At 61.3% G+C, this 461373-nt stretch carries 411 protein-coding genes, 7 tRNA genes, 1 pseudogene and 1 riboswitch; of the genes and pseudogenes, 155 read left to right on the forward strand and 264 right to left on the reverse strand.

Translation table 11 applies throughout. From position 1 onward, the window contains the following. Nucleotides 1–25: 25 nt before the first annotated feature. The 3 genes from guaB to G6N78_RS02100 all read right to left on the reverse strand — a co-directional run bounded on the left by guaB (nt 26) and on the right by G6N78_RS02100 (nt 3165). Nucleotides 26–1519 (reverse strand): IMP dehydrogenase, encoded by a 1494-nt coding sequence (gene guaB / locus G6N78_RS02090; protein WP_165215248.1) that lies wholly within the window; start codon nt 1517–1519, stop codon nt 26–28. A 172-nt stretch (nt 1520–1691) separates the two neighbouring features. Then, nucleotides 1692–2189, reverse strand: a complete 498-nt coding sequence (locus G6N78_RS02095; RefSeq protein ID WP_165215250.1) for a ferritin-like domain-containing protein — start codon at nt 2187–2189, stop codon at nt 1692–1694. A gap of 121 nt (nt 2190–2310) precedes the next feature. Continuing rightward, nucleotides 2311–3165, reverse strand: a complete 855-nt coding sequence (locus tag G6N78_RS02100; protein ID WP_165215253.1) for a helix-turn-helix transcriptional regulator — start codon at nt 3163–3165, stop codon at nt 2311–2313. A gap of 98 nt (nt 3166–3263) precedes the next feature. Between G6N78_RS02100 and G6N78_RS02105 the strand changes: the two genes are divergently transcribed. Then, nucleotides 3264–4154 (forward strand): SDR family oxidoreductase, encoded by an 891-nt coding sequence (locus tag G6N78_RS02105; RefSeq protein WP_165215256.1) that lies wholly within the window; start codon nt 3264–3266, stop codon nt 4152–4154. A 64-nt stretch (nt 4155–4218) separates the two neighbouring features. Here the strand turns inward: G6N78_RS02105 and G6N78_RS02110 are convergent, their stop codons facing one another. Continuing rightward, nucleotides 4219–5220: an MBL fold metallo-hydrolase gene (locus tag G6N78_RS02110; protein WP_165215259.1), complete on the reverse strand. Its 1002-nt coding sequence runs from the start codon at nt 5218–5220 to the stop codon at nt 4219–4221. 214 nt (nt 5221–5434) lie between these two features. Between G6N78_RS02110 and G6N78_RS02115 the strand changes: the two genes are divergently transcribed. Next, nucleotides 5435–6841: a DHA2 family efflux MFS transporter permease subunit gene (locus G6N78_RS02115; RefSeq protein ID WP_165215261.1), complete on the forward strand. Its 1407-nt coding sequence runs from the start codon at nt 5435–5437 to the stop codon at nt 6839–6841. A gap of 6 nt (nt 6842–6847) precedes the next feature. On the opposite strand, the gene G6N78_RS02120 is transcribed toward G6N78_RS02115, so the two are convergent. Then, on the reverse strand, nt 6848–7600 hold the full coding sequence (locus tag G6N78_RS02120) for an RlmE family RNA methyltransferase (RefSeq protein ID WP_165215264.1): 753 nt from the start codon (nt 7598–7600) through the stop codon (nt 6848–6850). Next, nucleotides 7597–9306: a Ppx/GppA phosphatase family protein gene (locus tag G6N78_RS02125; RefSeq protein ID WP_234905861.1), complete on the reverse strand. Its 1710-nt coding sequence runs from the start codon at nt 9304–9306 to the stop codon at nt 7597–7599. Before G6N78_RS02125 ends, G6N78_RS02120 begins: the two co-directional genes overlap by 4 nt. Nucleotides 9307–9782: 476 nt before the next feature. On the opposite strand from G6N78_RS02125, the gene G6N78_RS02130 reads away from it, so the two are divergent. Both G6N78_RS02130 and G6N78_RS02135 read left to right on the forward strand, forming a co-directional pair. Beyond that, nucleotides 9783–9856 (forward strand) — tRNA-Gln (locus G6N78_RS02130). Nucleotides 9857–10015: 159 nt separating this feature from the next. Next, nucleotides 10016–12106 (forward strand): site-specific integrase, encoded by a 2091-nt coding sequence (locus G6N78_RS02135; protein WP_165215280.1) that lies wholly within the window; start codon nt 10016–10018, stop codon nt 12104–12106. Between the two features lie 214 nt (nt 12107–12320). Here the strand turns inward: G6N78_RS02135 and G6N78_RS02140 are convergent, their stop codons facing one another. From G6N78_RS02140 to G6N78_RS02160, 5 genes are all read right to left on the reverse strand, one after another. Next, nucleotides 12321–12635, reverse strand: coding sequence for a hypothetical protein (locus G6N78_RS02140; protein ID WP_165215282.1), 315 nt, complete (start codon nt 12633–12635; stop codon nt 12321–12323). 377 nt (nt 12636–13012) lie between these two features. Further along, nucleotides 13013–15730 (reverse strand): AAA family ATPase, encoded by a 2718-nt coding sequence (locus G6N78_RS02145; RefSeq protein WP_165215283.1) that lies wholly within the window; start codon nt 15728–15730, stop codon nt 13013–13015. Then, entirely contained in the window at nt 15723–16229 is a 507-nt protein-coding gene (locus G6N78_RS02150; RefSeq protein WP_165215284.1) for a hypothetical protein, read from the reverse strand. The genes G6N78_RS02145 and G6N78_RS02150 overlap by 8 nt, the downstream gene beginning before the upstream one ends. A 180-nt stretch (nt 16230–16409) precedes the next feature. Continuing rightward, entirely contained in the window at nt 16410–17525 is a 1116-nt protein-coding gene (locus G6N78_RS02155; protein ID WP_165215285.1) for a hypothetical protein, read from the reverse strand. Between the two features lie 348 nt (nt 17526–17873). Next, nucleotides 17874–19073, reverse strand: coding sequence for a PIN domain-containing protein (locus tag G6N78_RS02160; RefSeq protein ID WP_165215286.1), 1200 nt, complete (start codon nt 19071–19073; stop codon nt 17874–17876). Between the two features lie 404 nt (nt 19074–19477). On the opposite strand from G6N78_RS02160, the gene G6N78_RS02165 reads away from it, so the two are divergent. From G6N78_RS02165 to G6N78_RS02180, 4 genes are read left to right on the forward strand one after another with little or no spacing between them, the layout of a single operon-like run. After that, nucleotides 19478–20512, forward strand: a complete 1035-nt coding sequence (locus G6N78_RS02165; protein ID WP_234905927.1) for a restriction endonuclease — start codon at nt 19478–19480, stop codon at nt 20510–20512. Nucleotides 20513–20551: 39 nt separating this feature from the next. Continuing rightward, nucleotides 20552–23230 carry a class I SAM-dependent DNA methyltransferase gene (locus G6N78_RS02170; RefSeq protein ID WP_165215287.1) on the forward strand — a complete coding sequence of 893 codons (2679 nt, stop codon included), beginning with the start codon at nt 20552–20554 and terminating at the stop codon, nt 23228–23230. Further along, the gene (locus G6N78_RS02175) at nt 23231–25357 is read left to right on the forward strand and encodes a DEAD/DEAH box helicase (RefSeq protein WP_165215288.1); all 2127 of its coding nucleotides are present in this window, start codon (nt 23231–23233) and stop codon (nt 25355–25357) included. It begins immediately after the preceding gene. Continuing rightward, on the forward strand, nt 25309–26562 hold the full coding sequence (locus G6N78_RS02180) for a GIY-YIG nuclease family protein (protein ID WP_206531595.1): 1254 nt from the start codon (nt 25309–25311) through the stop codon (nt 26560–26562). The genes G6N78_RS02175 and G6N78_RS02180 overlap by 49 nt, the downstream gene beginning before the upstream one ends. Before the next feature lie 23 nt (nt 26563–26585). Here G6N78_RS02180 and G6N78_RS02185 read toward each other — a convergent pair whose 3' ends face one another. From G6N78_RS02185 to G6N78_RS02230, 11 genes and pseudogenes are all read right to left on the reverse strand, one after another. Further along, entirely contained in the window at nt 26586–29795 is a 3210-nt protein-coding gene (locus tag G6N78_RS02185) for a DEAD/DEAH box helicase (protein ID WP_165215289.1), read from the reverse strand. Next, on the reverse strand, nt 29792–31117 hold the full coding sequence (locus G6N78_RS02190) for an EH signature domain-containing protein (protein WP_165215290.1): 1326 nt from the start codon (nt 31115–31117) through the stop codon (nt 29792–29794). The genes G6N78_RS02185 and G6N78_RS02190 overlap by 4 nt, the downstream gene beginning before the upstream one ends. Next, on the reverse strand, nt 31117–32046 hold the full coding sequence (locus tag G6N78_RS02195) for an OmpA family protein (protein ID WP_165215292.1): 930 nt from the start codon (nt 32044–32046) through the stop codon (nt 31117–31119). The genes G6N78_RS02190 and G6N78_RS02195 overlap by 1 nt, the downstream gene beginning before the upstream one ends. After that, entirely contained in the window at nt 32043–33494 is a 1452-nt protein-coding gene (locus G6N78_RS02200; protein ID WP_165215295.1) for a methyl-accepting chemotaxis protein, read from the reverse strand. Before G6N78_RS02200 ends, G6N78_RS02195 begins: the two co-directional genes overlap by 4 nt. 607 nt (nt 33495–34101) lie before the next feature. Further along, a pseudogene (locus G6N78_RS25760) lies at nt 34102–34239 on the reverse strand (integrase); the annotation flags it as partial. A 104-nt stretch (nt 34240–34343) separates the two neighbouring features. Then, nucleotides 34344–35450, reverse strand: a complete 1107-nt coding sequence (locus G6N78_RS02205; protein WP_165215297.1) for an FAD-dependent oxidoreductase — start codon at nt 35448–35450, stop codon at nt 34344–34346. Continuing rightward, the gene (locus G6N78_RS02210) at nt 35443–36114 is read right to left on the reverse strand and encodes an ATP-binding cassette domain-containing protein (RefSeq protein WP_165221172.1); all 672 of its coding nucleotides are present in this window, start codon (nt 36112–36114) and stop codon (nt 35443–35445) included. The genes G6N78_RS02205 and G6N78_RS02210 overlap by 8 nt, the downstream gene beginning before the upstream one ends. A gap of 2 nt (nt 36115–36116) precedes the next feature. After that, nucleotides 36117–37814, reverse strand: coding sequence for an ABC transporter permease (locus tag G6N78_RS02215; protein ID WP_165221175.1), 1698 nt, complete (start codon nt 37812–37814; stop codon nt 36117–36119). 33 nt (nt 37815–37847) lie between these two features. Continuing rightward, nucleotides 37848–39077 carry an ABC transporter substrate-binding protein gene (locus G6N78_RS02220; RefSeq protein WP_206531596.1) on the reverse strand — a complete coding sequence of 410 codons (1230 nt, stop codon included), beginning with the start codon at nt 39075–39077 and terminating at the stop codon, nt 37848–37850. 87 nt (nt 39078–39164) lie between these two features. Continuing rightward, complete coding sequence (locus tag G6N78_RS02225; RefSeq protein WP_165215300.1) at nt 39165–39410, reverse strand: zf-HC2 domain-containing protein; 246 nt, start codon at nt 39408–39410, stop codon at nt 39165–39167. 35 nt (nt 39411–39445) lie between these two features. Further along, nucleotides 39446–40237 carry a TVP38/TMEM64 family protein gene (locus G6N78_RS02230; protein ID WP_165215302.1) on the reverse strand — a complete coding sequence of 264 codons (792 nt, stop codon included), beginning with the start codon at nt 40235–40237 and terminating at the stop codon, nt 39446–39448. 91 nt (nt 40238–40328) lie between these two features. Between G6N78_RS02230 and G6N78_RS02235 the strand changes: the two genes are divergently transcribed. Beyond that, on the forward strand, nt 40329–41000 hold the full coding sequence (locus G6N78_RS02235) for an RNA polymerase sigma factor (protein ID WP_165215305.1): 672 nt from the start codon (nt 40329–40331) through the stop codon (nt 40998–41000). A 17-nt stretch (nt 41001–41017) separates the two neighbouring features. Here G6N78_RS02235 and G6N78_RS02240 read toward each other — a convergent pair whose 3' ends face one another. The 4 genes from G6N78_RS02240 to G6N78_RS02255 all read right to left on the reverse strand — a co-directional run bounded on the left by G6N78_RS02240 (nt 41018) and on the right by G6N78_RS02255 (nt 45396). Further along, nucleotides 41018–41635 carry a CDP-alcohol phosphatidyltransferase family protein gene (locus G6N78_RS02240; RefSeq protein WP_165215308.1) on the reverse strand — a complete coding sequence of 206 codons (618 nt, stop codon included), beginning with the start codon at nt 41633–41635 and terminating at the stop codon, nt 41018–41020. Then, nucleotides 41632–43143 (reverse strand): dihydrolipoyl dehydrogenase family protein, encoded by a 1512-nt coding sequence (locus G6N78_RS02245; protein WP_165215310.1) that lies wholly within the window; start codon nt 43141–43143, stop codon nt 41632–41634. The genes G6N78_RS02240 and G6N78_RS02245 overlap by 4 nt, the downstream gene beginning before the upstream one ends. 640 nt (nt 43144–43783) lie before the next feature. Then, entirely contained in the window at nt 43784–44224 is a 441-nt protein-coding gene (locus G6N78_RS02250; RefSeq protein ID WP_165215313.1) for a hypothetical protein, read from the reverse strand. A gap of 392 nt (nt 44225–44616) precedes the next feature. Beyond that, a complete protein-coding gene (locus G6N78_RS02255; RefSeq protein ID WP_165215315.1) occupies nt 44617–45396 on the reverse strand; it encodes a hypothetical protein in 780 nt (259 codons plus the stop codon). Between the two features lie 353 nt (nt 45397–45749). Between G6N78_RS02255 and G6N78_RS02260 the strand changes: the two genes are divergently transcribed. After that, the gene (locus tag G6N78_RS02260; RefSeq protein ID WP_165215318.1) at nt 45750–46463 is read left to right on the forward strand and encodes a DUF2971 domain-containing protein; all 714 of its coding nucleotides are present in this window, start codon (nt 45750–45752) and stop codon (nt 46461–46463) included. A 710-nt stretch (nt 46464–47173) separates the two neighbouring features. On the opposite strand, the gene G6N78_RS02265 is transcribed toward G6N78_RS02260, so the two are convergent. The 4 genes from G6N78_RS02265 to G6N78_RS02280 all read right to left on the reverse strand — a co-directional run bounded on the left by G6N78_RS02265 (nt 47174) and on the right by G6N78_RS02280 (nt 49636). Beyond that, a complete protein-coding gene (locus G6N78_RS02265) occupies nt 47174–47350 on the reverse strand; it encodes an SDR family NAD(P)-dependent oxidoreductase (protein WP_165215320.1) in 177 nt (58 codons plus the stop codon). A 72-nt stretch (nt 47351–47422) separates the two neighbouring features. Next, nucleotides 47423–48100, reverse strand: a complete 678-nt coding sequence (locus G6N78_RS02270; RefSeq protein ID WP_165215323.1) for a peroxiredoxin-like family protein — start codon at nt 48098–48100, stop codon at nt 47423–47425. A gap of 92 nt (nt 48101–48192) precedes the next feature. Then, entirely contained in the window at nt 48193–48963 is a 771-nt protein-coding gene (locus G6N78_RS02275; protein ID WP_165215324.1) for an enoyl-CoA hydratase/isomerase family protein, read from the reverse strand. 43 nt (nt 48964–49006) lie between these two features. Continuing rightward, nucleotides 49007–49636, reverse strand: a complete 630-nt coding sequence (locus G6N78_RS02280; protein WP_165215327.1) for a glutathione S-transferase family protein — start codon at nt 49634–49636, stop codon at nt 49007–49009. Between the two features lie 108 nt (nt 49637–49744). On the opposite strand from G6N78_RS02280, the gene G6N78_RS02285 reads away from it, so the two are divergent. Continuing rightward, nucleotides 49745–50620, forward strand: a complete 876-nt coding sequence (locus G6N78_RS02285) for a LysR family transcriptional regulator (RefSeq protein WP_165215329.1) — start codon at nt 49745–49747, stop codon at nt 50618–50620. Between the two features lie 150 nt (nt 50621–50770). Here the strand turns inward: G6N78_RS02285 and G6N78_RS02290 are convergent, their stop codons facing one another. Then, nucleotides 50771–51598: an oxidoreductase gene (locus tag G6N78_RS02290; protein WP_165215332.1), complete on the reverse strand. Its 828-nt coding sequence runs from the start codon at nt 51596–51598 to the stop codon at nt 50771–50773. Nucleotides 51599–51675: 77 nt separating this feature from the next. Here G6N78_RS02290 and G6N78_RS02295 point away from each other — a divergent pair, with 77 nt between their 5' ends. Next, the gene (locus tag G6N78_RS02295; protein ID WP_165215334.1) at nt 51676–52620 is read left to right on the forward strand and encodes an AraC family transcriptional regulator; all 945 of its coding nucleotides are present in this window, start codon (nt 51676–51678) and stop codon (nt 52618–52620) included. A gap of 211 nt (nt 52621–52831) precedes the next feature. On the opposite strand, the gene G6N78_RS02300 is transcribed toward G6N78_RS02295, so the two are convergent. The 10 genes from G6N78_RS02300 to G6N78_RS02345 all read right to left on the reverse strand — a co-directional run bounded on the left by G6N78_RS02300 (nt 52832) and on the right by G6N78_RS02345 (nt 71092). After that, nucleotides 52832–55027, reverse strand: coding sequence for a glycosyltransferase family 2 protein (locus tag G6N78_RS02300; RefSeq protein WP_165215337.1), 2196 nt, complete (start codon nt 55025–55027; stop codon nt 52832–52834). After that, nucleotides 55027–56094, reverse strand: a complete 1068-nt coding sequence (locus G6N78_RS02305) for a glycosyltransferase family protein (protein ID WP_165215339.1) — start codon at nt 56092–56094, stop codon at nt 55027–55029. Before G6N78_RS02305 ends, G6N78_RS02300 begins: the two co-directional genes overlap by 1 nt. 53 nt (nt 56095–56147) lie before the next feature. Next, entirely contained in the window at nt 56148–57422 is a 1275-nt protein-coding gene (locus tag G6N78_RS02310) for a KpsE/RkpR family capsule polysaccharide export protein (protein WP_234905862.1), read from the reverse strand. Between the two features lie 68 nt (nt 57423–57490). Beyond that, nucleotides 57491–58144 (reverse strand): ABC transporter ATP-binding protein, encoded by a 654-nt coding sequence (locus tag G6N78_RS02315; RefSeq protein WP_165215342.1) that lies wholly within the window; start codon nt 58142–58144, stop codon nt 57491–57493. 9 nt (nt 58145–58153) lie between these two features. Further along, nucleotides 58154–59413, reverse strand: a complete 1260-nt coding sequence (locus G6N78_RS02320; RefSeq protein WP_165215344.1) for a KpsE/RkpR family capsule polysaccharide export protein — start codon at nt 59411–59413, stop codon at nt 58154–58156. Between the two features lie 17 nt (nt 59414–59430). After that, a complete protein-coding gene (locus tag G6N78_RS02325) occupies nt 59431–60471 on the reverse strand; it encodes a hypothetical protein (RefSeq protein WP_165215347.1) in 1041 nt (346 codons plus the stop codon). 31 nt (nt 60472–60502) lie between these two features. Continuing rightward, the gene (locus tag G6N78_RS02330) at nt 60503–61105 is read right to left on the reverse strand and encodes a class I SAM-dependent methyltransferase (protein ID WP_234905863.1); all 603 of its coding nucleotides are present in this window, start codon (nt 61103–61105) and stop codon (nt 60503–60505) included. A gap of 369 nt (nt 61106–61474) precedes the next feature. Continuing rightward, nucleotides 61475–62302, reverse strand: a complete 828-nt coding sequence (locus tag G6N78_RS02335; protein ID WP_165215351.1) for an SDR family oxidoreductase — start codon at nt 62300–62302, stop codon at nt 61475–61477. 1 nt (nt 62303) lies between these two features. Next, nucleotides 62304–63662, reverse strand: coding sequence for an aminotransferase class I/II-fold pyridoxal phosphate-dependent enzyme (locus G6N78_RS02340; protein WP_165221183.1), 1359 nt, complete (start codon nt 63660–63662; stop codon nt 62304–62306). 29 nt (nt 63663–63691) lie between these two features. Next, nucleotides 63692–71092 carry a type I polyketide synthase gene (locus G6N78_RS02345; RefSeq protein WP_165215353.1) on the reverse strand — a complete coding sequence of 2467 codons (7401 nt, stop codon included), beginning with the start codon at nt 71090–71092 and terminating at the stop codon, nt 63692–63694. 195 nt (nt 71093–71287) lie between these two features. On the opposite strand from G6N78_RS02345, the gene G6N78_RS02350 reads away from it, so the two are divergent. The 4 genes from G6N78_RS02350 (at nt 71288) to G6N78_RS02365 (ending at nt 76451) form a co-directional block, all read left to right on the forward strand. Beyond that, complete coding sequence (locus G6N78_RS02350) at nt 71288–72466, forward strand: polysaccharide biosynthesis/export family protein (protein WP_165221186.1); 1179 nt, start codon at nt 71288–71290, stop codon at nt 72464–72466. A 117-nt stretch (nt 72467–72583) separates the two neighbouring features. Beyond that, nucleotides 72584–74182 (forward strand): LTA synthase family protein, encoded by a 1599-nt coding sequence (locus G6N78_RS02355; RefSeq protein ID WP_165215356.1) that lies wholly within the window; start codon nt 72584–72586, stop codon nt 74180–74182. A gap of 279 nt (nt 74183–74461) precedes the next feature. Continuing rightward, entirely contained in the window at nt 74462–75457 is a 996-nt protein-coding gene (locus tag G6N78_RS02360) for a capsular biosynthesis protein (RefSeq protein ID WP_165215358.1), read from the forward strand. Between the two features lie 172 nt (nt 75458–75629). Beyond that, nucleotides 75630–76451 (forward strand): bifunctional allantoicase/(S)-ureidoglycine aminohydrolase, encoded by an 822-nt coding sequence (locus tag G6N78_RS02365; RefSeq protein ID WP_165215360.1) that lies wholly within the window; start codon nt 75630–75632, stop codon nt 76449–76451. A gap of 30 nt (nt 76452–76481) precedes the next feature. Here G6N78_RS02365 and G6N78_RS02370 read toward each other — a convergent pair whose 3' ends face one another. The 7 genes from G6N78_RS02370 to G6N78_RS02400 form a co-directional block, all read right to left on the reverse strand. Further along, nucleotides 76482–77414, reverse strand: coding sequence for a DUF429 domain-containing protein (locus tag G6N78_RS02370; protein WP_165215362.1), 933 nt, complete (start codon nt 77412–77414; stop codon nt 76482–76484). Between the two features lie 40 nt (nt 77415–77454). Then, complete coding sequence (locus tag G6N78_RS02375; RefSeq protein WP_206531597.1) at nt 77455–79089, reverse strand: 3'-5' exonuclease; 1635 nt, start codon at nt 79087–79089, stop codon at nt 77455–77457. 55 nt (nt 79090–79144) lie between these two features. After that, on the reverse strand, nt 79145–79675 hold the full coding sequence (locus G6N78_RS02380; protein ID WP_165215366.1) for a hypothetical protein: 531 nt from the start codon (nt 79673–79675) through the stop codon (nt 79145–79147). A gap of 17 nt (nt 79676–79692) precedes the next feature. Further along, nucleotides 79693–81516, reverse strand: a complete 1824-nt coding sequence (locus tag G6N78_RS02385) for a DUF294 nucleotidyltransferase-like domain-containing protein (protein ID WP_165215368.1) — start codon at nt 81514–81516, stop codon at nt 79693–79695. A 93-nt stretch (nt 81517–81609) separates the two neighbouring features. Continuing rightward, complete coding sequence (locus G6N78_RS02390) at nt 81610–83379, reverse strand: sodium:solute symporter family protein (RefSeq protein WP_165215370.1); 1770 nt, start codon at nt 83377–83379, stop codon at nt 81610–81612. 10 nt (nt 83380–83389) lie between these two features. Continuing rightward, nucleotides 83390–83650, reverse strand: coding sequence for a DUF4212 domain-containing protein (locus G6N78_RS02395; protein WP_165215372.1), 261 nt, complete (start codon nt 83648–83650; stop codon nt 83390–83392). Between the two features lie 298 nt (nt 83651–83948). Continuing rightward, a complete protein-coding gene (locus G6N78_RS02400) occupies nt 83949–85382 on the reverse strand; it encodes an aldehyde dehydrogenase family protein (protein WP_165215374.1) in 1434 nt (477 codons plus the stop codon). Between the two features lie 496 nt (nt 85383–85878). Between G6N78_RS02400 and G6N78_RS02405 the strand changes: the two genes are divergently transcribed. The 3 genes from G6N78_RS02405 to rpsU all read left to right on the forward strand — a co-directional run bounded on the left by G6N78_RS02405 (nt 85879) and on the right by rpsU (nt 86784). Then, nucleotides 85879–86088, forward strand: a complete 210-nt coding sequence (locus G6N78_RS02405) for a cold-shock protein (protein WP_165215377.1) — start codon at nt 85879–85881, stop codon at nt 86086–86088. A gap of 116 nt (nt 86089–86204) precedes the next feature. After that, entirely contained in the window at nt 86205–86489 is a 285-nt protein-coding gene (locus G6N78_RS02410; protein ID WP_165215379.1) for a cold-shock protein, read from the forward strand. A gap of 52 nt (nt 86490–86541) precedes the next feature. Next, nucleotides 86542–86784 (forward strand): 30S ribosomal protein S21, encoded by a 243-nt coding sequence (gene rpsU / locus G6N78_RS02415; protein ID WP_165215382.1) that lies wholly within the window; start codon nt 86542–86544, stop codon nt 86782–86784. A gap of 91 nt (nt 86785–86875) precedes the next feature. Here the strand turns inward: rpsU and G6N78_RS02420 are convergent, their stop codons facing one another. From G6N78_RS02420 to G6N78_RS02445, 6 genes are all read right to left on the reverse strand, one after another. Then, on the reverse strand, nt 86876–87232 hold the full coding sequence (locus G6N78_RS02420) for a hypothetical protein (protein WP_234905864.1): 357 nt from the start codon (nt 87230–87232) through the stop codon (nt 86876–86878). 78 nt (nt 87233–87310) lie between these two features. After that, nucleotides 87311–88321 carry a LacI family DNA-binding transcriptional regulator gene (locus tag G6N78_RS02425; protein WP_165215384.1) on the reverse strand — a complete coding sequence of 337 codons (1011 nt, stop codon included), beginning with the start codon at nt 88319–88321 and terminating at the stop codon, nt 87311–87313. A 29-nt stretch (nt 88322–88350) separates the two neighbouring features. Further along, complete coding sequence (locus tag G6N78_RS02430) at nt 88351–89175, reverse strand: ABC transporter permease (RefSeq protein WP_370691501.1); 825 nt, start codon at nt 89173–89175, stop codon at nt 88351–88353. After that, entirely contained in the window at nt 89175–89996 is an 822-nt protein-coding gene (locus G6N78_RS02435; protein WP_165215389.1) for an ABC transporter permease, read from the reverse strand. Before G6N78_RS02435 ends, G6N78_RS02430 begins: the two co-directional genes overlap by 1 nt. Before the next feature lie 173 nt (nt 89997–90169). After that, nucleotides 90170–91303, reverse strand: a complete 1134-nt coding sequence (locus G6N78_RS02440) for an ABC transporter substrate-binding protein (protein ID WP_165215392.1) — start codon at nt 91301–91303, stop codon at nt 90170–90172. 39 nt (nt 91304–91342) lie between these two features. Beyond that, the gene (locus G6N78_RS02445; RefSeq protein ID WP_165215394.1) at nt 91343–92467 is read right to left on the reverse strand and encodes an ABC transporter ATP-binding protein; all 1125 of its coding nucleotides are present in this window, start codon (nt 92465–92467) and stop codon (nt 91343–91345) included. Nucleotides 92468–92716: 249 nt separating this feature from the next. Here G6N78_RS02445 and G6N78_RS02450 point away from each other — a divergent pair, with 249 nt between their 5' ends. Beyond that, nucleotides 92717–93208, forward strand: a complete 492-nt coding sequence (locus tag G6N78_RS02450) for a sigma-70 family RNA polymerase sigma factor (RefSeq protein ID WP_165215397.1) — start codon at nt 92717–92719, stop codon at nt 93206–93208. A gap of 54 nt (nt 93209–93262) precedes the next feature. Here G6N78_RS02450 and G6N78_RS02455 read toward each other — a convergent pair whose 3' ends face one another. From G6N78_RS02455 to glf, 4 genes are all read right to left on the reverse strand, one after another. After that, nucleotides 93263–93628, reverse strand: coding sequence for a hypothetical protein (locus tag G6N78_RS02455; protein WP_165214232.1), 366 nt, complete (start codon nt 93626–93628; stop codon nt 93263–93265). Nucleotides 93629–93730: 102 nt separating this feature from the next. Beyond that, complete coding sequence (locus tag G6N78_RS25925) at nt 93731–93862, reverse strand: hypothetical protein (protein WP_272955623.1); 132 nt, start codon at nt 93860–93862, stop codon at nt 93731–93733. A 67-nt stretch (nt 93863–93929) separates the two neighbouring features. Further along, nucleotides 93930–94757 (reverse strand): manganese catalase family protein, encoded by an 828-nt coding sequence (locus G6N78_RS02460; protein WP_165215399.1) that lies wholly within the window; start codon nt 94755–94757, stop codon nt 93930–93932. Nucleotides 94758–94894: 137 nt separating this feature from the next. Then, nucleotides 94895–96043 (reverse strand): UDP-galactopyranose mutase, encoded by a 1149-nt coding sequence (gene glf / locus G6N78_RS02465; protein ID WP_165215402.1) that lies wholly within the window; start codon nt 96041–96043, stop codon nt 94895–94897. Between the two features lie 184 nt (nt 96044–96227). On the opposite strand from glf, the gene G6N78_RS02470 reads away from it, so the two are divergent. Next, a complete protein-coding gene (locus G6N78_RS02470; RefSeq protein WP_165215404.1) occupies nt 96228–97475 on the forward strand; it encodes an NAD(P)/FAD-dependent oxidoreductase in 1248 nt (415 codons plus the stop codon). Nucleotides 97476–97484: 9 nt separating this feature from the next. Then, entirely contained in the window at nt 97485–98789 is a 1305-nt protein-coding gene (locus G6N78_RS02475) for an NAD(P)/FAD-dependent oxidoreductase (RefSeq protein WP_165215407.1), read from the forward strand. 41 nt (nt 98790–98830) lie between these two features. Here G6N78_RS02475 and G6N78_RS02480 read toward each other — a convergent pair whose 3' ends face one another. From G6N78_RS02480 to rirA, 4 genes are all read right to left on the reverse strand, one after another. Next, on the reverse strand, nt 98831–99907 hold the full coding sequence (locus tag G6N78_RS02480) for an ISAs1 family transposase (RefSeq protein WP_165214274.1): 1077 nt from the start codon (nt 99905–99907) through the stop codon (nt 98831–98833). A gap of 105 nt (nt 99908–100012) precedes the next feature. Then, a complete protein-coding gene (locus tag G6N78_RS02485; RefSeq protein ID WP_165215409.1) occupies nt 100013–100705 on the reverse strand; it encodes a TetR/AcrR family transcriptional regulator in 693 nt (230 codons plus the stop codon). Between the two features lie 496 nt (nt 100706–101201). After that, the gene (locus G6N78_RS02490; protein ID WP_165215411.1) at nt 101202–102230 is read right to left on the reverse strand and encodes an AbrB family transcriptional regulator; all 1029 of its coding nucleotides are present in this window, start codon (nt 102228–102230) and stop codon (nt 101202–101204) included. A gap of 125 nt (nt 102231–102355) precedes the next feature. Beyond that, on the reverse strand, nt 102356–102823 hold the full coding sequence (gene rirA / locus G6N78_RS02495; protein WP_165215413.1) for an iron-responsive transcriptional regulator RirA: 468 nt from the start codon (nt 102821–102823) through the stop codon (nt 102356–102358). A 234-nt stretch (nt 102824–103057) separates the two neighbouring features. On the opposite strand from rirA, the gene G6N78_RS02500 reads away from it, so the two are divergent. After that, on the forward strand, nt 103058–104038 hold the full coding sequence (locus G6N78_RS02500) for a Fe(3+) ABC transporter substrate-binding protein (RefSeq protein ID WP_234905930.1): 981 nt from the start codon (nt 103058–103060) through the stop codon (nt 104036–104038). Between the two features lie 347 nt (nt 104039–104385). On the opposite strand, the gene G6N78_RS02505 is transcribed toward G6N78_RS02500, so the two are convergent. Further along, complete coding sequence (locus tag G6N78_RS02505; RefSeq protein WP_165215417.1) at nt 104386–105882, reverse strand: CoA-acylating methylmalonate-semialdehyde dehydrogenase; 1497 nt, start codon at nt 105880–105882, stop codon at nt 104386–104388. Between the two features lie 229 nt (nt 105883–106111). Here G6N78_RS02505 and G6N78_RS02510 point away from each other — a divergent pair, with 229 nt between their 5' ends. After that, the gene (locus G6N78_RS02510; RefSeq protein ID WP_165215419.1) at nt 106112–106993 is read left to right on the forward strand and encodes a LysR family transcriptional regulator; all 882 of its coding nucleotides are present in this window, start codon (nt 106112–106114) and stop codon (nt 106991–106993) included. Between the two features lie 8 nt (nt 106994–107001). Here the strand turns inward: G6N78_RS02510 and G6N78_RS02515 are convergent, their stop codons facing one another. From G6N78_RS02515 to G6N78_RS02530, 4 genes are all read right to left on the reverse strand, one after another. After that, nucleotides 107002–108528: a bifunctional aminoglycoside phosphotransferase/ATP-binding protein gene (locus tag G6N78_RS02515; RefSeq protein ID WP_165215421.1), complete on the reverse strand. Its 1527-nt coding sequence runs from the start codon at nt 108526–108528 to the stop codon at nt 107002–107004. Nucleotides 108529–108772: 244 nt separating this feature from the next. Further along, complete coding sequence (locus G6N78_RS02520; protein WP_165215423.1) at nt 108773–109531, reverse strand: hypothetical protein; 759 nt, start codon at nt 109529–109531, stop codon at nt 108773–108775. A 306-nt stretch (nt 109532–109837) separates the two neighbouring features. After that, nucleotides 109838–109914 (reverse strand) — tRNA-His (locus G6N78_RS02525). A gap of 143 nt (nt 109915–110057) precedes the next feature. Continuing rightward, a complete protein-coding gene (locus tag G6N78_RS02530) occupies nt 110058–110504 on the reverse strand; it encodes a phasin (protein WP_165215425.1) in 447 nt (148 codons plus the stop codon). Between the two features lie 257 nt (nt 110505–110761). Here G6N78_RS02530 and G6N78_RS02535 point away from each other — a divergent pair, with 257 nt between their 5' ends. The 4 genes from G6N78_RS02535 (at nt 110762) to G6N78_RS02550 (ending at nt 118991) form a co-directional block, all read left to right on the forward strand. Beyond that, on the forward strand, nt 110762–114745 hold the full coding sequence (locus G6N78_RS02535) for a PAS domain-containing sensor histidine kinase (RefSeq protein WP_165215427.1): 3984 nt from the start codon (nt 110762–110764) through the stop codon (nt 114743–114745). Nucleotides 114746–114832: 87 nt separating this feature from the next. Then, the gene (locus G6N78_RS02540; RefSeq protein ID WP_165221191.1) at nt 114833–116449 is read left to right on the forward strand and encodes an ABC transporter permease; all 1617 of its coding nucleotides are present in this window, start codon (nt 114833–114835) and stop codon (nt 116447–116449) included. Nucleotides 116450–116862: 413 nt separating this feature from the next. Further along, the gene (locus G6N78_RS02545; protein WP_165215430.1) at nt 116863–118689 is read left to right on the forward strand and encodes an AsmA family protein; all 1827 of its coding nucleotides are present in this window, start codon (nt 116863–116865) and stop codon (nt 118687–118689) included. Nucleotides 118690–118754: 65 nt separating this feature from the next. Then, nucleotides 118755–118991 (forward strand): DUF378 domain-containing protein, encoded by a 237-nt coding sequence (locus G6N78_RS02550; protein ID WP_165215433.1) that lies wholly within the window; start codon nt 118755–118757, stop codon nt 118989–118991. 78 nt (nt 118992–119069) lie between these two features. Here G6N78_RS02550 and G6N78_RS02555 read toward each other — a convergent pair whose 3' ends face one another. The 5 genes from G6N78_RS02555 to G6N78_RS02575 all read right to left on the reverse strand — a co-directional run bounded on the left by G6N78_RS02555 (nt 119070) and on the right by G6N78_RS02575 (nt 124731). Next, nucleotides 119070–119888 (reverse strand): ABC transporter permease, encoded by an 819-nt coding sequence (locus G6N78_RS02555; protein WP_165215435.1) that lies wholly within the window; start codon nt 119886–119888, stop codon nt 119070–119072. A 5-nt stretch (nt 119889–119893) separates the two neighbouring features. Further along, nucleotides 119894–120802 carry an ABC transporter permease subunit gene (locus tag G6N78_RS02560; RefSeq protein ID WP_165215438.1) on the reverse strand — a complete coding sequence of 303 codons (909 nt, stop codon included), beginning with the start codon at nt 120800–120802 and terminating at the stop codon, nt 119894–119896. A gap of 13 nt (nt 120803–120815) precedes the next feature. Continuing rightward, on the reverse strand, nt 120816–121982 hold the full coding sequence (locus G6N78_RS02565) for an ABC transporter ATP-binding protein (RefSeq protein WP_165215440.1): 1167 nt from the start codon (nt 121980–121982) through the stop codon (nt 120816–120818). Nucleotides 121983–122074: 92 nt separating this feature from the next. Next, a complete protein-coding gene (locus G6N78_RS02570) occupies nt 122075–123169 on the reverse strand; it encodes a polyamine ABC transporter substrate-binding protein (protein ID WP_165215443.1) in 1095 nt (364 codons plus the stop codon). A gap of 143 nt (nt 123170–123312) precedes the next feature. Continuing rightward, nucleotides 123313–124731 (reverse strand): helix-turn-helix domain-containing protein, encoded by a 1419-nt coding sequence (locus G6N78_RS02575; RefSeq protein ID WP_165215446.1) that lies wholly within the window; start codon nt 124729–124731, stop codon nt 123313–123315. A 226-nt stretch (nt 124732–124957) separates the two neighbouring features. On the opposite strand from G6N78_RS02575, the gene aceA reads away from it, so the two are divergent. Both aceA and G6N78_RS02585 read left to right on the forward strand, forming a co-directional pair. Further along, complete coding sequence (aceA, locus tag G6N78_RS02580) at nt 124958–126247, forward strand: isocitrate lyase (RefSeq protein ID WP_165215447.1); 1290 nt, start codon at nt 124958–124960, stop codon at nt 126245–126247. Between the two features lie 176 nt (nt 126248–126423). Further along, a complete protein-coding gene (locus G6N78_RS02585) occupies nt 126424–126660 on the forward strand; it encodes an SMc00767 family acetate metabolism repressor (RefSeq protein ID WP_165215450.1) in 237 nt (78 codons plus the stop codon). 145 nt (nt 126661–126805) lie between these two features. Here G6N78_RS02585 and G6N78_RS25930 read toward each other — a convergent pair whose 3' ends face one another. The 3 genes from G6N78_RS25930 to G6N78_RS02595 form a co-directional block, all read right to left on the reverse strand. Beyond that, nucleotides 126806–126934 carry a hypothetical protein gene (locus G6N78_RS25930; RefSeq protein WP_272955624.1) on the reverse strand — a complete coding sequence of 43 codons (129 nt, stop codon included), beginning with the start codon at nt 126932–126934 and terminating at the stop codon, nt 126806–126808. A 235-nt stretch (nt 126935–127169) separates the two neighbouring features. Beyond that, on the reverse strand, nt 127170–129560 hold the full coding sequence (locus G6N78_RS02590) for a methyl-accepting chemotaxis protein (protein ID WP_234905865.1): 2391 nt from the start codon (nt 129558–129560) through the stop codon (nt 127170–127172). A gap of 348 nt (nt 129561–129908) precedes the next feature. Next, nucleotides 129909–131042, reverse strand: coding sequence for a BaiN/RdsA family NAD(P)/FAD-dependent oxidoreductase (locus G6N78_RS02595; protein ID WP_370691502.1), 1134 nt, complete (start codon nt 131040–131042; stop codon nt 129909–129911). Nucleotides 131043–131217: 175 nt separating this feature from the next. On the opposite strand from G6N78_RS02595, the gene G6N78_RS02600 reads away from it, so the two are divergent. From G6N78_RS02600 to G6N78_RS02625, 6 genes are all read left to right on the forward strand, one after another. After that, nucleotides 131218–132657, forward strand: a complete 1440-nt coding sequence (locus G6N78_RS02600) for a glutamine synthetase family protein (protein ID WP_165215455.1) — start codon at nt 131218–131220, stop codon at nt 132655–132657. Nucleotides 132658–132667: 10 nt separating this feature from the next. Next, nucleotides 132668–133954 carry an NAD(P)/FAD-dependent oxidoreductase gene (locus G6N78_RS02605; RefSeq protein ID WP_165215457.1) on the forward strand — a complete coding sequence of 429 codons (1287 nt, stop codon included), beginning with the start codon at nt 132668–132670 and terminating at the stop codon, nt 133952–133954. Nucleotides 133955–134049: 95 nt separating this feature from the next. Further along, nucleotides 134050–135522, forward strand: coding sequence for a glucose-6-phosphate dehydrogenase (zwf, locus tag G6N78_RS02610; RefSeq protein WP_165215460.1), 1473 nt, complete (start codon nt 134050–134052; stop codon nt 135520–135522). 5 nt (nt 135523–135527) lie between these two features. After that, nucleotides 135528–136226 carry a 6-phosphogluconolactonase gene (gene pgl / locus G6N78_RS02615; RefSeq protein WP_165215462.1) on the forward strand — a complete coding sequence of 233 codons (699 nt, stop codon included), beginning with the start codon at nt 135528–135530 and terminating at the stop codon, nt 136224–136226. A gap of 112 nt (nt 136227–136338) precedes the next feature. Further along, complete coding sequence (gene edd, locus G6N78_RS02620; RefSeq protein ID WP_165215465.1) at nt 136339–138159, forward strand: phosphogluconate dehydratase; 1821 nt, start codon at nt 136339–136341, stop codon at nt 138157–138159. A 119-nt stretch (nt 138160–138278) separates the two neighbouring features. Further along, nucleotides 138279–139634: a metallophosphoesterase gene (locus G6N78_RS02625; RefSeq protein ID WP_165215467.1), complete on the forward strand. Its 1356-nt coding sequence runs from the start codon at nt 138279–138281 to the stop codon at nt 139632–139634. Between the two features lie 180 nt (nt 139635–139814). Here G6N78_RS02625 and G6N78_RS02630 read toward each other — a convergent pair whose 3' ends face one another. The 8 genes from G6N78_RS02630 to G6N78_RS02665 form a co-directional block, all read right to left on the reverse strand. Then, the gene (locus G6N78_RS02630; protein WP_165215470.1) at nt 139815–140444 is read right to left on the reverse strand and encodes a retron system putative HNH endonuclease; all 630 of its coding nucleotides are present in this window, start codon (nt 140442–140444) and stop codon (nt 139815–139817) included. Beyond that, a complete protein-coding gene (locus G6N78_RS02635; RefSeq protein WP_165215472.1) occupies nt 140441–141706 on the reverse strand; it encodes an AAA family ATPase in 1266 nt (421 codons plus the stop codon). The genes G6N78_RS02630 and G6N78_RS02635 overlap by 4 nt, the downstream gene beginning before the upstream one ends. A 165-nt stretch (nt 141707–141871) precedes the next feature. After that, nucleotides 141872–142228, reverse strand: a complete 357-nt coding sequence (locus G6N78_RS02640) for a hypothetical protein (protein ID WP_165221197.1) — start codon at nt 142226–142228, stop codon at nt 141872–141874. Nucleotides 142229–142385: 157 nt separating this feature from the next. Continuing rightward, a complete protein-coding gene (locus G6N78_RS02645; RefSeq protein ID WP_165215475.1) occupies nt 142386–143474 on the reverse strand; it encodes an ABC transporter ATP-binding protein in 1089 nt (362 codons plus the stop codon). A 105-nt stretch (nt 143475–143579) separates the two neighbouring features. Then, on the reverse strand, nt 143580–145235 hold the full coding sequence (bglA, locus tag G6N78_RS02650) for a beta-galactosidase BglA (RefSeq protein WP_165215477.1): 1656 nt from the start codon (nt 145233–145235) through the stop codon (nt 143580–143582). 27 nt (nt 145236–145262) lie between these two features. Further along, nucleotides 145263–146426, reverse strand: a complete 1164-nt coding sequence (locus tag G6N78_RS02655) for a carbohydrate ABC transporter permease (RefSeq protein ID WP_165215480.1) — start codon at nt 146424–146426, stop codon at nt 145263–145265. A gap of 1 nt (nt 146427) precedes the next feature. Further along, nucleotides 146428–147441, reverse strand: a complete 1014-nt coding sequence (locus G6N78_RS02660; protein WP_165215482.1) for a carbohydrate ABC transporter permease — start codon at nt 147439–147441, stop codon at nt 146428–146430. Between the two features lie 117 nt (nt 147442–147558). Continuing rightward, a complete protein-coding gene (locus tag G6N78_RS02665; protein ID WP_165215485.1) occupies nt 147559–148920 on the reverse strand; it encodes an ABC transporter substrate-binding protein in 1362 nt (453 codons plus the stop codon). A gap of 274 nt (nt 148921–149194) precedes the next feature. Between G6N78_RS02665 and G6N78_RS02670 the strand changes: the two genes are divergently transcribed. Beyond that, nucleotides 149195–150220 (forward strand): LacI family DNA-binding transcriptional regulator, encoded by a 1026-nt coding sequence (locus G6N78_RS02670; RefSeq protein ID WP_165215488.1) that lies wholly within the window; start codon nt 149195–149197, stop codon nt 150218–150220. A 6-nt stretch (nt 150221–150226) separates the two neighbouring features. Here the strand turns inward: G6N78_RS02670 and folD are convergent, their stop codons facing one another. The 27 genes from folD to G6N78_RS02805 form a co-directional block, all read right to left on the reverse strand. Beyond that, complete coding sequence (folD, locus tag G6N78_RS02675; protein ID WP_165215490.1) at nt 150227–151126, reverse strand: bifunctional methylenetetrahydrofolate dehydrogenase/methenyltetrahydrofolate cyclohydrolase FolD; 900 nt, start codon at nt 151124–151126, stop codon at nt 150227–150229. A gap of 126 nt (nt 151127–151252) precedes the next feature. After that, nucleotides 151253–153100, reverse strand: a complete 1848-nt coding sequence (locus G6N78_RS02680; protein WP_165215493.1) for a GumC domain-containing protein — start codon at nt 153098–153100, stop codon at nt 151253–151255. A gap of 194 nt (nt 153101–153294) precedes the next feature. Further along, a complete protein-coding gene (locus G6N78_RS02685; RefSeq protein ID WP_165215495.1) occupies nt 153295–153834 on the reverse strand; it encodes a hypothetical protein in 540 nt (179 codons plus the stop codon). Next, on the reverse strand, nt 153834–154199 hold the full coding sequence (locus G6N78_RS02690; protein ID WP_165215498.1) for a hypothetical protein: 366 nt from the start codon (nt 154197–154199) through the stop codon (nt 153834–153836). Before G6N78_RS02690 ends, G6N78_RS02685 begins: the two co-directional genes overlap by 1 nt. A gap of 27 nt (nt 154200–154226) precedes the next feature. Beyond that, nucleotides 154227–154784 carry a rod-binding protein gene (locus G6N78_RS02695; RefSeq protein WP_165215500.1) on the reverse strand — a complete coding sequence of 186 codons (558 nt, stop codon included), beginning with the start codon at nt 154782–154784 and terminating at the stop codon, nt 154227–154229. Between the two features lie 151 nt (nt 154785–154935). After that, nucleotides 154936–155346, reverse strand: coding sequence for a hypothetical protein (locus G6N78_RS02700; RefSeq protein WP_165215503.1), 411 nt, complete (start codon nt 155344–155346; stop codon nt 154936–154938). 8 nt (nt 155347–155354) lie between these two features. Continuing rightward, nucleotides 155355–156107, reverse strand: a complete 753-nt coding sequence (gene fliR / locus G6N78_RS02705) for a flagellar biosynthetic protein FliR (RefSeq protein ID WP_165215505.1) — start codon at nt 156105–156107, stop codon at nt 155355–155357. Then, nucleotides 156104–158191: a flagellar biosynthesis protein FlhA gene (gene flhA, locus G6N78_RS02710; protein ID WP_165215508.1), complete on the reverse strand. Its 2088-nt coding sequence runs from the start codon at nt 158189–158191 to the stop codon at nt 156104–156106. The genes fliR and flhA overlap by 4 nt, the downstream gene beginning before the upstream one ends. 121 nt (nt 158192–158312) lie before the next feature. Then, complete coding sequence (gene fliQ / locus G6N78_RS02715; RefSeq protein ID WP_165215510.1) at nt 158313–158579, reverse strand: flagellar biosynthesis protein FliQ; 267 nt, start codon at nt 158577–158579, stop codon at nt 158313–158315. A 64-nt stretch (nt 158580–158643) separates the two neighbouring features. Continuing rightward, entirely contained in the window at nt 158644–159138 is a 495-nt protein-coding gene (gene flgD, locus G6N78_RS02720; RefSeq protein WP_165215513.1) for a flagellar hook assembly protein FlgD, read from the reverse strand. Then, complete coding sequence (flbT, locus tag G6N78_RS02725; protein WP_165215515.1) at nt 159129–159578, reverse strand: flagellar biosynthesis repressor FlbT; 450 nt, start codon at nt 159576–159578, stop codon at nt 159129–159131. The genes flgD and flbT overlap by 10 nt, the downstream gene beginning before the upstream one ends. After that, nucleotides 159575–159922: a flagellar biosynthesis regulator FlaF gene (gene flaF / locus G6N78_RS02730; RefSeq protein WP_165215518.1), complete on the reverse strand. Its 348-nt coding sequence runs from the start codon at nt 159920–159922 to the stop codon at nt 159575–159577. Before flaF ends, flbT begins: the two co-directional genes overlap by 4 nt. Nucleotides 159923–159959: 37 nt before the next feature. Then, nucleotides 159960–161042 carry a flagellar hook-associated family protein gene (locus tag G6N78_RS02735; protein WP_165215520.1) on the reverse strand — a complete coding sequence of 361 codons (1083 nt, stop codon included), beginning with the start codon at nt 161040–161042 and terminating at the stop codon, nt 159960–159962. A gap of 5 nt (nt 161043–161047) precedes the next feature. Then, nucleotides 161048–162499 carry a flagellar hook-associated protein FlgK gene (flgK, locus tag G6N78_RS02740; RefSeq protein WP_165215522.1) on the reverse strand — a complete coding sequence of 484 codons (1452 nt, stop codon included), beginning with the start codon at nt 162497–162499 and terminating at the stop codon, nt 161048–161050. A 29-nt stretch (nt 162500–162528) separates the two neighbouring features. Further along, on the reverse strand, nt 162529–164100 hold the full coding sequence (locus G6N78_RS02745) for a flagellar hook protein FlgE (RefSeq protein ID WP_165215524.1): 1572 nt from the start codon (nt 164098–164100) through the stop codon (nt 162529–162531). Between the two features lie 208 nt (nt 164101–164308). Further along, nucleotides 164309–164980 carry a response regulator transcription factor gene (locus G6N78_RS02750; RefSeq protein ID WP_165215526.1) on the reverse strand — a complete coding sequence of 224 codons (672 nt, stop codon included), beginning with the start codon at nt 164978–164980 and terminating at the stop codon, nt 164309–164311. Between the two features lie 282 nt (nt 164981–165262). Next, nucleotides 165263–165853 (reverse strand): transglycosylase SLT domain-containing protein, encoded by a 591-nt coding sequence (locus G6N78_RS02755; protein ID WP_370691472.1) that lies wholly within the window; start codon nt 165851–165853, stop codon nt 165263–165265. Next, entirely contained in the window at nt 165768–167369 is a 1602-nt protein-coding gene (gene fliK, locus G6N78_RS02760) for a flagellar hook-length control protein FliK (RefSeq protein WP_165215530.1), read from the reverse strand. Before fliK ends, G6N78_RS02755 begins: the two co-directional genes overlap by 86 nt. Before the next feature lie 23 nt (nt 167370–167392). After that, nucleotides 167393–168670: a chemotaxis protein MotC gene (gene motC, locus G6N78_RS02765; protein WP_165221200.1), complete on the reverse strand. Its 1278-nt coding sequence runs from the start codon at nt 168668–168670 to the stop codon at nt 167393–167395. After that, a complete protein-coding gene (locus G6N78_RS02770) occupies nt 168670–169974 on the reverse strand; it encodes a MotB family protein (RefSeq protein WP_165215532.1) in 1305 nt (434 codons plus the stop codon). Before G6N78_RS02770 ends, motC begins: the two co-directional genes overlap by 1 nt. Then, a complete protein-coding gene (locus G6N78_RS02775) occupies nt 169971–170603 on the reverse strand; it encodes a hypothetical protein (protein ID WP_165215534.1) in 633 nt (210 codons plus the stop codon). The genes G6N78_RS02770 and G6N78_RS02775 overlap by 4 nt, the downstream gene beginning before the upstream one ends. Nucleotides 170604–170879: 276 nt before the next feature. Further along, nucleotides 170880–171854, reverse strand: a complete 975-nt coding sequence (locus G6N78_RS02780; RefSeq protein ID WP_165215536.1) for a flagellin N-terminal helical domain-containing protein — start codon at nt 171852–171854, stop codon at nt 170880–170882. 280 nt (nt 171855–172134) lie between these two features. Beyond that, on the reverse strand, nt 172135–173076 hold the full coding sequence (locus tag G6N78_RS02785; RefSeq protein ID WP_165215538.1) for a flagellin N-terminal helical domain-containing protein: 942 nt from the start codon (nt 173074–173076) through the stop codon (nt 172135–172137). 611 nt (nt 173077–173687) lie between these two features. Further along, on the reverse strand, nt 173688–174899 hold the full coding sequence (locus G6N78_RS02790; protein ID WP_234905866.1) for a DUF6250 domain-containing protein: 1212 nt from the start codon (nt 174897–174899) through the stop codon (nt 173688–173690). Nucleotides 174900–174996: 97 nt separating this feature from the next. Further along, entirely contained in the window at nt 174997–177030 is a 2034-nt protein-coding gene (locus tag G6N78_RS02795; RefSeq protein WP_165215543.1) for an O-linked N-acetylglucosamine transferase, SPINDLY family protein, read from the reverse strand. A gap of 201 nt (nt 177031–177231) precedes the next feature. Further along, complete coding sequence (locus G6N78_RS02800; protein ID WP_165215546.1) at nt 177232–184335, reverse strand: hypothetical protein; 7104 nt, start codon at nt 184333–184335, stop codon at nt 177232–177234. 951 nt (nt 184336–185286) lie between these two features. Continuing rightward, nucleotides 185287–186228 carry a flagellin N-terminal helical domain-containing protein gene (locus G6N78_RS02805; protein ID WP_165215548.1) on the reverse strand — a complete coding sequence of 314 codons (942 nt, stop codon included), beginning with the start codon at nt 186226–186228 and terminating at the stop codon, nt 185287–185289. A gap of 312 nt (nt 186229–186540) precedes the next feature. Here G6N78_RS02805 and G6N78_RS02810 point away from each other — a divergent pair, with 312 nt between their 5' ends. The 7 genes from G6N78_RS02810 to G6N78_RS02840 all read left to right on the forward strand — a co-directional run bounded on the left by G6N78_RS02810 (nt 186541) and on the right by G6N78_RS02840 (nt 194160). Then, on the forward strand, nt 186541–188466 hold the full coding sequence (locus tag G6N78_RS02810) for an O-linked N-acetylglucosamine transferase, SPINDLY family protein (protein ID WP_165215551.1): 1926 nt from the start codon (nt 186541–186543) through the stop codon (nt 188464–188466). Between the two features lie 52 nt (nt 188467–188518). Next, nucleotides 188519–189598 carry a GSCFA domain-containing protein gene (locus G6N78_RS02815; RefSeq protein WP_234905867.1) on the forward strand — a complete coding sequence of 360 codons (1080 nt, stop codon included), beginning with the start codon at nt 188519–188521 and terminating at the stop codon, nt 189596–189598. After that, nucleotides 189591–190319: a hypothetical protein gene (locus tag G6N78_RS02820; RefSeq protein ID WP_165215556.1), complete on the forward strand. Its 729-nt coding sequence runs from the start codon at nt 189591–189593 to the stop codon at nt 190317–190319. Before G6N78_RS02815 ends, G6N78_RS02820 begins: the two co-directional genes overlap by 8 nt. Nucleotides 190320–190482: 163 nt before the next feature. Beyond that, entirely contained in the window at nt 190483–192012 is a 1530-nt protein-coding gene (locus tag G6N78_RS02825; protein ID WP_165215558.1) for a CDP-glycerol glycerophosphotransferase family protein, read from the forward strand. 3 nt (nt 192013–192015) lie between these two features. Then, on the forward strand, nt 192016–192690 hold the full coding sequence (locus G6N78_RS02830) for an HAD-IB family phosphatase (RefSeq protein WP_165215561.1): 675 nt from the start codon (nt 192016–192018) through the stop codon (nt 192688–192690). Then, nucleotides 192666–193331 (forward strand): NTP transferase domain-containing protein, encoded by a 666-nt coding sequence (locus G6N78_RS02835; RefSeq protein WP_165215564.1) that lies wholly within the window; start codon nt 192666–192668, stop codon nt 193329–193331. The genes G6N78_RS02830 and G6N78_RS02835 overlap by 25 nt, the downstream gene beginning before the upstream one ends. A gap of 94 nt (nt 193332–193425) precedes the next feature. Continuing rightward, nucleotides 193426–194160, forward strand: coding sequence for a class I SAM-dependent methyltransferase (locus tag G6N78_RS02840; RefSeq protein WP_165215566.1), 735 nt, complete (start codon nt 193426–193428; stop codon nt 194158–194160). A gap of 78 nt (nt 194161–194238) precedes the next feature. Here G6N78_RS02840 and fliP read toward each other — a convergent pair whose 3' ends face one another. From fliP to flgF, 13 genes are read right to left on the reverse strand one after another with little or no spacing between them, the layout of a single operon-like run. After that, complete coding sequence (fliP, locus tag G6N78_RS02845; RefSeq protein WP_165215569.1) at nt 194239–194976, reverse strand: flagellar type III secretion system pore protein FliP; 738 nt, start codon at nt 194974–194976, stop codon at nt 194239–194241. After that, nucleotides 194973–195482, reverse strand: a complete 510-nt coding sequence (locus G6N78_RS02850; RefSeq protein WP_165215571.1) for a flagellar basal body-associated FliL family protein — start codon at nt 195480–195482, stop codon at nt 194973–194975. The genes fliP and G6N78_RS02850 overlap by 4 nt, the downstream gene beginning before the upstream one ends. A 26-nt stretch (nt 195483–195508) precedes the next feature. Continuing rightward, complete coding sequence (flgH, locus tag G6N78_RS02855; RefSeq protein WP_165215574.1) at nt 195509–196219, reverse strand: flagellar basal body L-ring protein FlgH; 711 nt, start codon at nt 196217–196219, stop codon at nt 195509–195511. Beyond that, nucleotides 196216–196764: a MotE family protein gene (locus tag G6N78_RS02860; RefSeq protein WP_165221203.1), complete on the reverse strand. Its 549-nt coding sequence runs from the start codon at nt 196762–196764 to the stop codon at nt 196216–196218. The genes flgH and G6N78_RS02860 overlap by 4 nt, the downstream gene beginning before the upstream one ends. An 8-nt stretch (nt 196765–196772) precedes the next feature. After that, complete coding sequence (locus tag G6N78_RS02865) at nt 196773–197891, reverse strand: flagellar basal body P-ring protein FlgI (protein WP_370691473.1); 1119 nt, start codon at nt 197889–197891, stop codon at nt 196773–196775. After that, the gene (flgA, locus tag G6N78_RS02870) at nt 197888–198370 is read right to left on the reverse strand and encodes a flagellar basal body P-ring formation chaperone FlgA (protein ID WP_165215576.1); all 483 of its coding nucleotides are present in this window, start codon (nt 198368–198370) and stop codon (nt 197888–197890) included. Before flgA ends, G6N78_RS02865 begins: the two co-directional genes overlap by 4 nt. Before the next feature lie 18 nt (nt 198371–198388). After that, nucleotides 198389–199177 (reverse strand): flagellar basal-body rod protein FlgG, encoded by a 789-nt coding sequence (gene flgG, locus G6N78_RS02875; protein ID WP_165215579.1) that lies wholly within the window; start codon nt 199175–199177, stop codon nt 198389–198391. 17 nt (nt 199178–199194) lie between these two features. Further along, the gene (gene fliE / locus G6N78_RS02880) at nt 199195–199533 is read right to left on the reverse strand and encodes a flagellar hook-basal body complex protein FliE (protein ID WP_165215582.1); all 339 of its coding nucleotides are present in this window, start codon (nt 199531–199533) and stop codon (nt 199195–199197) included. Next, nucleotides 199530–199949, reverse strand: a complete 420-nt coding sequence (flgC, locus tag G6N78_RS02885) for a flagellar basal body rod protein FlgC (protein ID WP_165215584.1) — start codon at nt 199947–199949, stop codon at nt 199530–199532. The genes fliE and flgC overlap by 4 nt, the downstream gene beginning before the upstream one ends. A 3-nt stretch (nt 199950–199952) precedes the next feature. Further along, nucleotides 199953–200345, reverse strand: a complete 393-nt coding sequence (gene flgB, locus G6N78_RS02890) for a flagellar basal body rod protein FlgB (protein ID WP_165215587.1) — start codon at nt 200343–200345, stop codon at nt 199953–199955. A gap of 53 nt (nt 200346–200398) precedes the next feature. Next, on the reverse strand, nt 200399–200974 hold the full coding sequence (locus G6N78_RS02895) for a flagellar protein (protein ID WP_165215589.1): 576 nt from the start codon (nt 200972–200974) through the stop codon (nt 200399–200401). A 4-nt stretch (nt 200975–200978) separates the two neighbouring features. Further along, a complete protein-coding gene (gene fliI, locus G6N78_RS02900) occupies nt 200979–202373 on the reverse strand; it encodes a flagellar protein export ATPase FliI (RefSeq protein ID WP_165215592.1) in 1395 nt (464 codons plus the stop codon). A 15-nt stretch (nt 202374–202388) separates the two neighbouring features. After that, entirely contained in the window at nt 202389–203126 is a 738-nt protein-coding gene (gene flgF, locus G6N78_RS02905; protein WP_165215594.1) for a flagellar basal-body rod protein FlgF, read from the reverse strand. Nucleotides 203127–203352: 226 nt separating this feature from the next. Between flgF and motA the strand changes: the two genes are divergently transcribed. The 6 genes from motA to G6N78_RS02935 all read left to right on the forward strand — a co-directional run bounded on the left by motA (nt 203353) and on the right by G6N78_RS02935 (nt 208502). Beyond that, nucleotides 203353–204228 (forward strand): flagellar motor stator protein MotA, encoded by an 876-nt coding sequence (gene motA, locus G6N78_RS02910; RefSeq protein ID WP_165215596.1) that lies wholly within the window; start codon nt 203353–203355, stop codon nt 204226–204228. Nucleotides 204229–204231: 3 nt separating this feature from the next. After that, nucleotides 204232–205176 (forward strand): FliM/FliN family flagellar motor switch protein, encoded by a 945-nt coding sequence (locus G6N78_RS02915; RefSeq protein ID WP_165215598.1) that lies wholly within the window; start codon nt 204232–204234, stop codon nt 205174–205176. A 66-nt stretch (nt 205177–205242) separates the two neighbouring features. Then, complete coding sequence (fliN, locus tag G6N78_RS02920) at nt 205243–205797, forward strand: flagellar motor switch protein FliN (protein WP_165215600.1); 555 nt, start codon at nt 205243–205245, stop codon at nt 205795–205797. Between the two features lie 27 nt (nt 205798–205824). Beyond that, a complete protein-coding gene (gene fliG, locus G6N78_RS02925) occupies nt 205825–206874 on the forward strand; it encodes a flagellar motor switch protein FliG (protein ID WP_165215602.1) in 1050 nt (349 codons plus the stop codon). Nucleotides 206875–206978: 104 nt separating this feature from the next. Then, entirely contained in the window at nt 206979–208058 is a 1080-nt protein-coding gene (gene flhB / locus G6N78_RS02930; protein ID WP_165215612.1) for a flagellar biosynthesis protein FlhB, read from the forward strand. Nucleotides 208059–208064: 6 nt separating this feature from the next. Beyond that, nucleotides 208065–208502, forward strand: coding sequence for a BspJ family T4SS effector nucleomodulin (locus tag G6N78_RS02935; RefSeq protein WP_165215614.1), 438 nt, complete (start codon nt 208065–208067; stop codon nt 208500–208502). A 46-nt stretch (nt 208503–208548) separates the two neighbouring features. Here G6N78_RS02935 and visR read toward each other — a convergent pair whose 3' ends face one another. The 13 genes from visR to G6N78_RS03000 all read right to left on the reverse strand — a co-directional run bounded on the left by visR (nt 208549) and on the right by G6N78_RS03000 (nt 220649). Next, nucleotides 208549–209298 carry a transcriptional regulator VisR gene (visR, locus tag G6N78_RS02940; protein ID WP_165215616.1) on the reverse strand — a complete coding sequence of 250 codons (750 nt, stop codon included), beginning with the start codon at nt 209296–209298 and terminating at the stop codon, nt 208549–208551. Nucleotides 209299–209306: 8 nt separating this feature from the next. Next, nucleotides 209307–210023 (reverse strand): transcriptional regulator VisN, encoded by a 717-nt coding sequence (gene visN / locus G6N78_RS25765; RefSeq protein WP_234905868.1) that lies wholly within the window; start codon nt 210021–210023, stop codon nt 209307–209309. A 325-nt stretch (nt 210024–210348) separates the two neighbouring features. Then, nucleotides 210349–212046 (reverse strand): flagellar basal-body MS-ring/collar protein FliF, encoded by a 1698-nt coding sequence (fliF, locus tag G6N78_RS02950; RefSeq protein ID WP_165215620.1) that lies wholly within the window; start codon nt 212044–212046, stop codon nt 210349–210351. 125 nt (nt 212047–212171) lie between these two features. Beyond that, entirely contained in the window at nt 212172–212561 is a 390-nt protein-coding gene (gene cheT, locus G6N78_RS02955; protein ID WP_165215622.1) for a chemotaxis protein CheT, read from the reverse strand. 11 nt (nt 212562–212572) lie between these two features. Then, a complete protein-coding gene (gene cheD / locus G6N78_RS02960; protein WP_165215624.1) occupies nt 212573–213127 on the reverse strand; it encodes a chemoreceptor glutamine deamidase CheD in 555 nt (184 codons plus the stop codon). Then, the gene (locus tag G6N78_RS02965; RefSeq protein WP_165215627.1) at nt 213124–213513 is read right to left on the reverse strand and encodes a response regulator; all 390 of its coding nucleotides are present in this window, start codon (nt 213511–213513) and stop codon (nt 213124–213126) included. Before G6N78_RS02965 ends, cheD begins: the two co-directional genes overlap by 4 nt. Further along, nucleotides 213514–214554 (reverse strand): protein-glutamate O-methylesterase CheB, encoded by a 1041-nt coding sequence (gene cheB, locus G6N78_RS02970; RefSeq protein ID WP_165215629.1) that lies wholly within the window; start codon nt 214552–214554, stop codon nt 213514–213516. After that, nucleotides 214551–215459, reverse strand: a complete 909-nt coding sequence (gene cheR, locus G6N78_RS02975; RefSeq protein ID WP_165215632.1) for a protein-glutamate O-methyltransferase CheR — start codon at nt 215457–215459, stop codon at nt 214551–214553. The genes cheB and cheR overlap by 4 nt, the downstream gene beginning before the upstream one ends. Continuing rightward, on the reverse strand, nt 215456–215923 hold the full coding sequence (locus G6N78_RS02980) for a chemotaxis protein CheW (protein ID WP_165215634.1): 468 nt from the start codon (nt 215921–215923) through the stop codon (nt 215456–215458). The genes cheR and G6N78_RS02980 overlap by 4 nt, the downstream gene beginning before the upstream one ends. A 16-nt stretch (nt 215924–215939) precedes the next feature. Then, on the reverse strand, nt 215940–218255 hold the full coding sequence (locus G6N78_RS02985) for a chemotaxis protein CheA (RefSeq protein ID WP_165215637.1): 2316 nt from the start codon (nt 218253–218255) through the stop codon (nt 215940–215942). A gap of 16 nt (nt 218256–218271) precedes the next feature. Continuing rightward, complete coding sequence (locus G6N78_RS02990) at nt 218272–218637, reverse strand: response regulator (RefSeq protein WP_165215639.1); 366 nt, start codon at nt 218635–218637, stop codon at nt 218272–218274. Further along, nucleotides 218634–218933: an STAS domain-containing protein gene (locus G6N78_RS02995; protein ID WP_165215642.1), complete on the reverse strand. Its 300-nt coding sequence runs from the start codon at nt 218931–218933 to the stop codon at nt 218634–218636. Before G6N78_RS02995 ends, G6N78_RS02990 begins: the two co-directional genes overlap by 4 nt. 90 nt (nt 218934–219023) lie before the next feature. Next, entirely contained in the window at nt 219024–220649 is a 1626-nt protein-coding gene (locus G6N78_RS03000) for a globin-coupled sensor protein (protein WP_165215644.1), read from the reverse strand. A 910-nt stretch (nt 220650–221559) separates the two neighbouring features. Here G6N78_RS03000 and mprF point away from each other — a divergent pair. The 4 genes from mprF (at nt 221560) to G6N78_RS03020 (ending at nt 227604) form a co-directional block, all read left to right on the forward strand. Continuing rightward, nucleotides 221560–224160, forward strand: a complete 2601-nt coding sequence (mprF, locus tag G6N78_RS03005; RefSeq protein ID WP_165215647.1) for a bifunctional lysylphosphatidylglycerol flippase/synthetase MprF — start codon at nt 221560–221562, stop codon at nt 224158–224160. Then, nucleotides 224157–225527 carry a virulence factor family protein gene (locus G6N78_RS03010; protein WP_165215649.1) on the forward strand — a complete coding sequence of 457 codons (1371 nt, stop codon included), beginning with the start codon at nt 224157–224159 and terminating at the stop codon, nt 225525–225527. The genes mprF and G6N78_RS03010 overlap by 4 nt, the downstream gene beginning before the upstream one ends. A gap of 138 nt (nt 225528–225665) precedes the next feature. Next, nucleotides 225666–226298 carry a TerC family protein gene (locus tag G6N78_RS03015; RefSeq protein WP_165215652.1) on the forward strand — a complete coding sequence of 211 codons (633 nt, stop codon included), beginning with the start codon at nt 225666–225668 and terminating at the stop codon, nt 226296–226298. A gap of 82 nt (nt 226299–226380) precedes the next feature. Next, nucleotides 226381–227604, forward strand: coding sequence for a TIGR03862 family flavoprotein (locus tag G6N78_RS03020; RefSeq protein ID WP_165215654.1), 1224 nt, complete (start codon nt 226381–226383; stop codon nt 227602–227604). Between the two features lie 4 nt (nt 227605–227608). Here G6N78_RS03020 and G6N78_RS03025 read toward each other — a convergent pair whose 3' ends face one another. From G6N78_RS03025 to G6N78_RS03090, 14 genes are all read right to left on the reverse strand, one after another. Next, the gene (locus tag G6N78_RS03025) at nt 227609–228427 is read right to left on the reverse strand and encodes a class I SAM-dependent methyltransferase (protein ID WP_165215657.1); all 819 of its coding nucleotides are present in this window, start codon (nt 228425–228427) and stop codon (nt 227609–227611) included. Continuing rightward, entirely contained in the window at nt 228424–229332 is a 909-nt protein-coding gene (locus tag G6N78_RS03030; protein WP_165215659.1) for a metal-dependent hydrolase, read from the reverse strand. Before G6N78_RS03030 ends, G6N78_RS03025 begins: the two co-directional genes overlap by 4 nt. 305 nt (nt 229333–229637) lie before the next feature. Continuing rightward, nucleotides 229638–230456 (reverse strand): class I SAM-dependent methyltransferase, encoded by an 819-nt coding sequence (locus tag G6N78_RS03035; protein WP_165215662.1) that lies wholly within the window; start codon nt 230454–230456, stop codon nt 229638–229640. Between the two features lie 13 nt (nt 230457–230469). After that, complete coding sequence (locus G6N78_RS03040; protein WP_165215664.1) at nt 230470–231375, reverse strand: metal-dependent hydrolase; 906 nt, start codon at nt 231373–231375, stop codon at nt 230470–230472. A gap of 105 nt (nt 231376–231480) precedes the next feature. After that, a tRNA-Phe gene (locus G6N78_RS03045) sits at nt 231481–231556 on the reverse strand. Between the two features lie 221 nt (nt 231557–231777). Then, complete coding sequence (yacG, locus tag G6N78_RS03050; RefSeq protein WP_165215667.1) at nt 231778–231987, reverse strand: DNA gyrase inhibitor YacG; 210 nt, start codon at nt 231985–231987, stop codon at nt 231778–231780. Nucleotides 231988–231996: 9 nt separating this feature from the next. After that, the gene (locus G6N78_RS03055) at nt 231997–232617 is read right to left on the reverse strand and encodes a Maf-like protein (protein ID WP_165215669.1); all 621 of its coding nucleotides are present in this window, start codon (nt 232615–232617) and stop codon (nt 231997–231999) included. A gap of 62 nt (nt 232618–232679) precedes the next feature. After that, the gene (gene infA, locus G6N78_RS03060) at nt 232680–232898 is read right to left on the reverse strand and encodes a translation initiation factor IF-1 (RefSeq protein WP_004435948.1); all 219 of its coding nucleotides are present in this window, start codon (nt 232896–232898) and stop codon (nt 232680–232682) included. A 165-nt stretch (nt 232899–233063) separates the two neighbouring features. After that, on the reverse strand, nt 233064–233546 hold the full coding sequence (locus G6N78_RS03065; protein WP_165215672.1) for an arsenate-mycothiol transferase ArsC: 483 nt from the start codon (nt 233544–233546) through the stop codon (nt 233064–233066). A 2-nt stretch (nt 233547–233548) separates the two neighbouring features. Next, nucleotides 233549–234022, reverse strand: coding sequence for a UPF0262 family protein (locus tag G6N78_RS03070; protein ID WP_165215681.1), 474 nt, complete (start codon nt 234020–234022; stop codon nt 233549–233551). 3 nt (nt 234023–234025) lie between these two features. Then, entirely contained in the window at nt 234026–235324 is a 1299-nt protein-coding gene (gene hisD / locus G6N78_RS03075; protein ID WP_165215682.1) for a histidinol dehydrogenase, read from the reverse strand. A gap of 68 nt (nt 235325–235392) precedes the next feature. Then, nucleotides 235393–235821: a DUF2948 family protein gene (locus G6N78_RS03080; RefSeq protein ID WP_165221209.1), complete on the reverse strand. Its 429-nt coding sequence runs from the start codon at nt 235819–235821 to the stop codon at nt 235393–235395. A gap of 101 nt (nt 235822–235922) precedes the next feature. After that, a complete protein-coding gene (gene murA / locus G6N78_RS03085; RefSeq protein WP_165215684.1) occupies nt 235923–237215 on the reverse strand; it encodes a UDP-N-acetylglucosamine 1-carboxyvinyltransferase in 1293 nt (430 codons plus the stop codon). 120 nt (nt 237216–237335) lie between these two features. After that, entirely contained in the window at nt 237336–237542 is a 207-nt protein-coding gene (locus G6N78_RS03090; protein ID WP_165215685.1) for a hypothetical protein, read from the reverse strand. Nucleotides 237543–237693: 151 nt separating this feature from the next. Here G6N78_RS03090 and G6N78_RS03095 point away from each other — a divergent pair. The 4 genes from G6N78_RS03095 (at nt 237694) to G6N78_RS03110 (ending at nt 241376) form a co-directional block, all read left to right on the forward strand. Continuing rightward, nucleotides 237694–237768: transfer RNA gene (locus G6N78_RS03095), tRNA-Thr, on the forward strand. 482 nt (nt 237769–238250) lie between these two features. After that, a complete protein-coding gene (locus G6N78_RS03100; protein WP_165215687.1) occupies nt 238251–238448 on the forward strand; it encodes a hypothetical protein in 198 nt (65 codons plus the stop codon). A gap of 408 nt (nt 238449–238856) precedes the next feature. Continuing rightward, nucleotides 238857–240857 (forward strand): ATP-binding protein, encoded by a 2001-nt coding sequence (locus tag G6N78_RS03105; protein ID WP_165215688.1) that lies wholly within the window; start codon nt 238857–238859, stop codon nt 240855–240857. Between the two features lie 84 nt (nt 240858–240941). After that, nucleotides 240942–241376 carry a hypothetical protein gene (locus G6N78_RS03110; protein ID WP_165215690.1) on the forward strand — a complete coding sequence of 145 codons (435 nt, stop codon included), beginning with the start codon at nt 240942–240944 and terminating at the stop codon, nt 241374–241376. A 36-nt stretch (nt 241377–241412) separates the two neighbouring features. Here the strand turns inward: G6N78_RS03110 and G6N78_RS03115 are convergent, their stop codons facing one another. From G6N78_RS03115 to G6N78_RS03135, 5 genes are all read right to left on the reverse strand, one after another. Next, nucleotides 241413–241637, reverse strand: coding sequence for a hypothetical protein (locus G6N78_RS03115; protein ID WP_165215692.1), 225 nt, complete (start codon nt 241635–241637; stop codon nt 241413–241415). 1556 nt (nt 241638–243193) lie between these two features. Further along, entirely contained in the window at nt 243194–244096 is a 903-nt protein-coding gene (locus tag G6N78_RS03120) for a metallophosphoesterase (protein WP_234905869.1), read from the reverse strand. After that, nucleotides 244075–245979, reverse strand: a complete 1905-nt coding sequence (locus G6N78_RS03125) for an AAA family ATPase (RefSeq protein WP_165215698.1) — start codon at nt 245977–245979, stop codon at nt 244075–244077. The genes G6N78_RS03120 and G6N78_RS03125 overlap by 22 nt, the downstream gene beginning before the upstream one ends. A gap of 60 nt (nt 245980–246039) precedes the next feature. Further along, nucleotides 246040–246636: a hypothetical protein gene (locus G6N78_RS03130; protein WP_234905870.1), complete on the reverse strand. Its 597-nt coding sequence runs from the start codon at nt 246634–246636 to the stop codon at nt 246040–246042. Between the two features lie 175 nt (nt 246637–246811). Then, a complete protein-coding gene (locus tag G6N78_RS03135; protein ID WP_165215700.1) occupies nt 246812–247033 on the reverse strand; it encodes a hypothetical protein in 222 nt (73 codons plus the stop codon). A 317-nt stretch (nt 247034–247350) separates the two neighbouring features. Between G6N78_RS03135 and G6N78_RS03140 the strand changes: the two genes are divergently transcribed. From G6N78_RS03140 to G6N78_RS03150, 3 genes are all read left to right on the forward strand, one after another. After that, nucleotides 247351–247578 (forward strand): hypothetical protein, encoded by a 228-nt coding sequence (locus G6N78_RS03140; protein WP_165215701.1) that lies wholly within the window; start codon nt 247351–247353, stop codon nt 247576–247578. Between the two features lie 10 nt (nt 247579–247588). Next, the gene (locus tag G6N78_RS03145) at nt 247589–248569 is read left to right on the forward strand and encodes an AAA family ATPase (RefSeq protein ID WP_165215703.1); all 981 of its coding nucleotides are present in this window, start codon (nt 247589–247591) and stop codon (nt 248567–248569) included. 66 nt (nt 248570–248635) lie between these two features. After that, the gene (locus G6N78_RS03150; protein ID WP_165215705.1) at nt 248636–251143 is read left to right on the forward strand and encodes a S8 family peptidase; all 2508 of its coding nucleotides are present in this window, start codon (nt 248636–248638) and stop codon (nt 251141–251143) included. Between the two features lie 30 nt (nt 251144–251173). Here the strand turns inward: G6N78_RS03150 and G6N78_RS03155 are convergent, their stop codons facing one another. Next, on the reverse strand, nt 251174–253042 hold the full coding sequence (locus tag G6N78_RS03155; RefSeq protein WP_165215706.1) for a CHAT domain-containing protein: 1869 nt from the start codon (nt 253040–253042) through the stop codon (nt 251174–251176). Then, nucleotides 253039–254433: a lipase/acyltransferase domain-containing protein gene (locus G6N78_RS03160; protein WP_165215708.1), complete on the reverse strand. Its 1395-nt coding sequence runs from the start codon at nt 254431–254433 to the stop codon at nt 253039–253041. Before G6N78_RS03160 ends, G6N78_RS03155 begins: the two co-directional genes overlap by 4 nt. A gap of 431 nt (nt 254434–254864) precedes the next feature. Between G6N78_RS03160 and G6N78_RS03165 the strand changes: the two genes are divergently transcribed. The 6 genes from G6N78_RS03165 to G6N78_RS03190 all read left to right on the forward strand — a co-directional run bounded on the left by G6N78_RS03165 (nt 254865) and on the right by G6N78_RS03190 (nt 261879). Next, on the forward strand, nt 254865–255035 hold the full coding sequence (locus G6N78_RS03165; protein WP_157835782.1) for a hypothetical protein: 171 nt from the start codon (nt 254865–254867) through the stop codon (nt 255033–255035). 95 nt (nt 255036–255130) lie between these two features. Further along, a complete protein-coding gene (locus tag G6N78_RS03170) occupies nt 255131–255715 on the forward strand; it encodes a hypothetical protein (RefSeq protein WP_165215710.1) in 585 nt (194 codons plus the stop codon). A gap of 72 nt (nt 255716–255787) precedes the next feature. Further along, the gene (locus G6N78_RS03175; RefSeq protein WP_165215711.1) at nt 255788–257980 is read left to right on the forward strand and encodes a TnsB C-terminal domain-containing protein; all 2193 of its coding nucleotides are present in this window, start codon (nt 255788–255790) and stop codon (nt 257978–257980) included. After that, nucleotides 257977–258978, forward strand: coding sequence for a TniB family NTP-binding protein (locus G6N78_RS03180; RefSeq protein WP_165215713.1), 1002 nt, complete (start codon nt 257977–257979; stop codon nt 258976–258978). The genes G6N78_RS03175 and G6N78_RS03180 overlap by 4 nt, the downstream gene beginning before the upstream one ends. Further along, a complete protein-coding gene (locus G6N78_RS03185) occupies nt 258978–260795 on the forward strand; it encodes a TniQ family protein (RefSeq protein ID WP_165215715.1) in 1818 nt (605 codons plus the stop codon). The genes G6N78_RS03180 and G6N78_RS03185 overlap by 1 nt, the downstream gene beginning before the upstream one ends. 610 nt (nt 260796–261405) lie before the next feature. Then, entirely contained in the window at nt 261406–261879 is a 474-nt protein-coding gene (locus G6N78_RS03190; protein ID WP_165215716.1) for a chemotaxis protein CheW, read from the forward strand. A 76-nt stretch (nt 261880–261955) separates the two neighbouring features. On the opposite strand, the gene galE is transcribed toward G6N78_RS03190, so the two are convergent. From galE to mscL, 3 genes are all read right to left on the reverse strand, one after another. After that, on the reverse strand, nt 261956–262987 hold the full coding sequence (gene galE / locus G6N78_RS03195; protein ID WP_165215718.1) for a UDP-glucose 4-epimerase GalE: 1032 nt from the start codon (nt 262985–262987) through the stop codon (nt 261956–261958). A gap of 161 nt (nt 262988–263148) precedes the next feature. Beyond that, the gene (locus G6N78_RS03200) at nt 263149–264315 is read right to left on the reverse strand and encodes a pyridoxal phosphate-dependent aminotransferase (protein WP_165215719.1); all 1167 of its coding nucleotides are present in this window, start codon (nt 264313–264315) and stop codon (nt 263149–263151) included. Between the two features lie 103 nt (nt 264316–264418). After that, nucleotides 264419–264841, reverse strand: coding sequence for a large conductance mechanosensitive channel protein MscL (mscL, locus tag G6N78_RS03205; RefSeq protein ID WP_165221218.1), 423 nt, complete (start codon nt 264839–264841; stop codon nt 264419–264421). Between the two features lie 217 nt (nt 264842–265058). Here mscL and G6N78_RS03210 point away from each other — a divergent pair, with 217 nt between their 5' ends. Together G6N78_RS03210 and G6N78_RS03215 are read left to right on the forward strand one after the other, a co-directional pair. Further along, nucleotides 265059–268562: a PAS domain-containing hybrid sensor histidine kinase/response regulator gene (locus G6N78_RS03210; RefSeq protein WP_165215721.1), complete on the forward strand. Its 3504-nt coding sequence runs from the start codon at nt 265059–265061 to the stop codon at nt 268560–268562. 183 nt (nt 268563–268745) lie between these two features. Continuing rightward, nucleotides 268746–269954: an OpgC family protein gene (locus G6N78_RS03215; RefSeq protein ID WP_165215722.1), complete on the forward strand. Its 1209-nt coding sequence runs from the start codon at nt 268746–268748 to the stop codon at nt 269952–269954. Nucleotides 269955–270030: 76 nt separating this feature from the next. Here the strand turns inward: G6N78_RS03215 and G6N78_RS03220 are convergent, their stop codons facing one another. Continuing rightward, nucleotides 270031–271170, reverse strand: coding sequence for a sensor histidine kinase (locus tag G6N78_RS03220; RefSeq protein WP_165215724.1), 1140 nt, complete (start codon nt 271168–271170; stop codon nt 270031–270033). Nucleotides 271171–271440: 270 nt separating this feature from the next. Between G6N78_RS03220 and G6N78_RS03225 the strand changes: the two genes are divergently transcribed. Together G6N78_RS03225 and G6N78_RS03230 are read left to right on the forward strand one after the other, a co-directional pair. Next, nucleotides 271441–271809, forward strand: a complete 369-nt coding sequence (locus tag G6N78_RS03225) for a CidA/LrgA family protein (protein WP_165215726.1) — start codon at nt 271441–271443, stop codon at nt 271807–271809. Continuing rightward, nucleotides 271809–272531, forward strand: a complete 723-nt coding sequence (locus G6N78_RS03230; protein ID WP_206531599.1) for an LrgB family protein — start codon at nt 271809–271811, stop codon at nt 272529–272531. Before G6N78_RS03225 ends, G6N78_RS03230 begins: the two co-directional genes overlap by 1 nt. A gap of 4 nt (nt 272532–272535) precedes the next feature. Here the strand turns inward: G6N78_RS03230 and G6N78_RS03235 are convergent, their stop codons facing one another. Beyond that, nucleotides 272536–272919: a hypothetical protein gene (locus G6N78_RS03235; protein WP_165215729.1), complete on the reverse strand. Its 384-nt coding sequence runs from the start codon at nt 272917–272919 to the stop codon at nt 272536–272538. Nucleotides 272920–273490: 571 nt separating this feature from the next. Here G6N78_RS03235 and G6N78_RS03240 point away from each other — a divergent pair. Further along, a complete protein-coding gene (locus G6N78_RS03240; RefSeq protein ID WP_165215730.1) occupies nt 273491–274402 on the forward strand; it encodes a three-Cys-motif partner protein TcmP in 912 nt (303 codons plus the stop codon). Here the strand turns inward: G6N78_RS03240 and G6N78_RS03245 are convergent. The 7 genes from G6N78_RS03245 to G6N78_RS03275 form a co-directional block, all read right to left on the reverse strand. Beyond that, the gene (locus G6N78_RS03245) at nt 274357–275106 is read right to left on the reverse strand and encodes a DUF5131 family protein (RefSeq protein ID WP_165215732.1); all 750 of its coding nucleotides are present in this window, start codon (nt 275104–275106) and stop codon (nt 274357–274359) included. The genes G6N78_RS03240 and G6N78_RS03245 overlap by 46 nt on opposite strands. A 236-nt stretch (nt 275107–275342) precedes the next feature. After that, nucleotides 275343–275843, reverse strand: a complete 501-nt coding sequence (locus tag G6N78_RS03250) for a histidine kinase (RefSeq protein WP_165215733.1) — start codon at nt 275841–275843, stop codon at nt 275343–275345. A 293-nt stretch (nt 275844–276136) separates the two neighbouring features. Continuing rightward, the gene (locus tag G6N78_RS03255; protein WP_165215735.1) at nt 276137–278353 is read right to left on the reverse strand and encodes a 3-hydroxyacyl-CoA dehydrogenase NAD-binding domain-containing protein; all 2217 of its coding nucleotides are present in this window, start codon (nt 278351–278353) and stop codon (nt 276137–276139) included. A gap of 188 nt (nt 278354–278541) precedes the next feature. Then, nucleotides 278542–279750 (reverse strand): acetyl-CoA C-acetyltransferase, encoded by a 1209-nt coding sequence (locus tag G6N78_RS03260; RefSeq protein ID WP_165215736.1) that lies wholly within the window; start codon nt 279748–279750, stop codon nt 278542–278544. Nucleotides 279751–279796: 46 nt separating this feature from the next. After that, on the reverse strand, nt 279797–280126 hold the full coding sequence (locus tag G6N78_RS03265) for a type II toxin-antitoxin system PemK/MazF family toxin (protein WP_165215738.1): 330 nt from the start codon (nt 280124–280126) through the stop codon (nt 279797–279799). After that, nucleotides 280126–280383: an AbrB/MazE/SpoVT family DNA-binding domain-containing protein gene (locus tag G6N78_RS03270; RefSeq protein WP_165215740.1), complete on the reverse strand. Its 258-nt coding sequence runs from the start codon at nt 280381–280383 to the stop codon at nt 280126–280128. Before G6N78_RS03270 ends, G6N78_RS03265 begins: the two co-directional genes overlap by 1 nt. 55 nt (nt 280384–280438) lie before the next feature. Further along, nucleotides 280439–282232: an acyl-CoA dehydrogenase C-terminal domain-containing protein gene (locus tag G6N78_RS03275; protein WP_165215742.1), complete on the reverse strand. Its 1794-nt coding sequence runs from the start codon at nt 282230–282232 to the stop codon at nt 280439–280441. A 394-nt stretch (nt 282233–282626) separates the two neighbouring features. Here G6N78_RS03275 and G6N78_RS03280 point away from each other — a divergent pair, with 394 nt between their 5' ends. From G6N78_RS03280 to G6N78_RS03290, 3 genes are all read left to right on the forward strand, one after another. Then, nucleotides 282627–286304: a peptidoglycan-binding protein gene (locus G6N78_RS03280; protein WP_165215743.1), complete on the forward strand. Its 3678-nt coding sequence runs from the start codon at nt 282627–282629 to the stop codon at nt 286302–286304. Nucleotides 286305–286507: 203 nt separating this feature from the next. Then, nucleotides 286508–287434, forward strand: coding sequence for a sulfite exporter TauE/SafE family protein (locus tag G6N78_RS03285; RefSeq protein WP_165215745.1), 927 nt, complete (start codon nt 286508–286510; stop codon nt 287432–287434). After that, nucleotides 287434–288240, forward strand: coding sequence for a TIGR02186 family protein (locus G6N78_RS03290; protein WP_370691476.1), 807 nt, complete (start codon nt 287434–287436; stop codon nt 288238–288240). The genes G6N78_RS03285 and G6N78_RS03290 overlap by 1 nt, the downstream gene beginning before the upstream one ends. Nucleotides 288241–288284: 44 nt before the next feature. Here G6N78_RS03290 and G6N78_RS03295 read toward each other — a convergent pair whose 3' ends face one another. Next, on the reverse strand, nt 288285–289073 hold the full coding sequence (locus G6N78_RS03295; RefSeq protein WP_165215746.1) for a DUF4394 domain-containing protein: 789 nt from the start codon (nt 289071–289073) through the stop codon (nt 288285–288287). A 193-nt stretch (nt 289074–289266) separates the two neighbouring features. Here G6N78_RS03295 and G6N78_RS03300 point away from each other — a divergent pair, with 193 nt between their 5' ends. Further along, a complete protein-coding gene (locus tag G6N78_RS03300) occupies nt 289267–289827 on the forward strand; it encodes a sigma-70 family RNA polymerase sigma factor (RefSeq protein ID WP_234905871.1) in 561 nt (186 codons plus the stop codon). Further along, the gene (locus tag G6N78_RS03305) at nt 289824–290522 is read left to right on the forward strand and encodes an anti-sigma factor (RefSeq protein ID WP_165215749.1); all 699 of its coding nucleotides are present in this window, start codon (nt 289824–289826) and stop codon (nt 290520–290522) included. Before G6N78_RS03300 ends, G6N78_RS03305 begins: the two co-directional genes overlap by 4 nt. A 5-nt stretch (nt 290523–290527) precedes the next feature. Here the strand turns inward: G6N78_RS03305 and pdeM are convergent, their stop codons facing one another. From pdeM to G6N78_RS03330, 5 genes are all read right to left on the reverse strand, one after another. Further along, nucleotides 290528–291253 (reverse strand): ligase-associated DNA damage response endonuclease PdeM, encoded by a 726-nt coding sequence (gene pdeM / locus G6N78_RS03310; RefSeq protein WP_165221224.1) that lies wholly within the window; start codon nt 291251–291253, stop codon nt 290528–290530. A gap of 186 nt (nt 291254–291439) precedes the next feature. Beyond that, the gene (locus G6N78_RS03315; protein WP_165221227.1) at nt 291440–293989 is read right to left on the reverse strand and encodes a ligase-associated DNA damage response DEXH box helicase; all 2550 of its coding nucleotides are present in this window, start codon (nt 293987–293989) and stop codon (nt 291440–291442) included. A 39-nt stretch (nt 293990–294028) separates the two neighbouring features. Continuing rightward, nucleotides 294029–294673, reverse strand: coding sequence for a YitT family protein (locus G6N78_RS03320; protein WP_165215751.1), 645 nt, complete (start codon nt 294671–294673; stop codon nt 294029–294031). Continuing rightward, on the reverse strand, nt 294673–295308 hold the full coding sequence (locus G6N78_RS03325; protein WP_165215752.1) for a YitT family protein: 636 nt from the start codon (nt 295306–295308) through the stop codon (nt 294673–294675). Before G6N78_RS03325 ends, G6N78_RS03320 begins: the two co-directional genes overlap by 1 nt. 101 nt (nt 295309–295409) lie before the next feature. Then, on the reverse strand, nt 295410–296345 hold the full coding sequence (locus tag G6N78_RS03330) for a class I SAM-dependent DNA methyltransferase (RefSeq protein WP_165215754.1): 936 nt from the start codon (nt 296343–296345) through the stop codon (nt 295410–295412). Between the two features lie 155 nt (nt 296346–296500). On the opposite strand from G6N78_RS03330, the gene G6N78_RS03335 reads away from it, so the two are divergent. From G6N78_RS03335 to G6N78_RS03345, 3 genes are all read left to right on the forward strand, one after another. Continuing rightward, a complete protein-coding gene (locus tag G6N78_RS03335; RefSeq protein ID WP_165215756.1) occupies nt 296501–296767 on the forward strand; it encodes a DUF6460 domain-containing protein in 267 nt (88 codons plus the stop codon). Between the two features lie 5 nt (nt 296768–296772). After that, the gene (locus G6N78_RS03340) at nt 296773–297261 is read left to right on the forward strand and encodes a CAP domain-containing protein (protein ID WP_370691503.1); all 489 of its coding nucleotides are present in this window, start codon (nt 296773–296775) and stop codon (nt 297259–297261) included. 69 nt (nt 297262–297330) lie between these two features. After that, complete coding sequence (locus G6N78_RS03345) at nt 297331–298674, forward strand: MATE family efflux transporter (RefSeq protein WP_165215759.1); 1344 nt, start codon at nt 297331–297333, stop codon at nt 298672–298674. A gap of 229 nt (nt 298675–298903) precedes the next feature. On the opposite strand, the gene G6N78_RS03350 is transcribed toward G6N78_RS03345, so the two are convergent. Together G6N78_RS03350 and G6N78_RS03355 are read right to left on the reverse strand one after the other, a co-directional pair. Continuing rightward, nucleotides 298904–299986, reverse strand: coding sequence for a quinone-dependent dihydroorotate dehydrogenase (locus G6N78_RS03350; protein ID WP_165215760.1), 1083 nt, complete (start codon nt 299984–299986; stop codon nt 298904–298906). Nucleotides 299987–299988: 2 nt separating this feature from the next. Then, a complete protein-coding gene (locus G6N78_RS03355) occupies nt 299989–300396 on the reverse strand; it encodes a DUF952 domain-containing protein (protein ID WP_165215762.1) in 408 nt (135 codons plus the stop codon). Nucleotides 300397–300461: 65 nt separating this feature from the next. On the opposite strand from G6N78_RS03355, the gene G6N78_RS03360 reads away from it, so the two are divergent. The 3 genes from G6N78_RS03360 (at nt 300462) to G6N78_RS03370 (ending at nt 302541) form a co-directional block, all read left to right on the forward strand. Further along, nucleotides 300462–300887, forward strand: a complete 426-nt coding sequence (locus G6N78_RS03360; RefSeq protein ID WP_165215763.1) for a hypothetical protein — start codon at nt 300462–300464, stop codon at nt 300885–300887. 104 nt (nt 300888–300991) lie between these two features. Continuing rightward, nucleotides 300992–301639, forward strand: a complete 648-nt coding sequence (locus G6N78_RS03365) for a response regulator (RefSeq protein ID WP_165215765.1) — start codon at nt 300992–300994, stop codon at nt 301637–301639. A gap of 236 nt (nt 301640–301875) precedes the next feature. Continuing rightward, nucleotides 301876–302541 (forward strand): S24 family peptidase, encoded by a 666-nt coding sequence (locus tag G6N78_RS03370; protein ID WP_165215766.1) that lies wholly within the window; start codon nt 301876–301878, stop codon nt 302539–302541. A gap of 29 nt (nt 302542–302570) precedes the next feature. Here the strand turns inward: G6N78_RS03370 and G6N78_RS03375 are convergent, their stop codons facing one another. Continuing rightward, complete coding sequence (locus G6N78_RS03375) at nt 302571–303422, reverse strand: transporter substrate-binding domain-containing protein (RefSeq protein WP_165215768.1); 852 nt, start codon at nt 303420–303422, stop codon at nt 302571–302573. A gap of 92 nt (nt 303423–303514) precedes the next feature. Here G6N78_RS03375 and G6N78_RS03380 point away from each other — a divergent pair, with 92 nt between their 5' ends. Continuing rightward, a complete protein-coding gene (locus tag G6N78_RS03380; protein ID WP_165215769.1) occupies nt 303515–305473 on the forward strand; it encodes a glycosyltransferase family 2 protein in 1959 nt (652 codons plus the stop codon). Between the two features lie 29 nt (nt 305474–305502). Here the strand turns inward: G6N78_RS03380 and G6N78_RS03385 are convergent. After that, nucleotides 305503–305576 (reverse strand) — tRNA-Gly (locus tag G6N78_RS03385). A 62-nt stretch (nt 305577–305638) separates the two neighbouring features. Beyond that, nucleotides 305639–306733, reverse strand: a complete 1095-nt coding sequence (locus G6N78_RS03390; RefSeq protein WP_165215771.1) for a 2'-deoxycytidine 5'-triphosphate deaminase — start codon at nt 306731–306733, stop codon at nt 305639–305641. Between the two features lie 73 nt (nt 306734–306806). Next, a riboswitch (SAM riboswitch) is annotated at nt 306807–306885 on the forward strand. Between the two features lie 44 nt (nt 306886–306929). Between G6N78_RS03390 and G6N78_RS03395 the strand changes: the two genes are divergently transcribed. Together G6N78_RS03395 and apaG are read left to right on the forward strand one after the other, a co-directional pair. Beyond that, a complete protein-coding gene (locus G6N78_RS03395; RefSeq protein ID WP_165215772.1) occupies nt 306930–308114 on the forward strand; it encodes an O-succinylhomoserine sulfhydrylase in 1185 nt (394 codons plus the stop codon). Nucleotides 308115–308246: 132 nt separating this feature from the next. Further along, a complete protein-coding gene (gene apaG / locus G6N78_RS03400) occupies nt 308247–308639 on the forward strand; it encodes a Co2+/Mg2+ efflux facilitator ApaG/CorD (protein ID WP_165215774.1) in 393 nt (130 codons plus the stop codon). 42 nt (nt 308640–308681) lie between these two features. Here apaG and G6N78_RS03405 read toward each other — a convergent pair whose 3' ends face one another. The 3 genes from G6N78_RS03405 to G6N78_RS03415 form a co-directional block, all read right to left on the reverse strand. Then, entirely contained in the window at nt 308682–309677 is a 996-nt protein-coding gene (locus tag G6N78_RS03405) for an Hsp33 family molecular chaperone (RefSeq protein ID WP_165215775.1), read from the reverse strand. 199 nt (nt 309678–309876) lie between these two features. Continuing rightward, nucleotides 309877–310794, reverse strand: coding sequence for an ornithine carbamoyltransferase (gene argF, locus G6N78_RS03410; protein WP_165215777.1), 918 nt, complete (start codon nt 310792–310794; stop codon nt 309877–309879). Nucleotides 310795–310847: 53 nt separating this feature from the next. Beyond that, a complete protein-coding gene (locus G6N78_RS03415; protein WP_165215778.1) occupies nt 310848–312044 on the reverse strand; it encodes an aspartate aminotransferase family protein in 1197 nt (398 codons plus the stop codon). 417 nt (nt 312045–312461) lie between these two features. Between G6N78_RS03415 and G6N78_RS03420 the strand changes: the two genes are divergently transcribed. Then, entirely contained in the window at nt 312462–313025 is a 564-nt protein-coding gene (locus tag G6N78_RS03420; RefSeq protein WP_165215780.1) for a GcrA family cell cycle regulator, read from the forward strand. A gap of 125 nt (nt 313026–313150) precedes the next feature. Here G6N78_RS03420 and phoB read toward each other — a convergent pair whose 3' ends face one another. From phoB to phoR, 7 genes are all read right to left on the reverse strand, one after another. After that, nucleotides 313151–313834 (reverse strand): phosphate regulon transcriptional regulator PhoB, encoded by a 684-nt coding sequence (phoB, locus tag G6N78_RS03425; RefSeq protein WP_165215781.1) that lies wholly within the window; start codon nt 313832–313834, stop codon nt 313151–313153. A 38-nt stretch (nt 313835–313872) separates the two neighbouring features. Then, the gene (gene phoU / locus G6N78_RS03430; RefSeq protein ID WP_165215783.1) at nt 313873–314586 is read right to left on the reverse strand and encodes a phosphate signaling complex protein PhoU; all 714 of its coding nucleotides are present in this window, start codon (nt 314584–314586) and stop codon (nt 313873–313875) included. A gap of 53 nt (nt 314587–314639) precedes the next feature. Then, nucleotides 314640–315401, reverse strand: coding sequence for a phosphate ABC transporter ATP-binding protein PstB (gene pstB, locus G6N78_RS03435; RefSeq protein WP_370691504.1), 762 nt, complete (start codon nt 315399–315401; stop codon nt 314640–314642). Between the two features lie 72 nt (nt 315402–315473). Then, nucleotides 315474–316832: a phosphate ABC transporter permease PstA gene (gene pstA / locus G6N78_RS03440; protein WP_165215784.1), complete on the reverse strand. Its 1359-nt coding sequence runs from the start codon at nt 316830–316832 to the stop codon at nt 315474–315476. Next, a complete protein-coding gene (gene pstC, locus G6N78_RS03445) occupies nt 316829–318289 on the reverse strand; it encodes a phosphate ABC transporter permease subunit PstC (protein ID WP_165215786.1) in 1461 nt (486 codons plus the stop codon). Before pstC ends, pstA begins: the two co-directional genes overlap by 4 nt. Nucleotides 318290–318363: 74 nt before the next feature. Continuing rightward, nucleotides 318364–319404, reverse strand: a complete 1041-nt coding sequence (locus G6N78_RS03450) for a substrate-binding domain-containing protein (RefSeq protein WP_165215788.1) — start codon at nt 319402–319404, stop codon at nt 318364–318366. Nucleotides 319405–319594: 190 nt separating this feature from the next. Further along, entirely contained in the window at nt 319595–320851 is a 1257-nt protein-coding gene (gene phoR, locus G6N78_RS03455; RefSeq protein WP_165215789.1) for a phosphate regulon sensor histidine kinase PhoR, read from the reverse strand. A 253-nt stretch (nt 320852–321104) separates the two neighbouring features. Between phoR and ppk2 the strand changes: the two genes are divergently transcribed. Beyond that, nucleotides 321105–321986, forward strand: a complete 882-nt coding sequence (gene ppk2, locus G6N78_RS03460; RefSeq protein ID WP_165221232.1) for a polyphosphate kinase 2 — start codon at nt 321105–321107, stop codon at nt 321984–321986. Between the two features lie 75 nt (nt 321987–322061). Here the strand turns inward: ppk2 and G6N78_RS03465 are convergent, their stop codons facing one another. Continuing rightward, nucleotides 322062–323270, reverse strand: coding sequence for a hypothetical protein (locus tag G6N78_RS03465; protein WP_165215791.1), 1209 nt, complete (start codon nt 323268–323270; stop codon nt 322062–322064). 239 nt (nt 323271–323509) lie between these two features. Between G6N78_RS03465 and G6N78_RS03470 the strand changes: the two genes are divergently transcribed. From G6N78_RS03470 to nadE, 4 genes are all read left to right on the forward strand, one after another. Continuing rightward, nucleotides 323510–323585, forward strand: a tRNA-Thr gene (locus tag G6N78_RS03470). 225 nt (nt 323586–323810) lie between these two features. Further along, entirely contained in the window at nt 323811–324059 is a 249-nt protein-coding gene (locus G6N78_RS03475) for an acyl carrier protein (RefSeq protein WP_165215792.1), read from the forward strand. 23 nt (nt 324060–324082) lie between these two features. After that, the gene (locus G6N78_RS03480) at nt 324083–325636 is read left to right on the forward strand and encodes a class I adenylate-forming enzyme family protein (RefSeq protein ID WP_165215794.1); all 1554 of its coding nucleotides are present in this window, start codon (nt 324083–324085) and stop codon (nt 325634–325636) included. Then, nucleotides 325636–326640, forward strand: coding sequence for an NAD(+) synthase (gene nadE / locus G6N78_RS03485; RefSeq protein WP_165221235.1), 1005 nt, complete (start codon nt 325636–325638; stop codon nt 326638–326640). Before G6N78_RS03480 ends, nadE begins: the two co-directional genes overlap by 1 nt. Here nadE and G6N78_RS03490 read toward each other — a convergent pair whose 3' ends face one another. Together G6N78_RS03490 and G6N78_RS03495 are read right to left on the reverse strand one after the other, a co-directional pair. After that, on the reverse strand, nt 326641–327753 hold the full coding sequence (locus G6N78_RS03490; RefSeq protein WP_165215795.1) for a hypothetical protein: 1113 nt from the start codon (nt 327751–327753) through the stop codon (nt 326641–326643). A gap of 132 nt (nt 327754–327885) precedes the next feature. Continuing rightward, complete coding sequence (locus G6N78_RS03495) at nt 327886–328275, reverse strand: PRC-barrel domain-containing protein (RefSeq protein WP_165215797.1); 390 nt, start codon at nt 328273–328275, stop codon at nt 327886–327888. A 218-nt stretch (nt 328276–328493) separates the two neighbouring features. Here G6N78_RS03495 and G6N78_RS03500 point away from each other — a divergent pair, with 218 nt between their 5' ends. From G6N78_RS03500 to pgi, 3 genes are all read left to right on the forward strand, one after another. Further along, nucleotides 328494–330197 (forward strand): long-chain fatty acid--CoA ligase, encoded by a 1704-nt coding sequence (locus G6N78_RS03500; protein WP_165215798.1) that lies wholly within the window; start codon nt 328494–328496, stop codon nt 330195–330197. Nucleotides 330198–330375: 178 nt separating this feature from the next. Next, nucleotides 330376–331569: an alpha/beta hydrolase gene (locus G6N78_RS03505; RefSeq protein WP_165221238.1), complete on the forward strand. Its 1194-nt coding sequence runs from the start codon at nt 330376–330378 to the stop codon at nt 331567–331569. Between the two features lie 87 nt (nt 331570–331656). After that, the gene (gene pgi / locus G6N78_RS03510) at nt 331657–333273 is read left to right on the forward strand and encodes a glucose-6-phosphate isomerase (protein ID WP_165215800.1); all 1617 of its coding nucleotides are present in this window, start codon (nt 331657–331659) and stop codon (nt 333271–333273) included. A gap of 84 nt (nt 333274–333357) precedes the next feature. On the opposite strand, the gene G6N78_RS03515 is transcribed toward pgi, so the two are convergent. The 5 genes from G6N78_RS03515 to pyrC all read right to left on the reverse strand — a co-directional run bounded on the left by G6N78_RS03515 (nt 333358) and on the right by pyrC (nt 339035). Continuing rightward, complete coding sequence (locus G6N78_RS03515; RefSeq protein ID WP_165215801.1) at nt 333358–334707, reverse strand: dicarboxylate/amino acid:cation symporter; 1350 nt, start codon at nt 334705–334707, stop codon at nt 333358–333360. Nucleotides 334708–334920: 213 nt separating this feature from the next. Continuing rightward, on the reverse strand, nt 334921–335847 hold the full coding sequence (locus G6N78_RS03520; RefSeq protein WP_165221241.1) for a carbohydrate kinase family protein: 927 nt from the start codon (nt 335845–335847) through the stop codon (nt 334921–334923). Between the two features lie 108 nt (nt 335848–335955). Beyond that, a complete protein-coding gene (locus G6N78_RS03525; RefSeq protein ID WP_165215803.1) occupies nt 335956–336654 on the reverse strand; it encodes an orotate phosphoribosyltransferase in 699 nt (232 codons plus the stop codon). 66 nt (nt 336655–336720) lie between these two features. Continuing rightward, nucleotides 336721–337896, reverse strand: coding sequence for a GGDEF domain-containing protein (locus tag G6N78_RS03530; RefSeq protein WP_165221244.1), 1176 nt, complete (start codon nt 337894–337896; stop codon nt 336721–336723). A 101-nt stretch (nt 337897–337997) separates the two neighbouring features. Further along, a complete protein-coding gene (gene pyrC / locus G6N78_RS03535) occupies nt 337998–339035 on the reverse strand; it encodes a dihydroorotase (protein WP_165215804.1) in 1038 nt (345 codons plus the stop codon). A 212-nt stretch (nt 339036–339247) separates the two neighbouring features. Between pyrC and G6N78_RS03540 the strand changes: the two genes are divergently transcribed. Next, nucleotides 339248–340180, forward strand: coding sequence for a tetratricopeptide repeat protein (locus G6N78_RS03540; protein ID WP_165215806.1), 933 nt, complete (start codon nt 339248–339250; stop codon nt 340178–340180). Between the two features lie 5 nt (nt 340181–340185). On the opposite strand, the gene G6N78_RS03545 is transcribed toward G6N78_RS03540, so the two are convergent. Continuing rightward, nucleotides 340186–341226, reverse strand: a complete 1041-nt coding sequence (locus G6N78_RS03545) for a proline racemase family protein (RefSeq protein ID WP_165215807.1) — start codon at nt 341224–341226, stop codon at nt 340186–340188. 156 nt (nt 341227–341382) lie between these two features. Between G6N78_RS03545 and cysQ the strand changes: the two genes are divergently transcribed. After that, complete coding sequence (gene cysQ, locus G6N78_RS03550) at nt 341383–342168, forward strand: 3'(2'),5'-bisphosphate nucleotidase CysQ (protein ID WP_306416206.1); 786 nt, start codon at nt 341383–341385, stop codon at nt 342166–342168. Between the two features lie 9 nt (nt 342169–342177). On the opposite strand, the gene hemN is transcribed toward cysQ, so the two are convergent. After that, a complete protein-coding gene (hemN, locus tag G6N78_RS03555) occupies nt 342178–343527 on the reverse strand; it encodes an oxygen-independent coproporphyrinogen III oxidase (protein WP_165215809.1) in 1350 nt (449 codons plus the stop codon). Between the two features lie 112 nt (nt 343528–343639). Between hemN and G6N78_RS03560 the strand changes: the two genes are divergently transcribed. The 9 genes from G6N78_RS03560 (at nt 343640) to G6N78_RS03600 (ending at nt 350100) form a co-directional block, all read left to right on the forward strand. Next, on the forward strand, nt 343640–344362 hold the full coding sequence (locus G6N78_RS03560; RefSeq protein ID WP_206531600.1) for a Crp/Fnr family transcriptional regulator: 723 nt from the start codon (nt 343640–343642) through the stop codon (nt 344360–344362). Nucleotides 344363–344637: 275 nt separating this feature from the next. After that, nucleotides 344638–345729, forward strand: coding sequence for a pyrimidine utilization protein A (rutA, locus tag G6N78_RS03565; RefSeq protein ID WP_165215810.1), 1092 nt, complete (start codon nt 344638–344640; stop codon nt 345727–345729). After that, nucleotides 345726–346472: a pyrimidine utilization protein B gene (gene rutB, locus G6N78_RS03570; protein ID WP_165215812.1), complete on the forward strand. Its 747-nt coding sequence runs from the start codon at nt 345726–345728 to the stop codon at nt 346470–346472. Before rutA ends, rutB begins: the two co-directional genes overlap by 4 nt. A 30-nt stretch (nt 346473–346502) precedes the next feature. Then, nucleotides 346503–346892, forward strand: a complete 390-nt coding sequence (rutC, locus tag G6N78_RS03575) for a pyrimidine utilization protein C (protein ID WP_165215813.1) — start codon at nt 346503–346505, stop codon at nt 346890–346892. Between the two features lie 206 nt (nt 346893–347098). Continuing rightward, nucleotides 347099–347872, forward strand: a complete 774-nt coding sequence (gene rutD, locus G6N78_RS03580; protein ID WP_165215815.1) for a pyrimidine utilization protein D — start codon at nt 347099–347101, stop codon at nt 347870–347872. 116 nt (nt 347873–347988) lie between these two features. Next, entirely contained in the window at nt 347989–348498 is a 510-nt protein-coding gene (locus G6N78_RS03585; protein WP_165215816.1) for a flavin reductase, read from the forward strand. Between the two features lie 104 nt (nt 348499–348602). Continuing rightward, nucleotides 348603–349040, forward strand: a complete 438-nt coding sequence (locus tag G6N78_RS03590; protein WP_165215818.1) for a curlin — start codon at nt 348603–348605, stop codon at nt 349038–349040. Between the two features lie 59 nt (nt 349041–349099). Continuing rightward, nucleotides 349100–349507, forward strand: coding sequence for a curli-like amyloid fiber formation chaperone CsgH (gene csgH, locus G6N78_RS03595; protein WP_165215820.1), 408 nt, complete (start codon nt 349100–349102; stop codon nt 349505–349507). 182 nt (nt 349508–349689) lie between these two features. Continuing rightward, the gene (locus tag G6N78_RS03600) at nt 349690–350100 is read left to right on the forward strand and encodes a curlin (protein ID WP_165215821.1); all 411 of its coding nucleotides are present in this window, start codon (nt 349690–349692) and stop codon (nt 350098–350100) included. A gap of 34 nt (nt 350101–350134) precedes the next feature. On the opposite strand, the gene G6N78_RS03605 is transcribed toward G6N78_RS03600, so the two are convergent. After that, nucleotides 350135–350211, reverse strand: a tRNA-Arg gene (locus G6N78_RS03605). A gap of 140 nt (nt 350212–350351) precedes the next feature. Continuing rightward, nucleotides 350352–351782, reverse strand: coding sequence for an ATP-binding protein (locus tag G6N78_RS03610; protein WP_234905933.1), 1431 nt, complete (start codon nt 351780–351782; stop codon nt 350352–350354). Between the two features lie 533 nt (nt 351783–352315). On the opposite strand from G6N78_RS03610, the gene rpmH reads away from it, so the two are divergent. The 5 genes from rpmH to yihA are packed head-to-tail and all read left to right on the forward strand — an operon-like array spanning nt 352316 to nt 356375. Then, the gene (gene rpmH, locus G6N78_RS03615; RefSeq protein ID WP_117195397.1) at nt 352316–352450 is read left to right on the forward strand and encodes a 50S ribosomal protein L34; all 135 of its coding nucleotides are present in this window, start codon (nt 352316–352318) and stop codon (nt 352448–352450) included. A gap of 21 nt (nt 352451–352471) precedes the next feature. Further along, nucleotides 352472–352873 (forward strand): ribonuclease P protein component, encoded by a 402-nt coding sequence (gene rnpA / locus G6N78_RS03620; RefSeq protein ID WP_370691505.1) that lies wholly within the window; start codon nt 352472–352474, stop codon nt 352871–352873. Continuing rightward, nucleotides 352873–354684 carry a membrane protein insertase YidC gene (gene yidC / locus G6N78_RS03625; protein ID WP_165215824.1) on the forward strand — a complete coding sequence of 604 codons (1812 nt, stop codon included), beginning with the start codon at nt 352873–352875 and terminating at the stop codon, nt 354682–354684. Before rnpA ends, yidC begins: the two co-directional genes overlap by 1 nt. A 58-nt stretch (nt 354685–354742) precedes the next feature. After that, nucleotides 354743–355666: a DMT family transporter gene (locus G6N78_RS03630; protein WP_165215826.1), complete on the forward strand. Its 924-nt coding sequence runs from the start codon at nt 354743–354745 to the stop codon at nt 355664–355666. Between the two features lie 49 nt (nt 355667–355715). After that, the gene (gene yihA, locus G6N78_RS03635; RefSeq protein ID WP_165215827.1) at nt 355716–356375 is read left to right on the forward strand and encodes a ribosome biogenesis GTP-binding protein YihA/YsxC; all 660 of its coding nucleotides are present in this window, start codon (nt 355716–355718) and stop codon (nt 356373–356375) included. A gap of 43 nt (nt 356376–356418) precedes the next feature. Here the strand turns inward: yihA and G6N78_RS03640 are convergent, their stop codons facing one another. After that, nucleotides 356419–357135: an anti-sigma factor gene (locus G6N78_RS03640; RefSeq protein ID WP_165215829.1), complete on the reverse strand. Its 717-nt coding sequence runs from the start codon at nt 357133–357135 to the stop codon at nt 356419–356421. A gap of 286 nt (nt 357136–357421) precedes the next feature. Here G6N78_RS03640 and argB point away from each other — a divergent pair, with 286 nt between their 5' ends. Beyond that, nucleotides 357422–358309: an acetylglutamate kinase gene (gene argB, locus G6N78_RS03645; protein WP_165215830.1), complete on the forward strand. Its 888-nt coding sequence runs from the start codon at nt 357422–357424 to the stop codon at nt 358307–358309. 18 nt (nt 358310–358327) lie between these two features. On the opposite strand, the gene G6N78_RS03650 is transcribed toward argB, so the two are convergent. Continuing rightward, nucleotides 358328–359140: a sterol desaturase family protein gene (locus G6N78_RS03650; RefSeq protein ID WP_165215832.1), complete on the reverse strand. Its 813-nt coding sequence runs from the start codon at nt 359138–359140 to the stop codon at nt 358328–358330. Nucleotides 359141–359241: 101 nt separating this feature from the next. After that, a complete protein-coding gene (locus G6N78_RS03655) occupies nt 359242–360147 on the reverse strand; it encodes an EamA family transporter (protein ID WP_165215833.1) in 906 nt (301 codons plus the stop codon). 100 nt (nt 360148–360247) lie between these two features. Here G6N78_RS03655 and G6N78_RS03660 point away from each other — a divergent pair, with 100 nt between their 5' ends. Both G6N78_RS03660 and G6N78_RS03665 read left to right on the forward strand, forming a co-directional pair. After that, nucleotides 360248–360958, forward strand: coding sequence for a pyrimidine 5'-nucleotidase (locus tag G6N78_RS03660; RefSeq protein WP_165215835.1), 711 nt, complete (start codon nt 360248–360250; stop codon nt 360956–360958). Between the two features lie 106 nt (nt 360959–361064). Next, nucleotides 361065–361736 carry an EF-hand domain-containing protein gene (locus G6N78_RS03665; RefSeq protein ID WP_165215837.1) on the forward strand — a complete coding sequence of 224 codons (672 nt, stop codon included), beginning with the start codon at nt 361065–361067 and terminating at the stop codon, nt 361734–361736. Nucleotides 361737–361782: 46 nt separating this feature from the next. Here G6N78_RS03665 and G6N78_RS03670 read toward each other — a convergent pair whose 3' ends face one another. Beyond that, entirely contained in the window at nt 361783–362658 is an 876-nt protein-coding gene (locus G6N78_RS03670; RefSeq protein WP_165215838.1) for an LOG family protein, read from the reverse strand. A gap of 146 nt (nt 362659–362804) precedes the next feature. Between G6N78_RS03670 and dapD the strand changes: the two genes are divergently transcribed. From dapD to G6N78_RS03690, 4 genes are read left to right on the forward strand one after another with little or no spacing between them, the layout of a single operon-like run. Next, nucleotides 362805–363674: a 2,3,4,5-tetrahydropyridine-2,6-dicarboxylate N-succinyltransferase gene (dapD, locus tag G6N78_RS03675; RefSeq protein ID WP_165215840.1), complete on the forward strand. Its 870-nt coding sequence runs from the start codon at nt 362805–362807 to the stop codon at nt 363672–363674. Nucleotides 363675–363688: 14 nt separating this feature from the next. Continuing rightward, on the forward strand, nt 363689–364882 hold the full coding sequence (gene dapE, locus G6N78_RS03680) for a succinyl-diaminopimelate desuccinylase (protein ID WP_165215847.1): 1194 nt from the start codon (nt 363689–363691) through the stop codon (nt 364880–364882). Then, entirely contained in the window at nt 364869–365486 is a 618-nt protein-coding gene (locus G6N78_RS03685; RefSeq protein ID WP_165215848.1) for a hypothetical protein, read from the forward strand. Before dapE ends, G6N78_RS03685 begins: the two co-directional genes overlap by 14 nt. 29 nt (nt 365487–365515) lie before the next feature. Further along, on the forward strand, nt 365516–366112 hold the full coding sequence (locus tag G6N78_RS03690; RefSeq protein ID WP_165215850.1) for a hypothetical protein: 597 nt from the start codon (nt 365516–365518) through the stop codon (nt 366110–366112). On the opposite strand, the gene truA is transcribed toward G6N78_RS03690, so the two are convergent. Genes truA through def form a run of 5 tightly spaced genes read right to left on the reverse strand, consistent with a single transcriptional unit; the run spans nt 366059 to nt 369087 of the window. After that, complete coding sequence (truA, locus tag G6N78_RS03695) at nt 366059–366868, reverse strand: tRNA pseudouridine(38-40) synthase TruA (RefSeq protein ID WP_165215851.1); 810 nt, start codon at nt 366866–366868, stop codon at nt 366059–366061. The genes G6N78_RS03690 and truA overlap by 54 nt on opposite strands. Beyond that, complete coding sequence (gene fmt, locus G6N78_RS03700) at nt 366868–367803, reverse strand: methionyl-tRNA formyltransferase (protein ID WP_165215853.1); 936 nt, start codon at nt 367801–367803, stop codon at nt 366868–366870. Before fmt ends, truA begins: the two co-directional genes overlap by 1 nt. A gap of 22 nt (nt 367804–367825) precedes the next feature. Further along, nucleotides 367826–368245 carry a type II toxin-antitoxin system VapC family toxin gene (locus G6N78_RS03705; protein WP_165215854.1) on the reverse strand — a complete coding sequence of 140 codons (420 nt, stop codon included), beginning with the start codon at nt 368243–368245 and terminating at the stop codon, nt 367826–367828. After that, on the reverse strand, nt 368242–368511 hold the full coding sequence (locus G6N78_RS03710) for a FitA-like ribbon-helix-helix domain-containing protein (protein WP_165215855.1): 270 nt from the start codon (nt 368509–368511) through the stop codon (nt 368242–368244). Before G6N78_RS03710 ends, G6N78_RS03705 begins: the two co-directional genes overlap by 4 nt. Before the next feature lie 60 nt (nt 368512–368571). Next, nucleotides 368572–369087 carry a peptide deformylase gene (gene def, locus G6N78_RS03715; protein ID WP_272955627.1) on the reverse strand — a complete coding sequence of 172 codons (516 nt, stop codon included), beginning with the start codon at nt 369085–369087 and terminating at the stop codon, nt 368572–368574. Between the two features lie 123 nt (nt 369088–369210). On the opposite strand from def, the gene G6N78_RS03720 reads away from it, so the two are divergent. From G6N78_RS03720 to G6N78_RS03735, 4 genes are all read left to right on the forward strand, one after another. Next, the gene (locus G6N78_RS03720; RefSeq protein ID WP_165215858.1) at nt 369211–370389 is read left to right on the forward strand and encodes a DNA recombination protein RmuC; all 1179 of its coding nucleotides are present in this window, start codon (nt 369211–369213) and stop codon (nt 370387–370389) included. 52 nt (nt 370390–370441) lie between these two features. Further along, nucleotides 370442–371341, forward strand: a complete 900-nt coding sequence (locus tag G6N78_RS03725) for a ribokinase (protein ID WP_165215859.1) — start codon at nt 370442–370444, stop codon at nt 371339–371341. Nucleotides 371342–371476: 135 nt separating this feature from the next. After that, nucleotides 371477–371905, forward strand: a complete 429-nt coding sequence (locus G6N78_RS03730) for an Hsp20 family protein (RefSeq protein ID WP_165215860.1) — start codon at nt 371477–371479, stop codon at nt 371903–371905. A gap of 43 nt (nt 371906–371948) precedes the next feature. Next, nucleotides 371949–372206, forward strand: a complete 258-nt coding sequence (locus G6N78_RS03735) for a BQ00720 family protein (protein ID WP_165215861.1) — start codon at nt 371949–371951, stop codon at nt 372204–372206. A 21-nt stretch (nt 372207–372227) separates the two neighbouring features. On the opposite strand, the gene trmB is transcribed toward G6N78_RS03735, so the two are convergent. From trmB to G6N78_RS03835, 20 genes are all read right to left on the reverse strand, one after another. After that, on the reverse strand, nt 372228–372941 hold the full coding sequence (gene trmB / locus G6N78_RS03740; RefSeq protein ID WP_165215862.1) for a tRNA (guanosine(46)-N7)-methyltransferase TrmB: 714 nt from the start codon (nt 372939–372941) through the stop codon (nt 372228–372230). 2 nt (nt 372942–372943) lie between these two features. After that, complete coding sequence (gene metK / locus G6N78_RS03745; protein WP_165215863.1) at nt 372944–374185, reverse strand: methionine adenosyltransferase; 1242 nt, start codon at nt 374183–374185, stop codon at nt 372944–372946. Between the two features lie 332 nt (nt 374186–374517). Further along, nucleotides 374518–374937 carry a helix-turn-helix domain-containing protein gene (locus G6N78_RS03750; RefSeq protein ID WP_165215864.1) on the reverse strand — a complete coding sequence of 140 codons (420 nt, stop codon included), beginning with the start codon at nt 374935–374937 and terminating at the stop codon, nt 374518–374520. 148 nt (nt 374938–375085) lie between these two features. After that, nucleotides 375086–376684, reverse strand: a complete 1599-nt coding sequence (lnt, locus tag G6N78_RS03755; RefSeq protein WP_165215865.1) for an apolipoprotein N-acyltransferase — start codon at nt 376682–376684, stop codon at nt 375086–375088. Between the two features lie 212 nt (nt 376685–376896). Further along, on the reverse strand, nt 376897–378063 hold the full coding sequence (locus G6N78_RS03760; protein WP_165215867.1) for a transporter associated domain-containing protein: 1167 nt from the start codon (nt 378061–378063) through the stop codon (nt 376897–376899). 9 nt (nt 378064–378072) lie between these two features. Next, nucleotides 378073–378582 (reverse strand): rRNA maturation RNase YbeY, encoded by a 510-nt coding sequence (gene ybeY / locus G6N78_RS03765; RefSeq protein WP_165215868.1) that lies wholly within the window; start codon nt 378580–378582, stop codon nt 378073–378075. A 12-nt stretch (nt 378583–378594) separates the two neighbouring features. Further along, nucleotides 378595–379653, reverse strand: coding sequence for a PhoH family protein (locus G6N78_RS03770; RefSeq protein WP_165215870.1), 1059 nt, complete (start codon nt 379651–379653; stop codon nt 378595–378597). A gap of 33 nt (nt 379654–379686) precedes the next feature. After that, on the reverse strand, nt 379687–381102 hold the full coding sequence (miaB, locus tag G6N78_RS03775; RefSeq protein WP_165215871.1) for a tRNA (N6-isopentenyl adenosine(37)-C2)-methylthiotransferase MiaB: 1416 nt from the start codon (nt 381100–381102) through the stop codon (nt 379687–379689). A 44-nt stretch (nt 381103–381146) separates the two neighbouring features. Further along, the gene (gene olsA / locus G6N78_RS03780) at nt 381147–381941 is read right to left on the reverse strand and encodes a lyso-ornithine lipid O-acyltransferase (protein WP_165215873.1); all 795 of its coding nucleotides are present in this window, start codon (nt 381939–381941) and stop codon (nt 381147–381149) included. Further along, nucleotides 381938–382366: a Fur family transcriptional regulator gene (locus tag G6N78_RS03785; RefSeq protein WP_165215874.1), complete on the reverse strand. Its 429-nt coding sequence runs from the start codon at nt 382364–382366 to the stop codon at nt 381938–381940. Before G6N78_RS03785 ends, olsA begins: the two co-directional genes overlap by 4 nt. A 40-nt stretch (nt 382367–382406) precedes the next feature. Continuing rightward, on the reverse strand, nt 382407–382901 hold the full coding sequence (locus tag G6N78_RS03790; RefSeq protein WP_165215876.1) for a GNAT family N-acetyltransferase: 495 nt from the start codon (nt 382899–382901) through the stop codon (nt 382407–382409). Nucleotides 382902–382911: 10 nt separating this feature from the next. Then, nucleotides 382912–383571, reverse strand: coding sequence for a tRNA (adenosine(37)-N6)-threonylcarbamoyltransferase complex dimerization subunit type 1 TsaB (tsaB, locus tag G6N78_RS03795; protein ID WP_165215877.1), 660 nt, complete (start codon nt 383569–383571; stop codon nt 382912–382914). Nucleotides 383572–383578: 7 nt separating this feature from the next. Next, nucleotides 383579–384145: a NifU family protein gene (locus G6N78_RS03800; RefSeq protein WP_165215879.1), complete on the reverse strand. Its 567-nt coding sequence runs from the start codon at nt 384143–384145 to the stop codon at nt 383579–383581. Between the two features lie 112 nt (nt 384146–384257). Continuing rightward, a complete protein-coding gene (locus G6N78_RS03805; RefSeq protein ID WP_165215880.1) occupies nt 384258–384749 on the reverse strand; it encodes a universal stress protein in 492 nt (163 codons plus the stop codon). 110 nt (nt 384750–384859) lie between these two features. After that, nucleotides 384860–385924, reverse strand: a complete 1065-nt coding sequence (gene trpS, locus G6N78_RS03810) for a tryptophan--tRNA ligase (protein WP_165215882.1) — start codon at nt 385922–385924, stop codon at nt 384860–384862. Between the two features lie 473 nt (nt 385925–386397). Further along, nucleotides 386398–386799 carry a VOC family protein gene (locus G6N78_RS03815; protein ID WP_165215883.1) on the reverse strand — a complete coding sequence of 134 codons (402 nt, stop codon included), beginning with the start codon at nt 386797–386799 and terminating at the stop codon, nt 386398–386400. A gap of 216 nt (nt 386800–387015) precedes the next feature. Beyond that, on the reverse strand, nt 387016–388623 hold the full coding sequence (locus G6N78_RS03820) for an ABC transporter ATP-binding protein (protein WP_165215885.1): 1608 nt from the start codon (nt 388621–388623) through the stop codon (nt 387016–387018). Between the two features lie 2 nt (nt 388624–388625). Further along, the gene (locus tag G6N78_RS03825) at nt 388626–389747 is read right to left on the reverse strand and encodes an ABC transporter permease (RefSeq protein ID WP_165215886.1); all 1122 of its coding nucleotides are present in this window, start codon (nt 389745–389747) and stop codon (nt 388626–388628) included. Then, on the reverse strand, nt 389740–390663 hold the full coding sequence (gene oppB / locus G6N78_RS03830; RefSeq protein ID WP_165215888.1) for an oligopeptide ABC transporter permease OppB: 924 nt from the start codon (nt 390661–390663) through the stop codon (nt 389740–389742). The genes G6N78_RS03825 and oppB overlap by 8 nt, the downstream gene beginning before the upstream one ends. Nucleotides 390664–390729: 66 nt before the next feature. Then, complete coding sequence (locus tag G6N78_RS03835; RefSeq protein WP_165215889.1) at nt 390730–392328, reverse strand: peptide ABC transporter substrate-binding protein; 1599 nt, start codon at nt 392326–392328, stop codon at nt 390730–390732. A gap of 354 nt (nt 392329–392682) precedes the next feature. Between G6N78_RS03835 and G6N78_RS03840 the strand changes: the two genes are divergently transcribed. After that, on the forward strand, nt 392683–393105 hold the full coding sequence (locus tag G6N78_RS03840) for a YcbK family protein (protein ID WP_165215891.1): 423 nt from the start codon (nt 392683–392685) through the stop codon (nt 393103–393105). A gap of 7 nt (nt 393106–393112) precedes the next feature. Here G6N78_RS03840 and murJ read toward each other — a convergent pair whose 3' ends face one another. From murJ to mutS, 4 genes are all read right to left on the reverse strand, one after another. Continuing rightward, nucleotides 393113–394681 (reverse strand): murein biosynthesis integral membrane protein MurJ, encoded by a 1569-nt coding sequence (gene murJ, locus G6N78_RS03845; protein ID WP_165215892.1) that lies wholly within the window; start codon nt 394679–394681, stop codon nt 393113–393115. Then, the gene (locus G6N78_RS03850) at nt 394678–397518 is read right to left on the reverse strand and encodes a [protein-PII] uridylyltransferase (RefSeq protein WP_165215894.1); all 2841 of its coding nucleotides are present in this window, start codon (nt 397516–397518) and stop codon (nt 394678–394680) included. The genes murJ and G6N78_RS03850 overlap by 4 nt, the downstream gene beginning before the upstream one ends. Nucleotides 397519–397718: 200 nt before the next feature. Beyond that, nucleotides 397719–398714 (reverse strand): helix-turn-helix domain-containing protein, encoded by a 996-nt coding sequence (locus tag G6N78_RS03855; RefSeq protein WP_165215896.1) that lies wholly within the window; start codon nt 398712–398714, stop codon nt 397719–397721. A 351-nt stretch (nt 398715–399065) separates the two neighbouring features. After that, on the reverse strand, nt 399066–401714 hold the full coding sequence (gene mutS, locus G6N78_RS03860) for a DNA mismatch repair protein MutS (protein ID WP_370691506.1): 2649 nt from the start codon (nt 401712–401714) through the stop codon (nt 399066–399068). A gap of 194 nt (nt 401715–401908) precedes the next feature. Here mutS and G6N78_RS03865 point away from each other — a divergent pair, with 194 nt between their 5' ends. The 3 genes from G6N78_RS03865 to G6N78_RS03875 all read left to right on the forward strand — a co-directional run bounded on the left by G6N78_RS03865 (nt 401909) and on the right by G6N78_RS03875 (nt 404900). Continuing rightward, a complete protein-coding gene (locus tag G6N78_RS03865) occupies nt 401909–404203 on the forward strand; it encodes an NADP-dependent malic enzyme (protein ID WP_165215899.1) in 2295 nt (764 codons plus the stop codon). 62 nt (nt 404204–404265) lie between these two features. Then, nucleotides 404266–404517 (forward strand): type II toxin-antitoxin system Phd/YefM family antitoxin, encoded by a 252-nt coding sequence (locus G6N78_RS03870; RefSeq protein WP_165215900.1) that lies wholly within the window; start codon nt 404266–404268, stop codon nt 404515–404517. Next, nucleotides 404514–404900, forward strand: coding sequence for a type II toxin-antitoxin system VapC family toxin (locus tag G6N78_RS03875; RefSeq protein ID WP_165215902.1), 387 nt, complete (start codon nt 404514–404516; stop codon nt 404898–404900). The genes G6N78_RS03870 and G6N78_RS03875 overlap by 4 nt, the downstream gene beginning before the upstream one ends. A 6-nt stretch (nt 404901–404906) precedes the next feature. On the opposite strand, the gene olsB is transcribed toward G6N78_RS03875, so the two are convergent. The 5 genes from olsB to G6N78_RS03900 form a co-directional block, all read right to left on the reverse strand. Next, nucleotides 404907–405782 (reverse strand): l-ornithine N(alpha)-acyltransferase, encoded by an 876-nt coding sequence (olsB, locus tag G6N78_RS03880; RefSeq protein ID WP_165215903.1) that lies wholly within the window; start codon nt 405780–405782, stop codon nt 404907–404909. Nucleotides 405783–405889: 107 nt separating this feature from the next. After that, complete coding sequence (locus tag G6N78_RS03885) at nt 405890–408025, reverse strand: hybrid sensor histidine kinase/response regulator (RefSeq protein WP_165215905.1); 2136 nt, start codon at nt 408023–408025, stop codon at nt 405890–405892. A gap of 106 nt (nt 408026–408131) precedes the next feature. Continuing rightward, a complete protein-coding gene (lspA, locus tag G6N78_RS03890; protein ID WP_165215906.1) occupies nt 408132–408632 on the reverse strand; it encodes a signal peptidase II in 501 nt (166 codons plus the stop codon). Continuing rightward, nucleotides 408629–409486 (reverse strand): TrmH family RNA methyltransferase, encoded by an 858-nt coding sequence (locus tag G6N78_RS03895; RefSeq protein ID WP_165215908.1) that lies wholly within the window; start codon nt 409484–409486, stop codon nt 408629–408631. Before G6N78_RS03895 ends, lspA begins: the two co-directional genes overlap by 4 nt. Next, nucleotides 409483–410631 carry a class I SAM-dependent methyltransferase gene (locus G6N78_RS03900; RefSeq protein WP_370691479.1) on the reverse strand — a complete coding sequence of 383 codons (1149 nt, stop codon included), beginning with the start codon at nt 410629–410631 and terminating at the stop codon, nt 409483–409485. The genes G6N78_RS03895 and G6N78_RS03900 overlap by 4 nt, the downstream gene beginning before the upstream one ends. A gap of 85 nt (nt 410632–410716) precedes the next feature. On the opposite strand from G6N78_RS03900, the gene G6N78_RS03905 reads away from it, so the two are divergent. After that, complete coding sequence (locus G6N78_RS03905; protein WP_165215912.1) at nt 410717–411172, forward strand: SRPBCC family protein; 456 nt, start codon at nt 410717–410719, stop codon at nt 411170–411172. A 6-nt stretch (nt 411173–411178) separates the two neighbouring features. Here the strand turns inward: G6N78_RS03905 and G6N78_RS03910 are convergent, their stop codons facing one another. From G6N78_RS03910 to sppA, 3 genes are all read right to left on the reverse strand, one after another. After that, nucleotides 411179–411532 (reverse strand): DUF1049 domain-containing protein, encoded by a 354-nt coding sequence (locus tag G6N78_RS03910; RefSeq protein WP_206531601.1) that lies wholly within the window; start codon nt 411530–411532, stop codon nt 411179–411181. Nucleotides 411533–411638: 106 nt separating this feature from the next. Beyond that, on the reverse strand, nt 411639–411950 hold the full coding sequence (locus tag G6N78_RS03915; protein WP_165215914.1) for an integration host factor subunit beta: 312 nt from the start codon (nt 411948–411950) through the stop codon (nt 411639–411641). A gap of 27 nt (nt 411951–411977) precedes the next feature. Then, a complete protein-coding gene (sppA, locus tag G6N78_RS03920; protein WP_165215916.1) occupies nt 411978–412934 on the reverse strand; it encodes a signal peptide peptidase SppA in 957 nt (318 codons plus the stop codon). A 183-nt stretch (nt 412935–413117) separates the two neighbouring features. Between sppA and lptC the strand changes: the two genes are divergently transcribed. The 6 genes from lptC (at nt 413118) to ptsN (ending at nt 418235) form a co-directional block, all read left to right on the forward strand. Further along, nucleotides 413118–413801 (forward strand): LPS export ABC transporter periplasmic protein LptC, encoded by a 684-nt coding sequence (gene lptC / locus G6N78_RS03925; RefSeq protein ID WP_165221256.1) that lies wholly within the window; start codon nt 413118–413120, stop codon nt 413799–413801. Then, nucleotides 413798–414370, forward strand: a complete 573-nt coding sequence (locus G6N78_RS03930) for an LptA/OstA family protein (RefSeq protein ID WP_165215917.1) — start codon at nt 413798–413800, stop codon at nt 414368–414370. Before lptC ends, G6N78_RS03930 begins: the two co-directional genes overlap by 4 nt. A 15-nt stretch (nt 414371–414385) precedes the next feature. After that, the gene (gene lptB / locus G6N78_RS03935) at nt 414386–415180 is read left to right on the forward strand and encodes an LPS export ABC transporter ATP-binding protein (RefSeq protein WP_165215918.1); all 795 of its coding nucleotides are present in this window, start codon (nt 414386–414388) and stop codon (nt 415178–415180) included. Between the two features lie 152 nt (nt 415181–415332). Continuing rightward, nucleotides 415333–416871 carry an RNA polymerase factor sigma-54 gene (gene rpoN, locus G6N78_RS03940; protein WP_165215920.1) on the forward strand — a complete coding sequence of 513 codons (1539 nt, stop codon included), beginning with the start codon at nt 415333–415335 and terminating at the stop codon, nt 416869–416871. 263 nt (nt 416872–417134) lie between these two features. Beyond that, nucleotides 417135–417707, forward strand: coding sequence for a ribosome hibernation-promoting factor, HPF/YfiA family (hpf, locus tag G6N78_RS03945; protein ID WP_165215921.1), 573 nt, complete (start codon nt 417135–417137; stop codon nt 417705–417707). 63 nt (nt 417708–417770) lie between these two features. After that, nucleotides 417771–418235: a PTS IIA-like nitrogen regulatory protein PtsN gene (ptsN, locus tag G6N78_RS03950; protein ID WP_165215923.1), complete on the forward strand. Its 465-nt coding sequence runs from the start codon at nt 417771–417773 to the stop codon at nt 418233–418235. A 77-nt stretch (nt 418236–418312) separates the two neighbouring features. On the opposite strand, the gene grpE is transcribed toward ptsN, so the two are convergent. Beyond that, nucleotides 418313–418948, reverse strand: coding sequence for a nucleotide exchange factor GrpE (grpE, locus tag G6N78_RS03955; RefSeq protein ID WP_165215924.1), 636 nt, complete (start codon nt 418946–418948; stop codon nt 418313–418315). A 90-nt stretch (nt 418949–419038) separates the two neighbouring features. Beyond that, nucleotides 419039–420127: a heat-inducible transcriptional repressor HrcA gene (gene hrcA / locus G6N78_RS03960; protein WP_165215926.1), complete on the reverse strand. Its 1089-nt coding sequence runs from the start codon at nt 420125–420127 to the stop codon at nt 419039–419041. Nucleotides 420128–420302: 175 nt separating this feature from the next. On the opposite strand from hrcA, the gene rph reads away from it, so the two are divergent. The 5 genes from rph (at nt 420303) to G6N78_RS03985 (ending at nt 424086) form a co-directional block, all read left to right on the forward strand. Beyond that, nucleotides 420303–421019 carry a ribonuclease PH gene (gene rph / locus G6N78_RS03965; protein ID WP_165215927.1) on the forward strand — a complete coding sequence of 239 codons (717 nt, stop codon included), beginning with the start codon at nt 420303–420305 and terminating at the stop codon, nt 421017–421019. Nucleotides 421020–421030: 11 nt separating this feature from the next. Beyond that, complete coding sequence (locus tag G6N78_RS03970) at nt 421031–421435, forward strand: VOC family protein (RefSeq protein WP_165215929.1); 405 nt, start codon at nt 421031–421033, stop codon at nt 421433–421435. A 13-nt stretch (nt 421436–421448) separates the two neighbouring features. Further along, a complete protein-coding gene (rdgB, locus tag G6N78_RS03975) occupies nt 421449–422093 on the forward strand; it encodes an RdgB/HAM1 family non-canonical purine NTP pyrophosphatase (RefSeq protein ID WP_165215930.1) in 645 nt (214 codons plus the stop codon). 6 nt (nt 422094–422099) lie between these two features. Next, nucleotides 422100–423275: a radical SAM family heme chaperone HemW gene (gene hemW / locus G6N78_RS03980; protein ID WP_165221259.1), complete on the forward strand. Its 1176-nt coding sequence runs from the start codon at nt 422100–422102 to the stop codon at nt 423273–423275. 70 nt (nt 423276–423345) lie between these two features. Beyond that, nucleotides 423346–424086 carry a class I SAM-dependent methyltransferase gene (locus tag G6N78_RS03985; protein WP_165215932.1) on the forward strand — a complete coding sequence of 247 codons (741 nt, stop codon included), beginning with the start codon at nt 423346–423348 and terminating at the stop codon, nt 424084–424086. Between the two features lie 9 nt (nt 424087–424095). Here G6N78_RS03985 and G6N78_RS03990 read toward each other — a convergent pair whose 3' ends face one another. Continuing rightward, nucleotides 424096–425040: a DMT family transporter gene (locus G6N78_RS03990; RefSeq protein WP_165215933.1), complete on the reverse strand. Its 945-nt coding sequence runs from the start codon at nt 425038–425040 to the stop codon at nt 424096–424098. Nucleotides 425041–425137: 97 nt separating this feature from the next. On the opposite strand from G6N78_RS03990, the gene G6N78_RS03995 reads away from it, so the two are divergent. Continuing rightward, nucleotides 425138–425341: a LysR substrate-binding domain-containing protein gene (locus G6N78_RS03995; RefSeq protein WP_165215935.1), complete on the forward strand. Its 204-nt coding sequence runs from the start codon at nt 425138–425140 to the stop codon at nt 425339–425341. Here G6N78_RS03995 and G6N78_RS04000 read toward each other — a convergent pair. The 4 genes from G6N78_RS04000 to mutM form a co-directional block, all read right to left on the reverse strand. Continuing rightward, the gene (locus tag G6N78_RS04000; RefSeq protein ID WP_165215936.1) at nt 425338–425931 is read right to left on the reverse strand and encodes a class I SAM-dependent methyltransferase; all 594 of its coding nucleotides are present in this window, start codon (nt 425929–425931) and stop codon (nt 425338–425340) included. The two genes, G6N78_RS03995 and G6N78_RS04000, sit on opposite strands and share 4 nt — an antisense overlap. A 25-nt stretch (nt 425932–425956) precedes the next feature. Then, the gene (dnaA, locus tag G6N78_RS04005) at nt 425957–427543 is read right to left on the reverse strand and encodes a chromosomal replication initiator protein DnaA (RefSeq protein ID WP_165215938.1); all 1587 of its coding nucleotides are present in this window, start codon (nt 427541–427543) and stop codon (nt 425957–425959) included. Between the two features lie 839 nt (nt 427544–428382). Continuing rightward, on the reverse strand, nt 428383–428649 hold the full coding sequence (gene rpsT / locus G6N78_RS04010) for a 30S ribosomal protein S20 (protein WP_165215939.1): 267 nt from the start codon (nt 428647–428649) through the stop codon (nt 428383–428385). Nucleotides 428650–428856: 207 nt separating this feature from the next. Next, on the reverse strand, nt 428857–429747 hold the full coding sequence (mutM, locus tag G6N78_RS04015) for a bifunctional DNA-formamidopyrimidine glycosylase/DNA-(apurinic or apyrimidinic site) lyase (RefSeq protein WP_165215941.1): 891 nt from the start codon (nt 429745–429747) through the stop codon (nt 428857–428859). Between the two features lie 144 nt (nt 429748–429891). Between mutM and ubiE the strand changes: the two genes are divergently transcribed. The 8 genes from ubiE to coaBC all read left to right on the forward strand — a co-directional run bounded on the left by ubiE (nt 429892) and on the right by coaBC (nt 439075). Beyond that, entirely contained in the window at nt 429892–430668 is a 777-nt protein-coding gene (gene ubiE, locus G6N78_RS04020) for a bifunctional demethylmenaquinone methyltransferase/2-methoxy-6-polyprenyl-1,4-benzoquinol methylase UbiE (RefSeq protein WP_165215942.1), read from the forward strand. Nucleotides 430669–430706: 38 nt separating this feature from the next. After that, nucleotides 430707–432281: a 2-polyprenylphenol 6-hydroxylase gene (gene ubiB / locus G6N78_RS04025; protein WP_165215944.1), complete on the forward strand. Its 1575-nt coding sequence runs from the start codon at nt 430707–430709 to the stop codon at nt 432279–432281. Between the two features lie 187 nt (nt 432282–432468). Next, nucleotides 432469–433806, forward strand: a complete 1338-nt coding sequence (locus G6N78_RS04030; RefSeq protein ID WP_165215945.1) for a hypothetical protein — start codon at nt 432469–432471, stop codon at nt 433804–433806. Beyond that, entirely contained in the window at nt 433803–434609 is an 807-nt protein-coding gene (locus tag G6N78_RS04035) for a COG3904 family protein (protein ID WP_165215947.1), read from the forward strand. The genes G6N78_RS04030 and G6N78_RS04035 overlap by 4 nt, the downstream gene beginning before the upstream one ends. 170 nt (nt 434610–434779) lie before the next feature. Further along, the gene (locus G6N78_RS04040; RefSeq protein ID WP_165215948.1) at nt 434780–435811 is read left to right on the forward strand and encodes a TRAP transporter substrate-binding protein; all 1032 of its coding nucleotides are present in this window, start codon (nt 434780–434782) and stop codon (nt 435809–435811) included. 47 nt (nt 435812–435858) lie between these two features. Beyond that, complete coding sequence (locus tag G6N78_RS04045; protein WP_206531602.1) at nt 435859–436314, forward strand: TRAP transporter small permease; 456 nt, start codon at nt 435859–435861, stop codon at nt 436312–436314. A gap of 15 nt (nt 436315–436329) precedes the next feature. Continuing rightward, nucleotides 436330–437613, forward strand: coding sequence for a TRAP transporter large permease (locus G6N78_RS04050; RefSeq protein ID WP_165215951.1), 1284 nt, complete (start codon nt 436330–436332; stop codon nt 437611–437613). Nucleotides 437614–437860: 247 nt separating this feature from the next. Then, nucleotides 437861–439075 (forward strand): bifunctional phosphopantothenoylcysteine decarboxylase/phosphopantothenate--cysteine ligase CoaBC, encoded by a 1215-nt coding sequence (gene coaBC / locus G6N78_RS04055; RefSeq protein WP_165215957.1) that lies wholly within the window; start codon nt 437861–437863, stop codon nt 439073–439075. A gap of 1 nt (nt 439076) precedes the next feature. On the opposite strand, the gene G6N78_RS04060 is transcribed toward coaBC, so the two are convergent. Further along, a complete protein-coding gene (locus G6N78_RS04060) occupies nt 439077–439604 on the reverse strand; it encodes a chromate transporter (protein WP_165215958.1) in 528 nt (175 codons plus the stop codon). Next, nucleotides 439601–440167 (reverse strand): chromate transporter, encoded by a 567-nt coding sequence (locus G6N78_RS04065; RefSeq protein ID WP_165215960.1) that lies wholly within the window; start codon nt 440165–440167, stop codon nt 439601–439603. The genes G6N78_RS04060 and G6N78_RS04065 overlap by 4 nt, the downstream gene beginning before the upstream one ends. 99 nt (nt 440168–440266) lie before the next feature. On the opposite strand from G6N78_RS04065, the gene G6N78_RS04070 reads away from it, so the two are divergent. Further along, nucleotides 440267–441196, forward strand: coding sequence for a LysR family transcriptional regulator (locus G6N78_RS04070; RefSeq protein WP_165215962.1), 930 nt, complete (start codon nt 440267–440269; stop codon nt 441194–441196). Nucleotides 441197–441202: 6 nt separating this feature from the next. On the opposite strand, the gene G6N78_RS04075 is transcribed toward G6N78_RS04070, so the two are convergent. After that, on the reverse strand, nt 441203–441997 hold the full coding sequence (locus G6N78_RS04075) for a class II glutamine amidotransferase (RefSeq protein ID WP_165215963.1): 795 nt from the start codon (nt 441995–441997) through the stop codon (nt 441203–441205). Between the two features lie 191 nt (nt 441998–442188). Between G6N78_RS04075 and otsB the strand changes: the two genes are divergently transcribed. Next, nucleotides 442189–442995 carry a trehalose-phosphatase gene (otsB, locus tag G6N78_RS04080; protein WP_165215970.1) on the forward strand — a complete coding sequence of 269 codons (807 nt, stop codon included), beginning with the start codon at nt 442189–442191 and terminating at the stop codon, nt 442993–442995. A 23-nt stretch (nt 442996–443018) separates the two neighbouring features. After that, a complete protein-coding gene (otsA, locus tag G6N78_RS04085; RefSeq protein WP_165215971.1) occupies nt 443019–444443 on the forward strand; it encodes an alpha,alpha-trehalose-phosphate synthase (UDP-forming) in 1425 nt (474 codons plus the stop codon). Here the strand turns inward: otsA and G6N78_RS04090 are convergent. Continuing rightward, on the reverse strand, nt 444401–445303 hold the full coding sequence (locus G6N78_RS04090; protein WP_165215973.1) for a choline sulfate utilization transcriptional regulator: 903 nt from the start codon (nt 445301–445303) through the stop codon (nt 444401–444403). The two genes, otsA and G6N78_RS04090, sit on opposite strands and share 43 nt — an antisense overlap. Before the next feature lie 93 nt (nt 445304–445396). Between G6N78_RS04090 and G6N78_RS04095 the strand changes: the two genes are divergently transcribed. Together G6N78_RS04095 and betC are read left to right on the forward strand one after the other, a co-directional pair. After that, nucleotides 445397–446347, forward strand: coding sequence for a choline ABC transporter substrate-binding protein (locus G6N78_RS04095; RefSeq protein WP_165215974.1), 951 nt, complete (start codon nt 445397–445399; stop codon nt 446345–446347). Between the two features lie 7 nt (nt 446348–446354). Next, entirely contained in the window at nt 446355–447869 is a 1515-nt protein-coding gene (gene betC, locus G6N78_RS04100; RefSeq protein ID WP_165215976.1) for a choline-sulfatase, read from the forward strand. Nucleotides 447870–448132: 263 nt separating this feature from the next. Here betC and G6N78_RS04105 read toward each other — a convergent pair whose 3' ends face one another. After that, on the reverse strand, nt 448133–449716 hold the full coding sequence (locus G6N78_RS04105) for a peptide chain release factor 3 (RefSeq protein ID WP_165215977.1): 1584 nt from the start codon (nt 449714–449716) through the stop codon (nt 448133–448135). 87 nt (nt 449717–449803) lie between these two features. Between G6N78_RS04105 and dut the strand changes: the two genes are divergently transcribed. The 3 genes from dut (at nt 449804) to cysK (ending at nt 452091) form a co-directional block, all read left to right on the forward strand. Then, the gene (dut, locus tag G6N78_RS04110; protein WP_165215979.1) at nt 449804–450262 is read left to right on the forward strand and encodes a dUTP diphosphatase; all 459 of its coding nucleotides are present in this window, start codon (nt 449804–449806) and stop codon (nt 450260–450262) included. Nucleotides 450263–450318: 56 nt separating this feature from the next. After that, the gene (locus G6N78_RS04115) at nt 450319–450933 is read left to right on the forward strand and encodes a LysE family translocator (RefSeq protein WP_165215980.1); all 615 of its coding nucleotides are present in this window, start codon (nt 450319–450321) and stop codon (nt 450931–450933) included. A gap of 192 nt (nt 450934–451125) precedes the next feature. Then, nucleotides 451126–452091, forward strand: a complete 966-nt coding sequence (cysK, locus tag G6N78_RS04120; protein ID WP_165215982.1) for a cysteine synthase A — start codon at nt 451126–451128, stop codon at nt 452089–452091. 195 nt (nt 452092–452286) lie between these two features. Here cysK and G6N78_RS04125 read toward each other — a convergent pair whose 3' ends face one another. The 9 genes from G6N78_RS04125 to rsmI form a co-directional block, all read right to left on the reverse strand. Further along, a complete protein-coding gene (locus tag G6N78_RS04125; protein ID WP_165215984.1) occupies nt 452287–453819 on the reverse strand; it encodes a YifB family Mg chelatase-like AAA ATPase in 1533 nt (510 codons plus the stop codon). 218 nt (nt 453820–454037) lie between these two features. Next, on the reverse strand, nt 454038–454985 hold the full coding sequence (gene gshB, locus G6N78_RS04130; RefSeq protein WP_165215985.1) for a glutathione synthase: 948 nt from the start codon (nt 454983–454985) through the stop codon (nt 454038–454040). A 75-nt stretch (nt 454986–455060) separates the two neighbouring features. After that, on the reverse strand, nt 455061–455570 hold the full coding sequence (locus G6N78_RS04135) for a cupin domain-containing protein (RefSeq protein WP_165215987.1): 510 nt from the start codon (nt 455568–455570) through the stop codon (nt 455061–455063). A gap of 105 nt (nt 455571–455675) precedes the next feature. After that, nucleotides 455676–456779, reverse strand: a complete 1104-nt coding sequence (locus G6N78_RS04140; protein WP_165215988.1) for a sn-glycerol-3-phosphate import ATP-binding protein UgpC — start codon at nt 456777–456779, stop codon at nt 455676–455678. Nucleotide 456780: 1 nt separating this feature from the next. After that, on the reverse strand, nt 456781–457629 hold the full coding sequence (ugpE, locus tag G6N78_RS04145) for a sn-glycerol-3-phosphate ABC transporter permease UgpE (RefSeq protein WP_165215990.1): 849 nt from the start codon (nt 457627–457629) through the stop codon (nt 456781–456783). A 9-nt stretch (nt 457630–457638) separates the two neighbouring features. After that, on the reverse strand, nt 457639–458523 hold the full coding sequence (ugpA, locus tag G6N78_RS04150) for a sn-glycerol-3-phosphate ABC transporter permease UgpA (RefSeq protein ID WP_165215992.1): 885 nt from the start codon (nt 458521–458523) through the stop codon (nt 457639–457641). 78 nt (nt 458524–458601) lie between these two features. Next, nucleotides 458602–459921, reverse strand: coding sequence for a sn-glycerol-3-phosphate ABC transporter substrate-binding protein UgpB (gene ugpB, locus G6N78_RS04155; RefSeq protein WP_165215993.1), 1320 nt, complete (start codon nt 459919–459921; stop codon nt 458602–458604). 126 nt (nt 459922–460047) lie between these two features. Next, nucleotides 460048–460416, reverse strand: coding sequence for a YraN family protein (locus G6N78_RS04160; protein WP_165215995.1), 369 nt, complete (start codon nt 460414–460416; stop codon nt 460048–460050). Continuing rightward, nucleotides 460406–461314 (reverse strand): 16S rRNA (cytidine(1402)-2'-O)-methyltransferase, encoded by a 909-nt coding sequence (gene rsmI, locus G6N78_RS04165; RefSeq protein ID WP_234905874.1) that lies wholly within the window; start codon nt 461312–461314, stop codon nt 460406–460408. The genes G6N78_RS04160 and rsmI overlap by 11 nt, the downstream gene beginning before the upstream one ends. Between the last annotated feature and the right edge of the window lie 59 nt (nt 461315–461373).

Here is a 461373-nt window from a genome sequence, read left to right on the forward strand (position 1 = left end):
CCGCCCGTCCGTTTTCGCAATCGGCTTAGCTGCCGGCACCCGGATAGTTCGGGCTTTCGCGGGTGATCGTCACGCCGTGCGGATGGCTTTCACGCAGGCCCGCACCGGAGATGCGCACGAAGGTGGCCTTTTCCTGGAAATCCGGAATATCGCGGCCGCCGACATACCCCATGGCGGCTTTCAGGCCGCCGGCGAGCTGGTGCAGCACCGCCGAGACCGGACCCTTGTAAGGAACCTGGCCTTCGATGCCTTCCGGCACCAGCTTCAGCGTGTCGCGCACTTCCGCCTGGAAATAGCGGTCTGCCGAGCCGCGGGCCATGGCACCGACGGAACCCATGCCGCGATAGGCCTTGAAGGAACGGCCCTGGTAGAGATAGACCTCGCCCGGGCTTTCGTCCGTGCCGGCGAGCAGAGAGCCGACCATGACGGCAGAGGCACCGGCGGCAATGGCTTTTGCCACATCGCCGGAGAACTTGATGCCGCCATCGGCGATCACCGGAATGCCGTGCTTGTTGGCTTCCTCGACGGCGGCCATGACGGCGGCCAACTGGGGTACGCCGACGCCGGCCACGACGCGGGTGGTGCAGATGGAGCCCGGACCGATACCGACCTTGATGCAATCGGCACCGGCATCGATGAGCGCGCGGGTGCCGTCACCGGTTGCGACATTGCCGGCGATGATGCGAACGGAGTTCGTCATCTTCTTCACCTGAGCCACCGCATCCAAGACCTTCTGGGAATGGCCATGCGCGGTGTCGACAACGATCACGTCGATCCCGGCATCGATCAGGCGCTCGGCCCGTTCGCGGCCGTCATCGCCGGTGGAGATGGCGGCGGCGACGCGCAGGCGGCCTTGCGCATCCTTCGAGGCATGCGGGTTCAGCTGCGACTTCTCGATGTCCTTGACGGTGATCAGGCCGATGCAGCGGCCTTCATTGTCGACCACCAGCAGTTTTTCGATGCGATGCGAATGCAGAAGCCGCTTGGCTTCCTGCTGCTCGACGCCGTCCTTCACGGTGACGAGGTTTTCCCGCGTCATCAGTTCATAGATCTTCTGATTGGGATCGGAGGCAAAGCGCACATCGCGATTGGTCAGAATACCGACGAGCCGACCGGGGCGGCTCGCGCCTTCCACCACGGGAATACCGGAAATACCATGCGCGCTCATCAGCGCCTTGGCTTCGGCAAGCGTTGCTTCCGGGCCGATGGTGACCGGGTTGACCACCATGCCGCTTTCGAACTTCTTCACCTGGCGAACCTGCTCCGCCTGTTCAATGGGCGTCAGGTTGCGATGGATGACGCCGATGCCGCCGGACTGCGCCATGGCGATGGCCAGCCGTCCCTCGGTCACCGTGTCCATGGCCGAGGAAATGATGGGCAGGTTCAGCTCGATATCGTGGGCAATACGCGTCGCGATGTTGGTCTGGCCGGGCATGACTTCAGAGTGACCGGGCTGCAGGAGCACGTCGTCGAAGGTCAGCGCCTCTGCGCCGGTTGCGGATTCTACAATGCGAGCCATGCCAATTTCCTTCAGTAAAGGAAGTCCGTCCGGTCGGGAGGTCACCGGATGCGGTCTTCGGGAATGGGAAGTTGGCGAGGGCTGGTAACATGGTTTCCTCCGGATGGAAACTGCCATCGCTTGCAAAATGTGGCACGACGGCAGAATTTCCTCCACCCGTCATGCTGCGGCATCACTTGCGCTGAGCACACCGCTCGAAGGCTGGCCGGTGATTGTTTTCAGACGCGGCCCTCAGCGCCTCGAAGACCCGCAGGATATCCGGGTGCCCTGCTGCGGCCGGCATGAGATCCTTGGCATAGAGATCACGGTTGGCGATTTCCGCCGCAACGCCGATCCGACAGGCCTCGGCCAGCGTGGCCGGCACCTCGGCCCTGACGGCGGCCGACCCGAGACGGGTATTCGCGGGCACTTCGACGCCGTAATGCTGCATGAGGTCGGTCAGCGCCGCGGCATGCTTGCGCTCCGCCTCGATGACGTTGACGAAGGGCCGGACGGCGCCGAACTTTTCCATCACCGCATCATAGAAGGCTTCGGCATTGTATTCATCCTCCAGCGCCCGCAAGAGCGCCTGTTCCGCCTTGATGCTAAGCGGGGCGGCATTGGCAGCGGTCGGGACGACGGGCGCAAGGCTTGCGGCGCACAGGGCCAGGATGGAAAGACTGCGTTTCATGGCTGGATCTCCTCAGCTTGTGACACAAGAAGGCTAACCGCCTTGCCCCTCGTGCCTGCGTGATCCAGATCAATATGAACAAAATCTAATCCAGCATGACCAAACGGTCATGATCGGAGCTTCATGACGCCGCCGCCTGTTCGAGAGCGACCCGCTGCCGTTCCCGGACCAGGGCGCGGATGCGCTCAGCATCCTCGTGCCGCACCGGATTGTAGACGACAAGGCCGAGGTCCGGACGGCCATCCACCGAAAAGCCGGAATATTCCAGTTCGATCGCGCCCAGGACCGCATGGTTCAAGCGCTTGGTGCCCTCGCCATAGAGGCTGACATCATTGTCGTTCCACAGGCGCGCGAAATCCGGGCTTATGGCGCAGAGGTCGCTCACCAGATCGGTGATTTCTACGCTCGCACCGGCGCGTGCGGCATCGGCACGGAAGGCCGCAACCACGAAACGGGCAATGCCATCAAAATCCTGCTGCGCGGCGCGGACCCGGGGATTGCAAAAGACAAGCTTCAGGATGTTGCGTTCGGAGGGCGGCAGGGTCGCATAATCGGTCATGACCACGCAGGCCGCGCAGTTCCAGGCCACCACATCCCAGGTGGCGGTGCGCACGATGGCCGGCGTGGTTTCCATGGCATCCAGAAGCCGCTGCAGGCGGGGCGAGATGCCCTCCACCGGCCGGTATCGCGCCTCCGGCGGATGGCCGAGCCCCAGCATGAACAGATGCTGGCGCTCCGGCTCCGTCAGCATCAGCCCGGTGGCGATGCGATTGAGCACATCCGCCGAGGGCGCCCCGCCTCGGCCCTGTTCCAGCCAGGTGTACCAGGTGGGGCTGATATTGGCGCGCTGCGCCACCTCTTCACGCCGCAAACCCGGCGTTCTGCGGCGGCTTCCGGAGAAACCGAATGCGGCCGGATCAAGCCGAAGGCGGCGATCCCGAAGATAGGAGGCGAGCGTATCGGGCGCTTTGGTCATCGCGAGGCTGTTAGGTCCTATACCATGATAAAGTCACTACTTTAACAGGATGAAGTTTAGGTCCATCAGGATCTCCGAACAAGACAGGAGACTGGACAATGCGTATTTTTCTGACGGGAGCCACAGGGTTCGTCGGGTCCGCGGTGGCAGCCGAACTGCTGCGCGCAGGCCATCAGGTGCTGGGGCTGAGCCGTTCCAAGACAGGCGCGGAGGCGCTCGCCGCACTGGGTGCGGAGGTCTTCCACGGCGACCTCAATGCCCCCGACAGCCTTGCGCAGGGTGCCGACGGCTGCGACGCCATCATCCACACCGCCTTCGATCACGACTTTTCGAATTTTGCAGCCAATTGCGAGAAGGATGCGCGGGTGATTGGCGCGCTTGGCGCCGCACTCGAGGGTTCACAACGGCCCTTCGTGATCACCTCGGTCACGGCCTTTGGCACGGTAGCGCCCGGACAGGCGGCCATCGAGGATCATTTCGACACTCACAGTCGAAATCCACGGATTGTCTCAGAACGGGCCGGCCGGATGCTGCTGGAGCGCGGCCTCAACGTGTCCTTCGTGCGCCTGTCGCAGATCCACGACTCGCGCAGACAGGGCCTGGTGACGGAACTGATCGGCCTTGCGCGGCGCCAGGGCGTCTCTGCCATCCGGGGCGATGGCGCCTGCCGATGGGCCGCAGCCCCTCTGAAGGATACGGCCCTGCTCTACCGGCTGGCGCTCGAAGCGCAGACGCCGGGCGGGTGCTACCATGCGGTTGCCGAGGAAGGGGTTCCGCTTCACGCGATTGCCGCAGCGATCGGCGAACGGTTGAGCCTGCCCGTGGTGTCTCTGGCGCCTGACGAGGCGGTGGTCCATTTCGGCTGGCTGTCGCATTTCATGGAAAGCGACATGTTCGCCTTGAGTGCGGCGACGCAGGAGCGGCTGAACTGGCATCCGGTCGGTCCCGGTCTGCTGGACGACATCCGCAACCTGGGCGAAGCCGCCTGACCTCGTGTCACTTGGCGCTTGATCCTGCGGACAAGACCGCAGGATCAAGCTGCGTGTCAGACCATCAGATCTCGAACTGATAGCTCTTCGGCACGAAGCGGTAGCCCGTCTCCTGCTTTTCGACGTAACCAACGGCGGGGAACGGCATGTGATAGCCGAGGAAGGCGAGCTTGTCGGTCGCAATCATGTCGAAGACCTTCTTGCGGGTTGCCGCCGCCATCTCCTTGTTCATGTCGAAGCGCACTTCCCAATCCGGACGCTGCAGCGACAGAACGAAGTGGTTGGCGGTATCGGCCGTCAGGATCAGGCGGCGGCCACCGGATTCGACGTTGTAGATCATGTGGCCCGGCGAGTGACCGAAGGCCGCCATGCTGGTGATACCGGAGACGACGGAGGCGCCATCGCCGATGAAGGTCATCTTGTCGGCGAGCGGCTTGACATTGGCAAGCACCGCCTTCTGTCCGCCTTCCGCCGGTGTTCCGGCCCGATCCGGGCTGGTCCAGAAATCATATTCCACCTGGCCGGTGACATAGCGGGCATTCGGGAAGGCCGGTGCGCCGTTCTCCATCAGCCCGCCGATATGATCGCCGTGCAGGTGGGTCAGCACGACCACCGTCACATCCTCCGGCTGGTAACCGGCGAGCTTCATGCCATCCACCAGCCGGCCCATGCCATTGGCGCGGCCCCCGGCGCCAAAACCGGTATCGAAGAGCACGACCTCGCTGCCGGCTTTGATCAGCGTCGGGGCGAAGGAATTGACGAAATTGTCGGCGGGCAGGAAATTCTCCTGAAGCAGCGCACCGACCGTCTCGGCGCTCTGGTTCGTGCCAAAGATCTCGTTCGGCTTGCCGGAGGCACGCGCCCCATCCCGCACCACCAGAACCTCGAATTCGCCGACCTTGAAACTGTCCATCGGCGGCGGCATTGTTGCTGTCATCTTTCCATCCGTCGCAGCCGGCTGGCTGCTCTGTGCCCTTGCTTCTCCCGACAGGATTGCCGGTGCGGCCAGAATGCTTACCCCTGCGGATCCCAGAAGGGCCCGCCGTCCCATTGTCACCTGTGCCATCTCAAACCTCCGCTGCGCAGGACCGTTACTGCGCTCTACCCTGTCGGGCGTGGTGTGGATCTTCGGTCGTTGCGAGAAATATGGTGCCAGAGGCCCTGGAGAACCGGTCTCACGTAGACGTGATATTCTGGTCAGGAGCCCGTGATTGTTGTGGCGGGACGATGGAAGCCGGCGTAGGTAGAGATCCGTGATTTCTCGTGATGATCCCCGCCCCATGAACCGCATCGTTCCGCTCATCCTCGCCGTCGCGCTCTTCATGGAGCAGATGGATTCGACCGTCATCTCTACGGCGCTGCCGGCCATCGCGACCGATCTCGGCGTGGGGCCGATCACGCTCAAGCTGGCACTCACCTCCTACATGGTGGCGCTGGCGGTGTTCATCCCCATCAGCGGCTGGATGGCCGACAGGTTCGGTGCAAAAACCATCTTCCGCCTGGCCATCCTGGTGTTCATGGTCGGCTCGATCTTCTGCGCCGTCTCCTCCTCCGTGGTGGAGTTCGTCATGGCGCGCTTCCTGCAGGGCATGGGTGGGGCGATGATGACGCCGGTCGGCCGCCTCGTCCTGTTGCGCACGACGCAGAAAAAGGATCTCGTCTCGGCGATGGCGCTTCTCACCATCCCGGCGCTGGTCGGGCCGCTGACCGGCCCGCCCGTCGGCGGTTTCATCACCACCTATTTCACCTGGCACTGGATCTTTCTCATCAACGTGCCGGTCGGCGTGATCGGCATCTGGCTGGCCACCATCCACCTGCCGGAAATCGAAAAACGCGAGACGCCGCCGCTCGACACGACCGGTTTCCTGCTGATTTCGCTTGCTGCCGCCGGCACGGTCTTCGGGCTTTCGGTGGTGAGCCTGCCGGCCCTGCCGCCGGCTGTCGGCATCGCCACCACCGCCGTCGGCGTGATCTGCGGTGCGCTTTACCTGCGGCACCAGAAGATACATCCGGCCCCGATCCTGGCGCTGTCGCTGTTTCGTAACCAGGCATTCCGGGCAGCGATCACCAGCGGCACGCTGTTTCGCATCGCAACGGGCGCCGTGCCCTTCCTGATGCCGCTAATGCTGCAGCTTGCCTTCGGCATGACGCCGTTCCAGTCCGGCCTCACCACCTTTGCCGGAGCACTCGGGGCTCTGACCGTCAAATTCGTCGCCAAGCGTCTGTTTGCCGCGACGGGTTTCCGCACGACGCTGATCGGGGCGAGCGTGGCGGGTGCGGCAACCACCGCCGTCAACGGCTTCTTCACCGAAGCAACGCCGCAGGTGATGATCATCCTCTTCCTGTTTGCCTCGGGGCTGGCGCGTTCGATGTTCTTCACCGGCACCAATGCGCTCAGCTATTCCGAAATCGAGGACCGCGAGGCGAGCCAGGCGACTTCGATCAGCTCCGTGCTGCAGCAGGTCAGCCTGGCGCTCGGCGTCGCGTTTGCCGCCTTCGTGCTGGAGGCATCGTCCTACCTGTCCGGCTCACACCTGCAGCTTGCCGATTTCCATCTCGCCTTTTACCTGGTGGCCGCCGTCTCGCTCGCCGCACTGCTGCCGCTGCTGTCGCTGCCCGCCAATGCCGGCTCCGGCGTCTCCGGCCACCGCCGTTACCAGCGGACGGTGGAAGCGCCGGGGGAGTGAAAAGGCTTACGCCTCGGCCTCGTCCGCAGAAATTTCGTCCGCGGGCGCACCCTCTTCATCGGCCGCATCCGGACGCGCGGCACGGCGCCCCTTGAACCCTTTGGCGAGCAGGAACATCTCGACCGATTCCGATCGGGACGAGGCCGGCTTGATGTGCAGGACCTGGCGGAAGTTCTGCTTCAGCAGCGTCAGAAGTTCGCGCTCCGTGCCGCCCTGGAAGGTCTTCGCCAGGAAGTGGCCGCCTTCGCCGAGAACCTCGATCGCAAAATGTGCTGCCACTTCACACAGATGCATGGTGCGCAGGTGATCGGTCTTCTGGTGGCCGGTGGTGGGGGCCGCCATATCCGAAATGACCAGGTCCGGCGTGCCGCCGACGGCTTCCAGCAACAGGTCCGGCGCGGAGGGATCGAGAAAGTCGCGCTGCAGGAATTTGACGCCCGGGATCGGTGCCATTTCGAGGAAGTCGATCGCGGCGACGCGGATATCGTCTTCCGTCGAACCGGTGACCTTGGCGGCGATCTGCGACCAGCTGCCGGGTGCGGCCCCGAGATCGATGATGCGCCGCGCGCCCTTCAGAACCTGGTGCTTCTCGTCGATCTCCAAAAGCTTGAAGGCCGCGCGCGCGCGATAGCCTTCGAGCTTCGCCCGCTGCACGTAAGGATCGTTGATGTGGCGTTCGAGCCAGCGGCGCGACGAGGCCTTCAGCTTGCCCTTCTTCACCTTCTGGCCGAGCTTGCGGCCGATTGGCGTCTTTGTCATCGGCTCTTCTCCGGAGCATCCTGTGCGTTCTGTTCGACCTGCCGGCGCCTGAGGCGACGCCAGACACCGTCATCGGCCATCATATCCGTCAACAGCCCTTCCCGCAGGCCGCGATCGGCCACCCGCATGCGCCGGCTTGGCCAACGCCTGCGGATTGCTTCCAGAATGGCGCAACCGGCGAGAACCAGATCGGCACGATCCGGCCCGATGCAGGGGTTGGAGGCGCGGCCCTCGAAATCCCAAGAGAGAAGCTTGGCCTGCATGGCGGAGACTTCCTGATCCGACAGCCAGAGCCCGTCCACCTTGCGCCGGTCATACCGCGGCAGGTCGAGATGCACGCCGGCCAGCGTCGTCACCGTGCCGGAGGTGCCGATCAGGTGAAAGTCCTCGTCACTGCTGCTGAGGCCCGGGGAATGAAAGCCTTCCAGCATGGTCTCCACCTCGGTGACCATGGCGGCAAAGACATCCGGCGTGACATTGCGGCCGCCATGGCGTTCCGACAACGTCACGACACCGACCGGCAGCGAGGTCCAGTGGGTGATGTGGTTGGCGAGCCGGCTGGAGCGGTTGTCGCGGATGCGGATGACGGCAATTTCCGACGACCCGCCGCCGATATCAAAGAGCACGACGGAGCGCGCCTCGCGCCCGACGAGCGAGGAGCAGCCGGAGACGGCCAGCCGCGCTTCGGTTTCGCGGTCGATGATCTCGAGCTTCAGCCCCGTCTCGCGCGTCACGCGTTCGAGAAATTCCTCGCCATTGGCAGCCGCACGGCAGGCTTCGGTGGCGATCAGCCGCATCTTGCGGATCTGCCGGGTGGCCAGCTTGGCGGCGCAGACGCGCAGGGCCTCGACCGCGCGGTCCATGGCTTCGGGCGACAGGCGACCGGTTTTCGCCAGCCCCTCGCCGAGGCGCACGATGCGCGAAAAGGCATCCACGACGCGGAACTGGCCGGGCCGCGTCGGCTGGGCGATCAGCAGGCGGCAATTGTTCGTGCCGAGATCCAGCGCAGCGTAGAGATCCTCCGGGCCGGAGCGGCGACGCAGGGTCTCGATCGCCTCCAGATCCGGCAGCGCCCGGGCGCGGTCACCGCCACGATTGTCCGATCCACGCGCCGAGATGGCGGGGGCTGCGTGATCGGCTCGCTGTGTCGCCGCCTGGCCGTGTTTGCCGGCATGGCCGGAATGCCCGTGTTGTCCCTGGTGGCGGCCATGGCCTCCACCCTTTCCATGCGCGGGTTTGCCATGCGGCACCAGCGGGCGCCCCTGCGGGCCACGCGCTTCGCTTTTCTTCTTGCCCCGGCCACGCCGGCGCCCGGTGCCTGGCTTCTGCGTGCCAGCCTGTGGCTCCGCCGTCGCCCCAGCCTTGCGTTCGACATGCTTGCCGGCATTCGCAGCGGCGCTCGGCATGCCACTGGCGTCCGGCAGCGCCGCGGTGGCTTCTTCGCGACCGTTCTCCCGCCCCTGCTCGCGTCCGCCTTCTGCGGCACGCGCACGGCGGCGCTTTCGCTTGCGCGGCGGTTTGTTTTCCTGGATCTCAGGACGTCTGGCATCGCGGCTGTCGATTACATCGCTGCCACGCACGGGGGATACGGCGGCCGACGGTTTGCCGCCCCGCTTTCCCTTCCGCCGGCGGGCGGACTTGCCACCCGGCCGGGTTGTTGCCGACGCCCCGCCTTCGGGCGGCTTGCCGCCGCTGTCGGGGTTCATCACGGATCTGTCCATCTGGCCGCGCAGAAGCGCCTTAATCAAAGGCCCGCGGCGGCACTCATCTGTTTCGTTGCCCCCAAGATAACAGCGACAGACAATTTCGCCAATGGCTTTGTCGCGCTCCCGACCATGCCCGCCACTAGCGACGACAGGACGGAGGGCCTCACCACCGGCGACCACCGCCCTGATGCCCGCTCCGCAGGCCGACCCTTCCGGCAGCCAAGCCCCCCTAAATGCAAGGCTCACCGCCGCAAAATCCGGTCCGATACCGATGACCCCGCCCCCTTCCCCGGGAATTTCCATCCGGCTCAGCCCTCTCGGACGCGGCGGTGAAAAAGTGTCAAACGCCCCTTGATCCCCCGGCAGAATCTGTTAGAAAGCGCCCACGAAGCGGCTGGGCATCGCCCACACGGACACGATTTGCCTCGCAACCCGGTCCCGCCGCTCCAATCACAAGGCCATGCGTCTTGGGCGATTGGGGAATAGTTCAATGGTAGAACGACGGACTCTGACTCCGTTAATCTTGGTTCGAATCCAGGTTCCCCAGCCAATTCTCCCTAAAATCCCTTAATTCCTTGATTTTCCAGTCGTGCCGGATAGTGTTTTGGCATCATTGGCGACCTGATGCCCAAAACTGATGCCCAAAGGTGATGCCCAAGCCGAAATCGGCAATGGGTGACCTTCGGGCCTGATTCAGGGTATCTTCGTCATGGCGGTCCGCCACGGTGTCGAAAATCTCATCCGCCGGGGAAACATCTTCTACTGGCGGCCGCGCATTCCAGCAGCCTTCATTCACTGCCGTCCTGGAAGCCGGCTTTCACTCAGCCTTCACTGTTCCGACCATAAGAAGGCTCAGATCATCGGCCGGAAGCTCAACACGCGGCTAGCCGAATTGAAGTTGAACTCGAAGGAAACGATGTCCAAGCTACAGCTCCAGAAACTGTTCGAGCATGAGCGCGACAAGGAGCTCGAACGGCTCGACGACATCAACATCATGGCCAGGCGCAATGGGCGTGGCGGCGATGTCGAGGAGATGGAACTCGATCTGGAAGCAGGCTGGGCCTATCAGCTCCTGGCAAAGTTCGGAACGCGCGTGGATCTGTCTCTGGAGAATGACTGCGCGGGGCTGACCTATCTGTTGAACAATGGCGTGCCGGCATTGCATGTCGATGCCATCAGGGCGAACTATCGCGGCGAGCTGACCGTGGCGCGCAGCCCCGGCTTTGAAGACGGCATCCGGCGGCTGATCTACCAATTCGAGATCGACGACACCGCCGCCAATCGCCAGCGCGCCATGTCAAAAATCTTCGAAGGTCGCGCCGCTGCCCTTCTTGATATCGAAGAGCGCCACGAACTGGTGGACAAAAGTCGGAGCGAATTCACGGGCGGCGGAAGAGCCGTGACGCGAAATGCCGAGGTCACGGAAGCCGAACCTCCGCCCCCAGACTCTGATCCTTCACCGCCGTCTTCGATTGTTGAACGACCATCCGCATCAGCTTTGACTGCCGGTCCACGAGATCCGCAAATCGCCCACCTCGACCTGACCCCGCGCTCAGCCGCGGGCAAACAGGCTACGCTGAAAGCTTCGGATGCCGGGCAACGGGTGGTCGCGGTTTCGGACTTCGAACAGGAGTGTGACAAGCTTATCGCCAACATGGGCAAAGAGTGGACAGCGGAGACTGCCCGCGACGCCAAGGCGCTTGTGCGCATGTTCCAGTCCGTGCTTGCTGAACATGGTATCGAGCATTCCGGGCAGATCGAGCAATATCACATCGGCCTGTTGCGCCAGCACTTCAATGATATTCCCACCGACTGGGGCCGCAGCAGCCGGATGCGGGTGATGTCGGCGCCGGAACTGCGCGCCAAGGGCCAGGAGATGCGCCGCGCGGCGGAGGCTTCTGGCACCAAGCCCAAGGTCGGGCTGGCCGCCGCGACGATCCGCAAGCACTTCGGAAACCTCAGCCATTTCCTGAAACATCTAAAAGGCCATGGCTTCGAAATCGAGGAATGGACCTTCGAAGGTCTTCGTCCACGAAAGCCCAAGGCTGGTGATATTCGTCAGCAGCAATACAAGCCCAAACCTCAGGACATCGTTCCGATCTTTTCCAGCCCGGTATATGTGGGCTCGCAGGATCACATGCGGGGACGACGGCGAAAGCCTGGCACTCAAGTCTTCCACGATTCGCTCTATTTTTTGCCGATCCTCCTCACCTATCTTGGTCCCAGGCGTAAAGAGTTTGCCGGGCTTCATGTCGACGACATTGCGAAGGACGAAGATGGCTATGTCATCATTCTCCAAACCAACGACACACGCAGGTTGAAGACGACTCAATCTCGGCGGCTCCTGCCCTTGCCGGATGAACTGGTCCGACTTGGATTCATCGAATATGTCCAAGCGATCAAGAAGCTGGGGTATGTGCAGCTCTTTCCGGATCTCTTTTCGGACAAAACGGACAACGATCCCGGCAATAGGTTCTACGATACCTTCGTCCCTGTGATGCAGGCTGCGCTTGGCAAGAACATGTGGTCGCGTGCCATTCACGCGCTTCGGCATGGCATGGCTGATACGCTGAAGCAGGCGGGCGTCTCGACGGAGGTGATCGATGACATTTCCGGACGGCTAAGCGAGGGTAGCGAAACAAACACGCGCTACACCAATCCGGCAGGCCTTCCGCTGATGCGCGAGGCCTTGAAGCACTATCCTGTCATCACGGCGGGCATTGAGCGAAAACCATTGCAACTCCTCCCTTGGGTCGAAAACAGGCAACCACCGCCGTGGGCACGTGAAGGCAAGAAGTGATGAAACCGGGACGGAAATAATTTCCGCACCTTGCCTCGCTTCATGGCGTAGCAACACGACGGGTGCGTTATCGCGCTCTGGAAAATCGATTCAGAATCAAACGGCGTTTGAAGAAGTAATGGGGGGAGCAGGTATCCAATGAGCAAACGCCGTTTGGCGCGAGACCGTGGGAAGACGACGGCGGAGGACGTCGCATGGCCGATAGAGTGACGCTTCACGTCTCCCGTTGATTTCGGTCCGGAAAGAGCAGATGGAGCTTCCTGCGGAAGGGAAGCCCACCGGAGCGGTATTTGGCGACGAGGTCATCGAAGACGGCATCGCATTCGCGCTCATCGAAGCCCTGCTCGGTCAGCATGGAGACGATCACGCCCTGGAACGTCTCAAGCTCGGCTTCCTGGCCCTTGTCCACGGCGCGGCGGATCAACCAGAACAACGCCACCCTTGCCACGTCGTCCCGGTCAGGACGTCGTGCCTGCCTGTTGGCATCCCGAAGCGCCTTCTGCCGCTGCCTTGCCATCTTCATGCTCATGATCTCCACCCTCCTGCTCCTCGGCCTCCCCTATGGTCGAGGGACCGGCTGACCGGCGCAAGCTCCGTTTGGCGGAATCGGAAATATCGAGACGAGAATCGGCGGCTCAGAGTTTGGAATCAAAAGACCGCAATTTGTCTCAACGTGCGGGCACGTCATGTCGCGTCGACACAGGTTACCCCGAGGCAAACGCCGTTGCTGAATCAGCCTCCTCGACCTTTGAATCAAAAATTCAGACCTTGGAATCAAATGAGCGCAATTTGTCTCAGATTGCGGGCGACCTGAGACAAGTCGTCCGCAATTCGGGCCGACCCGAGGCAAATCAGGTGGCATCATTGCCTTGGCGCCGGGCGCAATTCTGTCCGGATGGCATGCTGTCAGTTTCCAGCCGTCCGATCACCCTGCCTTAGAAGCTGCGTCACGGCACCTCCATCCAAGGCCTGGGCATCGAATAGAGCCTTGATGAGGGCATCGAGCCTGTCCCGGTTCTTGCTCAGAACATCGACTGCCCGCGCGAGCGCCTTTTCCAATCGTGCATGAATGCGGGCCGCGAGATCCGGATTGCTGTCGAGCACCGCGGTTGGGTCACGGTCTTCGCGATAAAGCAGCGGCTGGATGGCGCCGAAGCCGAGGGAGCGCTCCATGGCAAGCGCCAGCGTGGTTGCTCGCGCCAGATCGCTGTCCTCAGTGCCGCCGGAGCCCGAGGAGATAGCACCGGCCACAATCTGTTCGGCGGCACGGCCCGCCATCAACATCGCAAGCATGTCTTCGCGGTAGCCGAGCGTATCGCTGCCGGACGCGGTGAAGCCGAGCTGGCTGTAGCCACCGCCTCCGGATGTATCGATGTTGAGGCCATGGATCGGCCCGAGCCGCAGCGCATGATGGACGACAGCATGTCCGGCTTCGTGGATGGCGAAGCGCCAGCGCAGATCGTAAGGCACCTGGGGCCGGTCCATCCGGATGCCTTCCTCGAGATCTTCATAGCGGATCGACCGCTTTTCTCGCCGTGCCTTCAGCCGTGCCTGGCGAACGATCCGCTCGATGTCGGCGCCAGTCAGGCCCATCGCCCGGGTTGCCAGCCGCTTTAACACCGACACGGCCGCTTCAGGTGTGGCCGGTTCCATATGCTTCGATGTCGTCGTTCCTTCCCGGGTGTCACCTGAACCGTGTGCATCGCTGTCTCTGTCAGCATCATTTTCTGGTGGCGGCGGGCCTTCCACATGCGTTCCCGCGGCGTCCGCCTCCACCTCGTCGTGAGCCTCGCCCTTCGGTTTTCCAGCATCGCCAACCAGCACCGCCAGATCGTCACCGAGATGATGCATGAAGATGGCCGCAAGAGTTGCGATGTCGGGCATCGGGATTTCGATATGCGTCTCCAATCGCCCGGAGCGTTTGATCGCATCATCAATCTGGTCCGGCCGATTGGTGGCCCCGACGATGACAAGCCCTTCACTTTTCACGGCACCATCGAGCAACTCCAGCGCCTTGTTGACCACCGTATTCCAATAGTCGGCATATTCCCGCTCTGCCGGCTGCCGCTTACCGATACCGTCGATCTCGTCGATGAACAGAATGGACGGGGCGATCGCGCGGGCCTCGGCAAACGTCTTGGCCATCTTGGCGATGACATCGTTGAGGTGGCCGCCCTGCAGCCAGGTAGAAACAGATGTCACGACCAGCGGCACCTGCAGACTGTTGCATAGCGCCCGCGCAAACGTCGTCTTGCCGGTTCCAGGCGGACCATGAAGCAGAAGCTTGGTGCTCATATCAGACCAGGCGAGAGCCCCTGCCCTGTGATCGGCGAGATCGGCCTTGAGATCCAGCGCCCAGGTCTTGGCCTTGCCGTATCCGGAGAGCGTCTCGACCATCAGCGACGGGCGATCGTCTTCCCCCGGGCCCCATGGCTCCGGCTGGATGACCTCGGCGCCCGACGGCTTGTCGCGTTTCCATCCGCCGCCACTGTCTTTCCCGGATGAGGATTTCTCCGGCGACGTCGTATCCTGTTTCGACTTCGAGGATTTTGTCGTGGCCTTGGATGATGGCTCGCCGTCGTCATCATCACCATCGCGAGCGGCAACACGATTGCGCTCGGTCAGCGAGGCCAGCACGTCGACCACCTCGGACGCGCCGCGACCCGGCCGGAACGACAGCACGACGTCATCGATCGTCAGGTAATGCGCATCATAAGCGGTCGTCCATCGGGTGAGCGCCGCCAGACCGGTGTCACCATACATGGCTTCAAGCATCATGCTGACAAAGGGATAGTCCAACCAGCCGCCGACCAGAGCGACATCGGCGGCGATGCTGATCTCGGATGGGATGTGCTGCGCCGTCTCCGAGATCGCCACAACCGGATAATCCCGCGTCAGCGCATTGACCAGCCGCCGCTGCAGCGTGGCGCCCGTCAGACGATGGACCGACTCGCCGATGAACTGAATGTACGGACGCCCCGTGCCTTCGGCGACCGCGAAGCTGCCATCGTCATAGACATAGTCACCGTCGATGCCGTTCGGAACAGCCCCGGGAAGAAAGCCTGGCAATTCGATCAACCGCCGCATGGCACGTTCGAAGCCGGGCACGGGTGCGTGCAGGCAGATCACGGGCGCCGCCATGGCAATCGTCTGGACGATCCTGGCAAGCGGCATGCGCGTGTTTTCGATCGCGCGCGCCAGCACCAGAGCCGCCACGACGTTACTGACCAGCGGTGCCCTGCCCGCCCGGCCAACAAGACCGACGGCGTACGCCCGGCGGCTGTGATCGACTGCTGCGGCATGATCCTGGACTGTCGCCTCATCGGGCCGGTAGAGCGACGGCAGCAACGCTGGCGACGCCTTACCCTCAGTCACCACAATGTCGGACTGCTGAGCGGGCGGCAAAAGATAGGCCGCGAAGGTGCGGCGGATCCAGGCGAGGTCCCGATCCCGATCGCCCCCCATTCGCTCGGTATCGAATGCGGGACTGTAGCGACGCAGGAGATGACCATCGACTTCGACGATCTTCGCAGACAGAAGGCCATTGGCATGGGCGTTGCGCTGGGCTTCCCGGCGGGCGACACGGTCGAGACGGCGCAGCAGAAGACGGGCGAGTTTATTCATCGATCCGGCCCTCCGCCATCGCGGCAATAATTGCCGTTTTGGGACCGGATGATCCCGCCCTCGTCGATGTGCGTTTCTTCAAGCTCCCCGGCGCGGCTTGGCGACGCTCCCGGATCCGGCGACGAAGTGGACGGGGCTCGGCTGGACTCCGGTCGCCCGCATCCGACTGAAGCGGAGCCACGAGATCGCGGTTGCGGTGCGCGAGCCAGTCGAGCAGCAAGCGGCAGGCGGGATTGCCACGATCGGCCTGCGCCTGCATTCGGCTGATGACCGTGTCCGGCACGGTGCCGGTCAGACCATCGCCCTGCCTGACATGACCAAGGGTCAGTCCGATCAAGAAGGCCGGATCGTCAGCGAGCGGATCATGACGAGCAGGTCCGGGATAGCGGAGGACGGTGCCATGCGCACGATGGCAGGTAGGGTTCAGTGACGTCGAGGGCGATTTGGTCGCCTCGCAGCGGATGCGCGGCGGCACATCCGGGGTGATGTCGGAAGTCATGGAAACTCCTTCGCCGAACCACGCTCGGGTCCAGCGTCAATAAGAGATGGAATGGGAAAGCCGCGGCCTTGAGGCCTGATGGGCACGCATGGCGGCGACATCAGGCGCCTGACGGCGTCAGGGCGCGGCAGTCAGGCCATCAGGCAGCAGGCATCAACGGCAGTCGGGTGACGTGCTCGATCAGTGCCGAGGGCGCCGGGCAAAGCCAACCCGGACAAACATGGGGACCGGTTCATCATCCTCGGTTTCATCGGCGTCCCTGAAGCCGTCATCAACGAGGTGATCGCGCAGATCGTCATCGTCGCAAGACCGGGCAGCCAGATCCTCTTCGTAACTCCGGCTCGGTCCATTGAGGTTGATCCGCGGATGGAGCACCGCGGTCGCAGCCATGCTCATCACTGCCGGATGCATCACGGGCATCTTGTCTAAACCAAGCGCCTTGCGCGCCTCGGTTTCGAGAAGCTGTTGCACCCGGATGCTGAAGCGCAGACGAAGTTCGGCCATGCAGTCGGCCACACCATCGATCTCCAGCAGGTCGTCGATCTCGGAGAGCGCCCAGATGCCGGTTGCGTGGTCACTCGGTCGGCTGGCGCCATCAACGATTGCCACCTCGACCGCATCGACCATCAGCCGCTTCTGGTTCTTGTAGAGCCAGTCCGGCAGAACCATGGCCGAGGCCATCATCTTCAGCTTCAACTCTTCGAGCCGGCTCGTGTCGCCATAGGACGCCAACGACCGCTTCAAGTCGAGGATGTAGGCCGTATGCCGGGCGCGGTTCACGACGATCAGGTCCGGCGTGTAGCTACCCTTGGCCGGGGCCTCGCAATCGAGCTTCACGCCATCGAGGCTCGACCAGTCGTTTCCGGCCACCGCTTCCATGGCCGCCTTGACCAGCGGCAGCTTCAACGACTGCGTCAGGACGATGATGCTCGGGTTCGCTTTCGCGAGACGCTCGACGGCCTGCTCCAACAGCTTGCCTTCGCGGAACGACACCGCCCGGACAAGCGAAGCGATGTGGACATAATAGCCGAGGATCGCGTCCTCGATCGGTTCGCCGTCGGCAATGGCGGCAATGGCGCGATCGATGAGGATATTGAGATCGGTTTCGACCTCGGCGAAGCGCACCAGATGCGGGTGACGGCGCAGCACCGCCGGTTCGCGAACCGCCGTCGGAACCGCATTGCGGCCAAGGCCGAACGGGCGCGGGCGGGATCCGGAAGCCGCGGCAGCCTCGGCCGCGTTGATCATGGAACGGAGAACTTTCCCATAGGGAACAGAAACGGTATTCGTGCTCATAGCCCGATTCCTTCTTGTACAAGGTTGACGGTCAGGCCCTTGTCGATGTCGCAAGCATCGGCTTGGGCCGCTTGTTCCGGCCATCCGGAACGTCCTCAACCTGGCAGGACCCAAGGCTGGGCTCAAGGTCCCGGACTGCAAAAAGAGAACGAAGCCGGTACAAGGTTAACGCCGGGCTCACGGCGACTTCTAAACCGAGACCCACTGGGCGCCTGCGACAAGTGCAAGGCAACCGCTTCAGCGATCATCATGCCCGACCGAAGCCGCCAATGAGAAAGGGCCGACAAGCGGCCCTCTCGATGTTGATGGAAAGGCCGGACATCCAGCCCTCCAGGTTTCTTTGCCGTTTCACGCCACGGTCGTCGGTGGCGAAGTCGGCTTGATCTTGTCGATGAACGCCGGGCGCTGAAAGCGCTTCTCAGGCTTGGCAAGCGCCTCGGCCACCGAAGGGATGGCGTCATCGTCAGATGCAGGCACCTTGAAGTCACCGGTCATGATGGCGGTAAATCCATCCGTGAGCCTCGCCAGGTTCTCCTCCAACGACGGCCTGCTCGATGCCTTTGCCTTAGGCGAGGCCGAGGTTTTCGCCGGGGCCGAAGTGTCCGCGACAGCGTTGGCAGACGCGACCACGCTTGCTGCAACATCAGCCTTGACCTCCGGCCTGACCGGGTCGCCCTTTTCGGGAACCACCCAGTTCAGAAGCGGCACGACCTCTGTCTCCAGCCAGGTCCGAAGCTCGGCCTTATCGGGCCAAGAAGTCTCGCTGCCCAACTTGTAGAGCAACCGGCTGACCTTTTCCCAACCGGATTTCGCCGGCAGTTCGGTCGGCGACATCGTATGCCTGTCGCTCGGATTTGGCCGGACGAACCTTACCAAGCTTTCCAACTCGCGGTGTGCGAGGCGTGCCGTGAGGTGGATTTTCGCGGCGAGATCCTTCTTGACGATGTTGTTTTTCGGCAAGGCCTCCAGCACATGGTTGCGGATCTCCTCGATATGCCCAACAAAAGATCCCATGCCGTCCCGTACCTTGATGGCGATGATCGCCTTAAGCCCAGCAGGCCCACCAACATCGTACGGATCGAGTTCGGGCTTCTCCTCGATGTCCTCCTTCGACCCGGACATGATCGCCGTGACATCCTGAACCCGCAGCCGATCATGCGTGCTAGCAAAGCCGATGATCTGTTCGACCTGCTCGGGCGTGGCCGCACTCAGCTTTCCGAGGACAGTCGGACCGACAGCGAGTTCGATGAGCACCGCTTTGTAAGGAGCCAAGTTGCGGTGGACCGCACGCTTGGTGCGCACGTGCCGCGCGGTGTAGCCGCAACATTCGACCGCCCATTTCTCCAAGGTCCCTTCGGGCAGAAGCGTGGCGATCCTATCGAAACGCTCCCCCTCTTCGAATGCATCCTCCGTCGATCGGCGCCGCGCGCCGACAAGGTGCTTGGCCTCCTCCTCGAGCACGCTCTTCAGCTCATCGCTGATTTCGTGCTCCTCATAAAAGGGGCGGGCGCGGTGGGCCGATGCGGCCGCTTTGCTGATGATACCCACAGTCTATCTCCTTGTTTTCTTGAGATCGTAAGATTCAACGACCTTACAGAGAATATTATCGCACGCCGATTAAGCAATTCAACCAACCGGGAGTTTTGCAATAATTGCTAACCAAGAGATATGCTTCAAAATATACTATAGATACTTCCGAATCGACCGGTTTGCCTCCTCTGCGCCGGAATCTTGCTTTTCGTTGAGGCAAGTAAAATCCACACTTAATGCGTGTGTCATCCGGGGCGATTTCCGGCCTCTCACGGCCGCACTGGGGACGAGACCTATCCCTCGACGACAACGCCATCCGATCTCGTTGAAGACGCACTCGCGCGGAAATAACTTCCGGATCGACGACGTCACCTCGGCACCCGTGGCGGACTACCCGGATCAATCTTGCAATTTTGCGATGCGTGATGAATGTATCCTGCGACAGGGGGATGCATATGACAAAATCGTGGATGGTTCGCGCCGAACGCAACGGCCGCTTGTTCGACGCGTTCAAGGAAAAGTCGGTCGTTGCAATCGGTTGGCCGGCGCTGGGCGACCTTTCTGACGCCAAGAGCCGCAAAGCCATCGGCGAAGCGCTGGCAAAGGTCTACGCTGGCGCCAAGCCGCAGAGCCAGGCGATGGCAGCCGGGCAGCTCCATCGATTCGTCAATGAAATGACCATCGGCGATATGGTCGTGACCTACGATCCGTCGCGCCGGGTCTATCTGGTGGGGGAGATCGCCAGCGCCTATCGCCACGATGCCTCGATAGACCCGGAAGACACACAGGTCCGTTCCGTGCGATGGGACGGCGAAGTCAGCCGCGACCTGCTCTCTGTCGAAAGCCGCAACAGCCTCGGCTCCATATCAACCCTGTTTCGCCTATCGAATGACGTCGCGGCAGAACTCAAGAAGGCTCTGTCCGGCAACATCACTGCACCCGCAGAACTGTCCGTCCCCGCGGTCGACGCAGCAGAGGAGGATCTGTTCGAATCCATGGCCAGCCGAGCCCATGAGTTCATTAAGGACAAGGTGAATGCCCTGAGCTGGTCGGAAATGCAGGATCTCGTTGCGGGTCTGCTCCGCTCCCTCGGCTACAAGACGCGCGTCTCGGACGCTGGACCCGATCAAGGTAAGGACATCGTCGCCTCACCTGATGGCTTCGGCTTTGAGGCACCCCGCATCGTTGTGGAGGTCAAGCATCGCAAAGGCTCCATGGGCGCGCCGGATCTGCGCAACTTCATTGCCGGGCGTCATGACCTCGACAAAGGCCTTTACGTCAGCACCGGCGGCTTTACCCGTGAGGCTCGCTATGAGGCCGAACGCGCCCGTATCCCGACTGCGCTCATGGATCTCGATGATCTGGTGAAAAGCTTGCTGGAGCAGTACGATAAGCTCGATCTCGAAACCCAGCAGCTCGTTCCTCTGAAGCGCATTTTCATTCCAGCATGGTCCTGACGGCACCGTCTGCAACGATAAGAAGAAGCCTGATTTTTCATGATGAACCCCACCGAAATCGCAGACGCTCTTGATGCCATTGCCAAGGCAAGGTTCGACCCCACCGAGTTCGGCTATGCCTTCGCGCAGGCGACGGATAATGCGCAGGCAACCGTTGCAAAGCTGAGGGCGGGCACCACCAACAAGTCGGATATTGCGGGCGGCGTTCTGCTGAACGGCAAGTTTCATTTTGCCCCGGCCCTTCCCGGTATGGCGGCAGACATGCTGGATGCGCTGCGCGCCTCCAAGCGCAGCGTGAAAGCAAAGCCTGCAATCCTGATCGCCACGGACGGCGAGATGATTGCCGCCGAGCATCCGAAATCCGGGGAAACACTGCACTGCCCGTTTGCCGAGCTTGGCACGCATTTTTCCTTCTTCCTGCCTGCGGCGGGCAAGGAGCGCTATCGGGCGGCAGAGGAAAACCCGGTTGATATAAAGGCCACCGGCAAGCTGGCGAAGCTTTACGATGCGCTTATGAAGGCAAACCCGGATTGGGCTGTGCCGGAGCGCCGCCATGCCATGAACCTGTTCATGACGCGGCTGATCTTCTGCCTGTTTTCCGAGGATGTCGGCGTCTTCAAGGAAGATCAGTTCTCATTTGCCGTCTTCTCCTATGGCGGCAACAAGGGCGAACATGCGCGCGATGTGCTGGTGCAGGCCTTTTCCGCCATGAACCTGCCCAAAGGCCAGCGCGAGGGGCTGCCTGCCTGGACCGAAACATTCGAATACGTCAATGGCGGGCTGTTTGCCGATGCCATCGAAGCCCCGGAATTCGACCCTATCTCTTTCCGCTATCTGCGCGATGCCGCAGAGCTGGACTGGAAGCTGATCAACCCGGATATTTTCGGCTCGATGATCCAGTCGATTGCCGATCCCAGGGCCCGCGCCGAACTGGGCATGCACTACACCTCGGTGCCCAATATCATGAAGGTGCTGGGGCCGCTTTTTCTGGATGATCTGGATGAGGCGCTGGACAAGGCCTGGGACAAGCCTGCTGCGCTCAAGACCCAGCTTCACCGTCTGTCGAAAATCCGGGTGTTCGATCCCGCCTGCGGCTCCGGCAACTTTCTTGTCGTCGCCTACCGGCAGATGCGGGAGCGCGAAATTCGCATTCTGAAGCGGTTGGGAGAGCTGGAGGATAATCCGCAGAACGTCATGTTCTCCTCCGTCAGCCTCAACCAGTTCTACGGCATTGAGTTGACCGACTTTGCGGCAGAAACGGCGAAGCTGGCGCTGTTCATTGCCGAATATCAGGCCAATGCCCGCTTTGCCGATGTGTTCGGGCGCATGCCGCCGCTGCTGCCATTGCGGGATGGTGGACAGATCAGGTGTGCCAATGCTCTGCGGGTAAATTGGGATGAGGTTTGCCCGCCTCCCATTGGGGAGGAAGAGGTTTTCATCGCGGGCAATCCGCCATTTTTGGGAGACAACTCCAGGACAGAAGAGCAGAACGAAGATATGGATTTCGTTCTCTCAGACCATTTGGAAGCACATCGGCGGCTAGATTTCGTAGCCTGCTGGGTGTTCAAGGCCGCTAATTACATTCGTGGACGCACGGCAAAGTCAGCTTTGGTTTCGACGAATTCGATTTGCCAAGGGCAATCGGTGGGCGCGCTTTGGCCCCACGTCTTGACGGGGGGCATTGAGATTGGGTTCGCCCATACGTCTTTTAAATGGCGAAACAACGCTTCCGCAAACGCTGCCGTAATCTGCGTGATTGTCGGTCTATGCAATACAAACAAAGATGGGAAGCGGCTATTCCAGAGCGGAATAGAGGCTAGAGCCACCAATATAAATGCCTATTTGTTGGATGCTCCAATCATCTACGTTCACGCAGAGAGTAGATCACTATTTGCGCTACCGTACATGGAGTACGGCAACAAGCCCACCGACGGTGGACATCTTATTCTAAGCCCGGAAGAGCGAGAGGAGTTGCTCAGTGAGCATCCTGCCGCACATAAATTTGTCAAAAAATTTATGGGTTCGGATGAGGTCTGTAACGGTAGGATACGGTATTGCCTTTGGGTTCCTGATGACTGCGCGGAAGAAGCCGCTCAAATTCCTCCAATCAAAGCTCGCTTTGAACAGGTGGCAGCATTCCGCTCGGCCAGCAAGGCTGCGCAAACCAGGCCAGCAGCGGCATACCCACATCGATTTCGCCAAGCACAAAACTGGGCCAGAGAACACGCCATTCTGATCCCTCGAGTAACATCCGAACGCCGGCCATATCTCCCAGTAGATTTTGTTGGCGCCGACGTGATCTCATCGGATCTAAACAACGTTCTCTACGACGCCCCCGACTGGTGCATCGCGCTCATTGCCTCACGTCTGCATCTCGTCTGGATCGCGACCGTTTGCGGCAAGCTGAAATCCGACTTCCGATATTCCAACACGCTGGGCTGGAACACCTTTCCGGTGCCGAAATTCACCGCCGATCAATTGGATCAGCTTTCGGCCTCTGCACGGCGCATTCTGAAAACACGCTATCAACATTACCCGAAAACCATTGCCGACCTCTACGACCCGGAGAAGATGCCGGAGGATCTGCGCGCCGTACACCGGGACAATGATGAGCTACTGGAGAGCATGTATATTGGCCGCCCCTTCCGCAACGAGACGGAGCGGCTGGAAAAGCTGTTCAAGCTCTATGCGGCGCGGGTGAAGCAGGGGGCGAAGTGAATGGTTGAAATGGTCAATGTGCGCTACAACGGCACCGGGCAATCCAAGGCCACCAATGCGCTTGGTCAGCGGCCCATGCAGGCCCGCGCCTATGCCGCCCGCAGCGCGCAGTTCATTCTGTTGAAAGCCCCGCCTGCGGCGGGCAAGAGCCGGGCGCTGATGTTCGTGGCGCTGGACAAGCTGAACCATCAGGGGCTGGCGAAAACCATTGTCTGTGTGCCGGAAACCTCGATTGGCGGCTCTTTCCGCTCAACGGACCTGAAAAGCTACGGTTTCGATGCCGATTGGCAGGTGGAGGACCGCTGGAACCTCTGCCTGTCCGGCACCGAAGATGGGTCAACGGCGCAGAAGGTGAAGGCGTTTTCCGATTTCATGCAATCCGACGCCCGCGTGCTGGTCTGCACCCACGCCACCTTCCGCTTCGGTTTCGAGGCGGTGGAGCGGGCGCACGGGATCGAGGCCTTCGACAACGTGTTCCTCGCCATCGATGAGTTTCACCATGTCTCGGCAGCCGATAACAACCGTCTCGGAGACATTCTGCGGCAGATTATTGTTCGCGGCCAGTGCCATGTGATGGCCATGACCGGCTCTTACTTTCGCGGCGACGCCGTGCCGGTGCTGCGGCCGGAAGACGAGGCGCGCTTCAAGACAATCACCTATTCCTATTATGAGCAGCTTGAAGGCTATGAGTATCTGAAGGCGCTCGGCGTCAATTACAGCTTCTATCGCGGCCAGTACATCAACGGCCTGCCGGATGTGCTGGACACGACGCTCAAGACGATCATCCACATTCCCCATCGTGGTTCGGCGGAAGCCTTTGGCGACAAGAACGATGAGGTGGGCCGCATTCTCGATCTCATCGGCGAGCACATCGGCGTGGAAGAAGGAACGGGCTTCGATCTGATCCGCACGGCAGACGGCCGCGTGCTGAAAGTGGCTGACCTCGTTCACGATGGCCCGGAGCGCGAGGGGGTGAAGGCGGCGCTTTCCCGCGAGATCAAAGGTGCGAATGGAAAGCGGGACGATGCCGCAGACCGCGCCAAGGTGGACATCATCATCGCGCTGGGCATGGCCAAGGAGGGCTTTGACTGGGTGTGGTGCGAACACGCGCTGACCATCGGCTACCGGGCATCTCTCACCGAAATTGTGCAGATCATTGGCCGGGCCACGCGCGATGCGCCGGGCAAGCCGAAAGCCACCTTCACCAATCTTGTCGCGGAACCGGGCGTGGAAACGGCTGCGGTGAAGGATGCCGTCAACGACATGCTGAAGGCCATTTCCGGCTCGCTGCTGATGGAACAGGTGCTGGCACCCAATTTCAAATTCTATCGCCGGGAAGATGGCGATATTCGCGAACCGATCACCGATGACGGTCAGGGCACGATCACCATCGGCATCAAGGGCCTGATGGAGCCGCCCACCGACCGGGCGCGCGACATTTGCGAAAACGATATGGCGGACCTGATGGCAACTGCCTGTCAGGCTGTCGATGCCCGCATCGTGTCTCCAGACACGGCACCGGAAGTGGCAACGCAGATGCTGCTGACGGATATTATCGAGCATCGCTACGAGAACCTCAACGATGAGGAAACCGAGGCCATTCGCCAGAACCTTGCCGCACGCATGAACCTGCTGACACTCGCACGTCAGGAGGCAGAACGTGGATTTCAGGAAGCGGGCACACCGTTTATCGGTGCCGATCAGGCAGGCGGTGAAGCCCCCAGGACGGGCGGCGACGCCGGGCAGGCGGATGGCAACGACGCAGACGACGATATGCGGGCGGCACCCAATACGCTGCTGGCCATGGTGCGCCGCTTCATCAATGTTCGCGAGCTGGATATTGACCTCATCGACAGCGTCAACGCCTTTCAGGAGTGCTTCGAGGTGGCCTCGCGCAGCTTCGATGCCCCGCTTTTGTCTCAGGTACAATCGGCCATGGTGGCCATGCGTGTGCAGATGACGGAAGAGGAAGCACGGACACTGTGGCCCCGGATCAAGCGTTTCCGGGCGCAGGAGGGGCGCGAGCCGAACGTGCATGCAGAAGATGCGCTCGAAAAGCGCATGGCAGAAGCGCTCGCATGGCTCAAGAACCGCAAAGCGCAGACGATGCGGGAGGCGGCAAGCTGATGCCCCGCCCGACACTGGAAGAGATCTTTGCAGAGCCAGACGAATTCGGCCTGCTTGCTGTGAAGCTGAAACCAAGGGCGTCATCTTCCGGGAACAATGGTGTTGCGATCCTGAATGATGTGACGCGCTTTTTCGAGCAGCACGGACGTTTGCCCGACGCCAACGCTTCCAACCACGAAGAGATGCGGCTTGGCACCATATGGGAAAACCTTGCCAAATCTCCGAGCGAGGAGCTTCGGCAAGCGGACAGGCTTGGACTTCTGGCGCGGAAAGAGGAAGTCGCCGAGGTTTCCTGGCGCGATGAGGTTGAAGACGACGACATTCCGGACTCGCTCGATGACATCTTTGCCGAGGATGGTCTGCATGTTCAGCCGGACCTTGTTCAGCTTAAACACGTGACACCTGCTGCAGAACGTCAGGTGCCAGACCACCGGGCGGATTTTATACCCTGCAAGGATTTCGATCAGTTCGCCGGGCTGTTCGAGACCATGCAACAGGCCCTCGACAGTGGCGCACGGGAGGCCACACTGATCGAGAAATGGGCCGTCATCGAACCTGTTGAAGGCGACTTCTTCATCCGCAACGGCCTTCTGGCCTACATCGCGGAAAAGAGTGAAAGCACGCAGCGCGGTGGGGCGCGCGACCATCGCCTGCGGGTGATTTTTTCGAACGGCACCGAAAGTGACCCGCTGATGTCGTCGTTCCGCAAGTCCCTCAACGACGACAAGACGGCTCGCGTCGTCCAGCGTCTAGGGCTTGGCCCGCTCGATCCAGACTGGGAGACCGACAAAGTTTCGCTGTCCGGCACGATCTACGTGGCCCGCAGCCTTTCCGAAGACCCGGCCATCAAGCCCCAGCGCGACATTCTCTACAAGATCGGTGTTACATCACAGGATGTCCGGCGTCGCGTGGCCGATGCCCGGAACGACCCCACCTTCCTTCTGGCACCAGTCGAGATTGTCGCCACCTACGAACTGCAGAACCTGTCTCGCTCGAAGGTCGAGAACTTGCTCCATCGCTTCTTTGATGCCGCAAGACCGGGTGAGCTTTTCATCATTGACCGCTTTGGCAAGAGAATTCGGCCGCGCGAGTGGTTCTATGTGCTGCCGGAACACGTCGCCCGGGCAGCCCAGCTCATCAGGGACGGGCAGCTTCATCTCTATCGATATGACCGCGAGACGCAGAAGATTGTCAGGAGATCGTAGGCTTGGGCCGCGGAAATTATTTCCTATTCCGGCAAGACGTATTCTGGCCAAAGGGTCGCTGTTTTCAATTTTGACTGCGGCACGATAACGCCAGCCGGAAGTCGTGATTGCTCGCTGAGCGTAATGACGGCCGCGTCTCCATTTTCGCCCGACATCGGCATTGGTACAGCGGCATCTGACGAAACGATGATGGAGGCACCGCCTCTGGTCGGCTTCACACGAATGGAGTTTTTGGCCAGTTTCTCAAAATGGAGATCGCTGCGACCTTCAAGGATTTCTTCAACGTTCATGGACTTTAAATCGGATGTCGTCTCCGCCGCCAAAACTGCGTCGTAGAGCATCTTCGTTTCGCCTTCCGTAACATCTCCCGGCCAGAGAATACGCTCCGCAAGAGAACGCTTTCTTTTCATAAGGCTCTGCAACAGGCAGTCAAACGAACCTCGGCCAAGTCCCGGATGAACGGCAAGCGGGATATGGATCGTGACGGGCTTCGTCTGGCCAATGCGGTGAGTGCGGTCGTTACATTGTTCTTCCACAGCAGGATTCCACCATCTGCTGAGATGGATAACATGGTTTGCGGCCGTCAGCGTCAAGCCTGTTCCCGCGGCGCGCGGACCAAGGATCAGAACGTCGAAGCCGCGATCATCGATAAGGTGCCTCTGAAACCGATCAGTAATGTCTTTGCGAGCATCGATGGTCGTGTCGCCATTGATGATCATGACCCGCTCGAGGCCGAATTCGATCCGCACGACCTCAGCGAACCAGGTCTGAACATCGCGATTTTCGACGAAAACCAGTGCGCGCTCATTCTTCGATTTGATATGTCTTAGGATATCGATGGCGGCACTAACCCTGGCTGACGACAGGTTGAATTCCTCCGTCGTCTCACCTTCAAGCAAACCTGGATGCAACGACACCCGCCGCATGTGCTGCAGCAGCGCCAATATACCGCCTCCCTTAGCGCGCACCTCATCGTAACGAAGCATTTGCGCCCTGGGCATTTCGCGCGGATGCAGGACACGAACTTTTGTCGGGAGATGCGGTGCGGCATCCGTTTTCAGCCGGCGCAACGCCAGCGGGGGGTAGTCGTTCTGGCTTCTGAACAGTGCGGAATGGAGGGCGCCCATGCTCGATTCCGTCGGTTTATCGAAGACCCTACGGAACTGCGCGAGCGCTCCGAGCGCGCCCGGAAAGAGCTGGTCGAGAAGAGCCCAGAGATCCCTCGTGGCATTCTCGATCGGCGTTCCCGTCAATCCGATCCGGAAATCAGCGCGGACCGCCTTTGCAGCCTTGGCTCTCATCGTAACGGGGTTCTTAAGGAATTGTATCTCGTCGAACACGGCAAGAGAGCAATCCAGGTCCATCAGGCTGATCGCATAATTGGCAAGCGTCTGATATGTCGTGATGACGACTGCACATCCCCCTTCGGCATTAGCGATCGCCTGAATATCGAGCCGCGCCTCACCCTCACGTAGGTCCTGCCCGCCGCCCGGCTTTTTGTAGGCGTCGAGATATTCCCCATACAAGCGGACAGGCTTGCCCAAACAGCCCGGTTCGAGATGCCGCTCGATCTCGGCTTCCCAGTTCAGCAGCAAGGATGTCGGGGCCACGATCAGGAAGGGTTTTTTCGGAATGCTGCCGTTAGCCATTTCCTCCCTGAGCCAAGTGATGAAGGAAAGCGTCTGCAGCGTTTTGCCGAGCCCCTGTTCATCGGCATTGAGAATGCCCGGAATACCTGCCTGCCAGGCACGCACCTGCCAATCCAGCGATGCCAACTGGTGGCTTTGCAAGGCGGATCTGACCAATGACGGCGTGTTATTATCGAAGTCGCCCGTTCTGCCCCGGACAGCAGGCTTGAAATCGACCTCCCAGAAATTGTCATGGGTAATCGGCAAATAGGCGTCGAGTGTGGTCCCCGTTTCTTCCGACTGCTGGCGCCTGAGAATATCGGCAAGCCTCCTGCTCAGCGCCTCGATGACTTCGGCTGTCGCAGGAATTTCGCCCCCGTCATGGCCGATCGACGACAGGCCACTCCGAAGAGCGTTCCGCAACCGTTCGATCACATCCTCCAGCTCTTCGTCCGGGATGATAGCCAGTCTTTCACCAAGCTCGGTGTCTATCCCTTCCGGCAGCCACCGGGTGCCCGAACCCTGAATGGTGTCGATTGTGGTGACCTGCCATTTTCCAACGCCGACGACGCGCGAAACCCACTCTTCCGTTTCGATCCAGGCGCGGGCAATCGCTTCCTCGACCCTTTCGGTGCGTGCCTGCGGGCTCATAAGGGCCGTCAGTCGCCCTTCCCGACTGAGAGCCATCTCGATCGCCTCGGCGACAATCCGGCCCGCATCCGCAATGAACGCGCGTCGGGCTTCCTCGTCCTTGCCGGCATATGCTGCAATCGTGTCGATCACCGGCACGGCGGAACGATCGACGATCAGAAATTTTCCGTTCGCCACACGAAAGGCAGGTTGTGCGCCGCGCCGCAAGGCTGCCGTCTTGAATTCATCCAGTTCGCGGCCGTGGAGCAAGGCGGACGTGGTCGCGACCGCTCCATCCGCTGACGGCTGTTGATCGGCAAATGGAAGCGGAAAGAAATTTGTTTCATCCTCCGGGTCGAACCCTATACCGACGGCTCCACAGGTAACCACGGACACATCGCGCAGAAAACCTTCGAGCGCTGCCTTGTCCTCACCGGCATCACCGTCGAAAAGCCGGCGGAACCGGCCAAGCGCCAACCAGTGGTCCGTCAGCGTACCGCTCTTGCCGAGCTCTTCCGCTTCGGCGATCGCCAGATAGATTGGCTCCGGGATCCGCATGACATTTGAAGGCGGCCCCAGAAAGGCGCCCGTCAACGGCAGAACAACGCGCCTTCCCGCGCGCTCCCACCACCATTCGATCCGGAAATCGGGACTGCCCACGGTTCCAATGAGCCGGGCCCGAAAGGTGACATCATGGAGCAGCGGCGGCAGGCCCAAAGTCGCGGCCGCCCGGACGTCAAGCCGCGCGACAAGCGGGTGCCGAATGACGACCATATTGGGCTCGACCGAGTGGAGGGCATTGTTCGGGTCAAGCTGCCTCAGGCGCGACAGTGCTAGCGCCGTCTCCATTTCCTCGCGCGGGAGCTTCGAAAGATCTGGCCTAGCCTGTGTCCTGAACCTAGACAGCCAGTCTTTTTTCTCCGATTGGATACTGAGAAACGCTGCATCCGGATCAAATCGAAAATCAAACTTCATCGAAGAACCCGCTCCTCGACCCAACTTTGCCAAGCGTCGTAGGAATCGTGAATGCGGGTCATTCTGTCGCCTTGAGGCAACATGATATCCTCTGCATCATATTCATCTTGATAAAGAGCAGGAGCGCGCCGATCCCCGCTGAGGAAGAGGTGAACACGATAATCGTGCGAACCTTCGACGACCGTGTAACGCCCCACCTTCATGATCAGCAGGCAGGTTTCCTTCTTGCGGCCCGTCGCGGTTTGCAGTGCCGCAGCCTGCCCCGCTTTTCCGCCATTCTCGCTGAATATGTTGAGAGCAATATCCATTGCAGGCCGGGACAGTGCGACCCAGGCTTCAGTGACCCGTCCTTTATCATACAGGCCCTTCCAGAAATGGTGTCGCGTAGGCCACATGTGGTTCCCGGTGGCCTTCGTGATTATGTCGAGCAAAGCATCTATGCTCTGCCCCGCAAGCCATCTGAGCAGAATTGTGCGGCGATCCACCGCCACAAGAGGCCAGAACGCTTTTGCTTCGGCACTACTTTCGTAACGCGGATCGCCGAAGGCCTCGATAATCCGGTCAGTCAGAAACGTGCGAAATTCGGGAGCGGGCATATCGGAACGCCAGGGCTCCAGAAATTTCTCCACTGCCTTTGCTGCGAGGTCGTCGGACACAGGCTTGTGTCCCCGGGGCCTTATCCAGCCAAAAATCCGTTCGACATGCTGGTTCGTCATGACAGGAGGTAGCAGCTTGAGCCAGGCCAGGCAAGCTTCCGTCGAAAGCTGCCCGGCATGCGGAGAGGCAAGCCCTGCATCGAGCAGCCAGTGGAACGGATTCGCTTGAATGAGCATCTTCTCAGCGAGCCGTATCGGCGCTTCGTCGGTATCCAGCAGTTCCGGAACCGCGACAAACAACCGCTTCCAGCGGAAGGACAGATGGGACCCCCGTGCCTGCAGGATCGACGCCAGCCAGCGGGTCCTCTCACCGTGTCTGGTCCAGCCGGAGAAATACGCTTCGGCAACCGCGTCGAGAAGAATGGAGCTGGTTGTCGCCTCGAGCTCCTTCCTCAGAAAATAGGTGACGGCATCCGGGATCCTGTCCCCATCCAGAAAAGCTCGGGTGGCAAGCGAGATGTTACCGACGGTCACGCCTTCCCAGTCCCAGTTCCGCAGGGCGACATCGAGCCGCAGGATGGCCTCGCCCACGGAGACAGGGGTCGCAGTCACAAGATCCGGAAACGCCCTCTTCACGTTTGTCACGGCCTGCGTCAGTTCTATGGGAGCCGCAAGCTCCTGGCGCCGCACCATACGGGATGCTCGAATTGCTTCGATGAGGGTCATCAGGGCACCTCGGTCAGGGCGTTCTTGATCGCCGAAATATCGGCCTCCTTTGCGGGCACGGCCATGATAAACCGAAGATCGATCCGGCGATTGGCATCCTTGCCGGTATCGGTCGCGTTGGATTGAATGGGGCGCCCCTTGCCAAAGCCTGCCACCGAAAGGACAGGCTGCGCGCTTCTATTGTTGAAGTTGAGGAGATCAGGCCGCTGCGACGTCATAAGTGAATAGACAGACGAGGCGCGGTTTGCGCTCAGCCTCATGTTCAGAATGTCGGTGCCACGGTCGTCGGTATGGCCTTCTACTTGCAGAGAGTCGATCACTGCATATCCCGGATTACAATCCGGGCTGAATCTCTTGCGCAGGCCTAGTGAGAAACATCCAAGATTTCGATCTAATATTTCAGCGATCTTGCTGACGCGCAGCGATCCGGTAGCTGTTGGCACGTCAGCATTCGTTTCGAACAGACCGTCGCCCGAAAATTGCAGCGACTCGAAGTTCGCGCTGATGCTGACATTGACGCCTTTGATCTCGTCGTCGATCTGTTTCTTCAGGCTCGTCAAAAGAGCTCTGCGGGTTTCCGAAACCTTATTGTTGTACACTTCCATCTGGTTCGGAGCACTTGGCATCGCCAACCGCCTCCGCAAATCGTCGATCTCCTCTTTCATTGCCTGCACGTCGTCGGATACCTGAAGGTCGGACGTTCCGATAATCGTCTGTACCTTACGCAGCTCTTTTTCCATCTCGGTTTTTTGTTTGAGGATTTCGTCATACTGCGAACGCGGCACGGTCTCAGGGTCAGTGAACTGAGTCGCAAAAAAAGCAAGTAGGATCATGATGACGAAGAGGAAGCTGATCGTCATATCGGCCATCGAGATGAAGACGGACTCTTCCTCTTCTTCCTGAGGGCGCGTCCCACCCGCGCCCCTCATTCCGCGGGCCTCTCGCTTTCGGGCCTGAAAGCTTTCGCGTTTTCGATAACAGCCTGCAGAGTACCCAGAGCGTCAGCATACTGCTGATGAACCGCATTCGCATGGTTTTCAACTTCCGAAACCGACCTGCCAATTTCAGTTGAAAAGGTCTTGAATGCTTTTTCGAGCTGCCCGTCATACGATGCAGCACGGGCTTCGAAATTCTTGATCTGCTCTCGGATGGATTCCGCGGCGGCGACTACCACACCGCGCTCTGAATCCAGAGCTTTTCGTGCCGATTGAACCATCTCGACGCTCGCATCAGCAATTTGCTTGGTCGTCGTGGCTGTTCCGGTGATAGCTTCGACCATCGGCTCCGTCGCATCAGCGAGGCCGCTTCCGGCGCGAGAAAGATTATCAGTCACGAGTTCCAGCCTGCGTGCGGCGCCGTCAAGCCCGACCGCCGTCCGTTCGGCAGCGACCGTAAACTGCTCCGCGGCTTCGCTGATTTTTGTAGCAAGGCCATTGAGCGTGTCGGATGCGCTTTCCAGCCGATCGCTCGCCTTATCCATCGCCGCCGCGAGCCCCGTGGATAGCGATCGGGAGATGTCGTCGACCATCGTCCCCACATGGGTGTTGCTGGCGGCCAGGGCATTCTCAAGCGGCTTAGAGATCGCAGCGATGAGATCATGGTTAAGTTTCTGCATGTGATCGCGCTGCTCGACGATCGCCTCAAGCTGGCGCTCTGCCAAATCTTCGAGACTGACGAAATTCATGCGGATTTCGATCTCATGCGTGAGCTTTCGCATGGTGCCTTCCAACCGCTGGCCACCCACGCGTAAGAAGGCAGTGAAAACGATCGAGCACAAAAGCCCCGTCAGCGACATGATAAATTTTGCAGATGCAACGGATAGCAACTGCGTAAGTGCTTCGCGAACCTGAGCCTGATCACCGCCCTTGAGACTCTCACCGGTCTGCTGGAGCGCGGCAATCAGACCGAGAAACGTCGCGGCAAGCCCGATCGACACGAGAAAGCCCGGTACAAACCTCCAGCCGGATACGCTGAAGCCCATGTCCTCAAGATTGAAGAAAACCGACGGCCTGATCGAATTCCGCACACCAAGAGCGGTTCCCGATCGCGGCTCAATCGTTGTCTCGCGAAACTCCTTCCAGGTGTCTGCTAGATGACGCGCGGCGCGTCCATTTTGCTTCGCAAGCCGGTTCTGTATATCTTCGAAGCTCTCCTGCAGGCCGGAGGCACCATTCGTCTTTTTGACGAGATCCACGGCCGACCGAAGAACCTTCGTGCGGCTCCGCACAGTCGAGACAAACCCCATAACCAGCAGAAGAAGAAGCAATACAAGTAAAAGGCTGAACAATCCTGGCGCGGGTGGTTCCTTCAGGAGGGATGCCAGCTCAAGGACCAGATCTCGCGTTGCAATACCAGATTGAAGCAACGTCTCGAACATTTGTCCCCCATATTCCCGCCATCCCAGAACGAAACCCTAAGAGCATCATATCGATAACGATTCTATGAATGATTGCAACGTGGCCAAACCGGCAGGAATAGTGAATGTACGTCTATCTGGTATGCCCGCGAACTCCGTAACCGTCACGCTTTTCCCGGCTCGACCGCGTCGCTCGAGACGCCCGGCGTGCTATCGCTGGATCTTCGCACCGATGAGGTGCAAATGCGGAAATTATTTCCGCCACTGTTGTCCTTTTGGCTGATAACCTGCCACTGAAGTCTCACCCGGCTGCGATCAGAGCTTCGGCGGATTTTTGATCAGCCAATGGCGTGGTGGGGCAACCGGCAGAAACACCAAGCTCCTGATCGCGGAGCGTTGGAACCGGTTGCGGCGATGATACCGGCAACGTCCGCAGCAGTCTGGTATGCGAGCGATTGGTGCGACACAAATTGTTGAAGTCGTCGGTCCATTCTGCAATGACGCTGTAAGCGTGATCGAGTTCCTTAGCCTTACCCTAACCAACGACAGTTTTGGGGCCGACAGGAGACTGTCCGCTTCGCACGCTAGAACCGCAGAAGCGGACAACCGGAATCAGTACTAAGATAGCCTAAATCTCGGTACGCTCCGCTAACTCAAGGGCATCTTCAACGTCGACGCCGAGATACCGCACGGTGTTTTCAATCTTGCTATGCCCCAACAGGATCTGGATCGCGCGAAGATTGCCCGTCGCCTTGTAGATCAGAGCAAACCTGATTGCGGAAGCACATCCGGTTCAGAAAAGTACGACACAGGCACGCTCTGAAGACCGGGCGGAAGGCAGGGACGGACCAGAATAGGACGGCCGTCGCTTCACCGTCGATACTTCTGGATGAATCGGCTGTCGATGCGATACTTCCATCGGGCCACCCAAGCGCCAGAGATTGCCAGGCCCCACTTGTCGGCAATCGCCCGCCCATCGGAGAGCGAGATCAGCACCAGCCAGTAGGACTGCGGGCAGTAGGGCTTAAGGCGCTTTTGAGAGAGGCTGCGATGGATGTTTGCAGTCAGGACGGGCCCCTGACGCACAGCGAAGACGCCGGCCTTGGGCCGTGGGTCTGGCAAAGACGCGACATCACCGGCCGCGAAAACATCCCGATGAGAAAGGGATCGCAAGGTATGATCCACGCGTATGAAACCCATGTCGTCGAGGAGGAGCCCGGTTTCGCGCAGGAAGGCAGGCGCGCCGCTTGATGTTGTCCAGACGACCTCATCCACCGCGAGCCGCCGCCCGTCACGCGACACCAGTTCGCCGTCGCGAAAAGCCACAACATCGAAAGCCGGGTGGTGAGCGATGCCTGCTTTGCGCATTTCCCGTTCGAGCAGTCGCCGCGACCAACGGCTACGCTCCGGAACCGGCTCTGCGGTACGCCCGACGAGGGAAACACCGATACCGCGTCCCTCCAACCGGCGCTTCAACGCAAAGGCCACCTCGACACCAGCGACGCCCTGCCCCACCACCGCCAGTGTTGAGAGCCGTCCCTCTCCCGCCAGCGCATCGAGCCGAGCAAGCCGATCGGCAAAACTCGCGATTGGCTTTACGGAGATGCCGGTCGATATGCCCTTGGGCAGTGAGGGCGTTGAGCCGATATCGATCGAGAGCAGGCCGTAGCCGAGGGTTTCGCCGCTCGCGAGCGAGACCACGCGCTGTTCCGGGTCAATGCCGGTCGCAGTAGTTTCGAGGAAGGTGACGCCGGCGCGTGTGCACAAGGCAGCCAGATCAATATGGAAATCGTCGAAACTGTATTCACCGGAGATATGGCCCGGCAACATGCCGGAATACGGTGCATGACGGGAGGGCGAAACCAGCGTGATCTGCGCGCCGAAGCCGAGCTCGCCCAGCCGGCGCACCACCTCGACATGGGCGTGGCCACCGCCGAGCAGAATGACCGGGACGGGCGTTGTGCGTCCCTCAGCCATCCGAGGGCTCCTTCATGCCGATACGATGAACAGGACCGCCCGCAGCCTCGGCATCGGCCTCGTCATGGGTCACGAGAATGACCGGCAGGCCGGCGGTCCTTGCGCGCTCGAACACCAAAGCGCGCATCTGGGCACGCAGCTCCATGTCGAGTTTGGAGAAGGGTTCGTCGAGCAGCAGCAATCTGGGTCGGGAGACCAAAACACGGGCAAGCGCCACCCGCGCCTTCTGCCCGCCCGAAAGCGTGGCCGGGTCGCGGTCGGTAAAACCTGTGAGGTCCATGTCGGCCAGAATGTCTGCCGCGATCTGCCTGCGCTGGCGGCGATCAGCGACATCTGCCGGGATGGCGAAGGCGACATTGGCCCCGACGGACATATGCGGAAAGAGCAGCGGATCCTGAAAGAGGATCCCGGCCCGGCGGGCTTGCGGTTCAAGCGGCAGCAGATCGACACCATCGACTGAGACGGTCCCCTCGGCGCGGAACGCGGGATCGAGGAAACCACCGATGAAGGACAGCAAGGTGGATTTGCCGGATCCCGACGGTCCCATGACGGTGAAGACCGAACCGGAAGGCACGTCTGCGGTCAGCTCGATCAGGCTGACATCTCCGAGGCGGATCAGGATATTCGCGAGGCAGAGGCCGTTGGTGGGCTGTCGCTGGAGCATCATCACACCCTCATGTCCCGGCGATTGCGGTGAAGGGCTGCGGGGATCAGCGCGGCGAGCGCGAAGGCGAGGAAAGGCAGGATGGTCTGCAGCAGGGCATAGACTCCGATGACGCGGCGATTGTTGCCGGAGGCGAGAGCGACGGCCTCCGTGGTGATAGTCGAGAGCCGCCCCTCGCCGATCAGCAATGTCGGCAGATACTGCCCGACCGAGACGGCAAAGCCAACGGCGAGCGCCGTCAGGATCGGGCGGATCAGCATGGGCAGGCGGATCGACAGCAGCACCGAAATCCGCGACCGACCAAGGGCCGTGGCGATGATCTCGTAGCGGCGGTCGAGTGCCCTCCAGTGATCCGCCAGCGAAAGGAAGACATAAGGCAGCACGAAGACGAGGTGAACGAGCACGAGTGCTATGAGCCTGTATTCGCCGCCACCGCTATAAATGAAAAGAAGCTGCAGGCCGAAAACGAAGGTGATCTGCGGCACGATCAGCGGCAGGTAGAGCATCAACAGCGCCTTATCGCCGACGCTGCGTCCCGTCTGAAGCTCGCGTTCGAGGCAGCCGATGGTCAAGAGGATGGCCATGAGCGTCGAGGCAAGGCCCGTCACCAGCGTCGTCACCAGCGGGTCGGCAATGCGCGGCAGGGCACTCATCCAGCTTCTGAACGTAAAATTCTGCGGCAGGAGATCGGGAAACTGCCACAGACCGGCGAGAGACCAGAGGGCCAGAATTGCAAGGCCTGCAAACACCGCGCCGCCGATCAGGCCGACGATAAGGATCGAGGCGCGGCGCAGGAACTGGTCGCGGAGGAACCGCCAGCCTTTTTCTCTTGCCAGGCGAAGCAGGAGAGACGCCAGACGTTCGACGGCAAACCAGGACAGGAGTGCGACCACGGTGACACCCAGTTGCAGGACGGCACCGGCCGAGGCGAGGAAACGCGCCGACAGATCCGGATCATTCATCCACTGGACGAGCCGGGTTCCCAGCGTGCCGGGCAAGTCAGGGCCGAGGATCAGGGCCACGTCTACGACAGACGACGAGTAGGCGATGACGGCGTAGACGGCAAAACGGATCTGCCGGTAGAGCGCCGGCCAGAGCAGGTAGACGAAGCCTGCGATGCGTCCATAGCCGAAGGAGGCTGCAAGCCTTCGGGCCGCCGGGAGTTCGACCTGCAGCAAGGCTGCGAGCGTGACGAGAAAGAGGAAGGGCGTTTCCTTGATCACCAGGCCCGCAATCATCGTCAGCCCCATCGGATCATGGGGAATGAGAATATCCGGCGGCCGATCGATGCCGAGAAGTGGCGCGACAAGGCGGATGAGGAAGCCTGAGGGGGCAATCAGGAAGGCAAAGCCAAAGGCGGCGGCCGCATGCGGAACTGCCAGCAGCGGCGACAGCAGATGCTGCAGGCGCGACAGCGTTGGTGTGCCCGCGTAACTCGCAACGAAGACCAGCGTGATGCCGAGAGAGATGAACGTGGCGGCGAGCCCGGTTGCCACACTCAAGACCGCGGCTGTCGCCACGCCCGGTGTGGCCGCAAGGTCTCGAAAGGGTTGCAGGCTGAGGTCATCTCCGCCGAGCGCGGGCAGGTAGCCGAAGGCCGGCAGCAGCGTGCCAAGGAGCCCGAAGGTGATCGGCAAGACCAGAAGGCCAAGCGTGAGGGCGACCGCACTCCTCGGGAGACGTGCGGTTAATCCTGCCACGAAAGAGCGATCGGTCGCTTTAGCTGTCACGGCTTAGTTGCCGCTGGCATAGCGTCGGCGCCATTCAACCTCGATGCGCTCCATCCAGCTCGCATGCGGCTCGGCAATCACGGGACCGAGCTTGTCCGGAGAAAGGGTGGCTGCTCCGAGGTCAAGCGCTGCGAAGGCGGCACGATCGGCTTCCGAAAGCTTCGGCATGGCAAGAACGGTCGGATCCCCCCAATAGGCCGGGTCCTGCTTACGAAGCTGGGCTTCCGGCGAGATGAGGAAGTTCGCTGTCAGCAGCGCCCCCTCCTTGGCATTGGCATTGTAGGGAATGGCGACGAAATGAGTGTTGCCGAGCGTGCCGCCGGAGAAGGTGAAGGAGCGTACCGTCTCGGGCAGTTCGCCTGCCTTGATGCCGGCAGAGGCTTCGGACGGATTGAAGGCGAAGATGATGTCCAACTCGCCGTCAGCCAGCTTCTGCTTCATATCCGGATAGTTCTGCGGGAAGGTCTTGCCCGAACGCCAGGCGACCGGATGCAACTGATCGAGATAGGCGAACAGCGGCTCCACATCCTGCTCGAAGCTCTCCTCGACCACCGGCTTTGCCAGCTTGGCGGGATCGGCGATCACTTCGCTCAGCACCTGTTTCAGGAATGAGGAGCCAATGAAATCCGGCGGCGCGGGATAGGAGAACCGTCCTGGATTGTTCTTCGCCCAGTCGAGCAGTTGCTTGGCATTGTCCGGCAGACTGGATGCTTCCGTGCGGGCGCTGTCGTAGAAGAAGACCATCTTCGCGCCGCCCCAGGGGCTTTCCAGCCCTTCCGTCGGCTCGGTGAAGTCAGTCAGAATGGTGGGCTGGTTCTCGATATCGACATAGCGCCAGTTGGGTAGCGCCGTTGCCCAGCCGGGGGTGAGGAGCAGATCCTGCTGCTTCATCGAGACGAAGTTCTCGCCATTGATCCAGATGAGATCGACCGACCCGCCCTCGTTCTTGCCGGCGGCTTTCTCGGCGATCACCTTGGCAACGGCGCTTGCGGTATCCTCAAGCTTTACCTGCACGACGGTCACACCGTAGCGCGACTGCATTTCGGCGCCGACCCATTCGAGATAGGCGTTGATGTTTTCAGACCCGCCCCAGGCGTTGAAGTACACCGTCTGGCCGGACGCTGCCTTTTCCAGGGCAGCCCAATCGGCCAGCTCGGGGCCGGCAGCCTTGGCCGGAACGATACTTGTGGCTGCCATCAGTGCGGCGGCGAAAATCCCTGTCATCAATCGCATTGTGTGCCCTACTCCCTCAAAATCGACCGCCGGACGCTGATGCGTTGCGGCTTTTGTTTGAACTACGGTTCAGAGATCCGGCGGATCTCACGTTTTCTTGCCAGACCCCATCTGTCGTCGCGCGAGTGCAGCCTTGATCTCCTCGCTCGGCACCGGATCGTGCATGGCACCTGCCATGGCGGTCAGAGCATGAGTGACGCGCATCTGCTCGACGAAGGCCCTGCATGCCCGGCACATCGCCAGATGAAGCTTGATGTTCAGCCGCGGCCAGAAGCCGAGATCGCCATCGATCAGGAGACTGGCACGCTCGGCGACTTCACTGCATCGAAACATGGTTCAGCCTTCCCCGGACATGGTGAAACGAAGTCTCATGGCGACGTCCTGCGTTTGCGGATCTGGCGCACCAGCGTCGGGATCAGCGCCACCAGCGCCAATGCGAAGAAGGCGAGCGTGATGTCGCGTGTCACGAGATCCGAGATCTGCGCTTCCCGGCCGCTCGCCTGTGCCGCGACCAATACGCTGTCGACACCCTGGCCGAGATAGGCGTAGGCGAAGGTGCCGGGCAGGATGCCGAAGAACGTCGCGGCGATGAACCGGCCGAGGCTGATGTCGAACAGGGCGGCCGCGATGTTGACAACGAAGAAGGGAAAGACCGGCGCGAGACGGATGACGAAGAGGTAGCCGAAGGCATTTTCGCGAAAACCGTCCGCCATCTTCTTGACCACGCCATCGACCCGATGGCGCAGAAAGTCGCCGAAGGCAGAGCGCGTGGCGAGAAACAGGAGCGAAGCACCGATCGTGGCACCAACGGCAACCAGCGCGCCGCCGATCATCCAGCCGAAGAGAAAGCCGCCGAAGATGGTCAGCACGGAGGCCGCCGGAAACGAGAAGGCGACAGCCAGAATGTAGACGGCGAGAAACAGCAGCGCGGACCAGAACACATTGGCATCGACATAGGCCCTCAGAGCCTGGCGTTGTTCGGCGAGAAATCCAAGGCTGAGATAGTCCTGCAGGCCGAAGGCATAACCAAGCGCCAGACCCGCGACGACGAGGACGACAGGCGTATAGCGCCAGAGGCTGCCTCGACCGACAGCCCCCTTTGAGGCGGTGCGTTCGTCCTCCGGTGGGCGGCCTTGCTGCGGGGAACGGCTGTCAATCATCGTGGTTTCCTCGAAACGCCCGCGCGCCCTGTAAGATCACCGGTTCCGGCGCGACTGATCCCCTATGGTCACTATGGCTTGATGGGGTCGAATGCTGCTGGACATGGAAGGCGATTGTTTTGCTAATGGCGCGCGGGCTGAGGCAGGGGGCGGCGTGGCGCAGGATGAAGGTGACGATCTGGCTCTGGCGCGACACCTCGTTGACGGGGATGGTGCAGTCTTCGAGCTGCTCTATCGCCGGCACAATGCCGCGATGATCCGCTTTTGCGCGGGCATCGTCCGGTCGCGCGAGATCGCGGAAGAAGTCGTGCAGGACACCTGGGTGGCTGTGCTCGGCCGCATCGATCTCTTCGAAGGACGCGGGTCGCTCGCGGGTTGGATCTACACGATCCTCCTCAACAGGGCGCGCAGCCGCGCTCGTCGCGAAGGCCGCATCGTGTCCTTCGACGATCTGGGGGATGGCAATGGTCTCGGCGAGGCTTTTGACGGGAGCGGACACTGGCGCACCAGACCCGAGCTCTGGGAAGACCTGACGCCCGAGCGGCACATCGAGGGGCGAAGCGTTCTGCAACACGTCGAGGCGGTCATCGAAACGCTGCCACCCGCGCAAAGGGCGGTGCTGATCCTGCGCGGCCAGCAGGAGCTCGATCCGGCGGAAGTCTGCGCGTTGCTCGACATCTCCGAGGGCAATATGCGCGTGCTTCTGCACCGGGCGCGGCTGACGGTTCGCAATGCGCTCGACCGGCTGAATGCTGGCCTCTGACCGAGATAGGACAAGGCTCATCGGTCACCTCCCGAAAAGGCAAGCCAGCCCTGGCGCCAGCGGATGACTGTCGTCAGCGCGCAAATGGCGGCAAAGCCATAGGCGATAAGCGGAAAATGGTGCGGCAGGAGACACATGGCGACAAAGACCGCGATCGTCTCGAAACCTTCTGCCAAACCACCGGCATAGTAGATCCCCTTGGTGGGGAATTCCGGCGCCTTGCGACCGAGTTTTGCGGCAACTGCCGAGAAAGCGAGGAAGGAAGAGCCCGTGCCGACGAAGGAAACGATCAGGACGGCAGCCGGCAGCGCATTCACGTCGGGCATCGCCACCGCAAAGCCGAGCGGGATCAACGCGTAGAAGACCATATCAAGCGCGATATCGAGATAGGCGCCACGATCCGTCGGCCCCCAAATGCGGGCGACGGCGCCGTCGAGGCCATCCAGCGCGCGGTTCACGAGGACCAGCAGAAGTGCTGCCAGGAAAGAGCCGAAGCAGAGTGCAGCGAAGGCGCCGAGACCTGCGAGGAAACCGATCAGGCTGACCTGATCTGCCTTCACCCCGCGATGCGCCAGGAATTCGGCGACGGGCTGCAGGGCCGCCTTCTGCAGCGGCAGGATCTTGGCGTCGATCATCCACGCCTCCAGGTCTGAAAGCGTTCGAGCAGTGACAGGAGGAAGCCGTTGATGTGATTGCGGCGCCACTGGCCGGCGACCAGCTTGTTGGCCTCGGCGAGCGTCGGATAGATGTGGATCGTGCCGAGGATCTTGCCGAGGCCGTGGCCATGTTTCATGGCAAAGACGAATTCGGCGAGCAGGTCGCCGGCATGTTCACCGACGATGGTGGCGCCCAAGATCTTGTCCTTGCCCGGCACGGTCAGCACCTTGACGAAGCCGCTGGCGGACCCGTCCGCAATCGCGCGATCGAGATCGTCGATGCCGAAGCGGGTCACCTCATGCGGGATCTTCTTCTCCTTCGCCTCGGCCTCGGACAAGCCCACCCGCGCCACTTCCGGATCGGTGAAAGTCGCCCAGGGGATGACGCTATAATCGGCCTTGAAGCGCTTGAGATCCCCGAAGAGCGCGTTGATCGCCGCAAACCAGGCCTGATGCCCGGCGACATGGGTGAACTGGTAGGGCCCTGCGACATCGCCGGCCGCCAGGATGTTCGGATGCAGTGTCTGGAGGTAGTCGTTCGTCTCGACGACCCTATCCACCTTGATGCCGAGGTCTTCGAGCCCGAAGCCCTTCAGCCGTGGCGCCCGTCCGACAGCGACGATGATCTCGTCGAAGCCGATGCGGAACTTGGCCCCGTCCTTCTCGACCTCGATCCACTTCTCGCCGGCACCTGTTCCACAGGCGACCGCCTTGTGGCTGGTCAGGACATTGACGCCGTCAGCCTTCATCGACGCCTCGACGAAGCGGGCTGCATCCTCGTCCTCGCGCATCATCAGGCGCGGTGCCATCTCGATCTGCGTGACCTCGGAGCCAAGCCGGGCAAAACTCTGCGCCAGCTCGCAGCCGATCGGTCCTCCCCCCAGAACGACCAGCCTCTGCGGCACGGCTGGGCAATCGCGAAGGCGCTCCCACATGTTGTCCGAGGTCAGATAACCGATCTCGGCGAGGGCTGGGATCGGGGGCACGAAGGGCTGCGCACCGGTTGCGATGATGATTGCGCGCGTCGTCAGACGCTGCGTGCCGCCATCGTTCAGCGCGATCTCCACCGTCCAGGGATTAATCAACCTTGCATAGCCCTGCAGGACTTCGACGCCGAGGCCGGTGTAGCGCTCCACGCTGTCATGCGGCTCGATCTCGGCGATCACCTTGTGGATACGCTCCATCACGGCGGAGAAAGGCACCTTTGGCTCGACCGGCTCCAGACCATAATGGTCGGCATGGCGCATTTGGTGCGCCACCCTGGCGCTCTTGATCAGCGCCTTCGAGGGCACGCAGCCGAAGTTGAGGCAATCGCCGCCCATCTTGTTCGCCTCGACCAGCGTCACCTTCGCCTTGGCGGCGGCCGCGATATAGGCCGAGACGAGCCCGGCTGAGCCTGCACCTATGACGATCAGGTTGCGATCGAAACGGTTCGGCCGTTTCCAAACGGATGGTGGAAGGCGCTGATCTTGATTTCTAGAATTCATGTTTTGGCCTGGCGCTGTACGTTGCAACAGGAAGACCATCAGAAATCTAAGTTGTTACAAGGCCGCCCAAAGAATTTTTCATGAATGGATTTTCGCTAGCGACGTGCGCTTCGCGTTATGCCCATTTCTGGTTCGCAGAAATCATCTCCGCCGCATATCTATGGCCGCTTTGGGCCACGCACCACGATGGCCTTTACGACCGTAGTGACGGCGCAAAGCTGCCGGTCGCTGTCCTGCTGCCTCACCACAAAATTGAGGTCCGAAAGCGGAAATTATTGCCGCTCGACCGTCCGGTTGACTGATGCCCAAAGTCAGGGCACAAAGTGGCATCCACGGTCGCTCGCGATGGAAAAAAAGAGGGAATTCTGAGGACTTTTCGTTAAGTCTTTGAAATCATGTGAGAATCCAGGTCACCCAGGCAGGTCTGATTTGACCGCTTTTTTGATCCAAATTGGCAACCATCTCCCGCACGGAAAAGCGTTGTCTTTCAATAAGTTGGGCGACCGCGGCCGCAGTTCTCTAAGCTATCCATCATGCTCGAGGACCGTTGGGAATGTTGGCTGGGGACCTTGCTCCGAGCCGCGATGAGTGTGTGCCCCGGGCCTAAAAACCGCGGCCCTGTGGTCTGGTTCGACTAAGGTTAGTCGTCGCCTGTCACTTGAGGCAGATACTTTTTCTGCCAAACCGCTGCGCTTGCTTCATTTGCGAAATGCACAACAACTAGAGCCCGAGCATCCCCGTCATCGCGCTCGATCTTAACCGCAGCGATGTGTGTTCCATTATCATCAGTGTATCGGTTCATGATCGAGGTCACGATGTCATGGAAATCGTTCTCGCTAAAGTCGGTGAAGGAGTATGCAAGCGCCACGTTACCGTTCTTCTTCGCTTCCTTGATAGCATCCTTAAAAGCCGGCATATAGACATTCGGATCATGACGCCCATGCTCTGACAGCGCGCCGTGTTTGACTTTACCAGTATACAGAATGAGGCTGTTCGCTACTACCGCGCCGTCATAGGCCTCGTCATCCATTATCTCAATGTATTGCGCCTCATTAACCGGGCTGGGCAAACGAATTGTCAATTGATCTCCTCTCAGAGTTTTTCAGGTTGATAGCGGATCGGGTAGTCCTGGCAACCAGGCTCAATGGCACATCAATCAAAAACAATGCGATAAGAAATTTGTTGCAATCATAAACGGAAGGTCTCGAATGGAAGCCTTGGCTGCTCGCTGAGACATATCGTGATCTCTGCCAAAGGCGACCTCGTTCGAGTGTCCCAAACAAGCCGTGATTAACGACAGTTTCGTGGCCGTGATACGGCTGGCTGCTTCCCAGTGCGCAAGTTTCTAACCAAACCGTCAGAAGCAATTTGCGAAAGTCCGGAAGATCCGACGGAGCCTGACCAAAGGCGATAATGGACGCTCCGGCTAGCCCGATCGTTCAGCATGATGTCAAACCTACTGAATTGCTAGCCTCAGTTATCGACGTGAACGAACGTCTGCCCTCCTTCAAGTTCCTGCCTAATAATCGTCGCGATATCCCCCCGCCCCTCGCTCTCCAACGTTCCAGCCACCTGTTCGAGCAGATACCCGCCGCCATTAGCGACGGTTGCCTGTACCATCACCCGGATGCCGGCTTCGAGATCGCCGCTCGCCTTAGGAAGCGCTCGCATCCTGCTGACCAGTTCATCATGGTGGGCAATGGCTTTCAGGGCGGGCGGTGATGCAATTTGGGCTAGCTTGGGTCTGTTTTTAGCGCTTGTACGCGCTTCCTTCGCTTGTGGCGGTGCGATCTCGACATCAAGAGTCTCTGTTCCTGTTGCCGTGATCGTTGTTTTCCGGAGACGGATCGTGCTCCCCGTTTTCTCAGAGGCTTTCGCCATAGCGATGATCGACCTGTCGACACTGTCATCAACCGAGCCTGTTTGCGGCAACGCAACGGAAGCCTTTGAAGACTTAAACCCATCGCGGAGCTTTTTGGCGAAGGTGCTAAGATCTTGGGCGGCCTTCGCAACGTCAGCAGCACCCTTTATCCATCCACTAGCGCCCGTAGCAATGTCCACGAGCCAAATCCAGGTCGAGCCGAGCTCGAGACGTGCGACGGCAAGATCGCGTCCGGTCATCTGCTTATAGTCAGCGTCCAGCGCCTTAAATATCGCGGCGAGTTGCGCAGCGGAAATCGGCTCGCCATCGTTAAAGGAAATAACGAGCAGCCGCTCGTCTTCAGATTCTTTGCGAAAGTCGAAATCTGCCATGCATTCCCCCGGCGATGCGACCAAGTTATCTACCCCGCTAGGAAAATCAACGGCTGCCCATTGCTTCTACACCCGTTATCGCCTTGAGAAGTTGTGGCCTCTCTGCTCCAGCGCTCCGCAGGACCGGATCCCGTTCAAGAAACTTGTCGAAGAGCACCCTGCTCAGGTTCCTGTACCGCCCACTAGCCGTCTGCGACTTGCTGAAAATCGATCTCGGAACGTCGTGCAACGACCTCATCGGGTTCGAGATGAGCTTTAAGCTGCCGGAACGCAAACGCTGGTGTCTTTCAGCGTTCGCGACCTCGTAGCGGCCGCGCGGTTCTGATAATCAGCTTTGACCACAGGAGGATCGCATGCCGGGCCGCATAGTCGACTACGTTACCCCAACGCAACTTTTCCGATATAGAAGTTTCCGACGTATCGATGGCGACACTTCAGCAGTGCAGCGGCGCGAACTTGCGGCTATCCAGGAAGGTTACATTTGGGCCGCCGCGTACCACCAAATGAACGATCCGATGGAGGGGACGTTCTATGCACGGCGCCAGGGTCGTGGCGACTCCAACTTCCAGACGATCCTCGAGTCGATCCGCGAGGGCAAGCAGCAAACAGGAATCGCGTGCTTCAGCGAGACACCGACAAATGAGCTGATGTGGGCGCACTACGCCGATGAGTTCCGCGGCATCTGCATCGCGTACGATTTCTCAGACCTCCGCGAGTCCCTCGAAGGGAACGTGGCGTTTTCCAGGCTCTTCTACACCGAGAATCCTCCGAACCTCGATCTTGGGGTAGATAACCTTGAAACCAATGTTCGCAGGGTACTGTCGTCAAAGAGTCATAAGTGGGGCTACGAACGCGAATGGCGCATGTTCGCGCAGCGGCTCGGCAGGATCGGCTATCGAAACCCTGTAGCCGTGCGCACAATCTACTTCGGCCATCGCATCGACGCCGACATCCGTCGCACCATTGAGAGGCTGGCACGAGGTCAAAATATCGAGTGCTCTGAGATGCAGTTGGATGGCTATCGAGTGAGCTTTGACAACACGGAAGCACGTACGCGCCGTCGATAATCTGAAACGAGTTTGGCCATCTGCTAACATTGGATCAGGTTTCGTTCAATCACAGATTTAACGTTTTATTACGCGGCTTCAGACAACGGAAATGGGGGCGCAAAGCTACTGGGCGTTTTAGGGTCGCCCCACCGCAAATTGAGGTCCAAGTGCGGAAATTATTGCCGCTCGACCGTCCAGTTGACTGATGCCCAAAGCCAGGGCACAAAGGTGGCATCCATGGTCGCTCGCGATGGGAAAACAGAGGGAATTTCAGGGCTTTCAATTAAGCCATTGAAATCATGTGAGAATCCAGGTTCCCCAGCCAATTCTCCCTAAAAGCCCTTAATTCCTTGATTTTCCAGTCGTGCCGGATATCGTTTTGGCATCATTGGCGACCTGATGCCCAGAGGTGATGCCCAGGCGCCATATGCGCGGCGCCGGACCGGTGGCAGGCAAGGGCGAAAACCCCATGGCGGTCGCGACGATGCGCCTATCCGCTGTTTGAGATGTTCGGAATCCGTCATCACCTGATGCTGAACGCCGATTGTCCCCGCCTCATCTATCTCCAGAACAAGGTTTGCTCGCCTCCCACATCTTTGCGATCCGCTCGAACTATCTCGAGCTCCTTCATGAAGCGAACTCACGCGGCTTTAACGATGGCATTCGACGACTGATACACCTCTTGAACTCGGTCCAAATGCGCTTAACGAGGAGAAGGCCATGAAGGCCTATTTCAGCGGCCGGGTGGAAGCGCTCTTCGACGTCACCAGATGCAAGCTGCCGGGAACGTCGTCGTCTGCATGGTGGGCAATGCCGATCACCGTGGCGCCGTGAGCTAAAAGCCGGTTCGCGAGTGCCAACCCGATGCCCTTGCTGGCACCCGTCATCAGAAATGTCTTCTTCATCACATATCCTTTCGGCCCCGCTTCGGCGTGAAGCAGGGCCTTATCTCCGTAGGTTTCGATGCGTGGATCGGATCAGGCGGCGGGGCGGGTTGCTGCGGCACGAATCGCGGGCAGCATGTCTTCCGGCTCAGGACGACGGGTATAGTCCGGGTTCACTTCGGCGTAGAGGATGAGACCATCCTGGCCGACGACGTAACGGGCCGGCATCGGCAGGGTCCAGCTCTCATCACCGTTGAAGGCAGACAGGTCGTTCTTCAGCGACTTGTAGAGGTCGACCAGATAATCCTGCATTTCGAAACGCAGGCCGAAGGCGGCTGCGACATCGTTGTGCGTGTCGGACAGGATCGGGAAGGTCAGGTTGTTCTGGCGCACCGATTTGCGGCTGTTGACCGGATTTTGCGGGGAAATAGCAACAAGCTTTGCGCCAAGTGCTTCGAACTGCGGGAGGACCTCCTGCAGGGCCTGGAGCTCCATGTTGCAATAGGGACACCAGACGCCTCGGTAAAAGCTGATCACCAGCGGGCCATGCGCCAGAAGATCCGCCGACGAGACCGGATTGCCGTCCGGATCGGAGAGGGTGAATTCCGGCAACGTGTCGCCGGCCTTCAGTGCCTTCTGGGCAGCGCCCGAAGCGATCAGTTCTGCGGTAGCGCGGTGCATCGTCTCGATCACCGAATAGGGGACGTTATAGGGCGGCTTGCTCGCCTCGAAATCGGCTTTGAAGGCGTCGAGCTTGGATTGAAGTGTCATGGTCATTGCCTTTGATTGGACTGGGATTTGGAGCCTTGGGCGAGCCGGACCTCAGGTGCCGACCCGAAGTCCGGCGTAGGAACAGGACATGATCAGCCGTTCGCAGCCATGGAACGAGCGACGTCCGCGGCACTGATGCCTTCGAGAGCAAGGCCGTAGCCACCGTCCTGATCGATGATCCGGCGCAGCTTTTGGGTGAGCGCGATGCGGGTGTAGCTGGAGGTCAGCGGCGGCAGCGCCGCAATCTCCTCGGCAATCTCATGAGCGCGAGCGAGCAGCCTATCGGCCGGCACGATCTCGTTGACGACCCCCCAGTCCTTGGCGGTCGCCGCATCGAGCACCTGGCGGGTCAGGATGAAGTAGCGGCCGCGGATGCTGCCGATCACCTCCGGCCAGAGAAGGTTGACGCCATCGCCAGGCACGATGCCGAAGTCGAAATGCGGCTTGTCCTGGAAGACCGTTTCCGGCGTCGCAAGAATGATGTCGGTGAGCAGCACATATTCCGAGTGAAGCAGCACCGGGCCGTTCAGCGCGGTGATCATCGGCACCTCGATGTCGAGGATGTTCATCAGGACCTTGCGGCCCTCGCGAAAAATTTTGTCATAGCCGCGCGGCGAGAAGAAATCGAAGCCGTCGGGGCTGATCGCGTCCATGAAGGCGTCACCCGAGCCGGTGAGGATCACGACGCGGTTCTCGCTATCAGAGCCGATGTGATGAAAAAGGTCGACGAACTGTTCGTGCGTATGGCCGTTGAAGACGAGCTTGCCGCCATCGGTGTGGAGCGCGACTTCGAGGACGCCGCTTGGCGAGCGGGTCAGGCGAGCGTTGGCGAAGGAATTTTTGTAGATATCGAACTTGGACATGGTGGTACTCCTTGATGTCCGGATGAAACGGGAAATGGAAAGATCAGGCGGCGGGCTGGGTTTCGATGAGAGCATCGGCGCGAGCGATGGCCTGCCGGACGGCCGGGCGTGCAGTCACGGTGTCGAACCAGCGGGATAGGTGTGGGCGACCGTCGAGGGTCAGGCCTGGGAACTGCAGACGCCACATCCAGCCGAAATGGGCGATGTCGGCGATCGTGAACTCTTCTCCAGCCATGAAGGGCTGCGAGGCCAGCTTCGCATCCAGCAGGCCGAGGAGCCGTTCTGCCTCGGTGGTGAAGCGGGCCTCGGCGATCGGCTGTGGCTCGGGCGATGAGCGCTTGAAGAAGCCCGCATTTCCGAAGGCAGGGCTCAAGCCGGAGGCATGGAAGAAGAGCTGTTCGAAGACCCGGGCGCGGGCGACACCGTCCGGCGGCAGGAGCTTGCCGGTCTTTTCGGCGAGATAGACGAGGATGGCGGCGCTCTCGGTCAGGACGAACCCATCGTCGCTCAGGACTGGCACCTTGCCGTTCGGATTGAGCGCGAGGAAAGCCTCGCTCTTCTGGTCGCCCTTGCGGACGTTAACCGGCTTCAGCGCGTAGGGCAGTTCCAGCTCTTCGAGAGCGATCAGCACCTTGACGCTGTTCGGGGTGGCAAAGGCGTGGACTTCAATCATCGTTCATCTCCTTCGGATTGTGTTCCGTTGAAGACAGTTATGACCATTCCTAAGAACTTGCGGCAGGCAGCCTGAAGCAATAATGCTTATTCCCATGGAGAATAGGCGATGGATAGATTTCAGGCGATGAACGCCTTTGTGCGCGTGGTCGAGACGGGGTCATTCTCACAGGCCGCGCGGCAGATCGGCATTGGGCAGCCAGCGATCTCGAAGACGATTGCGCAAATCGAAGACCGCCTTCAGGTACGTCTGCTGATCCGATCAACGCACGGCCTTTCGCCGACCGATGCGGGGCTTCGTTTCTACGAACGGGCAAAGACCGCGATCCATGAGGCGGACGAGGCCGAGCTGGAGGCGAAGGGTGCCGGTGCCGGCCTGTCTGGCCGCCTCCGAGTCAGTGCAGCAACGACATTCGCGAGGCTGATGGTCGTACCGCGTCTGCCGGAATTCCTGGCCGCCAATCCCGATCTTGAGGTCGATGTCGTTCTCGACGACCGGGTGATTGACCTCGTCTCAGAAGGCATCGACATCGCACTGCGTATGGGCGAACTCTCCGACAGCGCTGCGGTCGCGCGCAAGATCGCGACCGGCCGCCGGTCCGTGGTCGCGACACCTGCCTATCTCGACAGGCATGGCATCCCAAATGTGCCGGTGGACATCGCCGCGCATCAGGCGATCGTCTATACCCAGCTCGGCAATAGCTGGACCTTCCGCAGAGATGGCACAGAGGCCTCGGTCGCCGTGTCGGGACGTGTCCGCTTCACCGCCGCCGAGGGCATCCGCGCCGCCGTCAAGGCCGATATGGGACTGGCAGTAACATCGGACTGGATGTTCTGGCCGGAACTGCAAAATGGTGAAGTGATACGGGTTCTGGAGGACTGGGACCTCCCAGATATCGACCTGTGGGCGGTATTCCCGACAGGACGGCTGGCCAGTGCCAAGGCGCGGGCGTTCGCGGACTTCGTGGAGACAATGGTCGGCTGACGCAATGTCTCCTCTCTGCCCCTTAGCGGTCATCTGACCTGCTTGCGTTCAAAACAAGACCGGCCGGCGGCGGTTACGCGATAGGCAATTCGGCCGCGAACCGCGCTGCACGGATGGTGGCGCGGTCTGCCGTAGTCGTTGCAACTCCTATCAGCCGTCAGTCGAGACCGTGACGGCTTTCCAAACTTCGATCTCCCGCTGCAGACGCTCAATCCTGTCCGTGACGAGGTTAAGCGCGTCGCTCCCAAGCAAGAGCTGCGGCGGCGGAGTGTCGGACGCGATCAGAGCCAGAACTGCCTCTGCAAGTTTCGCCGGATCGCCAAGTTGCTTGCCGCTCTTTGCCTGACGTCCCTCTCGGATCGGATCAAACAATGCGTCGTAATCCGCAATAGATCTTTCCGTGCGGATCATCGAACGTCCGGCCCAATCTGTTCGAAACGAGCCTGGGCAGAGCGTGGTAACGCGCACACCGAAAGGGGCCATTTCGGCGCGCATGACTTCGGAGATACCCTGGAGGGCGAACTTGCTGCCGCAGTAGTAGCCAATGCCGGGCATGGTGATCATTCCGCCCATTGAGGTGACGTTGACGATAAAACCGCGGCGTCTTTCGCGGAAACGCGGCAGGAATGCCTTCGCCACCGCAACAGCGCCAAAAACGTTCACATCGAACTGGCGTCGCATCTCTTCAAGGGGCGACTCTTCGAGGATACCCTCATGTCCGTAGCCGGCATTGTTGATCAGGACATCCACCGGCCCGTAGTCTGCCTCAGCCTGTTCGACGACATCGGGTATCCGGTCGAATTCGGTGACGTCACATAGAACGGAACGGACGGCAGGCAGCCGTTCTGCAAGGCTTGCCCGCGACGCTTCGGAGCGAATGGTACCGACAACCGTGTGGCCTTGTTTGCTGGCTGCCGTAGCGATTGCAAGACCGAAGCCCGAATTGGCACCGGTGATGAAAAAGGTCTTCTTGGACATGCGTGACATCCTCTTCTTGTTTGATCGTTGCCGTTGACTGATAATCTCCCGGCTATGATCTGATGAGAGCAATTTCTATGACTTCATTGCCAAATCCTATGAGTTTCGAAAGCCAGCGGCTTGTGCGTCAGCGGCTGTTGGAGCTGGCAGGACTGCTTGCCCCAAATGAGGGTTACAATCCGACGGGACTTTCAGGACTTCGCATTCTGAGGACCGAAACGGTGCTTCATGACGTCCCGGTGCTCTACAAGCCGGGTGCCGTCTTCGTGTTGCAGGGACGCAAGCAGGGCATTCTGGAAGGCGACGTCTATCTCTACGACGAGGAGCACTATCTCTCGGTCTCCGTGCCCGTTCCGTTCCGTATGGAATCCGTCGCCAGCGTGGATCGGCCGCTGCTGGCGATCTATGTGGAATTCGACATGCCGTTAGCCGCCGAGATCGCCTCCCTCATCGAGAAGCGGTCCTCCGGGACGTCGGCCGCCAAGGCAAGAAGTCTTGTATCCAGCAAGATGGGACCCGATATCCTGGACGTATTGCTGCGACTGTTGAAAGCCCTGACTGATCCTGTGGAGACTGCGGTGCTGGGCAAGGGCATCTTGCGCGAGTTGCACTATCGGGTTCTCGTTGGCCCCCAAGGTGGGGCGATGATCTCGGCGCTGCAGCAGAGAGGTACGCTCGGAAAAATCGTGCAGAGTCTCGCCCGGCTGCGTGAGACGTACCGCTCAGACGTCTCCGTCGCTGCTCTGGCAAGCGACGCCGGCATGAGCATTCCGTCCTATCACGCCCATTTCAAAGCCCTGACCGGCAGTAGCCCGATGCAATACGTCAAGGCCATGCGGCTTCATGAGGCCAGATTGATGATTGCGCGCCAGGACATGGCGATCGCGGAAGTCGCTCTCTCGGTTGGCTATGTCAGCCCCGCTCAGTTTAGCCGCGACTTCAAACGTCACTTCCGCCGCACCGCGTCGGAAGAGGCGAGATGGGTCCGCCAGCATCTCGGCGCGCTGGCGTTTGGAGCATAGAGCGTTGGTCCGTTCTTGGCGCGAAGCGGTTCTGTCGCGGCTCATTGCCAGCGCGGCATCCGCACGCTGCCCCTGCCGCTCGCATGGCCGAAGCCGGCACCTTGGTGCGCCGTTCCAGTTCGACTTGCTGTCGCGCTTCATCGCTATCCGCGACTGTGGCAGACCGGAGGTTGAGCAGCAACGCTTCCTTCTCAGCCCGTGTTTCGCCGCGTCAGGGCCACCAGGTTCGGGGCTTGGCCAACAGGCGCGGGGCCTCCAGGGATGGGGTGGAGTGGCGCTTTTCATAACCGGGATTAAGCGCAGGGTCATCGAATACGGTCGTGGCGTGGATCCGGCGCAGATTATCCTTTTCCCGCTCAAAGCGTCGTTTGCGTTCGCCGATCATGTCGGAGCCGCGCGAGACCGATTCGTGGTGATACAGGCAGGCAAAGGGGGTCCAGACCGAGCGGAACCCGGCCTTGTAGGCTCTCAGGCAATAATCGACATCATTATAGGCGACGGCGAAATTCTCTTCGTCCCAGGGACCGACGGCATTTGCGCAGGCCTTGGAGATCAGCATGGCGGCGCCTGTCACGCAGGTCATCGAGTTTCGCACATGCAGCCGGTTCATCGGACCGCCGAAATCCTTCGGCTTGTTGAGATACCAATGGCCGGCCAGGCCGCCGAAACCGGCAATGACGCCGGCATGCTGGATCTTGTCGTTCGGATACAGCAATTTGGCGCCAACGATGCCGACATCGCCGTAGTGCAGGCAATCGACCATTTCCCGCAACCAGGCGCCATCGATCACTTCGATATCGTTGTTGAGAACCAGGAAATGCTCACCCGTGGCCGCCTGCATGCCGCGATTGATCGAGCGGGCGAAGTTGAATTTCTCCTCCGTGACCAGCGCCTGAAAACCGGGACTGTCTTTCTGATAACGATCGTAGAGGGCGAGCACACGCGGATCGGTCGATCCGTTATCGACAACGATCACCTCAAGGTTCGGATAATCGGTCTTTTCGTAGAGATCCCGGAGCACCCGTTCGATCAGTTCGAAACTGTCCTTGCTCGGAACGATCACCGAAAGCTCTGGTAGACCGACAGTCTCCGGTTGGGTGAACTGAAGCCGGTGCAAGGTTTCCGTCAGGGCAGGTCCGACACTGAGCCCATCCTCAGCAGACGCCGCATACCGATCCCTGAGTGCTCGCCGCGCGGCATCCGTCGCACTGTCGAGGAAACGGCGGGAATAGGTCTGTCCGTTGCGCCGCCACCAGTAGGCCGGATAGGGCAGATGAAAAACCTTGTGGTCCGGCACCCCCTTCAGATAACGCAGCAGCATGTCGTAATCCTGCGAACCGTCGAAGCCTTCCCTCAATGCGCCCACAGCAACAAGACGATCCCGCCGATAGACCGAGAAGTGGTTGATGTAGTTGACGCCGGACAGCAACACGGGATCATAGGCGGGCTTCAGCAGGAGACCCTTCGGATGCAGTTTGTCATCCACGACCAGTTCATCGGTATAGAGGAACATCATGTCGGGATGCTGCTGAAGCGCCTGCGCGATCATCTTCAGGGCGTGCGGCGCAAAGACGTCGTCATGATCGAGAAAGGTCACCCATGTGCCCTTCGCCGTCACAAGGCCGGCATTCGTGGCCATGCCGATACCGCCATTGCGTTCGTTGCGCACCACATGGACATTCTTCGGGCGTTTGGTGCTGGCAAGCCAGTGACGCGTTTCCTCCGAGGGTGATGCATCGTCGCTGAGAATGAGTTCCACCCCTGCCACATGCTGCTGCCGGAAGGAGCGCACGAGGTCGTTGAGGTAGCGCGGCGGTGCATTGTAGACCGGAACGATAATGCTGAGCCATGTCTCGTCCGCGAAGGGGCGCAGCGGAAAGGATTCCCGCCCCGCCAGTTCATAATGCGCATCGGCATATTTCTGGGCGTCGCTCCGGTTGCGCCGAAACGAGAGTTTTGGCACCGGCAGCGCAAATCGAGGCAGTTTTCCGAGATCCTGCCTGGCGGCCCCCACCATATCTGACGCCAGCCTGACCGAAATGGCGGCCTCCGCCGTAGCCCGGTCCGGATGGAACTCAAAGGACAGATGGAACCGACAGGGGAAGCTTGCAGGATCCACCCGCAAATGCCGGAGAAGACCGCTTCGGCCGACATCGGCCAGAAAAACGAAGGACGCTCCGGGCTCGAAGGATACCGCATCCTTTTCCCGGTAGCCCGCACCCCGATCAATGTAGATCTTCGGATCCAGCAGACCCGTCTCGGTTCTCAGGTGGATGACGATGACGGGTTCGCGAAAATTCGTGAAGCGCAAGTCGAAAAAGGGGTCGTCGCCGTTGCTTTGCCACGCGTGTTCGCCACCGGAGGGCACAGCCTGGACATCGGCACTAACCTTAAAACTGAACGCCATCAAACCCTACCAACCCGCTCATCCAAGGCCTGCATACACTGTTCCAGGCCGGGGAGAAATGGAGAAGCGCGCTCCATCATTCGTACGACCGATGCTTGCACAGCCTCTGCCGAAACCTGTCGCTCCGTCTCGTCCTTGAGGAGGCGGACAATCCGTTCCACCCAGCGCTCTGGATCGTCATCCACCAGGATTTCTTCGGGCACCGTGCATCGTTCGTAGGCAAGGCTGCGTGAAAACACCGCTGCCGCGCCCATGCGTGCCACATCGACCCGTTTCGTGTCCGAGCGGACATCGTTGACGCGGCCGGGCAGCAGCGGAACGAGCACCAGATCAGCCCCCTCCTCCGCTGTCCGCCGCAGGTAATCGGGCCACCGGCTTTCCGGGATCAGCTCCACCCGATTGCCCAGGTTATCAAGGTCCTTCCACAGACGAGCGGAATTTCCGGACGCGACGACTTCGAACCGAACATCAGGGCATTGCTCCAGAACGCGCGCCACGATCGGCACAAGAAATTGATGTTCCAGATCATGCGCACCGGTGGCATGGTAGATCATCTTCAATGCCGTGCGCGACGTTTTCGGCGTCGGAACACGCCAGGTTTCTGGCGGCGGCAGCGGAGCGACAACGTCCGGGATGCCGAGGCGATCGGCCAGCATGCCCGTCGCCGGCCAGATATGGGTGAAAAACCGGTTCAGGATGAGCAGGGGCGCGATGGCGATACCGAGCAGATAGAGGCGATAGCCAAACTTGCCCTGTCCTTCGGTGACCGTCGCGGCAATATCGTCATCGATCATCAGAGCGAGGCCCGCCAGTTGCCGGCGATGTTTCAGCAGCCACCAGATCTGCCGCGGCAAGGCATAACGGCAGAGGATGACATAGCTGCCGACCGGATCGAGCGGCGCTGTTGATGCCTGCAGATCGATGATCTCCACGGGGACCGAGATGCGTTTCAGGCGTTCTTCCAGATAATAGGTGAAGGTGGGGTTGGGTCCCTTCCGGAAAGCGACGATGCGGCGGATCCGCGTCGGATCAAAACCTGCCCTTCCACCGGCACGGGGTTTCGGCAAAATTCCGTACAGGTGACGGCGAAAGAATTGACCCACCATCCGGAACCAGGCGCCTAGTGCGCCAGCTTATTGCGGGCAAGCTGCAGACAGGCCAGCGAAATGCCCCATGCAATCAGGCTTCCCACGATCGTCAGGCTGATCCAGAGGCCGCGCCTTGGATATTGGGCCTCATCCGGCACCCGTGGCGCAAGGAAGCTGTCGAGATACAGCAATTGCTGCTTGCTGACGAACTGGACCTGTTCGAGCGTCTTCACACTGGAAGCAAACTGCTGTTCCGCCAGGCTTTGGGCCAGTTCCAACTGGGACAGATCCTGTGACACATCCGCAAGGTTGCGGCTTTCGCTCGCCTTGACCCCCGCCATCTTGGCGTTCAGTTCGGCAATCTGCTGCTCCTTCGCCTCGATTTCGCGCCGCAGCACACGCATCTGGGGCGCGTTCTGAGACACGACGGATTGCTGCGCATTGTAGCGCTGCTGCAGGGTGAGCTTTTCGGCTTCAATGGCGCTGATCAGGTTGGTGATGATCTGTGAACTGCCGCTGACGGACAGGACGCCGCTCTGGTTGCGCGCTCCAGCAAGTGTTTCACGCGCCTTCTGAAGCTGGGTGCGGGCGTTGTCCAGATTGGTCTGTGCCGTCGTGATGACGTCTGCCCAGATGCGATTGTTCACCTGGTTGACAACGACTTCCGAAGCTTGAAGCACGAGCTCAACCAAAGTCTGCGCCTCATGCGGCTCAAAGGCCCGGACCTTGACGGTGACGATGCCGCTCGAAGGGCTGATCGAGGTCGAGACCTGTCCCTCCCAGTATTCCAGCTTTTCCTCGGCTGTTGCGTCGGACGGAAGCCGTGCCCACCAGTCGATACCATCGCGACCGTAGATCTTGGTCAGGTCCACGCTCTTCTGCAGAACCTCCAGCATCTCGTGGCTTTTGATGAAATTTACGACGATCTGGGTATCCTGGGCAATCTTGGCGGCCGGTATGCCCGTCACCTTGCCGATCTGGTCCTTGCCAAGCGCGGGCGTTGCCGAACGAACGGTGAAGCGTGTCTCCGACTCATACTGGTCTGAAGCCAGAAACCCGAAATAGGCGATCGAAAGCGCGATCGGAAAGACGAGATAAAGCAAGGTCTGGAAGATGGTCGCCGCGGTGAAGAGTCTATCGATCAACCGTGGCCTTAGACCCACCGCCTGATAGAGAGCGCTGCGCGACGAGGTGGAAAAGCGCAGCTTGCGGGCTGCAACGGAGAGGCGTGCTGCCACCTCCCGGCTTGTGTCAAGACCGGATGACGGCCTGCCCCCACGATCATGATCTTCGATCTGGCTTGTCACGCGTTACGTCCTCGGTCACTTGCCAGGCACCCGACCGGCATTCTTGCGGTCGTCTGAACTTGTGTCGTCTATCGGTTCAAGCGGTAATACGCTTCGATGGCATGTTCCACATCCTCGTATACCATCATTCGCCCATCGACCAAAAGCACACCTTTATCACAGTACTCTTTAATCGTGTCCATGCCGTGGGAGACCATGATGATGTCGGCACTCTTGCGGCGATTGTCGAAGGCCGTCTTGCAGCGCTGCTGAAAACGCGCATCGCCAACGGCGGTAATCTCATCGACGAGATAACATTCAAACTCGATGGCCATGGACAGGCCGAAGGCGAGACGCGCCATCATGCCGGATGAATAGGTGCGAACGGGCTCGTTGATATAGTCGCCGAGTTCGGCAAATTCCTCGACAAAGCGCGCGACCCGCCGAACGTCTTCGCCATAGGCTCTCGCAACGAAGTTCAGATTTTCCTTGCCCGTCATGTCCGGGTGGAAGCCGGAGGCGAAACCGAGCGGCCAGGACACCCGCACGTCCTTGCTGATGCGACCCGCATTCGGGAGCATGGTTCCTGCGATCATCTTCAAAGTGGTCGATTTTCCGGCCCCGTTGACGCCGAGAATTCCATAGGAGACACCTGACTGGAATTCGAGATTGACCCGGTCCAGAATGATCTTCTTGTGATGCTGGGTCTTGAAATGCTTGGAGACGTTCTTGAACCGGATCACGGTTATCTCCTAGAGCCTGTGATCTTCAACAGACGCCCAGATGAGCGCCAGGGTCGCCCAGGAGATCAGAAGGCCGAGGAAGATGAAGAGAGGGGTTGATATCCGCTTCGGGTAGAGGGCCTCCTCCGGCATGGACGGCTGGACGAAGACGGTCAGATACAGGGCCTTTCGCATGGCCGAGGCAAAGGCGAGATCGTAGTTGCGCCGGGACGCCTCGTAGAGCTTCTCGGCCACCAGACGATCCGTCTCGACCTTGGAATAGTCGGTGATGACATTGGCGAGCGAGGCGTTGCCGCCGCCAGTCAGTTGTGCCCGCATGGTGCTGATCTGCTTGTCCAGACTTTCGCGGGCGAGCAGCAACTGATTGTAGGAGGGAGCGTCTGTTCCATTGGATTGCTGGAGAACGAAGAGGCGGCTTTCCAGCGTCAGCTTCTGGGCCAACAGGCCGGTGAGAAGCTTGCCGGTCTCCTGCGCCTGAAGCTCCGGACTCAACAGTCCAGACTGCTGCTGAAAACTGTTCAAGCGGCCAAGAGCATCCTGGTAAAGCTTGCCGGTGCGATCGACCTCCCGCCTGAAGCTCGCCAGCATGTCCTCCCGGGCGCGCACCGTCATCTCGTTCACGAGCTTTTCGCTCTCGGCCAGGATTGCGGATACGAGTTCGACGGAATCGGCCGGGCGGAACGTGCGGACACTCAGCGTCACGATACCGGACGGGCCATCAATGTAGGACGTGACCTGCTTGTTCCAGTATTTCAGAAATTCTTCATTGGAATCGTCGGCACCGAACCGGCTCCAGTAGTCGGCTTCGGGATTGGTGAAGATGGCGCGATAATCGACTTTTCCATCCAGGCGAGAGAGGATTTCACTCGAGTGAATGAAGCTTGTGACGACATAGGCATCCTGCGGGGCGGCCTGCATCTGCATCAGGTTCATATCACCGCCGTCACCCGATCCGTCGTCAGCCAGTGAACGCACCGCAAAGCGGGCTTCCGCCGTGTACTGATCCGAAGCGAAGAATGCGAAATAGACGCCGCCAATGATCGTTGGAAGGATCACCAGTAGCAGAAACGAAATCAACATCCAGGGCGGTTTTCCGCCTGTTTCGGTTTGGGCTTCGCCGCCAATGGAAGTGGTCAGGTCTTCCGCATCGATCACGGCCGGCGAACCGGAGGGATTCGAACGCCTCAACCAGCCTTTGCGCTCCCGTTCCGGGCGCACATCGACCTTGATCTCCTCAGCGTCCACATCCTGTATCGGAGCGTTCGTCATCCGTCTGCCAACTCGTCTCAACTGATGTAGGGCATGAGGGCATGCCGCACATAATGATCGAAAATAAGATCCTCTTCCAGCATCAATTCCGCCACGGGCAGTTCACTCAACTGCCGTGCCAGTTCCTTGAGGATCGAATGACGCGGCAGAACCGGAATGCTGGGGCCTTCCAGTCCTAAGAGTTCGCCGACGGCATCCTGAAAATGGGTATTTTCGTCGCCATATCCAACCACCGTGAAACGCGAAAGGGCATCGATTGCCGGAGCGACGTCGCGACGGCTCACGCGCTGTTCGGGGTAACTGGTGACAAGCTGACGGGTCACCGGGGAGAGAAGAACCGTGCGCACCTTATCGGGCGCGCGCTTCAGTGCGCGGTTCAAACCCGCCGTGTCGGTCAGATTGACGTCGGCGAAGTGTTCAACGGCAGCAGACAGGATGAGCCTGTCGCGGTCACCGATAAACGTCACGCTTCCTTTCGCCAGCCTTTTCAGAATGAAGAGGCGGCTTGCCATCTCGTAATAGGGATCTGGAATATCGGCGATGACGCGAAACCCCTTGTCGAGAAATTCCTCGTAATTGCGCAGAAGGAGACGACCGCTGATGAAGATCGAGGGGACACCGTTGAGGTGAAAGGCCTGAAGCGTCGTCTCGTGGCCGTACCGCTCCACCGCAGACACGGCATACTGGAAATGGTGCCCGCAATACTGGTCGAACTTGTTCATTGGAAGCAGCGACAGTTCCAGGCGCAACAGCTTCATCTGAACAGGTGAATCAATCAGCGGGCGCCGGTAGATCAACAATCCCGACTTCGCCTCGTGAATGGCGAGATGGTCCTGAAGCACCAGATCGGGCATGGTCTTGCGATCGAGCCGGAAGCCGACCATGCCCGTTGCATGCCGGCCCGACTGGACGACCGCCGGGCGCGGCTGGTCACAGCTGAAGGATACGAGGGTACCGTCATCACGCGCCACGATAATCTTGGGTTCATCAGAGAAGCCATCGGGGATCAGATAGCCTTCGAGGACATCCCCGTGATCATACTCCACGTTAAACAGCACGACTTCTATCCATCAGCATTTCGGCGGAACGTCACGGTGATGAAACCTGTCTTGCGAAAACCGAAAAGCAGGGGCCGCCTCTGTGATGCGGTTCTTCATCGAGCACAGTGATCTCGCTATAGCCCAAGTGCGACAGCAGCGCCAGAATCTCATCTCGCTGCAGCCAGTAGTGTCGGTCCTTCATACCCCCACAGAAGGACGCGTTGGTGTTGGCCAGTTGATAGCCGCGCTCATGATAACGAACGTCCATGCCGGCGATGTTGCGTACCTCGACGTTTCCGCTGAAGGGGCGATAGCGAACATCCGACTTTGGCATTGCCGCCTCGTCAAAGAAGTGGGTCCAGATGAAGACGGATTTCGCGCGCAGGGACAACAGGCGCAGGAACTCGCCGGGATCCGGCATGTGATACAGGACGCCGGAGGCAAGCGCGAAATCGTAACTGGCCTCCTGGTCACTTAGCCAGGCCTGCGCATCGCCCAGATGGAAGGAGGCCCGGTCGAGTTTCAGAATTTCCTTGGTCACCAGGCATCGCAGGAAGCAGAGCTTGTTGGCTTCGATGGCATCGATCGATTGCGCCCCGTGCGCACTCAGCATGTAGGTGTGCATCCCCTCGAGCGGCCCGATTTCCAGCACGCGCTTGCCTTCGATAGATCCATAGGCTTCGAGTGCCGCAATGATCCGACCGTCTGCAAACAGAGGTATATTTCCTGCCGAAACGCCGGCATCCGGCGGAAAGGACGAAGTCCAGCCAGGCAGAGAGTCGATTGCATTTTGGAAGGCGGGATGACGCATTTCGTACTGGCTGAATCCGCCACCATTTTCCGTCTGCAAGGCGCCGATGATGGACGCGTTCAACTGTTCCGCCGCCGCTTTTCCTCTCGACCCGCCTAATCTTGCTCGAACGCCCCGGATGACATCATCAAACATCGAATTCGTTACCTGCTGTCCTGAGACGGTCTATTTGCTTCGTAGCATGTCCAAACCATAATGGGCTTTCCATTACTACGATCCGTCCGTCAAATTTGTGTCGGTGGCCTTTGCCGTGCGCCAAAGGTAGAGCGATTGCAAGAGGGGTTCGAGAGCCGGAGACGTTCGGGCGAGCACATGCAGCAAAAGCCCGAAATTGACTTCATCCCTGCCGGCATCAAAACCGGCCAGAATTCGCTCGGCCACCTTGTCCACGGGCCAGGGTTTGGCTTGCCCCATGAAAAGACGAGCGGCTTGCGGCCGATGCGGCAATTCCGCCTGCAATTGCGGCGTCTCCGTATCCGGCGGGAAACAGATCGAGACCCGCACGCCTGCGGGTTTTGCTTCCAGACGCAGCGACGACGCGAATGCCCGCAGGGCTGCCTTGGACGCGCAATAGGCAGCGTAACCCGGTATGCCGACAAAGGCCGCGCCCGACGAGACCATCATGATCCGGCCATATCCCCGCCGGCGCATGGGGCCATAAACGGCTCGAACGCTGTTTGCCACACCGAGAAGGTTCGTCGTTATCTGCCGGTCAAAATCATCGGCGGGCTGTTGGTCGAAAAACTGCGGGCAGACGATACCGGCCGAGGCAATCAGTGCTGAGGCCACGCCCCCACTCTCCTCGCATTCAGCCACCGCCTCATCCAGCCTGCGCTGATCGATCACATCGGCAGCAACGATCGAGATGGACTGAGGTGTTGCCCCAAGCGCCAGCAAGCCGTCACGAGCCTGTTGCAGCTTCACGAGGTCGCGGGCAATCAGGGAGACCCGCTCTCCACGCCGGATCAACCGCTCCGCCACGGCATAACCGATGCCACTCGATCCGCCGGTGATGATCGTATGCTTGGGAAAAGACACCTCACGCCCCTGCCAGCAGGCGTGCAATTTCCGATCGGTCGAGCGAGGCAATCCCGAAGTTCTCGTCCACAAGCGTCGATAGGCAGGCTGCCGTCTTGGCAATCGCCTCATCGATCTGCGCCGTCGTGTGTTCGCTGGTAATGAAGAAGCGCAGGCGTGCCTGACCTTCCGGCACCGCCGGATGGATGATGGGAAGCGCATTCACGCCAACGGCGAGCAAGTCGTTCGAGAGACGAGCCGCCCGGATGGAATCGCCGATGAGGACCGGCACCACCGAAAATCCCTCGCTGAGGCCCGTGTCCAACCCCGCCTTGCGCGCCTGTTCCAGGAAATAGGCCCCGTTGGACCGGAGACGGCGGACGCGTTCGGGTTCTGTCTCAAGGATGTCCAAGCTGGCGATTGCTGCTGCGGCGAGCGGAGGCGACAGGCCGACACTGTAGACGAAACCGCCGGCGGTCCCCTTCAGCACCGTGATCAGCGCTTCGCTGCCGGCAACATAACCGCCGCAACTGGATGTGGTTTTCGACAGCGTGCCGCACCAGATATCGACCCTGCCAGGATCGATGCCGAAATGGGTGTGGGTGCCGTGGCCGTTTTCACCCAATACGCCGAGCGAATGCGCCTCGTCCACCATCAGCCAGAAACCATAGCGGTCTCTCAGCTCCACGAGCGCCGGAAGATCGGCAACGTCTCCATCCATGGAATAGATACCTTCGACGATGACGAGCATGCGCCGGAAGCGGCCGTCGAAGGTCGATAGCAACTCCTCCAGCTGCGCCATGTCGTTGTGCCGGAAAAATCGTCTTGCGGCCCCGGACAGACGGATCCCGGTGAGGATGCTGTTGTGGATAAGCTCGTCGTGGATGACGATGTCCTCGGGGCCCATCAGCGTGCTGATGGCTGTCACATTGGTCAGATAGCCACTGACGAAAACGATCGCGTCTTCCGCCTGATACAGGGATGCGATCCTGGACTCGAGCTGTCCGTGGACGGGTCTTTCTCCTGCCACCAGACGACTGGCGGAGGCCGAGATCCCGTAGCGCTCGACCGCCTCCTTGACCTTCTCCCCCAGGTAGGGGTGACGATTGGTGCCCAGATAGTCATAGGAGGCAAAATTGATGAGACGCGCCCCCCCGATTTCCGTCGTGGCACCGGCGCCTATATCGTGCGTCCGGTAAAAGGGGTTTGCCACTTTGACAAGGTCACCAGCCAGTTTTTGAATCTGGACCTGCTTGTATTCGGGAAGCTCGTTGAATTGCGGCGGTTGGCGCTTCAACGGCTCCCGCTGCTCCGCCTCGTCGTTCGTCCGGGACAGACCGCGCATCTGTGCCAGAAGTGCGTTTCGCCGTCCCTGCTGCATGCGCGCGGATGATGAAGAGGTTTTTTCCGTCACGCGTCACCCACAGTCTTGCGCGCAGCATCCAGGTGTTGCGAAGCGAGCGCCTCGATCTCCTGATGCGGCAACGCTTCGTCGTCGTTGTCGCTTTGGCGCATGACACGCTCATAGAGCTTTCGCACGACATGATCGACCGTCGTCGTGTCGCCAAGCCCCGTCAGTGGCATATCAACCCCCGTGCGGTCCTTGAAGCTCATGCTGAGTTCCACGGCCATCAAGCTATCAAGGCCGGCGTCCTTCAGAACCTTGTTGCGGGTTATAGCGCCTTCAGAAATGCGCAACACGTTGGCCATCTCGCCTGCCACGAGCTTGAACAGAAGCTCCATCGCCTCCGTTTCGCTCTTGTCTGCGACCAGTTCCGCAAGGTCGATCGTATCGGAACCCGCGACCGCACCCGCCGCCAGTTGGCGTAGCGGCACGTCGAACAACGGCGTGTTGACGAGCCGTAGTGCTTTCGCAGCATGCCAGTCGATCGGCGAACAGATGACGACGCCGCTATCGACGGTACCAGGATCAACGGCCATGTAATATTCAACGAAGGCCAAGGCCGTGCTCGCCTTCATCGCAGAGTTGCCGAGCCTTTTGCTGAGGACCTCGTTCACCGCGGCGTTGTGGGCGAGATAACCGGTATCCGCGATAGCGCCGAAGCCGACCGCGAGGCCGGGAAGTCCCTCCTGCCGCCGCTTGCGCGCCAGCCCTTCCAGATATCCGTTCGCCGCAACGTAATTGGCCTGCCCCGGATTGCCGATGAGGGTCGTTGCCGAAGAGAACATCAGGAAATAATCGAGCTTATCCGCGCGCGTCGCGCGATCGAGGTTGACTGCACCTTCCGCCTTGACCGCAATGACCGCCTCGAAGCGTTCACGGGTGAGGTTATTCACCAGCGCATCGTCCAGCACCATGGCCGCATGCACCACGCCCTTGATCGGCGCCCGCTGGCGCAGCGTCCGCAGAAGGTCTTCGACGGCCGCGGCATTCGTGACATCGCAAGGATGGCAGGATGCCTGTACGCCCTTTTCGTCCCATCTGTGAATGGCTGCCGCAGTCTCATCGTCTGCCACACCGCGCCGCGTCACAAGCGCAATCTGGCGCGCCCCTCGCGCGACGAGCCATTCCGCCGCCGCAAGGCCGAAGCCTCCGATACCGCCAACGACGATGTGGAGACCGACCGGCGGCAGCGGTTGCAGTCCAGCCGGTTTCGATGCGACCGGGTGCTCTCCCGCCGCCGGCGGTTCGATGACGATCTTGCCGACATGGCCGGCATTCTGCATCAGGCGGAAAGCATCGCCGATCTCGTCATGCCGGAAGAGGCGATAGGGAAGCGGTGACAGCTTACCTTCTGCAAAGAGCCGTCCCAGGGTCTCGAAAATGTTCTTCGTCAGCGCTGGGGCCTTCAACGGCAACTGATCAGCGTCAATGCCGAAGTAGCTGACATTCCGGCGGAAGGGCCGCAGGCCGATCTTGCGATCGGCATAGTAGTCTCGCTTGCCCAGTTCCAGGAAGCGCCCAAACGGCTTGACGAGACCGATGCTCTGCTCCATCGCATCGGAGAAAAGCGAATTCAGAACCATGTCGACGCCTTCGCCGCCGGTCACGCGTTTGACGTCTGCCACGAAGGACAGAGAACGCGAGTTGAAGACGTGCTCGATGCCCAGCGTCTTCAGATAAGCCGTCTTCTCGTCGCTTCCGACGGTCGCAATCACTGTGAGGCCCAGGGCGCGCGCGATCTGGATAGCGGCGAGACCAACGCCTCCTGCTGCACCATGAACCAGCAGGGTTTCCCCGGCCCGCGCACGGGCCAGCTCCACGATAGCATACCATGCCGTGAGGAAAGTGACCGGCACGGTGGCGGCAGCTTTGAGATCGATCTCGCTTGGAACCTTGGCCAATCCCGCCCGCGCAATGACCGCGTGAGTGGAGAATGCAGCGGGGCCTATCCCCATGATCGCATCTCCGACCTTCAGGTCGGACACGGACGAGCCGACGGCAACAACGCGGCCGGAGAGTTCCATGCCGATGGTCGCACCGGCAAACCCCTCCTCCAGGGCCTCTTCCGGCAACAGGCCCATGGCCCACATCACATCGCGGAAGTTCAACCCGGCGGCTGCGACGTCCACGACGACCTGATCATCACCCGGCTGCGGCAGATCGCAGGCCTCCCAATAGAGCGCATCAACGCGCGAGGGTATACGCTGACGGATCGTTGCGGCGGAGTAGCGGGTCGTGAGCATGTTGCCACGGGAGAGTGCGGCCTCCACGGCACGAATTTCGCGGACATCGTCGCCCCTGGCGCCGATGATCCATTCCCGGCTCTGATCCAGAGAGGCGAGCATCAGTGCCTTGTCGAGTTCGGCCGGCGCCGCATCGAACAGGAAGATGCCAAGGCTTTCGAGTTCGTTCTGCAGGACACGCGCCAACGACCACAAGCCGACATTGATCGGCGACACCGGAAGGGTTTCCCCTGCAATTGAGAGGCCGACCGGCGCCCCGCCCTGCAGCAGCAGTACCAGATTGACCGGGCACTTGTGGTTCTGCTCTTCGACGACCTGATGCAGCGTCCGGGCAAAATGCGTCAGTCTCCAGCTTTCTTCGGTCAGGGTGAGGCTTGTCCCCTCATCCTCGCCACCGCGGATGTAGACGATGTTGACCGTCCGATCCTTTGTCTTCGACAGCACCGTGACGATGTCCTGGGTCAGGCTGTCGGTGTCGAGATTCAGAGAGAGAGTTGCCGCATCTGAGCCGGCAGGCATTCCACCGGCAAGAAGAACGTATCCGTCGTTGCGGACGGGACTATCCGCCACCACATCGTCCGCCTGCGCATCAATGATATTGGCTGGCCCATACGGTCCATCGACCGTCTGTACCGCCTCCCCGTCGAGGTTGAGCGCCGCAAGATGGCGCTTCCATTCCCGGGCAGTTGGCAGATGGCCGAGATGCAGGTCGGCAAGCACGCCGGGATCGCCCTGTTCCGCGGCAAGACCGTTCATGAAGTCGTTGATCAGTGAGGATGCGCTTTCGGCGATCAGCAGGCGCGCACCTGCGCCAACGAATGACCGGACCGACGACACAGCCGTCTCGTCATTGATGATCAACTGCGCATAACGATCGGATGACGAATAGACGGCGTGGTAGATCCTTGCCGGGTCCAGAGATTGAAGGATCTCGATGCGCGGATTGTCCTGGAACAGGATTTCCAGCGAACGGCGCAATTCATCGTCCGTCTCGAACACGGCCAGGCGTCCTGCAAGAGGCTCCAGCAGGTCCAGAACGCGCTGGACAGCATGCGGCGCCGTGGCGCCGATCTGAAGACATGTCAGGGGACAAGACCCGGTCGCCTTCGAAAGGTCAGAGAGTGCGTTGATGAGGAGCGCATTGCGCCAGTCGGCGGCAGCCGAGCGCTGATGCAGATAATCCGCCGTCGCGGATGTTGGCGCCACCGGAAGGTTCGACGGCACGGCGTTGCCAGGATGAAGCCTCGCCAACATGGTCGCGCGAATGCTTGCAACAGCGACGCCCTCGGCGCCCCGATCCGGGCGATCGGCTTCGAACTCCCGCAGAAGTTCGGCGACCTCCGGCAGATCGATGCCATCTGCCAGATGCCACTGATCATCCACCGGCGCCGCAAGCCCTGCCCCATGCAGGATGGACAGGCACGTGGACAGGAAGACCCTCGCCTCCTGGGGCGCAGACGCGACCGAGATCTTGCCATCCGTCTCTACGGTGGCGGCCATTGCGATATCGAGGCAGCTGCGCAGGACAGCCGCCTGCAGCAGGAGGCTGGAATCGTCTGTCTCCAGTGATTGCGCGAGCGAGATCAGAGGCTGCGCCGTCCTGACCGGATTTGCCGCAACACGTCCGTTCCAAGGAAGGGCCTCGTAATGGAAACCGAGAGAGGGAACGGAACGCTGCTGCCGAAGCGATGTCCTGCGGAAGCGGCAATCGTCTATCACGAGGACGGTTCTGCCCTCCCGATCCTTCAACTGGAAACGGGCCTTGATGGAATGCGCACTGAACCTCTGGATTTCGATCAGGACGGCATGGATATCTGCGCCCGGCGAAACAAGATGTATTACGCCGAAACGGACCGGAATGTAGGGCGAGCCTTGAGCATCGCCCGACAGACGATCGAACAATCCAACCAAACCGTGGAAGGCTGCATCGAGCGACATCGGGCTGACGGCCCATTCGAGAAGCGGATGCGCCGGATTGGCCGCCGGCGCCAGACGCGCGACGATCTTCGAACCTCCATCCGTCACGGCCTCGTCCAGCCGCTGGTAAGAGGGGCCGTAATCGAGACCAAACGCCGCCGCTATGGCGTAGATGCGATCCTTGGCAATCCGGTCGGCGGTCACCTCCTGTGCGTCGAAGATATCGGCAGCCGGACCGTCCACCATCTTCTGGCAGCGCGCAACGGCGTGCAGTGTCCAGTCATCGTCCGACAATCTCTCGCGCGAGCGGATTTCGATCACTCCCGTTTCCGGAGAAACGATGGTCGATAGCTCGAGAAGTTTCTCATCCAGCGGCAGCGGATTGAGCAGTTCGACGTTGGTCAACGTCACACGATCGGTTCGAAGGTGCTGCCGCGCGACCTGAAGCGCGATGTCCACCAGACCGGCACCGGGCATGATCGCCCTGCCCTCGACGACATGTTCCGCGAGGTCCGGAAAGAGTGCGGCATCGATGTGGTTCTTCCAGGCTCCCGCATTGGGATCGACCCGCCATCCGGCCAGCGTGTAGGGGCCGGCATTCCGTCCGAAGAGATCGTAGGTATCGCTTGTGGCGGGGACAGTGAGGGTCTCGGGCTCAAACGGAACGTTCGGCAGATCCACCTGCGCCAGACGGGTCAACGAAATCCCATCGGCGCCAAACGCGAACAGACGCGCGATGATCTGGGCAATCGGATCGGCACTCTCTTCATTGTCCTTGGACAGCGAACTCAGCACATGAGCATTGGCGGAATGCTCTCTGATCGTTTCCTTGATGTAGTTGTTCAGGATAGGACGCGGCGAAATTTCCAGGAACAGATTACAACCGGCGTCGAGCGCCTTTGCCACAGCACTGCGGAAGGCAACCGGTTCGCGCGCATTGCGCCACCAGTAGCTCGCAGACAGCTTTCTGCCCGACAATGCATCTCCGGTGACGGTGGAGAGGAACTGCAACTCGCCCTCGTGAAGTCCGATATCCGGCAGCGTCGCGATGAATTCCTCGCGCACATCATCGATCAGTGGATGGTGGAACGGATATTCGATATCCAGCATCTGGACGGCAATCTTGCGGCGACGCGCAAGAGCCTTCACCTCTTCGATTTTCTGACGCGGACCCGAGAATGTCACCGAATTGCGTGCGTTAACCGCGGCCACCACCACCTCGGTTATGGCGTGCTCCGCTAGAAAGGCCTTGGCGGTCTCTTCGCTGCAGAGCGCAGCTGCCATCGTACCGCGGCCGCGCGTCACATGCTGGCACCGGGAACGGGCTGCAACGACGGCAACGGCATCCACGAGGGACATGGCACCCGCGATGTGGGCTGCGGCCACCTCACCGATCGAGTGGCCGAACACACAGGCCGGGCGGATGCCCGCTGCCGCCAGAGCGTTTGCAATCGCAACCTGAATCGAGAACAGAAGCGGCTGTGCAATCCGGGTGTCCGAGAGCCGCTCATCAAGCGTATCGGAAACGAGCAGTTCAACGAGCTTTTCCCCGAGATGCGTTTCAAAGAGCGCACTTGCGGCATCGAAATGCCGCTTGAAGGCCTTGCTCCTGCGATAGGCACTTACGCCCATTCCAGCCCATTGCGCCCCGTTGCCGGCAAAAGCGAAGGCGATCCTGGACTGCCCTGCAGGCACCTCACCCGTCTCGATCCCGTCGATCGCCTGCGACTGAAGAAAGCCAGCCAGTCTCGTCCTCAGCGTGTCGGGCGTCGTCGGCACGCCAACCAGTCGGTGACGCAACAGGGTCCGACCACCGCCGGAAGCCGCGACGATGCGGTTGATCTGGGCCGGCGCGGCCTTGTCCATGCGGCGCACATAGGCTTCCACCAAAGCCTTGAGGGCACTCTCGGTCTGCGCGCTGGCAACAAAATAGCGTTCGCCATGCGGTTCGAGTGGCTCAGTCTGCGCCACCTTTTCGGGATCGGAAATTACCACATGGGCATTCGTGCCGCCGAAACCGAAGGAGTTCACGCCGGCAAGACGCGGACGTCGAGCCCGCAAAAGTTCGAGCGGCGTGCTGTTCACGCGAACATTCAGATTCTCGAAATCGATCGTCTCGTTCGGTTTATCGAAAAACAGCGAGGCAGGGAGATAGTTCTGCTCCAGCGCCATCACCGCCTTCAGCAGTCCGAACAGACCTGACGCCGGTTCCGTGTGACCGATGTTCGTCTTGATAGACCCGATGGGCAGTGGCGCGCGTCGCCGTTTGCCGATCACCTGACCGATCGCCCACACCTCTGCCGGGTCTCCGACCTTGGTGCCGGTGCCATGGCCTTCGAGGAAGGCAAGATCGTTGGGGTCGATCCGGTTGTCATCATACATCCCCTGCAGAAGCGCGACCTGCGCCTCCGCCGAGGGAAGCGAGATTCCATTGGTGCGTCCGGCGGAATTTACACCCGTGGCGACAATACGCGCCCGGCTACGATCGCCCTCGGTCTTTGCCACGTCCGTCCGACGCAGGATGATCGCGACCGCACCTTCCGAGCGGACATAGCCCGAAGCGTCGGTGTCATAGGCCCGGCAGCGCCCTTCCGGCGACAGCATTCTCGCCTGGGCAAAACCGACAAATGGCAATGGATGGTTCAGAAGGTTCACGCCACCCACGATCGCCGTATCCACCTCGCCTCGCTCCAGCGCGCGGACAGCCTGATCCAGCGCGACCAGAGAAGACGAACAGGCCGTATCGATTGTCAGGCTCGGACCATGCAGGCCGAAAATATGCGACAGGCGATTGGCGACGATCGACAGGGTGTTGCCCGTCATGAAGTAAGGGCCGCCGGATGCGGGATCCTCTGCCGAAAGGTTTGCACTATCGAGGCTCGATGCGCCGACATAAACCCCTACAACTCTATCTTGCAGCGCCGACAGCGGCAAAGCCGCATCTTCCAAAGCCCGCCAGGCGACTGACAGCAACAAACGCTGCTGCGGATCCATGGCCATGGCTTCACGCCGCGAGAGTCCGAAGACTACGGGATCGAAGTCATGAACGTTCTCAACCACCCCTGCGGCGAAGGTGTAGGTTTTGCCGGATACGCCCTGTATCGGATGCCAAAATCGAGCCTTGTCCCACCTTGAAGCCGGGACTTCTGTTACCGAGCAGACTCCGGCGCGAAGCTGCTTGAACAGATCGATCGCCGACGGAGCGCCAGGAGCGATGGCAGCGTATCCGATGATTTCGACTGACATGAGTACCGTAGAGTAAGGGACTTTTAACTGGGAGAACGTCTAAATAAAGAGATAACAGGATATGACATATAAAGGCAACGTTTACGTGCTGAACTCCAGGCGCCAAACATGAGCGGGGATTAGAGTAATTGCCTCTTGTTGTGTCTACGGAAATATGGTTTGTCGGCGCCGCAGTTGCGTGAGGGAGTGGCAGCGGTGAGAAAAATCATTGCGCTGATTGGTTGTAGCGTCATGGCCGGTTGCCAGTACGTGCCAGCCGAAGGCCCTCTGGCGGGCGACATCGTGAAGCAGGCTGGCTTGTCCGCCAGCGAGCAGAGCCGCGTCCGCGCGCAAGTCTTTGAGCTTGTTGATGTGGACAACCGCGTCACACAGGTCGTTGCAAGCCACCAGACCAAGAACTTTCAAAGGCGCTTCAATGTTCGCTCCGGCGTTCGCGAACCCGTGGTCGGCGTAGGGGACCAACTCAAGATTGTGATCTTCGAGGCAAGTCCGGATGGTCTCTTCTCGACTGCCGATTCGAAGCAGACGCCATTCGACGTGGTTGTCCAGACCGATGGCAAAGCCGCGATTCCGTATGTTGGTACGGTAAAGCTCTCCGGCAAGACGATCGAACAGGTTCGACAGACCATCATCGAAGCTCTGAAGAACAAGGCCGTCGAGCCGGATGTATTGGTCAATCTTTCTAACACCGCGTCACGTAATGTGTCGGTAACGGGCGCCGTTGCCCGTTCCGCAGTGATTCCGCTTGGTCTCGTCAACGAGACCCTGATGGACGTTATTGCGAAGGCAGGGGGGGCAACGCACCAGCCCTACGAGACCTATGTCAATCTGACCCGTAACCAAGTGCGTGGTTCGGTCCTGTTGAAGACGATCCTCGAGAACCCCCGCGAGAACATCTATGTACAGCCTGGTGACCAGGTTTATCTGGTGCATAATCCGCGCACCTTCACTGTTCTCGGGTCCGTGCGCGCCACGCGTCGCGTCGATTTTGGCGCCAATGATCTGAATCTGCTTGAAGCGATCGCCCTTGCCGGCGGAGCCGACGACAGCACCGCCGACATCAAAGGCTATTTCATCTTCCGCTACGAGGAGCCTGAGATCCTGACGGATCTCGTTGGTCCCCAACGGGTTGCCGAACTGGTCCGCAAGGGGATGAGCGCCGACAAGGATGGCCGCTATCCGATCGTCTACCGTTTCGGAATGGATAAGGCCGACAGTCTGCTCATCGGCCAGAATTTCCCGATCAAAGATCGTGATGTGATCTATGCATCGCGCCATCCTTCGGTTGATTTCGCAAAGTTCCTCAACATCATTGGACGTCCGATCGGAACGGCAGCAGCCGCCGTCAGCATTGCCAATGTTGTCACGGACTAGCGATGCGCGGCACGTGAGAGGCGTTCGTCCTGCACTCTGCAAAATGATGTTGCCGCCGTCGGCAGCGAATTTGACCGCTGTCCGGACCTGCCTTGCCATCGTCGCGGATCATCCAAAATGACCCTTTTGGCGGCATATGAGCATCCGATCCTTTTTGTACTGGTCAGTTATCTTCTGACCTGCGCGACTGTTCTTGCCACGGATCGGTTTGCTCTGCCGAAGGCAGAATTCGACAAAGCAAAGATCGCCAGAAGCCGCTCGCAAACCCTGTTCGAGAACCTGGCCCGGTTGCCGGTCATCGCCTTGGTCTATGCCGGCTTCTTCGCCATATCCTGGCGGCCGTTCTACGCGTTCCAGGGGACGGCGAGCTTTTTCATCATTTTTACGGCGATATCGCGCGCGAAGCTTGTCTATATTCGCGAACCATTGGTCTTCTCCGACATCGCCTTGGTGATCGATCTCATCAAGCACAAGGAAATCTTCTACGCGACCTTCCTGAACGCCATCTTCTGGGTCGTCGCCCTGGGTTACGTGTTCGGTGCGAGCGCAGCCTATATGGTGATGGAATCTTCTATCGTGCCGCGCGAGGGGACATTCTTCTGGATTGTTGCCGGCCTCGTGATCGGGTTCGGGCCATGGCTACTGCCGCTGTTCCGATTTTCCAATCCGCCACTGGTGCGGTTTAGCGAGGCACTTCTCAAGACACTTGATCCGAAGATCAACACGGTGCGGTTCGGGACCTTCACAACCGTGGTCTACCACACGATCGTCTGGCTTGGTCGAAGGCGGGAAGATGTCGTGGAAGAAATTCGCCAGGGGCTTCATCACATTCTCGCGGAAATCACTGGCGAAGACCATGACACGGAGCCGAGTGGGCCGCCTCTGATCGTGGTCTGGCAGTCGGAATCCTTCATCGATCTGCGCCACTTCGGTGTGACGGACCTCCACCTTCCGCATCTGGATTATCTGCGCGCCCATGCCAGCCAATGGGGCCGCATGACCAGTGTGTTCGAGGGCGGCTATACGCTTCGCACGGAGTTTGCGGTCCTGACCGGGCTTCAGCCGGAAGACGCTTATGTGGACGCCAGTCACCCTTATCTGCGCGCGTCGCATTATGCGGATATCGCCTGGCCGAAGCGCTTCATGGAAGGCGGATGGCTGACCCATTTCCTGCACCCCTATGACCGGACCTTCTTTCTCCGCGACAAGGCCTTACCGCTTCTCGGCTTTCAGGACATGACCATGCTCGACGCATTTGGTCACAACCCGGTGACAGATGGCCCGTATGTCTCGGACCGGAAACTGACCCAGCGCCTGATCGACACCATCCAGTCCAGCGACCCGCAACGACCGGCTTTCTTCTTCGTCGCCTCGATGGCCAATCACGGCCCGTGGGAACCCGGCCGATGCGGCGCACTGACCGATCCCGTTGATATCTACACAGAACTGCTGCGCAAGGCTGACGATGCTCTCGGTCATCTGACGACCTATCTCAACGGCCTGAAGCGGCCGGTCTGGCTTGTTTTCTATGGCGATCACGCCCCGCTTCTGAAAAGTTTCGCCAACCCGTTTCCCGATCCGAGAACGGATTACGTGATCGTGCCTCTCGGCTCGGCCCAGGGTATGTCCAAGTCGCATGCTTCCTCGGAGGAAGCACCCTGGAACCTGATCAAGACGATCGTTCGGCTGGCCGGCGTCAGTCGCAGCAACACGTAAGGGGCTCTGGCGTTGGCGGACGGGTCGAGCGACAAAGATCAATCGGACGAGACCCGACCACTCGCGGGCGAAAGGCGGGTGTTTCTGTTCCTGCAGGGCTCGTCGTCACCGCTCTTTGCGCTGCTTGCGGAGCGTCTTGAGCGACAGGGGCATCAGTGCCTGCGCATCAACTTCAATGTCGGCGACTGGATCTTCTGGCGCCGGAAGAACGGCTTCCATTATAGGGGACGCCTGAGGAACTGGAATTCTTTTTTTTCAGACTTTCTCCACCAGAACCAGGTGACCAACCTCATCCTCCTCGGAGAGGAGCGGCCGTACCACAAGATCGCCGTCGAGGAGGCAAAGTCCCGGAACATTGCGGTTCATGTGGTCGATCTCGGTTATCTGAGACCGGACTGGGTGATCTTCGAACGGGATGGCACTGCCTCCAATTCACGGTTTCCACGCCGCGCCGATGAAGTTCTGGCGCAAGGACGGGATCTGCCGGAACCGGACTGGAGTCGGCGCTACACTCAAGGCTTCTGGGCAGATGCCGGTTACGACATCCTCTATAATGTCTCGACGGTTCTCCTGTGGTGGCTTTACCCCTTCTATGTCAGGCACACGCTCTACCATCCCTTCCTTGAGTACCTGGGCTGGATCGGGCGACTTGCCGGAGAGAAGAGCCGGCAGAGAGAGGCCGCAGAGACGATCCATGCGGTGGTTGGCAGTAGGGCGCCCTTTTTCGTCTATCCTCTGCAGTTGCAAACCGACTATCAGCTACGGGTGCACTCCCCCTTTCGGGGTCAGGAAGAAGCAATCGACCTTGTTCTTACGTCTTTTGCCCGCTTCGCATCCCCCGATGCGAGGCTTGTCGTCAAACTCCATCCGATGGATGCGGGGCTCATCAACTGGACGCATTACATTCGCCAGCAGTGCAATCACACGCAGCTGAGCGAGAGGATCGACATCATCGATGGCGGCAATCTGGAACACCTGTTTGGCAGCTGTGAAGGCGTGGTCACCGTTAATTCGACCGCGGCCTTGCCTGCCATCCGGATGGGCAAACCGGTGAAGGTGCTGGGCAGCGCGGTCTATGACATAGAGGGAATGACGCACCAGGCGTCACTCGACACATTCTGGAGCCACCCTGTGCCGCCGCGGCAGGAGGTTGCCGAGGCGTTTTTCCGCCTGATGGCCCACAGCTATCACGTTCGCGGCAACCTCTACACACGACAGGGTGCCGCTGCCGCGGCGGAAGAGATCGCGGCGAAATTTGCTCCGTCGCCCCTGTGATCGCCGGCGCCAGTATTTCTGCTGACGCCTCCACATTTTTGCGCACCCGCGACGCATACTCTTATCATTGTTTCCCCAACAATTCGTTTTTACTCCCGCACCGCTTGACGATATGAAAGATGCTGACTGGGCCTCGTTGGCCAGGACAAGCGGAATTTGGAGACAGCGTGTGATGAACGACAGACGGTATTATGCGGGCATGGGTGGGCTTCCCGGCCAGACGGAACTTCTTTCCAGCAAGGCGGTGTTCACCACGGCCTATGCCGTCATTCCCCGCACCGTGATGTCCGATATCGTCACCAGCCTGCTGCCGCACTGGTCGAAGACCCGGGCCTGGGTCATTGCACGGCCGATGACCGGCTTTTCCGAGACTTTCGCGCAATACATTATGGAAGTGGCACCCGGCGGTGGCAGCGAGAGGCCGGAACCGGATGCCCGCGTGCAGGGCGCGATCTTCGTGGTCGAAGGGGAAATGACCATCATCCACGAGGGCAAGATGCACCATCTGGAGGCGGGTTCGTTTGCCTATCTGCCGGCCGGGTGCCGCTGGAGCGTCAAGAACAGCGGTTCGGCGCTCGCCAAATTCCACTGGGTGCGCAAGAAGTTCCAGGTGGTCGAAGGGCTGGAGCCGCCGCCGGCGATCTTCACCCACGAGGGCGAACACGCCATCTCGCCGATGCCCGATACCAACGGTGCCTGGGGCACGACACGCTTCATCGATCCGAACGACGTGCGTTACGACATGCACCTCAACATCGTGACGCTTGAGCCGGGCGGCACCATTCCGTTCATGGAAACCCATGTGATGGAGCACGGCCTTTATGTGCTAGAAGGCAAGGCCGTCTACCGGCTGAACACGGACTGGGTCGAGGTAGAGGCCGGCGATTTCATGTGGCTGCGCGCCTTCTGCCCGCAGGCCTGTTATGCGGGCGGCCCCGGTCGCTTCCGTTACCTGCTCTACAAGGACGTCAATCGCCACGTCGATCTCTGGTAAGGGCAGCGACAAAGATGGGGCCGGCGCCCGTCAGAGCGCCGACCTACCGAGGATCCAGCCCTCCCAGGTGGTGACCCTGTCGTTCGGCGGGGCGCCCTCGCCCCGCAGGCCGAGCGCGATGTCGATCATCGCCATCAGCCCGACGGTACAGTCGAACCGGTCCTCCCCCGCGGCATCGGCGCCGAAACCGGCCTCGATGCTCGCAGCCAGCGCGGCGTTTGCCGTCACCCTCTCATGCGCGGCCAGCCACTGCCGCAGGTAGCCCGCAACGGAGAGGCGTCCCCAGTGGCTGCGTTTGCTCCAGACGGGCCGGCGCGCAATGCCGATCTGGCCATAGGCATCCCCCGGATAGGTTTCCGTCACCACCACGGCATGGCGCTGCAGCAGATCGACCAGGCGACCATCGAAAGGCCAGAGGCCGATCCGATACCGATGGGGCAGGATCACCTCCCGCCAGCCGGTGATCGCCGCTTTGCCGACCTGATTGCCGCCGAGTGTCCAGAACAGCATGGCCGGCGTCTGTCGACCGGGCGCCGGCTGTTCGCAGAGCCTGAGCAGATCCGCAGGCGCGAGGGCAAGCGCCTCGAACAGTTGGCTGCGGCGCGTGCCGCCGGGCCTTGCGGGATAAAAGGGCCGTCTCAGCGTAATGTCCTCCGCCGCCGTGGCGACGCAAAACCAGTCTGCCCAGCCATCCGTGCCCACCACGTCGAGAAAACCACGGAAGGAGACAAGTCCCGTCTTCCGGGCATAGGCCTGCGGCAGTCCGATTGGAAAATCGAAGCCGAGCAGCAGCGGCCCGCCTGAGACCGCCCGCGCCTGCAGGCGTTCGATCAGCGTGGACGTGTCGCCGACAGGCTCCGGTGCCGAAAGCTCAAGGCGCCCTGCCCGATGGACCGCAACCGCCATCCACCGCTTGCGGGCGTCGATGCTCCAGTCGCAATGGGCGATCACCGAAGGCAGCATGTCGATCTCTTTCGTTCTCGTCCGAATTACGCGGGCAGCGTCAATTGAGATCCTTCAGCAGGCGGCGGTGTTTGCGGGTTTCCCGCAGCACCTCGCCAAACCGGTGAATGCCCTTTGCCGCCAACATGTCCTTCAGCTTGAGAAAGACCTCCGCCGTCGCCACCGCATCGCCGATCGCAGTGTGCCGGTCGCTGCCGGCAATGGAAAGGCCCAGCCGCTCGGCCAGCGCATCCAGCGTATGCGTTTCGGCCTGGCCGAAGACGCTCGCCGACAGCAGCACCGTATCGAGGATCGGGTTATCAAAGCGTCCGCCCAGTTCCCGCTCGCGCCGTCGCAGGAATTCCATGTCGAAGGGGGCATTGTGAGCCACCAGAACCGCTCCTTGCGCAAAAACCCGGAAACGCTCCAGCACATCGACGACGCTGGGCGCGTTTTCGACCATCTCGTTCGACACCCCATGCACGGCGGTGGATGACGCGGGGATCAAGCGGCCCGGATTGACCAGCGTGTCAAAGACCTCACCCCTCACCCGCTTGCCGTTGACGATGCGCACGGCGGCAATCTGGACGATCTCGTCGCCTTGGTCCGGAAGCAGGCCCGTCGTTTCCGTGTCGAAAACCACATAGGTCAGGTCGTCCAGCCGCGCCTCGCCGATCTTTTCCGCGTAGAGGCGGGAGAGGAGCTCGAAGTCATAGACCACGAACCGGTTGGAGACGGGCTGCATCACCGGAAGCGGTGACCTTTCCCCTTCCCGCATCGCCTCGAAGCGGGCGGACAGGGCACTGAGCCGCTTTTGAACGGCGCTCAGCGCCTGGTCACGGCTTTGCGGATCCGCCGCCTGTGCGGCGAGGTCGTCCAGGACGGGCCGCAGGTCATCGAAGACTTCACTCAACAGCGCGTCGCGGCGGGCATCGGCGGACAGTTCTGCCGTCACATCGCGCAGCGTCATCACATAGGCGGCCGGATCGGCCGTGTCTTCGCCGACAAGACGCATGCGGGCGGCGAGCCGGCGGGTATTGCCATGCGTGGTGCAGACGAGTTCGACGGCGGCCGCTGCCGTTCCAGCTTCCAGCAGCCGCTGGTGGGCATGGCGAACCGGCCCGTCATTCAGGTAATCGAACAGGTTCTTGTCGAGGCACAGCGGCAGAACCGGGTTATCCAGCAATTGATGGGCCGCACCGTTGTAGAACACCAGATGGTGACGGCCGGTACACAAGAGCACGCCCGGCGGCACATCGGACAACAATCGTTCCAGCTGGCTCCGTTCGGCGGAGAGCCGCGCCGTCTCACGTGCCACCGTTTCGGCCATGGCGCTGCGCGTCTGGGTGAGCCGGATGGCGGCTTCGGAGACGGCATCGGTGATGCTGCCGAGGTAGGTGAGCCCCGTCGTGTCGATCTCCTGGGCAACGCCGGCATTGGCGCGGGCGCGGATCGCACCGGCGAGGCGCTCGAGCGCCTTCGCCAGATTGAGATCAAAGAGATAGCCGATGCCGGCGGTGAGCGCGAGGATGAGGAAACCCGCCACCACGGCCACGCGCATCGCGGTGCTGACGGCTTCCGTATCCGCACCACGATGCAGGGCAAACCAAAGCCCTGCGGCCAAAGCTGCGAGCGAGCCCAGACCAAGGGCCAAAAAGAACAGAAACAGGCGAGCCCTGAGGCTCCAGCGTGCCATCATCATCTCCTCCCCGAGACCCGACCGGGCTCGCGGCTCCCTTCCGCAACCGGCCTCAGCCCGCCTTGGCCGCGCAGCCCGTCTGCAGAACAGGATCGTCTGCCGGAAGCGTGATCCAGTCGGCACCGGTAATCTCGCCGTTTTCGGCGATGCTGACGTTGCGCCCGATCAAATCGGCGCGACGATGTCCGGCACAATCGAGCACCACCTTGACCCGCGCCGACTGCTGCCAGCGCGCGGCGAGGATGACATCGACCATCACCTGATCGGGAAAATTGGCATTGCGCTGGGCGGTGCGCAAATCGACGGCGGTGAAGCGGTTGATGACCGGCTGATAGTAGGACCAGGGACGCCAGAAGGCCGCATCCGCATTGTGCCATGCCACCGGGATTTCCGGAGGAAGCGCTGCCGTGACCCGCGAGAACCAGCTGTATTCGCTCCAGATCGTATAAAGGAGCATGCCGAGACCGGCAAAGACAGGGATGATCCATTTGGGCAGGCGCTGCCGCGTGATGAAGCGCAGGGTCATGGCGATACCGGCCAAGGCGACGCCCACGGTCACGACGGCAATGAACTCAAACAGCATGCGGAAAATTCCTCAACTCAACTGGGCGCGCGGCTGTGGCTCAGCGCCGATTGCATGGTGCGCACGACGACAAAAGCGTCGCGCAGATGGGAGCGCTCGAAATCGCCGAATTCATAGGGGCCAAGAAAATTGTCCGGGCGGCGGCCCGCCTTGATCTGCTGGGCCTGGTTGCGCAGGCGCATTTCGGCAATCAGGTCGTATGCCGCCAGAAGATCGCGCGCACCGGCACCGGAGATGATGCCCGCCTCTTCCGCCGCCAGCAGGCGCGCCCGCGTGTTGACCGGCGTCAGCCGACCCTGCAGGGCATAGACCCGGCCGAGATCCACCACCGGCACCACGCCATTGTGCTTCATGTCGATCTGGTTGCGGTGTTCGCCGCTGCGGATCGTGGCAAAGCCGCGCAACAACCCGAGCGGTGGCGCATGTTTCAGCGAATTGGCGATCATATGCGCCACGAAGATCGAGTTGCGGCTTGCCCTTTCCAGGGTTTCGGCCTGCAGATCCTGAAACAGCGAAAACTCGCCGCCGATTGGCCTCAGATCGAACATGACGCTCGCCAGCATCTGCGCCATCGGGTCCGGTCGTTCGATCCAGCTATGGAAGTAGCGCCGCCAGGTGCTGGCCGGCTGGCACCATTGCGGATTGGTGGCCATCATGTCGCCGGGGCAGAAGATGTAGCCGCAATCATTCAGGTGGGTGCTGACGAAGCGGGCAAGCGCGGAGAAATAGGGCATGTCGTCCGGGGTCACCCGATCATCGATGACGATGCAATTGTCCTGATCGGAGACGCCGGTCTGCTCCTGGCGTCCCTGGCTGCCGCAGGCAAGCCAAAGGTAGGGGACCGGCGGCGGGCCGAACCGCTTTTCGGCCAGAACCAGCAGGCGGCGGGTGATCGTATCGGCGATATCGGTGATGAGCCGGGTGACCACCTCATGGGCATTGTTGCCGCCGACCAGTTGCACGAGAAGCTGGGGAATGCGGGCGGTATTCGCCTTCATGTCCTCGACAGTCTCCGCACTCGCCACATCCCGCACCAGAAGCGCGGACGAGACCGCTTGAAACCGCGTGAGGTCCGTCTGGGTGACCATGCCGACGAGACGCGAGCCATCGACGATCGGCAGGTACCCGACCTTCTGTTCCAGCATGACCTGCAGCACATCGGAACCCAGCGCCGTCTGTGGCAGGCCGGTCGGGTCCCTTGTCATCACGGCGGAAACGGGCGTCGTCTTGGGGTCGAGGTTTTCGGCAATCAGCCGGATCGTCAGGTCCCGCACGGTCAAAAGCCCGACCAGACGTTCGCCCTCCACCACGCCGAGGCTGGAGACCAGCCGGTCGCGCATGATCTGCGCGGCCTCGTACACAGTTTCATCCGGACCGCAGGTGACCGGCGGCTTCGACATCAGGTCGCCGACCCGCGACAGCGTCATGTCGGCGCGGCGGGTGTCGCTGATGCGGCCACGGGTGAAGAAGCGGGAAAAGACCGGCTGTTCCTGCATCAGGCGATGGAACTCACCGGCCGGCAGGATCAGCACGACGCCATCCGTGCGGGCGGTTGCGGTGGTGACTGCCCGACCGTCCCGAAGCAGGCCGCGTTCGCCGAGAGAATTGCGTGGGGAAAGCTGCGAGATCAGTTCGCCGGCGCTATCGCGCACATCCACCTGGCCCTCCATGATGAGGAAAAGACCCGGTAGGGGTTCACCCTCGGCATAGAGTGTTTCGCCGCAGGTCAGCCGTCTGAAACCGAAGCGGGATGCGACGGCATCCATTTCCTCGCGCGGCAAGCTGTCATAGGGATGAACCGTCTCGAGAAACCGGGCGATATCGACTGTTGCTAGTCCCATGGTCCACCACCTGGCACCCCACCCGAAACACGATAGTCATGCTTGCGCGGAAAGGGAATGGGCGACAGGTGCCGCCCATTCCGGGTTTGACGATCAATGATGGCCGGTCGCAGCGCCCGCGCCACGCGGGATGCGGATCGATTCGACCAGATCCTGGACCGACTGCGGCGGAGCCGCGGTGGCCATGGAGACGAAGTAGGCGACGGCGAAGTTGAGCACCGCACCGATCGGGCCGAAGGCTGTCGGCGGGATGCCGAACAGGTAGTTCGCCGGGACGTTCTCCAGCATGTTCGTGCCGGCAATGAAGAACCAGCCGAGATAGGTGAAGAGGTACAGGCAGGTTGCGACCAGACCGACGATCATGCCGAGCGTGGCTCCGAGCGAGTTGATGCGCTTGGAGAAGATGCCCATCATGAGTGCCGGGAAGATCGTCGCGGCTGCCAGACCGAAGGCGAGAGCCACCGTCTGGGCCGCAAAGCCCGGCGGGTTGAGGCCGAGAAGTGTTGCCACCAGGATGGCGCCGCCCATCGAGACGCGGGCCGCCATGAGTTCGCCCTTCTCGGAGATATCCGGCTTCAGCCAATCCTTGATGAGATCGTGGCTGATGGCGGACGAGATGGCGAGCAGCAGACCGGCTGCGGTCGAGAGTGCCGCGGCAAGACCGCCGGCGGCGATGAGCGCGATCACCCAGCCGGGAAGCTGTGCGATTTCCGGATTGGCAAGAACGAGGATGTCGTTATTGATGTCCAGTTCGTTGCCGTTCCAGCCGCGCGCCTGTGCTTCGGATGCAAAGCCGGCAGCCTTGTCATTGTAATACTGGATGCGGCCATCGCCGTTCTTATCGGTGAACTTCAGGAGACCGGTGACTTCCCAGTTCTTCATCCAGTTGGGGCGCTCTTCATAGAGAACGGCCTCAGCCTTCGGACCACCGGGGAAGATGGTGTCGATGATGTTCAGGCGTGCCATGGCGCCGACAGCCGGAGCCGTCAGGTAGAGTAGCGCGATGAAGACCAGCGCCCAGCCAGCAGACCAACGGGCATCAGCGACCTTCGGAACGGTGAAGAAGCGGATGATGACGTGCGGAAGGCCGGCGGTACCGATCATCAGGGACAGCGTGAACAGCGTCATGTTCAGCATGGAGCCTTGCGCGGTGTAGGCGTTGAAGCCGAGATCGGTCACCACCTGGTCCAGCTTCTGCAGCAGCGGCTGGCCGGATGCCGAATGTTCGGAGAAGAGGCCGAGGCCGGGGATCGGGTTGCCCGTCAGTTGCAGCGAGATGAAGATTGCCGGAATGGTATAGGCAACAATCAGCACGACATACTGGGCGACCTGCGTGTAGGTGATGCCCTTCATGCCGCCGAGAACGGCGTAAACGAACACGACCGCGGCGGCGATCCAGAGGCCCGTGGACACCGACACTTCCAGGAAGCGCGAGAAGGCAACACCGGCACCGGTCATCTGGCCGATAACGTAGGTGACCGAGATGACGATCAGGCAGACCACGGCCACAAGGCGCGCCGACTGGCTGTAGAAGCGGTCACCGATGAACTGCGGCACGGTGAACTTGCCGAACTTGCGCAGGTAAGGTGCCAAGAGCAGCGCCAGCAGAACGTAACCGCCGGTCCAGCCCATCAGATAGGTGGAGTTGCCGTAGCCGACGGCAGCGATCAGGCCGGCCATGGAGATGAAGGAGGCCGCCGACATCCAGTCCGCGGCGGTTGCCATGCCGTTCATGACCGGATTGACGCCGCGGTTTGCGGCATAAAATTCCGCCGTGGTGCCGGCACGGCTCCAGATGGCAATGCCGACGTAGAGCGCGAAAGACGCGCCCACCACCAGCAGGTTGAGCGTATACTGATCCATGATCTCCCCCTTATTCCTCGTCGACGCCGAATTCGCGGTCGATCTTGTTCATGTAGTTGGCGTAGTAGAAGATCAGGGCGATGAAGATGATGATCGAACCCTGCTGGGCGAACCAGAAGCCGAGATCCGTGCCGCCAACCGGAATGCCGGACAGCATGGGACGCAGGATGATGCCGAAGCCGTAAGACACGACGGCCCAGATCACCAGTGAAATGTAGATGATGCGCTTGTTGGCTGCCCAATACGCATTGGACGATGAATTGTCCGACACGAGTACTCCTCCTCTTTTCCTCGACAGGCCGGCAAAGACACGGCCGCTCACCCAACGCTGGCTGATTTGAAACTCCCCACAGCCGGTTGTGAGAAAAGAGACTAGCTGAAAGACGGAGGCTTGGCACACTGTCCGTTAGTCGTATGCGGGGGCCGGAAAAGAGGGATTTCCACCGAAAATCGCCCCTCAAAAAGAGCGGACGCGACGCAATACATGGTTGTGCGTCGCACAAATCTGCAAAAGCAAAGGCCGGCGAGAAACCCGCCGGCCCGATCATGGTGCAGGTCGTCCGCTCACATCAGGCGAGCGTGTAGGCGGTCTTTACGACGGTGAAGAACTCGGCTGCATACTTGCCCTGTTCGCGGGGGCCGAAGGACGAGGCCTTGCGGCCGCCGAACGGCACGTGGAAATCGACGCCGGCGGTCGGCAGGTTCACCATCACCATGCCGGCTTCCGAATTGCGCTTGAAGTGCGTGGCATGTTTCAGGCTCGTCGTCGCGATGCCGGCGGACAGGCCGAAGGGCGTATCATTGGCAACGGCCAGCGCTTCTTCATAATCCTTGACGCGGATGACGGCGGCGACCGGTCCAAAGATTTCCTCGCGGCTGATGCGCATCTGGTTGGTGGCTTCGGTAAACAGCGTCGGCTGCAGGTAGAAACCGGGGGTCTCGCGCTCGATGCGTTCGCCACCGAAGGCCAGCTTGGCGCCTTCCTTCTTGCCGATTTCGATGTAGTCGCAATCCTGCTGCAACTGCTTTTCATCGACGACCGGGCCGATATGCGTGCCGTCCTTCAGCGCGTGATCGACGTTGAGCTTGCTCAGGCGCTCGGTGAGAGCGGCGACAAACTTGTCGTGAATGCCTTCGGTGACGATGATGCGCGAGGAGGCCGTGCAGCGCTGGCCGGTGGAGAAAAAGCCGGAATTGGCGGCGGCTTCCACGGCGACGGACAGGTCCGCATCATCCAGCACGACCATCGGGTTCTTGCCGCCCATTTCCAGCTGGAACTTGCGGTTATGTTCGATGGAGGCGAGCGCCACGCGCTTGCCGGTGCCGGTGGACCCGGTGAAGGTGATGCCGGCGAGATCCGGGCTGTCGAGCATGGCCTGACCGACGACGGAACCGCGGCCCATCACCAGGTTCAGCACGCCCTTCGGCAGGCCGGAGCGGTGCAGGATATCCACGATTGCCCAGGAGCAGCCGGGCACGAGATCGGCTGGCTTGAAGACAACGGTGTTGCCGTAAGCGAGCGCCGGCGCGATCTTCCAGGCCGGAATGGCGATCGGAAAGTTCCAGGGCGTGATGATGCCGATCGGGCCGAGCGGCTCGCGGGTGATCTCGACACCGATGTTCGGACGGGCCGACGGCAGGACCTCGCCGGCCAGACGGAGGGTTTCACCGGCAAAGAAGTCGAAGATCTGCGCTGCGCGGATCGTCTCGCCAATCCCCTCCGGCAGGGTCTTGCCCTCTTCCTGCGACAGAAGACGGCCGAGTTCTTCCTTGCGGGCGAGGATCTCGTCGGCGGTCTTCTTCAGGATCGCATGGCGCTCCAGGATTCCTGAGCGCGACCAGGCCGGAAACGCTGCCTTCGCCGCTGCGATTGCAGTCTTTGCATCCTCTGCGCTTGCCTGCGCGTAAAGCCCGACGACATCCTTCGTGTCGGACGGATTGATGTTTTCCGATGCCTGCGCACCGATCCATTCGCCGGCGATCAGGTTCTGATGAACGGTCATAATGCCTCCCTTGGGCGGACTGTCCGCCGCCTTGTGTGATTGACGATGGGCGGTCCTGCCGCCCCTGGATGGAAAAAGCGGTCTTGCGCCGCCCGCTGCCAAACTTGGAGCCGCCCCGGGGCAGAGTCCAGAAAAAAGCCCTGACACCATACTTATAATACGTGTTCACGCAAGATATATGACATCCGGCGATTTCACGCTCTTGTCCCGCACCCGAAAGCTGTTCTTGCGCGCGCACGAGATCCGGCCAAAAATTTGCTTATCCTGCCGCAGAAACAGGGGGATAACAGAAACATCAATTTTCAACTTTGCGCTTGTCGGAAATTTTATTTCACGACCACTCTTGTAATTTGCGCCAATGGGCGTACATTGCGGACATCGAACTTGGTCGTGACTTCGTCCGAGAGCTAAGGCGCTCTGTCAGATTTCCTCTCAAACATCGATCCAACTGACACGGTGTGTCAGATCAACCCGCGATTTTGAAAAGGAAATCGTTATGAATACAGGTACCGTCAAGTGGTTTAACAGCACCAAGGGTTTTGGTTTCATTCAGCCGGACCAGGGTGGCCAGGACGTATTCGTCCACATTTCCGCTGTTGAGCGCGCCGGCATGAACGGCCTCAACGACGGCCAGAAGATCAGCTACGACATCGTTCAGGACAAGCGTTCTGGCAAGAGCTCGGCTGACAACCTTCGGGCTGCCTAAGCTGCCATTCGTCGAAACCGACCACGGATGTACTGGCGGTTGATCGACAGAATGACTGGGAGAGGTCGGGACATCCCGGCCTTTTTTTCGTTTTGGAACCAGTCCGGAGCACAAACATGAGAGTTGCGCGTTATGCCATTGGCGACCGTGTGGTCCTGAAATCGGGATCCGGAATGCGCACTGCCGCAGAAGCGGTCTGCCGGATTTCCGCGGTTCTACCCGCGGCTTACGGTCAGAACCAATATCGTGTTCGGTACGAGAACGAAACGTTCGACCGCCGAATCGTCGACACCGATATCGACCCGGAACGGTCGGAGCGTGCGACGAAACGTGAAGAGGCCACTGCACCCGGCAAGGGGTCGTCGTGGCTCAACCCCGCGTCGATGAAGATCGGCAAGTGATCAACGCGAACATTGCACAGTGGCGATTTCAGCCGTGCAAAAAGGAGAGATTTTGCAGGTTCTAGTCCGAGACAACAATGTCGATCAGGCCCTCCGCGTCCTGAAGAAGAAGATGCAGCGCGAAGGCGTTTTCCGCGAGATGAAGGCGCGCAGCTCCTATGAGAAGCCGTCCGAACGTCGCGCCCGTGAAAAGGCTGAGGCGATCCGCCGCCAGCGCAAGCTCGCGCGCAAGAAGATGCAGCGCGAAGGCCTGCTGCCGGCGCCGAAAAAGGCTGCTGTTCGCGGTCGTCGCTAACATACGACCGGATGCGCGTTTTGCGCATCCAGCTTGGAAGGAAGCGGCGACAGCCGCTTCTTCCTCACTTCACAGAATATCCCCCCAATGATCAGCTCTTTTTCAACGGCGTCTGCTCTGACTGTTCAGGCGGAAGGTCCCCCGGCTTGATCACCGGTGTGTCGCCGACCGAAGGCGCAGGTTCCACCATTTCCGGATCCCCGACCGCCGGCGGCTTCAAAACGCTGTCGCAATTGGCGAGCTTCTGCGTTGTTCCGCCTGGCACATCCCGCTGCTGGGCCTGCGGATCCTGATCAGGCCTTGCCACGCAATTGTCCGTTTGGGTCTGTGGGGTGGGGGTCGTGTTCTGCGCTTGGGCCAGCGCTCCTGTTGCCATTGCCAGAACGGAGACGGCAGCCAGGACGCCCGACGACAGACGCGGGCTCATAATGTCAGTAAACTGTTTCATCGTTATACCTCCTGGGGATTCAACCCTTCGGAGGAGCGCACGTTCCCTGCCTGCCTTCCGGCACGGAGGGGAAATCCACTAAACCTCTGTCACGTTTGCGGGAACGAAGGTCTGTCGCACGACCAGTTCCGGCACCACCCGGTCATGCCCCTGGTCGGCATCCGGGTTGGCGATCCGGCGTTCGAGCAGATCGACGGCACGCTGGGCCATGATCAGCGGGTCCTGACGGAATGTCGTCAGATCGTAGTTGAGCCAGGCGGCTTCCGGTACATCATCGAAGCCGATGACGGCCACGTCCTGTGGAATGGACAGGCCCCCTTCCCGGCGCAGCACGTCCATCACGCCGAAGGCAATCAGATCATTGGCGCAGAAGATGGCATCCGGTCTGTCGCCTTCGGCAAGCAGAGCCCTCGCCGCGGCCACCCCGCAATCGTAGTTCGAATCCTCCCCGTGAGCGATCTGCACCGAAAAACCGTGATGTTCGACTTCCGCGACAAAGGCGATCTGTCGTTCCAGAATGGAGGGGGTTGCCGAGTGCGATCCGGCAAAGGCGAGCCTTCGGCGTCCCGCCGCAAGGAGCAGCCGCGCCGCCTCGATCGAGGCTTCCGAATTGCCGGCCCGCACATGATCGGCTTCCGGTTCGCAGCGGCCGATCAGCACCACCGGCTGGCCGTTCCGCCGGGCAAGGTCGAGAAAACTTTCCGGCGGCGAGCCGGAGAGAATGATGGTGGCTTCAGCCCGGTGGCCGATCAGCATTTTCTGCGCGGCCAGCATTTCTTCTTCCGTCTGCCCGGTGTTGATCAGCACCGGCACGCTGCCGCGGCGGATCAGCGCCTTGGTGAGCGCTGCCGTCAGGTGCGCCCGGAAGCCGACTTCCGGCTTGGTCGCAACGATGCCGACGAGACGGCTCTGGTTGTTGAGAACGCCGCGCGCCAGATCGTTGACGTGATAGCCGAGCTCTTCCGCCGCCTTCAGCACCTTTTCGCGCGTTGCGGGCGAAACGCTGGCACCCGGCGTGAAGGTGCGCGAGACCGCGGAACGGGAGACCCCTGCCCGCCTTGCCACCTGTTCTGCACTGACGAACCGCATGCGAGTCTTTCCGTCTTTCATTTGCCACCTCACCGTCCAACGCGAGACAGAACGTCGGCCTTCAGGAAGCGCTCGACGATCACCATGAAGATCAGAGACGGCACAAGCAAGAGCAGCGCCGTGATGGATGCGATCTGGTAGTTGCCCCCGGAGCCTGCGGAGTAGAGCAGCAGCGGCAGCATGTTCACGTCCGGTGCACCGACAAAGTAGCTGCCGGTGAACTCGTCGAGAGACTCCAGGAACACGAAGATCGCGCTCGCGAGCAGACCGGGCGCGGCAAGCGGCAGCGTGATATCGCCAAAGGTGCGGAGCGCGCCGGCGCCGATGGAGCGGGCGGCCTGTTCCAGCTCCACGTCGATGGCGGAAAAGGCGGCGGTGGCGATCCAGACCGCATAGACGAGGCCATGCGAGGCATGCACCAGCACGACGCCGGCGATGGTGCCGTTCAGCCCGATCTCGTAGAAGATGCGGGCGACGTTGACGTAGACGGTGAGGTTCGGAAAGGCCTGCGGAATGAGGAAGGCGAGCAGGATGAGGCTGCGGAGCGGCAGCTTCAGCCGCGCCAGCGCATAACCGGCGGGAATGGCAAGCGCGAGCGACACCACCACCGTCAGGATCGCGACGACCAGCGAATTGCCGAGCGATTCCAGTGCGCCTCCCCGCGGGGCAAAAACGCGGCCCCAGGCGGAAAATCCGTATTCGAGCGGCAGCGCATGGGGGAAATACCACTTCTCCGTCACGGTCCAGATGAGCATGTTGAACAGCGGACCGAAGATGAAGAAGGCCATCAGGCCGAAGATCAGACCGCGCGGGATCCACCAGAGGGCCGCAAGGCGGGAACGGTTCGTCCTCATCATGCGCGCTCCTTCAGGCTGATGCGCAGATAGATCCAGGCAACCGACGCAGCGAGCACGAGCGAGATGAGGCCGAGCGCGTTTGCCACGCCGTAATCGCCATAGGCATTCACCCGGAAGGCGATGTCGGCGGTCAGCATGGTCGGTGACTGCGCATTGATCATCAGCGGCACCGAAAGCACCGACATCATGGTGACGAAGGAGAGGATGAGCCCGACCGCCAGCGTTCCCGTGACCTGCGGCACGATGATTTCTGCCAGTACCCTGAGTTTCGAGGCGCCAAGATTGACAGCCGCTTCGATGCCTTCCCGGTTGACGGAAGCCATGGCGCCGGCCACCAGCAGGGCGACGAAGGGCGTCTGTTTCCAGACAAATGCGATCACGATGCCGCGCCAGTCGAGGAAACTCACCGCATCGATCGGCGTCATCAGGCCGAGGCTGATTGCGGTGTTGTTCATCATGCCGTTCTTGGCCAGAAAGGTGCGCAGGATCTGGCCGACGACGATGAAGGGGATGAACATCGGCCAGCGATAGAGCCAGCGCAGGATGGTGACGGCAAGCGGATGGGCGCCGAGCGTCAGATAACCGCCGATCGCAATCGCACCAAGTCCGATCAGCAGCGTCGACAGGCTGACGATGCCGACGCTGAACAGGATGTCGTTGAGGTAGAGGTCAAAGGATTTGACAAAATTCCCGAGCCCCCAGCGATCGTCCACACGAAATGCGCCGACCGCCGACATGACAAGCGGCAGAATGAACAGCAGCGCGATGACTGCGAGCGCAGGCAGGACAAGCAGGAGACCGAGGAGACGTCTGGGCATGAGTTCAGGCTCTGTTGCAGGGACCACGGACATTGCCGCAGCACCTTTGGAAAAGGGCCCCTCACCCTGGCCCTCTCCCCGCGGGCGGGGAGAGGGAACCAAGAGGTCGCGGCAATCGCCCTTCTCCCCGTTCACGGGGAGAAGGTGCCGGCAGGCGGATGAGGGGCGCCTGCTTACTTCACCGACTTCTCGTATGCTTCGAGGATGGCGGTGTTGTAGGGCGCGATCGGGAAGGGCTTGCCCTTGGAGGCGAGGTCTTCCGGCGAGATATCGACGAAGAGCTTGTTCCAGGTGGCGTCGTCGAGCTCTGCCTTCACATGCTGAGCGTCGATGCCCGGATACCAGTTGAAGCGTTTGACGATGCCTTCGGCCTGCACCTTCGGGCTGGTGGCAAGCGCGATGAACTTTTCCGCCAGATCCTTGTGCGCGGCCTTCTGCGGCACGACGTAGTGCATCGGCTGGCCCGGCATGCCAGGTGCCGGCAGCGTCAGCTTCATGTCCGGCGGCAGGCGGCCATCGGCCTTCCAGCTGTAGAACATGTCGACCCAGACCGGACCCATGGCGATCTCACCGCGCGACAGAAGATCGAGCGTGCCGGCATTGCCCGGCGTCAGGGTGGCGTTGGTGGTGAAGGCCGCGAGGCTCTTCAGAGCGCCGTCCCACTTCTTCGTTTGGTCTTCCTGGAAGGGGCCGTTCATCAGCGTCTTGGCATCGCCTTCGCCGAAGGCATAGATCCAGCCCATGACGAAGCTGACGCCGGAAGCGCCGCCCTTGATGCCGTTGTAACCGAACTGCTTCGGATGGGCCTTGGCCCAGTCGGCAATCTCGGCATAGCTTTTCGGCGGGTTGGCGACGAGCGCCGGATTGTAGGCAATCGCCGTCTGGCTGTTGAACATCGGCATGACGTAACCATCGACATTCGTGCCGAGCGCCATCTTGGCATTGTCGCGCGTCACCAGCTTGCCGGTGTCGATATCGCCGCGATACTTGGCGAGGTAATCCTTCGTCACCATCGGGCCGACGAATTTTTCATGGACGACAGCGACATCGGTGTCCCACTTCTCGGCCTTGGCGCCGGCCTGGGCATCAAAGCGCTCGAGGATCTTCTGCGAGCCGGCATCGCCGGGGCCGGTGCCAACGGCGCGCACCGTGTTGCCTGGATAGGTCTTCTCGAACAACGGGCCGAGATACTGGTTGATGTAATCCACCATGTTCTGGTCACCGGCGGTCACGACCGTCAGTTCTTCCGCATGAACGGGCATGGCCGCGAGGACCGCTGCAAAGGTAAGGTAAGACAGGTTTTTCATGACAGTCTCTCCAAGGGATGAAAATATGAAATGCGGCAGTCACTCCCGCCCGGCAGGACGGGAAACGGAAGAATCGGCAGCGCTTGCCGACATGTTGAACAGGAACAGTGAAGCGGCTGCGACAAAGACGCCGACCGTTTCTCCGGCCGCGAACGGATGCATCGCATCGGCGAGAATTTCGCGATCGGCCAGACGCACCACATGGCGCCACAGACCGCCCGGATAGGTGACCGAAACAACGCGGCCTTCGAACACCAGGCCCGGCTCATTCGGTGTTTCGGCGGACAACGAAAAAAGGCGTGCCGCCTCCGGACGGAACCGCGCCTCGACGGCACCGGATACGAGCGAGCGCCCAAAAAGCGGCACCTGGCCCGCCCTGTTGGCTGGACCGGGAGCAATGGAAACGGTGTCGGACGCCACATCGACCGTTAGCGGGAGGTGGTTTTCCGCCCCCATGAAGGCCGCGACGAAGGCCGAGGCCGGGCGGTTGTAGACCTCTTCCGGCGCGCCCTGCTGGGCAATGCGGCCGGCATCCAGGATGACGATGCGATCCGCCATCACCATGGCCTCCTCGCGGTCATGGGTGACGTGGATGGCGGTGATGCCGAGGCGCTGCTGCAGGGCGCGCAGTTCGTGGCGCACCGTGAGGCGAATGCGGGCATCGAGATTGGAGAGCGGCTCATCGAGCAGCAGGATTTCCGGATCGACCACAAGCGCCCGGCCAAGCGCCACCCGCTGACGCTGACCGCCGGAAAGCGCGCCGGGCTTGCGGTCTTCAAGACCCTGCAGCCCCAGCATGGACTGCATGGCCGAAATCCGCTTTGCGATGTCTGCCGAGGAGACGCCGCGCAGCTTCAAGCCATACCCGATGTTCTGCGCCACCGTCATATGCGGCCAGAGCGCGTAGGACTGGAAGACCAGCGCCATGCCGCGCTTGTCGGGTGGCAGATGCGTCACCTCCCGCTGGCGCACGCTGACCGTGCCGGATTTCGGTGCGACGAAGCCGGCCAGCACGCGCAGAAGCGTGGTTTTTCCGCATCCGGATGACCCGAGCAGCGCCACGAATTCGCCGCTGGCGATCGACAGGCTGATGTCCTTCAGAACCTGTGTCGCACCGTAACCGGTCGCAACCCCATCGATCTTGAGAAAACCCGCGCCACTCATCACCATTCCCCTGCTGCACAGCTGTGCAAACCCTGTGGGAGTGTCTTAAGGAGCGTTTCTAACAGCCGGATGACAAGTTGCAGGCGGCGCGGGAAATTTCGTCGTGCAGGTCACCGCAGGCGGCCTTGTTTCCCATCGCTCCGCGTCAGTTCGGATCCAGTGTCAGATTTCTCGCCTGCGCCAGGGAATTCCGGGAACAATGTCGCAGGTGCCCGGTTGTTGTTGATGGGGAAACACGAGGGAGAGATCATGACCGATTATCCGGGAAGCGAACGTGTAAGAGCCGAGATGATAGCCCTCATCCCGGCACTCAGATCCTTTGCCAGACGCCTCGACCGAAGCCCCAGCAATGTCGATGATCTCGTCCAGGATACGCTTCTGCGGGCGCTGGCCAACATCGACAAGTTCCAGGAGGGCACGAGCCTGAAATCCTGGATGTTCACCATCCTGCGCAACACCTTCTGCACGAAATTTGGCCTCGCCAAGCGGGAAACCGTTGGGCTTGAGGATTGCGCCTCGGCAAGGCCTTCGGTCAATGCACCGCAGGAATGGTCGGTGCGGGCGCATGAGTTCCATCGCGCGCTGCTGGACCTGCCCCAACATTACCGGGATGCCGTCCATATCATCCTGCTGCAGGGCAAGTCCTACGAGGCTGCCGCCGAACAGTGCGGATGCCCCGTCGGCACGATCAAAAGCCGCGTCAACCGCGCACGGGCGCAGCTGGCAAGCCAGTTGAACTAGGCGAGCCTGAACTTTCGAGCGCCCTCCGGCCCAACCGGGGGGCGCCATTGGTATTTACCGCAGAAAGATGCCAAGCAGCAGAGCAGCGACAATCGCGACGACGGCGATCACCGGCACTAGCGCCGGCAGGCTCGGTTTCTTTTCAAGCGTTCCTTCCGCGTGCCCCATGGCTGTGTCGAAGTTACGCGATTTCATCTGCCCGCCACCCGTGGACGCGCCGTTCGGCTGGGTGGTAAGCGCCATGTCGATCTCTTCCTGTGTCGGCGGCGTTCCCCCGGCCTCGGCATCCGCTTCCATGGGAGCCGCCGCCGGATCGATGCCCGGCCGCTTATCGCCCGTCATTCCGCGCTGGATATCACCCCTCACCTGCGATGCCGTTGAGGGTTTGGTGTCCGGCGTTGTCGTGTCAGTCTTCGTCATCACGCGATCCTTGATCTATCGAGACAAACCCGCCGCCTCGGCGAAAGTTCCTTGTGGGGGGTACGGCACCGCCCTCCACTCAGGGTCGCGCCTTTCCCCCTGTCATTCGGTCAGGGAATGCGGCGAGGGCTGGCCGGGGCTTTCCGTTGCAGTTTGTGTGAAGGGCCGCGACCCGAAGATGACGACGGCGGCCAAGACGATCACGGCGGCGACGATGATCCAGCGCGCTTGCATGGAATTTCCTTTCGGCATGAGCGCGGTGCGACGGGCGGGTGAACCCCACCCGTCGCACCGTCAGTCCTTACATCTGTTCGGTCTGGGCGCCGCTGTTGGGCTTGGCCTGGCCGAGATTCGGCTTTTCGCCGAGCGGCTGCATGGGGGCTGCCGTGAAGCTGCCCTTGCCATCCATGGAAGGACCTTCCGACCAGCGGCCGGCAATGGCATCCACGCTGTCATCGATCTGGAAGCCGAGGAAGGCGTAGGAGAAATCACCCTTTTCCTTCTCCTGCGGGAAGCTGTTGGGGATCGGGAAGGCGCCCTTGGCACCACCCAGTTCCTCCAGCGCTGCCATCCACTGGTTCTGGTGCATCGTGTCGCGCGCGATCAGGAAGGACAGCATGTCCTTCATGCCAGGATCACTCGTCATGTTGTAGAGGCGAACGGCCAGCGTGCGGCCCGTCGATTCGGCGGCAATGTTGGCGGTCATGTCGGCCGCGATATTGCCGCTCGCATAGATGTGCGACATATCGAAGGGAACGCCATCGCTATCTACCGGCATGGCGGAAAGGCCGGCCGAGAGGATATTCTTCATGTTGAGGCCGCCGAGCACCATGCTGGAGACCGGGTCCTTGGCGACCTCTTCCTTCTCCGACAAAGGCGCACCTTCCAGGTTCAGGGCAACGGCGGTCGCCAGCATCTCGATGTGGCCAAGCTCCTCGGTTGCCGTGTTCATCAGCATGTCGCGGAACTTGTTGTTGCCGCGCGCGCCGCAGGCCTGGAAGAAATACTGCATCGCGACGCGGATTTCGCCCTCGACGCCGCCGATCGCCTGCTGCAGGGCACGGGCGAACAGCGGGTCCGCCTTTTCCACGCGCACCGGATATTGAAGCTTGCCGTCCGTATAAAACATTACTCTCTCCTTCATGTTGGATCGGCAGCCCAACAAGAGGATGTGAGAGAAGTTCCCGCTGTATCGCGCTTGGTCCGCTGGAGCCCCAAACGCAAAAGGGCCCGCGAGGGGCCCGTTCGGTCAGTGCAAAGCCGCCATCAGCCCTTGAGGCGCGGCGCAACCTCCGTCTCGAAACTCTTCAGCGCCGCACCGATTGCCTGGTGCATGTCGAGATAGCGATAGGTACCGAGACGCCCGCCGAAGATGACGTCCTGTTCCTTCTCCGCCAGCTCGCGGTAGGCGAGATAGGTACGTTTGTCTTCCGCCGTATCGATCGGGTAATACGGCTCGTCGGCGCGGGTGGCGAAGCGTGAGAACTCCCGCACGATGACCGTCTTTTCCTTTTGGTAATCCCGCTCCGGATTGAAATGGCGGAATTCGAGGATGCGCGTGTAGGGGATGTCCTCGTCGGCATAATTCATCACTGCCGTACCCTGGAAATCGCCGACAGGCATGACCTCTTCCTGGAAATCGATGGTGCGCCACTTCAATTCGCCGGCGCGGTAATCGAAATAGCGGTCGATCGGGCCGGTATAGACCACCGGCTTGCCCGCCGGGATTTCGTTCTTCACGGCGAAATAATCGGTGTTCAGCTGCACGTCGATCCGCGGATTGTTCAGCATACGCTCGAAGATGGCCGTATAGCCATCGACGGGCAGGCCTTCATAGGCATCGTTGAAATAGCGGTTGTCGAAATTGTAGCGCACCGGCAGGCGGGTGATGATCGATTCCGGCAGCTCGCGCGGATCGGTCTGCCACTGCTTGGCGGTATAACCGCGGATGAAGGCCTCGTAGAGCGGGCGGCCGATCAGCGAGATTGCCTTTTCTTCCAGGTTCTGCGGTGGGCGATCGCCCAGTTCCCTGGCCTGTTCGGCGACCAGCGCACGCGCTTCGTCCGGGCTCATGCGCTTGCCGAAGAATTGGCAGATCGTGCCGAGGTTGATCGGCATCGAATAGACCTGCGACCGGTAGCTGGTGAAGACGCGGTGGCGATAATCGGTGAAGGCGGTGAAGCGGTTCAGGTAATCCCAGACGGTCTTGTTCGGCGTGTGGAACAGGTGGGCGCCGTATTTGTGCACCTCGATGCCGGTTTCGCGGTCGTTTTCGCTATAGGCATTGCCGCCGATATGACGCCGACGGTCGATGATGAGCACGCGCTTGCCGAGGTCGTTGGCCGCGCGTTCGGCGATCGTTGCCCCGAAAAAACCGGCGCCGATGATAATGAGGTCGTAATCTGCAAAGCTCACCGCTCGTATTCCCCCTGAACGATCGCAATTTCATCGTGGGACCATGCCCCTTGCTCGCATGTAGTCGAACAGTCTGTCGCAAAGCTTGTGACACAAGGTCCAGCGGCTCAGTTTTCATTTGCAGCAGGACCGGGCTCGGCGCATGTTCCAGAAAACATTCATGCAATTGGGTTGAAGGCAAGACATGGCGGCGGATGCAATCGTTCTGGGTGCAGGCATAATCGGCGTATCGACCGCGCTGCACCTGGCCAAACGCGGCAAATCAGTGGTTCTGGTGGATCGGCGCGGACCGGGTGAGGAAACCTCCTACGGCAATGCCGGCCTCATTCAACGCGAAGGCGTGGTGCCCTATGGCTTTCCGCAGCAGATGGCGATGATCCTGCGTTATGCGCTGAACAACCGCATCGACGCCCATTACCATCTCGGCGCCCTGCCCTCGGTTGCAAAATTCCTCAGCCGTTACTGGTGGAATTCCAATGTCAGCCGGCATCAGGTCATCGCGCGCGCCTATGCACCGCTGATCGAGCAGTCGATCACCGAACATGACGTGCTGATCCGCGAGGCGGATGCCGGCCATCTCATCCGCAAGGACGGCTGGACGCAGGCCTTCCGCACGCAAGGCAAGCAGGATGGCGAGGTGCGCGAGGCCGAACGCCTGAAGCGCGAATATGACCTCGATTTTACGGTGCTGGATGCCAAGGGGCTGGCAGAGAAGGAACCGCATCTTTCGCAGGATTTCGTCGGCGCGCTGACCTGGACTGACCCGTGGTCGGTGACGGACCCGCATGCGCTGACGCTCGCTTACGTGGCGCTCTTCGAAAAGCTCGGCGGACGTTTCATCCGGGGCGATGCGACGACGCTGCGCCAGACCGGGAGCGGCTGGACCGTTTCCACCGACGAGGGCAGCATCGAGGGCAAGGACGTGGCGATCGCGCTTGGCCCCTGGTCCGACACGGTGACGAAACCGCTCGGCTACGAATTCCTTGTCGGCGTAAAGCGCGGCTATCACATGCATTATGGTGCCCGTGACAACGTTGTGCTGAACGGCTGGACCATGGATGCCGAGCGCGGTTACTTCCTCGCGCCGATGCGCCAGGGCATCCGGCTGACGACCGGTGCCGAATTTGCGTTGCGCGATGCGCCGAAGACGCCGGTGCAGCTTGGCCGCGCGGAAGCCGTGGCGCGGACCATCTTCCCGCTCGGTGAGCGGCTGGACAAGGAGCCGTGGATGGGGGCGCGTCCCTGCACGCCGGACATGATGCCGGTGATCGGCAAGGCGCCGCGGCATCGCGGCCTGTGGTTCGCCTTCGGCCACGCCCATCACGGCCTGACGCTGGGACCGGTGACCGGGCGCGCCGTGGCCGAGATGATCTGCGGCGACAGCCCCTTCATCAATGTGGCGCCCTATCGCCCCGAACGGTTCAAGATCTGAGTTCAGCCCATGCCGCACAGCCTGAAGCGCAGCGACAACCCCGGTCATACCGACAGCTGGTATGCGGCTTCCGCGCATGACCGCCGGGTGCGCCCGGCGCTTCAGGAGGATGTGTCGGCGGATGTCTGCGTGATCGGTGCCGGTTTCACGGGCGTATCCGCGGCGCTGGAACTCAGCGAACGCGGCTTTTCCGTCGTGGTGCTGGAGGCCGAGCGGATCGGCTTCGGCGCGTCCGGGCGCAATGGCGGGCAGATCGTCAACGGCTACAGCCGGGATCTCGCCACCATCGCCGGCCGCTATGGCGCGGAAAAGGCCCGCAGGCTGGGCGAGATGTCGCTGGAAGGGGCCGCGATCATCCGCGGGCGGGTCTCCAAGTATGCGATCGACTGCGATCTCGTCGATGGTGGCTTCTTTGCCGCCTTCACCGAAAAGCAGATGCGCGAAATGGAGGTGCACAAGGCCGATTGGGAGGCCCATGGCCATCCTGGGCTCGAGATGGTCTCGGCTCATGAGGTCCGTCGCTACGTGAAGACCGACCGCTATGCCGGCGGCATGGTCGACAGGCTGGGCGGCCACATCCATCCGCTGAACCTCGTCCTGGGCGAGGCACAGGCCGTGGAGGCGCTCGGCGGCCGTATTTTCGAAGGTTCGCGGGTTCTGGGGCTCGATCAGGGCCCCCGCAACACCGTGCGCACCGCCTCGGGCTCCGTCACCTGCGATTACGTGCTCGTCTGCGGCAATGCCTATCTCGGCCCGCAGTTTCCCGAGATCAGCGGCCGCATGATGCCGGTGTCCAGTCAGGTCCTGACGACGGAACCGCTGAGTGCCGATCTGGCGGAAGCGCTTCTACCGGCCAATTACTGCGTCGAGGACGCCAACTACATTCTCGACTATTTTCGGCGGACCGCAGACAACCGCATCCTCTACGGCGGTGGCATCGGCTATGGTGGGCGGGACCCGAAGGATATCGCCGCCGTCATTCGTCCGAAGATGCTGACGACGTTTCCGGAACTGCAAAACGTCGCGATCGATTATGCCTGGGGCGGCAATTTCGCGCTCACGCTCACCCGCATTCCGCACATGGGACGGATCTCGCCCAGCGTCTATTTTTCCCACGGGGACAGCGGACACGGGGTGACCACCACGCATCTTCTGGGCAAGATCCTCGGCGAGGCCGTTGCCGGTCATGCGGAGCGGTTCGATGTGTGGAGTTCGTTGCCGAACCTGCCCTTCCCGGGCGGGAAAACGTTGCGGGTGCCGCTGACGGTGCTGGGCGCGTGGTGGTATGGCCTGCGCGACCGGCTGGGTGTGTAATTCGGCCCTGGCGTCGTCTTGCCCCCGGCAGGACCGCAGGGCTATCGCATATGAGCGATCATGGAGATGAGGAAGTCATCGTCCCATCCGGCCTTCTTGATCTTGCGCCTTATGGATGCCTTGTCGGGATGCTGGCGGATCAGGTTGAGGGCGAGTTTTCTGAGTGTCGAGAGGTTTTGCGGCCCATGGTCCTTGCGGTTTCGTGCCGCATCCTCGCAGAAGGCCACATCGAGAACCCAATGCAGTTGGTTCTCGATCGTCCAGTGCGCCCTGGCGATCTTCAGGAAGGCTGTGGCGGAGACCTGCCTGGAGAGCAGGAAGTGCCGGATATGACTGGTTTGCCGGCCATCCGGCTCGATCCTGATGCTTTCCAGCCGGGCCACCGCCTTGATGCCGGGGAAGTCCATGCCGTCCGCCTCGACGATGCTTGCACGGCGGGTTTCGGTCCGGTCATGCAGCCTGGGATCCGTGGTTTCGGCACGGTCGGGATCGTCAGCCGCCTCCATGAGATGTCCGGCCTGCTTGAGCAGTCCCGGCTGGTTGCTCTTCAGCGCCAGCGCATAATCGGCACCGGTCGCCAGGATCGCTTTGGCCGTGTCGGCGCGGCAATGCAGCGCGTCGGCGGTGACCATGCAGCCCTCAAGCGACAGGCAGGCGAGCGCGTCGAGCACGCCCTTGACCTCGTTGCGGTTTGGCGCAAGCTGCTGGCCGATGACCATGCGGTTGTCGGCGGCCCAGATATTGACCAGATGCAGCGGCGTCGCCTTGTCGCCGCGCTTGTAGGCGCCGCGCACCGCCTTGCCGTCGATGGCGATGACGCCGGAGATCGACTGGGCGAAGGCGGCTGCGAACCTGGCGAACACCTCCTCGAAGGCAACCGGATCCAGGTGCCTGAAAACATTCGAGAAAACATCATGGCTCGGAATCCCGTACGGCAGCGGCATGACGGTCTTGAGCAGCTTGTGCTTGGACAGGCCAAAGTCGGCCATATCCTGACAACTCTCGGCGCCACACAGCACCGCCGCCAGACCGATGAACAAGACCGAGTTCAAAGGGTAACGCACATTGGCGGCCCGCGGGTCTGGAACCGAACCAAAAAGCGAAGCAAAGCCTTCCATCACAACCTCCATCAGCGATGGAGCCGAGAGGAATCGATTTGCGACATCCTTTCAAGAGCTTGTCTGCCATATGCGATTCCCCTGGGCAGGACCGGGGGACGGATGTCAGACGGCGATCCGCTGCTCAGGGGCGGTGGCGTTGACGTCGATGAAGGCGGAAACCTGGGCCGAGATCGATGCCTTGAAGTCACGAACGATGCGCTGGCCTTCTTCCGGCGAGACTTTCAGCAGCAGCCGCACGACGCTGACCGTCAGGTGACACATCATGAACGCCGTGCAGCGATACCGCTCCCGAAGGCTCTCTTCGACGAAGTGCTCTGTGGCCTGACAAAAGGCCGCGGCAATTTCCCGCGTGGCGGCGACGTCCATGTCGGCCAACATCTTGTCGGCCTGGATCGCGTTGACCAGGTCCTGGATCGACGGGTTGCTGTGCACGAACAGCGAATAAACGTCCAACAGGGCTTCTGCCGCCCGACCGACATCGGCGGGGGTATGAACACCCTCAAGACCACGGGCCAGCAAGGATTTCACCTGGCTCAGGTAACGATCGTAAAGCGTGGCGATGATGGCGGACTTATTGGGGAAATACTGGTAGACGGACGCGATCGGGCCTCCGGACAGGCTGGCGATTTCCTTCATCGTGACAGCGTCGATGCCCTTCTTGCCGATGAGTTCCATCGCCACCTTGAGGATTTCATCGATACGCTCGCGGCTGCGATCCTGCTTTGGAACTCGCCGCAAGGACGTGCGGTTCAGTTCGGCCACACCCTCAACCGCCTTGATTCGTGAACCTTCCATGCTTTCTCACCCTCCAGCGACAGACCACGCTGCAACGGCAACGTACACGCTGTTCCTTTGCCCTCTTGAGGACGGTTCTTTGCTTAGTGTCCCGCGCAAGCATTAGGGTCGCTGTGCCCGGGCCGCTGCAGATGCGCCGCTCTCATTGTATGCCCATCACGGACCTTCCGGCCTGTATGCACCACTACCCCTGCATACAAGCGGACAACACAACCCAAGTCCGAAACGTCATTCAGAACATGCAACCTGGATTGACACGGCTTAAGCTACACGAGGTCATTTCCGTTTTATTCACGCCTAGCATGGGCGATTCTAAAACTTTATTGACGCTCAGTAGAAAAGAATCAACCTTGAGGGATATTCTCAGAATACGTCCTCGTCCGGCGTCATGTTCCCCTGTCCTCTTATCTGTCAGTACTTCATGTTGTACGCTTGTTCAACTACTTGACTGACATAATATCCGATCTTTTGAATATATTTTCTTACGGGTGATAATTCACAGAGTGCGTTTTCTGGCCAACAAAAGCGGCATCAGGATGGAGAGATAGACCAGTCTGAGGATATGGTGGGTGCCCACATATGCCGGATCGGCATGCAGAATGACGGCCATGGCCGCCATAGTTTCCAGGCCGCCGGGCGCAAAGGCGATGAGGGCGGCATCCAGCGGAATGTCGAGCCCATGGGAAACCGCCAGGGCAATGATCGCCGAAAACAGGCCGACGACCACCGTAACAGACAGGCCGGCCAGGAAGGAGCGCTTGAGATCGCCCGCGGATACGCCGGCAAAGCGCGTCCCAATCATGCAACCGAGTACGACATAGACCGGCATCTGCAGCCAGAAGGGAATAACCCCTTCCACCATGCCGGTGAGATGGGCAGCACTGGATATGATCATGCCGCCCACCAGCAAAGCGGCTGGCACGCGCACGCGCTGAAGCACCTGCCCCAGCCCATAGGCGGGCAGAGCCATCAACAGCACCGCGGTCGGTCCGACCGACATCGGAAGCGCCAGATTTCCCGGCGGTGACAGCCCTTGAATCTCGACGATCAGCGGCACGAGCAAGGTCAGCGCCAGAACCCGGACGCTCTGAATGATGCTGACACTGGCGAGATCGCTCTTCGTTCCAGCGGCAAGGCTGAGAACATAGCTCAGATGGCCCGGACAGGCGGCGAGCATGGCGGTCAGGTCATCGTAGCGAAACACCTTGCGCAGCAGGACCCAGCCGAGCGCGAGAAGCAACACCGTCATGAAGAGGAGAGCGACGAAACTGAGTGGCCACTGACGCGTGGCAGCCAGCACGTCGGGTGTCACGCCGGAGCCCATGGACAGGCCCACCGCCAGAAAGGCAAGGTCTCGCAAACGGCTCGGTATGGCGGCCTTCAGGCCCGCCACACTGGCAACCGTGACCACGGCAGCCGGACCGACCAGATAAGGCGCCGGCATATCCAGCAGAGAAGCGACAAAGGCTCCACCGGCACCCAGGGTCAGTGTCAGAAGATATTCAATGGGAATTCGAAATGACATCGCGCTGAAAAATTGAGGAGCAGCAACAGGCTGCGCAGGAAGGAAGAGGCGCGCGAAGTCTTATGGAAAGCACCGGCAGGGTCAAGCCGCCGGTGCCCTAAAGAGCACCGGCAGGCGACCGACAATCAGACGCGAGCGGCAGCCAAACGCGGCGGAAGGTCATCCAGGCCGAGCAGGAAGTTGATCTGCGGCCGCGCCTTCACGAGATCATCAATCGTGTATTCCGTCAGCACATCAAAGAAGGCGTTGAGCGCACGGCGCAACGCCGAATTCAAACCGCAGCTATCGACCAGCGGACATTCCACCGCACCGTCTTCGAAGCACTCCGCCATGGCAAAGCTGTCCTCCGTCACCTTGACGACGTCGAAGAGTGTAATCTTTTCCGCGGTTCGCCCGAGGCGGACACCACCGTTACGGCCACGAACGGTCTCGACAAGGCCTGCCCTGGTCAGCGGCTGCAGGATCTTGAACAGGAAGAGCTCGGATACGCCATACGCCTTGGCAATCTCGGGAATGCGGCTGAGGTGACCCTCGTTGGCAGCACAATACATCAACATGCGGACGGCGTAGTTGGTCTGTTTGGTCAAGCGCATTGCGGTCTCCCTGCGTCTCGTCCCGCCCTATATAAGACGTCCGCTACTTTTGAACAATTCCAAAAATATGAAATTTCTGTTCAGCTTATGCATTTTTCGCAGCCATGTGAATTGACCCTTGGGGAAAATCATGACTTTTAAAATCCAGATAGTCCTTCACTGAGGAGATACAGGATGAAACTCGGCATCAAAACGCTCGTTCTGGCCACCACCGCCTTTGCGGCCAGCGCCAGCATGACGCTCGCCGCCGGAGAGGTGAATATCTATTCCTATCGTCAGCCCGAGTTGATCCAGCCGCTGCTCGACGCCTTCACCAAGGAAACGGGGATCACCACCAACGTGCTCTTTCTGGACAAGGGCCTGGTGGAACGCATCCGGGCGGAAGGCGCCAATTCACCGGCCGATGTTATCCTCACCGTCGATATCCAGCGCCTGACCGAGGCGAAGGATGGCGGCGTGGTGCAGCCGGTTGTCGACAATGCGACGATCAACAAGGACATTCCGGCCGCCTTCCGCGATCCGGCCGGTGACTGGTTCGGACTGACCACGCGCGGCCGCGTGGTCTATGCCTCCAAGGACCGGGTGAGCCAGGACGCCATCACCTATGAGGAGCTTGCCGATCCGAAGTGGAAGGGCAAGATCTGCATTCGCGATGGCCAGCATTCCTACAACATCGCGCTGTTTGCCTCGATGATCGCCCATCATGGTGCCGAATATACCGAAAAGTGGATGACCGGGCTGAAGAACAACCTTGCCCGCAAGCCGGATGGCAATGACCGCAGCCAGGCGAAATCGATCATGGCCGGCGAATGCGATCTGGCCCTCGGCAACACCTATTATGTCGGCCTGATGATGACGAACGACAAGGAACCGGAGCAGAAGGACTGGGCCAAGGCCATCAAGGTGCTCTTCCCGAATGCCGGCGACCGCGGCACGCATGTCAACATTTCCGGCATGGCACTCGCCAAGAACGCGCCGAACAAGGACAATGCGCTGAAGCTGATGGAATTCCTCGCCTCCGGCGAAGCGCAGAAGATCTATGCCGAACAGGTGTTCGAATATCCGGTGATGCCGGGTGCGGAGCCGTCCGACATCGTCAAATCCTTCGGTTCGATCAAGCCGGACACGCTGCCGCTGATCGATATTGCCAAGAACCGCAAGCAGGCCTCCGAACTGGTCGATAAGGTGGGCTTCAACGAAGGCCCTGCGATGTAAATCGACGACATACCGCATACGAAAAGGGCGCCGATCCGGGCGCCCTTTTTTGTTGCTGGTTCTGCTTGTAAGCCGCGGCCCTGTGAGGCAGGACCATCGCATATAGGAAAAAAGCCCCCTCTGGCTGCCGCGTTCGTCCCTGCAATCGATTCGCAGGATCGATTGCTTCGCTTCGCGAACCGCTCCTCACCCCACCACAAGGGGGGAGACCGCAGACGGCACCCGCCAAGGCTTCCATCTGCGTGGGCGGGTCGGCTGGGTTAAAGCCCTCCCCCTTGTGGGGAGGGTTGGGAGGGGTCTTGTTTCGGAGGCAATCGCCCTGCCGTTGAGGGCGCGGCTCGATGGAATCACTTCATCGTCGGCATGACGAATTCGGCACCGTCTTTGATGCCGGACGGCCAGCGCGAGGTGATCGTCTTGGTGCGGGTCCAGAAGCGGATCGAATCCGTGCCGTGCTGGTTGAGGTCGCCGAAGGAGGAAGACTTCCAGCCGCCGAAGGAGTGGTAGGCGAGCGGAACCGGGATCGGCACGTTGACGCCGACCATGCCGATGTTGATACGGCTTGCAAAGTCACGGGCTGCATCACCATCGCGGGTGAAGATCGCGACACCATTGCCGTATTCGTGCTTCATCGGCAGGTCGAGGGCTTCCTCGTAGTTCTTGGCGCGCACCACCGAGAGAACCGGACCGAAAATTTCCGTCTTGTAGATGTCCATGTCCGGCGTGACGTGGTCGAACAGGCAGCCGCCGACGAAATGGCCGTTCTCGTAGCCCTGCAGCTTGAAATCGCGGCCATCGACGACGAGTTTCGCGCCCTGTTCGACGCCGCTGTTGATGAGGCCGAGGATCTTCTCGCGGGCTTCCTTGGTGACGACCGGGCCCATGTCGGCCTTGTCGTCCGTGTAAGGACCGATGCGCAGGCTCTCCACCATCGGCGTCAGTTTTTCCACGAGGCGGTTGGCGGTGTCCTCGCCGACCGGCACGGCGACCGAAATCGCCATGCAACGCTCACCGGCAGACCCGTAGCCGGCGCCCATCAGTGCGTTGGCGGCTTGGTCGAGATCGGCATCCGGCATGATGATCATGTGGTTCTTGGCGCCGCCGAAGCACTGGGCGCGCTTGCCGTTCATCGCCGCCGTGCCGTAGACGTAACGGGCGATCGGCGTGGAGCCGACGAAGGAGACGGCCGAAATTTCCGGATGCGTCAGGATGCCATCGACGGCCGCCTTGTCGCCGTTGATGACGTTCAGCACGCCGGCCGGCAGGCCCGCTTCGATCATCAGTTCGGCAAGGCGGATCGGCACGGACGGATCACGCTCGGACGGCTTCAGGATGAAGGCATTGCCGCAGGCAATCGCAGGGGCAAACATCCACATCGGGATCATGGCCGGGAAGTTGAACGGCGTGATGCCCGCGCCGATGCCGACCGGCTGGCGGATCGAATACATGTCGATGTTCGGGCCCGCACCTTCGGTGAACTCGCTCTTCGACAGATGCGGAATACCGATGACGAATTCGCAGACTTCGAGGCCGCGGACGATATCGCCCTTGGCGTCCTCGATCGTCTTGCCATGCTCGCGCGAGAGCGTCTCGGCAAGGCTATCCATGTTGTCGTTCAACAACTGGACGAACTTCATAAACACGCGGGCGCGGCGCTGCGGATTGGTGGCAGCCCACTTGACCTGCGCGGCCTTGGCGCTCTGAACAGCCGCATCGAGTTCGGCGGCGCTGGCAAGCGAGACTTCGCCCTGCACTTCGCCAGTGGCCGGATTGAAAATGCCCTGCTTGCGGCCCGACGTGCCGGGCACGTGCTTGCCATCGATGAAATGACCGATCTGATACATGGGTGTCCTCCAGGATTGTTGTGGCGGCAGTATGCGCTTTAAATTGCACAAGACAACACGATGATTTACGCATCCGTTGTGCAAGAATTGACGTGCTGCCCCTCATCCGCCTGCCGGCACCTTCTCCCCGTCTCAACGGGGAGAAGGACACAAGTCGCAGCGTCAGCGTCCCCTCGCCCCGCATGCGGGGAGAGGGTGAGGGGCAGAGACCACCCGCGAGGACAACCTGATGGACTGGGACAATGTGCGCATCTTTCTGGCTGTCGCCCGCGAGGGACAGTTGCTCTCGGCCTCGCGCCGGCTGGGGCTCAACCATGCAACGCTTGGCCGGCGGATCAGCGCGCTGGAGGACGCCCTGCGCACGCGGCTTTTGATCCGCAAGCCGAACGGGTGCGAGCTGACCGCCGAAGGCCATGCCTTTCTGGAATCGGCGGAGCGGATCGAGGCGGAAATGCTGGCTGCGCAATCGCGCACCGGCCAGGTGAATGCGCCGATCGAAGGCACGGTGCGCATCGGCGCGCCGGATGGATTCGGCGTCTCGTTTCTCGCGCCGCGGCTCGGCGTGCTCATCCAGCGGCATCCGAACCTGCGCATCCAGCTGGTGCCGGTGCCGCGTTCCTTTTCGCTGTCGCAACGCGAGGCGGATATCGCAATCACCGTGGAGCGGCCAACACAGGGCCGGCTGGTCTCCTCGAAGCTCACCGATTACACGCTCGGGCTTTATGCCTCCCGCGATTATCTCGCCCGCAATGGCGAGCCGCAGTCGCTCGACCAACTGCGCCTGCATCCGCGCATCGGCTATGTCGATGACCTGATCTTTTCGCCGCAGCTAAACTTTACCGGCGAAGTGATGCGCGACTGGGATGCGGGTTTCGAGATTTCGAGCGCGATCGGCCAGACGGAGGCGGTGCGCACCGGCGCCGGCGTCGGCATCCTGCATGATTATATTGCAAGGCAGGTGCCGGAACTGGCCCGCGTGCTGCCGGAGATCACCATTCGCCGGGCCTATTGGACGAGTTATCACGAAAGCCTGCGAGACCTCGCCCGCATCCGCACCGTCATCGATTTCCTGCAGGAAACGGTGACGGCGGCAAAACCGATGTTCGTGTAAGGCCCGCCTCAGCCGTCCAGCGCGGCCTTCACCACCGTGTCCAATGGCGCATCGGCGGCCACCGCCTGCCAGTCACGGACCTCAGGGTTGCGTTCGAGCTGCCTTGCCAGCACGGTCAGCGTCGCATCCGAAGGCCCCGCCGGTCTTTCCCGCACGCGGCGGCGCAGGGTGGATGGCGCGGCCTGCAGCCAGATGCCGGTGAAGCGGGCCTTGGCCTGGCGGGCGGCGGCGCTCATGCGCGACCGGTTCTCTTCGTCATCAAACACGGCATCGGCCACCACGCAGACGCCATTTGCCAGGAGATCCTGGGCGCGCATGGCAAGCTCGCGGTAAACCTCCGCCGAAACCTCCGGCCGATAGGCGGCCTGCGGCAGGCGCGTCTCGGCCGGCACATCGAACAGCGCCTTGCGGACACGGTCGCTTTCCAGAATGCGGGCGCCGGGGGCGAGACCGAGATGCGGCGCCAGATGATCGGCAACGGTCGTCTTGCCCGAACCGCTCAAGCCGCCGATCGCGATCAGCCGCGGCGGGGTGTGTCCGAGAAGGTTTTCGGCCAACGTGAAATAGGAGCGCGCCTCCGCAATCAGCGCGTCGGATGCGCTTTCGATCCCCGCTGGCTGGCTTGTGGCCTGGGTTGCCGTGACATGTGCCCGTACCGCTGCACGAAGCGCAACGAAGAACGGCAGAAGCCGCATGCCCTCGTCATCCTCGCCCTCATCCAGATAGCGGTTCATGACGAGGTTCGACAGGGCCGGAAACCCGCGGTGCCACAGATCCATCAGCAGGAAAGCGAGATCATAAAGCACATCGGTCGTTGCCAGCTCCGCATTGAATTCGATGCAATCGAAGAGCCGCGGCACGCCATGCAGAAGGCAGATATTGCGCAGGTGCAGGTCACCATGACAGCGCCGCACACGCCCGACCCGCGCCCGCCGGTCGAGAAGCTCGGCCAGATGGGTGAGTTGCCGTTCGAATTGTGCAGTCAGGCGGTCCGCCTCCTCGACGGAAAAGACATCGCTGGTGGCAAAACCGGCGCGGTTGATGGAGAGCACATTCGCCACGCGGGCAGCTCCATCCTCGGCGGCAATGATCGGCGCCTGGCGGTGCGCGCGGGCAATCATCCGCGCCGTCTCCGTCATCAGCGCCGGGTTGAGCCGACCGGCGCTCGCCATGCGGTCAAAGAGCTGCTCCTGGTCGAACCGCATCATCTCCACGACGGCATCGACAAGCTCTCCCTCCCCGTCCCAGACGAGCGACTGATCGGCGCCACGCGTGAGACGCCGCACCCGCCGATAGAGACCGGGCGCCGTGACCGAATTCATCGCAAGTTCCGCCTCGCAGGCTTCCAGACGCTTGTCCGGCGTGGAAAAATCCACATAAGGCAGCTTGACCGCCCGCTTCATCTTGAAGGCGCGGGTGCCGGCCAGTGCGATCAGCGAAATATGTGTCTCAATGAATTCGACCGGCCCCACTTGGCCGAGATTGACGGACTGCGCCAGAAATTCGCGCACCGCGCGCTGCTCATCCACGATCATGCCCTGCCCTCCGCGGGGAGTGTGACTGTCCGATGGGGCTAACTTAGCGAGCGCGAGAATGATCCGCGTTGATTTTGCGCAAGTGCAATCGTCCCGACAGAGGTCGGGAGCGGCGAAGTATGAAGAATTTGGGATACACTGCGTAGCTCAGCGGATAGAGTACCCAAAGTTGGGAGGTCGCTGGTTCGAAACCAGCCTAATACAGTTGAAGCGGCATAGAGAGATCCTGCCGCCTTTCTGCATCTCACAGTTTGCAGCCCTTGTTGGACTTCTCTTCCGGCCAACCGATGACACCGCCGCCGGGCTTGATGACCAATTTTTTCTCTGGATCCGCCACATCTCTCACCGACATCGAAACCTTCGCCGTCGTTGGCGTCTCCCTGGACAATAGGCTGAACCTCGTAGAGAGCGTGCGCGTCTCGCCTGGCTCAATTCCACCGGAGATGCCTTGGACGAAATTGTCCTCCGCCCAAGGCACCGAGCGATTGTCGGACTTGATCGTGTAGTCGATCCAGATACCTGCGATGGCGTAGGGAAGGTTGTTCGTCACCTTGAATTCTGAGGAGAAACCGTAGTCGCCTTTTTCGAAGCTCGGCGATGAGATCGTTACCTTCTTCCGGAGGCAAGCCGTCAAGTCTGCAACAGCAGAGCCCGCTACTGCCTGGGAGATCGGCTTGCTTGCAGCCACCAATTCTCTGCCGCGGACCATGATCTCGTCGGCTGTGACGCCAGCCATATTGATATGGGCAGACTCGATGGCTTGAGGCATGAATTGGAGCAGTGCGAATCCCTGAGCACCTGCGGCTGGGGGATACTTCGTCACTATCAGATTGATCAGCCCTTTACTGAAGACTTCCTTGTCCTCCGGAGACAGTTGGTCTGCCATGGCTTTAATCGAACGCTCATAGGATTCTTTCGAAGTTCCGTCGATGCTTCCGTCGAGCGCGAACGCCGCTCCACTAATGGCGAGAACGATAGGAAAGGAAAGTATATATTTGCGCATGCTCAGCCCCCAGCAAATCGAGTGCGCATCATTATCTTGTTCCGGGCTCCAATTCGAGATCGCCCACGAGTGAAGAGAGGAGACGGCACCCTCGAATCTTGCAGACGCCTGAGCTCAAATCGGCTCGGTATCATACCAACGACGCGCATCCATCGAATGACGCGATTCCAATTCTGTGGACAAACGCAAGCGGCATCACAGGTATGGAGAGTGGCATATTCACGGTATGGCTTGTCGGAGTGTCTTGAATTTAGAGGAATTTAGCTCCCCTTAATTCCCTTAAGCATCTTACTTTCCAAAGAAAAATGGTACGGTTGGGGGGTCTCGAACCTCCGACCTCAGGTGCCACAAACCTGCGCTCTAACCAACTGAGCTACAACCGCATACCATCGGGTCGACTTGTGCCGACCGCGTCTGGGGCGTGACATAAAAGCATTGACTGCGTTTTGCAAGCCCCGAGTTTGGCGAGATGACAGAAAAAAGGCCGGAACGAATCCCGGCCTTTGCAATCCCATGCGCGGCGAAATCAGGCCGGCTTGAAGGTGGTCATCACCTTTTCAGCGGCTTCGCGGCCGGGCTTGGACACGTCTTCCGCAAGCTTGCGGGCCGCTTCCTGCATGGCCTTCGCCTGCTCGACGGTGGTTTCGGCCTGCTTGCGGACGAAGCCGGTCTGCAGTTCGATGAGTTCGGCGATGGACTTCACGCCGAGCAGCGCTTCCATGTGCGTGAGCGACAGGTCGGCATTGGTGCGCATGGCGTCGATGGCCTTGAGGCCAAGCTCGACGGTGCCGGCCTGGGCGGTCTGCATAGTGGCTTCCACGGTCTTGGTGGCGTCTTCTGCAGCGGTCTTCATCTTGGTGAAGGCTTCGCGGGACTGGCTTGCGCCCTTCTCGGCGAAATCGCGCAGGCTGTCGGTCATCTTGGCCGGGTCGAAGGCGGAGAATGAGAAGATGTCGTCAGTTCTGTATGCCATGGTCATCATCCCTTGTCGTAAGAGGTTCGGTGCATTCTGGGTGGCCCCGGCGTTTCCGGCGACCGCATGCAGCCTATATAGACGATCTCGTTGTGCATTGCAATATCATTGTGCAGTGCAACATGCACTTTTCCTGATTAACCCTATCGTCCGAAAGCCTGACGCCGATTGTGGACCCGAGGGGGCTTCGAAGTTACTAACAATGTGTTAATCTGCCGTCGGCTTGAGAAGAAGACGGTATCCACGCAAGGCCCGCCATGTCCTCTGTGCAATATCCATTCATCGACATCGCCGTTCACGAGCGGATCCGCGCCCATTTTGCGGCGGGCAAGGCGCTTGTGCTGTTTTCGGCGGATATGGCGGAGGTTCTTTGGGCGAATGGCCGGGGGGCACGCCTGTTTGGCCGCAGCTCGATCTATGACCTGATCGACCAGGGGCCGAACCGCGTGGATCTCACCTATCGCCAGGCGCGATCGACGGCGCGCGGGCTCGCCACCGTCGGTGCGACGCGCACCTTCATGATCCGCATGACCGAGGGTTTCGAGCGCGTCGGTGTGACCGCTGTCTGCGAACGCATCCTCCTTCCGGGCGGCGGCGAGGCTATCCTGGTTGCGGCACCGGCCGGCGCTTCCGATCCGAAGGCGATCGATTGCGCCCGCCAGATGCTGGAAGGGTTCGATGACCCGCAGACGCATATTGCCGTCCTGAACGGCGATGGCGAGATCATTTCCGCCTCGCCTGCCTTTGCGGCGCTTGAGCTGACGCCACAGACGGCCCGCATGCTGGTGACGCTCGCTGCCCATGACCGGGAGCGCCTCGTCAAACGGCCGGTGCCGACGGCGTCCGGTTATCTCCCCGGTGCGATTGCGCGGCTGTCGGACGAGCCGGCGCTCAATCTGCTGTTCCTCGTGCAGCCCGAAGACGGCGCGCCGGAGAACCCGGCCCTTGCGACGGAAGACAGACAGGCGCCCGCAGCAGACGTCGCGACAACCGCGCCCGTACCGCCGGCCTTCGAAGATGCGCTGGCCGCAGTCTCGGCCATCGACGAGCTGGAGGACGACACCGAAGAAGATCCGGATTTCACCGAGGATCTTTCGGATGCCGGCGCGGCGCCCGCCCCGACAGAAGAGCTGGCCGTAAACACGGACGCCGAAGACCCGATCGTTGAAGAAGAGCAGCAGTCGTCGGAAGACGCCTCTATCCCAACCGACACGGTGACGGATCCGGAGGTCGTTGCGGATGATGTCGCAGCGCCGCTGGTGGCGGAGGCGACCGACGCCCTGCCGGCAGAAGACACCCATGATGCGCCGTCGGCGGAGCCTTCCCGTCAGACTGCCGAAGAGATTGCCGAGGATATTGCCAACGACCAGCTGCCGCAGCCCGAGGCGCCGGTGGCCGAGGTGCGGACGCCGGCTGCCCCCTTCCAGCCCGACATGCGCGCCACGCGCTTCGTCTGGAAGATCGATGCGGAGGGCCGGTTCCGCGAAATCTCGCCGGAGCTTGCCGCAGCCGTTGGACCGCATGCCGCCGAAGTGGTCGGCCTTGCCTTCACCGATGTGGCGGCGCTCTTCAACCTTGATGCGGACGGCAAGATCACCGAGCTTCTGAAACGGCGCGACACCTGGTCCGGCAAGACGATCCGCTGGCCGATCGAGGGCACGTCACTTGCCGTGCCGATCGATCTTGCGGCACTGCCGACCTATACCCGCAACCGGGATTTCGACGGGTTCCGCGGCTTTGGCATCATCCGCATGGCGGATCTGCATGAGGATCCGCTGGCGACAGGTCTGACGCTGGTTGCGGACGACGAGATCTTGGATGACGATACGCACGTCCTTGACGAGCCGACGGATGCAGATGTGATCGAAGCCGCCCCGGCGGCCGCCCTGACGGCGGGGGCCGCCGAGGATGCGGCGATCGCAGAGGCCGAGGACACGGCTCCCGAAGACACATCCTCCGAAGACGGCTTCCCGCCCTTTCACCTGCCAGAGCCGGTGCAGGAGAACGAGGTGGAAGCGCCGCAGAGCGTCGAGACCACTCCCGAGACCATGGGCGAACCCGACGAACCGCCGGCTGACGCCGTGAGCGCACCGGGGGACGACACGGACACCGCGCACGCCCTTGAGACGAACGGACGACAGGAGGATGCCGGGGAAACCGCCGAGGACGAAGCGCCTGTGGACGAGCCGCAGCCCGCCCCCGTTGCGGAGCGGCCGGTTCTGAGGATTATCGACAATCCGGGCCGGCGCTATTCCGACAAGGTGGTCCGTTTCGAGGAACATCGCGGCCAGCAGACCGAGCAGCTGTCGCCCTCGGAGCAGGCGAATTTCCGCGAGATCGCCCGCCGGCTGGACGTCTTCCGCCGGCCGGAAGATGTGGTGGGCGACGCCGGGACGACGCAGGACACTGCGCCTCAATCGCCGCCGCAGATGGTTGATCCCGTCAGCATGGATCCGCCTGTCGGGAATTCGGCTGACGCGGCTGAAGAGCTGCCCGCGGCAGAGGACACGCCGGACCTGCCCACCGCGACCGAGCCGGAGGTTGTCGGCGAGACTTCCTTGGAGGATGCCGCTGACGCGAACGGCGACATCGCCGATGCCGCGGATGAGCCTTCGGACGAGACCGAGACCGCCGACAGTAAGCCGCCGACGGAAGAAGAGGTAGCGGAGGTCGAGGAGGCACCGCTCTCGATCGAGGAAGCCTATGCGCAGGCCATCCCGCTTCGGCCGCGTCCGCAAGTGTCGGCCGAGGTGATCGACCAGATGCCGGTGGCGCTACTGGTGCATGCGGGGGACAGGCTGATCCACGGCAATCCGGAATTCCTGCGACTGAGCGGATACGAGAGCCTTGACGACCTGATCGCGGTCGGGGGACTGGATGCGCTGCTGCAGCGGCAGGATCTGGAAGACAAGACGGCGGATGCCGGCGGCATGGTCGTCGTGCGGGCCGATGATGCGCTGGTGCCTGTCCGGGCCCGTCTTCAGTCCATCCGCTGGGACAATGCCTCTGCGCTCATCCTGGCCCTGATGCCGGCCGGCAGCGCACCATCAGAGCCGCAGGCCGCGGCGCCACTCGCGCATCCGAGCGAGGACGGTGCCCGCCAGGCGGAGGAAGTGGCACACCTGAAGGTCGAGGTGGACGAATTGCGCGCCATTCTCGACACGGCAACCGATGGCGTCGTCACCATCGGCGCGGACGGCGATATCCGCTCGATGAACCGGGCCGCCAGTGCGCTTTTCAACTATGATAGCGACGAGACGACGGGCAAACCCTTCGTCATGCTGTTTGCGCATGAAAGCCAGAAGCTGGTGATGGATTATCTCGCGGGCTTGAGCGGCCACGGCGTGGCGAGCCTGCTCAACGACGGGCGCGAGGTGATTGGCCGCGAGGCGTCCGGCGGTTTCGTGCCGCTGTTCATGACGATCGGTCACCTCACCTCGTCGAACGGCTATTGCGCGGTCATCCGTGACATCACCCAGTGGAAACGCACCGAGGAAGAGCTGCGCAGCGCCAAGCGCGCGGCCGAGACGGCAAGCGCCCACAAAACGGAGTTTTTGGCGCATGTGAGCCACGAGATCCGCACGCCGCTCAATGCCATCATCGGCTTTGCCGACATGATGGCGACGGAGCGGCTCGGCCAGATCGGCCACCCGCGCTATGTGGAATATGCCAACGACATCGGCCGTTCCGGCCGCCATGTGCTCGACATCGTCAACGATCTGCTCGACATCTCGAAGATCGAGGCGGGCGAGATGGATCTCGATTTCGCTTCGGTGGGGCTGAACGAAACCGTGTCGGAAGCGGTGTCGCTGGTGCAGCCGCAGGCCAATGGCCAGCGGGTGATCATCCGCACGGCCTTGTCGCAATCGGTGCCGCCGGTGGTGGCGGATCTGCGCTCCATCAAGCAGATCGTGCTCAACATCCTGTCGAATGCCATCCGCTTCACACCGTCGGGCGGACAGATCGTCGTTTCAACCGCCTATGAGGCGAATGGCAGCGTGGTGCTTCGGGTGCGCGATACCGGCATCGGCATGACGCGGGCGGAACTGGATCTGGCGATGAAGCCGTTCCGCCAGGTGGCCGGCGCCAGCCGCAAGCGCGGCGATGGCACAGGGCTTGGCCTGCCTTTGACCAAGGCGATGGTGGATGCCAACCGGGCGAACTTCTCCATCCACTCGGCACCGAACGAGGGAACGCTGGTCGAGGTGACCTTTCCCTCGCCCCGGGTGCTTGCAAACTGAGGGCAATGCAGTAAAGCGTCGGAGAACGAAAGGATTCCGGCCTTGCTGCACACCTTCCCGCAGTCTCAGCGCACGGTGCGCCAGGCAATGCATCCCCTGCTGATCTCCGCGGTTCTGGCCGCCGCGATTGCGGCCATGCCCGTCATCGCCGTGGTCTGGATCGCGCTGTCCGGGGGGACTGACAACCTGCAGCACATTCTGCAGACCGTTCTGCCGCGGGCCACCCTGCGCACGCTGGCGCTCATCGGTTTCACCGCCCTCTTGAGTTGCCTGTTCGGCATCGTATCGGCCTGGCTCGTCACCGCCTTCCGGTTTCCGCTGCGCCGCGTGCTGTCGGTGGCGCTTGTCCTGCCGCTCGCCATTCCCTCCTATATCGGCGCCTATACCTTCGTGGAGTTTCTGGATTTCACCGGGCCGGTGCAGACCCTTTATCGGACCCTGTTCGGTTTCCAATCGGCCCGCGACTACTGGTTTCCCGATATCCGCTCGCTCGGCGGGGCAGTGCTGATCATGGCGTCGGTGCTCTATCCTTACGTCTACCTCGCCTGCCGATCGAGCTTCCTGATGCAGGGACGGTCTGCTGCCGATGTGGCCCGCACGCTGGGCTCCGGCCCCTTACGCACCATGCTGCGCATCCAGTTGCCGATGGCGCGCCCCGCCATCGTCATCGGCCTGACGCTCGTGACGATGGAGACACTGAACGATATCGGCGCGGTCGAATATCTCGGCGTCAACACGCTGACCTTTTCGATCTACGATACCTGGCTCAATCGCGGCAGCCTGCCGGGGGCGGCACAGCTTTCGCTCGTTCTCCTGGCCTTCGTGGCGGTTCTGATTGCGATCGAAAGACTGGCGCGCCAGCGGCAGCGTTTTTCCGTCAGCCGCACGACGGCCCTGGTGAACGACCAGCTTCGCCCGCAGTTAAAGGGTCTCTCCGGCTGGCTTGCGGCCCTGCTCTGCTTCATCCCGGTCGCCATCGGCTTTCTTTTGCCTTTCCTGATGCTGCTCAGCTATGCGCTTCGCCGGCTGGAACTCCTGTCGGATCCGCGCCTCACAAAGGCACTCTGGCACAGTGTCACCGTCTCCGGGGCGGCGGCACTTGCCACCGTCACTCTGGGTTTCCTGCTTGCCTATACGAGCCGCACCGAAAAACGGAAGCTCGCCGGCCTGACGGGCCGCATCGCATCGCTCGGTTACGGCATGCCGGGCACCGTGCTCGCCATCGGCGTGCTGATGCCGCTTGCGACCTTCGACAATGCATTCGACGCTGCGATGCGCAGCCAGTTCGGCATTTCGACCGGGCTTCTTCTGTCCGGCACCGGCTTTGCCATCTTCTATGCCTGCACCGTGCGTTTCCTGACGATGGCGGAAGGAACGGTGGAAGCCGGTTTCCAGAAGCTTTCGCCGCATCTCGACATGGCGGCTCGCACGCTTGGCCGCAACCGGACCGAGACGCTGTTCGGCGTGCTTCTGCCCAACATGCGGCCCGCCATGCTGACAGCCGGACTGTTCGTCTTTGTGGAAAGCATGAAGGAACTGTCGGCCACCATTCTCCTGCGGCCGTTCAACTTCAATACGCTCGCAACCCTGATCTATGAGGACGCCTCGCGGGCGCAGATCGAAAATGCCTCGATTGCCTCGCTGATCATCGTACTCGTTGGCCTCGTCCCGGTCATCATCGTGTCGCGTTCGCTTGAGCGTTGAGTTGCACAGCCATGCAAAAAGAAAGGCAGCCGGAGCTGCCTCTAGTTAATGCTGATAGATTGTCCGGATGGGGTCCGTTGAAACGCGGGCGTTATGACCCGCTCGTCTCGCCACCATCGTCCGGCCTTCGCCTTAAAAATGCGTTAAAATACGACACCGTGTTATAATGGGATGCCGCTTTCGTACGTCAGACGACGAAACATCCCGAAACGGCACAAACAACTGATCAATCTGATGGCGGGCGGATGGTGGTCGGGTCGCGGCTGGTCTTTCTTCCGCCATCCTGGTGCGTGACGAGGGCTTGCCTTTCAAGGGTTCCAGCCGATTTGCATGCACCCGGCAATTCCTTTAACGAAGCCAGTGCGCACGGATGCGGACGCAAGCCACAACCGAACCATGACGACTCACACGTGATGACGATCTACCGACCGGGCAAGAACCTCTTGAGAATCGCTCTGATGAGCGGCGGCAGCATTCTGCTGCTGATCCTGATGTTTCGCCTTGTGGCACCCGTGCTTGTTTCCTCCGCCATGGTGCGGGAGCGCATGGAAGTCGCCGTGGAGGCCTGGCTCGGGCATGATGTCATCATCGCGGAGGATCCCGACCTTCAGTTCTGGCCGCGGCCGCTGATCACCCTTCGGGACATCACCATCCGCGCCGAAGACCGTGACAATGCCGAGATCCTCGGCCATGTCGGTGCCCTGTCTGCCCGCTTCAGCCTGCTGGATGCGCTCTCCGGCTCGCCGGTCTTCCGCGATTTCACGCTCACCTCACCGGACCTTACGGTAAAGCTCGACCAGAACAATCACGTAAACTGGAGCAGCAGCGGGCTGCTGGGGCAGGCACTTCGGAAGGCGGCGGACGAACAGCCGCTCGAACCGGAGGAAAGCAAGACCGTGATCGGCGACGTCACGATCACCGGCGGGCGCCTGCGGCTCGAAGATCACCAGCGCCAGTTGCTGGTGATGGAAAACATCGGCGGCATGCTGATCTGGCCGACACTCAGTTCCTCCGCGCAGTTGAAGCTTCGCACCGATATTCGCGGCCAGTCCTTCGACCTTGCCTTTTCCTCGCCAAAGCCGCTCCTGCTGCTCGGCGGGCGCAATGCCTCGCTGACGGCGAACCTTACCTCGACACTGGTGACCGGCACCTTTTCGGGCACGGCCAATCTCGCCACCTACGCCTTCTTCTCCGGCGACCTCCAACTCAGCGTGCCGGCGGTCGATGGTCTGGCGCGCTGGGCGGAAATGCCGATCCATACCGCCGACCGGCTGACCAATCTGTCGCTGTCCGCCCAACTTGCCACCATGGGCAATGTCCTTCGGTTCGATAAATTGCAGGTCCGGGCGAACGGCACCGAGGGCCATGGTGTGATGGATCTGATGGCGGCAAGCGGAGACCGCCCGAGGCGCGTCACCGGCACGCTGGCCTTCGATAGCCTGGATCTCTGGGCGCTCGTCACGGCGCTCTCCGCCGATCAGCGCGATCCGGACGAGAGCGTGGCGGCGCACGATCCCATTACCGACCGCCAGCTTGGCTTCGACGTGCGGTTTTCCGCGGGTGAAGCTTCGCTGGGTCCGCTCTCGCTCGCCAATGTCGCGGTCAGCGTCCTTGCCGATCCGAAGCGCACACAGGTCGAGATCCTGGACAGTGACCTTCTCACCGGCTCGCTGACAGCGCAGCTGCAGATGCAGCAGCAGGCACCGCGAACCAAGGCGCGGCTTTCCATCCGTGGCGTCAACCTCTCGACCCTGGCGGGCCAGATGGCGCTGAAAGGGCCGACGATCAATGCGCCCGCCGCGCTGGATCTGACCTTCACGACGGCAGGCGCCATCACGCAGGCGCCTGGCAACGATCTGTCGGGCACGCTGAAACTGACGGCCCAGGCGGGCGAGATCGACGGGCTGTCCCTCGCGGAACTGCGCACGCTTGCCGCCAAGGGAAGTTATTTTTCCCTCGAGCAGGCGCGCAGCGGGTCGACCGATTTCCAGTCTCTCCAGTTGGTTGCCAAGATCGTGGGCGGCAATGCTGAAATCGAGACAGGCACGCTGGCCAACGAGACCCAGTCTCTCTCCGTGACCGGCGTCATTCCCTATCGCACGCAGAGCCTGGCCTTGTCCGCGGAGCTGATTGACAAGGCCGCCGACAAACCACCGGTCAACCTTTTCGTCGGGGGAGCCTGGCCGAACCCCGTTCTCTGGCCGGTCATGCCGGACCGCGAGGGCCAATCCACACCCTGAGAACGCGGAACAAAGTCGCGCCATGCCTGTTGGGATCTCAGACAAACAGGACAAGGAGCTCCGGCATGCGCGCACTCAACATCATCACCCTACTTCTCATCATCGTCGGCGGCTTGAACTGGCTGCTCGTGGGCATTGCCGACTTCGATCTCGTTGCCGCGATCTTCGGTGGTCAGGACAGCGCCCTGGCGACGATCGTCTACGTTCTCGTCGGCCTGTCGGCCCTGTGGCAGCTGGTTCCGTTCAGCCGCAGCATGTCGGTCGGCGAAACGGCAGCCCAGGCCAATATCGGCCACCGTTGATCCGCACGAACGCCTGATACGGATGCCGGCACGCCTGAGGCGTGCCGGCTTTTTCATGTGCGCGGCGCAAAAGGGCAATCAGCCGGTGGCGCGTGTCGCATGGTGTTCGTCGAGAATGCGGCGGGCTTCGGCGCGCTTCGTCGAGATGGATGCGAAGATGACGCCAATCGTGACGAGCCCGATCAGGATGGTGCAGATCGCGTTGATTTCCGGCGTCACCCCGAGACGCACCTGCGAGTAGATCTTGATCGGCAGTGTCGTCGCCCCTGGCCCGGTCGTGAAGCTGGCGATCACCAGATCGTCGAGCGACAACGTGAAGGCCAGCATCCAGCCGGAGACGATGGCGGGCATGATGAGCGGCAGGGTGATCCTGAAGAAGGTCTTGACCGGCGGGCAGCCGAGATCGAGCGCCGCCTCTTCCAGGCTCCGGTCGAAGGTGACGAGCCGCGACTGCACGATGATCGCCACATAACACATCGTGAACGTCGTGTGAGCGATGGTGACCGTCCAGAAACCGCGGTCGATGTTCATCGACACGAACAGCAGCAGCAGCGACAGGCCGGTGATGACTTCCGGCATGACAAGTGGCGCATAGATCATGCCGGTAAAGGCCATGCGTCCTGGAAAGCGCGGATAGCGGGTGAGCGCCAAGGCGGCGAGCGTTCCGAGCACGGTGCCGATCGAGGCACTGAGCACCCCGACACGCGCTGTCACCCAGGCCGCATCCATCAGCCCCTGGTTCGACCACATCACCCGGTACCATTCGAGCGAAAAGCCGCCCCAGACGGTGACCAGCTTCGAGGCGTTGAAGGAATAGACGACGAGGATGAGGATCGGAATATAGAGAAAGGCAAAGCACAGCGTCAGGATCGTCGTGTCGAAGCGTGAAGCTTTCATGGCCGTCACCCCACCTTCTGCTGCTGGTTCTGGAAGATCATGATCGGCACGACCAGCGCGAGAAGCAGCAGGACCGCAACGGCGGAGGCGAGCGGCCAGTCACGATTGCCGAAGAATTCCGTCCACAGCGTCTTGCCGATCATCAGGGTTTCAGCCCCGCCCAGAAGATCCGGGATGACGAATTCCCCGGTAATCGGGATGAAGCAGATCATCGAGCCGGCGATCACGCCCGGCAGCGAGAGCGGAAAGGTGATCTTCCAGAACGCCTTCCAGGGCGGGCAGCCGAGGTCGCTTGCCGCCTCCAGCAGCGTGTTGTCCATCTTTTCCAGCGCCGAATAGAGCGGCAGCACCATGAAGGGCAGGTAGGAATAGACGATGCCGATGAAGACGGCATAATCGGTGCGGAAAATCTGCACCTGCTGGTCCGGGCCATACAGGCCGATGCTCTGCAGGAGCAGCGTCAGCAGCCCTTCGGGCTTCAGGATGCCGATCCAGGCATAGACGCGGATCAGGAACGAGGTCCAGAACGGCAGGATCACCATCATCAGCAGCGTCGGGCGAATGGTGGTTGGCGCCCGCGCCATGGCAAGCGCCATCGGATAGCCGATCAACAGCAGCAGGCCGGTCGAAATCAGCGCCATGCGCAAGGATGAGAGATAGGCGTTGATGTAGAGGGGGTCTTCCGTGAGGAAAAAATAGTTCTCCACATCGAGCCGCGAGAGGAAATCGCCGATCGCGCCGAAACCCTCGAAGGTCGGCGTGTAGGGCGGCATGGCGATCGCCGTATCAGACAGCGAAATCTTGAAAATGATCAGGAAGGGCGCGGTAAAGAAGATCAGCAGCCAGAGGTAAGGCACACCGACCACGAGCCAGCGCCAGGGATTGCTTTGCGAGGTGGCTCCGGTCTCTGCCATGGTGTGCGCCCCCCTACCGCGTCAGCACAAGGCCGCCATCGAGCGGCCAGCTGAGCCAGACCATGTCACCGAAGGTAATCGGCCGATCGACGAGACGCGAGACATTGGCCTGTGCGGCGCGGATCGTGCGTCCATCCTCAAGCCGAACGAGAAAAACCGAAAAGTCACCGAGATAGCCGATGTCCCACACTTCTCCATGGGCACGGTTGCTGCCTGACGCGGGCGGCTGATCGAGCGAGATGCGCACCTTTTCCGGACGGATGGCGAAAGCGACCTTATCGCCCACCACGGCGGCACATTCCTGCTCGACAGCGATCCTCAGCCCGTTGCTCTCGAGGTGCACCACGGGCGGATGACCGGGATGCACACAGTCTCCGGCATTTTCCACCAGCGCACATTCGAGGATGTTGATGTCGCCGATGAACTCCGCCACGTAGCGGCTATTCGGCGCCTCGTAGATTTCCGCGGGCGTCGCCACCTGCATGACGATGCCCTTGTCCATCACGGCGATGCGGTCCGATACCGTCATCGCCTCTTCCTGGTCATGCGTGACGATCAGGAAGGTAAGCCCCAGCGTGTGCTGGATGTCCATCAGCTCGAACTGCGTTTCTTCGCGCAGCTTGCGGTCGAGCGCGCCGAGCGGTTCGTCGAGCAGCAGCACCTTGGGGCGCTTGGCGAGCGACCGGGAGAGTGCCACGCGCTGCCGCTGGCCGCCGGAGAGTTGCGCCGGTTTGCGCTTGGCGAAATTTTCGAGCTTCACCAGCCGCAGCATTTCCTCGACACGCGCCTGGATCTCGGCCTTCGGCAGGCCGTCCTGCTCCAGGCCGAAGGCAATGTTCTTTTCCACGGTCATGTGCGGGAAGAGCGCATAACTCTGGAACATCATGTTGGTGGGTCGTTTGTAGGGCGGCGTTCCGGACAGATCCTTGCCCTGCAGCAGGATACGGCCTTGCGTCGGCTCTTCGAAACCAGCCAGCATGCGCATCAGCGTGGTCTTGCCGCAGCCGGAAGGACCAAGAAGCGAAAAGAACTCCCGCTCGTAGATATCGAGCGTCAGATTGTCGACGGCGACGAAATCGCCATAGCGCTTGGTGATATTCTCAAACCGGATGAAGGGGGTGGCCGCGGGATCGGTCCAGGGCGAAAACTTGCGTTTCACTGGACCCAGAGATTTTGCCATGCGTGCCCCCGCTCCGTTACAACCGATCCGTCATTCAGGAGACCGGCGGCTGTCCACGCGACCGCCGGCCCTGTTTGGCATGCACGTCTGACTTACTGGCCGGTCTTGATGGCCGTCCATTCGCGATTGATCACGCGCTGGGCACGCGGGTCGTAAGGCGAAATGGTGAAGAGCTTCTTGAGCGTCGCCTCGTCGGGATAGACCGACGGGTTCTTGAGAACGGCCTCATCAATGAACTTCTGGGAAGCGAGATTGCCGTTGGCATACTGGACATAGTTCGATGCCTTGGCGATCACCTCCGGCTTCATCAGGAAGTTGATGAAGGCATGCGCTTCGGCCACGTTCTTTGCATCGGCCGGAATGGCGAGGTTGTCGAACCACATATAGGTGCCTTCCTTCGGGATGACGTAATTCACGTTCACCCCGTTCTTGGCTTCCTCGGCCCGTGACTTTGCCTGCAGGATATCGCCGGACCAGCCGATGGTGATGCAGATGTCGCCATTCGCCAGGTCATTGATATAGGCCGAGGCATTGAAGGTCTTCACATTGGGGCGGATCGCCTTGTAGACCGCGCCGCCCGCTTCCAGATCGGCCGCAACCTTGCTGTCGGGATCCTTGCCGATGTAGTTCATGCCAATCGCAAAGGTCTCATCCGAGGCGTCGAGAATGTTGATGCCGCAGGATTTCAGCTTCGCCGCATTTTCGGGTTTGAAGAGAACGTCCCAGCTATCGACCGGAACATCGCCCAGTGCCGCCTTTACCTTGTCCACGTTGTAACCGATGCCGGTCGTGCCCCACAAATAGTTCACGGCATACTCGTTGCCGGGATCGTATTTCGCCAGCCGTTCGCTGACGACCGGCCACAGGTTCGTGAGGTTCGGAAGCTTCGACTTGTCGAGCTTCTGGAACACGCCCGCCTTGATCTGGCGCGCCAGGAAGGGCCCGGTCGGCACGACCACATCATAACCGGATCCGCCGGCGAGCAGCTTGGTTTCCAGCAGTTCGTTGCTGTCGAAGACGTCGTAGACGACCTTGATGCCGGTCTCCTTGGTGAACTCTTCCAGCAGGGACTCGTCGATATAGTCGGACCAGTTGTAGACGTGCACGACGCGCTCCTGGGCCAGGGCAGCTGTCGATACGAGTGCTGTCGCGGCAAGCGCCAGCATGCGGAGCACGGTCTGTTTCATGATATTCTCCTGTTCCCGATTTGCTTCGGCCGAACGGGGGCTTGGTGCCCGTCAGCTCTTCTTTTAACGGGAGAGTAAGAAGGAATTTTCGACCCCACAAGCAAAAATGTTTGGCATCGCACAAACTTGTGGCACTTCCTCCCTTACTGGAAATCGAAGGCGCTGAGCCCCGTGACCATTTCGTCGAGCCCGAGTGGCCGGGTGAGCGGCGGTTCTGCGCGCGCAAGACAACCCTGCCGTTCGCAGAGACGGCAGGCGGTTCCGGCCAGAATCCGGGCGGCCGGCAGCTCCGCCGCGGCGGCATATAAGGTCTCCGACACCGCGTCCCAGTCACAGCCAAGCAGGATGGCCGTCCGGCGGATGCGTTCGCCGAAACCCGCCTTTGGTCCCTCCAGGGTGCGCGATACTGTCAGGAAGGACGCACCGTCTGGCATCTCCACCCGTTCAGCCAGCAGCTGCCCCGGCTGGGCAAAGGCGGCATGAATGCCGAGCTTGGGACAGAGGCCGCCAAAGCGCGCCTGGGGATAGCCCTGGGCGCCGGCCCGCCGGATGACATTGCCGGCATGATCGGCTTCCATCAGGAAGAACGGCGGCGCCGCAGACCCGGTGCGCCCGAGCGAGATCAACCGATGTGCCGCCTGCTCGAAGGAGACGTCGAAGCGGGAGGCGAGCACATCGAGATCGAAGCGAGCCCGCTGGGCCGCAGCCAGGAAGGCACCATAAGGCATCATCAAAGCATGGGCGGCATAGCGCGCGAGCTCGAAGCGGCCGATGCGCAACGCTTCGCCGCTGGAGAGCGTCAGCGATTCCAGCTCCGCCGCGATCTCCGCGCCAATCGCCAGCAGTGCCGCCTCCTGGGCGATCTCGCGCACCCGGTCCACCTGCGACAGCCGCTCCGACAGGAAAAGCCGCATCGAATGGCGGTCGTAACGGCGCCTGAGCGTCGGCATGGCATGCACCGGCAGAGTGCGCACCGCGATCCCGTGCTTCGTCCTCAGCCAGGTCTTCAAGGCCGCCGGCAGATCGTCGCCGGGGGAGAGCTCGGCATAAAAAGCCTCCGCCGCTTCCTCGATCTTTGCGAAGAAGAAGGGCCGCTTTTCCAGCTTCTCGCGCACCTCGTCCATCGGCAGGCGGGCGCCGGACAGCGAGGTCTCGTGCCCCTCGCGCGCCAGAAGGTCTGCCAGATCCGACAGCCGTTCGGCCTGTTCCCTGTAGGCCCGGTAGAGCTTGATGACCCCGACCGCCGCATTGGGAGCTGCCTCCGCCACCTCGATCAGTTCCTGGTCGCCCGGGATTTCGCCGGCGAGCAACGGATCGGCAAAGACTTCCCGCAACTGCGCCGCCGCACCGCCGCCCTCCCCCTGCAACTGATCGAGATCGACCTTGTAGACCGAAGCGAGCCGCAGCAGCAGTTGCACTGTCAGCGGGCGCTGGTTGCGCTCAATGAGGTTGAGATAGGAGGGCGAGATGCCGAGCCCTTCCGCCATCGCAGTCTGGGTCAGGTCGAGGCTCAAGCGCACCCGCCGCACCCGGGGCCCCGCAAAGATCTTCCGCTCCGCCATGTCACACCTTTTACAGCATCATCTCGATTGACGAATTTACAATTTTTACAGTTTTACAAACTTCGCAGTCAAAGGCAAGACAACCTAACCTCTTTCATCTGCCTGTTTCTGCTTATTTTCTGGCGGATCGCTGCAGTGCACTGTAAATTCAGTCTCAGACATTCGGAGCGGACATCGACAGGCAAAGAGCCTGCCACAGTCTCCGGCACATCTGGGAGAGAGCATCATGACAGACTTTTACAAACTTGTTCCCAACGCACCGGCAGGTCGTTTCGACGGCATCGAGCGCCCCTACACGGCGGCCGACGTGCAGCGCCTGCGCGGCTCGGTCGAGATCAAGTATACGCTGGCGGAGATGGGGGCGAACCGCCTCTGGACGCTGATCAACGAAGAGGATTTCGTCAACGCGCTCGGCGCGCTCTCCGGCAACCAGGCCATGCAGATGGTTCGTGCCGGGCTGAAGGCGATCTACCTCTCCGGCTGGCAAGTTGCAGCAGACGCCAACACGGCGTCGGCCATGTATCCCGACCAGTCGCTCTATCCGGCCAATGCCGCGCCGGAGCTTGCCAAGCGCATCAACCGCACCCTGCAGCGCGCCGACCAGATCGAGACGCAGGAGGGCAAGGGCCTTTCGGTCGATACCTGGTTCGCACCGATCGTTGCCGATGCGGAAGCCGGTTTCGGCGGACCGTTGAATGCCTTCGAGATCATGAAGGCCTTCATCGAGGCCGGCGCTGCAGGCGTTCACTTCGAGGACCAGCTGGCGTCTGAAAAGAAGTGCGGCCATCTGGGCGGCAAGGTTCTTATCCCGACGGCGGCGCATATCCGCAACCTGAACGCGGCCCGGCTTGCCGCCGACGTCATGGGTGTCCCGACGCTGCTCGTCGCCCGCACCGATGCGGAAGCGGCCAAGCTCCTGACCTCCGATATCGACGAGCGGGACCAGCCCTTCGTCGATTACGACAAGGGTCGGACGGCGGAGGGCTTCTACCAGGTGAAGAACGGCATCGACCCGTGCATCGCACGCGCCATCGCCTATGCACCGCATTGCGATCTGATCTGGATGGAAACCGGCAAGCCGGATCTGGAACAGGCCCGCAAGTTCGCCGAGGCCGTGCACAAGGTGCATCCGGGCAAGAAGCTCGCCTATAACTGCTCGCCCTCGTTCAACTGGAAGAAGAACCTGGACGATGCGACGATCGCCAAGTTCCAGCGCGAACTGGGTGCGATGGGCTACAAATTCCAGTTCATCACGCTCGCCGGCTTCCACCAGTTGAACTACGGCATGTTCGAGCTGGCCCGTGGCTACAAGGAGCGCCAGATGGCCGCTTACTCGGAGCTGCAGGAAGCCGAATTCGCCGCCGAGATCAACGGCTACACGGCGACCAAGCACCAGCGCGAAGTCGGCACCGGTTACTTCGATGCCGTGTCGCTCGCCATCACCGGCGGCCAGTCATCGACGACCGCGATGAAGGAATCCACCGAGCACGAACAGTTCCGCCCTGCGGCTGAGTAAAAGTCTGCCCCTCACCTTAACCCTCTCCCCGCTCGCGGGGAGAGGGGACGCCAGAGGCACCGCCGGTGCCACAATACCCTTCTCCCCGCTGGCGGGGAGAAGGTGGCGGCAGCCGGATGAGGGGCAGCGGCATCCCCGACATTCAACAACCCCTGAACAAAAAGAGGAGAAATGCCATGAACGTCCAGACCCGCGTCAAGGAACGTGCCGAAGAACAGTCCACCGCCATGACCGCCGAGCAGCAGTCCGCGATCCGTACCCTTGCCAATGAGTTGCATCGGCTGAACCACGCCGTCATGCGCGCCGTCGATGCCGGCGTTTCCGTCGAGCTGGTCCGCTCGGCCCGCCACCATGGCGGCGAAGGCAACTGGGGCGACCTGATGATTCCGGTGATCGTCGCCAACCCGCGCTAAAGCGGATTTCACTGTCATCACCTCTCGATTTGCCGGGTGGCGCGTCCCCGCTACCCGGCAAAGAGATCTGCGCTGTTTCTGACCCATTCGGTTGCTCGATCCACCACAGCGCGGATCTCACCAAAATCTGGAAGGAAAGCGCTCCTCAGAGGAGCAGCAGACCCGGAAGGGCGAGGAGAGCGGCCGTGGCGCAGAGCGTCAGCACCAGGAGGCGCTGCTTGCGGTCGGCTTTGGCTTGAGCAATGGCGATGGCACGGGCACGAGGCTTCTGCATGGGCGTTCCTCAACTGACGTTGTCCCTGCCAACATGAACAACAGGGATGAGCGCCTGTTCCAGAGCCAGTGGCTGTCACTGGAAACAGCGCGTTTCTTCAGAGTGCGCGCGGGCCGTTAAAAAGTGCTGAACGGCTTCAGCCGTGATGTGCGGTGCTCGCTGATCGTCTTCACATAGTAAAGGCCTCCCTAAAGCCAGTTCAGGGAGGCCTTGCTTTCGTGCCACACAGGAAAGATCAGGCGGCGATGCCGTGGGCGACAGACCGTTGATCGATGCGGAACTGGTTCAGGAGCACGACCAGCTGGTCTGCTTCTTCCGCAAGCTGGCGACTGGATGCGCTGGTTTCCTCGACCATGGCGGCATTCTGCTGGGTCAACTGGTCCATCTGGCTGACGGCGCCGTTAACTTCCTGCAGGGCCGAAGCCTGGTCACGCGAGGACGAGGCGATGCCTTCCACCTGCGACGAAATCCTCTGCACCTGCTCGCCGATCGTGGCGAGCGCGCTGCCGGTCTGCTGCACGAGACGCGAACCGCCGGCAACCTCTTCTGTGGAGGCGCTGATCAGCTGCTTGATCTCCTTGGCGGCACCGGCCGAACGCTGCGCCAGGTCACGCACTTCCTGAGCGACAACCGCAAAGCCCTTACCGGCATCTCCGGCGCGCGCTGCTTCCACGCCAGCATTCAAGGCCAGAAGGTTCGTCTGGAAGGCGATCGCATCGATGACTTCGGTGATCTGGCCGATCTTCTGCGAGGCTGCCTCAATGCGGTCCATGGCAGCAACGGCATCGCGCACGATCGAGATGGAGCCATCGGTCTGCTGACGGGTCTCCGCGACGATGGCATTTGCCTCGCGCGCCCGCTCGGCGGCGGAACGGACATTGGCGGTCACCTCGTTGACGGCCGCCGCGGTCTGCTCGAGCGAAGCGGCCTGTGTTTCCGTGCGGCGGGAGAGGTCGTCGGTGGAGGCCGACATCTGCCGGACATTGCCCTGGATGGCGACGACATTCTCCTGGATCTGGCCGATGGTATCCTGCAGGCGGTTGAGCGAGCGGTTGAAGTCCGACCGCAGTTGCTCAAGGCGACCGACGAAGGGCGTATCGATCGTGACGGAGACGTCGCCGTCTGCCAGACGTTCGAGACCGGCGGCAAGAGCGGTGACGGCAAACTGGATCTGCCGGTCGATCTCCTGCTTTTCCTGCTCGTTCTTCAGGCGCTCGGCTTCGGCTGCGGCGCGCTCCTGTTCGCTTGCCGCTTCGATCCGCACCTTGGCTTCCGCGTTTTCCTTGAAGATGCCGAGCGCGCGTGCCATGTCGCCGAGTTCGTCGCGGCGTGTCTCGCCCTCGATGCGGGTATCGAGTTCACCAGCTGCCAGGCGCCGCATGGTCGCGGCAATCTGCAGGATCGGACCCTTGAAGGTCATGATCAGACCGATGCCGGCGAAGACGGCCACCAGGAAACCGATGGCCATGGCGGTGACGGAGATCTGGTTCGCCTTTTCGCGCTCGGCACCGGCCGCATCCCGCTGATGGGCTGCAAAGGTCGTCAGGTTCGTCCAGATCCGGTCGATTTCCTGAGCTGCGGCATTAAACGCGCTGAGGCGCTTGCGCGACAGGTCGAGCAGAGCCAGCGTATTGTCATCCACCGTCGTCACGAATGGCAGAATGGCGTTGGCACGCTTGCGCGCCTCCACCGGTACGCTTTTGTCGGACTGCATGGAGCCGGCCGCGATATCGACTGACATCAGGGCGCCCTGCAGATCGTTGAGGAGGCTATCCGTCGGCGTTGCCGTATAACGGACCGTCTTCAGTTCCAGGGCCTTGACCGCATCCATCAGAATGCGGGAGGCGTTCATGAACTGCGTCGCATCGGCAATCGGCTGGTCGAGCTTGCCGAAGGCTTCGGTCGCCTCGCGAGCCTTGGTGGTGGCAATGCCCTGCAGGCGGATGGACGAGGGGCGCATCAGGTTGACGACACGTTCCGTGGAACCGATGGTGGCATCGTTGACCACACCGACGTCGATCTGCTGCTTCAGCTGCGCCAGGTTATCCTTCAACTGATCGCCCAGCAGGCGCTGATCCGTGGGAAGAGCAGTGGCAATATCCTTCACCGCGCTGGTCAGCGCAGCGAACTGACCGACCACCACATCCATGCGCTCCTGCGGTGCCGTCTTGGAATTGAAATCCATAACGACCTTGGTGATGATGGCGGATCCCTTGGTCAGCTTTTCCGCATCCCGCAGAAGGTTCTTGGCTCGTCCCTCGTCTGCCGCAAGATCGTCACGGCTGACCGTCGCATACCCCATGATCTCCGCCTGGAGCTTCACAATCGCGCCAATCGCGGTGTCGATCCCCTCTCGGGTCGCGACCTCTTCCTGATAACGCGACCAAAGCTGATCGATCTGGCCGGAAATTGCCTTGGTGCCGGTGATGGCGGCGTCGATTTCCGCCTCTCCTTCACCGCTGTTTGCGCCGGCACGCACATTTTGCAGAAGCTCGCCCTGGGCCTTGACCTGCACCGTCAGCGCAGACCGTGTCGCCTCGTTCGTATTCTTCAGGAAGTCGGTCATCCCGGCATAGACGGACTTGAAGCCGCTCAGAGACTGGAGGACGGCGTTGGACATATCCATGCGGGTCTGCAGAAGACTGGACGCATACATGCCAGAAAACCCGACCGCCGAAATACTGGCCAGGAACGGGACAATGAACGCGATAACCTTGGTCTGTATTCTAAATCGGGCCAACAGACGATCGATGACCATCTCTATCTCCTGAAAATTCTTTATCGGCGAGCTACTAAAACTAGCCCCTCGAAATTGAGGATACTCTGTTGTGCCATGCACAAATGAATCAATGTTAAATGTGAGCAGACGCAATTTATTTGAACAATTGCGCATATTCTTATCTGTGCGCAAAGAGATCAGATCGCCGGCAGAACGCCGATCAATTGTGCCGGAACAAGACGGGAGCGAGCCGTCTCAGACGGACTCGCCGCAGACATGGCCGCAGGCCCAGGCCCACTGGAAATTATAGCCGCCGAGCCAGCCCGTCACATCCAGGCATTCGCCAATGAAATAGAGCCCGGGCACCGCCTTTGCCTGCATGGTGCGGGAATCGATGGCATCGACATCGACGCCGCCCAGGGTAACCTCGGCGGTACGGTATCCTTCCGATCCAGCGGGCTTGACGACCCATTGCTGCACCGCAGCGGACAAAGAGGCAAGGATCCTGTCGCTCTGGTCGGCCATGTGTCCCGGCAGCCCCCTTTCCTCGGCAAAGAACTGCGCCAGTCGTCGCGGCAGGATCGCGCTCAGAGCCGTCTGGACCGCCTGACGGCCATTTTCCTGGCGCGCCTGCTTCAGCCGGGCCAGAAGATCGACATCCGGCTCGATCGCCAAGGTGATCGGATCGCCTTCCCGCCAGTAGGAAGAGATCTGCAGGATGGCCGGTCCGCTTACGCCGCGATGGGTAAACAGCAACGCCTCGCGGAACGCCGTCTTGCCGTGCCGGACTTCCGCTTCGACCGAAATGCCGGACAGAGGGCTGAGCTTTTCCAGCATCGCCGGTTCCAGCGTCAAGGGCACCAGCCCCGGCCGAGTCTCCGTCACCTTGAGGCCGAACTGCTCGGCGATGCGATAGGCAAGACCGGTGGCGCCCATCTTCGGGATCGATTTTCCGCCCGTGGCAACGACGAGGCTGTCTGCGTCCACCGGGCCGTTGTCGAGGTGGATGCGAAAGCCGCCTTCCGTCTTTTCCACGGCGCCGATCGGCTGCTGCAGCCAGAGGCTGACGCCCGCCGCCTGCATTTCCGACATCAGCATGCGGATGATATCCTTGGCGCTGTCATCGCAGAACAGCTGGCCAAGCGTCTTTTCGTGCCAGGGGATACGGTGCTTTTCGACGAGGCTCAGAAAATCCCGCGGCGTGTAACGGGCAAGCGCGGACTTGGCGAAATGCCGATTGCCGGAAATGTAATTGGCAGGACCGGCGTGGATGTTGGTGAAGTTGCACCGCCCGCCCCCGGAAATGCGGATCTTTTCGCCCGGCGCCTTGGCATGGTCGAGCACCAGCACGCTGCGCCCGCGCTGGCCGGCACGGATCGCACACATCATGCCGGCAGCTCCAGCACCCAGCACCACCACGTCAAACCTGCGCGTCACGATCGATCCATCCCGTCCATTTATGCCCTTCCTGTTTGCGATCGGGGCGACAAAGTCAATGCGCCCGGCTGGCCAATTGTCCTGTTCCGACTATGATGCGGATAACGTCAACAACAGCCGGTGCCTCATGCCGCCCAAGAAAAAGTCGACCGCCCGTGCCTCTGCAAACGCGCCCAAGCCCGCAGCGGCACAGCCATCCCTGACATCGCTTCGCGGCGTGGCAAACTGGCGAGAGGCGGCCTCCTGGCTCAAGGCCCGCGGCATTGAGGATGTCGAATGCATCACGCCGGATCTGGCCGGTGTTCCGCGCGGCAAGATGATGCCGACCTCGAAATTCACCTCCAACACGTCGCTGGCCCTGCCGTCTGCGCTCTACCGCCACACGATTTCCGGCGACTATCCGGACGAGACGGCGAACTTCCGTTACGAACCGCGCGACAGCGACCTGAAGCTAGTGCCCGACCTCTCCACCCTTTCCGTCGTGCCGTGGGAGAGCGACCCGACGGCGCAGGTGATCTGCGACGTGGTGGGCACGACCGGCGAAGAGGTGCCCTATACGCCGCGCAACGTGCTGAAGAACGTCATGCGGCTTTACGACGAACAAGGCTGGAAGCCGGTTGTTGCGCCGGAAATCGAGTTCTATCTCGTCGCGATCAACGAAGACCCGGATTACCCCTTACATCCGCCGAAAGGACGTTCCGGCCGGTCGATCGTCGGCGGCCAGGGCTATTCCATCGCCGGCATCAACGAGTTCGACGAGTTGATCGACGACATCTACCATTTCTCCGAAAAGCAGGGCCTGGAGATCGATACGCTGATCCACGAGGAAGGCCCGGCGCAGCTTGAAATCAACCTGCGGCACGGCAATCCGATCCAGCTGGCCGATCAGGTCTTCCTGTTCAAGCGCACGATCCGCGAGGCGGCGCTGAAGCACGGCATCTATGCCACCTTCATGGCAAAGCCCATGCAGGGCCAGCCGGGGTCCGCCATGCACATCCACCAGTCGGTGGTGGATGCCAAGACCGGCAAGAACATCTTTTCCAATCCGGACGGTTCACCCTCGCGCGCCTTCTTCCACTTCATCGGCGGCATGCAGAAATACGTGCCGAGTTCGCTGGTCATGCTGGCGCCGTACGTCAATTCCTACCGTCGCCTGACGCCGGACATGGCCTGCCCGGTCAACAATGCCTGGGGTTACGACAACCGCACCACGGCGTTCCGCGTGCCGATTTCCGACGCGGCAGCCAGACGTGTCGAAAACCGCCTGCCGAGTTCGGATGCGAACCCTTATCTCGCACTCGCCGCCTCGCTCGCCTGCGGCTGGCTCGGCATCATGAAGGAAATCGAACCGACCGAGCCGACCTATGATACGGCGAATGAAGGCTCGATCGATCTTCCCCGCGGACTTCTGGAGGCAGTCGCCCTTCTCGAGGACGAACCGGCATTCGAAGAGGTCTTCGGCAAGGAGTTCATCGGGCTTTATGCCGGCGTCAAACGCGGCGAGTTCGAGACCTTCATGCAGGTGATCAGTCCCTGGGAGCGTGAATTCCTGCTCCTCAACGTGTAAGGTGGCCTCCATGACCTGGCAGAGCCCCATCGCGCCCGGCCTCTCCTGGTATCAGGACAGCGTTCCGGAACGCCCGACCTATGAACCACTCGATGGCTCGATCACGGTGGATGTCGCCATCATCGGCGGCGGCTTCACCGGACTGCAGGCGGCCTATAATCTGGCACAGCGCGGGGTATCGACCGTGCTGATCGAGGCAAGCCGTTTCGGCGACGGAGCGTCTGGCCGCAATGGTGGGCAGCTTGGCTCAGGGCAGCGCGCCTGGCCGGACGAACTGGAGCCGGAACTGGGCTATGAGCGGTCACGCGCGCTGTTCGACATGGCGGAAAATGCCAAGCGCTACCTTCTCGACTTCTGCGACACCCACGGCATCGACATGGACTACCTGCCGGGCCAGATGAACGTGGCGCACAAGCCCGGCCATGCGGACGACTACCGCCGGATCGCCGATCTTCTGGCCAGCCGCTACGACTATCCGCATGTCTCCTTCATGGACCGCGCCGAAACGTCCGAGCGGCTGGGTTCCACGCGCTACCATTGCGGCGTGCGCGATGCCGGCACCGGGCATATCCACCCGCTGAAGCTGTTGATCGGGCTCGCGCGGGTGGCAGCGCAGGCGGGTGCGCGGATCTGCGAGATGACGCCGGCCAAGGGCCTGACGCAGGCGGGTGGAAAGACGCTGATCGAGACGCCGCGCGGCACCATCACCGCCGATCGTGTGCTGCTGGCCACCAATGCCTATATCGGCACTCTCGAACAGGAGACGGCGTCGCACGTGATGCCGATCCGCTCCTTCATCGGCGCCACCGTGCCGCTGGACCGGTTTCCGGAGATCCTGCCCGGCTCGGAGGCGGTGGCGGATTCGCGCTTCGTCGTGCGCTATTTCCGCAAGAGCCGCGACGGGCGGCTGCTGTTCGGGGGCCGCGAGGCCTATACCGCCGACAGTCCGCGCGACATGTCGAAACACATCCGCCGGCAGATCGCCGAAATCTATCCGGCGCTGAAGAACATCGAAATCACCCATGCCTGGGGCGGTTCGGTGGGTATCACCCTGCCGCGCAAGCCCTTCGTGCGCGAGGTGATGCCGGGCGTCACCTCGATTGCCGGTTATTCCGGCCATGGCGTGATGCTGTCCAACTATTCCGGCAAGATGTATGCGGATCTCATCGCCGGCAATGCCAGCGAACTCGATCTCTTCAAGGAGATGAAGATACCGCCTTTTCCGGGCGGTGCCCGTTTCAGAAGCCCGCTGCTGTTCCTTGCGCTGACATGGTATGCGCTGCGCGACCGCTTCTGACACGGATTTGAAAGATCGGCCCATCGTCGGGGCTGGCTTTTTTAAATCGATTAGATTATGTAGACCTCAACCTCGGAACTTCGAAAGAGCAAGGCATGAGCAGCCAGATCATCCCCGTGGAACCCTTCGATTACGTCGTCTTCGGCGGCACCGGCGACCTTGCGGAACGCAAGCTTCTTCCGGCGCTTTACCACCGGCAGATCGAGGGGCAGTTCACCGAGCCGACCCGCATCATCGGCGCCTCGCGCAGTGCGCTGAGCCATGAGGATTTCCGCAAATTTGCCGACGAGGCGCTGAAGAAGCATCTGAAGGACGGCGAATATTCCGAGGAGGAGGTGGCCAAGTTCCTCGCCCGCCTGTTCTACGTCTCGGTGGATGCCAAATCCGACGGCGGCTGGGATACGCTGAAGAAGCTGCTGGACGAAGGCAAGGAACGCGTGCGCGCCTTCTATCTTGCCGTCTCGCCCGCCATCTTCGGCGCGATCTCGGAAAAGATCCGCGACCACAAGCTGATCACCAAATCCACCCGCATCGTGGTGGAAAAGCCGATCGGCCGCGACCTCTCCTCCGCGCTCGATCTCAACGACACGATCGGTAAGGTGTTCAAGGAAGAACAAATCTTCCGTATCGACCACTATCTCGGCAAGGAGACGGTGCAGAACCTGATGGCGCTGCGGTTTGCCAATGCGCTCTATGAGCCGCTGTGGAATGCGCAGTATATCGACCATGTGCAGATCACGGTCGCTGAATCCGTCGGCCTCGAAGGGCGCGCCGGATACTACGACACGGCCGGCGCCCTGCGCGACATGGTGCAGAACCATATCCTGCAGTTGCTTTGCCTTGTCGCCATGGAAGTGCCGTCGTCGATGGATTCCGAAGCGGTGCGCGATGAAAAGCTGAAGGTGCTGCGGGCCTTGCGGCCGATCACCGACGCCAATGTCGAGCAAATGACGGTGCGTGGCCAGTACCGCGCCGGTGCTTCGGCGGGTGGCCCGGTCAAGGGCTATCTCGAAGAGCTGGAAGGCGGCGTGTCGAACACCGAAACCTTCGTGGCGATCAAGGCCGAGATCAACAACTGGCGCTGGGCCGGCGTTCCCTTCTACATCCGCACCGGCAAGCGGCTGACCGGTCGCATGTCGGAGATCGTCATCACCTTCAAGCCGATCCCGCACAATATATTCGAGCCGGCGGCCGGCCGTATTTCCGCCAACCAGCTGATCATCCGCCTGCAGCCGGATGAAGGCGTGAAGCAGTCTCTGATGATCAAGGACCCCGGTCCGGGCGGCATGCGCCTGCGCAATGTCTCGCTCGACATGAGCTTTGCCGCCGCCTTCAACGTGCGCAATCCGGATGCCTATGAGCGCCTGCTGATGGACGTGATCCGCTCCAACCAGACCCTGTTCATGCGCCGCGACGAAGTGGAAGCGGCATGGAAGTGGGTCGACCCGATTCTGAAGGGCTGGGAACTGACCGGGCAGCTGGCGCAGGGTTATACCGCCGGCACCTGGGGACCGAGCCAGGCCATCGCGCTGATCGAGCGCGACGGCCGCACCTGGCATGAGGGCTGACGGGCATGGCATTCACCTTCCATAACTTCGGCAGTGCGGAATCGCTTGCGGCGCAGCTTTCCAGCGATGTTGCCGCCCACCTCAAGCAGGCGATTGCCGAACGCGGGTCCGCCTCGATCGCCGTCTCGGGCGGCTCGACGCCAAAACGCTTCTTCGAGGTGCTGTCGACGCAGGACCTCGCCTGGGACAAGGTGACGATCACGCTGGTGGACGAGCGTTTCGTGCCCGCCGACAATCCGCGCTCCAACCATCTGCTGGTCGCGACGCATCTTTTGCAGAACAAGGCGGCCAGCGCGATCTTCCAGCCGCTCTTCCAGGATGTGGCCTCTGCGCTTCAGGCGGCGGCGATTGCGACGGAAAAGACCGAAGACATCGGCAATCCCTTCGATGTGGCGATCCTCGGCGTGGGAACGGACGGGCACACCGCCTCGTTCTTCCCAGGCGGCAATCATCTGGCCCGCGCGATCGCCGAGGATGCGCCGCGCGGCGTGATGACGATGATGGCGGACGGCGCCGGCGAGGAACGCCTGACCTTCACCTTTCCGAGCCTGGCCGATGCGCGCTTTCTGGTGCTGCATATCGAAGGCGAAGCGAAGAGAAACGTTCTCGACCAGGCCAAGGCCGGCACCGACGAGATGGAGATGCCCATCCGCGCCGTGCTGAACCGAGCGCCCTCGCCGGTCGAGATCTACTGGGCGCCTTGATCCCACAAAGACGGCGCCCGTGACGCAGGCCGCAACAGGCGGCAACCGAGGAAACAGATGACCAGGCGCGGCGGCCTCCCAACCGCCGCGGACCTTGCCCATGGAGGATGAGATGGCTGCCCATTCGAGCATAGACGCAATCACCCGGCGCATCGTGGAACGATCGAAACCGCATCGCGAGGCCTATCTGGACCGCGTGCAGCGCGCGGTTGCCAAGGGCGTGCATCGCTCGACGCTGTCCTGCGGCAACCTGGCGCATGGCTTTGCCGTCTGTTCCCCCGCCGAGAAGGCCGCGCTCGCCGGAGACGTGGTGCCCAATCTCGGCATCATCACCGCCTATAACGACATGCTTTCGGCGCACCAGCCGTACGAAACCTTCCCGCAGATCATTCGTGATGCGGCGCGCGAGGCAGGCGGCGTCGCCCAGGTGGCGGGCGGGGTGCCCGCCATGTGCGATGGCGTGACCCAGGGCCAGCCGGGCATGGAATTGTCGCTCTTCTCGCGCGATGCGATTGCCATGGCGGCCGGCATCGGCCTGTCCCACAACATGTTCGATGCCGCCGTCTATCTCGGCATCTGCGACAAGATCGTTCCGGGCCTGGTGATCGCGGCGCTGACTTTCGGCCACCTGCCGGCCGTCTTCATTCCGGCGGGCCCGATGACCTCCGGCCTGCCGAATGACGAGAAGTCACGCATCCGCCAGCTCTATGCGGAAGGCAAGGTCGGCCGCGCCGAACTGCTGGAAGCCGAATCCAAATCCTATCACGGCCCCGGCACCTGCACCTTCTACGGCACGGCCAATTCCAACCAGATGCTGATGGAGATCATGGGCTTCCACATGCCGGGCGCCTCCTTCGTCAATCCCGGCACGCCGCTGCGCGAGGCGCTGACCAGGGAAGCCGCCAAGCGGGCGCTCGCCATCACCGCGCTCGGCAACGAGTTCACCCCGGCCGGCGAGATGATCGATGAACGCTCCATCGTCAACGGCGTCGTCGGCCTGCATGCCACCGGTGGCTCGACGAACCACACGCTGCATCTCGTCGCCATGGCGCGCGCGGCCGGCATCCATCTGACCTGGCAGGATATTTCCGAGCTGTCGGATGTCGTGCCGCTGCTCGCCCGCGTCTATCCGAACGGTCTTGCCGACGTGAACCATTTCCACGCCGCTGGCGGCATGGGCTTCCTCATCAAGCAGCTGTTGAAGACCGGCCTGCTGCATGACGACGTGCGCACCGTCTTCGGCCAGGGCCTTGCCGCTTATACCGTCGAGGCGCGGCTCGATGACAATGGCATGGTGATGCGTGAACAGAGCCCAGAAGAGAGCGGCGATGCGAAGGTGCTGACGCGCATCGAAAACCCCTTCCAGTCGAATGGCGGCCTGAAGATGCTGACCGGCAATTTCGGCAAGGGCGTCATCAAGATCTCGGCCGTGAAGCCGGAACGCCATGTCATTGAGGCACCGGCGATCGTCTTCCACGACCAGCAGGAACTGCAGGACGCCTTCAAGAAGGGCGAACTCAACAAGGATTTCGTCGCCGTGGTGCGCTTCCAGGGCCCGAAGGCGAACGGCATGCCGGAACTGCATCGCCTCACCCCGCCGCTTGGCGTGCTGCAGGACCGCGGCTTCAAGGTGGCACTCGTCACCGACGGCCGCATGTCGGGTGCCTCCGGCAAGGTGCCGGCGGCGATCCACGTCACACCGGAAGCCTCGGACGGCGGCCCGATCGCCAAGATCAAGGACGGCGACATGATCCGCCTCGACGCCGTCAACGGCACGCTGGAGGTGCTGGTGGACGCGGCTGAGTTTGCCTCGCGCCCCTTGGCCGAAGCCAATCTGGACGACAACGAATTCGGCATGGGCCGCGAACTTTTCGCCCCCTTCCGCCGCAATGTCGGCCCAGCCGATTCCGGCGCGAGCGTGTTTTTCGGATAAGCGAAAGCACGCGGTGCAATCGATGGGGCGGCGACCGCCGCCCCGGCAGGCAACACGTCACAGCCGTGTAGCACAGCATTGCTAGGCCAAGGCCGTTTTCACAGAGGGGAATTGCCCAGATGTTGCTGAATCGCCGCGCCGTTCTTGGCCTGATGTCCACCACCGCACTGCTGCCGCTGATCGGCACCGGTGCCCGAGCCGCGGAGACGGGCGTCGATCTCATCATCCTGTCGGACCTGCATTCGGCCTATGAGCGGATGGCCGAACTGCTGCAGGCGGTGCAGGCGCGCGTGGCGGCTGCCAGCCGGCCGCAGGTGATCCTCTTCAACGGCGACCTGTTCGAAGTCGGCAATGTGGCTGCCGCCCGTTCGGCTGGCGAGGCCGACTGGGCCTTCCTCGGCGCTCTGGCAAAACTTGCGCCGACCGTCTTCAACATCGGCAACCACGAGCCGGATTTCGACAATGATCTCGCCCATTTCGTCGAGAAGGCCCGCTCGCTCGGCGTGACCGTCCTCAGCAACATCACAGACAAGCGGTCGGACAAGCCCTATACGGACGCCTCCGCCACACTCTCCGCTGGCGGCCTGACGCTCAGCATCGCCGCCCTCGGCACCCATGCAATCAATACCTATCCCAAGGCGACGCGCGAGATGATCGCCGTGCCGCAGCCGGTGGAATGGGCGAAGGCCAACCTGCCGTCGATACTGAAGGGCGAGAACGTCAACATCGTGCTGAGCCATGCCGGTGTCGTCGCCGACCGCGACATCCTGCCGATGCTGCCGGATGGCACGCTGATGATCGGCGGGCACGACCACCTGACGCTGGTACATGAACAGGGCAAGACCCGCTATGTTCATACGGGCTCCTGGGCCTCGCTGATGACGGTGGCCACCATTGCAGCGCCGGGTGCAGCGGCCAGCCTGGAGCGGGTCGCGATCGAACGCGGCGGCCCCGCCGCAGCAGACCTCAAAAGCGCCATCGCCGCCGTGCTGGAAAAACATCTGACGGCGGAAGACCGCAGCGTGGTCGCCCACACCAAGGCACCGCTGACGCTGGGTGAAACGGCCCGATTTGCCGCCGCCGCCATTGCCGCCAAGGCAGGTGCCGATATCGGTTTCATCGGCCACACTTCCTTCGGCACCGGCCTGCCCAAGGGGGAAGTGAGCCGCTTCGACTACAATGCGGCGCTGCGTTTCGAGGGCAAGATCATGAAGGCCGAGGTGGATGCGGCAACGCTTGCCGCGATCCTTGCCCGCTGCAACCAGGACGGCGACGTGCCGCTTGCGGCGCGCACCGGCGACTTCCTCTACGCGGCACCGGCGCTTGTTCCAGGCAAGCAGAGCTATATCATTGCCTGCAACGACTGGTCGGCCATCAACCGCAAGGCCTATTTCGGCCGCGAGGACCTGGCCTTTGCCGAAGTGCCGGAGGTGAAGCTGAAGGCGCTGGTGGTCGAGGCGCTCAACCGCGCCTGATCTTCAACATTGCAGCGGTCGCCTAAGGCCGACTAAAGATCCGCTTCCATTAGTTTCCTGCCATCGTACTGCGCAGAGAGTGGATGTCTTTTGAAACAAACGGGGCATCGTAATGCAAATTTCGTTATAAATCCATAATAATTCTGGGCATTAATTCAATAATTATTAACAAGAGAATGTCTAGGGCATTTCTCTTCCTGCGTACTGAAAGACCATATGCGCGTAGCTTTCTGCAGTTTTTGTTGCACCGTCCCAATATTCATCTGTGGTCACGCTTCCTGCGTCGATGTCAAATAGGATATCTTCTCTATCCTTCTTTAGCTCTGGATGGTCCAGGCCCAATCGAGCTATCATCTCTTCTGCAGCGATGTCCGATTTTCGGGCAGCAACGATATTTCCGTTGAGCAGAAAGCGGAAACGAGACGTGCAGTTCGGATACTCAGGGTAAATATGCTTATCTTCATCAAACCAACCGGCCTTAACCGTTCCACATGTCGGAGCGGGGAGCCCTTTCTCGTCCTCTTGCCCACAACTTAGAAACAGGTTTGAGTAATCCACATCTTGTTTGGTATAAACATGCTGCGGTCTAAAATGCTCGATATGATAGCTCCGACCAGGCCTGCTCAAGTTCAGTTTGCGACCACAGTAAACGCAAAGACCTCTCTGTTCCTTGAACATTGCAGCGCGAATCACGTCCTTCAACGCACCCGGCATTCCTTCATAAGTTGGCTTCCAGTTCTCTGTTCCATCAGACAGACCCAGCCAGTTCATGAATTCGCTCGGCACTTCGGTCTTACGGCTTCCCTTCATTGCACCCCGTCCAACCTGCTAAGTCTTCTCTTAAAAACGCGCAATTCCGGTGGATCACCCTCAATTGCTTCTTCAATTCGTTTGTAAAGCTGCGTCGCCTTATCCAGATCATTCGCGTCAATCGCGTCATTGAAACCGGAGATCATTTTGTCGATCTCGGGAAACCGCTCGCTGGATCCGAACACCCCTTCCAAAAGATAATTGCTTGTCTGTCCTTTTGTACGCAGCGGTCTTGATAAATGAATTTTTCCATCTTGATCAGCACTAAGCGAAACAACGTTTTCACTCTCGACTGACGACAAAACTTGAGGGGAGTGGGTCGTAACAACAAACTGGCAAGCAGGAAATACTTTTCTAATCGTAGAAATTATTTTACTTTGCCATTGAGGATGCAAATTCAATTCTATTTCATCAATCAGAACTATACCTTTGGCTTCAGATAAAGGTTTGTCTGGATGTGACATCTGCAAGCGTCGAGCGAGGTCGGCAAGAAGAATTATAAATGAGCGCTCACCAGATGAAAGCATACTCACATGAACAAAAATGTCATTTTCTTTACTAAAATAGAGACCCTCCGGGCTATCGGTAGAGCGAAATGAGATCCCCTTGAACCCGTCTATCTCTTTGATAATGGTACGAATTGCTTCAAGCTGGGGGTCTCGATAATTGCGGTCAAAATCTCTGACACGACGCGCCTCTTCAGCATCGCGTTTGTCCCACCATGACTGCAACTGTGTTATCGCCTCAAGATTTCCAAGAAGCGAACTCTGCAGCGCCTGCTGCTTCGTAAAGCTTGCAGCATTGGCCGAAGTCCGCTCAAATCCTCGGTCTTGGCGATAGTAAACCATTAACGGGCGGGGTTCATGGTTCAAAGCACCCCTCTGGACCAAGTTCCAAAAATCCTGAGCGGAATCGTTCACTTTGCCGCGAACACTGTCACTGTACGTTGAACGCAAAATCACGTCCGAGGACAAGCCTGGCAGAACCCTCCGACTCTCCAGGCCCAAGACAAGCTCAATGTGCGCGTCATCGACACCAATCTTCCGCGCATGCGATGGAATAGCAAGATGTTGGAATATCGGAGAAGTGCCTTCGTCGGGCCACGCGGCTTGAACATACGCCAAGATAGAGGCCACTGCGTCGAGTATCGTAGATTTTCCGGCACCGTTCTTGCCCAAGAGAACCGTGATCTCAGGATGAAATTCTAACGCCAGGCTGCCAATTCCGCGGTATCCGGCGACGTTCAAACTTTTCAAGTTCACGGCTGACCTCCTGCCGACACTTCCAAGTAGTCTATCGTGACGTCACCTACGTAGCCAACTGCAGCGATTCGTAACGAAAGAAGAAGGCACGCGGAGCAATAATGATATAGTGTAAATTCGCATTACATCAGCATAGCATTAAATTATTTCCATAGCCCGACACCCTCACCAGCTCCTCACATCCAGCTTCCTGTCCTTGTGCGCCGGATGGGTCGAGAAGATGAAGATGCGATCGAGTTCCTTTTCCGTCAACATGCGCAGGAAACGAACGTCGATCGTGTTGTTGGTATTCATGCGCATCAGCACGCAGCCGATCTTCATGATGCGGGCATCGGGAATGTCGAGCACGAATTCGTTCGGCAGGTTGGACTGCGACAGGAGCGACAGGACCGCCCCGCTCATCGAGATGGCGATCACGTCGCAGCGGCGCTGCCCCATGTGCATGACGTGCTTTTCGGTGAACTCGATGCGGCCCGCATTCATCGTCTCTTCCAGCTTGAACCGCGTTTCGCGGTCGTACATGAAGGACTCTTCCTTTTTCAGGTAGTGCGGACGAGAATTCATCTTACCCTCGGCATCGACGGCCTTATTCAATGCCATGATCCTAGGGAGCGAACCTTAACATTGGGTGTGGTCAACCGTTACGTTTTGGTTACGCCCGCCGCTTTCCGAGGCGAACTCAGCGCCGATAGGTCTGCCCGCTTGCATCGAAAAGATGCATCTTGGCGGGGTCGGCGGCAAAGCGCAGCACCTCTCCCTTCTCGACCTTGAAGATGCCCGGCAGCTTGGCGATGATCGGCTCCTCATCCGTCAGTCCCTCGATGTAGAGAAGCGTCACCTCACCCAGCGCCTCGACGATCGCGACCTTGCCTTCGAACAGGTAATCCTCGCCGGTCGTGACAGTCAGGTCCTCCGGGCGGATACCGAAGCTTGCGGCCTTGCCGGTCTCCGAAGACTCCGTCGCAACGGGAACGGAAACCACCTTGCCGCCCTTCAGGTCAATGCGGGTGGTCGAGCCGGTTTCCTTGACCGTCGCCGGGATGATGTTCATCGCCGGCGAGCCGATGAACTTCGCAACGAACAGGTTCTGCGGGCGCTCATAAAGCTCGAGCGGCGGGCCGACCTGTTCGATACGTCCGGCAGACAGCACGACGATCCGGTCGGCGAGCGTCATTGCCTCCACCTGGTCGTGGGTGACGTAGATCATCGTCGTGTCCGGCATGCTCTCGTTGAGCTTGGCGATCTCGATGCGGGTCGCGACGCGCAACGCCGCATCGAGGTTGGAGAGCGGTTCGTCGAACAGGAACACTTTTGGATCGCGGCAGATGGCCCGGCCGATCGCGACACGCTGGCGCTGGCCGCCGGAGAGCGCCTTCGGCAAGCGCTCCAGATACTGCGTCAGCTGGAGGATATCGGCGGCGGCGCGCACGCGTCGATCGATCTCCTCCTTGCTTTCGCCGGCAATGCGCATGCCGAAGGCCATGTTGTCGTAGACCGTCATGTGCGGGTAGAGCGCGTAGGACTGGAAGACCATGGCAATGCCGCGCTTGGAGGGCGGCACCTCGTTGACCCGGTTGCCATCGATGAACATGTCGCCACTGGTGATCTCCTCCAGGCCGGCAATCATGCGCAACAGCGTGGACTTGCCGCAGCCGGACGGACCTACGAAGACGATGAATTCGCCCTGCCGGATGTCGAGATCGATGCCGTGCAGCACCTTCACCTGACCATACGCCTTGCGGATGTCCTTCAGAACCAAGCCAGCCATGTCTCTCCCCTTCTTGACGCCTTTTTGCCCGGTTTTCACGATGGGCCAGGTTTCGTTCGTGTTATTGGTCCGGGAAGGCTGTCCCTCCCGGACCTGATTGTCATGTCACGCCAGCCGGGCGAAGAACGCGCCCCAGGCCGGCAGGTTGACGGAGCGTCCGTCGAGCGTTGCCTCGAAGCCATGGCCCGTCAGCACCTCCCAGTCGCCATCCGGAAGTGCTGCGTCGATCGCATCTGCGCTCATGTTGAAGAGGCAGAGCAGCGTCTCGTTGCCGAAGGAACGGGTATAGGCCAGCAGGCTTTCGGTCGGCGCCAGGAAGCCGATCTCGCCCTTGGCGAAGGTTGAATGCTCGCGGCGGAAGGCGAGGAAGCGGCGGTAATGTTCCATCACCGAAGTCTCAACGCCCTGCTGCACGTTGACGGCGCGCAGCTGATGCTCCACCGGGATCGGCAGCCAGGTCTTGTCCGCGGTGGAGAAGCCAGCCTGAACCGCATGGTCGTCCCAGACCATCGGCGTGCGGCAGCCGTCGCGGCCCTTGAATTCCGGCCAGAACTGGATGCCATAAGGGTCCTGCAGGTCGGCGAAGGCAATATCAGCTTCGGTCAGGCCAAGTTCCTCGCCCTGATAGATGCAGACCGATCCGCGCTGCGTCAGCAGAATGGCGGAGAGCAGCTTGGCATAGGCCTCGCGGTCCATCACGTCGGCGCCCCAGCGCGAGACATGGCGCACCACATCGTGGTTCGAAAAGGCCCAGCAGGCCCAGCCTTCCGGCGCGGCCGCGGCAAATTCCTTCTGCACTTCGGCCACCCGCACCGGTGTCAGTACGTCGGGCGCCAGGAATTCGAAGGCGTAGCACATCTGCATCTTGTCGCCGCCGGAGGTGTATTCGCCGACGATTTCGAGACCGCGCTGGCTGTCGCCCACCTCGCCGACGGCGGCAATCGCCGGGAACTCGTTCAACACGGCGCGGAAGCGCTTCAGGAAGGCGATGTTTTCCGGGCGGTTCTTGTCGTAGATATGCTCCTGGAAATTATACGGATTGACCGCCGGGGCCGTCGAGGCATTGCGCCGTTCGGGGGCCAGCGACGGGTTGTCGCGCAATTCCTTGTCGTGGAAATAGAAGTTGATCGTGTCGAGGCGGAAGCCATCGACACCACGCCTCAGCCAGAAGCGCACGACGTCCAAAAGCGCATCCTGCACCTCGGCATTGTGCAGGTTGAGGTCCGGCTGCGAGGTGAGGAAGTTATGCAGGTAATACTGCATGCGCGTCGGATCCCAGGCCCAGGCGGACCCGCCGAAGATCGACAGCCAATTGTTGGGCGGCGTGCCGTCCGGCTTCGGATCGGCCCAGACATACCAGTCCGCCTTGGGATTGACGCGGCTCGACCGGCTTTCGATGAACCAGGCATGCTGGTCGGAGCTGTGCGAGATGACGAGGTCGATCATCACCTTGATCTTCAGGCGATGGGCCTCGGCAATCAGCGCGTCGAAATCCGAGAGCGTTCCGAACATCGGATCGACATCGGCATAATTGGAGACGTCGTAGCCGAAATCCTTCATCGGCGACGGGAAGAAGGGCGAGATCCAGATCGCATCCGCGCCAAGGGCCGCGATATGCGGCAGGCGCGCGGTGATGCCCTTCAGGTCACCGACGCCATCGCCGTTCGAATCCTGATAGGAGCGCGGGTAGATCTGGTAGATGACAGCGCCACGCCACCAATCGGCGTCCGGCGCTTCCATCGTCTGGGGAGAAGCAATCATGCGTCATTGACCTTGAGAGAAATGTGCTCAGCCGCCCTTGACCGAACCGGCAAGGAGACCGCGCACCAGATAACGTTGGAGCCCGAAGAACACCAGCAACGGCACGATGATCGTGACGAAGGCGGAGGCCGTCAGGATTTCCCAGTTGCCGCCGCGCGAGCCGAGCAGCGCATTGAGGCTGCCGGTGAGCACCAGTTGATCGCGCCCTGTGCCCAAAAACACGATGGCGATCAGCAGGTCGTTCCAGACCCAGAGGAACTGGAAGATGGCAAACGAGGCAAGGGCCGGGAAAGACAGAGGCAGGACGATCTTGACGAAGATTTCGAAATCCGACGCGCCATCGACGCGCGCGCTTTCGATGATCTCCTTGGGAAGTCCGGCGATGTAGTTGCGCAGCAGATAGATGGCGAGCGGCATGCCGAAGGCGGTATGCGCCAGCCAGATGCCGGCATAGGTTTTCGACGAGGTGCCGAAGAAGGCGCCCACTTCGTTATAGAGGCGAAGCAGCGGGATTAGCGACATCTGCAGCGGCACGACGATGAGGCCGACGACCATGGCGATGATCAGCGCGCGACCAGGAAAGCTCATCCAGGAGAGCGCATAGGCGGCAAAGGCGGCAATCAGGATCGGAATGATGGTAGCGGGGATCGTCACCGTCAGCGAATTGATGAAGGCCTGGCCGATCCCCTCGCCCTGCAGAACGGTCTGGTAGTTTTGCAGCGTGAATTCCGGCGGCGTCGCGACCGTCAGATAGATGCGCTTGCCGCGCGAGCCCTCGAAGGGCGCGTTTTTGGTGTAGACGTAAGAGCCGTCGCTTTCGATCGTCAGCGTCTCGCCCTCGCCGAGATCCGCCGGTTCACCAGCCGGGAAGGCTGCGGGGTCCTGAACGCGCACGCCGAAGGAGCGCACGGTGCCCCCCTGCCCTTCTTCGAAGACCGAGCCGGTGATGACGTAATTGGCGCCATCCTGTTTTGCACTCGACGGATCGCCGAGACGCCCGGCGCTTGTCTGCGTGGAACTGCTAAAGGCGGTCCACCAGCCGGAGGTCGTGATCTGGTCCTTGTCGCGGATCGAGGTGACGAGGATCCCGAGCGTCGGGATCAACCAGAGGATGGCAATGAAGAGGACCGAGAGATGAACGATGAGGCGTGGCAGGCCGACGCGTTTCAGACGGGTAACGAGGCTCGCCATGTCAGTGTCCTCCTGCGTCGCGGTTGGCCTGGCGGATGTTCCAGACCATGATCGGCGTGACCGCCGCCATGATGATGAGCGCGATGACCGCACTTCGGCCACTGTCGCCGCCGCCGCGGAACATCCAGTCGAACATCAGGTTGGCCAGCACCATCGTGTCCCACTGGCCGTTGGTCATCGTCAGCACGATGTCGAAGACCTTCAGCACGAGAATGGTGATGGTGGTCCAGACGACGGCAATCGTGCCCCAGATCTGCGGCACCATGATTTTCCAGAAGATCTGCCAGCCATTGGCGCCATCGATGACGGCCGCCTCGATCGTCTCCTCCGGAATGCCGCGCAGGGCTGCCGACAGGATCACCATGGCAAAGCCGGTCTGGATCCAGATCAGGATGACCATCAGGAAGAAGTTGTTCCAGAACGGCATGGAGATCCACACCTGCGGATCGCCACCGAGCGAAGTCACGATGGCATTCAGCAAGCCGATCTGGTTGTCGGCAGCGCCACGATATTCGTAGATGAATTTCCAGATGACGGAGGCACCGACGAAGGAGATCGCCATCGGCATGAAAACTATGCTTTTCGCGATATTGCCCCACCAGATGCGATCAGTCAGCACAGCGATCACCAGGCCGAAGAAAGTGCAGGCGGCGGGCACGACGGCCAACCAGAGGATGTTGTTAAAGATCGACTGCCGGAAACCTGCGTCGAAGAAGGCCCAGCGATAGTTCGAGAGACCGACGAAGGTCTGGCCGCTGCGATCGTAGAAGGACAGGATGAAGGTCGCGATGACCGGATAGACGAGGTAGATGCCGAGCAGGAGAAGTGCCGGCCCGAGGAAGAGCCACGGACGCACGACGGCGCGGCGGTTCAAGTTGCGCGAGGCCTGCGTCACATCGCCATCGCGCACCGGCAGGGCCAGATTGAGGATCTTGTCCGACAGCCAGTAATAGAGTGCGCAGGCGAAGACGCCGACGATCATCACGCCGACGGCTGAGACGATCTGCGATATCATGTCCCCTCCTCATGGTCCTGCCCGGACCTCGTTATACCGGTGATCATGCCGGCTGTTTTCTAAAGGCAGAGCGTGCGCGGCGAGCGAAAGACCCGCCGCGCACGGAGTGAGAAAGTTTTACTTGAGGCCGTCCCAGGCCTTCTGGATCTCGTCGCCCGTCTGCTGGGCAGACTTGCCGCCGACAAAATCCACCATGCCCGTCCAGAAGGCGCCGGCGCCGATCTTGCCCGGCATCAGGTCGGAGCCATCGAAGCGGAAGGTCGTCGCCGTCGTCAGGATCTCGCCCTGCTTCTTCAGCGCATCATTGGCATAGGCTTCCGTCTTCACGCCCTTGAACGGCGTCAGGAAGCCGGACTGCGCCATCCACACTTCATGCGCAATCGGCGTCTTCAGGAAGTCGACGAAGGCCTGGGCCGCCGGCGAATCCTTGGTGATCGTCACCAGCGTGCCAGCACCCAGCACCGGCGTTCCGAGTTCGGGCTTCGACGCATAGGTCGGCATGTAGAAGAAGTCCGCATCCGTGCCGAGCTTCGTGCCTTCCGGGAAGAAGGTCGGAATGAAGGAGGCCTGGTGATGCAGGTAGCACTTCGGCGGAATGTCGAAGAGACCCTTCGGGCTGTCGCGGAAATCGGTCGAGGCGACCGCGGCCACACCGCCGGAAACATACTTGTCGTTCTTGGCGAACTTGCCGAATTCCTCGATGACGCCGACGACCTTCGGATCGTTGAACTTCGTTTCGTTGGTCACCCACTGGTCATAGGTTTCCGGCGTATTCATGCGCAGCATCAGGTCCTCGACCCAGTCGGTCGCCGGCCAGCCGGTCGCACCGCCTGAGCCCAGCCCGATGCACCAGGGCGTGCCGCCATCCTTGACGATCTGGTCGGAGAGCGCATAAAGCTCCTCCATCGTCTTCGGCACCTTGTAGCCGGCTTCCTCGAAGTTTTCCGGAACGTACCAGACGAGCGACTTCAGGTCGGCCTTGTAGGGGAAGGCGAAGAAGGCGTCCTTGCCGTCCTTGCCCTTGTAGGTGCCAAGCTTCACCCAGGATTCACCGGCGCCGTAATTGGTTTTGACCCAGTCCGAGGTGTCGGCCTTCAACGGCGTGAGGAAGCCCTTGGAGGCAAGGTCCTGCAGAAGACCCGGCTGCGGCAGGATCGCGATGTTCGGCGGAGAGCCGGCCTGCGTATCGATGACGATCTGCTGTTCGTAGTTTTCCGACGAGGAATACTGAACGTTGGCGCCGGTCGCATCGTTGAAATAGGCGAGCACGCTGCGGAACAGCTTCTCGTCATCCCCACGCCAGGGGCCGAAGATCGTCAGCGTCTGGCCCTTGATGTCGCCATGCGCCTTCTTGAACTCCTCATAGCTCGCCCAGTTGAACTTCGCATCCTGGCCGGGCGCGAATTTGAGATCCGCCGCCATGGCAGCCGAACTGCAAAGGCCGATGACGGCCACGCCAGCAAGCAACAAATGTCTCATGCAAGTACCTCCCGTTCCTGAAATCTATGTCTTCCCACCCAGACATCACAAAAGCATTCAAAGCGCTTTGGAAAGGAAGAAGCCATGGTGTGCCCCTGTGAGTCAAGAGTCTTTTCGTTTCGCCTTGGAATTGCGCGAAGTGTGCCATGAATTAGGGCATCCGTCACCCGCGTCCACTTTTTCATTTCCGTGAAGTCTCGGCGCTGATAAGCTCCCGAAGCGCTTTGAACGATGCTTTTTGAGGGAAACATCGGAAAAGCGGGGAGAAAATACGGTGAATCTCAAGCAATTGTCAGAACTGTTGGGGTTGTCCCAGACGACGATCAGCCGTGCGCTGAACGGCTATCCGGAGGTCAACGAGGAAACGCGGCAACGGGTGCTGAAAGCGGCGGAGGAAACCGGCTACCGCCCCAACCGCGCCGCGCGGCGACTGGCGACCGGCAAGGCCGGTTCACTGGGTCTCGTGATGCCGATTTCCGATGGGCAATCGGCGGATATCCACTTTGCGGAGTTCCAGAGCGGTCTTGCCGACGAATGTCTCAAGCATGAATTCCACTTCGTCATCATGCCCGCCCATCCGCAAAAGGAAGAGCAGGCCATCCGCGACCTCGTCAACAGCGGCAGCGTGGATGCCTATTACCTTGCCTATATGCGGGCGCAGGATCCGCGCATCGAGATGGCGAAGTCGCTTGCGCTCCCCTTCATCGTGCATGGCCGTTCACTGGGGATTGCCGAGGATTACCCGTTTCTCGACGTCGATAATGAGGGGGCGTTCCGCGAGGCGGCCAACTACCTGCTGCAACTCAGCCATCGACGTTTCGCACTGATCAACGGACCTGCCGATCTCGACTTCGCCGCGCGAAGACGCATTGGCGTGGAGCATGCGCTCGCCAAGGCCGGCCTCCACCTGCCGGATGCCTCGACCAGCCATACCCTCATGACCGACGCCAATGGCTATCAGCAGATGGCGCGGCTCATGCAGGCAAAAGAGCGGCCCACCGCCGTCCTGTGCGCCAGCACGGTTCTGGCGCTCGGCGCCGTGCGCGCCATCCGCGAGGCCGGCTTGCAGCTTGGCAGGGACATCTCACTGATTGCCCATGACGACGACCTGATGCTGCTGAAGCCGGAGCATTTTTCCACGCCGCTCACGACGACGCGCTCGTCGCTGAGAGAGGCAGGACGGAGGACCGCAGAGCGGCTGATCGCTGCCGTGACCGATCCGGAGGCCGATCTGCCGCGCCAGGAACTGTGGACGGCCGCGCTCAATATCCGCGCCTCGACCGGCCCGGCGCCGGCCTGAGAGACCTCAGAATTTTGGAATCGGGCGACCGACCGAACGGTAGGCGGCAACGACGGTATTGGCCATCAGCATGGCGATCGTCATCGGGCCGACGCCGCCCGGAACCGGCGTGATCGCACCGGCAAGGTCTACGCACTCATCGAAGGCCACATCGCCCACGAGACGCGTCTTGCCCTCGCCCTTTTCCGGCGCATCGATGCGGTTGATGCCGACATCGATGATTGTCGCCCCCTTCTTCACCCAGTCCTGCTTGACCATGAAGGGACGGCCGACGGCCGCCACCAGGATATCCGCCTGGCGGCAGACCGATGCCAGATCCTTGGTGCGCGAATGCGCCATCGTGACCGTCGCATTGGCGGCAAGCAGCAGCAGGCCCATCGGCTTGCCGAACAGGTTGGAGCGACCGATCACCACGGCATTGAGGCCCGAAAGGTCGGCGCCGTGGATGTTGCGCACGAGGATCATCGCACCGGCGGGCGTGCAGGAGACAAGACCGCTTGCCAGATCCCCGCTCGCCACCTTGCCGGCATTGACGACGTTCAGGCCATCGACATCCTTTTCCGGACGGATGGACTGGATCACCGGCTCGGCCTGCAGGTGATCAGGCAGCGGCAGTTGCACCAGGATGCCGTGAACGGCGGGATCGGCATTCAGCTTTTCAACCAGCGATTCCAGTTCGTCCTGCGTCGTTTCTTCCGCGAGCGAATACTGCATGGAGTGAAAGCCGCACTGCTTGGCCATCCGGCTCTTGGCGTTCACATAGGCATGGCTTGCCGGGTTGTTACCGACGATGACCACCGCGAGACCGGGCTTGATATGCGCCTCGCGCTCCAATGTCGCCGCCGCTTGCGCAACGATATCCGTCACCTTTGCCGCTTCCTGCTTGCCATCAATGATCGTTGCCACGCCCTGCTCCTTACGGTTTTCGAGAGCTCCCGCGCCAACGGGAGGCCAGTGCCGTTTGTGGCAGACGCCTATGCCGAGAGGGCCGGGATTGCAAGGGCGGAATGCGGTTCAGCCGGCCGTTGGGGTCTACCGCGCGACGGCGTAGCGCGGCTGGACAGAAGGCTCCCGATCCGCGAGCTGCTCTTCGACCTGACGACGCAGGGCCTCGATCTCGCGCTTCAGGTCCTGCATTTCGCGCTCTTCCGCTGTCTGCACCGGCAGCGCCTCAGCCTGGGTCTCGAGCTGACGACGCGACAGGATGGAGGCAAGGAGTTGCGGCAGGGGCTGCTGTGGCGAGACCACCGTGCGGTTGGAGATGAGCGTCCTCAGCAGCATTTCGTCGCGGAGACCGACTGGTCCTGTGTCATTGGCAACCCGCGCGGTCACCTGCTCCAGATTGAAGGACCGCGAAGAGCTTGCGGGCTTCGGCTGATAATATTCGTCGAAGCTCGGCATCTTCGGATGCACCGGTTCCGCGGCTCGGTCCATCGCGGCCAGCGAGGGTGTTTCTTCGGCCGGCTGCTCCACGCCGAGATCAGCGGGTGAGGCAAAGCGTATGGCTTCCGGCTGCGCACGATGCACCGGCGCCGGCAGATCGACAAAACGGGGTTCGACATCGGTCGCGCGGTGAGATGCGACGGCGACTGCAGGCATGTCCGCATCCTCATCCTCCGTGGACCGCCCGGGCAGGGCCGCGCCTGCCAGGCACGCTGCCGCCAGTCCGCTGATGAGCGCATAGAGCCAGGCCGGCAAGCCGGATGCCTCAGCCGTATCGACGGTTGCCCGGTCAAGACGCGTGAGGGACGGCGCGGACTGCGGGGCCTGTTCGGCACCCCGGAGCGTGTCGAGATACACAAGGCGTGCGGACTCAAGCTGGCTTTCCAGCGCAAGCCGCTTGCGCGCCGCTTCCGAGACGGGTTGCGCCTCCAGATCGGCGCGTCGCTTGGCGAGGTCCTGCAATTGCGCCTTCACCCCGTCCAGCTGCTGCTTCACGCCGCCAGCCGCGCGCTGCAGGCTGGTCGAAATCGCCGCCCGTGCCTCGTCTTCGGTGGCCTTGGCTGCGACGAGCCGTGGATGACGCGGTCCCAGCGAGACCGACAACTGATCAACCTCGAGCTTGGCATCCTGGTAGCGGCGGCGCGCCTCTTCCAGCCCGGTCCCGGCGAGTTCATCCGGCACAGCGTTCTTGAGAATGGATTGCGGCTGCAGTTCAGAAAGCAGGCTCGCCTTCTGCTGCAAAGCGGCCTGCGATGCGTCAAGAGCCGCTCCCTCGGCGGCCAAGTCGGACAGAGCGCCTTCCTGTGTCTTCAACGCCTGAAGGTCTTGGTCGGGCACGGCGAGCGATTCGAGTTCGGCCTGCACCTTCTCCAGAGACTGGCGGGCATTGCGGACGGCACTCGTCTCCAGTGATGCGTGGTCATGATCGGCAGAGACGAGCAGATCGGCAATCGTGTTGGCGGTTACCACGGCGCGCTCAAGGTCCGGATCGCGAACGGCCACCGTCAACCGGCGGTCCTGGCCTCCATCGACCAGAACCACCTGCTCGGCCAATCGGCTTCGCGCCAGACTTTCCGTTGCCGATGGGCGAACGTCGCGACGGGTCGCAAGGTCGGACAAAAAGCCGAACGCCGTCTGTTCTCGCTGGTCGGGTGATACCGGCAGTGAGGTGCCGATCTTTTGGAGGGCCCCATCCAGAAAGGATGGCGTGCCGAGATTGTGGCGGGCCTTTGCCAGGAAGGCCTGTTCTTCCGCCTTGGACAGGCTTGCCAGTTCGATACGGGTTTCGGCCGTGTAGTTTCGGCTGAGATCGACCGGCAGGACTGCCGGCACCATCGCACCAAGGGCCGCGGCGGCCGTCAGAATGCCGGCCCGCAGGACGGGTCTGCGATTGTGCGCGGCGTGGAAAGGCAGGCCGTCTCCTGCCGGATCGCTCATCGTTGCTTCGCCTGAAGAAAACATGTGCCTAACCGCTCCCGCGGCCGCACACGCAGCAGGCCGCCCAAATCTTAAGGCAGCCTAAATTTCTTTGGCGAACAAATCGTTAATTTAGGAAGTCGCCGGCGTCGATCTTGATGCATCAATGCGCGCCGGGCGGGTGGCAGGCCACCCTCAAGGATCGAGCCTTGGTCTTAGTGCCCACTCTTGGCCGGCGCCTCGACCTTGACGCCCTCGACGATCTTGAGGGGGGCAACCTGCTTGGTGGGGCTGCGCTCGCCATTCGCCCGGATATCATCCTTCGACATGTAGTCGAGCTGCTCGACCAGAACATCGAGAACGTAGTCGCCGCCGAACTTCTTGTTCAGCGACTCCTTGATGCCATCGCGGAAGGCCCCAAGATCAAAGGCCTTGGTGTTGTCGAGATTGACCAGCTTGCTGCCGACGAGCAGGGTAAACAGCTCGTCGGTCATCATTTCCGTTACCGGAAGATGGACGCCCTTGATCTTTTCCTTGTCCATCATGAACGATATGCGCGTGAGGAAATATCCCTGCACCGCGCCATCGGCGAGCATCGGAACGTTGATCGCCTCGCCCTTCACCAGCTCCGATTTTTCCTTCAACAAAGTCGCTTCGTCCACCGGTGGCTTCGGAAGCGACATCTGCACAGAGAAATAGACGGCACCGAGCGTGACGACGCAGACCCAGAGACCGGTGAGGATAAGCTTGACCATCAGACTTCGCTGTAAAGGAACTGTTCTTGCGTGTAGGTGCCGTCGCCTTCCGCATCACGTGCGGCGTTCTTCAACAGATCCGCCACCGTGCGCACGGCGTGCAGATGCGCCTCGACACGCCGCGCATTCAGCGTCAGCTTCGCCTTCAGCGCATGCATCTGCTCGATGTGATTGACGGCAAATTCCTGCGGATTGGTGCCGCGGAACAGCATCGTCAGTTCGTACAGGCAACGGCTTTTATGTGCATTCGACACCTTGAGATCGAATTGCGGGTCGCTGCCGATCCGTTCGTTCTCATTGTCGATGATCATTTCGAGCCGGCCGAGAACCGACTTGATACGGTAATCCGCGGAAACAACTTCCATCTGTCCTGTCCCAGTCCTATTCATCTTTTATGCCTCGGCCCGTTCAGCGGGAGCGAGGTCGAGAACTTTTCTCTGAAAATCATCCACCATGCTGAGGGAGCGATTGCGGCTGTCCTCATCCGTTACGGCGTTGGGTGTGCCTTCATTGCGCAGACGCTGAAGCGACTGGGAATAGATCTGCTCGGCAATGCCGACCCCGCCATTCTTCGACATCTGGTCGGCAATCTGCTCGGACATCATGCTCTGCCAGAACTCGCCGGCCGAACCCTTGCCATAGATTTCCTCGCTGTCCTTCGGCATCATGTCGTTGACGAAGTTCTGCAGGATCGATGCTTCGAACTTACGGTATTCCTCCGGCATTTCCGCCGATTTCGATGTTCTTTCGGCGTGGTCCATGCGGGCTTTCGTCGCCGAGCCGTCAAGAAGATCAACCGCCGCGGAAAAGCCCTTTCCGGATGATGCCAGGCTATTGGCCGCAAAGGCAGAACGCGATGCTTTCAGCTTTGCCTGGGCGGCTTGGACGTCCGTGGGGTCTGCCGCGCGCAGGACGTCGAGTACGAGATCGCTTGGAGGAGAAATCGCCACTTGAGCTTCCTTTCATGTGAGTGGCGAAACTATGCGTCGTGAAGCTTGCTGCAGGCTGGCGTCACGTGAGATATCAATAATTGATGGAATGACATGCAGGTGCGCTCGCGCAGCCCGCACGGACTGCGGATGTGTGAAGGCGTGGCATCGGTCAGTATTTTTTGTCGCGTCCGGGCATCAGCATGATCTCGAGCAGATCATAAACCGCTTCGTCTTCCTTCTCGCGGTCTTCCAGGCCCCGGGCTTCCTGCATCTGTTCCTCAAGGCGATCGCCCTTCGTGCGTTCGCGCAGGATCCTGGTTTCCTGCACCTGCTGCACGCCCGACAATTGCTTGTCCTTTATCATCAGCCGGCTGAAACGTTCCGAATATCCCTTGGAGAACTGCATATGAACCGGCGTCATCGACCCGATGGCGCCGATGACCATATCCATCTGTTCTCCCACCTCGGTGCGCTGCCGCGTGGTCTCTGCAAGTTCACCCTCGACCATCTTTTCGACGTGCCTCTGGAGGGCGACGAGGCGCTTCAGCTTCTTCGACCGAGGTTGTCCGCCATCTGCCATCTCAAACCTCAGAACGACTGGAAGACGGGGCCGAAGCCATCGGCAAACTGACGAATCATCGCGGCGATCGCCAGATACATCATGAAGATGCCTCCCGTGATCAGGTAGGGCGTCGAGATGAAGTAGACGGGCACCTGCGGCGCAAGCTTGTTGACGAGGCCGATCGCGACGTTGAACAGCAGCCCGTAGATCAGAAACGGGCTCGCCAGCCGCAGCATGATGTTGGTGGAGGCCCGGAGCGTATCGGTAAGCGTGATCAGCAGCTTCTGCGGCTCCAGCACGGCGCCCACCGGCGTGACCGAATAGGAATCGACCAGCGCCCGGAAGATCATGTGGTGAAAATCGAGGATGAAGAGCAGCATCAGCCCGGAAAAGGTGATGAGGCTGGTCAGCGAGGTTTCCTGCATGTCTTCCAGCACGTCATGCCCGCCGGGTGCCGTGAAGCCGATCGACATGGTGAGGATGGCCCCGGCAAACTGCAGGCCCAGCACGTACATGCGGGCAATCATGCCGTACATGATGCCGATCAGCAGTTCCGAGCCGATCAGACCGATCATGCTGGCGGGCGTTGCGGACACTCTGGGATAAAGCGTGTCCCAGAGGACCGGCATGACGGCCAGCGACAAACCCAGAGACAGGAAAAGCCGAATATTCGTTGGCACGCGCGCGCTCGAAAAACCCGGAAGGACCATGAAGCATCCGCCGATCCGGCAAAAGGCCAGAAACAGAGTCAGCACGGTCCCCTGCGGGTCAGTGATCATGAAATCGAGCCCAGAATCTTGATGTCGAGGCCCTTTGCCAGCTCCACATGCGACAGAACGGGGAGAGTCGGGAAGAGTCGCTCGATGATCATGCGCACATAGGACCTTGTTTCGGGCGATGTGACAAGTACGAAGGGCAGGCCGCGGTCCATGAACTCACGGATAACTTTGCTGGCCTGTTCGCTGAACTCTTCCAGCGTGCGCGGGTCGATGTCGAATTCCAGGACTTCGCCCTTGCCATCGCGCTTGAGCGCCTGATGGAAGAGAAGGTCCCACTTGCTGCCGAGGCGCAGCACGCGCAGCTGGCCATTGTCGGCCAGATCGCCGCACAATTGCTGCGACATGCGCACGCGCACATGCTCGACGATCTGCTCGGTCTTGCGCACATGCGGTGCCAGTTCGGCAACCGCTTCGAGGATGAGGTGCAGGTTGCGGATCGACACGCGTTCGGCCAGCAGAAGCTTCAGAACGGCCTGCAGGCCCGAATAGGACATATGCGAGGTGCAGATCTCGTCCGCCAGCTTCTTGTATTCCGGGTCCATCCGGTCGATGAGGATCTTGACGTCCTTGTAGGACAGAAGCTGCGGCAGGTTGTTGCGGATGACTTCGCTCAAATGCGTGAGCACGACCGAGACGTTGTCGATCGGGTGGAAACCCTCGCGCTTCAGGTCTTCCGCAAAGGCTTCCAGAATGGAGACCGCCGGCATGCCGAAGGCGGGTTCGCGGATCTCGTCGCCCGGAATGCTCGGCTTGCGGCCCGAGCCGGTGATGACGAGAACGTCGCCGACCCGGAGCGAATTGGACGCCACCGTGGTGCCGTGGATGCGGATCTGGTAGGACTTTTCCGGGATCGTGATGTCGTCGGCAACCTTGATTTCGGGCACGACAAAACCGTACTGCGTGGCAAACTTCTTGCGCATCTTGCCAACGCGGAAGGCGAGTTCCTGGTGCGCGCCGAGGAGGCGGGTGGAGACCTGCTTGCCCAGTGCCAGTTCGATCTCGGCCGTCTTGAGCATCGACTTGACGGAATCCTTGTCGGACTCCTTCGTCTGGATCATCTTCTTTTCTTCGGAATCCCGGCGCGCCTTGGCCTCGGCCTCGACACGGCGCGGAACGAGCCAGGCACCAAAGGCCATCAGGCCGCCAAGCGCAACGAAGGGAACGAAGGGAAGTCCGGGCACGAGCGCCAGGATTCCCATCAGGCCTGCCGCAACCGAGAGGGCGCGGGGATAACCGCCGAGCTGGTCCAGAACCGCCTGATCGGCCGTGCCGGCCGTACCACCGCGGGTGACAAGAAGGCCGGCGGCCAGCGAGACCACCAGGGCGGGAACCTGGGAGACGATACCATCGCCAATCGACAGCTTGACGAAAACATCCGCCGCCTCGCCGATCGGCATGCCATGGCGGAACGCACCGATGACGATGCCGCCGAAGATGTTGATGGCCGTGATGATGAGGCCGGCGACCGCATCGCCGCGCACGAATTTGGACGCACCGTCCATCGACCCGAAGAACATGCTTTCTTCTTCGAGCTCACGGCGGCGGCGCTGCGCCTCCTTTTCGTCGATGATCCCGGCGGACAGGTCGGCATCGATCGACATCTGCTTGCCGGGAATGGCATCCAGGGTGAAGCGGGCGCCGACTTCAGCGATACGCGTCGCACCCTTGGTGATGACGATGAAATTGACCGTGACCAGGATCATGAAGACGATCACACCGATCATGAAATCGCCGGACATCACGAGCGAGGCGAAACCGGCGATCACGCCGCCGGCCGCATCGTGCCCTTCGTGGCCGTGCGTCAGGATGGTTCTCGTCGTCGCGATGTTCAGCGACAGACGGATCATCGTCGAGATCAGCAGAATGGTCGGAAAGGACGAAAAGTCGAGCGGCTTCTGGATCCAGAGCGAGACCATCAGGATCAGGACGGAAAACGCAATCGAGAAGGCAAGGCCCATGTCGATCAGGAAGGTCGGGATCGGCAGGAACAGAATGCACAGAATGCAGACGATGCCGAGCGCGAAGCCAATGTCGCGGCCGTTGGGATTGACCTTGGGAATCGATAATGCCGGTGGTTGCGCCATCAGGTATCCGTCTCTTCATGAGAAGGCGGCATGACGGAGATCATGCCTAGTCGAGGAGACCCTAGAGCGCGAAGCTTGCGCGAGGATGGCACGGGCGCGCGATGTCTCCGTTCCGGTCCCGCTAGAAGCCGGACTGGACGCGCGAGAACACCAATTGGGCAAACAGATTGATCTGGCTGCCGATGAAGGGAGCCGTCAATCCGACTGCAAGCAGGATCGAGACGATCTTCGGCACGAAGGTCAGAGTCATTTCCTGAATCTGGGTCAGCGCCTGAAGGAAGGCGATCGCCACACCGACGACCATGGCAACGAGAATTGCCGGCCCTGCGGCAATCAGAACCGTCCGCATGGCGGCCTGCATGATTTCCAATGCGTCGGCTTCGTTCATCAGCCTCTCCTGCCCCGATTCATTCGGGGTGATTCGACAGGCCCGTTGTACCGGGCCTGCTGGATTACGTCGAGCTTCCGTCGTCTGCAGCAGACGCTGCACTATCGGATTTCTCTGTCTCCGACTTTGCCTGGATCTCCTTGTCCGAGACGACAACACCGGCCTGGAGCAGGATCTTGTCGCCGGCTTCCGTCACCGCGATGACACCATCCGAGAAGACCTGGACTTCCTTGACCTTGCCGGTCGTCGTGTCGTCCGCGCTCATGATGTACTTGCCGACCGTATCGCCGGCGCGTGTGAGCGCTTCCGCCTGAAGCATGCTCTTCAGGTGGGTATTGGTCTGGATCGTCTGCTCGACCTGCGAGAACGAAGCAAGCTGCGAGATCTGTTCCGAAGCGTCCATCGGATCGGTCGGATCCTGGTTCTTCATCTGGGCGATCAAGAGCTGCAGGAAGTTGTCGTAGTTGATGCTCGCGCTGTTGGCGTCTTTCGAGGACGACGCGGCATTCGCCCACGGGTTGGAAGAGGCCGTCGTCGCTGCGACCGAATCTACCGCCACGGAGCAATCTCCCGGCGAATCTGCTCGACAGTCGCAGGCGTCATTTCCTGGCTGTTGAGGATGCGATCCTCGATCGAGTAGAGACCACGGATCGCCTTCAGAGCGTCGAAGGCGCGACCGCTGACAACCATGGCATCGATCCGCTTCAGTTCTGCCAGAACTTCCTCGTCCCGGAAGCAGTTCAGCAGCATGGTGATCGACTTGCGGAACATAGACAGCGACTGATCCTTGCCCTCCGGGTTGATCAGCATCATCTGAGCGATGAAGTAAAGCTGACGGAGCGGCGTCGTCGCGTCCTCCAACTGGAGAACATGGTTTTCGAGCAGGAAGGTCACGTCATTGAGGAATTCGAGCGCCACCTTACGGTCGACGCGCAGAACGGCCCCGTTGATGAAGATCCTTTCGCCCGATTTCAGCGAGATGCGCAGCGTACTTTTCATTTAAGTCCATCCCTGATGATGGTGGTCACGTCGATAATGCCTTGGAAATTGTCGGACTGGCGCCGTCTGATCTGCTCGCATTCCTTCAAGATCCAGATTGCGATCGAAATCAGATTGGCACGCAGGTCGGCGTTCAACTCGTTTTCTGGCTGCCTCAGATCCTCAATGAACCTGATCCAGACACGTCGTGTGTAAAACAGAGCCTCGATGGAGGCGCGGGAGTATCGGCTCTCTTCCCGCGCAGCCTTCAATAGTTCGATGGAGCGATCCAACGCCTGCCGTTCTCGGGTTTTGGCGTCGGCGACGTCATCCTCCATGATCTCGGCATATGAAAATTGGTACATTCATGTATCCTTCATTTTCACCGACTCCCTTTGATCATCAAAGGTAGTTTATGAGACTCAACTTCTGTATTCGCGAGGTCAGCGTGTAGGCCGCTTCCAGAAGCGACTGGAGTTCGGTGACCCTTGTTGCTGCTTCGTATGAATCGACCGATTGCAGATCGCTCACACTGTTTTCGATGATCGTCTTCTGCGTCTCCAGGCTGTCTGTCGCCTTGGAGATGCGCTCGCTCGACAGACCCAGCTGGCTGCGCTGAGTAGAGACGCCCGCCGAAGCGCGACCGAGAGCGGCCTGGGCGCTGTCGACGATTGCCGAACGGGTCTGATCCGTTGCCGAGGGCAGGAATTCGATGGTCACGATGGCGCCGAACATGAAGTTGCGGAAGCCGGAGTCATTTGCGTTCACCGAACTGACGATCGTCTCGCTCGGGGTGATGCGCGTCGTCATGTTCGAATCGGAGGCGCTGGAGACGAAGGTCTTCCAGAAATCCTCGCCCGCCAGACCGGTGTGAGGGGGATCGGTCAACGGCGTTTCACCGGTAAACTTCTTCTGCAGATCCTCCAGGAACGTCTGCATCTCGGTCTTGGTCATGTCGGCTTTGGACGCGATGCCGTTATCCGAGAGATACTGGTTGAGTTCCAGATCCACCGCCGCCTTGAACGTCGAACCGTCGTCCGTGTAGGAGGTCAGCGGCTTGATGTCGGTATTGGTGCCGGCGAAGATATACTCCCCGGCAGCTGAGGCATTTCCGGCTGCCGTGAAGGCGTCGAGGGCCGATGTCATGGTCAAGACCACTTCGTTGACCGTCGATTCGGTATTGCCAAGGCCCGTCAGAAGTCCGGAGGCCGTGGTGACCTGGTCCGCCATGTTGCTGAGGGCACCCTCGGACGAATCGATGCGCGTCTTGGCCAGCGAATTGGATGCCTGAAGGCTTTCGATACGAAGCAGGTCGCGCGTCAGATCCAGGCTGCGGGTGGTCGAGGAACCGAGCGCCACACCCATATCGGCGTGAACACCGGTCGACACTTCCTGATTGGCATCGACAAGCTCCTTCTGGGCCTTCGCCATGGTCTGGGCCAGGCTGCTCTGGATGCCAATATTGGAGCTGAATGACGTTTTCATAACACTTAGCCTACCGTATCGAGAAGCGTCTTGATCATCTCATCGACTGCGTTCAGCAGCTTCGTTCCGGCCTTGTACGACTGCTCCACTTCGAGAAGCAGGGACAGTTCCTCATCAAGACTGACTGCCGTTGCATTAGAATACGCTTCGCTTGTGCGAGACATGAGCGCCGTCTTGGTTTCGTCTGCTTTTGTCGCGGAACTACGGATTGTCTCAAACCAGCCGATCGAAGCTGCCGAAAAATTCAGGATCGACTGGGAGCCCCCGATGTTGGTTTCCGGGGGATAAGTACGCGTATCGTTGAACTTCGCCGCATAGGCATCGAGCAGAGCCGAATAGCCGCTTTCGCCCGTGGTGTTGGACGCATAGCTCGGACCGTTGATCCCGCCGTCACGGACAAGCGTCGGATCGCCATTCGGAGGGATAACCTTCGAATTGACAGAAATTCGGTAGGCAAGGTTGTCGATTGTGACGATCGAGCCCGTGGTCGATTCTTTATCGATAAACAGACCCGTGGCGGTCGTGGAAGCCGAAGTGTCGGTTTCCTGAAACATCTCGATCAGCGACTTGGCCATCTCGTCGAGCTGGCGCTGATAGGTCGGGGCGATATCGTCGCGGATCTGCAAAAGAGCCTGCAGCGAACCGCTTGCGGTGGTGTCGCCTCCCTTGCCGGCCGACAGGGCGACACCATCGACAAGAATGGGCTTGCCCGAAACGGACGCATCATAGGTCGTGGTCGATTCGAATGTGACCTTGCGAGCCACCGTTTCGAACAGGGTGGTGCCGTCCATCGTATAAAGCGCCATGTCGCCGTTATCGCGCGACCAGGTATAAACACCAACGATATCCGAAATCTTCTTCAGCAGCGCATCGCGTTCATCGAGCGCGGAATTGGCATCCTTTCCGGTTGCAATTGCCGTGACCACTTCGTTGTTCTTGGACTCGAACTGCGAGAGCAGGCTGTTGAGATCAGAAACCTGCTCATTGATCGTCTTGTCGGCATCCGCGCGAATCGCCTGCAGACCCTTGGAGGTCGTGTTGAGCGAGTTCGCCAGATCCTGCGCTGCGGAAACCGTGCCGGAGGCGAGCGTGGTATCGCTCGGCTTGGCCGCATAGGATTCCAGCGAGCTGTAGAAACTGGTCAGATAAGTATTCGGGGCCAGTCCGTAATTGTTGCCGCCAAGCAGGTTGGCCATCTGGTCGGTCAGGCCATCGACCAGCGTTTGCTGCGCGCTGGCCTGAGACCGGCTTTCCAGTGATTGGCGGAACAGTGCCGCATTCTCTTCGCGGTAGACGGACCCGACGCGCGCGCCGGTTTCCGTCGATACGATCATCACGGTACGCTTGTTGTAATCGGCGTTCTGCGTATTGGAAATGTTCGTTCCCAGCACGGCCGTTTGACGGGACGTGTTGTTGAAGATCGCCTGAGCTGTTGACCGTGCTGTAGAAAGCGACATTAGCTTACCTTTGTTACGCTACGAAGCGATTACCGCTTGAGGTTCACGAGGGTTTCCAAAAGTTCCGAACCGGTCTGGAAAACCTTCGAGTTGGCCGTGTAATTGCGTTGCGACTCGATCATCGCCGTCAGTTCCTCGGCAATATCGACGTTGGAATCTTCGAGCGTGTTGGAGAGGATCTGGCCGTAGCCGGAGTTGCCGGCATACCCCATCACCACAACGCCGGAATCCTGGCTCTGCGAGTAAACGTTGCCGGCGAGCGGCGTGAGGTTGTTCGGGCTCTGGACGTTGGCCACAGCGATACGGTAGGTCGGAACCGACTGACCGTTCTTGTAGAGGATGGACACGATGCCATCCTTGCTGATCTCGACCTTGTCGACTGCCGAGGCACCCTTGCCGTTGACGTCGCCGGTGATCGAATAGTCGGAACCGAGTTCGGTCAGCGCGCCGATATCGATCGTCAGACCGTTGAGGGTCGCGCCATCAATGGTCTGCTGTGTCGTGGTGACGGACGTCGGCGTGGTCAGTTTACCCGTTCCGTCGAAGGTCAGTTCATAAGCGTTGCCGTTACCATCGGACTGAGCCGCAACCGAACTGACGCCCGTACCTTCGGCAATGGCCGAGAAGTCGATGGTCAGAGGGTCAAGCGTGCCCTTGGTCGTGGTATTGGCCGCGGTCGTGAGCGTGGTCGGCGTGGACGTGAGAGCGCCGGTGGTCGGGTCGAAGGTCAGGCCAGCCTGCGTACCCAGCGAGGTGCTGTCTTCCAGGACTTCAAGGTCCCAGGTATTGGCTGTTGCCGTCTTCGTATAATTGTAGGTCAGCGTATGGGACGACCCATCCGGCCCATAGGCGATCGACTTGGTGGTCACCACGTCGCCGACAGCAGCGCCGCTGTAGAGATTGCCGGTTGCCGTGCCATTGGCCGATGCAACGGGTGTCTTGCCGGTGACAGAGGTCCCGTCATACTGGATGTCGAGGGTCCAGGTGTTCTGTGCCGTCTTCGTGTAGACATAATTCAGCAGACGCGAATTGCCCTTGCTGTCATAGGCCACGACGGAGGATGACTTGGTATAACCAACATCCTCGTTTTCCGGCAGGTTACCCTTGACGGTGCCGCTGGTTGATGGCGTTGCCTGCAACCCACCGCCGGTGACGTTGACCTCTTGCAGACCCTCAAAACCGTTAATGACGATCGTTGGGTCGACATTCTCTTCGTAGGGGTAGCCCATCAGGGTGAAGCCGGCCGCATTCTGCAGGCTGCCGTCGGACTGAACCTCGAAATTGCCGGAACGGGTCAGGTATTCCCTACCATCGGCGCCGGTCACGATGAAAAAGCCCGAGCCGTTGATGGCCAGATCGGTTGCTGAGGTTGTGTAGCTGAACGAACCCTGATCGTTGATCGAGTAGCGAACATTCGTTTCGACGCCGCCCGAATTGTAGGAACCGCCGGAGGAGGGCAGAAGCATCGATGAAAATTCCGTCGATGCCTTCTTGTAACCAACCGTGCTGGAGTTGGCGATGTTATCACCAACGGTGCCGAGACGGTTGGCCTGTGCGTTCATACCGGACACACCCGTCCGCATCGTTCCGTAAAGGCTCATATCAAATCCCCGTTTTGCCTATGAGACGACACTAGAGGACGGGCCTTGCGTGAAGCTGTCTGGTAAGGCCGTCTCGATGGGCAATCCGATAGCGACGATCGACACTCGGTCATCAAACAAAATACAACCCCGGAAACCTGCGTCGATTTCCGGGGTTGAATCTGACTAATAGTTGCTGAAGATGAGCAACGCCGCGGCGTTACCTGTCTCAATTCCAGTCGATGCAGTAGCCAAGGAAGCGTTTGGAATCGATCGGATCGAAATCCAGCTTCTTGCGCAGCTTTTTGCGAAGCTTGCTGATGTGGCTTTCCACGACGTTTTCTTCGACCTCGTCGTCGAAGATGCCATAGATGGCATTGAAGATCTGGGTCTTCGAGACGCGACGTCCACGATTGGCGACCAGATATTCCAGGATCCGGCGTTCACGACGCGGAAGCGGGAAGATATCGCCATTGATCTCGGGATCGCGACCGTCGTCGAAGACGCGGATCGGGCCGATGTCCGTGTAGTTCGTCAGCGCCTTGATCCGCCGGCGGATTGCTGCCGCGCGGGCAAGAATCTCCCGGGGATGGACCGGCTTGCGAACCACATCATCGACGCCGCTGTCGAACAGTGCGAGCGTCGCCTCGAGCGACGGCTGGTCACTGACCGCAATGACAGGTGCCGAGGTGCGATCACGGATCGCACGCGGGAGCTCCAGGGAGCGTTCCGTCTGCCCGATCAGAAATGCTTCCACAGCGGCAATGTCCGTATCCGCCGCTGTGTTGACCCATTCTCCGAATTCCTTCGGATCAAATCCTGTTGAAGGAACGCCTTCGCGCCCAAATAGTGAGGTGTAACCCTCTTTAACGAGCTCACGCTCATCAACCACTACGATCATTCGTCCGCCTCCGAATCAGTGTGGTGCCTCGATGCACTATGGGTACGAATCGGAGGAGTCATGGACAACTCTACAAAATTAACCATGGCTTTTAATAGTTGATTAAGGATTGGGGCGCGATTTGCCCTACATCTTGTGCCACATCATCCTTTTCCACACCATTTTGCGGTGGAAAAGTTAACAAGACCTTTTTGCGCCCTTGCTTTGCCATGTTTTGGACAAATCAGCAACGCATCGAACACCCGTCGAAAATCGGGCGAATGCAACATATTCATAGTTGCATTACCGGCAGAATTGTTGGGCGGTGGGGGTCCAGTTACCATACCCGGTGGCGACCAGATTGGCGATCACGCGGCAGACATAGCGCTTCTGGGCGGGATCGTTGTTGGGTCCGGCGTGGTATCTGGCTACCGCCATCGTCCAGGTTTCATGCCTGTCGTGAAGGTTGCGCAGGAAGCGTGCCGCATACTCCACATTGCGTTTTGGATTGAGCATCTCCTCCACGGACGAAAAATTCTCGCCGTGGAAGTACTGGTTGATCTGCATGCAGCCCACATCGATCAGCGTCTTTCCCTGGCGACGCGCCTCCGCAAAGGCCTCAAGCGCCTGGGAAGACGTCTCGGGGAAAAGCGCCTTGCCCTCCACATTCAAGGCCCAGGGATAGAGACTACCCTTGCGGCCGGTTTCCGTCAGTCCGACCGAATACAAAATCCCCTCCGGAATTCCGTATTTCGAGGCGGCCGCCTGGATCTCCCGTTCACAGGCTCCGTCCGCAGTCGCCCATGCCTCAGAGATAGATGTCAGAAGTCCCGCCAGCACCGCCAGAGGAATGAGACCGTGTTTCAGTCCCCGCTTCTGTTTCATTCGATCCATGCTTCACTGATGCCTCTGATCGGCCCGAAGACTGTCCCTGTGACTGGGCGTTCCCCTGCTGCCCGTTTGCGTCAGGCGAGCGCTGTTGGCCGTCGCTCGACATCTGCGCGTTCGAATCCTGTGACGACATGGTCACGGTCACCTGGTCAACGGAGAACCCCTGAGCACGCAGAGCCCCGAGAATGCCGCTGCTGTCGTCCGAGAGCTGCTGGTGGGCTGCACGCGTCTCCACGGTCAGGTGCACGCTCAGCTCCTCGCCAACGAGCCGCAACGTCGCGGTCACCGTTCCAAGGTCGATCGGCGTCATCTGCAGCTTCAGCGTATTGACGACATTGCTTGTGCGGGCCTGTTCGTTCTGCAAGGCGGCACCCGGTTGCATTGCCCTTTGCCACTGCGAATCGCCAGCGATCGTGGAGGTCAGAGCCGCACCGTTGGTGGACTGGCTGAAGCCGAGGAAGCGACGGCTGTCGAGGACCGAAACCGTTTCCGCCCCCGATGTTTTCGTCGAAGTATCGACGGTCGCCTTGCCGTTCTGGTCGGTGCCGATGGTCATGTCCAGGCTGCGTCCGTCACGAGCCGAGGTCAGGCGGAACGCCCGTTTCTCGGTCTCGTCGGCGGTCGCCGATTGCTCCAGCATGGTTTTGTTCACGGCATCCTTGGACAGGGCCGTCTCCAGCAGATCACTGCCGTCCAGAGCCGTCGGGTCGAGGAGGACCTTGCCATCCGTCTCGGGCTTTGACGAGAGGCTGTCACCCCGCGCCGCACTTTTCGGCTGCGGCTGAACGCCATCGGCTGCGACAAGCCCGCTGAGCAGGGTTGCGACGGCCTGTGCACTGGTCTGGAGGTCGCCTTCCGTGGTCACCCGCATGTCCGTGCCCGGTCGTCCTGCGTCGCCAACGGCATCGGCGGCTTGACCAGCAACAGCGTCCGGGTCGGTATCCAGGGCGCGTGCTTTCGAGTTCGTCGCTTCCTTGCCCCCGTGGAGCTTGCCGTCTTGCGCCAGTTCCACCGCCTTGCGGATGGGCACATTTCCATTCGAAACCAGGCCCCCCTTCGACGGACCGTCGGACGTGGCGCCTGCTCCGGCCACCCCTTGCGTGACTTTGACCTCGCCCTTCGTCCCGGGCAGTTCGACCAGACCTTCCGGCATCGCGTTCGTCTTCAGGCCCGCCTGAAGTTCACTGCCTTTGACCGAACCAGCCTGAACCTCGGCCTTCTGGCCAGACAGCGCCACGAGTGTCGCCGCAGACGAGCTGCCTTCGGCTTTCGCTTGGGCGGATGCCGCCTCTCCGGTCTTCTGCAGGAAGCTCAGGGCCAGGCGTGAAGTCGTGCGAGAACCGGCGCTTTCCGCGGTTGCGTCATCCTCTGTCGCAACACCCTTCTCGGCGGATTGCGAACCGTCGCGAGACGGTCGTTCATCCTGGGCAATCGCAGACAAAGTCTCGCCGAATTCGCCCGATCCGCCTTTACCGTTGCGGCTTGCAGAAGCGCGGGAAGGCTGACTGACGTCAGACACAGTTGTTCCAGGCGTGAGCATCGTCACTTGTCCTTTTTCAGCAAATCATCGACAGCGCTCAAGCTCGAACGTCCCTTGTCGATGAAAGACTTGACTTCGGAGTCGAGAGGAGTGGCGCTGGCAGAGGCTGCCGCAGCAGCGGCAGGTGTCCCGGTCGCGTCATGCGCGGGCAATGCCGAGGTCTTTTCGGCACTGATCTGATTTGCAACTGTGTCCGGTGACACTTGCTCCAGGCTGACGTTGGACGGAGGCCGCATCACTTCTTCTGCCACGCGCTGCGCAGCCGCCCGGATCGCCCTGTCCTGTGCGGACAACTGGTCGTCCGAAACCGCCTCGATCACCTCCGCGGCCTTGCCAATTTCGCCGGCGGAGAGGTTTGCGACGCCGCCATAGAGTTTCGCAACGGAACTGCCTGGCGTCTGGGCATCCCCACCCCGCTGCTTGGCACGCAGGGAGGCCTCCCGCGCCAGGTCCGTCTTTCCGTCAATGGTCGCCTGACGCGCAATCCGCAGGTAAATTGCCTGCGCACGGTCGTCACTCATGACTTCCAAAGCCCCGTCCACGTCCTCCTGGGAAATGACACCGTAATGCTTGACGACCAGATCGACGAAGAGGTCTGCGAACTGGCTTGCATAGGGGGAGTGAATGAATCGGCGCGCATATTGGCGTGCAAAGCGGATACCCTGCTCCGGCATGCCCTTTTCGACGGCGATGGCGACGGAGCGACGGAGCGCTGCCTCCTCGATGATGGTGCCGGGTGCGGCCAGACGCGCGGCCGAATAGAAACGAAGCGCTTCGTTGGAATCCTTGGCAACCATCACGTTGCCTGCAACGAGCGCCAGATAGGGCCCGATGCGCTGGTTCTGATATTCGGGCACCATGGCCGTCAGGGTCTTGGCCACCATCAGCCCCCGGCCGGCGAGATACTTGCGCAGGACATCGCCGACACGCGTATCGAAATTGCCGCCGACATCGCGGGCCACGAGAAACTCCAGCGTCGCCGGGTTGCCGCCGCTCATCGCATAGATCAGCGCGGCATCGACGTTGCGGGGATCTTCGAACACCTTCGGATTGATGTTGCGCAGTCTTTTGTCCAGAGAACTCAGCATGAAACGCTGCATCTCTCCGGCGGAGTGATCCCCCATCACCACCGTATCCTGCACGTATTGCAGCGACCGGATCATCTGATAAGGCTCCAGCGTTTCGCCGGTCTGCTGCGCGCGCGCGCGATCACCGGCGACGCAGAGCGAACAGATCGCCGTCGTGGTCAGGAATAGCCGCTGCAGGAATCCGCGCTTCATCAAGTCTCGCCGTCCTCAAGCAAAATCTCGATACGGCGGTTTTGCGGAGCCAGAGGGTCTTCCGCCACCTGCGGGCGACGGTCGGCAAAGCCGGAAATCTGCTTGACCCGATCCTCCTTCAGACCGCCCTTGACCAGCATGAAATAGGCACTGTGCGCACGCGCGGCAGACAGCCGCCAGTTGTCGTTGCTGCCATCCTTGAAGGGACGGGCATCGGTGTGACCACGGATCACCACATCTCCCTGTCGCTTGGCCAGAATCCCGCCGATCTTCTCCATCGCCAGCACGAGTTCCTTGCGCGGCACGGCGGAACTGGTGTTGAACATCGGCGTCTGCAGTTGATCCGAAATGGTGATCAGAAGACCGCCTTCTGCCGGCGTGACAATCAGACCTTCCGGCAGCTTTCCGGCAACGCCGCCGATCTCCTGGGCAATCTGCTGCTTCAGATCCTCGGCCTTCTTTTCCTCACCAACGCGCTTTGCAGCGTTTGCCGCCTCGGCCTGGACGGAAGCCGGATCCGGGCGCGCCTGCGGGATGGCAACGGCAACCTCCAAGGGTTTGGCGGGATCGGGGGCATCCGGTTTTGGATCGGCCTGTGCCGTTTGCTGCGCCGTCACGGGCACCTTTCCGGGGGCCGGAGGTGCTGGCGGCAACATCTCGGTGGGCATCTCGCTGGCTTCGTTCACCGGCTGTGATTCCGCCGGCGCCTTTTGGCTCCCATCAGCCCGCGTGACTTCGATCTGTTTCGTCCAGAAATCCGGATCGAAGGGATCGCGGTAAGCCTCACCGCCATCGGCGCCCGTTGCAGGACCCGAATCGCTGGCGCCACCCTCGCCCTTGGCACTGACGTTTGCCTGCTGGCCAACCTCCTGCGCGATTTCCGCAAGTACCGAATAGGGATTTTCGAAGAAATCCGCTTCGGAATAGTTGGTTTCTTCGCCGGAACTCGAGGTCATGTCGTCCCCGGTCGCGGCAGCGGCACCGACCGTGTCGGCATCGGCCTTGACCTTCGAACGTTCCTTGCTCTCTTCGCCATCCGCGGCTTCGGTCGGCTTTTCCAGCCCCTTCTTGGCCGGAGTCTCATCCGACAGCTTGATCGGGTTGAAATAGCTCGCGACCGACGCCTTGGTTTCCTCGTTGGCGGCGTTCACCAGCCACATGACCAGGAAGAAGGCCATCATCGCGGTCATGAAGTCGGCATAGGCGATCTTCCAGGCACCGCCATGCGCGCCATCGTGGCCACCGCCGTGCTTTTTGACGATGATGATCTCGTTCTTGCCGTGGTGATGATTCTGCTCGCTCATGCCAGTACCTTCTTCAGGCTACCGGCCCACGCCGACAGGCGCGTCACGAGGACGGCATCGTTGATGTCAATGGAAATGTCGAGGTCATCGGCTTCCTTGTGCTGCAGGTCGGGAGCGTCCTCGCCCAAGGCAGCCTTGAACTTTTCAAACAGCGTGGCAGGGCCGCGGACAGTCACCTGCGCGGCTTTCTCGGACAGCAAGGCATCCTTGACCGCGCGGGCGAGGTCTTCGATGGCCTTGGCCGCCACGGCCTCTTGAAGAACCGGCGCCAGAACCGGAGCAACCTGCTCGCAGACATGCTCGGCAAGACGTTCAACGGTGTCGCGCAGCATCGTCTCCAGCCGAATGAGGGCATCGCCCTCCAGCCGGGCTTTCAGCGAGTCTAGCGCCTTCGCATGCTTTGCATCGGCGCTTTCGCGTTCGGCCTCCCAAGCCGAGCGAATTTCTGCTTCGCCGGCAGCCTTGCCCTCCGCAAAGGCCGCGGCACGCTCGGCCTCAAGATCGACGGCGGGTTCCGGAGGTTCGAGCTCGAACGGGAACGCCGGAGCGAAGTCTTCCGGCTCCGAAGGTGCCGGCAGCGGTGGAGGTGAGGAGAAATCCTTGAGATATCGGGAAAGCGGCGCGGTCATTTGGAAGCTCCCCCAAACGCAAACGTTTCAACAACACGGCCGCTCTCTGGGCAACGACGAGACAATCGGCATCCTGGCGCAACGGTCATTTACTCAGTCCTGATAAAAGTCGGGAAGCACGCGCATTACAGATAAACAAATAGCGTGAAGATATCGGAACCTTAGGCAGCCAAACTTGTGCGAAAGTGAAGCGTTTGGACCGCGACAGGGCAGCTCGCGGTCCAAGGCGAGCCTTTGCTGCAGGAGGGCAGCGAAGGCTCTGGCGGTGGATCAGGACTACTGCTGGAAGAGCTGCAGGATGTTCTGCGCGTTGGTATTTGCGATCGACAGCGACTGGATGGCGAGCTGCTGCTGTGTCTGCAATGCCTTGAGGCGTGTCGACTCCTCGTTCATGTCGGCATCGACCAGACGCCCGACGCCCTTGTCGATGGCGTCCATCAGCGTTGAGACGAAGCCTTCCTGCATGTCGATACGGCTGGTGATCGCACCGAGCGTCGACGCTGAGTCCGTCAGCTGCTGCAGCATGGCTTCGACAGCGGAGAGCATGCCGGCCAGATCGTCGGCGCTGGTGTTTTCGTCCAGCGTAATCTCGGCGCCCGTTGCGATTGCACCGGCAGCCGTGCCGATGTCGATCAGGAAGTAGTTCGCGACAGTCGTGCCAGCCGTTCCATCCGGCTGCGTCACGCTCCAATCCTTGGTGAGGATGCCGCGGCCCGCGCTGTAGGTGTCGATCATGATCGACCCGCCGGCATCATATTCCAGCGTCGTGAGCGAAACGGCACCGTCGGCAGCGCGGTTGAACGAGGCAACGATGTTCTTGACGCCTGCACCGGCCGATCCGGTGTTGTAGAGCCAGTTCTCGCCGGAGAACGATGCCGATTCGGCGATGGAAGCGAGCTGCTTCTTGAGTTCGGAAAGCTCTTTGTTGATTTTCGTCTTGTCGACGCCCGGCTCGGATGCTGCCGTGATCTTCGACTTGATTTCATCGACGACGCTAATGGCGGACTCAAGTCCAGTATAGGCGGTATCCGTCTTTGCGGCACCCAGACCCAAGGCGTCCTGAACGGTACCGAGCGCCTTATTGTCGGACCGCATGGTGGTGGCGATCGACCAATAAGCGGCATTGTCCGCGGCTGTCTCGACGCGATAACCGGAAGAAATCCGGTTCTGGACGTCTTCCATGTTCTGATTGACGTTGCGGAGGGTTTGCAGCGCAGCCAGTGCACCGGTGTTCGTAATAATACTGGTCATGTGAGGAATTGCCCCTGACGTTAGCGGGACATGCCGGAGCTCAACCGGCAACGCAGGATCGCATCATGCTGGCAGACACAGTCATTGCCCTGGTGGCTGCCCGGCGTTCTTAAGGAAGGGTTAACGTATTTGCGCCCAAGCGCCAAACGCAATCACCATTTCTTAAGACCTATTAGAAGCTCGCTAACCTGTGCGAAGCTGGATTCCTGACATGAACGTCAAAAAGGAAGGCCGCGGATAACCACGGCCTTCCTGTTTCGAATGGTAAATTCGCCGGCTCTTACTGGAAGAGCGAGAGGATGTTCTGCGAACCGCTGTTGGCGATCGACAGAGCCTGGATGCCCAGCTGCTGCTGCGTCTGCAGAGCCTTCAGGCGGGTCGATTCCTCGTTCATGTCGGCATCAACCAGCTTGCCGACGCCCTTTTCGATCGAGTCCATCAGATCCGCGACGAAGTCCTTCTGGAGGTCGATACGGGAGTTGATGGCACCGACGTCAGCGGCAGCGTCCGTCATTTCCTGGAGAACCGAATCAACGCCGGAGAGCGCAAGGCCGAGATCGCCGGTCGTCATGCTGCTGATGTCGAGCGTCAGGACCGAGTAGGTCAGCGAAACGGTCGCGCCAGTCGCGCTGGAGAAGCTCATGTAGGTGGACAGGAGACCTGTGCCGGTCGTGACGTTGGCGCCTGCCGTATCGACTTCGATCAGCGAGGAGTTGTTGGTATCGTATTCCAGCGTCGTCAGGCTGACATTGCCATCCGCATCGCGGTTGAACGAACCGACGATCGCCTGCGTGCCGGCACCGGCGGAAGCGGTGTGATAAACCCAGTTTTCGCCGGAGAAGGAGGCCGACTTGGAGATCGATTCCAGCTGGTTCTGCAGCTGATCGATTTCCTTCTGGATCTTTGCCTTGTCAACGCCCGGCTCGGAGGCCGCGGTGATCTTCGCCTTGATTTCATCGACAACTTTGATCGACGATTCGAGGGCGGTATAGGCCACATCGGTGGTCGCAGCGCCGAGGCCGAGTGCGTCCTGAACGGTACCGAGAGCCTTGTTGTCGGAACGCATGGTGGTGGCGATCGACCAATAGGCTGCGTTGTCGGCTGCGGTCTCGACCTTGTAGCCAGACGAAATGCGGCTCTGCGTCATTTCCATGTCGCTGTTGATCGTGCGCAGTGTCGAGAGAGCTGCGATAGCAGAAGAGTTGGTCAGAATGCTCGTCATTATACTGCCCCTTGTGCAGACTGAAAGATCAGGGACATTCCGGTTCCTGTACCGGCAAGGGTGCTGCGCATCATGCCATTCTCGACGAAAACCTTGCCAAGAGACGCACCGCTTGAGTGAGAACAGTTAACCGCACCTTGGTTAACGCACGGTAAACGGAGTTAACCATTTTTCACATCATCAGGATCACGGGATCTTTTTGCGGGAGCGACGCTTCATCCGCCTCAGCATGGGTTTGCGTCGCCATGCGCGGACGGGCCGGTTGCTTCATGTCGTACGCAAGGCACTCGTGCCCATCGAGAAACCCGACGCGAGCGAGAAGAACATTAACGATGCGGGTTAAACCATGGATCGATCGTCCCGCTGTCTTGTACGGCCCTATGTCCGAACGGCGAGCGGAACCGGACGCTGATCAGGGGGACGACCAAACGGATGCCACTGCGGGACAACGAAGAGGGAAAGTCATTTCTAAGGGCGATCGAGGCTTCGAAGGCGCCTGCGGGTTCGTGAGGATACGACCAACGGCACGCCAGAAGGCCTGGCGTTCAGGTCATCGCCTTGCCGTCTAGAACGACGGCTTACGGGCGGGCCTCGTCAGCCCGCCCAATCGATTACAAACCAAGTTTCTCGCGCATCAGCACGTCGTACTTGTCCACCAGGGGATCAAAGTCGAAGCCGCGCTCCTGCGGGCCAAAGCTCAGGTGGCTGACGATGAAGTCCGAATAGATCGCGCAAGGTCGCCCGAGATAGGCCGGCAGATCCACGGTCATGACCCGCTCATCATCCCCCTGCGCCAGCGCCATGTGCAGGATGTCGCGCCCGAGCCAGGCGATGAAATTGATCGATTGGCGTTCGTTCCATTCAATTACAGGGGCCTTCAGCGGGACGTTCTTGCGGTCCGACTGAAGGAAGTACTCATGCAGCTTGAGCGCCCGTTCGCCGCTCTGCCACAAAGTACCACCAAACCCACCCGGTGGGTGTTCGAACTCCCCCAGGATGGCTTCCGGGAGCTGACCGGCCTGCTGCTGCAGATAGGCGCAGACGCCGTTGTTGACGACATTGGCCGACACCACGAAATAGTGAGGATTGCGGCGGCGGAAATTGATGAAGTCCGACAGCTTCTCAATGTCCAGATAGACGATGTCGTCGTCGCACTTCAGGAAAAGGGCATCGGCGAACTGAGGGAGCCGCTTGGCGTAATACTGATAGGCCTGCCAGTACGGCATCTGTTCGTTCGGATTGCCGATGTAGCGCTGAATGCCGGCGTTGGTGTCGCAGAGTTCCAGATCGCCACCCCAGCCACCGCGGATCATCACGGATGCCGATTCTCCGAGATCGAGATCACCCCACTCCCCCACCACGATGTCGTTGACCAGCAATTCCACCCCACCGTTGGCGTTCATGCTGATCACGACAGAATTTTCGGCACCAGGCGACAGGATTCCCGGCGTGATGCGCGACCACGAATTGGTCACGTCCTTTCGGTCGGCATGCAGCAGGTTATCCCTGGAGATCTTTCGCAGCGCCGACGCCTGATTGTTCCATCCGCCGATGACGAACTCGTAGAAATTGTCCGGGTCATTCTGCGGCAAAACACCGATGTGAAGGTCATTGGTGATGCCAACGCTCGTCCGGAACGAGCCGAGACGCGACACGGTTCCCGCCGCCTGATAGGGAGCCTTGGCCCCCATGAAGCGAACGGGGCCGAACTCTTCGGTTACCCAGGCGTGATCTTCCGGCGACCGGGTGAAATCCCAGATGTGCCACTGATCGATGATGCCGAGTTCGAGTGCGCGTCGAACATAGTGCGTGAGCACGCCCATTCGCTTCTGCCGGCCGGCAAAAGTTACGAGAATTACGGGAGCCATTGGGGCCTCAAATGAAGGAAAGAGAGATGACGCTAAACGGGCGCGGCAAAGGCTAGGTCCAGAGCTTGTTATCGCGCGGCAACGGCATGTAGTCGTGCCATTCGGCAAGCCGCTCGCGGTAACGGGCGCGATGCGCCTCTGGCGTTTCGTAGTCCGTTCCGGACAAGACGAGGTCGGCGCCGATCTCGTAATAGACGTCGAGGTTGGACAGGTCTGGAACCGGTGTTTCTCCCCGCTCCGCCTCACTCTGCATCTGGTGGAACAGGTCCTCTAGACGCCGGGTCGTCGCCGGCATGTCGCGGAGCACGCACGTCTCGCGTTGCCGCTTGAGAGATGCACGGATGGCGAGCAAGCTCTTCGGATCCTTCGCAAAGCCCACCGCCTTGCGCACATAGTCGTCCGGCGAGGTGCACAGCAGTTCCGGCGCACCGGCCGCGGTCACGACGCTGGCGCAAAAGCGTGCCGCGAAGCTGTTGCCAGGCATCGTGAGGACCGGAAGTCCCTGCATGATCGAATCGGCGGCGGTCGAATGCGCGCCGTAGGGGAAGGTGTCGAGGAACAGGTCCGCCAGCGGAATGCGGGCCAGGTGATGCGGATTGGCAGCCTTGGCGGCAAAGAGCAGGCGATCCGGCTCGATGCCAGCCTGTTTTGCCATCTCGCGCAGGCGTTGATCCACCTCGTCGCCTCCGGTCAGAAGCCAGAGAATGCTGTTGGGGGTGAGCGACAGGATCGCCATCCAGCGCATGAAGACCTGCGGGGTGATTTTCTGCATGCCGTTGAAGGAGGCAAAGACGAACTTGTCCTCCGGCAGGCCGACGTCGGCGCGCTTGGGTGTCGCGGCAATCAGACGCTTGCGGTCGAGCGGCTGGTTGCACGGAATTCTCAGCACCTTCTCCGAATAGTAGATCTCGCTGTCCGGCGGGATGATCACGTCATCGGCGATGATATACTGGTGGAAGGGGCTGCCCATCGAGCCCGGGTAACCGCAGAAATTCACGATCACCGGTGCCGGGCGGTAAGAAAAGATCTTGGGGCGGGCGTGCTTGGTATAGCCGTTGACATCGATCAGAATATCGATCTCGTCCTGGCAGATCTGAGCCGCTGCCTGCGCATCCGTCAGCTGCGCAACATCGCGCCAGGCATCGACGACCGCCTTGATGCGGTTCTGCGTCGGGTCGTTCGCACGGCGTTCGCCGCAATAATAGGCGTAGACCTCGATCTTGGACTTGTCGTGCAGTTCCAGCACTTCGACGAGCGCGAAGCCGACGGCGTGATCACGCAAGTCGGACGACAGATAGCCCACACGGATGCGCTGTCCCGCAGCGATCCTGGTACGAACGGAACCCCGGGCGCTTCGATCGAGATTCGGTCGGCTGCCGATCAGCGACCGATTGTATTTGTACGCCTTGGCCAGCTGGAACATCGGGTCGTCGGAATAGCAACTCAGAGTGAGCGACGACATGGCGTCCAGCATCTGGCGTGGGGTCACATGGTTGGAGGGGGCCAGGACCGGCCATTTGCACTGGCGCTGGCGCAATGATGCCCAGTGCTGACCATTCTCCAGATGCGACGGCTGCAGTTCGAAGGCCGCGATGAGGTTCTTTTCCGCTTCCTCCATCTGATCGGCGGTTTCGAGCACGCGCCCGATGTTCTGCAACACCATCTGCCGGTGGGATACCCGGTCCGGCGTTACCTGATTGGTCTCGTTGACGTATTTCTGCCACTGCTGAACAGCCTGGAGGAGCAGTCCGTTGTCCTCAAGCTGGCGGCCGAGGTTGACGTGGCCAGGTCCGAAGCCGGGATCGATTTTCACACAGGCGCGCAAAGCCTGAACCGCGCCGGCAGGATCTCCCGCCTGCGAGAGCGCAACGCCGTAGTTGAAATAGGCGATGTGGATCAGCGGGTTGTCGTCGTTGAAAGCCACCCAGGTTTTATAAAGTTCCGCGGCAGCGGCCATCTGGCCGGCCGCCGTCAGCTCGTTGGCGAGCTGCAATACGTCAAGAAGAGAGAGCTTCTGCTGCCGTGCAAGATCGAGCTGTGCACTATTGGGGGATGCCTGCTGGGGAGTTTGGATGTTCATGGTCATCCTGCGACGGCGCCTTCTGTGCTCGGTGGCTGAGGGATGCATTTCTGCTTGATCCACACACTAGGCGGTTGAACTTGCGCAGGGCTGGAGATCCCCGATCTCACCGCGACGACGAGGGCGCGATCTCGCGTTTTCTCCGGTACGACAAATAGAAAGCGGCGCGGAAAACTTCCGCGCCGCCTTTTATCACTCCAACACTGCTTAGTTGTTGGCGTAAACGTTGATGATGGCTGCGACCTGATCTTCGTTGAACTTCGCAAACTGATCACCGGTGAAGGAAATCAGCTGGTCAGTCGACATCGCACCCAGATCTTCGGTTGCCAGTCCGGCAATGGCCGCCGTGCTGATCGACGCGATTTCGTCCGTCGTGAAGGTCTTGATCTCATCCGTTTCCATGGCCGCGATCTGAGCAGAGCTCAGGACGCGGATCTGGCCGGTGGTCAAGGCTTCGATCTGCGACGAGGACAGGGCCGAGATTTGGTCCGTCGTCATCGCTGCGACCTGCAGTGCCGCCAGAGATGCGATCTGCGAGCTTGTGAGACCCGTCACCGCATTCGTGGTCAGTGCCCCGACCTGCTTCACCGTCAGATTGGCCAGCTGGCTGGAACTCAGCGCTTCCACCTGGCTGGACGAGAGCAGCGCCACCTTGTCGGTCGAAAGCGCAGCCACCTGCTTGGACGTCAAGGCCTCGATCTGAGTGGATGCGAGCGAGGTGATGACATCCGAAGACAGACCAGCGAGAGCCGCCGTCGTGATCGCGGCCAGATCTCCGGTGGAGAAGGTCGCGATGTCTTCCGAGGTGAGAGCAGCGAGGTCGGTCGAGGTCAGAGCCCCCACCTGGCCGGTCGTCAGAGCCTCAATCTGCGAGGTGCTCAGAGCCGCCAGCTGATCGGTCGTCAGCGCCGCGACCTGAACGGTCGAGAGTGCTTCGATCTGCGTGGAGGAGAGGCCGGCCAGGGCTCCGGTCGTGACCGAGGCGATCTGGCTGGCGCTCAGGCCAGACAGCTGGACGGAACTCAGCGCTTCGACCTGGGTAGAGGCCAGGAGGGCCACCTTCTCGGTCGAGAGCACACCAACCTGTGCCTTGGTCAGGGCGGCGATCTGGCTCGAGGCCATCGAGGTGATCGCATCCGAGGTCAGGCCGGACAGGGCTGTCGTCTTGATCGCGGCAATCTCATCCGTCGAGAAGGTCGCGATGTCTTCCGTTGCCATGGCCGCCAGCTGGTTGGAGCTGAGCGCTCCGACCTGGGCTGACGTCAGAGCCTCGATCTGCGAAGAACTCAGAGCCGCGATCTGATCGGTGCTCAGGCTTCCGACCTGGACAGAGCTCAGAGCCGCGATCTGCGTCGAGGTGAGACCGGCCAAAGCGTCCGTCGTCAGCGCCGTTAGCTGGCGGCTGGAGAGACCAGACAGCTGAACCGAGCTCAGCGCTTCGACCTGGGTAGAGGCCAGGAGGGCCACCTTCTCGGTCGAGAGCACGCCAACCTGTGCCTTGGTCAGGGCGGCGATCTGGCTGGAGGCCATCGAGGTGATCGCCTCCGAGGTCAGGCCGGTGAGGGCTGTCGTCTTGATCGCGGCAATCTCGTCCGTCGAGAAGGCTGCGATGTCTTCCGTTGCCATGGCGGCCAGCTGGTTGGAGCTCAGCGCTCCCACCTGCGTCGTCGTCAGGGCTTCGATCTGCGAAGAGCTGAGGGCCGCGATCTGGTCCGTGCTCAGGCTTCCGACCTGCACAGAGCTCAGAGCCGCGATCTGCGTCGAGGTGAGACCGGCAACAGCATCGGTGGTCAGCGCCGTTACCTGGCGGCTGGAGAGACCAGACAGCTGGACGGAGCTCAGAGCTTCGACCTGGCTGGAGGCCAGCAGCGCCACCTTCTCGGTCGAGAGCACGCCAACCTGTGCCTTGGTCAGGGCGGCGATCTGGCTGGAGGCCATGGAGGTGATCGCCTCCGAGGTCAGGCCAGACAGGGCACCGGTCTTGATCGCGGCAATCTCATCCGTCGAGAAGGCTGCAATGTCTTCCGTTGCCATGGCGGCCAGCTGGCTGGAGCTGAGGGCTCCGACCTGCGTCGTCGTCAGAGCCTCGATCTGCGAAGAACTCAGAGCCGCGATCTGGTCTGTGCTCAGGCTTCCGACCTGGGCAGAGCTCAGAGCCGCGATCTGCGTCGAGGTGAGACCGGCTACGGCATCGGTTGTCAGCGCCGTTACCTGGCGGCTGGAGAGACCAGACAGCTGGACGGAGCTCAGAGCTTCGACCTGGCTGGAGGCCAGCAGCGCCACCTTCTCGGTCGAGAGCACGCCAACCTGTGCCTTGGTCAGGGCGGCGATCTGGCTGGAGGCCATGGAGGTGATCGCCTCCGAGGTCAGGCCAGACAGGGCACCGGTCTTGATCGCGGCAATCTCATCCGTCGAGAAGGTCGCGATGTCTTCCGTTGCCATGGCCGCCAACTGGCTGGAGCTGAGGGCTCCGACCTGACCCGTCGTCAGGGCTTCGATCTGCGAAGAGCTGAGGGCTGCGATCTGATCGGTGCTCAGGCTTCCCACCTGGGCAGAGCTCAGAGCCGCGATCTGGGTCGAGGTGAGACCGGCTACGGCATCGGTGGTCAGCGCCGTTAGCTGACGGCTGGAGAGACCAGACAGCTGAACCGAGCTCAGAGCCTCGACCTGGCTGGAGGCCAAGAGCGCCACCTTGTCGGTCGAGAGCACAGCAACCTGTGCCTTGGTCAGGGCGGCGATCTGGCTGGAGGCCATGGAGGTGATCGCCTCCGAGGTCAGGCCAGACAGGGCCGCCGTCTTGATCGCGGCGATCTCGTCCGTCGAGAAGGTCGCAATGTCTTCGGAGGTCAAAGCTCCCAGATCCGCCGAGGACAGAGCTCCCACCTGGGCGCTGGTCAACGCCTCGATCTGAGAGCTTGTGAGACCGGTCAGCTGGTCGGTCGTCAACGCGGCAACCTGAACGCTCGACAGTGCCGTGATCTGCGTGGAGGTGAGGCCGGCCAGGGCCGCGGTCGAGACCGAGGCGATCTGGTTGGCACTCAGGCCAGACAGCTGGACGGAGCTCAGCGCTTCGACCTGGGTAGAGGCCAGCAGCGCCACCTTGTCGGTCGAAAGAACGCCAACCTGGGCCTTGGTCAGGGCGGCGATCTGGCTGGAGGCCATGGAAATGATCGCATCCGATGTCAGGCCGGTCAGGGCTGTCGTCTTGATTGCAGCGATCTCATCCGTCGAGAAGGCTGCGATGTCTTCCGTTGCCATGGCCGCCAACTGGCTGGAGCTGAGGGCTCCGACCTGTGTCGTCGTCAGGGCCTCGATCTGCGAAGAGCTGAGGGCTGCGATCTGGGCCGTGCTCAGGCTGCCGACCTGGACAGAGCTCAGAGCCGCGATCTGCGTCGAGGTGAGACCGGCAACGGCATCGGTGGTCAACGCCGTCAGCTGGCGGCTGGAGAGACCAGACAGCTGGACGGAGCTCAAGGCTTCGACCTGGGTAGAGGCCAGGAGGGCCACCTTGTCGGTCGAAAGAACGCCAACCTGGGCCTTGGTCAGGGCGGCGATCTGGCTCGAGGCCATGGAGGTGATCGCATCCGATGTCAGGCCGGTCAGGGCTGTCGTCTTGATCGCGGCGATCTCGTCCGTCGAGAAGGCTGCAATGTCTTCCGTTGCCATGGCGGCCAACTGCTTGGAGGACAGGGCACCAACCTGCGTCGTCGTCAGAGCTTCGATCTGCGAGGAGCTGAGGGCCGCGATCTGATCCGTGCTCAGGCTTCCGACCTGGACGGAGCTCAGAGCCGCGATCTGCGTCGAGGTGAGACCGGCAACGGCATCAGTGGTCAGCGCCGTTAGCTGACGGCTGGAGAGACCAGACAGCTGGACGGAGCTCAGGGCTTCGACCTGGGTAGAGGCCAGGAGGGCCACCTTCTCGGTCGAGAGCACAGCAACCTGTGCCTTGGTCAAGGCGGCGATCTGGCTGGAGGCCATGGAGGTGATCGCATCCGAGGTCAGGCCGGTCAGGGCCGCCGTCTTGATCGCAGCAATCTCATCCGTCGAGAAGGCTGCGATGTCCTCCGTTGCCATGGCCGCCAACTGCTTGGAGTTGAGCGCTCCCACCTGCGTCGTCGTCAGGGCTTCGATCTGCGAAGAACTGAGGGCCGCGATCTGATCCGTGCTCAGGCTTCCCACCTGGACAGAGCTCAGAGCCGCGATCTGCGTCGAGGTGAGACCGGCAACGGCATCCGTGGTCAGTGCCGTTAGCTGGCGGCTGGAGAGCCCAGACAGCTGGGCGGAGCTCAAGGCTTCGACCTGGCTGGAAGCCAGAAGCGCTACCTTGTCGGTCGAGAGCGCAGCGACCTGCTTGGAGGTCAAGGCCTCGATCTGAGAGGATGCGAGCGAGGTGATGACATCCGACGACAGACCGTTCAAGGCCGCCGTCGTGATCGCGGCCAGATCTCCGGTGGAGAAGGTCGCGATGTCTTCCGAGCTGAGGGCCGCGAGGTCGGTCGAGGTCAAAGAGGCCACCTGCCCCGTCGTCAGGGCTTCGATCTGCGAGGACGACAGAGCGGCGAGTTGATCGGTGGTCAGCGCCGCGACCTGCACGGTCGAGAGTGCTTCGATCTGCGTGGAGGTGAGGCCGGCCAGGGCCGCGGTCGTGACTGCGGTGAGCTGCTTGGCGCTGAGACCAGACAGCTGGACGGAGCTCAGGGCTTCGACCTGGCTGGAGGCCAGGAGGGCCACCTTGTCGGTCGAGAGCACAGCAACCTGGGCCTTGGTCAGGGCGGCGATCTGGCTGGAGGCCATGGAGACGATCGCATCCGAGGTCAGGCCGGTCAGGGCTGTCGTCTTGATCGCGGCGATCTCGTCCGTCGAGAAGGCTGCAATGTCTTCCGTTGCCATGGCCGCCAACTGCTTGGAGTTGAGCGCTCCCACCTGCGTCGTCGTCAGAGCCTCGATCTGCGAGGAGCTGAGCGCCGCGATCTGATCCGTGCTCAGGCTTCCGACCTGGACAGAGCTCAGAGCCGCAATCTGCGTCGAGGTGAGACCGGCAACGGCATCCGTCGTCAGCGCCGTCAGCTGGCGGCTGGAGAGACCAGACAGCTGAACCGAGCTCAGAGCCTCGACCTGGCTGGAGGCCAGCAGCGCCACCTTGTCGGTCGAGAGCGCAGCAACCTGCTTGGAGGTCAAGGCCTCGATCTGGGAGGATGCGAGCGAGGTGATGACATCCGACGACAGACCGTTCAGGGCCGACGTCGTGATCGCGGCCAGTTCGGCGGTGGAGAAGGTCGCGATGTCTTCCGAGCTGAGGGCAGCGAGGTCCGTCGAGGTCAGCGCAGCGATCTGCGCCGTCGTCAGGGCCTCGACCTGTGAAGAGGTCAACGCAGCCAGCTGATCCGTCGTCAGCGCACCGACCTGGACAGAGCTCAGAGCTGCGATCTGCGTCGAGGTGAGACCGGCCAGAGCGTCCGTTGTCAGCGCCGTTAGCTGGCGGGTGGAGAGACCAGACAGCTGGACGGAGCTCAGGGCTTCGACCTGGGTAGAGGCCAGGAGGGCCACCTTGTCGGTCGAGAGCACAGCAACCTGTGCCTTGGTCAGGGCGGCGATCTGGCTGGAGGCCATCGAGGTGATCGCCTCCGAGGTCAGGCCGGTCAGGGCCGTCGTCTTGATCGCGGCGATCTCATCCGTCGAGAAGGCTGCAATGTCTTCCGTTGCCATGGCCGCCAACTGCTTGGAGTTGAGCGCTCCGACCTGCGTCGTCGTCAGAGCCTCGATCTGCGAGGAGCTGAGCGCCGCGATCTGATCCGTGCTCAGGCTTCCCACCTGAACAGAGCTCAGAGCCGCGATCTGCGTCGAGGTGAGACCGGCAACGGCATCCGTCGTCAGCGCCGTCAGCTGGCGGCTGGAGAGACCAGACAGCTGGACGGAGCTCAGGGCTTCGACCTGGGTAGAGGCCAAGAGGGCCACCTTGTCGGTCGAGAGCACAGCAACCTGGGCCTTGGTCAGGGCGGCGATCTGGCTCGAGGCCATGGAGGTGATCGCCTCCGAGGTCAGGCCGGTCAGAGCTGCCGTCTTAATCGCGGCAATTTCAGCGGTCGAGAAGGCTGCAATGTCTTCCGTCGCCATGGCCGCCAACTGCTTGGAGGACAGGGCTCCGACCTGCGTCGTCGTCAGGGCTTCAATCTGCGAAGAGCTGAGGGCCGCGATCTGATCCGTGCTCAGGCTTCCCACCTGGGCAGAGCTCAAAGCCGCGATCTGCGTGGAGGTGAGACCGGCAACGGCATTCGTCGTCAGCGCCGTCAGCTGGCGGCTGGAGAGCCCAGACAGCTGGGCGGAGCTCAAGGCTTCGACCTGGCTGGAGGCCAGCAGCGCTACCTTGTCGGTCGAAAGCGCAGCGACCTGCTTGGAGGTCAAGGCCTCGATCTGAGAGGATGCGAGCGAGGTGATGACATCCGACGACAGACCGTTCAAGGCCGACGTCGTGATCGCGGCCAGTTCGGCGGTGGAGAAGGTCGCGATGTCTTCCGAGCTGAGGGCAGCGAGGTCCGTCGAGGTCAGCGCAGCGATCTGCGCCGTCGTCAGGGCTTCGACCTGCGAGGACGACAGAGCGGCGAGTTGATCCGTCGTCAACGCCCCAATCTGCGCCGCACTCATAGCGACGATCTGCGTGGAGGTGAGACCGGCCAGAGCGGCTGTGGTCAGCGCCGTCAGCTGGCGGGTGGAGAGACCAGACAGCTGAACCGACGTCAGGGCCTCGACCTGGGTTGAGGCCAGGAGGGCCACCTTGTCGGTCGAGAGAACGCCGATCTGCGCCTTCGTCAGCGCAGCGATCTGCGACGAAGCCATCGAGGTCATCTGGTCACTGGTGAGGCCGACAAGTGCCGTCGTCTTGATGGCGGCAATTTCAGCGGTCGTAAAGGTCGCCAGGTCGTCCGTGGAGAGCACGGCAAGCTTTGCAGACGTCAGCGTCCCGATCTGCGCCGTGGTCAGTGCCTCGATCTGCGAAGACGACAAGACCTCGATCTGGCTGGCGTAAAGCGCGGTCACCTGGGCGAGGCCCAAACCGGCGATCTGGCTGGAACCGAGGGCGGACATCTGGTCCAGCGTCAGACCCGTGACAGCCGCCGTGGAAATGGCAGCAATCTGCGAGGAGCTGAGAACGGCGATATCTTCGGTTTCAAATGCAGCCAGCTGCGTGGAACTCAGCGCCTTGATCTGTGTTGTGCTCAGTGCTGCGATATCAGCCGTCTTCAGAGCCGCAATCGAGGCGGTGGAAAGGGACTTGATCTGATTGACAGTGAGGGAAGTGACGATCGATGTCATCTAGTGAGCCCTTCGTTCGGGTAAGTTCACGATTACGATGCCCTTGTCGATCTTCTCTCGAGAGGCAGCCTCTTCGCGAGATCGAAAGCGTTTTTCGCTTTCCAGCCTGCCTCAGAACATCGGGACCGATAGCGGTCCCAACGATCACGAGGTCCAGACGGACCAAAGGTTTTGATTGAACATGACTCGCTTGAGTCTCGCAGCTGAGGGGCTTCATGCTATCGGAACTCGTTCGCTCCGCCCTCTACGCCATTTCAGACAACATCATGTGACATGCGAATCACTTCGCACATATGACGCAATGCCGTTTCTATGCACCTATAACTTGGAAGATGGAGGCTTAGCAATTAATTTTGCCTTAAAAGAAAGCGCGATTTTCGGCAAATTTCGAAGAAATTCAGTAATGACAATGCAACAGTTCCATTCTCTTCCTGACAAAAACTTACACCCTTCGTCTTCGTAGTAAAATTGGAACATCGGATAGTCCGGGACGCGCGGAGGTTCTGTCATCCTGGTCAGGATCTGCGCCAGTCCCCGAGACATGCTCCGGAAGCGTGATCCGGAATCACACTAAAAATCAAATAAGAATGCGAATTTCTGGAATTTATTAATGAATATGATGTGTGTCTACAAATTACTTTTGCCTAATCTCAGTAATAAGTGAGCCAATATCCGGGATATACACAATTATATATTTCATATTTTTTCGATAGTCAGACATTCGAAGCAGGAAATAGGTTTGCATACCGGGCTTCTGACGCAAACTGGGAGACCGGAATGCTATCCGGGAATTGTCATAGACTGTCGCATTGATCCAAGGTTGCATTCGACCGGGAGCAGAACCGGTGTGCACCTTTGGACGGATCACGCAAAAAACCCGCCAGCGAGGCTGGCGGGTTTGATGGACGGCACGCGCGAACGTCCGTCGGATCTCGGTAATTCGGCCGGCTCTTAACGGAAGAGCGACAGAACGTTCTGCGAGTCGCTGTTGGCGATCGACAGAGCCTGGATGCCCAGCTGCTGCTGCGTCTGCAGAGCCTTCAGGCGGGTCGATTCTTCGTTCATGTCGGCATCAACCAGCTTGCCGACGCCTTCCTTGATCGAGTCCATCAGATCGGAAACGAAGCCGGTCTGCATGTCGATACGGCTGTTGATCGCACCCACGTCAGCGGCTGCGTCCGTCATGTCCTGCAGGACAGCGTCAACACCCGAAAGGGCCTTCGACAGGTCGCCGGTGGTCATGTTGCTGATGTCGAGCGACAGAACCGAGTAGGTCAGCGATACGGTCGCACCAGTCGCGCTGGAGAAGCTCATGTTTTTGGAGAGCATGCCAGAGCCGTTGGTGACGTTGGCGCCAGCCGTGTTGACTTCGATCAGCGACGAGTTGGTCGTGTCGTATTCCAGGGTCGTCAGGCTGACATTGCCAGCGTTGTCACGGTTGAAAGCGCCCACGATGGCCTGGGTGCCGGCACCGGCGGAAGCGGTGTGATAAACCCAGTTTTCGCCGGAGAAGGAGGCCGACTTGGCGATCGAGCTCAGCTGGTCCTGCAGCTGATCGATTTCCTTCTGGATCTTGTCCTTGTCAACGCCCGGCTCGGAAGCGGCGGTGATCTTTGCCTTGATATCGTCGACGACTTTGATGGAGGACTCAAGCGCCGTGTAGGCGACATCGGTGGTCGCGGCGCCGAGGCCGAGTGCATCCTGAACGGTACCGAGAGCCTTGTTGTCGGAACGCATGGTGGTAGCGATCGACCAATAGGCTGCGTTGTCCGCTGCGGTCTCGACCTTGTAGCCCGACGAAATGCGGTTCTGCGTGGTTTCCATGTCGCTGTTGATGGAGCGCAGGGTCGAGAGAGCTGCAATTGCAGATGAGTTGGTCAGAATACTGGTCATAGTTATAGTCCCTTGTTGACTTTGGTACTGTTGGGGACATACCGGGCTTGAAAACCGGTAATGACGTCTGGCTTCATGCCCACTCGGTTCTGTTTTGCCTCAGAAACCAAACCCGTCATGTGAGTGTGACACTCGCAGAGAATGATTGCGGATTCCTTAAATCGGACTCGACAAACCGAGTGAAATGGTCACTGATTCGTAAACGATGCTCCGACACCGGTTTCGGACAAGCTCCAATCCCTATGCTTTCCGGCAGAACGCGGCCTGCGTGCCCCGCGTCCATGATCCGAATGTTAGCCCTGGAGCCCGACGTTGACCTCTCAATCCCTGTTCTCAAGTGCATCGAAGAGTTTCCACAAGGGCCAATACACCGAGGCTCTGGCGTCGCTGAACGCGCTCCTTGATCACTCCAGGGACGTAAAGACCTATGCTCTTCTGGCCAAAACGCTCGTTGCCTTGGGTTTCAAGGAGGATGCGGCGAAGATCTACGTGCTGGCGGGAGAATTGGGCGGTTCGCGGGCGGAGGATTTCTACACCGAGGCGATGAAGATCTATTTCGAGCTGGGTCAGGATGACCTTGCACTGAGCCTGGGACGACCTCTCCTGGAACGCGCGAGACAGGATCCGGAGCTTGCCTTCATCATCACCTCGCTCTTTCTGAAGCGCGGCGAAAAGGACATGGTCCGCGTCTTTTTGCCGGCGTTGTCCACAAGTTCAAACTCCAAGCACAACAGCCTTGCCTTCCTGCTTCTGACAGGCACGCCGGAAAATCCGCGCGACCGCGAAACCGTCGCCAATCTCCTGGAGCGTCTGCCGCGCAGCATCGTGGTCATCATGGCGCATCTCGTCTTCCAGCGCGAAGTCAACAATTACTGGGAGATGGAGCGCCTGCAGCCGGAACTGAACCGGATGCTCTCCAAGAACCCGGCGCAGATGATGAAGGTGGAAGCCCCCTTCTACAATCTGCACTGGCTGGCGGACGAGGCGCTCAACAAGATTGCCAGCTACAAGCCGGATGCCTTTCCGGCGACAAACCCGATCGAGCGCCATTGGCGTCCGCATGCCTGGGGCAAGAAGCTCAGGATCGGCTACCTGTCCTCAGACCTCTGGCACGATCATGCCACCATGAAACTGGCAGGCAGCGTGCTCTCCCTGCACGACCGCGACAAGTTCGACGTCACGGTCTTCTGCTATACGGACCCGAAGCACTTGACGGCGGAGATCGATCAGGACCGCAGCAAATGGGGCACGATCGTCACCATCCGCGACTTGAATGACGCCGCAGCGGCGCAGGTCATCCGCGACCACAACATCGATATTCTGATCGACTTGAAGGGCCACACGCGCGGAGGCCGTCCAGGCATCCTTAACCATCAGGCCGCACCGGTGCAGGTGGCATGGCTGGGCTTCCCGGGGACCACGGTCAATATCGATCTCGATTACATCATCGGCGATCATCATGTGCTGCCGGATGCGTCGAAGCCGCATTACTGGGAAAAGTTCTGCCGAATGCCGGAAAGCTATCAGCCGAACGACCCGTTCAACCGTCCGCGTCGCGACCTCTTCACCCGAGCCGATGCCGGCCTGCCGGACGATGCCTTCGTCTTCGGTTCGTTTAACGCGACCCGCAAGATTTCGCTGGCCAACGTCAATCTCTGGGTGAAGATCCTGAAGGCGACGCCTGGCAGCGTTCTCTGGCTGATGTGCAAGGCGGACGAGGCGCGCGACAACCTGCTGCGTCGGTTCACCTCGGCCGGGATCGAGGCAAAACGTATCGTCTTTACCAAAGTGGTTTCCTACGAGGAGCATCTGGCCCGCCTGACGCTCGCCGATCTCGGCCTCGACACCTTCCCCTATAATGGTCACACGACCACATCCGAACAGCTGTGGGCGGGGCTGCCGGTGCTGACCCTGAAGGGCAGCCACTTTGCCTCACGCGTCTCGGAGAGCCTGCTGCACGCCGTGGGCGTGCCGGAACTGATTGCTGAGACGGAAGACGACTATGTCCGCATGGCTGTCGATTTCTTCAAGAACCGCCAGAGTCTGGAGCCGTTCAAGGCGAGACTGGAAGAAAACCGGCTGGTCAAGCCGCTGTTCGATGCCGAACGCTTCTGCAGACATCTGGAGACGGCTTACGAACTGATGGCCGAGCGCGCGCGCCAAAACCTGGAACCGGATCATATCGATGTACCCGCCCTGCCGCCGCGCACCGAGCCCTTTCTTGTCGAGAAGGAATAAGCGACCGTCGATCGGACAGAGCCGGTAGATCGCCGGCAGGAGAGCAATGCAGATGACGGCCACCCCCGGTGATATGCTCCACCCCTACAGCACGCTGCCGGACCGCGCCGTCTGGCGCAAGGCCGTGGCGGAAACCCATCCGCTCCAGCTGACGGGCCTCTATCGCAAGAAGTTCGACATTCCGGCTGACGCGCGCATCAGCACGGCCGGCAGCTGCTTTGCACAGCATATTGCCAAAACGCTGAAGCGCAGCGGTTTTAATTTCCGGGATTTCGAACCTGCGCCTTCGCTGTTTCCCCCGGCACTGGCGCAAAGCTACAATTACGGAGTCTATTCGGCGCGGTTCTGCAATATCTACACCGCCCGGCAGTTGCACCAGACCTTCGAACGCGCCATGGGCGGTTTTGCGCCGGAAGAGAAGCCGTGGGTCCGCGGGGATGGCTTCGCCGACCCCTTCCGGCCGCTGCTCGAGCCGGATCCCTTCGAGAGCGTTGCAGAACTGGAGCGTTCGCGACAGACGCATCTGTCGGCGGTGCGCGAGATGTTTCACCAAACGGATGTCTTCATCTTTACCTTGGGCCTGACCGAAGCCTGGCAGTCGCGGCACGATGGCGCGGTCTTTCCGCTCTGTCCCGGCACGGTCGCGGGCCAGTTTCGCGACGAAGACCATGTGTTCAAGAACTTCAACTATTTCGAGATCTTCGAGGATCTTGTCGCGGTGATGGGCAAGATGCGCCAGCTCAATCCCCAGATGCGCTTCATTCTCACGGTCTCGCCGGTGCCGCTCACCGCGACACGCACGGATCATCACGTGCTGGCTGCAACGCTCTACTCGAAGTCCGTGCTGCGGGCCGTTGCTGGTCACCTCGCCTCGGAGCTGGATTTCGTCGATTACTTCCCATCCTACGAAATCATCGCCGCGCCCTCCATGCGCGGCCTCTTCTATGATCACAACCAGCGCAGCGTGAACGCTGCCGGCGTCGATTACGTGATGTCCCACTTCCTGAAGGAGCATCGCGCGCCCCCCTCTGAGGGACAATCCTCCCCCTCCATGATCAAGCAGCAGCTGCTGGGTGATCTGGAGGTCCAGTGCGAGGAGATGATGCAGGCGCAGGAACTCGGCTATGCTTGAGATCATCGGAGACTCGCACATCCAGGCGCTGCGCGATGGCGCCCTGAAAGCGGGCCAGGACAGCATTCGCAGCCGGCATGGCCAGATCCGCATCGCGCAGCTCGGCCACGGCTACAATTTCCTGGAGCCGTTCTTCCGATTTGACGGACGTGCTGTCGCCTTCACGCAGGATGGCGCACGCACCACGTTCGCGAAGCTCAATCACGACCATTCTCCAGTCATCGAACTGCAGGATGTCCGGCGCTTTGTCTTCGTCTTTGGTTTCTATCCGAGCTTCGGCTTCAACGCCGAGCATTGGACGACGCACACGGCCGCCCTCTGGAGCCCTGACCGGCAGCTGGTGACCCGCCGCGCCTTCGCCGCCATCATCGAGGAGACCATGAAGGAGCCTCTGGCCTTCTTCCGGCAACTCACTTCCATGAAGGTCCGCTTTTCCGTTGCCTCTTGTTGTCCGGCGCCGGCGAGCTATCACCGCCTGGCCGGCAAGTCGAATTTTGCCGAAGGGGAAGTCGCGTTGATCTACAATCGGTTCCGCGACCATGTCTGTGCGCGTCTGGATGATCTCGGCGTTCCCTATCACCTGCCGCCGGCAGAAGTTTACGACGCATCCGGCGCCATGCTGGATCATTTTGCCAAAATGCCCGGCGACTACCATGCAAACGCCGCCTACGGGACGCTGATGCTCTCGAAGATACTGCAGGAAACGGACGCTCTGGCATGACAATGCCGGCCGCGAATGCAGCGACTGCTGTTTTCTCCCGATGGCCTTCATTGTCCCGCCAGCTTGAGGAAAGCCTGATCCGCTAGCGTGGTGATGCTTATGAAGCGTGTGCTGGCGTCGGCTGCACCGCACCTGTCGACCTAGAGATGCACGAGGACGTGGAATGTCTGAGATCAACCCCACCAGTCAACCGATCTCAGGTTCGGATCTGTCGGAGCAGATTGCGGCCCTGCGTCAGGATATTGGCGGGTTGAACGAGAAGATCGAGGTGCAGGGCGCCATCCAGATCGAGATCGCCAAGCTGCTGCAATCCTTCCACACGCAACACCTGGCACTGCCCGGCCAGATCGCCGGGATCATCCAGTCGGCACTTGAGGCGAGTGCGCAGGACAAGGTGACGCTGAGCAACGAAGCGCTCTCAAAGCTTGACTACCGGTTCAACCAGATCGCCGCGAACTTCCATACCCTGAAGCAGGTCAGCAACCTGACTCTGCGAGAGCTGCGTCCGCCCATCGACAGGATCCGCTGCGTGTTCATCGTGCAGTCCATTCCAATGTGGGATGCCCTGGCGGATGTCTATTGGTCGATGGTGGACGACGCCCGCTTCCACCCGATCGTCGTGTCCATCAACAACAGCCAGCTGGGCCGCGCCGAATTCACCGGTGAAGAAGAGGTGCACAAAGGCCTGACGGAGCAGAACATCCCGCATCTGCGCATGAACGTTTCGTCGCTCGAGGCGCTGGATATTCTGCGCAGCCTGAACCCGGACGTCGTCTTCCGCCAACAGCAATGGGACAGCCCCGTGCCGCCAGGCCTGCGCACGCCCGAAATCACCTTCGCGCGCATCTGCGTTGTCCCCTACGGCATGGGTCTGCTGGCCAAACCGAATTCGACCGATACGTCGGACGAGGCCTACGACAACAATTACGACCAGGCCTATCACCGGATGGCCTGGCGGGTGTTCTGCGAGACCGAGATCACGCGCACCTATTACCGCTCCTTCGCCCATTCGGACCCGGACAAGTTCGTGCTGAGCGGCTACTCGAAGCTGGACAAGCTTCTGGAAGCCAAGGGCAAGGGCGTCTGGCCGATCCCCGAGCCGAACGGGCGCAGTTTCCGCATCATCTGGGCGCCCCATCATTCGCTGGCCATTCATGGCGAGGGTTTCGGGGTCTTCCACAAGATCTACCGGCAGATGCTGGAATGGGCGCAGCAGGCCACGGACATCCAGTTCGTCTACAAGCCGCATCCGGCGCTCTCCTATTCGGCGCCTCGATCGGGTGCGATCAACGATCCGGATTATCCAAGCTTCCTGCAGACCTGGGAGGCGCTGCCGAACTGCGCGATCTGCGAAGGCAGCTATGGCGAGCTCTTCGACGCCTCCGACATGATGCTGACGGACGGCGTGTCGTTCCTGACCGAATACCACCTGTTTGCCAAACCGATCGTCTTCATCGATTCCGGCGTCCATGCGCGCTTCAACCACCTCGGGCGGCTGGCCGAAGCCGCGGCTCATCGGGTAGACAGTTTTGAGGAGATGCGCACGGCCGCACTGTCCTACAAGGACGGCAAGGCGTGGCCGCTGGAAAAGGAGCGTCAGGATCTGCTCGAGGTTCTGAGGCCACGGCAGGAGCCAGCCTCTCGTATCATCCTGGATTCCATTGCTGACGGCATCCATTCATCGAGGTCCTGAGACATGTATCGCGCCGATTCGCCTGCTTTGGAACATACCTTCACCACGTCACCGGCCGGCGTGCCGGGCCAGAAGCAGAAAACGGCCTTCGCCTTCGATCTGGACGGAACGATCACCAAGGCCGAGCTTCTGCCGATGATCGCTTCCGAACTCGGGCTGGAGCCGGAAATGCGGCTGCTGACCGAGCTCACCATGGCCGGCATGATCCCCTTCGAGGATTCCTTCCGCCTGCGTTTCGCCATCCTGCGAACGGCTGGGCTGGACCGCATCCGGTCCGTAGTTTCCGAGGTCGAGTTCGATCCCGACATCGAAGCGTTCATCCGGGAAAATCGGGAGCGTTCGTTCGTTGTCACCGGCAATCTCGATCTGTGGGTTCAGCCGCTGCAGGAGCGCCTGGGTTGCCGCTTCTTTACCTCGACGGCCATGACCGATGCCCATGGGCACGTGACAGGCCTCGACACGGTGATGCGCAAGAACATTGCCGCCCTGGAGCTCAAGGAGCATTTCGAACGGCTGGTGGCCATTGGCGACGGGTTCAACGATGTTCCGATGTTCGACGTCGCCGATATCGGCATCGCCTTCTATGGCATCCACAGCGCGCCGGACGCTCTTGTCTCGGTCTCCAATTACGTGGCCCTCGACGGAAAATCGCTATGCCGACTGTTAAACACGCTGTAATCGCCGCGGCAGGCCTGGGGTCACGCCTCGGGCAGGGAAAGCCCAAATGCCTCGTCGAAGTCGAAGGCGTCAAAATCCTGAAGCACCTTCTGGCCCAGTTGAGCGAGGTCGAGGACGTGCGGGTGATCGTCGGCTTCGAAGAGAAGGCGGTGATTTCCGAGCTGAAGCAGCTCGGCCGCGACGTGATCGTCGTGCGCAACCCGAACTTCCGCTCCACCACCACGCTGCACAGCTACACGCTGGGCTGCCAGCACATGAGCGGCGACTGCCTGTTCATGGATGGCGACCTTCTGCTGGAGCCTGCAAGCTTTGCGCGCTTCCTCGCGGCCTGCGAGCCTGGCGCGCCGAAACTTGCCATCACCCAGACCAAGACGAAGGACGCCGTCTTCGCCATCACGGAAGGCGACCAGATCGTCGGTTTCCGCCGGGAAGAGCCGACAGAGTACGAGTGGTCCAACATCGCCTGGCTGCCTGTCACCACATTCGACACCATCGGAAACACGCCGGTCTACGAACATCTGAAGGCGTACCTTCCGATCATCGGTCACGAGATCGTCTCCTATGAGATCGATACGGCCGAAGACATGCGGCTGGCGTTGAGCCATACGGATCTCTTCGACTTGAAAGCCCTCGCCTCCTGACCGCCCCATGGATCGCGGCCTCCCGCAGGCACGCCGTCCGCCCCACCAACGTTTCTGCCATGCGCAACGGCAGGCCGACAACGCAGGATCCGCCATGAGCAGATTGTACGACGCGAAGGTCGATATCGACCCGTCCAAGGTTCAGAAGTTCTTTGACGACCGCGCCCGCCGCGAAGCCAACTCCATCAATGCCGTGATGTTGCAGCCCGAGGGATCGGTGATCGCCATCGAGCGGGACAGGCATGAGCGCGAGATGCTGCTGCCGCGGCTGGACAGGCCCTCGAAAATCCTGGATCTCGGTTGCGGGGCCGGCCGATTGGCGCTTCACTACGGCGATGGTGGCCACACCTACATGGGCATCGACTTCTCGGGCGAATTGATCGCCAAAGGCAGGGAGTTGAATGCTGGCCAGCACGACATTCATTTCGCCATTGCGCAGGTGCCGCACATCGATGTCGCGGCACTGCCTGTTCAGCCGCCCTTCGATGTCCTCATCATCACCGGTCTGCTGATCTACCTCAACGATGAGGCGGTGATCCGGACCCTTCAACTGATGGCCGATCTCGCGGCGCCCGAGGCCCTCGTCTACATCCGGGAGTCCATATCGGATATTGCCACGCGCCTGACACTCAAGGACTTCTTCTCGCAGGAGTTGAACGAGTACTACAACGGTGTCTACCGCACCCGGGCAGAGCTGAAGGCCGATTTCGAAGCGACCTTCCTGCAGGCCGGTTTCCGCATGACGGACGAAGGCTACGCTTTCCCCGAGCACCTGCGCAACCGGGCGGAAACGACGCAGTATTTCTACCGGTTTGAACGCAAGGCGTAATGGGTCGGGTCGATCGGCGGAGGTAGGGCAGCGGCTCGACGCGCTTCTGCCGCTGCGCATCCGCGCAAAGCCGATGGCTCAATTGAACGAGCGCACCAGACTACCGACCAGCAGGTTCCATCCGTCGATCAACACGAAGAACAGGATCTTGAAGGGCAGAGAGATGGACGTCGGCGGCAGCATCATCATGCCCATGGCCATGGTGATGGCGGCAACGATCATGTCGATCACCAGGAAAGGCAGCACGATCAGAAAACCGATTTCAAAACCCCGACGGATTTCCGACAGCATGAAGGCCGGGATCAGCACCCGGTAGTCGATCGCCTCCGGGGTGCCGACGGATTGGCCGCGTTCCTCTGCAATCTCCACAAACAGCGAAAGGTCCTTGTCGCGGGTATTGGCGGTCATGAAGGTGCGGAACGGCTCGGCGATCCGCTGCACGGCGGTCGCCTCGTCGATCTCGTTGCGCAGCAACGGCTGCACACCCTCGTTCCAGGAGCGGTCGAAGGTCGGTGACATGACGTAGAAGGTCATGAACAGCGCCATGGAGATCAGCACCAGGTTGGAGGGGGCGGTCGCCAGCCCCATGCCGGTGCGCAGGATCGAAAAGGCGATGATGAAGCGCGGGAAGCTGGTGACCATCACCAGGATGCCCGGCGCAATCGACAGGACGGTCAGAAGCCCGAAGGTGCGGATGATCCACGCGGCTGCGGAGCCATCAACCGGCAGATTGAGAAGATCCACCGGAGATTGCTGGGCAAGGGCAAGGCCCGGCACCATCATAAAAATGGCAAGCAGCGAAAGGAGTCGAATCATTCGATCACGAAGGTTCTGAACATCACCTTCGATACTTTGCCTTGAGAACGCAGGTCAACACGTTCCTGAATGTCGTCCTTAAGATATTGAAAGCCGCGCGGGCCCTCGATCTGCTGCAGCGAAACCGTGCGCATGTAGGCAAGGATATCCTGATGGATCTCTTCCGCCAGCGGCAGTTCCGGATGTCCCTTGAACGCCAGCGCCACCTCCAGCCGTATCCAGCTATCGGAAGGATAGGCGAGATTGGTGGTGATCGGCTCCAGTTGGACGACACCATTCGCCTCGGTGGAGATATGCGGAAGCCCCTCTTCCTTCTTCTCACCGTGCCCTGCCGCTGCCGCCGGCTTTGCCGGCTCTTCTGTCGCCGGTGGTTTCGGTGCGATCATGCCGCCCAGAACCCAGCCGCCGCCGGCGCCCACGAGCGTGACCACGGCAACGCCGGCAATCGTCATCACCAGTCCGCCCTTCTTCTTCTCCGGGGCGCCTTCTGCTGCTTCCTCAGCCATGCGTCATCCTTTCGCCCTCTCCGCAATCAGAACGGCGAGAACAGGTCGACCACCTGCTGTCCGACCGGCGGCTGCTGAACTTCCATCAGGCGACCGCGGCCGCCGTAGGAGATGCGCGCTTCGGCGATCCGGTCATAGGAGATCGTGTTCTTTGCATTGACATCCTGCGGCCGCACGATACCGGCCACGTTCAGGATGCGGATCTCGTGGTTGACGCGCACTTCCTGCGAGCCGCTGATCAACAGATTGCCGTTCTCCAGCACGCCGGTGACGACGGCGGCGACCAGCAGATTGAGCTTTTCGGAGCGCTTCGTCGAGCCCTTGCCCTTGGTGGAGGTATCGGAATCGGTGCCCAGATCGCCGTTGGTGGAAGGCTTCCAGCCGAGAATGCTCGCCCCGACATCCCATTTGAGGCCGGTCGAATTGGTGCGGCTGCGATCCGTTTCGTTGTCGAAGTCGGCCTTGTCGTTGATCTGGATATCGACGGTCAGAATGTCGCCGACATTGAGAGCGCGGGCGTCCTTGAAGAGGGCGGCCTGGCTGTCGCTCCACAACGAATAACCGTTCGACATCTGGCGCGGCTGCTTCGGGTAGAGACCCATCTGCGGGGTCTGGGCATATTGCAGTCCGCTGCCGATCGGGCTCATGGACGGCGCATTGCCGATTTCCTTGATGGTCTGGCTCTGACAGCCTGCAAGCATCAGTACAGCCAGCAGAGCGGGGGCGCGCTTGGTCATGAACGGTCCTTCGAAGTCTTGGGGTCGGCAGCGCTCGACATGATCATGGAAATCATGCCGGCCTTCTTGGGGTCCATTTCACTGAGGATCAGGCCCGATTGGCGCGCCGGCAATTTCATGATGATGGCAGCCGCCAGTTCCGGCCGCATTTCCTGCAGCTGGGGGGCGGCGGCATCCGCCTTCATCGTCTTGTAGATCTCGATCAGCCCGGCTTCCGCCCTGGCCATGAAATCGTCGCGACGCTTCAGCCACTCCTCGTATTCGGCCTTGCGCTTTTCGAGGAGAACGATGCGCTGATCGACGTCCGACTGCAGCTTTTCAAGCTCCTGCTTCTGCAGCAGGTATCGCTGGTCGCGGGCGGTATCGGCAATGTTCGTGCAGAACTTCTCGATATCCTCTGCGGTCGTGCTGGGCAGTGCCGGGCTTGCCTGTTGCGCGTTCACCTGCGGAACCAGCAACAGCAAGGCGCCCACCGCGGCGAACCGGAGAAGCGTGCGGTTGCGACGGCGATGCGCGCGCTGTTCTTCCGTGTCTGTCCTGACCATCATGTCCATCATTGGATCACAAGCTCCGCCTGAAGCGCGCCCGCGGACTTGATGCCCTGCAGGATCGCGATGATGCCGTCCGGCTTGACGCCGATGCTGTTCAGACCCGCAACCAGCGTGCGCAGATCCGGCCCGTTGAGGATGGCGACATTGCTGCCCTCCTTCATCACGCTGATATCGGTTTGCGGCTGGACGGCCGTCACGCCATCGGAAAAGGGTTCCGGCTGAACGATCTGCGGCGTCTCGGTGACCTGGACGGTCAAGGTGCCGTAGCTGACGGCAACGCGGGACACCTTCACATCGGCACCGATCACGACCGTGCCGGTACGTTCGTTGACCACCACCTTGGCCGGCGTATCGGTTTCAACCACGAGGTTTTCGATTTCCGCCATCAGCCGCGTCAGGTCCGCCGATTTCGGCTTCTGGATGATGACTTCCTGGGAATCACGCGCCTCGGCGATGCCCGAGCCATACCGCTGGCCGGCGAAGCGGTTGACGGCATCGGAAATGCGCACCGCCGTGGAAAAATCCGGGTTGCGCAACTGGAGAACCAGGTTCACCGCATCCTTGAACTTGGAGGGCAGTTCCCGCTCGATGATCGCGCCATTCGGCACGCGTCCGGCGGTGGTCACCCCTTGCGTCACGGAAGCCGCCTGACCTTGGGCGCTGAAGCCGGATACGACGATCGAGCCCTGCGCCACCGCATAGATCTGGCCGTCGGCACCGGACAATGAGGTCATCACCAGCGTGCCGCCGCGCAGCGAAGTGGAATCGCCGAGCGAACTGACCGTCACATCCATGCGGCTGCCGGGGCTCGCGAACGGTGGCAGGTTGGCAGTGACCATGACGGCCGCAACGTTCTTCGCGCTCGATTGGCCGCCCTGCGTCGAGATGCCGAGGTTCTGCAGCATGGCGCGCATGGATTGGTCGGTAAACGGCGAGGAGCGCAGGCTGTCACCGGTTCCTTGCAAGCCGACGATGAGGCCGTAGCCGATCAGCTGGTTGTCGCGACCGGCCTGGAGAGAGGCGATATCCTTGATGCGGGAGGCATCGGCGAACGTCACTCCATGAGTCGAGAGGAAAGAGAGGAGGCCAAGACCTGCGGCGGCCAGAATTCGCTTCATCATTTTGCCATCACCTGCACCGTCCCGTCACCCATGACGGTTCCGGAGACGATCACGCCGGAATCGGTATTGCGCACACGGATCACGTCACCGATGGCCGCGTTTTCCAGCGGCGTGCCGGAGGCCGAGATCATCATGTTGCCGATCGAAAACGTCAGTCGAACCGCCGCGCCACGCTTGACGGCGAAGGGAGCCCGCAGGGTCGACATCAGGATCGTCCGACCGGGCAGCAGCGTGCGCGTGCTGACCATGCCTTCGACCTCTTGCATCGATGTTGCGTACCCGCCGGCGAGATTGGGATTGGTGACTTCGACTTCCTGAAGGAAGGCGGCAGAGATTTCCTGGCCCGGATAGATGATCTGTCTCGGAACCACGGCGATGCCCATGTCCGCATGGGCATCGCCCGCCCATACGACGGCTGCCAGCGGAGCGAGAAGCGCAAGCGCCCTGCCCCAGGTCCTGCATATCCGGCCAAACATCATGTCTGCCACCCCTTCATGTTACTTCAGGTTCTTGCTGACGATCGAAGCCATTTCATCTGCTGTGGTGATCACCTTGGAGTTCATCTCATAGGCGCGCTGCGCCGAGATAAGGTTGGTGATTTCCTTGACCGCGTCGACGTTGGAGGATTCCAGGTAACCCTGCTTCAAGTAGCCGAAACCCGGGTCTTCCGGTGCGGCAACAATGGCTTCGCCGGATGCCGCCGTCTGCTGGAACAGGTTGTCGCCCAGCGGCTTCAGACCCGCCTCGTTGACGAAGTTCGCCGTGGTCAACTGACCGATTTCGGTGAAGTTTGAGTCGGCACCGACTCGAACGCTGACCTGGCCGGTGCGGCTGATGACGGTTTCCGTGACATCCGCCGGGAAGGTGATGTTGGGAACGACGGCATAGCCATCGATCGTGACGAGCTGGCCGTCCGCATTGGTGTTGAAGGAGCCGGCACGCGTATAGAGCGTCGTTCCGTCCGGTGACTGGACCTGGAACCAGCCGCGCCCGACGATCGCCAGGTCGAGCTTGTTGTCGGTTTGGGCCAGTTCGCCCTGGGTGTGGATGTTGCGGACCGCGGCGGTCTGGACACCGAGACCGATATTGGCACCTTCCGGCACGATGGCCTGGTTGGCGCGGTTGGGCACGCCCTGGGCGCGCTCGGTCTGGTAGAGAAGATCGGCGAACTCGGCGCGGGCGCGCTTGTAGCCGGTGGTGTTGATGTTGGCGATGTTGTTGGCGATGACCTCAAGATTGGTCTGCTGGGCATCCATGCCCGTCGCGGCGACTGAAAGCGCTCTCATATCTGTGTCCTCAACCCTTACATCTGCATTTTCGTGATATCGAGGTAGGCGTTCACGACCTTGTCGCGGAAGGCGATGGCCGTCTGCAGGGATTGCTCCGCCTGCAGCATCGCATCAACCACTTCACGGGTGTTCGCCTTGCCCTGGATGGCTTCGAAGGACTTCGATTCCGCTGCCTTCAGGCTGCCGACGGCATCCGATGCCATGCTGCCGAGGACGTTGGCGAAGGACATCGCCGGAGTTTGCGACAGCGCGCTTTCGGCGGCGCCGGCAATGGACTGGCTGGATTCGGTTGCGGTGGTTCCGAGGCCGCGGGTCAGCGACAGGGAGCTGACGTTCTGGATGTTATTGATCATTGGGATGCCTTCAGGAGGTCGATGGTCGCAGCGATCAGTTCGCGCGTCTGCTTGATGGTCTGGATGTTGGCTTCGTAGCTGCGGTTGGCTTCACGAAGGTCCGCCATCTCGATGAGCATGTTGACGTTCGGCATCTTGACCATGCCTCTGTCATCGGCCGCCGGATTGCCCGGATCATATTCCTCGACGAATTTCGACTGGTCGGTCCCCAGCTTCTTCACACCGACCAGATCCGCCCCCGAAACCTTGTCCAGTTCGGCGCCGAAGGTAATCGTCTTGCGGCGGTAGGGATCGGCACCCGGCGTATCGCCGGTGGTGCGGGCGTTGGCGATGTTCTCGGAGACGACGCGCAGGCGGGTGGCCTGCACTTCCATTCCGGAACCGGCGATTTTCAAAGAGGCAGAAAGCGGATCCATGGTTTACTTCTTCACTGTCATCAGCATCATGCGATGGAAGGATTTGACGAGACCGGTACTCAGTTCATACTGACGCTTGATCTCGCCGCCTTTGCGCAGTTCCTGCGCAAGAGAAACGGTATTGCCGGATTCCTGGATACCGATTTCGTTGTTGAGTTCTTCCTGCTCGACATCGACGTCCAGCCGGCTGTCGATCGGCGACCCGGTCAGATGGCCGGGATTGGTGCGGGCCATGCGCAGGCTGGCGGAATTCAGAACGGCATCGAAGGGTGTCACGTCCTTGGCCTTGAAGCCGGGCGTGCTTGCGTTGGCGATGTTGCCAGCAACGACCTGCTGACGGATGGACAGCCATTCTGCCTGCCGCGACGCAAGATCAAAGAGTTGGATCGGTTGCATAGGCTTCTCTCCATTTACTACGAGGAGCCTATGCGGGTAATCTTGCGTCAGACTTACCGGCTTTCCGTCGTCTGATCACGGTATATTTCACCGCTCGACGTGACGATGACCCAGCGTCCCTCACGCTGTTCGATAGTGGCCAGACGGCTGTTGTCGGGCAAAATGGATCCGATGCGGACCATGTACATGCCAGAACTGTCCTCGATCAGGGCACGGCCATTGGCAACATGCATCAGGCGAAACGTGTTCTTGCCGGGAAAGGGCTGTTCGATCTCGCCGGGATCCGTCGTCTTGCTCTCCTTGCCGATGGAGGAGACGGTCGCCGTGGTCAGGTTGTCGAGCGGATCGGGCGCCGGGCCGGGCGTGTGATCGTCGTCATTGTCGACCATTGCAAGCGGCGAGACGCTGAAGACCGCGCGTGGCGGTCCCTCCGGCAGGTCGCGTGTCCGCCCGACGGGCACGGTATGGATACCGAACTTGTCTTCGTTGAAAAACACGTACCAGGGGAAGAAGGCCGAAGCGGCGGCCAGCACAATGCCGGTTCCCATGACGATCCGATCGCCAAGGAGGCTTTTCCTCGTCTTCTTCTTGCGCTCGGGCCTGGCCGGTTCATCCACATCCACCGCCATCGGACTATCCTTTCTGCCTCTGATTGCCGGCGCCGGGTGCCGCCATGGCGGCTCTCAAGGCGTTGGCAAGGTCACCGTAGGCATCCCCCGAGAGGGGGTCGCCGGGCGTCTGCTTCAGCACATCGTAAATGATCGGCACCTGCTTGATCGCCATGTCGAGATCCGGGTCACTGCCGGCGCGGTAGCCACCAATCAGGCGAAGATCGCGTGTTTCCTCGAAGCGATGGATGAGTGACTTGAGCCGCGCGACGAGTTTTTCCTGGTCGCCGGTCCAGGCCTTGCGGGCAAGACGCGAGATGGACGAGAGCGGATTGATCGGCGGGTAACGCCCCTCCTCCGCCAGGCTGCGCTCCAGCACGATGTGACCGTCCAGGATGCCGCGTGCCGAATCCGCGATCGGATCGTTGTGATTGTCGCCATCGACGAGGATCGAGATGATTGCCGTGATCGTGCCCGTGCCTTCCGGCCCAGGGCCGGCACGTTCGAGAAGACGCGGCAGTTCGGTAAAGACGGAGGCCGGGTAACCACGCGCGATGGGCGGTTCACCGGACGCAACTGCGACCTCGCGGATCGCGTGGGCAAAACGGGTCACGCTGTCAGCGATGAACAGCACGTTCTCGCCCTTGTCGCGGAAATGTTCGGCGATCGTAATGCCGACGAGCGGCGCCATCTTGCGCAGCATCGGGCTCTCGTCACTGGTCGCCACCACGACGATCGACTTCTCGAGATTGTCGCCCAGCGTGTCCTCGATGAATTCGCGCACTTCGCGGCCACGTTCGCCGACCAGCGAGATGACGACCTTGTCGAAGGCTTCGGCACGGGCGACCATCGACAGCAGCGTCGATTTGCCGACGCCGGAGCCCGCAAAGATACCGAGGCGCTGGCCAAGGCAGAGCGGCGAAAAGATGTCGATGGCCCTGACCCCGGTGGCAAAGCCATGCTCGATCCGCTGGCGGGTCATGGAAGGGGGGGCCGTATTGGAAATCGACCGCTTGGACAGGCCGTTGCGCAAGGGTCCCTTGCCGTCGATCGGCTCGCAGAGCGAACTAATGGTGCGACCGCACCAGCTGTCATCGGGCGCCACGCGGAAGGCACCCTTGCGGATCACGGTGTCGCCGATACCGATCGGTTCGCCCGGTTCGATCGGGCAGACATAGATGATGTCCGGCTCGACCCGGACGACCTCGCCCAGGTGAATGCCGGTGGGACTGCGATGGGCCACGAATTCGCCGAGACGGACATGCCGCGACAGGCCGGAGACCGTATAGTGACCGGCGGCGATGGTGCGCACATGACCGCCGGGCGCAATGGCAACCTGCGGGTCCGTAAAGCGACGGACGAGATCCGCCATCTGCGCCAGCTTGGCACCGCCGGAACCTTCAGCCGTGTTCGTATCCATGGGTCACCCTTCGGATCAGGTCGATGATCCGCCGAGCACCTTGATGGCTTCGCTGAACGAGCCTTCGGTATCGCGCATCAGGGAGGAAATGGCGGCAAAGTTGCGGTTAACCTGAATGAGCTCGGTCATTTCGCCGATGGCGTTGACGTTGGATTCCTCAAGATAACCCTGGACGACGCTGACATTGAAGCTATCGACGACCGGCTGGGGTTCCGCCGTCGGGATCACGCCGCCATTCTCGTAGCGGAGGTAGCCTTGGGACACATCGGCCGAATAGAGACCAAGCGTTGCGACGACATTGCCGTCCTGAAGGATCTGTCCGTCAGCGCTGACCTTCGGCGGACCACCGGTACGGTTCAACTGGATCGGCGCTCCGCCGGCATCGAGCACCGGATAGCCCATGTTGGAGACAAGTTCTCCGGTCTCGCGCATCGTGAAGCGTCCGTCCCGCGTCAGAACCTGACCAGCCGGCGTATCGATGGAAAACCAGGCATCGCCCTTGATGGCGAAGTCGAGTGTGTTCCCGGTCTGCGTCAAGCCACCGCTGCGCGTCGACAAATAGTCATTGCCCTGGCTGACGAAGGCCACGTTGGCATTCAGATCGGTATGGATCTTGCTCAGAACCTCGTCGAATTTCACCTCGGTTGCCCGGAAGCCGACGGTGTTCATGTTTGCGATGTTGTCGGCGATGGTGTTGAGGCGGCGTTCCAGCGCGATCTGCGAGGAAATGCCGACGTACAATCCTGACTGCATGAAAACGAGCTCCGTCTCTCTGACCTGACAGCGCAACGCCCGAAACACGAGGGCCACTAACGCCAAAACGCGGATACCAAGATCCGTCCTGCCGGCAGTGATAGGCAGAGAGACTTGTGCGAGGCTGTTCCGCCTCTGAACGCTGTTTAAGCGACCGGTAACCCAGCCTCACGCAAGCCAGTGCCGATATTGGAAGCACCTGATACAACTAGGGTACAGGCACGCGATGTTTATCATTATCGGATTCGTAATCACGATCGGCTGCGTTCTCGGCGGCTTCATGGCGATGGGCGGACACCTGGACGTCCTCGTGCAGCCGTTCGAGCTTGTGATCATCGGTGGCGCCGGTGTCGGCAGCTTCATCATGGCGAACCCGATGAAGATCGTGAAGGATTCCGGCAAGGCCCTGGGTGAGGCCTTCAAATATGCGGTTCCGAAGGAGCGCAACTATCTCGATGTGCTTGGCGTGCTTTATTCCCTGATGCGTGACCTGCGCACCAAGTCGCGCAACGAAATCGAAGCGCATATCGACAATCCGGACGAATCCTCGATCTTTCAGACGGCACCGACCGTGCTGAAGAACAAGGAACTGACCTCCTTCATCTGCGACTACGTGCGTCTCATCATCATCGGCAACGCGCGCAGCCATGAAATCGAGGCGCTGATGGACGAGGAAATCGAGACCATCCTGCACGACAAGATGAAGCCCTACAACGCGCTGGCAACGATGGGCGACGCCTTTCCGGCGATCGGCATCGTGGCCGCGGTTCTCGGGGTTATCAAGGCCATGGCGAAGATCAACGAATCGCCGGAAGTCCTTGGCGGCCTCATCGGTGCGGCGCTCGTCGGTACCATGCTCGGGATCTTCCTTTCCTACTGCGTGGTCTCGCCGATCTGCTCGCAGATCAAGATCGTCCGCACCAAGCAGCATCGCCTGTACATCGTCGTGAAGCAGACGCTCATCGCCTACATGAACGGCTCGGTTCCGCAGGTGGCTCTCGAATACGGACGCAAGACGATTTCCAGCTACGAACGTCCGTCGATCGATTCGGTCGAACAGGAAATGATGAACCCGGGCGGCGGCGGCGAAAAGGCGGCATAAGCAATGACCGAACAGACTGACAACAGCCCGACGATCGACCTTGCCCTTCTCGCCAAACTGACCGGCGGGCTCGGCGACTACAAGACCGTCGAAAAGATCTGCAGCGAATTCGGCCAGCTCTATGCGGAATTCCTGCCCGACGTTTTCCAGAGCGAAACCGGCTTTCCCATCACGGTCAGCTATACGGGTTTCCAGTCGGGTCTGATGGAAGACCTGCTGCGCGAACTCGGACCCGACTTCGCCTTTGCCAATGGTTCGCTGCGCAACTGGTCTCCGAATTTCGTCCTCGGCTGCGGCAATACCTTTGTCATCGGCCTGATGGAGCGCATGCTCGGCGCCGAAGCGAGCATGGTCCAGCAGCCGCCGAACCGTCCGCTGTCGGATATCGAACTCGACCTGGCGACCATGGTGTTCGAGCGCATCGCCAACGTGCTGCGCTCCGGGGTCAATGCGCCGGGCGGCTTCGAGGCCATGCTGGAGCGTCCCTATAACGGTCCGGACCGTGTTGCACCGGAGGAGGAAGGCCGCCCGGAATTCGGAGCCGCCATCCGCATGGTGATCGAGATCGGCAAGGTGACGTCGGAAATCGCGCTCATCATTCCGCAGAAGGCGCTGCTCAAGACGAAGGTGGTGACACCGAAATCGAAAGGCCAGGCCGGCAAACAGAAGCAGGAATGGGCGGCCCGGATCGCCGAGCAGGTTCGCCGCTCGCAGGTGACGCTGGAGGCCCGCATCCGGCTGCAGAGCATGACGCTGAACGCCGTCTCGCGGCTGATGGCCGGCGACGTGATCGCTTTCGAGGACAAGTCGGATGTGAGAGTTCAAGTCAGCGCCAACGGCAAGGACATGTACACCTGCGAGTTTGGACGATCGGGCGAGCGCTATACCGTTCGCGTCAAGGACAATGTCAGCTCAGAGGACGAATTGCTCCGCCATCTGATGAAGTAGGTGACGGATTTTCGCACCGCCACAAATGGGCAGGCTGACGCAAGTTTCAAAAGGAATAATGTCTCTATGGCAACCAAGAAGACCCCACTTGATGAAGACGATGTGTTTCCGGCGACCGGCAATGAAGTCGAGCTGGATCAGGCGATCGATGATCTTCGCGGCGTATTGAAAGCCGACTCCGATGGCGGGATGGCTGATTTTGGTGCAGAGTTCGGAAGCGATTCGGGTTCTGCTCCGGCCTTCGGCGACACCGCCGATTTTGGCGGTGGTGACTTCGGCGGCGGTGACTTTGGTGGCGGCGATTTTGGAGGTTCAAGCTTCGGTGGCGACAGCCACGCCGAGATGACGGAACCGGGCAGCGCGCTCACGTCCAATCTCGATCTGATCATGGATATTCCCATCACGGTCGAGATCGTGCTGGGAACCAGCAAGATGCAGGTGGCAGGCCTGATGGATCTGCAGGAGGGCGCCATCATCGCGCTCGACAAGCGGATCGGCGAGCCCGTCGAAATCAGCGTGAGTGGTCGCCGCATTGCCAAGGGCGAAATCACGGTCCTCGAGAATGACGATACCCGCTTCGGCGTGAAGCTGACGGAAATTTTGAGCACAAAGAAAGTCTGATCCCATGAGGGACAGTGAGGGAAGACCATGATGGACTTTGACGATTTCGGAGGCGCAGTTTCCACGAAACCGTTATCCCAAGCTGAAAAAGCCGCAGCGGTCCTCCTTGCCATGGGCAAGGGGGTTGCAGGCAAGTTGCTGAAATATTTTACCCAAAGCGAACTTCAGACGATTATCGCATCAGCGCAGACGCTGCGGGAAATCCCGCCGGATGAACTGCTGCAGCTGGTCAATGAATTCGAGGACCTGTTTACCGAGGGTGCAGGCCTGATGGACAATGCCCGTGCCATCGAGAGCATCCTGGAAGAAGGCCTCACACCGGAAGAAGTCGACGGCCTGCTCGGCCGCCGCACCGCCTTCCAGGCCTACGAGACCTCCATCTGGGACCGCCTGCAGGATGCCGATCCGATCTTCGTCGGCCAGTTCCTCCAGCGCGAGCATCCCCAGACCATTGCCTACATCCTGTCGATGCTGCCTTCGTCCTTCGGCGCCAAGCTGCTCCTGCAGCTGCCGGACAGCCAGCGCGCGGACATCATGAACCGTACCGTGAACATGAAGGATGTCAGCCCGAAGGCCGCGCAAATCATCGAAAACCGCGTGGTCGAGCTGATCGAAATGATCGAAGCAGAGCGCAACTCGAACGGTTCGAACAAGGTGGCCGAGCTCATGAACGAGCTGGACAAACCGCAGGTCGATACTCTCCTCAGCTCGCTCGAAACGATCAGCAAGGAATCGGTCAAGAAGGTTCGCCCGAAGATCTTCCTCTTCGAAGACCTGCTCGCCATGCCGCAGCGCAGCCGCGTCATGCTGCTCAACGACATCGCCGCCGACATCCTCACGATGTCGCTGCGCGGTGCCTCGCCCGAGATCAAGGAATGTGTCCTGTCGGCGATCAGCCCTCGCCAGCGCCGCATGATCGAAGCCGACCTTGGCGCCACCAACGCGGTCACCAATCCGCGCGAAGTCGCCATCGCCCGCAGAGCCGTGGCGCAGGAAGCCATCCGTCTGTCCAATGCCGGGCAGATCCAGCTCAAGGAAGCACCGGCCGAAGGCCAGGCGTCTCCGGAAGCCGCATAAGACCTGTCCGGCGGCGTCAGCGCCGCCGGCTCCTCGAAGCCATGAGGGCTTCGTGACGGACCAGAGGAGGCGGGACGCCGCCATCCTGCACCAAGGATGAAGCCTTGTCTGACGAGGATAAAGACAGCAAAACAGAAAGCCCTTCTCACAAAAAGCTATCGGATGCTGCTGAGAAGGGTAATGTTCCGTTTTCCAAAGAGGTGACGCTGTTTGCGTCGTCTCTTTCATTCTATTTCTTCATGCTGTTCTTTTTACCGAACGGCATTGCCAAGCTTGGCGAAGCTCTCAAGGACATCATCGAAAAACCGGATCAGTGGCAGCTGGAAAATGCCTCGGATGTGGTGTCGCTCGCCGTGCGTATCGGCTGGGATTCGGCCGCTTTCCTGCTGCCGGTCATGCTGCTGTTCGCCGTTTTCGGTCTTGGTTCCTCCTTTGCGCAGAACATGCCGTCGTTCGTGCTCGAACGGGTCAGACCGCAGATGAACCGCGTGTCGCCGATGAAGGGTTTCGAACGCATTTTTAGCGTTCAGGGAATGGTGGAATTCGCCAAGTCCATTTTCAAGGTGGCGATCGTCGGCGTCGTGATGTTCTTCGCGATGCGCAGCGATTTCCTGCATACGCTGGACGCGATGTTTGCCGATCCGGTGGTCGTTCCGGCCATGCTCTACGCGTCGATGAAGAAGATGGTGGTCGTCATCGTTCTTGCGACCGCCGTCCTCGCCACGGCCGACTTCTTCTGGACCAGGCACCACTGGTACACCCAGCTGAAGATGACGAAGCAGGAAGTAAAGGACGAAAACAAGCAGGCGATGGGCGATCCGGTCGTCAAATCGCGCCAGCGTTCCTTGATGCGCAACCGCGCCCGCCAGCGCATGATGAACAATGTTCCGCGCGCCACGCTCATCATCGCCAACCCGACCCACTATGCGGTTGCCCTGCGTTACGTGCGCGAGGAAAGCGATGCACCCATTGTGGTTGCCAAGGGAACCGATCTCGTGGCGCTGAAAATTCGCGAGATTGCCGAGGCCAATCAGATCCCGGTTTTCGAGGATCCGCCCCTGGCACGCTCCATGTTTGCGCAAGTCTCGGTGGATAGTGTGATTCCACCAGCCTTCTACAAGGCTGTGGCTGAGCTGATTCACAGGGTGTACGCCGCGCGTACGCCCAAGAGACGGATACGCTAGAACATTATGAAAAAATGCAGTTATTCACTTGAGCGCGAAAAGATTTTGGCAGAAGCAATCAGTCCGGTAGCCACGGAACTTCGACTGCTGGATGCGGCGGATCTCATTTCGCTTCTTCGCCTGGAATGCTACAGCAGCATTGCGGATCTCGTCTCGTCCGCAGCAGAGCTTTATTTCCATCCGGGCACGATCAGCTTCGGCAGCGGCGGCGATTACCGGCTGGACTGGAACACCGTTCCGGAAGTCGTTCTTGATCTGGAAATCAAGCCGCGCGGCGTGTCGATCTATGCCCGCCTGACGCTTGCCGACCAGACGGCCGGGCTCGAGATCGACCACATTTCCTTCCAGGAAATCTCCGAGGATCCGGAGGAGAATACCCGCTTTCTGTCGCGCAGCCTGCACGAAGCCCGCTACATCAAGTATCCGGCCGCTCTCGCTGGCTGATCGACGCGATCAGTCTGCCCGGGAAAGCCGACCGGGCACCTCTCCATCAGTGAATATACCCAAGACGGATGGCCTTCGCGATAGCCTGGATTCGGTTGACCGCATCCAGCTTGATTGTTGCCGAGCCGAGGTAGGCATTGACGGTGTGAACGGAGAGGCCGAGACGCTCGGCAATCTCTTCGCTGATCTGACCGTCGCCCGCGAGCTGCAGGCAGGCCACTTCGCGTTCGCTCAGGGTTTCGGCCGGCACGGTACGGCGCTCCTCCAGCGCCAGCAGATCCATCATGATATGGCAGCTGCGGATATGCTGGTCGACAACCGCATCACTGGTGATGGCCATCGTCCCGCCGGAAAAGGCCACGTAGCCGTTACCAACGGCGCCGAGCCTGACAGGAAAGGCAATGCCGGAGAATGGCAGGCTCTTGGTTTCCAGCGTGAGAACCATGGGAGGCACGTCCGTCGCGCCTCCCCTCTCCTCGGTTTCGACCGTCCCCCAGGCCAAGGGGAGGATCGAGAGCTCGATGTGCTGCAGGAAGGTCTCGCCGTAGGCGTCGAGAAGCGCGCGACTGTTCTCGATCGCCGTCGGCCCCCAGTTGTCCAGTTCGCAGACGACCTTGCGCTTGTTCGGCATCCCAGCGCCCGCAATGCGTAGAACCGCAAAATTGCGTGCGTGCAACGTCTTCTGCATCGACACGAGCTTGGGAAAGATGTCGGAACGGCTCGACGCGCGCGGATGGACGTTCGGAAACACGCTTGCGGTCTCACCGGTGTCGAACAGTCCCTGCCAAGATGCCATAGTCGATCCTAGACCAGATTGTTGCGCACGGCGTAGGCGATCGCTTCCGATCGCGTCTTCGTTGCCGTCTTGCGCATGACGCTGGTGATATAGTTGTTGATGGTGTTGCGGGAGATTCCGAGAATCACGGCAATTTCGTCGCTTGTCTTGCCTTCGGCGATCCAGAACAGGCATTCCAGCTCCCGGTCCGTCAGATCGAAATCGCGATCGGATCGTGCTTCCCGCGCCTCGCCGAGACTGAGGACATAGCCGGCCAGAAGCCCGACCTCCCGCAGCCTCTCCTGGGACAGGATCAATCCCTCCGGGAAGAGAAGCATGATCGAATAGCGGATACGGCCGGCGCAGAAGCTCAAGGCGCAATACTGACGACTGACGTCATCGGGCACATCGACATTGTCCGGCAGGAGCGCAAACTGCGGCGTCAGAATCGTCAGACACTTCTCGACCTCGGACGACTTGGCATAACTGCGCGCCAGATCCTCGCTCAACTGCCGCACGAGATCGAAGGGCCAGTTGGAGGCGATGATCGAGTTGAGCCCCTGTTCCTGGATCAGGTCATAACGGGCGAGGAGGTAATGGGAAGCGCCAACGTAATCCGTCAGCAGCCGCATGGCAGACTGGAGGTTTCCGGCAGCTCCGCTGATCGACAGACGGCGCAAGAACTGATCGCGCGTTCCGGTTTTCGATGCATGCGCATCCAGGAAATGCCGGCTTTCAGCTTTCATGTCTGCGCCATGCAACTCCATCGAGTCCACTCTCCCTCGGGGAACAGGCCTCATGCCAATCCCCAGTTCGTCCTTTAGCCGTGGCCCGAGAGTCTTGCTCCGTATGTCGCCATCGCCGTCCGAATCATGGCCATTTTAGGGAGCTGCCCAGGAATTGCCATAACCCCGCGCGATTTTCCTACAAAACTGTCGGTTTTAGCATATTTGTTCTCCACAGGCTCCGTCCGGCGGCTGCGCTGTCCATCCATGCTGCGCCCGGATGAAAGAGAAGAAAAGCAAAAAGGCCAGCAAATGCCGGCCTTTTTGTCGTTTTCTCTGGTGAAGGTCAGGCGGCGCGTTCCGCAGCCCATTTGCGCAGGATCTTTGCGGCGCGTTCTTCCGAAATTTCCACCATGCGCGCGAGGCGCTTTTCCGGTCCTTCCTTGACACGACGGTTGAAGCCGCCGTTCGGATCGTCTTCCGCACCGAAGAGGTCGTTCGAGCCGTCGAAACCGAAGTCGGCGCCGAAATCCGCACCAAAGCCTTCCGGCAGGGCCGCAGCGCCTCCGGCGGCCGGCGAGAAGTCAGGCAGTTCGAGGCCAGCGGCTTCCGCTGCCACTTCCGAGGAACCGCCGGCAACACCACCCACCGTACGCACGACCGGACGCAGACCGAACCAGATGACCAGGAAGGCGACCAGGATGAAGGCGGCCGAGTTGATGATGCCGCCGAGGTTGCGGGTCAGGATCTCGCCAACCCCCGGGCCCGAAGCCGCAGCCTCGTCCAGCAACTGGCTCTCGAGGAAGTCCATCGCGGTGACATTGACGACGTCGCCACGCTCGGTATTGATGCCGGCAGCCGTCGCGACGATCGTCTGCATTTCTGCGAGATACGCATCGATCTTGGCCTGATCGACCGGCTCGCCCACCATCTTGGCAATGCGGGCGCGGTTGACCACGACGGCGACCGACAGTTTTTCCACGCGGTAGCTGTTGCGGGTGGTGGCCGTCGTCTTGGAATTGATCTCGTAGTTGGTCTGTTCTTCCTTCTTGTCGCTCTGGTCGGAAGATTCAGGACCATTGCCGCCGCCGGCGGGCGCGGCCTGGGGAACATTCTGCTCGACGGTCGCTGCCGAATCCGACTGGCGCTGCTGCGACTTCTGCGCCTCCTTCGTCACCTTGACGGAGCGCTCGACCCGCGATTCAGGATCAAAGACGGTCTCCTGGATCTGCTGCGTATCCAGATTGAGCATGGCGGTGGCGCTGGAGCGGAAGTTGTCCAGGCCGAGGAAAGGTGCGAGCGCCTTGTCGATATTCGATTCGATTTCCTTCTGCACTGTCTGCACGGTCGTCAGGCTGCGCGTCAGGTTGTTGTTGCCGTATTCGTCGCCGGACGCCAGCAACTGGCCGGTCGAATCCAGGATCGTCACGTCATCGACCTCAAGGCCGGGAACAGCCGAGGCGACCAGATGGCGGATGGAAGCGGCGGCCTTGCGGCCAGCATCGCTGTTTGCGCGGATCATCACGGATGCGGTGGGCTTCTGCCCTACCCGGCGGAAGTTGCCGACGTCCGGCATCACGATATGGACGCGCGCTGCGGCAATGCCGCTGATCTGCTGAATGGAGCGGGCGATTTCACCTTCAAGGGCACGCACACGCGTGACTTCCTGCATGAAGGAGGTCAGGCCCAGAGACCCGACATTGTCGAAGAGCTCATAGCCGGCATTGCTGCTGTTGGGCAGCCCGCGCTCGGCCAGCATCAGACGAGCCCTGCTCGTCAGACCGACCGGCACCTGCAGGCTGGATCCGTCCTGACCGACCTGGAAATCGATCCCGCCTTCCGCCAGAGCGGCACTCACCTGATTGAGATCGGAGGTTTCGAGACCAACGTAAAGGGTCTCATAGGCCGGCTTGTTGACGTAAAGGGCAGCGGCGATGACGATCGCCATGGACACGAGACCCACACCTGCCAATGTCAGCAGCTTGGTCTGGCCGAGCGACCCTAAGTTCTTCATAACTTGGTTGAATTGAGCTAACAGATTCATTCTGTTCCCGCACCGTCACTGGATTGAGGCTTTTTGCCCTTCCCCCAACCTAGCCTGCGAAGCTTGTGCGAACGTTTCGCGAATGGGTGCCAGTGATGATGGGTGAACTGCCGCGTGTTGACGCGTCAGAAGAAGTCGAAATCGCCCGCAGCCTTGCTCAGCGGCTGCGAATGGCCGTGGCGCATGCCCTTGCTTAGCGCCTTGTGCATGTCGGCCAGCTTCACGAGGTTCAGCGCGGTGGAGACATCCACCATGCAGTCATCCGGGATGGTCGCCGTGATCGTGTCGATGAATTCGGCGAGCCCGCGGGCCTTCTGCACCGCAAGATCGATACCCTGCAGCACCTTCATCGTATCCGGTGACTGCAGAACCGAGGCACCGCCGATTTCCAGCAACTGCGGCTCCACGCGCTCGATCAGATAGGCAACATCGTACAGTTCGGACACGATGCGCATCAGCACGTCCGGCAACTTTTCTTCGAGGGAAGCTACTGGCTGGACATAAGGTTCGGTCATTGCTTCCTCTACTAAAAGAACTCGATTGAGCTTTCGACCGGTTTGGCCGGCTTCGCCGGACGCTGCTCGAGAGCAACCGTCTTCTGTGTTTCTGCCCCAGTCAGGGGATAGGTGCGCGCGCGGCCGCTGACAGGCCAGTATTCCAGTTTGCGACCGAATTCCCCACCCGTCGAGGAACCAACGATCTTGATGCCTTCGTCTCTCAGGAATTCCGTCGCGAAGGCTGCATTCTGTTCGCCGACATTCGAAAAGCTTGCGATCGTTTTTGCACCGCCGAAGATTTTGGCTTCGAGTCTCTCGCGTCGTCCGCCGCGCTTCAGGATGCCGTTGATCAGAAGCTCCATCAAATGCACGCCGTAGCGAGACATGTCACCGCCTGACATGCCCCCCGGGCCGTTGCCTGGCAGAAGGAAGTGGTTCATCCCCCCCACTCCGGCAACCGGATCTCTCAGGCACGCAGCCACGCAAGATCCCAGGATCGTCGTTATGACGGCATCCGGGTCATCCGTAACTTTAAACTCGCCTTGGATGATGTTCATCCGCTTGGCTGCGGCCAGTTGGTTCATTTAAGCGCTCCGAATACTGCCTCGATGGCAGCTTTCATCTTTTCGATCGTGAACGGCTTGGCCAGGACGTTGTTGGCCCCAAGCTGCGCCGCCTTCTGAACGAGGGCGCGGTCGCCCTGTGCCGTCAGAATGATGAAGGCAGCCTTTTTCGTGCTGGGATTGGTCCGAACCGCCTGGAGGAGACCGAGGCCATCCATCTTCGGCATGTTGAAGTCGGAGATCACCAGGTGATGTGGCTGCTCGGCCATGATCTTCATACCCTGCTCGCCATCGCCTGCGGCGGTGATCTGCTTGAAGCCGAGCTGTGTCAGGGCGTCGCTGAGCAGCAGCCGGCTCGTCACCTGATCATCGACGATCAGAACTTTGATTTTTTCAGCGAGAGACATTTATTCGGTACCTTCTTTTCGGGCGGCGGTTAATTTCAATATTTCTTCTCCGATGGCGTTGAGCGGCAATTGCTGTTCAACGGCACCGATGTCATGCGCTACTCTTGGCATGCCATAGACCACGCATGTTTTTTCATTCTGCCCAAGGGTGCGTGCGCCCGCACTCCGCATCTTGAGCAGGCCGGAGGCACCATCGCGACCCATACCGGTCAAGATGACTCCCACGGCATTGCGTCCCGCCAGGTCTGCCACCGAGTCGAACAGGACATCCACGGAAGGCCGATGGCCGTTGACGGGGTCACGTTCGATGAGCCGGCAGCACGGGGCGGACGGATTGGAAACCTGAAGGTGCCGATCACCGCCCGGCGCCAGATAGATCTTGCCGATCTCCAGCCGCGCGCCGTCCGTTGCTTCCTGCACCACAGGGGCGCAGATACGATTAAGCCGTTCAGCAAAACTTTTGGTAAACGTCGGCGGCATGTGTTGCGTGATCACCGTCGGCGGGCAGTTTTTCGGAAACTTCTGCAGAACAGCAATCAGTGCCTCGACGCCGCCGGTGGACGAACCGATGGCGACCACCTTGCGTCCGACGCGGTATTCCGCCGTCGGGGCAACCGGCGGGGCGGCCACGGTGCGAGAACGCCCCCGGTTCGAGCGCGCCGCCGCCTTGACCTTCTCGGCGAGATCCCCGAAGGGGCGAACATCACCGGGAACCGGCTTTCCGACACAGTCGAAGGCACCGATCTCAAGAGCTGCCAGCGTGGCATTGGCGCCCTGGTGCGTCATGGTCGATACCATGATCACCGGCATCGGTCGCAGGCGCATGATCTTTTCGAGGAATTCAAGCCCGTTCATGTTGGGCATCTCGATGTCGAGGGTCACGACATCCGGATTGAGTTCCTTGATCGCTGCACGCGCTTCATGCGCATCGCCCGCCTGGCCGATGACGCTGACTTCCGGATCGGAATTCAGCACAGCCGTGATCAACCCACGCATCGTCGGCGAGTCATCCACAACAAGAACACGTGCCGGCATGGTCATGATTTCCTCCCCGCGCTTTTGCCAGTATAGCGGTAGGTGGTTATTCCTATGTTATCAAAAAGATTTTTAGCATCTCCTGTCACACGCTCGGAGTGACCGATATAAAGATGCCCGCCCTCTGGGAAAAGCGACGCAAATCGCGACCAGATCTTCATCTGGGTTGGCTCATCGAAGTAAATGACGACGTTTCGGCAGAAGATCACGTCGAAAGTCCCCTTGAAGGGCCATTGGGCCATCAGGTTCAGTTCGTTGTACGTAATGAGCTTCTTAACCTTGTCATCAATCTGGAACTTGCGGCGGCCGCCGGCATCGACCTCCTTGAAATACTGCTTGCGCATGGCAGGCGACACGGTTTCGAGCGAGTTTTCGTCGTAGACGCCGGCACGGGCCAGCGCCAGAATCTTCGGATCGATGTCGGTCGCCAGGATGCGGAAGTCGTAATCGGCGGCGTTCGGCAGGAGCGCCATCACCGTGAGCGCAATTGAATACGGCTCCTGTCCATCCGAACTCGCAGCCGACCAGATGCGAACGCGACCGCCCGCCTTTGCCCGCGCGATCAGGCCCGGAAGCACCTCGTCGCGCAGATGTTCGAAGTGGTGATTTTCACGGAAGAAGCGCGTGAAATTGGTGGTGAGGTGAGACAGCATCTCGCGTCTCGCCTGAGCGCCCTCTGCCGAGGAGACCAGAGCACAATACTCCCGAAAACCGCGCAGCCCAAGGTTCCGGATATGTTTGGACAGGCGAGAGTAGACGAGCGAGGCCTTCGTCTCGTTCAGATAGATCCCAGCATCCGAATAGATCATGGCAGCGATCTCGGAGAGGTCGCGGCGGGTCAGCGGATATTCTCCGCTTGCCAGGACCTCGTCCGGGGACTGTCTGCCATCAAAGGCGCCAAGAGGCTTCATGCAGCTTCGCTTTCGGTGTCGGAGAACAGAGCATCGAGCTCGATGAGGCAGATCATTCGCTTGTCGATCGCGAGAATGCCCCGCGCATATTGCTTTTCCAGATCCGACGAGACTTCCGGTACCGGCTGGATATTGTCATCGGTCACGGTGAGGATGTCCGAGACCGCCTCCACGAGCAGGCCGACGATGCGGCTCCTCACCTGCGCCACGATGATGACGTGACGCGGGCTTGGTTCTGCCCGCCGCATGCCCAACCGGGCGGAGAGATCGACGATCGGAAGGACGGCGCCACGCAGATTGATCACCCCCATGACATAGGAGGGAGAATGCGGCAGCCCCGTCGCCTTCGTCCAGCCGCGGATTTCCCGGACCGACATGATGTTGACGCAAAATTCCTGATCCCCGATGCGGAAGGCGATGAGCTCCCGGCTTCCTTGAGCAAGATTTTTCACGGCGTACGACATACACTTTACCCGTCAATCAACCCGTTGCTGCCAATGACATGTCCGATTTCATTCCACCTTCCTGCCGGAGAGACTGACCGCGGGAGGCGGCGACCACGGCATCCACATCCAGGATGAGCGCGACGCGTCCATCGCCCAGGATGGTCGCTGCCGCGATGCCCGGAACATGGGTGTAGTTGGCTTCCAGCGACTTGATGACGACCTGGCGCTGGCCCTGGATGGCATCCACCATCAGCGCGCGCTGTCCGCCGCCTTCCGATTCCACCAGAAGTGCCACCCCTTCGACCGGGTTTGCCTGCATGGCGCGGAAGTTCAAGATACGGCCGACATCGACCAGCGGGCAGAAGGAGTTGCGGATCGAGATCAGGCGCTGGTTGGCGCCGAACGAATGGATCGACGAGGCTTCCGGCTGCAGCGTCTCGACAATGGCCGTGAGCGGCACGACCAGCGTCTGACCGGCAACCGTCACCACCATGCCGTCGAGGACGGCGAGCGTCAGCGGCAGGCTCATGGTGAAGGTCGAGCCCTGGCCGGGGCGCGAGCTGATCGAGATACGACCGCCGAGCGCCTGGATCGAACGCTTGACCACGTCCATGCCGACACCACGGCCGGAAATGTCGGAGATCTTGTCGGCGGTGGAGAAGCCCGGCATGAAGATCAGGTTGTCGATCTCTTCATCGGTCAAGTTGGAGTCTGCCGCGATCAGATCGTTGTCGATGGCCTTCTGGCGCACACGCTCGCGGTTGATGCCGGCACCATCGTCCACCAGTTCGATGACGATGCGGCCAGACCGGTGCTTTGCGGTCAGCTTGACCGTGCCTTCCGGGTTCTTGCCGGCGGCTTCGCGCTTTTCCGGGCTTTCGATGCCGTGGTCGACGGCATTGCGGATCATGTGCGTCAGCGGTTCGGCCAGCTTGTCGATGACCGTCTTGTCGACTTCCGTGTTTTCCCCTTCCGTGACCAGGCGGATCGACTTGCCCACCATGTCGGCCACTTCGCGGACGATACGCGACATGCGCTGGAAGACTGGCTTCACCGGCTGCGCGCGGATCGCCATGACCGAGTCCTGGATCTCGCGGGTGAGCTGCTGCAGCTCTTCGAGACCCATGTTGATGGACGAGGTTCCGGTCGTGTCATTTTCGATGACGCTCTGCGACAGCATCGCCTGGTTGATGACCAGCTCGCCGACGAGGTTGATCAGACGGTCGACGCGATCGAGATCGACGCGGATGGTCTGGCCGGCACTGGCATTGGCAGCGTTCGCGGCATTGGCGGCAGCGGCAGCAGCCTGGCTTTCCTTCTTGTCGGCGCGCGCGGCGGCAGCGGCCATCTTCGAGACGTTGCTTGCGGTTTCGGCAGCGGCAACGGCGGCAGCGGCCGCATTGGCCGCGCTGTCGTCCGACTGATCGCTGTCGTCCTCCGATGCTTCGGAGCCATCGTCAAGGACCGACAGATCGAAGGGCACCGGCACCATCGGAAGCTCTTCCTCGGCGCTTTCGGCAACCTTCACCTCGAGATCGCAGTCCCATTCGGCGAACTCGAAGACGGTTCGGATGTCCTGCTCGGTCTTGTCCGTCTTGACCTGGATCTTCCAGCTGAAATAGGCCCCTTCCGGATCCATTTTATCGAAGTGCGGAAGCTGATCCGTGTCGCAGTTGATGCTCATCGAGCCGACGCGAGACAGGTCACGCAGCAGGAGAGCCGCTTCATTGCCCTTGGCATAGAGTTCGCGACGCGGCTTGAAGACCACCTCGAAGGTCGAGGGCTCGAGGGTCTGCTCCTCCTCACCAAAGCCGTCGAACGTAAAGGGGATCGGCTGAAAGCCGCTGTCATCGGTCGGGGGCGGCGCCGCGGCGGCGGGCGCTGCCGCCGGAGCCGGAGCTGCCTTGGGTGCAGCCTTGGCCGGAGCGGGTTTCGGCGTCTCGGCGGCAGCACCGCCGGACGGAAGCTCACCGCGGGCAAGCGCCTCGAGTTCCTTCACCAGACCGCGGCTTCGACCTTCATCGACGCTGCCGCCATCGCGGGATGCCGCCACCAGGTCGGCCAAGACGTCGGCCGACTTCAGCATCACCTTCAGAACGTCCTGCGTCGGTTCCAGCTTGTTCGAGCGGACGCAATCGAGCGTCGTTTCGAACACGTGGGCAAACGAAACCAGGTCATCAAGCCCGAACGCGCCGGCACCGCCCTTGATCGAATGGACAGCGCGGAAGACGGCATTCACCGTTTCCGGGTCACGGTCACCGTCATTGAGCTTGAGAAGACCAGATTCCAGTTCGGCGAGCTGCTCCTCGCACTCCTGGAAGAAGATCTCTTTGATTTCGTTCATATCCATCGCAGGAATTCCCGGTTCAGGCGGTTACACGCTCGATCGCATCAATCAGTTTTGCAGGATCGAAAGGCTTGACGATCCAGCCGGTAGCTCCGGCCTGGCGCGCACGATTCTTCTTTTCCGCATCGCTTTCCGTCGTCAGAACGAGGATCGGAACAGCGCGATAGCGGTCGTTGCGGCGAACGCCTTCGATGAAGCCGAAACCGTCGAGACGCGGCATGTTGATGTCGGTGACGATGACGTCGGGGTTGCATTCTTCGAGGACTTCAAGCCCTTCCACGCCATCTTCGGCCTGGATCGTCTCGTAGCCGGCGTTGTTCAGGGTCACCAGAAGCATGTTCCGGATCGTCCTGGAATCGTCGACGGTCAATATCTTTTTCTTCACTGCTGAATCTCCTTAGCGAGCAGATGATCTATGTTGATGCCAATAAGCTGCATGGACTTTCCGAACGCATCCGAAACCTTGTCGAACACGAAGGTCTTCTTGTCCTCCTCCCAGGCATTCGCGGCTGCCATCAGAACCTGGACGCACTGGACGCCGACGCGCTCGACGCCGGAGGCATCGATCGACAGGTCCTTGCCGCGCATGTTCGTCAGTTGGCCGTGCAACACGGAAGCCTCATTGAGGTCGAGCACCGAAACCAGCTTCAGGCTTCCCGTCTCTGCAGTCGTGCTTGCCATTCCTTCAATCCTCATGGTTCGCATTGCCGTCGCGGCCAGACCGGTCGCGCGCAACGAATTTCATGCTCAATCCTGCCTTCCGCTCCATGCTCACCGCCCCAAGGCGGCCAGCTGGGCCGGCACGAAAAATACGCCCTCATCCGACATCTCCGGCATGACGGAAGAGGTTTCCTCTGCCCGCGGATCGGATGCCTTCGGCTTGGCCTGCCAGATCGGTGCTTCCGCCCGTTCCCGCGCGATGCGGAATTCGCGCACCGTGCGGCCAAGCTCCAGGATCACGGTCTGCAGTTCATCCGACTGGGAACCGAGGCCGCGGGCCTTCTCGGCGCTCGTCACCAGGCGCTGATCGAGCGACTGGATGCTGCCGGCGACACGCGCCAGCGACTGCGCCTGGTCCTCGGTGGCGCGGGAAATGTCGGCAACCGTCTCGTTGATGCCCGCCACCTGCGCCACGATGCCGCCGATGGCATCCTGCGTGCGATGAACCATCTTCACGCCGGCATCGACCTGCGATTTCGTGCCCGTCACCAGTTGCTTGATTTCCCGGGCGGCTTCGGCGGAGCGCTGGGCAAGTGCCCGCACTTCCTGTGCCACGACGGCAAAACCGCGCCCTGAATCACCGGCGCGTGCGGCTTCGATCCCGGCATTCAAGGCCAGAAGATTGGTCTGGAAGGCAATCTCGTCGATCACGCCGATGATCTGGCCGATCTTCTCGGCGGAATCCTCGATATCGGCCATGGCACTGATCGCCTTGCCGACCACTTCGCCGCTTTCCTCCGCAGACCGGCGTGCGGTCGCGACCGCCTTTTCGGCGTCGGCCGCTTCCGTCGCGCTGGTCTGGACGCGGGTTGCCAGTTCTGCGATCCGGAGCGCGGCATCCGAGATGTCGGCGGAATATGCTTCGATTTCGGTCGCGATCTCGCGTCCCGTCTGTGCCATGGACTGCGCCAGTCCTTCGGCAGACAAAAGCCGTTCGCCGACCGACTGCAGGGCACCGCTCATCGCATCCAGCGCCTGATCGAGCAGAGCCGACAGTTCGCCATAGACCTCCGGGCGATCGTTGCCGATGCGCACCGACAGATCCTTGTCGGCCAGACGTGCCGCAACGGGACCGAAAAGGTTGTTTGCTTCGGCCTGGTCGCTGTCGCGCTGTGCGGCCAGAGCCCGCTGCTGCTTCAGTCTCAGTTCGTTGATGCGCAGGGAAATGGCGATCTCGAGATCGACCATGACGAGCCGAATAACCGCCTGGATCGCATCCGCCAGTTCCTTGTCGCGCTTGCGACCGGAGGTCAGCAGGGATTTCGACATCAGCTGTTCGACAAGACAGCCGATCAAATTTTCAAGCATCACCGCATGCCCGGCGATGTGCCAGCGGGGATCAAGCCCCATACGGCTTTCGGCATCGGACAGCACCTTGACCCGTTCGGCATACAGCGCATCGAACCGGGCATCGGTCAGGACGCTCCAGTGGGACGCCTGCAGGTCGTGCAGGCGGTCGATCTGAAGGTCGCTTTCGAAATGCCGCATGGCATCGGGAGAGGATTGCAGGCGCTGGAAGAAATCGCGCAAGCCCTCCTTCAGCCGGCCTTCGAGAGCCGGACGGAAGCGGCGCAGGAGATCACAGCAATCGGCATCGAGCCCCGCGAATGCAAGCCGGTCACGCAGGCTGCTCGCCTGTGCCTTTCGCGCCTGATCCGTTGGTATGTCTTGAGCCAAAGCCCGTCCTCAGTGATGTGCCGATCAAGATCGGCGTAAACCCCTCGTCACGATCTGCATGCTTGTACGCCTGCAGGCCGTTCATGCATTGCCGGCTGGCCGCCAGAACGTGTGATCGTTCAGAGAGGAAAGCCGGTCAGGACACGCGGGACGCCGAGCGGCAGCTTCGGCTCGCCATGCGGCAAGCGTGCTTCCGGTTGGTCTTTCCCAGCCGCTGACCTGGAATTTCATGGAAGAGATACCGGATTGAACCGGTACGACGCAGCGGCTTCATGCCTGAGAGGGATCGGTACGGATCACCCCATCTCGCCGTCTAGGATCATTTGTATGGTTAATTCCTTGCCTGAAGGTTAATGACCGATCCTGTATCCAGAGATTTCACCGCTCCACAAATAGCGCCCACGATAAAAACTTGGACGCAAGCTTGAAGCAAGTCGAACAGACTAGGATCGCAAGTGTCGAGCATGATGTTTCGGAGAAAAGGACAATGATTGTTCTGCATTTAACCGCAGCCTTGATAGCACTGGCGATTTTTTTCAGCATGGCGCTGATCTCGCTGGCAGAAGGTGAGCGCCGCCGCAACCGCAAGGCAATCCTCTAGGAACGTGGTTCCACCCGAGAGGATCGGATTGACGGGGCTTCGGGCCGCGTCGAATGCATTGTCTCGTTTCGAGGCGGCAGACTCTCTATTGCTTGCATCCGAATGATCTTCTTAAGACAAACTGTGGCGCTTCACGATGAGCCCGGTGGCACGATGCCGGATGGCGGTGCCCTTCCACACACGTCCTCTTTGCAAGACCAGTGTCGCCGCCGCACTTTTGACGAAGTTTAGGCGAGAGGGATTGCGGCCCGATTGGTTGAACATCTGTCACCGAGTGTGGCTATATCGGGTTAATCCGCCAGGTGACACATGCACGACACAGAACTTCACGCCGACAGCGCCGCTCACAAGACTTCGCTTTTCTCCAGGCTTGCCCGCTTCCGGGTCTATCTTGCGTCCATTGCCATGCTGGCCGTGTTCGGCGTCATGGCGATGGCGGTCTACAAGCTGACCAACGAAGTGCGCTATGACGATGTCGTCATCGCGCTGGCGGATACCAATCTGTCGGCGATAGGACTGGCGATCCTCTTCACCGCGCTGAGCTTTGCATCCCTTGTCTACTACGATCTCAACGCGCTCGATTACATCGGCCGCAAGCTGCCGAAGGTGCCGGTCGCCATTACCGCCTTCAGCGCCTATGCGATCGGCAATACGGCGGGTTTCGGCGCACTCAGCGGTGGCGCCATCCGCTTCCGCGCCTATAGCCGCCTCGGCCTTTCGCCGGAGGATGTCGCCCGCGTCATCGCCTTCGTCACCTTCGCCTTCGGTCTCGGTCTGCTGGCCGTCAGCTCCCTCGCGGCGCTGATTGCGGCACCGCGGCTCTCCAGCATCGTCGGCATCGATACGGTCTGGCTGCGCACCGGCGCCGTCGCCGTGCTGCTGCTCCTGGCCGGTCTGTTGTTCGTCGGTCGTGAAGGACGCTCCTTCCAGGTGCTGCGGATCCGCATCCGCCTGCCGGACACGCTGACCTCCTCGCGGCAGTTTCTCATCACCGCCTTCGATATTGCGGTTTCGGCCTCCGTCCTCTACGTGCTGCTGCCGGAAGACAGCATCGGCTGGCTCTCCTTCTTCACCATCTTTTCCGCCGCCATCGGGCTTGGCGTTCTCAGCCACGTCCCGGCCGGACTGGGCGTCTTCGAAGCGGTGATCATCGGGGCGCTGGGCGATACCGTTGGTCTCGACCGACTGCTCGGCAGCCTCGTTCTCTTCCGCCTCATCTATTACGTGCTGCCGCTCACCATCGCGATCATCATGATCGTGCTGTCGGAAGCCAGGGCCCTTGCCCGCCATCCGATTGCCGGCGACATCGGAACGGTTGCCGCGCGCATCTCGCCGCCGCTTCTTTCGGCCTTTGCGCTGCTGCTCGGCACCATGCTGATCTTTTCCAGCGTGACGCCGACGCCGGATACGGAACTCGATTTCCTCTCCAACGTCCTGCCGCTTCCGGTGGTCGAAGGCGCGCATTTCCTGTCGAGCCTGCTCGGTCTCGCGCTGGTGATTGCCTCGCGCGGGCTTGCCCAGCGCCTGGATGGCGCCTGGTGGGCCGCCCTGGCGGCGGCTGGGCTTGCCTTCGTCTTTTCGTTCCTGCGGGCGATCGCGCTTGGCGAAGCGGCCTTTCTCGGCGTCTTCATTCTGGCGCTGCTCGTCAATGCACGGCGCTTCCGGCGTCCGGCCTCGCTGTTCAGCCAGGTGCTCAGCCTGCCCTGGGTCATGGCGATGCTGGTGATCCTGGCGGGGGCGGCGGCCATTCTACTCTTCGTCTATCGCGACGTGGAATACAGCCGCCAGCTCTGGTGGCAGTTCGAGTTCGTCGGCGAAGCGCCGCGCGGCCTTCGCGCCCTGCTCGGTGCGACGATCTTTGCCGTTGCGATCGCCATCTTCAGCCTGCTGCGGCCGGCCTTCCATCACCCGCCGGAGGTGACACGCGAGGACATCGACAAGGCGGTCGCAATCCTCAATGGCCAGGACAATGCCGATGCCAACCTGGTGCGGATGGGCGACAAGCGCGTGATGTTCTCCGACAGCGGCCGGACCTTCATCATGTACGGCGTCCAGGGCCGCTCCTGGATCGCGCTCGGTGACCCGGTGGGTGACGCGTCCGAGACCGGCGAACTGATCTGGCGTTTTGTCGAACAGGCCCGCGGTGCCGGTGGACGCGCCGTGCTCTATCAGGTCTCGCCGGCACTTCTGTCCTTCTGCGCCGATGCCGGCCTCAGGGCCTTCAAGCTGGGCGAGATGGCACTGGTGGACCTGAAGACCTTCGAACTGAAGGGCAGCCGGCTGGCCGCCCTGCGGCAGGCGCTCAACAAGGGTACCCGCGAAGGCATGTCCTTTGCCATTCTCGAACCCGCCGATATTCCCGCGGCCATGCCGGATCTGAAAGCGGTTTCCGATGGCTGGCTCGCCCAGCACCAGACCCGCGAAAAGGGCTTTTCGCTTGGCGCCTTTGATGAAGCCTACATCTCTTCGCTACCGGTCGCGGTTCTGCGCAAGGATGAACGGATCGTCGCCTTTGCGACCATCTTCATCACCGACAGCAAGATGGAGGCCAGCGTCGATCTGATGCGCTTTTCGGCTGACGCGCCGCGCGGCGCGATGGATTTCCTCTTCGTCAGCCTGCTCGATAGCCTGAAAAATGCCGGATACCAGAGTTTCAATCTCGGAATGGCACCGCTTTCGGGTATGTCGAAACGGGAAATCGCCCCGGTCTGGGATCGCATAGGAAGCACTTTGTTCGAACACGGCGAAAGATTTTACAACTTCCGGGGCCTCAGGGCCTTCAAGTCGAAGTTCCATCCCCAGTGGCAGCCGCGTTATCTCGCCGTGGCCGGCGGCACCGGGGTGGTGCTGGCGCTGATGGATGTTACACTGCTGATCAGCGGTGGCGTGCGCGGGGTGGTCGGCAAATGAAGTCTTTCCTCCACACCCTCGCGTCATGCTGTCTTGCTTTCACCTTTGCCTCGACGAGCGTCCAGGCACAACAGGCTCAGCCGCAGTTCGATAGCGGCATGATCGCTTCGCCGCACATCATCAAACCGGATGGCAAGGTGAAGGCCAACATCTTCCTTCTTTCTGATGCCGACGGCTGGAATGCTACGGAAGAGGCGCAAGCCAAGGCGCTGGCCGCCAAGGGCGCGCTTGTCATCGGCATCGACCTTCCCTCCTACATCGCCTCGCTCGACAAGGATGACGAAGACTGCATCTACATGATTTCCGACATCGAATCGCTGGCCCAGCAGGTTCAGCGTTCGCTCGGAAGCGGCAGCTACCGCTCCCCGATCGTCGCCGGTGTCGGCGCCGGCGGCGCCTTCGTGCTCGGCATGCTGGCGCAAAGCCCGCCGGCAACGATCGGCCAGGCCATTGCGATCGATCCGGATGCTTCGATCAAGCTGTCCAAGGTGCTGTGCACGCCGGCCGACAAGCAACAGACGGCGGACGGCATTGCCTATGGTCTGACGGACGGCGCCCTGCCGGCGCCGATCAGCGTCTACTTCACCTCGCAGGCAAGCGCAGACAGCCGCCAGCACGTGAAGGACATCCAGGAAAAGCATGACGATCTCGACGTCGAGGATGCCGAGGGCAGCGCCAATGACGCGCTGATCGCCGCTCTCTCCGACCAGCTCGATGCGTCCGGCACCGACGACGAACCGCTTGGCCTACCGCTGACCATTCTGGAGGCCAAACCGAAGCTCGACACCATGGCGATCGTCTTTTCCGGCGATGGCGGCTGGCGTGATATCGACAGCGAAGTGGGCGCGGTGCTGCAGGCCGATGGCATTCCCGTGGTCGGCGTCGATGCCTTGCGCTATTTCTGGTCGAAGAAGACACCCGAACAGACCGCCACGGATCTCAGCCGCATCATCCGCACCTACCGCAAGCAGTGGAACGTCAAGAACGTCATGCTGGTGGGCTATTCCTTCGGGGCGGACATTCTTCCCTCCACCTTCAATCGCCTGCCGGAGGCCGATCGCAACAAGGTCTCGCTGATCAGCCTGCTCGGGCTGTCTCATTCGGCGGAGTTCGAGATTTCCGTCACCGGTTGGCTGGGCGGCCAGGGCAGTGGCGACGGTGGTGATCCGACAGTCGATCTGAAGCAGATCAATCCGGCGCGCGTGCAGTGCATCTACGGTACGGAGGATGACGAAGAGGCCTGCAAGGGTCTCGCGGCCTCCGGCGTGGAAATTCTCGGCATTGAAGGGGGCCATCACTTCGACGAGGACTATGAAAAGCTCGCTCAGTACATCCTGACCGCGTTGAAGGCGCGTCTTGCCAAATAACGGCATCAGCCGCGCGAAGATTCTGCTTGCCAATGGCGGCTGAGTGCCTGTAGCGACGCGTTAAAGCGATCTCCGCTTTCACGGTGAGGGTGCCATCGGCTGCGGGACAACAGCGATGGCGGCAGAGGTGACAACAGCATGGAAATCTTTACGGCTGCGGGTCTTGCAGCATTCTTTCAGGTCATTGCGATCGATCTCGTTCTGGCCGGTGACAATGCCATCGTCATCGGCCTTGCCGCCGCCGGCCTTCCGGCAGAACAGCGCAAGAAGGCGATCCTGGTCGGCATCATTGCCGCCACCGTGCTGCGCATCATTTTTGCGACCGCAACGGCCTATCTGCTCGGCATCGTCGGCCTGCAGCTTTTAGGTGGCCTGCTGCTCGGCTGGGTGTGCTGGAAGATGTGGGTGGAACTGCGCGCGGCCGAACACGAAGCGGCGGATGCCCTGAGCGAAGCCGACCGCGAGATGACGAAGGTCAACAAGACCTTCCTGCAGGCCGCCACCCAGATCGTGGTGGCGGACGTCTCCATGTCGCTCGACAATGTTCTCGCCGTTGCCGGGGCCGCGCAGGAGCATACGAGCGTTCTCATCATCGGCCTCGTCGTTTCGATCGCGCTGATGGGCCTTGCGGCAAACCTTGTTGCACGCCTGCTGCACAAGCATCGCTGGATCGCCTATCTCGGCCTCGCCGTCATCGTCTACGTGACCGCGAACATGGTCTATCACGGCCTCGTCGAAGTGTGGCCCTACGTTCAGCAATGGCTGGCCTGACCGGCACCTCCCCGTTCGTCAACGTGACCGGCAGCGTCGAACGCTGCCGGTTATCCGCGCTCACTGGCGATCGGATCTCGCCATGACGGGCCGCACCATCCTGATCTTCGGCGGCGGGCCCTCAGGCCTCATGGCGGCGGAAACGCTTGCTCTTCAAGGTCACGCCGTCACCGTCTGCGAGGCCATGCCGACCTTCGGCCGCAAGTTTCTGCTCGCCGGCAAATCCGGCCTCAACATCACCCATTCCGAAGATTTTTCTCTGTTCCGCAGCCGCTTCGGCAAAGCCAATGACCGGCTTGCCGCCGCGCTTGACGCCTTCACGCCAAATGACGTGCGCGATTGGGCGGCGAAACTTGGCACCGAAACCTTCGTCGGCTCCTCCGGACGCGTGTTTCCCACCGCCATGAAGGCCTCGCCGCTGTTGCGCGCCTGGCTGAAGCGGCTCGGCGCGCTTGGCGTCTCGCTTCGTCCGCGCCATCGCTTCGTCGGCTTCGGCGGCAACGGCGAAAGCGTCATCGCGACGCCCGACGGCGAGATCCGCCTGCAAGCCGATGCGACGTTGATGGCCTTCGGCGGCGCCAGCTGGCCGAAACTCGGCTCCGACGCCGCCTGGGTGGCGCCCCTCACGGAGGCGGGCGTCGAGATCGCCGATTTCCGCCCGGCCAATTGCGGGTTCGACGTGGCCTGGAGCGAGACGTTCCGAGACCGTTTTGCCGGAGAACCGGTGAAATCCGTCACCGCCACCTCCGATGCCGGCAGCCGCCAGGGTGAATTCGTCATCAGCCGGCACGGCATCGAAGGCAGCCTCGTCTACGCCCATGCCAGCGCGCTGCGCGACCGTCTCGCGCGGACGGGTAAAGCCAGCCTCGTGCTCGACCTTGCCCCGGGACGCGACGTCGCAAAACTGACGGACCATCTGACGCGCCTGCCGAGCAAGACGAGCCTCTCCAACCGCTTGCGCAAGGCGGCCGGACTGGACGGCGTCAAGGTGGCCCTGCTGCGCGAATGCCTTGATCCGACAAGCCTCCAGGACCCGGCCGGCCTGGCAAAGGCGATCAAGGCCCTGCCGCTGCCGCTTCTGAGGCCCCGCCCAATCGAAGAAGCCATCTCATCCGCCGGCGGCATAAGCTTTGATGCGCTCGACAGCCGCTACATGCTGAAAACCCACCCCGGCCTCTTCGCAGCCGGCGAAATGCTGGACTGGGAAGCCCCCACCGGCGGCTACCTGCTCACCGCCTGTTTCGCCACCGGCAAGGCGGCGGCGCTCGGGGTCGCGGCGTGGCTGCGGGAGGAGGGTGGCGGCTGAGGCGTCACGAGGCCTTGCGATACCGCCGCGCCACATACACCACCTGGCCGCCGGTCAGGCCCTTGTAGAGGACCGAGCCCTGCGAGCCGGAAAACTCGCTCATGAAGCGTCGCATGAGCCAGGACCGGCCAATGCGCTCCCGCTTGCGGCTTTCGGCAGCATCGAGCGCGGCGACCACGTTGGAGGTGATGTCGCGGCTCTCCACGAGTTCCATCCCCGAAGCGGCCAGTTGCGCATCGAGTTCCGCGATACGGTTGCGCCCGCGCATATCGGCAAAAGTGAACCAGCCGCCCGGTTTCGTGACCCGTCCGACCTCGCGCGCGAATGCCGCCACATCGCCGTAGCAATGCGAGGATTCGATATTCACCACGATATCGAAGCTGCAATCGGCGAACGGCATGGCTTCCGCATCGCCCGTTTCGAAGGCGACAGTTGCGGTATCGGCATTCAGCCGGCGGGCCAGCTGCACGGTGGCTGGCGAATAATCAAGACCAGTAACGGACGCCGGCTGATGATAACGGGCGATGTAGCGTGATCCGCCCCCGCGGCCCGACCCCACCTCCAGCACGCGCGCACCTTCCACGGGAAGCCCCGCCACCGCCTGCTGGTAGAGCCCGATGAAGGCGCGCTCCGGCTCGTCCTCCGGCTTTAGCGGAAATGCATCACCGGCCGCCACATAGCCGTAGTTCATGAAACGCCAGTCCCGATCCCGCCAGAAGCGGGACAGCAAATTGTAGATGTTGCGCCACACCCATTTCTGCACCTTGGGAGACGCACTGTTTTCCATGACGGCGATGAATGCCGAAAAATTCGTGTTACTCATGCCGGCGACGGCCTGACGGCTGAGCCATCCGCAGAGGAATACCCGTCGAGTTCCTTTTCCAGCCATTCCCGGCCGCGGCGAACAAGATTGGCATCGTCACTGTTGCGTGGATTGAACCATGGCATGTAATAATAGGCCAGCATTGGCACGCAGCGGCGCCAAGTCCCCGGGGCAATCATCGTCAGCCAGAAGAAGCGGCACCAGAAACGAAGGCCGGGCTTTGTGCCGTCCGCGCGCAGATAGATCGGCACGTTGCGTAGGAAGATGTAGAGGAAAAAGGCTATCGTGCTGTTCATCGCCGTGATGCGCATCAGATAACGCTTCCAGCTCGGCATGCCCTTGGTGGCCGCCAGCAGCACGTCATAGGCAACCGCTTTATGCTCGATTTCCTCCAGGGCATGCCACATCCAAAGACGCTTGTAAGCTGAGACTGCCCCATGCAGGATGTCTGCATGCCGAAGCGTCTGCATGGACAATGTCGCCGTGACATGCTCGATGGCGCAGGTCAAAAACACCCGATGCACCGGGTTCTTGATCATCGCCATGGTCGTATCGATCTGCTTTTCCATCGCCGGGACATCGTAACCGAGTTCGGCAAGAGCCCGGTTATATTCCTCATGTTCACGTGTGTGGAAGGCTTCCTGTACGGCATAACCGTTGATTTCCGCCGCCAGCGCTCGGTCTTCCAGATGGGCTGTGTAATGCTTGAGAGAGCGGATGAAAAAACGCTCGCCCTCCGGCAGGAAAATCGAAAGTCCGTCGATCAGCAGCGTTTTGATCGGATCATCGTCCAGCCAATGCCGCTTGCGATTGGCACGGATATTGAAATGGAGATTGCGTGGCACGATCTCCCAGTCATCCGTGCTGCGGGCTTCCGCGCCGCCTCCGTTGACATCCACCGTCATTACGCTGCCGACCCCATTTCAATAACGTCAAGTATCGCCCGAAAACACGCTAGCCAATTCGGACACCTGAAGCAACAAATGAAACAGACCACAGCTCAGTCATAAAACTGATCTATTATTATATAAGAAATATCTATTTCAAAATATGATAATCAATTACGAATAGAATGATGCGCACTTCAAAATTGCAGAAAGTCTTGTAGACTTGTCCAATTCACTTATATTTAATTGATAAAATTGTCGTAACGCAATCTTTGCGGGCAGCATAAGCCTATGGCCTTGCCATCCGTCGCGCGCATCGAACTTTAGAGGGGCTTCCGGTAACGTCGCGCCACATACACGACCTGGCCGCCGGTCAGGCCCTTGTAGAGGACCGAGCCCTGCGAGCCGGAAAACTCGCTCATGAACCGGCGCATGAGCCAGGACCGGCCGATGCGCTCCCGCTTGCGCGCCTCGGCTGCATCGAGCGCCGCGACCACGTTCTGCGTGATGTCGCGGCTCTCCACCAGTTCCATGCCGGACGCCGCCAGTTGTGTATCGAGTTCATGAATGCTGTTGCGACCGCGCATATCGGCAAAGGTGAACCAGCCACCAGGCTTGATAACCCGTCCGACCTCGCGTGCGAATGCCGCCACATCGCCGTAGCAATGGGAGGATTCGATATTCACGACGATATCGAAACTGGAATCGCCGAACGGCATGGCTTCCGCATCACCCGTTTCGAAGGCGACAGTTGCGGTATCGGCATTCAGCCGGCGGGCCAGCCGCACGGTGGCCGGCGAATAGTCAAGACCGGTGACCGACGCCGGCTGATGATAGCGGGCGATGTAACGCGACCCGCCACCGCGGCCGGACCCCACCTCCAGGACGCGTGCACCTTCCACGGGAAGCCCCTCCACCGCCTGCTGGTAGAGCCCAATGAAGGCACGTTCCGGCTCATCCTCCGGCCTGAGCGGAAAGGCAGCACCGGCTGCCACATAACCATAGTTCATGAAGCGCCAGTCCCGATCCCGCCAGAAGCGGGACAGCAGATTGTAGATATTGCGCCACACCCATTTCTGCAGTTTGGGAAAGCCACCATGATCCATGATGGCAAGGACTTTTGAAAAGACGCGACTGGTCATGCGATGGACCGCCTCATGCCGAGGCCTGCTTGGTCGGCGAGTATCCTTCCAACTCCTTCTCCAGCCACTCGCGCCCACGGCGAATGAGGTCGGCGTCGTCGCTGTTGCGCGGATTGAACCAGGGCCAATAGTAATACGCAATCATCGGCAGGCATCGGCGCCAGTAGCCGGGCGCGATCATGGTCAGCCAGAAGAAGCGGAACCAGAACCGGAAGCCCGGCTTGATGCCGTCCGTGCGCAGATAGATCGGCACGTTGCGCATGAAGATATAGAGGAAGGACACGATATTGGCGTTCATCGCGGTCACCCGCATCAGATACCGCTTCCAGCCCGGCATGCCTTTGGTCGCCGCCATCAGCACGTCATAGGCCACCGCCTTGTGCTCCAACTCTTCCAGCGCATGCCAGACCCAGAGGCGCCGGTAGGCGGGAGCCGCCTCGTCCAGCACATCGGGATGGCGAAGCGTCTGCGTCGAGAAGGTTGCCGTCAGGTGCTCGATGGCGCAGGTCGCCAGGACCCGGTGCAGCGGGTTTTTGACCATGCCGAGCGAGGGCCCGACCGGCTTCTCCATCAGATCGACATCGTAACCGAGATCCTTCATGGCAAGATTGTATTCCTCATGCTCGCGCGTGTGGAACGCCTCCTGCACGGCATAGCCGTTGATCTCCGCCGCCAGAGCCCTGTCCTCCAGATGCGGTGTGTAGTGCTTCAGCGACCGGATGAAAAAGCGCTCGCCTTCCGGAAGGAAAATCGACAGGTTATCGATGAGAACCGTTTTCACCACATCATCCCCGAGCCAGTGACGCTTCCGATTGGCCCGGATGTTGAAATGGAAATTGCGCGGAATAATCTCCCACTCGTCGGTGGTGCGCGCCTCCGCATGCAGGTTGCCTGGATCCCCGTGTGCTTCAGTCCCCATGTCTCGTCCCGATCTGCAGAAGATGTTTTCACCCACAGGGATGCTAAACAATCCCCTGATCGACCACAACACAAGAAAGGAAAAAGGAGCGCGAGGATAAGGTAATGGTGCCCGGAGGCGGATTTGAACCACCGACACGCGGATTTTCAATCCGCTGCTCTACCAACTGAGCTATCCGGGCATCTCGGCTTTTGTGAAGCCTTCCGGCCTTCCTTTGGAAGTCCGCCGGGGGATGTCCCCGGGAGCGAGCGGGGTTATAACATCTTGTTCGGACATGGCAAGCGGCTTTAAGAACTTTTTTGACAGTCCTGTGAAGAATGCCGTCAAACCTTTGATGAGAAAAGGAGAATGCCGCTCGCAGTCATGCCGCACGGCTTCTTTCAGGGCACGCGGCAAGGCCGCTCAGTCGTCGCCCGGCTCGGCTTTCGTCTCGTCATCGGCGACGGGGATGGCATAAGCGCCGTTCAGCCAGCGGGAGAGGTCCAGCGTGCGGCAGCGGTCCGAGCAGAAGGGGTAATGATCGCGTTGCGAGGGCTTGCCGCATTCCGGGCAGGGTCTCGTCTTGCGCAGGGGCGCCACCTTGGCGCCGGGGAACAAAGGATCGTTGGCCATGACGGTTTCTCAGCCTTCGGCCCAGTGGGCCGCGACGTCGAACCCTTCGCCGTTCAAAAGCAGGGCGGTCTCGTAAAGCGGCAGGCCGACGACATTGCTGTAGGAGCCGACGAGCTTCTGCACGAAGCTTCCGGCAATGCCCTGGATGGCATAGGCGCCGGCCTTGCCGCGCCACTGGTCGGAGGCGAGATAGGCTTCGATCTCGCGCGTCGAGAGGCGCTTGAAGCGCACCTTGGTTTCCACCACCTTCTGGCGGAACTGGCCGCCAGGGGTGACGAGGCAGACGCCGGTATAGACCCAGTGGCCGCGCCCGGAGAGGAGGTGCAGTGCAGCGGACGCCTCTTCCATATACTCGGTCTTGGAGAGGATGCGGCGGCCAACGGCCACCACCGTATCGGCAGACAGGATATAGCTGTTGCGCCAGGCGAGATCCCCGCTGATGCCGGCATACGCGGCCTCCGCCTTTTCCGTCGACAGACGGCGGGCGAGAGAGCGCGGATGTTCGGATTTCTTCGGCGTCTCATCGATATCCATCGGCATCAGCCGCGCTGGCTTGATCCCCACCTGATTGAGGAGATCAAGGCGCCGCGGCGAACCGGAGGCCAGGATGAGCTTTTGGTCCCGGGACATGGAGATACCCTATCAAGGCGTGCCCTTCGAAACGAGGCGTCGCCGCTTTCGGTCGAGCCCGCTTACTTGAAGCGGTAGGTGATACGGCCCTTGGTCAGGTCGTAAGGGGTCATTTCCACGAGAACCTTGTCGCCCGCCAGAACGCGGATACGGTTCTTGCGCATGCGGCCGGCCGTGTGGGCAATGATTTCATGTTCGTTTTCGAGCTTGACGCGGAATGTTGCGTTCGGCAGCAATTCCGTCACGACACCCGGGAATTCAAGGACTTCTTCTTTCGCCATCTAGAGCTTGTCTTTCTGTGGTTGATTGGGGTCCAAGGCCAAGTTTGGCCCGAACCTTGCAAAAGTGCGCGGAAACTACACGTTTGCCGCCCATTTGTGAACCTCGCATTCCGCCGATTCTTCATGGGCACGAAGCACCCTTGTTTCCGCGCCGGAGCCGGGCTTTTACACGGTCTGTGGGGCCTGCAGGCCGGCCCGTCCGAACCGCTCCTCAATGCGCCGCCACAACTCGTCGCGCACGGTGCGGTAGGCGTCCAGAACCCGGTCACGCGTGCCCGTCTCCACCGTCGGGTCGAAGGTCGGCCAGTAGATCACCTCGACGGAATTGGAGCGCGTCAGTTCCAGCGCCTGGTGGTGGGCCTCGGGCGAGAGCGTGACGATCACGTCGAAATAGTCATCCTCGAGTTCGTCGAGCGTGCGCGGCTGGTGTTTCTTCGATCGCGACAGACCGATTTCCTGCAAAACGACATCGACGAAGGGATCGGGATCGCCGGCCCGCACGCCCGCCGACTGGATGTAGATATCGGGTGGCAGCAGCCGTTTTGCAATGACTTCGGCCATCGGCGAGCGGATCGCGTTCATGCCGCACATAAACAAGATGGCACCCGGCTTGGCGATCTTCACGTCGACAGCCGGCCCCTCGCCCATGCTCAGCCCCGCCAATAGAGCACACAGACGAGGGTGAACAGACGGCGGGCCGTATCGAAGTCGAGCGTAATCTTACCCTTCAGCCTCTCCTGCAGGGTCTCCGAGCCGTCATTGTGGATGCCGCGGCGGCCCATGTCGATCGCCTCGATCTGCGACGGCGTCGAGGAGCGGATCGCCTCGTAATAGCTCTCGCAGATCATGAAGTAGTCCTTGATGATCCGCCGGAAGGGTGTCAGCGACAGGATATGCGTGGCAACCGTCTCGCCGGCCTCGGTAGTGATCGAAAAGACGAGCTTCTGTTCGACCAGCGAGATGTTGAGCTTGTAAGGTCCGCCCTCGTGGCCCACGGGTTCGAAGCGGTTCTCCTCGATCAGGTCGAAGATTGCCACCGCCCGTTCATGTTCGACATCCGGCGTCGAGCGGCCGATGCTGTCATCCAGCACCACGTCGCACAGCCGGAAGTCGCCCTTGGCCATTGTTCATCGTCCTCGGTTCAGGCGGATGGAGACCGACCGCGCATGCGCATCGAGCCCCTCCGAATGGGCAAGCGTGATGGCCGCCGGCCCCAGCGCGTTCAACTGGTCGGCACCGAGCCTCAGGATGGAGGTGCGCTTGACGAAGTCCAGCACGGAGAGACCGGACGAGAAGCGGGCGGAGCGCGCCGTCGGCAGCACATGGTTCGATCCGCCAACGTAATCGCCGATGACTTCCGGCGTATGGCGGCCAATGAAGATGGCGCCGGCATTGCGGATGCCGGGCAACAGCGCATCCGGGTCGGCAACGGCCAGTTCCAGGTGTTCGGCGGCAATGCGGTTCGCCAGCGGTAGCGAGGCGTCAAGGCTCTCCACCAGAATGATGGCCCCGAAATCCCGCCAGCTGTCGGCCGCGGTCTCGGATCGCGACAGCGTCTTCAGCTGGCGCTCGACAGCCGCCTCCACCGCTTCGCCAAGCGCACGGTCGGTGGTGATCAGGATGGATTGTGCGCCCGCATCATGTTCGGCCTGCGCCAGAAGGTCGGCGGCCAGCCAGTCGGGATCGTTTTCCGCGTCGGCAATCACCAGCACTTCCGAAGGACCGGCAATCATGTCGATGCCGACGGTGCCGAACACCTGGCGCTTGGCGGCGGCCACATAGGCATTGCCGGGGCCGACAATCTTGTAGACCGGTGCGATGGTCTCGGTGCCATACGCCAGTGCCGCAACGGCCTGGGCACCGCCGATCCGGTAGATTTCGCTCACGCCGGCAATCTTCGCCGCCACCAGCACCGCCGGATTGAGCGCACCGCCGGAGGCCGGGCAGACCATCACGACGCGTTCGACACCCGCAACGCGCGCCGGCACGGCATTCATCAGCACGGAGCTCGGATAGCTCGCCGTGCCGCCCGGCACGTAGAGGCCGACAGCCTCGATCGCCGTCCAGCGGGAACCGAGGCCGACGCCGATTGCATCCTCGTAGATATCATCCTTCGGCATCTGGCGGGCGTGGTGGCGCTCGATCCGTTCGGCAGCAAGCTTGAGGGCATCGATGACGGCAGGCTCGACCTCGGCAAAGGCGGCCTCGATTTCGGCCTCGGTCACCCGCATGCCGACCTCGGACAGGTCCACGCGGTCGAACTTCTTCGAATAGTCGAGAAGCGCCGCATCGCCGCGGGCGCGCACATCCTCGATGATGGCACGCACCACCGTGTTGACGTCTTCGGATACTTCGCGCTTCGTCGTCAGGAAGGCGGCGAACCGCGCTTCGAAATCCGCCGATGTCTGCTCAAGCCAGATTGCCACTAACCCCGTCCCCTCACATTTCAAGACACCACCCGCCGCCAGTCAGGCGATCCGGCAGCAACCGACCGTCAATCGTGTTGCGGCCGGTTGGTGGTTTCCCAGGCACCGCCGGTATCGGCCAGCTGTGCCTCGATACATTCCACATCCAGGCTGATCGCGGCCCCTCCCGCCAGCGTCAGCTCGATCCGGCCATCCGGCCCCTCGCCGTTCTGCTCGAAACGGATGGCGAGAAGCGAATAGACGGTATCCGCCTTGCGATCGATACCGAGCGTGCGCACGGCAGACACCCGCTTGAAGGCAAGCGCCGCCCGCCGCCGTTTATAACCCTTGGCGCCGCGGCTTGCCGCTTCCCAGACGAAGCGATTGACCGCGAGCGAGAACTGCCCGCGCTTGGCGCTCCAGTCAATATCCTGCGGCTTGAAGACGCTGTCCTGCATGTGCGCGGAGATGATCTTCAGATCCTCTGCATCCAGCGCCAGCAGCCTCAGTTCCGTCATCTGATCCATTTTTGTCCTCATCACCCACGCTTGGGCCGCGCGGCTTTGCTTGTCAGGTCATGGAGATAGGATGGCCGGATGCACGGTGCAACAGCAGAGCCTCATTCACTGACGCGCTGGACGACCGCGCCGCAGCGGGTGAGCTTTTCTTCCAGCCGCTCGAAACCACGATCGAGATGGTAGACGCGGTTGACGATGGTTTCGCCCTCGGCGGCAAGGCCGGCAATCACCAGCGACACCGAGGCCCGCAGATCCGTTGCCATGACCGGCGCACCCTTGAGGCGCGACACGCCCTCGACGCGCGCCATCTGGCCGGAGAGCGAGATGCGGGCGCCGAGACGCGCCAGTTCCTGCACATGCATGAAGCGGTTTTCGAAAATCGTCTCGGTGATGTGCGAGACACCGGAGGAGCGCGTCATCAGCGCCATGAACTGCGCCTGCAGATCGGTCGGGAAGCCCGGGAAAGGTTCGGTCACCACATCCACCGGCTGGATGCCGTTGCCGTTGCGCACCACGCGCAGGCCGCTCGGCGTCTCAGTGATCTCGGCGCCCGCCTGGCGCAGCGTATCGAGCGCGTTTTCCAGCAGCGCACCATCGGTGCCCTCCAGCGTCACGTCGCCGCCGGTCATGGCAACCGCCATGGCATAGGTGCCGGTCTCGATACGGTCCGGCAGCACGCGGTGGCGGGCACCGGAGAGCGAGGTGACACCCTCAATGGTAATCGTCTTGCTGCCGGCACCGGACACTTTTGCGCCCATGGCATTGAGGCAGTTGGCGAGATCGACGACTTCCGGCTCGCGGGCGGCGTTCTCGATCACCGTCGTGCCGTTGGCGAGCGTTGCCGCCATCATCATCACATGGGTGGCGCCGACGGAGACCTTGGGGAAGCGGTAGTGATTGCCGATCAGGCCGCCTTTCGGCGCCGTGGCGTTGACATAACCGCCGTCGATCTCGATCTCGGCGCCGAGGGCTGCCAGACCTTCGAGGAACAGATCGACCGGGCGCGTGCCGATGGCGCAGCCGCCGGGCAGCGAGACGCGGGCGCGGCCCTCGCGCGCCAGAAGCGGCCCGATGACCCAGAAGCTTGCCCGCATCTTCGACACAAGCTCGTAAGGGGCTGTCGTATCGGCAATGGTGCGGCAGGTGAAATGGATGGTGCGCGAATAGCCATCTTCCTGGCGCTCGCGGCGACCGTTGACGGCAATATCGACGCCATGATTGCCGAGGATGCGCATCAGCCCCTCGACATCGGCGAGATGCGGCACGTTTTCGAGCGTCAGCGTGTCGCTCGTCAGAAGCGAGGCAATCATCAGCGGCAGGGCTGCATTCTTGGCGCCCGAAATCGGAATGATGCCGCGCAGTTCGTTACCGCCGGAAATCTTGATGCGATCCATTCAACGACCACGGGCTTGTCTGCCCGCCTTTCCTTCTCATGCCCGAAAGATGGCGTCCTTAGACGATATCCCCTGCCACTGCAATTTGAATAGGCCCGCGCCGCAAGGCTTTTGCGGCCTTCATTCGCCTGTTTCGTCCACTTTTGCGGCAGGAAGGCCGGACGTCGCATCAGCCTCGCCGGCACGCCTTGCCCGCGACTGCTGCTTGCGGCGCATCAGGTTCTCGCGCAGCTTTTCGGCCGCGCGCGCTTTCCGCCGCTCCGCTTCCGCCTGCTGGCGCGCCTTGCGCTCCGCCTTTGCCTGCTTCGATTCGTCCAATTCGCTCATGAACCCTGCATAACCGAATCCGCGCAAAACCCAAAGCGGCGGGACAATTCACCGGTTTTGGAAAAGAAGTTCAAATTGCGGCTTGCGCTCCCCGGTAAGCTATGGCAGAAGCCCGCTCACCGCAGCGCAGACAAATCTGCAAGCGCGACCTGCTGCCGTAGCTCAGTGGTAGAGCACTCCCTTGGTAAGGGAGAGGTCGGTGGTTCAATCCCACTCGGCAGCACCATCAAACTTCCTGTCAATACGAAGACGAACACTTCAGGTGGTGTCGCCCCAAAGGTTTGTCCCTACGGCAGGCATCTGTGGCCAAAAGTGCCTTTATCGCTGGCCCCAAACGAAATCATGGCCAACTATCAGGTCGGCAGACACCTTACCTTCCAAACCTAAACGTTTGGGGGCACCAGTCTGGTTGCTGCAATTTCGCTATCGGCTTGATGTTTCGACCGACAAACTGGACCACTGGAAACCCATCCGACAGAAGATCGTAGAGCGCCTCAGGGTCACCCAGCGCTTCCGCTGCATCGATACCGGAGCGCCAGCAAAGAAGCCCGCCTCCAGATCGCGATCCGGAGTACGCAGATAGATCATGCATCGGACGAGCAGGTCATAGGCAGAACGATAGGTCTGGAAGCCCGCCGCCATCACTTGGCTCTCTTGCCGGTCTCCGTTTTGAGCCAGACTTGAGAACCCTTTGCCTACGTCGTCAGTATGAAGGATTTCGAACCTGACGTAGTCGGTGTTACGTTTGAGGGTGCGGCCAAGTGGCCGCTCAAAAGCCACGGCATCGAAGTTCGGGTCGCTGTAAACCAGGATGGCTCTGAAAGAGCTTTTTTCATCACCTCCGTCGCCGTGATCTATCTGCGTGACATATGCACCTTCGAGATAAAGATCATCAGTGCCATCTAAGACGAAAGCTTCTCGTCGCCCAAAATGGATGTGGGGTGGCGGACTCGAACCGCCTCTACGGTCTCCCGGCTTGACGATCAGGGTTCAAGCACTTTCTTGCCGATGACGTGTCTCCTCCACCACCTGGCCCCACAGAACCGCAAGAGTATTCACGACAGTGTTGAGCAATGACTTCATAAACGTCTCCATCTGAACATTGAGGTCGCAAAACCAATCAACGCAAAGCCAGATAACGAAGAAACACGCCCCGACATCTCCAATGTTGAATCCCAAGGTCACTAACGCCGAACCAAGAATTTGGTGCAATCATCGCCCATGACCGACTTACAGGCAAGGGACGGCAATCGTCCAAGGTTGTGAAATTCCTTGCGGGGCCTGTTGGATAAACTCTAGAGTGCAAGAAACGGTATGGGGGCCATTGTGGATGCATCGGCGATAAAAACGGACGAATTGATCAAGCCCGATATGCAGGCCGTGCTATCACGCACACACTTATCCCTGACCTTGCATGACTTCCTTCTTCCCGTTTTTGAGGCCGTGTCAAACGCGATGCACGGAATCGAGGCGAAATACGGAGATAAGCAGTCCAGTGAGCTGGGGAAGATTGCGATCAGGTTCGAGCATCCCAACGACCCGCTGAAACTAAAAATTACGATTACTGACAACGGGGTCGGCCTGAACGATGAGAACTACAAGTCCTTCAAAACACCTTTCTCCGGATATAAGCTGAAGGCTCATGGACGTGGTTTCGGTCGCTTCATAGCATTTAAGGTATTTGGCAGATCGGTATACCTCAGCCGATATGAGTTTTTTGCTGACCAGCTGACCCGTTCATTTCAGTTCGATCTCCTTCGAGAAAAGGAATTCATATTTCTGGATGAAGCGCCAGCGTTCGACGAAACCGGCGTCTGCGTGGTCTATGATCAGCTGCTGACACCGTGGCATGAACTCGTTCGAGAACTGCAGTCTAAAGATGTGGCCGACTCGATAGCCAGCCACTTTCTGCCCTATTTTCTCTACCGCTGGCTTCCGGAGATTACGATACAATTCGACGATCTGGAGCCTCAGGACATCAAAGCGCACTTCAGCGCAGTGTTCATCAAGTTCAAGTCGGGGGACTTTGCATTTGAAATCGATGGTGTTTCCGAGACCATCAAGTACGCCCTAACGAAAATACCGAAAACAAAGTCATTCAAGAATCATTGCCTCTTGTTCTCGGCGGCGGACCGGATAGTCGGTGCGCCACGCGACCTGTCCAACAAGCTTGGACAACCGCATTTCCTCGACGAGAAGAATGAAAGCTATATCATCATCGGTGTCGTGAGCAGCACTGCATTTGAGTCCCGGTTGAATGACGCCCGCACCGGACTGAACCTGTCCGCTAAAGCCGTCGAGGGGATCGTCTCGAAGGTGAGTGACGTGATCCAGGCGTCGGAAACCGCTCAGATCGAAAAAATCAAAAGTGAGCAGTCTCACGATTTGGCGGACGCTCTGAAAGAAAATCCAATCCTCCGAATCGGATTAAAGGGTCGAAGCGTTACAGACTATGTTGCCTCGAAGCCGAACAACTGGTCAGCCGAGGAATTCGTATCAGACTTGGCAATCGAACGTTTCCGCGCGTCGAACGATCTCAGTAAACAGATAGCCAGCGTCATGGAGAACCCCGACAGCTATCGGGAAAACATCGAAAGTCTGGCAAGTACCCTTGATGCGAACAAGAAGGAAGCACTCGCCGAATACGTCCTTCACAGGAAAAGCGTAATCGAACTGGTCGAAGCCGCCCGCAAATTCCGGCCTGACGGCGGGCGAACGCCGGAAGATACCATCCACGAGCTTGTCTTCAGGCGGTTCACAGATAATGTCGAAGCCAGCTATTTTGAGCACAACCTATGGCTCATCGACGATGCGCTCGCCTTCCTGCCGTATATATCCAGCGACCGAACCATGCATGGCGGCAATAGGAAAACCGGCGACAAAGTCACCGATATCGCATTTTTCGACGATAGCATGGTTTTGGGCGACAACGACGGGACGACCGTTACGATTGTTGAATTCAAGCGGCCAAGCCGGGATGATTATAGCTTCGGCAATGTCAAAAGTGATCCCGTGCTACAGGTTATAGAGACCTTGGAGAAGGCAACAGAACGAGGGTCCATCACCAAGACGGATGGGACGTTCTTCGCATTTCGTGGGGTGGTTCGTCGCTTCGCGTTTATTATCGCCGATCAGACACCATCGCTGGTCAAAGTCTTGAAAAAGCATGACTTCAAGAACGATTGGAATCCCGAGATTTTCGTTCGGTATAGAGACAACGAAGAAATTTTCATCCAGGCATTTGGATACGACACGCTCGTTGCGAACGCCAAAAAGCGCAATCAGGCTTTCTTTTCGGTGCTCTTGGGTGAGTGAGGCCGAGTTCGTGCAACCAAATATTGCGCCAGGGGAAATTTCTCCCTAAAAAACTGTAGTTGATGATCGCTGGGTCAATCGAAGATGTCCTACAATTTGCACAGCTGCATTTCGGATGAATTCAACGGCTTCGACGAAGGCCAAGTCTTCAGGCTAGATAGTGGCCACGTTTTTCAGCAGAGTGTTCATCACTATCATTACCACTACGCATATCGGCCCCGTGTGAGAGTTTTCCAACAAGGGTCGAATCTCGTCATCCAGGTGGAAGGGGTGCCGGGGGCAGTTCCCGTCCGTGAGATAAGCTGCGTCGAAGAGGGCGCGATTGTTTCTGACTTCAAAGGATATGAAGGCCAGAGCATATTTCAGTTCGAAAATGGCCACGTTTGGGGGCAGGCGGAATACAAATACAGTTATCACTATGCCTATCGTCCGAACGCCATCGTGATTGATGGTATCAATGGGCTCGAACTACATGTCGAAGGAATGGATGAGACTGTCCGTGTGCGACGATTACGTTGAAAAGCCACGCGATGGATGGCGTCGGTATTTGGGCGACTATTCAGGTATCGGTCCCCCACGAGCCAAAAAATCCCTCGCTTCGTTTGTCATCTGCGATCTTGAAATCTTAATCACATACTCATCGCCACCATCGTTGACCCTAAGCGTCCCATTGGCTCGGAGACGCTCAAAGAAACGCCTTAGCTCTCCGTCTTTCGAGATGGCGATGATGTCGGCTGACATCCCCTCTTGCTCTCGGGGATTTCTATCTTCTTCACTCATAATTCTCTCCTATAAGAGGAGGCCCTAAACGTAATCCTCACGGAATAACGTCCGTTAATCGCCTGTTAACCATTATTTCAGACGCTGCTCGCATTTGAATTGAGCGGGCATTTCCATGACGACCGGATACTTACTGGATACATGTGTCTTGAGCGAAACCAGCAGGGTTAGGCCCAATCCGCAGGTACTTCGGTTCATAGAAAGTGCGTCGAACCTCACCATCCCAGCAGCTGCTATCGTCGAGTTTCAACAGGGGATCATGCAGCTTTGTTCTCGTGACCCCGTCAAAGCCGTCAGACTGACCAGTTGGTACCAAGGGCTCATCGCCACCGGCATGCCCATCCTGGAGACTGGAAAGGATGTTGCCGAGGTGTGGGGGGAATCTGGCTGCCGATCCCAAGCTTCGCAATCTCATGGTATCTCATCCGGGGGCGAAAAGAATTCGCTTCGGGCAGGACCTCCATATCGCGGCAGCGGCGATGGTGAGTCAATTGCCGATTGCAACCTTTAATGTCAAAGACTTCCTGCTGATCAATAGCTGCTACCCCCTTCCTGGCATTTACAATCCCCAAGATGACACATGGCACGCTCGGTCGCTAATGTCTCCCCCTCTAGCAGAGCGCGCTAGCTCTTCTCCATAAGATAGCTCACTTTAGAACTTTCTCCACATGTACGTTAGCTGCGTCACCAGCACCGCTCGCGAGGTGTTTCGGTATCTCCTACTTAGCGGCCAACACGCGACCTAAGCTTCCGCATGGGTAGCGACTCCACATATTGAACTTCCCGATCGGCGGTGTACGGCAGTTCGATCCCCCACGTCCGCATTCGTGTGACGGCTTCTTTCCCAGAAATGCCAAGCCTGATCGTAACGATGCGCAGGCTAAGGGCTCCAGCCGACCACCCTTCCAGAATCGTCCGCTCGTATTCTGGATGTTCCGGCTTGAAGTGGCTGTTGTCCCCGTTTCGGAAAAGATCGATGGCCTTCAGAATGCAACTAACGGCCTCCTCGTCGGACATGTAACCAGCTTGGAAACCTGTCACCGAGGGCCAAGATTCCTCGTGCCACCACCTGGGTGACCGTGTGTATCGTTCGTTGCCGCCAAGTTCGAACCGCCAGTAACTCCCGCGCGCACGAAAATAAAAGTGATGTCCGTCTAGCCGTCCCTCTGCCTGCACCGGCGTCCAGCCCGATAAGTGGTACAGTTCGAAATCCCTTAGCCATTCCAGCTCCCCCTCGGGTATCAGCTGAGAGATGCAACCGTTGAAGGTCGAAGGGAGCGTCTTCGGGATCGTCAAACTCCAGGCCAAAACCAGCGTTGGCCATGGCGCGGAAAAACTCCGACATCTTGTGTGCCACCCTAGGCGGGGTCCAACTGTCGTCATTGCGAATGTAGCCCGCCTTGTCGGCGAGTTGCTCGACCTCTCGCCTGTCTTCTGCCGACATCTTTTTGAAGGTGATCGCGTAGGTGCAGGAGCCGTTGCTCCAAAGTGGCTTTAGAACCAGCTTGCTGGACATTTCGATTTACTCCGTTGGGTACAGACACATCCGGTCGGGTTCAAAGCTCGATCACGAAACCATGGCGATACCCGTTTTTGCCACGTTCATGGCGATAGCCGAGTGGGTTACAGATCACCCGCGTGTTTCCCTCGACGTAGTCTTGAAATTCATGGACGTGGCCGTGAATCCAGATATCTGGCCGCCTCGTCTGGATGACATCAGTGAGATCGCTGGCGAAAGCAGCGTTGGTGGCATCACCCTGGTACTGTTTCAGCAACGACCGTGGAGACGGCGCATGATGCGTTAGGACCACGGTCTTGCCGGTCCAAGATTTTGCCATCTCACCAGAGATAAATGCCCTGCTCTCCATATGCCTGGCGATGATCTCGCGGCTTGTGATGAGCCGAGGCATTCCCTCACGGAAGCGAGGCGAGCCATAGATTTCGCGGAAATCGAGCATGCTTCTTCGGCAGAAGTACAAGGCGGCCTCGGCACGATCAGGAAGCGGCAACTCATCGTCGATTCCCCACGGAACCCGATAGTCAGTCCAGAGCGTCGCGCCGATGATCCTGACGTGATCGATTTCGAGCGTTTCGTTTTCCAGAAGATGGATGTTGCTTTCGTCGGTGGCCTTTCGCCCATCCGACAGGGCACCGTCGATGGTGTTCCCATAATAGTCGTGGTTCCCAAGCACCACGACGACCGGAATCGTTGGAGCAATCCGCCGTTTCAGGAATTCGAGGCCGAACGCGAGGAAACCAGATAGGTCGCCTGCGCAGACGCAGATATCGGCTTGAGGGATGTCAATTTCGGTAGTCATATCGGCGTGAGTGACGTGCATGTCACTGATGATCCATGCTTTCATGGCTGTACCTTCAAGGATGTGGGGAAAGAGGCGCAGGATGCTGCGCATCGTTGGCCGTAAAAGAGTGCGAAGCTTCAGGCCAAGGTCGCTATGCATGGCAGTGCGTCGAGCTTAGCCGCCATCTTTGCGACCTGATCGGCCGAAACTCTCCCCTTCTCCTCCAGCTCGTCGGCAATAGCCTCCACGAGTTTCAGGTGACTGCGGACAATCTGCTTCGCCCGTTCAAATTCGACCCGCAGTACATCGTCCACCCAGATTGCGACGCTAGGGTCGCGAAGGCGAAGTGTCTCAAGGTCCCGGTCGCTCTTCGCCAGGCTATGACGAAGGCGACTACCCATGCCCATACCGCTCTGTAACATTGTGGCGATGCGCGTCGCTTGGGCCAGATCAGAGTTCGGGCCTGCACCAGCTCCGTCGCTCACCGCTCCAAGGAGCACTTCTTCAGCGGCAATCCCCGCCAGCAACACTGCAATTCGATCCCTGTAGGTTCTGACGGTGCGGTATGCGACGTTGGGTACCTCGAAGTATGCCCCACCACCCGGCACCGTCTCACTGTCATTGCGCGTGTGATCGATGATCATGGCACCGTAGAACTTGCCATGATCAAGCGCGACGACCGCGACGGTATGGCCCGCCTCATGAACCGCGAGCGCCCGCCGCAATTCGCCTGTGATCGCCACCATTTCTGGCAGCGATTTCACGATGTCAGCCACTGCCACATCACGTTTGGCCCGTCGGGCAAGACGTTTGGCATCTCGGGCCACCTTGGCGAGATCAGCTCCGGAAAACCCGTTGGTGGCTGCCATCAACTTTGGATGGTGCTTTCTCGGCAGAGGCTGACCGAGCTGTTGCTGAAGGATGGCGATCCTGTCTGACGCAGTGGGGAGGGGAATAGCAATATGTCTGTTCAATCGCCCGGGCCGCAAAATGGCAGGGTCGATACGATCCAGAGCATTGGTTGCACCGATTACGACGACGCCTTGACGCCCATCGAGCCCGTCCAGGTGTTCGAGAAACCCGTTCACCACCTGTGTGCTGTAATCTCTGTTATCAGCCGAGAAGGAATTGCGGTCGCCGAAGCTGTCCAACTCATCACAAAATAGAATGCAGGGCGCTGTTTCCTTCGCCTTTTCGAAGTCACCTCTCATAGCCTTCAGGAGGTCACCAAGATGCCCCCTTGCCTGCCATCGCGCCAGAGACGTCGCGATGATTGGCACATTGCATTGTCGGGCAAGTGCGGCGGCAAATTGCGTCTTTCCGACGCCTGGCGGTCCTGATAAAATAATCCCGGTATCGACTTCCGACCAATCGATCTTACCTCGCTGCCAGTCGATCAAGTCCTGGGCAAGCTCAAGTCCCCAATCCTTGGCTTGGCCATAGCCGAACATGTCCTGCAACGGCGGCAGGCTTTCACTCTTGGCACTCGACGGTTTGGCATCGAGGGCAGAAGCCTCGGCCAGACGCGCCAACGCGTTCCCGATTGGACGACCTCGCCGCAATGCCGCCCAAACATGCAGTAGCGGATAAGACATCGCCGCTTCCGCTTCAGAGGGACTGACGTCCATCTGATAGGCAATCCGGCATCCGATCCGAAAGTCCATTGTCGAGATCGGGGGGATGTCGACTTCGACGTCAACTTTCAAGGAGACTTGAACAGGAAGTTCGGCACCCTGTTCCCTGAAAATGAGAAGGCGGCGCTTTCGGCTGAAGTCCCCATCCATCCTCTTGAGAATGGTCCTTGGCTTATCGGTAGCCGCAATCATCATGTAGGCGATATCATCGCGATCCGCAGAAAATCGAAGGACGAGATTTTCGGCGCTTGCGTCGTAGTCCTCGCCAGATCGGTCTGATGGAACATTCAACAGGACCACGCTGTCAGCACCTCTGATAAAGTCAGGGGCCTTCCTGAGTGCCCGTTTAAGCGTGCAGTACAACGCTGCGTCCTGCGGTGTTTTCAGGGAATGGTTTGTTTTAGGCACAGTTATCCTCCTCGCAGCCTGAGGCGCGAATTTTCGAACAGGGAATTTTGTGGTGATGGGTCAGCCGCGATAGCGGCGAACAACGGTCTCTGGCCCGATCAGCGCGGTGTCGAGATCGATCTCGATCAGACGCGCAACGACCATATTTGCCAAACCACGTATCGGCTTGGTTTCCTGGAATACGGTAAGGCTCTCAGCCAGGGTCAGGGATGATTGTTCATCCAGAGCGGACAGCAATCTCACCCTGTCCCCCAAGCTCACTTCACCGCCCGAGCATTGAAGCAGGTCCTTGCAATTCTTCAGACGGATCGGATCGATGTCTCCACGCGACATCGTCCGGTATGTGAACCCTTCGCGGATGATTGCCTCGGCAACCCACTGGGGCGGGCGACGCTGCCCAACGGCATCGATCACCAGGACATCAGACTGACGTTCGGCGACGAAATCGGGAGAGTAGGTATCAAACCCCTGGCGCAGCTGTAGAGACCGGCAGTTCCAGCTGGAAATCTCGTCTTCGAATTCCAACAAGCACGCCACATCACGCGCCAATTGGTCCCTGGCGGCGAAACGGCCCACGCAACGGTTGAATTTGGGCTGGGAGAGAATGGTTTGCGACGTACGGGACGTCTTGCCAGAAGGCAACGACTGAATACTCATCTACACAACTCGAATATACACGCAATTGATGACGGCCCCTCGCGAGGCGGTGGATCAGCGGGATATTCGTATGATGTGTAGGGTCACGCTTTTCATGGCCAGAACAGATAGGGAACATCATGAAGCGTGTCAACGGTCTTTTTTGCGGAGGAGGCGATGCGGACCGTGAACCTTATCAACCAACTGCGTTCGCCAAAGCATCCTTCAATTCAGTCGTGGTCAGACTTTTCACATGCTCTGGGCTGTAGTGGAGCACGGCACCATCGACTTTTAAGGCGGTCCCTATGTTCATGCTTTGCTGCAACTTTAGCTGCCCTAGCCTGGCACCAGTGGCCGGGTCCAATAGACGGATGCCGACGATTGCGCTCTGGATTGCCTTGGAGATTGGATCGGTCATTTTGTGTTTGTTCCGGCCTCATTGTTTCGGACCGCAGCGGCGAATTCTGCAAAGGACGGCCTTTTACTTCGGCAGTACGACTATCCCGTTCCATGTCTGTGGCGCTTACGGATTTTGATCCGAAAGTAGTCGTGTATCCCCTGCTTCAGCGTACACGGACATAAAAATCGCTTTTCGATATTGTGCAATATTATATTATATGCAATTTATGCAATATGCGAGGACGCCCTAAACGACTGTTAAACCCGGACCTATGCTTGGCGTTAGATCGGCGGCGAGTGAAGCTTGGCTTATCGCTATCAGGAACGGCAGCCCTGATGGGCGTTCATCCTTCCACATTGATCCGCGCCCTGCGTACCAACGCAATGTCGCCGGACATGACGAAGGCAGCGCAGCAATTCTTAAACGAATTTGCAGGCGACCCCACGGGGACGCCAAACGAATTGCATGAAGTATTGCTTTTATTGCAGAAATTAAATAAGATAACCCCTAGACTTCAGGCGGCCCTTGAAATCGCCCTTGATGGGGTGCAGGTGGTAAAATAGGAGATTGACCATGACTGCAACCAAGCACCTCATCGCTATGATACAAAGCCATGCCGCAGGCGATGATGATCGCTTTCTGGCAATAGTAGAAAATATAGCGGCCGATGCAGACCGCTCTGGCCGGGTGAAGGTTGCGGGAGAAATTCGGGGACTTGTGGATCGAGTTCGACGTGATCGAGCGTCCCGTCCAGTGAAAGGGCCAATTCCGATTGCCTCTCCGAGGGGTGAATTGGCAGGGCTGGTGCGCGCATCGTATCCAGAAACCAATTTAACTGATTTAGTGCTCAATCCAGACCTAAGCCGTCGTATCAGGGGTATCGTTCGGGAGCACAAAGATCGCCATCTACTTGAAGCGCGTGAACTCAGTCCGCGTCGAAAGTTTCTATTCTCCGGGCCTCCTGGCACTGGAAAGGGAATGACTGCAGCTGCCATTGCTGGCGAATTGGGGCTCCCGCTGTTCACAATATTGCTGGATGGCGTCATCACGAAGTTCATGGGCGAGACGGCATCGAAGCTTCGCCTCGTCTTTGAATCGATGACTAGCGCTCGCGGAGTGTACTTTTTTGATGAGGTGGACGCACTAGCATCCCGTCGCGACGCCGATAATGACGTCGGGGAAGCCCGGCGGATGCTTAACTCCTTTCTACAGTTCCTGGAAGACGACAAATCCAGTAGCGTAATTGTGGCGGCGACCAATCACAGGACGCTTCTCGATCCAGCAATTTTCAGGCGCTTTCATGCCGCCTTTTCTTACGCTAGACCGAATGCTGAGGAAGCTCAGAGAGTAATCCGCAATCACATGCTCCAATTTAATCTGAACAATATTGATTGGGAGGCCATCGCTTCCGGAATGAACGGGCTCAGCCAAGCTGATCTGGTAGCAGTTGCCGACGATGCTGCACGAGACTCCGTGCTTGATTACGACGGCGCAATGTCGACGGAAATCCTGATGCGAGCGATTGCTGATCGGAAAGCTTTGCACAACGAATGATTGAGAGTTGACATAAAGAAACTACCGTCGCATCTATTTGTTTAATATACAGATATGATGGTTGATATGGCTCTCTTTCCTCATCTGCATGCGCGTAACATTGGTCTCGCTTCAAAAGAGTTTCGCGCAGTTGGTAGAGGCGGCACGAAAGAGCCATCTCCTGTAGAAGATAGGCGTCAGCACGCGCAAAAACTGCGTTCCGATTTAGAGGTGGTGGCCTCGCAGCTAGACGAAATTCGTAAAGAACAAGCCACTATTAAAGTGCCGCTCAAACAGCGGGGTATGGCGATTGCCATCGAAAGCCGGGAAGACGAATCGCTCTTTGTCAGCGCTACAGCGAGGTCCACCACCCAGGGCCTCAAGTTGCTGACACTTCAAGTTAATCCGGAAAAGTTGCAGCAGCGTAATCAACCTGCTCATGACTTGGCGAACTTCTTTGTTTCGCGCGACAGTATTAAGTCACTTCTAAAAGCACTTGGTAAGTACGAGCTATGGACTGACGAGGACGGCGACTTTACCGATATTCTGGGAACTGACGAAACTGAAACCTCGCGGCGTCCGGCAAACTTTAAGTTGTTTGAAAGTGCCTCGCTCATCCGCGCTGCCAATCTGCGAGATTTTTGGACCGATGAAATCGATAAATTCCCCCGGAAAAAGAGCCAAACGACTTGGGAGGTTTGGACACGCCTTGAATACGAAGAAGTGTTCTCCAAAACCCTAAACGCACTGGAGATCAGTTGCGAGGGGCGTCCTACGCAGTTCATCGAGACAGCAGTTCGCAACATACGTGCCACACCAGACGAGATGCAAATTCTTATTCGCAAAAGTGGCGCGGTAGTTGAGTTACGGAGTGCTTCTTCATTCGTATCGGATTACATGAATTCACTACCCGACGCGCAAGGTGGAATAGTCACGGAGCTAGCCAGACGGGTTGTGCCCGCGCCAGCTTCGGCTCCCCGGATAGCTATCCTTGATACGGGTGTTAATCCAGCCAACCCCCTCCTTAGGTCCTCGCTTCCCAGATCGAGATGCTACACAGTCAGCGATGACTGGGCTGTAACTGATCACGATGGGCATGGCACCAAAATGGCCGGGGTCGCGCTCTTCGGCGACTTAGCAGATGCTGATTCTGGCAACTCCCCAATCCAGTTGTCCGCTTCATTGGAGTCTGTGGTCGTTACAGCGCCGGTCGGTGGTAACGATGTTCCCGCATACGATGCTATTCAAAAGGCTATTGAGCTTGTCGAAAGCGAAGAAGCCGCGCGGGTGTTCTGCTTAGCGCAAACCGCTGCTGGTGAACCTGAAGATGGACGGCCGACATCTACATCAGCGGTAGTAGACAAGTTAGCCTATGCCGACGGTAAGAATACGAGATTAATCTGCGTTGCTGTTGGCAACGTTGATCATTCTGACAGTGAGCCATATCAGGTTGCCGAGTATATCGAGAGGAACCGTCGACACGGCATTCAGTCTCCGGCACAAGCTTTGAACGCTCTTTCAATTGGGGCATTCACCAACAAAGCCAACGGCACGGTGCCTCTAGTGGCCCCGGCTGGCGACCTGTCGCCGACATCACGTACGTCACAGGAATGGATTGCACGCGCCGCAAGGAAACCAGACATTGTAATGGAGGGCGGTAACTTCCAAATAGATCGCGGTGGAATTTTCTCCCGGCCTTCAGCTCGGAATCTAGTGCTGACGACTTCACGCGCGGCTTCTTCTAGTCCTTTGGCAATGACAGGGGAAACTAGTGCAGCTACTGCTGCTGCAGCCCATTTAGCCTCGCGTTTGATGGCGCGATATCCTTCGTTCAGAACGGAGACCATCAGGGGAATGATGGTCCATAGCGCTGAGTGGACACCCGCCATGGTCGCACAATTAACGGACTTGGGACGTTCTAACTCGGTCAGCGACCCTTGGGCGACGTTGTTAAGCCGCTTCGGTTGGGGCACACCCAACGAGCAACGCTTGTTTAGTAGCACCGAAAGCGACATGACGTTGATCGTAGAAGACAGTCTGCGACCATATGAGCTAAGCGACAGCGATCAGTTGCGCTTGAGAGAAATGAAATATTTCAAGTTGCCGTGGCCGACTGCCGAATTGAGAGCGCTCAATCAAACCGAGGTCGAAATGCGGTGCACGCTCTCCTACTTCATCGAGCCTGATCCCAATGCGATTGCGCGTAATCGTTACGACCGCTACCCCTCTCATCGCCTCAAATTCGATCTCCGCAGGTTCGGAGAATCGGATGCAAAAGCTCAACTGCGTTACAATGCTCTTGCCGAGGATGATCTTAGCTCGGGCGCAACCGATGATGGTTGGATCGCGGGGAAGCGCTTAAGTGGGAATGGAACGCTGCAACACGATATATGGAGAGGACCGGCGTACCGACTTGCGGAACGGGATGGAATTTCTGTGGCACCCGTCAAGGGCTGGTGGTCTGACATCCGTCAGAGCGAACGGTATCGGAGGAAGATACGCTTCTCCTTGATGGTCTCTATTCGTGTACCCCAAGGCACCGCCAATATTTACCAACCGGTGAGCGCAGCAATTCAGAACCTGGTGGCGGTCTAAAAGACGAGGAGACAGAGTCGCACGGTATGTCTAGGCTCGCGCCATCACATCACCATAGAGTACGTAGGCGAATGAAGTTGTGGACGCGCCGCGAGATGCATCTCTCGACCTTCGCACCGACTCCGCGAGGGTTTCACGACTGCGGAGGAAAAGGTCGAGTGAACCGATCACGAGCTTGCTTGCGTGTTCATCACGAACAGCCCAAAGCGGAGCCAAAACTCCTCCAAAACCGTTGTTGGTAAGCGCGCTTGCCCACCCGCTCGCCATTCCTAACTCTAAAGTGGAGGCACCGACTTCACAGGCATTTAGAACAAACAAACTGCGGTCCCTTCGACCCAGCTTAACCCCACTCTGGGCAACTTCATTAACGGTGAGGTGTTTCCCTCCGGACATCTCAATGCTCGACGGGCGGTCCGCGTTTCCGCATTTGCCATGACCAGCAAAGTGGACGACCTTGACCTTTGCCTCAGGTGGTGACTCCAAGAAATGCAAGATTGCGTCGTACGTGGGTTCATGCTCGACGGCTTCGAGGTTATCTCGCAACCAGCGCCCCTCCTCATGGGCCGCAGGTAAGTCTCGGTCCTGATAGGAAGGGACAAAACTGGCGACAATCCCGTCCGCAAATGATTGAGCTAGGCCTGTGTGAGAGGAACTGGGCCACCGAGCTACCGGGTGGCTGAAGAAAAGATGATCTTTCCCTTCACCATCTATTTTAGGACACATCATTTCCCATGGTACATAAGGTTCATCAGAGTAAAATTGGATCGGGAAACAAGGCCCAATTTCAGCTACCAAGGAGAGGTAATGCTCCTGAAATGCCGATGGCGTCCGACCCCAAATCTCTTCACCAATTGATTTCAATGTTCTTGCATGATTACCCGGCTCCAATGTTGGGCAAAGCTTGAGTAGGCTTTCGGCGTATGCCCGGGTAGACGGACCCAGAGTGAGCTGACCGTTCGACTGACGCCTGCCTGATCCCAGGCGGTTTGAGTAAGTTACCCATCGGTAGGTGCCGTCTAAGTCAGTGCCTTCGCGATTGATAGATACGACGAAGTCTGATGCATCGAGCGAAGCCTTGATTTGTGCCGGTGCGGTGAAGTTGGGAGTTCGGCTCGCATCGTTGCCGCTCAATTGCACGTGTGGACGGCTTTCGATCCCTTCTGCCTTCTCTTTCTCAAGCTGAACGAGCGGAAATGTCCGCCTAGCAAAGCCACATCTTCTTCCTTTGTAGAAAAATTGCGCCGTCAGCTGAGCGAATCCAGACGCTTGCGCGCTTTGGTCCACTTGCGCATGAATCATCGCAGGCGACGATCTCTGTCCTCGGCGTAATTTCACCTTTGCCCTTGCCGTCTCCTCATCGAAAATAAGTTGCGCCGAGTCTACGACGACATCAACGTTCAGTGTCTGCCAATGTGCAGATACGTCGTCAATGACAGAAGAACCACCATCCGTGAATTCGTCCGCCTCTTCTTCTAAGTAAATGAGAACTACGACATCACTGCCCACATTGAGTTCGCCCTTCACAGAGATATGTGGGTATCGCTCCAAAGATAGCCGCTCTTCTTCCACTACTGAAGCGGTTTCCTGATGCCAATTGTCGAAAGCGACGTCGGCAGCATCCCGACCAGCTGAGCGGAAGGGTGCCTTAATCTCGATATTTTCTTCGACGCGCTCTACGTGGGGATGCCGCCTCACCAGCGCGAGTAGGAACGACGCAGAGTTCACTGAGGCGACCTGCGCTTCCAACTTCGCCACGCCTTCAGAAAACTCAATCTGCAAGGAAAGCAACGAACCGAGGAATTCGCCCTCAAATACATCGATGATATAGTGCCAGCTGTCGTCCGGTAGGGATACGGATGGCGAGCGGTAGTTAGCATTCCGCAACGAAGGATCAGTCATCGACTTAACCGTCCTTCAACAGCGCCAACGACAACAAATACGTCTCCCGCCGTATGCAATCCGTCTCCGCTCACGCTTACAGTATAGTGGCCAGATACCAGCGACACTGAGCAACTGTAAGTTCCGCCCCGAGGATACATGAGCGCTTTTTTGCTCTCACCGAGATCACCTTCCCGGACAAAAGTCGCAGTCAGATTTTGCCGATACGCGTTTAAGGTTGCCGAGATCACAATCGGCCCATCGGCGTCATAGACGTCGCCTACGTCGATGGAAATATTCCCTGGGTCATTGGACACGCGGAATTTCCCCAAATCGATTGTTGTTCCTTGTATGATGCCTTTCAAATGCGTCAACGCAGTCTCAGCATTCGGCAAAACCGCGTGGGTATTGGCAAAATAAACGCCAGCAGCTGAAGCGTTGTCATCGTGAATAGCTGAAACCCGGGGGACGGTACCGTCACCACGCATGTCTCGACCTTCGTAGTCATGTAGCAATTCGACGCGCCCGTCAGATTGAAGGCGAGCGGACTGAAACGTCGGCTGATCAATACCCACTACAGGAACTATTCTAACCTGCTGTCTAGCGTAATCAGTGTCTCGGAGGTTTGCAGCATATGCATCCAAAATTTCATCATGAAACTTTCGCGCTTCGATAGCGCGCTGAAGGTCCATGTTGGGCAGTTGCACCTCATAGACCCTCTTAAGTGGTCCACCTCCGTCGTTAACGACGGGGTATATTGGTAGCAGTTGATACAGAGATTGAAATGACCGGAAGGCACGAGACCCGTCTGCAAGAGTAATGCCGCCCACCGACTTCTTGAGCCCATTGCATATCCCGTCGACGGCGTTCAGAGAACCTCGATAGGGCGTGCCCAAACTAATGAGCATCCGAGTTTCTCTCCATCCCTCCAAGCACTCAATGAAGTAGCGCGATACCAGCCCACCCATAGAGTGAGCAATAAGCGTGATCTTGGCCTTTTCGTTTCCGCTTTTTTGTCGCCAATCGGAAAGTTTCTCTTGACAGAATCGAGCCAATTTCCTCGCGGAAACGCGGTTGTCCCGTCGCCAGTCATAGGGAAACTCAAAATAGTTCACGTTCTTTTCGAGAGCTAAATTGGCAAGGAGGCTATGGGAAACAATAGAGTATCCTCCAATTTTCCAAAGCCCTGGTACCACCTTGATATTGGAAATAAGGGCTGTTGCCTCTATCCCATCGCCAAGGTCATCGTCGCCGTTGTCAGAACCGGTGATTTCGAGAAGATCGAGAGAGTCATTTGCGACCATGTCCCAAAGCGACCTGGCGGAATTGCCCCAGATGACATCACCGTCCTTCATCAGGACGGAGCCGGTAATTCCTGGAAGAAAGATAACAAGATCAGGATGTTTGGTCATATCAAGCCAGAGACGATTCTATGAGATTTGTTTGATTGTCGATCATGTCTGAAACAACCTCTCGGTGTCAAATGGTGATCAAAAGCAGAACAGCAAAACTCCCGATTGGGCTCGTGATGACACGCGCGATCCGCCATCAGCCCGGGCCTCGTGACTCGCGTAGTTGGAGCAGAACAAGCTGCGATTCGCTATCAGCTACCGCAGGTGATGCGGCCGCAAAGTCCTATTAACTATATTTCCAACCCGCATGTTTCCGCGCTAGACTCTCGGTACCGCCGCTGACTATGTTCCGCCCCAGTTTCAAACACGGAGCCCCACGATGATACGCATCGTCAATCTAGGAAAGACCTTCCTCAGCTCCATCTGAAGTAGGGACACTGTGTCCTCTACCTCCGGATGGGCTGCCACCCATGTGCGCCCAGGAGGTATCTATGCGCCCATCGAAAAATGTGCTGCACCACGTGTTGGTGCGTCGTGCCATTCTGACCGAATTGCGCTCCGGAAACGGAGAAGGCGTTCATTCTCGTTTCCAGGTTTTCCAGGATGGCGGGATTGATGCCGATAAGAACGCAATGGTCGGGATGCGTACGTCCAAATGGTAAGCGCGACCAGCTTTTGCCCCACCCCCCACGATGAACCAGAACTTTGGGTGCCGCCACGTCTTCACGGTGGCGCACGCAACGTTCCTGTGAAGCACATGCTGAAAACCAACGGCGCATCGGTGTTCGACAACCGCCAAGTACAGCATGAAAGCGAGCTTGAGCAGCAGGTATCTGCTGTCATCCAGGCCCGCCACGGCATCGTGGAAGTCCGTTCCCAGTTCCCGAAGGTGACGTATGTCGATCCGGAGGGAAAACTGCGGGAACACATCTTCGATTACTGGGCCCGGTTCAAAAGCGGTTTCCGTTTGGCCATTGCAGTCAAATACGAGCGCGAAAAAGCCGAACTCCACCCGGTCTTTGCTGGTGTTCAGACAATACATCGTGCGCTGTTCGATGACATGAGGATCATGACTGAGCGGCACGCGACCAAGGACGATTTTCGCAATGCAAAGACCATCCTCTGGTCTCGCGAATTTCATGATGAGGATCATGTACGCACGCTGTTGAGCGACCTGCATGGGCAGAGCGGTAGCCAGATACAGTTCTTCCAGCTGTATGCTCCGCATGTCGAACGGACGGATCGCACCATCGCGATCTGGCGGCTGATCGATCTGCAGGTCCTCAAACCTGTTCAACGCGGCCGGGTCAATGAACTGACCTGGTTCACCATCAACCTCTAGCCAACCCAAATCCTGCCCTCACTCAGACACGTCGTGCCTGAGCACGGCGAAGCTATGTCCAAAGGAAAGAAGATGACCGAATACACTCCGATCACCGAAATGGGCCCACTAGACCGTTTCACCTACCGTGGCACCAACTGGGTCCCTGTTGACTACGACAGCAAGGAATACCGTTTCCAACGGGAGACGGACCACCGTTTCGAGACGCGTATTTCCCACGCTGAAATCCGCCAGGCGCTGAAAAACGAGACGGCATCGGTCCACTACAATTTCCACACCAAGACGGAGACGAAACTGCGCCATATCGTCGGCGACAAGCGCGTCGACGACTTCAAACCGCGTAACGTAGCCATCGCTCGTTTCCACGAAGCGTTGATCCTTCGCTATGAGCAGCATTGCGCGGAAACTGGTCGCAAGCTCCCCCGTAGCGAGAAACTTGCGGGTTTGCTCAAGAAATGGAGCCTCGAAATCCAGATCGAGGCCCAGGAACTGACAGAACAGGAGGGCACCAAGCGCAAGACGCGCTGCGATGCCAGCACGAGCTTTTTCAACACGCCATCGGTCCGCAGCTTTAACCGTCATTTTCGCGAGTACATGAGCTGCGGTCGTGATGTTCGCGCTCTCATTTACCGTCGCAATGGACCCGGGTTCCGCAATCAGAAGGTCGAATGCGCCGAGAGCTATGCGATCTGGCTGGAGGAAGCACGCAACTATGCCAGCCGTCGTAAGCCGTCGAAGGCGAAGCTGCTGCGTGATGTCCACGCCCGCATCGCGGAGGAGAACAAAAAACGCGTGGGGAATGCACCGCTCATTGCTCCCGGGCGCAAGCGTTTCGAAGCTCTGATTGATGCCATGGACGAATTCGAGGTCGTTGCGGGCCGTGAAGGGCTTCCATTCGCTCGTGCCCAGTTTAAGCCGAAGATGGATTCCTACGATACCGAACGTCCTGGCGAACGCGTCGAGATGGACGATTGGAATGCCGATGCCATGACGGCCATGCAGACGTGCGGTTTCTTTCAATTGCTTCCCAAGGCAATCCAGGAATACCTGATCGACAACCCGCAACGCATTTGGTTCTGCGGTGCTGTGGACACGGCCACCAACTATGTGCTGGCACTCAAAGGAGGACGCAATCCGTCCTCGGCCCTTGTCGTCGATACCCTTGAAATGGTGATGACCGACAAGACGGATATTGCCAAGCTGGTGGGTGCGAAGACCCCGTGGTTCGGCGTTCGTCCTGAGGTAGTCTACACTGACAACGGTTCGCCCTACATCGCCGACGCGACGCGTGATGCATTCCTCATGTGCAAGATTGCGTTGACGCGTCCACCCGCCGGTCAAGCGTGGAAGCGCCCCTTTATCGAGAGCCTGTTCAAAACGCTCGCGCGCGACATCATGATGTTCTTCGACGGACGCACCTTCTCGAACGTGGTGGAGAAGAACGACTATGACGCTGAAAAAAACGCGGCCCTGGCTGTCGACGAATTCATCAATCTGGTGATCCGCGCAATCTGCGACATCCACCACAACCGCCCGTCTGCACGCCTCAACAATCTGACGCCGCACGAAGCCTGGGTTCAGAAAACCAAAACCTATCGTGTACGTGCGATGCCCGGTCGCCACGAGAAGCGCCATATCTTCGGTGTGACGAAGAAACGCGTCATCGACAGCGCTGGTGTGACGGTTCACGGAATTCCTTACAACTCTGATATTTTGCAAACCTTCCGCCGCAAGGATGGTTCTAAGGAATACCCGGTGCGCATCCACCGCAACGATCTCTGGGCCGTGTCAGTCTTTACTGGGGAAGGTTGGCTGACGGTCGAAAATCGCATCGGTATGCCGACGAACATCTCTCTGGCAGAATGGTACCTTGCCAAGCAGGACCTCAATCGCCGCAACGGGGTGAAGTCCGAAGCCAACCTGCCGATCATGTACGAGGCGATCAACGTCATGCGTCGTGCTGGTACCAGCGCCGCAATGCGCGCGGGAATCTCCCTTCATACACTGCGCCCGGAAGAGATTTCGCACGCTACCGACCAGTTGTTCGAAGGCCGCCCGTTCACTGAGGAGGACAAGGTCGACGAGGTGGAACTGCACGAAGACGACATCGCCTACGACCCGCTTCACGACGGCTACGTCGGTCCCCAAGGCGGTGAGTTTGCCGGTCCTCCGACCATCGAGGAGATGCTTGAAGGCATTGCGGAAGCTGCCGCCTATTCCGACAACAACGATGATGAACCTTCGCATTTTGGAGAGATCGAATGACCGACGCCAGCATCGCCATGAAAGTCCCCACCATGACCCCGTCGGACCGTAAGCTCCATCTCCATAAGCTGTACCTGCGCTACGCAAAATTTCATGAGGTCGGCGAGCACCTTGATGCGCTTATTGCCAACGCGAAAGCCTGCCGTGAGGGCGGTGGCTTCAAGGAACGCGCCCTCTTCGTGATCGGTGAATCTAATACGGGGAAGTCGCGCATGCTGGAGGAGCTTTTCCGCGAAAAGGCGAGCTTCCAACCGTACCGGGATGAGGAGGGCGAGTGGGTGCGCCCCTTGATCAGTATTGAAGCGCCGTCGCCGTGCAGTTCCAGGGAACTCGCACTGAAAATCCTGAAGGAGCTTGGTGCTGTCGTTCGCAAAAAACGAATTAGCAATCCGGAGCTGTATGATTTTCTGAAAGATCAGTTGCGTGATCAGAAGGTGGAGTACCTGCATATCGACGAAATGCAGGACACGGTTCTCCACAACACGGAGTTCGCCATCAAATCCGTCCAGAGCGACGTGAAGAGCCTTCTCCAGATTAAGGACTGGCCCCTGCATGCCATTTTCTCTGGCGTCGATGAGTTGGCAAACTTCATCGAGGGAGGCGATGGCCAGATCGACAACCGCTCAAACACCGTTCGTCTTGAACTGTTGAAAGACCCAAGGGACCTGAGGGCGGCTGAACAGATTCTGTCCAATATCGTCGTTAAGCACGCAGGCCTTGAACCCGGCTGGGCTGAAAAGGACGAGCTTCCGGCACGCCTCATACTGGCAGGGCAAGGACGCTTCGGCACGATCTGTGACGACGTCAAAAAAGCCTGCTTTGCCGCGATTGACGCTAATCGCCGCAAGGTCACTCTGTCTGATTTTGAAGGTGTGTACCAAATCCGCAAGGCACCGTTGCCCCAGGACAACCCTTTCCGTGGAACCAAGTGGAGGGACATCCTTCCACAGAATGCGCTCGCTGACAGGCGCAAACCAGTATCCAAACGAAAGAAGTGATGATGTTCGGTTCAAAGCTTGCCCGCCAGGTCGCTCTCCATGATGACGAGTGCCAAGTAATGTTCGCTTCCAGGTTGGCGAAGGCCAACGGCTACCGTGACCTGGAAGAGTTTTGCTGGATGACCAGCCTGTCGCTGTCCGGCCTGCAGGCCATGAATGATGAGACCGCAGGCTTGTTGTCGGCTTGGTCTGGCGTCCCGGCAGCACGCCTCAGCAAGTTCGCATTGACCGGTAACAACGTGACGAGTTTCGGGGCGACATCCGTCCGGCGGTCACAGTTGGAAATGGCATCGCTCCGAGTTTGCCGCCATTGTCTCTGCCATGACATGCTTGCAGGGCACGGTCGCGCGGTAACACGTCCTTATGTTCGTGCTGTGTGGCGGTGGATGGCGATTGGCACATGTCCGATCCACGGGGGCGAACTTGAAGTGATCTCCGCAGACGATATCACCGCATGGATCGCACGGCGCGGTGACGCACTGGGTTTGAACCTTCCTGAAATTCGCGAGCCGGACCTGGCTGATGTCTACTTCTCTAACCGCGTGAACGGCGCAGGAAAGGCATCCGAGTTTCTGGACGAACTCCCGGCCTATGTGGCGGCAGAGTTCTGCACCGTCATCGGGCATTTTAAAAACCTTCCTGAGGACGGGCGTGCGCGAAACCGCATTCCGGATGGATTCATGAATGGCTCCAGCCGCCGGGAGGGCTTCCTGATTGCCAAGCAGGGCAAAGAAGCGGTCCTGTCTTTTCTCTCCCACCACGTTCATGCGGCTATCGAAACTGCCACCGAGTTCATGGATATCTATGGCGTAGCACGTCGTTGGCTGCGGAAGTTCGTGGATGACCCTGACTATCGACCGGTCGTTGAGCTGTTTCAGCGCCACGCCGAGCAGCACATTCCCATGGAGGCAGGCGATGTCTTCCTCACCGAAGTCAAGGAACGTCAAGTCCACACCGTTCGCTCTGCGGCCGTCGAGTACCAGCTTACAGCTGACCGGGTGACGAACGTAATCGAGAAATACGGCTTCACTACCGGCACCCCGGATGGTGGTGTTAAGGCCGCACGCGTGTTTCCTCGTGCAGCTCTGCATGAACAGCTGGTTCTGGAGACGCAGCTCCTCACGACACCTGAGGCAGCCAGCCTACTGGGCTGCACATGGCAATTCCTCGACATCCTGCTGCAGCAGGGACACCTGCCGTATCATGCGAACTCGAAGGACTATGCAAGGGTATTCCGACGCATCTCTCGTGAAAGCGTGGCGCGCCTCATGGCACGGCTCAAGGCGCAACGAAACTGTATGTCAAACGAGGGACTTGTCTCGATCCACATCGCAACCACAATCTGCCATTGCAAGGTGTCCGAGATTGTTGCTCTCATTTTCGGCGGAAAGCTGACGAAGGTGTCGTGGTCAGGCGATGAGCTGCTCCTTAAGAACTTGCTCGTCGATCCCCAGGAGGTTCTTCCGCATGTGGCTCTTGATGAAGCGGATAACTATCTCGATGTTGCTGCCTTGGAGAAAGCACTGCGCACCACGACAGCCACAATCGATGAACTCCTCAAGCGTGAGTTCCTCCCAGTGCAGATGCGGCGTCACCCCCGGACTCGGGTCAACCAGCGTTTTGTCCATCCGGTTGCCGTCGAGCAATTTCTGGAGAAGCACATTTCATTGAGCACGATGGCCCGCGAGAATGGCAAACAGATTGCCGGTTTGAAACAGACGTTGGACAAGGAAGGGATCAAACCGATCTTTGAACCGACCGGCAAGATTGCCAGATTTTATCGAAGGTCTGAAGTTCAACGGCTTGGACTGGCGTGACGACGCTTTCCATAATGAACGTTAAGCCCGCGAAAGCGGGTTTTTCTTTGCCTATGAGGCAATCCGGGCCACCGATGATCGCACTTTCTGCAACGGACAGATGAACGATTTTCTTTCGGAACCCCAGGAAACCAAGGCTTTCATATTCATGAGGGACAAACCTTAGGGGCCGCACCATCAGGCTGGTCCGCGAGGACGGCGGTGGCGTGACCGGCTTTGCCGGTGGTCCGCTCACGAAGCACGGCAACGTGCCGGCCTCGCATGGCGGCATGCATGACGGGCCGGCTTCCAGCCTACCGACGTGGCGAGGCTCCGAAAAACCGGTGGAACCTGTCGCGCGCTGCACCCCGCCCCATCAGAAAGCACGGGGCTCTCCATAAGGATTATTTAATAAACATCCGTTAGGATTAAGAGATCGTCAGCCATCTTTGCTGCGACATCGGTTCCGGCATTGCCGCAGATCCGCTGAGCAAGGATGATGGATGTCGAGGCGCCGCCAGGCACGGCAGAGCCATGGGGGGCTGGATCCAGTCCCGCACAAGGCTGTCGCCATCACAGTCGGGTACGGCGCCAGGCAAGGTCCGCAACCCCGCAACGGGAGGAAATTGGAATGAATGCGGTGCAGATGAGTGGTGACGAACTTCTGGAGATTATCGCGTTTCGCCTGCACTCCCAGGAATTCTGTGTCCGGACGACGTCGATCCGGGAAATTCGCGGCTGGGCACCGGTCACCCCGCTGCCGCACGCTCCTTACGATGTGATCGGTGTGATGAACCTGCGCGGCACGGTGATCCCGATCGTTGATCTTGCCGTGAAGCTCGGCATGCACAACACGGAAGTCAACGAGCGGTCCGCCATCGTGGTTGCCGATATCAACGGCATGACCGTCGGTCTGCTGGTCGATCGCGTGTCCGATATCATGACCATTCCGGCAAGCCGCCTGCAGCCGGTTCCGGCCGCGGCCGGTTCCAGCACGGCCTTCTCCGATGGCCTGATTGCGCATGACAGCGGCATGATCTGCTTCCTGAACCTGGAGCGCATGTTCGGCACTGGCGGCGCGGACGACTGGGGCATGGTCGCCTGATCCCTTCGCCATCGGCTTGATTTGAAAGGGCGCGGCTGCTCGGCAGCCGGCGCCCTTTTCGTTTGCTCTCTTGCCGTCAGAAATTGGCGGCAAGCCTGCGGTGGATCGCTCTCAGATCACCATACTGGCGCAGCGACAGCGAGCGTTCCCAGGCCAGCGCCGTCGAGACGATGTGATCGAGGTTGTCGTGCTTCGGCGCCCAGCCGAGAAGCCGGCGGGCCAGCGTCGAATCGGCAATGACCGCCGCCGCATCGCCTGGGCGGCGCGGGCCGTAATGGATGTCGAACTCGCCGCCCTCGATGCGCTTTACCGACTGAAGCACCTGCAGCACCGAATAACCCCGGCCATAGCCGCAATTGGCAATCAGCGGTTCGCCGCCACGGCGCAGGTAGGACAGCGCCATCAGATGCGCCTCCACCAGATCGCTCACATGGATATAGTCGCGGATGCCGGTACCGTCCGCCGTCGGATAATCGGTGCCGAACACATCGACCGACGGCCGTTTGCCCAGCGCCGCTTCGCAGGCGATCTTGATCAGATGCGTAGCGCCTTCGGTGGAAAGCCCGGTGCGTCCCTTCGGATCAGCGCCGGCGACGTTGAAGTAGCGGAGCGCGACGAAACGGAACTTGTGGGCGCGAGCCGCATCGCGCAGCATCATTTCCGACATCAGCTTGGAGCGACCATAGGGGTTCTTCGGCACCGTCGGCGCGTTTTCGCGCACCGGCGCATCGTTCGGCTGATCCCCATAGACGGCGGCCGTCGAGGAGAAGACGAAATGCTCAATTCCCGCCTTGATCGCCGCATCCGCCAGAAGGCCGGTCTTGGCCGTGTTGTTGTCGTAATATTCCAGCGGATTGGCAACCGACTGGGGAACGACGATCGACCCGGCAAAGTGCAGGATGGCGTCGATGCGGTTTTCGGAGAAGATCGTCTCCAGCAGGGCGAGATCGCCGACATCGCCCTGATAGAAGCGTGCGGCATCCGGCACCGCCCAGCGGAAGCCGGTGGACAGCCGGTCGAGCACGACGACGTCTTCGCCCGCATCCAGCAATGCCCACACCATATGACTGCCGATATAGCCCGCGCCTCCGGTCACCAGAACTGCCATCTCGATGCTCCCTGCCATTTTTGCTTGGCAGGATCGAAACACGCAGCCCCTTCACCAGTGATTACCGCGGGCCTTTTAGCTAAACTATTGTTGTTCCTTAGGAAAACAAAGCTTTTCGGATTTCCGTCAAATTGTATCGACTTTGACGCAGACCCGCACACTCAGAGCTTCAGAATGTAGTCGCACAGCCGATCGGCCGCTTCCTTCACCTGAACCGGATCGCGCAGGAAGCAGGCCCGAAGGAAGGCACCGCCGCCCGGACCGAAGGCACTTCCCGGCGCCAGACCGACCAGCGTCTTGTCGACGATATCGAAGGCCGCCTTGCGCGGGTCATCGATGCCGTCGATCTTCAGGAAGGCATAGATCGCGCCGTCCGGCTTCAGCGTCTGCACCCGGTTGGTGGCGATCAGCGCATCGCACAGAACGTCGCGCGAGGTGCGGGCCCGTTCGATGTTGGAGCGCAGGAAGTCGTCGCCCTGGTCAAGCGCGGCAATCGCACCGCGCTGCATGAAGGGCGTGAGGCCCGAGCTCGAATACTGGATGAGGTTTTCCAGCACCTGGCCGATTTCCGGCGGCGCCAAGAGCCAGCCGACACGCCAGCCGGTCATCGACCAGTTCTTGGAGAACGAGTTGGCATAGATGATCCGCTCGCCCTCGTCCTGGATGTCGAGGAAGGACGGCGCGCGCTGCCCGTTGAAATAATAGAGCGCGTAGATCTCGTCGGCGATGATCCAGATCCCGTGCTTGCGGGCAAGCGCCAGGATCGCCTTCAGGTCGTCCTGCGTGGCCGTCCAGCCGGTCGGGTTCGACGGCGTGTTGATGAACAGGGCCTTGGTCTTCGGCGTGATGGCGCTTTCGATCTTGGCGACATCGAGCGACCAGCCGCCCCCGACGAAATCGACCGGCACCGGCACAGCCTTTGCACCGGCAATGCCGATCGCGGCGACGATGTTCGGCCAGCTCGGCGTCAGATAGATGATCTCGTCGCCCGGCGCCGTCAGCGCCTGGACGGACAGCGTGATCGCGTGCATGCCGGAGCTGGTGGCGAAGAAATGCTCGCGCGGCAGGCTGACGCCGAAATGACGCTGGTAGTAGCGCGACAGCGCATCGCGCAGTTCCGGCAGGCCGCGCTGCCAGGTGTAGAAGGTCTCGCCGGCATCCAGCGAATCCTTGGTGGCCTGGTTGATGAAGGCGGGGCTTGGGAGATCCCCCTCGCCGGCCCACAGCGGAATGAGGCCGGGGCGGCCGCGCGCGTAGTTGACGAGTTCGACAATACCACTCTGGGGGGCGGCGAGTGCGCGGGGGCTCAGACTTTCCATCAGGGTCATGCAAGGGTTCTCCATCTGGAGCTCTCATAACGCAAGCGCTCACCGAAATCTCATGAGATTCGGTGAGCGACGGATCGGATTTGGTGATGGATGGGGAAGCGCGTCAGCGGCTCTTCAAGAGGTCGCGAATTTCCGTCAGCAGCTGCACATCGGCCGGCGGTGGTGCCGGGGCTGCTTCCGCCGGCTTCTTTTCTTCGGCAAGGCGAATGCGGTTCACCAGCTTCACCATCAGGAAGATGATCCAGGCGAGGATCATGAAATTGATGATGACGGTGATGAAGCTACCATAGGCGAACACCGCGCCCTGCTCCTTCGCCGCCGCTAGCGTGGTGGCCGTGACCTTGTCATTCAGCGCAATGAAATAGTTCGAGAAGTCGATGCCGCCGATGATCACACCCACGACCGGCATGACGATGTCGTTGACCAGCGAATTGACGATGCCGGTAAACGCCCCGCCGATGATGATACCGACCGCAAGATCGATCACATTGCCCTTTGCTATGAACGACCGAAACTCACCGACCATCGACATGGGATACCTTCCTTCATGATGAACAAGACATAGATGAAGCTAATATAGACAGATTGCTTGACTTGGAAAGGCACGCTTTTCCTGTCCGCCGTCCGGCATAGGGCCTGCCATTGGACTTATTGCCGAGACCGCGTTGATTTCCATCAAAACCGAATTCGCTTATGATATCAGGTGATGACGATGGCTGGCGCTGATCAGATGCGGAGGGGCGATGCTGCCTGGCTGGATCATATTGCTTTCGGCGTGCGCCTACATTCTCCTTCTGTTTGCGGTCGCAAGCTACGGAGACCGCAGGAGCAAGCGCTTCGGCGTGCCGAAAGCCGGACGACCGGTCGTCTACGCCCTGTCGCTGGCCGTCTATTGCACCTCGTGGACCTATTTCGGCGGGGTCGGGCTCGCCTCGCAACACGGGCTGGAATTTCTCGGCATCTATATCGGCCCGGTGCTGGCGTTTACGATCGGCATGCCGCTTCTGAGGCGCATCATCGAGCTCGCCAAGGCTGAGAAGCTCACCTCGCCGGCCGATTTCATCGCGGCCCGTTACGGCAAGAATTCGGCGGTCGCGCTGCTGGTCGCGATCATCTCGCTCGTCGGAGCCATTCCCTATATCGCGCTGCAGCTGAAGGCCGTCTCCGATTCCGTCGCCGCCATGGTCGATCCGACCGCCTACGGGATTGGCAGCGGCAACCTCTATTTCCTGGACCTGGCGCTGATCGTGACGCTGATGATGGCCTGTTTCGCCGTCATCTTCGGCACGCGGCATACGGATGCGACCGAGCATCAGGACGGCCTGATCCTCGCCGTCGCAATGGAATCCGTGGTCAAGCTGCTCGCGCTTCTGACCGTCGGCCTTGCCGTGGTGTTCCTGATCTTCGATGGCCCGGTCGATCTGTGGACCAAGGCTTCGGACAACCTTCTCGTGGCATCCGCCATGAACTACGAGACGCCGATCGCCCGCTGGCTGCTGCTGATCCTGCTCTCAGGCTTCGCCATCATCATGCTGCCGCGGCAGTTCCATGTGACGGTGGTGGAGAACCGGACCCAGAGCGAGCAGCGCAAGGCGACCTGGCTCTTCCCGCTCTATCTCGTCGCCATCAACCTCTTCGTCCTGCCGATTGCGGTTGCCGGCCTGATCCTGTTCGGCGGCAGCGGCAATGCGGACCTCTACGTGCTGCAACTGCCGCTCGGCAACGCGCTGCCGGTGATTTCGCTGATCACCTTCATCGGCGGATTTTCCGCGGCGACCGCCATGGTCATCGTCGAGTCCGTGGCGCTGTCGATCATGGTGTCGAACGACATCTTCATGCCGATCTTCCTGCGCCGGAAACTCGCGACCTCCGGCGGCCACCGGGCGGATTTCGCGCGCCACCTGCTGCGCATCCGCCGGGCGGCGATCGTCATCGTGCTGATGCTGGGGTATGGCTATTATCGTGCCGCCGACAGCGAAACGGGACTGGCCTCCATCGGTCTTCTGTCCTTTGCCGCCGTGGCACAGATTGCCCCGCCGCTTCTGGGGGGCCTGTTCTGGCGGCGCGCGAATGCCCGTGGCGCGATCGCCGGCATGGCGCTCGGCTTCATCGCCTGGGCCTATCTCCTGTTCCTGCCAAGCCTCGGGGGCACGAACAATTCGCAGCTGGCCGCCACCATTCTCGACTTTCTCATTCCCGGCACCGGCATCTTCTCGGGCGATCATGCTGATCCGCTCGTCAATGCGGTCCTTCTCAGCCTCATCATCAACAGCCTCGCCTTCGTGATCGGCTCGCTGTCGCGCAATCCGCGGCCGGTGGAGCGCATCCAGGCGGGCATCTTCGTCAAGCGGCACCTGCGCTCGCAATTTGCCACCCGCGGCTGGAAGACCCGCGTCAGCGTCGGCGACATGAAGACGGCAATTGCCCGCTACCTCGGCGAGGAGCGGATGCGCCGCTCCTTTGCCAATTACGAACGCAATGCCGGCCGCAAGCTGTCCGACGAGGAAGCCGCCGACATGGCGCTGATCCATTTCTCCGAACAGCTGCTCGGCAGTGCCATCGGCTCCTCCTCCGCGCGCCTCGTCCTGTCGCTGATCCTGCAGAAGGCCGAGGATGCCAGCTCCGATACCGCCTGGCTGCTCGACCAGGCAAGCGAAGCCCTGCAATACAATCAGGACATGCTGCAGACGGCGCTTTCCCAGATGGACCAGGGGGTAGCGGTGTTCGACAGCTCCGATCGGCTGGCCATCTGGAACCGCCGCTTCCGCAATCTCCTCGACCTGCCGGAGCAGGTTGGCCAGGTCGGTTATCCGTTGAGCGACATCGTTGGCATCCTGACCGATCGCGGCGATCTGGCCGAAGAGGACGGCGAGGCGATGATCGCGCGGATCAAGACGCTCGACGCCCCGTTCTCTCTGGCACTGCGGGGCGGAGAGCGGATCATCGAAGTGCGCTCCAACACCATGCCGGACGAGGGTATCGTCGCCACCTTCACCGACATGACAGACCGCGTCGCGGCGGCACGCGCCCTGGAGCAGGCCAATGAAACGCTCGAGCAGCGCGTCGAGGAACGCACCGGCGAACTGATGCGGGTCAACCGTCAACTTGCCGAAGCGCGGGCGGCGGCAGACGAGGCCAATCTCGGCAAGACGCGGTTTTTCGCCGCCGCCGGCCACGACATTCTGCAGCCGTTGAATGCCGCGCGCCTCTACTCGTCGTCGCTGGTCGAGCGGCTCGGCGATTCGGACAATCGGCAGCTGGTGCGCAACATCGATTCGGCGCTGGAATCGGTCGAAAGCATCCTGGGCGCCGTGCTCGACATCTCGCGGCTCGACACCGGCGCCATGAAGCCGCGCGTTACCTCCGTTCCCCTCGGCGACCTGCTGCAGCGGATCGAGACCGATTTTGCGCCGATCGCCCGGGAGAAGAACCTCAAATTCAAGGTCATGCCCACGACGCTTTCGGTGAAGACCGATCAGAACCTGTTGCGCCGCCTGGTGCAGAACCTCGTCTCCAACGCGATCAAATACACAATCAGCGGCAAGGTGCTGGTGGGTGCACGGCGGCGTGGTGGCGAGGTGGTGATCGACGTGGTGGATTCCGGCATCGGCATTCCATCGTCGAAGTTCAAGACGGTGTTCAAGGAGTTTGCGCGGCTGGACGAAGGCGCCCGCACCGCCTCCGGTCTCGGGCTGGGCCTTTCCATCGTCGATCGCATCTCGCGGGTGCTTTCCCATCCGGTCGAGCTTGCCTCCACGCCCGGCCGCGGCACGATCTTCCGGGTGCGCATGCCGCGGGATGCCGGCGCAGCCGGGACCAAGCCCGCAGAGCCGCTTGCCAAGGCGGTTCCGCAGCCTCTCTCCGGGCTTCGGGTGCTCTGCATCGACAACGAACCGCAGATCCTCGACGGCATGGCGCTGCTGCTGTCCGGCTGGGGCTGTTCCGTCGAACGGGCGGCTTCCGTCGCGGCGATTGATTCGCTGGCGGCTGGCAGCAAGCCCGCTCCCGATATTGTGATTGCCGATTATCATCTGGACGATGGCAATGGAATCGATGCCATACTGAGGCTGCGCGCCGCTCTCGGCGGCAGCATCCCCGGCCTGCTGATCACCGCCGACAGGAGCGCCGAAGTGCGTGCAGAGGCGGAAAAATATGGCCTTGGCGTGCAGCACAAGCCCGTGAAACCCGCCGCTTTGCGGGCTTACATCACGCAGACCGCCAATCTGAGACGGGCCGCGGCGGAATAACGCTTTTCCCCGTTCATCCGTCGTTCACGACAAGTTTCTGACAATGTCCGCGCTTTAACAGAGCCTGCGCTGCGGGAACCGCCCCGCTTAAGCCGCGTTGATGGCCAAGGAAAATCCTGCCCTGCGAGGCGAACGAACGGACCGGCATGATGCCCATCGGTCCGAACGATGGAGACGTGACCGATGAAACGCTATGATCTGATTGATGGGATGCGGGGCTATTTCCTCGTCTTCATGCTCATCAACCACCTGATCTTTGCAGGCGGTTATTGGCTGGTCCAGGTGAACCACAACCAGCTGGCTTTCGTGGAAGATGCGCAAGGTTTCGTGTTCCTGTCCGGTCTTCTGATCGGCATGGTCTATGTGCGCAAGATGGCGAAGGGCGGCTATGAGGCCGGCCGCAATGCCATCTATTCGCGCGCCTTCGAGCTCTATCGCTATGCGATGGGCATCGTGCTTTGCGTGCTCGCGGCGCAGATGGTGCTGCCGGGCGCCTATTACGTCTGGTACAACTGGCTGGGCTACACGACCTTCGACGACCCGCTGCGCCTTGCCGCGATCGCGAGCTTCGTCTTCCAGCCGACCTTCATGGATATCCTGCCGCAATACATCATCTACATGCTGTTTGCGCCGATGCTGGTGAAGCTCGTCATCGACGGCAAGTGGGCGCATGTGATGGCCGGTTCGCTGATCCTCTGGATGGCCGGCCAGCTTGGCCTGCAGAAGCTGGTGACGGAGCCGATCAACCAGTTCTTCATGCGGCCCGACGACCAGGGCATTCGCGTCTCCTTCAACCTGCTCGGCTGGCAGATCGTCTTCTATTCGGGCCTCGTGCTGGGTGCGATGACCTCGCTCAACCGCATCGAATGGGGCCGGATCTTTTCGCCGCAGAACACCTTCATCCCGACGATCAGCGCGCTGATCTGCGCCTTCTTCCTGCCGCTGCGCATCATGACCGCGCACGGCCTGATGCCGGCCGACCTGATCGGCAAGTTCGCAACCATGGAAATCCGCGCCGATTTCGGCCCGGTCTACCTGATCAACTTCGTCGCCGCCGCAACGCTCATCACCTGGATGATCATTGCCGGCCCGAAGCACAAGGCGCTGTGGGTTCAGCGGATCGCCAATGCCATCATCTGGGTTCTGTCCCTGAAGTTCCTCCAGCTGCTGGGTCGTCATTCGCTGTATGTCTATGTCTGGCACGTCGGCATCGTCTACGGCGTCTATTATCTCGACGGCCGCACGCCGGAACTGTCGGAACTCGCCAAGACGGCCATCGCCGTCTCCTGCATCGCCCTTCTTGCGATCCCGGCCCTGTGGCGCGAGCGGGACAAGTGGCTGACGGGTGGCACCGCCACACCGGTCAAGGTTGCGGCCTCCGGCAAACGGTGACCCTCGCCGATCCGCAACCATCCCTCATCTTTGGAACGGCGCCTGCGGGCGCCGTTCGCGTGAGGAGCGCTCCCCTTCAGGTGGCGAGCACGCTTTCGCTCAGCATTGAAAACCGGACGACAAGCCCGTCCGGCGCATAATCGAGCTGGCTCGGCCCGCCCCCAAAGCTCGAGGCCATGCGCGTTACCAGTTCCGTCCCGAACCCCTGGCGACTTGGCGGTTCAACCGGCGGGCCGCCGCTCTCCTTCCAGACGAGTTCGATAATCTCGTCGTTTGCGTCTTCCCCGCTCGATGCCGCAGCATCAAGCCTGCGCCAGGACACCTGGATGCGGCCCCCCTCCACCGACAGCGCGCCATATTTCAACGCATTGGTGCCAAGCTCATGGCAGATCAGGCTGAGCGAAATGATCGTCGATCCGTTGAGGTTGAGCTTCGGGCCATCGAAGGCAAGACGCTCCCCTTCGGCAAGCCCCAGCGGCTCGAGCGCGGCCAGGATCGCCTCCCGCATATCCGCCTTTCCCCCGTGCAGGGAGCCTCTCAGCAGATTGATCGAGTGACCCATGGCCTGGATCCGCTGGCGAAGCTGGCTGCCCAGCTGCTGCGGGGTTGCCGCATGACGCTGGGAGAGCGAAATCAGGCCGCTGGTGGTGGCCAGCAGGTTCTTCATCCGATGGTCCACCTCCTCGGACACCAGCTGCTGCAGCTGCAGGTTCTGCGCCAGCTCGTCGCGCACCTTCACCTGCGTGGAATAGGCCGCCAATAGCAGCTGCAGCAGGCCGAGATCGATGCCGATGACCAGGAAGAAGAAGGCAAGTGCGGTGATGGACTGCGGCGAGAGGTCGAAACTCCAGGCGGGCGCCAGGAACCAGTACCAGGCCACCGAAGCCGAAATCATCGAATTCATCAGCGCGGGCCGGATGCCGAAACAGAAGCCGGTCAGGATCACGGCCGGGAAGAAGGTGAGGTAGGGAAAGCCGGGGGGCAGATAATCATCGATGGCGAACCGCAGGGCAATCGCCACGGCCTCGATGACCAGCGAGAGCACATAGGCGGTGATCTGCTCGCTGCGTGTCGGCATTTCATTGGTCGAACGGAACGCCGGCAGGCGCGCCAGCCACTGCACGAGACGGTTATCCCGCTCCACACGGTGCGCAGCCCTCAAACGACGTTCCCCCGGTCGGCTCATGGAGCGCGCCGTCTCGCGGTGGTTCCGCATTGCAGACCTTTCCTTCCGCAGCTACAAACCATCTGCTTATCCGAAAATTGCAACCTTTGCAGCTTCTTATCCGCTGGACACGCCCTCTCTCCGTAACGAACAGGAGGCGCCGTGACCGGCGCGCCACCATGGGCTGGATGATCGACGACGCAGAGGAACGCGCCTTGGTCTCGTTGCCTGTTTTTGACAAGGCAGGCGTGCCGAAAACCGGATTCCCCTTTTTGACCGGACGCTCTAGGGTCGCGGCAGTCCACTCTTGGAGACTGTCTCATGTTGCGCGGTATCGCGGCCCTCCTGATGTTCCAGCTGATCGGCGAGAGCATCGTCTTTCTGACCAAGTTTCCTGTTCCGGGACCGGTGGTCGGGCTCGTTCTTCTGTTTGCCGTCCTGCAACTCGGCCGCCGCCTGGGGCGGGCGCCGTTCCCGCAGGTGGAAGGGGCTGCCAACACGCTGCTCTCCAATCTCGGCCTGTTCTTCGTCCCGGCCGGTGTCGGCGTGGTCTCGCTCTGGGGCGTCCTGCAAAGCGAGGCGGCACCGATCACCATCGTGCTCGTCGTCTCGGCCGCCGTCACGCTTGGCATCACGGTGTGGACCTTCATCGCCGCGCGGCGGTACTTCGACAAGAAATGGGGAGCGTGATGCGCAGTCCGGTCGATCTCTGGGTCTATCTCTCCACCTCGCCGCTGACCTGGCTGACGCTGACGGTCTGCACCTGGATCGGTGCGGTGGAACTGTCGGTTCGCCTCAAGCGCAACCCGCTCGTCAATCCGGTGATGACCTCGATCATCGTGCTGTCGGTGGTGATGACCGTCTTCCATATTCCGTACGAAAAATTCTTCGCCGGTGCGCAATTCGTACACTTCCTGCTGGGGCCGGCGACGGTGGCGATCGCCATTCCGCTCTACCAGCAGTGGGACGAGGTGAAAAAGGTTCTGGCGCCGATCGGGTTGGCGCTCGTGGTCGGTTCGGTGGTGGCGGTCCTGTCGGTGATCGCGCTCGGCTGGCTGGTTGGCCTGCCCCGCGACGTGCTGATCTCCTTCCTGCCGAAATCGGCGACCGCGGGCGTTGCCATGGCCATCTCCTCCTCGCTCGGCGGCAACCCGTCGCTGACCGCGGTGCTGGTGATCCTGACCGGGATCATCGGGGCGCTGATTGTGACGCCGATGATGAACCGGATGGGCATTCGCGATTATGCCGCGCGCGGCTTTGCCGTGGGGCTCACCTCGCACGGCATCGGCACGGCACGTGCCTATGATGTCGATCCGACCGCCGGCCTGTTTGCCGGCATCGCCATGGCGCTGAATGCGATTGCCACCTCGATCATCGTGCCGCTCGCCGCACGGCTGCTCCTCGGTTCGTAAGCGTTCACGCACGGGGTTTGCGGTTGCCGAGGAGCGGGCGCACCTCGGCATCGAAGAGATGGTTGCACTGTTCCAGCATCTCCAGCATCGCTGCCTGATTGCGGCCGCGCGGACCCACGCAGGGCGGATAAGGGATTTTGTATTTCCCCGTCTCTCGCTGCGCCTTCGTCAGAAAACCGCGGCATCGCCGCGCGCGGCGGCAGACAGACACATCGCAGGTCTTCCAGTAACCGAGGACAGTGGCCGGAACCTGCATGATGATCTGGACGTGCCGGTCCTTCTCGTCCTGCGGCAGGCGGTCGAACTGACCCTGGCTCAGCCCGTTGATGTAGGGTACGTTTTCGTAGACCCAGAGATCGGCGTCACGCTCTACCTTGCTCGATGCCATGTCATTGCCTCCGTCCCGGTTCGACCCTTTTCCGCATGCCGAAATTCCGCCAACGGCCACGCCGCCGCGGGTGCAAGGAGAAGCCACGCAAGGGCAGATGCCCGTGAGTGGAAACAGAAATGGCTCCGCCCTTGCGTGGCCTTCGGTGTCCTTTCGAGGCATCCCTGCCCCTACAGATGAACGCCTCGTCCCGCTGCACACCGGTTTCCCGATGCTTGCACGGCTTACCCGAACCGGACATGGCTGCCCGGGGAGGACTTGATAGGCCAGGCATTCGCGCCCCCACGGCTTCCACCTCCTCATGCGCCCGCCGCACGTTACGACGACCCATGAGGCACCGGCCCCGCCTGCCCGCGACCGTCTCGCGAAACACTCCGGCAGCGGAGGCAAGACGATTATGGGCACGGGTTTTGCGAGCGGGGATGAGAAAGGCGCTAAGGGGCTGAAATTGTGAGGGGGAGGTGGGGATTTATCCCCGCACCACCAGACGCAATCAAAGCACACTTTTCGCAAAAAATTCTATTGAAAGATGTATTCAGTCCCTTAGACTGTCGAGGTTGGGGAATAAAAGATGAGCGACAAGCATTTCTTTGGCAGTTCCGAGACCGAACGTAAGCTTAACTGCTTACGAGCCTATCTATCCGCATATTCCACAGCACTGAAGGGGCAGAATTTTTGCCGCGTGTACATCGATGCTTTTGCAGGCACGGGAAGCAGGACAGAGACCAAGGCGATGCTCCCGTTTTTTGATCAGGATATGCAGGACGTACAGGAGGTGACCACGCCGGGATCAGCTCGTATCGCATTGGAAACGGATCCTCCTTTTCATTCTGTCGTCCTGATCGAGCAAGATCCAAAGAAGGTTGCCGCCTTGAAAAGTGTAGTTGATGAGTATCCCGGAAACCGGGCGCATGTCAGAGAAGGCGACGCAAACGAGATCGTCAAACGGATCTGCTCACGGTACGATTGGCACCGCGAGAAAATGCGCGGCGTCATATTCCTTGATCCTTACGGTATGGAAGTGGCCTGGGAGACCGTCGAAGCGATCGCAAATACGCAGGCTCTGGACTGCTGGTATTTCTTCCCTCTATCTGGGTTATACCGCAACGCGCCCTTAGATCCGTTGAAGTTGGACCAGGTCAAGATAACATCTATAACTCGTGTCTTCGGAACGGATAGCTGGCGCCGCGATTGGTATGAAGAAAGAGGTCCCTCTGACGATCTATTTGGAAATCTGGCTGCCGGCGAGACAAGGGCTGCATCCGTAGACCGCATTGAGCAATGGGTTCACGACCGCCTGAAGACTGTCTTCAAGGGCACCGTTCTGAAACCCCTCAGACTTAGACACTCAAAGAGCAACGCGCCAATGGCTTCACTGTTTTTTGCGGTTGGCAACCCGAAGCCTGCCGCGGTGAAGGTTGCAAGTAAGATTGCGACTCATATACTCAATGTTGGCATTTCGTCCCAGGTGCGTTCCCGATAGATTCGACCAGCGGCTTTCTTGTTTTTCCCTCCCCATTGCTTGAAGAAGAAGGCAGCGCCCGCCTCGTCGCACATTTGGAAAATCTCATCGACCCAAAGGGGATTGAGAGAACGTGCATTCGGTCCGGACTCACCGCCGACAATCGCCCAATGGATGTTTGTCAAATGTCCGCGGGACACCGACCCGATCAACGGCTCGAATGAAACAAAGCGGACCGCAGCACGAACATTTCTCAAATCATCGAGCCGACCGATAACGCGATCATCTTCAACGCTGGTGCCGAGCCAAACATTGGGCAAAACCGGAAAATCGCGACCAAGAATGTCTGCCATGCGGTCGGGGCGCTTTGTCAAGATTTGAAACGTGTGGCGTGGGACGCGCGCCATAGAGGCCCATACCTTCTCAACAAACGAAGCCGGCACGTTCGGATGAAAGAGATCTGACATCGAATTCACGAAAACATTGCGCGGCTTAGACCAAGTTTCCGGGATCTTCAGCGCTGCTTCATCTAGGCGAATCTCACCGGTCCACTTGGGACGACCACCTGTTTTGCGCGTCAAACCACGATATTTTTCAAGTCCCATAGCTTCCAGCCGAGCTGCCATACGCATTGCGTAGCAGTTCGTACAGCCGGCACTCATGACGGAGCAGCCCGCAACCGGATTCCACGTAGCATCCGTCCATTCTATCGAGGTCTCTGCCATGCACGTCGTCTCCGGCCATAATCCAGGAGTAACTCACGTCTCTTTAAGGAGAAGTTGAGGCGTAGGGAACCCATTCATCCACTTTGCCATAAGGATCAAGACGCGTGTAGGAGGCACCGACCTTAGCGTCGATGTCGAGGGCTCGGCTACCCGGCACCTGAGAATGTCCGTCAACAAACGACAAGAGCCGCCGGGGCGGCCGGCGGCTCTCTCGTGCCATGCAATCGCGGTGACGATTACTTGGCCGGCTTCAGCGAGTTGATGATCTCGCCGAGCGTCTGGGCATGCTTTTCCTGCTCGCCCTTGGTGCCCCAATAGGTGATGAGCAGCAGCTTGTTCGGCTTCGGCGAGACGAGCGACAGGCCGATGCTGACCGGGCCGTCTTTGTCCTTGCCGGACCAGTCGAAGTTCGCCATCTTCATGCCGTTGATCGTGTCTTCCGACTGCTTCTGGGTGGCCGGATCGACCGAGACGCCGTTCTTTTCCAGGAAGGCGATCACTTCGTCGATGGCCTTGTCGGTGCCTTCGCCATCGGCGACATCGATCGAGATATAGATCGCACCGTCATCCGAGGTGGCCTGGATACCGGTATCGGTTTCTTCCGGACCCCAGCTTTCCGGAAATGCGATGCTTGCCACCGGTGCGTCGCTCGGGAAAGCGAGCGTCTTCATGGCGGCAAAGGAGGCGGCAGGAAACAGCATGGCGGCCAGAGCAGCCGCGGCAATAAACTTCTTCACGGGTGTGATCCTTCGTGGAATGAAATGGCAGGACATCCGTCGCTTCCCCCGAAGCGCCTGATGCTGCTCTCATTTCTACACATTTCTTGCTGTCGCCAAGATGAACGAAAGTGGAAACCGCGGTTTGCAATAAAAAATTTTCTGAAGCGCCTATTTGTGATTCCTTGTTACATCGCGTATCTGCAATTTAACTTATGAATCCGCGACAGACCACACCGGAGCGCGTTCCGGACCAGCAAAACAGGCCCCCGAAGGAGCCTGTTTCATACGTTGTTTGAGGACGGATCGAAAGCTTAGGCTGCCTTCTGTTCCGCACCGTAGGGGTTGAAGCGCGTGTAGAAGGTGTCGCCCTTGGCAGCCATGTCGAGGAGCAGCGGCGTCGGCTTGAAGTGATCGCCATACTGGGCAGCAAGCGTTTCGCAGAGCGCCACGAAGGTTTTGACCCCCATGCCATCGATATAGGACAGCGTGCCGCCGGTATAGGGTGCGAAACCGAAGCCAAGGATGGAGCCGACATCGGCCTCACGCGGATCGGTGACGATGCCCTCTTCCATGGTGCGGGCGGCTTCAAGCGCGATGGTGACGAGAAGGCGCTGCTTCAGCACGGTCACATCCACGTCGGAAGCCGGCTTCTGGGGGTAGAGGTCCTTGAGGCCCGGCCACAGCGACTTCTTGGCGGGCTTGGCCGGATAATCGTAGAAGCCGCGCGTGTTCTTGCGGCCGCGACGATCGAGATCGTTCACCAGTTTATCGACCAGCGCCATGTGCTCCGGCTTGACCGAGGCTTCACCCAGATCGGCAATCGAGGCCTTCATGATCTTCTGGGAGAGATCGACGGCCACTTCGTCGTTCAAGGACAGCGGGCCGACCGGCATGCCGGCCATCTTGGCGGCATTTTCGATCATGGTGGCCGGCACGCCTTCAATCAGCATGTCATAGGCTTCGTTGATGTAGCGGAAGACGCAGCGGTTGACATAGAAGCCGCGCGTATCGTTGACGACGATGGGCGTCTTCTTGATCTGGGCGACGTAATCGAGCGCCACGGCAAGCGCCTCGTCACCGGTTTCCTCGCCGAGGATGACTTCGGTCAGCATCATCTTTTCGACCGGCGAGAAGAAATGCACGCCGATGAACTGCTGCGGACGCTTGGAATTCTTCGCAAGGCCTGTGATCGGCAGGGTCGAGGTGTTGGAGGCGAAGATCGCGCCTTCCGGCAGCACGGCCTCGACCTTTTCGATGACGTCCTTCTTGACCTGGCGGTCTTCGAAGACGGCTTCGACGACAAGCGCGACATCGGACAGCGTCGAATAATCGGCGGTCGGCGTGATGAGGGAGAGCAGCTTTTCGCCGTCTTCCTTGGTCATCCGGCCCTTACCAACCTGATCGGCTACCAGCTTTTCCGAATGCGCCTTGCCCTTGGCCGCGGCTTCCTCGTCGCGGTCGATCAGCGAGACGGCGATGCCGGCGGCGGCGGTGACATAGGCGATCGAGGCGCCCATGAAGCCGGCACCGACAACGCCAATCTTCGTCAGTTTCTGCTTCTCCACGCCGACCGGGCGGCGGGCACCCTTGCCGAGTTCCTGCATGGAGATGAACAGCGAGCGGATCATCGAGAAGGCTTCGGTGGTGCGAAGCACCTGCGTGAAATAGCGCTGCTCGACCTTGAGCGCCGTATCAAACGGCAGCTGCAGGCCCTCATAGACGCATTTCAGGATGGCGAGCGCGCCCGGATAATTGCCGGCGGTTTCGCGGCGCAGGATGGCTGGTGCTGCCGGCCAGAGTTGGGCAGCAGCCGGCGTCCAGATGCCGCCGCCGGGCACCTTGAAGCCCTTTTCATCCCAGGGAGCGACAGGCTTCAGCCCGTCCTTGATCATCTGCTTGGCGGCAGTCACGAGCTGATCGGGCTCGACCACCTGATGCACGAGGTTCATCGCCTTGGCGCGCTGCGGCGTCAACGTCTGGCCAGTCGTCATCATCTGCAGGGCATCCTGCGTGTTGGCAAGCCGCGAGACACGCTGCGTGCCGCCGGCGCCGGGGAAGATGCCGACTTTCACTTCCGGCAGCGCGAGCTTGACGGACTTGGCGTTGGAGGCGACGCGGCCATGGCAGGCGAGCGACAGTTCCAGCGCGCCGCCCATGCACACGCCATTGATGGCGGCCACCCACGGCTTGCCGTTGGTTTCGATCTTGCGCCACAGCCAGGTCATGCGGCCGGCTTCGGTAAACAGCGTCTGCATCGCCGTGTCCGGGTTCTTCGCCTGTTCCTGCTGCAGCAGATCAAACATGCCGCGGATCATGGTGAGATCGGCGCCGCCGGAAAAGGCCGATTTGCCGGAGGTGAAGACGACGCCCTTGACGGCCTCGTCCTTGACGGTCGCATCGACGATGGCATCGATTTCCTGCATCACCTCGACGGTGAAGACGTTCATCGACTTGTCCGGCATGTCCCAAGTGACAAGGGCGATGCCGTCTGCATCGGTCTCGACAGTGAAATTCTTGTAGGTGCTCATGATGGGATTCCTCTTCCCTGAAAATCGCTTTGGCGTCGTTCGCCCCTCATCCGCCTGCCGGCACCTTCTCCCCGCAGGCGGGGAGAAGAGGTATGCCGCGACGCTTCTGGTCCCCCTCGCCCCGTTTACGGGGAGAGGGTGCGCCGAGCGAAGCGGAGGCGGGGTGAGGGGCTGTCATCGGAGAGCCATCAAACCCGTTCGATGACCGTGGCCGTGCCCATGCCGGCGCCGATGCAGAGGGTGACCAGCGCGGTATTGAGATCGCGGCGTTCCAGCTCGTCCAGCACCGTGCCGAGGATCATCGCGCCGGTGGCGCCCAGCGGATGGCCCATGGCGATCGCGCCGCCATTGACGTTCATCTTGTCGTGAGAGATGTCGAAGGCCTGCATATAGCGCAGCACGACGGCGGCGAAGGCTTCGTTGAGTTCGAAAAGGTCGATGTCCTTCAGCGACATGCCGGTCTTCTTCAGGAGCTTTTCCGTCACATCCACCGGGCCGGTCAGCATCAGGGCCGGATCGGAGCCGATATTGGTGAAGGCGCGGATGCGGGCGCGGGGCTTCAGGCCCATGGTCTCGCCACCGGCCTTCGAGCCGACGAGGACGGCGGCGGCGCCGTCGACGATGCCCGACGAGTTGCCGGCGTGGTGGACATAGGTGATGCGCTCGACTTCCGGGTGCGCCTGCAGGCCGACGGCTTCGAAACCGCCCATCTCGCCCGGCATCTGGAAGGACGGGTTGAGGGACGCGAGCGACTGCATGTTCGTCTCGGGCCGCATGTGTTCGTCGCGGTCGAGGATCGTCAGCCCGTTCTGGTCCTTCACCGGGATGACGGATTTGGAGAAGTAGCCGTTCGCCCAGGCATGCGCCGCACGCTTCTGGCTTTCCACGGCATAGGCATCCACGTCATCGCGGGAGAAGCCGTATTTCGTGGCAATGAGATCGGCCGAGACACCCTGCGGCATGAAATAGCCGGGGAAGTTGACGGAGGGGTCCATGTACCAGGAGCCGCCGGACATGCCCATGCCGACGCGCGACATGCTTTCGACACCACCGGCAATAACGATCTCGTCGGAGCCTGCCATGACCTTGCCCGCCGCGAAGTTGACGGCATCGAGACCCGAGGCGCAGAAGCGCGAGATCTGCATGCCGGGTGCCTTCACCGAATAACCGGCCTCGAAGGCGGCGGCCTTGGGAATCACGGCGCCGGCATCCATCACCGGATCGACGCAGCCCATGATGATGTCATCGACGGTTCCTGTATCGAGGCCGTTGCGGTCGCGGATGGCTTCGAGCGTTTTTGCGGCCAGACGGACGGAGGGAACCTCGTGCAGGGATCCGTCCTTCTTGCCACGCCCGCGCGGCGTGCGCACGTGGTCGTAGATATAGACTTCGGTCATTGTCTCTCTCCCTTGGGCACCCGGGGCGCCCTCTTTGTCTCGTTCGCTACTCGAAGAATGTGCTGATGCGCGCCAGAACTTCGTCGAGAATGAAATCAGGTACCTTCTCCACAAAGCGCGCGCCGCGCGCCTTGAGATCGAGGGACCGTAGCTGGTTGCACAGGATGACACCGGAGCTTCGTGTGCCAGCACCCGACAACGAAACGGCAAAACCCTGAAAACGGGCAAACTGCCCGCCAGTCGTGACCGGCACGATGATGGGCGTGCCGAGATCGTTGAAGGCCTTCTGCGTTACGATCAGTACGTAACGCGATCCGGCCTGTTCACGGCCCTTGATCGGTTCGAGATCGACATGCCAGATCTCGCCCCGCTCCATCAGATGATCTCCCGGCCAACGGGCGGATCATTGAACCATTCAAGCTCCTCGTCGGACAGAGGCGCATCAGGATCACACTGTGCCAAAAGCTCCTCAAGCGTGTATTTCGGCCGCGCACGCGGCACGGCAATCAGCCGCCCCGCTTCCGCAGACACATCAACCTTGGTATTTGCCGAAAGGCCCAGTTCTTCGAGAACGGCCTTGGGGATGGTCATCATCACGGACCCTCCGACATTGCGCAATGTTGACGTTGCCATTTCCACCTCCGAAAAAGTTATACATACGTATAACTTTTATCGATCCTTGCCGCAATCAAAACGCCTCGGCGGCCAGTTCCATCAGCGTGTCGCTGCCAGCTTCGATGCGCACCTTGCGCAGTGCGGTTTCCGGCATGATCTTGTCCATGTAGAAGCGGGCCGTGACAAGCTTGGTGTTCAGGAAATCGGCGCGTTCATCACCGGCGGCGATCAGGTCCTGCGCGGATTTTGCCATCTTGGCCCACATGTAGCCGAGCATCACGAGGCCGAAGAGGTGCATGTAGTCGGTCGAGCCGGCGCCGGCATTGTCGGGCTTGGCCATGGCATTCTGCATGAACCACATGGTGGAGGCCTGCAGGTCGTTCAAGCCCTTCTTCAACGACTTCGTGTAGGGCGCCATCTGTTCGTTCGAGCGGTTCTCCTCGCAGAAGTCACCGATTTCCTTGAAAGCGGCCATAACGGCGCGGCCGCCGTTCAGCGCCAGCTTGCGACCGACGAGATCGAGCGCCTGGATGCCGTTCGCGCCTTCGTAGATCATCGCGATGCGGGCATCGCGCACATACTGGCTCATGCCCCATTCTTCGATGTAGCCGTGACCGCCATAGACCTGCTGTGCCATCACCGCATGGTCAAAACCCTTGTCGGTTAGCACACCCTTCAGGATCGGCGTGGCGAGACCGAGAAGATCGTCCGCCGACTGGCGCTCAGTTGCATCGGACGAACGATGGGCGATGTCGGATTTCAGCGCCGTCCACAGCATGAAGGCGCGGCCGGCTTCGTTGAAGGCCTTGATGGTCATCAGCGTGCGGCGGATGTCCGGATGCACGATGATCGGGTCGGCGGCCTTTTCCGGTGCCTTGGGACCAGAGAGCGAGCGGCCCTGGATACGGTCCTTGGCATAGGCGACGGCGTTCTGATAGGCGATTTCGGAGATGGCGAGACCCTGGAGACCGACGCCGAGACGCGCCTCGTTCATCATGACGAACATGGCGTTCAGGCCCTTGTTCTCCGCGCCGATCAGGTAACCGGTCGCTTCGTCATAATTCATCACGCAGGTGGCATTGCCGTGAATGCCCATCTTGTGCTCGATCGCACCGCAGACAACCGCGTTGCGCTCGCCGACCGAGCCATCCGCGTTGACCATGAACTTCGGCACGATGAAGAGCGAAATGCCCTTGGTGCCGGCGGGTGCGCCTTCGATGCGGGCAAGCACCAGATGGACGATATTGTCCGTCATGTCGTGTTCGCCGGCCGAGATGAAGATCTTCTGGCCGGAGATCTTGTAGCTGCCGTCCCCGTTCGGCACGGCCTTGGTGCGCAGAAGACCAAGATCGGTGCCGCAATGCGGCTCGGTGAGGTTCATGGTGCCGGACCAGGTGCCTTCGACCATCTTCGGAAGATAGGTCTTCTTCTGCTCGTCGCTGCCGTGGACGAGGATGGCGGCAATCGCGCCTTGCGTCAGGCCGGGATACATCATCAGCGACATGTTGGCGGCAGAGGTATATTCGCCGACGGCGGCATGCAGCGTGTAGGGAAGCCCCTGCCCGCCGAACTCCTCCGGAACCGCAAGGCCGATCCAGCCGCCCTCGCAATAGGCGTCATAGGCCTCCTTGAACCCTTTCGGGGTCTTGACGGAGCCATCCTCGGCGCGGACGCAGCCTTCCTGGTCGCCTGAATAGTTGACGGGAAACAGCACTTCCTCGGACAGGCGCGCCGCTTCGGAGGCGATCGCCTCGATCATCTCCGGCGTCGCATCGGCAAAGCCGGGAAGATTGTTGTAACGTTCGATGCCGAGCACGTCCTTCAAGATGAACAGGGTATCGGTGACCGGGGCCTTGTAGACAGGCATTCGCGAACTCCTCCAAATCAGCGGCCGGATGGACCGGCATCCATAGTCCTACAAAATATTGACGTGCGCGTAAACGTCAATCCGTCAAAACGGCGCATCCGGTAGAATCTTTGCGAGCGCCCATTTCTCTCAAAACTTGCTCTCCCGGCGCTCCCGCACGCGAAACCTGACGCTACGTTAACACTGTATTAACTACGTTTCGCGAAAGGTGAATACCGAGCCGTGGTGCGTCGCGCTTCGGCACAAGGGGAGTTGAAGGAAAAACTTTCTCGACGGCCAGCCGAAACCGTCCGGCCTGCTTTCGGGCCGAGGAAGATCTCCGACAGTCATCCCGAAACCGACATGCCTTTTGGACCATCCTCCGGGATCGTGCAGCCGAAGCGAGCTAAAGACGATGAATGGATCACGCCTCAATTCCAGCCCTCGCGGTGAAGGTTCTTCGCTTGATGCGCTCAACCGCACGATCGAGGGACTGGAAGCCCGGATCGAGGGTCTGCTGAAAGCCTCGGGCCGCGAAAGGCAGACGGTTGCGGATCGCGTGTCATCGGCGAGCCACCGGGTCGAGGCACAGGCACCGGCGCCATCGCCGAGGCGTGGTAGTCCCGACCTTGATGCCCTCAACGAAATCCGGCAGCGGCAGCGCATGCTGGAGAGCGCGCGCGACCGCAGCAGCCGACTGCCGCCGGCCGAACCGGCCATGCCGGAGCGGCGTGTCCAGCAGTCTCCCGTTGCGGCAGCACAGGCCATTGAGCCGAGACGAATGGCCGCAGAGCCCGTTGCCAGCCGGGACGCCTATGCCGAGCCGCCGAGACGCGCGCCACGTCCAAGCGAACCCAATGTCATGCCCGATGTGCGGGACGTCGCCCAGGCGCTGCAGGATCTGCGCCGCGAACTGAAACAGGACATTTCCAGCAGCATCACCCAGGAAATGGACAGGCTGCGGAGCGAGCTTGCCTCCTTCGGCGAACTGTCGAGACACCACGACCTGACCCATGACCTGCGCGAGGAACTGGTCCGCCTTTCTGAGGGCGTCGACACGCTCAGCCGCCGCGCACCGTCCGGGGCCTCCGAAGTTCGCGCCGAACTGGACGATCTGCGCCGCCTGATCGACGGGCTTGCGACCGCCGATACCGTGCACCGCATGGAGGAGCGCTGGAACACTCTCGAAGACCGTTTCCAGGACCTCGACACTGCCGGCATCCAGAAGGAGCTGATCGCGCTCGCCTATCGGATCGATGGCGTGAAGGCCGAACTGGGCACGGTCGTCGACAGCCCTGCCATCCGGGCGCTCGAAGACAAGATCCTTTCCCTTGCCGGCCTGGTGGAGGAGCTGAATGCGCGGCCCGCGCAGCAGGATGACCATCTGGCCGACCAGTTTTCCCATCTCGACCAGCGCCTGGACGAAATTTCGCGCGCGGTTGCCATCGGCGCGCGCCCGCGCGGCATCGATACGGAAGAGCAGGCGGCTCTTCACCGGCTGGAAGACCGCCTTGCCACCCTGACCGATCACATTGCAAGCCTTGCCCACATGCAGGATGCCCAGCGGATCGAAGAGAGGCTGGACGAACTGGCCGCGCATATGGGCCACGTGCCCTCCGCGGAGCTGACCGGCTACATTGCCGATCTTTCCCGCAAGATCGATGCACTGGCGCATCAGCAGACGAGCGACGACCTGGCCGAACGGCTGGACGAGCTGAACCGGCGGATCGATGACCTGGGACGGCACTCGGCCGTCGCGGGCACTGCGGATGACCCGGGTTTCGAGCGCCTTGAGGTGCGGCTGGACGAGATTGCCGCTCGCCTGGACGAAGCCTCGCTTGGGCCGCACGGCGACAACCAGGCGATCCTCAACCTCGAGCGGCAGATCGCCCACCTGTCCGGCCTCTTGAGCGAGCCGCGTCCGGAGATGGCGGTCGGCCTGCCGGGTGGCCTCGACCAGCGGATCGCCTCGATCGAAAGCTACATGGCGACGAGTGACGAATACATCCTCGAAGCCGCCCGCCATGCTGCGGAAGCCGTGATCGAAAACTATGCACGTTCGCCGCGAGATGCGCAGGCTTCTGGCCCGGATGCCGCACATCTGGTGGGGCTTGCGGAAGACCTGCGGCATCTCGAGGAGCTGGCACGCTCCTCCGAAGAACGCACCCATACCGCCTTCGACAGCGTCCACCGCACACTGGTGAAGATCGCCGAGCGGCTGGACAAGATGGAAGACCACATGACCGTTCGTGGCAGCGGCTCGCTGCTGAACGGTTCTGCCGGTGCGCCGAAAGTACAGGACACGGCCGGCGATATCCGTCCCCCCATGGCCGCCCCGGTGGCGGCGGCCGCGCCGGCCGCCGAACGCCGCGCGGTCTCCCAGGCGACGGACGACATTCTTGCCACGTCGACCGCCAACATTGACCTGCTGGCACCAGAGTTTGCCGATCCGGCCGAGACCGGCAGTGGAAAGCCCGGTCTTCTGGCCGGGTTGAAGAACCGTCTGCGCAGCAAGACCGAGACGGAGACGCAAAAGCCCTCCCGTGCTCTCGTGGACCCGGCCCCCACCCTCGACCCGGTGGAGTCCCTTCCGGGCGGACATGAAAACGATCTTCTGGAGCCCGGTTCCGGCATGCCGGATGTGCGCAAGATCCTGGAACGGGTGCGCGCGACGCAGGCGGCCAATCCCGCAGATCACACGGCAGACGGCGAACGGGTCGATTATATTGCCGCTGCCCGGCGTGCGGCCAAGGCGGCCGCCCAGGAAACCGATCCGCTGCACGCGCCGGCGAAGGCCCCCTCTCCCGCCGGGAAGAGAAGCAAGGCACCGCCGCCGGCATCCGGCCTCAAGGGCAAGCTTGGCCGCCATCGTCGGCCCATCCTCATGGCCGTGGGCGCCATCCTTCTCGCCCTGATGGCGATGCCGCTCGTCAGCACGCTCACCCGCGGTGACAAGCCGGTTGCCGCAACCGTTTCCACATCGTCTCAGGCCTCCCCTGCCGTGGAGGCGCCCGTCGCCCAGATAAGCCCGGCTGTATCGCAGGCTGCATCTCCCAAGGCATCGGAGGCCGCGCCGCAAACCGCCGAAAGCGAACCTCAGGCGGCAGAACCGGTCCCGCAGGAACAGGCGAGTGCCACCGCAGCCCCGCAGGAGGAGCTGAGCGTTGCTCCTACGCCCGGCGAGAGCGCCGAACAGGCTGCGCCCGCAGCGGCGGCAACGGATGTCATCACGGTTCCCGCGACGATTACGCCCAAGTCTCTGGCCGATGCGGCCGCCAAGGGCGATCCGCAGGCGCTCTTCGAGATCGGCGCCCGGTTCACCGAAGGCCGTGGCGTGACCGCCGATCCGAAGGAAGCGGCCCGCTGGTACCAACTGTCTGCCGAACGGGGTTTTGCACCGGCCCAGTATCGCCTCGGCAGCCTGTACGAAAAAGGCACCGGCATCGACCGCGACCTGACCAAGGCGATGGCGCTGTATGAAGAGGCCGCCCGGGCCGGCAATGCCAGCTCGATGCACAACCTCGCGGTTCTTTATGCCTCGGGTGCCGCCGGTGCCGCCAACTACAAGGCCGCCGTGGAATGGTTCACAAAGGCTGCCGACCACGGCATTACTGATAGCCAGTTCAACCTCGCCATTCTGCATGCGCGCGGCAACGGCACGCCGCAGAACCTCGAGGAATCCTACAAGTGGTTCGCGATTGCCGCCAAGGCGGGCGACAAGGATGCCGCCCAGAAGCGCGACGAGGTGGCGAACGCCCTGAAGCCCGACCAGCTGCAGAGCGCCAAGGCCAAGGCCGACATGTGGAAGCCGCTGCCGCTCGATGAGCGCGCCAACAATGTGAACCTGCCGGACGAGTGGGTGAGCAAGGGCCAGACCACCGCCAGCATCGACATGGAGAAGGCGATCCGCAACATCCAGGCCATCCTCAACAAGCGCGGCTATGACGCCGGACAGCCGGATGGCATGATGGGCCAGAAGACCATCACCGCGATCAAGGCCTTCCAGAAGAAGAACGGCTTGCCACAGGACGGCAACATCACCGAGCCGCTGGTGCGCAAGCTGCTTGAGGAGAACCAGGCGAAAGGCGCCTGACCATCTTGACGCGGCGGCGAAAAAAGCCGCCGCAGCACCGTTTCCGAATTGACTAAGATCCCCTTGCATCGCATGACGTTAAGTCTCGGCGAAGGCCAACCCAGGTCATCGGCCGCGGACTGATTTCATGTGCCGCAACGGGCGGCCTGCTCGTGCCGCAGTCTCCCGAACCGGCGAAGCTTGTTGCTCATCGTGAGGCGCCCGTGACTGTCTATCTGCCGATTGCTGAGCTTTCGGTGAACATCTTCATCATCCTCGGCATGGGTGCAGCGGTCGGATTTCTGTCCGGCATGTTCGGCGTGGGCGGCGGCTTTCTGATCACGCCGCTTCTGATCTTCTACAACATCCCGCCCGTGGTGGCCGTGGCGACCGGCGCGAACCAGGTGGTGGCCTCGTCCATCTCCGGCGCGATCAGCCATTTCCGCCGCGGAACGCTCGACATGAAGCTCGGCAGCGTGCTGCTGGTGGGCGGTCTTGCGGGGGCGACCGTCGGTGTGTGGATCTTCTCCTGGCTGCGCCGCGTCGGCCAGCTGGACCTGATGATTTCGCTGCTCTACGTCGCCTTTCTCGGCACGATCGGCAGCCTGATGCTGGCGGAAAGCATCCGCGCCATGCGCCGGGCGGCCAAGAACCAGCCGCTGCCGCTGAAGCGGCCCGGTCAGCACAACTGGGTGCACCGGCTGCCGCTGAAGATGCGGTTCAAGAAATCGAAGATCTATCTGTCTGCCATTCCGGTGGTGGCGCTCGGTTTCGGCATCGGCATCCTCACCTCCGTCATGGGCGTCGGCGGCGGCTTCATCATGGTGCCGGCGATGATCTATCTCTTGCGCATCCCGACCAATGTCGTCGTCGGCACCTCGCTGTTCCAGATCATCTTCGTCACCGCCTACACGACCATGGTGCAGGCGGCGACCAACTATTCGGTCGATATCGTGCTGGCGACGATCCTGATGGTGGCCGGCGTGATCGGCGCACAATACGGCGTGCGCGTCGGCCAGAAGCTGCGCGGCGAACAGCTGCGCGCCCTTCTCGGCCTTCTGGTGCTGGCGGTCGGCCTGCGCCTAGCGATCGACCTGGTTCTCACGCCTGCCGACCTCTATTCGCTCTCCATCGGAGGGTTTGGCCCCTGATGATGACGTGGCTGCGCTCCCTCGGTCTTCTCGTCTGCCTTGCCTCCGGTGCCTCGCCGGCCGCCGCCCAGTTGCTGAGCGGCGATGTGCCGACCGTGCGGGAAGGGCTGGAAATCGGCACCTCGACCAGCGAAATCGCCATCACGTCGGATTTCCGCGGCGCCGACCTGACGATCTTCGGGGCGCTCACCAATGCCGACGAGCTGTTTCTCGCGATCGGCCAGTATGACGTGGTGGTGACGCTGGAGGGGCCGCGCAACGAAACGACGGTGCGGCGCAAGGACCGGGTGTTCGGCATCTGGATGAACACCCAATCGGTGACGTTCGAACAGGTGCCGGAATCCTATTCGGTCGCCAGTACCCGGCCGATCGAGGACATCCAGGGCACCCCCTCGCTGAACCGCATGGGGATCGGCATCGACCATCTGGCGCTGGCGCCGATCGGCTATGTGGGCAATGCGCTGGCGGTGGCGGATTTCCGCGAAGCCTACCGGCGGCTGAAGCTCTCCAACGGCCTTTACCAGCGCGATTCCGCCGGCGTGCGCTTCGTCAGCCCCAGCCTGTTTCGCGCGACGGTGAAGCTGCCGGCCAATGTGCCGGACGGGGTGCACATGGTGCATGCCTATCTGTTCAAGAGCGGCGAACTGATCCTGCAGAAGGATCTGCCGCTGCGGGTCGTCAAGACCGGCCTTGAGCAGGCGATCACCGATGCGGCGCATGAAAAGCCGATCGCCTACGGCCTGTTCTGCGTGCTGATTGCCGTCCTGACCGGCTGGGGTGCCAGCATCGTCTTCCGCAAGGAGTAAGATCCGCGAACGGAGCCGCCCGAAGGCGGCCCCGCATGCGGTGCTTACATCGCGGGCAGGACGGCGATGTCGCGGATCTCGCCCTTGGCGCCCGTCACCTCGGCCACCTTCATGGCCTTGCCGCTTTCGATATCGACGCTGTGCAGCACATTGTCGGCCACCAGCCAGGCGGTGTTCTTGCCATCGGCGGTGGTCTGGATATCGAAGGCGTAGGTCTTCGCCATCTTTTCTCCACCCAGCTTGCCGATCGCCTTCAGCGTGCCATCGTTCGGCTTGGTCTGCTGGATCAGGCCGCCGATGGTGGCATCGATGTTGTACATCGCGGTCTTTTCCGGCTTGCCGAAGGAATTGAGATAGGCGGCCGCCACGATATTGGGCTTCTCGCCCTTGTGCATGTCGCCCTCTTCAAAGGCGAGGCTGCCATCCACCGTCACGGCACCGGTATCCGGGTGAACGCGGTGGTTGGTGGTGCCGGTCATGTAGCGCAGACGATCGGCGGCGGGGTTGAAGTCCACCACGACCGGTGCGTCGGTGATCATCAGCGGCTTGTCCATCTTGGCGACTTCCGTCGCCTTGCCGGTTTCCGGGTCGATGGTGACGATGACATTGTCGGCGGTCACGCCGACCAGCATGTTGTTTGAAGGCCGCAGGTCGATGCCGACGAGGCGGGTGACGCCTTCGACTTCCATGGTCTCGGTGACGGCGGGTTTGTCCGTATCGAACATCACCAGCGTGCGGTCTCCGACGAGGCCAACGACCGGTGCGGCGGAGGCCGTTGCGACGGAAGCGGCCAAGGCGGTGGACGCGATGAGGGCGGATGCGATCAGTCTCATGTCATATCTCCCGTTTTCTGGTTCAAGGATGGCAATCGGCAGGGGTGCCGATGCCGCTCCTGATCAGAAGACACGCGCCGGAGCCGTTCTGGATGCAGCGGCGCAAAATATTTTTTGTCCTCGGGTCGGCCGGTGCATCCAAACAGGTCGCTCGCGCATAGTAGGATCAGGAACCGCCATCCGGAGGACAGGCTTGGCCGCGACGGACAGAACGACAGAAGAGCTTGCAGCCGATATCTTTGCCGCAGCGAACGGCGACCGGCAGGCGCTCAAACGGATATTTGACGCGGAAGCCGGGCGGCTGATCGCGATCGCGGAGCGCATCGTGCGCCGGCGCGACCTGGCAGAGGACGTGGTGCAGGACGCCTTCGTCGCCATCTGGCAGAAGGCGCACCAGTACAGTCCGGATCGCGGGTCGGCACGCGGCTGGATCCATGCCATCGTGCGCAACCGCGCGCTGAACCTGCTGCGCGACGGTAGGCGCGAAGACCTGATGGATGGCGATGCGCTGGAGACGCTGCAGGAGGCGGACCAAACCGAGACGATCATGCAGGCCTTCACCACGCTCGACAGCCACCAGAGGCTGAAAACCTGCCTCGACGCGCTGGAGGAAACCCGGCGCCGGGGCATTCTCATGGCCTATGTCGGCGGCTATAGCCACGGCGAGATCGCCGCCCGCCTTCGCCTGCCGCTCGGCACCGCCAAAAGCTGGATCCGCCGCGGGCTCGCTTCGCTTCGGGAGTGCATGGCATGATCTTTGACGATCTCGAAGCCATCGCAGACGACTACGTTCTGGGCCTTCTAGACCCGGCGGAGCAGGCCGCGGTGGAGGCGGAAGCCAATCGCAACGCGGCGCTGCGCCAGGCGATCGGCCGGGCTCAGGACCGTTTCCTGCCGCTCGACATGACGGCCCGGCCCGTTCCGGTGCCGGCGAACCTCTGGCCGCTGATCGAAGCCCGGCTGTCTGCCGCCAAGGTGGACCCGGCCGATGCGCCGCAGGCTGCCGCCAATGACAACCGCCTCAGCTTCTGGCGGCGGTCAACCTTCACCGGTCTCGCCGCAAGCCTGCTGCTGGCCGTGGGGCTTGGCTGGAGCCTGACGCGAACCGTCGAACCGCTCGTCGTCGCTGTTCTGGTGAACGGGGCGGGCGAGGTGCAGGCGGTGGTCGAGGACTTTGGTTCGGAACGCGCGGTGGTGCGGCTGCTGACCGATGTCAGTCTTCCGGCCGACCGCAGCCTGCAGGTCTGGACGCTGCCGAGCCGGGAGATGGGACCGGTCTCGCTCGGCCTCGTCGATGGGGCAAGCTCCACCCGCCTTGATCCGCCGAGCCTGCCGCGCCCCAGGGACGCGCAGCTTTACGAGATCACGCTGGAACCGGCCGGCGGCTCGCCGACGGGGCGTCCGACGGGACCGATCCTGGCGAAGGGTTTTGCGAAGCTGCCGCGATAAGGTTTTCAGCCGATCAGGCTGTTGAACCGGACCGAATAGATGCGGTCGCGGCCGAGCAGATGGGCGATCAATGCGGCGCGATCAAAAAGGCCGTGCATGGCCTTGTGCTTGAGATCGAGACCGCCGGTCAGCACACCGAAAGCCGGCATCACGAGGCGGGAACCATCGCTGGCGAAACAGGCGCGGCGGACATATTTGCCGCGTCGGCACACGGTGGCCGAGGGATGCAGGTGGCCCGCCACCTCGCCCTTGCCAAGCCGCAGGCTCGGTTCGTGGCGGAAGACGAGGCCGGCGAGCACGAGTTCATCCGCCGACTGGCCGGGCAGATCGAAAATGCCGTCCGGATCATGATTGCCGTTGATCCAGATCCAATCGCGCCCGCGCGCCAGGCCGGCAATCACGCTGCGAAAGGCCTCCGGCATCAGTTCCGACCCGCACCGGTCGTGAAAATTGTCGCCAAGCGAGATCACGGTCTTCGGATCGTAGCGGCTGATGACCGCCGACAGGAGGTTGAGGGTCGCCAGCGTATCATAGGGCGGCAGCATCATGCCGCGGCGGGCAAAGGCCGCGCCCTTTTCCAGGTGCAGATCCGAGACGACCAGACACTGGTGATCCGGCAGGTAGAGCGCGCCCAGCGGATCGCACAGCGCCGCCACGCCGTTGACGAGAATGTCTGCGCCGGCGAACGGGCTTGAGAAGTCTGTGGCGGCGAGCGCCAGTCTGTGATTCATCATTGCCGTCTTTTACCGTCTCGGTCTGCATGCCATGCGGCTCAACGCACGTTCCGCCCCTCACCCTAACCCTCTCCCCGTTCTGACGGGGAGAGGGAACGTGCCCCAGCCTCCTGCGTCCCGGTTGGGCAGAGCCATCCCCTCTCCCCGCTTGCGGGGAGAGGGCTAGGGTGAGGGGCAAACTGCTTACCCCATCGCCTCGGAGATGAGGTCGTCCGCCGCCTCTTCCAGCACGAATTCCTGGGCTTCGCCGGCCACCGGTTCGCGGCCGATTTCCAGCATGACCGGCACCGCGAGCGGCGAGACCCGATCGAGCGCCCGGTGTACCACGTGGCCCTTGATTCGCCTCAGCATACCGCCGAGGCGGCCAATGTCCAAAAGGCCGGATGCGGCATCGCGCCGCGTGGCTTCCAAGAGGATGTGATCCGGCTCGTGGCTGCGCAGCACGTCATAGATGAGATCGGTCGAGACCGTGACCTGACGGCCCGTCTTTTCCTTGCCGGGATGGCGGCGTTCGATGAGGCCGGAGATCACCGCGCATTGGCGGAAGGTGCGCTTCAGCATGAAACTTTCGGCAAGCCAGGCCTCCAGATCATCGCCCAGCATGTCCTCGTCGAACAGGTCGCCCAGCGAGAGATGGCCGCGGTCGATCATCTCCCCCATATCGTTCAGCGACCAGATGGCGAGCGCATAGTCATTGGCGACGAAGCCGAGCGGACGGGCGCCTGCCCGCTCCAGCCGGCGGGTGAGCAGCATGCCGAGCGTCTGATGCGCGAGGCGTCCTTCGAAGCAATAGGCGACCATGAAGAAGCGGTTGCCGCGCGGAAAGGTCTCGATCAGCAGTTCGTCACGCTTCGGCAGCATCGATTTTTCGTTCTGGATCGCCAGCCAGTCGCGCACCTGATCGGGCAGCACGTGCCAGCGCGAGGGATCGGCCAGCATCGCGCGCACCTGGTCCGCCAGATAGGTGGAGAGCGGAAATTTCCCCCCCGCATAGGCAGGGATTTTCGGATCGAGCGAGACGGCATTGGTGACCAGGCATTCGTTTTCGCGGATGCCTTCGAAGCGCAGCACCTTGCCGGAGAACAGGAAGGTGTCGCCCTGCACCAGTTGTTCAAGAAAATATTCCTCGACCTTGCCGAGCGACATCCCGCCGCGCCCGACAGAGCCCAACTGGTTGCGCTTCACCAGCCGGACATTGAGTTCGGTCGCCTCGACAATGGTGCCGAGATTCATGCGGTATTGCTGGGCCACCTGCGGATTGGAGACCCGCCAGCGGCCTTCCTTCGTCTTGCGGATCTTGGCGTAACGCTCGTAGGTGCGCAGGGCATAACCGCCGGTCGCGACGAAATCGACGATGCGTTCGAACATCTCCCAGGAGAGATCGGCATAGGGCGAGGCGCTGGTCACCTCGTCGTAGAGTTCGAGCGCATCGAAGGGCTCGGCGCAGGCCATGCCGAGCACGTGCTGGGCCAGCACATCGAGCGCACCCTCGCCGACCGGAGGCGTATCCTGGGCGCCGATGTAATTGGCGTCGAGGGCCGCCTGGCACTCCATCACCTCGAACCGGTTGGCCGGCACCAGGATTGCCTTGGACGGTTCGTCCATGCGGTGGTTGGAGCGGCCGATACGCTGGGCAAGCCGCGAGGCCCCTTTCGGCGCGCCGACATGCACCACGAGATCGACATCGCCCCAGTCGAGCCCCATGTCGAGGGTGGAGGTGGCGACGACGGCGCGCAGCTTGTTGGCGCTCATCGCCGCCTCCACCTTGCGCCGCTGGCCGGCATCGAGCGAGCCGTGGTGGAGCGCGATCGGCAGGCTGTCGTCGTTGATCGTCCAAAGTTCCTGGAAGAGCAGTTCGGCCTGGAAGCGCGTGTTGACGAAGATCAGCGTGGTCTTGTGGTTGCGGATTTCCTCGTAGACCGCGGGGATGGCATAGGCTGCGACATGGCCGGCCCAGGGCAGCCGCTGCTCCGTCGTCATGATCGAAATGTTCGGCGCAGCGCCGCCCGTGACATGCACGAGGCCCGCGGGGGGTGCGGGGTGTTCACCCTGCGGCACTTCTCTGACTATGCCGCTTTGCGGCACCAGCCAGCGCTGCAGATCCATGGGATCGGAGACGGTGGCGGACAGGCCGATGGTGCGCAGACCAGGCGCGTGTTTGCGCAACCGCGCGAGGCCCAGAGACAGGAGATGGCCACGCTTGGACGTAACGAGCGAATGCAGCTCGTCCAGCACCACATATTTCAGGTCCTTGAAGAAGCGTTCCGCGTCCGTGTTGGCGAGCAGCAGCGCCACCTGTTCCGGCGTCGTCAGCAGGATGTCCGGCGGGTTCAGCTTCTGGCGCTGGCGCTTGGCCTGCGGCGTGTCGCCGGTGCGGTTCTCGATCGAAACCGGCAGACCCATTTCCGCCACCGGTTTCATGAGGTTGCGCTCGATATCGACGGCAAGCGCCTTGAGCGGCGAGATGTAGAGCGTGTGGACCCCGACAAAGGCGGAACCGGGCGGAAGCTTGCCGCGTCGCGTTAGGTCGGTCAGCGAGGGCAGGAAACCGGCGAGCGTCTTGCCGGCGCCGGTCGGTGCAATCAGCAGCATGTTTTCGCCGGCGGTGGCCCGGGCGAGCAGCTCCATCTGGTGCGCACGCGGCGCCCAGCCCTTTTCCGCGAACCATTTTTGAAAGGAGCGCGGCAGGAGATCGAGGCTTAAGGTCGGGTGATCAGCGAGGCTTGTGTCCACGTCTGCCAAGGTAATGGCTCAGACGCGAATGAGAAGAGGCTATCGCACGATATACCGATCCGTGCGGTGGTTGATGGCGAGCGTGAGGTTCAACGTCACCGCCGCGAGGATCGAGCAGGCGATCACGAAGGGGGTGGCGACGAAGAAGGAGACCGTCAGCACCACGCCATCAAGCGCCAGCTGCACCAGGCCGGCGCGCCAGCCGAACTTGTCCTGCAGGTAGAGCGCCAGGATGCCGAAGCCGCCGAGGCTGGCGCGGTGGCGGAAGAGTGCCAGCATGCCGGTGCCGATCAAGAGCCCGCCGAACAGGGCCGCCACCAGCGGGTTGATGTCGCCGATCGAGATCAGGCCCGGCAGGACTTCGGTAAAGAAGGAGGTGAGCGCCACGGCGGCGAAGGTCTTCAGCGTGAAAGCGAGGCCGAGACGCTTGTAGGCCAGCCAGTAGAAAGGCAGGTTCAACAGGAAGAAGACGGTACCGAAACTGAGGCCGGTCGAATAGCGCAGCAGGAAACCGAGGCCGGCGGTGCCGCCGATCAAAAGATGGGCGGAGGCAAGCAGCGTGACGCCGAGCGCCGCCAGCATGGAGCCGGCCACCACGCCCTGGATATCCTCCAGGATCGAATGGCGCTCCGAACTCGAGGCCCAGAAGCCGACCGGCGTCTTTTGCTGCGTTGCGTTCGCCATCAGCGCACCACGATGTAACGGTCCGAGCGGTGGTTGATCGCCAGGAACAGGTTGAGGATCACGGCGCCGAGGATTGACCAGATGACGATCTGCCAATCCAGCACCAGGAAGGCTGATGCCATGACGCAGGTATCGAAGGCAAGCTGGATAAGGCCCGCCTGGATGCCGAAGCGTTCCTGGATATAGATGGCCAGAATGCCGACGCCGCCGAGGCTTGCCCGGTGGCGATAAAGGGCGAGCAGCCCGTAGCCGAGCAGCAGGCCGCCCATCAGCGCGCCCCAGAAGGGATGCAGGTAATCGATCAGCAGAAAGCGCGTTTCCACCTCCGTCATCAGCGAGACGAGGCCAATGGCGATGAAGGTTTTTGCCGAAAAGGCGAGCCCCAGGCGCTTGAAGGAAAGGTAGTAGAACGGCAGATTGACGAGGAAGAACAGCAGGCCGAACGAGATGTTGAAGGCGTAATGGACCAGGAAGGCGACGCCCGCCGTGCCGCCGGTCAAGAGGCCGACGCGGTTCAGCAGGTAAAAGCCAAGCGCCGAGACGAGCGCCCCCGTCAGCAGGCCCTGGCTGTCTTCGATCCATGTGTGCTGGGAGGGGTCGGCACTGTAAAGCCCAAGCGTTCTTCTCTGTGACACGCGTCTGTTCCCGGTGGTGTTGTGCGGCGATTGTGCACCGCAAAACGACCGCCTTCAAGATGGGACAGCATGGCTGACACAAATTGCAAGAAAACTGCCGGTCAGGCCGTGAGGCGGGCAAGAAACAGAATGCCGTAGACTACTTTTCCGCCATCCATGCGAATGTCGGTTTTCTGCATCTGCAGCAGGTCGAAGCCGAAGGCGGCGAGAAGGGTGCGGATATAGGTTTCCGTGTGGGCATAGCGCAGCGAGGGCAGCAGCGTGTAGCCTTCCTCCGCCCCGCCGGCATCCTCGACGGAAAAGGCGAACAGGCCGCCCGGTTTCAGCAGGTCGCGGGCGAGCGAAAAGGTCGTGTCCAGACTGCCGAGATACATCAGCACGTCCGCTGCCGAGACGAGATCGGCGCGGGCTTTGGCCAGTCCTTCCGCAAAAAGCACGTCGGCGGCCGCTTCGCTGCTGAGGTCTGCCTGGGCGAGATGCCGGTAGATCCCCTTCTCCTCGGCCTTGGCGAGCATGTTGGCGGAGAGATCGAAGCCTTCGAGGCGGTGCGTCGCGCCGGCCACCTCGACCCCGAACAGGCCGGTGCCGCAGCCGAGATCGACCGTCAGTGCGAAGGGCGCGTGGGGGCGGGCGAGCGCGAACAGCTTTTCCGGCACGCTGTAGTTCAGCTTGTCGAGAAGCGCCGTCTCGAAACGGTCGGCATAGTCATCGAAGAGGCCTTCGACGTAAGCCGATGGCGGCGTCTCCGGCGTCGGGGCGGCACCGAGCAGCGCCAGTTTCAGCGCGGCGCCAAAGATGCCGGTCGCATCCAGGTCTTCCACCCGGCGAAAAGCCTCGATCGCCTGCTCGACCTGCCCCGACTTCTGATGCGCCTCGCCGAGCAGCAGCCAGCCGGCCGTCCAGCGCGGGACGATCTCCAGCGCCTGTTCGAGCAATTCGGCGGCAGCCGCGTGATCGCCGGCTTCCGAGAGCATGCGGGCATAATCGGCGCGGCGGTCGGCGATCACGTCGCCTGACGAGAACTGGATGGCGGACATCGGGCTGACATGACTTCAATGTTGGAAAGAGTTGCGCGCTTCTGACCGAAGCCACAAAAAAACTCAAGTTCTATCGCAAGGGCGGCCACGCTGCTTGCGGCCATGGTTTGCCGAAACTATGTCTGGTGGCACACAGGAACCACGGAAGGACCCGCATGTCGGACCAGATGAACAGGCTGCTTGGTGATACGCCGGGACGCACGATCGTGAAACTGATCGTCGTTTCGCTGATCGTCGGCTTCGTGATGGCCGTGTTTGGCCTCAGACCCTTCGACATCGTCTACGGCCTGCGCGATTTCATCCTCGACCTGTGGCATCGCGGCTTCAATGCGCTCGGCGCCGTCGGCGATTACCTGATTGCCGGCGCCATGATCGTCATCCCCGCCTTCATCCTGCTTCGACTGTTCAGTTTCAGACGCTAATGACCCTGCCTTCCTCTCCGACCGCCCGGCGCGGCTTTCTCCTCGTGACCGGCGGCGCGCTCTTGAGCCTTGCCGGCTGCTCCACCTTTCGGGCGCCGGTCTCGGTCGATGGTGCCACCGACGATACGCGCGCGGCCCTGCCGCTCGTCAATGCGCTTCGGGCGAAACACGGTCTGTCCAGCCTTTCGGCCTCGCAGCCGACGGGACGGGCGGCCGCCGAACAGGCGGTGCGCATGGCAAAAGCAGACCAGATGACGCATCTGATCGGCCTTGGCGACGATTTCGGCGCCCGGATGAAACGCAACGGCGTGCCGCTGCCGGCAGCAGAAAATATCGCCAGCGGCCAGAAGTCGGTGGAAGAGGCGGTTCAGGCCTGGATCGATTCGCCCAAACATCTGGAAAACATGCTAGGCTCCTATCGCTCGGTCGGCGTTGCCATGGCACGCTCCCCCTCCACCGGGCGGCCCTATTGGGCCATGGTTCTGTCTGCCTGATGCGGATGTCGGCCTGACCTCTTGCAGGATCCGGTCTGACCTCCGAGCGGGCCCCGCCTGGACGTTCTGATGCCGGATCCTGCCCTTATCTCCAATCCGCTGGCCTTCCGGGTCACACACCGGCTGGTGCTCTCCATCGCCTTGCCGATGACGCTCGGTTACCTCACGACACCGCTGCTCGGCCTGACGGATACTGCCGTCGTCGGGCAACTGGGCGATCCCGCAGCGCTGGCGGGCCTTGCGATCGGCGCGATCCTCTTCGATCTCCTCTATGGCAGCCTGAGCTTTCTGCGCACCGCAACGACCGGGCTCGTGGCGCAGGCCTTCGGGCGGCAGGATTTTCGGGAAGAACAGGCGGTCTTCCTGCGCTCGCTGATCGGCGCCTTCGGGCTCGGCGTGATCATGCTCATGCTGGCGCCGCTGATCTGGCGCTATGCCCCCTCCCTGATGACCGACGATCCCGCCGTCATCACTGCAACGCAGAGCTATTTCGCCATCCGGGTGCTGACGAGCCCCGCCACCTTCGCCAATTTCACTGTGCTCGGTTACGTGCTGGGGCGCGGACAGGGTGTGCTCGGCCTGAAACTGCAGATCCTGCTCAACGGCGCCAATATCATCCTGACGCTGATCCTTGGCCTCTGGCTCGGGCTTGGCATTACCGGCGTGGCGCTCGGCACCGCCGGGGCGGAAGTGATCGGCATGATCGCCGGCCTTGCCGTCATCCTGCGGAGGATGCGCGGCGGCAATCGACCGAGCAGGACAGAACTGTTCGACCGCCGCAAGATCGGCGCGCTGTTCCGGCTGAACGGCGACATCCTGATCCGCTCGCTGGTGCTGAACGGTGCCTTTGCCCTGATGACGCGGATCGGATCGAGCGAAGGCGCGGTGACCTTGGCCGCCAATGCCGTGCTGATGAACCTTTTCATGATTGCGTCCTTCTTCCTGGACGGGCTGGCGGGGGCTGCCGAACAGCTGGCCGGCCGTGCGGTGGGCGCACGCGACAGGCCAAGCTTTGACCGGGCACTCAGGCTGACGGGCGGCTGGTCGCTGGGGATGGGGGCCGCACTCGTGGCGGTGTTCCTGCTGATCGGTCCCTTTGTCATCGAGACCCTCAGCACCTCGACCGTCGTGCGGGAAACGGCGGCTCAATATCTCCCGCTCGCGGCATTGACGGGCCTGACCGGCGCGCTCGCCTTTCACATGGACGGGATTTTCATTGGGGCGACCTGGTCCCGCGAGATGCGCAACATGATGCTGGCGTCACTGGCCGGCTACTGCTGCGCCCTTGCGCTTCTCGTGCCATCCTTCGGCAATACCGGCCTCTGGATCGGCCTCAACCTGTTCCTGCTGATGCGCGGCGGTTTCCTGGCGCTGCTTCTTCCGCGCAAGACTGTCGCGACCTTTGGCGCCTAGCCGCCCCGCACCGGTTCAGATCCCGGGGGCGAAGATCCAGATGGCAAATCGCAGCACGACGACACCGGCCAGCAGGCTGGCGATGGTCATGCCCGGGAGGCTGAACTGTGGAGACTGGAAATGTGCGTTCATCAGAGCACTTCCTCTTTCGTTACACCTCGTAACATATAGTGAGGAAAGATGGCTAAATGATCAACGCAATTCCGCACATTTGCGTGAACGCTGACGATCAGAGCGTTTTTGCTGCCCAATGATCGGTTGCCGTGTCCCTCAGCTCCGTGACGGAGGAAACGCCGAGGCGATCGAGCGAGGCCGAAAGTCCTTTGAGAATGTCGCCGGCAAGTCCCGGACCGCGATAGACCATGCAGGAATAGAGCTGCACGAGATCCGCACCGGCGCGGATCTTTTCAAGCGCCGTCTCTGCCGAGGAAACGCCGCCGACCCCGATGATCGGCATCTTGGGGCCGATGCGCTTGCGCATGCGGGCAAGGACAGCGGTGGAGCGGGCAAAGAGCGGCGCGCCGGAAAGACCGCCCGCCTCCTTCGCCTGCGCCTGATCCTTCAGACCGTCGCGCGACAGTGTGGTGTTGGAGACGATCAGGCCGTCGAGATCATGCGCCAGCACTTCGGCGGCAATGTCGTCCATGCCTTCTTCCGTCAAGTCGGGCGCGATCTTGAGGAAGACCGGAACCTTCCGGCCCGCCTGTTCGCCTTCCTGCCGGCGGGCCTCGAGCACGGCGGAGAGAAGCGCGCTCAGGCTTTCGCGCGCCTGTAGATCGCGCAGACCCGGTGTGTTGGGCGAAGAGATGTTCACCGTGAAGTAGCGCGCAAGCCGATAGAAGCGGCGGATGCCGATGACGTAATCGGCAATCCGGTCCTCGGCATCCTTGTTCGCGCCGATATTGACGCCGACAATGCCCGTTGTCTTCAGCGCCGAAAGCCGGCGGAAAGCCGCGTCATGGCCCTCATTGTTGAAGCCGAGCCGGTTGATGACGGCATTGTCCTCCACAAGGCGGAAGATGCGCGGCTTCGGATTTCCGGCCTGCGGTTTCGGTGTGAGCGTGCCGACTTCGGTGAACCCGAAACCCAGCCGCAACAGGGCTTCCGGCACTTCGGCATTCTTGTCATAACCCGCCGCGAGGCCGATCGGATTGGGAAAATCGAGCCCCGCGACCCTCACCGCCAAACGCTTGTCCGGACGCACCGGGCAGGCGGGAACGAGGCCGGATTTCAGCGCCGCGATGGAGGCGCCGTGCGCCGTTTCCGGGTCGAGCAGGAAAAGGGCCTGGCGGGCAAAATCGAAGATCGGCATGATCAAAGCTCCGGAAAGATATGAGAGCCCGTTTCGGACAGCGGCAGCGGCGCTTCCCACAGTACGGCAGAGAGCGGAAGGGGCGCGTAAAGATGCGGGAACAGCGCACCGCCGCGCGACACCTCGAAGCGAAGCGCCTCGCCCAGACTGTCGCCATCGACCGCGACGAGGAGAAGCCCCGTCTGCCCGGCGAAATGGCGGGCCGCCGTCTCGTGGACCTGGTCTGCGGTCGAAAAATGGATGAAGCCATCGGCCCGGTCGATCGGCGCGCCGTCAAATAGTCCCGTTTCCCGCGCGCGCTGCCACAAATCTTCCGGTACGATCTTATATAAGGTCTGAGACATGGGCCAAATCCGCGGTGAGGATATCGTCTGCGGGAGCCTTTGCCGCAAAGCGGCGGCCTTGTCCATGGCATCGCCGATGGTGACCGGATGACGGCGTGGCGCCGGGATCGACGCACAAGGAGGAAACGGACATGCGGATAGGAATTTATACAGCAATCTCTATGCTGATGCTGACGGCCGGCGCCGCACTGGCCCAGTCACAGATAGAGGCACCCGCCGACGACGGTCATCGGTTCCGGCTGGAGAAAACGGAAACCGGATACATCCGCCTCGACCAGAAGACCGGCGCCGTCAGCTTCTGCCGTGAGAACCAGGGCAACCTCACCTGCCGGCTTGCCGCCGACGAGCGGCAGGCCTTCGAACAGGATCTCGATCTTCTCGCCAAACGTGTGGCCGCGCTCGAACAGAAGCTTGGCGCAGGTGCCCCGCCAACGACGGTGCCGAGCGATGCGGAGATCGAAAAATCGCTGTCGATCATGGAGCAATTCATGCGCCGCTTCATGGGCATCATCAACGAGTTCCGCGCCGAGGATCAACAGGCGCCCAACCGACTCTGACGCGACGCGGCGTGCTGAAACTTATGCTTGTTTCAAGAGCGTTGCAGTATTAAGACTAAGGGAGGGTAAGAAAGCGTACTATGCTCTTGGGAGGGGGCGTGGCCATGCATTCCATCACAATCATCATTGCAGACGACCATCCGCTGTTTCGCGGTGCGCTTCGCCAGGCGCTGGGCGATATCGCGGGCCAGGCGGAGATCATCGAGGCCGGCAGTTTCGAGGCGGCCCGCAGTGCCGCGAGCGGTCATCCGGAAGCGGATCTGATGCTGCTCGATCTGGCCATGCCCGGTGTGAGCGGCTTTTCAGGCCTGATGTCGCTGCGCGCGGAATTTGCAAGCCTGCCGATCATGATCGTCTCCGCCACCGATGACGGCTCCACCATCCGCCGGGCCCTGCAACTCGGCGCCTCCGGTTTCATCTCCAAGTCCTCCGGGCTCGACGAAATCCGTCAGGCGATCGAGACGGTGCTGGAAGGCGGCGTCTGGGTGCCGGAGGGGGTGGAGCGCGATGCGGAAGAAGACCCGGCCGTCGCCGAACTGATGGAACGGCTGAAGACGCTGACGCCGCAGCAGAGCCGGGTGCTCTCCATGCTGGCGGAAGGGCTGCTGAACAAGCAGATCGCCTATGAACTCGGCGTCTCCGAGGCGACGATTAAGGCGCATGTCTCGGCGATCCTCTTGAAGCTGAACGTCGATAGCCGGACACAGGCGGTGATCAAGCTCGGCAAGGTCAACATGGCACTGGTGGCCTGAGGCGGGCCTGATCCGAGCAGAACCAAGGATTTTATTCCTTTTCCGCTTTACTCCGTCGCGACCTTTCATTAGACATACACATCAAGAGATGGCGCGGACGCTTCTGCACAATCTCCCGCAGCTTGGCCGTGGCCGGTCGATCCGGCCTTCAAGAGGCAGTGCACCGGTCGGATTGGTCGTGTTGGAGCCGAATTTTAGAAATCCGAAGCCGGCCGCTTGCCGGGGAACGAACCGTCATGTTGTCGCATGAGACGATCTGGAAAGCGATCGACACCCTTGCCGAACGTCACGAGTTGACGGCATCCGGTCTTGCGCGCAAGGCGGGGCTGGACCCGACCTCATTCAACAAATCGAAGCGGCTGGGGCCGGACGGACGGCTGCGCTGGCCCTCGACGGAATCGATCTCCAAGGTGCTGGATGCGACCGGGGCAACGGTCGAGCAGTTCCTCGGCTACCTGCCGAACATGCCGACGCAGACCAGCCTGCCGGAAGGGTCGTTTCCGCCGCAGGCCGGTTCCATTCCCCTCCTCGGCTTCGCCCAGGCAGGCGCCGGCGGCTTCTTCGACGATGGCGGCTTTCCCGCGGGCCAGGGCTGGGATGTGGTGGATTTCCCCGTGGCGGCGTCAAGGCGGCCGGGCGTCTACGCGCTCGAGGTGCAGGGCGATTCCATGCTGCCGCTCTACCGGGATGGCGACCGGCTGATCGTGGAACCCGGCGCCCAGGTGCGCCGCGGCGACCGCATCGTCGTGAAGACGCGCGAAGGCGAGGTCATGGCCAAAGTGCTGATGCGCCAGAGTGCGCGCACCATCGAGCTGATGTCGCTGAACCCCGACCACCCGAACCGCACATTCGACATGGCGGAGATCGAGTGGATGGCGCGGATCATCTGGGCGAGCCAGTAACTGAAGGCGTTTGGCCCGGCGCGGCTTCGTCAGAAGAGGCCGTTCGGGAAATAGCGCAGGTACAGTTCCTGCAGCCGCCCTTCCTTCGCCAGTCTTGCCAGCGCATAATCGATCGCCGTCACCAGCTGCGGCACGTCCGGACGGACCATCAGCGACAGGCCTTCGCCGAGGAAATGTTCGGAGACGTACGGGCCGTCAAACAGGCGGCAGCAGCCACCGGCGGCCGCGCTCGCCGTCCAGAAGGGCAGGCTCAGGCCATCGGAAAAGACGGCATCCACTTTCCCGTCCTTCAAGGCCGCCAGCATCTCGTCGCGCGACGGGAAGGTCGTCGGCTTCACGGCCGGGAAAAAGCTTTTCAGCATGGCCTCATGGGCTGTTCCGGCCACCACGCCGACGGGACGTCCGGCAAGCGCCACGGCAGCCTTGCCTTCAAGTTCGACGCTGTTTCGCTGCACAAACCAGGCCGGGATCATCATGTAGGGGCGCGAGAAGCCGAACTTTTCCCGCAGATCCGGCGTCACCGCGATGCCCGCCGCGGCTGCTTCCCCCTGCCCTTCGCTGAGCGCCGTCTGCAGGTCCGCAAACGGTGTCACCTGGATCTGGCATTTCGCCTCGATGGTAAGTTCGCTGCAGATTTCGCGGACGAGATCGATGTGAAAACCGGACAGCCGTCCCGTCTGGTCGACAAAGCTGAAGGGTGGAAAATCGACTGTTGTCAGCACACGAAACCGCGGCAGGCTGGTCAGATCCGGTTTTGCCAGGCGTTCGTTGGGATCGGAGACGAGCGGCATCTGGCGATCGGGCGTTTCGTCCGCAGCGGCGGGCAATCCGGCAATCAGGACGAGTAAAAACAGAAGAGCCGCACGGAACCTGAAATACATTCAATTTACCCGTTGTAAACCATTGCGTGCATCGCTACCATCGTGCACAGGGGACAGGGCTGGGGGCGGCCCGCCGGACATGGTGTACCAGCTTGACGGATGCAGGGGAATATCCGCCGGAACCGACAGCAACCAGTGAGACCGCGCACTGGAGCCATGTCAGCGCGCTGACAGGAAGGCAGACGGACGCTCATCGGCAGATCCAGCCGGACGAGCAGGGCGCCGTGGCGAGCGACGAGGAGGCGGCCCTGCTGGCGCTCGGTTTCTCAAAACCATTCGTCGCACAGATGAAGGACCGCAGCCTGCAACACGGGACGACGCTGGAACAGGAACTGCTCTATTCCGGCGTGGTCGATCACGATGCCTATTATGGCGCGATTGCGCGCGCCTTCAGGCTGCCCTTCATCGGGAGCATAGACCCCTCCAGCGTTCAGGACATCCCGAACCTCGATACGCAGCTGATCACGCCGAAACAGGTGCGCATCAACCACCGCAACCGCGCACCGCAGGTGGCCATCGTTCCGGAGATCGCAAAACTCGCGGAATTTTCGGCCCTGCTGCTCAGGCTTCCGGAGCTTTCCCGCGGATTGGCAATCACCACACCGGGTGCGATCCGGGCTGCCGTATGGTCGGCCGGCTCGGCGCGACGGGTGCGGCAGACGGTCAGCGATCTCTTCGACCGCGAGCCGAAATTCTCCGCGCGCATCGTCGCCACCGGACGCCAGGGCGTGCTGGCCGGCTGCCTTGTCACCGCCCTGGTGGCTGCCTGTCTCAGCGATCCCGGCCTGCTGCTGCCGCTCACCCATGGTCTCGTTTCGCTCGTCTACATGAGTGCGCTTGCGCTGAGGGGCTGGGCCACCTTCCATCAACGGCGGATCGGCAGCCTGCCGGAAGAACACCTGCAGGGGGCCCTGCCCGTCTACACCGTGATGGTGGCGCTCTACCGGGAAGCCGGGATGGTGGCGCAGCTGGTCGCCAATCTGGAGCGGCTGGAATGGCCGCGGGCGCGGCTCGACATCAAGCTGGTCTGCGAGGCCGACGATCGCGACACCGTGGAGGCGCTGAAGGCGCTCAGGCTTGCTTCCCATTTCGAGATCGTCGAGGTGCCGCCGTTCCATCCGCGCACCAAACCCAAGGCGCTCACCTATGCGCTGGCCGGTGCGCGCGGCGAGTTTCTGGCGGTCTATGACGCGGAAGACAGGCCGCATCCGCACCAGTTGCTGGAGGCCTGTGGCCGCTTCCAGGCCTGTGAGCCCGATGTGGCCTGCCTGCAGGCGCCGCTGATCATCGCCAATCTGTCCGATACGGCGCTGAGCGGGGTGTTTGCCATCGAATATGCCGCGCTGTTTCGCGGCCTTTTGCCGATGCTATCCCGTCACGCGATGCCGCTGCCGCTGGGCGGCACCTCCAATCACTTCCGCACCTCCATCCTGCGCGAGGTCGGCGGCTGGGACCCGTTCAACGTGACCGAGGATGCGGATCTCGGCCTTCGCCTCTACCGCCTCGGCTATCGCTCGCAGACTCTCCGCTGCCAGACGCTGGAGGATGCGCCGGTTTCGCTGGATGTTTGGACCGGTCAGCGGACACGCTGGTTCAAAGGCTGGCTGCAGACCTGGCTGGTGCTGACCCGCAACCCGGTTGACGCCGCACGCCAGATGGGATCTCGCGGAACCTTGGCCTTTCATCTGCTGATCGGCGGCATGCTGGCGTCCGCCCTGCTGCATCCGCTGATCCTCGTCTTCATCGCCATCGGGATCGCGCGGCTGGCGAGCGAGCCGCTATCGGCGATGCCGACGCAAGTTCTGGCGCTGTTTGCGATCGACTGCCTGAACGTGATCGGCAGCTACATGATCTTTCTGAAGCTCGGCATGGGTTCGATGATCGGCCAGGAACGACGACGGATCGGCTGGCGCTGGGTTGCGGTGCCGATGTACTGGTTTATGAGTTCCTACGCCGCCTGGAAGGCCTTGAACGAACTGAGGACCAACCCGTTCTTCTGGAAAAAGACGCCGCATCAGGCAAGCAAGAGGCCGGATTCAGTCCGTGCATGAAGCCGGAGGCAGGACGAACAGGGTAAAGCTGGAGCGGGTGAAGGGAATCGAACCCTCGTATTCAGCTTGGGAAGCTGCTGCTCTACCATTGAGCTACACCCGCTTGTCCGACGCCAGACCTAGCATCAGGTCTCCCGGCCTTCAAGTCCCAGGAGCGGAAAGAGTTCAGGCGCGAAAGTGCTTGGACAGTTTTAGGCCCTGCGCCTGATAGTTCGATCCGAGGCCCGAGCCGTAGAGCGACTGCGGCTTTTCCAGCATATGCTCGTAGACGAGGCGCCCGACGATCTGGCCGTGTTCCAGGATGAAGGGCACTTCGTGGCTGCGCACTTCCAGCACCGCACGGCTGCCGGAGCCGCCGACGGCGGCATGGCCGAAACCGGGATCGAAGAAGCCGGCATAATGCACGCGAAACTCGCCGACCAGCGGATCATAGGGCGTCATTTCGGCGGCATAGAGCGGCGGCACATGCACGGCTTCACGCGAGACGAGAATGTAGAACTCGTCCGGATCGAGGATCAGTTCGTCGCGCCCGCGGCTAAAGAGCGGCTCCCAGAAATCGAGCACATCATGGGCGGCCTTGCGGTCGACATCGATGACGGAGGTGTGGTGCTTGCCGCGATAACCGATCAGGCCATCCGGGCCGGTGCCCTTCAGATCGATCGACAGGGCGATGCCGGCGCCTGAGACATTCGGCGTCTCGCTGGCGACCAGCGTTTCCGCCGCGTGCAAAGCCAGCACTTCGGCTTCGCTCAAGAGCGCCTGGCCGGTACGGAAGCGGATCTGCGACAGCCGCGAGCCGCGCCGGACGATGACCGGGAAGGTGCGCGGCGAGATTTCGAGATAGAGCTGGCCCTTATAACCAGCGGGGATCTTGTCGAATTCCTGGGCGCGATCAACCATCACGCGGGTGAAGATATCGAGCCGTCCCGTCGAGCTTTTCGGATTGGTGGAGGCGGACAGCTCCGCCGGCAGGTCGAGGCTTTCCATCAGCGGCACGATGTAGACGCAGCCGGTTTCGAGCACCGCACCCTGTTCAAGATCGATCTCGTGCAGGGTCAGTCGCTCCAGCTTGTCGGCGACCGTGTGATTGGGGCCCGGCATGAAACTGGCGCGGACGCGAAGCGCCTTGGACCCCAGGCGCAGGTCGAGGCTCGCCGGCTGGATCTGATCGGCATCCAGCGCCGCCTCGCTTTTCAGCCGGCCTTCATGGAAAAGTTCGCCGATGGCCCGATCGGCCAGAATGCCCGCGTTGCGTTTCATGAACCCTATCCCTTAATCGCGCGACAAAAGCAAAAGCGAGGAATTGACGCAAGCGCTGCTTGGGCGTATGGCAGATTTATCCCGTGGTGATTTGGCCGGTCGGCTTGCAGCCACGTTAAACAAGTGGCTAAAAAGACCGGGTGCGAAACCGGTCTGCAGTTGCGACCGGTTTTTTTGTTACGAAGTGGTGACACGCATGAGCAAGACCTGGCGCCCCGCAACCCAACTCGTCCACGGTGGCACGCTGCGCTCGCAGTATGGCGAGACCTCCGAGGCGATCTACCTGACGCAGGGGTTCGTTTACGAGAATTCCGCCGCTGCCGAAGCCCGTTTCAAGGGCGAGACGGACGGCTTCATCTATGCCCGTTACGGCAGCCCGACCAACGACATGTTCGAAAAGCGGATGATCGCGCTGGAAGGCGCGGAAGACGCCCGCGCCACCGCGTCCGGCATGGCCGCCGTGTCGGCCGCCATCCTCTGCCAGGTCAAGGCCGGTGATCACATCGTCGCCGCCCGTGCGCTGTTCGGCTCCTGCCGCTATGTGGTGGAGACGCTGGCGCCGAAATATGGCGTCGAATGCACGCTGGTCGATGGCCGCGATCTCGCCAACTGGGAAGCCGCCATCCGCCCGAACACGAAGGTGTTCTTCCTGGAAAGCCCGACCAATCCGACGCTGGAAGTGGTGGACATTGCCGGCGTTGCCAAGCTTGCCAACCAGATCGGCGCAAAGGTGGTGGTGGACAACGTGTTTGCCACCCCGCTCTTCCAGAAGCCGCTGGAACTCGGTGCGCATGTGGTGGTCTACTCGGCCACCAAGCACATCGATGGCCAGGGCCGCTGCCTCGGCGGCGTGATCCTTTCCGACAAGGAATGGATCAACGAGAACCTGCACGACTATTTCCGCCACACCGGCCCGGCCATGTCGCCATTCAATGCCTGGACGCTGCTGAAGGGGATCGAGACGCTTCCGCTGCGCGTCAAGCAGCAGACGGAGAGTGCGGCCAAGATCGCCGATTTCCTTGCGGACCAGGGCAAGGTGGCGAAGGTGATCTATCCCGGCCGCAAGGACCATCCGCAGGCCGACATCATCGCCAAGCAGATGACGGGCGGCTCCACGCTCGTCTGCTTCGAGTTGAAGGGCGGCAAGGACGCGGCCTTTGCGCTGCAGGATGCGCTGGAGGTGATCAAGATCTCCAACAACCTTGGCGACGCCAAGAGCCTGATCACCCATCCGGCCACCACCACGCACAAGAACCTGACGGACGAGGCACGGGCGGAACTCGGCATCTCCGCCGGCACCTTGCGCCTGTCCTGCGGCATCGAGGACGGCGAGGACCTCATCGAGGATCTGGCCGCAGCGCTTTCCAAGGTGTCTGCGTAAAGCGCTTCTTTACCATGGCGGTTAGCCTTGAGCCTGAAAATTCAGGGCTTCCGCATTCTTGAGCCCCGGCGCGATTCTTGACCTCGCGCCCGGACTGTACGATATGCGTACACATGAGATGAAGGTGTCGACATGTATCGTGCACTCACCAAAGACATCGAAGTCGTCGTCGAGCCCTACTTCCTGCCGGAACAGTCGGATCCGGAGGAGAGTCGGTACGTATGGGGCTATCGGATCGTCATCTCCAACCATTCTCGTCTGACGGTGCGGCTGGTTCACCGCTACTGGAACATCACGGACCAGAATGGGCTGGTCGATGAGGTCGAAGGTCCCGGGGTGGTGGGAGAGCAGCCGCGCCTCAAACCCGGCGACACCTACGAATACTCCTCCGGCTGCCCGCTCGACACGCCCTCGGGGCTGATGTTCGGCCATTACCAGATGGAAACCGACGAAGGCGAAACCTTCATCGTCAACATTCCCGCCTTCTCGCTGGATTCGCCGGGCCTGATGCGCGTGCTCAACTGAGCCTGCGAGGCGCGAAACACGCCGCACCTCGCCTTCTTGACGTCACGCCGCTTCGAACTCGCTCGGATCGTAGCGGTAAGTGGTGGAGCAGAACTCGCAGGTGACCGAGATGGCGCCGTCTTCCTGGCTGGCCTCGATCTCCTCCGCCGTGAAGCCTTCGAGCACGCCCTTGATCTTCTCGCGCGAGCAGCTGCAACGGTCCGCGACTTCCTGCGGCTCGTAGATCCGCACACCGCGCTCATGGAAGAGGCGGAACAGCAGCCGCTCGATCGCCACCTGCGGATCCGTCAACTCGTCGGTATCCACGGTCTCGACCAGCATGCGGGCTTCCGACCAGGCATCGTCTTCCGTCAAGGCGAAATCGCCGTCCCGTTCATCGCCGTCGCCGCCATGCAGGTCCGGCTGGCGCATCCGCTCCGGTGCCTGGGGCAGGAACTGGGCGAGGACGCCGCCGGCCCGCCAGTTGTGACGCGGCTTTCCGTCCTCATCGCGGTCGAACAATTCGGCCACCCCAAGGCGCACCTTCGTCGGGATCTGTTCCGACTGGCGGAAATAGACGCCGGCGATTTCTTCCAGAGACGATCCGTCAAGCGGCACGATGCCCTGATAGGGCTGCATGCCGTGACCCTGGTCGATGGTGAAGGCGAGCACGCCCTCGCCCAGAAGGTCCGGCGGCGATATCTTGCCGGCCTTGACGGATGCGGCCAGCGCATCCTCGTCAAACCGGGCATAAGCACGCATGCTTTCCGGGCTGGTGAAATCCGCGACCAGAAGATCGACCGGGCCATCGCCCTTGGTCTGAACCGTGAAACGCCCCTCGAACTTCAGCGAGGTGCCGATCAATGCGGTTAGGACGACGGCTTCGGCGAGCAGCCGCGCGACCGGCGCCGGATAATCGTGGCGGCCGAGGATCGCGTTCAGCATGGGCCCGAGCTGCACCGCACGGCCGCGCACGTCGAGCCCTTCCACCTGGAAGGGAACCACGCGGTCATCGCCCGCCAGTGTCAGATCACTGAATTCTACTGCGGCTTCTGCCATGACTTGCTCCTTCGCGCCGAAGCCACCCATTTCGCACAAATGTCGGCCAAGCGGAACCGCTCAACCGAAGGGAAAGGCCGACGCTGTCTTGTTGAGGCGCCCGGACCATGGGTCGAGCGGACGCGACTGGGAAAGCCGTGAGATGGGGGTGGCGCCGCGACAAATCAAGACGCGGCCATTCCCCTCGACAAAGGGCGCCTCAGACGGCGCCGAAGCACCAGGCGAGCACCGACTTCTGGGCGTGCAGACGGTTTTCCGCCTCGTCGAACACGACCGACTGCGGGCCGTCGATCACCGCGTCGGTGACTTCCTCGCCGCGATGGGCCGGCAGGCAGTGCATGAAGAGGGCATCGGACTTAGCCTTCTGCATCAGGCGCTCGTTCACCTGGAACGGCTGGAAGATGTTGTGGCCGCGTGCCTTGTGTTCCTGGTTCATCGAGATCCAGGTGTCCGTCACCACCATATCGACGCCCTCGACCGCACGGTCGGCATCGTGGCACAGCATGATCTCGCCGCCATTGTTGCGCGACCAGTTCAAATACTTGTCGAGCGGCTCGGAGCCGAGCGGAACCGCCATGTTCATGCGGTAACCGAAGCGCGCCGAGCCTTCGATGAAGGAATGCAGCACATTGTTGCCGTCGCCCGTCCAGGCAAACGTCTTGCCGGTCACCGGGCCGCGATGTTCTTCGAAGGTCAGGAGGTCGGCCATGATCTGGCAGGGATGGGTCTCATCCGTCAGGCCGTTGATGACCGGAACCGTCGCGTGTTCGGCCATTTCCAGAAGGCGGCGATGATCGGTGGTGCGGATCATGATCGCATCGACGTAACGCGACAGGACCTTGGCCGTATCGCCGATCGTCTCGGCGCGGCCAAGCTGCATTTCCGTGCCGGACAGGAACAGCGTTTCGCCGCCGAGCTGGCGCATGCCGACATCGAAGGAGACGCGGGTGCGGGTGGACGGCTTCTCGAAGATCATCGCCAGCACCTTGCCGGCGAGCGGCTTGTCGGCCGTGCCAGCTTTGGTCGCGCGTTTGCGCGTCAGCGCATCATCGAGAATGGTACGCAGATCCCCTGACGAAAGTGCCGAGAGGTCGAGAAAATGCTTGGGTGATGCCATGATCCGTTCCATCCGGGGCGCCATCCGGCGGCCCGCTTTTTCCGAAAAGGCCGTCAGGCCGACTTCTTCAACTGTTCACTCTGAAGCTTTTCCGCAGCGCGTTCGATACGGGCAATGCCTTCGCGGGCCTCTTCCGCCGTCACGACCAGCGGCGGCAGCAGACGAATGACATTGTCACCGGCCGGAACGCCGAGGATATGTTCGTCGCGCATTGCGGTCACAAGCTCGCCGGCCGGAACGCGCGCCTTGATGCCGAGCATCAGGCCTTCGCCACGGATCTCCTCGATCACGCCGGGGAAGCGATCCTTGAGTGCCGCAAGGCCCTGACGGAAGACGAGTGCCACGTCGTTGACATTCTGCAGGAAGCCATCGGCCAGGATGACATCGAGCACGGCATTGCCGACGGCCATGGCGAGCGGATTGCCACCATAGGTGGTGCCGTGCACGCCGGGCTTCATGCCGGAGGCGGCTTCCGCCGTCGCAAGGCAGGCGCCGAACGGGAAACCACCGCCGATCCCCTTGGCCACCGCCATGATATCCGGGGTGACACCCGACCATTCATGCGCGAAGAACTTGCCGGTCCGACCGACGCCCGTCTGCACCTCATCGAACATCAGCAACAGGCCGTGTTCATCGCACAGGTTGCGCAGTTCGCGCAGGAATTCCTTGGTCACGACCCGGATGCCGCCCTCGCCCTGGATCGGCTCGATCAGCAGGGCTGCGGTGTGTTCCGTGATCGCCGCCTTCAGCGCATCCAGATCCCCAAAGGGCACCTGGTCAAAACCCGGCGCCTTGGGGCCGAAGCCTTCCAGGTACTTTTCCTGACCGCCGGCTGCGATCGTCGCGATGGTCCGGCCGTGGAAGGCGCCTTCAAAGGTGATGATGTGGAATTTTTCCGGATAGCCCTTGGAATAATGGTAGCGCCGCGCCGTCTTGATGGCGCATTCCAGCGCTTCGGCACCCGAATTGGTGAAGAACACCTTGTCGGCGAAGGTGGCATCCGCCAGCCGGCGGGCCAGCCGCTCCTGGTCCGGGATCTCGTAAAGGTTCGACAGGTGCCAGACCTTGTCCGCCTGATCCTTCAGGGCCGCGACAAGATGCGGGTTGGAATGACCACACGAGGTCACGGCCACGCCTGCGCCGAAATCGAGATATCGCTCGCCCGTTTCCGTCACGAGCCAGACACCCTCGCCGCGCACGAAACGCAGTGGTGCCCTTGCAAACGTGTCGAAAAGCGCAGCTTCAGCCATGGCGATGCACTCCTTCAGGCATACTGTCCAGAACAGGCAGCCGGGGCCGCCAGAAATCAAAAATGCCGCCTCAAAGGGCGGCAGGCGCACTATCCGCATTTCATCCCGCGCTGTCAACAAAAGCGTGGATTCCGCGTCGATTCACGCCGCGGAAGCCCGCTTGGCGCCCCTTGCGGCAGCTGTGACAAAAATGACTCTATGCGGCAGCAAGTTGGGGAAAACCCGGAAATCGATTCGCGACGATTCCGGCGACTCTTGTCAGCGAGTCCGCCGCCCATTAGGTTAAAGATCAATTACTAGACTGCATGCGGCGGAACTAGTCACCAAAAGTATAGATGTAGTATGCGCGGCGAATTACGTTCGCCGTAACGGTGAGAGATTCTGTCTTGCTGGGTGTGCTCAAGGCGGAGAGACAGCATGAATTGGGATGACGAACGCGTCGAACGACTGAAAAGGTTGTGGGCGGAAGGACTGAGCGCGAGCCAGATTGCCGCGCAACTGGGCGGCGTGAGCCGCAACGCGGTCATCGGCAAGGTGCACCGGCTGTGCCTTCCGGGACGTGTGAAGGCAGGCGGAAACGCCCAGCAGAACCGGACGCAGAAGCGCACCACCCCTGCACCGCGCCCCACCACCTACAATGCCCGCCCGACGGCGGCGACGGCCCCTGGCGCGGCCACGCGCACGGTGACCCGCTCTGTCGGCGCCACGATGGTGAAGGAAGAGATCGAACTCACCATTCTCGAAACGCAGGAACCGGTCACCACGACGAACGTCATCGTTCCGATGGCACGCCGCCTGGCGCTGACGGAACTGACGGAGCGCACCTGCAAGTGGCCGGTCGGCGACCCGCTGAAGGACGATTTCCACTTCTGCGGCGCAGAATCCGGCGAAAGCTCGCCCTACTGCAAATACCACGCCCGCCTGGCCTACCAGCCGGTGAACGAGCGCCGCCGCGCCGCCAATGCGGTCGCCCGCGGCTGATCATTCCAGCGCATCTCGAAGAAAGCGGGTACGAGGCCCGCTTTTTTTGTGCCCGGATTTTGGAGGGAGCCAACAAAAAACCCGGCACGAGGCCGGGTTCGATGGTGGAGATCAGGCGCGAGGGTTCACGCTTCCATGGAATAACCGGCACCGCGGACGGTGCGGATGACATCCTGCATGTTGGAAAAGTTCAGCGCCTTGCGCAGCCGTCCGACATGCACATCGACGGTGCGTTCGTCCACGTAGATGTCGTGGCCCCAGACACCATCGAGCAGTTGCGAGCGGGAAAAGACGCGACCGGGCGAGGCCATCAGGAATTCCAGCAGCCGGAATTCGGTCGGCCCCAGACGCACCTCGCGGCTCTTGCGGTGGACGCGATGCGTTTCGCGATCGAGTTCGATATCGCCGCAGCGCAGAACCGAGGAGAGCACCTCCGGCCGGGCCCTTCGCAACATCGCTTTCACCCGCGCCATCAGTTCCGGCGTCGAGAAGGGTTTGACGACATAATCGTCGGCACCGGTTGCCAGACCGCGCACGCGTTCGCTCTCCTCACCACGCGCCGTCAGCATGATGATCGGCAGGCGCTCGGTTTCCGGGCGCATCCGCAGGCGGCGGCAAAGCTCGATGCCGGATACGCCGGGCAACATCCAGTCGAGGATCAGGAGATCCGGCAGCCGCTCCTGCAGGCGGATTTCCGCCTCGTCACCGCGCAGGATGGTTTCCACCTCATACCCCTCGGCCTCGAGGTTATAGCGAAGAAGCACGCTCAGCGCTTCTTCATCCTCAACAACCGCAATTTTCGGCAGCATGGTTCATGCACTCCTGAAAGCAGGCGCCGGTAGCGCCCTTACTCTGCCACTGCGCCCAGCGTGTTCGACGTGTCGTCCTTCGGGCGTTCGCCTTCGGGGGCAGCGCCAGTTGCGATGTAATAGATCGTCTCGGCAATATTGGTGGCATGGTCGCCGATGCGCTCGATGTTCTTGGCGCAGAAGAGGAGATGGGTGCAGGTGGTGATGTTGCGCGGATCTTCCATCATGTAGGTGAGGAGTTCGCGGAACAGCGAGGTGTACATCGCGTCGATCTCTTCATCGCGCAGGCGGATGGCTTCCGCCTTCTGCACCGAGCGGTTGGAGAAGACGTCGAGCACTTCCTTGAGCTGGACGAGGGCCAGATCGGAGAGATGTTCCAAACCGCGTGCGAGCTTGCGCGGCACGCCGGTGCCCTGAACGGCGATCACGCGCTTGGCAGTGTTCTTGCCGAGGTCGCCGACGCGTTCCAGGTCGGAGGCGATGCGCAGCACGCCGATGATTTCGCGCAGGTCTCCGGCCACCGGCTGGCGGCGGGCGATCGTGATGATGGCCTTCTCCTGGATCTCGCGCTCGGCGGTATCGAGGATCACGTCGTCGGAGATGACCTTCTGGGCAAGTGCACCATCGGAATTGACGAGCGCGCGAACGGCATCGCCGCACATCTGTTCGGCAAGGCCGCCCATTTCGGAGATGCGGCGGTTCAGGTATTTCAGGTCTTCGTCATAGGCCGAGAGAATATGGCTGGGGGACATGGTTTGTCATCCTCGGATCAAGGGTTGTCAGCGGAAGGCGGATCGGCGCGGCATCAGCCGAAGCGACCCATGATGTAATCCTGCGTGCGCTGATCATCCGGGTTGGTGAACATCTTGTCGGTGTCGTTCTCTTCGACCAGCAGGCCGAGGTGGAACATAGCCGTGCGCTGGGACACACGCGCCGCCTGCTGCATGGAATGCGTGACGATGACGATGGTGAAGTTGGTGCGCAGTTCGTGGATCAGTTCCTCGACCTTGGCCGTCGCGATCGGATCGAGCGCCGAGCAGGGTTCGTCCATCAGGATGATTTCCGGCGACACGGCGACCGCCCGGGCGATGCACAGGCGCTGCTGCTGGCCGCCGGAGAGACCCGTGCCGGATTCATGCAGGCGATCCTTCACTTCGTTCCAGAGACCCGCCTTCTGCAGAGCAGACGAGACGATTTCGTCGAGATCCGACTTCTTGCGGGCGAGGCCGTGGATGCGCGGACCGTAGGCAACGTTCTCATAGATCGTCTTCGGGAACGGGTTCGGCTTCTGGAACACCATGCCGACCTTGGCGCGCAGCTGCACCGGATCGACCTTCGGATCGTAGATGTTCTCGTTGTCGATCAGGATGTTGCCTTCCACACGGCAGCTGTCGATCGTGTCGTTCATGCGGTTGATGCAGCGCAGGAAGGTGGACTTTCCACAGCCGGACGGCCCAATGAAGGCCGTGACGGAGCGCGGACGGATCTCGATGTTCACGTCCCGGATGGCATGTTTTTCGCCATAAAACACCTGGACGTTGCGCGCGGAAATCTTCGAGTCGATCATGGCAGCTGCTTTCGTGGTCGTCGTCGTATTCATCGTTGTCGAGATATTATTCATCATTACGAACTCTCCCTACTACCAACGACGCTCATAGCGGCGACGCAAGATGATGGCGGACAAATTCATCAGGATCAGGAACACCAACAGGACGATAATCGCACCCGAGGCCCGTTCGATGAAGGCCGGATCGCCGCGCTGGGTCCAGTTGTAGACCTGGACAGGAAGAGCGGAGGCCGGATCGAAGAAACCTTCCGGCGGACCGGCCGGATAGTCGCGCACGAAGGCCACCATGCCGATGAGCAGGAGCGGCGCGGTTTCGCCGAGCGCACGGGCCAGGCCGATGATCGTGCCGGTCAGGATGCCGGGCATCGCGAGCGGCAGGACGTGATGGAAGATCGCCTGCATCTTGGAGGCCCCGACGCCGAGCGCAGCATCACGGATGGAGGGCGGAACCGACTTGAAGGCGGCACGCGTCGCGATGATGATCGTCGGCAGGGTCATCAGCGTCAGAACGAGGCCACCCACCACCGGTGCCGACTGCGGAAGACCGGCAAAGTTGATGAAGGCGGCCAGACCGAGAATACCAAAGACGACGGAAGGTACAGCCGCCAGGTTGGCGATGTTGACCTCGATCAGATCGGTCCAGCGATTTTGCGGGGCAAATTCTTCAAGGTAGATCGAGGCGGCGACACCGAGCGGCAGGGACAGGACCAGCACGATGATCATCATGTAGGCCGAACCGAGGATCGCCACGCCGAGGCCGGCCGCTTCCGGACGTGTATCGGAGGCATCCGGCGCCGTGAAGAAGGCCCAGTTGAAATGCGTGGTCAGGATGCCGGCGGATTTCAGCCGGTCGGCCAGCATCAGCTGCTGCGGCGAGATGTTGCGGTCGAGCTGCGCGCTGTCCATCGTCACGCGGCCTTTGTAATAGCCGTCGATGCGGCCGCTCGCGAGCAGATCAAAGCTGACCGTCTTGCCGATCGCCGAAGGATCGGCCAGCACGTAGCGGCGAAGATCTGCGGCCGCTTCTTTCGAAATCAGCTCGGAAGCCGCCTTGACGGTGATGCCTTCGCCCTGCACGCCCTTGGCGGCCATGGCATCGGCAAGCGACTTTTCGATCAGCGGCGCGTAGCTGAACGTCGTCAGCTTGGCGATTTCAGCCGGATCACGCTTGCCTGCCTTGTCCAGGCGAGCCGGATCCAGGAACACGTCCAGCCGAATATAGGTTTGCTGGAAGGACGAAATCCCGTTCGTCAGGATGGAACCCAGCAGGAAGACGAGCGCCACGATGCCGATCGTCACACCCACCAGACCCAGGATCCGGAAGCGCCGTTCGGAGGCATTGCGACGACGGGTCCGCTCATCGAGGGTCAGCAGGGACTTGAATTGAGCAGGCGCCTGAGGCGCGCCGGATGAAACAGTCATGTCGGTCATTCGTACTGCTCCCGATATTTGCGTACGATGTAAAGGGCCAGCACGTTGAGGGCGAGGGTAAAGGTAAAGAGCGTCAGGCCAAGCGCGAAGGCGACGAGCGTTTCGGGGCTGGCAAACTCCGTATCACCCGTCAGCTGGCTGACGATCTTGACGGTCACGGTCGTCATGGCCTCGAAGGGGTTGAGGTCCAGCTTAGCTGCCGCACCGGCGCCCAGCACGACGATCATCGTCTCGCCGATGGCACGGCTTGCCGCCAGAAGGATGGCGCCGACGATGCCCGGCAGTGCCGCCGGCATCACGACCTTCTTGATGGTTTCCGACTGCGTGGCGCCCAGGCCGTAGGAACCATCGCGCAGGGCCTGCGGTACGGCATTGATGATGTCATCAGACAGGGACGAAACGAAGGGGATGATCATGATGCCCATGACCAGGCCCGCCGTCAGCACCGAGGAAGAGGACGAGCCGAGCCCGAGTGGCTGGGCGAAATAATCGCGCAGGAAAGGACCAATGGTGACCAGCGCAAAGAGACCGTAGACGATCGTCGGAATGCCCGCGAGCATCTCGATGGCCGGCTTGGCGAAGCTACGCAGCGACTTGCTGGCATATTCCGACAGGTAGATCGCAATCATCAGCCCGATCGGCACGGCGACCAGGAGCGCGATGAAGGAAACGTAGAAGGTGCCCCAGAGAAGCGGCAGGATACCGAGGTCGGAACCGCCGCGGAATTGCGGGTTCCAGACCGTCGAGAAGAAGAAATCCCGCGCCGGGTAGATCTTGAAGAAGGAGATCGTTTCGAAGACCAGGGACAGCACGATGCCCACGGTCGTCAGGATCGCAACCAGCGACGAGGCGATCAGCAGCCACTTGATGAAGGTTTCGCTGACATTGCGAGCGCGCATGCGCGGTTCGATGCTGCGATAGGCAAGGCCCGCCAGAACGACGGCAAGTGCGATGACGACACCGGCCTTCAGCAGATTGCCGGTCTCCGTCATGGAGCGGTAGGTACGGGCCGCCTCGAAAACGGCAACCGGCACATCACCGACAAGCGGAATACCGACCTCCGCCAGACGCACGCGGATTTCGGTGGGATTGGCGGCAAGACGGTCGATTTCGGCTTCACCGGCACCACCGCGTGCCAGAACGGCATCAAGACCGCCGGCGATACGGCGCACGTCGGACATGACGAGACTGCGCGCACCACCTTCCGGAATGGCACTGTCCGGGATCATGTCGCTGACGCTGCGCTCAATGATCACCGGCTGGATGAGGAGCCAGAGCACCAGAGCGGCAAAGGCCGGAACGGCGGCAAAGAGGCCGACCATCTGGCCGTAATAGCTGGGAAGAGAATGCAATTTGATGCCGCTCTCTTGAGAGACGGCCATAGCTCGCTGCCTGCCGAAGACATAACCCAGTGCCGCGAGCACCAGGACAACGAGAATAATGACGCCAACGCTCATGTTGCCCCTACCCCCTTCAAAAATTTTCAAAACATTGACGGCGCGGAACCCGCGCCGTCAGAGGAGAGACAGACTTAGTTGAGCGGGCCCATCGGCGTGCGGGCCTTGACGGCTTCCTGGGTCTTCTTCAGTTCCGGATCGGACACCAGACCATAGGCAGCGAGCGGACCGTTCGGGCCGGCCATTTCGTCCGACACGAAGAACTCAACATATTCCTGCATGCCCGGGATCACGTCGAGGTGCGCGTTCTTCACGTAGAAGTACAGCGGACGGGAAACCGGGTACTTGCCAGCGGCAATCGTTTCGACAGACGGTGTCACGCCAGCCATCGTTGCGACCTGCAGCTTGTCGGTGTTGTTCTGGTAGAAGGACAGACCGAAAACGCCGATGCCGTTCTTGTTGGCAGCGATGCGGGCCAGGGTTTCCGGATAGTCGCCGTCGATGTCAACGGAAACGCCGTCGGTGCGGATGGCGCCGCAAGCCTTGGTGGCAGCAGCCTTGTCGTTGTTGTTGGCAGCCAGCTGGGCTTCGTAGGTGCCGTTTTCCTTGCAGCCGTCGATGATGACCTTTTCATCGAACACTTCGCGGGTGCCGTGCTTGGTGCCCGGGATGAAGGCGAGGATCGGCTGATCCGGCAGGTCAGCGCGAACGTCCTTCCAGGTTTTGTTCGGGTTTTCCACGAGCTTGCCGTCCTTCAGGACCTTGGCAGCGATGGCATTGTGCCAATCGGCCTGGGTGAAGGCGAACTTCGGGCCGTTGATGTCAGACGCGAACACGATGCCATCGTAACCGATGCGCACTTCCTGGATGTCCTTCACGCCGTTCTTGGCGCAGGTCTCGATGTCAGACTTGCTGATGCGCGACGAGGAATTGGCAATATCGATCGTGTTTTCGCCCACGCCTTCGCAGAGCTTCTTGCGGCCGGCGCCCGAACCACCGCCTTCAACGACCGGGGTCGGATGCTGGAAGTTTTCGCCGAAGGCTTCAGCGACGATCGATGCGTAGGGCAGAACCGTGGAAGAGCCGGCAATCTGGATCTGGTCGCGTGCAACGGCAACGCCGGTGAAGGCGACGGACGCCACCAGGGCAGCCGCGGAAAGTTTCACGATATTCATTGTAGTCTCCCGATAGGGGTTGTGTGAATTCTGCTGCACCAGCTCTCGCTCTCGCCAGTGCTCGGCCCGTTTGTCTTAGCCGCCGTTGCCCCACGCTTTTATGTCAGTTTGATGAAACAATTGTGACAGGCCATGTGCCTGTAATTTCAGCGCAATTCAAGCCATGTACAAACTGGGACATGCCAGAATGTCAAAATCTGACGGTAAAGTCCGTGCCCTTGCCCAGTTCGGATTTGACGATCAGCCGGGCACGGTGACGTGTGAGGATATGCTTGACAATGGCAAGCCCGAGGCCGGTGCCCTTTTTCGAGCGGCTATCGGCCACACTGACACGATAGAAACGCTCGGTCAGGCGCGGCACGTGTTCTGCCGGGATGCCCGGGCCACGATCCACCACGCTGAGTTCCACCGGCCGCGACGCATCGTCCTGACGCAGATAGACATCGACGATCTTGCCGTCCTGGCCGTATTTGCAGGCATTCTCCACCAGGTTCTCTATGACCTGCACGAGTTCATCCCGGTCCCCTGTCACTTCCACCTTGCTTTCGGGCAGATGCATGCGGATCTCGACGCCGAGATCATGGGCGAGCGGCAGCAGGGAATCCCGGACATGGCCGACGAGCGGCACGAGATCGACCCGCTGTATGGGTGCGATATGCGCCTTCAGTTCCAGCCGCGAGAGCGACAGAAGATCATCCACCAGCCGGCTCATGCGGGTTGCCTGGTCGAGCATGATGCCGAGGAAACGTTCCTGCGCGCCAAGATCCCCCTTGGCGGGGCCTTGCAGGGTTTCGATGAACCCGCGCAGCGAGGCGAGCGGCGTGCGCAGTTCGTGGCTGGCATTGGCAACGAAGTCCGAGCGCATGCGGTCGATGCGGCGCAGTTCGGAAATGTCCTTGGCGGCCAAGGCGAAATAGGGCGTGCTGCGGGCACCCTCCTGCCCCGGCAGATCCACCGGGGCGATGCGCAGGATGAAGACCCGTTCGGACGGGTGGCGCTCGGAATGTTCGATCTGGTTGCTCTGGCCGGTGGCCATGGTTTCCCGCACCATGTCGAGAATGCCGGGAGAACGCAGGCGTGCCGACAGGTGCGTGCCGGGCTGCATCACGTCGAAGGCCTTTTCGGCGGCGGCATTCTGGAACAGCACGTGGCCATCCCCGCCCATCACGATGACCGGCAGGTCGAGCGCTGCATAGGCCGCCGCCAGATCGGCTAACGGATCGTGCGGCGGGGCAAGGGCCGGCGGCGGCGGCACGGATGTTTCGCCGCCCGGCAATGAGGGAGACAGCAGCAGCGACAAAAACATCAGCAGCCAGCCGGCGACAACGAAGAGCGGGTTGATCTCCGCCCCCAGCGCCAGGACCGCGAGAAGGGTTGCCGCGGCAACCACCAGCCAGCCCCGTCTCAGCTTTTCGCGCGCTGTTTCCCGCCGCTCTTCGCTCGCCATCAATCCTTACTCCCGCGCGCCTTCGCCCGCCGCTTTGCCCGCCCATGGCGGCCGCGGCTTCTCAACGACTTGACCGGTGGTGATAGCCGCATCGCATGACAGATATACATCGCTGCCGATCCAGGTGGGACGAAATTACAAGGCCGATGCTTTTTCTCGACAAAGCGGGATATTGTGTCGCAGTCTTCAGGGAAACCCCACGCCACCGAGATCATTGGCGAAGACGAGACGCCGGAGAGGTTTGACCATGGACATGACCGACGCAGCGAAGAACCGGGCCGTGGAGCTCGAGATCGGCGGCAAGAGCCGCGTCTTCGACATCGACGATCCGAAGCTGCCGGACTGGATCGCCGACAAGGCGCTGTCGTCCGGCGGTTACCCTTACGACAAGAAAATGGATGGCGACGCCTACGAGGCGGAGCTGAAGGCACTGCAGATCGAACTGGTGAAGGCGCAGACCCATCTGCATGCGAGCGGAAAACGGGTGATGGCGCTGTTCGAGGGACGCGATGCAGCCGGCAAGGGCGGTTCGATCTTTGCCATCCGCGCCTATCTCAATCCCCGTTCGGCGCGCGTGGTGGCCCTGACCAAGCCGACGGAGACGGAAGCCGGGCAGTGGTATTTCCAGCGGTACGTCACGCATTTTCCGACCGGCGGCGAGATCGTGCTCTTCGACCGCTCCTGGTACAACCGCGCCGGCGTGGAGCCGGTGATGGGCTTCTGCACGCCGGAACAGCACAAGCATTTTCTCGCTCAGGCGCCGGCCTTCGAGCAGCTGATCGTGGATGACGGCATTCATTTCTTCAAGTTCTGGCTGAACATCGGCCGCGAGATGCAGCTGAAGCGCTTTCACGACCGCCGCCACGACCCGCTCAAGGTCTGGAAGCTTTCGCCGATGGACATTGCCGCGCTGACAAAATGGGACGACTATAGCAAGAGGCGCGACCAGATGCTGGAAAAGACGCACACCAAGGAGGCTCCCTGGACTGTGGTGCGGGCGAACGACAAACGCCGTGCCCGCATCAACATCATGCGCCATATCCTCCAGTCGCTGGACTACGATGGCAAGGACAAGACGGCGATCGGCGAGATCGACGGAAAAATCCTCGGTTTCGGACCGAAGGCCTTCGACTGACTGGGCCTCACTGGCCGGGCATCACTGGCCAGGCATCACCGGCAGCGCCTCGCAGTCCTGCCGCATTGCCCAGCCTTACTGGCCGGGCAGCACGCGCACGGAATACAAGAGGATCGGCTGGCTGCCGCCCAGGATGTCGCTGTTGACGTAGATCCGTCCGGCTTGCGTCGGGGCCAGCGTCCGGTCGAAGGTGACGCGGAACAGGGTATCCGCCCGCTCCTGCATCGCCATCACCCGATGGCGGCTGCAGGTACCGAGGCTTGTGAAATCACAGCGCACGGCAAGCTGGACGGCGGCGTTGCCGACCGCCTGCAGGGTAAGCGCGATGGTGGATGTCTTGCCGGCCATTTCCCGCAGAACCTCGACCGGAACCGGGATCGCGACATCGCCCCCGGCACCGGGGCTACGCGAGGTGATGCGCAGCGCCGGGCCATCGGCCATGGCGACGACCTCAGCCGAGGCCTCCGCGCCGGGTGTGACCGGGGTCTTCGAGCTGGCCGCATAGACCTCCAGCCAGTCATCCGAAAAACCCTGCTGCGGATTGAAGGCCTGGCCGGCGGCGCCAGTAAAATCCTCTTCCTGCACGGCGGGCGGCGGGTTCGGAACGCTGGTGTCGCGCTGTTCCGGTGTCAGGAAAAGCCCGCCGGAATAGGCCCACCAGCCGCCCAGGGCGAGAAAGGCGAAAAAGGTTGTGTAGATGAAGAGGCGCGACAGCAGCCCGCGCCGCTGGCGCCGGCGCTTTTCGCCGGGCACTTTCGGCGCCGGCCCGACGGCGGACGGAGTGTCATCCGCGGGCATGCTCTTCGGTGCCTTGGTCTTGCGGCCAAAACGCGATGCTTTCTGAGGCGGCTCGGCGGGTGGCTGCGGGGCAAGGCGATCGCTTGCCGGTTCGGCGCGCATGGCGGCAAGCCCGTCGAAGGCGCCCTCGTCTTCGGATGTCGGACGCGACGCATCACGGGTCTGTCCGCCAAGGCTTGGCTCGTCCAACTGCTCGGCCGGACCGTCCATCACCGGGGCATCAAGCCGAACCTCTTCAGCAGCGCGCGTGGCACGGTCTGCCTCGGCCAGCTTGATTCGCTGGCGTTCCTCGATCTCGATTTCGCGGATCTTGTCTTCCAGGCCGCGGCGCTGCCTGTCGATCACGCCAGGATCGGTGATCTCCTGCTTCTTCAGGCCGGCGTCCAGCGCCTGGCGGGCGGACTGATAGATGCGCGCCCGCACATGGGCATCATCCCGCTCCGAACGCGCCAGCGCATTCCTGATTGCCGTTTCCAATCCGCTCACGAAGCTTCCTTTTTTTTAGCTTTCGCACCCGTGTGTCATTCTGGGTTATCCTTTGCGCGGGCGAACTGCAAGCCATGCGCCATCACGGGCCTATGCCGTTCTTTTTCAACCGACAAAGGCGGCAAGATGGCGTCTTTGCGCAACAAGAATGCAATGAGGCATCACAAGCCGCTTGAAATCCTCCGCCATTGTGTGTATCAGCCGCCTCACACCGCAAGCCCGGCACGGGTTTGGCGAGGGCCGCTTTAGCTCAGTCGGTAGAGCACGTCATTCGTAATGACGGGGTCACGTGTTCGAGTCACGTAAGCGGCACCACTTTTCTTTCCAAATCATTCGTAGCCTCCGTCTCTCAGCCTGGATGCTTGTGAGCGGCAGAGGTTGCTTGCCTTCTCCCTATGCCGTTTCGGACCAGTCCTGCTGAAACGAACGGGATTTTTTAGCAAAAGATTCAGGGATGGGCGTCACACTCCCCAAGATTGCAAGCCACAACCCGCCGCCCTTTGCGCGAGGCTGAGCTTGATGGAGGATGTTGCCGTGCCGATGACCTATTATTCTGCGATTCGTGAATTCATTGCCGAAAACTTCCTATTTCGCGCCGATGCAGCCATCGATGACAGTCAGTCGCTGCTGGAGAGTGGCGTGATGGATTCGACCGGCGTTCTGGAACTCATTGCCTTTCTGGAAACGACCTACGGCATCACGGTGGCCGATAGCGAGATCGTGCCGGCCAATCTCGACAGCGTCGAACGCGTCTCGGTCTATCTCGCCTCGAAACTCAAAGCCGCCTGACGGCGCCGGGACGCGGTCGGGGGATGCGTATCGAGCCTTATCTTTCCCGCCAGGCCGAGATCCGGCCGGAGGCGGTTGCCGTGGTATCCGGCAACCGGCGGATGACCTATGGCGACCTGGCGAACGATGTGGCGTTGTGTGCCGCCGGGCTTTCCGCGCTCGGCACCGGGCGGGGTGACCGGGTCATCCTCATCCTGGACAATACCGCAGAGGCAGTCATCGCCTTTTTCGCCGTCTGGCAGATCGGCGCGGTGGCCTGCCCGCTGCATCCTTCGATCAAGGCGGAGAAGCTCGCTGATATTCTGACGCGCACGATGCCGACGGCGGTGATCCTGCACGCCAAAGCGGGGCGGATGGTCGAGCTTGCCTGCGAACGATCGACCACCTCTCCCGTCCTCATCCTGTCGGATGTCGATGCGGCTGACGTTTGCAAGGGCATCCCGCTTTCCACGCTTCCCTCCCATCCCGTTGCGGACACGCCTACCCCGGCGCTCGAGGAGCAGGATCTCGCTCTGCTAATCCACACCTCCGGCTCCACCGGCAGCCCGAAGGGGGTGATGCTGACGCACCGGAACCTTGATTTTGCCTGCCGCACGGTCTGTGACTACCTCGGCAACGAGGCTGAGGACGTGGTGCTGAGCGTTCTTCCCCTCTCCTTCGGTTACGGCATCACGCAGATGGTGACGATGATGATGACGGGCGGCACCCTGGTGCTGGAGCGCAGCTTTGCCTTTCCGCGCGCCATCCTGGAGCGGCTTGCCGAAGAGCGGGTGACCGGCTTTCCGCTCGTGCCGGCCATGGCCGGCCTGATCACCGCCATGCAGGACCTGCAGCCGGGCTTCCTGCCGCATCTGCGCTATATCACCAGTGCGGCGGCGGCCATGCCGCCGGTAACGACAGCCGCGCTGCACCGGCTTTTGCCGGGCGCGGAGCTTTTCCTGATGTACGGGCAGACGGAGTGCATCCGCACCAGCTACCTGCCGCCGGACCGGGCCGCGCGCGAGCCGCTTTCGGTCGGCCTGGCCCTGCCGGGCACCGAGGTCGCGATCATCCGGGAAGACGGCCAGCCGGCGTGCAGGGGCGAAACCGGAGAGCTCCAGGTCAGCGGCCCGCATGTGATGGCCGGCTACTGGATGGATGCGGTGGCGACGGAACGCGCCATCGTGATGCGCGACGGCAAACGCTGGCTCAAGTCCGGCGATCTGTTCCGCCAGGACGCGGACGGTCTTTTGTATTACGTCGCACGCCAGGACGACATCATCAAGACCCGCGGCGAGAAGGTGAGCCCGCAGGAGGTGGAGCGTGTGCTCTACGCACTGCCGGGTGTGCTGGAGGCCGCGGTGGAAGGGGTGCCCGATCCGCTGTTCGGCCAGGTGGTGAAGGCGCATGTGGTGGCAGCGCCCGGTGTGGCGCTGACCGAGCGGATGGTGCGGCAGCACTGCGCAGAACATCTCGAGGATTTCATGGTGCCGAAACTCGTCGAGTTTCGCGACACCCTGCCGAAGACGAGCACGGGCAAGATCCGGCTCTCGCTGGCTCAACCGGTTTCCGAAGACACGGAAGGACACGTCGCATGATGCAGGCACAACAGACGGTTACGGGCGGCAAGGCCTTCGGACCGGACACGCTGAGGCTCGATGCGGAGGCGGAAATCGAGCGGATCTGCGGCTGGATCCGAAAGACCGTGGGCAAGGATCTGCGCAAGCGCGGCGCAGTTCTCGGGATTTCCGGCGGTATCGATTCCAGCGTGACGGCGGCGCTCTGTGCGCGGGCGCTCGGGCCGCAGAAAACCGTCGGCATCTTCATGCCCGAACATGATTCCGATCCGGAAAGCCTGCGCCTCGGCCAGGCGCTGGCGGCTGCCATCGGCATCGAGACGGTGCTGGAGGATATCGGGCCGAGCCTTGCCGCTGCCGGCTGCTATACGCGCCGCGACGGTTTCATCCGCCAGGTCGTGCCGGATTTCGGTGCGGGCTGGGGCTGCAAGGTGGTGCTGGAAGATGCCCTTGCCGGACGCGGCTACAACATCTCCTGGCTGGTGGTGGCCGATCCGCAAGGTGAACAGAGCCGCCACCGCATGCCGCTCGAGGTCTATCTCGGCATGATTGCCGCGGCCAACATGAAGCAGCGGACCCGCAAGCAGATCGAATATTACCATGCCGACCGGCTAAACCACGCGGTGGCCGGTACGCCCAACCGGCTGGAATACGACCAGGGGTTCTTCGTCAAGAACGGTGACGGTGCGGCCGATTTCAAGCCGATCGCGCATCTCTACAAGAGCCAGGTCTACCAGCTGGCCGAGGCACTCGGCGTGCCGGAAGAGATCCGCCGCCGACCACCGACGACCGATACCTGGTCGCTGCCGCAGGGACAGGACGAATATTACTTCTCGCTGCCTTACAACCTGATGGATCTCTGCCTCTACGGCCTCGACCACGGTGTGGCGCGGGATGCGGTCGCGGACGGGACAGGGCTGACGCCGGACCAGGTGGAGGCGGTGTGGAAGAACATTGCCGCCAAACGCAAGGTGGCGGAGTATCTGCACGCCGAGCCCGTGACCATGCTGGGCGGTGAGGCCTGATCAATCGTCGAAATGGTCGCCGATCAGGCGCATCCAGCTTTCGCCCGCAAGACCGCTCGCGAGTGCCATGCCATCGCGGAAGGGCGCCAGGAGAGACTTGTCCTTTGCATGCACCAGATAGAAGCTGCGGGTGAGAAACAGGGTGCGGCGGCAGATCAGGGCGTTATTCAGCCAGGGCTGGGCCGCGCCCCGGACGGCAGAGCAGCCGTGCCGATGCGCATCCAACAGCATGTCGTCGATCAGATCGCCGGCCTGTTCCGGCTTGACGAAGGACTGCAACAGCCAGGCGAAATCGTCGGGTCGCCGGAAGTAGGCATAGGCCGCGACCGGTTTTCCGTCGCGGCTGCTTGCCAGACGATAGCAGGGTTCGCCGAAATTGCGCTTGATGGCGGCGTGGGACGAAAACCAGGACAACGAGGTTTCATCCCAGGCGGGTCTCAAGGGGTAGAGTTCGGCAAGATCAAGAGCTGCCCTGTCGAAGGCGGAACGGTCGATGTCCGAGAAGGACAGGCGCCGCGGGCCGGCATCCAGATGCGGCCGGAATGGATCCGACATCAGGCGGGCGACGGCCCGATCCGCCAGATGCGCCAGCGGCAACAGGAGCTTTGCCGCACCATGGCGGTGTTTGAGTGCACTGACGGTTGCCGTTGCCGGGCGCAGCAGACGGATCCAGTTCAGGCTGTACTGGGTATCGAGCGGGATGCCGAGCTTCTGCCACATGCGAAGCGCCTTGGCATTCGCCGTCTCGGTAATCGAGAGGTCCTGCGGACCGCCGAGGAAACTGCGGATCAGCCGGGCGCCGGCCAGCGGATGCCGGTCGGGCTGATCAACCGTGAGAGAGCCCGCGAAGGCGGCCCGCACAGTGCGGTCGCCGAAGAGCATGGGCTGAACGGTGACCCCGATGAAGCCCCGGATTTCGCCATGCCCATCCACATAGACGCGGGACGGGATGTCCGGGTCATGCCATGGGTTGGCAAAATAGATCTGTTTCAGGTGTTCGAGCAGCGGGAGTGTGGGTTCCGTTGCGTGGGTGCGCTTGCGGAACGCCTTGACGAACAGGCGAGCCACCGCAGGAATGTCCTGCGGCTCCAGGGGACGGACACAGTCCGCCATGTCTCCCGAGCCATCCGTCATCGCGCGCCCTGTCTCTCTCGTCCGGCGCGCGACGATGTCACGATGGAATTAAGATACCATTAACCACGTCGGCGCCGCGGCCGACAGCGGCCTCGGGTAGGCAACGCCGCCTCACATCCAGTAGGGTGGCACGCCGTAATAATCGTAGATCGTGCGGTCCTTCTCGCGGTAGAAGCTGTCATCGTCGAGGTTTGCGTAACGCGGCGCGCCGGTGATCTGCTCCTTGGTCAGATCGACCCGGTAACCATCCATTTCTTCGTCATAGGTCAGCTTTTCCCAGGGCAGCGGATAGTAATCGTCGCCGATCCCCAGGAAGCCGCCAAAGCTCAAGACGGCATAGGCAACCTTGCCGCCGCGCTTTTCCAGAAGGATGCGCTGAATGCTGCCGATACGCTTGCCATCGGCACCGTAGACGCTGGTTCCTTCCACCTTGTCGCTGGCGATCAAAGCATAGTTGTCCTTGACGTAAGGATCCTGTCCGGCTTGCGGTTCATGATGCATGGTCGCACCTCCTCTTCGGATTGTTTCCTCAGGACAACCCTCCGCCCACCCTTGAGGTTCCGAATTTTCCCTTGACCCGGAGACACAGTCGATTGACGTTTACGTCAAAGTTATTTAGCGTGATGAAGAGAACGGTGTATGATACCGAGAGACAAAGATACTTTGCGCGACAGGAGTGGAGGCCTCTCGTGCAGAGATAAACTGGAGGAGCTGCCGCCATGAACGATGTTTCCCATGCCCATATGCATCCGGCGGCCAAGAAGATTTGGCTGAGCTCGTATCCGCCGGCCGTGCCGGCTGAGCTGCCGCCCTTGGCGCACCGGTCCATCGGCCATCTTTTCGAGGAAAGCTGCAGCCGCTACGGTGCCAAGACCGCCTTTTCCAGCATGGGCAAGACCCTGAGTTTCCAAGACCTGGAAGAAACCAGCCGCCAGATCGGCGTGTGGCTGCAGGCGCAGGGCCTGAACCGCGGCGACCGCGTGGCGGTGATGATGCCGAACATCCTGCAAAACCCGGTGGTCGTGTACGGCATCCTGAGAGCCGGTTTCGTGGTCGTCAATGTCAACCCACTCTACACGCCGCGCGAACTGGAACACCAGCTCAACGATTCCGGCGCCCGCGCCATCTTCGTGCTGGAGAACTTCGCCCATACGGTCGAGCAGGTCCTGGCGCGCACCGATGTCAAGCACGTGGTGGTCGCCACCATGGGCGACATGCTGGGACTGAAGGGCCACATCGTCAATTTTGTCGTCCGCCGGGTGAAGAAGCTGGTGCCGGCCTGGTCGATCCCGTCCGCGCTATCGTTCAAGAGCGTCCTTTCGGCCGGCAGCGGGAAGGCCCTGACGCCGGTTGAGATCGGGCTCGATGACATCGCCTTTCTGCAATATACAGGCGGCACGACCGGCGTTTCGAAGGGTGCGATGCTGACGCACCGCAACCTGTTGTCCAACAAGGAACAGATGGCCGTCTGGCTGGAAAGCGCCTTCCTGCAGCGCGATCGGCCGGACCAACTCGTGTTTCTCTGCGCGCTGCCGCTGTACCACATCTTTGCGCTCACGGTGAATTCGCTGATGGGGATCGCGATCGGTGCCCACAATGTGCTGATTGCCAATCCGCGCGACCTGCCTTCCCTCGTCAAGGACATGTCGCAGCACAAGATCCACATCTTCCCGGGCCTCAACACACTGTTCAACGCGCTGATGAACAATGCCGAGTTCCAGAAGCTCGATCACTCTTCGCTGCTGATGGTGTTTGGTGGCGGCATGGCCGTCCAGAGGCCGGTGGCCGAGCGCTGGTACAAGATGACCGGCTGCCCGATCACCGAGGGTTACGGGCTTTCGGAAACCTCGCCGGTGGCGACCGCCAATCGCATCGACGTGGCGGAATTCAGCGGCACCATCGGCCTTCCGGTCTCCTCGACCGAGGTGAGCATCCGCGACGAGGACGGCAATCCGCTGATCTTCGGCGAAGTCGGCGAGATCTGCATTCGCGGGCCGCAGGTGATGACCGGCTACTGGAAGCGACCCGATGAAACGGCCAAGGCGATGACGGCGGACGGCTATTTCCGCTCCGGCGACATGGGCTACATGGACGAGCGCGGCTTTATCAAGATCGTTGACCGCAAGAAGGACATGATCCTGGTCTCGGGCTTCAACGTCTACCCGAACGAGGTGGAAGAGGTGGCCGCCATGCATCCGGGCGTGCTGGAATGTGCGGCGATCGGTGTGCCGGACGAGCATTCCGGCGAAGCGGTGAAGCTGTTCGTGGTCAAGAAGGACCCGAACCTCACCGAGGCGGAGTTGAAGGCGCATTGCGCCGACAACTTGACCAACTACAAGCGCCCGCGCTTCATCGAATTCCGCAGCGAGTTGCCGAAGACGCCGGTGGGCAAGATCCTTCGCCGGGAACTGCGCCCGAAGTGACGATTTCATAGTATCGTCACGAAAAGTGACGCCTGCGGGATGGACGCCCGCAGGCTCTGTCTTTAAAGGTGGAAGCCCAAACAATGCCGGCCGCGATTGGCCGCCCAATCCGTCGGGATCCGTTGTGTTGAGAGCTTTTCCATCGTCCACCGCCCAACTGATCGGCCTTCTGACGGTGATGGCCCTGCTGGCGGGCTGCGCGAGCCGCGCCGAAGGGGTCCTCATTCCGACGTCCGTCGATGTTGCCGGCGCGTCCACGGTGGACATTCTGGTCGGTACGACACGAAAACCCTCTGACAAGCCGGGCTTCCTGTTTTCCGGCGAACGCGGCGAGGAACCGGAGGTCACCGAGATCAAGGTGTCCATTCCCCCCGCCAAGAACCGCGAGATCGGTCAGGTGCAGTGGCCGCGTCGTTTGCCGCCCGATCCGTCGAGGGAGTTTGCGACGGTCGCAGTCAAGCCGGTGCCTGTCGCTGCAGCGCCGGCGTGGGTCAAGGCGCATTTGCCAAAAAGCCGGCGGGTGCTGATCTTCGTGCATGGTTTCAACAACCAGTACGAAGACGCCGTCTACCGGTTTGCGCAGATCGTGCATGACAGCGGCGCGGATGTAGCGCCTGTTCTCTTCACCTGGCCATCGCGCGGCAGCATCTTCGCCTACAATTACGACAAGGAAAGCACCAACTATTCGCGTAATGCTCTGGAGACCATGTTGAGGCAGGCCAGCCAGGACCCGAGCGTGGCGGAAGTGACGATCATGGCCCACTCGATGGGATCGTGGCTGACGATGGAAGCGCTGCGGCAGATGGCGATCCGCGACGGACGCGTTGCGCCGAAGATCAAGAATGTGATCCTGGCATCGCCCGATCTCGATGTCGACGTCTTCGGGCAGCAGATGCAGGAGATCGGCAAGAACCGGCCCAACATGACGCTGTTCGTGTCACGCGACGACAGGGCCCTGCAGCTTTCCAAGCGGATTTCCGGCAATGTCGATCGCCTGGGGCAGATCGATCCGACGCAGGAGCCCTACCGCTCGGAACTGGAAAAGGCCGGCATCACGGTGCTGGATCTCACGGCGCTGCGCGGCGGCGATCCGCTGAACCATGGGAAGTTCGCCGAAAGCCCGGAAGTGGTCAAGCTGCTCGGTAACCGCCTGATTGCCGGACAGACCGTGACCGATTCCAAGGTTGGCCTTGGCGAGGGCCTGGGTGCCATTGCCATCGGCACGGCGCAAACCGTTGGCAGTGCGGCGAGCGTTGCGGTCAGCACGCCGATTGCGATCATCGATCCCAATACGCGGCGCAGCTACAATGACCAGGTGGGGCGTCTGGGCCAGACATTGGGCGGCACGATCCAGACCACCCTTGGACAATGAACGGGGTTCTCATCTCGTTGCGTGCTTGATTTGAGATGGAAAGCGAATAGGTTCCCTGTCATCCACAGATGACCCTTGAGGAGTGCCATGCAGGCGACCGTCGAACAGCTGAAGTCCACCGCCGCTGCAACCCGCGCCACCGATATCCGCGCCGCCTTTGCCGCCGATGCCAAACGTTTCGAGACGTTCAGCGCACGGTTCGACGACTTCTTGATGGACTATTCCAAGTGCGCCGTGAACAGCGAGATCATGGCGCTGCTGGAAAGGCTGTTCGCCGAAGGCGGCGTTGCGGAAAAGCGCGAAGCCATGTTCTCCGGCGAGGCGATCAACTTTACCGAAAACCGCGCCGTGCTGCACACCGCGCTGCGCAACCGCTCCAACACGCCGGTGCTGGTTGACGGCAAGGATGTGATGCCGGAGGTGAACGCCGTTCTTTCGGCCATGGGCGCCTTTGCAGAAAAGATCCGCTCCGGCGCACTGACGGGTGCGACCGGCCAGCCGATCACGGATGTCGTCAATATCGGCATCGGCGGCTCGGACCTTGGCCCGGTGATGGCAACGCTTGCGCTCGCCCCGTTCCATGACGGCCCGCGCGCGCATTTCGTCTCGAATGTCGACGGCGCGCATATTGCCGATACACTCAAGCTCCTGAAGGCCGAGACGACGCTCTTCATCATCGCGTCGAAGACCTTCACCACCATCGAGACGATGACGAATGCGGCGACCGCCCGCGCCTTCATTGCGGATGCACTGGGTGAAGATGCGGTGAAGCACCATTTCGCCGCCGTCTCCACCGCGCTCGACAAGGTCGCCGCCTTCGGCATCGACAGCGATCGGATCTTTGGCTTCTGGGATTGGGTCGGCGGCCGCTACTCGATCTGGTCGGCGATCGGCCTGCCGCTGATGCTGGCGATCGGGCCAGAGAATTTCGGCCAGTTCCTGGAGGGCGCCCATGCCATGGACCGCCACTTTCGCGAGGCCCCGGTCAGCGAAAACCTGCCGGCCCTGCTTGGCCTGATCGGCTATTACCATCGCAACGTGCTGGGTTACCCCTCGCGCGCGATCCTGCCCTATGACCAGCGCCTGTCGCGTTTCCCGGCCTATCTGCAGCAACTCGACATGGAATCGAACGGCAAGGGTGTGACGATCGACGGCACGCCGGTCGAGGGCAATTCGGGTCCTGTCGTCTGGGGCGAGCCCGGCACCAACGGCCAGCACGCCTTCTACCAGCTGATCCACCAGGGCACGAGCGTGATCCCGGCGGAGTTCATGATCGCCGCGAAGGGGTTCGAGCCCGAGTTGCGCCATCAGCACGAACTTCTGATCGCCAACTGCCTGGCCCAGTCTGCCGCCCTCATGAAGGGCCGCACGTTGCAGGAAGCCAAGGCCCAGTTGCTGAAGGCGGGCATGGACGAGGTGAAGGCGGATCACATCGCGCCGCACCGCGTGTTTACCGGCAACCGCCCCTCGATCACCTTCGTCTATGACCAGCTGACGCCGTTTGCGCTCGGCCGCCTGATCGCGCTCTACGAACACCGTGTCTTCGTCGAAGGTGTGCTCTTCCGCATCAACTCCTTCGACCAGTGGGGCGTGGAGCTTGGCAAGGAACTGGCGACCGGACTGCTGCCGGTCGTGCAGGGCAAGGCCGGCACCGACGGCCAGGACGCCTCGACGGCGGGTCTGGTCAAAGCGCTGATCGGGTAATCTCCGCCGCCGACAGATATCAAACACAAAGGCCGGCTGCGATCTGCAGCCGGCCTTTGTCGTTTCAGGCAAACCGGAAATCCGTCACTCTGCCGGTGCTGCCACCGGATCGAGCGCGTCGATGCCCTCCTGGCGGTCATACGCCGTCTGGTCGAGAATGCCCTGGCGCTTAGCGACCAGCGTCGGCACCAGTGCCTGACCGGCGACGTTGACCGCCGTGCGGCCCATGTCGAGGATCGGGTCGACGGCGAGCAGCAGGCCGACGCCCTGAAGCGGCAGGCCGAGGGTGGAGAGCGTGAGCGTCAGCATCACCGTCGCACCCGTCAGGCCGGCGGTCGCGGCCGACCCGATGACCGATACGAAGACGATCAGGAAATATTCCTGGATACCGAGTGGAACGCCGTAAAACTGCGCAACGAAGATCGCCGAGATGGCCGGATAGATCGCCGCGCAACCATCCATCTTGGTGGTAGCACCGAGCGGCACGGCAAAGGCTGCATATTCGCGCGGCACGCCGAGATTGCGCTCCGTCACCTGCTCGGTGACCGGCAGGGTACCAATCGAAGAGCGCGACACGAAGGCGAGCTGAATGGCCGGCCAGGCGGAGGAAAAGAACCGGGCCGGGTTCAGCCCATGCGCCAAAAGCAACAGCGGGTAGACGACGAAGAGCACGATCGCAAGGCCGATATAGATCGCGCCGGAGAACCAGCCGAGCGAGGCCAGCGCCTCCCAGCCATAGACGGCAACCGCATTGCCGAGCAGGCCGATCGTGCCGATCGGTGTCAGGCGGATCACCCACCAGAGGATCTTGCGGGTGATGGCGAGCAGCGAGCGGTTGAAATTGAGGAAGGGTTCCGCCTTTTCGCCCACCTGCAGAGCGGCAATGCCAACGGCGATGGAGACCACCAGGATCTGCAACACATTGAAGTTCAGCGCCGTGGTGGCGCCGGTTGCCGTCACCTTGGTCGAAGCCTGCAGGCCGAGCAGGTTTACGGGGATCAGCCCCTTGAGGAAATCGAGCCAGGAGCCGGTACTGGACGGGGCCGCGGCGGCCGTTTCGGCAAGGCCGGTATTGAGGCCCGGCTGGATGAGGAGGCTGAGCGTGATGCCGATCGACACGGCAATCAGCGCCGTGATCGCAAACCACAGCAGCGTCTGCCAGACAAGACGGGCGGCATTGTTGAGTTCGCGCAGATTGGCGATGCTGGCGACGATGGCGGTGAAGATCAAAAGCGGCACCAGCGCGCGCAGCAACTGGACGAAGATCGAACCGATGGTCGAGAGCGTCTGCACGAGCCAGTTCGGACCCGCTTCGGTCGGCCCGATCTGGCGGGCGACGTAACCGAGCACGAGGCCGATCACCATGGCGATCAGCACCTGAAAACCGAACGAAGCAAAAATGGGCTTTTCAGCCCGGGCGGGAGACGGAGACATGAGGATGGCGTCCTTAGGAGGGTCGAGAGGGCGGCGATAGTCCACGCTCTCTTAAGATTGATGAAATTATGGGCTTCGAGCCCGAATTTTCAACAACAGTCATTCCACCAAAGGAGCGGGAAGAGGAAATTTATTGCAGAGCCGGGTCGGCGAATACAAAAATGCCGGAGCGGACACCGCCCCGGCATGATGGCTGACTGGATGAGGATCTTCTTACAGCCCGATCTCATGCGCAAACGGCGGGTTGGCGCCGGCGCGCGACACGGTGACGGCGGCGGCCTTGGCTCCCAGCGCCAGCGCATCCTTGACCGCCTGCTCGGACAGGCTTGCGACCTTTGCCTTGGTGAGCAGGTTCTGGCGCTTCAGCGAAGCGAGGATGCCGGCATCGAAGGTATCACCGGCGCCGACGGTATCAACGACCTCGACGCGCTCGCTCGGCACGACGACCTTGAAGCCGTTGGTGTAACCGATTGCGCCCTCGGCGCCGCGGGTGATGACCACCAGCTTCGCCCCCTGCCCCAGCCAGTATTTGGCCAGCATATCGTGATCGCCTTCCATGCCGAACCAGTCGAGGTCCTCGTCGGAGAACTTGATGATGTCGGACATGGCGGCCATGCGGGCCACGCGACCATGATGCTTCTCGCGGTCCTTGATGAAGCCCGGTCGAATGTTCGGGTCAAACGAGATGACGCGGGTCTGGTATTCGCGCGCCATCAGCGTCTCGTAGGTTTCGCCGCAGGGTTCCGGGATCAGGCTGATCGCGCCGAAATGCATGGCTTCGATTTCCGGCCCGAGTTCCGGCAGATCATCGCGTGAAATCATGCGGCCGGCCGTGCCTTCGTCGTAGAAGGCGTAAGTTGCATGTCCGTTGACCAGCTTGACGAAGGCGATCGTGGTGGGACGCACGGAGGTGGCGCAGAAGCGGTAATCGACGTGGCTCTGCTTCAGGGTCTCACGCAGGATGTCGCCCATCATGTCGTCGGAGAGGCCGGTGAAGAAACCGGTCGGCTGGCCGAGGCGGCCGAGCGCGATCGCCGTATTGAAGATGGCACCGCCGGCATAGGGCGCAAAACCATTCTCGCCGCGGGTGGTCTCGCGCGGCAACATGTCAATCAGGGCTTCGCCGCAGCACAAGATCATCGTCATCCTCCTCAGGCAATCGCTGTTCTTCAATCGATTAGATCAGGCGCGCGCAAAACACCAGATGCCCACGCGCGCGGACGCATAATCTTGTTCTCAGGCCACACTTTAAGCGACTGGCAGTTCGCTGACGCCGCCATTGCGGGCCGACCAGGCAAGCGGCGCATCGAGGAAGCTTTCGACTTCGGCAAGCGTCGCGTCGTCGAACAGTTTTTGTGCGCGGGCAACCGCCAGCACCTCGCGCCAGGTGGCGATGTGGTGCAGCGTGACCTTGCCATTGGCAAAACGGGCTTCGGCTTCCTGGAAGAAGCCGTAATAGAAGAGCGCGATTGCATGATCGACCACGCCGCCGGCGGCACGGATGGCATCGATGAAGGTGAACATGCTGCCGCCGACCGTCGTCAGGTCCTCGATCACCAGAACGCGGGCGCCTTCCGGCATGTGGCCCTCGATCTGGGCGTTGCGGCCATGGCCCTTCGGCTTCTTGCGCACATAGATCATCGGCAGGCCCAGGCGATCGGCGAGCAGCGCCGCAAACGGAATGCCGGCCGTTTCGCCGCCGGCGATGCAGTCGAAGGCTTCGAAGCCGGCACCGCGGGTGACGGTCGAGGCGGCGAAATCCATGATGGCCGAGCGGATGCGCGGATAGGAGAGAAGCTTGCGGCAATCGATATAGACCGGGCTCGCCATGCCCGACGCGAGCTTATAGGGCTCCTCCGGCCTGAAATGCACGGCGCCGATTTCCCACAGCATCTTCGCCATGAGTTCGGCCATTAGCGCGCGGTCGGGATAAATCATCTGGATCATGCTGCTCTCCGTCTTCTGCCTTTCGCGGCAATAGCAGCATCGGAGCGTGGAAACCAGAGCCGTTGATCAGGCGCTCGTGCGTTCCGTACCCATGCGCTCATCGCCCGCGATCGGAGCAATATCGACGCGGTTTCGGCCATTGCGCTTGGCCGTGTAGAGAGCACCATCGGCAGCGCCCAGCATGGTCTCGAAATCACGCCCCTCCGGCAGACCGTAGGCAACGCCCGCACTGACCGTCGCCTTCACGACGACGCCTTCCACCTGGTGTTCGCGTTCGGCAAAGCTGCGGCGGATGCGCTCCGCCAGCCACTCCGCATAACCGGGTGCTGCCGTGCGCACGACCGCGGCAAACTCCTCGCCGCCCAGACGCGCCGTGGTATTAAGGCCGACGGCGGATTTCAGGTCGTGCGCGAGCGCGCGGATGACCGCATCTCCCGTGGCGTGCCCATGCTGATCGTTGATCGACTTGAAGCGATCGATGTCGAAGACGATGACCGCCATCTCGTGCGTGAACATCTGGCCACCGTGCAGTTCGAACAGTGCCCGCCGATTGTGGAGACCCGTCAGCGGATCGGTGAGCGATTCCCGGCGATGATGTTCGGTGATGCGCGCCTGCTGCACCATCAGCGACATGGCGCCGACACCGGTCATGCCGGCAATGCTCATGGCGATGTTCAGGTTTTCGGCCCAGTTGTCAGGCGCGTGCCCCAGAACCCAGCGCCCCTCGGCAAAGAGCATGTAAGCGCACAGGAGGAAGGAAATGCCGGTCAGCGCGTAGAGGGCGGCCATGCCCGACAGCGGGCCGACCGCCTCCCGCCGCCCCTTCCAGTATCGGAATGCGGTGGCGAAGAGAAATCCGGCAGACCAGAGGTTAAGGCTGATGAAGGCAATGGCATCATATCCGAGCGCCATCGGCGTGGCCGTCATCGCGATCGATGCCGCCGACCACTGGCTGGCGGGCCTCAGCGGCGTCTGGTTTTGGCAAAACTGGTTCGCCGCTGCATAGATGACCGCAAAACCCGTCAGCATCAGCGAGGTGCACAGCACGCCGAGCTGGACCTTGGGATATTCCGTATAGAAGGCGTAGGAAAAAATCCCCGGGACGATAAAGCCAAGCCCGCACACCCAGGTCAGCAGAAAGCCGTCGCGGCGGCGGGCCATCCAGGTGCCCAGAAGCGTCAGAAGCAGACAGAAGGCGGAGACGCCCAGCGATACGAGAAGTGTCCTGTAGTCCAGCATCATGCCACCCATTGCACGCTAACCGCGCGCCCGTGCAACTCACACTAGCCGCCACTCCTAACGGATTGGTTACCCAAACTCCGAAGAATGGAAACAATGGGTCTTTACCGCACCGCCCAGTGCAAGGGGAACTTCGGGTCGAACACCGTGATCAAGCCGGCTTCGGTATCGATCTTGGACGGGTAGACGACCGCCTCCTCGCGCTTTTCCAAGGTCATCATCTCGTCGTTGGCGGGCAGACCGTACCAGGCGGGACCATTGAGCGAGGTGAAGGCTTCCAGCCGTTCGAGGGCGTTTTCCTCCTCGAACACATGGGCGAGGCAGCTCATCGTGTTGATCGAGGTGTAGATTCCGGCGCAACCGCAGGCGCATTCCTTCAGCGGATCGACATGCGGCGCGGAATCCGTGCCGAGGAAGAAACGCGCATCGCCGGAGGTCGCCGCCTTGCGTAGCGCCTGGCGATGGTGCTCGCGCTTTGCGACCGGCAGGCAGTAATAATGCGGCCGAATGCCGCCGACCAGGATATCGTTGCGGTTGATGATCAGGTGATGCGTGGTGATGGAGCCTGCGAGATTGCGATCGGCGCCTAAGATGTAATCGACGCCTTCCTTGGTGGTGACATGCTCCATCGTCACCTTGAGATCCGGCAGACGCCGACGGATGACCTCGAGCTTTTCCTCGATGAAGACGGCCTCGCGGTCGAAGATATCGACCTCCGGCGTCGTCACTTCGCCATGCACGCAGAGCGTCAGGCCGATTTTTGCCATGCGCTCCAGCACCGGCATGACCTTGTCGAGATCGCGCACGCCGCCGTGCGAATTGGTGGTGGCGCCGGCCGGATACAGTTTGACGGCGGTGATGAGGCCGCTTTTCTTGCCCTCCTCCACATCGTCCGCCTGCGTGTGTTCCGTCAGATACAATGTCATCAAGGGCTCGAACCGGTCGCCGGCCGGCACGGCTGCCATGATCCGTTCACGGTAGGCCTTGGCGTCCTCGGTCGTCACCACCGGCGGCACCAGATTCGGCATGATGATCGCACGGCCGAAGTGGCGGCTGGTATCGCCGATCACGCCGGCCAGCACGCCGCCGTCGCGCAGGTGGAGGTGCCAGTCGTCCGGGCGGCGAATGCTCAGGGTCTTCATGGGCTGCTGTTCCGTGCAAAAAGAGAGAGACCCCGAATAGCACCCCGACCGGAACGGCGACAACCGATGTTTGCTGATTTTTGCCGTGATCCGTCAAACGCCGGACATGCGGCGGGCTTCAGCAAAACGTGATGGACGAGCCCCAAGAGGAACCGACTGCGGTTTGCCGCGTTCGTTAAACAAATCTAAAGATCAGATGCTGGAGATGAAGAATGAACACCCGTTCTTCGCGAGTGACGACTTTTGCCCTTTTGTGCACCGGCACCGTTTTTGCGCTCGGAGCCTGGACCGTTGCGCCGAAAGCGCGGGAACCTTCGACAGCCATCCTTGCGGCGCAGATGCAGGACCAGTGCGACCGGATGGCGGGTAGCCCGTTCGACCTCGGTCGCAATCCGGCCTATGCGCCGGTCGGCATTGGCGAGGTGGATGCAACCGCTGCCACGGCCTGCCGGATTGCTTACGAGGCGACGGGAAATCCCCGCTATGCATTCCAGCTTGGCCGCGCCCTCAACAAGGCGGAACAGGCCGACCAGGCGATGAACGCCTATGAAACCGCCGTGAAGGCCGACTACCCCGCCGCCAAGGTCAATCTCGGCATGTTGCTGGGCCGGATTGGCGACCGGGACGCCGAATTTAAGATGTACAAGGAAGCGGCCGAGGCCGGCAACATGCTCGCCGCTTACAACCTCGGTGTATCCTACCGCGATGGCATCGGCATCACGCCGGATGCCACCCAGGCGATCCACTGGTTCGAAGAGGCCGCGGCGCACGGCGACATGACGGCAGCCTTCAACATCGGCGTGATCTATGACGAAGGCAATCAGGTGACCGAAGACAACCAGATGGCAATCGCCTGGTACGATGTCGCCGCCAAGGGCGGCAACAAGGACGCCATGATCAATCTCGGCCTGATGTACGAGGCGGGCGAAGGCATCCGCGTCAACCGCGAGGCCGCCGCCGAACTCTATGCCCAGGCCGCAGCCTTGGGCGATGAATTCGGCGCGAACAAGCTGCAGCAGTTGCAGCAGGCGGGCGTTCACCTGCCGGAGCAGGCGCCGGAAGTGTCGTCGCTGCCGCAGGGCTTCGACATGCTGGTGCTCGCGCCGAACGAGGTGGAACTCCCCACCACGCTGAAGGACATCTGATCCGATCAGCCCTTGATGTCGCCCGCCGACGGCCCCCAGACATCCGTCATGGCAAAACCGCCGGCCAGCGGATCGAACGGATCAAGCGCCACCGTCTGCTGTCCGAAGGTGAAGCCGCGACCGCTGATCGTCGGAATGACGGCAGGTCGGTTGCCGACGCTGGTCACCTCCTTCAATCCCACCCGGAACTCCGAGCCGATGATGGACCGCGAGGTGAAGACATCACCTTTCGCCACCTTTCCGCGGGCATAGAGCGTCGCGAGATTGGCCGAATTGCCGGTGCCGCAGGGCGAGCGGTCGGCGCGTCCCGGCCACATGGTGGTGCAGGTGCGCACCGCCCCGTCCGGATCGACGCTCCGGAACATCACGTAAGCTACGCCTGACACTGCCGGGATTTCCGGATGCACGACCGGATAAGCCTGGTTGATGGCGGCCTTCAGCTCCATGCCCGCGGCCACCAGGGCTGCCGCATTGTGTTTCTCGATCGTCAATCCGATCTGATCCACATCGACCAGCGCATAGAAAACCCCGCCATAGGCGAGATCGAGCGAGATCGTACCCCAGCGGGTATCGAGCGATACATCCAGTTCATGCACGAAGGAGGGAACCATGGTGAGTTCCACCCGCTCGCAGCGCCCATCCCGGCAGGTAGCCTTGGCCCGCACCAGGCCCGCCGCCGTTTCGAGCGTCACGATCGTCTCCGGCTCCTGCATCTCGACGATGCCGGCCTCGAGAAGCGCGGTCGTCACGCAGATGGAATTCGAGCCGGAACTCGCATGCGCCTGATCCGGCTGCAGGATAACAAAGGCGGCGTCCGCTTCCGGATGGGTCGGCGGCAGGAGAAGGTTGACGGAGCCGATCGGGTTGCCCCGCGGTTCGAGGCAGAGGAAACGGCGAAGCTCCTGCCCCTTCGGATCGCTGTTCAGCCAGGCGAGCTTTTCCGCAGTCGTGGCGCCCGGGATTTTTGGCACGCCGCCGATCGCGACCTTGCCGATCTCCCCCTCCGCATGGACATCCAGCAACTGCATCGTGCGCTTCCACCGCATGGCGATCAACCTTCCTGATTTGATGTTGCCCGGACCATATTGCGGCTTTGCCCGAAAGAAAATCCGGTCTGCCGAGGGTTTTTACAGCTGCCCCGCCGCCGGGATTTGCATTTCGCCCGGCCTTGCCGCATCAGGGTGCGGGAGAACAGGGACACCATGATGCTTGCCATATTCGAAGAAGCGGCGCTCGCCGCCGGTCGCGTCATCCTCGATATCTATCATCGCGGTTTCGAGGTCGAGACCAAGGCCGACGAGAGCCCGGTGACGGAGGCGGATGTGCGGGCCGAAGAGGTGATCCTCTCCCATCTGAAGGCGCACATGCCGGGCATTCCGGTGATCGCGGAGGAGCAGATGGCCGCCGGCATCGAGCCGGACATTTCCGGCGGACGGTTCCTTTTGATCGACCCGCTGGACGGCACGCGCGAATTCATCAACCGCAATGGCGAGTTCACCGTCAATATTGCCCTGATCGAGGATGGGAGGCCGGTCGCCGGCATCGTCTATGCGCCAGTGGTGGGCGTTGCCTATACCGGCGGCCCCGATGGCGCCTGTAAATTGACGGTTGATGCGAGCCAAACCGTCCTGTCACGCCAGCCGATCCATGTGCGGACCGTCGCCACCCCGCCGATTGCGGTGGCCAGCCGGTCCTATCTCGATGCGGAGACCAAACGCTATCTCGACGAGCTCGATCCCTGCGAATGCTGCACCGTCGGCTCCTCACTGAAATTCGGACTGGTGGCCGAGGGCAAGGCGGATGTCTATCCACGCTTTGGGCGCACCATGGAATGGGATACGGCCGCGGGCGATGCCGTCTTGCGGGCGGCGGGCGGCAGCGTGCTGGCCGGTGATGGCCAGCCCCTCACCTATGGCAAGCGTGGGCGAAACGATGCGGCGGATTTTGCCAACGGCGCCTTCTTTGCCTGGGGCGGCAGACCCGCCTGAGCGAAAGGCTCAGACGGCCACCGAATGGCGGGCCGTGCCGCGGCCGAAATACTGATCGAAACGCGAGGCGATGGTGCGCACGAACATGCGCCCCTGCGGCCGCACCTCGAAGCGATCCCCATCGAACGTGGTGAACCCGTCCGGATCCTGCTGGTGGATGCGCGCGGCATCCGCCTGGACCACCTCGGCGGCAGCGCCATAACGCTCCTTCAGGCGACGGACGGAAAAGCCGTAGTGGCACATCAGCGCCTCGATCGCATCTCCCACGGCGCGGTCGATATCATCCAGCGCAAAACCTTTGGCGATGGGCAGGCGTCCCTCGCTGATGGCACGCATGTATTCGCCGGTGGCGACGATATTCTGGACATAACCGCGTTCGCTGCGGCCGATCGCCGATGCGCCAAGCCCGATCAGGGCCGGCGCGCTGTCGGTGGTATAACCCTGGAAATTGCGCTTCACCTCTCCCTGGTTGAGTGCTTCTGCAAGGCTGTCACCGGGCTTGGCAAAATGATCGATGCCGACGGCGAGGTAACCCGCCGCGCTTAAGGTGTCGGTGATTTGTTGCTGCATCTCGAACCGTTCTTCGATGCCGGCCAACGCCTGCTCGTCGATCAGCGTCTGGTGCTTCTTCATCCACGGCACATGGGCATAGCCGAAAATGGCGAACCGCTCCGGCTGCATGGAGACGGCGAGATCCAGGGTGCGGCCGAGGCTGGCGAGCGTCTGGTGGGGCAGACCATAGACCACGTCGAGGTTGATGCCGCCGACACCGAATTCGCGCAAGAGCGTGACGATGCGCTGGGTCTGGTCAAAACTCTGCGGGCGGTTGATCGCCTTCTGCACGGTAGGATCGAAATCCTGGACACCGACGCTCGCCCGCGTCATGCCGAAATCCCGCCAGGCGGCGAGCTTCACCGCATCGACGAAACCCGGATCGATCTCGACGCTGATTTCCGCGCAGGGTTCAGGGTCGAAATAACGGTCGATCGCGTTGCGGATGCGCACGAGATCCTGCGGCGAAACGATGGTGGGCGAACCACCGCCGAAATGGATCGCGCCCACCGAACGACGGCGCGGCAAGCGGCTCGCGACAAGCGCGATTTCGGCGATCAGCGCATCGACATATTCCGCGACCGGATCGTAACGGCGTGTATGTTTGGTGTGACAGCCACAGTACCAGCACAGCCGATCACAGAAGGGGACATGCAGATAGAGCGACAGCGGCGCGGGACCGTCCTCCTGCTCCAGCCAGCTCGAATAGACGCGTGCATCCACCGCATCATGAAAATGCGGCGCAGTGGGATAACTGGTGTAACGCGGCACGGGAGACGCATAGCGACGAATGAGATCTGGCAGCATGGTTTCTTCCTTTGTCAGCCGACGCTAGGACGCAAAAACCCGCCGTGCCTTGATCAAGATCAATTCTGGGCCCGTGGCACTTGCTAGTGGAAAACGGTATAGGAGAAGGGCCATGGACTTTAGCCGCCGCGATATCCATTCGACCGAGATTCCCGTGCTTTGCCGCAGTTGCGAAGTGCGCCACAAGGGCATGTGCGGCGCGCTGAACCCCGACGAACTGACCCTCCTTTCCCGCCACACGCGGCAGATCGAACACCCCTCGGGCGAAGAACTGGTGGGCGAAAGCACCGATGTGGAAGCCTATGACAATGTCATGCGCGGCGTCGTCAAACTGTCGAAGACGCTGGAGGACGGCCGCCAGCAGATCGTCGGGCTGCAGTTTGCGCCGGATCTGGTCGGTCGGCTTTATGCGACCGAAAGCCCGATGACGGCGGAAGCGGCCTCGGATGTCGAGGTCTGCCGTGTGCCGAAGGTGATGCTGGAGCGGCTGATCGAACGGAACCCTGCACTGCGCAAGCGGCTGATGGACCAGGCACTGCGCGAACTCGACGAAGCGCGCGAGTGGATGGTGACACTCGGCCGCAAGACGGCTTCGGAGAAGGTGGCAAGCCTTCTGATGCTGATTGCCGTTCACCTTGACCCGGACGCGCGAGGCGACCGGCGCATCTTCGACCTGCCGATGTCCAGGCTCGACATCGCCGACTATCTCGGCCTCACCATCGAAACGGTGTCGCGGCAGTTTTCGCGGCTGAAGAAGGATGGCGTGATTTCCATCACCGCCAATCGCCATATCGAAGTGACGAGCCTTGCAAAGCTGCAATCCCGCTGCGGCTGAGGATGTTGTGGCCGTGCCGACAGCACGAAGACACAATGCACATTTTTCATCCAGACCTGGCAAAGATCAAAAAAACATCACTTTGCTGCTTCCTGCTTTGGCGAAACGCCCATTTTTTATTGATCGTCCGGTAAATTTTTGACCGTTTGATAAATTTTTCCGCCCCTCAATTTTTAACCCATTGAAAAAATTCGATTTTCCGCAACTGGCACGGCCATTGCTTTCTCTAAGCCATCAACGGCCATCCTGGTCCGGCCACAGAGGGAGCATCAAACATGGAAATCGGCGTCTTCATTCCGATTGGCAACAATGGCTGGCTGCTGTCGGAAAATGCCCCGCAATACAAGCCGAGCTTCGAGCTTAACAAAGCGATCACCCTGAAGGCGGAGCAATATGGTTTCGACTTCGCGCTGTCGATGATCAAGCTGCGCGGCTTTGGCGGCAAGACGGAGTTCTGGGACTACAACCTGGAAAGTTTCACGCTGATGGCGGGCCTTGCTGCCGTGACCTCGAAGATCAAGCTGTTCGGCACGGCCGCCACGCTCGTCATGCCGCCGGCGATCGTCGCCCGCATGGCCACCACGATCGATTCCATCTCCGGCGGTCGCTTCGGCGTCAACCTCGTCACCGGCTGGCAGCGTCCGGAATACAGCCAGATGGGGCTCTGGCCGGGCGACGACTATTTCGCCGACCGTTACGAATATCTCACCGAATACACGACCGTCTTGAAGGAACTGCTGACGACCGGCCAGTCGGATCTGAAAGGCAAGTATTTCCAGATGGACGATTGCCGCATGAAGCCGGTGCCGGAAGGCGATGTGAAGCTGATCTGCGCCGGCTCGTCGAATTCCGGCATGGCGTTTTCCGCCCAGTTTGCCGATTACTCGTTCTGCTTCGGCGTCGGCGTCAACACGCCGAAGGCCTTTGCGCCCACCAATGAACGCCTGCTGGCGGCAACGGCAAAGAGCGGCCGCGACGTGCGCTCCTTCGTGCTGACCATGGTGATCGCGGAGGAAACCACCGAAGCCGCCTTCGCCAAGTGGGAGCACTACAAGGCCGGCGCCGACGAGGAAGCCATCAAGTGGCTCGGCCTGCAGAGTGCTGCCGATACCAAGTCCGGCTCCGATACCAATGTGCGCCACATGTCGAACCCGGTCTCCGCCGTCAACATCAACATGGGCACGCTGATCGGCTCCTATGCGGAAGTGGCGGCCATGCTGGACGAGATGAGCGAAGTGCCGGGCACCGGCGGCGTGATGCTGACCTTCGACGATTTCCTCGAAGGCATCGAGAAGTTCGGCCAGTTCGTGCAGCCGCTGATGAAGAGCCGCAGCCACATCACCCCCATGCTGGAGGCCGCCGAATGAGCGAGGCCGTGATTGCCGGTTACCAGCCGCGCCCCGAGCGGACAAAAAGCGTGACGCTTCCGGCCCGGCCGGAGCCGATCTCGCTGAAGCCGTCCGAAACGGCCGTCGTCGTCGTGGATATGCAGAACGCCTATTCGACCGAAGGCGGTTATGTGGATCTCGCCGGCTTCGACATTGCGGGCGCCAAGGGCACGATCGCCAATATCAAGAAGACGCTGGATGCGGCACGCGCCGCCGGCGTGCTGGTCGTCTATTTCCAGAACGGCTGGGACAAGGACTATGTCGAGGCCGGCGGCCCGGGTTCGCCCAACTGGCACAAGTCGAATGCGCTCAAAACCATGCGCAAGCGGCCGGAGCTGCAGGGCCAGCTGCTGGCCAAGGGCACCTGGGACTATGCGATCGTCGATGAATTGCAGCCGCAGCCGGGCGACATCCTGGTGCCGAAGACGCGTTATTCCGGCTTCTTCAACACGAACATGGACAGCGTGCTCAGAGCCCGCGGCATCCGCAATCTCGTCTTCGTCGGCATTGCCACCAATGTCTGCGTCGAAAGCTCGCTGCGCGATGCCTTCCACCTCGAATATTTCGGCGTGATGCTGGAGGATGCGACCCACCATCTGGGCCCGGACTTCATCCAGCAGGCGACCGTCTACAATGTCGAGAAATTCTTTGGCTGGGTGTCCACCGTCAACGATTTCTGCGGCGCGATCGGTCAGGCCGCACCCGCCGAAGCCGCCGAATAACCATCCTCACAAGCAACGGAGAGAATGAGAATGCCGAAGACCATCGTCGTTCCGGAAGGCACGCAGAAGCCCATCGCCCCCTATTCGCCCGGCACGCTCGCCGATGGCGTGGTCTATGTGTCGGGAACGCTTCCCTTCGACAAGAACAACGACGTCGTGCATGTGGGCGATGCGGCAGCGCAGACCCGCCATGTGCTGGAAACCATCAAGTCGGTGATCGAGACCGCCGGCGGCACGATGGAGGACGTCACCATGAACCACATCTTCGTCACCGACTGGGCCAACTATCAGGCGGTCAACACGGTCTATGCCGAATACTTCCCCGGCGACAAACCCGCCCGCTACTGCGTGCAGTGCGGCCTGGTGAAGCCGGACGCGCTGGTGGAGATCGCGACCGTGGCGCATATCGGGAAGAAGTGAGCGACTGAACGAGAACGCCCCCCTCTGGCCTGCCGGCCATCTCCCCCACAAGGGGGGAGATCGAAGGAGGATAGCTCTCCGCCCCTCATTTGACCTCGCAATGGAGACGAGCGGCGGCTGCCAGCCAATCTCCCCCCGTGTGGGGGAGATGCCCGGCAGGGCAGAGGGGGGTAGCCTCGATCTCAACATCGATTAGAGCACGACCCATGCATTACGATATCCACGGACTGACCGCCCCCGAGGCGCCGACCATCCTGCTGTCTTCCGGGCTTGGCGGGTCGGGCGCCTATTGGACGCCGCAGATCGCAGCATTGGCCGGGCATTTCCGCGTCATCACCTATGATCATCGCGGCTGCGGCAAGACGGGCGGCGTGGTTCCGGAGACCGGCGGCATTGCCGCCATGGCCGACGACGTGCTGGAGATCGTTGCGGAACTAGGGCTCACCCGGTTCCATTTCATGGGCCATGCGCTGGGCGGCCTGATCGGGCTCGATCTGGCACTGCGCCGACCGAATCTGATTGACAAGCTCATCCTCGTCAATGCCTGGAGCAAAGCGGATCCGCATTCCGGCCGTTGCTTTGACGTGCGCCTCGAACTCTTGAACGCGTCAGGCGTGGAGGCCTTTGTGAAGGCACAGCCGCTCTTCCTTTATCCCGCTTGGTGGATGAGCGAAAATGCTGTGCGGCTGGCTCAGGACGACGCGCATGGCGTTGCGCATTTCCAGGGCAAGGAGAATGTCACCCGCCGCATTGCGGCCCTCAGAGCCTTTGACGTGGATGCTCGCCTGAGCGAGATTGCGGCACAGACGCTGGTGATCGCCACCCGGGATGATCTTCTGGTGCCCTACACACGCTCGCTCCGGCTTTCAGAAGGCCTGCCAAATGCCCGCCTGTCGCTCTCCGACAGCGGCGCGCATGCCGTCAACATCGTCTTTCCCGACGTGTTCAACCGCGAGCTTCTGTCCTTCCTGACGGGCTGAGAACGCCCGTCCCCCTGATGCCGTTTAACCACGAACGCAATCTCTCTTTGTTGACCCCCTGAACCGCCGGCCAAAACGCGCGTAAAACATCAGGATCAAATACCGGAGACCCCCGCATGCCTGCTGCCACAGCATCGATCGCGCATCCGCAAGACGACCACCGCCTCGCCTATCGCAATGCGATGGCACGGCTTGGCGCTGCCGTAACCATCGTCACCACCGACGGACCGGGTGGCAAGGCAGGCTTTGCCGCCACCGCCGTCTGCAGCGTCTCCGACAGCCCGCCGACGCTGCTCGTCTGCCTCAATCGCGGTTCCTCCGCCTATCAGCCGGTCAGCCTCAACCAGGTCGTCTGCGTTAACGTGCTGTCTGCCGAACACGAGCCGCTGAGCCGGCTTTTCGGCGGCAAGACGCCCGTCGAGGAACGGTTCGCCGGCGCCACCTGGCACCCGACCGAAACCGGCAGCCACCGGCTGGAAGGGGCGCTGACCTCGTTTGATTGCCGCATCACCTCAATCGCCGATGGCGGAACGCATGACGTGCTGTTCTGCGCGGTGGAGGCGATCCACACTCGCGAGGACGGACAGGCGCTCATCTATTTCGACCGTGGCTACAAATCCGTCTGAGCGGCTAAACGACAGGTGAACGGTGCCTTCAGGCGCCGTTCCAACTGGGTTTTATAGAAAGAATGCGTTCAACGGCGGCACGGCCCGCAAACGGAGACGCTTCCATGACCCGCACCTCTTTTATCGCCACCGCACTCGTCGCCCTCCTCGGCATCGGCAGCGCCGTTCCGGCAGCCGCCAACGACGTCCGCTTCGAACAGTATGGCTGGTCCAATTCCGCCGGCGGTTCGCAGAACGGTTACCGTAACCGGGTGCGCGTCTATCAGAACGGCTATTACAACCATTCGTCCAGTCAGCAGCGCGGCTATGACAACCTGTCCGCCATCGGCCAGGAGGGCAGCCGCAACCGTGCCGACACCTACCAGACGGGCAACCGCAACGTCGCCGGCGTCGGCCAGTTTGGTTCCGACCACACGACGATCCTCACCCAGGACGGCAATGGCAATATCGCCGCCGGCGTGCAGGTGGGCCGCGGCTGCAGCGCCAATGTCTCGCAGGGCGGCAGCGGCAATGTCGCGGCCTTCGTCCAGGCCTGCGATTGATCCCAGCCCTTTAACCGGCGTCGGCTGACACCGACGCCCTTCCTCCCCAGGAGCGTGCCATGTCGCCTTTCGGACTGTCAGCAAAAACTACCTTCTCCGCTTTTGCCGTCCTTCTGACGGCGGCAGGTGGCACCGCCGTACTTGCAGCCGGAACAGGTACCGGCGCCAAGGCACCGCTTCGGTGCGAAATCCAGGTCACGCCGCAAAAAGGCATGGTGACGCTGGAAGGGATCGTCTTCTCGGACCGTGCGGTCGATGGCACCTATTCGCTGCAGGTGGAGGGGTCTGGCCGCGGCGGCAGCAATTCCGTGCAGCAGGGCGGCGCCTTCAGCGCCAAGGCCGGCCGCAGCAATTCGCTGGGGCAGGTGTCGCTCGGATCAGCCGGCGCCAATTACGACGTGACGCTGAAGGTCAGCGCCGGCGGCAAGACGGTCTCCTGCACCGAATGGGTCGGCGGCCGCATCTGACCCTTTCTCATTCCTGCAATATCATAGCGCCCGGCGTCCTTGCGACCCGGGCGGTTTGTCGTGGTGCGGCGCGCTGACGCATCGCGCTGAACGCTATGTGAATGGAGGGTTCCGCAGCCATTCAGCCGCGCCATGCGAAGATCTCCTCAACGGTCAAGGGATGGACCGAAACGGAGAGAGACATGCACCGCACGCTGACGAAAACCCTGTCGATTGCCCTCGTGACCGGCCTGCTGATGCCGGCGCTTTTGCCCGCTCCGGCTGCGGCCGGCAGCGTGTCCTTCACGCTTGCCCCGCCCTCGGAAGACGGCGGCGACATCCTCTCCACCGGCATCCGGCTCTATTCGATGTATCGGGGCTTGAAGAACGGCGAAATCAACCAGCGCGGCCACGACAACGAAGCCGGCGTCTCGCAGAACGGTCGCGGCAATGTCGGCTTCGTGCGCCAGCGCGGCAACGGCCACTCCGCGACACTGCAGCAGACCGGCGACGACAATGCCTACGGCATTTTCCAGTTCGGCCGCAATGCACGGACCGACGTGGAGCAATACGGCAACCGCCAGGGCGGCCTGACCTTCAGCTACGGCTGGTAGCTGTCGTCAGTCATTTTCAGAAAAAGGAAAGTAGTGGCGCACCCGAAGAGATTCGAACTCCTGACCCCCAGATTCGTAGTCTGGTGCTCTATCCAGCTGAGCTACGGGTGCTTGCCGTTGGCAACGTTTAGTGCGTCTCGGCGTGTGGCGATCCTCTAAAGCGTCTGGCTTTCGATTGCAAGCGATTTTGCCGCATCATTTGTCATTTTGCTGCAATATCTCCACAAGATCCTGAAATTGCTCGATATTTTTCAGGCTCGGGCGCGGTAGTCCTCCAGCGAGACCGGGCGGTCGGGAATTTCAATGCGGAATTGCGTGCCCGGACCCGGCTTTTCGACAAGCGCGATGGTGCCGCCATGGGCGAGGATCAGTTCGCGGGCAATCGCAAGGCCAAGGCCGGTGCCGCCGGAGCGTGCGGAGCCCCGGAAGGCGGTGAACAGGTTCTCGCGCGCCTTGCGCGGCATGCCCGGCCCATTGTCGTCGATCGTGATGCTGACGACGCTCCCGACACGCTGCGCGGCGACGCTGAGGCGCTTTGCTACGCCCTCCTCCGGGGCCTGGGCCTGCACCAGAGCCTGTACGGCGTTGCGGCAGAGATTGTGGATGACACGGAACAGCTGCTCGCCGTCGGCGTCGATCTCGATGTCCTCGCCGACCTGCTCGACAAATTCGATGCCGGCCTCCGGATCGAGCGCCAGGATGTCGCGCACGTCCTGGCAGAGGTCGGAGAGGCGCAGCCGCCGGCGTTTCGGCGCCGCCTCCTCCGCCTGCCCATAGGCCAGGACCTCATTGGTGTATCCGACGGCCCGGTCGATCGTGCGCAGGAGCTTCGGCGCGAAGCTGCGCACCATCGGATCCTCGACATCCACAAGCCGGTCCGACATCAGCTGGGCAGAGGCGAGGATGTTGCGCATGTCGTGGTTGATCTTCGAGACCGCGAGGCCGAGATCGGCGAGGTTCTTCTTCTGCTTCAGCGTCCGCTGCAGTTCCGTCTGCATCGAGGCCAGGTGCTGGCCCGCAACTTCCAGCTCGCCCCTGGCCGTGCCGGGGCGGAAAATGCGCTCGGGGTCCTCGGGACGCTCGGAAAAGGATTGCATGCCGTGCGTCAGGCGGCGGATCGGGCCGATCATCATCTTGTTGATCGCCACATAGATCATGAAGGCGGTCACCAGCGAGATCAGCAGCGAAATGCCGAACATCAGCTTGGAGAACGAGAGCATCGCCTTGCGCAGCGCGTCATCGGTCATGACCAGTTCGATCACCATGTCGGTTTCGCCGATCGGTCCGAACACGCGCATCACCCGCCCGCCGCCGAAGACGAGCGTATCGAGCGCGTTGCGCATCGAGCCGAGCGCCGTTTCGTGGGCAAGATCGAAGGTCTGGTCCACCTGCGGCGGCACATCGATGGCAGCCAGCAGACGGGAGGTTCCATCCTTGCGCAACGCCAGCACCTTGGTCCCGGTGGCGAGCAGCGTATCATCCTGCACCGCACGCGGCAGTTCGGCCGGCTGCAGACCGTCGATCACGATGCCGGCGGCGGCGGCCGTATCGAGCCGGTCGCGCAGCCAGGTCATCCGCATCACGGACATGGAGGGAACAAAAATCAGGACCTCGGCGAACATCACGAAGATGACGGTCAGCCACAAGAGCCGCCCGGACAAACCGCGAAACCGGCGCGGCATCCGCGGAAGAGGCTCGCCCGACGCGCTCTGCGGGTCGGTTCCGAGGCCTGCGGACATGTCCGCCTCAGTTTTCATGCCGCTCTCCGTTTACTCTCAGCGGAGGCATCCTCAGCGAAGCCGCCACATCGACTAGCATATCCACCCACTAAGCCGTTGACCAGCCTCACAACATTACGGCTGGTTAATGTTCGCGCCCATCACATCCTCAATGACAAGCAGCGCAAGCCGCCGTTAGTCGAGACCTGCACTTATCATTACTGGAATTTCGCTAATCTGGATCAGGGAAGAACTTCCGGCGGACTGACGAGGCCTTTGGTCTTGAGCAGAAAAAGCCCCTTTTGCGCCTGAGGACGGCGAGTTGCGGCAGCGTGAATTGACTTTTACGCGTGAGTCCTCTTATAAGCCGCCCCACGTCCGGCTTGCCGGGAGTGCGTTCGCACGCGCCCCTTTTGCCGTTACGTTTTCAAGCAACGCTCTTGCTCCTCAAAACGAGGGCAAATTCAAGAAGGGCCGCACACCGCGGTGTTAAAAAAATGAAGCGTACCTATCAACCGTCCAAGCTTGTCCGCAAGCGCCGTCACGGTTTCCGCGCCCGCATGGCAACGAAGGGTGGCCGCAAGGTTCTGTCCGCCCGTCGCGCACGTGGCCGCGCTCGTCTGTCGGCGTAAGGCCGGCACTGCCCCAGGACGCTGCGGGCGATGACGTCTGAAGACGAAAACGAAAAAACTGTCGGGCGGCTGAAAAGCCGGCCGCAGTTTCTTGCTGTCCGGGACGGAGAAAAACGCCGCGGGCCGTACTTCCTGGTCGAAGTGCTCGATCGCAAGGAACCCGACACTGCACCCCGCGTCGGTTTTACCGTCACGAAAAAGCAGGGTAACGCTGTCGAACGGAACCGGATGAAGCGGCGGCTGCGCGAGCTGGTCAGACACTCCGCCCGGTTTGCAATGAAAGACGGTCATGACTATGTCATTGTCGCCCGGCGGGAGATGCTGAATAAACCCTTTGCCGAACTCGCGGCAGCGCTTTCCGAACGCGTGGAGAGCAGACCGAAACAGAAGCGGTCCGAGGAGACCCGTTCCAGGAAAGCATGATGGAAAAGAACCGTAACTATTACATCGCGATCGCGCTTTCGGTGCTGATCGTTCTTGCCTGGCAATTCCTCTACATGAATCCGAGGATGGAGGCGCAACGCCTCGCCGACGAGGCCCGCCGCGCCCAGCAGGAACAGATGCAGGCGGCCAATCCGCAGGCTGGCACCGCCGCCGGCCCGACGGCCTCCGGCGAAGTGTCCGGCACCCTGCCCGGCGCCACCCAGGCCCAGGCGGCCGCCACCCGCGAACAGGCGATTGCAAAATCGCCGCGCGTTGCGATCGAAACCCCGGCGCTCTCCGGCACCATCAACCTCACGGGCGCACGTCTCGATGACCTGCACCTGCGCGAATATCGCGAGACGGTCGATCCGCACAGCCCGACCATTACGCTGCTTTCGCCAGCCGATACGCGCGACGGCTATTTCACCGAGCTCGGCTTCATTCCCGGCGAAAATGCCGGTTCCGTTCCCGGCCCCTCCACGGTGTGGACGGTGGCGAGCGGCGAGAAACTGACGCCGCAGACGCCGGTGACGCTGAGCTTCACCAACGACAAGGGTGTCGTGTTCTCCCGCACCTTCGCAGTTGACGATCACTACATGCTGACCGTCACCGACAAGATCGAGAACCCGACGGCAACGCCGGTCTCGCTTGCGACCTATGGCCGCGTGACCCGCTACAACAAGCCGGAACATGCCTCCGTCTACGTCATCCACGAAGGTTTCCTCGGCGTTCTCGGCAAGGAAGGCGGCCTGACGGAAGAAAGCTACAGCGCGGTCGAGAAGGAACCCTACACCTTCCCGAAGGCTACCGGCGGCTGGCTCGGCATCACCGACAAGTACTGGGCAACCACGCTCATTCCGCCGCAGACGCTGCCCTATGAGACCCGTTTCACTCACTTCACCGACGGCCAGGCCCGCTTCCAAGCGGATTACAAGACGGATGCGGTGACGATCCAGCCGGGTCAGTCGACGGAGCTGAAGAACCTCGTCTTTGCCGGCGCCAAGGAAGTGCCGCTGGTCGATGGCTACGAGCAGTCGCTCGGCATTCCGCGCTTCGACCTGCTGATCGACTGGGGCTGGTTCTATTTCATCACCAAGCCGATGTTCAAGCTGATGGACTTCTTCTTCCATTACTTCGGCAATTTCGGCGTCGCCATCCTGTGCACCACCATCGTCGTCAAGGCGCTGTTCTTCCCGCTCGCCAGCAAGCAGTACGCCTCGATGGCCGGCATGAAGCGCGTGCAGCCGAAGATGGAAGAGCTGAAGGCCAAGCACGGCGACGACCGCATGGCGCTGCAGCAGGCGATGATGCAGCTCTACAAGGAAGAAAAGATCAATCCGATCGCCGGCTGCTGGCCCGTGGTCCTGCAGATCCCGATCTTCTTCTCGCTCTACAAAGTCATCTACGTGACGATCGAGATGCGACACGCGCCGTTCTTCGGCTGGATCCAGGATCTCTCCGCGCCGGACCCAACGTCGCTGTTCAACCTGTTCGGCCTGTTGCCCTACGATGTGCCGCATGCGCTGATGATCGGCGTCTGGCCGATCATCATGGGCATCACGATGTTCCTGCAGATGCGCATGAACCCGACGCCGCCGGACCCGACGCAGGCGATGATCTTCACCTGGATGCCGCTGGTCTTCACCTTCATGCTGGCCTCCTTCCCGGCAGGCCTCGTCATCTACTGGGCCTGGAACAACACCCTGTCGATCACGCAGCAGGCGCTGATCATGAAGCGGCACGGTGTGAAGATCGAGCTCTTCGACAATCTGAAGGGCTTGTTCCGGCGAAAACCCGCACAATCCAAATAACCGATCTTCGAAGCCCCGCTTGCCGGGGCTTCTTTTTTGCCGAGCTGGAGGAGCACGCATGGCATCGGTCACACGGGAAGGCGCACCTGCTCGTACAACATCCCTGGCGGGCATCCTGCTCGTCGTCGGGTCTGCCGTGGCCTGGAGCTATGGCGGCGCCATCCAGCGGTTCATCGGTGTTGATGACGGCTGGACGCTGGTCTTCTGGCGCTGCCTGTTCGCCGGCGTGTTTCTTCTCTGTTTCATGCTGCTGCGGGACGGCCCGGCCGGAACGCGCCGGCTGTTTCAAGAGATGGGCCGGCCCGGACTTGCGATCGCCCTGGGCTTTGCCTGCATCTCCACTTGTTTCGTCATGGCCGTCAGCATGACGCCGGTCGCCAATGTCGTGCTGTTCATGGCGGCCATCCCGCTGTTTGCCGCGCTGTTCGCCCGCATCTTCATCGGGGAACCGATCACCGGGATCACCTGGGGCGCGATCGTTGCAGTGCTTGCCGGCATTACCATCATGGTGTCCGGCTCGCTCGGGCCTGGCTCCTCACGGCTCGGCCTCCTGCTGGCGGGTTCGATCGCCCTCATCTTTGCCGGGATGACCGTCATCACCCGCAGCCATCCGGGCATCCGCATGACGCCGGCGGCCTGTGCGGGCTCGTTGATTGCGGCGCTCGTCGCAGCCACCCAGGCCGGGTACCTCTCGGTTTCGCCCCGAGACCTGGCGCTTCTGTTTACCTTCGGCGCGCTGAATCTCGGGCTCGGCATGGCGCTCTACGTCACCGGCGCGCGAATGATCCCGTCGGCGCTTGCCGCTCTTCTCGGAACGCTGGAAATGATTCTGGCGCCGCTCTGGATGGTGCTGCTGCACGGCGAGATCCCCTCCATGCGCACGATCGGTGGCGGCGTGCTCGTCCTTGCCGCGCTCTTCACCTACCTGCTTCATCAGGCGTTCAAGGCTTCGAAAGCGGCAAAGACGGTCGTCCCGTCTTGACTCGCGGGCCGAAACCCTCAATTCACGGGCCTTGAGAAAGGCCCTCTTCATGACCACCGATACCGTAAAGCCCGACCTGCCGCTCTTCGGCCGCCCCTGGATCTTCATCCGCGGCGTTCCGGCCATGAAGTTCCTGCCGCCGGAGGGACCGCCCGAAGTGGCCTTTGCCGGTCGCTCGAACGTCGGCAAGTCGTCACTCATCAATGCGCTGGTCGGCCACAAGGGGCTTGCCCGCACATCGAACACGCCGGGCCGCACGCAGGAACTGAATTTCTTCGTGCCCGACGGTTTTTCCGGGGAAGGCGACGATCTGCCGCCGATGGCGCTCGTCGACATGCCGGGCTACGGCTATGCCCAGGCGCCGAAGGATCAGGTGGATGCCTGGACCAAGCTTGTCTTCGATTATCTGCGCGGCCGCGCCACGCTGAAGCGCGTCTACGTTCTGATCGACAGCCGGCACGGGATCAAGAAGAACGATGAAGAGGCACTGGCGCTGCTCGACAAGGCAGCCGTTTCCTACCAGATCGTGCTGACTAAGATCGACAAGATCAAGACGTCCGCCGTGCCGCAACTGATGGCGGCGACTGCGGAAAAGATCCGCAAGCGGCCTGCCGCCTATCCGGTCATCCTGTCGACCTCCTCGGAAAAGGGTGACGGGCTGGACGAATTGCGACAAGCCATCGGCGAGACGGTTGGCCGTCCGGCTTGAGCGGAAAGCGCTGACGATCGATCCTTCGCCCGCTTGAGCGGGTTTACGGCGTCAGCGTATGGCCGATCGCCAGGACCGGACCGGATGGCTTGCCGCTGATCGATCCTCCCGGCGGCTCCAGGCTGACCGACAGCGTTCCGCCCGCGGCCAGTTGCGTGCGCAGCGCCTTCGGCACGATCACCTCGCCCGACTCCGGAAGAATCCCAATCGACCGTGCCGGATCGCTGCCCTGGCTCAGCCAGAGTTCGAGCGAATGCGGACCGCCGGCTTCGGTCGCGGCAGGCAGGACTTGCAGTCGCCCCGCAACCGCATCGTAACGGGCAAGCATGCCGATGGTCTCCGGCGCTTGTGGCTGAAGGCTGGCGAGAACCGGGGGTGTGCCTTGCGGCGACACCGTGGGCCGCTCGGCAAACAAGATCGTTCCGACCAGCAGGAACAGCAAAGCGAAGGTGAGGCCGCGCCAGAGGCTTGCGGACAGCCAGACATGCAACAGCAGACGATCCTGCGCCATCGGCCTCTGCCGCAGATGTCCCGCCATCACCGGCAGCACGAGGGGAGACGATAGAAGACCCTGCTCCTCGTCCTCGAGCGTAGCGAGGTTTTCCTGCCAGCGCGCGACGATCGCTGCAAAAGCACGATCGCTGCGCAGCCGGGCTTCCACCCGTTCGCGCGCGTCCACCGAGAGCATGCCGAGCACGTATTCGCCGGCCAGCACCTCGTCGCGGGCGCGATCCCCTTCGCTCTGGTCCGGTTTCGTCATCGGGGTGGCCATCTCTCTGTTACAGGCGTGGTCACGCCGGCGGGAGCGTGCCTGAGGCAACGGCCTGCCGCCCGAGATCAGATCGAGCGCGACAGCCTGGCCAGCATCCTCCCGTGCGGCGTGTCCTTGCAGAATCCAACGCTTATCCCCGGCTGTCAATGCGGCAGGTGGCGGCAGTGCGGTGGCAGGGCGCTGTCTCGTGTGGTGCAGGAATGTTGGACACCATTATTTCCTCCGTCAAAAACATAGGCTAAAAGGCCGCACCTGATGATCCAGAGGTGTGTCGATGTCCCCTTCCGAAAGCGAAATGCAGGCCCGGCTTCTAGCGCAGGCCCTGCCCTTCATGCAGCGTTATGAAAACAAGACGATCGTCGTGAAGTATGGCGGCCACGCCATGGGCGACAGCGCGCTCGGCCGCGCCTTTGCCGAGGATATCGCGCTCCTGAAGCAGTCCGGCGTCAACCCGATCGTCGTGCACGGCGGCGGGCCGCAGATCGGCGCCATGCTGACGAAGATGGGCATCGAATCGAAATTCGAGGGCGGGCTTCGCGTCACCGACGCCAAGACGGTCGAGATCGTCGAGATGGTGCTGGCCGGTTCGATCAACAAGGAAATCGTCGCGCTGATCAACCAGACCGGCGAATGGGCGATCGGGCTTTGCGGCAAGGACGGCAACATGGTGTTTGCCGAAAAGGCCAAGAAGACCGTGATCGACCCCGACAGCAATATCGAGCGCGTGCTGGATCTCGGTTTCGTCGGCGAAGTGGTGGAAGTCGACCGCACCCTGCTCGACCTGCTCGCCAAGTCCGAGATGATCCCGGTCATCGCGCCGGTGGCACCGGGCCGCGACGGCGCGACCTACAACATCAACGCCGATACCTTTGCCGGCGCGATCGCAGGGGCCCTGCGTGCCGACCGCCTGCTCTTCCTCACCGATGTTCCGGGCGTGCTCGACAAGGACAAGAACCTGATCAAGGAACTCTCCGTGTCGCAGGCCCAGGCGCTGATCAAGGACGGCACGATTTCCGGCGGCATGATCCCGAAGGTCGAGACCTGCATCGACGCGATCAAGGCAGGCGTGCAGGGCGTCGTCATCCTGAACGGCAAGACCTCGCACTCGGTGCTGCTTGAAATCTTCACCGAAGGCGGTGCGGGAACGCTGATCGTTCCCTGACGAGCCATTGGCGGCGGCTCAGCCCGCCGCCTTCTCACCCTCTGTCTCGACGGAGGGCTTGGCGGGCCGCTTGAGGTTGAGTGCCGGCGCGCTCGCCTCGAAAGCCTCGACGCGGGCGTCATAGACGGGCGAAATCGTGCCCATCACCCGATCCCAGAACGAGAAATAATTGGCGTAGTTGAAGCGAAACTCAGCGTGGTGCTGGTCGTGATAGGTCGTGCACAGCATGGGCGACGGGTAACGTGACGTCTTCGACGCGAAATATTCAAAGCCCGCGTGACCGAAGGTGCCGTTGATCTGGTCGAACAGCCGGTGCGCCAGAAGGATGTAGGGCGAGATCGGCACGACGAAGACGACCACCGCATAAAAGCCCTGGGACAGGGCCGTATCGACCAGCCCGATCGAATCATTGCTCCAGGCGGTCGGCGCGACACTTTTGTGATGCAGCGCGTGATATTTGTAGAGCGCCTTGGTGTGCAGGGCGCGGTGGGCGAAATAGAACCAGGCGTCGAACAGAACCATGGTCAACAGGAACAGGGGCACCGCCGTCCACCAGGAAAAGGCCCAGGGGGTCAGCGCCCAGCCCTGATACTGGGCAAACAGCCCGATGGTGACGGACAGGCAGGTGATGAGGATGGACGGGAGGCTGTGCCGGATTTCCTCGCGCATGCGCTTTTCGCCACGCCGGTTCTTCTGGATACGCCGGTCGGGGTTGCGGTTGTTCAGCCAGGTGATGCCAAAGCCGAGCACGAAGTAGATCGCAACCGTGACCGCGTAGATCACGGCCAGCATCATCAGGAAAACGCTCAACCCGTCGAAGAAGGCATTCATGGCTGGACCCAAGGCAAGTGGCGGCGCTGCATGCGCCGGACAGTGGCGGTCACCCTAGCACAGATTGTGGTGAAGTCGATCTTGCAGCCCGTCTGCACGGATCACGTCCAGCCCAGCAAGGCCAGGATGCCGGCGACGATCAGCAGGCATCCCGTCACCTCCAGGCGGTTGATCTTTTCCTTGAACAGGACGACCGACGACACGAAGGTGAAGACCAGTTCGATCTGCCCGAGCGCCCTGACATAGGCCACTTGCTGCAGGGTCATGGCCGTGAACCAGCCGGCCGATCCGACGACGCCGGCAAGCCCGACGAGCGACGAGGTTTTCCAGGAGCGCACCACGCGGCCGATCTCGCTGCGGTCGGTCGCCAGCATCCAGCCCAGCATGTACAGCGTCTGGAAGCCGGTGACGCAGGCGAGCGTCACGGCGGCCTGCATCACCGCATTGGGTCCACCCAGCGACAGGGACGCGCTGCGATAGGCAACAGCCGAAATGCCGAACACGGCACCGGAGGCGATACCGATCAGCGCCGTGCGGCTCATCATGGAGGTAACGAGGCTGCCGAGCGAGAGCGGCGAGCGGGCCACCGAGATGCACATCACGCCGACCACGCCGACGATGATGGCGATCGTCGCACCAAAGGTCAGGTGCTCGCCGAGAATCAGCAAGCCGAAGATCGCCGCCTGCACCGGTTCGGTCTTGGAATAGGCCGTGCCGACGGCGAAATTGCGAAGGGTGAAGAGGTGCACGAGCATGATCGTGGCATAGATCTGCGCCAGGCCGCCGATCACCGCCCAGAGCGCAAAAGAAAGGTTCAGCGCCGGCAGGCGGTAGCCGCCGAACTGGTGCAGGGCAAAGACGTAAAGCAGTGCCACCGGAAAACCGTAGCCGAAGCGCACGAAGCTTGCGCCCCGCGTGCCGAGTTGTCCCTGCAGATGCTTCTGCAGGGTCGAGCGCAGGTTCTGCAGAAAGGCAGCGGCAATGGTGATCGGGATCCAGGCTTCCATGGATCAGCGGCTAGCACGGCCTCCGCGCGTCGCCAAGCCGGAGGGAGGCCCGATCGGTTCGCCGCTTTTCTTTGCCGTTACAAACGTGCATAAAGCGGCCATGCCCCATCTGACAGCCTCTCCCGATCCCGCCGCCTTTGCCCATGTCCGCGACTGGGTTTTCGATCTCGACAACACGCTTTATCCGCATCACGTCAATCTGTTCTCGCAGATCGACCGCAACATGACGGATTTCGTCATGGACCTGCTGCAGATGGAGCGGGAGGAGGCACGCGCGCTGCAGAAGCGCTATTACCACGAGCACGGAACGACGCTGAAAGGCCTGATGATGCATCACGGCATCAGCCCGGATGCCTTCCTCGAAAAGGCGCACGCCATCGATTATTCGGCACTTCTGCCGCATCCGGAGCTCGGGGATGCGATCAAGGCGCTGCCCGGCCGCAAGTTCATCTTCACCAACGGTACGGTGGCGCATGCGCAGGCTGCGGCCCGCGCGCTCGGCATCCTCGACCATTTCGATGACATCTTCGACATCGTTGCCGCGGAGTATGTGCCGAAACCGGCGGGAGAGACCTACAACAAGTTTGCCCATCTCAACCGCATCGATGCCAAGCATGCCGCCATGTTCGAGGATCTGCCGCGCAATCTCGCCGTGCCCCGGTCCCTCGGCATGACGACGGTTCTCCTGGTGCCGCGCAACCTTGGCGATTTTGTCATCGAACGCTGGGAGCAGGCGGACGACGCCGATCCGAACGTCGATTACATGACGGATGACCTGACGGGCTTCCTTCAGAGCCTGATGGCAGGTTGACATCCACCTTACCAAAGTTTCATCCAGCCTTACTAATGTTTAAGTGGTAGGCACCGTAGGGCGGGGTTAGGCTTCCAGTCATAGAGACAGCAAAGGAAGCAGCCTCATGACACTCAACCGCTACGTACTCGCCGCACTTGGCGCCACCTTTCTCGTTGGCGCGGCAGCACCGGCAAGCTTCGCCGCTCCCGGTCGTCCCGACCACGGCCCGGGCCGGGGACCGGAACGCGCGATGATGCAGGACATGATGTTCGTGCGGCTGCTGAAGACGGCGGACGCCAACAAGGACGGCAAGATTTCCAAGGACGAGGTTGCCGCCTGGGAAGAAACCACCTTCGCCGCGATCGATGCCAACAAGGACGGCATTTTGACGCCGGGCGAGATGCGCAACTACCGCGAAGCCCGCATGGACGAATGGCGCGAGAAGCGTCAGGCCGAACGTGCGGAAAACGGCAAGGGTCCGAAGGGCCCGGACATGGCTGCTGGCGACAATCCGCCGCCGCCCGGTCCTGATGCCCGCCCCGGCCCCCGCGAGATGGCCGATGGCGAACGGGGTCCCGGCCGCCATCATGGTGATCGTCACTGGGGCGAGCGCCACGGCATGGGCCCACGCGCCATGATGCCCGGCGTTGGTCTGGTGCGGATGATCGATACGGACGAAAACGGCCAGGTCAGCAAGGCGGAAGCCACCGCTGCGGTCGACAAGATGTTCACCCGCATGGACCGCAACAAGGACGGTTTCATCACCGTGGATGACCTGCCGGACGCTCCGTTCTGATCAACCGCCGATCGACTGACGCCCGAGATAGCCCGTTCCTGACGCCTCAGGAACGGGCTTTTTTGATGTCGTAGAAGTCTGCCAGAACCTGCCAGGCCTCGTCCGCCGTTTCGACGAAATTGATCAGATCCATGTCTTCCGGCGCAATCGTGCCGAAGTCCGCCAGCGCTTCGAAGTTGACGATCTTGCGCCAGAATTTTTCGGCAAACAGGATCAGCGGAATGCGCTCCATGCGCCGGGTCTGGATCAGCGTCAGCGCCTCGAAAAGCTCGTCCAACGTGCCGAAGCCACCGGGGAACACCACCACCGCCCGCGCCCGCATGAGGAAGTGCATCTTGCGGATGGCGAAGTAGTGGAAATTGAAGCTGAGCGCCGGCGTGACATACTGGTTCGGCGCCTGTTCATGCGGCAGCAGGATGTTGAGGCCAATAGTCGGAGCACCGGCTTCTGCCGCGCCCCGATTGCCGGCCTCCATCACGCCCGGTCCACCGCCGGTGACGACGACGAATTCCTGATGGTCAAGCGTTGCCGAATGGTCGGCACAGAGGGCGGCAAACTTGCGGGCCTCCTCGTAATAGACGGACGCTTCCTTCAAATTGCGGCTCTGCACCTCGTTACGGGCCGCCCAGGGTTCGGTGCCGGGTTCGGGAATGCGCGCGCCACCGAACAGGACGACCGTCGATTTGATGCCCATCTCGGTCAGCATCATTTCCGGCTTCAGCAGTTCCAGTTGCAGGCGCACGGGGCGCAACTCGTCCCGGCAGAGGAAATCCTCGTCCGTATAGGCGAGCCGATAGGAGGGCGATTCCGACTGCGGCGTCTTGGGGATTGCGCGTGCCCGCAGCTTATCGACGGAGCTGTCCTTCAGCGGATCGAAGACACCGCCCTTGCGCCGCATCTTCTCCTCTTTGCCTGCTGCCATGGGGATTTCCTTCAAGGCTCGAATCGCTTGCGCGCCAAAGCACATTGACGCCTGATTGGCGGTCGCTTAGAGCAATTGGCACGATTTTGCCAGCCGGCAGAGAGCTTCCCCTCATCACGTTCCCATGTGACAGCCAAGGAATTCCCATGACCAGCCCCGTGAGCAAGGATTTCTCCTCCCTCGAAGCGACGATCGAACAGGCGTTCGACAATCGCGACAGCGTCAACATCGGCACCAAGGGCGAGATCCGCGATGCCGTCGAGGAAGCGCTGAACCTTCTCGATGCCGGCACGTTGCGCGTTGCCTCGCGGGGGGCAGACGGTCAGTGGACCGTCCACCAGTGGCTGAAGAAGGCGGTTCTCCTGTCCTTCCGCCTGAACGACATGGACGTGGTCAAGGGCGGTCCGGGCGCCTCCACCTGGTGGGACAAAGTGCCCTCCAAGTTCGAAGGTTGGGGCGAGAACCAGTTCCGCGCCGCCGGCTTCCGCGCCGTACCGAATGCTGTCGTGCGCCGCTCGGCCTATGTCTCCAAGGGCGTGGTGCTGATGCCGTCCTTCGTCAACCTCGGCGCCTATGTCGGTGAAAACACGATGGTCGACACCTGGGCGACCGTCGGCTCCTGCGCCCAGATCGGCGCCAATGTGCATCTCTCCGGCGGCGTCGGCATCGGCGGCGTGCTGGAGCCGCTGCAGGCGGGTCCGACGATCATCGAGGACAACTGCTTCATCGGCGCCCGTTCGGAAGTGGTCGAAGGCTGCATCATCCGCGAAGGTTCGGTGCTCGGCATGGGCGTCTATATCGGCAAGTCGACCAAGATCGTCGATCGCGCCACCGGCGACGTGATGTATGGCGAAGTGCCGCCCTATTCCGTCGTGGTTGCCGGATCGATGCCGTCGGCCAACGCCACCATGGGCAATGGCCTGCCGGCCCCGCATCTTTACTGCGCCGTTATCGTCAAGCGCGTCGATGAAAAGACCCGTTCGAAGACCGGCATCAACGAGCTGCTGCGCGACTGATCCGAGAACCCCGCATGTCCGTCACCGATCCGGTCGAGAATCTTCGCGCCCTCATCCGCTGCCCATCCGTGACACCGGCTGAAGGTGGCGCGCTTTCGGTTCTTCAAGCCACGCTCACGCCGCTCGGCTTTGCCGTCGAGCGGGTGACGGCGCAGGACGAGGGCACGCCGGACATCGAGAACCTCTATGCTCGGCTCGGCCTAAGCGGGCCGCACCTGATGTTTGCCGGGCACACGGACGTCGTTCCCGTCGGGGATGAAACGGCCTGGACCCATGCGCCTTTCGCTGCCGAGATTGACGGCGGGGAGATGTTCGGCCGCGGCGCCGTCGATATGAAGGGCGGCATTGCCTGCTTTGTCGCGGCGGTTGCCCGCCATGTCGAAAAGCACGGCGCGCCAAAAGGCTGCATCTCCTTCCTGATCACCGGCGACGAGGAAGGTCCGGCGATCAACGGTACCGTGAAGCTGCTGGAATGGGCCGCCGAGAAGGGCGAGCGCTGGGATGCCGCGCTGGTCGGCGAGCCGACCAATCCCGAGCAGCTGGGCGACATGATCAAGATCGGCCGCCGCGGCTCGATCTCCGGTTTCGTTACCATCCACGGTGTGCAGGGGCATGTCGCCTATCCGCATCTCGCCGACAATCCGCTGCGGGCGGCGACGGCCATGGCGCAGGCGCTGATGGTGCCGCCGCTCGATGCGGGCACCGAAAACTTCCCGCCGACCAATCTTGAAGTTACGAACATCGATACGGGCAACACGGCGACGAATGTCATTCCCGCCAAGGCGCGGCTCGCGTTCAACGTCCGCTTCAACGACCTTTGGAGCGTCGAAAGCCTGCAGGCCGAGCTTCTGCGCCGGCTGGACGCCGCGGCCGCTGATTCGGACCTCAGGCCCGGCCGCGATCCGATCCGCTACGACATCACCTGGTCCGAACGGCCGAGCCATGTGTTTTTGACCCGCAACAATGCGCTGATCTCGTCGCTGTCCGGCGCCGTGGAAGCCGTGACCGGGCGGGTGCCGTCTCTATCCGCCACCGGCGGCACATCGGATGCGCGCTTCATCAAGGATTACTGCCCTGTCGTTGAGTTTGGCCTTGTCGGCCAGACCATGCACATGGTGGACGAGCGGGTGGCGCTTGCCGATCTCGAGACCCTGACGCGGATCTACGAGACCTTCCTGGAACGCTGGTTCGCCCATGCAGCTGCCTAGCGAGCTTGTTCATCCTCTGGCGGGTCTCAGGCTTCTCGCCAGGGGTGATGCACGCGGGCTTTCCCATTTCGACATTTCCGATGACGGCGTGATCCGCTCCTTCCGGGCGGCGCTGTTCTGCCTGCCGGCGTTGATCGTCTATGCGGTGCTGCGGCGGATCGAATTCCTGCAGGTGCTTCCCGATCTCGGGCGCCCGCACCTGGTCTATATCTTCCAGGTTCTGGTGATCGAGGCGAGCAACTGGTGTTTTGCCGTTGTCTTCCTGATGCTGGCCGGATTTATGCTGGGCCTGCGGCCCCTGGTCCGCCCGCTGATCGTGATGCTGAACTGGGCGGCAGTACCCTTCGTCTATGCGGTCGGCATCCTGCTCTACCCCGTCCTGCTGCTGCTCGACGACCGTTCCACGCTGCAATGGATGGCTGCGACACTGCTGATGCTTGCAACCCTCATCGGCAGCTTGATCCTCCTCTGGCGCATATTGCATACCGTGATCGGCGGCCCCAAATGGAGACGAACGGCATTCCTACTCCTGACGATCCTGCCGCCGCTCTGGATGACCCACTCTCTTGAAAAGGCCATGGGACTGATCGTTGCCCATGGCTGACATCGCTACCCCGCCCGGAGGCCTTCTGCTTGCCTGCCCTTTCTGAAGTGAAACATTATCTCTTCGGCCTCTGGTTGCTGGTGAAGGGCAACCGCGCCGGTTTCCAATATCTCGACGTGAGCGACCGTGGCATGATGCGCTCGTTCTGGGCCATCGTCTGGTGCCTGCCGGCGATCGGGCTCTCCTGGATCTGGTGGCGGCTCGCGTTCATCGATGATCTGGCGCCGGGCGAGACACTGGGCGCCCTCTTCTTCTTCCGCATGGCGATGCTGGAGGCGGCAAACTGGCTGATCCCGATCGTGCTGGCGGGCGTTCTGGCGGGTCTGCTTGGCATCGGCAAACACTATCCGGCCGTCGTGCTCACCACGAACTGGCTGTCGGTGCCGTTCGCCTATGTCTACAGCGTACTCAGCCTGCTGCTGATCCTCGTTCCGGGGCTGACCGGGCTGATTGCGCTTGTCTGGCTCGCCGCCATCATCGCGCTCGTGGTTTCGCTCAGCCGGATCCTCAGAATGTTCTTCGGCGATCAGAAGCTGATGATCGCGACGATGACGATGGTGCTGATCGTCCCGTCACTCATCCTCTCCGACGTGCTGGAGCAGTTTCTCGGCGTCTATCCCGGCTGATCCGGCGCCTTCCGGATAATCGACCTGCATGAAGTAGAGGCCCTCCGGCGGCGCCACGGGGCCGCAGGCGGCGCGATCCCTTGCCTCAAGAGCGGCTCGCACATCTTCCGGCGTCATGCGGCCTTCGCCGGCGAGCTTCAGCGTGCCGGCAAAGGAGCGGATCTGGTTGTGCAGAAAACTCTGCGCCGAGGCGCGGATCTCGATCAGGTCACCGTCTCTTGTCACATCCAGCCGGTCGAGCGTGCGCATGGGGCTGTTCGCCTGGCAATGCGCCGAGCGGAAGGTGGTAAAGTCATGATGGCCGATCAGCGTCTGGGCGGCCGCATGCATGGCCTCGTGATCGAGCGGCTTTGACACCCACCAGGCCCGTTTCGCTTCGATCGCCAGCGGCGAGGCGCGCGAGATGATACGGTAGAGATAATGGCGGCGCAGCGCGGAAAAGCGTGCGTCAAAGCCGTCGCCGACCGCCTCGACGGAGAGAATCGACACGCCTTCTCCTGCCATAGCGAGATGCGCATTCAGCGCATTGCGCAGCTTGTAGGGTACCCAGGCGCGGGAGAGATCCGCGTGGATCACCTGGCCGCGCGCATGCACGCCGGAATCCGTGCGGCCTGCCGCCCGGATGGACACGGTTTCGGTCGTCAGAGACAGGATGGCTTTTTCGATGGCCGACTGGACGGAATGGCCATTCTCCTGCCGCTGCCAGCCGACATAGGGCGTACCGTCATATTCGACGGTCATCTTGAAACGCGGCATCAGGCGAGCCTCGTGCCGGGGGCAAGTGGCGTGCCGCGCAGAAAATCCTCGGCGTTCAGCGGCTTCCCGCCCGCCTTCTGCAGCCGCGTCAACCGCACGGCGCCCTCACCGCAGGCAACCGTCAGCCGGTCGTCGAGCACCGTGCCCGCCGCCCCCTGCCCTTGCCCCAGCGTGCTCGCCAGAACCTTGATGCGTTCCGGCTTGCCGTTGATCTCGGCTTCGAACCAGGCGCCCGGAAACGGCGACAGGCCGCGGATATGGTTGTGAACAGTCTTCGCCGGGCGCGAAAAATCGATCCGCGTTTCGCCCTTGTCGATCTTGGCGGCGTAGAGCACCCCCTCCTCCGACTGAACCGTGAGCCGAAGGTCGTCCGCCTCCAGTTTCGCCATGGCCTCGACCATGGCCCGGGCACCGACCTGCATCAGCGTATCATGCAATTCGCCGGCCGTGGTCTCAGGGTCGATCGGCACTTCCGCTGTCAGCGCCACGGGGCCGGTATCCAGCCCCTTTTCCATTTTCATCACCATCATGCCGGTCTTGTCATCGCCGGTCATGATCGCCCTCTGGATGGGAGCCGCACCCCGCCAGCGCGGCAGAAGCGAGGCATGGCCGTTGTAACAGCCGAGCCGCGTTCCTTCGAGAACCTCGACCGGCAGCAGAAGGCCATAGGCCACCACCACCGCCACATCCGCCGCATGGGCACGGAAACGGGCGCGCTCCTCCGGGTCCTTGAAATTCAGCGGCGTCAGCACCGGAATGTCGAGAAGCTCTGCGGCCTGATGCACCGGCGACTTCTGGAGATCCAGGCCGCGACGGCCACCGGGACGCGGCGGCTGGGTGTAGACCGCGACGATCTCATGACCCGCCTCCTTCAGCGCCTTGAGCGTCGGCACGGAAAAATCGGGTGTGCCCATGAAGATGATGCGCAGAGCCATACGTCGGATCTCCTCGTTTCGATCAGGCGCCTTCAAACGGGTTTACAAGCCGAAGATCAAGCCCTTCGAAGTCTTTTGTGTTGCGGGTGGCAAGGGTTGCGCCATGAGCAAGGCAGATGGCGGCGATCATGGCGTCCTTCGTCTCGATGTCATGACCCGCGGAATGTCGGCGCGCGGAAATCACTCCGTACACATGAGCGGCCCCCGTCGAAAATGGCAGGATCCGGTCTGCAAACTCGGCTTCCAGCCGCAAATAGGTTTCCGTCAGTTTTGCCTTGCGCGCTCCCTCGGGCAGAAGGGCAAGACCAAAATGGATCTCGGCAACCGTGATCGTCGTCAGGAAAACCTCTGATGCCGAGAAGCCATCCAACCATCCCAACAGATGATCGCTATGTTTTCGACCTTTCAGTTCGGAAAAGACGTTGGTGTCGAGAACGATCATTCGTCGAAACGCGGTGACGGGCGATCTTTCGCGTGACGCAACGCGTCGATTTCAGCAAGTTCCTGTTCCGTCCAGGTCGCTTCATTCGCAAGAATAGATCGCAGACGATGCCCCGCCTTTTCCGGCGCTGCAGACTTTGCCAACTGCAGCTCGCGCCCGAGGATTTCCGTCACTTCATCGGAAACACTGCGCCCCGAGCGCTCGGCCCGTGCGTCGAGGCTCTGGCGCATGGCATCGGGAATGTTGCGGATCAAAAGGTCACCCACGGGCAGTCCTCCTGGATATCATCCGATATCATAGGAGCGCGTGCCCGCTGCTTCAAGCGGTCAGATGGCCTTTGTCTTGGCCGCCTTGGTGAACTTCTTGATCACCATCTCGCGCTTCAGCCGCGAGATGTGATCGATGAACAGCACGCCGTTCAGGTGATCGATCTCGTGCTGCAGACAGGTGGCGAGAAGGCCATCGGCCTCCATCCGGTGCTGCTTGCCGTCGCGACCGACATATTCCATCGTCACGGCAGCCGGGCGCTCCACCTCGGCGTAATAGTCCGGGATCGACAGGCAGCCTTCCTCATAGACCGAGCGCTCATCCGAGGAGGTGAGGATCTGCGGATTGATCACCACCAGCGGCTGTTTCTCTTCGCCTTCGCGGGAGACATCGACCACAAGGATACGGCGCGCCACGCCGATCTGGATGCCGGCGAGCCCGATGCCGGGTGCGTCATACATGGTTTCCAGCATGTCGTCGGCAAGCTTCAGCACGTCGGCATCGATCTGCTCGATCGGCTTCGACACCTGACGCAGCAGGGGATCGGGAAGAATGATAAGCGGCTTGATCGTCATGCGCTTCCCATAACGCATCTTTTTTTCGGATGAAACTGGTCAAAAAGCTGCAACAGAAGGAATTCCGCGCTTTGTTCCCGTTTTGATCTTTTCGCAAACCGACTTCTCGGCTAGGGTTCCGCCATGCAACCCTCATCCGACACCCTCGCCGATCGTCTTGCCACCCTGCTGGAAGGAACGAACAGCCTTATCCTGCTGGCAGCTTTCGTCATCATCGTGATGGTGGCGCTGGTCCTCCGCCGATCCGCCACCCTGCGCCGGGAGGAGATGGAGAACCGCCTCGATACGCTTCTGCGCGCACAGGCGGAAATGCAGGGGCGTGTCTCAGCGATGACGGAAGCGCTCAGCAGCCGGCAGGCGGAACTCAACCGCGCCGTGAATCAGCGGCTCGACGGCATGACCCATAGGCTCGGCTCCAGCATTGCCGAACAGACCAAATCCACGCACGACAACCTGCGCAAGCTGCAGGAACGGCTGGCGGTGATCGATGCGGCGCAAAACAACATCCAGACGCTCGCCAAGGATGTGGTCGGGCTTCAGGCGATCCTCTCCAACAAGCAGACCCGCGGCGCCTTCGGCCAGGGACGGATGGAGGCAATCGTTGCCGATGGCCTGCCGCAAGGCACCTACAGTTTTCAGACCACGCTATCGAACGGGCTCAGGCCGGACTGCACCATCACCATGCCGAACGGCGCGCCGCCTCTGGTGATCGACGCGAAATTTCCGCTGGAGGCTTGGCACGCCTTCCGCGACGCGGCCCATCCAGACCAGCGCAAGCTGGCCGGCCAGCAGTTCCGCCGCGATCTCGAGACCCATATCAAGGACATCGCCGAGAAGTATCTGATTACAGGAGAGACACAGGAGACCGCCTTCCTGTTCGTGCCCTCGGAATCGATCTTCGCCGAGATCCACGAGCATTTCGAGGGCGTCATCCAGAAGGCACAGCGGTTGCGCATCGTCATCGTCTCGCCGTCGCTGCTGATGCTGTCGATCCAGGTGCTGCAGGCACTGCTGAAGGACCAGCGCATGCGCGAGCAGGCGCATCTCATTCAGAGCGAGGTGGCATTGCTGATGGATGATCTCTCGCGGTTGGATGACCGCACCCGCAAGCTGCAGGGGCACTTCCTGATGGCGCAGAAGGATATCGAGCAGATCCTCACCTCCTCCGACAAACTGTCGCGCCGCGGCGCCCGTATCGGCGCGCTGGAACTGGAACAGATGGCAGCGGAGCCACCGGTTGCCGAACGCAGCGTCGAGAGCCGCACGGGCCTTCTCAAGCTGAGGGTGGTTGACGAGGATTGATGCTCTCAGGCAGTGTCCGCGCCACATTCGACATCAACCGGGTTGCTTCCTCATGATTACCGTCTTCGGCTCCGTCAACATGGATCTCATCGCTACGACTGTTCGCCTCCCGCAACCGGGCGAGACGGTGGCCGGCACCGGTTTTGCCACCGCCGCCGGCGGCAAGGGCGCCAACCAGGCGCTCGCCGCACAAAGGGCCGGCTCATCCGTGCGGATGGTGTCCGCCGTCGGCAGGGATGGGTTTGCCGAGCCGGCGCTTGCGCTCCTAAAGGAAGCAGGTACCGACCTTTCCGGCGTCAAGCGGGTGGATGAACCGACGGGCACCGCGCTGATTCTCGTCGGCGGCGACGGGGAGAACATGATTGCGGTCGTGCCGGGCGCCAATGGCACTGTCACGGCAGCCGATGCCGATGCGGCGGTCGCGGCCATGGATGCCGGCGACATGCTGATGATGCAGATGGAAGTGCCGGCCGACGCCGTCGAGCAGGCGTTCACGGCGGCAAAGGCCCGAGGCGTCCGCACACTGTTCAACACTGCGCCGCTGACGCAGGACGCGGTCCGTCTGGCCCGCTTGGCCTCGATCCTCGTCTCGAACGAAACCGAGTTCGAACTGCTGATCGGCCGCAAGGATCTGTCTGCCGAGGCGCGGATCGAGGCCATGCGCGGCCTGCATGCGGAGACGGGCCAGACCCTGGTCGTCACTCTCGGCGGAGACGGTGTCGTGGCCCTGCACGAAGGCACCCTTCTCACGAGCGCCGGCCTGACGATCGAACCGATGGACACGGTCGGCGCCGGCGACACGTTTTGCGGATATCTGGCCGCAAGCCTCGACCAGGGCCTGCCGTTCGACGTGGCCCTGCGGCGCGCCGCCGTTGCCGGATCGTTGGCCTGCCTGAAGCCGGGTGCCCAGCCCGCCATTCCGCTGGCCGCAGACGTTGATGCGAAAGTCTGAGACAGGCCGCCGCCGATTGCCGTGATCTCGGCTGACCGGCGCTTGCGAAGGTTCCATGGCTCTCCCATATAGGGCCCAGCAGGCGCAGGCCATACCTGGATGCGCGCGCGGTCGCTTGTGTTCAAGGACTGAGAGATGAGCCGGATGACACCGTTTACCAGCCCGCTCCTTCTGGGCTTCGACAGCATGGAAAAGACGCTGGAGCGTCTTGCAAAAGCCAATGATGGCTACCCGCCGTATAACATCGAGCGGATGCGGGCAGAGGTTTCCGGGGAACCGGAGCGGCTGCGAATCACCCTTGCCGTTGCGGGCTTCTCCGAGGAGGAACTGGATGTCAGCCTGGAGGAGAACCAGCTGATCATTCGAGGCCGACAGGTGGAGACCGCAGAACGCGATTTTCTCTATCGCGGCATCGCTGCCCGGCAATTCCAGCGCGTCTTCGTGCTGGCCGACGGAATGCAGGTGTCCGGCGCGCGTTTGCGCAATGGCCTTCTGTCCGTCGATCTCATTCGGCCGGAACCGGAGCGCATGGTGCGAAAAATTAATATTTCCGTCTCAGACTGATCTCGTGGCAGCAATGCCGGATGTAGAGAAGTCGGAGGCTTTCATGCTCCTCAAGAACGCGACGTCGCGTCTCACCCAGTCGGAACTCGCCCATCTGGGTTCTGGTGAAGTCGGTTATATTCGCAAGATGCGATCGGAAGAAGTGTCGCGCTGCTTCCCGGAAGCGCCGGATATCGATCCTGCGCTTGATCTCTGGGCCCTGTTCGGCGCTGACGGCACGCCGATCCTGCTGACGGACAACCGGTCCAGCACCTTCTTCAAGGCTGCCGAGGACGACCTGAAGACCGTCAGCCTTCACTGACGGTCGAAGCGGCCAGTCGCTTCAGATCTCAACTTTCACGAATGTCAGATAGGCAGACGAGCGGCCCTCGCGCCGCGCCTTTGCCTCATAACGGGTTCCCGGCCATGTAGGGAACGGCGTGAGCCAGTCGGCGGGTTCATTGGCGGTCCAGGCAAATCCCTGGTGATCGCGGCAATGCTGCAGCGTCCAGTTGACGTAGGTGTCGATATCGGAGGCGAAGCAGAACAGCCCGCCCGGTTTCAGCACGCGATGGAAGCGCGTGAGGTTCACCTTCGAGACGAAGCGCCGTTTCCAGTGCTTTTTCTTCGGCCACGGATCGGGATACAGCAGATCGATACGGTCGATCGAGCCCTCCGGCAGCCAGTCGAGCAACTTCGTCGCATCATCATCATGCACCCGGATATTGCGAAGCTCGAGTTCCTCGACCTTGGCCAGCAGCTTCGCCATCGAGTTGACGAAGGGCTCGACCCCGATGAAGCCCGTCGTCGGCTTCTCGACGGCACGGTGGACGAGATGCTCGCCACCGCCAAAGCCGATTTCCAGCCTCAGCGTGTCGACCGGAACCGGAAACAGGCTCTTCAGATCCTGTGGCGCTGCCGCGTCAAGATCAAGCTTCAGTTCGGGCAGGAGCGCCGTCATCAGATCGACCTGACGCTCCCGCAATGCCTTACCCTTGCGCCGGCCAAAAAAGGCCTCGGTGGACCGCGACCGGCGCTCGGTATCGTCTGACGACATGTTCAGCCTTTCAGTGCTTCCTTCAGCGGCTTCACGAGATCGAGCTTCTCCCAGGAGAAGGAACCGTCGCGGCCAGCCTTGCGGCCGAAATGGCCGTAGGATGCCGTCTTTGCATAGATAGGCTTGTTCAGGTCAAGATGCTTTCGAATACCGGTGGGCGAAAGATCGATCACCTTGCGGATCGCAGCCTCGATCTGATCCTCGGTCACGTTCTTGCCTGTGCCGTGCAGATCGACATAGATCGAGAGCGGCTGGGCAATGCCGATGGCGTAGGAAATCTGGATCGTGCACTTGTCCGCAACGCCGGCGGCGACGACGTTCTTGGCGAGGTAACGGGCCGCGTAGGCCGCGGAACGGTCAACCTTGGTCGTGTCCTTGCCGGAGAAGGCGCCGCCGCCATGCGGGGCCGCACCACCATAGGTGTCCACGATGATCTTGCGGCCGGTCAGGCCCGCGTCACCATCCGGGCCGCCGATGACGAACTTGCCGGTCGGGTTGATGTACCAGGCGCAATCGTCGGCAATCTTCAGATCACCCAGAGCTTCACGGATATAGGGCTCGACGACCTCGCGAACCTTCTTCGAATCCCAGCTTTCGTCGAGATGCTGCGTGGAGAGGACAATGGACACCGCTTCAAAGGGCTTGCCATCGACGTAGCGGACGGTCACCTGGCTCTTGGCGTCCGGACCGAGCTTGCCGACATCGCCTTCGCCCTTCTTGCGGGCAGTCGCCAGAAGCTGAAGGATGCGGTGCGAATAATAGATCGGCGCCGGCATCAGGTCGGGCGTCTCGTTGCAGGCGTAACCGAACATGATGCCCTGGTCGCCAGCCCCTTCATTGCCCTGTTGGTCGGCGGCGTTATCGACGCCCTGGGCAATGTCTGCAGACTGCGAATGCAGGAGGACGTCGATCTTGGCGTTCTTCCAATGGAAACCGTCCTGCTCGTAGCCGATATCCTTGATGGCGCGGCGCGCGGCGGCCTTGAACTTGGCCGGATTGATCACTTCCTGCCCGTTCTTGTCCGTCTTCATCAGGCTCGGCGGGAGGCGAACCTCGCCGGCGATCACGACCCGATTGGTCGTCGCCAGCGTTTCGCAGGCGATGCGCACCTTCCAGGGATCGACGCCGGTCTTGGTGGCTTCACGATAGACGAGATCGACGATCTCATCGGAAATGCGATCGCAAACCTTGTCCGGATGGCCTTCGGCGACGGATTCGCTGGTAAACAGATAATTGGCGCGCATGCTGGGATTCCCCTCAAGAACAAACCGCTGAACGTGGTAGTCAGTTTGGCCCTCGCTGACAAGGACACAACGACATAAATATATCTTTATACGACAACAGTTGCCAACGACAGCGCACAGATCAGAAAAATGTAGCCAAAAACGAAAAAAGCGGCCAACGCGGGCCGCTTTTTTCGTGCGTGCATCCACTCAGCCCGGAAGGAGGGAGATGAGTGGAGCAAGGCGGAGGACACAGGGAGCAGTTGCCGTTCAGCGTTCTCTTGGACGATCTCGACCACAGACTGATCGAAGCGCCCTTTACACCTGCGTGTGGCCATTATCCGATAAAGGGATCACTCGACGTCGGCTTCGGCCGCGAGCGCCTTCACGAGATCAACCAGTTTGCGGCGAACCTTCGGATCGGTGATCTTGACGAACGCACGATTGAGCTGAAGTCCCTCGGAGGACGACAGGAAATCGACCACATAGTTGGAGCTCGAAGCCTCGGCCATTCCAGCCTGGTTTGTTGCCTGCTCGCCCGGCGCATCTTCAAAGAAAAACGAAACCGGCACGTTCAGAATGCTGGAGATATTCTGAAGGCGGCTGGCGCCAACGCGATTGGTACCCTTTTCGTATTTCTGGATCTGCTGGAACGTGATGCCGAGGCTTTCCCCAAGCTTTTCCTGGCTCATACCAAGCATTGTGCGACGAAGCCGGATCCGGCTCCCGACATGAATATCTATCGGGTTTGGCTTCTTCTTGTTCTCAATCATTAGACGCGTCCTAAGTTGCTCTAAGGTCCCCATACACGCTACGCATGCAACTGCATGCCATCTGAGATGTTACCGCTGCCCACACGGCAACAGACAGCATACCCACACGCGAGCGACGAGATCACTATGCAATTTTGGGGGTTTCGGGTCAATTGAGCCTATATTTTAAACCCAGACGCGAAATCCCTGCAATCAGCGCCAGAGAGAGAATTATCAACCAGAAGTTATTCTGACGGCTATAGTTGTTCCATTTGGAGACGGAGAAACGACCCAAAGTGGAATCCATCACGCCTTTTTTATTAAACTCGATCTGCTTCAGTACACGCCCAAATGGGTCAATCTGTGCAGAGATGCCGCTATTGGCTCCGCGAATCAGAGAAATACCAGTCTCTACTGCGCGCAATCTTGACTGCTGAAAATGTTGGTATGGGCCGGGAGTATCTCCGAACCAGGCATCATTGGTAATATTGAGAAGTGCTGAGGCGCTGGATACGGAAGCGGTCACCTCGTCGGGGAAAATCGCCTCGTAACAGATCAGCGGATAAAAGCTTTGGCCGCTCGGCAAGGTGAGCAGCGAGTGGGTCGTTCCGGCGGAGAAGCCGCCCGGCATATCAACGATATTGCTGATCCCGAGACTGTTCCAGAAGGTCTCGAACGGCAGGTATTCGCCGAAGGGGGTGAGATGCACCTTGTCGGAGGCAGACAGGATCTGCCCCTGGCTGTCGATGGCATAGATGGAATTGTAGTAGCGCGGCGGCTGCCCGGGCGCTGCGTCCTCGATCCGCACGACACCGGCAATCAGGATCTGCCCGTCCTGCAGCACGTCAGCGATGCGCACCAGCGCGTCCCGGTACTGGGTCAGGATGAACGGAACGGACGTTTCCGGCCAGATGATGATATCGGGGCGCCGCGCTCCCGGCTTCGGCGGCAATGTCGACAAGGCCAGATGTTCTTCAAAGACGGCAACCCTATCATTGATATCCATCTTGCGTGCCTGATCGATGACCGGCTGAACGACGCGGATGGAAACCTCCTGCTCCGCGTGTTGCCCCGGCGGCGGCGCTTGGGAGAGGCTATAGGCACCGTAGCCGAGATGGGCACAGGCGAGGAGAACAGCGAGCGTCACCCCGCCCAGCATGCCGCGCCGCGTGCCGATCAGTGCCGGCGCGGATACCACGAAGACGGCAAGCGCACTCATGCCAAACAGCCCGATCACCCGGTCGGACTGCATCATCAGCGGGATGGGCATGACGCCGTAGCCAATGGCGTTCCATGGAAAGCCGGTCAGAAGAAAGCTGCGCAGCCACTCCGCGAGGCCAAAACCGAGCGCCAGCGCGGCAAGCCGGCCGAAACCATCGGACCAGACCAGGCCGGCAATCCAGGTGGCAAGGCCATAATAAAGAGCGAGAACGGCAGGCAGGCCAAGGATTGCAAGCGGCAGCGCCCAGGCAAATTCATCCGCCTCCACCAGAAGCGCGTTGCCCAGCCACCAGAGGCCGGCGACGAAGTATCCGAACCCGAACAGCCAGCCGAGTCCGAAGGTCGAACGGGATCGGGCGAAGAAGCCGGCGCCCGGCTCCGTTGCCGAGCCATCCATCAGCCAGACCAGCAGCGTGAAGGAGACAAACAGCGCCGCCACAAAGGAAAACGGCGGAAGCGCCAGGGCGGCGAAGGCTCCGGCCAGGATCGCGAGAACTGCCCGGCGAACACCCCACAGCAGCATGACCCGGTTTGCCAGTCGTTCCATTGGCGGTCGTCCCCCGTGCCCGAACCAAGAATCATGCAGCCGGCAAAACCGGCACCGTCTTGTTAGCCCAGACAGTGGCAAGAGGCCAACCGGCTATCTTGCCGCGACGGTTCGAGGAGATCGTTGCAGCAAACGTCCGAGCCATTTCAGCAAGGAATGGGCAGCGCGGGGATGGCGACCTAACGTTCCGCAGCAGGCGACGGCGCGCCAGATCAGCTGCGGTCGCCTCCATCATCGGCCGTCGCGAGCGTGGTCTGCCCTTGATCATCCGCGGTGGGGTTATCGCCCTCGCCCTTCGAGACGCGCCTTCGGGCGGCCAGGTGACGCTTGCGCACGATGCGCACCCGTTTGATGCGCCGGGGATCGGCATCGAGGATCTGGAATTCGAAGCCCGGAACGGCCTGCACCAGTTCTCCGCGCACGGGGATCCGTCCCAACGCCGAGAAGATCAGGCCACCCAGCGTATCGACATCTTCCAACTGGTCACGCACGTCGAAGTCCGGCCCGAGCGCCTTGGCAATGTCCTCCAGTTCGACGCGCGCATCGGCGATGAACACGTCGTCGCTGGTGCGGGAGAACATGACCTCGTCGTCGTCGTGCTCGTCCTCGACATCGCCGATCACCATCTCGACAATGTCCTCGTGGCTGACGAGGCCGTCGGTGCCGCCATATTCGTCGATCACCAGCGCCATCTGCGTGCGGGCGGCCTGCATGCTCTTCAACAGATCCGAGGCGAGCATCGACGGCGGCACGAAGAGGATCTTGCGGATGAGACCCGCATCCGCAACCGTCTTGCTGAGATCCACCCGTCCGAGATCGAACGCCGGACGCGGTGTGCGCACCGGCTTCTCCTTCAGAACGGCTTCGGGAGCGGCGGCGACCTGCACGGTCTTGGCCGAGGTCGCGCGGCGCTTGTTGCGCGCCTGCTTTGCCAGATAACTCAAAAGATCGCGGATGTGCACAAAACCGCGCGGATCATCCAGCGTCTCGAAATAGACGGGCATGCGCGAGCGGCCGGTTTCTTCGAAATAGATCAGCAGTTCGCCCAGCGTCATGCCCATCTCGACCGCCTCGATATCGGCACGCGGCACCATGACATCCTCGACGCGCACCTCGCGGAAGCGGAGGATATTGTGCAGCATCGCCCGCTCATCCGGCGAAAAGGCACTGCTGACGGCGGTGTCTGTCAAAAGGGCGTCGGCCAGATCCTCGCGAAGTCTCTCGCCTTGCGATGGCCTGAGCAGGCGGATGGCCCGGGCCCAGAAGGAGGTCTGCGATCGGTTGACGGTCTCGCGTTTGTGCGAACTGCCACCCTCATCCGAGGACGGCTGTTCCGAACCGTTGCCGTCCTGGACGGCGCTTGTCGAAATGTCGTTCATGGTTCCAGTTTACACTATCGGGTCTTGTCCCGCATAGGGATCAGATAGGCCAAGGCCGGCCAAAATACGAGTCTCGAGCGCTTCCATTTTTTCCGCCTCGTCCTTTTCGATGTGGTCGTAGCCGAAAAGGTGGAGGAAACCGTGCACCATCAGGTGCGTCAGATGGTCGTCAAAGGGCTTTTCGAGCTCCTCAGCCTCCCGCTCGAGCGTCTCGCGCGCAATGACGATATCGCCCAGCATCGGACCTGGCATCTTGCCGGGCGTTACCGGGAAGGCCGGGAAGGACAGGACATTGGTCGCCTTGTCCTTGCCGCGCCATTCGGCATTGATCTCGCGGATGGCCGCATCGTCGGTGAAAACCAGCGAGACTTCGCAAGGTTGCTTCGGGAAAGGCTGTTTTTCCTCGGTCGCGAGCATCTGCGCGGCGGCATCCAGAACGCGCTTGCACAGCGTGTTCAACTGCTCTTCGTCCGGCCAGCGGTCATCTTCGACGCTGATCTGTAAATCCAGGTCTGGCATGGGGGTCCAGGCTCACTCGTGGCCTGCGTCCTCACTTTCCTCGTGAACGGTGTACTGCGCGTCATAAGCCTTGACGATGCGGCCGACCAGCGGATGGCGCACGACGTCGCTGTCCTTGAAGCGGACGACGGAGATTTCCTCGACGCCCTTCAGTACCTGCAGCGCCTCGACCAGGCCGGACTTGACGCCGCGCGGCAGATCCACCTGGCTCGGGTCGCCGGTGATGATCATCCGCGAGTTCTCGCCAAGGCGCGTCAGGAACATCTTCATCTGCATGGAGGTAGTGTTCTGCGCCTCGTCGAGAATGACGGCGGCATTGGCGAGCGTGCGGCCGCGCATGAAGGCGAGCGGCGCAATCTCGATGACGCCGGCCGTGATCGCCCGCTCCACCTTGTCGCCGGCAATCATGTCGTAGAGCGCGTCGTAAAGAGGCCGCAGATAGGGATCGACCTTTTCCTTCATGTCGCCGGGCAGGAAGCCCAGGCGTTCGCCCGCTTCGACCGCCGGGCGCGAGAGAATGATCTTGTCCACCGCCCCACGCTCCAGAAGCTGGGCCGCATGGGCAACGGCGAGATAGGTCTTGCCGGTCCCGGCCGGCCCGACGCCGAAGACGAGTTCGGAGCGCTCCAGCGCCCGCATATAGGCGTCCTGCGTCGGCGTGCGCGCCTGGATTGTCTTCTTGCGGGTGGAGATCTGCGCCATGGAGAGCTTGGCCTTTCGCTCCAGGGTCGGAAGCGACAACTGGTCATCTGCCGCAACGGCCATCCGGATTGCGCCTTCCACATCGGAGGTTTCGACCGAGCCACCCTTCTGCAGGCGCTCGTAGAGAAAATCCAGCGCGCGGCGCGCCTGGTTGGTGGCGACCAGTTCGCCGGTAATGCTCACCGAATTGCCGCGAGCGCGCGCATCGATATGCAGCCGCTCTTCCAGGAGCTTCAGATTCTGGTCAAATTGTCCGAAAAGTTCACTCGCCAGCCTGTTGTTCTCGAACGTCAAGACGAAGTGATTGGCGTCAATCGCGGGGGATCTGGGGTGGCGCGAGGATGAAGAAACCAATTCACGTCCGTTCAAGTAGGCTGTCTCCTATCAGGTTGGTCGGACCATTTAACGCTCGATTCGCTCGGCAAACAAGCTGTTCGGTCCGGTGCCTATGATTCGTACAGAGATAATGTCACCGATTTGCGATGATTTTGCATCAACATTCACAGACTGCAGCCAGGGAGAGCGTCCGATCAGCTGGCCGGGGTTGCGGCCGGGCTTTTCCAGCAGGATATCGATGACCTTGCCGACGCACTCTTCGGCGAATTCGTGCTGTTGTTTCAGAAGCAGGGCCTGCAGCCGTTCCAGGCGCTCGGCCTTCACCTCTTCATCGACCTGCGAACCAAGTTCGGCACCCGGAGTTCCGGGACGGGTGGAATATTTGAACGAATAGGCCTGCGCGTAACGCACGGTCTCGACCAGCTTGAGCGTATCCTCGAATTCCGCGTCCGTTTCGCCCGGGAAACCGACAATGAAATCGCCGGAGAGCGCGATGTCCGGGCGGGCGGTGCGGATACGGTCGATCAGGCGGATATAATCCTCCGCCGTATGCCGGCGGTTCATCGCCTTCAGCACCCGGTCGGAGCCGGCCTGCACCGGAAGATGCAGATACGGCATCAGCGCCCTGAGGTCCCGATGCGCCTCGATCAGGCGATCGTCCATGTCGCGCGGGTGGCTCGTGGTATAGCGCAGCCGCGCCAGACCGGGAATTTCGGCCAGACGGTAGAGCAGATCGCCAAGGCCCCAGGCCTCGCCCTTCGGTCCCTCGCCGTGCCAGGCGTTGACGTTCTGGCCCAGCAGCGTGATCTCGCGCACGCCGCCTTCGACCAGCCGCTCAGCCTCGTCCAAAATCTGCGACAGGGACCGGGAGACTTCGGAACCGCGGGTATAGGGCACCACGCAGAAGGTGCAGAACTTGTCGCAGCCTTCCTGGACGGTCAGGAAGGAGGTGACGCCGCGCGAGCGGATGACCGCCTTTTCGGTCTTCGGCAGGTGCTCGAACTTGTCCTCGACGGCATAGTCCGTCTCGATCACACGCTCGCCCCGGCGTGCGCGCTTCAGCGCCTGCGGCAGGCGGTGATAGGTCTGCGGACCGATGACCACGTCCACCGCCGGCGCACGGCGCAGGATTTCCTCGCCTTCCGCCTGGGCGACGCAACCGGCCACGCCGATCATCATCTCGCGACCGTTGGCGGCCCGTTCCTTCTTCATCTCGCGGAGGCGCCCAAGCGCGGAGTAGACCTTTTCCGCTGCCTTTTCGCGGATATGACAGGTGTTGAGGAGGACGAGGTCCGCCTCCTCCATCGTCTCCGTCGTGACATAACCTTCGCTCGCCAGGGCATCGCCCATGCGCACGGAATCATAGACGTTCATCTGACACCCGTAGGTCTTGATGAACACTTTTCGCGTGTTGGAGGCTGTGTTGGCCACGGGCGCTGCCGCGTCTGCGGTCGCCGAAAGGGAGATGGTCTGGTCGCTCATGGCGGCTTCTTTACTGCAAGATGCCCGGAAATAGAAGGGATCTTTCAGCCGGCGCGCGGGTAGAGCCGCTCTTGCAGCTGGGTGCGCAGCCGCTGGATCACGGTCGCGCCGGCGACCTTTCGGTTGGTGTCAGCACGAAACTCCACCGCCTCGCCGAAATCGACATCCACCTCGAGCGCTTCGGCCTTCAGGATGCCCATCAGATGCGGCACCAGTTCCACGTCTCCCGGCCAGGCGGCGATCGGCCGGTGATAGCGCCCCATCGGCATGCCGTAGATGCCGGTATAGGCGATCGAGACCGGCTGGACATAGACGACACCCTCCGGCGAGGAGGGAACGGCGGCGGCGGCGGCACCGAACAGCGAGGTCTTGACGTCCAGCAGCCGGTTGCCGTCGGACGTCGTGCCTTCGGGGAAGAGAACGATGATCTCGCGCGCGGCCAGCCGTTCGGCCACCTCGTTCACCTGCTCACCCGCCTTGCGTTTCTGCTCGCGCACCACGAAGACCGATTTCTGCCATTTGGCGAGCAGGCCGAAGATCGGCCAGCCGGCCACCTCTGCTTTCGCGATGAAGGCGACGTCGGCAATCGCGCCCAGAACAAGGATATCCTTCCAGGAGGCATGGTTGGCGGCCAGCATCAGCGGCCTTCGGCTTTCCAGTTTTCCATGAACGCGGATGCGGATGCCGAGCAGGTAGCAGGCGGTGCGGTGCCACCAGCGGGGCAGACGGCGCCGCAGCGGCCAGTCAAAGCGCAGCGCCAGCAGCTGGAACGGCAAAAGCACAAGCGTCACCACCGTCAGGATGGCAAGGATGAGGCCGATCCTGAACCAGGTGATCACGTGTCGTCCTTGTCCAGCGGGATACCGTAGAGCTCCAGACGATGGCCGACGAGGCGGAAACCGTGCTCGCGGGCAATCCGCTCCTGCAGGGCCTCGATTTCGGCGGAATGAAACTCGATCACCTCGCCGGTCTTCACGTCGATCATGTGATCGTGATGTTCTTCCGGCACCGTCTCGTAACGGGACCGGCCATCGCGGAAATCGTGCTTCTCGATGATGCCGGCATCTTCGAACAGTTTCACCGTCCGGTAGACGGTGGAAATGGAGATGCGCGAATCGATCTTGGTCGAGCGCCGGTAGAGTTCCTCGACATCCGGATGGTCGTCCGAATCCTGCAAGATCCGGGCAATGACGCGGCGCTGCTCGGTCATTCGCATGCCCCGCTCGGCGCACAGCTCCTCCAGGGATTTGGAAAGGTCTGTCATATCGTCCCGGCCTTGCATTGCAGTCTATGAAGAGAACGGACTAACGAAGATCGCGGCGCATGACAAGCGCGGCGGTTTTCGTTCCGTCAGCGGCGGCATAATAGGCCTTTCGCCGCGCCACCTGCTGGAAGCCGAGGCGGCGATAGAGGCCGACAGCCGGCGCATTCATCTCATCCACTTCCAGGAACATCGATTCGGCACCGCGTTCCAGCGCCTCGCGCAGAGCCGCCTGCATCAGCCGCCAGCCAAGCCCGGAGCGGGCCAGCTTTTCGGAAACGGCGATGGTCAAAATCTCCGCCTCGCCCGCCGCCTCGCGCGACAAGACGAAACCACCCAGCGGCCGGCTGAAGAAGGCGTTCGTCTGCAGAGCGGAAAAACCGAAGACACCGGACTGTTGCAGGAGGCTCGACACCTCCTCGGCACTCCACTGACGGGAAAAGCGCTGGCCGTGCAGGTCCGACGCTGCCGGGCAATCCGTCTCCTGCATCGGCACGACGTCGAAAAAGGGCTTCCAGGTCAGATAGTCTTCGAACATTCCAGAATCGTCAGGCACGAGCGAGAGCAAAACCGTCTTGCGGTTTAGCATCCGGATCGCGCAGGTAAAGCGGTTTTGGCCGCGATCGATCCGGATTTGCTTTTGCACCGATCCGCGCCACCGTCTCGATGTCGAAACGGTCCGGTTCGCCGGTGGAGGCCCCGCCGGGAAGCAGGGCTGCGGCGGTGCCGGTCACCTCTGCGGCATGGGTCGCGGCCAGGCGCTGTAGGTCTTCCAGTGACACAATCGACGGCGCCGTCAGCGCTGTGCCATCGGGCGCAAAAACCTGAGCATAAATCTCGTCCCGCTTGGCGTCCATGGCCGCAATCACGGTCTGTCCGGGGTGATCCCGCAGAAAAGCCGCGGCCATCACTTCCAGCGTCGAAACGCCCACCGAGGGGATTTTAAGCGCCAGGGCCAGGCCACGCGCGGCGGCCACGCCGACGCGAATGCCGGTGAACGAGCCGGGGCCAATCGTCACGGCGACACGATCGAGATCGGTGAGCGCGAGACCGGCAGAGGTCAGCACCTCCTCGATCATCGCCATCAGGCGTTCCGCATGGCCCTTGCCGATCCGCTCGGTCACATGGGCCAGCACCAGGTTGGTGGACGCGTCAAAGGCCGCGGCGGAACAATCCACCCCGGCCGTATCGATGGCGAGCAGCTTCATCGTGAACTCAGAGCGCCTCGACCGCCTGCACTTCCGGCACGAAATGGCGCAGAAGGTTCTGCACGCCATGCTTCAGCGTCGCCGTGGAGGACGGGCAGCCGGAGCAGGCGCCCTTCATGTTGAGATAGACCGTGCCATCGCGGAAACCCTTAAAGGTGATATCGCCGCCATCCTGCGCAACCGCCGGGCGGACACGGGTTTCGAGCAGTTCCTTGATGGTGGCCACGATCGTCTCGTCACCATCCTCGAAGAACTCGCCCTCTTCGTCGGTCATTTCGGCCAGGTTCGCAGCGCCGCCCATGACCGGCTGGCCGGACATGAAATGCTCCATGATCGAGCCCAGAATGGCGGGCTTCAGGTGCTGCCACTCCTGGTCTTCCTTGGTGACGGTGACGAAATCATAGCCGAAATAGACGGCCGTGACGCCCGGAATGGCAAACAGGCGCGCGGCGAGCGGCGAGGTCTGCGCCTCCTCGAGCGAACGGAAATCCGCCGTACCCTTTTCCATCACCACCTTGCCGGGCAGGAATTTCAGGGTTGCCGGGTTCGGCGTGGCTTCTGTCTGGATGAACATTTTCAAGCTCCCGGGCGGCCGAGCAGGCGCCAGTTTAGAATTCTTCCAAAGAAGATAGTCCGGATCAGGTTTGCATTCAAGTGCGCTCTTGCGAAAGCGAGGTCAAGGGGCCTCAGCAGAGCGCATCGATTTCGTCATTGCTCAGCGTATCCGGCAAGACGGTCACGGGGATCGGGAAAGCGCTTGCCCGTCCGGCGAGCGAGGCCACCAAAGGGCCCGGGCCATCCTTGGTATTGCCGGCCGCCAGCACCAGAATGGCAATATCGCGATCCTCCTCGATCGCCGCATTGATCTCATCGGTGGCGCCCCCTTCGCGGATGACGACCTCCGGATCGATACCGATCGTTTCGCGCACCTTCTGGGCGGCCTTCGCCATCACGGCTTCTGCCTCCTCGCGGGCTTCGGCGCGCATGATCTGCTCCACGCCCAGCCATTGCTGGAAATCACCCTCGGGGATCACGTAGAGCAGCACCAGGCCGCCGTTCGAATTCTGGGCGCGGCGACCGGCATAATGCACGGCCTTTTCGCATTCCGGCGTGCCGTCGATGACGGCCATGAACTTGCGCCGGTGTCCCTCCAACCGTGAAAGCCGTTTTGAAACCATGATCGCTCCCCTGTCTCAAACGCCTTCGCGCGAACTTATACGAAAGCCGGAAAATGAAAACCCGCCGATCCTCTGGGGACCGGCGGGCAGAACGGGCGTGGATGGTCTGATCAGCGCAGGAAACCGACGATATCGAAAACGTCGTCCATCACCGCTTCGGCGCGGGCGCGGGCGCGTTCGCCGCCATCCTTCAGGATCGCGTCGATGTGGGTGGTATCGCCGAGCAGGCGCTGCATCTCGGTGCTGATCGGCGCGAGGATTTCGACGGCGAGATCGGCGAGCGCCGGCTTGAAGACGGAGAACTGCTGGCCGCCGAATTCGGCAAGCACCTGTTCCTTCGTCTTGTCGGCAAGGGCTGCATAGATGCCGACGAGGTTGTCGGCCTCTGGGCGCCCTTTCAGTCCCTCGACTTCGGACGGCAGGCCATCCGGATCGGTCTTTGCCTTGCGGATCTTCTTCAGGATCTCGTCGGCATCGTCCATCAGGTTGATGCGCGACAGATCGGAGGGATCCGACTTCGACATCTTCTTCGTGCCGTCGCGCAAGGACATCACACGCGGCGCCGGGCCATCGATCAGAGGTTCGACCAGCGGGAAATAGCCATGGATCGGCTCTTCGCCGACGACCATGTCGACACCCTGGCCGGTCGCGCGGATCTTGTCCTGGAAGTCGATGTTGAACTTCTGGGCAATGTCGCGCGCCAGTTCCAGATGCTGCTTCTGGTCGTCGCCGACCGGTACATGGGTGGCGCGGTAGACCAGGATGTCGGCCGCCATCAGGCTCGGATAGGCGAGCAGGCCGAGCGAGGCATTTTCGCGATCCTTGCCGGCCTTGTCCTTGAACTGCGTCATGCGGTTCATCCAGCCGATGCGTGCGACGCAGTTGAAGATCCAGGCGAGTTCCGCATGCTGCGGCACGGCCGACTGGTTGAAGACGATATGTTTGACCGGATCGATGCCGGACGCGATGAAGGCCGCCGCGATCGAACGGATTTGACCCTTCAGGTCGTCATGCACGAGCTGAGCGGTGATGGCATGCAGATCGACCACGCAGTAGATGCAGTCGTTGTTCTCCTGCAGCGCCACGAATTTGCGGATCGCGCCGAGATAATTGCCGAGATGGAGATTGCCGGTCGGCTGGACGCCGGAAAAGACAAGCGGCTTGAAGCTGTTCATATCGTCCTCGATAAGGCTGGTGGAGGGCCACAGGCTTTCGGGAAACGGGGCATCGGAGAGGGTGACGATCTCTCCGCGTCCCGCCCTTGAGGGCCAGGGTGTTTACGCCGCGCATCAAGCATAGCAGCGGGCATTCGATCAAGGGGCTGGGTGACAACAGGACGAGTTTAATCTTGTGCCCCATCTTGGGTGTGCCGACACAGCCCCTCACCCTAGCCCTCTCCCCGCAAGCGGGGAGAGGGGACTTTCGTGCCTGTGGCGCCGGCGTCAAACACCGCGCGTCGTGCACCCCCTGCGGCAACGTGGATTGTATGGCCTCTAGGCGAAGATGGCCTTTCCAGAGACTGGAATCGCAGCAGTTTCTTCCTCCCCTGGGTTCACCAGGCGAGCAGGGGGAATGGCAAGGTCGCCGCAATCTCGTCCCCTCTCCCCGTCAAAACGGGGAGAGGGTTAGGGTGAGGGGCAGACCTCGATCAACCCTCAGCATGCTCGATGAGATCCCAGAGATTGCCGTAGAGATCGGCAAACACCGCGACCGTGCCATAGGCCTCATGACGCGGTTCCTCGAGAAAACGCACGCCCTTAGCCAGGAAAGCCGCGTGGTCGCGGGCAAAATCGTCGGTTTTCAGGAAGAAACTCACGCGCCCGGCGGTCTGGTTGCCGATCGCTGCCTGCTCCACCTCGCCGTCGGCCCGGGCGAGCAGCAGCCCCGCCCCCTCGCCGCCCTTCGGCTTTACCACCAGCCAGCGCTTGCCCTCTTCCGGGAGGGGCATGTCGAAGACGCAGTCGAAACCGAGTGTGTCGCAATAGAAGGTCTTGGCGCGATCGTAATCATCCACGATCAGCGTCACGAGGAAGAGCGAATTGTGCGGCATACTGGCCTCCGGTTTGGGCTTTACCACATGAGCATGCCGCAATAACGATGCGCAACCGCCCACCCAAAGCAACAAAAGCGCCCGGCCAAAGCCGGACGCCGGGTGATGCCTATCCGCCGTCATCCTCGGCCTTGTGCCGAGGATCTACCGACGTCGAGCAAATCCAAAGGGTTGTGGATGCTCGGAACGAGCCCGAGCATGACGGAAGACGGCAGATCAGTGCGTAAAGGCCGCGGCGATCAGGGCCTTGGTATAATCCTGCGCCGGGCTCTCGAAGATGTCTTCCGTCGGCCCCTCCTCGACGATCCTGCCGTTCTTCATGACGACCACGTGGTCCGAGATCGCCCGGACGACCGACAGGTCGTGGCTGATGAAGACATAGGAGAGATCGTGCTTCTGCTGCAGGTCGCGCAGGAGCTCGATGACCTGCCGCTGCACCGAACGGTCGAGCGCCGAGGTGGGCTCATCGAGGATCACCACCTTGGGCTTCAGGATCATCGAGCGGGCGATGGCGATACGCTGCCGCTGGCCGCCCGAAAACTCGTGCGGATAGCGGTTGCGAGCCGCCGGGTCGAGCCCGACCTCCTTCAGCGCCTCGATCGCCCGCTTGTCGCGGTCGGCCTTGGAGAGCGCCGGCTCGTGCACGTAAAGCCCTTCGGTGATGATCTCGCCCACCGTCTGGCGGGGCGAGAGCGAACCGTAGGGGTCCTGGAAGACCAGCTGCATCTGGCGGCGGAAGGGCCGCATGGCCTTGCGGTCAAGCAGCGAAATGTCGTTCGTCTCAAAACGGTAGCGGCCATCCGATTCCAGCAGACGCAGCAGCGCCCGGCCGAGCGTCGATTTGCCCGATCCGGATTCGCCGACGATGCCGATCGTCTGGCCCTGGCGGAGCGTCACGTTGACCGCATCCACCGCCCGGAACTTGCGGCTGCTCCTGAACAGGAAGCCGGAACCGATCTCGAAATCGACCGTGACGTTGCGACCTTCCAGAATGACCGGTGCCTTCTCCGCCGGTGGCGCCTTGGCGCCGGAGGGTTCGGCGGCGAGCAGCATCTTGGTATAGTCATGCTGCGCATTGCCAAAGATCTCGTCGCGCGTGCCCTGTTCGACGATATCGCCGCGCCGCATGACGATCACCCGATCGGCCATGTGTTTGACGACGCCGAGATCATGGGTGATCAGCACGATCGCCATGCCGAACCGCTTCTGCAGGTCGGCGAGAAGATCGAGGATCTGCGCCTGGATCGTCACGTCGAGCGCAGTCGTCGGCTCGTCAGCGATCAGGAGGTCCGGTTCGTTGGCAAGCGCCATGGCGATCATCACGCGCTGGCGCTGGCCGCCCGACATTTCGTGCGGATAGCTGTCGATGCGCCGTTCCGGTTCCGGGATGCCGACGAGCTTCAGGAGTTCCAGCACGCGAGCGCGCGCTTCGCCTTTGCCCATGCCGCGGTGATGGATCAGTGGCTCAGCGATCTGCTTGCCGATCGTATAAAGCGGATCGAGCGAGGTCATCGGCTCCTGGAAGATCATGGTGATCTTGGAGCCGCGCACCCGGTTGAGGTCGGAGAGGCCGGCGCCGACCAGTTCCTTGTCGCCATAGCGGGCAGACCCCGAGACCCGGCCGTTGGCGGCCAGCAGCCCCATGATGCCCATCATGGTCTGGCTCTTGCCGGAGCCGCTTTCGCCGACGATGGCGAGCGTTTCGCCCTTGGCGACGGAGAAGCTGGTGCCCTTGACCGCCTCGACCTCGCCATCCGGCGTGGTGAAGGTGACCTTCAGGTTCTCGACCGTCAGCACCGGCTTGTTGGTGTTCTCAGTTGCCATGATCAGCGGTCCTTCGGATCGAGGGCATCACGCAGGCCGTCGCCGACGAAATTGAGCGAAAACAGCGTGAGCACGAAGAAGATCGACGGGAAGATCAGCAGCCAGGGGGCGTTCTGCATGTTCTTCGCCCCTTCCGAGATCAGCGTTCCCCAGCTGGCGAGCGGCGCCTGCACGCCGAGACCGAGGAAGGAGAGAAAGCTTTCCGTCAGGATCACCTGCGGCACGACAACGGTGACGAAGACGATGACCGGACCGATCGTGTTCGGGATAATGTGGCGGCGGATGATCTGCCAGTCGGTCAGTCCCAGCGCCTGGGCCGCGCCGACGAATTCGCGGCGTTTCAAGGACAGGGTCTGGCCGCGCACGATGCGGGCCATTTCCAGCCATTGCACCGCGCCGATCACAATGAAGATCAGCATGACCGAGCGGCCGAAGAAGACGACGAGCACCACCACGAGGAAGACGAAGGGCAGCGAATAGAGGATCTCCACCAGACGCATCATGATGTTGTCGACCCGTCCGCCGAGATAGCCGGAGGTCGCGCCATAGACGACGCCGATGCCGAGCGAGACGAGCGAGGCGGCGAGACCGACCGCGATCGAGATCTGCCCGCCCAGCATGACGCGCACCATCAGGTCGCGGCCATTGCTGTCGGTGCCGAAGAAGAAATACTTCTGGTCCACCGTGCCGGTCAGTACCAGGCTTTTCTGGTCGGCGGCGGTTTCCTTGACCTGCGTATTCTTGAACTCGTTCACCCGGTCGAAATAGCGCACGGCGCGGGGATCGATCGGGCTTGTCGAGGTCACGGTCGCAGTAAAGACGCCGTTTTCCAGCTCGAACTTTTCGAGCGTCAGGCGGGCACGCTTGGCAGCGGTTGCCGCCACGTCCTCCAGGCTCTTCGGGTCTGGCCTCGGATCGAGGCTCGGCGGAATGGTGACGTAGGACGGGAAGACCTCGTCATAGGCATGCGGCACGAAGAGCGGGCCTGCAAACGAGAAGAGGCCGATCAGGAGCAGCATGAAGCAGCCGCCCATGGCCGCCCTGTTGCGACGGAAGCGCAGCCAGGCGAGCTGGCCGAGGCTGCGGCCTTCGACAGTCGGGGATGTTGCGGAAATATCAGTCATGGCGGACCCTCGGGTCGAGGAGCCCGTAGGCGATATCGACAGCCAAGTTGAAGACGATCACGAAGATCGCGACGAGAATGACGGTGCCCATCACCAGCGGATAATCGCGGTTCAGCGCGCCGAGCACGAAATAACGGCCGACGCCAGGAATGGTGAAGATGCTTTCCACCACCGCGGAGCCGGTGAGAAGGGCCGCGGCACAGGGCGCAAGATAGGAGACGACCGGCAGCATGGCGCCGCGCAGCGCGTGGGTGACGACGACGACCCGCGACGGAAGGCCGTAAGCCTTGGCGGTGCGGATATGATCGGTGTGCAGCGCCTCGATCATCGCGCCGCGGGTGAGGCGCGCAAAGACCGCCAGCTGCGGCAGGGCCAGCGCGATCATCGGCAGGATGAGGAACTGGAGGGAACCGTCGCCCCAGCCCCCCGCCGGCAGCCACGAGAGGATCACCGCAAAGATCAGCGTCAGCACCGGGCCGACGACAAAGTTCGGCACCGTGACGCCGACGGTGGCAAAGGCCATCAGGGAAAAATCGAGTACGCTGTTCTGGCGCAGCGCCGCAATGGTGCCGAGCAGGACGCCGCCGATGAGAGCGATGAGGATCGCCATCGAACCGAGCTGCATCGAATACGGCAGCGCCTTGCCGATCAGCTCGGCAACGGTGTTATCCTTGTAGATGAAGCTCGGGCCGAAATCGCCGGTCACGGCATTGCCGACATAATGGATGTACTGTTTCCACAGCGGCTGGTCGAGCTGGTAGGTGGCGAGAATGTTCGCCATGGTCTGGGGCGGCAAAGGGCGCTCCAGGTTGAACGGTCCACCTGGCGCAAAGCGCATCAGGAAGAACGAAATTGTCACGACGATGAAGACCGTGGGCACGGCGCTCATCAGTCGTCTGAGGACAAAACTGATCATGGGCTGAAAAGAACGGACGCGCGGCAGCCTTTAAAGGCTACCGCGCGTCATTCTCCCTCGTTCGGATTATTCGGAGACGCTCAGGAACTTCGACAGGTGCTCGTTGACGGAGTTGTCAACCCAGCCGGAGATGCGCGACGAAACGAGCCAGAGGTCGGCCGAGTTCATCAGAGGCGCGATCGGCTGGTCGCGGCTGATCAGCGCTTCCGCCTGCTTCATGAGGTCCATACGCTTGGCCGGATCCTTCTCCTCGTAGGACTGCTGCATCAGCTTGTCGAACTCGGGGCTGTTGTACTTCGCGTAGTTGAAGGTCTTGTTGGTGCTGATGTTCAGCGCCAGGAAGTTCTCCGGGTCGGCATAGTCGGCAGACCAGCCGGCACGGGCGACGTTGAACTTGCCGCCTTCCTGCAGGTAGGCGTAGTGCGAAGCCACGTCGAGGTTCACCAGCGACACGTTGGCGCCAAACGTGTTCTTCCACATGTCGGCGACGGCGGTGGCCACGCGCTCGTGGTTGGCGTTGGTGTTGTAGCGGATCTCGATCGACAGCGGCTTTGCGCCTTCGCCGTAACCGGCTTCCTTCATCAGCGCGATCGCCTTGTCTTCACGGTCGATCTGCGACAGCGAGGCCCAGTCCGGAACGGCACCTTCGCCATAACCTTCCATGCCCGGCGGCACCAGGTGGTAGGCCGGAAGCTGGGCGCCGGAATAGATTTCGCTCGCCAGGAAGTCGCGATCGACGGCCATAGAGAGCGCGGTGCGCACGCGCACATCGCTGTAGGGCGCTTCGCGGGTGTCGAAGGTGTAGTAATAGGTGGCGAGCGCCGGGCTCACATGCACCTGTTCGCCATAGCTTTCGCGCAGGCGTTTGATCTGGTCGGCGGAGAAATTGTAGACGAGGTCCATTTCCTTCGCTTCGAAGCGGCGGACGGAGGCGGCATCGTCATCGATCGGGTAGAAGATGACCTTGTCGATCTTCACATTGGCCGCATCCCAGTACTGGTCGTTCTTGACCACCGTCAGCGTGTCGTTCGGCACGTGGGCCTGCAGCTTGTAGGCGCCGTTGGAGACCATGTTGCCCGGCTTGATGTACTGATCGCCGAACTTCTCGAAGTTCGCCTTGCTGATCGGCAGAGCCGTGTAATGGGCGAGAAGCTGCAGGAAGAAGGGGGTCGGACGTTCCAGGGTAATCTGGAAGGTCTTGTCGTCCACAGCCTTCACGCCCAGCTGGTCGATCGGCAGTTCGCCCTTGTTGACCTTCTCGGCATTCTTGATCGGGTAGAGAATGTTGGCGTATTCGGCAGCCGTCTTCGGGTCCTCGACGCGGTGCATGGCGAATTCGAAATCAGCGGCCGTTACCGGGGTGCCGTCGGACCACTTGGCATTGTCGCGGATCTTGAAGGTGTAGACGGTGCCATCATCCGAGATGGTCCAGCTCTCGGCAGCGCCCGGCACGATCTTGCCCGCGGCATCATAGATCGTCAGGCCTTCGAGCAGGTCCTTGACGATGAAACCTTCGATGCTGATCGAAATATGGGCGTAGTCGAGCGTCTGCGGCTCGCCGGCATTGCCACGGTGAAGGACCGTCTCGGCAAAGGCGCCAGACGCGCCGAGCACGAGTGCACCGGCAAGTGCGGTTGTTGCCAAGGTCCGCTTGAGGAAGAGCATAGGTTTCTCCTTTTTCCCCGGTTTCTTATGGGTATTGCCGGCACAAAATGCGAAACTTGCTCGGAAAACAATAGCCGAGACGTCACATCAGGCCGGCCATACGCAGATTTGTTCGGGTCGGTACGGTAAGGAGCGGGCTTAAATCCGAGATTTAGGAATAGGTCAACAATCTATGAGGCTAGAAGGCAAGTTTATGCACACGCCTAACGAGAACATTAACAGCCGTTAGCATTAAAGGCGTATTAATCATCACTTTGAGCAAAATTCCTCTTATTCAGGCCACTTTCTGAAACGAAATGCTCCACCACACACAGCCCGCCGCACCCGGCCGGCTTTCTGAAAAGTGGAGCATCCATGCGTAGACTGTTTTGCGTCGCGCTTGCGAGCGTGATGTCTCTCTCTTCCGCGGTCGCGGCGGACACCACCGGCGCGAAAAAACGTCGCGGCAACCTGTTCACCCATGATTACAGCGCGGCCTATACGGTTCAGCGTGTCAGCGTGAAAACGGAGTGTTTTCCGGAAAAACTGGAAGCCATCCTGGCGCATATCGCGGTGAAGACCGGCCGCAAGCCGGTCGTCACATCGGGGCACCGCCCGCGCTCGGGCACCTCGCAGCACAGCCACTGCCTGGCGGCCGACATCCGGGTCCCGGGCGTTTCCGACCGGGCGATCGTCGCGGCCGCCTCGACTGCTCCTGGCATCGGCGGCATCGGCCGTTACTGCAACGGCATCATCCACGTGGATGTGGGGCCGAAACGCCGCTGGGTCTATTGCTGACGCCTCATCAGGCCTTTGGCCGGCGCTTCAGGTTGCGGCGGATCATGCCGAGATCGGCACCGCCAATCACGAAGGCCGTGGCGAAGTAGACGACCATCGCGACACCGATCAGCACAAACAGCGCCATCACCTGATGGAGGAGACCCGTCTCCGGGGTCAGCCAGGGGCTGGCGAATCCAAGCGCATAGGTGAGCGCCGCACACATCACGCCGGTCGAAACCAGCAGCAGGATGGTGCGCCGCGCCAGCGCCCATTCCCATTTGAGGTGGCCGCGCCACAACAGCGTCGAGATTAACAGCGCCGTATTGATCCAACCCGCCGTCGCCTCGGCCGTCGCAATGCCGCGCTCGGCGATCAGCGGGAAGAGCGAGATGGCGAGCGCCGAATTGACCACCACCGAGACGATGGTGAAGCGCATCGGCGTGCGGGTATCTTCGCGCGCATAAAAACCCGGCTGCAGCGCCTTGATCATCACGAAGCCGGGCAGTCCCAGGCCGTAGATGGCAAGGATCGAGGCAACCACCGCCGTATTGTCGGCCGAAAACGCGCCGCGCTCGTAAAGCACGCGGATGATGGCCTCGGAGAGCACCCAAAGCCCGCCGGCGGCAGGAAGCGTCAGGAACAGCACGAATTCCAGCGAACGGTTCTGGATGCCTTCCGCCTCCTTCATGTGCCCGGCCTTCAGCGCACGGGCAAGTTCCGGCAGAAGCACGACGCCGACGGCGACGCCCACCACGCCGAGCGGCAGCTGGTAGATTCGGTCCGCATATTGAAGGGCGGCAATCGCGCCTTCCTTGCCCGATGCAATCGCCTGGCCGATGATCTGGTTGATCTGCGTGATGCCGCCGGTGATTGCCGCCGGAATGGCGAGGATCAGCAAGCGCTTCACGTTCGGCGTCATTTTCGGCATGCGGAAGCGGATGCTGATGCCGGCGCGGATGACGCCGACATAGACGACGGCCAGCTGCAGCACGCCGGCAACCAGCACGCTCCAGGAAAGGTACCAGGCGGTCTGCAGCGGATCGGCGCCATTCCAGAGTGCGTAGAACAGCACGCTGATCATCACCAGGTTCAAAAAGACCGGCGCAATCGCGGCGGCAAAGAAGTGGTGCAGCGAATTCAGCATGCCGCTCATCATGGCCGTCAGCGACATGCACATGAGATAGGGGAACATGACGATCGCCATGCGGATCGTCAGCGCCGTCTTTTCCGCATCATTGGCAAAACCCGGCGCAATGATGTAACGCACCAGCAAGGGCATCGAGAGCTGCATGGCAATGGTGATGACCAGCAGCGCGGAAAACAGGACGCCGAAGACCTCTTCCGAGAAGCGCTTGGCGCCATCGACGCCGTTCGCCTCGATCTCCTTGGAGAAGAGCGGCACGAAGGCGGCATTGAAGGCGCCTTCGGCAAACAGGCGGCGGAAAAGGTTCGGAAAGCGGAAGGCGGCGTAAAACACGTCGGCCATCGGCCCGGTGCCGAGCGCTGCCGCCATCAGCGTTTCACGGGCAAAGCCGAACAGGCGGCTGCCGAGCGTGGCGCCGCCAACGGTCGCGAACTTCTTGACGAGGCTCATGCTTCAGCCCGGTTCTTGCGCGGCGCATTGTCGGCGGCGACAGCGGCCGGATCCGGCGCGATGATGCCGGACGGCATGCCCCGGCGCAACTCGTCCTCCTGCTCGGAAATCACCGTCTTCAGCCGCTGCACGATCGTGCCCTGGCGGTTCTCGTTGGTCACTTTCTGGCCGACGAGGTCCGTCACGTAGAAGGTGTCGATCACCTTTTCGCCGAAGGTGGTGATGCGCGCCGAATGAATGTCGAGCGACAGATCCGCCAACACCACCGTCATGTCGGCGAGCAAGCCCGGACGGTCGAGACCTTCGACCTCGATGACGGTGAACTTGTTCGACAGCGTGTTCGAGATCGTCGCAGACGGATGCACGGTGAAGGTCTTGTTGCGCTTCTTCGCCTTGGCGCGGGTAGCAATCACCTCCGGGAGGCGCTTCTTACCGGCCAGCACGTCTTCGATCATGCGGCAGACGGTGGCAGCGCGGCGCAACTCGTCCTCGGCGTTCTGGAACTCGCGATTGATGAGGATGGTGTCGAGCGCCCGGCCATCGGTCGTGGTGTAGATCTGCGCATCGGCGATGTTGGCACCGGCTGCCGCACAGGCGCCGGCAATGATGGAGAGAAGGCGCGGATGGTCCGGTGCGAGCACCGTGATTTCGGTGATCGCGCGGAAACTGTCGGTGCGCACCATGGTGGCGAGCGCCTTGCCGGCCTTGTCCGCCTCGCGGATGAAATGCACGTGCCGCACCTGGTCTTCAAGAGCGACCGAGAGCAGATACGGCTGATAATGCAGCCGCGAATAGGTCTTGCGGTCCTTCTGGCTCCAGGATTCCAGCGCGTTCGCCAGCGTCTCTTCCGCCGCCTTGGCGCGCTCCTTGCGCGACACCTCAGAAAAGCCGCCAGAGAGCAGCAGTTCCGTCTCGTAATAGAGCGTGCGCAGCAACTGCCCCTTCCAGCCGTTCCACACACCGGGGCCGACTGCCCGGATATCGCAGATGGTCAGAACCAGCAGCATCTTCAGCCGGTCGAGCGATTGCACCTTCTCGGCAAAATCGGTGATCGTCTTGCGGTCGTGCAGATCGCGGGTCTGGGCCACCATCGACATCAGGAGATGCTGGTCGATCAGCCAGGCGACGAGTTCCACCTGCTTCGGCTTGAGACCGAACCGGGGCCCGAGCTTGCGGGCCACGCGGGCGCCGGCCACCGAATGATCCTCCGGGCGACCCTTGGCGATATCGTGCAGCAGGACCGCGACGTAGAGCGCCTCGCGTTCCTCGATATGCGGCATCAGCTTGTTGGCGAGCGGATGTTCGTCGGCGAAACGGCCCTTGTCGATGTTGGACAACGCCTCGACGGCGCGGATCAGGTGTTCATCGACCGTGTAGTGATGATACATGCTGAACTGCATCATCGCGACGATCTTGCCGAATTCCGGGATGAAGCGACCGAGAACACCAGCCTCGTTCATGCGTCGGAGCGTCAGCGCCGGTTCGAGCCGCGATGTGAGGATCGACAGGAACAGCCGGTTGGCCTCGGCATCCTCGCGCAGGTCGTCATTGATGAGGGAAAGGCCGCGGGTGACGGCCTTCAGGGCATCCGGGTGGTATTCCAGACCATGCAGATCCGCCACATGGAAGAGGCGGATGATGCTGACCGGATCCCGCTTGAAGACATTCGGATCGGCCAGCGCGATGCGGCCCTGATCCTCGACGAAATCGGAGCTGCCGGGGATCTTGCGGACGCGGCGGCGGAAACGGGAGATGACGCCGGTCAGGCCCGGTGCCGGTTTTGCCTGCTCTTCCTCCAGCGCCGAGCAGAGAATGCGGGTCAGGTCGCCGACATCCTTCGTCACCAGGAAATAGTGTTTCATGAAGCGCTCGACGGCCGAAAGCGTCGCGCGGTTATGGTAGCCGAGGCTTTCGGCGATCTCGCGCTGGATATCGAAGGACAGGCGCTCCTCGGCCTTGCCGGTCAGGAAATGCATCTGGCAGCGTACCGCCCAGAGAAAATCTTCCGCCTTCTGGAACAGGCGCAGTTCCTGGCGGGAGAGAACGCCGAGCTTCACCAGTTGCGCGGTGTCCCGCACGCGGTAGTGATATTTGGCGATCCAGAACAGCGTCTGGATATCGCGCAGGCCACCCTTGCCTTCTTTCACGTTCGGCTCGACCAGATAGCGGGTATCGCCGGCCTTCTGGTGGCGCTGATCGCGCTCGGCCAGTTTGGCCAGGATGAAATCCTGTCCGCCATTGCTGACGATTTCCGCATCGAACCGCGTCTGCAATTCGTCGGCCAGCGCCACATTGCCGCAGATCGGACGCATTTCGAGAATGGCCGTGCGGATCGTCATGTCCTGCTTGGACAGCGCGATGCATTCATCCACCGTGCGCGTGGCGTGACCAACCTTGAAGCCAAGGTCCCAGAGAATATAGAGCAGGAACTCGACCGCCTTGCGCATGTCCTCGGTATTCTTCGGCGGCAGGACGAACAGCAGGTCGATATCGGACCCCGGCGCCAGCGTTCCGCGGCCGTAACCACCAACGGCGGTGACGGATACCTTTTCGGCAGCGGCCTTGTAGAGGTGTTTCGTCACCGTCTCGTAGATCGCGGCAATCAACTGATCCTGGACCCAGGAAATGCGTTCGGCGCAGTTCAGCCCGCTGCCATCCTTCGCCAGAAGTTCGCGCGCCTTGTCGCGTCCTTCGTTGCTGGCGCGGCGGAAGAGAGGCAGAAGGGCAGCGCGCATTTCCAAAAGCTTCATCGAACCGCGCTTCAGGATGGCCTCGCAATCCCGGCGCAGGCCGTCCACATCCAGCAGTTCCGTGTAGTCGATTTCCTGTCTTGCCATGTCTTCCTGCCGCTGCGCCCCGCACGCTCCAGCCATGACACCGCACGCTTGCACGGAGGTTTCAGCCTGGAACACAATTCCTTTGGATTGGATCACTGCGGCACAGTTCAGCCCAATCCCTTTCAAAGCGGTTCATGGTATGATCTGCTTACCGCCTGCAAGTCAACTTTTGCCCTTGGTGGTTTCCGAGCCGTTACCGTTCAGTGTTGTCTTTTGAGGGTCCGCCACTGCGACGGACTGGTGCCTGTGACGCGGCGGAATTCCCGATTGAAGTTGGATTTGGTGGAAAAGCCGCAGTCGAACATCACCGTGGTCAGCGGTTTGTCAGTTTCTTCCAGCAGACGGCAGGCCTCCCGGATGCGGCGATTGTTGACGAATTGCGAGACATTGAGGCCGGTTGCCCGGTTGATGACGGCGGAGAGATCCCTGGCCGGCATCTGCGCCTTTCGCGCCAGCCTGGCGAGGCTAAGGTTCTCCTGCGCATAAAGCGCCTCGGCATCCAGTGCCGTGCGGATGCGTTGGAGGGCCGCTTCATCCTCCGGCGAGATATGGAGGTTCGTCTTTTGTATCTCAGCCGGCGAGATGACTTCCCGCTCCGGCCAGAGGTAATAGATGCCGGTAATAAGGATGGCGCCGATGTTCATGCCCGTCACCGCCATCGGCACATAATCATTGCCGTAGAAGAAGGTGAAGGCCGACAGAAGCGCATCGGTGAACGCAAAGAAGATCAGCAGGATGGCGGTCACCCGCGCCGCCCTCACGACGGCCGAGGTTTTCTGCAGTGCCGGCTCCGTAATCTCGTCCTCAACCGTCAGACGCCAGATCACCACCGCATAGCCCAGAAAGATGACAAGCAGCAGCGGATCGACAAACCAGGGCGCGAAGGCGACGCCCAGCGCCAGTAGCAGCGGCGGAAGAACATGCGGCCACGGATTGGCCACTGGCGCCGAGGACAGCGCCCGGAAGGCAAGATAGGCGAGCGGCGGCATGATCGCCGCCGTCACCGGCTGCACCAGCATCAGAGGCTGGACACCATACCCAAAGCGCAGGCCGATGATCATCCCCTGCAGGGCGTAGAGGCAGAGGAAAGCCATGAGATAACGCCGCGACCCGGGCGCTTCCACGCCCTTGAGGTTGCGGTAGAGGATCAGTGCGACGACGAGGCCGGCGATGAAGGGAAGTGGAACGGAAAGCAAATGCGCCGCCTTGAGATCTCAACCATGATCGAGGACGCCCTTACCATGTTCCAGACCAATGCGCAGGGGTGAAAAGCATCTCGCTTGTGACCAGTCGGAGGGGGCGCATTGCCACCTCGGTTGAGCGAGCGGTCGTTCTTGGTTCAGGAGCAAAATCCCCCTCTGGCTGCCGCCATCTCCCCCACAAGGGGGGAGAACCGGATGCGAGCGCCTCCTGCAGTTGCTGCCCCCCACAGCGGGGATATGCGTCAGACGATAGAAGTGTCTCCTGATAACCCTCTCCGCGGAAGGCGACGGTGCTGTGTCCGGTCTCCCCCCTTGTGGGGGAGATGGCGGCAGCCAGAGGGGGTGTTATGCCGACACGAGTTGCTTCTTCAGGGCATAGAGCGCATCGAGCGCCTCGCGCGGGGTCATGTCATCAGGGTTGATCGCCTTCAGCGCCTCTTCCACCTTGGACGGGCCGCGCTTTTCCTGCTCCTTGCGCACCGCCACCTGGAAAAGCGGCAGGTCGTCGATCAGCTGGCTGGCCGGGTTCTTGCGGTCGGCATCTTCCAGCTTGTTCAACACATCGCGGGCGCGGGAGACAACGGCCTCCGGCAGGCCGGCAAGTTTCGCCACCTGGATGCCGTAGGAACGGTCCGCCGCGCCGGGACCGACCTCGTGCAGGAAGATGACGTCGCCATCCCATTCCTTCACCCGCATGGTGGCGTTCGACAGCCGGTTCAGCTTTTCAGACAGCGCCGTCAGCTCGTGGAAATGGGTGGCAAAGAGGCCGCGGCAGCGGTTTGCCTCATGCAGATGCTCCACCGCCGCCCAGGCGATCGACAGGCCGTCGAAGGTCGCGGTGCCGCGGCCGATCTCGTCCAGGATCACCAGCGAGCGGTCGGTCGCCTGATTGAGGATCGCCGCCGTCTCGACCATTTCCACCATGAAGGTGGAACGACCCCGCGCCAGATCGTCGGAGGCCCCGACGCGGGAAAACAGACGATCCACCACGCCGATCTGCGCACGGCTGGCCGGAACGAAGGAGCCCATCTGGGCGAGAATGGCGATCAGCGCGTTCTGGCGCAGGAAGGTCGATTTACCGCCCATGTTCGGGCCGGTCAGCAGCCAGAGTGCGCCGAAGCCGCCATCGACCTTCGGCGAGAGATCGCAGTCATTGGCAATGAAGGTGCCGGAGGACTGGCGGCGCAGCGCCTGCTCCACCACCGGATGCCGTCCGCCTTCGATTGAGAACTGGCGGGAGCCATCCACATCCGGCCGGCAGTAGTTCCACTCCTCGGCGAGAAGGGCGAGGCCTGCCGCGACATCGATCACCGCAAGCGCCCGCGCACCGGCTTTGATCGCATCGGCAGCCGCCAGCACGGCAGAGGTCATCTTGTCGAAGGCATCGAGCTCGATGGTGAGCGCCTGGTCTGCGGCATTGGCGATCCGGCTTTCGAGATCCGCCAGTTCGGTCGTGGTAAAGCGCATCGCGTTCGCCATGGTTTGGCGATGGATGAAGCGCGCCTTGGCCTCCGGCGTATCGGTCATCGGCCCGGCATTGCCGGCGGTCACTTCGATGAAATAGCCCAGCACATTGTTGTGCTTGATCTTCAGCGACTTGATACCCGTCTCGTCCGCATATTGCAGCTGCAGACCGGCAATCACCCGGCGCGACTGGTCGCGCAGCGCCCGCACTTCATCGAGCTCCGGAAAGGCACCGTCACGCACGAAGCCGCCGTCGCGCTTCAGAAGCGGCATCTCGTCGGACAGCGTTTCGGCGAGCAACTGCTCGACCGACAGCGGCAAGGCCTGGAGATCCGTGAGCGCCACCGACAATTCATCCGGCAGCAGTGCCGGTGCCAGCAGATCCGCGACACGGCGTGCGGCAGACAGCCCCTGGCGGATGCCATCGAGATCCCGCGGGCCGCCGCGGTCGAGCGCCAGCCGAGACAAGGCACGCGGCATGTCGGGTACGTGTTTCAGCGCGGTGCGCAACTCTCCGCACAGCGAGGGCTCGTCGATCAGGAAGGCAACACTGTCGAGGCGGCCGTTAATGCTGTCGGGATCGGTGAGCGGCGACATCAGCCGCTCGGCGAGCAGGCGCGCACCGCCGCCGGTGACGGTGCGGTCGATCGCCTTCAAAAGCGAGCCATCCCGGTCCCCCGACAGCGTTCGGGTGAGTTCCAGATTGGCGCGTGTCGCCGGATCGATGAAGAGGGTGGAGGCGCCGCTTTCGCGCTCGGGCGCACTCAAGGGCGGGCGTTCGGCAATCTGCGTCTTTTCCACATAGGCGACTGCGGCCGCCGCCGCCGCCAGTTCCGCACGCGAAAACGTTCCGAAACCATCCAGCGTGCCGACGCCGAAATAGCGGGTGATGCGGCTCTCGGCCGTCGCACTGTCGAACAGCACGCCCGGCTGCGGCACCGCGATGCGGCCGAGAATGTCGAAGGTCGCCTTGAGGTCGGGATCGTGGAAGACCGTGTCCGGCACGATCAATTCGCGCGGCTCGATGCGCAGGATATCCGCCAGCAGGCGCAGCGGCGTCGTTTCCGCCAGCCGGAAAACGCCGGTGGAAATATCGATCCAGGCAAGCGCCATCTGCGTCTCGGCGCCGCCGCGAATGCGCGCAAGCGCCATCAGGTAATTGGATTCCGACGGCGACAGCAGCTTCTCTTCCGTCAGCGTGCCGGGTGTGACCAGCCGCACGACATCGCGCTTGACGACGGATTTCGAGCCGCGCTTCCTGGCTTCTGCCGGATCTTCCACCTGTTCGCAGACGGCGACCCGGAAGCCGAGCGAAATCAGCTTCTGCAGATAGTCATCCGCCGCATGGATCGGCACGCCGCACATCGGGATATCGTGGCCCATGTGCTGGCCGCGTTTGGTGAGCGTGATGCCGAGCGCACGCGAGGCCTCCACGGCATCCTCGAAGAACAGCTCGTAGAAATCGCCCATGCGATAGAAGAGCAGCGAATCCGGATTGTTCGCCTTGATCTCGATATACTGCTCCATCATCGGGGTCGCCGTCGCGCGGCTCTCCGGCGAGATGAGTTCTGCTGCATTCAAGGCTTCTGATGTAAGGCGTTCCAAGAGCGTTCCGGCCATTTTTTGTTGCGCGGTCTGGCTGGCGACCTTATCGATTATTCCCCCGATAACACAACAGAGCGTGTCCGTGCCTGGCCGGATGCCCACAACATGCTGGAGGAGACATGGTGAAGGACAGCCGCACGGAGGGAACCCCACGCAAGCGTGCATCGGTGACGGAGCAGGAGGCACTTGATTTCCACAGCACCGGTCGCCCCGGCAAACTGGAAATCATGCCGACCAAGCCGATGGCGACGCAGCGCGACCTGTCGCTTGCCTATTCGCCGGGCGTCGCCGTGCCGGTGAAGGCCATCGCCGCCGACCCGGCCACGGCCTATGACTACACGACCCGCGGCAACATGGTGGCGGTTATTTCCAACGGCACCGCCATTCTCGGCCTTGGCAATTTGGGCGCGCTGGCCTCCAAGCCGGTGATGGAGGGCAAGTCGGTCCTCTTCAAGCGGTTCGCCGACGTCGATTCCATCGATCTCGAGGTCGATACGGAAAATGTCGACGAGTTCATCAACTGCGTACGTTACCTCGGCCCCTCCTTCGGCGGCATCAACCTGGAGGACATCAAGGCGCCGGAATGCTTCATCATCGAAAGCCGCCTGCGCGAGCTGATGGATATCCCGGTCTTCCACGATGACCAGCACGGCACCGCGATCATCGCCGCCGCCGGCCTTATCAACGCGCTGGAACTGACCGGCCGCGACCTGAAAACGACGAAGCTCGTCTGCAACGGCGCAGGTGCTGCTGCCATTGCCTGTATCGAACTCATCAAGGCGATGGGCTTCAATCCGGAGAACATCATTCTCTGCGACACCAAGGGCGTGATCTACCAGGGTCGCACCGAAGGCATGAACCAGTGGAAGAGCGCGCACGCGGTGAAGACCGACCGGCGCACCCTGGAAGAGGCGATGAAGGGCGCGGACGTGGTGTTCGGCCTGTCGCAGAAGGGTGCCTTCACCGAAGCGATGATCCGCTCCATGGCAGAGCGCCCGATCATCTTCGCCATGGCCAATCCGGACCCGGAAATCACGCCGGAGGAAGTGGCGCGCATTCGCGACGATGCGATCATGGCGACCGGCCGGTCCGACTATCCGAACCAGGTCAACAACGTGCTCGGTTTCCCTTACATCTTCCGCGGTGCGCTGGACGTTCGGGCGCGGCAGATCAATGATGCGATGAAGATTGCCGCCGCCGAAGCGCTGGCGAACCTTGCGCGCGAAGATGTGCCGGACGATGTCGCCGCGGCGTACCAGGGCGTGCGCCCCCGCTTCGGGCCACAATATATCATTCCGGTGCCCTTCGATCCGCGGCTGATCTCCGCCATTCCGGTGGCTGTCGCGAAGGCCGCGATCGAAAGCGGTGCCGCGCGCCGTGTGATCGAGGATCTCGACGCCTATGGTCGTGAACTGTCTGCCCGCCGCGATCCGATCGCCGCCACCACGCAAGGCATCTACGAGCAGGTGCGCCGCCGGCCGAAGCGCGTTGTGTTTGCCGAAGCGGAAGAAGAGCAGGTCATGCGCGCTGCCGTTTCCTTCATCACGCAAGGGCTCGGCACGGCCATCCTGCTCGGTCGTGACGATGTCATCCGCACCACTGCAGAGCGCGCCGGCATCGAACTGGACCGTCCGGGCATCGAGATCGTCAATGCGCGTCTGTCGAACCGCGTCGAAGCCTATATCGATTACCTCTATGCCCGCCTGCAGCGGGAAGGCTATCTGCAACGCGACGTGCAGCGCCTGATCCACAACGACCGCAACCATTTTGCCGCCTGCATGGTGGCGCTCGGCGATGCGGATGCCATGGTGACCGGCACGACCCGCAACTATGCGACGGCTCTTTCGGACGTGCGTCGCTGCATCGATGCCAAGCCGGGCCACAAGGTGATCGGGGTATCCATCGTCGTCTCGCGCGGACGGACGGTGTTCGTGACCGATACGGCCGTGCACGACATGCCGAGCGCGGAAGAGCTGGCGGACATTGCCTGCGAGGCCGCCCGCATGGCGCGGCGCATGGGCTACGAACCGCGCGTCGCGATGCTGGCCTATTCGACCTTTGGCCAGCCGCGCGGCGAACGCTCCGAACGGGTGCGCGAAGCCGTGAAGATCCTCGACCAGCGCCGCCTGGATTTCGAGTATGACGGCGAAATGGGTGCCGATATCGCCTTGAGTGCCGCCCGGATGGAGCAGTATCCGTTCTGCCGGCTCTCCAACACCGCCAATGTGCTGGTGATGCCGGCGATCCATTCGGCTGCGATCTCGACCCGCATGCTCGAAGAACTCGGCGGCTCGACGCTGATCGGGCCGCTCCTCGTCGGCCTCGACAAGTCGGTGCAGATCACCTCTATGGGGGCAAAAGACAGCGACATCCTGAACATGGCGGCCATTGCCGCCTACAACGCCTCCATGTGATCGTTCTTGCCGGAGGGTCTCGCGTAGATTAGACTTCAAGTCGAATTCCACGCGAGGCCTCCATGAAGACGGTCAGCCTACAGGAAGCCCAGTCGCATCTCGCGCGTCTCGTTGATGAGGCGTCCAAGGGCGATGCCTTCGTCATTGCAAAGGACGGCAGACCGGCGGTGAAGGTGGTGCCTTTGCCGGTGGAGGAGAAGCCGGTTGCGAAGAGGAAGCGTCGTGCCGGGTTCCTGAAGGGTGAGGCATCCCTTCATTCAGACTTCGACAGTCTCTACGCCAAGGACATCGAAGAGATGTTCTACGGGAAATGAAGGTCCTTGCCGACACACATATTCTCGCATGGTTCGCTGAGGACGCTGCCGAACTGACGGCGGACATGCGGGCTATCATCGAAGATGACGAAAACATCCTGTTTTTCAGCTCTGCCAGCATCTGGGAACTGGCCATCAAGAAGGCGCTGAAAAAGGTGAATTTCCGTCTTGAGCCCAGAACCTTGCATCGAGCCCTGCTGATCAACGGCTTCGAAGAGCTGTCGGTAACGTCATTTCACGCGCTCTTGGTCGAGACTCTGCCGCCCATTCACAAGGATCCGTTCGATCGGCTCCTGATCGCACAGGCGACCCACGAAGACATGCTTCTTCTCACCTCGGATGCGACCGTCGCCCAATACGAGGGACCGATCCGGCTCGTGTGAACCGGATCAGCTGGAAAAACGACCGGCGTCGGCGCCGTAATAATTGAGATAGCGGCCGGAAATCGATTCGATCGGCAGCACGATCAGCACGTCCGTCGTGTTGAAGGCCTGATCGACCACGGCACCGTTGCCGACCATGGCCCCGAGGCGCAGATAGCCCTTGATGAGCGGCGGCAGCGCCATCAGAGCGCGTTTCGGATTGATGGCCTCTTCCGGCATCAGGTCCATGTCGCGGAAGAGTTCCGGCTTCGCCGAAACCGACCAGTCGCCCTTGGCAAGCACCGTCTTGTGCAGGAAGGACAGGGCGAGCGCATGCTCTTCGGCATGAATGCCGGGGAAGGAGGCACAGCCGAACATGGCATGCATGTTGTGCTTCAACGCATAGGCCCAGTTGCCCTGCCAGAGCAGTTCGACCGTGCGCTTGGTGCGGTAATGCGGGAGGACGCAGGAGCGACCAAGCTCCATGAAACGTTTGTCCGGATGCCGTTCCAGAAGCGGGGCGATGTCGAATTCGCAGGCCGAATAGAAGCCGCCATGCGCCATTGCCACGTCCTGGCGCAACAGGCGATAGGTGCCGACGATCTGGTCTTCCGCATCACCCTCGATTGCCGTGTCGACGACGAGAAGGTGGTCACAGATATCGTCGAACATGTCCATGTCCCGCTCACGGCGCATGGCTTCCGGCGGCAGTTGCGCGTGCATTTCCTCAACGAAGACGCGGTAGCGCAGTGCCTGGGCGGCATCCACTTCCCGTTCATTGCGGGCAAGGCGCGTCTCGAGGCTGCCGATCCGGCCGAAGACATCCGTCTGCGGCTGCCTCAGGGCCTGCTGCGCCTTGTCGACATCAAGAGTGGGATCGCGGTCCAGAAAATCGATTGTCATGGCAGATCGCCCGTCTCCAGTAGTCAATCCCATAGAACATCAATCTGCGACAGGAAAGTGACAAACCGGAGACCAGTATAGTCCTCTCGGACCATTTATGACAAGAATTATGACACCCGCCGATCGCGTGTAGAGGCGATCAGGGAGCGGACCTCATCCAGCAACTGCTGCGGATCGACAGGCTTCTGCAGCACCCGCCGCGCGCCGCCGGCCAGCATGCGTTCCTGCACGTCGACATCCGTCTCGCCGCTCAGCACAAGCAGCGGCGCACCGGAGGCTTCGCTGCCGCCATCCATCTTCGAAATCAGCGGCAGCACATCGGCAAGATCGCCGTCCGGCATGTGGATGTCGGAAATGATCAGGTCCGGATGACCATCCGCGGTCGCGGCACGCTGCAGGGCGGCCAGGTCCGAGACGTGGTGAACCGTACATCCCGCCTTGCGCAGGATGGCGCCCACCATCATGGCGCTGACCGGATCGTCCTCCGCCAGAAGGATGGACAGCCCGCCATCCCGCCGTTCCAGCGGCTCCTGTGGAGCGGTGCCGGTAATGCGGGCCATGGCCTGGCTGGCAGAACCGCCAAGCCGTCCGCGCAGGACATCGACCAGCGACTGCTCGCGCAGCGGGCGGATCAGCCAGGCGTCATAGGCATCCCAGGGCTGCGTGCTGCGATCTTCCGGGCTGACCAGCAGGATCCGGCGGAGCGGAGTGACGTCTGCCGTCAAGCGATCCAGGTCATCCACCCGGTGATCGACCACCATGTCTGTAAAGGTGATCCCCTGCCGCTGCAGCTGTTCGATCGCCCGGTTCGCCTCTTCCACCGTACGGGCATGGCGGCAGCGCCCGCCCAAGGTCTCGATGGTCGAAATCGTTGCGGTGGCGACGGGCCCCGCCGGCGCCAGAAGCAGCACGCGGGAGGAGCGCAGCAGCAGCATGCGGTCCGTGCCTTCGTTGCCCGCTTCCGCCGACAGCGCAGGGAAGCGGATCGCAAAGGTTGTGCCCTTGCCCTTTTCGCTCGCGACCGACAGGGAACCGCCGAACTCCTGCAGGATGCGCACGGAGATGGAAAGGCCAAGCCCTGTGCCGCCGCTGCGCTCCATGGCGCCTCCGACCTGCTCGAACTCGCCGAAGATACGCTGCTGCTCCTGCACCGTCATGCCGGGGCCGGTATCCGTCACGGTGATGACGATATCGGACTGTTCCAGGCTCGCGCGGATCAGCACGCCGCCGACTTGCGTGAATTTCACGGCATTGCCGATGACGTTGAAGAGGACCTGACGCAGGCGCGCCGGGTCGAAATCCATCAGTGCCGGCACGTCATAGGCGACGGTCGCGCCGATTTCGATGCGCTTTTCATGCGCGCGGGGCGCCAGCATCTCCACCACGCTTTCCAGAAGCTGGCGCAGGTTTTCCGCACGGCTGTTCAGCCGGAAGCGACCGGCCTCCAGCGTTGAATAATCGAGCAGATCATCGACCAGCTGCGCCAGCGCCGAGCCGGCCTGACGGATGCCGCCGATATAGTTTCTCTGCTCCAGGGTCAGGCTGGTCTGGTTCAGCAACTGGCTCATGCCCAGAATGCCGTTCAAGGGCGTGCGCAATTCGTGCACCACCGTTGCAAGCTGCCGTGTCTTGGCAGCACTGGCCGCCTCGGCCTGCAGGCGCGCCTCTTCCCGCTCATGGGCCAGCCGGCGCTCCTCGGTCACATCCCGGGCGCTGCTCAGAATAAGGAGATCGCGGCTGATCGCATCCCGGACCAGCACATCCTGCCAGGCCAGCACGCGCACGCCATCGCCAGCCGAAAATTCGATGTCGCGCGGTTGAGGAAGCGGGGCCGGCGGCACGGAAAAGCCCAGGTCTTCCAATGTCTGGCCGTCGAGGATCGCGGAGCCGGTCAGATTGCGGAAGGCACGGTTGACCGCCATCACCTGCCCGTGGGCCGCGCGAACGACGGCGGGCGTCGCGAGCAGATCATTGCTTTCGAGAAAGGCGCGCGGCGCAGCAGAGAGGCTGGCAGAGGCGATCACCTGCGGATCCGGCGAACTCCGTGTTTCGTCCTCTTCCGGAACGGCAAACCGGCTCATGGCGCCGACGCGGCTGAGAAACGCAGACAGGACGCTCTGCGTGGAACGGCTGACAAGATCGACCGGATCGGCGGATTGAGACGCATGCTCTTCCGCTTCTGCCCGGGTGAACTGGCCGAAGGCCTTGCGTAGCTGGTCATGAAGATCTGCAAGATCGCGCATAGCATCGTCCAATAGCACGCGAATCCTTACGATGTATTACATAACCTCAAATCACATCGAGTGCGATCCCATCATTCAGCAACCGACCGGAATTGCAAGATACCACTCATTGTATCTTTCGGCGCGAACTCAGCAACTCATCGACGATCACACAGCCAGCCCCGATCGTGATGAAACTGTCGGCCAGGTTGAAAACGGCAAATGACCAGGTTTCGGTGTAGAAGAGAATATAATCGATCACGTGACCGTACAGGAATCGGTCCAGAAGGTTGCCGATCGCGCCGGCAATGATCAAGGCAAAACCGGTATGCGCAAAGCCGCGGTCCTTCGGTGTCCGGCGCCACATCCACAGCACGAAGGCGACGATTACCAGGCGCATGCCAACGATGAACCAGCCATCCATGTGATCCAGCAGGGAAAAGGCGACGCCGAGATTATAGGTCCGGTACAGTGCCAGGAACGGCATGACATGGACGGCCTCCTGCAGCGGCAGGTAGGTTTCAACGGCGATCTTGATCAGCTGATCCGCCAGGACCGCCAGCACCACGAAGGTGAAGATCGGCCAAGGTCTGGAAAACAGCGTCGGCTTCACGTCCAGCGTCGTCATTTCGCCTCCAGCGACAGAAGGTGACGGCGGGCTTCGAACAGCATCACGGCGCTCGCTATGGCAAGGTTGAGCGAATCCGCCCTTCCCTGCTGCGGGATACGGGCAAGTCGGTCGGCCGCCTTCGCCAGTTCATCCGGCAGGCCGGATTGTTCGTTGCCCATCAGCAGAATGCTGGGCTTGGCCTTGTAGGTGATGGTCCGGTAATCCACCGCACCGGCCAGATGGGTGGCAACGACCTGGCCGCCGCTTGCCCGGCTCCAGGCGAGGAATTCCGCCACCGAGGCGCGGTAAAGCGGCACGGCAAACACCGAGCCCATCGTGGCCCGTACGGTTTCGATCGAGAACGGATCGGTACACTCGCCGACCAGAACGACGCCGGAGGCGCCGGCGGCATCGGCGGTGCGGATGATCGTTCCGAGGTTGCCGGGGTCGCGCACACGGTCGAGCGCGACGAAGGTCTGGTCCGCCTGAAGAGCAAGCCCGTCCAGCGTCTGCCAGCGCTGTTCAAAGATGCCGACGACCATCTGCGGATTGTCGCGCCGTGTTACCGAGGACAGCACCTTTTCGCTGACTTCCAGCACGAGCCCGCCGCGGGCAACCGTCTTTGCGGCGACCTGTTCGACCAGCGGCTTGCCCTTGGCCGCCTTGGCATAGACCAGCGTGCGGATGTCCCAGCCGAGTTCGATCGCATCAATGACCAGCTTCAGGCCTTCCGCCATGAAGGTGCCGCTTTCCTCACGGTCCTTCTTGTTCATCAGGCCCTTGATGTCCTTGATGATCGGATTGGACAGGCTGGTGACCTCCTTGACCTGGCCTACCTTGCGGGCTCCCGGCCTGCGCTCATAATCGGTCATCGGTTCACCCAGCGGCTGAAGAGGGATGTGGAGAGCGCGCGGCCCTTGGACTGACCGTCAAGGCCGGCCTCACGGATGACGAGTTCGCCGGATTCGACGGCGCCGCCTGCCCCGCGCATGGTCTCGCGCATCAGCTCATGAATGGAATAGAAGCTCGCCCGGATGGAATAGGCCGTCAGAACGAGACCGGTTGCCTTCGGTGCCAGGATTTCGCGGCAGACGTCCAGCATCAGCGGCAGTTGTTCGAAGAGATGAAACACCTCGCCATTCGGGCCGCGGCCGAATTTCGGCGGATCGGCGAGAATGATGTCGTAGCGGCTGCCACGGCGCTCTTCCCGCAGGATGAACTTCATGGCGTCCTCGCAGATCCAGCGGATCGGCGCCCGGTCGAGCCGGGCAAGGGCCTGGTTCTCGCGTGCCCAGCCGATCGCCTTCTTCGAGGCGTCCACATGCGTGACTTCCGCGCCGGCCGCGGCGGCCACCAGCGAGGCGACGCCGGTATAACCGAAGAGGTTCAGCACCTTCAGCGGACGGCCCGCTTGCTCGGATTTTTCCTTCAGCCAGGACCAGTGGACGATCTGTTCCGGGAACACGCCGACATGGCGGAAGGCGGTGAAACGCCCGAGGAAATCGACGCCGAGCAGCGACAGTGGCCAGGTTTCGCCGAGCGCCTCCGTCGGGAAACGCCAGCGCCCCATGCCATCCTCATCCGTATCGCCGGTGAAGACGGCATCGGCCTTGTCCCACACATGCGCCGGCAGCGATGGCTGCCAGAGCGCCTGGGCCTCGGGCCGCACGATCCGATACGGGCCGTATTGTTCGAGTTTGAGGCCCGCGCCGCTATCGATCAGGTGAAAATCACCGGCACCGGCGGATTCCAGGATCACCGGCACACGCTCCAGCGGCAGGTCGCCGCTTCGCTTGATCAGTGGCCGCGTCTCGGCAGGCGGCGCCTTGGCGGCAGCCGGTTCGGGTTTTGGCGCGGCGGCGGCAAATTTCTTCGCGCCTGCGCCCGCAGCGGCGGTCGGCCTGTTCTGCCGCGGCGCCGGCCGACCGGATTTCGGATTGCGCGACTCCTGCCGCTCGGGTCTCTTCTTCAACGTGTCTTCCGCTGGCTCATTCAGATTTTCCGCAGGAGATAGCATCGGTGAGGCCCTTGGCAAAGCGGTTTCCCTTCTGCGATACAGGAAGGTGAAAGGCTGGCGAGGAGGCCGGCTTGGGAGGAGAGCCATGGAAATCAGCGGTGAAGAGCGTATAGCGGCGCCACGGCAGGTCGTTTGGGAGGCCCTGAACGATCCGGATATCCTGCGACAGTGCATACCCGGCTGTCAGGAGTTGGAGCAACGGTCACCGACCGAGCTTGCCGCTACCGTCAAACTGAAGATCGGCCCCGTTTCGGCCAGCTTCAAGGGCGAGGTGACGCTGAGCGACATCAACGCTCCGGAAAGCTACCGGATTTCCGGCGAAGGCAAGGGTGGCATTGCAGGCTTTGCCAAGGGATTTGCCGATGTCGTCCTCACGGAGGACGGCGGCGAGACGATCCTGAAATATCAGGCGGATGCGCAGGTGGGCGGCAAACTGGCCCAGCTCGGCTCGCGGCTGATCGGCTCCACCTCGCAGAAGCTTGCGCAACAGTTCTTCGCTGACTTCAATACGGCGGTCGGCCAAAAAATGGCCGAGGCGTAACGGCGCTCAGCCCTTCGCCGCGGGAACGAGTGCGGCCCTTGCGGGCTCGCTCGCCGATTTGACCGGCTGGCGCCCACCGTCCCGGTCCCGCGCAAGCGCGGCGCGGGCTTCGGTGCGGGCCTGCCTGCGGTGCCGTCCCTGGTTCAGCCAGGTGACGAGCGAGCCGATGAACATGCCAAGAATGAGGGTGAGGAACAGAAACAGGAAGAAGGGCGCGCTCACCGACAGCACAGCATCGTCCGGGCGGAACGGATTAAGCGCGAGGGTGACCATCTGCCGGTTGGCGACGCAGAGCACGATCAGCACGACCGCAAGGGGAACGAAGATCACAAGCCCAAGGATTTTCTTGACCCGGTTCATGACAAAACTCCGGCGTGGTGGGGCTTGCCGCAGGATGCGCAAGCCCGATCGTCTTCATTAGGATAGTCTGCCGATCAACGCTTTCAAGGCGCGGGCGTTGCAGCGCTCAGTCCTGATCTTCGTCTTCTTCATCCGCAAGATCGGGGTTGAGACGCTCGCGCAGTTCCTTGCCGGTCTTGAAGAACGGCACCCATTTCTCCTCGACGAAGACCGTATCGCCGGTCCGCGGATTGCGGCCGGAGCGCGCCGGACGGTTTTTCACCGAAAAGGCTCCGAAGCCACGCAGTTCCACACGGTTTCCGGCCGCGAGCGCGTCCGTGATCTCGTCCAGAACCGCGTTGACGATGTTTTCGACGTCACGGTGATAGAGGTGCGGATTGCGGGCCGCGACGATCTGCACCAGTTCTGACTTGATCACGACTTCCCCCTGAAAGGATTGGAGTTTTTAATCCCGGCCAACCTGCCAAACCGAGACCAGACCGTCAAGGAACAACTTTCGCCCGACGAGGTCCTGGAAATTTCCGGGCAGGGTCGTAGCATCCACGCCGGCAAGGCGCAGGAGGCCCGACACGGCTGACGCGATGGTGAAGAAGCCCGAATCGTCCTTGGCTTTCCATTCGACGATGGGCAGGTCATCCGCAACCCCGCGCGACGCAAGATAGCTGCGGATTTCCGGGGTGCCCCCGAGAGCGTCGATGAGCTTGACCTTCAGCGCCTGCCGCCCGGTGAAGATCGCACCGTTCGCCAGCTTCAGCACCTCCTCGCGCGGCAGCTTGCGCCGGTCGGCGATGAGATCGACGAACCAATCGTAGCTATCCATGATCATCGAGCGGATCATGGCTTCCGCTTCCGGGCTTGCCGGATGGAAGGGCGACGGTTCGGCTTTCAGCGGCGACGACTTGATCTCGTTCATCGACACACCGAGCTTCTGCAGCAGTTCGCCCACCTGCGGATACTGGAAGATGACGCCGATCGAGCCGGTGATCGAACTTTCGCCCGCAATGATGGTGTCGCCGGCCGAGGCAATCATGTAGCCGGCCGAGGCTGCCAGCGTGCGGACATCCGAGACGACCGGCTTTTCCGCGGCAACCGCCCGGATCGCCTTGAAAATCTTTTCCCCGCCATAGGTGGTGCCACCCGGCGACGAGATCGACACGATCAGCGCCTTCGCCTGGCGGTTCTTGCGGATCGCCTCAAGACGCTCGAGCAGTTCATCGTCATCCGTGATCATGCCGGAAATATCGATCCGCGCCACATGGGCGCGCGCTGCCCCGGCATCCTGCTTCAGGAAAACGTTGTACAGCGAGAAGCCGATCGCCACCAGCAGCAGGGCCGCCGCCACGCGCCAGAAGGTGAGCTTGCGGCGCAACTGCCGTCTGTCCGCCAAAGCAGATTGATCCATCGGTCGCTCTCCGTTTGATTCCCTAGAATTTTGCGACCATACCGAGACCGCCGGGTCGAAGGCTACACGAATTTGTGTCATTCGTTATTGTTTCTTGATGAATAAAAGCCATATTGGGATCTGATGGAAGAGACAACGCACCGGCGGATGCCGTGCAGCCTCCCCAACAACGATCAAGGTTCAATGCTTCAGACAACGACCGACATCACGCAGGCCGCGACAACCGGACGCGGGCAGAACGACGCCTACAAGGCGGCGCTGGCGCATTCGCGTCGCGTCCGCAGGCTGCGGGTCGCCCTTCCTCTCGCGGCGGCGCTTGTCTCGGCGGTGTTTATCGGCGTGTCGTTCGTGCGCGCCTATCTGCCGGAAAATCTGAGCGTGCAGAGCGCGAAGATCGAGGATGGCAAGATTGTCATGGAGAGCCCCGCAATCGCCGGACGCAATGAACAGGGCATTAGTTATTCGCTGACGGCGAAGCGCGCGCTGCAGGATCTGACCGATCCCAACATGATCACGCTGGAAGACGTCAAGGCGGCCATGCCGCTGAACAAGGACGTGATTGCCCGCGTGACGGCAGCCGGCGGAATATTTGACAGATCCGCCGATAAACTCGCCATGACCCAGCCGTTCCAGGTCAATCTCAGCAATGGAATCACCGCGAATTTCCAGTCTGCGCAGCTCGACGTGCCGCGCAGCACGATGGAAAGCTCGGACCCGGTCCAGATCACCACCAACGACGCAGCGATAGTTGCGAACTCGATGAAGATATCCGATAACGGAAAAACACTCCTTTTCGCGGGTCAGGTTCAGGTCACGCTTGAACGTTCCGCACTGTCCAAAGAAGGCAATCAGAGCGCATCGCCATGACCCATCGCCGCACCCTTGCCCAATCCTCCCTGTCCTGTCTTCTGGCAGCTGCGGCCTTGACGGGACTGATGTCCGTCGCCGCCGCCCAGACGATGACCAAATCCATGGACGGCATGAAGCTGTCGAACGACAAGCCGATCCAGATCCAGAGCGATCAGCTTGAAATCAAGGATGCCGAAAAGAAGGCTTACTTCACCGGCAATGTCGAGGTCGTGCAAGGCACCACCACGATGAAGGCCATGAAGATGACCGTCCTCTACAAGGGCGATCCCGCCGGCACGCAGAGCAGCAGCGTCACGTCCGGCCAGCAGGACATCGACAAGATCTTCGTGTCGGGCAAGGTGCTGCTGAACTCCGGCACGCAGACCGCCACCGGCGACGAGGGCGAATACGACATGGCCACCCAGATCTTTACCCTGACGGGCAAGCAGGTGGTGCTGACGGATGGCCCGAACGTGCTGACCGGCTGCAAGATGGTCGTTCGCGTCGATAGCGGAGAGGCAAAGCTCGACAATTGCGGCAAGCGCATCGAGATCATGCTTGATCCGAAATCGAAGCCGAAGCAGTAGGCGACCCCCGTTTCGATGGCTCTTTTTTCACGGCGTCCTCCACAAGGCGTAAGCGAAGGTTTCGATCCGCGTGACAAGGCGCGGTATGAAGGAACCCTGATCGCTCACAGCCTCTCGAAAACCTATGACACCCGGCGTGTCGTCAACGGCGTATCGCTGATCGTTCGCCGCGGCGAGGCTGTCGGCCTGCTGGGGCCGAACGGTGCCGGCAAGACGACCTGTTTCTACATGATCACCGGCTTGGTGGCGGTGGATCAGGGCGTGATTGCGATCAACGGCAATGACGTGACCCGCATGCCGATGTATCGTCGTTCGCGCCTTGGGGTCGGCTACCTGCCGCAGGAAGCCTCGATCTTCCGTGGCCTGACGGTGGAGGAAAACATCCGTGCCGTCCTCGAAGTGCACGAGAGGGACCGCACGAAGCGGGAGCGCAAGCTCGACGAACTGCTCGAAGAGTTCAACATCGGCCGACTGCGCAAGGCGCCGGCGGTGGCTCTGTCGGGCGGTGAGCGGCGGCGTCTGGAAATCGCCCGCGCGCTGGCCACCGACCCGGCCTTCATGCTGCTCGACGAACCCTTCGCCGGCGTCGATCCGATCTCGGTCTCCGACATCCAGAATCTCGTTCGTCACTTGACGGCACGCGGCATTGGCGTTCTGATTACTGACCACAATGTCCGTGAAACCTTGGGCCTGATCGATCGCGCCTACATTATTCATGCCGGCGAAGTACTCACCCATGGTCGTGCCGACGAGATCGTCAACAATGCGGATGTGCGTCGCCTGTATCTTGGCGACAAATTCCATCTCTGACGTCAAGCTGACAGGAAATTTACTGTCCCACGACGTCAGAGCTTGACCAAACCTCTTAAACAAGCAATTTTTGGGCCAACAGCTTGCTCTGATGGTATATCCATCGACAAACTGGCCCAAAAAGGGGGTTTGTAGGGAGTTCCGCGTCCACCATGGCTTTATCCGCCAGCCTTTTCCTGCGCCAGAGCCAATCGCTCGTTATGACGCCCCAGCTGATGCAGTCCATCCAGCTGCTGCAGATGACGCATTTCGAGCTGAACCAGTTCATTGCGCAGGAAGTGGAAAAGAACCCGCTGCTCGAATTTTCCGCAGGCAATGGTGAAACAAGCGGCGATATGCCCGATGCGGGCGACAGTGCGCCCGTGGAGGAGTTTTCCGCCGCCACCGATGCCGAAGGAGACTGGTTCGACAATGGTTCCGCCCAGCCGGAACAGCTGAGTGAACGCCTCGATGGCGACTTTGAGAATGTCTTCCAGGATGATTCACCGCAAAAGCGGCCGGACGCCCCGGAACTGCTCAGCCAATGGAAGTCCATGCCGGGCGGAGAGGCTGGCGAAGCCTATGACCTTGATGATTTCGTCGCCGGAATCGTCACCTTGCGGGAGCACCTCGGCCAGCAGATCCCGTTTCTGCTGGCACGCCCGGCCGATCTCCTGATTGCCCAGCACCTGACCGATCAGTTGGACGACAACGGCTATCTGCAGGGCGAGATCGGTGACGTGGCAGAGCGGCTCGGGGCAAGTTCCACCGAGGTGGAGCGGATCCTGGCGGTGCTCCAGACGCTCGATCCGCCCGGCGTCTATGCACGCTCGCTCAGCGAATGCCTGTCCATCCAGCTCCAGCAGAAGGATCGCCTCGATCCGGCCATGCAGGCGCTGCTGCAGCATCTGGAGCTGCTGGCCAAGCGGGATTTTGCCACCCTTCGCAAACTCTGCGGCGTGGATGACGAGGATCTCGTCGACATGCTGGCGGAAATCCGCGGCCTCAACCCGCGCCCGGGCACGGCCTTCCAGAGCGGCTCGATCGAGACGGTGGTGCCGGACATCGTTGTCCGCGCCAGCAATGATGGCGGCTGGGCCGTCGAGCTCAACCCGGACACCCTTCCCCGCGTGCTCGTCAACCAGACCTATTTCCAGACCGTCTCGAAGAAGCCGGTACGCCAGGGTGAGGATCAGAACTTTCTCTCCGAGTGCCTGCAGACGGCCAACTGGCTGACCCGCAGCCTCGACCAGCGTGCGAAGACCATCATGAAGGTGGCGACCGAAATCGTCCGCCAGCAGGATGCCTTCCTGGTGCACGGGGTCGCTCACTTGAGGCCGCTCAACCTGAAGACCGTCGCGGACGCGATCAAGATGCACGAATCGACGGTGAGCCGCGTCACCTCGAACAAGTACATGCTGACACCGCGCGGCCTGTTCGAGCTCAAATATTTCTTCACCGTCTCGATCAATTCTGCCGAAGGCGGCGACAGCCATTCCGCCGAAGCGGTGCGGCATCGCATCCGCATGCTGATCGAGAAGGAAAGTCCCGATGCCGTTCTCTCCGATGACGATATTGTGCTCAGCCTGAAGAATGGCGGCGTCGAGCTCGCCCGCCGCACGGTCGCCAAGTACCGGGAAGCCATGAACATTCCCTCCTCGGTGCAGCGGCGGCGCGAAAAGAAGGCGAGGGCAAAGCTTGCAGCCTGCTGAAGGGCGGCAAAACGGCCTTCTTTTGCCCGGCAGACGCGAAATCTTTCAGAATCGGCTGCAAGTTTAGCAACCGTTGACTTTTGCCCCCCTGACCGATAGAAGCGCGCCGCACCGGCAAAATGAGACATTGGCTCACCAACGATAACGCCTGATAAAGGGCATTCGACATTGAATACGGCCTCGTCTTTCGAGAGACGCTTGGATGAGTGAGCCGCTTGACGTAGACTGACAATCGCAAGTCACGACAAGAAGGAAAGAATTCCATGAGTGTGCGTGTATCCGGAAAGCATATGGAAATCGGCGATTCGTTCAGAACGCGAATCGAGGGCCATATCGGGGAGGCGGTTACAAAATACTTCGACGGTGGTTATTCGGGACAGGTGATCGTTGAGAAATCCGGGTCCCGGTTCGCGACCGATTGCAAGGTGCATCTTGATACCGGCATCGTCCTGCATGCGGCAGGCGAAGCCAACGACCCGCAGGTCAGCTTCGATGCCGCCGCAGAGCGGATCGAGAAGCGTTTGCGGCGTTACAAGCGCAAGCTGAAGGATCACCATGCTGGCGCAACCTCCAACGGTTATGCCGAAATCGCCTACACGGTGATGGATCGCGTGCCGGACGAGGCAGAAGAAGTGCCGGAGGATTTCGCGCCGACAATCGTGGCCGAGAGTTCGAAGCCGCTGAAAACCATGACGGTGGCTTCCGCCGTCATGGCACTCGACATGACCGATGAACCGGTTCTGTTTTTCCGCAACCCGGAACAGCAGCTGAACATCGTCTACCGCCGCAACGACGGCAATATTGGCTGGATCGACGCCGCCAGTATCAAAGGATAAGCCTGACGGGGGCGCCCAAGGGCGCTCCCATACCTCCGAAAAGGAGGCAGAAGGATGGAAAGAATGGCGTTGGCAGACCTGCTGCAGCAAGATGCGATAATCCCCGCCCTGAAGGTGAATTCCAAGAAGCAGTTATTGCAGGAACTCGCAGCAAAGGCCGCCAAGCTGACAGGCGTACCCGAGCGGGAAATCTTCGACGTCATTTTGCAGCGTGAGCGACTTGGCTCGACAGGCGTGGGTCATGGCATTGCCATTCCCCACGGAAAGCTCGGCAGCATCGGCGAAATCAAGGGCCTGTTCGCACGCCTCGAAACGCCGGTCGATTTCGAGGCTCTCGATGACGAACCTGTCGATCTCGTTTTCTTGCTTCTGGCACCGGAAGGCGCCGGAGCAGATCATCTGAAGGCGCTGTCGCGCATTGCCCGCGTGCTGCGCGACCAGGAACTGGTGGCAAAGCTGCGCGCCACCGATTCCGCGTCGGCCATCTATGCCTTCCTCAACGAGGAACAGGCATCGAACGCCGCCTGACCGGATCATCCCGTTTAAACACAGAGGCCCGCCTTCAGCGCGAAGGCGGGCCTCTTGGTTTCATCGGATCGAGATGATCAGCCCTTGTCGGCGTCTGCCGTTGCTTCAGCCGAAACCTCGGCTTTCGGGCCGCCCTTGGCAACACCGACCATGGCCGGGCGCAGCACGCGTTCGCCGATCACGTAGCCGGCCTGCACCACCTGGACCACGGTATTGTTCGGCACGTTGGGGTTCGGCACCTCGAACATGGCCTGGTGGAAGTTCGGGTCAAACTTCTGGCCTTCCGCCTCCATCTTGCGCACGCCGTGGCGTTCCAGCGCCGACAGCATGGCGCGCTCGGTCATATCGACACCCTCGACCAGCGCCTTCAGGCCCGCGTCCCCGCTTTCCATGGCGTCGGCCGGCACGCTGTCCAGCGCACGGCGCAGATTGTCCGATACGGCCAGCATGTCACGCGCAAAGGCGGTCACCGCATAGGACTTGGCGTCCTTGACGTCGCGCTCCGTGCGGCGGCGCAGATTGTCCATTTCGGCGGCCAGGCGCAGGAAGCGGTCACGCAGCTGTTCGTTTTCAGCGCGCACGGCCTCCAGCGGATCCGGCGTCTGCTGGTCTGCGCCTTCGGTGGCTGCCTCTTCAAGTCTCGATGCGACGGCTTCCGCGACGTTTTCGTTTTCAGACGCGTCAGGTCCGTTTTTCTTCGTCTCGTCGGTCATGACGTTCTCCGGTACGGGGTTGGAATTTGAGCCCGATATCGAGGTTTGCGGCCAAAAAATCAAGGCTTGGCGGCAGGATAAGCAATCCCGCTACAGCGGGTTGCGCGTCAGCCGGCTGAGCAGCTGCGCCGTATAATCCACCATCGGCACGATCCGGGAATAGTTGAGGCGGGTCGGGCCGATGACACCCACGGCCCCGATGATGCGCTCCTCGTCGTCCCGGTAAGGTGCGACGATGAGCGACGACCCGGACAAAGAAAAGAGCTTGTTTTCCGAGCCGATGAAGATGCGCACGCCAGGCCCGGTTTCGGCGAGTTCGAGGATCTCGATCAGGCTGTCCTTCTTTTCGAGGTCATCGAAGAGAAGCCGCAGCCGGTCGATATCCTCGGCGCCGGCAAGACCTTCGAGAAGGTTGGCGCGGCCGCGCACGATGAGACGCGCCGGCTTGCCGTCCTCGCTATCGCCCGCCCAAACCGCGAGCCCGCGTTCGACCAGATCTTGCGACAAAAGATCGAGTTCGCTCTGCACCTGCTGTTTCAGCGTGTTCAGCTGGCCGCGCAGCTCTGGCAGGGTCTGGCCGGTCAGGTGCGCGTTGAGAAAGTTGGCGGCTTCCGTCAGCTGCGAGGAGGTGACGCCGGCCGGCAGTTCGATGATGCGGTTTTCCACCTGGTTATGCTCACCCACCAGGATGGCCAGCGCCTTCGTCGGCTCCAGGCGGATGAATTCGACGTGCTTGAGAACGGGATCGTTCTTCGCCGTGATGACGATGCCGGCGCCGCGCGACACGCCCGACAGCATGCGGCTTGCCTCGGTCATCAGGCTTTCCATCGGTTGGTCGCGGTCAGCGGCGCGGATCTGCCGTTCGATCGTCGTGCGCTCGTCCGGAGAGAGGTCTCCCACCTGCATGAAGGCATCAACGAAAAAGCGCAGGCCGGACTGGGTCGGCAATCGCCCGGCGCTGATATGCGGCGCATAGATCAGCCCCAGTTCCTCGAGATCGCTCATCACATTGCGCACTGAGGCCGGTGAGAGCGACATGGGCAAAAGGCGCGAGAGATTGCGCGATCCCAGCGGTTCGCCGGTCTCCAGATAGCTCTCGACGATGCGGCGGAAGATCTCGCGCGAGCGATCATCGAGCCCGGAAGCGCCTTCCCTTCCCCCCGATGCATGAAGATCCATCTGTCGCATTTCTTCCATTCGTTGACCATTGTCTCCTGAATATAATGCCTGCAGTGCCGTTGGCAAAAGAGAATTCGAACAGCACCTGCGAGCATGCGGCCGCAAACCGGCTTTTCCTTTGCAAAAGCGCGGCCGGCACCTTAAGACGCGGTGCACGAACCGTCAGGAGAACCAGATGCGACCCTCAGGCAGAAAAACCGACCAGATGCGCAAAGTCAGCTTCGAGCGCAATGTCTCCAAGCACGCCGAAGGGTCCTGTCTCGTCAAGTTCGGCGATACGCATGTTCTGGTCACCGCAAGCCTGGAAGACAAGACGCCGCCGTGGCTGCGCAATTCCGGCAAGGGTTGGGTGACGGCCGAATACGGCATGCTGCCGCGCGCCACCGGCGACCGGATGAAGCGCGAGGCCGCCGCCGGCAAGCAGGGTGGCCGCACGCAGGAGATCCAGCGCCTGATCGGCCGCTCGCTGCGCGCCGTCGTCGATCTCGAAGCGATGGGCGAGCGCCAGATCACCGTGGATTGCGACGTCATCCAGGCGGATGGCGGCACGCGCACGGCCTCCATCACCGGTGCCTGGATCGCGCTTTACGACTGCCTGAAGTGGATGGAAGCGCGCAACATGGTCAAGGTGGAGCGCGTGCTGAAGGATCATGTGGCGGCGATTTCCTGCGGCATCTTTGCCGGCCAGCCGGTGATTGACCTCGATTACCTCGAAGATTCGGCCGCCGAAACGGACGCGAATTTCGTCATGACCGGCTCGGGCGGCATCGTTGAAGTGCAGGGAACGGCGGAAGGCAAGCCGTTTTCGCGCGAGGAACTGCTGACGCTGCTCGATCTCGCCGCTGCCGGCACGGCTGAACTGGTCGAGATGCAGAAGCAGGCGGTGGCCTGAAAGGAAGAACCGTGATCGAAGCTGTGCTGGAAACGGCGCTTTACGCCGATGATCTCGACAAGGCGGAGGCGTTTTACGACAACGTTCTCGGCCTTGAGAAAATCCGGCGCGGCGGCAACCGGCACATCTTCTATCGCTGCGGTGCTGGCGTGCTTCTGATCTTCAATCCGAACGAGACCGAAGCGCCGATCGACAACGACCCGTTTCCCGTGCCGCTGCACGGCGCGCGCGGACCGGGCCATGTCTGCTTCACGGTGACGGACGATGATCTGGATGCCATGACGCGGCGGATCGAGGCGGCCGGTGTTGCGATCGAATCGAAGGTGACGTGGCGGAGCGGCGTACGCTCGCTCTACTTCCGCGACCCAGCCGGCAACAGCCTGGAAATCGCCCCGCGCACCCTTTGGAACTCTTGAAACGGAACAACCGATGCGCAAGCTCGAGACCCGCACCATCGTCGTGGCCAGCCACAATGCCGGCAAGATCCGCGAGATCGCCGATCTCATCGGCCCCTTCGGTTTTTCAGCCAAATCCGCCGCCGAACTGAAGTTCGAGGAGCCGGAGGAAACCGGCACGACATTCGAGGAAAACGCTGCGATCAAGGCGCTCGCCTCGGCAAAAGCTTCCGGCCTGCCCTCGCTTTCCGATGATTCCGGCATCGTCATCGATGCGCTCGACGGTGCACCCGGCGTCTATACAGCCAACTGGGCGGAAACGGCCGATGGCACGCGCGATTTCGTGATGGCCATGGAAAAGGTCGAACAGGCGCTCGCCGAACGCGGCGCGACCACGCCGCAACAGCGCACCGCCCGCTTCGTCAGCGTGCTTTGCCTTGCCTGGCCGGACGGACATACGGAAATGTTCCGCGGCGAAGTCGAAGGCGTGATTACGCCCGCACCGCGCGGCACCCAAGGCTTCGGCTACGACCCGATCTTCCAGCCGGAAGGCTATGAGACGACCTTCGGCGAAATGAGCGCCGAGGAAAAACATGGTTGGAAGCCCGGCGACGCGCAAGCGCTCTCGCACCGTGCCCGCGCCTTCAAGATCTTCGTCGAAACCTGCCTGGAAACCTGAGCCTTGCTGACCGATGCCCCCCTCCTGCCCGACACCGGCGAACCGGGCTTCGGTCTTTACGTGCACTGGCCCTTCTGTGCGGCCAAGTGCCCCTATTGCGACTTCAACAGCCATGTGCGTCACCAGCCGGTGGACCAGGCCCGTTTCACCACCGCCTTCCTGAAGGAAATGGACGCCATGCGGGCGCTCTCCGGCCCGAAGACGGTGACCAGTATTTTCATGGGCGGCGGCACGCCGTCTCTGATGGAACCGGCGACCGTGGAGGCGATCCTCGACGGTATCGCGGCGCGCTGGCATGTGCCGGCCGGCATCGAGGTGACGATGGAGGCGAACCCGTCGAGCGTCGAGGCGGAGCGTTTCCGTGGCTACCGGGCGGCGGGCGTCAACCGGGTGTCGCTCGGCGTGCAGGCGCTGAATGACCGCGACCTGAAATTCCTCGGCCGGCTGCATGACGTGGCGGATGCGCTGAAAGCCATCCGGCTGGCGCGCGAGATCTTTCCGCGCATGAGCTTCGACCTCATCTATGCAAGGCCCAACCAGACGGTGGAGGACTGGGAGAGGGAACTGAACGAAGCCGTCTCCTACGCCGTCGATCACCTCTCGCTCTACCAGCTGACCATCGAGGAGGGCACGCCCTTCTTCGGCCTACACAAGGCGGGAAAGCTGGTGGTTCCGGATGGCGACCAGTCCGCAGCACTCTACGAGGCGACGCAGGAGATCACCAGTGGCTTCGGCATGCCGGCCTATGAGGTGTCCAACCATGCCCGCCCCGGTGCGGAAAGCCGGCACAACCTCACCTACTGGCGCTACGGTGATTATGCCGGCATCGGTCCCGGCGCACACGGGCGCCTCAGCCAGCGCAGCCTGAAGATTGCCACCGCCACCGAACGCAAGCCGGAAGCCTGGCTCGATCTCGTCGAACGGCAGGGTCACGGCATGCTGGATCAGGAGGTGCTCGACCGCGAAGAACAGGCGGACGAACTGCTTTTGATGGGCCTGAGGCTGCGCGAAGGCGTGGATCTTGCACGCTGGCAGCAGCTGTCCGGCCGCGACCCGAACCCGGAGCGCGAGCAGATTTTACTGGAACACGGTTTTATCGAACGGCTCGGCAATTCCAGGCTCCGCTGCACGCCGAAGGGCATGCTGATCCTTGATGCGGTGGTGGCGGATCTCGCCTGCTAGTGTCTCCGACACAGTCCTGTCATTGCTAAGCTTCAAGATGTCAGCAGGCTTTGCAGCAAAGGAGGCCGCCATGATCGTCGATGACCAATTCGCGCGCGAAGACATGGCCATCTTTTACGACAGCTTCAACCAGCATGGTGAGGATGGTGCCTTCTATCTCTCCTTGCCCAAAGCGCCTGCTCGGATTCTGGATGTGGGCTGCGGCACCGGTCTTCTAACTATTCCCCTGGCCGAAAGGGGACACCGGGTCACCGGCATCGATCCCGCCGAGGGAATGTTGTCGGTGGCGAGGCGCAAGCCTTCGGCGGACCGGGTGCAATGGGTCAAGGCCTTTGCCGAGGATTTCAAACTTGCCGAGCGCTTCGATCTCGCGATCATGACGGCGCATGTCTTTCAGGTGTTTCCAGACAATGCGGCAACGCTTGCCGCACTCGGCAATATCCGAAAGCATCTTGCACCCGGTGGCCGGCTCGTGTTCGAAAGCCGCAATCCGGCCGTCCTGGACTGGAAAAGCTGGACCCGCGCGCTGACGACCGAAACAAGAGACATCCCGGGCATCGGGCCGGTCGAAGTTTTCTACCAATGGCGCGAGGCCGAAGGCGATCAGGTAACCTTCGATGCGGTCTACACGCTTCTGAACACCGGTGAACAGCGGATCAGTCCGAGCACGCTGCGCTTTGCCGACAGGGAGACGATCATCGACCTTCTGATGGAGGCGGGCTTTCGCCTTCAATCGGTCTTTGGCTGGTGGGACGGTGCACCCTTCGACCGCCACACCAGCCGTGAAATGATCTTTTCCGCCGAGGCATGACCACCCCTCTCAGTGCACCGGGGCGCTTCGCGCAAAAATCTTCCGCCACAACCGGCCATCGATGGCGGCAAGCCCGATTGCGATCAAAACCAGGCCGGCGAGGTGGCGCAACGCCAGCTGCTCGCCGAGCACGATCGCACCGAGCAGGATGGCGCTGGGCGGGATCAGGATCGTCACCAGCATCAGGTTGGTGGCGCCGGCGGTCGCCAGGATGCGGAAGAAGATGATGTAGGCCAGCGCGGTGGAGAACAGAGCGAGGCCGATCAGGGCGCTCCAGGTCTCAAGACCGCCCACGGCCAGAGTCCAGGGGCGATCGACGAGCAGGGCAACCGGCAGAAGCAGGACGGCGGACGCGGTGACCTGACCTGCCGCCGGCATGATGGGGGCCAATCCCATGCGGCGGAACCGCCGGCCGAAGATGCCGGCGAAGGCGTAAGACACCGCGGCGGCAAGCGCGGCGAGTTCGCCCCACAGCGCCCCACCCGCATGGCCGGACAGCGAGGGAGCGAAGACGGACGGGCCGATCATCCAGGCAACGCCGGCAATGCCGATCAGGACCCCGGCCAGGCGGTTGACCGTCAACTTTTCGTCCGTCGTCAACACATGGGCAACGAGGACACCGAAAAGCGGCGTCGTGGCATTCAGGATGGCGGCAAGCCCGCTCGCAATCTGCGTCTGGCCCCAGACGATCAACGTGAAGGGGATGACATTGTTGAGCAGGCCCATGCCGAAGAAGGCGAGCCAGACGTCGCGCCCGCGCGGAATGGCAAGGCCGGAGAGGCGCACGAAGGTCCAGAGCGAAAGCGCCGCCAGGATCACACGGGCCGTGACGATGGTCAGCGGCGGCCAGGTTTGCACCAGGATACCGTTGAACAGGAAGGACCCGCCCCAGAGTAATGACAGGCCGCCCAGCATGCTCCACTCGGTGAGTCCCATTTCCTTGGTCACCATCATCGTCTCCTCTTGTGCCTGCCAGCCATGATGCGGGAACACCCGCCATCACGCCACCCGTTTCCTGCGGCTCGCCCCCGACAGCAATGGCGCGATCGGGATGGCGCGGGCGGGTCTCGGTTTCGCGCTCGTCCGGGAAAGCTTTGCGGCACGTGATCTCGCGGAAAAGCGGCTTGTCGCACCCTTCCGGCGCCCCGCCGCAAGCCGGTTTGCCTATTACCTCGTCTATCCGCCGGACGCTCTGGACCGGGCCTCCGTCAAGACCGTCCGCGACTGGCTGCGCGCAGAGGCTGATCGCCCTTAAGCCTGCGCAAACACATGCAGCCAGGGTGTCGGCACGCGGTCGTAACCGGAGCCTTCCGCCGCCTCGACCAGAAGCTCCGTCCAGTCCGGCCCATAGGCCGTGCGTAGAAAACCTTCGTCCGGATAATTGAAGTAGCGGCCGAAGCGATCGGTGCCCTCGCCGCCACCGGCCTTGTAGCTGGCATAAAACACGGCACCCGGCGTCATCGCCCGCCGGATGCGCTGGAGAATGTCGGGAAGATCCACCCGCGGCACATGCAGCAGGCAGGCATTGGCCCAGACACCGTCATAGGCTGCCACCGCTTCGATCTGGTCGAAGGGCAGGACAGAAACGGGAATGCCGAGGCGGACTGATGCTTCCGTCGCCATTTCGGCAATGCCATCCGTTGGATGAACATCAAGTCCCTGCGCCAGCATCCAGGCGCTTTCGCGCCCGCTGCCGCAGCCCAGTTCGAGGATCCGCGCGCCTGCAGGCAGGCGGGCGGCAAAACGTTGCAGATTGGGAGAGGCGGGATAGGCACCGGTATCTGCGGCATAGCTTGCCGCCTTGCGGGCATAAAAAGAGGCGGTCTCTCCGGTCTTTTCCGTCATGCCGCCTCTCTCCGCCCGAGCCCGTTCAGGCGTTGTTTTCGTTGATCAACCGCTTCAGCAGCTCGATCTCGTGGCTGAGCTTGGTGTCACCCGAGATCAGTTCCTCGATCTTGCGCACGGCGTGCAGCACGGTCGTGTGGTCACGGCCACCGAAACGACGGCCGATTTCCGGGAAGGAGCGCGGCGTGAGCGTCTTCGACAGATACATGGCGATCTGGCGCGGCTTGACGATGACGCGGGTTCGGCGGTTCGACACCAGTTCCTGGCGCGACACGTTGTAGTGACGGGCGACGATGCGCTGGATGTCTTCGATGCGCACGCGCTTGGCTTCGCCGGCGCCGACCAGATGCGCCAGGAGTTCATCGACACGCTCGATCGACAGTTCCGGTTCGAACGAGCGGCGGAAGATCAGCTGGTTGAAGGCGCCTTCCAGCTCGCGGCCGGAATTGGCAACATTGCGAGCCACGTGGTCGAGGATCTGGTCGGGAATATCGAGCGCCGGATCGTCCTGGCGCGCGATGTCCAGGCGGCGCTTCAGCATCTCGAAACGCATCTCGTAATCCGGTGTCTCCACCTCGATCGCCACACCGCCCTGCAGACGCGAACGGACGCGCGGATCGAGCGATTCCAGCTCCCAGGGGGCGCGGTCGGCGGCAACCACCACCTGCTTGGCGCTGTCGAGCAGCATGTTCAAAAGATGGCAGAACTCGTTCTGGATCATCTTGCCCTGCAGGAACTGCATATCGTCGATGATCAGGAGATCGATGTTGCGCAGCGATTCCTTCAGCGTCAGCGCGTCATTGTCGCGGATCGCGGTGGCGAACCGCCACATGAAGTATTCGGCGGTCAGGTAAACGACGCGCGGATTGCGGTCGCTGTTGACGGCGGCATTGGCGATCGCCTGCAGGAGATGCGTCTTGCCGAGACCGACGCCAGCATGGACGAAGAGCGGGTTGAAGCGCACGGCGCTGGCGCCGGCTTCGGCAATCGTCTTGGCGGCAGCGAGTGCCACGCGGTTCGACGGACCTTCGACGAAGGTCTCGAATGTGTAGCGGCTGTCGAGCGGCGAGCCGAAGAGCGGGCCGGCCGAGGACGACGGACGGGCCGACGGGTTGGACTGCCCGGTCGACGGGGCCGCGGTCGGGAAGGTGGCGATCTGGCCGATCTCCCGCATGCCGGTGCGGCGCGGCGTCTGCACCGGTGCAATGTCGGCTGCGGGCGCTGCGCGCTCTTCAACGGCCGGACGGGCAGCAGCAGCGCGGCTTGCCGTGCGCACCAGAATCTCGACCTTCAGGATTTCGGAATCTTCCGCCTGGAAGATGGTGGTGATGAGGTCCAGGTAACGGTTGTTGATCCAGGACTTCAGAAACGTCGTCGGCACCGTCAGACGCACAACACTCTTGGAAACCGAATGCAGCTTCAGGCGTGCGAACCAGCTTGCATACACTTCCGGACCTACCTGAGCCTTCAAGCGTGCGCTGAAGCGCTCAAACAGGGCGTTATGCTTCATTTCGGAATTTTCTCCTGCCAACGTGGAGCATACTGAACCGCGTGCCTCGGGCGCCTGGTTCCCACTCTCCAGCGTCCGGGCCGAAACCGTATTCATCTGCATTCTGTGCCGCCTTCTCAATCGTTGCCCGCCGGTGCGTGTCATCCGCCCGCCGGGTAGTCTTGCTCTTTAAGGCAGGTCAGCCTGTTCGCCTCGCCCGAACATACCACCCTCGCCTTTGTTTCTTTGATCCCGCATGACCTGCAGGATTGATCACGGCCTTTCGGCCGTCTTGGATGCTCCCCATGCATCCGGTCCGATGACACCCCCTCGCGTTGGCGCCACCAGCCTCGATCTTCGTCTCCCTTCCTTCGGCACAACGCCCTGTGCCCGACACAAAAAGCCAGCCCCCGGAATCCTCGACAGGAACCGGCGAACAACCCAAAGTTACAAGAAGAAAACGGGAAGTTACCTTGGCCCGTTGCAAAAACGACAAGACGGATGCTGCTGGAATTCCAGTCTGCACACCTGCCTTCCGGGAAAGTCCCCGCGCCCTTGCTGAGGCTCATTAAGGCAGGATCGGCAGGCGAGATCAACGATGAATTTTCGGCAAAAGGAGTGGGCCGGCGTTGACTCTGAGGGCCTAATTTGACTCGGGAGCACCCCCCCCTCAGAGAATCTCAGTCGAATCAAAGAGATTCAATTTTCGGCCTGTGTGGCGACCGTTGTGAAGGGTCAAAAAATAAAATTCGCTTGACTCACATGAGGGGCATCAAGGCCCGCTGCAAACCTGTTCAATTGCGAGCATCCTCCCGCAAGTGATTGAATTTTATTTCTTTTTATTGTCATCCCCTTGTCATCGCAGCGACAAAGAGATGCGACCGCGATTTCTCACGGGTGAGAATCACGAAAAGCCCGGTCGATGACCGGGCTTGAATTCATGACAGTCGTTTATGACGAAATTAAGCCGTCAGGGCCTTCACGCGGGCCGCCAGACGGGACACCTTCCGGGAGGCCGTGTTGCCGTGCATCACACCCTTGGTGGCAGCACGCTGGATTTCCGGCTGAGCCGCGCGGAGCGCTTCGGCTGCCTGGGCCACGTCGCCCGATGCGATGGCTTCTTCAACCTTGCGGATGAACGTACGAACGCGCGAGCGGCGCGCCTTGTTGATGTCGGTGCGGCGTGCGATCTTGCGGGTCGCCTTTTTCGCCGAAGTTGTATTGGCCATGTATGCCTCTCTACGAATTCGAACCAAAACTCCGCCGTCGCCGCGCCGGGTCCATGCGACCTGTCTTCCAGCAATTCGGGAGCAATAGAGGAAGCCGTCGAAGGCTTTCCCAACTGTGGGCGGCGATATAGCCCCATAACGGCCTTCAGTCAACGCGCATTTTCACGCTTGCAGCAAAGTAACCGCCCCAAGCCGCTGATTTGCGATTCATTTCTGGCAGGTTTCGCAGAAGAAGGTGGAGCGGCCGGATTGGACGAGCCGGCTGACGATGCCGCCGCAGCCTTCCCGCCGGCAGGGTTCCGTCTCCCGGTCATAGACGGAAAAGCTGTGCTGGAAGTAGCCAAGCGAGCCGTCCGTCTGGATATGGTCGCGCAGCGAGGAGCCGCCGGCGGCGATCGCATCGGCAATCACCTCGCGAATGGCGACCGTCAGCGCCATGAGTTCCGGCTTCGGCTTTCCTGCCTTCGTCACCAGCGTGCCCGCCTTGCGTTTGGGCGAGAGGCCCGAACGCCACAGCGCCTCGCATACATAGATATTGCCAAGGCCGGCAATCACCGTCTGGTCGAGCAGCATGCCCTTCAGCGGCTGGATACGATCGCGGAACCGGGCAGCGAGATACTCCGCGTCGAGCAGATTGCCGGTCGGTTCCGGCCCCAGCCCGGCAAAGGCGGGATAGAGATCGAGCTCACTGCGGGCCCACAGATGCATGAAACCGAAACGCCGCGGATCATTGTAGATGACGCGAAGCGACCGGTCGCCCTTCGTCAGGTGAAACAGCACATGATCGTGCTTCTCATCCTTCGAGCGCGGATGGTGAAAATCGCCGGGAATTTCCGCCGGCCCCGCCTCCTCGATCCGGAAGGAGCCGGACATGCCAAGATGGGCAATGATGGTCATGCCGTCATCGAGATCGATCAGGAGGTATTTCGCCCGCCGTCCAAGCCCGATGATCGTGCGGCCACTGACCCGTTCTGAAAACTGGTCCGGCAGGGGAAACCGCAAATCCGGGCGGCGTGTCTCCAGACGCTCCAGACGCGCCTGTTCCATGGTCGGGGCCAGACCGCGACGAACGGTCTCCACCTCTGGCAATTCGGGCATGAGTTCCTAAGTTCCTGTTTCCAACATGGCGGTCTGCCTCTATAGACCAGCGCCATAGTGCCGCAAGCACGACAAGAGATAGTATCGCCCGGCCGGCTTCGCTATGGTCGCCGGCAGTGACGACACGGATGAGGATCAGATCGCATGGCTGACAGCCGGACCTCTGCTGACGGTGGAATGGAAACCTCCTATGGCTTCCGCGAAGTGGGCCAGGGCGAAAAGCAGGGTCTCGTCAACGAGGTCTTCCACAAGGTCGCCAAGCGCTACGACATCATGAACGACGTGATGTCGGCGGGCATGCACCGCGTCTGGAAGGATGCGATGGTGGCAAGCCTCAACCCGCGCAAGGACCCGTCCTACAAGGTGCTGGACGTGGCAGGCGGCACCGGTGACATCGCGTTCCGGATCGTCGAAGCCTCCGGCCGGCAGGCGCAGGCAACCGTGCTCGATATCAACGGGTCCATGCTGGACGTCGGTGCCGAGCGCGCCGCCAAGCGCAAGCTCTCCCAAAACCTCACCTTCGTCGAAGCCAATGCCGAGGAACTGCCCTTCGAGAACGGCACCTTCGATGCCTATACGATCGCGTTTGGCATCCGCAACGTGCCGCGCATCGATGTGGCGCTGTCGGAAGCGTTTCGCGTGCTGAAGCGCGGCGGGCGCATTCTCGTGCTCGAGTTTTCCGAAGTCGAAATGCCGCTGCTCGACCGTTTCTACGACGAGTGGTCGTTCCGGGCCATTCCGCAGTTCGGCAAGATGATCACCGGTGACGCCGAACCCTACCAGTATCTGGTGGAATCGATTCGCAAGTTTCCGAACCAGGAGGATTTTGCCCGGATGATCCGCGCCGCCGGTTTTTCGCGCGTCACCTATACGAATTTCACCGGCGGCATTGCCGCGCTGCATTCCGGCTGGAAACTCTGACGCATGGATAGAAGCGCTGGCGGAATGAAGGTTTTGGCATGAGCACGATCGGCGCCTATTTTCGGCTTGCCCGCGTCGGCTGGGTGCTGGTGCGCGAAGGCGTCGTGGCGGCCCTGCCGACACAGGGCCTGCCGCCGATCGTTGGCCTTGCCAAATCGGTCGCGCAGATCTTCACCCGCCCAGCCTCCATCCAGGAAAGCCGCAGCGTGCGGCTCACCAACGCGGTCGATCGCCTCGGCCCCTCCTATGTGAAGATCGGCCAGTTCCTCGCCACCCGCCCGGATGTGGTCGGCGTCGATTGGGCGCTCGATCTCTCCATGCTCCAGGACCGCATGGCCTTCTTCCCGACGGACACGTCGAAGTCGGCGATCGAGTTGTCGCTCGGCCGTTCCATCAGCGACCTCTATGCCCGTTTCGACGAGCCGATCGCGGCCGCCTCGATCGCACAGGTGCATCCCGCCGCCGTCTCCCATCCCGATGGCGAGCGCAAGGTGGCGGTCAAGGTGGTGCGCCCGGGCGTGCGCCAGCGCTTTGCCCATGACATCGAGAGCATGTACCTGATGGCCCGCATGCAGGAGCGGCTTTTGCCGTCCACGCGGCGCCTCAGGCCTGTCGAAGTCACGCGCACGCTGGAACAGACGACCAAGCTGGAAATGGACCTGCGCCTTGAGGCCGCGGCCCTTTCCGAAATCGGCGAAAACACCAAGAACGATCCGGGCTTTCGTGTGCCCCAGGTGGATTGGGAGCGCACCGGGCGCGACGTCATCACCATGGAATGGATCGACGGCATCAAGATGTCGAACATCGAGGGCCTGCGCGCCGCCGGTTTCGATCTCGAGAAGCTTGCCGAAACGCTGATCCAGTCCTTCCTGCGCCACACGCTGCGCGACGGCTTTTTCCACGCGGACATGCATCCCGGCAATCTGTTCGTTGATCCGGACGGCATCATCGTCGCGGTGGACATGGGCATTGTCGGCCGGCTCGGCAAAAAGGAACGGCGTTTCCTCGCCGAAATCCTCTACGGTTTCATCACCCGCGATTACCTGCGTGTGGCAGAGGTGCATTTCGAAGCAGGCTACGTGCCCTCGCACCACGATGTGGCCAGTTTTGCCCAGGCGATCCGCGCAATTGGCGAGCCGATCCACGGCCAGCCGGCGGAAACCATTTCCATGGCCCGCCTGTTGGCGCTGCTCTTCGAGGTGACCGACCTCTTCGAGATGCAGACGCGGCCGGAACTCATCATGCTGCAGAAGACCATGGTGGTGGTGGAGGGTGTGTCGCGCATGCTCGATCCGCGCTTCAACATGTGGCGCGCGGCAGAACCGGTCGTCGGCGGCTGGATCCGCGACAATCTGGGCCCCAAACGCATTGCAACGGATCTGCGCGACGGCCTGAAGGCTGCCGTGAAGCTCGCGGAAGCCGCCCCGGAAATCGCCGCCAAGACGGAAAAGTTCCACCAGCAGCTGCTGCACATGACCGAACACGGCGTGCGCTTCGACGGCGAGACAGCGGAAGCGATCGGCAAGGCGGAAGCCAAACACAGCCGCTGGGGCCGCGCGGCCCTCTGGGTAATCGCTGCAACGCTGATCTATATCGCCGTTCAGGTGAGCTGATCGGCAGGCACGAGCTCTGCGCCTTTCAGGCTGCGGCGAAGATGGACGCAGATCTCTTCATCATCATCCGTCTCGCAGCCTACGCGTTTACCGTGTTCAGAGATAGATCCGCCAGGTGGCGGGTGGGGCCTTCATTTCGCCCCCTTCTTCATGGTTTGTTAAGCATCATTTCATGAGGAGAGCGTGAATGGCGCTGGGCGCATCGCATCGGCTGCACGACGGGGTGGCCGCCGTTGAAACCATGACGCGCTTTGCGCTGGCCGTTCTGGCACTTGCCTCCGGCGTCTACACCTATCTCGGGGTGCGCAGCATTCTCGACGGCTCGCCGACCGCGGTCTTCTTCGCCGCCATCATCTATTCCGGCTCCGTCTCGGTCGCGATCTACGCCTTCTGGTCCTACATGGCGCGGTTCTTTCCGCATGTGACCGGCCCTTCCGCCCGCGGTGCGATGATCGGCGTCATGGCGCTCGGCTGCGCGATGATCATTGCCATGTCGAGCTGGCTGAATGCGGCAGCCCTTGCCGGTTCGGCAGCGCTCGAACAGCATCTCGCCGAAACCGTGGAAGGGTATACCGCCGATCTCGACCGGGCGCACCAGAATGCGCTTGCCGCGCAAAGCCTGCTGCCCGACATCCAGCGCGCCTCCGAGCGGTTCGCGCAGCTGGCAGACGACGAGCGGCAGTCCGGCGCGCTGACAGGCACCACGGGTGCGGGCAGTGTCGTGCAGCTGCTCAGCCAGATGTCGGCCCAGCTGAAGGAACTGGAAACGGGCATCGTTGCCTCGCGCGAGCAGGTGGCGACCCTGTTTGGCCAGGGCCAGAAGCGGCTGGAAACCATGCGCACGCTCGTTTCGGCACCGGGCGCGATATCTCCCCGCGCCGATCAGTTTTCCTCCGAAGTCGTGGCGCTGACGGGCGTCATCACCTCGCTCAACCAGACCTCGATTGCGCCTTCGATCCGCCGCGCCGCGGATGATCTGTCGCTCGGCTTCATCGCCCCGGTCGCCGATGGCCGGCAGGCGGATCTTGCCAATCGCCAGGACCAGGTGATGCAAACGATCCGGGCGTCCGTGGCCGCCCAGTCGAAGGTGCTGGCGGAGGCCGCGGACGATATCCTCAACCGCCCGCCGGTCGCCGAGCGCCGTTTCGTGCCGCTCTCCTCGGCCGAAGCCGTGCTGCGTTACGCCAGCGACTTCATTCCGGCCTGGGCCGGCGCGATCTCCATCGACCTGTTGCCCGCCGTGCTCGTCTTCATTCTGGCGACCGTGCATGGCGTGATCCGCCGGCAGGAAAGCCGCATGCCCTTTGCCGAGCGCATCACGGCCGCCGAACTGCTGGAGGCGCTGGAGGTTCAGCGGGCGCTGAATGCCCGCGGCGTCGATCTGCACGAGGTCGTTCGCCAGGCAGAGGAACGGCAGGCCGCGCCCTCCGCGCCTCCGGAACCGAACTCCACCGAGAGCGAGGACGAAGGCAAGGTGACCAGCCTCGAGATCAGCAAGCTGCCGCGCAAGGGCCCGGGGGCATGAAACCAGCGGCAGCCGCCTCCAAAGCCTGGCAAGCCTTTGCCCGCGCCGATGACAGCGTGCTGATGCGCGGTGCCTTCTATGGGCTTCTCGCCACGGCAGCCCTCTTCGTGGTGATCGACCTGCGTGAACTGGCCGGTGAGGCCGAAACGGCGATGCCCGGTCATGACCCCCTACAGACGGACCAGCCGGTGCTGCCGCCGGCACTCACCGACGGCAAACCGCACGCCCCACCCGTCGAGCCGACGACGCCTTCCGAGCGCCTGCGCCAGCCGATCCGCTTCGAGCTGCAGCCGGGCGGGATCCTTCTCGCCGAGGGCGCGATCGATCCGGGTGCCGCGGCCCGGTTCCAGACGGAAATCGAAGCGCGCGGCGAATATGTGAAAACGGTTCTGCTGAATTCTCCGGGCGGCGCCGTGGACGATGCGGTCGCGATCTCCTCCCTCATCCGCGAGAAGAAGCTGACGACCCGCGTGACGACGGGCGCACTGTGTGCCTCCTCCTGCCCGATCGTCATGGCGGGCGGGGTGACGCGCGAGGCGGAGAAGGACGCGGTGATCGGCGTCCACCAGGTCTTCAACGGCAGCCGGGAGCGGCCTTCGCCGGAAGAGGCGATGTCGAGCGCCCAGGCGACGACGGCGCGCGTTGCCCGCCACCTGCAGGAGATGGGGATCGGCCCTGGCCTCTGGTTCCACGCGCTGGAAACCCCACCGGACCGGCTCTATTACCTGACGGAGGCGGAGCTGAAGGCGTTCAAGCTCGTCACTTCCGCCCCCCCGCCACAGCCGGTGGCACGGAAGAAATAACGGCACCTCCCTCCTCGACGTACAGCCCGCCTTTTCTGCTCCTCCAGGCGTGAAAGACCGCTTGCAGTTTCTGCCCTTTTCGGTTCAACTGCGCAGCATCAGATAAAAATTTGAGGCTTCAACAAAGAGGCCCGGGAACAGCTGAACCGAACAACGGAGCCAGTGAGCCAATGCGTCTATCCCGTACCATCGCCGCCCTTGCCCTGACCGCGTCCTGCGCCCTCTTTGGCGCCACCGCCGCGCTTGCAGACACCACCCTCAACATGGCCAACTGGCTGCCGCCCACCCATCCGCTCGTCACCGACGTGATGAAGCCCTATGCGGAGGCGGTGAAGAAGGCGACCGAAGGTCGCGTGACGATCAACATCATGCAGGCGCCGCTCGGGCCGCCGGCCGCGCATTTCGATTTCGCCGTCAACGGCGTCGCCGACATCACCTATGGCGTGCAGGGCTACAATCCGGGCCGCTTCAAGACCACCAATATTGCCGAGATCCCGTTCCTCGGCGATACGGCGGAATCGGTGTCCGTCGGTTACTGGCGCGTCTTCGACAAGGACCTGCGCAAAGCCGGCGAATATGACAAGGTGCATGTGCTGGGCGTCTTCACGCACGGCCCCGGACAGATCTTCATGAAGGGCCGCGATGTCACCGGCGCCGAGCCGGTGAAGGGCGCCAAGCTGCGCGTCGGCGGCGGCATCGTCGCCGATCTCGTGAAAGCCATGGGCGGCGTGCCGGTGGAAGGCCCCTCCTCCAAGACCTATGAAATCCTGTCCAGCGGCGTTGCCGACGGCATCACCTTCCCGTTCGAATCCGTCGCCTTCTTCAAGCTGATCCCGATGCTGGACACGGCACTCGTCGTGCCGGGTGGCCTCTACAACACCTCCTTCTACGTGGTGATGAACGAGGCGAAGTGGAAAGCGCTGTCCGACGCCGACAAGAAGGCGATCGACAGCGTCTCCGGCGAGGCGCTGGCACGGTTGGCCGGCAAGGCCTGGGACAAGGCCGACAATGCCGGCAAGGCGGCCATGGACGGCAAGATCAAGCTCGTCTCCGCCACGCCGGAGCAGGTGAAGGCCATCGAGACCGCCCTGAAGCCGATCGTCGATGCCAAGCTTGCCGAAACCGCCGCGACCGGCGTTGACGTGCAGGCCGCGCTCTCCTTCATGAAGGGCGAGATCGCCAAGGCGGCCAAAGGCCAATGAGCGGATCAGCGAAGCCCTCCGGGCAACCGGCGGGACACGCTTCATCGGTGGGTACGCGGTTGACCCACCGTCTGCTCTCGGTGATCTGCGGGATCATGCTGTTTGCCATGATGTTCGTGACGCTCATCGACGTGGTGGGGCGTTACCTGCTGAACAGTCCGCTGCAGGGGGCGACGGAACTGACGGCGCTGCTGCTGGTCTCGACCATCTTCATCGGGCTGCCCGCCGTCTGCCTGGATGAGGATCACGTCACCGTCGATCTCGTGACGGACCATCTGCCGGCCTTCATCCAGCCCATCCGCCGCGGCATCATCCGCCTGTTGTCGGCGATCGTGCTTTTCGTCGTCGCCTGGCGGCTCTTCGCCTATGGCCACGACCTGTCGAGCTACGGGGAAACGACGGTCAGCCTCCGGCTTCCCGTCGCGCCCTTTGCCTATCTCTGCTCCGCCACCACGCTGGTTGCGGGTCTGATCACGCTGCGGCACGTCTTTTCCCGTTCCTGATCCGAAAGTTGACGCATGAGCTGGCCGATCGGTTGCCTCCTCTTCCTGGCCCTGATGTTTTCCGGCATGCCCATCGCCTTTGCCATGGCACTGGTCGGCGTGGTGGGCACCCTGTCGATCATCGGCATGGCGCCGGCCTTTGCGCTGCTGGGTCAGACCTTCTTCGACAATGGCCGCGAATATTCGCTGTCGGTGCTGCCGCTGTTCCTGATGATGGGCAATTTCGTCGTGCAGTCCGGCGTGGCGGATGATCTCTACAAGGCGGCGCATGCCTGGCTGCGGCACCGCAAGGGCGGGTTGGCGATTGCCACCATCCTCGCCTGCGGCGGCTTTTCCTCCGTCTGCGGCTCGTCGCTGGCAACAGCCGCAACCATGGCGAAGATCGCGCTGCCCTCCATGCGCCGCTATCGCTATCCGGACAGTCTCTCGACCGCCTCGATTGCCGCCGGCGGCACGCTCGGCATCCTCATTCCGCCCTCCGTCATCCTGGTCTTCTACGGCATCATTGCGCAGCAGGACATCGGCAAGCTGTTCCTCGCCGGCATCATCCCGGGTCTCATCGGCATGGCCGGTTATGCGGCCGCCGTCGTCATCTCGGTCAGGCTGCGCGGGCTTGACCTGCCGACCGAGGAGAAACTGCCGCTGAAGGAGCGGCTGAAGGCGACCCGCGGGGTGAGCGGCGCGCTTATCCTCTTCACCTTCGTGATGGGCGGCATCTATCTCGGCGTCTTCACCGCCACCGAATCCGCCGGCATGGGCGCGGCGGGTGCGATGGCTCTCACCATCCTCAAGGGCCGCTTCAAGCTGGAAGAGACCTTCCGCACGCTCTATGAAACGGCGAAGAACACGGCGATGATGTTCTTCATCCTGTTCGGCGCGCTGACCTTCACCAACTACGTCAACCTGTCCGGCATGGCCACCGACCTGCAGGGAGCGCTGTCCGGCTTTCAGAGCCCGCTTGCGATCATCTTCATCATCCTCGCCATCTATCTGGTGCTCGGCTGCCTGTTCGAGAGCCTGTCGATGATCACGCTGACCGTGCCGATCTTCTATCCCGTGGTGGCGGGCGCCGGCTTTGACCTCATCTGGTTCGGCATCTTCGTGGTGGTGGTGACCGAGATCAGCTACATCACCCCACCGGTCGGCATGAATGCCTTCGTGCTGCGCTCGGTGGTCAAGGACGTGCGGCTCGGCACGATCTTCTCCGGCCTCGTGCCCTTTGTGGTGATGGATTTCCTGCGCATCCTGCTGCTCATCTTCGTGCCGGTGCTCGCGCTCTTCATTCCCTCGCAGATGTAAGTCCCCATCCGGCGATTGCATGTTGTGCGTCAGGCGCTTAGGGTCCGGGGCACGATAGGGGGCAAGGTTCCAGGCGACCGTTGATGTCCCCTCATCCGCCCTTCGGGCACCTTCTCCCCGTGGGGAGAAGGGGAGGCTGCGGCGTCGCGTTCCCCTCTCCCCTTGGGGAGAGGTCCGCCGAGCGAAGCGGAGGCGGGGTGAGGGGATCGACGGTCACCGTCTTGCCCGACACCACAGGGAGAGGCCCATGGAGCTTCAGGGCAAGCGCATTCTGCTGATCATCTCAGGGGGCATTGCCGCCTACAAGAGCCTCGATCTCATCCGCCGCCTGCGCGAGCGGGGCGCAACGGTGAGGTCGGTGATGAGCCGCGCGGCGCAGGAGTTCGTGACACCGCTGGCCGTCGGTGCGCTGTCGGCCTCCCATGTCTATACCGATCTCTTCTCCCGCGAGGACGAGCAGGATGTCGGCCACATCCGCCTCGCCCGCGAGTGCGATCTCGTGGTCGTCGCGCCCGCCACGGCGGATCTCATGGCCAAGATGGCGCATGGGCTGGCCGATGACCTGCCGAGCGCGGTGCTTCTGGCCACCGACCGACCGGTGCTGCTGGCGCCCGCCATGAACCCGGTGATGTGGAACGCCGCGCCCACCCGACGTAATATCGACACCCTGAAGGCCGACGGCGTCTCGATGATCGGGCCGATGAAGGGCGAAATGGCCGAAAGCGGCGAGGCCGGCACCGGCCGCATGGCCGAACCGCTGGAGATCGTCGCTGCGGCCATCGCGCTTCTCTCACCACAGGACAAGCCGCTCGCCGGCAAGCGCGCGATCGTCACCTCCGGTCCGACACATGAGCCGATCGATCCGGTGCGCTACATCGCCAACCGCTCTTCCGGTAAACAGGGCCATGCGATTGCCGCCGCCCTTGCGCGTCTGGGAGCGGATGTGACGCTGGTTTCCGGGCCGGTCACCATTCCTGATCCGGCGGGTGTTGCGGTCACCCATGTCGAGACGGCGGAAGAGATGCTGTCTGCCGTGCTCTCCGGCCTGCCCGCCGATATCGCGGTGATGGTGGCGGCCGTTGCCGACTGGCGGGTCGTCTCCTCGGCCGGGCAGAAGATCAAGAAACAGCCGGGCGAACCGCCGGCGCCGCTTTCTCTGGCGGAAAACCCCGACATTCTGAAAACCTTGGGCCACCATACGCAAAGGCCCGGCCTCGTGATCGGTTTTGCCGCGGAAACCCAGGATGTCGAAAACAATGGCCGCCGGAAGCTGGAGGCGAAGGGCGCCGACATCATCGTTGCCAACGACGTGTCGCCGGCCACCGGCATCATGGGCGGCGACCGCAACCGGGTGAAGCTGATCTCCAACAGCGGGATCGAGGAATGGCCGGATCTGAGCAAGGATGAGGTGGCGACCCGTCTGGCCGCGCTGATTGCCGACCGTCTGTCCCCGACCGCCTAAGTCAGACGAAACTGACGGCGAGCCCGACGACGGCGCCGAGTGCCAGCACCGCGACCGGATGGGCGCGGGTGAGGATCGAGATCGCCGCAGTCACGCCCGTCAGGACGGCCAGCCAGACGCCGGTCACCGAGGCGAGCGTAATGACGACCGCGCTCGAGGCCACCAGACCCGTCGTGACCGGCAGCAACCCCGCCTGCACCGCCGCCCGCCAGGGCCGATCGCGAAAACGTTCCCAGACGGAGACGGCAAGGCAGGTGATCAGCGAGGACGGCAGGAATTTGGCAAGCGAACTGACGAGCAGGCCGGGCAGGCCCGCCACATGCCAGCCGATCAGCGGCACGATCATCATGTTCGGGCCGGGAGCCGCCTGGGCGAGCGCAAACAGCGCGCTGAATTCCGCCGGGGTGACCCACTGCTGCACCTCCACCACGCGCCGCTGGATTTCCGGCAGCACGGCATAACCGCCGCCAAAGGCCATCAGCGACAGTTCGGTGAAGATCAGCGCCAGCGCGATCAGGGTCGCCATCATCGGGGACTCCTCCAGGAGAGGAGCACGGAAAAGGGCGCCAGCACCAGCATGACCAGGATCAGCGGCAGGCGGAAGATGGCGACCGCCGCAAACAGGAGACCGACCACCAGGAGTGCCTGGGGCTTTCCCAGCAACGGCTTCAGCATCTTCCAGGCCATGCCGATCAGCAGGCCGGCAGCCGCCGCGGCCAGCCCCGCAAACACGTGCTGCACATGCGGGTCGCCACTATAACGATCATAGAGGACACCAAGCAGGATGACGAAAGCGGTCGGAACCGCAGTGAGTCCGAGGATGCCGGCAAGCGCGCCGCGCCAGCCGCGGAACTTCATGCCGACCGCCACGCTGATATTGATGACATTGCCGCCGGGCAGGAACTGACAGAGACCGAGCAGATCGGAAAACTCCTGCGGGTTCAGCCAACGCTTGTCCTCCACCAGCATGCGCCGCGCGAGCGGCAGCACGCCGCCGAAGCCCACGAGACCAATGCCGAGAAAGCCGGTGAAGATCTGGCGGGCGGTTGGGGGTGAGAGATCCCGCTCTCCCGTATCGGCAATGGAGGTCATGGCCAAAATCCTTCAATCACTGGATTGACCCAGTACCGGGCTGCACCGCATAAGTCCAATATATGGTTCTTCTGCTTTCCATATTCTGGAGATATGACAATGATCGAGATGCGGCATCTGCGTTACGCCGTCGCCATCGCCGACGAAGGGCATGTCACCCGCGCCGCGGAAAAGCTCGGCATTCAGCAGCCACCGCTCAGCCAGCAGATCCGATCGCTTGAAGCCATGGTGGGGACACCGCTGTTTCACCGGCTGCCCCGCGGCGTGGTGCTGACCGATGCCGGAGAGGTGTTCATGGCAAGAGCGCGACAGATCCTATCCGACCTCAGCGATGCGGTGGAGGAGACGCAGCGTGCGGCCCGTGGGGAAACCGGAGCACTCTCCATCGGCTTTACCAGCTCAGCGGCCTTTCATCCGCTGGTGTCGTCCGCGGTCCGTGGGTTGCGGTTCTCGCTGCCGGAGCTTTCATTGCGACTGGAGGAAGGGGCGACCGACGAACTGACGGCCGATCTTCTGGCCGGACGGGTGGATGTCGCCTTTCTGCGCGGCGTGACCCTTGAGGCGGCTAAGCTCTCCGTCGAGCACGTGCACCAGGAAGACATGCTTCTCGCCATGCCGGATGATCACGCGCTGGCGGATCCGCAGCAGGACGGTGCGCTTCTCGAGTTGAAGGATCTTGCCGGCGAAACCTTCATCTTCTACCGCCGCCAAAGCGGACAAGGCCTTTATGACCGCATCATCGCTGCCTGCCAGACAGCGGGTTTCAGCCCGAAAGTCGGCCAGGATGCGCCGAAACTCGCCTCCACGCTCAGCCTCGTGGCGGCCGGGCTTGGCGTCTCGATCATTCCGGAATCCATGGCGCGGCTGGAAACCTCCGGTATCGCCTACCGGCGCTTTTCGGAAACGTCCGGGCTCTCAGCACCGCTCTACCTCGCTTGGCGGCCGGAACCGGCCCGCGCGGCCGTCACCAACCTCATTCAGGAGGTGACGATCCGGGCAAAACAGCTGGAAACCGCAGCCGGCCGCTGAGCGGCTTCAAGCGGCTTCCGCGAGCTTTGCCGGTGAAAAGGAGGTCATGGTCAAGCCGGTCTCGTTGACGATCACGGCACTGCCGTCCGGCACTTCGGTCCAGGCGTCCACGTCGTCGTTCAGCGGTTCGGACACGAGGCAGTAGCCGCCATAGCCGCCCATGGGCGCGGCATAGAGCGTCGGCGGCCGATGGTCCGTCGCATAGCGGATGGCATAGAGCGAGCGCCCATCGGAGAAAGCGGCGGTGAAGCGCACCAGCGTGCTCACCTCGTGCTCCGCCGCCAGTTGTTCGATCACGCCGATGGCGCGCGAGACCGCACCGAGCGGGTCGTTCGCCATGCCGAATTCCTGGGCCAGCAGGAACAGCATTTCGGAATCCGTGGTGCCGCTGCGGGCATGGAACAGATCGTCCGAAAGATAGGCCTCCATCTTGCGGCGGATCTTTTCAAACCCGGCGATCTGGCCGTTGTGCATGAAGGACCAGCGCCCATGCACGAAGGGATGACAGTTGTCGCGCCGCGTGCTGCCGTTGGTGGCGGCGCGCACATGGGCGAGAAACAGCGGCGAGCGGATCTGACGGGCGAGGCTGCGCAGGTTGCAATCCGACCAGGCAGGCAGGATGTCACGGTATCGGCCGGGCTCCGGGTGATCGCCGTACCAGGCAATCCCGAAGCCATCACCATTGGTGGCGGTCTTGGCACGGCTGGCGCAATGGCTCTGTTCGATGAGCGAGTGGGCGGGAGAGGATACAAGCTCCTCCAGATAAAGCGGATTCCCGCGATAGGCGGCCCAGCGGCACATGCGTTCCAGCTCCACACCGCGCCGCGCAGGGCGGCGAATACGTCTCAAAGATCGGCCTAAAAACTTAAGCGATCGTTATCGGTCCCATATCTGCGTTGACGGCGTTCCGGCAGCAAGATGTCGGAATCATGACCGCGCCTGCAGGTAGATGCGCCCTTGCCATACGGCACGCCTCCCCTACATCACAAAACATGTTACCGACCGATGCATCACGTGAAGCCGAAGCCGAGGCTTCGCAACCGGACAGCCAGGCGCTTGACATTCTGAAGGGCAGGCCGCGGGACTACGCTCTTTTTCTCGACATCGATGGCACCCTGATCGATCTGGCCGAGAGGCCGGAAGCGATTGTCGTGCCGCCGGACCTTGGCGACCACCTGCAGGCCCTCTCCCGCCGGATGGACGGGGCACTGGCGCTTGTCACCGGCCGGGCGCTTGTGTTTGCAGACGGGTTGTTCAACCCTCTCAGCTTCCCGATCGCCGGCCTGCATGGCGCCGAGCGCCGGCGGGCCGACGGCTCGATCGATGGCCTGACCACCGATCCGCGTTTTACCACCCTGAAGCGGTCGCTGGAGCGGGTCACCTCCGACTGGAAGGGGATCCTGATCGAGGACAAGGGTGCCGCGGTTGCTGCCCATTATCGCCAGGCGCCGGAATGGCAGGCTTCGCTGGAAGCCGTGATGCGTTCGGCTCTTGAGGAGGCCGGACCGGATTACGCGCTCCAGCGCGGCAAGATGGTCATTGAGATCCGGCCGGCGCGTGCCAGCAAGGGGGCGGCCGTACACGCCTTCCTGTCTGAAAGCCCGTTTGAGGGGCGCATCCCCATCACGATCGGCGACGACCTGACGGACGAAGCCATGTTCAAGGTCGCGAACGAACGGGGCGGCCTGTCGATCCGCATTGGTGAGCCGGGCGATGAGACCGCTGCCCAGACCACCATCGCCTCTGCCGCGGCGCTTCGCGCGATCCTGAAGGATCTTGCCGAACCAGGCGACCGCTAAACCCTTGAAAAGGAGCATTGTCCTTGAGCCGACTTGTCGTCATTTCTAACCGCGTTCCGATGCCGGACAAAAACGGCACGGCGCCTGCTGGCGGCCTTGCCGTGGCGCTGCAGGCGGCCCTTGAGGAGCGCGGTGGCGTCTGGATGGGCTGGTCAGGCAAATCCAGCGGCACGAAGGACCCTGCTCCGCTTGCGCTGACGGAGCGCGGCAACATCACCTACGCGCTCACGGATCTGACGAAGACGGACGTCGAGGAATATTACCACGGCTTTGCCAATCGCGTTCTCTGGCCGATCTGCCACTACCGTCTTGATCTGGCGGAATATGCCCGCAAGGAGATGACCGGCTATTTTCGCGTCAACCGTTTCTTTGCCCATCGTGTCGCGCCGCTGATCCGGGAGGACGACGTCCTGTGGGTCCACGATTACCATCTCATTCCGCTCGCAGCGGAGCTTCGGCAGATGGGGTTCAAGAACAAGATCGGCTTCTTCCTGCATATTCCTTGGCCGCCGGCGGATGTTCTGTTTGCCATGCCTGTTCATGAGGAAATCATGCGCGGGCTGACCCATTATGATCTGGTGGGTTTCCAGACCGATCACGATCTTGAAAACTTCCGCGGCTGCCTGGTGCGCGAAGGCTTTGGCAATGCAATCGGCGACGGCCTCTTCCAGTCGCACGGCCGCACCTACAAGGGCGGCCATTATCCCATCGGCATCGAAACGGCCGCCTTCGCAGAATTCGCCCAGAAGGCCGCCAACAGCGTGATGGTCCGCAAGGCGCGGCAGAGCATGGAAGACCGCGATCTCATCATCGGGGTGGACCGGCTGGATTATTCGAAGGGGATTACCCAGCGCATCGATGCCTATGAAAGCTTCATCAATCGCAATCCCGCCCATCAGGGCAAGGTGACCTATCTGCAGATCACCCCCAAATCGCGCTCCGAAGTGCCGGAATACGAGCAGATGCAGCGCATGGTGGCCGAACAGGCGGGCCGGGTGAACGGCGCGCTGGGCGCGGTGGACTGGGTGCCGATCCGCTACATCAACCGGTCCATCGGGCGCCCGGTACTGGCCGGACTCTACCGGCTGGCGAAAGTCGGCCTCGTGACGCCCTTGCGCGACGGCATGAACCTCGTTGCCAAGGAATTCGTCGCCGCCCAGGATCCGGACGATCCGGGCGTGCTCGTTCTCTCCCGCTTTGCCGGCGCCGCCCGTGAACTGCGTGGTGCGCTTTTGGTGAACCCCTACGATATCGAAGGAGCCGGCAATGCCATTGCCCGCGGCCTGACCATGGGCCGCGAGGAACGCATCCAGCGCTGGCAGGGCATGATGGACCACCTGCTGACCTACGACGTCAAACGCTGGTGCGACGATTTCCTGCACGACCTCACATCGGACATGGCCGATTACGCGGCGGAAAACGCCGACCTCAACCAGGCGCACAGCTGATCGGTTCCTTCGCTGCCCTGTTCGGGCGGTAACAGCCAGTAGCCGCGGTCGGTCGCGGCCAGCTCTGGCCCGGTAGAGACCAGCATGCCGCTGTCGATCAACTGGTCCAGAAGTCCCAGCCAGCCGATCGCCAGTCCCTGATCGGCAAGCGCGGCCTGAATGACCAGCGCATAGGTGTTGAAGCACAGCTCGCCCTGTCCCGGCGGCAGGTCATGGCTGGTGCCGAGCGCCTTCAGGTAGCTTCCCCAGTCGAACCAGGGGGCCGAGCCCATCGTGTCGAGATGCAGAAGCGTGGCGGCGGCGATCTCCGCCGGGCGCTGAAGCGGCCCGTGGCGCTCCAGGAAGCGCGGCGTGCAGACCGGCGCCACCCTCTCCGGAATGAGCAGTGTGCCCATGGCGGCAAATTCCTCCCGCGTGCCGAACACGACGGCCACCTCGCCTTCATCGACCGTCAGACCGACATCCCGATGCGTCGCGACGATCTGGATATCGGCACCGGGATGGCGGCTGCGGAAGGCGTGCACACGGGGCATCAGCCAGAGGGTGGAAAAGGCATAATCGGTTCGCAGGCGCAGGGCCGGACGATGGGGCCGCTGCCGGAGGCCCTTCACCAGCGTGTCCACGTCATCGACGCTTTTCGACAGGATGTCGAACAGCCGGCGGCCATCCGCCGTCAGCGCCACACCACGATGCTGCCGCTCGAACAGCGGGATGTGCAACTGTTCCTCGATCCGCCGGATCTGATAACTCACCGCCGGCTGGCTGAGACCCAGTCTTTCCGCGGCCACCGTCAGGTTTCCGGTTCGCCCGACCTCGCAGAACATCCGGATCCAACCGAGATCAAGCGGTCGGTTTGCCATAAAGCCTCCTTTTGGCTGCGATTGAAAAACAGCGCCTTCACAGGCCAGTTGAGCCCGAGTTCAATAAACTGCTCGAATAAATGGGGAACTGCAATGAAAACCACTTCGCGCATTGTCCGGCTTCTCGCCGGGATCAGCCTTTCCTTTGCCGCAGCCGCCAGTGCCTTTGCCGCAGACGATACATCCTGCAAGACCATCCGGCTCTCCGATCCCGGCTGGACGGATATCACCGCCACCAATGCCACGGCCTCCGTCATCCTCTCCGCGCTCGGTTATCAGCCCGATGTGAAGACGCTGTCGGTTCCGATCGGCTACCAGTCGATGAAGAACGGCGAAATCGACGTTTTCCTCGGCAACTGGATGCCGGCCCAGAAGGCCTTCATCGACGATCTGACCAGCGCCAAGGCCATCGAAATCCTGACGAAGAACCTCGAAGGCGCCAAGTTCACGCTCGCCGTGCCGACCTATGTGGCGGACAAGGGCGTGAAGGACTTTGCCGATCTCGCCAAACAGGCGGACGGGTTCGGCAAGAAGATTTATGGCATCGAACCCGGCGCGCCGGCCAATGCCAATATCCAGAAGATGATCGACGCCAATGATTTTGGCCTCAAGGGCTGGGACCTGGTGGAATCCGGCGAGCAGGCCATGCTGGCGCAGGTGGAGCGCGCCGGACGCGACAAGAGCGACATCGTCTTCCTCGCCTGGGCGCCGCACCCGATGAACACCAAGTTCAAGCTCACCTACCTGTCCGGCGGCGATGCCTATTTCGGCGCGAACTACGGTGGCGCAGAGGTCTATACGCTGGCGCGCACCGGCTGGCCGGCCAAATGCCCCAATGCCGCGGCGCTGTTCAAGGCCATGCATTTCGAGATCGGCATGGAAAACGAGTTGATGGGCGCGATCCTAGGCGGAGAAGACCCGAAGGCCGCAGCCACCGCCTGGCTGAAGGCAAACCCGAAGGCGGTGGACCCCTGGCTCGCGGGCGTTACCACGCTCGACGGCAAGCCCGCCCTGCCGGCGGTCAAGACAGCGCTCGGCCTCTGATCCCGCCATGGCTCAGCCCAATATCCTGATCCTGATGGTGGACCAGCTCAACGGTACGCTGTTTCCCGATGGCCCCGCCGAGTTCCTGCAGGCACCCCACCTGAAAGGGTTGGCGAAGCGCTCCGTGCGCTTCGCCAATACTTACACCGCAAGCCCGCTCTGCGCCCCTGCCCGCGCAAGCTTCATGTCCGGCCAGCTGCCGAGCCGCACCCGCGTCTACGACAACGCCGCCGAATTCGCCTCCGACATCCCGACCTATGCGCATCACCTGCGCGCGGCCGGTTATTCCACCGCCCTCTCCGGCAAGATGCATTTCGTCGGGCCGGATCAGTTGCACGGTTTCGAAGAACGGCTGACCACCGATATCTATCCCGCCGATTTCGGCTGGACGCCCGACTATACCAAGCCCGGCGAACGGATCGACTGGTGGTATCACAATCTCGGTTCCGTCACCGGCGCCGGCGTCGCCGAGATCACCAACCAGATGGAATATGACGACGAGGTGGCCCATCACGCCACCGCCAAGCTTTATGATCTGTCACGGCGCAAGGACGAACGCCCTTGGTGCCTCACCGTCAGCTTCACCCATCCGCACGACCCCTACGTGGCGCGCCGCAGATACTGGGACCTCTACGAGGACTGTCCGGAGCTCGACCCGCCCGGCCCGATCCCTGCGTTCGCGGACCTCGACCCGCATTCCAAGCGCCTACTGGAAGCCTGCGATGTTCGTGCCTTCGACATCACGCCGGAGCAGGTGCGGCGCGCACGGCGCGGCTATTTCGCCAATATCTCCTATGTCGATGACAAGATCGGTGAGATCCTCGACGTGCTGGAGCGCACGCGCATGGCGGGCGATACCATCATCCTCTTCGTCTCCGACCATGGCGACATGCTGGGCGAGAAGGGTCTGTGGTTCAAGATGTGCTTCTTCGAGGGCTCGGCCCGCGTGCCGCTGATGATCGCAGCCCCCGGCTGGACGCCCGCGCTCGTGACGCAGCCGGTTTCGACCCTCGATGTGACGCCGACCCTCGCAAGCCTTGCCGGGCTGGATCTCTCCCGCATCCGCCGCTGGACGGATGGCGAGGATCTGACCCCCCTGGCAACAGGCACCGGCAGCCGTTCGCCCGTGCCGATGGAATATGCCGCCGAGGGCTCCATCGCGCCCCTCATCGGTCTGCGCGACGGCCGCTACAAGCTGACGCTCTGCGAGGCCGATCCGCCGCTGCTGTTTGACCTGGAAAACGATCCGCACGAGCGCGACAACCTGGCGGACAGATCCGAACATGCCGAGACGCTGCAGCGTCTGACCGACGTCATGCGGGCGCGCTGGGATCTGAAGCGTTTCGATGAGGCGGTGCGCGAAAGCCAGGCGCGGCGCTGGGTCGTCTATCCGGCGCTTCGCAACGGCGCCTATTTCCCCTGGGATTACCAGCCGCTGCAAAAGGCCTCCGAGCGCTATATGCGCAATCACATGGATCTCAACGTGCTGGAAGAGAACCAGCGGTTTCCGCGCGGGGAGTGACGTTGAACATCGACCAGTCTACCGCGGAAAAGTCGCCAGCATATGAGGCAGACGTTGGGGCTCGCCTCACCCTCTTCGTCATCCTCGGGCTTGACCCGAGGATCCATGAAGCAATCCGATTCTACACGACTTTTTGCACCGAGTTAGCTGTCGGCATGGATCCTCGGGTCAAGCCCGAGGATGACGATAAAATAAGTGGCCGCGGTGGATGCAGACACTGACCCGGACAACGAGGACCCGGACAACGAGATTTGGGAAGGCCGTCACGCCGCCTTGGCGACGTGATATTCCTTGATCGCGACCATCTTGATCGCCGGATAGCGTTCCGCCTCGTAGCGCAGCGAGAACGCGTCCTGCGCCAGAAACACCGGATCGCCATCGAGGTCGCGGGCGATGTCGCCGCGCTTGACCGTCAGGAACTTCTCCATCTCCGCCTTGTCCTCCGACGAGATCCAGCGGCAGACGGAGAAGCGCGACATTTCGAAGGAGACCGGCAGGCTGTATTCCGCCGAGAGCCGCTCCTTCAGAACGTCGAGCTGGAGGGCGCCGACGACGCCGACGATGGCGGGGGAACCGTCTTCCGGCGAAAACAGCTGCACGACGCCTTCTTCCGCCATCTGCTGCAGGGCTTCCTTCAGCTTCTTCGCCTTCATGGCATCCTCCAGCCGCACGCGGCGCAGGATTTCCGGCGAGAAGTTCGGCACGCCCTGGAAGACCAGGTTTTCGCCCTCGGTCAGCGTATCGCCGATGCGCAGCGTGCCGTGGTTCGGAATGCCCACCACATCACCGGCATAGGCAGTATCCGCCAGCTGGCGCTGCGAGGCGAAGAAGAATTGCGGCGCGGTCAACCCCATCTGCTTGCCGGTGCGGGCAAGCCTTGCCTTCATGCCGCGCTCCAGCTTGCCGGAGCAGATGCGGGCAAAGGCGATGCGGTCGCGATGGTTCGGGTCCATGTTCGCCTGGATCTTGAAGACGAAGGCCGTCATCTTGTCTTCGGCGGCATGCACGGTGCGGATATCCGCCACCTGATCGCGCGGCGGCGGCGCAAAATCACCCAACGCGTTGATGAGATCACGCACGCCAAAATTCCGGAGCGCCGAGCCGAAGAAGACCGGTGTCAGATGGCCTTCGAGAAACGCCTGCTTATCGAAGGGGCGGCAGGCTTCGATCGCCAGTTCCAGCTCGTCGATGAACGCCTGGCGTTCGTTTTCCGGCAGATGATCGGCAACACTTTGCGCGCCGTTGACCTTGGTCGGTTCGGTCTGCGTGTCATTGCCGCGGTAGGTGCTGTCGACCAGATTGTAGGAGCCGCAGAAATTCTTCGAGCGGCCGACCGGCCAAGTGATCGGCGCGGTATCGAGCGCCAGCTTCTCCTCCACCTCGTCGAGGATCTCGAAGGTATCGCGGGCTTCGCGGTCCATCTTGTTGACGAAGGTGATGATCGGGATATCACGCATGCGGCAGACTTCGAAGAGTTTGAGCGTGCGCGGCTCGATGCCCTTGGCGCCGTCGATGACCATGACGGCGGCATCCACCGCCGTCAGCGTGCGGTAGGTATCGTCGGCAAAGTCTTCGTGGCCGGGCGTATCGAGGATGTTGAAGATATTGCCTTCGTATTCGAAGGTCATCACCGAGGTGACGACAGAAATGCCGCGCTCGCGCTCGATCTTCATCCAGTCGGACCGCGTCTGGATGCGATCCTTCTTCGCCTTGACTTCACCGGCCAGCTGAATGGCGCCGCCGAACAGCAGCAGCTTTTCGGTGAGCGTGGTCTTACCGGCGTCCGGGTGCGCGATGATCGCGAAGGTGCGGCGGCGGGAAACCGCCTCGGCAATGCTTTCTGCCATGATGTGCAAATCCTTTGAGTTGCCGCGTATCTAGCGATTTCGGGCCGCATATGCAATTGACCGGGGACAACTGAAGGAGACCGCTTCATGCGCGACGTCATCGGCCCCGCCCTCAAACTCATCCGCCTGCCGCATGGCGAAGGGCTCGACCTGCCCTCCTACGAGACGGGCGGCGCCGCCGGCATGGATATCCGCGCCGCCGTGGACGCCCCGATGACGCTGTCGCCGGGGCAAAGGGCGCTGGTGCCGACAGGCTTCATCTTCGAGATCCCGCAAGGCTTCGAGGTGCAGGTCCGCCCGCGCTCTGGCCTCGCCTTCAAGAACGGCGTGACCTGCCTCAACACGCCCGGCACCATCGACAGCGACTACCGGGGCGAGGTGAAGGTGCTGCTCGTCAATCTCGGCGACCAGGACTTCGTCATCGAGCGCGGCATGCGCGTGGCGCAGTTGGTCGTTTCCCCCGTGGTGCAGGCACGCGTTGAGGAAGCCGGCGGCTTCAGCGAGACCGTGCGTGGCGCGGGCGGGTTTGGCTCCACCGGCGTCTGATCACCGTTGCGTCTTGCCCATGACGGGATTACCAATGCCGTCGGAGGACGAACACCATGACCCTGACATCGCTGATCACCTATGCCGGCGCGCTCTTCATTGCGGCCGCCATTCCCGGACCCGGAATGACGGCGATTGTCGCCCGCGCGCTCGGTTCCGGCTTCCGGCCGACCTTCTTCATGGGGCTCGGCCTGATCCTGGGCGATCTGGTCTACCTCACTGCGGTGATCCTGGGTCTCGCCATTCTGGCCCAGAACTTCACGACCCCCTTCCTGATCATCAAATATCTGGGTGCCGCCTATCTCTGCTATATCGCCTGGAAGCTCTGGACGGCCGGCCTTCTGCGACAGGATATCGAGGCCACGCGCGGTGGCGCGACCGGCGGCATGGCGTTTCTTTCCGGCCTCTTGGTGACGCTCGGCAACCCGAAGACGATGCTCTTCTACGTGGCGCTGGTGCCGACCCTCATTCCGCTCAGGGAGGTTGGTCTCTCCGATTATGCCGTGCTGGTGGCAACCACCTTCGTGGTGCTGATTGCGGTTCTCCTGCCCTATATCCTGCTGGCCTCGAAAGCGCGGGAACTGTTGAAAAAGCCGCGCACGCTGCAGGCGCTCAACCGATCCGCCGCCGGCATTCTGGCCGGCACCGCCGCCTATATCGCCGCGCGCTGACACCGCGTGTTGCCGGATCCGTTCCGCTGACCTGTTTCGCCGTCTGCTCGGTTGTCCGTACCGCTGCCCGCGCCAAAGGGCGCGAAACGAACAAGATTTTTCCACACCGGCCTCTATTCCGGCACAAGCACCCTCGCCGGATGGCACCTTCGGCCCTAATCTCGGTGCAACACGACGTTTGGGAGAAACAGCATGTCCGACACGAGCAGGCCCGGCCGCGGCAAGATCTATTCCTCAATCCTCGAGACGATCGGCAATACGCCGCTCGTGCGGCTCGACAAGCTGGCCAAGGAGAAGGGCGTGAAGGCCCATCTGCTGGCCAAGCTCGAATTCTTCAACCCGATCGCCTCCGTCAAGGACCGCATCGGGGTCGCCATGATCGAAAGCCTGGAAGCGCAAGGCAAGATCGCGCCCGGCCGCACGACGCTGATCGAACCGACCTCCGGCAATACCGGCATTGCGCTTGCCTTTGCCGCCGCCGCCAAGGGCTACCGGCTGATCCTTACCATGCCGGAGACAATGTCTATCGAGCGGCGCAAGATGCTGGCACTCTTCGGGGCCGAACTGGTGCTGACCGAAGGCCCGAAGGGCATGAAGGGCGCGATCGCCAAGGCCGAGGAACTCGCCGCCAGCCTGCCCGACGCGGTCATTCCGCAGCAGTTCGAAAACCCGGCCAATCCGGAAATCCACCGCCAGACGACGGCGGAGGAAATCTGGACCGATACCGACGGCCAGGTTGATCTCTTCGTCGCCGGCATCGGCACCGGCGGCACGATCACCGGCGTTGGCCAGGTGCTGAAGGCACGCAAGCCCGACCTCAAGGTGTTCGCCGTGGAACCCACCGAGTCTCCCGTCCTCTCCGGCGGCGAGCCCGGCCCGCACAAGATCCAGGGCATCGGCGCCGGTTTCGCCCCAAAAATCCTCGACACCGCTATCTATGACGAGGTGGTGACCGTCGCGAGCACCGAGGCGATTGAGATGGCCCGCCACGTCGCACGCCTCGAAGGCCTGCCCGTCGGCATCTCCTCCGGCGCGGCACTCACCGCCGCCATCCGCATCGGTTCACGTCCGGAAAACGAGGGCAAAAACCTCGTCGTCATCATACCCTCCTTTGCCGAACGCTACCTGTCGACGGCGCTGTTTGAGGGGTTGGGGTGAGCGAATAGCGAATAGCGAATAGCGAATAGCGAATAGCGAATAGCGAATAGCGAATAGCGAATAGCGAATAGCGAATGATTCCCGAGGCTGGCGTCGTCGACGCAAGTACCTTTGACGCCTTTTCAACAAGCAACCTGCTGCACGCAGGGCAGTTTCAACTATTCGCTATTCGCTACTCCCTATTCGCTCAAAACCTCACGCCGCCGCCGTCAAGCGTTCTCCGGCGATCCGGTAGGAAATCGCTTCCGCGAGGTGAATGCGCCCGACCTTGTCCTCGCCGTCGAGATCGGCGAGCGTGCGGGCGACTTTCAGGATACGGTGATAGCCGCGGGCGGAGAATTTCAGTTTCTCCGCCGCGTCGCGCAGCAGCTGCATGCCGGCGGCATCGGGGGCGGCGAAATCCTCGATGAGGGCCGTCGAGCAGCGGGCATTGGTGGAAATCTCCGGCAGGCCGGCGTCTGCAAACCGTCGCATCTGCCGCTCGCGCGCCTGCGCTACACGTGCCGCCACCGTGGCGCTGGTTTCGGCCGGACGCGGGCGGATGAGATCGGCGGCAGAGACCGCCGGCACGTCGATGCGAATATCGATGCGGTCCATCAGCGGCCCGGAAATCCGGCCCTGATATTCGCTCATGCAGCGCGGGCCGCGGGCGCAGGTGTGGCCCGGCTCGCCCGCCATGCCGCAGCGGCAGGGGTTCATGGCCGCCACCAGCTGAATGGTCGCCGGATAGGAGACGCGGTGATTGGCCCGCGCAATCACGCATTCTCCGGTTTCCAGCGGCTGGCGCAATGCATCCAGCACCTGTGGCGTAAATTCGGGAAACTCGTCAAGGAACAGCACGCCGTGATGGGCAAGCGAGGCCTCACCCGGCTTCGCCCGCAATCCACCGCCGACGAGGGCGGCCATGGTGGCCGAATGATGCGGCGTGCGGAACGGCCTTCGGTCGGAGAGCTTGCCGCCGGAGAGCTGTCCGGCGATCGAATGGATCATCGACACTTCCAGCAGTTCGGCGGCCGACAGCGGCGGCAGGATGGAGGGAAGGCGTGCGGCCAGCATGGATTTTCCCGATCCGGGCGGCCCCACCATCAGGAGATTGTGGCCGCCAGCGGCCGCCACTTCCAGCGCCCGCTTGGCGCTTTCCTGGCCCTTGATATCGGCAAGATCCGGCAGGTTGGCGGCGGGGGCCCGGATCGCCGGCTGCGGGCGGGAGAGAACCTGCGTGCCACGGAAATGATTGGCAAGCGCGATCAGGCTGCGCGGCGCAAGGATATCGATGCCGGCACCCGCCCAGGCAGCTTCCGCCCCACTGTCAGCCGGGCAGATCAGGCCCTTCTCCAGCGCATTCGCACCGATCGCAGCGGGCAGCGCGCCGGCCACGGCTGCCAAGGTCCCGTCGAGATTTAGCTCGCCGATCACCACGTAATTCGACAGAGCATCACCCGGAATGGCGCCAAGCGCCGCCATCAGGCCGAGCGCGATCGGCAGATCGAAATGCGAGCCTTCCTTGGGTAGGTCCGCGGGTGCCAAGTTGACAGTCACCCGTTTCGGCGGCAGCGCCAGGCCGGAGGCATGCAGGGCCGCCTGCACCCGTTCGCGGCTTTCCGCCACCGCCTTGTCCGGCAGGCCGACGATCTGCATGCCGAGCTTGCCTGGCCCGACCATGACCTGAACATCGACCGGAACACCTTCGATGCCCTGAAATGCGACTGTGCTGACCCGTGCAACCATGCGTCACCTGCCCCACGCGCTCAAGCGTCTGCCAAACTCTTCAACCCATGGGTTTGAAAAGCCATTCAGCACACTCAACCACGAATACTGGCGGGAAACAAGAACATTATGCGAACAAATACACGAAAAACGCGACGATGCTTCGCCTTGGTTGTTCTTCTGGAACGAAAGGCGATCAGGTGTGAACGGGCGCTGCGTGCAACGCCCGGTCGACGAGGTCAACCACGCTTCTTCTCGATCGCGTCCCAGAGAAGAGCAGCAACATCGGCGCCGCCGAACTTTTTGACTTCGCGAATACCTGTCGGCGAGGTGACGTTGATCTCGGTCATGAAGTCGCCGATCACGTCGATGCCGACGAAGAGGAAGCCACGTTCGCGCAAGGCCGGGCTGATGCGGGCGCAGATTTCCTGTTCCCGTGCCGTCAGTTCGGTGGCTTCCGCCCGCCCGCCCACATGCATATTGGAGCGCGCATCATGCTCGGCCGGCACGCGGTTGATCGCGCCCACAGGCTCGCCGTCCACCAGCAGGATGCGCTTATCGCCCTTGCGCACGGCCCGCAGGTAACCCTGCGCGATGAAGGGCTCGCGGTACATCTGGCCGAACATTTCGAGCAACGAGGAGAAGTTGCGGTCGTCGCGCGCCGAGTGGAAGACGCCGGCGCCGCCATTGCCGTAGAGCGGCTTCAGGATGATATCGCCCAGTTCATCGCGGAAGCGCGCAATCTCGCCGATGTCGCGGGTGATCAGCGTCGGCGGCATCAGGTCGGCAAATTCGGTGACGAAGATCTTTTCCGGCGAGTTGCGCACCCAGGCCGGGTCGTTCACCACCAGCGTTTGCGGCTGCAGACGCTCGAGCAGATGCGTCGAGGTGATGTAGGCCATATCAAAGGGCGGGTCCTGGCGCAGCATCACCACGTCCATGGAGGCCAAGTCCACCCGTTCGCGTTCGCCGAGCGTGAAGTGGCTGCCCTTCTCGTCGCGGACCGTCATCTCCTCGACAGCCGCGAAGATCCGGCCATCGCGCATGGTCAGCCGGTCGGGTGTATAATGATAAAGCGCATACCCGCGCGCCTGCGCTTCCAGCGCCATGGCGAAGGTGGAATCGCCGGCAATGTTGATGCCGGACACGTGGTCCATCTGGAACGCGACTTTGCGGATCTTGGCCATACCCTGCCCCTTGTCAGATTGCCCGCCAGATGTAGGACGGCGGGCCATCGATGGCAACGGCAGATTCCAACTCTCTCAAAGACCGAGGCCGGAGCCCTTGATGCGGCGACGCAAGCGGTTGCGAATCCTGTAGAAAAGCGCCAGCGGCAGCCAGATCGGCTGGCGCATGAAGGCGATCTTGCGCACGTAAGTGTCGATGCGCCAGGTGGCCCAGGTGCCGGCCTTGAAATAACCGATGTCGCCGGCCCGCAACAGCCGCTGCGTGCCGTCCGCCGCGGTGATGAACACCTCGCCCTCGAGGATGACGACGGTCTCGTCATCGCCGAAATACCAGCGGAAGCTGCCCGCGGTGCAGTCCCACATCGCCGTCACGGAACACTTGTCCTCAGTGCACGAATGCTGCGCCACGCGCGCCTGCGGCTCGCCTGCCAGAATCCAGGTCGGCTCGATCGGAGCCGGCTTCAGATCCCGAAACAGCGCCTCCGGTGAAGCGCCGATGAAGGGTGGAACCTCATTGCGTTTCCTGATGTCTCGTCCACGGTAGGCGAGCGCCAGCGCGCCCGCCAATGCCAGTTTCACAACCATGTCGCCCCCAAAGCGTTTGATCGGGGGCTAACCTAGCAGCGGAACCTGAGCAGGAGGTTTTGCCACTGCTTAAGATTCTAATGAAACTGCCGCTTTCGCTTGCAGTCAGGCCGTTTCCACAGCGCTCACCGTGACATTTGCGGCACTGCCGGTCGCCGAGCCGATGCGCTTGCCATTGCTAGCGGAGAAGAAGTGCAGCCGGTCCTGATCGACGGTCAGGGACAGCGCCTCGCCGATTTCCATGTCCGTCGGCATCGAAGCCGTCAGCATCTGGTCGCCCACCAGGCCGTGCACCAGGCGCTGAGCCCCCAGTTCCTCAATATAGTCCACCGTCATCGGCAGCACGGCTTCGCCGGGCTTTGCCAGCCGCAGATCCTCGGCCCTGATCCCCACCGTCACGGCGCCGGATGTGGGTGCCGTTCCGCCAAGCTCGACGACGGCCGGGCCGATTGCCAGCCGATTGCCATGGAGTTCGCCGGCAACGAGGTTCATCGCCGGCGAGCCGATGAAACTGGCCACGAAGGTGGAGGCCGGCGCGTGGTAGACCTCGAGCGGCGAGCCGATCTGCTCGATCTGGCCGCCGTTGAGCACCACCAACCGGTCCGCCAGCGTCATGGCTTCCAGCTGATCGTGGGTGACGTAGATCGAGGTGGTGCCAAGGCGCCGCTGCAGGCGCTTGATTTCGCCGCGCATCGAGACGCGCAGCTTGGCATCGAGGTTCGACAGTGGTTCGTCGAACAGGAAGGCCGCCGGCTTGCGCACGATGGCGCGGCCCATGGCCACACGCTGGCGCTGGCCGCCGGAGAGCGCGCGCGGCTTGCGCTCCAGATACTGGGTAATTTCCAGCATGCGGGCGGCTTCCGCCACGCGGGCATCGATCTCCGCCTTCGGCGTGCCGCGGTTCTTCAACCCGTAGGCCAGATTCTGATAGACCGTCATGTGCGGGTAGAGCGCATAGTTCTGGAAGACCATCGCGATGTCGCGCTCGGCCGGTTCCATGCGGTTCACCACCTTGCCGCCGATCGAGACCTCGCCGTCGGAAATGGTTTCGAGACCGGCGACCATGCGCAGGAGGGTGGACTTGCCGCAGCCCGAAGGACCGACGAGCACGATGAATTCGCCATCGGCAATGTCGATCGACACGGAATTGACCGCCTTCACGCCCCCGGCATAGATTTTCGACACACCGGCTATCTTGATGCCAGCCATGTTACTTCTCCGTCTCTGTCAGGCCGCGGATGAACAGCCGCTGCATAAAAATAACGATCAGAATGGGGGGCAGCATGGCCAGCACGGCGCCGGCCATCACGAGCTGCCATTCGATGACACCGTCCTGGACGGTGACCATGCGTTTCATGCCCATCATCAATGTGTAGTAACCGGGATCCGTCGTCACCAGCAGCGGCCAGAGGTATTGCACCCAGCCATAGATGAACAGGATCACGGAGAGCGCGCCGATATTCGTGCGCGACAAGGGAAGCAGGATGTCGCGGAAGAACTTCATCGGTCCCGCACCATCCACGCGCGCCGCTTCCAGCATTTCGTCCGGCACCGTCATGAAGAACTGGCGGAACAGGAAGGTTGCGGTGGCGGACGCGATCAGCGGAACGGTCAGACCCGCCCACGAGTTCAGCATGCCGAGATCGGCGACGATCTTGTAGGTCGGCATGATGCGCACTTCGACCGGCAGCATCAACGTCACGAAGATGATCCAGAAGGCGAGCTGGCGAAGCGGAAACCGGAAATAGACGATCGCGAAGGCCGAGATGATCGAGATCGAAATCTTTCCGATGGTGATCACCAGCGCCATGATCAGCGAATTCAACGCCATGTGCGAATAGTTCGGCAGGCCGTTCGCTGCCGAAGCGCTCGTCAGGATCTGGGTGTAATTCTCGATGAAATGCGAGCCCGGCAGAAGCGGTACGGGGCCGCTCATCAGGGTCGAAATGTCATGCGTCGAGGCGATGACCGCCACATAGACCGGCAGCGCCACGAGAACGAAGCCAAGAATCAGGAAGGCATGGGTCAGAAAGGTCAGGAAGGGGCGGTTTTCAACCATGATCGGCCCTCAATACTGCACGCGGCGTTCAACATAACGGAACTGCACGAAGGTCAGTACCATCACGATCATCATCAGGAGAACCGACTGCGCCGAGGACGAGCCGAGGTTCAGGCCGAGATAACCATCCTGGTAGACCTTGTAGACCAGCGTCGTGGTCGCCTGTGCCGGACCGCCCACCGTCGTCGCATCGACGATCGGGAAGGTGTCAAACATCGTGTAGTTCACGTTGATGATGAACAGGAAAAAGGTGGTGGGCGACAATAGCGGCAAAGAGATCGTGAAGAAGCGCTTCACCGGTCCCGATCCATCGATCGCGGCGGCTTCCATCAGCGATTGCGGCACGGACTGAAGGCCGGCGAGGAAAAACAGGAAATTGTAGGATACCTGTTTCCAGGCCGCGGCAATGATGATCAGGATCATCGCCTGGGTGCCGTTCAGATCATGATCCCAATCGATCCCGATCTTTTCGAGGAAGAAGGGCATGAGGCCCGTGGAACTGTTGAACAGGAACCACCACAACACGCCGGCGACCACCGGGGCCACGGCATAGGGCCAGACGAGCAGCGTGGTATAGACCTTGCCGGTGCGCACCAGGCGATCCACGGCAGCGGCGAAGGCAAGGCCGAGAATCATCGACAGCGCCGTCACCGACACGGCAAAGACCGCCGTCCGCGACAGGGCATCCAGATAGTTCGGATCCTCGAAGAGGCGCTGGTAATGCAGAAATCCAACAAAGACGGTCGACAGACCGAAGGGGTCTTCCCGCTCGAAGGAGGACTTCACCGCCTGCGCCGCCGGCCAGATGAAGAATACGAGCGTGATGAAAAGCTGGGGCGCGAGCAGCAGGTAAGGCAGCAGCCGGCTGTTGAAGGTCGTTTTTTTGGTATCCATTGAGCCCTGCCAGATTGGTCCGGACAAAGGAAGGGAGGACCGGCCGTCGGCCGCCCCTCCCCTCTGGGTCAGCGATGATCAGTTATTGGCGGCTTCGAATTCGCGAAGCAGCTTGTTGCCGCGCTCGACGGCGCTGTCGAGAGCCTGCTTGGCGTCCTTCTTGCCGGCCAGCAGCGACTGGAACTCTTCATCCACGATCGTGCGAACCTGGGTGAAGTTGCCAAAACGCAGACCCTTGGAGTTCGCGCTCGGCGTGCCGCGGGTGATCTGCTCGATAGCGATATCGGAGCCTGGGTTCTTGGCGTAGTAACCCTGGCTCTTGCCAAGCTCATAGGCCGCGTTGGTGATCGGCAGGTAGCCGGTGAACTGGTGCCAGTCGGCCTGGACTTCCGACTTCGAGAGGTAGGAGAAGAACTTCGCAACGCCCTTGTAGACGGCCTTGTCCTTGCCATTCAGAACCCAGAGCGTCGCGCCGCCGATGATGGAGTTCTTCGGCTCCTTCGTGACGTCGTCATAATAGGGCAGCGGAGCAAAGCCCGGAGTGAAGTTCTTGGCGTTGTTGATGACGCCCGCACGGCCGGCCGACGAGTTCATCGTCATGGCGCATTCCTGGGCGTAGAACATCGTCGCTGCCTGATCGCCGCCCACCGGGCCGCCATACTTGAAGAGGCCTTCATCCTGCCACTTCTTCAGGTTGGCCCAATGCTTGACCTGAACCGGACCGTTGAACTTGAACTCGCTCTTCAGGCCGCCGAAGCCGTTTTCCAGCGTGCCGAAGGGCTGGTCGTGCAGAGCCGACAGGTTTTCCGTCTGAACCCAGGTGATCCAGGCCGAGGTGAAGCCGCACTTAGCAGCGCCGGAAGAGACGATCTTCTTGGAAAAGTCTTCGACTTCCTTCCAGGTCTTCGGTGCCACTTCCGGATCAAGGCCGGCCTTCTTGAAGACGTCCTTGTTGTAATAGAGGATCGGCGTCGAGGAGTTGAACGGCAGCGACAGGATGTTGCCTTCCGTATCGGAATAATACCCGACGACCGGACCGAGGAAAGACTTCGTGTCGAAGGCTTCGCCTTCATCCTTCATCAGCTTGTAGACCGGATAGACGGCGCCCTTGGCGGCCATCATCGTGCCCGTGCCCACTTCGAAAACCTGCACGATGGCCGGCTGCTGGTTGGCGCGGAACGCAGCGATCGCTGCGGTCAGGGTTTCCGGATACGAACCCTTGTAGACCGGAACGACCTTGTAGTCGCTCTGGCTTTCGTTGAACTTCGTGGCGATCTCCTCGAGCTTCTTGCCGAGTTCGCCACCCATGGCGTGCCACCAGGTGACTTCGGTTGCTGCGAGCGAGGTGGTTGCCGAGAGCGCGAGCGCTGCTGCGGCCAATGCGAGCTTCTTGAACATGGTGTCTCCCTCTATCTCCGGTAGATCGGATGTGGCTGGCTTAGCGGCCTTATGTGACGCGTCCTTAAAGGATTTATGACAGCACCATTACAGGAGAGCCTGATATTGCACAGCTTTGCAAGCTTTTCAGAAGGCATCCACAAAATGTCGGGGAAGCTTCCATTGCTGCATTGCAACAATATCGTATCGATAGGAAAGCAGATGTGCGTTGGACTGCCTTGAAATCCAATGGTTGGAAGCAGCACGGATGCGATGCTGCGTTGCAGGACCAACAGCATCCACGGCATTACGCGCATCTTGGCGCATTTTCACTTCGACGAAGGCAACAAGATCTCCGCGGCGGGCAATGATATCGATTTCACCCGAAGGCGTGCGATAGCGCATGACGAGGATTCGGTAACCCTTCAGCCGCAGAAAAAGGGCCGCGGCATATTCGGCAAGGCGCCCGCGGCGCTCCGCCCTCCGCCGCTTCAGCCTTTTCTCGTCAGCCGCCATCGCCATCCTTCAATTCGATGAGCCGCTGATAGAGATCCTTGCGCGACAGGCCAGTCAGGCGCGCGGCCTCGGCGGCCGCCTTCGTCGCCGGCATGCTGGCGGCAAGTTCTCGCAGCATCACGTCGACATCGACCGCAGCCGGCACATCGTCAAAGGCCGGCGGGCCGATGACCAGCACCACCTCGCCCTTCACCGTCGCATCGGCATATTGGGCCGCGAGATCGCCGAGCGATCCCCGGCGGAACTCCTCGAAGGTCTTGGTCAGTTCCCGGCAGACGCAGGCCGGCCTGGACGGCCCCAGCACGTCGGCGGCGATGACCAGCGTGTCGGCAATCCGGTGCGGCGATTCGAAGAAGATCAGCGTCGCCGGGATCTTGGAGAGTTCCGCCAGCCGGTCGCGGCGTCCCTTTTCCTTGACCGGCAGGAAACCCGCAAACAAAAAGGCGTCGGACGGCAGGCCGGAGCCGACGAGGGCGGCGAGCGGCGCGGAGGGACCGGGGATCGGCACCACCTTGTGGCCGGCCTCCAGCGCCAGCTGACCGAGGCGGTACCCCGGATCGGAGACGAGCGGCGTTCCGGCATCCGAAACAAGCGCGACGGACTTGCCCTCATCGAGCGCCGCAATCAGCCTTGGCCCGGCCTCGTTGGCATTGTGCTCGTGATAGGCGAAGGGACGGCCAGAAATGCCGAAGCGGTCGAGCAGCACGCGGGTGACGCGGGTATCCTCGCAGGCCAGCACATCGGCGCCCGCCAGCGTTTCGAGTGCCCGAAGCGTGATATCACCCAGATTGCCGATCGGCGTTGCCACCAGATAAAGCGCCGGCTCGAGCGGCCTTGCCGGCACCGCGACATTGGCGACACGGTAGGTTCGGGAGGTCGCCTTTTCATTATCCGTCACGTCTGCGCCTGACCTTTCTGGGCTATTCCGGGCTGTTTTCGCCTTTATGGGGGAGGCCG

It is taken from the genome of Allorhizobium pseudoryzae, assembly GCF_011046245.1.
In the GTDB taxonomy this organism is placed as follows: Bacteria; Pseudomonadota; Alphaproteobacteria; order Rhizobiales; family Rhizobiaceae; genus Neorhizobium; species Neorhizobium pseudoryzae.

Coding starts and splice junctions, on each gene's coding strand:
- guaB (WP_165215248.1), bottom strand. CDS start 1,519: ATGGCTCGCATTGTAGAATCCGCAACCGGCGCAGAGGCGCTGACCTTC.
- G6N78_RS02095 (WP_165215250.1), bottom strand. CDS start 2,189: ATGAAACGCAGTCTTTCCATCCTGGCCCTGTGCGCCGCAAGCCTTGCG.
- G6N78_RS02100 (WP_165215253.1), bottom strand. CDS start 3,165: ATGACCAAAGCGCCCGATACGCTCGCCTCCTATCTTCGGGATCGCCGC.
- G6N78_RS02105 (WP_165215256.1), top strand. CDS start 3,264: ATGCGTATTTTTCTGACGGGAGCCACAGGGTTCGTCGGGTCCGCGGTG.
- G6N78_RS02110 (WP_165215259.1), bottom strand. CDS start 5,220: ATGGCACAGGTGACAATGGGACGGCGGGCCCTTCTGGGATCCGCAGGG.
- G6N78_RS02115 (WP_165215261.1), top strand. CDS start 5,435: ATGAACCGCATCGTTCCGCTCATCCTCGCCGTCGCGCTCTTCATGGAG.
- G6N78_RS02120 (WP_165215264.1), bottom strand. CDS start 7,600: ATGACAAAGACGCCAATCGGCCGCAAGCTCGGCCAGAAGGTGAAGAAG.
- G6N78_RS02125 (WP_234905861.1), bottom strand. CDS start 9,306: ATGAACCCCGACAGCGGCGGCAAGCCGCCCGAAGGCGGGGCGTCGGCA.
- G6N78_RS02135 (WP_165215280.1), top strand. CDS start 10,016: ATGGCGGTCCGCCACGGTGTCGAAAATCTCATCCGCCGGGGAAACATC.
- G6N78_RS02140 (WP_165215282.1), bottom strand. CDS start 12,635: ATGAGCATGAAGATGGCAAGGCAGCGGCAGAAGGCGCTTCGGGATGCC.
- G6N78_RS02145 (WP_165215283.1), bottom strand. CDS start 15,730: ATGAATAAACTCGCCCGTCTTCTGCTGCGCCGTCTCGACCGTGTCGCC.
- G6N78_RS02150 (WP_165215284.1), bottom strand. CDS start 16,229: ATGACTTCCGACATCACCCCGGATGTGCCGCCGCGCATCCGCTGCGAG.
- G6N78_RS02155 (WP_165215285.1), bottom strand. CDS start 17,525: ATGAGCACGAATACCGTTTCTGTTCCCTATGGGAAAGTTCTCCGTTCC.
- G6N78_RS02170 (WP_165215287.1), top strand. CDS start 20,552: ATGATGAACCCCACCGAAATCGCAGACGCTCTTGATGCCATTGCCAAG.
- G6N78_RS02175 (WP_165215288.1), top strand. CDS start 23,231: ATGGTTGAAATGGTCAATGTGCGCTACAACGGCACCGGGCAATCCAAG.
- G6N78_RS02180 (WP_206531595.1), top strand. CDS start 25,309: ATGGCTCAAGAACCGCAAAGCGCAGACGATGCGGGAGGCGGCAAGCTG.
- G6N78_RS02185 (WP_165215289.1), bottom strand. CDS start 29,795: ATGAAGTTTGATTTTCGATTTGATCCGGATGCAGCGTTTCTCAGTATC.
- G6N78_RS02190 (WP_165215290.1), bottom strand. CDS start 31,117: ATGACCCTCATCGAAGCAATTCGAGCATCCCGTATGGTGCGGCGCCAG.
- G6N78_RS02195 (WP_165215292.1), bottom strand. CDS start 32,046: ATGAGGGGCGCGGGTGGGACGCGCCCTCAGGAAGAAGAGGAAGAGTCC.
- G6N78_RS02200 (WP_165215295.1), bottom strand. CDS start 33,494: ATGTTCGAGACGTTGCTTCAATCTGGTATTGCAACGCGAGATCTGGTC.
- G6N78_RS02205 (WP_165215297.1), bottom strand. CDS start 35,450: ATGGCTGAGGGACGCACAACGCCCGTCCCGGTCATTCTGCTCGGCGGT.
- G6N78_RS02210 (WP_165221172.1), bottom strand. CDS start 36,114: ATGCTCCAGCGACAGCCCACCAACGGCCTCTGCCTCGCGAATATCCTG.
- G6N78_RS02220 (WP_206531596.1), bottom strand. CDS start 39,077: ATGCGATTGATGACAGGGATTTTCGCCGCCGCACTGATGGCAGCCACA.
- G6N78_RS02225 (WP_165215300.1), bottom strand. CDS start 39,410: ATGTTTCGATGCAGTGAAGTCGCCGAGCGTGCCAGTCTCCTGATCGAT.
- G6N78_RS02230 (WP_165215302.1), bottom strand. CDS start 40,237: ATGATTGACAGCCGTTCCCCGCAGCAAGGCCGCCCACCGGAGGACGAA.
- G6N78_RS02235 (WP_165215305.1), top strand. CDS start 40,329: ATGCTGCTGGACATGGAAGGCGATTGTTTTGCTAATGGCGCGCGGGCT.
- G6N78_RS02240 (WP_165215308.1), bottom strand. CDS start 41,635: ATGATCGACGCCAAGATCCTGCCGCTGCAGAAGGCGGCCCTGCAGCCC.
- G6N78_RS02245 (WP_165215310.1), bottom strand. CDS start 43,143: ATGAATTCTAGAAATCAAGATCAGCGCCTTCCACCATCCGTTTGGAAA.
- G6N78_RS02255 (WP_165215315.1), bottom strand. CDS start 45,396: ATGGCAGATTTCGACTTTCGCAAAGAATCTGAAGACGAGCGGCTGCTC.
- G6N78_RS02260 (WP_165215318.1), top strand. CDS start 45,750: ATGCCGGGCCGCATAGTCGACTACGTTACCCCAACGCAACTTTTCCGA.
- G6N78_RS02265 (WP_165215320.1), bottom strand. CDS start 47,350: ATGAAGAAGACATTTCTGATGACGGGTGCCAGCAAGGGCATCGGGTTG.
- G6N78_RS02270 (WP_165215323.1), bottom strand. CDS start 48,100: ATGACACTTCAATCCAAGCTCGACGCCTTCAAAGCCGATTTCGAGGCG.
- G6N78_RS02275 (WP_165215324.1), bottom strand. CDS start 48,963: ATGTCCAAGTTCGATATCTACAAAAATTCCTTCGCCAACGCTCGCCTG.
- G6N78_RS02280 (WP_165215327.1), bottom strand. CDS start 49,636: ATGATTGAAGTCCACGCCTTTGCCACCCCGAACAGCGTCAAGGTGCTG.
- G6N78_RS02285 (WP_165215329.1), top strand. CDS start 49,745: ATGGATAGATTTCAGGCGATGAACGCCTTTGTGCGCGTGGTCGAGACG.
- G6N78_RS02290 (WP_165215332.1), bottom strand. CDS start 51,598: ATGTCCAAGAAGACCTTTTTCATCACCGGTGCCAATTCGGGCTTCGGT.
- G6N78_RS02295 (WP_165215334.1), top strand. CDS start 51,676: ATGACTTCATTGCCAAATCCTATGAGTTTCGAAAGCCAGCGGCTTGTG.
- G6N78_RS02300 (WP_165215337.1), bottom strand. CDS start 55,027: ATGGCGTTCAGTTTTAAGGTTAGTGCCGATGTCCAGGCTGTGCCCTCC.
- G6N78_RS02320 (WP_165215344.1), bottom strand. CDS start 59,413: ATGACGAACGCTCCGATACAGGATGTGGACGCTGAGGAGATCAAGGTC.
- G6N78_RS02340 (WP_165221183.1), bottom strand. CDS start 63,662: ATGCAGCAGGGACGGCGAAACGCACTTCTGGCACAGATGCGCGGTCTG.
- G6N78_RS02345 (WP_165215353.1), bottom strand. CDS start 71,092: ATGTCAGTCGAAATCATCGGATACGCTGCCATCGCTCCTGGCGCTCCG.
- G6N78_RS02355 (WP_165215356.1), top strand. CDS start 72,584: ATGACCCTTTTGGCGGCATATGAGCATCCGATCCTTTTTGTACTGGTC.
- G6N78_RS02365 (WP_165215360.1), top strand. CDS start 75,630: ATGAACGACAGACGGTATTATGCGGGCATGGGTGGGCTTCCCGGCCAG.
- G6N78_RS02370 (WP_165215362.1), bottom strand. CDS start 77,414: ATGCTGCCTTCGGTGATCGCCCATTGCGACTGGAGCATCGACGCCCGC.
- G6N78_RS02375 (WP_206531597.1), bottom strand. CDS start 79,089: ATGGCACGCTGGAGCCTCAGGGCTCGCCTGTTTCTGTTCTTTTTGGCC.
- G6N78_RS02380 (WP_165215366.1), bottom strand. CDS start 79,675: ATGCTGTTTGAGTTCATTGCCGTCGTGACCGTGGGCGTCGCCTTGGCC.
- G6N78_RS02385 (WP_165215368.1), bottom strand. CDS start 81,516: ATGGGACTAGCAACAGTCGATATCGCCCGGTTTCTCGAGACGGTTCAT.
- G6N78_RS02390 (WP_165215370.1), bottom strand. CDS start 83,379: ATGGATCAGTATACGCTCAACCTGCTGGTGGTGGGCGCGTCTTTCGCG.
- G6N78_RS02400 (WP_165215374.1), bottom strand. CDS start 85,382: ATGACCGTTCATCAGAACCTGATCGCCGGCGAATGGATCGGTGCGCAG.
- G6N78_RS02405 (WP_165215377.1), top strand. CDS start 85,879: ATGAATACAGGTACCGTCAAGTGGTTTAACAGCACCAAGGGTTTTGGT.
- G6N78_RS02410 (WP_165215379.1), top strand. CDS start 86,205: ATGAGAGTTGCGCGTTATGCCATTGGCGACCGTGTGGTCCTGAAATCG.
- G6N78_RS02420 (WP_234905864.1), bottom strand. CDS start 87,232: ATGAAACAGTTTACTGACATTATGAGCCCGCGTCTGTCGTCGGGCGTC.
- G6N78_RS02425 (WP_165215384.1), bottom strand. CDS start 88,321: ATGCGGTTCGTCAGTGCAGAACAGGTGGCAAGGCGGGCAGGGGTCTCC.
- G6N78_RS02430 (WP_370691501.1), bottom strand. CDS start 89,175: ATGAGGACGAACCGTTCCCGCCTTGCGGCCCTCTGGTGGATCCCGCGC.
- G6N78_RS02435 (WP_165215389.1), bottom strand. CDS start 89,996: ATGCCCAGACGTCTCCTCGGTCTCCTGCTTGTCCTGCCTGCGCTCGCA.
- G6N78_RS02440 (WP_165215392.1), bottom strand. CDS start 91,303: ATGAAAAACCTGTCTTACCTTACCTTTGCAGCGGTCCTCGCGGCCATG.
- G6N78_RS02445 (WP_165215394.1), bottom strand. CDS start 92,467: ATGAGTGGCGCGGGTTTTCTCAAGATCGATGGGGTTGCGACCGGTTAC.
- G6N78_RS02450 (WP_165215397.1), top strand. CDS start 92,717: ATGACCGATTATCCGGGAAGCGAACGTGTAAGAGCCGAGATGATAGCC.
- G6N78_RS02455 (WP_165214232.1), bottom strand. CDS start 93,628: ATGACGAAGACTGACACGACAACGCCGGACACCAAACCCTCAACGGCA.
- G6N78_RS25925 (WP_272955623.1), bottom strand. CDS start 93,862: ATGCAAGCGCGCTGGATCATCGTCGCCGCCGTGATCGTCTTGGCCGCC.
- G6N78_RS02460 (WP_165215399.1), bottom strand. CDS start 94,757: ATGTTTTATACGGACGGCAAGCTTCAATATCCGGTGCGCGTGGAAAAG.
- G6N78_RS02470 (WP_165215404.1), top strand. CDS start 96,228: ATGGCGGCGGATGCAATCGTTCTGGGTGCAGGCATAATCGGCGTATCG.
- G6N78_RS02475 (WP_165215407.1), top strand. CDS start 97,485: ATGCCGCACAGCCTGAAGCGCAGCGACAACCCCGGTCATACCGACAGC.
- G6N78_RS02480 (WP_165214274.1), bottom strand. CDS start 99,907: ATGGAAGGCTTTGCTTCGCTTTTTGGTTCGGTTCCAGACCCGCGGGCC.
- G6N78_RS02485 (WP_165215409.1), bottom strand. CDS start 100,705: ATGGAAGGTTCACGAATCAAGGCGGTTGAGGGTGTGGCCGAACTGAAC.
- G6N78_RS02490 (WP_165215411.1), bottom strand. CDS start 102,230: ATGTCATTTCGAATTCCCATTGAATATCTTCTGACACTGACCCTGGGT.
- rirA (WP_165215413.1), bottom strand. CDS start 102,823: ATGCGCTTGACCAAACAGACCAACTACGCCGTCCGCATGTTGATGTAT.
- G6N78_RS02500 (WP_234905930.1), top strand. CDS start 103,058: ATGACGCTCGCCGCCGGAGAGGTGAATATCTATTCCTATCGTCAGCCC.
- G6N78_RS02505 (WP_165215417.1), bottom strand. CDS start 105,882: ATGTATCAGATCGGTCATTTCATCGATGGCAAGCACGTGCCCGGCACG.
- G6N78_RS02510 (WP_165215419.1), top strand. CDS start 106,112: ATGGACTGGGACAATGTGCGCATCTTTCTGGCTGTCGCCCGCGAGGGA.
- G6N78_RS02515 (WP_165215421.1), bottom strand. CDS start 108,528: ATGATCGTGGATGAGCAGCGCGCGGTGCGCGAATTTCTGGCGCAGTCC.
- G6N78_RS02520 (WP_165215423.1), bottom strand. CDS start 109,531: ATGCGCAAATATATACTTTCCTTTCCTATCGTTCTCGCCATTAGTGGA.
- G6N78_RS02530 (WP_165215425.1), bottom strand. CDS start 110,504: ATGGCATACAGAACTGACGACATCTTCTCATTCTCCGCCTTCGACCCG.
- G6N78_RS02535 (WP_165215427.1), top strand. CDS start 110,762: ATGTCCTCTGTGCAATATCCATTCATCGACATCGCCGTTCACGAGCGG.
- G6N78_RS02540 (WP_165221191.1), top strand. CDS start 114,833: ATGCATCCCCTGCTGATCTCCGCGGTTCTGGCCGCCGCGATTGCGGCC.
- G6N78_RS02545 (WP_165215430.1), top strand. CDS start 116,863: ATGACGATCTACCGACCGGGCAAGAACCTCTTGAGAATCGCTCTGATG.
- G6N78_RS02550 (WP_165215433.1), top strand. CDS start 118,755: ATGCGCGCACTCAACATCATCACCCTACTTCTCATCATCGTCGGCGGC.
- G6N78_RS02555 (WP_165215435.1), bottom strand. CDS start 119,888: ATGAAAGCTTCACGCTTCGACACGACGATCCTGACGCTGTGCTTTGCC.
- G6N78_RS02560 (WP_165215438.1), bottom strand. CDS start 120,802: ATGGCAGAGACCGGAGCCACCTCGCAAAGCAATCCCTGGCGCTGGCTC.
- G6N78_RS02565 (WP_165215440.1), bottom strand. CDS start 121,982: ATGGCAAAATCTCTGGGTCCAGTGAAACGCAAGTTTTCGCCCTGGACC.
- G6N78_RS02570 (WP_165215443.1), bottom strand. CDS start 123,169: ATGAAACAGACCGTGCTCCGCATGCTGGCGCTTGCCGCGACAGCACTC.
- G6N78_RS02575 (WP_165215446.1), bottom strand. CDS start 124,731: ATGGCGGAGCGGAAGATCTTTGCGGGGCCCCGGGTGCGGCGGGTGCGC.
- aceA (WP_165215447.1), top strand. CDS start 124,958: ATGACAGACTTTTACAAACTTGTTCCCAACGCACCGGCAGGTCGTTTC.
- G6N78_RS02585 (WP_165215450.1), top strand. CDS start 126,424: ATGAACGTCCAGACCCGCGTCAAGGAACGTGCCGAAGAACAGTCCACC.
- G6N78_RS25930 (WP_272955624.1), bottom strand. CDS start 126,934: ATGCAGAAGCCTCGTGCCCGTGCCATCGCCATTGCTCAAGCCAAAGCC.
- G6N78_RS02590 (WP_234905865.1), bottom strand. CDS start 129,560: ATGGATATGTCCAACGCCGTCCTCCAGTCTCTGAGCGGCTTCAAGTCC.
- G6N78_RS02595 (WP_370691502.1), bottom strand. CDS start 131,042: ATGATGTGTGCGATCCGTGCCGGCCAGCGCGGGCGCAGCGTGCTGGTG.
- G6N78_RS02600 (WP_165215455.1), top strand. CDS start 131,218: ATGCCGCCCAAGAAAAAGTCGACCGCCCGTGCCTCTGCAAACGCGCCC.
- G6N78_RS02605 (WP_165215457.1), top strand. CDS start 132,668: ATGACCTGGCAGAGCCCCATCGCGCCCGGCCTCTCCTGGTATCAGGAC.
- zwf (WP_165215460.1), top strand. CDS start 134,050: ATGAGCAGCCAGATCATCCCCGTGGAACCCTTCGATTACGTCGTCTTC.
- pgl (WP_165215462.1), top strand. CDS start 135,528: ATGGCATTCACCTTCCATAACTTCGGCAGTGCGGAATCGCTTGCGGCG.
- edd (WP_165215465.1), top strand. CDS start 136,339: ATGGCTGCCCATTCGAGCATAGACGCAATCACCCGGCGCATCGTGGAA.
- G6N78_RS02625 (WP_165215467.1), top strand. CDS start 138,279: ATGTTGCTGAATCGCCGCGCCGTTCTTGGCCTGATGTCCACCACCGCA.
- G6N78_RS02630 (WP_165215470.1), bottom strand. CDS start 140,444: ATGAAGGGAAGCCGTAAGACCGAAGTGCCGAGCGAATTCATGAACTGG.
- G6N78_RS02640 (WP_165221197.1), bottom strand. CDS start 142,228: ATGTACGACCGCGAAACGCGGTTCAAGCTGGAAGAGACGATGAATGCG.
- G6N78_RS02645 (WP_165215475.1), bottom strand. CDS start 143,474: ATGGCTGGCTTGGTTCTGAAGGACATCCGCAAGGCGTATGGTCAGGTG.
- bglA (WP_165215477.1), bottom strand. CDS start 145,235: ATGATTGCTTCTCCCCAGACGATGGAAGCGCCGGACGCCGATTGGTGG.
- G6N78_RS02655 (WP_165215480.1), bottom strand. CDS start 146,426: ATGGCGAGCCTCGTTACCCGTCTGAAACGCGTCGGCCTGCCACGCCTC.
- G6N78_RS02660 (WP_165215482.1), bottom strand. CDS start 147,441: ATGATATCGCAGATCGTCTCAGCCGTCGGCGTGATGATCGTCGGCGTC.
- G6N78_RS02665 (WP_165215485.1), bottom strand. CDS start 148,920: ATGAGACATTTGTTGCTTGCTGGCGTGGCCGTCATCGGCCTTTGCAGT.
- G6N78_RS02680 (WP_165215493.1), bottom strand. CDS start 153,100: ATGAGCGATCCGGCAGGAGACGGCCTGCCTTTCCACGCCGCGCACAAT.
- G6N78_RS02685 (WP_165215495.1), bottom strand. CDS start 153,834: ATGGTCAAGCTTATCCTCACCGGTCTCTGGGTCTGCGTCGTCACGCTC.
- G6N78_RS02690 (WP_165215498.1), bottom strand. CDS start 154,199: ATGGAAGTTGTTTCCGCGGATTACCGTATCAAGTCGGTTCTCGGCCGG.
- G6N78_RS02700 (WP_165215503.1), bottom strand. CDS start 155,346: ATGGCAGATGGCGGACAACCTCGGTCGAAGAAGCTGAAGCGCCTCGTC.
- fliR (WP_165215505.1), bottom strand. CDS start 156,107: ATGATCACTGACCCGCAGGGGACCGTGCTGACTCTGTTTCTGGCCTTT.
- flhA (WP_165215508.1), bottom strand. CDS start 158,191: ATGGCGCAACCACCGGCATTATCGATTCCCAAGGTCAATCCCAACGGC.
- fliQ (WP_165215510.1), bottom strand. CDS start 158,579: ATGAACGAAGCCGACGCATTGGAAATCATGCAGGCCGCCATGCGGACG.
- flbT (WP_165215515.1), bottom strand. CDS start 159,578: ATGAAAAGTACGCTGCGCATCTCGCTGAAATCGGGCGAAAGGATCTTC.
- flaF (WP_165215518.1), bottom strand. CDS start 159,922: ATGTACCAATTTTCATATGCCGAGATCATGGAGGATGACGTCGCCGAC.
- G6N78_RS02735 (WP_165215520.1), bottom strand. CDS start 161,042: ATGAAAACGTCATTCAGCTCCAATATTGGCATCCAGAGCAGCCTGGCC.
- flgK (WP_165215522.1), bottom strand. CDS start 162,499: ATGTCGCTTTCTACAGCACGGTCAACAGCTCAGGCGATCTTCAACAAC.
- G6N78_RS02745 (WP_165215524.1), bottom strand. CDS start 164,100: ATGAGCCTTTACGGAACGATGCGGACGGGTGTGTCCGGTATGAACGCA.
- G6N78_RS02750 (WP_165215526.1), bottom strand. CDS start 164,980: ATGATCGTAGTGGTTGATGAGCGTGAGCTCGTTAAAGAGGGTTACACC.
- G6N78_RS02755 (WP_370691472.1), bottom strand. CDS start 165,853: ATGGATCGAATGAAACAGAAGCGGGGACTGAAACACGGTCTCATTCCT.
- motC (WP_165221200.1), bottom strand. CDS start 168,670: ATGAAGCGCGGATTCCTGCAGCGGCTATTCCTGACCACGACGGCGATC.
- G6N78_RS02770 (WP_165215532.1), bottom strand. CDS start 169,974: ATGAGCGAGCAGAATCATCACCACGGCAAGAACGAGATCATCATCGTC.
- G6N78_RS02775 (WP_165215534.1), bottom strand. CDS start 170,603: ATGACCGCGCCGCTTTCCCGATATCTCAAGGATTTCTCCTCACCTCCA.
- G6N78_RS02780 (WP_165215536.1), bottom strand. CDS start 171,854: ATGACCAGTATTATTACGAACACCGGTGCACTGGCTGCGCTGCAAACC.
- G6N78_RS02785 (WP_165215538.1), bottom strand. CDS start 173,076: ATGACGAGCATTCTGACCAACTCTTCTGCTATCGCAGCTCTCTCGACA.
- G6N78_RS02790 (WP_234905866.1), bottom strand. CDS start 174,899: ATGGGCGTGCTCACGCACTATGTTCGACGCGCACTCGAACTCGGCATC.
- G6N78_RS02795 (WP_165215543.1), bottom strand. CDS start 177,030: ATGACCATGAACATCCAAACTCCCCAGCAGGCATCCCCCAATAGTGCA.
- G6N78_RS02800 (WP_165215546.1), bottom strand. CDS start 184,335: ATGACATCGATCGTCACTTCCCTCACTGTCAATCAGATCAAGTCCCTT.
- G6N78_RS02805 (WP_165215548.1), bottom strand. CDS start 186,228: ATGACCAGTATTCTGACCAACTCATCTGCAATTGCAGCTCTCTCGACC.
- G6N78_RS02815 (WP_234905867.1), top strand. CDS start 188,519: ATGACGGCCACCCCCGGTGATATGCTCCACCCCTACAGCACGCTGCCG.
- G6N78_RS02820 (WP_165215556.1), top strand. CDS start 189,591: ATGCTTGAGATCATCGGAGACTCGCACATCCAGGCGCTGCGCGATGGC.
- G6N78_RS02825 (WP_165215558.1), top strand. CDS start 190,483: ATGTCTGAGATCAACCCCACCAGTCAACCGATCTCAGGTTCGGATCTG.
- G6N78_RS02830 (WP_165215561.1), top strand. CDS start 192,016: ATGTATCGCGCCGATTCGCCTGCTTTGGAACATACCTTCACCACGTCA.
- G6N78_RS02835 (WP_165215564.1), top strand. CDS start 192,666: ATGCCGACTGTTAAACACGCTGTAATCGCCGCGGCAGGCCTGGGGTCA.
- G6N78_RS02840 (WP_165215566.1), top strand. CDS start 193,426: ATGAGCAGATTGTACGACGCGAAGGTCGATATCGACCCGTCCAAGGTT.
- fliP (WP_165215569.1), bottom strand. CDS start 194,976: ATGATTCGACTCCTTTCGCTGCTTGCCATTTTTATGATGGTGCCGGGC.
- G6N78_RS02850 (WP_165215571.1), bottom strand. CDS start 195,482: ATGGCTGAGGAAGCAGCAGAAGGCGCCCCGGAGAAGAAGAAGGGCGGA.
- flgH (WP_165215574.1), bottom strand. CDS start 196,219: ATGACCAAGCGCGCCCCCGCTCTGCTGGCTGTACTGATGCTTGCAGGC.
- G6N78_RS02860 (WP_165221203.1), bottom strand. CDS start 196,764: ATGGTCAGGACAGACACGGAAGAACAGCGCGCGCATCGCCGTCGCAAC.
- G6N78_RS02865 (WP_370691473.1), bottom strand. CDS start 197,891: ATGATGAAGCGAATTCTGGCCGCCGCAGGTCTTGGCCTCCTCTCTTTC.
- flgA (WP_165215576.1), bottom strand. CDS start 198,370: ATGATGTTTGGCCGGATATGCAGGACCTGGGGCAGGGCGCTTGCGCTT.
- flgG (WP_165215579.1), bottom strand. CDS start 199,177: ATGAGAGCGCTTTCAGTCGCCGCGACGGGCATGGATGCCCAGCAGACC.
- fliE (WP_165215582.1), bottom strand. CDS start 199,533: ATGATCAATAACATCCAGAACGTCAGCTCCCTGTCGCTGACCCGCGGC.
- flgC (WP_165215584.1), bottom strand. CDS start 199,949: ATGGATCCGCTTTCTGCCTCTTTGAAAATCGCCGGTTCCGGAATGGAA.
- flgB (WP_165215587.1), bottom strand. CDS start 200,345: ATGCAACCGATCCAACTCTTTGATCTTGCGTCGCGGCAGGCAGAATGG.
- G6N78_RS02895 (WP_165215589.1), bottom strand. CDS start 200,974: ATGGCGGTGGATGTGGATGAACCGGCCAGGCCCGAGCGCAAGAAGAAG.
- fliI (WP_165215592.1), bottom strand. CDS start 202,373: ATGGATACGAACACGGCTGAAGGTTCCGGCGGTGCCAAGCTGGCGCAG.
- flgF (WP_165215594.1), bottom strand. CDS start 203,126: ATGCAGTCAGGATTGTACGTCGGCATTTCCTCGCAGATCGCGCTGGAA.
- motA (WP_165215596.1), top strand. CDS start 203,353: ATGTTTATCATTATCGGATTCGTAATCACGATCGGCTGCGTTCTCGGC.
- G6N78_RS02915 (WP_165215598.1), top strand. CDS start 204,232: ATGACCGAACAGACTGACAACAGCCCGACGATCGACCTTGCCCTTCTC.
- fliN (WP_165215600.1), top strand. CDS start 205,243: ATGGCAACCAAGAAGACCCCACTTGATGAAGACGATGTGTTTCCGGCG.
- fliG (WP_165215602.1), top strand. CDS start 205,825: ATGATGGACTTTGACGATTTCGGAGGCGCAGTTTCCACGAAACCGTTA.
- G6N78_RS02935 (WP_165215614.1), top strand. CDS start 208,065: ATGAAAAAATGCAGTTATTCACTTGAGCGCGAAAAGATTTTGGCAGAA.
- visR (WP_165215616.1), bottom strand. CDS start 209,298: ATGGCATCTTGGCAGGGACTGTTCGACACCGGTGAGACCGCAAGCGTG.
- visN (WP_234905868.1), bottom strand. CDS start 210,023: ATGAAAGCTGAAAGCCGGCATTTCCTGGATGCGCATGCATCGAAAACC.
- fliF (WP_165215620.1), bottom strand. CDS start 212,046: ATGAATCTGTTAGCTCAATTCAACCAAGTTATGAAGAACTTAGGGTCG.
- cheT (WP_165215622.1), bottom strand. CDS start 212,561: ATGACCGAACCTTATGTCCAGCCAGTAGCTTCCCTCGAAGAAAAGTTG.
- cheD (WP_165215624.1), bottom strand. CDS start 213,127: ATGAACCAACTGGCCGCAGCCAAGCGGATGAACATCATCCAAGGCGAG.
- G6N78_RS02965 (WP_165215627.1), bottom strand. CDS start 213,513: ATGTCTCTCGCTGAAAAAATCAAAGTTCTGATCGTCGATGATCAGGTG.
- cheB (WP_165215629.1), bottom strand. CDS start 214,554: ATGACCATGCCGGCACGTGTTCTTGTTGTGGATGACTCGCCGACGATG.
- cheR (WP_165215632.1), bottom strand. CDS start 215,459: ATGAAGCCTCTTGGCGCCTTTGATGGCAGACAGTCCCCGGACGAGGTC.
- G6N78_RS02980 (WP_165215634.1), bottom strand. CDS start 215,923: ATGTCGTACGCCGTGAAAAATCTTGCTCAAGGAAGCCGGGAGCTCATC.
- G6N78_RS02985 (WP_165215637.1), bottom strand. CDS start 218,255: ATGGATATGAACGAAATCAAAGAGATCTTCTTCCAGGAGTGCGAGGAG.
- G6N78_RS02995 (WP_165215642.1), bottom strand. CDS start 218,933: ATGGCAAGCACGACTGCAGAGACGGGAAGCCTGAAGCTGGTTTCGGTG.
- mprF (WP_165215647.1), top strand. CDS start 221,560: ATGCACGACACAGAACTTCACGCCGACAGCGCCGCTCACAAGACTTCG.
- G6N78_RS03010 (WP_165215649.1), top strand. CDS start 224,157: ATGAAGTCTTTCCTCCACACCCTCGCGTCATGCTGTCTTGCTTTCACC.
- G6N78_RS03015 (WP_165215652.1), top strand. CDS start 225,666: ATGGAAATCTTTACGGCTGCGGGTCTTGCAGCATTCTTTCAGGTCATT.
- G6N78_RS03020 (WP_165215654.1), top strand. CDS start 226,381: ATGACGGGCCGCACCATCCTGATCTTCGGCGGCGGGCCCTCAGGCCTC.
- G6N78_RS03025 (WP_165215657.1), bottom strand. CDS start 228,427: ATGAGTAACACGAATTTTTCGGCATTCATCGCCGTCATGGAAAACAGT.
- G6N78_RS03030 (WP_165215659.1), bottom strand. CDS start 229,332: ATGACGGTGGATGTCAACGGAGGCGGCGCGGAAGCCCGCAGCACGGAT.
- G6N78_RS03035 (WP_165215662.1), bottom strand. CDS start 230,456: ATGACCAGTCGCGTCTTTTCAAAAGTCCTTGCCATCATGGATCATGGT.
- G6N78_RS03040 (WP_165215664.1), bottom strand. CDS start 231,375: ATGGGGACTGAAGCACACGGGGATCCAGGCAACCTGCATGCGGAGGCG.
- yacG (WP_165215667.1), bottom strand. CDS start 231,987: ATGGCCAACGATCCTTTGTTCCCCGGCGCCAAGGTGGCGCCCCTGCGC.
- G6N78_RS03055 (WP_165215669.1), bottom strand. CDS start 232,617: ATGTCCCGGGACCAAAAGCTCATCCTGGCCTCCGGTTCGCCGCGGCGC.
- infA (WP_004435948.1), bottom strand. CDS start 232,898: ATGGCGAAAGAAGAAGTCCTTGAATTCCCGGGTGTCGTGACGGAATTG.
- G6N78_RS03065 (WP_165215672.1), bottom strand. CDS start 233,546: ATGGGCGAGGGGCCGGCTGTCGACGTGAAGATCGCCAAGCCGGGTGCC.
- G6N78_RS03070 (WP_165215681.1), bottom strand. CDS start 234,022: ATGGCCAAGGGCGACTTCCGGCTGTGCGACGTGGTGCTGGATGACAGC.
- G6N78_RS03080 (WP_165221209.1), bottom strand. CDS start 235,821: ATGACGGAACTGAGGCTGCTGGCGCTGGATGCAGAGGATCTGAAGATC.
- murA (WP_165215684.1), bottom strand. CDS start 237,215: ATGGATCGCATCAAGATTTCCGGCGGTAACGAACTGCGCGGCATCATT.
- G6N78_RS03090 (WP_165215685.1), bottom strand. CDS start 237,542: ATGAGCGAATTGGACGAATCGAAGCAGGCAAAGGCGGAGCGCAAGGCG.
- G6N78_RS03100 (WP_165215687.1), top strand. CDS start 238,251: ATGAAGGATTTCGAACCTGACGTAGTCGGTGTTACGTTTGAGGGTGCG.
- G6N78_RS03105 (WP_165215688.1), top strand. CDS start 238,857: ATGGGGGCCATTGTGGATGCATCGGCGATAAAAACGGACGAATTGATC.
- G6N78_RS03110 (WP_165215690.1), top strand. CDS start 240,942: ATGTCCTACAATTTGCACAGCTGCATTTCGGATGAATTCAACGGCTTC.
- G6N78_RS03115 (WP_165215692.1), bottom strand. CDS start 241,637: ATGAGTGAAGAAGATAGAAATCCCCGAGAGCAAGAGGGGATGTCAGCC.
- G6N78_RS03120 (WP_234905869.1), bottom strand. CDS start 244,096: ATGCATAGCGACCTTGGCCTGAAGCTTCGCACTCTTTTACGGCCAACG.
- G6N78_RS03130 (WP_234905870.1), bottom strand. CDS start 246,636: ATGAGTATTCAGTCGTTGCCTTCTGGCAAGACGTCCCGTACGTCGCAA.
- G6N78_RS03135 (WP_165215700.1), bottom strand. CDS start 247,033: ATGACCGATCCAATCTCCAAGGCAATCCAGAGCGCAATCGTCGGCATC.
- G6N78_RS03140 (WP_165215701.1), top strand. CDS start 247,351: ATGGGCGTTCATCCTTCCACATTGATCCGCGCCCTGCGTACCAACGCA.
- G6N78_RS03145 (WP_165215703.1), top strand. CDS start 247,589: ATGACTGCAACCAAGCACCTCATCGCTATGATACAAAGCCATGCCGCA.
- G6N78_RS03150 (WP_165215705.1), top strand. CDS start 248,636: ATGGCTCTCTTTCCTCATCTGCATGCGCGTAACATTGGTCTCGCTTCA.
- G6N78_RS03155 (WP_165215706.1), bottom strand. CDS start 253,042: ATGACTGATCCTTCGTTGCGGAATGCTAACTACCGCTCGCCATCCGTA.
- G6N78_RS03160 (WP_165215708.1), bottom strand. CDS start 254,433: ATGACCAAACATCCTGATCTTGTTATCTTTCTTCCAGGAATTACCGGC.
- G6N78_RS03165 (WP_157835782.1), top strand. CDS start 254,865: ATGCGCCCATCGAAAAATGTGCTGCACCACGTGTTGGTGCGTCGTGCC.
- G6N78_RS03170 (WP_165215710.1), top strand. CDS start 255,131: ATGCTGAAAACCAACGGCGCATCGGTGTTCGACAACCGCCAAGTACAG.
- G6N78_RS03175 (WP_165215711.1), top strand. CDS start 255,788: ATGACCGAATACACTCCGATCACCGAAATGGGCCCACTAGACCGTTTC.
- G6N78_RS03180 (WP_165215713.1), top strand. CDS start 257,977: ATGACCGACGCCAGCATCGCCATGAAAGTCCCCACCATGACCCCGTCG.
- G6N78_RS03185 (WP_165215715.1), top strand. CDS start 258,978: ATGATGTTCGGTTCAAAGCTTGCCCGCCAGGTCGCTCTCCATGATGAC.
- G6N78_RS03190 (WP_165215716.1), top strand. CDS start 261,406: ATGAATGCGGTGCAGATGAGTGGTGACGAACTTCTGGAGATTATCGCG.
- galE (WP_165215718.1), bottom strand. CDS start 262,987: ATGGCAGTTCTGGTGACCGGAGGCGCGGGCTATATCGGCAGTCATATG.
- G6N78_RS03200 (WP_165215719.1), bottom strand. CDS start 264,315: ATGACCCTGATGGAAAGTCTGAGCCCCCGCGCACTCGCCGCCCCCCAG.
- mscL (WP_165221218.1), bottom strand. CDS start 264,841: ATGGTCGGTGAGTTTCGGTCGTTCATAGCAAAGGGCAATGTGATCGAT.
- G6N78_RS03210 (WP_165215721.1), top strand. CDS start 265,059: ATGCTGCCTGGCTGGATCATATTGCTTTCGGCGTGCGCCTACATTCTC.
- G6N78_RS03215 (WP_165215722.1), top strand. CDS start 268,746: ATGAAACGCTATGATCTGATTGATGGGATGCGGGGCTATTTCCTCGTC.
- G6N78_RS03220 (WP_165215724.1), bottom strand. CDS start 271,170: ATGCGGAACCACCGCGAGACGGCGCGCTCCATGAGCCGACCGGGGGAA.
- G6N78_RS03225 (WP_165215726.1), top strand. CDS start 271,441: ATGTTGCGCGGTATCGCGGCCCTCCTGATGTTCCAGCTGATCGGCGAG.
- G6N78_RS03230 (WP_206531599.1), top strand. CDS start 271,809: ATGCGCAGTCCGGTCGATCTCTGGGTCTATCTCTCCACCTCGCCGCTG.
- G6N78_RS03235 (WP_165215729.1), bottom strand. CDS start 272,919: ATGGCATCGAGCAAGGTAGAGCGTGACGCCGATCTCTGGGTCTACGAA.
- G6N78_RS03240 (WP_165215730.1), top strand. CDS start 273,491: ATGAGCGACAAGCATTTCTTTGGCAGTTCCGAGACCGAACGTAAGCTT.
- G6N78_RS03245 (WP_165215732.1), bottom strand. CDS start 275,106: ATGGCAGAGACCTCGATAGAATGGACGGATGCTACGTGGAATCCGGTT.
- G6N78_RS03255 (WP_165215735.1), bottom strand. CDS start 278,353: ATGAGCACCTACAAGAATTTCACTGTCGAGACCGATGCAGACGGCATC.
- G6N78_RS03260 (WP_165215736.1), bottom strand. CDS start 279,750: ATGACCGAAGTCTATATCTACGACCACGTGCGCACGCCGCGCGGGCGT.
- G6N78_RS03265 (WP_165215738.1), bottom strand. CDS start 280,126: ATGGAGCGGGGCGAGATCTGGCATGTCGATCTCGAACCGATCAAGGGC.
- G6N78_RS03270 (WP_165215740.1), bottom strand. CDS start 280,383: ATGGCAACGTCAACATTGCGCAATGTCGGAGGGTCCGTGATGATGACC.
- G6N78_RS03275 (WP_165215742.1), bottom strand. CDS start 282,232: ATGCCTGTCTACAAGGCCCCGGTCACCGATACCCTGTTCATCTTGAAG.
- G6N78_RS03280 (WP_165215743.1), top strand. CDS start 282,627: ATGAATGGATCACGCCTCAATTCCAGCCCTCGCGGTGAAGGTTCTTCG.
- G6N78_RS03290 (WP_370691476.1), top strand. CDS start 287,434: ATGATGACGTGGCTGCGCTCCCTCGGTCTTCTCGTCTGCCTTGCCTCC.
- G6N78_RS03295 (WP_165215746.1), bottom strand. CDS start 289,073: ATGAGACTGATCGCATCCGCCCTCATCGCGTCCACCGCCTTGGCCGCT.
- G6N78_RS03305 (WP_165215749.1), top strand. CDS start 289,824: ATGATCTTTGACGATCTCGAAGCCATCGCAGACGACTACGTTCTGGGC.
- pdeM (WP_165221224.1), bottom strand. CDS start 291,253: ATGAATCACAGACTGGCGCTCGCCGCCACAGACTTCTCAAGCCCGTTC.
- G6N78_RS03320 (WP_165215751.1), bottom strand. CDS start 294,673: ATGGCGAACGCAACGCAGCAAAAGACGCCGGTCGGCTTCTGGGCCTCG.
- G6N78_RS03330 (WP_165215754.1), bottom strand. CDS start 296,345: ATGTCCGCCATCCAGTTCTCGTCAGGCGACGTGATCGCCGACCGCCGC.
- G6N78_RS03335 (WP_165215756.1), top strand. CDS start 296,501: ATGTCGGACCAGATGAACAGGCTGCTTGGTGATACGCCGGGACGCACG.
- G6N78_RS03345 (WP_165215759.1), top strand. CDS start 297,331: ATGCCGGATCCTGCCCTTATCTCCAATCCGCTGGCCTTCCGGGTCACA.
- G6N78_RS03350 (WP_165215760.1), bottom strand. CDS start 299,986: ATGCCGATCTTCGATTTTGCCCGCCAGGCCCTTTTCCTGCTCGACCCG.
- G6N78_RS03355 (WP_165215762.1), bottom strand. CDS start 300,396: ATGGACAAGGCCGCCGCTTTGCGGCAAAGGCTCCCGCAGACGATATCC.
- G6N78_RS03360 (WP_165215763.1), top strand. CDS start 300,462: ATGCGGATAGGAATTTATACAGCAATCTCTATGCTGATGCTGACGGCC.
- G6N78_RS03365 (WP_165215765.1), top strand. CDS start 300,992: ATGCATTCCATCACAATCATCATTGCAGACGACCATCCGCTGTTTCGC.
- G6N78_RS03370 (WP_165215766.1), top strand. CDS start 301,876: ATGTTGTCGCATGAGACGATCTGGAAAGCGATCGACACCCTTGCCGAA.
- G6N78_RS03375 (WP_165215768.1), bottom strand. CDS start 303,422: ATGTATTTCAGGTTCCGTGCGGCTCTTCTGTTTTTACTCGTCCTGATT.
- G6N78_RS03390 (WP_165215771.1), bottom strand. CDS start 306,733: ATGAAACGCAACGCGGGCATTCTGGCCGATCGGGCCATCGGCGAACTT.
- G6N78_RS03395 (WP_165215772.1), top strand. CDS start 306,930: ATGAGCAAGACCTGGCGCCCCGCAACCCAACTCGTCCACGGTGGCACG.
- apaG (WP_165215774.1), top strand. CDS start 308,247: ATGTATCGTGCACTCACCAAAGACATCGAAGTCGTCGTCGAGCCCTAC.
- G6N78_RS03405 (WP_165215775.1), bottom strand. CDS start 309,677: ATGGCAGAAGCCGCAGTAGAATTCAGTGATCTGACACTGGCGGGCGAT.
- argF (WP_165215777.1), bottom strand. CDS start 310,794: ATGGCATCACCCAAGCATTTTCTCGACCTCTCGGCACTTTCGTCAGGG.
- G6N78_RS03415 (WP_165215778.1), bottom strand. CDS start 312,044: ATGGCTGAAGCTGCGCTTTTCGACACGTTTGCAAGGGCACCACTGCGT.
- G6N78_RS03420 (WP_165215780.1), top strand. CDS start 312,462: ATGAATTGGGATGACGAACGCGTCGAACGACTGAAAAGGTTGTGGGCG.
- phoB (WP_165215781.1), bottom strand. CDS start 313,834: ATGCTGCCGAAAATTGCGGTTGTTGAGGATGAAGAAGCGCTGAGCGTG.
- phoU (WP_165215783.1), bottom strand. CDS start 314,586: ATGTCCCCCAGCCATATTCTCTCGGCCTATGACGAAGACCTGAAATAC.
- pstB (WP_370691504.1), bottom strand. CDS start 315,401: ATGATCGACTCGAAGATTTCCGCGCGCAACGTCCAGGTGTTTTATGGC.
- pstA (WP_165215784.1), bottom strand. CDS start 316,832: ATGACCGACATGACTGTTTCATCCGGCGCGCCTCAGGCGCCTGCTCAA.
- pstC (WP_165215786.1), bottom strand. CDS start 318,289: ATGAGCGTTGGCGTCATTATTCTCGTTGTCCTGGTGCTCGCGGCACTG.
- G6N78_RS03450 (WP_165215788.1), bottom strand. CDS start 319,404: ATGAATATCGTGAAACTTTCCGCGGCTGCCCTGGTGGCGTCCGTCGCC.
- phoR (WP_165215789.1), bottom strand. CDS start 320,851: ATGGCGAGCGAAGAGCGGCGGGAAACAGCGCGCGAAAAGCTGAGACGG.
- ppk2 (WP_165221232.1), top strand. CDS start 321,105: ATGACCGACGCAGCGAAGAACCGGGCCGTGGAGCTCGAGATCGGCGGC.
- G6N78_RS03475 (WP_165215792.1), top strand. CDS start 323,811: ATGACCTATTATTCTGCGATTCGTGAATTCATTGCCGAAAACTTCCTA.
- G6N78_RS03480 (WP_165215794.1), top strand. CDS start 324,083: ATGCGTATCGAGCCTTATCTTTCCCGCCAGGCCGAGATCCGGCCGGAG.
- nadE (WP_165221235.1), top strand. CDS start 325,636: ATGCAGGCACAACAGACGGTTACGGGCGGCAAGGCCTTCGGACCGGAC.
- G6N78_RS03490 (WP_165215795.1), bottom strand. CDS start 327,753: ATGGCGGACTGTGTCCGTCCCCTGGAGCCGCAGGACATTCCTGCGGTG.
- G6N78_RS03495 (WP_165215797.1), bottom strand. CDS start 328,275: ATGCATCATGAACCGCAAGCCGGACAGGATCCTTACGTCAAGGACAAC.
- G6N78_RS03500 (WP_165215798.1), top strand. CDS start 328,494: ATGAACGATGTTTCCCATGCCCATATGCATCCGGCGGCCAAGAAGATT.
- G6N78_RS03505 (WP_165221238.1), top strand. CDS start 330,376: ATGGCCCTGCTGGCGGGCTGCGCGAGCCGCGCCGAAGGGGTCCTCATT.
- pgi (WP_165215800.1), top strand. CDS start 331,657: ATGCAGGCGACCGTCGAACAGCTGAAGTCCACCGCCGCTGCAACCCGC.
- G6N78_RS03515 (WP_165215801.1), bottom strand. CDS start 334,707: ATGTCTCCGTCTCCCGCCCGGGCTGAAAAGCCCATTTTTGCTTCGTTC.
- G6N78_RS03520 (WP_165221241.1), bottom strand. CDS start 335,847: ATGATCTTGTGCTGCGGCGAAGCCCTGATTGACATGTTGCCGCGCGAG.
- G6N78_RS03525 (WP_165215803.1), bottom strand. CDS start 336,654: ATGATCCAGATGATTTATCCCGACCGCGCGCTAATGGCCGAACTCATG.
- G6N78_RS03530 (WP_165221244.1), bottom strand. CDS start 337,896: ATGATGCTGGACTACAGGACACTTCTCGTATCGCTGGGCGTCTCCGCC.
- pyrC (WP_165215804.1), bottom strand. CDS start 339,035: ATGAAGACCCTGAGCATTCGCCGCCCGGACGACTGGCACCTCCACCTG.
- G6N78_RS03540 (WP_165215806.1), top strand. CDS start 339,248: ATGAACACCCGTTCTTCGCGAGTGACGACTTTTGCCCTTTTGTGCACC.
- G6N78_RS03545 (WP_165215807.1), bottom strand. CDS start 341,226: ATGCGGTGGAAGCGCACGATGCAGTTGCTGGATGTCCATGCGGAGGGG.
- cysQ (WP_306416206.1), top strand. CDS start 341,383: ATGATGCTTGCCATATTCGAAGAAGCGGCGCTCGCCGCCGGTCGCGTC.
- hemN (WP_165215809.1), bottom strand. CDS start 343,527: ATGCTGCCAGATCTCATTCGTCGCTATGCGTCTCCCGTGCCGCGTTAC.
- G6N78_RS03560 (WP_206531600.1), top strand. CDS start 343,640: ATGGACTTTAGCCGCCGCGATATCCATTCGACCGAGATTCCCGTGCTT.
- rutA (WP_165215810.1), top strand. CDS start 344,638: ATGGAAATCGGCGTCTTCATTCCGATTGGCAACAATGGCTGGCTGCTG.
- rutB (WP_165215812.1), top strand. CDS start 345,726: ATGAGCGAGGCCGTGATTGCCGGTTACCAGCCGCGCCCCGAGCGGACA.
- rutC (WP_165215813.1), top strand. CDS start 346,503: ATGCCGAAGACCATCGTCGTTCCGGAAGGCACGCAGAAGCCCATCGCC.
- rutD (WP_165215815.1), top strand. CDS start 347,099: ATGCATTACGATATCCACGGACTGACCGCCCCCGAGGCGCCGACCATC.
- G6N78_RS03585 (WP_165215816.1), top strand. CDS start 347,989: ATGCCTGCTGCCACAGCATCGATCGCGCATCCGCAAGACGACCACCGC.
- G6N78_RS03590 (WP_165215818.1), top strand. CDS start 348,603: ATGACCCGCACCTCTTTTATCGCCACCGCACTCGTCGCCCTCCTCGGC.
- csgH (WP_165215820.1), top strand. CDS start 349,100: ATGTCGCCTTTCGGACTGTCAGCAAAAACTACCTTCTCCGCTTTTGCC.
- G6N78_RS03600 (WP_165215821.1), top strand. CDS start 349,690: ATGCACCGCACGCTGACGAAAACCCTGTCGATTGCCCTCGTGACCGGC.
- G6N78_RS03610 (WP_234905933.1), bottom strand. CDS start 351,782: ATGCCGCGCCGGTTTCGCGGTTTGTCCGGGCGGCTCTTGTGGCTGACC.
- rpmH (WP_117195397.1), top strand. CDS start 352,316: ATGAAGCGTACCTATCAACCGTCCAAGCTTGTCCGCAAGCGCCGTCAC.
- yidC (WP_165215824.1), top strand. CDS start 352,873: ATGGAAAAGAACCGTAACTATTACATCGCGATCGCGCTTTCGGTGCTG.
- G6N78_RS03630 (WP_165215826.1), top strand. CDS start 354,743: ATGGCATCGGTCACACGGGAAGGCGCACCTGCTCGTACAACATCCCTG.
- yihA (WP_165215827.1), top strand. CDS start 355,716: ATGACCACCGATACCGTAAAGCCCGACCTGCCGCTCTTCGGCCGCCCC.
- G6N78_RS03640 (WP_165215829.1), bottom strand. CDS start 357,135: ATGACGAAACCGGACCAGAGCGAAGGGGATCGCGCCCGCGACGAGGTG.
- argB (WP_165215830.1), top strand. CDS start 357,422: ATGTCCCCTTCCGAAAGCGAAATGCAGGCCCGGCTTCTAGCGCAGGCC.
- G6N78_RS03650 (WP_165215832.1), bottom strand. CDS start 359,140: ATGAATGCCTTCTTCGACGGGTTGAGCGTTTTCCTGATGATGCTGGCC.
- G6N78_RS03655 (WP_165215833.1), bottom strand. CDS start 360,147: ATGGAAGCCTGGATCCCGATCACCATTGCCGCTGCCTTTCTGCAGAAC.
- G6N78_RS03660 (WP_165215835.1), top strand. CDS start 360,248: ATGCCCCATCTGACAGCCTCTCCCGATCCCGCCGCCTTTGCCCATGTC.
- G6N78_RS03665 (WP_165215837.1), top strand. CDS start 361,065: ATGACACTCAACCGCTACGTACTCGCCGCACTTGGCGCCACCTTTCTC.
- G6N78_RS03670 (WP_165215838.1), bottom strand. CDS start 362,658: ATGGCAGCAGGCAAAGAGGAGAAGATGCGGCGCAAGGGCGGTGTCTTC.
- dapD (WP_165215840.1), top strand. CDS start 362,805: ATGACCAGCCCCGTGAGCAAGGATTTCTCCTCCCTCGAAGCGACGATC.
- dapE (WP_165215847.1), top strand. CDS start 363,689: ATGTCCGTCACCGATCCGGTCGAGAATCTTCGCGCCCTCATCCGCTGC.
- G6N78_RS03685 (WP_165215848.1), top strand. CDS start 364,869: ATGCAGCTGCCTAGCGAGCTTGTTCATCCTCTGGCGGGTCTCAGGCTT.
- truA (WP_165215851.1), bottom strand. CDS start 366,868: ATGCCGCGTTTCAAGATGACCGTCGAATATGACGGTACGCCCTATGTC.
- fmt (WP_165215853.1), bottom strand. CDS start 367,803: ATGGCTCTGCGCATCATCTTCATGGGCACACCCGATTTTTCCGTGCCG.
- G6N78_RS03705 (WP_165215854.1), bottom strand. CDS start 368,245: ATGATCGTTCTCGACACCAACGTCTTTTCCGAACTGAAAGGTCGAAAA.
- def (WP_272955627.1), bottom strand. CDS start 369,087: ATGACGATCAAGCCGCTTATCATTCTTCCCGATCCCCTGCTGCGTCAG.
- G6N78_RS03720 (WP_165215858.1), top strand. CDS start 369,211: ATGCAACCCTCATCCGACACCCTCGCCGATCGTCTTGCCACCCTGCTG.
- G6N78_RS03725 (WP_165215859.1), top strand. CDS start 370,442: ATGATTACCGTCTTCGGCTCCGTCAACATGGATCTCATCGCTACGACT.
- G6N78_RS03730 (WP_165215860.1), top strand. CDS start 371,477: ATGAGCCGGATGACACCGTTTACCAGCCCGCTCCTTCTGGGCTTCGAC.
- G6N78_RS03735 (WP_165215861.1), top strand. CDS start 371,949: ATGCTCCTCAAGAACGCGACGTCGCGTCTCACCCAGTCGGAACTCGCC.
- trmB (WP_165215862.1), bottom strand. CDS start 372,941: ATGTCGTCAGACGATACCGAGCGCCGGTCGCGGTCCACCGAGGCCTTT.
- metK (WP_165215863.1), bottom strand. CDS start 374,185: ATGCGCGCCAATTATCTGTTTACCAGCGAATCCGTCGCCGAAGGCCAT.
- G6N78_RS03750 (WP_165215864.1), bottom strand. CDS start 374,937: ATGATTGAGAACAAGAAGAAGCCAAACCCGATAGATATTCATGTCGGG.
- lnt (WP_165215865.1), bottom strand. CDS start 376,684: ATGGAACGACTGGCAAACCGGGTCATGCTGCTGTGGGGTGTTCGCCGG.
- G6N78_RS03760 (WP_165215867.1), bottom strand. CDS start 378,063: ATGAACGACATTTCGACAAGCGCCGTCCAGGACGGCAACGGTTCGGAA.
- ybeY (WP_165215868.1), bottom strand. CDS start 378,582: ATGCCAGACCTGGATTTACAGATCAGCGTCGAAGATGACCGCTGGCCG.
- miaB (WP_165215871.1), bottom strand. CDS start 381,102: ATGAGCGACCAGACCATCTCCCTTTCGGCGACCGCAGACGCGGCAGCG.
- G6N78_RS03785 (WP_165215874.1), bottom strand. CDS start 382,366: ATGACAGACCTTTCCAAATCCCTGGAGGAGCTGTGCGCCGAGCGGGGC.
- G6N78_RS03790 (WP_165215876.1), bottom strand. CDS start 382,901: ATGTTCGAAGACTATCTGACCTGGAAGCCCTTTTTCGACGTCGTGCCG.
- tsaB (WP_165215877.1), bottom strand. CDS start 383,571: ATGAAGCTGCTCGCCATCGATACGGCCGGGGTGGATTGTTCCGCCGCG.
- G6N78_RS03800 (WP_165215879.1), bottom strand. CDS start 384,145: ATGTTCATCCAGACAGAAGCCACGCCGAACCCGGCAACCCTGAAATTC.
- G6N78_RS03805 (WP_165215880.1), bottom strand. CDS start 384,749: ATGGTTTCAAAACGGCTTTCACGGTTGGAGGGACACCGGCGCAAGTTC.
- trpS (WP_165215882.1), bottom strand. CDS start 385,924: ATGAACAGCTTCAAGCCGCTTGTCTTTTCCGGCGTCCAGCCGACCGGC.
- G6N78_RS03815 (WP_165215883.1), bottom strand. CDS start 386,799: ATGCCGCACAATTCGCTCTTCCTCGTGACGCTGATCGTGGATGATTAC.
- G6N78_RS03820 (WP_165215885.1), bottom strand. CDS start 388,623: ATGGCAACTGAGAACACCAACAAGCCGGTGCTGACGGTCGAGAACCTG.
- G6N78_RS03825 (WP_165215886.1), bottom strand. CDS start 389,747: ATGACTGATATTTCCGCAACATCCCCGACTGTCGAAGGCCGCAGCCTC.
- oppB (WP_165215888.1), bottom strand. CDS start 390,663: ATGATCAGTTTTGTCCTCAGACGACTGATGAGCGCCGTGCCCACGGTC.
- G6N78_RS03835 (WP_165215889.1), bottom strand. CDS start 392,328: ATGCTCTTCCTCAAGCGGACCTTGGCAACAACCGCACTTGCCGGTGCA.
- G6N78_RS03840 (WP_165215891.1), top strand. CDS start 392,683: ATGCGTAGACTGTTTTGCGTCGCGCTTGCGAGCGTGATGTCTCTCTCT.
- murJ (WP_165215892.1), bottom strand. CDS start 394,681: ATGAGCCTCGTCAAGAAGTTCGCGACCGTTGGCGGCGCCACGCTCGGC.
- G6N78_RS03850 (WP_165215894.1), bottom strand. CDS start 397,518: ATGGCAAGACAGGAAATCGACTACACGGAACTGCTGGATGTGGACGGC.
- mutS (WP_370691506.1), bottom strand. CDS start 401,714: ATGATGGAGCAGTATATCGAGATCAAGGCGAACAATCCGGATTCGCTG.
- G6N78_RS03865 (WP_165215899.1), top strand. CDS start 401,909: ATGGTGAAGGACAGCCGCACGGAGGGAACCCCACGCAAGCGTGCATCG.
- G6N78_RS03870 (WP_165215900.1), top strand. CDS start 404,266: ATGAAGACGGTCAGCCTACAGGAAGCCCAGTCGCATCTCGCGCGTCTC.
- G6N78_RS03875 (WP_165215902.1), top strand. CDS start 404,514: ATGAAGGTCCTTGCCGACACACATATTCTCGCATGGTTCGCTGAGGAC.
- olsB (WP_165215903.1), bottom strand. CDS start 405,782: ATGACAATCGATTTTCTGGACCGCGATCCCACTCTTGATGTCGACAAG.
- G6N78_RS03885 (WP_165215905.1), bottom strand. CDS start 408,025: ATGCGCGATCTTGCAGATCTTCATGACCAGCTACGCAAGGCCTTCGGC.
- lspA (WP_165215906.1), bottom strand. CDS start 408,632: ATGACGACGCTGGACGTGAAGCCGACGCTGTTTTCCAGACCTTGGCCG.
- G6N78_RS03895 (WP_165215908.1), bottom strand. CDS start 409,486: ATGACCGATTATGAGCGCAGGCCGGGAGCCCGCAAGGTAGGCCAGGTC.
- G6N78_RS03900 (WP_370691479.1), bottom strand. CDS start 410,631: ATGCTATCTCCTGCGGAAAATCTGAATGAGCCAGCGGAAGACACGTTG.
- G6N78_RS03905 (WP_165215912.1), top strand. CDS start 410,717: ATGGAAATCAGCGGTGAAGAGCGTATAGCGGCGCCACGGCAGGTCGTT.
- G6N78_RS03910 (WP_206531601.1), bottom strand. CDS start 411,532: ATGAACCGGGTCAAGAAAATCCTTGGGCTTGTGATCTTCGTTCCCCTT.
- sppA (WP_165215916.1), bottom strand. CDS start 412,934: ATGGATCAATCTGCTTTGGCGGACAGACGGCAGTTGCGCCGCAAGCTC.
- lptC (WP_165221256.1), top strand. CDS start 413,118: ATGCTTCAGACAACGACCGACATCACGCAGGCCGCGACAACCGGACGC.
- G6N78_RS03930 (WP_165215917.1), top strand. CDS start 413,798: ATGACCCATCGCCGCACCCTTGCCCAATCCTCCCTGTCCTGTCTTCTG.
- lptB (WP_165215918.1), top strand. CDS start 414,386: ATGGCTCTTTTTTCACGGCGTCCTCCACAAGGCGTAAGCGAAGGTTTC.
- rpoN (WP_165215920.1), top strand. CDS start 415,333: ATGGCTTTATCCGCCAGCCTTTTCCTGCGCCAGAGCCAATCGCTCGTT.
- hpf (WP_165215921.1), top strand. CDS start 417,135: ATGAGTGTGCGTGTATCCGGAAAGCATATGGAAATCGGCGATTCGTTC.
- ptsN (WP_165215923.1), top strand. CDS start 417,771: ATGGCGTTGGCAGACCTGCTGCAGCAAGATGCGATAATCCCCGCCCTG.
- grpE (WP_165215924.1), bottom strand. CDS start 418,948: ATGACCGACGAGACGAAGAAAAACGGACCTGACGCGTCTGAAAACGAA.
- hrcA (WP_165215926.1), bottom strand. CDS start 420,127: ATGGATCTTCATGCATCGGGGGGAAGGGAAGGCGCTTCCGGGCTCGAT.
- rph (WP_165215927.1), top strand. CDS start 420,303: ATGCGACCCTCAGGCAGAAAAACCGACCAGATGCGCAAAGTCAGCTTC.
- rdgB (WP_165215930.1), top strand. CDS start 421,449: ATGCGCAAGCTCGAGACCCGCACCATCGTCGTGGCCAGCCACAATGCC.
- G6N78_RS03985 (WP_165215932.1), top strand. CDS start 423,346: ATGATCGTCGATGACCAATTCGCGCGCGAAGACATGGCCATCTTTTAC.
- G6N78_RS03990 (WP_165215933.1), bottom strand. CDS start 425,040: ATGATGGTGACCAAGGAAATGGGACTCACCGAGTGGAGCATGCTGGGC.
- G6N78_RS03995 (WP_165215935.1), top strand. CDS start 425,138: ATGGCGCGGGCGGGTCTCGGTTTCGCGCTCGTCCGGGAAAGCTTTGCG.
- G6N78_RS04000 (WP_165215936.1), bottom strand. CDS start 425,931: ATGACGGAAAAGACCGGAGAGACCGCCTCTTTTTATGCCCGCAAGGCG.
- dnaA (WP_165215938.1), bottom strand. CDS start 427,543: ATGCAGATGAATACGGTTTCGGCCCGGACGCTGGAGAGTGGGAACCAG.
- rpsT (WP_165215939.1), bottom strand. CDS start 428,649: ATGGCCAATACAACTTCGGCGAAAAAGGCGACCCGCAAGATCGCACGC.
- mutM (WP_165215941.1), bottom strand. CDS start 429,747: ATGCCCGAATTGCCAGAGGTGGAGACCGTTCGTCGCGGTCTGGCCCCG.
- ubiE (WP_165215942.1), top strand. CDS start 429,892: ATGGCTGACAGCCGGACCTCTGCTGACGGTGGAATGGAAACCTCCTAT.
- ubiB (WP_165215944.1), top strand. CDS start 430,707: ATGAGCACGATCGGCGCCTATTTTCGGCTTGCCCGCGTCGGCTGGGTG.
- G6N78_RS04030 (WP_165215945.1), top strand. CDS start 432,469: ATGGCGCTGGGCGCATCGCATCGGCTGCACGACGGGGTGGCCGCCGTT.
- G6N78_RS04035 (WP_165215947.1), top strand. CDS start 433,803: ATGAAACCAGCGGCAGCCGCCTCCAAAGCCTGGCAAGCCTTTGCCCGC.
- G6N78_RS04040 (WP_165215948.1), top strand. CDS start 434,780: ATGCGTCTATCCCGTACCATCGCCGCCCTTGCCCTGACCGCGTCCTGC.
- G6N78_RS04050 (WP_165215951.1), top strand. CDS start 436,330: ATGAGCTGGCCGATCGGTTGCCTCCTCTTCCTGGCCCTGATGTTTTCC.
- coaBC (WP_165215957.1), top strand. CDS start 437,861: ATGGAGCTTCAGGGCAAGCGCATTCTGCTGATCATCTCAGGGGGCATT.
- G6N78_RS04060 (WP_165215958.1), bottom strand. CDS start 439,604: ATGATGGCGACCCTGATCGCGCTGGCGCTGATCTTCACCGAACTGTCG.
- G6N78_RS04065 (WP_165215960.1), bottom strand. CDS start 440,167: ATGACCTCCATTGCCGATACGGGAGAGCGGGATCTCTCACCCCCAACC.
- G6N78_RS04070 (WP_165215962.1), top strand. CDS start 440,267: ATGATCGAGATGCGGCATCTGCGTTACGCCGTCGCCATCGCCGACGAA.
- G6N78_RS04075 (WP_165215963.1), bottom strand. CDS start 441,997: ATGTGCCGCTGGGCCGCCTATCGCGGGAATCCGCTTTATCTGGAGGAG.
- otsB (WP_165215970.1), top strand. CDS start 442,189: ATGTTACCGACCGATGCATCACGTGAAGCCGAAGCCGAGGCTTCGCAA.
- G6N78_RS04090 (WP_165215973.1), bottom strand. CDS start 445,303: ATGGCAAACCGACCGCTTGATCTCGGTTGGATCCGGATGTTCTGCGAG.
- G6N78_RS04095 (WP_165215974.1), top strand. CDS start 445,397: ATGAAAACCACTTCGCGCATTGTCCGGCTTCTCGCCGGGATCAGCCTT.
- betC (WP_165215976.1), top strand. CDS start 446,355: ATGGCTCAGCCCAATATCCTGATCCTGATGGTGGACCAGCTCAACGGT.
- G6N78_RS04105 (WP_165215977.1), bottom strand. CDS start 449,716: ATGGCAGAAAGCATTGCCGAGGCGGTTTCCCGCCGCCGCACCTTCGCG.
- dut (WP_165215979.1), top strand. CDS start 449,804: ATGCGCGACGTCATCGGCCCCGCCCTCAAACTCATCCGCCTGCCGCAT.
- G6N78_RS04115 (WP_165215980.1), top strand. CDS start 450,319: ATGACCCTGACATCGCTGATCACCTATGCCGGCGCGCTCTTCATTGCG.
- cysK (WP_165215982.1), top strand. CDS start 451,126: ATGTCCGACACGAGCAGGCCCGGCCGCGGCAAGATCTATTCCTCAATC.
- G6N78_RS04125 (WP_165215984.1), bottom strand. CDS start 453,819: ATGGTTGCACGGGTCAGCACAGTCGCATTTCAGGGCATCGAAGGTGTT.
- gshB (WP_165215985.1), bottom strand. CDS start 454,985: ATGGCCAAGATCCGCAAAGTCGCGTTCCAGATGGACCACGTGTCCGGC.
- G6N78_RS04135 (WP_165215987.1), bottom strand. CDS start 455,570: ATGGTTGTGAAACTGGCATTGGCGGGCGCGCTGGCGCTCGCCTACCGT.
- G6N78_RS04140 (WP_165215988.1), bottom strand. CDS start 456,779: ATGGCTGGCATCAAGATAGCCGGTGTGTCGAAAATCTATGCCGGGGGC.
- ugpE (WP_165215990.1), bottom strand. CDS start 457,629: ATGGTTGAAAACCGCCCCTTCCTGACCTTTCTGACCCATGCCTTCCTG.
- ugpA (WP_165215992.1), bottom strand. CDS start 458,523: ATGGATACCAAAAAAACGACCTTCAACAGCCGGCTGCTGCCTTACCTG.
- ugpB (WP_165215993.1), bottom strand. CDS start 459,921: ATGTTCAAGAAGCTCGCATTGGCCGCAGCAGCGCTCGCGCTCTCGGCA.
- G6N78_RS04160 (WP_165215995.1), bottom strand. CDS start 460,416: ATGGCGGCTGACGAGAAAAGGCTGAAGCGGCGGAGGGCGGAGCGCCGC.